Source organism: Bradyrhizobium sp. RP6, assembly GCF_003837805.1.
Taxonomy (GTDB): domain Bacteria; phylum Pseudomonadota; class Alphaproteobacteria; order Rhizobiales; family Xanthobacteraceae; genus Bradyrhizobium.
The window spans coordinates 56,483-431,899 of record NZ_RQIT01000003.1; the positions used below are offsets into that span (position 1 = coordinate 56,483).

Here is a 375,417-nt window from a genome sequence, read left to right on the forward strand (position 1 = left end):
CCCATCGAGACTGAGGTGTCGTCGGCAATGGTGCCACCGAGGAAGACGAAGCCGTTGGCCTCGACGGCGCGGTGCATGATGGGCGTGCGAATGCTGCGGTTGATGCTCATGATGTCCTCTTCTTAGAGCGTGGAGGGATGGAAGCGGTCGATGCCGAGATCACTGACGCGGGTCTGGGTGCCCCCGTTGACGATCAGCTCCGCCATCACGGCGCCCGCGCCGGGGCCGAGCTGAAAACCGTGCAGCGAGAAGCCGAACTGGTGATAGAGGCCCTTGTGACGGCTGCTTGGCCCGAACACGGGCAGATCGTCCTTCATCCTCGCCTCGATGCCGGCCCATGCGCGAACGATGGTGGCGCTGCGCATCACCGGGAATAGCTCGAACACGGTCTGCGCGCTGGTCGCGAGGCTCTTCCAGTCCAGCACCGTCTCGTTGCGGTCCTGGTCGGGCGTCGCCAGATGGCCGCCGCCGATCAGCACGGTGCCGCTCTTGAATTGCTTGAAGGAGAGTTTGCGCCCGCGCAGAATCACGACGGGATCGATGAAGTGTGGCACGCGCGAGGTGATCATCAGCATCGGCGCAACGGTCTCGACTGGAACGGCTTCGCCGAGCGCGGCTGCGATCCTGCCGGCCCAGGCGCCCGCGGCGTTGACGAGCACCGGCGCAGCATAGCTGTCCGTGCCGACGTCGACGTGCCAGAGCCCATCGCTGTAGCGGATATTGCTGGCGGCCACGCCCTCGCGCACGGTCGCACCTAATTGCTCCGCCTTGCGACGGAATGCCGTCGTCGTCTGCGCCGGATTGGCGGCTCCGTCCCGGCGCGAGACCACGCCGCCGGGACAGGTCTCGGCGACGGCCGGCACGAGGCGCCGTAGTTCAGTCGCGTCGATCAGCTCTTCATGGGTAAAGCCGAGCGCGTTGAGCTCGGCGACACGCGCGCGACAGATCGCGAGCTCCTCCTCGTCTTCCGCGACCAATACCTGGCCGTGGCTCTCGAAGCTGCAATTGTCGTCGAGGAGATCTGATATCTTCTCCCAGATCCCCATTGAGCGGATCGAGAGCGGGATTTCGGGAACATGCCGTGCGAGCTGACGGACTCCGCCGGCATTGACACCCGAGGCATGGCGGCCGGCGTAGTCCTTCTCGATCAGCACCGGCTTCAGGCCGGCGAGGCACAGATGCAACGCGGTCGAACATCCGTGGATGCCGCCGCCGACGACGATCGCATCCACGTTCCTGGTCATCCGCGCACCACGGCCTTGACGTCGGCTTCGGTCTTCGGAACGGCGGCCAGCTCGGCGAGCGTGATCGGCTTCACCGGCGCGCGCAGACGGTAATAGCCGATCTCCTGCGGGGACTTGCCGCGCGCCTGCGCGATCAGCTCGGTGACGGTGAGGCCGCAGAGCCGGCCCTGGCACGGACCCATGCCGGTGCGGCGATAGGCCTTGAGCTGATTCGGCCCGGTTGCACCAATGGCGACGGAATCGAGAACATCCTTGGCGGTCACCTCTTCGCAGCGGCAGACGATGGTGTCGCCCGAGGGGATACGGAATTGCGGCGCTGGGCGGAAAAGGGTGTCGAGGAAGACGCGGCCGCGCTCGGCCTTCGCGAGATCGGCGCGGAGCGTTGCAATTGCAGGGAGCTTCGCCGCGGCTGCAGGTGCTAGTGCATCCACCGCCGCACGCGCCGCGATGCGGCCGCGGACTACGGCTGCATTTGCGCCGCCGATGCCTGCCCCGTCCCCTGCGATAGCAATGCCGGCGACCGGCGAATTGCCGCTCGCATCGAGCACCGGCGACCAACACAATTGCAGATCGTCCCAGTGATGCTCGACGCCAGCCGCCATCGCCAGATTGACGTTGGGCACGACGCCCTGATGCAACAGCAGCAGATCCGCAGGTATGGTCTCGCGCTTGCGGCCGGCGACATAGCTTACGCTGGCGAGCAGGCCGTCACCAGCCGCAGAGAGCTCGGTGACGCCCGAGACGACCTGCACCTTCGCCTTCACCTCGCGCATCATCGATAGGCCCTTGGCGAAATAGGGCGAGGTCAGGAACGCGAAGGCGTGCGGCAGCGCCGCGAGATAATTGCGGCGCTCGGTGGTGTCGAGAATGCGGTCGATGCGGCCGCCAAGTCGCAGGATCTGCGCGGCGAGCAGCCAGAGCAGCGGCCCCTGCCCTGCGATCACCGTGCGTCCATCGGGCACCAGTGCCGAGGACTTCAGCATGGTCTGCGCCGCGCCCGCGGTCATCACGCCCGGCAGCGTCCAGCCGGGAATCGGGAACGGCCGCTCCAGCGCGCCGGTCGCAAGAATCACACGCTTGGCCTTGACGAAGGCGGATGCGCCGCCGATGGACACGGCGATCTCGAGATTGCGGTCGAGGCTCCAGACCGTGGCACGATGGATGACCTCGGCGCCGCTCGCACGCAGCGCCTGCACAAGATCGGCACCGACCCAGTAATCGGCGCCGAGCTGGTTGCGGTCGGTCACCGGCGTCGAGGAGATCGCGCGAAACACCTGGCCGCCGGGGCCGATATTCTCGTCGAGCAGCAGCGTCGAGAGGCCGGCCTCGGCGGATGTCGCGGCAGCAGCAAGGCCCGCGGGCCCGGCGCCGATCACCACGACGTCGTAGTCTTCGGACTTGGGAGCCACAGTCATTTTCCGATCTCCCGCTTGCCCTTCTGGATTTCGACCTGCATGCCCTCGGCGACGGGCACGAGGCAGCCTTGCCGATTGCCGACGCCGTCAATCGTGACGAGGCAGTCGAAACACACGCCCATCATGCAATAGGGCAGACGCGGCGCGCCGCTCACTGCGGTAGAACGCCGTGCGTCAACGCCGGAGGCCAGCAGCGCGGCGGAGACGGTGTCACCTTGGCGCGCTGCGACGGCAACGCCGTCGACGAAGATCTGGACCGGTGGACGCTGGTCCTGTTCGGATCGCCTGAACATGGGGATGTCTCTTGGCTCCTTGCTGAATAATTTCTAGTAGCCGCTGTTGTTCGCCGCGCCCGCGCCGCCAAAACGGCTGGCCGAGAACGCGCCGACAAGCTCCGGCTCGAGCGCGCCCTGCGCCACCATGCGTGCGACCTCGAACGCGTGGTTGGATGCGAGCGTCACGCCGGAATGGCAGCAGGCCACGAACGCGCCGGGATGCGTCTCCGACTGGTCGTAGATCGGAAAGCCGTCCTGCGGCATCACGCGAATGCCGGCCCAGCTCCTGACTACGTTGAGGCGCGACAGATGCGGGAACATGCGCTGGGCGCGGTCGGTCATCACTGAGCTGATCGAGTGCTTCAGTGCGCGGTCATCGAGCTCGTCCTCCTTGCTGTCGCCGATCATCACCGTGCCCTCGTCGGTCTGGCGGATCGTCGTCAGCGGATGCGGCAAGAACGGCATGGTGCGCTCGGTCACGACGATCTGGCCGCGAGTCGGTCCCATCGGAGCAAGGAGGCCGACCATCGGCGCCAGCGTCTGATTGGCATTGCCCGCCGCTAGCACGATCTTGGCGGCGCGCAGCTCGCCCTTCGGCGTGGCCAAGCGGAATTCGCCGCCGCTCTTGCCGATCGCCGAGACCGGCCGCTCCGGAAAATAATCGATGCCGAACGCCCTGAAGCCAGTGTGGAAGGCCCGGAAAGTGCGCAGCGAGTTGACGTGACCGTCGAGCGGGCAATAGCTGCCGCCCGAGACTTCGGGGCCAATCAGCGGCAGCGATTTCTTGACTTCCGACGCCGACAACATCTCCATCTTGTAGTCGGCGGCGCCGATCTGGTTGTGCATGCGTTTGACGAGGTCGGCGCGCTGGCCGAATTCGTCCTCGCCAAGCGTGAGATGAAAGCCGCCGTTCTGCTGGAGGCAGACATCGAGGCCGGTCTGCTGCTTCAGTTCGGACGCGAGCCGGCCCCACGCCTCCGACGCGCGCACCGTCCAGACCGTATAGGCCGGCATGCCGAGCCCCTTGCTCTGGACCCAGACCAGCGCAAAGTTCGCGCGCGAGGCGCGCTTCGTGATATCGCCCTCGTCGAGCACGGCAACCTTCTTGCCGATGCGGCCGAGGCCCCAGGCAATGGCGGAGCCGAGCAGTCCGCCGCCGACGACGGCGACGTCGTATTCCCCTGACATGAGTTCTCCTATCGTCCCGTATCGCCCTTGCCGGCGAGCACGCGGTCGAGCCCGTAGAAGCGGTCGAGCAGAATGAGGGCGGTCATGGTGATCGCGATCACGCAGGCCGAGACCGACGTTACCAGCGGATCGATGTTGTCCTGGATATAAAGGAACATGCGGACCGGCAACGTCTCGGTCCCTGGTGCCGCAAGGAAGACGGTCATGGTGAGATCGTCGAAGGACTGGATGAAGGCGAGCGCCCAGCCGCTGATGACGCCCGGCAGGATCAGCGGCAAGGTCACGCGGCGAAACAGCGTCCAGCCGCCGGCGCCGAGCGAGACGGCCGCCATCTCGACCGTGCGGTCCATGCCGGTCGCCGCCGCGAGCGTCAGCCGCAGCGCAAACGGGAACACGATGATGACATGGGCGATGATCAGCGCGGCAAAGCTGCCGCCGAGCCCCGCCGAGGTGAAGAAGCGCAGAAAGGCGATGCCGAGCACGACATGCGGGATCATCAGCGGCGACAGGAACAGCGCCGCCAGCACATCACGGCCGCGGAAGCGATAGCGCGCGATCGCGAGCGCGGCAGGCACCGCGAACAGCAGCGCCACCAAGGACGAGAGCGCGCCGAGTCCGAGGCTGACCCAGAAGGCGTGGATGAACTCAGGATAATTCGCGATGGTCCTGAACCAGCGCAGCGAAAAGCCGTGGGTCGGCAGCGATAGAAAACCTTCGGGCGTGAAGGCGACAAGGCAGACCACCAGGATCGGCGCCACCATGACGATGACGAAGATGGTGTGGAAGATCAGCGCGAGCGGACCGTTCCGGCTCATCGGAACACCTCTGCATAGCGGCGCTCGATCAGCGCGTTGCTGCCGACCACGATCAGCACCAGCGCGACCAGCAGCAGCGTTGCGACCGCAGCGCCCAGCGGCCAGTTCAGGGTGTTGAGGAATTCGTCATAGGCGAGCGTCGCAGCGACCTTGAGCCGGCGGCCACCGATGATCGCGGGCGTCGCGAAGGCGCTGGCCGACAGCGAGAACACGATGATCGCCCCCGACAGCACGCCCGGCATGATCTGCGGCATGATGATGCGGCGGATGATGGTGGCAGGGCTCGCGCCGAGCGACATCGCGGCATTCTCGATCTGCGGATCGAGGCGCTGGAGCGCCGCCCACACCGACAGCACCATGAACGGCATCATCACATGCGCGAGCGCGACGACCATGCCTGTTTCGGTGAACATGAAGGGAATGGGCGAACGGATCGCGCCAAGCGACATCAGCAGCTTATTGACGAGGCCGTTATTGCCGCCGAACAGCAACGCCCAGCCGAGCGTGCGTGCCACCACGGAGATCAAGAGCGGCCCGAGAATGACCAGCAGGAAGAAGCTCTTCCAGCGACCACTCATGCGGTTGAGGATATAGGCTTCGGGCGCGCCGAGCAGCGCGGTGAGCAGCGTGGTCAGGATCGCGATGCGGAAGGTCCGCCAGAACATCTCGGCGTAATAGGGATCGGTCGCGATCTCGTGCCAGTTCTTGAGGATGAAGACCGGCTCGATGCCCTTGTACTGGCCCCAATCGTGGAACGACAGCATCACCGTCATCGCCAGCGGAATCAGCAGCACGCCGACGAACAGCATCAAGGCGGGCGCCGTCAGCGCCCAGGGCGCGCGCGTGCTGCGCTCCTCGACGGCCATGCTCATGCGCCAGCCCTCGCGCGCACGCTCATGTCCGCAGGTTGCCAGGTGAGGCGAACCGCGTCGCCTTCGGCCGGCTGCGCCTTGCCGTCGTTCTGGCGGATCACGATCGCCGGGCCGCATTCGCTGTCGCACTGGAACAGCCAGTGATTACCCTGGAAGATGCGCGTGCTGATCTTTGCGCTGAGCCCTGTATCGCCAAAGCCGATTCTTTCGGGGCGAACGCTGACGGTGACGGGACCGCCAAGCCCGGCCGGCGCCGGTGCGCGCCAGGAGCCGGCCACCAACTGCGTCGGCGCGACGGTCTGGTCGATTGTTCCGGCAAAGTCGTTGGTCTTGCCGAGGAATTGCGAGACGAAGGCCGAGGCCGGCTTCTCATAGGTTTCCTGCGGCGTGCCGATCTGCTCGATCTTGCCCTGGCTCATCACCACGATGCGGTCGGACAGCGACATCGCCTCGTTCTGGTCGTGCGTGACCAGGATCGTGGTGGTGCCGATGGTGCGCTGGATCTGGCGCAGCTCGATCTGCATCTCCTCGCGCAGCTTTGCGTCGAGATTGGACAGCGGCTCGTCGAGCAGCAGCACACTCGGCTTGATCACCAGCGCGCGCGCCAGCGCCACGCGCTGTTGCTGGCCGCCGGACATGCGGCGCGGATGGCGCTCCTCGTAGCCGGCGAGCCCCACCATCGCCAGCGCGGCCCGCACGCGCTCGGCCCGCTCGCCTCGGGATACGTTGCGCATCTCGAGGCCAAAGGCGACGTTCTCCGCCGCGGTCATATGCGGAAACAGCGCGTAGCTCTGGAACACGATGCCGAGGCCACGCTTGGCCGGATGAACCGCGGTGAGGTCCTTGCCCTCCAGGCGGATCGCGCCGCGCGTGGGATCGAGGAAGCCCGCGATCATCTGCAATGTCGTGGTCTTGCCGCAGCCGGACGGGCCGAGGAAGGAGATGAACTCCCCCTTCCCCACAGACAGGCTGAAGTCATCGACCACAGTCTGCGCGCCGAACTGCTTTGCGACCCGATCGAGCTCGAGATAGGCCATGACGCTGTCTCCGCCGCGACCGATCAGCGCTCGACCTCGCGGTTCCAGCGCTTGGTCCACTCCTCGCGCTTGTCGTTGATGACCGTCCAGTCCGGATTGTAGAGCTTGGCCGCACGCTCGCCGATCGGCGCCATCTTGCCGAGCTCGGGCGGAATCACCAGCGATTTCAGCACCGGGCCGTAGCCGTAGTCCTTCAGCAGCACGAGCTGGATCTTTGGATCGAGCAGCATCTTGACGAAGCTCGCTGCGAGCGGCGAGGCGTTGGGCTTGTTGATCGGACACGCCGTGGTCAGCAGGGTCGCCGCGCCTTCCTTCGGGTACACGAAGTCGACGGGAAAGCCGGTATTGGCAAAGCTCTGCACGCGGCCGGTACCCCACACCGCGATCACGGCCTGGCCGGACTGGAACAGCTCGGTCATCTTGCCCGGTGACGGCTCATAGGCCAGCACGTTCGGATTGATCTGCTCCTTGAAGATCTTGAAGCCGGAATCGACGTTGGTCTCGCCGCCGCCGTTCATCTTCGACAGCATCACCAGTGCTTCGAGGCCGTAGGTGTTGTTGATCGGCGGGATCACGAGCTGCTTGGCGTATTTCGTGTCCTTCAGGTCGTTCCACGAAGTCGGCGGCGCCCAGCCCTTCTCCTTGAACACCTTGGTGTTGTACATCAGGCCGGTCGCGACGATGCCGATCGCGACGGCACGATCGTCCTTGAAGCGCGCTGTATCGTAGAGATCGGCCGGCAGTCCCTCGAGCTTGCCGCAGAAGCCGAGCTGGATCGCCTGGTACATCGGGCCGTCGTCGACGATGGCGACGTCGATCTGCTGGTTGCCCTTCTGCGCCTGAAGCTTTGCCAGCGTGTCGGTGGAGTTGCCGGCAACGTACTCGACCTTGACGCCGTTCTCCTTCTCGAAGGCCGGAATCACCTCGTCGCGGATGGTCTTCTCGAACGAGCCGCCATAGCCGGCGACATAAAGCGTTTTCTGCTGGGCCGAGGCGACCGAGGGGGCGGCAATGAGCGCTGCGATGCTGACCGCAGTCAGAAGGCGAAGAGTCTTCATATGGACCGATCTCCAATACCGGAATGAGGTGACGTGCCGACAAGTCTCCGGCCGAAGCGCCTGCCGCATTTCCTTCCGCGCCATCCTTCTCCCGACCAGGGCTCCGGCCCCTGCTCGGCGGGTTTAGCGCGATCTGGAGGTTGGAAGTCCTCCAATCTGCCGAAAAAGCGGGCTGTCTCCAGCTCTGATGAAAAAGATCGCAACCTATACTTCCATCGTCCAATGAATAATGGCACCCTTTGCATGCTGAAATGTTATGATTGGATCACGGGATGGCGCGGATCAATTCGCGGCAGGTGGAGGCCTTCCGGGCCACGATGCTGACCGGCAGCGTCACCGAGGCGGCGAAGCTGATGGCGGTGACGCAACCCGCGGTCAGCCGGCTGCTGCGCGACTTCCAGGCGCTGCTCAAGATGGAGCTGTTCGAGCGGCGCGGCACCGGCCTCGTGCCCACCGCGGCCGCGATGGCGCTCTACACCGAGGTCGAGCGCTCCTTCGTCGGTCTCGAGCGCATCACGGCAGCGGCCGAGGAAATCCGCGGCCGCCGCACCGGCTCGCTGCGGATCGCTGCGCTGCCGGCGCTGGCCAACGGCTATCTGCCGCGGCTCGCGGGGCATTTCTTGATGGAGCGGCCCAATCTCAACCTTGCCTTCTTCGGCGTGATCTCGCCGATCGTGGTCGACTGGGTGCTGAACAACCAATGCGACATCGGTTTTGCCGAGGTGCCGATCGCGCATTCCGGCCTGCCGAGCCTACGGCTGCCGGGCCTGGCGCGGGTCGCCGTGCTGCCGACCGGTCATCATCTGGCCGAGAAAGAGGTGCTGGAGCCGCGCGATTTCGAGGGCGAGACCTTCATCTCACTGTCGGCGGGATCGTCGAGCCGGCACCTCGTCGATCAGGTTTTCCATCGTCACGATGTCCGTCGCGTGCTCAGAGTCGAGACCACGCTGTCGGAAATCATGTGTGGCATGGTGTCGTCGGGGCTGGGCGTTTCGATCTGCGATCCCTTCACCGCGCAGGAATTCGCAACGCGCGGCGTCGTCGTGCGGCGCTTCCTGCCGCGCATCGACTTCGAATTCTCCGCGGTCTTTCCTGCACAGCGCAGTCCTTCACCGGTGGCGCTGGACCTGGTCGAGACCATGCGCAAGGCGCTGGTGGAGTTCGAGGATCAAGGCGCAATAGCGCCAGGCTAGATCGTTGCACGCCGCGGGTTCGCTGAACCTCTCCCGCTTGCGGGAGAGGGAGCGCACCGTCTTCGTGGCATCAATCAAGCGCCCGACGCGACCGTCACCCGTTGAACGCAGCCTGCGCCTCCGGCAGATCCCAGATCTTGCCGATCGCGGCGCTGCCCGCCGCCGTGATCGCCGCCTCATCGGCGCCGAGATAGCGGCCAGCGTCGATCAGCACGCGGCCGTCGACCATGACCTGATCGATATTGGCGCGGTTGGCGAGCGCGATCAATGCGCGGCGCGGGTCGAACAGCGGCCGAAGATGGGGGTGAGTGAGATCGACAACGGTGAGATCGGCGGTGGCGCCCGGCTCGATGCGGCCGAGATCCGGACGCTTGATGACATCGGCGGCGACAGCCGTGTTTGCTTCGATCAGCTCCGGCGAGTTCGCGACGTCGGGACGCGCCGAGGTGACCTTTGAGATCAGCGACGCCGCATTGAGCTCGCCGAGCAAGTCCATGTTGTAGCCGTCGGTGCCGATCACGGTGCGCACACCGTGCTCGGCGAAGCGGCTGAACGCCGCGGTGACGCCGGCGCGCGCGAACACGCGCGGGCAGTTCAGCACGGTCATGCCGCGCGCGGCCATGAGCTTGAGATCGTCGTCGCTGCTGAACATGCAATGCGCCGCCATGAGGTCGGGCGCCAGCAGGCCGAGCCAGTCCAGATATTGCGCCGGCGTACGGCCGCCATAGCGCCGACCGATGGTCTCGACCTCGGCGCGGCTCTGCGCCATGTGCGTCGTGATGGGCACGCCGAGCTCGCGCGCCCGCACCGCGCAGGCCTTCAAGAGATCGGGGCCGCAGGTGTCCGTGGCATGCGGGCTCATCGCAAAGCTGATGCGGCCGTTGCCGCGATCGTTCCAGCGCTGATAGAGCGCATCCCAGGTCGCCATGTCGGCGGCGCCGTCATCACCCGAATAGTGCACCACGCCGTCCGGGCCTGCTTTGGCGTCGGATGTGGAGAACAGATAGGGCGCGCCGTAGAACCGGATGCCCATCTCCTCCGCCGCGTCGAACATTTCCGGAATCGAATTGCGGAACGGCTCCATCACCGTGGTGGCGCCCCCCTTCAGGAGTTGGAGGATGCCGAGCCGCGCCACCGCCATGCGCTCTTCCGCCGATAACAGATCGGCGCCGCGCTTGGTGAGCGGCAAGAGCACCGTATAGACGATGCTCTGGTTGTTGCGGCGACCATTGCCATCTTCCGTATGGCTGCGCGCGACCGCTTCGGAGAAGCAGTGATTGTGCAGGTTCAAAAGGCCCGGCAGCACGAAGCGGCCGGGACGGTCGTAGACCTGATCCGCCTGCGGCTTGTCATGCGTAACCGCGGCGATCTTCCGGCCCTCGACCAGGACCCAATGGTCGCGCAGCACGTGCTGCGCGCCGTCCCTGCGTGACAGCACATAGCTGCCAAAGATTGCGGTGGTGCTCATGCGGGGCGTACGTTCCAGAACACGGCGGTGCCGTCGAGAATGCCGGTGATGGCCTTGCGATAGGCGGTCGGCTGCTTGTACAGGCCGATCGGAACATAGGGGATTTCCTCGAACGCCACCGCCTGGATCTCGCGGCAGATGCGCTGCTGCTCGGCGAGCTCGGAGGCCGCCAGCCATTGGCTGCGCAGCTCGCCCATCTTCGTGCTCGCATACCAGCCGGCGACCTTGCCTTCGCCGCGGATGTTGGTGTTGCCGGCCGGGTTGAGCCAGTCGATGCCCTGCCAGTTGCCGACCGCCGCGCTCCAGCCGCCCTGCCCGATCGGGTCCTTCTTCAGCTGGCGCTGCAACACGACGGCGAAATCGAGCCCGGCATATTCGACGTTCATGCCGGCCTTGCGCAACGAGTCGACCGCGATCTCGCCCAGCGGCTTCTGCGCCAGCGAGTTGGTGGGGACGAGCACCACGATCTTCTCGCCGTTATAGCCGGCGGCCTTGAGGTCGGCCTTGACCTTGTCGTAGTTGCGCGGGCCGCGGAAGACGTCGAGACCGACCTCGCTCGCCATCGGCGTGCCTGGGGCGAAATAGCCGATCGGTGAAACCTGAAAGGCGGGATCGACGCCGGCAACCGCGGTCATGAAGGCGGACTGGTCGATCGCCCCCAGCAGCGCGCGGCGGATCGCGGGATTGTCGAACGGCGGCTGCAGATGATTGAGGCGCAGCATGCAGGCATAGCCTCTGGGATCGAGGATGCGCGTCTCGATGTCTCCGGCGGCCTTGATGACGGGCAACAGGTCATGCGGCGTGGTCTCCTGCCAATCCTGCTCGCCGGTCTGCAGCGCGGCGACGCCGGTGCCGGCATCGGGCGTCGTGGTCCAGACCACGCGGTCGTAGTGCACGATCTTAGGCCCGGCGGTCCAGTCCGGCTTGCCGTCGGTGCGCGGCTGATAGCGCTCGAATTTGGCATAGGCATTGCGGGCGCCCTGCACGCGCTCGTCGGCGAGATAGCGGAACGGACCGCTGCCGATCACCTCGGTCAGCGGCTTGAACGGATCCTGGCTCGCCAGCCGCTCCGGCATCATGAAGCAGGCATTGATCGCGGCCTTGCCGAGCGCCTGCGGCAGCAGCGGGAACGGACGCTTGAGACGAAAACGGATGGTACGGTCGTCGGCAGCCAGCAGCTCAGCCGTCGCCTCCAACAACTCGCCGCCAAAGCCGTCGCGCGCGGCCCAGCGGCGGATGCTGGCGACGCAGTCGCGGGCCAGCACGCGCTCGCCGTCGTGCCAGAACAGACCATCACGAAGCGTGAGGTCCCACTGCAGCTGGTCGCCGGAGATGACATGGCCCGACAGCATTTGCGGCGAGACTTGGAGCGAGGAGCTCATGCCGTAGAGCGTGTCGTAGACCATGAAGCCGTGGTTTCGCGACACCTGCGCCGTCGAGTAGATGGGATCGACGAAAGCGAGGTCGATCACGGGGATGAAGCGCAGCGTGGACTGCGATTCAGCGCGGACGATGCCCGGCAGCGAGAGAGCCGGCACTGTAGCGGCTGCCTTCAGGAGCGAGCGGCGAGAGATGGGCATTAGCGGTTACCGGCTTCGTGACGCAGGAAGTTCTCGACGATCTTCTCGCCGGTGGTGACCCAGACGTCCGGGCACGATTTTGCGTAGGTCAGGAACTCGCGTAGCAGCCTCAGCCGCATGGGACGGCCGCTGCATTGTGGATGCAGCACCGTCGTCACCATCGCGCCCCAGTCGCGGACTTCGTTGAGCTCATCCCTCCACAGCGAGAGCACATGCTCCCTGGGGAAGATCGAGCGCGGGCTGAAGCGCGCCGAGAGGCCGTGCATCCAGTCGTCATAGCTCGCGGTCACCGGCAGCTCGATCGTGCCGGGCTTGCCGTCGGCGAGGCGATGGCGATAGGGCCTGACGTCGTCGCGGAACGAGGAGGTGTAGACGATGCCGTGGCGCACCAGCGCGACGCGCAGCTCTTCCGTGAACTCGCCGTAGGGCGCGCGGTAGCCGGTCGGCTTGACGCCGAGCCGGCGCTTCAGCGCCTCGAAGCCGCGCTCCAGCTCCTCCTCGATCCAGGGATCGCCGGGATCCGGCAGTAGATGATGATAGCCGTGATGGCCGATCTCGTGACCGGCCTTGAGGATGGACTCCGCCATCGCCGGATGCGCGTCGACCGACCAACCCGTGACGAAGAACGTCGCCTTGAGGCCGAGTTGGTCGAGCAGCTCCAGCAGCTTCGGCGTGCCGACGCGCGCCTCATAGCCACCATAGCTCATGGTGATGAGCCGCTGCGCATGACCTGCGTCCTTGCTGGTCCAGGCGCTCTCGGCGTCCACGTCGAACGACAGGAACATCGCGGATGTGTACGGCTTCGGCCAGGGATATTCCGGCGCGGGATCCGCGGTGTTGGCCGGAACGAGCGGAATGCTCTGGAGTGCCTTACTGTCCAGCATTGATGGTCGCCTTCTCGATTGCGTTGTCGCTCAATTTCCACTTCGCCAGCAGGGTCTTGTAGGTGCCATCCGCGATCAGCGCGTCGACCGCCTCCAGCATCGCCTGCTGCAATGCCTTCTCCTTCACCGGCAGAGCAATGCCGGTGAACTGCTGTGCGATGGGCTCGCCCACGGTCGCATAGGTGTTGGGCTCGAGGTCCATGATGTAGGGCAGCGTCTCGTTGCCCTGGGCGGCGGCATCGATGCGGCCTTGCCTCAGCTGGGTGCGCGCGTCCGCCGAGCCGTCGGTGCCGACGACCTGGATCGGATTGCTGCCGCAGTTCTTCTCGCTCCACGCCGCGATCTGCGCCGGGAACATGGTGCGGCGGCTGGCGCCGACTTTCTTGCCGCAGAGCGCCACCGCATCCTTGAACTCGGTCTTGCGCGACGCTTGCACGAAGAACTGCGGACCGCTCCGCAAGTAATCGACGAAGGACGCGACCTCGTGCCGGCTCGCATAGTCGGTGAAGCCGGACAGGATGGCATCTACCCGCCCGGTCGAGATCGACGGCATGAACTCGGCAAAGCTCGTCTCCTGCCATTCGATCTTGAGACCGAGCTTGCGGCCGATGGCCTCGCCCAGATCGATATCGAAGCCGGAGAGCGCGTTGGTGGCGGGATCGCGGAATTCCATGGGCGGATAGTTCGGCACCAGCGCCACCTTGAGGCTGCCACGCTTGACGATCTCCGCCGGCAGCTCGATCGCCATCGCGGACACGCTCATGGCCCCCAGCAATGCCGCCGCAACCAAAAGTCTCCTCATCACTACGCCCCCAATTTTCAGATCACAGCCGAAAGAAATGCCCTGGTGCGCGCCTCGCGCGGCGCGCCCAGAACGTCCGATGCCCGCCCCTGCTCGACGATCGCGCCCTGGTCCATGTAGACGACGCGGTCGGCGACCTCGCGCGCGAAACCGAGCTCGTGCGTCACCACCATCATGGTCATGCCGCTCTTCGCCAACTGCTTCATCACCGCGAGCACCTCACCGACGAGCTCGGGATCGAGCGCGCTGGTGGGCTCGTCGAACAGCATCAGCATCGGCTTCATCGCGAGCGCCCGCGCGATCGCGACGCGCTGCTGCTGCCCGCCGGAGAGCTGCGCGGGATACCAGTCCGCCTTGGCCGCAAGCCCAACGCGACGGAGCAGCTCGATCGCCTCCGCGCGCACCTCGTCGGCCTTACGCCCCTGAACCTGGGTCGGGCCCTCGGTGATGTTCTCCAGCGCAGTCTTGTGCGGGAACAGGTTGAAGCGCTGGAACACCATGCCGGTCTTCAGCCGCTGCCGCGCGATCTCGCCCTCGCTCAAGCGACGGAGCTTGCCGCCCTGCTCGCGCACTCCGAGCAGCTCGCCATCGAGCCAGATGCCGCCCGCATCGATCGTGGCGAGCTGGTTGATACAGCGGAGGAGCGTGGTCTTGCCGGAGCCCGAGGCGCCGATCAGGCACATCACCTCGCCGGGCCAGACGTCGAGCGAGACGCTTTTGAGAGCCTGGAACTCGCCAAAGTTCTTGCTGACGGAGCGGATCGCGACGAGGGGTTTTGTCATCGCGCAAGCCGCAATATGCCGCGTGCGAAGCGACGTTCGAGCAGCATCTGAAGCGGGGTCAGGATTGAGACCACGAGCAGGTACCAGAGCCCGGCGACAATCAGGAGCTCGATGACGCGGGAGTTGGCGTAGTAGATGTTCTCGGCGTTGTGCAGCAGTTCGGGATATTGAATGACGCTCGCGAGCGAGGTCGCCTTCACCATGCCGATGAACTCGTTGCCGAGCGGCGGGATCACCACGCGCATAGCCTGCGGCAGCACGATCCGGCGCAACGCGCGCAGCCGCCCCATGCCGATCGCCTGCGCCGCTTCATATTGTCCGATGTCGACTGACAGCATGCCGGCGCGCATCACTTCGGAGGTGTAGGCGCCCTGGTTGATGCCGAGCCCGAGCAGCGCGGCGAGGAACGGCGTCATGACGTCGACGGCGCGCGCGGACCACAGGCCGGGAATGCCGATGGTCGGAAACACCAGCGCGAGGTTGAACCATAGCAGCAGTTGCAGGATCAGCGGGGTGCCGCGAAACAGCCAGGTGTAGCCGGCGGCCACCGACTTCAGCACCGGATTGGGCGACAGCCGCATGATGGCGACGACGATGCCGAGCACGATGCCGAGCGCCATCGCCAGCACCGCCATCACCATGGTGTTGACGATACCTTCGAGGATGACCTTTGCGGTCAGGAAGCGGCCGACATAGGACCATTCGATCTGGCCGCCGGCGAACGCGCGCGCGATCGCCGCCAGCACGATGACGATCAGGGCCGCGCTCAGCCAGCGGAACCAGTGCGGCTCGCGCGCGATCTGCATTCCCGACAGGTCGGGAAATCCGTCCGCGAGTGCCGGTGCCGGCTTCATTGCGGCGCCGCGTTCAGCATGGGCTGGGCGACCGCGTTGGCACTTAAGCCCCATTTGTCGAGAATGGCCTTGTAGGCGCCGTCGGTGATCATCGCCGCGAGCTTCTCCGTCACGACCTCGCGCAGGGCCGCATCGTCCTTGCGGAACATGATGCCCTGGTAGCCCTTGGCGAAGGGCTCGCCGACCACGCGGTATTTCCCGGGCTCCTGTGTTTGCGCGTAAGGCAGCGTCTCGCTGCCCTGCACGGCGGCGTCGATGCGGCCCTGCTTGAGCTGGTTGCGGACATCGATCGAGTTCTCGCCCGGAACATACTGGATCGCCGGCTTGCCGGCCGGTTCGCAATTCTGCTTGCTCCACTTCTCGATCTCGACCGGGAAGCTGGTGCTGCGGGTGGTGCCGACCTTCTTGCCGCAGAGATCGGTCGCGGCCTTGGCCGCGTTGTCAGCCATCACGAAGAACTGCGGGCCGGTTGCGAGGTAGTCGACGAAATCGGCAGTCTCGCGCCGCGAGGCGCGATCGGAGATGCCGGAGATGATGAAGTCGGCGCGCTTGGTCTGGAGCGAAGGAATCAGCTCGGCGAACGGCGTCTCGCTCCAGACGATCTTCAGCCCACCGAGCCGCCTGGCGAGCTCGTTGGCAAGATCGATGTCGAGCCCGACCAACTCGTTGGTCGCGGGATCGCGATATTCCATCGGCGCGTAGGTGGAGTTGACGGTGAGCTTCAGCGCGCCCGCCTGCTTGATCTCCGCCGAAAGCTCGGCTGCCTGCGCCGACGTCGCGGTAGCCAGCGCTGCAAGCACAAGGAAATGCGAGAGGCGTGTCATGTCAGCTCCTTTGCCAACGGTTGGCGGGTCCTATTGCTAACGGCGTGCCATTTTGTCAGTCCGCGTCGAGAACGGCCGGCTCGATGACGCCGGCGCGTTCGGTGATCACCCTGTACTGTTCGGGCCGCCGGTGGGCGGCGAAATTGAACATCTTGTCCTTGCCCTGGCGGCAGAGATCGAGATCGATGTCGGCGACGATCACCTCGTCGGCCAGCGTCTCGGCCTGAGCGACGATGCGGCCATTGGGATCGACGATGCAGGAGCCGCCGATCAGCCCGGAGCCGTCCTCCTCGCCCGCCTTCGCCACCGAGATCGCCCATGTCGCGTTCATGTAGGCATTGGCCTGCGTCACCAGCGTCGAGTGGAAGGTGCGCAAGGCGCCATCTTCCGTCGTGCCGCCATTGGGATCGTAGGCCGCCGAATTGTAGCCGATGCAGACGAGCTCGACGCCTTGCAGGCCGAGCACGCGCCAGGATTCCGGCCAGCGGCGATCGTTGCAGATCATCATGCCCATGATGGCGTGGGCCCAGGACGAGCCGGCGCGGAAGGCGGGAAAGCCGAGGTCGCCATATTCGAAATAGCGCTTCTCGAGCTGCTGGTAGCGCGCGCCCGGACGCGGCTCGACCGAGCCCGGAAGGTGCACCTTGCGGTAGCGGCCGAAAATCTCCCCTTCGCGATCGACCAGGACAGAGCAATTGTAGCGCCGGCCTTCCGGCGTCAGCTCGGCATAGCCGACATGGAAGCCGACACGCAGCGCACGCGCTCGATCGAACAGCTTCGCCACCGCCGGGTTCGGCATGCCGCGCTCGAAATATTGGTCGAGGGCCTCGCCTTCGAGCAACCAGCGCGGGAAGAAGGTGGTGAAGGCAAGCTCGGGAAACACCACGAGGCTCGCGCCGCGGCCGGCCGCCTCCTCCAGCAGGTCGAGCATCCGCGACAGCGTATGCTCGCGCGTATCGGCTTTTTGCGTCGGCCCCATCTGAGCGGCGGCGGCGCGAAGAACACGAACCAAGTTTGCCTCCAATCTGTGCGCAGTGCTGCCTCAATGGGCGAATGAACCCTTTGATGCGACGCGCAAATCCGCTGCCATTACGGGCGAGCGGGGCTGCAAAATCAATTCGCGTTGCTATGATGTTTTGGCCCTGAGTATAATCGGCAGTGATATGAACCTGCGTCAGCTCGAGATCCTGCGCGCCGTCATCCGCCACCGCACCACGGTCGCGGCGGCGGACGAGCTGGCGCTGTCGCAGCCCGCGGTGAGCAACGCGCTGAAGACGATGGAGGCGCAGACGGGTTTCGCGCTGTTCGAGCGCGTCAACAACCGGCTGTTTCCGACCGCCGAGGCAATGGCGCTCTACAAAGAGAGTGAGGCGATCTTCGCATTGCACGCCAAGCTCGAGAACCGCGTGCGCGACCTGCGCGAGAACCGTTCCGGGCATCTCGCCATCGTGGCGACCCCGCCGCTCGCCTACAGCATCATCCCTTCCGCGCTGTCAGGCTTCCTGCGCCGTCGCCCGGAGACGCGCGTGTTCTTCGACGTGCGCCGCTACGAGGGCATCATCGAAGGCGTGCTCAGCCGCGTCGCCGAGCTCGGCTTCGCGCTCGGGCTGACGCATCATCCCGGCATCGCGCATGAGGTGGTGCATACCGGCGAGATGGTGTGTGTACTGCCGCCGCAGCATCCGCTCGCTGACAGGCCGGTGATATCCGCTTCCGATCTTTCCGGCCTGCCCTTCATCGGGCTCGAGCGCGGCACGCGGCTTGGCGAAGCCGTGCGCGACAGCTTTGCCCGTGCCGGTGCGCCGTTCCGGCCGACTGTCGAGGTGCGCTACTGCAACACGGCCTGCGTACTCGCGGCCGCCGGCGTCGGCGCTGCGGTGGTGGATCCGTTCTCGCCGCGGCAGAACGGCGGCAGCGGCCTCGTCGTCCGTCCGTTCACGCCGACGACGCAGGCGGTCGCCTATATGCTGTGGTCGGAAGCCGAGCCGCTGTCGCGCCTGGCAAAGGCCTTTCTCAACGAGGTCCGCAAGGAAAGCGCTCTACTCGAGCGCACAGCGCCACACCAGCAACATCGGGCAGAAAGCGACTGAGCTTCGCAACCTTGATCTGGGGAGCACATGGCACGCATCACCATCATCGAGACCGGACAGGTCCCGCAAAGATATCGCGAGCAGCACGGCTCGTTTCCGGACATGTTCGAACGGATGATCCGCACCGAGGATCCGACGGCGACGGTCGAGGTCGTCAGCATCCCCAACGGCGATGCGCTTCCCGATCCGCGCAAGGTGGAGGCCATCCTGATCACCGGCGCGGCCGCCGGCGTCTATGACGAACTGGACTGGATGGCGCCGCTGGAAGATTTCGTGCGCAAGGCTTACACCAACAAGACGCCGATGGTCGGCGTCTGCTTCGGCCATCAGCTGATCGCGCAGGCGCTCGGTGGCATCGTGCGCAAGTCGGAGAAGGGCTGGGGCATCGGCCGGCACGTCTATCAGGTGCTGCCGGAGAACGGCGTCGTCGATGGCGACGCGGTCGCGATCGCCGCCTCGCATCAGGATCAGGTGATCGAGCCCCCAAACGACGCGCTGACGATCCTCTCCTCGGACTTTACCCCGCATGCCGGCCTGCTCTATGCCAACGGCGCAACGCTGACCGTGCAGCCGCATCCGGAGTTCGACGTGGCGTTTGCGCAAGTGTGTTGCGATCTGCGCGACGGCAAGGCGCCGGACGTGATTGTTGCCACGGCGCGGCAGTCCCTTGCACAGCCGCTGGACAACGCGAAGTTGGGCGGGGCGATTACGAGATTCCTGGTGCGCAAATCCATCCCCTCATCCTGAGAGCCCGCCAAGGCGGGCGTCTCGAAGGATCGAGGCCCCCGCTGCAGCAGCTGGGCCTGCGTGGTTCGAGACGCCGCTTCGCGGCTCCTCACCATGAGGGGTGAGAGTTAGAACGGATCGCTGCCCAGCCCCGGCACGTCGGCCGGCCGCGGCCCGGGCGCCGGCCAGTGAAACCGGCGGTCCTTCTCGGCAATCGCGATGTCGTTGATCGAGGCCTCGCGCCGCTTCATCAAGCCGTGCTCGTCGAACTCCCACTGCTCGTTGCCGTAGGAGCGATACCACTGTCCGCCGGCATCGCGCCATTCGTACTGGAAGCGCACCGCGATGTGGTTGCCGTCGAACGCCCAGAGGTCCTTGATCAGCCGGTAGTCCAACTCCTTCTCCCATTTGCGGGTGAGGAACGCGACGATGGCCTCGCGACCCTGAAACACCTCGGAACGATTGCGCCAGCGGCTGTCCTCGGTGTAGGCGAGCGACACGCGCACCGGATCGCGTGAATTCCAGGCGTCCTCGGCCATGCGGGCCTTTTGCGCAGCAGTCTCGCGGGTGAAGGGTGGAAGCGGCGGGCGCGACATGATGGCCTCATCGGTTGATCGGGGCCGTGAATGTATCGCCGCAGCCGGCGGTGTCGATAGGCCATCACAAATCAGGCGATCACTTATCGGGCGATCACGAAATCAGATCGGCTTTCATCAGCGTGCGGATCGACTTCGGAATCGGCTGGGCGCGACCGCCGCTGATGAAGGCAACGCGCACTTCGGCCTTCAACAGCACATCGCTGCCGCGCCGCACCTCCTGCGCCAGCATGATGGAGGCGCCCTTCACCGCGATCGGCCAGGTCACGATGTCGAGCACGTCGTCCATCCGCGCGGGCTTGAGGAAATCCAGATGCATCGAGCGGACGACGAAGGCAAAGCCGGCGCCCTCCGTCTCGACCTGCTCGAACAGCGCCTGCTGCTCCGCGCCCATCAGCCTGAGATGGTTGGTGCGTCCGCGCTCCATGTAGCGCAGATAATTGGCGTGATAGACGATCCCCGAGAAATCCGTGTCCTCGTAATAGACGCGGACCTGCATGTGGTGGCGGCCGTCGCGGATATCGCCGTCCAGATGGGCAGTCACGTCGTGAGCCTCTTCGCTTGTCGCTGTCGGCCCGTTTTGCGCAAAAACCGCGGTCCGCGCAAGCGTGTCAGGATACAACCGGCGCGGCCCGCCCCAGCGTCACCTCGACGATCTCCGGCGGAACGCCGACGCGGAGCGGCATGATGCTGCACCCGAGGCCACCGGAGATGATCACGTCGCATTTCAGCCTGACATGACCATAGGCGAGGCGGACACCGTGCTGCGGCGGCACCGCGGGGGACCAGCCGAGCAGGCGGACCTGGCCGCCATGGGTGTGGCCGGACAGTTGCAGCGCGACGCGCGCGGGCACGCGCGGCGCGATGTTGGGCTCATGCGCGAGCAGGATGATGGGCGCATCGTCCGTGACCTTGGCGAGCGTCGCATTGAGATCGTCGGCACCGAAACGCACCATGCTACGGAAACGGCGCGCCGGCAGAAAAGCCAATTGATCGCCGAGACCGGCGAGCCAGAACGGGCGGCCGTCCTTGGTGAGGCGCACGACGTCGTTCTCGTAGACGGGGATACCGGCCGCTTCCAGCGCGCGGTGCGCGACGGTCACCCCCTGCCCGGCCCGCTGCACCGTGCCGTCATCCCAATAATCGTGGTTGCCCATGACGGCATGGACCCCGAGCGGCGCCTTGAGGCCGGCCAGCACGCGCGCCCATTCGCTGCACGGAATGAGGCGCGTGACCTGATGCAAGCCGGCGACATAGTCGCCGAGCAGCACGATGAGGTCGGCGTTCAGCGCGTTGGTGCGGTCGACGATGGCCTCGACCCGATCCAGCGGCATCCAGGGATCGCAGGCGTGGAGGTCGGCGATGACGGCGATCTTGAGCGGAAGATCCGTCGGCCATTGCCGCGGCATCGGATGATAGCGGGTGACGCGGAGCCGCAGCATCGGCTCGACGCCGACGCCATAGGCGGCGGTCGAGACGCCGAGGGCGGACAGGCCGCCGATGGAACGGATGAGATGACGGCGCGTGATCATGGAAGCCCGATGGTGATGCGGCGTCTTGATGATGTCTGATTGGAGCGGAATTGGGGTGGGTTCGTGCAGATCGTCTGCACGAGATTACGGGAAATTCATCAAAGCCGGAACGGCGAACGTTTCAGCAGGTCACTCGTCGCTGTCATCCGAACCGAACAGGCCGAACTGGGCCGGATCGCGATTGGGCTCGGCGAGGCCGAGATGGCGGAAGGCGTGCGAGGTGAGCAACCGGCCGCGCGGCGTGCGCTGCAGATAGCCGCACTGGATCAGATAGGGCTCGATGATGTCCTCGATCGCATCGCGCGGCTCGGACAAGGCCGCGGCCATGGTCTCGACGCCGACCGGGCCGCCGCCATAGTTGAGCGCGATGGTCGTGAGGTAGCGGCGGTCCATGGCATCCAGCCCCGCGGCGTCGACCTCGAGCTCGCTCAGCGCGTGGTCGGCGATCTTGCGATCGATCTTGTCGGCATCGGCAGCCGAAGCGAAATCGCGCACGCGCCTGAGCAGGCGGCCGGCAATGCGCGGCGTGCCACGGGCGCGGCGCGCGATCTCGTTGGCGCCGTCCGTGGACATGCCGACATTGAGCACGCGCGCACCGCGGCTGACGATGCTCTCCAATTCCTCGATCGTGTAGAAATTCAGTCGCACCGGAATGCCGAAGCGATCGCGCAAGGGATTGGTCAGAAGGCCCGCGCGCGTGGTGGCGCCGACGAGGGTGAATTTCGACAGCTCGATCTTCACCGAGCGCGCCGCCGGGCCCTCGCCGATGATGAGGTCGAGCTGAAAGTCCTCCATCGCGGGATAAAGCACCTCCTCTACCGCGGGGCTCAGGCGATGGATCTCGTCGATGAAGAGCACGTCGCGCTCTTCGAGATTGGTGAGGAGCGCGGCGAGATCGCCGGCCTTGGCGATCACCGGGCCCGACGTGGCGCGAAAGCCGACGCCGAGCTCTTTCGCCACGATCTGCGCCAGCGTGGTCTTGCCGAGGCCGGGCGGTCCCACGAACAGCACGTGATCCAGCGCCTCGCCGCGTTTGCGCGCCGCCTCGATGAAGATCGAGAGATTCTTGCGCGCCTGCTGCTGGCCGACGAAGTCCGACAGCGATTGCGGACGCAGCGCGGTATCGCCGACATCGTCGCTGCGGCGCTCGGGCGAGACCATGCGGCTGGCCTTGGGATCACTCACTTCGCGAGCTCCTTCAGGCCGAGACGGATGAGCTGCGCGGTCTCAGCATCCTCGCCCGCACTACGCGAGGCCGATGCGATGGCCGCGGCGGCCTGCGGCTGGCCGTAGCCGAGATTGACGAGCGCGGAGATCGCATCCGCCACGGGCCGCGGCGCGCGCTGGTCGTCGACGGCGCCGGCGAGATGCACCACGGCCGGATCGACATTGGCGAACGCCGGCGCCTTGTCCTTCAATTCGGTGACGATGCGCTCGGCAACCTTCGGGCCGACGCCGGGCGTGCGCGCCACCGCGGCCTTGTCGCGCAGCGCAATGGCATTGGCGAGGTCGGCGGTCGAGAGCGTGCCGAGCACGGCGAGCGCGACCTTGGCGCCGACGCCCTGCACGGTCTGGAGCAGGCGAAACCATTCGCGCTCCTGGTCGGTGCGGAAGCCGAACAGCTTGATCTGATCCTCGCGCACATAGGTCTCGATCGACAGCACGGCTGCTTCGCCCGGCGAGGGCAGATGCTGCAAGGTGCGCGAGGAGCAATGCACCTGATAGCCGACGCCGCCGACGTCGAGGATGACGAAATCCTCACCGTAGGAATCGATCAGGCCCTTGAGCTTGCCGATCATATCCCCACCACCTTCAGCCGGAGCGCCGCACTCTGGCGGTGATGGGCGTGGGTGATGGCGATGGCGAGCGCGTCGGCCGCATCCGCCGACGGCGGCTCGGCTTTCGGCAGCAATATCTTCAGCATCATCGCGATCTGTTGCTTGTCGGCGTGACCGGCGCCGACCACCGTCTTCTTGACCTGGTTCGGCGCGTATTCGGCGACAGAGATGCCGAACATTGCGGGCGCCAGCATGGCGACGCCGCGGGCCTGGCCGAGCTTCAACGTGGCAACGCCGTCCTTGTTGACGAAGGTCTGCTCGACCGCCGCTTCCATCGGCTGGTGGTTGGAGAGAACGGCCGCGAGCCCCTCATGGATCGCGAGCAGGCGGCTCGACAGCGGCAGGTCGTCCGGCGGTTCCACCGAGCCGCAGGCGACGTAGATCAGGCGATTGCCCTCGGCCTCGATCACACCCCAGCCGGTGCGGCGCAGGCCGGGGTCGATGCCGATGATGCGGACGGGGCCACGAATCGGGAGCGCAGTCATGGGCCAGTGATAGCGGCTGGCCGCCGCGGGGGAAACAGAAACAGAACGGAAGTAACAGGGGAAAGGCGGTCTCGCGTCCCGGGCGCGGCGCAGCGCAAAGCGGTGCGGCGCTGAACCGGGGGTCCATTTTGCGACGGATGCTGAAAGAACCTCGGGCCCCGGCTCTGCACAGCAGCGTTTCACGCTGCAGCGCGTCCGGGACACGAGAGTACCCTACCCGCCCATCTTCGCCATCAGCGCGTCCGATATCTCGAAATTGGCGTAGACCTGCTGCACGTCGTCGTGCTCGTTGAGCAAATCCATCAGCTTGAGAAGCTTCTCGCCGGTCTCGTCATCGACGGCGACCGTGTTCTGCGGCTTCCAGATCAGCGCGGCCTTGCGCGGCTCGCCGAACTTGGCTTCCAGCGCCTTGGCGACGTCGCGGTAGCCTTCGGTCGAGGCGTAGATCTCGTGGCCGTTCTCGCCCGAGACCACGTCGTCGGCGCCGGCCTCGATCGCGGCATCCAGCATCGCGTCATCCGAGGCGACGCTGCGGTCATATTCGATGATTCCGGTGCGGTCGAACATGAACGACACCGAGCCGGTTTCGCCGAGATTGCCGCCGGACTTGGTGAAGAAGGAGCGGATATCGGAAGCAGCGCGGTTGCGGTTGTCGGTCAGCGCCTCGACGATGACGGCGACGCCGCCGGGGCCGTAGCCCTCGTAGCGGATCTCGTCATAGTTCTCGCCCTCGCTACCGAGCGCCTTCTTGATCGCGCGCTCGATATTGTCCTTCGGCATGTTCTCCTGGCGCGCCGCGATCACGGCCGCGCGCAGGCGGGGGTTCATGGCGGGGTCGGGCGTGCCGAGCTTGGCCGCGACGGTGATTTCCCGCGCCAGCTTGCCGAACAGTTTCGACTTCTGGGCATCCTGCCGCCCCTTGCGGTGCATGATGTTCTTGAATTGGGAATGTCCGGCCATGCGTGGTCTCGTTAAGGAATCGTGCGCCAAGGTGAGCGTGGGAAGCGCGGCCTTATAGGCCGCCAACCCACCGGAATGAAAGAGGCTCTACGACTTTAAGGTAACAACGTACTAGCCCGTGCCTAGGGGGCGGGCACCGTTAACCCTGATTTCATTCCGGACTGCGAAAATAGCGCCCGACTATTCTCCGACAAGAGAGGCGCGATGGCGTTCGGATTATTTCGGAAGCGTCTGCCGGACCAGGCTACGCCTGCGACAGCCCCAGAGGCTCCGCAGCCGGCGCCCCATTCCGCCCCCGCCCCGACCGCCGAAAGTGATTCGGCCCGGGAAATCCTGGAACTGCTGGAACTCGAGCTCGGCGCCATGATCCGCCAGCTCGAGCGCGCCGCCAATTCGGTGGCCGGAGGCGCCGAGGCGACCGCCGCGACGCTTGCCGCCATTCGCGACCGCACCGACGCCCTGACCGGCCGGACCAACGCGGCGCAGTCGACCGCCTCCACCTTCGCCCATGCCGCCGACAAGTTCACCCAGTCCGCGCAAGGAATCGGCGCGCAGGTTCGCAATGCCGGCAAGCTCGCCGACGAGGCCAGCGCCGCGGCGCAGGAAGCCCGCGCCAATGTCGAGCGCCTGCGCGAATCCTCCGCCGCCATCGGCAATGTCGTCAATCTGATCGCGCAGATCGCGCGGCAGACGACGCTGCTTGCGCTCAACTCCACCATCGAGGCCGCACGCGCCGGAGATGCGGGCCGCGGCTTTGCGGTCGTCGCCACCGAGGTCAAGGCGCTCGCGGTGCAGACGCAAGGAGCGACCGAGGAGATCACAAGGAAGATCGACGCGCTCCAGCGCGACGCCGCCGGCTCTGCCGATGCCGTGCACCGCATTTCCCAGGCGATCGAGGCGATCCGCCCGGTGTTCGACACCGTCAACGGCGCGGTCGCCGAGCAGAACGCCACGACCAGCGAAGTCTCCGGCAACGCCGCCAGCGCCTCGGAGTTCATCATCTCGGTCGGCGAGAGCGCGGCCGAGATCGATGCCGCGACCAAGGCGGCCGAGACCCACGGCGAGAGCGTCGCCAGTGCCGGCAAGGCCGTCACCACTTTTGCTCAAAAGCTGAAATCGCGCTGCGCCGTGCTGCTCGGCCAGAGCGAGCACGACGACCGGCGCAAGACCGAGCGCCTGCCCTGCCATCTCAGGTTAGAGACCCCGCGCGGCGTGATGCCGGTCTATGAAATCGCGATGGATGGCGTGCTGATCGGCGGCGCGGATGCAGGCAGGCTTGCACCGCAGGCGATGATCGAAGGCACACTCGAGGACATCGGCGCCTGCCGCCTGCGCGTGGTCGAGCAATCCAAGGCCGGCGCCCGCGCGCAATTCGTTGGTGCCAGCGCCGCGCTCGGCGAAAAGATCGAGGACAAGCTCTGGTCCATCCACGAGGAGAACACGGAGCTGGTCACCCGCGCCATGGAGGCGGGCAACGCGCTGACGAAGATATTCGAGCAGGCTGTTGCGCGCGGCGAGGTCAGGATGGAGGACCTGTTCGACACGGACTATGTGGAAATTGCAGGCACCGATCCGCAGCAATTCCGCACGAGATATCTCGACTGGGCCGACCGTGCCCTGCCGCCGTTCCAGGAATCCTTCCTGGCGAGGGAGCCGCGAATGGCGTTCTGCGCCATGGTCGACCGCAACGGCTTCCTGCCGGTGCACAACAAGATCTATTCGCATCCGCAGCGGCCGGGCGACATCGCCTGGAACACGGCCAACAGCCGCAACCGGCGGATGTTCAACGACCCGGCGGGGTTAGCTGCCGCGAGCAACCTGCGCTCGTACCTGGTCCAGAGCTATGCGCGCGACATGGGCAACGGAAACACGGTGATGATGCGCGAGATCGACGTCCCGATCCGCGTGCAGGGCCGGCACTGGGGCGGATTTCGCACCGCCTACAAGCTGTAGTGCACGCTCAGGCAAGACGGCGGCGGCGAATCATCCACTAAGGTCGAATTTGGAATGGGAATGCCGCCGTGAGCCGGTGAACGGCTCTGACTGGAGGACTCATCGAACATGTCCGTCGCACAACTTGCCGTCATGGACACCGGCTCCAACCGCACCCTCGCCGAGCGGCTGATCGACCAGCTCGCCGACCGCATCGGCGGTCTCGGCGTGGAACTCGCCGACATCGCCGGCAATGTCCAGGAAGTCGCAGACCGCGTCGCGAACCAGTCGGAACGGTTCCACCGCCTGCAGGAGACAGCCGAGACGATGGTCTCGGCCAACCACGACATCGCCAACGCATCGCAGGCCGTGCAAACGACGACGTCCGCGGCAGTCGGCGAGATCGCGCAATCGCGCAGCGCCGTCGATGCCGCGGTCAGCCACATCTCCGAGCTGGTCGCAGCCGTGGAGCGGATCGAGGCGCGCCTGAGCGCCGTCGGCTCGGCGCTGGCGCAGGTGGCGAAGGTCTCCGGCTCGATCGAGGCGATCGCCAAGCAGACCAATCTGCTGGCGCTGAACGCAACCATCGAAGCGGCGCGCGCCGGCAATGCCGGCCGCGGCTTCGCGGTGGTCGCGAGCGAGGTGAAGAACCTCGCGGAAGCCACGCGCCAGGCTACGCACGAGATCTCCGATACCATGCGCGATCTCGACGGCCAGATCGAAGGCCTGATCGGCGAGAGCAGCGACGCTTCGCAGCGCGCCAAGACCGCCGGCGAAGGCGCCCGGCAGATCTCCGGCATCATCACACGCGTCCAGCAGGGCTTTGCCTCGGTGGAAGCGGAGATCGACAGCGTCGCGCGCGCGGCCACCTCCAATCTCGGACATTGCGACACCGTCATCAGCGAGCTCAGCGAGCTCGCCAAGGGCGTTGACCTGTCCTCGCGCGATCTCAAGAACGCCGACGAGCGGGTGGCGAAGCTGCTCGACACCTCCGAAGGCCTGATCGCGCTGATCGCCGACAGCGGCGTCGAGACATCGGATGCGCCGCTGATCCGGGTCGTCGTCGACACCGCAAAGCGGATCTCGGCGGAGTTCGAAGCCGCGATCGACCGCGGCGAGATCACGCTCGACCAGCTCATGGACGAGACCTACCGCGAGATATCAGGCACCGATCCGAAGCAGTACCTCACCAGCTACGTCGCGTTTACCGACCGCGTGCTGCCCGCGATCCAGGACCCGATTCAGAAATCCGATCCCCGCATCGTGTTCTGCGTCGCCTGGGCCAAGGGCGGGTACCTGCCGACACACAACCCGAACTACCGGCTGCCGCAAGGCAAGGACCCGGTCTGGAACAACGCCAATTGCCGCAACCGCCGCCTTTTCACCGACCGCTCGGTGAAGAAGGTCGCAGCGAACACGAAGCCGTTCCTGCTCCAGACCTACCGCCGCGACATGGGCGGCGGGCAGTTCGTGCTGATGAAGGACCTGTCCTCGCCGATCATGGTCCGCGGCAAGCACTGGGGCGCCTTCCGGATGGGCTTTCGTCAGGGCTGACGAGGGCGTTTCGCGGCCCTTGAATCAAAAACCTGAAAACAACCCCATGCACAGTAGCCGGGGTGTGTGAAATCATCCGCTTATGCCGGCATGCCATGGCGCGCGTTGACTCGTCGGGCAAAACAGGGGCATAATGCTATTATTCCGAAAATGTCATGCGCTGCTCTTCCTTTTCCCCTTGCGGGAGAAGGTGGCGCGTAGCATCGGATGAGGGGTCTGTTCCTGCGGGTTGAGCTGCTTCGAGAACGAGCGGGTCATACGCGGATAGAGACCCCTTACCCCAACGTGCCCGTGTCTACTGGCGTCGCTGCCCTCTCCCGCAAGGGGAGAGGGCACAACAATGTCGGACGGACTTGCGACCGCCTGACTTTCCCAATCGCACGACTTTCGTCATCGCACGGCTTTGCCTGTTCGCACGATCATCTGCGGCGATCGACGACGCACGCGCCGAAAATGCCTCAAAAAATGACGATTATCATACCAATTGGCCTAAAATCTGCGCAGCGATCGCCGCACAAATTCGTGAACGTCATGGCCTCACGCCTCGTCCGCGCAAATATGCATTGCCGGAAATTTCGACGCTTCATCGTTTCGCATCGATATGATTATCGTCGCGCAAAATTCGTCGACGCGATTGCCGCAAGCGATCGCCGAGCAAGGGAATGCATATGGCAACTGTTCTCACCATCAACGGCGAAACGAAATCCTTCGACGCGCCACCTGACATGCCGCTGCTATGGGTGCTGCGCGACATCCTCGGAATGACCGGCACCAAGTTCGGCTGCGGCATCGCGCAATGCGGCGCCTGCACGGTGCATGTCGACGGCAAGGCGGTGCGCTCCTGCGTGCTGCCGGTGAGCGCGGTCGAGAACCGCGCCGTCACCACGATCGAAGCCGTCGGCAGCACGCCTGCGGGCGCGAAGGTGCAGAAGGCCTGGCTCGAGGCGGAAGTGATCCAGTGCGGTTACTGCCAGTCCGGCCAGATCATGGCGGCTGCGGCGCTGCTGGCGACGACGCCGAATCCTGACGATTCCGACATCGACGCCGCCATGGCCGGCAACATCTGCCGCTGCGGCACCTATGTGCGCATCCGCGAGGCCATCAAGCAGGCCGCCAACGGCCGCCAGTCCTGAGGTTCGCCATGAATGCACATCACAGCGTCTCCCGCCGCGCGTTGCTGACCGGCGGTCTCGCCACCGGCTTCCTGCTCGCCTTCCATCTGCCGCTGCGCGCCGCTCAAAACGAGCCGCCGCAGCGCGATGTGACCGACGGCAAGTTCGCACCCAACGCCTTCATCCGCATCGACCAGACCGGCCGCACCATGCTGATGATGCCGCAGGTCGAGATGGGCCAGGGCACCTACACCTCGATCTCGGCCGTGATCGCCGAGGAACTCGATGCTGACTGGAGCAAGGTCGAGGTGCAGCACGCCCCGCCCAACGACAAGCTCTATGGCAATCCGACTTTCGGTCTTCAGGTCACCGGCAATTCCAACTCGATCCGCGCCTGGTGGCTGCCACTGCGCAAGGCCGGAGCGACGGCGCGCGCGATGCTGGTGCAGGCTGCGGCCAGCCAGTGGGCCGTCGAGCCATCGAGCTGCACCGCGTCGAAGGGCGAGGTCGTGCATGCCGCGAGCGGGCGCAAGCTCGGCTATGGCGAACTGGCGCTTGCCGCGCAGGGCCAGACGCCGCCGAAGGACGTCGCGGTCAAGGACCCCCGGGATTTCGTCCTCATCGGTCAGCCGCTGAAGCGCCTCGATACGCCGGACAAGGTCAACGGCAAGGCGCTCTACGGCATCGACGCGATCCTGCCGGGCATGAAGATCGCCGCGATCGCCAATTGCCCTGTGTTCGGCGGCAAGGTCGGCAAGGTCGACGACAGCGCCGCGGTGAAGGTCGCCGGCGTGCGCAAGGTCGTCGTGCTCGACGATGCGGTCGCGGTGATCGGCGATCACATGTGGGCAGCGAAGAAGGGTCTCGAAGCGCTCAAGATCGAATGGAACGAGGGACCGAACGCTGAGATCTCCACCAAGGACATCTGGGACGATCTGCGCAAGGCCAGCCAGAAGGATGGTGCGGTCGCAAAATCCGAGGGCGATATCGCCAAGGCGCTCGCCAGCGGCGACAAGTTCGAGGCCGCCTATGAGCTGCCGTTCCTGGCGCACGCCTCGATGGAACCTATCAACGCGACCGTCCATGTCAGGCCTGACGCCTGCGAGATCTGGACCGGTACGCAGATCATGACCCGCGTGCAGTCGGAGGCCGCAAAGGCCGCCGGTCTTCCCGTCGACAAGGTGATCGTCAACCAGCACCTGCTCGGCGGCGGGTTCGGACGCAAGCTCGAGCCCGACATGGTCGTCGCGGCGGTGAAAATTGCAAAACAGGTCGACTATCCCGTGAAGGTGGTGTGGACCCGCGAGGAGGACATCCAGCACGACGTCTACCGCCCGGTCTATCGCGACCAGATCACGGCGTCGCTGGTCGACGGCAAGGTCGCAGGCTGGAAGTACAAGGTTGCCGGCTCCGCAGTGCTGGCGCGCTGGCTGCCGCCGGCGTTCCAGAAGGGCATCGACATCGACGCGGTCGACGCCGCGGTGGATGCTCCCTACGACTTCGCCAACTTCCATGTCGAATATGTCCGCGCCGAGCCGCCGGCAGTGCCGACGGGTTTCTGGCGCGGCGTCGGCCCGAACAACAACGTGTTCGCGGTCGAATGCGCGATGGACGAGCTCGCGCGCAAGGCGGGCAAGGACCCGATCGCGTTCCGAAAGTCCATGCTGACGAAGAATCCGCGGATGCTCGCGGTGCTCGACCAGGTCGCGGAGAAATCCGGCTGGGGTCAAAAGCTGCCGCCGCGCGTCGGCCGCGGCGTCTGCGTGCAGCCGTCATTCGCGAGCTTCATCGCGACGGTGGTGGAGGCCGAGATCGACGACATCGGTGAGATCGTGCTTCGCCGCATCACCTCGGTGGTCGACACCGGCATCGCCGTCAACCCCGACACCGTGAAGGCGCAGATCGAGGGCGGCCTGATCTTCGGGCTCACCGCCGCACTCTATGGCGAGATCACCATCGACAGGGGCCGCGTGCAGCAGTCGAACTTCCACGACTACCGCATGATGCGCATCAACGAGACGCCGAAGATCGAGGTCATCGTCGTCAAGAGCGGCGAGGCGCCCGGCGGCATCGGCGAAGCCGGCGTCAATGCCGGACCGCCTGCGCTGCGCAACGCGATCTACGCCGCAACCGGCGTGGCGCTGCGGCGCCTGCCGATCGATCGGAAACTGCTGGCTGCGGGGAAGAAAGCATGAGCGGCAAGATGCGTATCCTCGCAAGTATCGTCGTGATCGCCATTGTCGCGGTGGCGCTCGGCGTCTTCATCATCCGCGGGGCCGGCCCGCTCGACTTCGCGGGCGGCACGAAAGTGGCGCTGGCGGACTACCGCGCGGGCAAGCCGACCGGCGTGCCGGCGAAGCTGGAGAAAGCCGGCATCGTCGAGCGCGGCGAATATCTCGCCAAGGCCGCCGACTGCATGGTCTGCCACACCAAGCCGGGCGAGAAGGAATATTCCGGCGGGCTCGCCTTCAAGCTGCCGTTCGGCACGCTCTATTCCACCAACATCACGCCGGACAAGGACACCGGCATCGGCAATTACAGCGACCAGGACTTTTTGAACGCGGTCCAGCACGGCAAGCGCCGAGACGGCGCCCGGCTCTATCCGGCGATGCCGTACACGTCCTACACTTTCATGACGGACGAGGACGTGCTGGCGGTGAAGGCCTATCTGTTCAGCCTGCCGTCGGTGCGCGCGAAGGCACCGGACAACACGCTGTCGTTCCCGTTCAACCAGCGCTGGGCGATGATCGTCTGGTCGGCGGTGTTCAATCCGGACACGCGCTTTGCGCCAGACACCTCGAAAAGCCCTGAGTGGAATCGTGGTGCGTATCTCGCCGAGGCCCTCGCGCATTGCGGCGAGTGCCACACCCCGCGCAATCTCGGCTTCGCGCTGGACAACCGCAGGAAGTTCGCCGGCGCCATCACGGCGGGCTGGCGCGCTTTCAACATCTCCTCCGACAAGACCACCGGCGTCGGCAATTGGAGCGACCAGGACCTGATCTCGTACCTGTCGCTCGGCCATGCGCCGGGTCATGGCTCGGCCTCGGGTCCGATGGGTGAAGCGGTCGACAACAGCCTCAGCCATTTCGCCCCCGAAGACATCCGCGCCATCGTCGCCTATCTGCGTAGCGTGCCGCCACAGGCTTCGCCCGATCTGCCGGCCACCACGGCGCCCGTCGCACCGGCCTCGCACCGCGACGGCGTCACGGCGGATGCCCGTGGCAAGCAGGTGTTCGCCAGCGCCTGCGCCAGCTGCCACGGCTGGAGCGGCGAGAGCCCGGTCTCGCCGATGGCGACGCTGACCGGCACCTGGGCCGTCAACGACCCCGCCGCCACCAATGTCGCGCAGATCGTGATCTCGGGCACCAAGCGGCATACGCCCGACGGCGCGCTGTCGATGCCTGCGTTCGGCAAGGCCTACACTGACGACGAGATCGCGGCGGTCGCGAACTATGTCACCGCACGGTTCGGGACCAAGGGCTCGAAGCTGACGGCGAAGGACGTGGCGGAGCTGAGGGAGCAGACGGCGGAGTAAAGTTTCTCTTACCCTCCCCTGGAGGGGTCCGGGACGAGCGTAGCTCGCCCGTGGGTCGGCTCACATTGAGCGCAGCGAAGATGTGAGACGGGGTGGGGTGACGGTCTCTCCGCATCGAACAATGCCCGAGTGGAGGGATCACCCCACCCCGCTCGCGATTCGCGCGATCGACCCTCCCCCTCCAGGGGAGGGTGGCAGTGCGGATGCCGCTCTACTCAGCTCAACCAGAACTTCGGCGTCGTCGGCTCCAGCCTTCCACCCACGCGCACCGGCGCAATCTTCAGCGCAAGCCCCGTTGCGTCATCCGTCTCCACCGCAACGCCGCTGAGCGTTGCCGCGCCCGCAGCAGGCTCGAAGCGGCCCGACGGAATCCCCGTGGTGAACCGGCGCAGCGGTTCTTCCTTCTGCATGCCGATGATGGAATCGTAATCGCCGGTCATGCCGGCATCGGTCATGTACGCGGTGCCGCCTGCGAGGATCTGGTGGTCGGCGGTCGGCACGTGGGTGTGGGTGCCGACGACAAGGCTGGCGCGGCCGTCGCAGAAGAAGCCGATGCCCTGCTTCTCGCTGGACGCCTCGCAATGAAAATCGACGACGATGGCGTCGGCGGCAACGCCGAGCGGGCAGGCACCGAGCTCGCGCTCCAATGCGGCAAAAGGATCGTCGAACGGGGTCATGAAGACGCGGCCCAAAGCGTTGACGACGAGGGCATGCTTGCCGTTCTTGGTCTCGACCAAAGCGGCACCGCGGCCCGGCGTGCCGCGCGGATAATTCGCCGGCCGCACCATGCGGTCGGCGCGCTCGATGAACACCAGCGCCTCGCGCTGGTCCCAGGAGTGATTGCCGAGCGTCACCGCATCGGCGCCGGCCTCGAGAAATTCCTGGTAGATCGCTTCCGTGATGCCGAAGCCGCCGGCGGAATTCTCGCCGTTGACCACGACGAGATCGAGCGACCAGTCCTTGACCATGCCGGGCAGATATTCGGCGACGGCCTCGCGCCCGCTGCGGCCGACGACATCACCCACGAAGAGAATGCGCAACTTCAGAACTCCGGAAATCGAACACGTCCGATTCCGTTAGCACATAATCCAGCGCGACGTCGTGCGATAGTGCCGGAACCGCCTCGATCTCCTGCGCCGCAAAGGCAAGCCCGATGCCGATGATGTGCTTGGCTTTGCGCAAATGCGCGAAGGTGAAATCGTAATGCCCGGCGCCATAGCCGATGCGATGGCCGAGACGGTCGAAGGCAGCGAGCGGTGTCAGCATGATGTCGGGAATGACTTCGGCAGCTGCAGGTGACGGCTCGGGAATGCCGAGCGGGCCGAGCATCAGGCGGTCGTTCGGATGGAAGATGCGGAAGATCAGCGATTGGCCGCGCGCGGTGACGCAAGGCAGCGCCAGCTTCGCGCCCTGCTCCGCGAGCTTCTTCAAGAGCGGCATCGGATCGATCTCGCTGCGGATCGGCGAATAGCCGGAGACGATGCTGCCGGGCAGCAGCTCGAACGGCAGCCCGCGCTCGGCGAGTCTGGCGGCGGCGCTCGCGCGCTTCTTGTCGCTCAGCGCATCGCGCCTCGCGAGGGCCTTGGAACGGAGCTCGGCTTTGGAGTTGGTCATGCGCGTTGGTCCCCCGAAGGCAGAGCCTTGCTCCACTGTCATTACCCGCGAATGGGTGATCCAGTATTCCAGAGACGAGTGCTAGAACCTCGACGCCGCGGCGTATTGGATGCCCCGGTCAAACCGGGGCATGACACCGAGTCTCAAATGAACCGCAAGCGTGTCGGGGACGCAATTCGACAGACACGAAGAAAACAGTACGAAGCCGCGAACGCCGTTGAAGCACTCGATCCCGGAGTTCCCTACGAAAGTAGGTGGGCACCATATGTCCGGGCCCACGGGCCCGGCCAGGGACAGTTCCCTAAAGGATCGATAAGGCCCCGGGGATATATGGCTCCTGACGCACGTCGCAGCCTCGCCCGGGCAATGTAACAACGATAGTGAGGAAGTGCCAGTGCGGCGAGAATGCTAGGCTTCGGCGGAGTGAAGCGACCAACGAGCCGCGGCGGAGGTGAACTCCTTCTCCCGCCTGCGGAGGGCTGGGGAGAGGGCTCTCACCTCTTGGGAGTTCTCGATCGTGGAGACACCCTCTCCCCAACCCTCCCCCGCTCGCGGGGGAGGGAGCGCACCGGGCGTGTGGCGCTATCGAGCCTCACCCGATGGCAATGCCGCCTCCGACGGTGCGGTTCAGCACCTGGGTCGACTTCTCGATGCGTTCGGCGGCGGCGTTGAGCGCGTTCACCACGGCGGTCTGCGTCATCCTGGCGCGTTCGACCGCGGCGTTGCGGAAGTCCCTGAGCTCGGTCAGCTCCTGCTCGAGGGTGCGGACACGGTTGCTGGTGTCGATCAATTCATCGCACACGGTGAGCGCCGCCATCACGGTGAGGCGTGCATCGCCGATCTCGCCGAATTTTCCGCGCAGCGACTGTATGCGTGTCTCCAGGCTCTCGGCGAGCTTGAGCAGCCGCACCTCCTGGCCCTCCTCGCAGGCCATGCGATATTGCCGGCCGTTGATGGTGACGTTGATGTGGCTCATCCGTCCTCTCCGGTATCGAGCACCGAGCGTATCGTGACGATTGCGGAATCCAGCCGGTCGGAAATCTCGCGATTGGTGCGCTCGAGCTTGCGCGCCTTCACCAGCGCGCCGTCGAGTTCGTCGGCAAGTCGCGAGCGATCCGCGCCGAGCGCCTGTATCCGCGCCGCGAGCTCGTTCTCGTCGCGATCGGCATCGCGTCGCCGCTCGACCGCGCTTTCGAGCGCGTCGAGCGCCGCCGTGAGCCTGCGCGTCGCAATCTCGATCTCGACGGCGGATGATTCCGTCATGGCAGAGCTATTGGACACGCGATCGTTCATGCAGTCAGCGGCGGAACCTGGCGGCCTTTGCCCAGTGGCCTTTTCCTGGGGCTTGCCGTCCGGCAAAAGACTCGGTTCGGCAAGCGGTTAGAAGCAGAAATTTACAAAGCAAGCTAGCCCAGCGCAACGCCGCCGCAAAACTATGCACCGATCAATCGGCACGCGGTTGCGATCGATCGATTCCTTCCGGCACGATCCCGGCGGAAAACTGCTCTCGACAGGCAACTTTTACGGCCAAACCGGCGTTTGACCGCCTTGGACTCCCGGAACCGAGGTGCTATCCCAGCGCAAACCTCCAGTGGCCGCCAGGCTTCTCCCCGCGCGGGCAACCATCGCCAAGCGCCTCATTTCAGACGGATTTCAGACATGACGCAGGTCGATCACACCCGTATGGCCAACGCGATCCGCGGCCTTTCGATGGACGCTGTCGAGAAGGCGAAATCGGGCCATCCCGGCCTGCCGATGGGCGCCGCCGACATCGCCACGGTGCTGTTCACGCAGTTCCTGAAATTCGACGCCGCCGCGCCCGCCTGGCCGGATCGTGACCGCTTCGTGCTGTCGGCCGGCCATGGCTCGATGCTGCTCTATTCGCTGCTGTACCTGACCGGCAATGCCGAGATGACGCTGGACCAGATCAAGCAGTTCCGCCAGATCGACTCGCTCACGCCCGGGCACCCCGAGAATTTCCGCACCAAGGGGATCGAGACCACCACCGGCCCGCTCGGCCAGGGCATCTCGACCGCAGTCGGCATGGCCCTCGCCGAGAAGATGCTCGCGGCCGAGTTCGGCAAGAAGATCGTCGACCACCACACCTATGTGCTTGCCTCCGACGGCGACCTGATGGAAGGCGTGTCGCAGGAAGCGATCGCAATGGCCGGGCACTGGAAGCTCAACAAGCTGATCGTGCTCTACGACGACAACGGCATCTCGATCGACGGCCCGACCTCGATCTCCGATTCCGTCGACCAGGTGAAGCGCTTCAAGTCGGCGGGCTGGGCCGCCGAGAAGATCGACGGCCATGACCAGGCGGCGATCACCGACGCCATCACCCGCGCGAAGAAATCGAACAAGCCGACGCTGATCGCCTGCCGCACCACCATCGGCTTCGGCGCGCCGCACAAGGCCGGCACCTCGAAGGTGCATGGCGAGGCGCTCGGCGCAGACGAGCTCAAGGCCGCAAAGGAAAATCTCGGCATCTCGCTCGAGCCGTTCTCGGTACCCGACGACGTGCTGAAGGCGTGGCGCGCGGCCGGCAGCCGCGGCGCCGCGGCACGCCAGGAATGGGAAGCGCGGATCAATGAGCTCGGCAGCCGCAAGCGCGCCGAGTTCGAACGCCGCCTGCGCCATGAGCGTCCGGCGTCGCTGGCCAAGGCGCTGAAGGCGCACAAGAAGGAGCTGCTGGAGAAGCCGCTTGTTGCGGCGACGCGCAAATCCTCGGAGGCGGCGATCGAGGCGATCGCGGCGGCGATGCCGATGGAATTTTTGGCCGGCTCGGCCGATCTCACCGGCTCCAACAACAACAAGGCGAAGTCGGCGACCGCCTTCTCGGCGAAGACGCCGAAGGGGCGCTTCATCCATTACGGCATCCGCGAGCACGGCATGTGCGCCGCGATGAACGGCATCTTCCTGCACGGCGGCTTCGCGCCGAACGGCGCGACCTTCCTGGTGTTCACCGACTACGCACGTCCCGCGATGCGCCTCGCCGCGCTGATGGGCGCGGGCGTCGTCTACGTGATGACGCACGATTCCATCGGCCTCGGCGAAGACGGGCCGACGCATCAGCCGGTCGAGCATCTCGCCGCGCTTCGCGCCATTCCCAACATGCGCGTGTTCCGTCCCTGCGACTCCATCGAGGTCGCCGAGTGCTGGGAGCTCGCGCTCAACCGCATCGACGGTCCGACCGTGCTGGCGCTGACGCGGCAGAACCTGCCGCAGCTGCGTACCACCGCACCGAACGACAATCCCTGCGCAGTCGGCGCCTATGAGCTGGTCGCGGCCCAGGACGAAGCCAAGGCGACGCTGTTCGCCTCCGGCTCCGAAGTCGAGATCGCGGTCGCGGCCCAGAAGCAGCTCGCGGAACGCGGCATCGCGTCGCGCGTTGTCTCCGTTCCCTCGCTGGAGCTGTTGTTAGCGCAACCAGAGGCCAAGCGTGCCGCGATCATCGGCAACGCGCCGGTCAAGATCGCGATCGAGGCCGCCGTGCGCTGGGGCTGGGACGCCGTGATCGGCCAGGACGGCGAATTCATCGGCATGCATTCCTTCGGCGAAAGCGGTCCCGCCAAGGAGCTTTACAAGCATTTCGGCATTACCGCCGAGGCTGCGGTTAACGCTGTGCTGAAGCGCATTTCCTGAGAGTTGAGCTTGCCCCAAAAAAGGACTACGTAATCTCCCATATGATCAAGCACCGCCCGGCCGAACCGGGCGCCCGCCCCTAAAAAACCCTCGCAGGCGTGCAAAGCGCGTTGTGCGGGATGACAACGGTCATTGAAGGAGACGAAACATGGCAGTCCGCGTCGGAATCAACGGTTTTGGCCGCATCGGCCGCAACGTCTTGCGGGCTATCGCGGAGTCAGGCCGCAAGGACATCGAGGTCGTCGGCATCAACGATCTCGGCCCGGTCGAGACCAACGCCCATCTGCTGCGTTTCGACAGCGTCCATGGCCGCTTCCCCGGCACCGTCACCGTCGATGGTGACTCGATCAACCTCGGCGGGGGCAAGATCAAGGTGACCGCCGAGCGCGATCCCGCGAAGCTGCCGTGGAAGGATCTCGGCGTCGACATCGCGCTGGAATGCACCGGCATCTTCACCTCGAAGGACAAGGCCTCCGCGCATCTGACCGCCGGCGCCAAGCGCGTGCTGGTCTCCGCGCCGGCCGACGGCGCCGATGCCACCATCGTCTACGGCGTCAACCACGACACCCTGACCAAGGATCATCTGGTCGTCTCCAACGGCTCCTGCACGACGAACTGCCTCGCGCCGGTCGCCAAGGTGCTGAACGATCTCGTCGGCATCGAGACCGGCTTCATGACCACGATCCACGCCTATACCGGCGACCAGCCGACGCTGGACACGCTGCACAAGGATCTCTACCGCGGCCGCGCCGCTGCGATGTCGATGATCCCGACCTCGACCGGCGCTGCGAAAGCGATCGGTCTCGTGCTGCCCGAGCTGAAGGGCAAGCTCGACGGCGTCGCGATCCGCGTGCCGACCCCGAACGTCTCGGTCGTCGACCTCAAGATCGTCGCCAAGCGCTCAACCGACGCCAAGGAGATCAACGCGGCGATGAAGCGCGCCAGCGAGCAGCAGCTCAAGGGCATCCTCGGCTACACCAGTGCGCCGAACGTCTCGATCGACTTCAACCACGACCCTCACTCCTCGACCTTCCACGAGGACCAGACCAAGGTGCAGAACGGCACGCTGGTGCGCGTGATGTCCTGGTACGACAACGAGTGGGGCTTCTCGAACCGCATGGCCGACACCGCCGTCGCGATGGCGAAGGTGATCTGACCAGGGTCTCGTGTCCCGGACGCGGCGCAGCGCGTAAGCGCTGCTCCGCGGAGCCGGGACCCATCCAACCGCGGGACTCGCAGTGATGTGAGTCCCGGTTCTGCAGCGCACCGCTTCGCGCCGCGCAGCGCCCGGGACAAGAGAGCGTCAGATGACCAACAAATTCCGCACCCTCGACGACGTCGACGTGAAGGGCAAGCGCGTGCTGCTGCGCGTCGACCTCAACGTGCCCATGGAGAACGGGCGCGTCACCGACGCGACCCGGCTCGAACGCGTCGCGCCGACCATCACCGAACTCGCCGACAAGGGCGGCAAGGTCATCCTGCTTGCGCATTTCGGCCGGCCGAAGGGGCGCGATGCCAAGGAGTCGCTCAAGCCCGTCGCCGAGGCACTGTCGAAGGTGGTGAAGAAGCCGGTCGGCTTCGCGGACGACTGCATCGGCGAGCCCGCAGCCACCGCCGTGGCGGCTCTGAAGGACGGCGACATCCTCTGTCTCGAAAACACCCGCTTCCATAAGGAAGAGGAAAAGAACGATCCGGCCTTCGTCGCGGAGCTCGCCAAGCTCGGCGACATCTGGGTCAATGACGCCTTCTCGGCCGCGCACCGCGCCCACGCCTCGACCGAAGGCCTCGGCCACAAGCTGCCGGCCTATGCCGGCCGCACCATGCAGGCCGAGCTCGACGCGCTGGAGAAGGCGCTGGGGTCGCCGACCAAGCCCGTCATCGCGATCATCGGCGGCGCCAAAGTCTCGACCAAGATCGACCTCCTGGAAAACCTCGTGACCAAGGTCGACGCGCTCGTGATCGGCGGCGGCATGGCCAACACCTTCCTGCAAACCCAGGGCGTCGCGATCGGCAAGTCGCTGGCCGAGAAGGACCTCGCGCCGACCGCGCTGCGCATCATGGAGAAGGCGGACGCCGCCAATTGCGCCATCATCCTCCCCGTGGACGCGACCGTCGCCTATCATTTCGCGGCCAACGCGCCGTCGCATGCCTATGGGCTCGATGCGATCCCCGCCGACGGCATGATCCTCGATGTCGGTCCGCAATCGGTCGCGCGCGTCCACGCGGCGATCGACGATGCGGCAACCCTGGTCTGGAACGGACCGCTGGGCGCCTTCGAGATGCAGCCGTTCGACCGCGGCACGGTCGCTGCCGCCAAGCACGCCGCCGAGCGCACCAAGGCGAAGAAGCTGGTCTCGATCGCGGGCGGCGGCGACACCGTCGCGGCGCTCAACCAGGCCCATGTGGCCGGCGACTTCACCTATGTCTCGACCGCCGGTGGCGCATTCCTCGAATGGATGGAAGGCAAGCCGCTCCCCGGCGTCGAGGTTCTGCGCATCAAGTAAGCAAGCGGCCTAGCAGGCCCCCAACGGGAGAAAGACACAGATGGCTCGGATCACGTTACGTCAACTGCTCGACCACGCGGCGGAGAACGATTACGGCGTACCGGCCTTCAACATCAACAACATGGAGCAGGCGCTGGCGATCATGGACGCGGCCAACCAGGTCGACGCGCCGGTCATCATCCAGGCCTCGCGCGGCGCCCGCTCCTACGCCAACGACGTCATGCTCAAGCACATGATGGACGCAGTGACCGAGATCTATCCGCACATTCCGGTCTGCGTGCATCTCGACCACGGCAACGAGCCGGCGACCTGCATGACCGCGATCCAGGCCGGCTTCACCTCGGTCATGATGGACGGCTCGCTCAAGGCCGACGGCAAGACGCCCGGCGATTGGGGCTACAATGTCGGCGTGACCAAGACCGTGACCGACATGGCCCATCTCGGCGGCATCTCGGTGGAAGGCGAACTCGGGGTGCTCGGCTCGCTCGAAACCGGCATGGGCGACAAGGAAGACGGCCACGGCGCCGAAGGCAAGCTCAGCCACGACCAGCTCCTGACCAATCCGGACGAGGCCGTGAAGTTCGTGCAGGAGACCAAGGTCGACGCGCTCGCGATCGCGATGGGGACGTCGCACGGTGCTTACAAGTTTACCCGCAAGCCCGACGGCGACATCCTCGCCATGAACGTGATCGAGGAGATCCACCGCAAGCTGCCGAACACGCATCTCGTCATGCATGGCTCCTCGTCGGTGCCTCAGGAACTCCAGGACATCATCAACGCCTATGGCGGCAAGATGAAGCCGACCTGGGGCGTTCCTGCCGCCGAGATCCAGCGCGGCATCAAGAACGGCGTGCGCAAGATCAACATCGACACCGACAACCGCATGGCGATGACCGGCCAGATCCGCAAGGTGCTCAAGGACAATCCGGAAGAGTTCGATCCGCGCAAATATCTGAAGCCGGCGATGGAGGCGATGACCAAGCTGTGCAAGCAGCGGCTCCAGGAGTTCAATACCGCCGGCCAGGCCTCCAAGATCAAGAAGGTGCTGACCACCGCCGAGATGGCCAAGCGCTACGCCAAGGGCGAGCTGGATCCCAAGGTGGCTTGATCTATCTTCCCCTGCCTCCGCGAACTCGGTTCACCTCTCCCCATTGGGGAGAGATCGATTTGCGCAAGCAAATCGGGTGAGGGTTCAGGTCCCTACATGGGGCGAAACCCTCACCCGGCACCATAGCCGATGCTGCGCATCGGCGTCTCTTGAGGACGGCCGCCGAAGGCGACCTATGCCGACCTCTCCCTATGGAGAGGTGTGGGACCCAGCCTCCCCGCCTTTACCCTGCGACGAACGTTAACTCGGCAATTGCCCGAGAACGGTCTATTTTTGCGGGCAAGGGCAGACTTGTTTTGGGAGGACCTCTCGATGAATCTGACTGAGCTCAACAGGATCGCCACCGCCATGGTCGTGTCAGGCAAGGGCATCCTTGCCGCCGACGAATCCTCCGGCACCATCAAGAAGCGCTTTGACGCCATCGGCGTGGAATCGACGGAAGAGAACCGCCGCGACTATCGCGAGATGCTGTTTCGCGCCAAGGACGCCATGAGCCAGTACATCTCCGGCGTGATCCTCTACGACGAGACGATCTGGCAGGATGCCAAGGACGGCACGCCGCTGGTCAAGCTGATCGAGGAGAGCGGCGCCATCCCGGGGATCAAGGTCGACGAGGGCACGCAAGCCCTGCCGATGTGCCCGGGCGAGCTGGTGACCGTCGGGCTCGACAAGCTCGCCGAGCGGCTGAAGAAATACTACGAGCGCGGCGCGCGCTTTGCCAAATGGCGCGCGGTGATCGACATCGGCAGCGGCATTCCCTCGATGACCGCGATCAGCGTCAACGCCCACGCACTGGCGCGCTACGCGGCGCTTTGCCAGGCCGCGCAGATCGTCCCGATCGTCGAGCCGGAGGTGCTAATGGACGGCGATCACGACATCGACCGGTGCTATGAGGTGACGCAACGCGTGCTCAACAAGACGTTCCAGGAGTTGCGCGTGCAGCGCGTTGCGCTCGAAGGCATGGTGCTGAAGCCGAACATGGCAATCTCAGGCAAGAAGTGTCCGAAGCAGGCCTCCGTCGAAGAGGTCGCGGAGAAGACGATACGGCTGCTCAAGGCCTGCGTGCCCGCAGCGGTGCCCGGCATCGCTTTCCTTTCCGGCGGCCAGTCCGACGAGGAGGCGACTGCGCATCTCAACGCCATGCACAAGCTCGGCCTGCTGCCCTGGGGCCTGACCTTCTCCTACGGTCGCGCGCTCCAGGCCGCGCCGCAGAAGGCCTGGTCCGGGAGGCCTGAGAACGTCGCGGCCGGACAGCGCGCCTTCAGCCATCGCGCGCGCATGAACGGTCTCGCCTCCAAGGGCGAATGGCAAAGCAGCCTGGAACAGAAGGCAGCCTAGATCTTGTCGAACAAACCGCCTCCGCCGCGCCCGGCGCCGCGTCTCTACCTCGCGACGCCAATTGTCGATGACCCTGCGGGACTCGTGGCCGAGTTGCCGGGCCTGCTCGCTTCGGCCGATGTCGCGGCCGTGCTGCTGCGGCTGAAGGAGACCGACCAGCGCACCATGATCTCGCGCATCAAGGCGTTGGCGCCGCCGGTGCAGAAGGCAGGCGCAGCGCTCCTCATCGACGGCCATCCTGAAATCGTCGCGCGCGGCGGCGCCGACGGCGCGCACCTCACCGGCCTTGCCGCGCTGGAAGAGGCGGCGCAATCGCTCAAGCCCGATCGCATCGCCGGCGTCGGCGGGCTCACGACGCGCCATGATTCCATGAGCGCGGGCGAGATGGGTGCCGACTATGTGCTGTTCGGCGAGCCCGACAAGAAAGGCCAGCGCCCGTCATCCCAGGCCATCGCCGAACGGCTGGACTGGTGGGCGGAGCTGTTCGAGCCACCCTGCGTCGGCTTTGCCACTTCGCTGGAAGAGGCCCACGATTTCGCCGCCAGCGGTGCCGATTTCGTGCTGGTCGGCGACTTCATCTGGGCCGATCCACGCGGGCCCAGGGCCGCGCTGGTCGAGGCCAATGCTGTGATCAAGAAGGCGCACGCGACGGCGCCGGCGAGCCGGGATCCTGCGGGTCAGGAGCACGGCTAGCGCCCCGACATGAAGCTCCCTTGCATCACCATGCTGGCCACGCTGCTGCTCACAGCGCCCGCGGCGGCGCAGCTCCAGATCACGCCACCGGCCGCAACGCCGAGCGCCCCCGCCGAAAAGCAGAAGCCCAAGCCGCACACGATCACCAAGAAGAAGGAGGCCGCTCCCGCGCCGAAACCTTCGGCATCCCCCAAGCCGTCTCCCTCGCCCAAGCCGGCCGCAACCGTGATCCCCGCGCCGCCGACCGACGATCCCAAGGTCGACATGGTGTTCGGCGCCTATCAGCGCGGCCAGTACAAGACGGCGTTCGAGCTCGCCACCGCCCGTGCACAAGCCGGCGATCCCAAGGCGATGACCATGCTCGGCGAGCTCTATTCCAATGCCATGGGCATCCGGCGCGACTACGCCAAGGCAGCCGAATGGTACAAGCGCGCCGCCGATTCCGGCGATCGCGAGGCGATGTTCGCGCTCGCCATGCTGCGCATGTCAGGCCGCGGCGGCCCGGTCGACAAGGGCGAGGCGGTCAAGCTGATGGCCTCCGCCGCCAAGCTCGGCGAGCCCAAGGCCGCCTATAACCTCGCCTTGCTCTATCTGGACGGCCAGACCCTGCCGCAGGATGTCAGGCGCTCAGCGGAGCTGCTGCGCCAGGCCGCCGATGCAGGCCTGCCCGAGGCGCAATACGCGCTCGCGACCTTCTACAAGGAAGGCACCGGTGTGCCGAAGGACCCGGAACGCGCGGTGCGGCTGCTCCAGGCCGCCTCGCTCGCCGACAATGTCGACGCCGAGGTCGAATATGCGATCGCGATGTTCAACGGCACCGGCACACCGAAGAACCAGCCGGCGGCTGTCGCGTTGCTGCGCAAGGCGTCCCGCCAGGGCAGCGCGATCGCGCAGAACCGGCTGGCATGGGTGCTGATCAATGGCGTGGGCACACCCACGGACAAGGTCGAGGGCTTCAAATGGCACCTGGTGGCCAAGACGGCCGGCAAGGGCGACCCCGAGCTCGACAAGCAATTATCCGATCTGCCGGCCGAGGAGCGGGCCAAGGCCGAGGCCGCCGCCAAGAAATGGCTCGGGACCAAATGACTTGACGCAATGACTTGACGCAAGCGCCCTCGCAGGGCACCCAATCCCTCAAACGGGCGCGACGTCCCGCCCCTGCCCCTGATCCCTGCCCCCGATCAAGTCCAGAGCTCATGCTGTATTCCGCCACTATCAACGTCATGGTCAAGGCCGCGCGCCGCGCCGGCCGCAGCCTCAAGCGCGATCTCGGCGAGATCGAGCATCTCCAGGTCTCGCTGAAGGGGCCGGCGAATTTCGTCTCGCTCGCCGACAAGCGCGCCGAGGAGATCCTCTATCAGGACCTCGCCAAGGCCCGGCCCGGCTACGGCTTCATCGGCGAAGAGGGCGGCACCCGCGAAGGCACCGACAAGAGCCACACCTGGATCGTCGATCCCTTGGACGGCACCACCAACTTCCTGCACGGCATCCCGCAATTCGCGATCTCGATCGGCCTCGCGCGCGAGGGCACGGTCATCGCCGGCGTGATCTACAACCCCGCCAATGACGAGCTCTACATCGCCGAGCGCGGCAAGGGCGCTTTCCTCAACGACCAGCGCCTGCGCGTGGCCGGCCGCCGCCAGCTCAACGAATGCGTGGTGGCCTGCGGCCTGCCCCATATCGGCCGCGGCGACCACGAAGAATTCCGCCGCGAGATGACCGCGATCCAGAATCGCGTCGCCGGCCTGCGCCGCTTCGGCGCCGCCTCGCTCGACCTCGCCTTCGTCGCCGCCGGCCGGCTCGACGGGTATTGGGAGCGGAATCTGTCGCCCTGGGACATCGCGGCCGGGCAAATCATGGTCAAGGAAGCCGGCGGCACGGTGAGCGACATCGACACCCCGGGCGATGCGCTGGTCACCGGGCACGTCGTGTGCGGCAATGAAGTCGTGCACGGGGAGCTGGTCAAGATTTTGCGGAAGGCGGCGTAGCGCCGCAGCTTCTCTATTATCGTTCCGGGGCGCGCCGCTTGGCGAACCCGGAAACCATTCATCGACTGTGATTGCTGCCCGATGGATTCTCAGATGCGCAATTGCGCATCATAGCTCGCGCTACGCGCGCCCCCGGAATGAAGGGGCATTCAGTGGCTCGTGTGCGCCCGCGCCGGCGGTCCGTACGCCTCGCCTTCCTTCGCCGCCGCCGGCTCCCGGTCCCCGCCCAGCACGCGCTGCACCGAGACGAAGAACACCGGCACCATCAACAGCGCCAGGATCACGACCGCGATCATGCCGCCCATCACCACGCTGCCCAGCGCCTGCTGGCTGGCGCCGCCGGCACCATGCGCGATCGCCATCGGCAGCACGCCGCAGATGAAGGCGAGACCGGTCATCAGGATCGGGCGGAAGCGCAGACGGCAGGCCTCGATGGTGGCTTCCACCAGCGGCTTGCCTTCCTTGCGCAGATCCTTCGCGAACTCGATGATCAGGATCGCGTCCTTTGCAGCGAGGCCGATGATGGTGATCAGGCCGACGGTGAAGTAGACGTCGTTGGGCAGGCTCCGCAGCGTCGCTGCGACGACCGCGCCGACGATGCCGAGCGGCACGGTCAGCAGCACCGCGAGCGGAATGGTCCAGCTCTCGTACAGCGCGGCAAGGCACAGGAACACCACGAATACCGAGAGCGCCAGCAGGAACGGCGCCTGCGAGCCCGACAGTTTTTCCTGGAGCGACTGTCCGGTCCATTCATAGCCGAAGCCGCGCGGCAGCCTGTCGGCGAGCCGCTCCATCTCAGCGATCGCATCGCCCGAGGTAAAGCCGGGCCTGGCTTCGCCGGAGATGCGGACCGCCGGATAATAGTTGAAACCGGCGATCTGCGTCGGACCGCGGGCCCACTCCGCCGTGGCGAAGGACGAGAACGGCACCAGCTGGCCTCGGCTGTTCTTGACGTTGTAGTTGAGGATGTCCTCGGTCCGCATGCGGTCGCGGGCATCGGCCTGCACCACGACGCGCTGCATGCGGCCGCGATTCGGGAAGTCATTGATGTAGTTCGAGCCGAGATTGGTCGAGATCGTGTTGTTGATGTCCTCGAAAGTGACGCCAAAGGCGCCGGCCTTCTCGCGGTCGATGACGAGATTGACTACGCCTGCCTCGGGCAGGCCTTCGATATACACCTTCTGAAGCACAGGACTGGCATTGGCCTCCGCGATCAGCTGGTCGGCGGCGCGCATCAAGGCCGGATAGCCCTTCTGGCCGCGGTCCTGCAGGCGGAACGAAAAGCCCGAGGAGTTGCCGAGATTGTCGATCGGCGGGGGCTGCAGCGCCGAGATCTTTGCGTCGCGGACCGATGAGCCCAGGTCGCGGTTGACGTCATTGACGATCGCGGCGGCGGAGTCCTTCGGACCGCGCTCCGACCAGTCCTTCAAGGTGATGAAGGCCTGCGCGGTGTTCATGCCCTGGCCGGAGAAGCTGAAGCCGGTGAGGAAAGTGACGTCCTTCACGCCCGGTCGCTCGGCGAGATATTTTTCGACCTTCTCGATCACGGCCTCGGTGCGGGGATAGGACGAATCCGAGGGCGTCTGCACGTCGGTGGTGACGAAGCCCTGATCGTCGACGGGCAGGAAGCCGCCGGGCAAATTGACGAAGGCCCAGGACAGGCCGACCAGCAGCGCGGCATAGACCAGCATCAGGCGCCCGGTGCGCTTCAGCGAGAAACCGACCGTACGCTCGTAGCGGAACCGCGCGGCCTCGAGCATGCGGTTGAACCAGCCGAAGACGAAATTACTGGAATGACCGTGCCCCTTGGCGACTGGCTTGAGCAGGGTCGCGCACAGCGCCGGCGTCAGCGACAGCGCGAGGAAGGCGGAGAAGCCGATCGCGGCGACCATGGTGACGGAGAACTGGCGGTAGATGATGCCAACCGAGCCCGGGAAGAACGCCATCGGCACGAACACCGCCATCAGCACCAGGGTGATGCCGATGATGGCGCCGGTGATCTGCGACATCGCCTTGCGGGTCGCTTCCTTCGGCGGCAGGCCTTCCTCGGCCATGATGCGTTCGACGTTCTCGACCACGACGATGGCGTCGTCGACGAGGATGCCCACCGCGAGCACCATGCCGAACATCGAGAGCATGTTGATGGAGTAGCCGGCGAGCAGCAGGGTGGAACAGGCGCCCAACAGCGCCACCGGCACCACGATGGTCGGAATGATGGTGTAGCGGATGTTCTGCAGAAACAGGAACATCACGACGAACACCAGCACCACGGCTTCCACCAGCGTCGACAGCACCTTCTTGATCGAGGCCTCGACCACGGGCGTGATGTTGTAGGGGATCTCGTAGGTGATGTTGGCCGGGAAGAAGCGCGACAGCTCCTTCATCTTCGCTTCGACCGCGCTCGCGGTCGCCAGCGCATTGCCGGTCGGCGACATCAGCACCGACAGACCCGCAGTCGGCTTGCCGTTGAGGCGTGTGTTGAACTGGTAGCTGAGCCCGCCGACCTCGATGCGCGCGACATCGCGCAGCCGCACGGTCGAGCCGTCGGCATTGGCACGCAGGATGATGGCGCCGAATTCGTCCGGCGAGGAGAGCTGTCCCTTGACCAGCACCAGCGCGGAGGTGCGTTGGCCGGACGTCGAGGGTTCGGCGCCAATGCTGCCGGAGGCGACCTGCGCGTTCTGCGCGGCGATGGCCTTATTGACGTCGTCGGCGGTCAGCCCATAGCCGACGAGCTTGGCCGGATCGACCCAGACGCGAAGCGAGCGCTCGGTCGAATACAGCGTGGCGCGGCCGACGCCGGGAATGCGGCGGATCTCACCCAGCACGTTGCGGATCATGAAGTCGCCGAGGCCGACCTCGTCGAGACTGCCGTCGGTCGAATTCAGCGTGATGATCTGAAGCACCGCGCTGGAGGCTTCCTCGATCAGGATGCCCTGCTGCATCACCGCGCGCGGCAGGCGCGCCTCGACGCGCTTGATGCGGTTCTGCACCTCGACCGACGCGGCGCTGGTATCGGTGCCCGGCTGGAAATTGGCGATGATCTCGACCTGACCGAGCGAGTCGCTTGTCGATTCGAAATTGAGGATGTTGGCGGCGCCGTTGAGCTCTTCCTCGATCAGGCGCGTGACGCTGTTGTAGAGATTTTCGGGCGAGGCCCCGGGATAGCTGGTCGAGACCGAGATCGAGGGCGGCGCGATGATCGGATACTGCGCGATCGGCAGCAGCGGCACCGCGATCGCGCCGATCAAGCAGATGAACAGCGCGACCACCCAGGCGAAGATCGGCCTGTCGATGAAGAAGCTCGGCATAGCGCGTTACCGCGTGAGCTGCTGGGCGTGCCGGTTGTCCGCGATCGCGTCCGCCTCCGACCAGGGTTGCGGCTTGACCTTGTCGCCGGCCGCGAACTTCTGGAAGCCTTCGACCACGACCTTGTCGCCGGCCTTCAGGCCTTCCGTGACGAACCAGAGTCCGTCCTGCACCGAGCCCGTACGCACCGGCTGGACCGCGATGTGGTTGTCGTCCTTGACGACGAACACCTCGCTGCCGCCGCCGCCATTGCGCTGAACCGCTTGCTGCGGCACCGCAATCGCGTCGGAATCGAGACCCTGGTCGATGCGGACCCGGACATACATGCCCGGCAGCAGTTCGCGCTTCGGGTTGGGGAACTCGCCGCGCAACGTCACCTGCCCGGTGTGGGCGTCGACCTTGGCATCGGAGAACAGCAGCTTGCCGTCGAGCGAATAGATGGTGTTGTCGTCGAGCACCAGGCGCACCTTGGCGGCATCGGCGGCGATGCGCTCGAGGTCGCCTGTCTCGAAGGCACGGCGGAGCTGATTGAGCTCGGTCACCGACTGGGTGAAGTCGGCATAGATCGGATCGAGTTGCTGGATGGTGGCGAGATTGGTCTCGTTCTGCACGGCGAGCGCGCCCTCGCTGACCAGCGCCGCGCCGACCACGCCGTCGATCGGCGCGCGCACGGTGGCATAGTCGAGATTGAGCTTTGCCCGGGCTAGCTCGGCCTTGCGGCCCTCGACCTCTGCATGGGCCTGACGTTCGGCCGCGATCGCCTTCTCGTTCTCAGCCTCCGGGGCGGCGCGATCCTTGGTGAGGGTGGCGATACGATGCGCCTGCTGCTTGGCCTGCATCAATGCCGCTTCGGCCTTGGCGAGCGCGGCCTCGTTGGCCAACACCTCGACCTCGAACGGACGCGGATCGATGCGGTAGAGCGGATCGCCCGCCTTCACCTCGCTGCCCTGGCGGAACAGACGCTCGACCACGATGCCGGAGACGCGGGGCCGCACGTCGGAGACACGCGTCGGTGCGATGCGGCCTGGCAGCTCGCGCACGACGGCGCGCGGCTGCGGCTTGACGACGACGATGCTGACGTCAGGCGCGGCCGGCTGGACGGCGGACACCGCCGAGCTGGACTCGTCGCAAGCACCAAGCAGCGGCGCAAGGGCCGCGAGCATCAATGCAACGCATGCCGATCGCGCGCGAAGTCCTGACATGAACTGTAGTGCCCCGATGTTGTTGATACTATTACGCGCAGCGGGCCCGTTCTGGACTCCAATTCGCGCGGTCGATACCGTCAAAATAGAGTGGACGTGCTGCGACGCAACGCGTGTTGCGGCGGCTCATTGTCACACGACCTAACTCGCTGAATTGAGGCGCCTTTTATCGACTCACCTGATTGTGAGTCCAGTTCCACCGCCGCGTGCTGCGACCGAACACCGCAATCACTCGGCGGCTTTCATCCGAAAATGGCTGATTCCCCATTCGGTTCCAGCGGCGTAGCCGAACAGGCCGGACGTTGCGAGGAGGAACCAGCGCCAGCGACGCATGCAAAGCGCAGTCTCCTCGCCGTAGACCCTCCGCAAGGACGCCTCGATGGGACCGCGATGCGCATCGAAATTGGCGAGCCAGTCGTTGGCGGTGCGCTGGTAATGCGTACCGCTCCAGCACCATTCCTTCTCGATCGCAAGGATATCGTCGAACTGCCTGACGAGGTGATGGCTCGGCATCAGCCGGCCGGTGAAGACGTGCTGCGCCATCCAGTCGTTGCGATCGAACCGGTCGAACAGCTGTGAAGCCGAGCGATGGGTGACGACATGCATGAAGAACCGCCCCTCCGACGCGAGCCATGACCGCACGCGCGTCATCAGCTTGCGCCAGTTCGTCATCTGCCCGAACATCTCGACCGAGACGATGCGGTCGAACTGGCCTTCGGGCGCGAACACGTTCATGTCCGCAGTGACCGCGCGCAGGTTCAAAAGTCCGCGGAGCCGCGCCTCGTCCTCGACATGGGCGCGCTGCGCCTGGGAGTTCGACACCGCCGTCACCTTTGCATGCGGAAACTGCCGCGCCATCCACAGCGACAGCGAGCCCCAGCCGCAACCGAACTCGAGAATGGTCTGGCCATCGGCAAGTCCGGCATGCTCGACGGTCTGGCGCAACGCCTCCTCTTCCGCCTCCTGCAAGGTGCTCGCGCCGGTCTTGTAGAAGCAGGAGGAGAATTTGCGGTTGGGGCCGAGCATTTCGGCAAAGAAGGAAGCAGGCGCCTCGTCGTGCCCGGCCCCCGCGTTCTCCGCGATCGGCCGCAGCATCATCCGGCCGGCGAAGGCGGCATCGTCGGCGGCGCCCGGCGCGGACAGGCGCGTCGCCGTGCGGGAGCACAAGCGCTGGATCGCGGCACGGATGACCACGTCCGGCAGCGGCACCCGTTCGGCGGTCCCGATGATCGCGGAAACGACGCTCATGCACCTCCGAATGGCGATCTTCTGCAGATACCTGCTCATCAAAGCGCCGCTTCCGGTCCCGGTTCCCCGAGCTGTCCCCGAAATCGGCGCATCCGGCGCTTTTTTTGGGCCGGCGCTGTGCCATAGTGCGCACTGCAAGCAAGCTTACGTAACGGATGATACCGGCCATGCCGTCTGGCACTTCCCGCTCCACCTTGGATATCGAGTACACGAAACTGTCCTCGCCCAGCGTCTTCCTGGTGCGGATGCTGGTCTTCCTGGTGCTGTGCACGCTGGTGGGCGTGGTGCTCTACAAGCAGATCATCCAGGCCTTCTTCGCCAATCCCGGGCTCAATGCCCTGATCGGGGCAGTGCTGTTCATCGGCATCGTGCTGGCCTTCCGCCAGGTCATCCGGCTCTATCCCGAAGTCTCCTGGGTCAACAATTTCCGCATCGCCGATCCCGGCCTGGCACCGGCCCGCCACCCGAAGCTGCTGGCGCCGATGGCGGCGATCCTCGGCGGCGAGCGCTCCGGGCGGATGACCATCACCCAGACCACGATGCGGCATCTGCTCGATTCGATCGCGACGCGGCTGGACGAGGCCCGCGACATCTCGCGCTACATGACCGGCCTGCTGGTCTTCCTCGGCCTGCTCGGCACTTTCTGGGGCCTGATCGAGACGGTCGGCTCGGTCGGCAAGGTGATCGACGGGCTCAAGGTCGGCGGCGATGCCGGCTCGCTGTTCGACACCCTGAAAGAGGGCCTCGCCGCCCCGCTCGGCGGCATGGGAATCTCGTTCTCCAGCTCGCTGTTCGGCCTCGCCGGCTCGCTGATCCTCGGCTTCCTCGACCTGCAATCGAGCCAGGCACAAAACCGCTTCTACACCGACCTCGAAGACTGGCTCGCCACCACCGTGCGCGAATATGGCAACGGCGAGGCGCCCGTTGCGGCAGGCGGCGGCGTCGCCAGCGGCGAGCTCCAGGCCGCGGTCGAACGGCTGCGCTCCGTGTTCGAGGAAGGCAGCGCCAGCCGCGGCACCACGGCGGCGATGGCGAGCCTTGCCGAAGCCATCCAGGCGCTGGTCTCGCACATGCGCACCGAGCAGCAGATGATCCGCGAATGGGCCGACGGCCAGGGCGAGCAGAACCGCGAGATCCGGCGGCTGCTGGAGCGCATCGCGCGTCAGCCGGAGAAGAGCTGAGACGGTATCGTGCCCCGAACGCGACGCAGCATGAAATGATGCGTCGCCGAGCCGGGGGCCCAGCGTCAGGGACAATATGGGTCCCGGCTCTGCGCAGCAGCATTGCAGGCTGCAGCGCGTCCGGGACACGAAGGTGGAGACGGACAACATGGCTCTAGCGCGCGGCCGCCGCAGCGAAGGCGCTTTCAACTACTGGCCCGGCTTCGTCGACGCGCTGTCGACGCTGGTGCTGTCGATCGTGTTCCTGCTGTCGGTGTTTCTGGTCGTGCAGTTCTTCCTCTCGCAGGAGGTGACCGGCAAGGACAAGGCGCTGGAGCAGCTCAATGCCAAGATCGCCCAGCTCAACGAGCTCCTGTCGCTGGAAAAGCTCGGCAAGCTCAGCCTCGACGACCAGGTCTCGCAATTGAAGGCGGGCCTCGCCTCGGCCGAGTCCGAGCGCGACCGCATCAAGGGGCTCTATGACGGCCTTGCTGCCGCCGGCAATGACGCGCAAGGCAAGACCACCGAACTCGGCAAGGCGCTGGACTCGGAGAAGGCCGTCTCGGCGCGAGCCCTGGCGCAGATCGAGGTGCTGAACCAGCAGATCAGCGCGCTCAGGCGGCAATTGGCAGCGCTGGAAGAGGCCCTCGAAGCCAGCGAGAAGCGCGACAAGGAATCGCAGAACCGGATCGCCGATCTGGGCTCCCGCTTGAATGTCGCCCTGGCGCAGCGCGTGCAGGAACTGTCGCGCTACCGCTCCGAATTCTTCGGCCGCCTGCGTGCCATCCTCGGCAACCGCCCCGACATCCGCATCGTCGGCGACCGCTTCGTGTTCCAGTCCGAAGTGTTCTTCGATACCGGCCAGGCGACGCTGCTGCCCGAGGGCCGCGCCGAGCTCGACACGCTGGCGACTGCGCTGATCGAGCTCGACAAGAAGATCCCGAGCGAGATCCCCTGGGTGCTGCGCGTCGACGGCCATACCGACGTGCGGCCGGTGAGCGGCGCGAACTTCAAATCGAACTGGGACCTGTCCGCCGCGCGCTCGATCTCGGTGGTGCAATATCTGATCTCGCTCGGCGTGCCTGCCCAGCGCCTCGTCGCGGCCGGCTTCGGCGAATTCCAACCGCTCGATCCCGGGAACACCGAGGAGGCCTACAAGCGCAACCGCCGCATCGAGCTGAAGCTGACGGAGCGGTAGTGAGCGCGCTCCACCTCCGCCCCTACCGACCCGAGGACGAAGCCGCTGCGATCGAGCTCTGGCATCGCACCTGGCAGCAGGCTTATCCGCAGATCGACTTCGCCGCACGGCTCGAATGGTGGCGCGAGCGCTGGCGCAAGGATCTGGTGCCGAAGGCCTCGATCGTGGTGACGGAGCAGGACGGCACGCTGACCGGTTTGGTCACGATCGACGGCGAAGGTTATCTCGACCAGCTCGTCGTCGATCCCGCGCATTGGGGCTCCGACGCGGCAAGGCTGCTGGTGGACGAGGCCAAGCGGCTGTCACCCTTGGGCGTCACGCTGCTCGTCAACAAGGACAATGCCCGCGCCATCCGCTTCTACGAGCGCAACGGCTTTGCCCATGCCGGCGACGACGTGAACCCGACCTCGGGGCGGCCGGTGCTGAAGATGGTGTGGCGGGCGTAAATCCTTCTCCACGCGCAAATGACTGCGCCCAAAGGCCCTCACGCGCCCTCGAACTGCAACCGCGCCAGCCTCGCATAAAGTCCGTTCGTCGCCACCAGTTCGGCATGCGTGCCCTGCTCGACGATCCGGCCCTGGTCCATCACCAGGATGCGGTCGCAGGAGAGCACGGTTGCGAGGCGATGGGCGATCACCAGCGTGGTGCGGTGGCGCATCAGCTCTTCCAGCGCGGTCTGCACCAACGTCTCGCTTTCGGCATCGAGTGCGGAGGTGGCCTCGTCCAGCAGCAGCAGCGGCGCGTCGCGCAGGATGGCGCGGGCGATCGCGATGCGCTGGCGCTGGCCGCCGGAAAGCGTCACGCCGCGCTCGCCGAGCGCCGTCTCGAAACCCTCGGGCAGGCGGCGGATGAACTCGGCGGCATGCGCCAGCTCGGCGGCGCGCTCGACCTCGGCATCGGTCGCATCGGGTCGGCCGAAGCGGATGTTCTCGCGGGCAGTCGCGGCGAACACCACCGAGTCCTGCGGCACCAGCGCGATGCGGGCCCGGAAATCTCTGGGGTCGGCGGATTTGACCGGCACGCCGTCGAGCGAGATCGTCCCGCTGCGCGGGTCGTAGAAGCGCAGCAACAGATGAAAGATCGTGCTCTTGCCGGCGCCGGAGGGACCGACGATCGCGACTTTCTCGCCGGGGCGCACCGTGAACGACACGGCGTCGAGCACCTTGACGTCGGACCGCGCCGGATAGGCGAAGCTGACCTGATCGAAGCCGACCTCGCCGCGCGCCGGCACCGGCAGCGCCCGCGGCGCCGCGGGCGCCGTGATCTCGGGCCTCACATGCAGGATCTCGAACAGGCGCTCGGCAGCGCCCGAGGCCGCCGAGACCTCGCCCCAGACCTCGCTGAGCTGGCCGAGGCCCGCCGCGGCGAACACGGCGTAAAGCACGAACTGACCGAGCCGGCCCGGCGTAATCGCGCCGGAGAGCACATCATGCGAGCCAATCCAGAGGATGGCGACCACGCTTGCGAACACGATGAAGATGATGATCGCCGTGAGCACGGCGCGGGCCTGGGTCGAGGTTCGCGCGGCTTCATAGGCCTCTTCGACCTCGCCGCCGAAACGCTTCTCGGCAAATTGCTCGCTGGTATAGGCCTGCACGGTACGGATCGCGCCGACCAGCTCGCCGGCATAGGCCGAGGCTTCGGCGAGCGTGTCCTGCGCATTGCGCGACAGCCGCCGCACCCAGCGCCCGAAGGCCACCAGCGGCAGCACGATCAAGGGAATGGCCAGCAGCACGAAGCCGGACAGCTTCGGGCTCGTGATCACCATCATCGCCGCGGCGCCCAGGAACATCATCAGGTTGCGCAGCGCGATCGAGACCGAGGCGCCGACGGCCGATTTGAGCTGGGTGGTGTCGGCGGTGAGCCGCGAGATCAATTCGCCGCTGCGAGCGGAATCGAAGAAGGCGGGGGACAGCGAGAGCAGATGGGCGAAGACGTCGCGCCTGAGGTCGGCGACGATGCGTTCGCCGATCGTCATCACGAGGTAGTAGCGCGCCGCGCTCGCGAGCGCGAGCACGCCCACCACCGCGAGCATCACCGAGAAGTAGCTGTTGATCAGCTCGATCCCCTCGGGCGTCAGGCCGAAATCGATCATCCTGCGCACCGCGATCGGCACCAGCAGCGTCGTCAGCGCGGCGACCGTGAGCGCGACGAAGGCCAGTGCCGCCCGGCCGCGATAGCGGCTCACATAGGGCGCGAGCGCAAGCAGCGGCCGCAGCTTGGCGCGCCCCTTGGCGGGCTCTTCGATCAGCTCGGCCTCGATCGACGGGATGTCCGCGGCGTTCATTGCGGGCCGATTGACATGCTGGTCATCAAGCCGTTCCACTGCGCTCATGATATCCGACCCATTCTATTGCCTTGCTCCCAATAGGCCGGTGTAGGGGTAGTGGCAAATCCGGGAAGTCCCTTAGGGGTAAGTCCGGTCACCAGCCCGGCATGGCTTGTTTTGCCTGATATCGTGCGGTATAGAGCCGCCCAAATCCGTCATTCGCTAGCCACCCAAGAAGGCGCCGGAGCGCCGAGGAATTGCCATGAAAGCCGAAATTCATCCGGATTATCACACCATTAAGGTCGTCATGACCGACGGAACCGAGTACCTGACCCGCTCGACCTGGGGCAAGGAAGGCGACACGCTGAACCTCGATATCGACCCGAAGTCGCACCCGGCCTGGACCGGCGGCTCCACGCAGATCATGGACCGCGGCGGCCGCGTCTCGCGCTTCCAGAAGAAGTTTTCGGGCTTTCTCAAAAAGGATTGAAGCCGGCCGCAAGGCTGGAGACGAAAACGCCCCCGCAGAGACGGGGGCGTTTTTGTTTTCTACTACACCGTCATTCCGGGGCGGCTCGGAGAGCCGAACCCGGAATCTCGGGATTCTCAGGTGCGCAAGTGCGCACCAGGGTTCGCGCGTCGCGCGCCCCGGGATGACAGCGTGAGACTTACCGCTCGAACGCCGCCTTCAGCGCATTGAGGTGCGGCACCAGCGGATTGCCGATCGCCACCTGCTCGGCCGGCGGCGTGTGGATCGTGCTGTCGAGGCGGCGCACGCGGGTCTGCAGACTCATCGAGCGATGGATCAGCTCCTGGAGTTGCGCGGGCAGCTTCTCGATGGTGTCGGCGGGACCGGGATCGGCGGCGGTGAGCTTGACCTTGGTCTTCTCGCGGTTGGCCTGGCTCAGCGTCATCTCGCCCTCCTTCACCGCCCGATGCAACAGCAGCCAGGACGCAAGCTGCATCAGGCGCGTGGTGAGACGCATGCTCTCGGTCGCATAGGAGAGGCTGACGGCGCGATCGAGTGCCTTGGCCTCGACGCGGCCGGCGCCGTCGAGATAGGCGGCGGTCTCTTCGACGAGGTCCATGCCTTCACGGAACAGAGCGCCGAACGCCGCAGAATTGGTAAACCGCTCACTGAGCTGAACGAGAGCGCCTTCGGCCTGCAAACGTTCCATGGTTAACGCCCCTTACGCAACTGTCTGACTGTCCGGCTTGGCGCCGGCTTATGATGAACAAATCATTGCGCGCTGGGAGCGCCGAGTCCAGTGACAAGCGCGGATATGGTTTCCGCGCGTCATTCCCCCGAATGCAACTGGGCGGATATTCCTGTTTCGGCGCGTCTTCTCGACGCGAACCGGTATCCGCTCCGCTGGAAAGCGCTTTGCGCAAAAAAAGAGCCGCCGGAGACCGGCGGCTTTGAAAGTTGATAACAGGGAGGCGTCAAACAGAGTGGACAGGAGCCACTCGGTGTCCAAACGAGGACGGTTCCAGTCATAAACCCGAAAGCTTAATCGACCGTAAACGAGCTAATTTTTTGAGAGTTCGTTAGCCATGTCGGCCAGCGGCCGAGCCGTGGTCACGTGCCGCGGACGCAGTGCGGCACGACGTGCTGCACTGCTGAGCCGGGGCCCGAGAGTCGTGAATGACTACGTCTTGAAAAGGCTGTTCGCCGCATCGCGCGAGGCGCGCTTCCTGGTGGCGGCTTCCTCCAGTCTCGCGATCTCGGTCTTGAGCAGCGCGACGCGCTCGGTCAGTTCCTCGACCGATAGCAACGAGAGATCCTGGCCGATCTCGTGCGTGATCTTCTTGCGCGGGCGGTCGTCGTCTTCCATCGCCATGGTGTGTCCTCCCGAGCTGCCTGAAGGACGCCGATCTGGCGTTCTCCATCCCGAAATGCTATCGCCTTTGTACAAGGAGAAATGTGCAGTGACTTTCGCGAGCGCGCAATATCTGACGCGAATGCCCCGGCCCGACCGCAAGGAGGCTGACCGGACGGGATAAGAGCGCGCATACGCGCGTGAGGCATGAGCCGACCCCAAGCCCTTCCGATCATGCGGGAGGGCTTTTGATTTTCCGGTTTGACTTGTTCCGGGTCGGCATCCCCAAGCGCGAAAGACGCAGCCATGACCAAAATCCTCATCACCAGCGCCCTTCCCTATGTGAACGGCGTCAAGCATCTCGGCAATCTCGTCGGGTCGCTCCTGCCAGCCGATGTCCATGCCCGCTTCAGGCGACAGATCGGCGACGACGTGCTCTTCGTCTGCGCCACGGACGAGCACGGCACGCCGGCCGAGCTCGGTGCCGTTCGCGCCGGACAGGACCTCCAGACCTTCTGCAGCACGCAGCACGCAATCCAGGCCGACATCTACCGCCGCTTCGGCCTGTCATTCGACCATTTCGGCCGGACCAGCTCGCCGCAGAATCGCACCCTGACGCAGCACTTCTATCGCAGGCTCGAAGATGGCGGACTGATCGAGGAACGCGCGTTGCAACAGGTCTGGTCCCCCGTGGACGGCCGTTTCCTACCAGACCGCTACGTGCTCGGCACTTGCCCGCATTGTGGCGACCCATCCGCGCGCGGCGACCAATGCGACCGTTGCGGCAACCTGCTCGATCCGCCCGAACTGATCGATCCGCGATCTGCGCTGTCGGGCGACCGCGCGCTGGAGATCCGCGAAAGCCGCCATCTGTTCCTACGACAGTCGCGGCTTCTCGCAGCGTTGAGCGCGTGGATCGATAGCCGATCCGGCTGGCCTGCCTTCGTGGTGTCAACCGCGAAGAGCTGGCTCACGGCGGATTTGCGCGATCGCTGCATTACGCGCGATCTGACCTGGGGCATTCCGGTTCCGCGCCGGGGATTCGAAAACAAGGTCTTCTATGTCTGGTTCGACGCGCCGATCGGTTACATCGCAGCCACACAGGAATGGGCCGCCGCCGCGCCAGGCCGAGACTGGCGAAAATGGTGGTGGCAGGCCGATGATGTCCGTTACATCCAGTTCCTCGGCAAGGACAACATCCCATTCCATGCTGTCAGCTTCCCGGCAACGCTGATCGGCTCGAACGAACCGTGGAAAACCGTCGATATCATCAAGGGATTCCACTGGCTGAATTACGAAGGCGGCAAGTTCTCGACCAGCCGCAATCGGGGCATCTTCACAGATCAAGCCCTGGAAGAACTGCCGGCGGATCTCTGGCGCTGGTGGCTGATCGCCAACGCGCCTGAAAGCGCCGACACCGATTTCAGTATCCCGAAGTTTGTCGCCGACGTGAACAAGGATCTCGCGGACATCTTCGGCAACCTCGTCAATCGCATCGTCAGCTTCGCCCATCGGGCCTTCGACGGCCGAATTCCGGAAGGCGGTGCGCCCGGCGCGGCCGAACACCTGCTCGCATGCGAACTGGAGCAACGTATCGCGACACTGCGACGCCATCACGAGGCGCTCGAGTTTCGCGCGGCGGCGGCGGCAACTCGCGCGATCTGGGATGTCGCGAACGCTTACCTGCAGCACGCCGCGCCATGGACAGCCAGCAAGTCCGATCCGCTTCGCGCTGCTCTCGTGACACGAACAGGCCTTAATCTGATCAGCGTCTGCGCCGTGCTGGCTTGGAGTATCATACCCAGCCTGTCTGAAAATGTGCTGCGCGCCTTCGGTCGCATTGACGCTGTTCCAAGCTGGCCCGTTGGCCCACTCGCGGGCCTGCTCGACGGCGGTGCCGGCACGGCCGTCGCTCCGATCCGCCCACTGGTCGATAAAATCCCTCCCGAGAAAGCACGGAATCTTGCAGCGCGGTTCGGGCCTTAATGTCGTTTTACTTTGGCGGAAAAGGCGATATGCCATCCGCCGATCCCATGCACTCAAGGACACAATCATGGACAAGCTGCCCGCGCAAATGACCGTGATCGCCATCTCCAAGCCCGGCGGACCGGAGGTGCTGGTGCCGGAACAGCGCGCGCTGCCGCAGCCCGGCCCGGACGAGATCCTGGTCAAGGTCGAGGCCGCGGGCGTGAACCGGCCCGATGTCGCGCAGCGTTCCGGCGCCTATCCGCCGCCGCCCGGCGCCAGCGACCTGCCGGGCCTCGAGATCGCCGGTGAGGTGGTGGCGGTCGGCAGCAATGCCAGGCGGCACAAGATCGGCGACAAGGTGATGTCGCTGGTCGCTGGCGGGGGCTATGCGCAGTACTGCATCGCCCAGGATGCCCAGGCGATGAGCGTGCCGCCGGCCTTGTCGATCAAGGAAGCCGGCGCGCTGCCGGAAACCCTGATGACGGTCTGGCACAACGTGTTCGAGCGCGGCGGCCTCAAGGCCGGCGAGACGCTGCTGATCCATGGCGGCTCCTCCGGCATCGGCACCATGGCGATCCAACTTGCGAAAGCATTCGGTGCCAAGGTGTTCGTCACGGTGGGATCGCAGGACAAGATCGACGCCTGCCTCAAGCTGGGCGCCGACCGTGCCATCAATTACAAGACCGAAGACTTCGTCGCCGTGGTCAAGGCCGAGACCAACAACCTTGGCGTCAACCTGATCCTGGACATGGTCGCCGGCGACTATGTCGATCGCAACTATGATGCCGCGGCGGTCGACGGCCGCATCGTCCAGATCGCGACCCTCAACGGCCCTAAGGTCAGCGTCAACATCGCCAAGGTGATGGTCAAGCGCCTGACCCATACCGGCTCGACGCTGCGCCCCCGTACTAATGCGGACAAGGCGGCGATGGTGGCCGCGATCGAGGCAAAAGTGATGCCGCTTCTGCGCGAAGGCCGCATCAAGCCGGTGATGGACAGCACTTTCCCGCTGGAAAAGGCGGCGGACGCCCATCGGCGCATGGAAACCAGCGCACATATTGGCAAAATTGTGTTGGAGGCCTAGGCCGCCGGCCCACAGGCCAGGCCGGAAACCCTTTGATTTTCCTCGCTTTCGTGGCATCTATCGCGACGCGCCGAACCACTTCGGTTCGGTCTGAATCGCCTTCTAGATTCGCCTTGCACTGACGAGTTTGCGTCGAACGCGGAGAACTGACCTTGCGTCTGATCAGGTGCCTCGCGCCCATCGCGCTGGGCCTCATGATTCTTGTCGCCGCGTATCCCGCGCGCGCGCTGGACGCCGTCAGCGTCCGCAGCGACGCGCCCGCGATCGACCTCACCGGCGTGCTCGAGCATCAGCGCAGCGATGCCGATCGCATCCAGGTCTCCACCGCGCCCGGCACCGACGGCATCGTCCGCCGCATCGAGGTGCGCGCCCGCGAAGGCGGGCAGAACTGGGTGGTGTTCGCGCTCGCCAACAACACCGACGACCAGCTCGATCGCCTGATCGTCGCCCCGCATTATCGCATCGTCTCCTCGGGGCTGCTCTGGCCCGACCTCGGCCTGTCGCGCATCGCGACCATCACGCCCTCGATCGGCGACCGGCCGGAACGTCAGGAAAGCGCCACCGCGGACGTGTTCCGCATCACGCTCGACCCCGGCGCCGTCGTCACCTTCGTCGCGGAGCTGCGCACCGACAAGCTGCCGCAGCTCTATCTGTGGGAGCCGGAATCCTACAAGGACAAGGTCAATTCCTTCACGCTCTACCAGGGCATCGTGATCGGCATTTCCGGCCTGCTCGCGCTGGTGCTGACCATCCTGTTCGTGGTGAAGGGCAGCATCATGTTCCCGGCCGCGGCGGCGCTGGCCTGGGCGGTGCTGGTCTATATCGGCGTCGATTTCGGCTTCTGGGGCAAGGTGCTCGACATGTCGAACAACGCCGAGCGCATCTGGCGCGCGGCGGGCGAGGCCATTCTTGCCGCCACGCTGCTGGTGTTCTTGTTCGCGTACCTCAATCTCAGCCGCTGGCACGTGCGCTATTCCCACATCACGATCGGCTGGCTCGCCTTCCTCGGCTCCCTGGTGGCACTGGCGCTGTTCGATCCGGCCGTGGCCTCCGGCATCGCACGCATTTCGCTGGTGCTGATCGCCTGCGCCGGCTTTGCGCTGATCGTCTATCTCTCCACCCACGGCTTCGACCGCGCGGTGCTGTTGATCCCGACCTGGTTCCTGCTGGTGGTCTGGGTGGTCGCGGCCGGCATGACCGTCGCCGGCTCCGTCACCAACGACATCGTCGGCCCGGCCCTGCTCGGCGGCCTCGTGCTGATCGTGATGCTGATCGGATTCACGGTGATGCAGCACGCCTTCGCCGGCGGCGGCGCCACCACCGGCATCGTCTCCGACATCGAGCGGCGGGCGCTGGCGCTCGCCGGCTCCGGCGATCTGATCTGGGATTGGGACGTGTCCGCCGACAAGGTGTTCACCAGTCCCGAGACCGAGGCCCTGCTCGGGCTCAAGCGCGGCACGCTGGAAGGACCCGCGGCGTCCTGGTTAGAGGTGCTGCATCCGCTCGACCAGGACCGTTTCCGCGCCGCACTCGACAGCGTGCTCGACCAGCGCCGCGGCCGCCTGGTGCAGGATTTCCGTCTCCGTACGCCGGACGGCCACTTCATGTGGTTCGCGCTGAAGGCCCGTCCGGTGGTCGGCTCCGACGGCGAGGTCTCGCGGGTCGTCGGCACGCTCACCGACGTCACGGAGCTGCGTAACGCCGAGGAACGCCTGCTGCACGATTCCGTGCATGACAATCTCACCGGCCTGCCCAACCGCAAGCTGTTCATGGACCGGCTGGGTGCTGTCGCCAACTTCGCCAAGACCATGCCGACGCTGCGGCCGACGCTGATGGTGATCGATCTCGACCGCTTCAAGCAGGTCAACGATTCCGTCGGCATCGCGGTCGGCGATTCCATTCTGCTGACGCTGGCCCGCCGCCTCACCCGCATCCTGAAGCCGCAGGACACGCTGGCGCGACTGGCCGGCGACCAGTTCGGCCTGATCCTGCTCTCCGAACAGGACCCGGCCCGCATCACCGCCTTCGCCGAGACCATCCGCAAGACCATCCGCGCGCCGATCGCCTTCAACGACCGCGAGATCTTCCTGACGGCTTCGATCGGCCTCGCCTTGTCCGATCCTCAGACGCAGCTCACGGACGAGATCATCAAGGACGCCGAGCTGGCGATGTATCATTCCAAGCGCATCGGCGGCGACCGCATCGACGTCTACAAGCCCGCCATGCGTGCGCGGAAGACGGACCGGCTGACGCTGGAGAGCGAATTGCGTCGCGCCATCGAGCGGCAGGAGATCACCATCCTTTATCAGCCGATCGTGCGGCTGGAGGATCGCTCGATCGCCGGCTTCGAGGCCCTGGCGCGCTGGGATCATCCGAAGCTCGGACGCATGGCGCCTTCGGAATTCATCACCATAGCCGAAGAAACCGGACTGATCGTCGACCTCGGCATGTTCGTGCTCGACCAGACCGCAAAGCAGCTCTCGGTGTGGCAGCGCGCGATGCGCTCACGTGACCCGATCTTCGCCTCCGTCAACGTCTCCTCGCGGCAGCTGCTGCGCCACGACCTCATCCACGACATCCGCACCGTGCTGTCGCGATCCTCGGTGGCGCGCGGCACGCTGAAGCTGGAACTGACGGAATCGCTGGTGATGGAAAATCCCGAGCACGCGGCGCAGATGCTGACGCGGATCCGCGAGCTCGGCACCGGGCTGTCGCTCGACGATTTCGGCACCGGCCATTCTTCGCTGGCCTATCTCCAGCGTTTCCCGTTCGACACCATCAAGATCGACCAGTCCTTCGTGCGCACCACCAGCCGCGGCACCCGCCCGGTGATCCTGAAGTCGATCATCGCGCTCGCGCACGACCTCGGCATGGACGTGGTGGCGGAAGGCGCCGAGACCGATTCCGATGCGGTCGAGCTCTACCAGATGGGCTGCGAATACGCTCAAGGTTTTGCCTTCGGCGAGCCGATGGACGCCGACGCGGCGATGCGCCTGCTGACGGAAGTGCGGCTGGAAGCGGCGAGCTGACTGCTCTCTTACCCTCCCCTGGAGGGGGAGGGTGGGTCTCGCGCTAGCGCCGTCGATCACCCTTCTGCTTCCTGAACCGCACGCTCGCACCGTCCGGCATCCGTGTCGCCACGAATCCCGCGGCGAGGCAGGCTTCGCGTTGCGGCATCTGGATGTCGGGGCTGCGCAGGCTGTCCCACCAGGAGGCACGCTGGGCCGCGCGCGGCAGCGCGGCGCCGATGATCTCCTCGATCTGCTCGAAGCTCAGCACGAACTCCTCCTGCTTCTGCCGCAGCAGATAGTCGCGCAACGCGTCGTAGTCGTTCACAAGCGTCCTCTCGTCCGAAGTCCCGTCCGATCTGCCTAAAACCGTTCGATCCATAAACCGATTCTTAACTCATTGCGGTAGTGCCGTCCTGCCTTAAACACTACTCAAGCTTTCGGGCGCATCCACTGGTGGCGGGAGCGAACGATGCCCTTTGGGTGGCGCGGAATTACGGCCCGGCGGCCGTGGCGAATTTCGGCGAAACTGCTGATCATCTCGTCCGTGGTGACGGTGATCGGCTTCTCGGCCGTCTGCGTCAATGTGATGCTGGACATGCGCCGCGGCGAGGAGGCGCTCGCCCGCCAGACGCTGGAGAACCTCGCAACCACCATCGAGTCCGACATCGGCCGCAACATCGAGATCTACGACCTGTCGCTGAAGGCGGTCGCCAGCAACATGCTGCTGCCCGAGCTCGCAACAGTCTCCAAGACGATCCGCCACCTGATCCTGTTCGACCACGCGACGACGGCCCGGCATTTCGGCGCCATCCAGGTATTCGATGCCGAGGGCCAGCTGACCATCGACGCTTCCACGCTCGATCCCCTCGCCGAGAATCGCAGCGAGGAGGACTATTTCACCGTCCACCGCGACAATCCCGAAGCCGGGCTCTTCATCAGCCGCCCGATGCTGTTCCGCGGCGCCTATTCGATCGTGCTGAGCCGGCGCATCAGCGATACCGACGGCGGCTTCCTCGGCGTCGTCGCAGGCTCGATTCGCTTCAGCTATTTCCACGAATTGTTCGAACGGCTGAATCTCGACACTGAAGACACCATCACCGTGCTCAGGCGCGACCGCACCATCATCATGCGGCGGCCGTTCGATCTCGACGTCATCGGCACGAACCTGAGCGACCGGCGGAGCTGGAACGCCGACAATCTCCGGGCCGGCACCTCCTATTCCGGACAGGGCCCGGTCGATCCGACGCCACGGCTCTATGTCCGCAGCGGCGACAGCGGACCGCTGTTCGTGGTGGCGGGCAAGCCCCTGACCGCAGTGTTCGCACTCTGGCAGAGGGAGGCGTTCCGCATCGGCGCCGTGGTGCTGGCACTCGCGCTGTTCGTGCTGGGATCGACCCTCGTGCTCGCGCGCGAGATCGGCCGGCGCGCCGAGGCCGAGCGCAAGCTCGAGGAGATGGCGACGACGGACGCGCTCACGGGCCTGAGGAACCGCCGCAAGTTCGATTCCGTCATCGACGTCGAATGGCGGCGCGCCATGCGCCAGAAGGCGCCGATCGCGCTGCTCATGATCGATGCCGATCATTTCAAGGCCTACAACGACACGTTCGGCCATCAGGCGGGCGACCAGGTGCTGGTCGGCATCGCCATCTGCATTTCCGATTCCGTGAGCCGCGCCGGCGACTGCGCCGCGCGCTACGGCGGCGAGGAATTCGCCGTTTTGCTGCCGAACACCTCGGCCGACGACGCCTTCAAGGTCGCCGAGAAGATCCGCCTCAAGGTGCAGGGCTGGTCCGACGATCAGGCGGCCTCGACGGTCTCCTGCGGCATCGCCAGCCTCGTGCCAGCGGCCGGCATGGACTGGCCGGTCCTGGTCGCCGCCGCCGACAAGGCGCTCTATGCCGCGAAAGCCGGCGGGCGCAACCAGTCGGTGGTTGCCAGCTTGCCTCAGCTGTCGCTGGTGGCGTGAGGCGTTCTCTCCCCGTCATTGGGTGTAACGCGATCCACCAAATACTCAGTGTCGTCCCTGCGAACGCAGGGACCCATAACCACAGGGAGTGGTTTGGCGATGACACGTCGTTCGGTACTCCGACCGAACGCGATCGAGGGATCACGCGGTATGGGTCCCTGCGTTCGCAGGGACGACACCGGGGGTGTGACTATGATTGCGCCAGATACTTCTTCATCTCGGCGATCAACCCCTCGCGCAATTCCGGGCGCTTCATGCCGTAGGCGATGTTGGCGCGCAGGAAGCCGGGCTTGGAGCCGCAATCATGGCGCTCGCCCTCGAACTCGACGCCGTAGAATTTCTGCGACCTGGCAAGCCCGATCATGGCATCGGTGAGCTGTATCTCGCCGCCGGCGCCGCGCTCCTGGGTCTCCAGGATCTTGAAGATCTCCGGCTGAAGGATGTAGCGGCCGGTGATCGAGAGATTGGAGGGCGCCGTGCCCTTGGCCGGCTTCTCGACCATGCCGTCGACCTCGAACATCTTGCCGTTGCGCTTGCCGACGCCGCAGATGCCGTATTGATGGGTCAGATGATCGGGCACCGCCTCGACCGCGATCAGATTGGATTTCTCGCCAAGTGAGGATGCCATCTCGATCATCTGCTTCAGGCAGCCCGGCGTGTTGAGCACGAGTTCGTCGGGCAGGACCACGGCGAACGGCTCGTCGCCGACGATGTCGCGTGCGCACCAGACCGCGTGGCCGAGGCCGAGCGGCGCCTGCTGGCGGGTGAAGCTGACGGCACCGGCTTCCGGCTGGTTCTGCGCCAGGATGTCCTGCTCGGCCTTCTTGCCACGCGCGGCCAGCGTCGTGTCGAGCTCGAACATGCGGTCGAAATGATCCTCGATGACACTCTTGTTGCGGCCGGTAACGAAGATGAAGTGCTCGATACCGGCTTCCTTCGCCTCGTCATAGACGTACTGGATCAGCGGCTTGTCGACGATGGTCAACATTTCCTTCGGCATCGCCTTGGTGGCAGGCAGGACGCGGGTGCCGAGGCCGGCGACGGGGAATACAGCTTTACGAATTCTCATGTGATCGATCGAATACCTGGGGACACATGTGACGGGAGCAATGGCATCTTGCTAGCCTGTTTGCAGCTGGCAACAAAGGCGGATGTGGGGCCTCGCCCCGACAGAGTTAAGAAAAAGACCGTCACCAAAATTTCACCTTTGTTAAGCTATTGGCAACGCTAACCGGGCCTCCTGTGTCGGATTTTTCAGGCCGACGGGTGGAACATGATGCAAACGATGGCAGGGCTGGCAAAACGGGCGGGATTTCTGACCGGCGCAGCGATGGTTGCCGCCGCTTCGCTGCTGCCGGCCTGCGCGCACGCCCAGGCGCAGAACGGCCTGTCCAATCTGTTCGGCGGGATCTTTTCCGGCTCCAATCCGGCACCTTCGCAAGCGCCGCCCGGGCCCGGCGGCGCTCAACCTTGGAGCGGCGAGGACGGCGCCTCCGGTCATCCGCTGATGACGGCCGCCGCTATCCGCGAGGCCGCGGGCAATTTCAGCAATTGCGTCGCCGCGATGTGGCCCGATGCCGCACGGCGCAACATTACCCAGGAGAATTTCCAGCGTTTCACGGCCGGGCTCTCACCCGACCTGCGCATCATGGACCTGATGGACTCGCAGCCGGAGTTCACCAAGTCTATCTGGGACTATCTCGACATTCTCGTGAACGACAACCGCCTCGCCAGGGGCCGCGAGATCCTGGCCAAGTACAAGGCGCAGTTCGACGCCACCGAAAGGGCCACCGGCGTCGACCGCTACATCATCGCCTCGATCTGGGGCATCGAGTCCAATTATTCGACGCAGATGGGCGACCGCAGCGTGCTGCAATCGACCGCGACGCTCGCCTGCATCGGCCGCCGCCAGGCCTACTTCAAGGACGAATTCCTCTCCGCGCTGGAGATCCTCAATCGCGGCGATTTGCGTCCGGAGCAGCTGCGCGGCTCCTGGGCCGGCGCCTTCGGCCCGACGCAGTTCATGCCGACCGCGTTCAAGCGCTTTGCGGTCGACGGCGACGGTGACGGACGGCGCGACGTCGTCGACAATCCCACCGACCTGATCGCCTCCACCGCCAACAACCTGAAGAAGGACGGCTGGCAGTCCGGCCAGACCTGGGGCTACGAGGTCGTGGTGCCCCAGGACTTCAACTACATGCTGGCCGACCGCGCCAAGGCGATGACGATCGCGCAATGGGAGAAGCTTGGGCTGAAGCGGGCGACGGGGCAGCCCTTCCCGCACCCGGCGGAGAAAGCCTATCTGCTGGCACCGGCCGGCGCGCAAGGACCGGGCTTCCTGATGCTGCAGAATTACCGCGTCATCATGAAGTACAATCCGGCCGAGGCCTATGCGCTGGCCATCGGCCATTTCGCCGACCGCCTGCGCGGGGGCCAGCCCTTCGTGCAGCCCTGGCCGCGCCAGGAGCGGGAGCTGGCGCGCACCGAGCGGCTGGAACTGCAGCAGCTGCTGGCCCAGCGCGGCTTCTACAAGGGCACCCCGGACGGCCAGTTCGGCGGTCAGACCCGGGAAGCCCTGCGCAACTTCCAGACCTCGATCGGGGTGCCCGCCGACGGGTTTGCCTCATCGGACGTACTGGACCGGCTGCGCGGGCGGTAAAATCGCGCCGAAAGTAACCCTGAGGCGGGATTTCGATAGGCAGCCTTGACGGCGGCGGCCGTTCCCCGGCCTATGGAGAAGAATCTGCAAAGAGAATCTGCCCGTTTGCGGCCTGATTCCGTTATTATATTGAGTGCTTCCAATCCCCTCGCGCGCCCGAGATCGCATGTCGAAGAAGTCCCTGTTCAAGGTGCTGACCGAGACCGGCCCGCTGATCGCGCTGGGGACGGCGCTTGCGATCCTGGTCTCGGTCGCAGGACCTGCCTCGGCGCAGTTCTTCAATTTTCCCGGTTTCGGCGGCCCGCCGCAGCGCGCGGCCCCGCCCCCGCCACGGGGCGGAGGTGGCGGCGGATGGTTCGGCGGCGACTTCTTCGCACCGTACCCGCAGCAACAGCCGCAGGCGCCGCGCCAGGATTTCTCGCGCGCACCGGGGCCGGCCAAGCGCGACACCACCCCTGAGAAGAACGTGCTGGTGATCGGCGACGCCATGGCCGACTGGCTCGCCTATGGCCTCGAAGACGCCTACAGCGAGCAGCCCGACATGGGCGTGATCCGCAAGCACAAGACCACATCCGGTCTCATCAAATATCAGCCGAAGGGTGAGCCTGCGGACTGGGCGGCGGCGGCCAAGGGCATTCTCGAGACCGAAAAGCCCGACGTGATCGTGGTCATGCTCGGCCTCAACGACCGCATCGCGATCCGCGAGCCGGCCGCCGAAAAGCCGGACAAGGCCTCTGACAAGGACAAGAAGAACGACAAGGGTGCGCGCGCCAAGCCGCAGGCAAAGCCGGGTGACGCCAAGCCCGGTGACGCCAAGTCCGGCGACGCCAAGCCCAATGGTACCGATACCGCCGCCAAGCCCGACGACAAGCCTGCCGATGTCGACCTGCCGCAGGACGATGCCGACAATGCCGACACGCCTGCGGCCGCGCCGGAGAAGACCGCGCGCAACCCGAACGGCCTCTACGAATTCCGCGACGACCGGTGGGTCGAGCTCTACGGCAAGAAGATCGAGGAGCTCGCGGGCGTCCTCAAGTCCAAGGGCGTGCCTGTGCTCTGGGTCGGCCTGCCCGCAGTGCGCGGACCGAAGGGCACCGCGGACACCCTGTTCCTGGATTCGCTGTACCGTGAGGGCGCAGCCAAGGCCGGCATCACCTATGTCGATGTGTGGGACGGCTTCGTCGACGAAGCCGGCCGCTTCCTCCAGAAGGGCCCGGACTTCGAAGGCCAGATCCGTCAGCTCCGCAGCTCCGATGGCGTCTATTTCACCAAGGCCGGCGCCCGCAAGCTCGCACACTATGTCGAGCGCGAGATCACGCGCCTGCTTGCGGGACGCTCCGGCCCGATCGCGCTGCCCAGCGAGCCCGCTACCCCCGATACCAGCGCCGAGCCGGGCAAGCCGGCGCCGCGTCCGCTGGCGGGGCCGATCGTGCCGCTGGTTGCGGCTTCGATCTCGACCGATCAATTGCTGGGTGGGCCGGGCACGCGTCCCGCTGCCGTCGATGCGCTCGCGGCCAAGACCATGGTGAAGGGCGAACCGCTGGCAGCTCCGGCCGGCCGCGCCGACGATTATGCCTGGCCACACCGGGAAGTCGGCCGTGAGCAGGCCAAGGGCGACACGCCAATCGCTGCAACGACGCCCGACGGCGGCGCGGCTCAGCGTTCGCCGGGAGCGGCCGCGGTGATCGCGCCGCCGAAGCTCGCGCCGAAGAAGCCGCAGGTCCCGCCGCAGCAGCCGGCCCAGGCAACGCCCGCAGTCCGGGATTTCTTCGGCTTCGGCTCTCCGCAGCCGCGGCAATGGACGCCGGCCCCAGGGCCGCGCAATCCGAATTCCAATCCGGGGATTTCGCGCCCGCCTGCCAATGTCGGGCGATCGGCGGAGATGTTCCGGTAATCTGTCTTGTTGATTTGAGATGTCATTCCGGGGCGCAGGCAGCGCGGCGCGGCCCATCAGCCCCGTTATCGCTACCGGTGAAGGAATTCCGGGCTCGCACTGGAAGGTGCGAGCCCGGAATGACGTGGCATTGGCTCGGCCCTAGTAGCGCCAGCGCGGCGGCGGGCGGCGGGCCGGCCGCGACATCAGGAGCGCCAGCGCGAAACCGATGCCGCCGGCGACCAGCAGCGCGCCGAGCGGGTTGTCCTGCACTTTCTGCGCGATTGCCTTCGAGCCGTCGCGAAAAGTGTCGCCACTGTTCTCGTAGGCGTCCTTGGCATAGCTTGCGGCGGTGTCCGTGGCGTCACGCACTGCATCCTTGGCCTGGCCGTAGAGATTCTGCACCGTGCCCGCGGCCTCTCGCGCCTTGCCCGACGCCTGCGTCTTCGCATCGCCTGCCATGTCTCCGACCGCGCCTTCCGCGCGTCCGGCATATTCCTTGGCCGATCCAACAATCCGATCCGTATCCATGATGCTCCTCCTCGGGGGTCAGCCCAAGTAACCGATCAGAAGCAGTGCAGTTCCACGTGATCAGAGAATGAGACCGCCATCGACGACCAGCGTCTGGCCGATGATGTAGGACGACAGCGGCGAAGCCAGGAACAGCGCCGCGCCCGCCATGTCGGCCGGCGTGCCCAATCGCCGCAGCGGGATGCGCGCGAGCGCGCCTTCGAGCCGCTTCGGATTGTCGGTCGTCACCTTCGTCATCTTGGTGTCGACGAGCCCGGGCGCGATGCCGTTGACGCGAATGCCGTCCTCGGCCCAGGCCTCGCCCAGCGTCCGCGTCAATCCGACCGCACCGGTCTTTGACGCATTGTAGGCGGGATTGCCCATGGTGGAATGATAGGCGGCGGTCGAGGACACGATGATCAGCGAACCCTTGGAATCCCGCAACATGGAATGAAAGCGCGTCGCGCAGGCCATCAGGCTCATCAGGTTGACCTCGACCACCTTGCGAAAGCCAGCCATCTCGAACTCGCCGCGGCGATAGAGCACCGCGCCCTGCGCGAGCACGAGTACGTCGAGCCTGTCGAAGGAGGGCTTGAAGGCCTCGACCGCTCCGGCATTGCCGACGTCGAGCTGTGCATAGGCGAGGCCCGTGAGATCGGAGCCTTCCTCGATGGAATATTCCGCAGCCCGAGCACGCGTGCCGCAAACCGCGACATGTGCGCCTCTCGTGCGAAAAGCCTGCGCGATGCCGTTGCCGATGCCGCTGGAACCGCCGACCACCAGCACTTGCCTGCCTGAGAAATCGAGCTCGTTCGCCATCGCGGCCTCCCCTTTGTCTTGCTTGTTTGACCTGTCTGCGGATCGATGCCAGCCTTGTCAATCACAACAAGAACAAGCACGGCGTGAGGAAACAGCATGTCCGACTCCAGGGAGCTCAGCCGGTCCGTGAAGGGCCTGACCGTTCTCGTCACCGGCGCAGCCAGCGGCATGGGACGCGCGACCGCGCGCGTGTTCGCCGCCGAGGGCGCGAACGTGGCCGTCACGGATTTCGACGAGCAAGGTGCGCATGCTGTCGCCAGGGAAATTGCGGCGAGCGGCGGCTCAGCAAGGGCGTGGAAGCTCGACGTTGCCGACGGCGGCGAGATCAAGCGTGTGGTCGGCGATGTCGCCGCACATTTCGGGGCCATCGACATCGTCGTCAACAATGCCGGCATCTCCGTGCGTGTCGCGATCGACGACGAGGCCTATGAGGACGCCTGGGCCAGGGGCATCGCCGTGATGCTGACGGCGCATCCGCGCATCATCCGCGCTGCGCTGCCCCATTTGCGCAAGTCGAAGAGCCCGCGCATCGTCAACATCGCCTCGACCGAGGCGCTCGGGGCCACCGCATTGCACAGCCCATATTCGGCAGCGAAAGGTGGCGTTGCGAGCCTCACCCGCTCGCTGGCGGTGGAGCTCGGCCGCGAGGGCATCACCGTCAACTGCATCTGCCCCGGGCCGATCCGCACCGCCATCACCGACCGCATCTCCGAGGAGCACAAGACCATCTACGCCAAGCGCCGCACCGCACTCGGCCGTTATGGCGACCCCGAGGAGGTCGCGCATATGACGCTGAGCCTGTGCCTGCCGGCAGCGTCGTTCCTCACTGGCGCGGTGATCCCGGTCGATGGCGGCCTGATGGCGCGCAACGCGTGAGAGCCATGCGCTCGAAGCGTTGACAACGACTGACGCGGGAGTAGCTTTTTCGTCAACAGAGCGGGAACAACCGCTCGAGACCCGCGGGAGAGAACGTCATGACGATCGCCATCCGGCAGCTTCAGAAGCATTTTGTCGGCGAGGTTTCCGGCCTCGACTTGCGAAAGCCTCTCACACCGGATGAAGCGCGCCAGGTCGAGGCGGCCATGGACAAATATGCGGTTCTGGTTTTCCACGACCAGGACATCACCGACGAGCAGCAGATGGCTTTCGCGCTGAATTTCGGCCGGCGCGAGGACGCGCGGGGCGGCACCGTGACCAAGGAGAAGGACTACCGGCTGCAATCCGGCTTGAACGACGTCTCCAATCTCGGCAAGGACGGCAAGCCGCTTGCGAAGGACAGCCGCACGCATCTGTTCAACCTCGGCAACTGCCTCTGGCACTCCGACAGCTCGTTCCGTCCCATCCCGGCGAAATTCTCGCTGCTGTCGGCGCGCGTGGTGAACCCGAAGGGCGGCAACACCGAATTCGCCGACATGCGCGCGGCCTATGACGCACTCGACGACGAGACCAAGGCGGAGATCGAGGACCTCGTCTGCGAGCACTCGCTGATGTATTCGCGGGGATCGCTCGGCTTCACCGAGTACACCGACGAAGAGAAGGAGATGTTCAAGCCGGTGCTGCAACGGTTGGTGCGGACCCATCCCGTCCATCGCCGCAAATCACTGTATCTCTCATCGCATGCCGGCAAGGTCGTCGGCATGAGCGTGCCCGAGGGCCGCTTGCTGCTGCGCGACCTGAACGAGCATGCGACGCAGCCGGAATTCGTTTATGTCCACAAATGGAAGCTGCATGACCTCGTGATGTGGGACAACCGCCAAACCATGCACCGCGTCCGCCGCTACGACCAGTCCCAGCCCCGCGACATGCGCCGGGCGACGGTGGCGGGGACTGAGCCGACGGTGCAGCAGCAGGCGGCGGAGTAGGCGCGTCTTATTCCGCTGTCGTCCCCGCCTTCGGGCACGACAGCGGAGGGTTTGCGACAGCAGCACTGACGCTACGCGTGTCCGGCCTCGTTCGAGAGCATGCCGGGATCGATGCCGATCTTCTGCAAGGCGCGGTTGTACTTGTCGTCGACGTCGTCGCCGAAAATCAGATCGGCATCCGCATCGCAATGCAGCCAGCCGTTGCTCTGGATCTCCGTCTCGAGCTGTCCCGGTGCCCAGCCGGCATAGCCGAGCGCGAGGATGGCGTGCTTGGGACCGGAGCCGTGGGCGATCGCGCGCAGGATGTCGACGGTCGCGGTGAGGCAGACGCCGTCATCGATCCGCAGCGTCGCGTTCTCGATGTAGAAGTCGCTGGAATGCAGCACGAAGCCGCGGCCGGTGTCGACCGGTCCGCCCCGCAGCACCTTCATGCTTTCGGCATTCTCCGGCAGCTTGATGTGCTCGCCCTTCCTGATGATGCCGAGCTGCTGCAACAGCTCGGGGAAGTCGATGCTGCCGGCGGGGTGGTTCACGATGATGCCCATCGCTCCCTCGGCCGAATGGGCGCAGAGATAGATTACCGACCGCTCGAACCGGGAATCGCCCATCACGGGCATCGCAATCAGGAGCCGGCCGTCGAGATAACCGGCCGAATTGGGCAGTGCGGGGCCCGAGCTGCGGGTGCCTTCGCCCGTCCTCTTGCCTGTGGGAGCCATCGGTGAAGCACTCCGGTTTCAATTCCTATCCTGATGTCGGGCCGGGCGGCTGTCAAATCAAGCCTTGCTCTGACTTGATTCAAGTGCATCCATCACAAGCAATTCAATGGTTTGCCCTGGGCCGACCCTGTAAAGACGTGCCATGCTCACAAGAGTTCCCCTGCGTGCGGCGATTGGCGTCGCGACAACCTTGCTTGCGTCCTCATTGGCCATCGTAGCACGTGCCGATGACGCTTCGCCGTGGCAGCGCGACGGACATTCCGCGGTGCGGCTGCTGGCGGGATCGCGCAGCGGCGCGGTCCTGCTTGGCGGTATCGCGTTCCAGCTCCAGCCCGGCTGGAAGACCTATTGGCGCACACCGGGCGATTCCGGCGTTCCACCGCGGTTCGACTTCTCGAAGTCCGAGAATGTCGAGGCGGTGACGATCATGTGGCCGGCGCCGCTGAAATTCGACGACGGCGCGGGCGGCCATTCGATCGGCTACCACAACCAGATCGTGCTGCCCTTGCGCATCGTCGCCAAGGCGGCCGACAAGCCCGTGACCTTGCGCGCAGAGATCAATTACGCGGTCTGCGAGAAGCTCTGCATTCCGGTCGAGGCCAGCGCCGAGCTCGGCTTCAACAGCGTCGCCTCGACCGAGGATGCGAACTTGCGTGCCGCGCTCGACACCGTGCCCAAGCCCGCCAATATCGGCGACCCCAATCCGCTGACCATCCGCGACGTCAAGCGCGACGGGCCCAAGAGTGTTGTGGTCGACGTGGTGACGCCGGACAGCCGCAACGTCAATCTGTTCGTGGAAGGGCCGACGCCCGATTGGGCGCTGCCGATTCCGGCGCCGGTGCCGCACGGCCCGCCTGGGGTGATGCGGTTTTCTTTCGAGCTCGACGGGCTGCCGCCGGGCGCCAAGCCGGATGGCGCGGCGCTGAAGTTCACGCTGGTCGGGCCTGACAAGGCGTACGAGTTCAATACGAATCTGAACTAGCGTCCACCCAACCGAATCTTAACGAATGGTTGCTAGTCCCCTGGCATGCCGCAGCTTGCGGCTGCTTGGGACTGTTCGACGTGGCCGTGATGGACGCACAACCCGCAACGACCGCATGGGCCGGGCTGATCGCGCGGCTGCGGGCCAAGCTGACGGGCGGATCGAGCGAGGCGTCGCTGACGCGGCGGCTCGCCGGCACCATCTTCATCATCCGCGTGATCAGCGCGGGTCTCGCCTATGTCTCGCAGGTTCTGCTTGCGCGCTGGATGGGCACGTCCGACTACGGCGTCTATGTCTCTGTCTGGACCTGGGTGCTGCTGCTCGGCAGCATGATGGATTTTGGAATCTCTGCCTCCGCGCAGAAGATCATCCCGGAGTACCGCACCAGCGGCGAGCAGGCGCTGCTGCGCGGCTTTCTCTCCGGCAGCCGCTGGCTGACCTTTGCCGTGTCCACGCTGGTGTCGCTCGGCCTTGCCGGCATCGTCAAATTGCTATCGCCCTGGATCGATCCGGCCGAGGAACTGCCGCTCTATATCGGCTGCATGACGCTCCCTGCTTTCGTCGTCGCCAACACCCAGGACGGCATCGCACGCTCGCATGACTGGATGCAGCTCGGATTGATGCCGCAATTCATCATCCGCCAGGCGCTGATCATCGGCCTCACGGCCGCGGCATTCCTGCTCGGCTATCATCTCGGCGCGGTCGCCGCGATGGTCGCGAGCGCAGGTGCGGTGTGGATCGCGATGACCGGGCAGATGCTGGCGCTCAACCGCAAGCTCGCCGATCACATCGAGCCGGGACCAAAAGCCTATGACGTCAAGGGCTGGCTCGCCATCTCATTGCCGATCCTGCTGGTCGAGAGCTTTTACCTGCTGCTCTCCTACACCGACGTGCTGGTGCTGCAGCAATTCCGCCCCTCGGACGAGGTCGGCGTCTATTTCGCCGTGGTGAAGACGCTGGCGCTGGTCTCGTTCATCCACTACGCGATGTCGGCCACGACGGCGCATCGATTTGCGGAATACAATGCGCTCGGCGACAAGACGCGCCTTTCGGCCTATGTGGCGCATGCCATCAACTGGACGTTCTGGCCGTCGCTGGCCGCGACCATCGTGCTGCTCGCGCTCGGCAAGCCGTTGCTGTGGCTGTTCGGGCCGCAATTCGTGGTCGGCTACGACATCATGTTCGTCGCAGCGATCGGGCTGGTGGTGCGCTCCGCGATTGGGCCGGTGGAGCGCCTGCTCAACATGCTCGGGCAGCAGAAGATCTGCGCGCTGGCCTATGCGCTGGCCTTCGTGATGAACCTCGTGCTCTGCGTTGCGCTGGTGCCGCGCTATGGCGGCCACGGCGCCGCGGCCGCAACCTCGATCTCGCTCAGCTTCGAGACGGTGCTGCTGTTCTGGATCGTGCGGCAGCGGCTCGGCCTGCACGTACTGGCGTTCGGCAAATAGGCCGCCGCGGCCTGCGCCGTCGTTGGGGAACGCCTATTCCGTGACAAGCCCGGGCTCGAAGCAAAACGACTTGCCCACCAGCGGCCGGCAGCACAATCTTTCTTATTCCATCCAAGTGGTTGCGCCCCAGGGAAAATTTATTCTACGTCATATTGCCCAACCGATGAGATCAACCTAACATTCCCTGAGATGCTTGATCCACTTTACGTCGCCTCCGGATTCGCCGTCGGCCTGCTCGTCGGCATGACCGGCGTCGGCGGCGGCTCGTTGATGACGCCGCTGCTGATCCTCTTGTTCGGCGTCCACCCTTCCACCGCGGTCGGCACCGACCTGCTTTATGCCGCTGCCACCAAGACCGGCGGCAGTGTGGTGCATGGCTGGTCGCGCAGCGTGCACTGGCCGGCGGTGCTGCGGCTCGCCTGCGGCAGCATTCCTGCCAGCGCGGTGACGCTGCTGGTGCTGTGGAAGCTCGACCTCAAGAGCGATGCCGAGCGCAGCCTGGTCAATCTGGTGCTGTGCTTTGCGCTGCTGCTGACTGCGACCTCGCTGATTTTTCGCAAGTCGATCATGGACCGCTATCGCAAGCGCCTCCAGCAAGTCGACGCGCGCACCACTTTGATTGCGACCGTGATCACCGGCGTCGTGCTGGGCGTGCTGGTCTCGATCTCCTCGGTCGGCGCTGGCGCGGTCGGCGTCACCGTGCTGCTGCTGCTCTATCCGCGCCTGCCGATGGCGGCCATCGTCGGCTCCGACATCGCCCATGCAGTGCCGCTGACACTGGTTGCCGGTATCGGGCATTGGGCGCTCGGTGACGTCGACTGGGCCCTGATGGGCGTGCTGCTGCTGGGCTCGCTGCCCGGCATCATCGTCGGCAGCTTCAGCGCGACGCGCGTGCCCGAGACGGTGCTGCGCCTGACGCTCGCCTGCGTCCTGTTCGTGGTCGTCGGCAGGATCATCTTCGCGGAACTGAACCTGTCGTCGGCCATCGTCACGGCTCTGGCCTGGAGCCATTGAGCGGAAAGCCGGCGCCTCGATCTCGGCTTCGCAGGGCGGGCAACGCGAAGCGTGCCCACCGCACTTGCTCGATCGAAGCATGGGTAGGCACGGCGCAACCGCGCCTTTGCTACGGTTCTACGCAGTTGAACGTTTATTCTGCCGTCCAGCCGCCATCGATCGAGAGATTGGTGCCGGTGATCTGGGCTGCATCGTCGCTGCACAGGAACAGCGCGAGCGCTGCGACCTGCTCGGAGGTGACGAACTCCTTGGTCGGCTGCGCATCGAGCAGCACGTCATTGATGACCTGCTCGCGTGTCAGGTTGCGCGCCTTCATCGTGTCGGGGATCTGCTTCTCGACCAGCGGCGTCCAGACATATCCCGGGCTGATGCAGTTGCAGGTGATCTTGTGGGTCGCGACTTCCAGCGCCACGGTCTTGGTGAGGCCGGCGATACCGTGCTTGGCCGAGACGTAGGCCGACTTGAACGGCGAGGCGACCAGGGAATGCGCGGACGCCGTGTTGATGATGCGGCCCCAGCCCTTCTTCTTCATGCCGGGAACGGCGGCACGAATGGCATGAAAGGCCGAGGACAGGTTGATAGCGATGATCTGGTCCCACTTCTCGACCGGGAATTCCTCGATCGGCGAGACGAACTGGATGCCGGCATTGTTGACGAGGATGTCGACCGACCCGAACGTCTTCTCGCCGAGCGCGATCATGCCGGCGATCTCGGCGGGCTTGGTCATGTCGGCAGACGAGTAGATCGCCTTGACCTTGAAGTCGGACTCGATCTTGGCGCGTTCCTTCTCGATGTCCTCCGGTGAGCCGAAGCCGTTGATGACGACATTGGCACCGGCGGCGGCGAAGGCGCGCGCATAGGCCAGCCCGATGCCGCTGGTCGACCCGGTCACGACGGCGTTCTTGCCTGACAGACTACCCATTCTATTCGCTCCTTTTTGCCGGGGGCGCGGTGACGTCCCCCGTGAGATCGTAGGTCACCATGGTCTCGCCGGACTGCGGCCGTTCGAGCCAATCCCTGTGCCGCATCGACAAATGCACGTCGCGGACGCCGGCTTCCCAATGCTCGACCATGGCAACATGCGAGAAGTCGTAATCTTTTGACGAGGATTCGTAGTTCTTGCTGCGGTAGATCAGATGCACCACCGTGACGGTGCTTTCGCGCGACACTTTCGCCAGGAATTCGACGGAAGGATCGTTCTTGAGATAGTCCGGCAATTTGCTGATCAGGTCCCGCACGGCACGCCGCGCATTGTGCAGCTGCTTGTTCTTATCGGTATTCATCCGCGTGCGGCTGGAATAGCGGATGTCTTTCTCGCGCTCGGCCGCTTCCAGCAGCGAGTTCGGCAGGTCCCCGCGCGCGGAGAACAGATCGACCTGGAAGATCAGCATGTCGCGTTCGACCTCGGCATCGAGCACGTAGTCGAGCGGGGTGTTGGAAGCGATGCCACCGTCCCAGTAATGTTCGCCGTCGATCATCACGGAGGGAAAGCCGGGCGGCAGCGCGCCGGAGGCCATGATGTGCTCGGGGCCAATGGTCTTGCCGAGCTTCTTGAACTCGTAATTGTCGAAATATTTGAAGTTGCCCGAGGTGACGCCGACCGCACCGACCGACAGGCGCGTCTTCAGATCGTTGATGCGGTCGAAATCGACGAGACGCTCCAGTGTCTTCTTCAGCGGCGAGGTGTCGTAATAGCTTTCCGCTTCGGGATGCCCCGGCGGCCAGAGCGGCGCCGGCGGAATGCGCGGCGTGAAAAAGCCGGGCACGCCGAAGGTCGCAATCAGCGCAGCACTGGTCGAATTGAACAGCTCGCGGCTGTGGTCGCTCTTGCCGATCGGCTTCCACGGTACCGGCGCGGAGACCATCTCCCAGAACTCCTTGAGCCGCTTGACGCGCGTCTGGCCCTCATTGCCGGCGATGATGGCAGCATTGACCGCGCCAATGGAGATGCCGGCCACCCATTCCGGCTCGAAGCCGTAGCCGCACAGCGCCTGATAGGCCCCGGCCTGGTAGGAGCCGAGCGCGCCGCCGCCCTGGAGAACCAGGACCGGTTGCGCATTCGTCGGAACTGTTGCGATTTCCGGACTATGATCGGTCATAAGGGAACAATAGCAAAAGGCCGGCCACCGTGGCGATACTCCGCCGCGGCGTCAATGCTTCCCGGATCAAGTCTGGCTTATCGAGGCTCCGTCGAGGCCAGGATCATGGTCCAGAACACCTTGTATTTCGTGCCGGGAGCATAGCTCGCCGCGATGCCCAATTTTGTGACACCGCCCTTGAGCATGTTGGCGCGGTGAGGCGGCGAGTCGCGCCAGCCGGAAAACGCTTCCGCCAGCGTGTGATAGCCGGCCGAAATGTTCTCGACTGCCACGGTCGCGGGATAACCGCCGGCGGCGAGACGCTTGGCCAGCGGCGCGCGGACGTCGTGATCCATCTTGTTCGCGGCCGCCATCGCGCCCGACTGGGACTCGGCGAGCCGCATCAGGTCGGGATCGATCACGACGGTGCCGAGCCCGTTGTTCTGGCGGTATTGCGAGATCATCACCGCAGCCGCCTGCGCATCGAGCTTGGAGCCCGGAACCGCCATGTCGGCGTACATGGATGGCTGCTGGACCGGTGCTTCGTTGCCGGCACAGCCGGCGAGCAGCAAAGTGATGAGAATTGCGGCCGCAGCGCGCATGTTTACAGGCCCCCAAATGAGGGGGCGTTGTTGCATACCAACCGTGGCTGAAAGGTGAATTTTGAGGAAAATCGTAGCTGTCATTCCGGGGCGCGCGTCAGCGCGAACTATGGTGCGCAATCGCGCACCTGAGAATCTCGCGCCTCAATCTCGGGATTCCGGGTTCGATGCTCCGCATCGCCCCGGAATGACTGTGCTGGCCTGTGCTAGCCCGCAAATATCCGGTAGCGGCGAGGCTCCAATCCGATCGTGTCGCCGACGCGCAGTTCCTTGTCACGGGGGGCGTCGATCTCGATGGTCTTGCCGCCCGAGAGCGTGACCTCGGCGCGCTGTACGGGGCCGAAATTGCGGACATGCCGGACCGCGCCCTCGAAGGCGCCGCTGCCGGGCGGGCCGACCAACATGTCATGTCGCCGCACGAACAGCTTTGACGCGCCAGGCGCAAGCCCGTCCGCCGCGAGGGCGAGCGGCCGGCCGTCGAGCCTGACGGCGCCGCCCTCGACCTGGACCGGCAGCTCGATGGACTCACCGATGAAGCCATGGACAAACGCGCTCGCCGGGCTCTCGTAGACGTCATCGGGCGAGCCGATCTGCTCGATCCTGCCCTTGTCCATCACCACGACGCGGTTGGCGACTTCCAGCGCCTCCTCCTGGTCATGGGTGACGAAGATCGAGGTGACGTGGATTTCGTGATGCAGCGAACGCAGCCATTTGCGCAGCTCTTTCCTCACCTTGGCATCGAGCGCGCCGAACGGCTCGTCGAGCAGCAGGATGCGCGGCTCGATCGCGAGCGCGCGGGCGAGCGCGATGCGCTGGCGCTGGCCGCCGGAAAGCTGGCTCGGGTAGCGATCGGCGAGCCAATCAAGCTGTACGAGATCGAGCAATTCCTTGACCCGGATACGGATCGCCGCCTCGTCCTTGCGGACCGCGCGCGGCTGCACGCGCAGGCCGAAGGCGACGTTCTCGAACACCGTCATGTGTCGGAACAGCGCATAATGCTGGAACACGAAGCCGACGTGACGCTCTCGCGCGCCTTGCGCCAGTGCGTCCTCGCCATTGATGAAGACCTCGCCGGAATCAGGCCAGTCGAGCCCCGCGACGATCCGCAGCAGCGTGGTTTTGCCCGACCCGGACGGACCGAGCAGCGCCACCAACTCGCCGCTGTCGACCTTGAGATCGACGCCGTCAAGTGCCTTGAAGCTGCCGAACGACTTGACGAGATTTCTGACTTCAATGGTCACTTGGCTCTTGTCCTTCGTCCAGATGACGTTCGAGAACGGTCTTCACAATGAGCGTGATCAGCGCCAGCATCGCCAGCAGCGAGGCGATCGCGAAGGCGGCGACGAACTGGTACTCGTTGTAGAGAATCTCGACAAGGAGCGGCATGGTATTGGTCTCGCCGCGGATGTGGCCGGAGACGACCGAGACAGCGCCGAACTCGCCCATGGCGCGGGCGTTGCAGAGCAGGACACCGTAGAGCACCCCCCATTTGATGTTGGGCAGCGTGACGCGGAAGAAGGTCTGGAGGCCCGAGGCGCCCAGCGAGATCGCGGCCTCCTCCTCCTGCGTGCCCTGCTCCTGCATCAGGGGGATCAGTGCACGGGCCACGAAGGGAAAGGTGACGAAGGTGGTGGCGAGCGCAATGCCGGGCACCGCGAACAGGATCTGGATGTCGTGGTCGCGCAGCCAGCTGCCGAAATAGCCCTGGGCACCGAACAGCAGCACGAAGACGAGACCCGAAATCACCGGGCTGACCGAGAACGGCAGGTCGATCAGCGTGATCAGGAACGTCTTGCCCGGAAAATCGAACTTGGCGATGGCCCAGGCAGCGACGAGGCCGAACACAAGATTGAGGCCGACTGAGATCGCTGCGACCAGAAGTGTCAGCCTGATTGCAGCCAGTGCCTCCGGCTCGGCCAGTGCGGCGAGATAGGCCAAGACGCCTCTCGAAAACGCCTGCGCAAACACGACGACGAGCGGCAGCACGACGAAAACGGTGAGAAAGAGCATCGCCAGCGCGATGATGACGATGCGCACCGCGCGCGGTTCGGTACGCAAATTGTCCCGCGCTGCCGCCGCCTGCGCACGCGCCTTGGCGTCGGAGGCCGAGAGCGGTATGGAATCTGCGATCTGCATCGTCATGATCCGCCCTCACCGCGCCGGAATCCGGCTCTGCGCCCAGCGCTGGAGCCGGTTGACGGCAAAGATGATCACGAACGACACGACCAGCATGACCACCGCGATCGCCGTCGCATCGGCATAGCGGAATTCGGAGAGCCGGATCACGATCAGGAGCGGCGCGATCTCCGAGACATTGGGCAGATTGCCGGCGATGAAGATCACGGAGCCGTATTCGCCGACGGCCCGGGCGAAGGCGAGCGCGAGGCCGGTAAGCAGCGCCGGTGCGAGCGACGGCAGGATCACGCGGAAGATGGTCTGCCAGCGGCTAGCGCCAAGGCTTCCCGCGGCCTCCTCGATCTCGGGGTCGAGATCCTGGAGCACCGGCTGCACCGTGCGAACCACGAAGGGAATACCGATGAAGATCATCGCGACGAAGATGCCGACTGGCGTGAACGCGACCTTGAGGCCGAGCGCGGCAAGCGGCGCGCCCAGCCAGCCCTTCTCGGCGAATAGCGCGGTCAGCGCCACGCCGGCCACCGCGGTCGGGAGCGCGAAGGGCACGTCGACGATGGCGTCGAACAGCCGCCGGCCCGGAAAACGGTAGCGCACCAGCGCCCAGACGATGATGCTGCCCATGACGAGATTGACGCAGGCCGCCGCAAAGGCGAGGCCGAACGAGACGCGGAGCGCGTTCAGCGTGCGGCGGCTGGAAAGGATGTTCCAGAACTGCTCGGGGCTTAGTTCGAGCGATTTCAGGAACAGGCCGGCGAGCGGAATCAGGATGATCACGGACAGCCAGGTCAGCGTCAGTCCCATGGTGAGACCGAAGCCCGGCAATGTCCGGCGTCGTGCTGCAACTGCGCTCACCAGGCCCCCTGCAAAAGCCTCTTAAGACAGCGCCTGATCAATTCTTGTAGATCTGATCAAAGACGCCGCCGTCGGCAAAATGTTCCCTCTGTGCCTTGGTCCAGCCGCCGAAAACGTCGTCGATCGTGAACAGCTCGACCTTGGCGAAGGCATTTTCATACTTCTTGGCAATTTCGGCGTCGCGCGGACGGTAGAAATTGCGCGCGGCGATCTCCTGCCCCTCCTTGGTGTACCAATATTGGAGGTAGGCGTCGGCGGCGTTGCGGGTGCCTTTCTTGTCGGCAACCTTGTCCACGATCGCGACCGGCGGCTCGGCGAGGATCGATTGTGGCGGCGCCACGATCTCGAACTTGTTCGCGCCGAACTCCTTCAAAGCGAGGTGCGCCTCATTCTCCCAGGCGAGCAGCACGTCGCCGACGCCGCGCTCGACGAAGGTCACGGTGGCGCCCCGCGCGCCGGTATCGAGCACCGGGACCTGCTGATAAAGCTTGCCGATGAAATCCTTGGCCTTGTCGGCCGAGCCGAACTTCTTCTGCGCAAAGCCCCAGGCTGCAAGATAATTCCAGCGCGCCCCGCCCGATGTCTTCGGGTTCGGCGTGATCACCGCGACGCCCGACTTGATCAAATCGTCCCAATCCTTGATGCCCTTGGGATTGCCCTTGCGCACCAGGAACACGATGGTCGAGGTATAGGGGGACGAATTCTGCGGCAGGCGCTTCTGCCAGTCCGCCGCGGTCAGTCCCTTGTTCGCGATCGCGTCGATGTCATAGGCGAGTGCGAGCGTCACCACGTCGGCCTGCAATCCGTCGATCACCGCGCGCGCCTGCGAACCGCTGCCGCCATGCGACTGCTTGATCTCGATGCTCTTGCCGGTCTCCTTCCGATAGGCATTCGCGAATGCCCTGTTGAACTCCACATAGAGCTCACGTGTCGGATCGTACGACACGTTCAAAAGGTTGATATCGGCGGCGACAGCCGAGCTTGCCCAGAGGAGTCCTGCAGCGAGCGGAACGATACGGCGCATCATGTCCATCTCCATTCACCTCGACGACATCGGCGTCATCGACGGCAGGCATAACTCGGGCGAAAGACGCTCAAGTCAACGGAACCGGATTTTCTTGTTCGCAGCGTGGCAGCACAACCGTGCTACGAAATCTTCATCGTGTGAATGCCGCATTCTGTCTTCGTCCGGCCCCGCCATCGGCCGGCGCGTGCGTCCTCGCCCTCGGCCGTTCTGCTCGTGCAAGGCATGCAGCCAACCGACAGAAATCTTGACGCAACCAGAGGATGCCGCGGCAGTTTGGCACGGGTGAAGATGGCCTCGATCTCCTCGCGCGAGACGTTGGCGAAGGGATTGAACTTCAACCGCGCGCCGTCGTCCTCGACGACGGGAATGTCTGCGCGCGCATTGCCCTGAAAACGCTTGCGGCCGTTGATCCAGGCCGAGAACGGCTTCAGCGCCCCCGCCAGCGGCTCGACTTTTCGGATGCGGCAGCAGGCGTCGGGATCGGAGAACCAGAGGTCGCGGTCGGGATCGGCGCGCGAGAGCGTCTCCTCGGCCGGCTTGACCGACCGGACGTCCTTCAGACCAAGCTTTGCGATCAGCATATCGCGATAGGCCAGCGTCTCCTCGAACAGCCAGCCGGTGTCGAGAAAGATCACCGGAATGGCGGGATCGACGTCCGCCATGACCTTCAGCAGCGTCGCCGATTCCGTGCCGAAGGACGATACCAGCGCGAGCTTGTCGCGCCCGACCGTCTTCAGCGCCGCGGCAATGATCTCGGCGGGCGAGGCATCGCGCAAGCTCCTATCGAGCTCGTCCGCCGAGGGCAACGCAGAGACCGTCGGAACCTGAGGCGCGATCGCGTTCACGTGCCAACGCCTTCGGAATGACGCAGCTGCATGCGCCGGTGCAGCGCCGTGATGCGGCCATCGCCGGTCGGCTGGTAGAACACCGAATAGCGCTTGGCCGTCTGCATGAAGGCTTCCGCGTCCGCCTGCTTCTTGACCTCGAAGGCGTCGAAGCCGGCGCGCAGCATGAACACGAACTGGTCGCGCAGCACCTGGCCGGTGGCGCGCAACTCGCCACGGTAATTGTAACGTTCTCGCAGCAGCCGTGCCTGGCTGTAGGCCCGCCCGTCGCGGAAGGTCGGGAACACCAGGGCGACGGCGGCGATCCTGCCGAGATACGGCACGAGTTCGGCGATGTCGCGATTGTTCGGCCAGATCACACCGACCTTGCCGGAGCGCTCGAGCAAGCCTTCGGCATCGCCAAGGAAACGCTCGGCCGGCACCAGAATGTCGCCGCGCTCGGGCAGCGGTGTATCGACGGCGAGCTTGACGAAGCCGTCGTCGACGATCTTTCCGCCGTTAACGAGTGGCATAGACGCGCTCCTTGAAAGGTTCGACGCCGAGGCGCTTCACCGTGTCCATGAAAAGCTCTTCGGGCCGCTCGCGCAGCGCCAGATAGGCTTCCACGATGTCCTCGACAACGTCTGCGACCTCGTCGAACTTGACGCCCGGCCCGATCAGAGTCCCGAGCGCGGCGTTCTCGTCGGCGCGGCCGCCGATGGTGATCTGGTAGACTTCCTCGCCGTTCTTCTCGACGCCGAGAATGCCGATATGGCCGACATGGTGATGCCCGCAGGCGTTGATGCACCCGGAGATGTTGATGTGGAGCCGGCCGATCAGATTGGCGAGCTCGTGGTTGGCGAAGCGCCGCGTCAGCTCCTGTGCGATCGGGATCGAACGCGCATTCGCCAGCGAGCAATAATCGAGCCCCGGGCAGGCGATGATGTCGGTGATCAGGTTGACGTTCGGTGTCGCCAGCCCGAGCTTGTCGAGCGCCTTCCACAGCGCCGGCAGGTCGCGCTTGGCGACATGCGGCAGCGCCAGGTTCTGCTCATGGCCGACGCGGATCTCGCCGAAGGAATATCTGTCGGCAAGATCGGCCAGCGCGTCCATCTGCTCGGCCGTGGCATCGCCCGGAGGCCCGCCGGTCGGCTTCAGCGAGATCGTGACGATCGAGTAGCCCTGAACCTTGTGCGGGGCCACCGAGTTCTTGCGCCATGCCTCGAAATCCGGATCGGCCGCGGCCTGCCGCAGTTCGTCGGGCATGTGCGGCAGCTTCTCGTAAGCCGGATAGGTGAAACGCGAGCGGATGTCCTCGATCACCTCGTCGTCGATCTGGAGCGAAGAGTTGCGGATGTGCTGCCACTCGTCCTCGACCTCGCGCGAGAACTTCTCGATGCCGAGCTCGTGCACCAGGATCTTGATGCGGGCCTTGTAGATGTTGTCGCGGCGGCCGTACTGATTGTAGACGCGTAAGATAGCCTCGATGTAGCTGAGGATATCGCGGCCGTGCACGAAGTGCTTGATGGTCTTAGCGATGAACGGCGTGCGGCCGAGACCGCCGCCGACCAGCACCTCAAAGCCGGTCTCGCCCTTCTCGTTCTTGATCAGGCGCAGGCCGATGTCGTGGATCTTGATCGCGGCGCGGTCGTGATCCGAGGCGGTGATCGCAATCTTGAACTTGCGCGGCAGGAACGAGAATTCCGGATGCAGCGTGGTGTGCTGGCGGATCAGCTCCGACCATATGCGGGGATCCTCTATCTCGCCGGGCGCGACGCCGGCCCACTGGTCCGAGGTGACGTTGCGCATGTTGTTGCCGGACGTCTGCATCGCATGGATGCCGACCTTGGCGAGGTCTTCGACCGCGTCCGGCAGCTCGGCAAGCTTGATCCAGTTGAACTGGATGTTCTGCCGGGTGGTGAAATGGCCGTAGCCGCGGTCGTATTTGCGCGCGACATGGGCGAGCGCCCGCAGCTGGTTGGTCGCCAGCGTGCCGTAGGGGATCGCGACGCGGAACATGTAGGCGTGCAGTTGCAGATAGACGCCGTTCTGAAGCCGCAGGATCTTGAACTCGTCCTCGGTGAGCTCGCCGGAAAGGCGGCGCTTCACCTGGTCGCGGAACTCCGAGACGCGCTCGTTGACGAGCGTGCGGTCGATTTCGTCGTAAGCGTACATAAGAGAATGCCTTAAACCTGGGCCGGCTGCCCGATGGTGACGCCGGTGCGGCGGATCTGTTCACGCAGATTGCCGGGCAGAATCTTGCCGTCCTCGCCGACCTGCACGGGCGCGATATAGGGACCGATGGCGCCGACGTCATCGGCCACGGCTTCCGCAAGCAACGCCCTGGCCTCGTCGGAGTTGCGCACGATCGCGGCTTCAGAGAGCTCCGCGGACCAGCCCTTGGCGGCGGTGCGGTAGACGACGATGCCGTCCCAGGTGCGGTTGGCGGTCACGATCGAAGGGCCGGCGATTTTGATCTTCTTCTGTTCAAGCGGGGAGGTCATTCGGCTGCATCCAGGAGGTCAGAGATGATTTGCTTGGGTGTCTGACGGCGAAGCGAGCCGGCATGCCGGACCACGTCGCCGATGATGAGGATGGCGGGACCACCTTGGGTCCGCCGCACGAGTTCGGGCAGGTCGCGCAGCGTGCCAACCGCGCCCTGCGCATCGGGCCGCGTGACGCGGGCGAACACGCCAACCGGCGTTTCCGGCGACCGGCCCGCGGCGAACAGGCCGGCGCGCACAGCCGGCGCCGCGGTCATGCCCATGTAGACCACGACGGTCATCTTGGTGTCGGTCAGCGTCGACCAATCCACGTTCTCGGCATCGCGCGCCTTGTGCGCGGTCAGGAAGGTGATGCGGGTCGCTTCATGACGGTAGGTGAGCGGCACCTCGAAGTCGGCGGCGCCGCCGAGCCCCGCGGTGATGCCGGGGATGATCGAAAAGGCGATGCCGGCGGCGCGCAGCGCTTCCACCTCTTCACCGCCACGGCCGAACACGAAGGGATCGCCGCCCTTCAGCCGCACCACACGCTGGCCGGCCTGCGCGGCTTCGATCATGCGCTTGTTGATGGCGTCCTGGCCGATGCCGGGCTTGCCGACACGACGGCCGACCGGCACGCGCGTGGTGTCGCGGCGGATGCGGTCGAGAATCTCGGACGAGACCAGCTCGTCATGGAAGACGATGTCCGCATCCTGCAACGCGCGCAGCGCCTTGATGGTGAGAAGGTCAGGATCGCCGGGGCCGGCGCCGACCAGCGCGACCGAGCCTTCCGGCTTGTCGGCGCGCGCGAATCCGGAGGGATCGGAGATAGCCTTGAGCGATGCGTCCGCTTCGCCCTTGCGGCCGGCGAGCACGGCGGCGCCGATCGGACCGTCGATGACGCGCTCCCAGAAGCGGCGGCGCAGTGGAAATTCGGCAATGCGCTCGTTGATGGACTTGCGGAATCCGCCGATGAATTCGGCAAGCTCGCCCATGCGGGCCGGCAGCAGCGCCTCGATCTTCTCGCGCACGCGCCGCGCCACCACCGGCGAGGTCCCGCCGGTGCCGACCGCGACCACGACATCGCCGCGGTCGACGATCGCCGGGAAGATGAAGCTGGAGTGCTCGAGGTCGTCCATGACGTTGACGGGCAGGCCGAGCGCCTTCGCCCGGACGGACATCGCGACGCCGACGTCGCCGGCACCCGCGCAGACAATGGCGATGACACCCGAGAGATCGGCGGTGAGCGGATCCCCGCCCGCGATTTCAACGCGCGCCGCGTCCTCGCAGCTGAGGCCAAAATCCTGATTGCCGTCGATCGCATGCACGCGGATGCGCGCGCCGGCAGCGGCGAGCACGCGCAGCTTGGCGCGCAAGAGCTCGCCCGCGCCGATGAGGACCACCGGACCGGCCTTGAGATCGAGAAACACCGGCAAGAACCGCATGCGCTACTCGCTTCCCCACAAACGGGGTTGACTGGAATTATTTTCTATATATGTCTCGTTCCGAGCGCGCAAAGAGAAAATTTTTTCTTCTCTTCCGCAGTGCAACTATAGAATTTTCGCCTCCAAACGCAAAGTGGCAGAGATGCATCTTCTCAAGGACGATTCCGCTGCTGATCGACTGAGCAATCCGGCGCTGGCTGAGCGCGTGCGCGCGCAAGAATTTGCTGCCGAACTTGCCCCGAGCATGGACCATCTCGACCAGCTCGAAGCGCAGAGCGTCTACATCTTCCGTGAGGCCTTTGCCCGGCTGAAGAAGATCGCCCTGCTGTGGTCGCTGGGCAAGGACTCCAACGTCATGATCTGGTTGGCGCGGAAAGCGTTCTTCGGCAAGATGCCGTTTCCCGCCCTTCACGTCGATACCGGCAAGAAGTTTCCGGAGATGTATCGCTTCCGCGATCACTACAGCAAGGAGTGGGATCTCGATTTGCGCGTCGAGCCGTGCCCGCCGATCGATGCCGTCGACCCGACGCTGCCGCCGGCCGCGCGCTCCGCCGCGCGCAAGACCGAAGGCCTCAAGATGGCGCTCGCCAAGTACGGCTTTGACGGTCTGATCGCCGGCATCCGCCGCGACGAGGAGGCAACGCGCGCCAAGGAGCGCGTGTTCTCGCCGCGCGGCCTGGAGGGCAATTGGGACGTGCGTGACCAGCCGCCGGAGTTCTGGGATCACTTCAATGCGTCGCCGCCGCAAGGCGCGCATTTGCGCATCCATCCGATCCTGCATTGGACCGAGGCCGACATCTGGGCCTACACCAAGCGCGAGAACATCCCGATCATCCCGCTGTATCTCGCAAAGAACGGCAAGCGTTATCGCTCGCTGGGTGACCAGGACATCACCAATCCGGTTGCCTCGAATGCCTCAAACATCGACGAGATCCTGATCGAGCTCGAACAGACCAAGGTGCCGGAGCGCTCGGGGCGCGCGCTCGACCACGAGACCGAGGACGCTTTTGAGCGCCTGCGCGTCGCCGGCTATCTCTGACCTCAAGGACGCGAGCGCCCGCATGAACATGATCGTCACCCCGGCTTCGTCCGCCACTCCGAACGGCACCACGCGTCCCCAGGTGCGCATCGTCATCGTCGGCCATGTCGACCACGGCAAGTCGACGCTGGTCGGCCGCCTCCTGCATGAGACCGGCAGCCTGCCCGAGGGCAAGCTCGAAATGCTGAAAGCCGTCAGCGCGCGCCGCGGCATGCCGTTCGAATGGTCGTTCCTGCTCGACGCGCTCCAGACCGAGCGCGACCAGGGCATCACCATCGACACCACGCAGATCCGCTTCCGCACCAATTCGCGCGACATCGTGCTGATCGACGCGCCCGGCCACGCCGAGTTCCTGCGCAACATGATCACCGGCGCCTCGCAGGCCGACGGCGCGGTGCTGATCATCGACGCGCTCGAGGGCGTGCGCGACCAGACCAGGCGGCACGGCTATCTCCTGCATCTGCTCGGCGTGAAGCAGGTCGCAGTCGTCGTCAACAAGATGGACCGCGTCGATTTTTCGGACCTGCGCTTCAAGGACATCAGCGACGAGATCTCCGCGCATCTCAGCGGCCTCGGCGTGACGCCGACGGCTGTGATCCCGATCTCCGCGCGCGACGGCGACGGCGTCGCCGGGCGAACCGACCGGATCGGCTGGTACAAAGGGCCGACCGTGGTCGAGGCGCTCGACCGGCTCGAGCCGGCACGGGCGCTGGAAGCGCTGGCGTTGCGGCTGCCGGTGCAGGCGATCTACAAGTTCGACGACCGGCGCATTGTCGCCGGCCGCATCGAATCCGGCAGCCTGCTTGCCGGCGACGAGATCGTGATCATGCCGGCCGGCAAGATTGCCCGGATCAAGACCGTCGAGAGCTGGCCGGTGACACCGGTGGCTGGACGGCAGGGCGCCGGCCGCTCGGTCGGCATCACGCTCGACCGCGAGCTGTTCATCGAGCGCGGCGACATCATCGCGCATGCAGACAGCGCGCCACGCGAAACGCGCCGGCTGCGCGCACGCATCTTCTGGCTGCACGACAAGCCGCTTGCCAAGGGTGACCAGATCCTGGTGCGCTGCGGGCCGAAGGAAAGCCGCGCCACCGTGGTGGCGATCGAGAAGGCGGTCGATCCGGGCGAGCTCTCGAGCACCGAGAACAAGGCGATCGCCCGCAACCATGTCGGCGAGATCGACATTTCGCTGTCGAATCCGATCGCCACCGATCCCTACACCGAGAACCCCCGCACCGGCCGTCTCGTGATCGAGGTCGCGGGGCGCATCGCCGGCGGCGGCCTGGTGCTGTCGGTCGATGCCGGCCAGCGTGCCGTGCCGGTCGACATCGTGCCGGTGGAATCGGCGCTGCGTAGCGACGAGCGCTCGGCCCGCTACCGCCACAATGGCGCCGTGGTCTGGCTCACCGGCCTGCCGGCCTCCGGCAAGTCGACGCTGGCGCGGGCGCTGGAGCGGCGTCTCTTCACCAATGGCGGCTCGCCGATCCTGCTCGACGGCGACACGCTGCGCGCCGGGCTCAACAGCGATCTCGGCTTCTCCGCCACTGATCGCAGCGAGAATATCCGCCGCCTCGCCGAGGTCGCGACGCATCTCGCCCGCAACGGCCACATCGCCATCGTCGCCGCGGTCTCGCCCGCGCGCGAGGACCGCGCAGCCGCGCGCCGCATTGCCGATACCGCGTTCCGCGAGATCCACGTCGCGACACCGGCCGAGATCTGCGAGGAGCGCGATCCCAAGGGCCATTACAAGAAGGCTCGCGCCGGCGCGCTCGCCTCGTTCACCGGCATCGGCAACGACTACGAGAAGCCCGAGGCGGCGGAGCTCGTGATCGACACGTCGAGGCGAACGGTCGCGGAGGCGGCCGACGAGATCGAGCGCATGCTGAAGACGACCGGCGTGCTGTTCGACGAGGTCGTGGACCTCGCGGCGAATATTTGAGGCACGTGCATTCGTTGGTGCGCTCGCTGCCGCCAACACTGGCAGTGCGTTCCCTCCTCCCTTGCGGGGGAGGGTTAGGGAGAGGGGTCTACACGGGGACTCTCTCCATCAGCGCGAACTGATTTCACGCCGAACTCCGACACACCTTTTGCTGGGCCACCCCTCTCCCCCGCCCTCCGGGGCAGGGAGCGCAGTAGCGCGCGTGGCACGAAGTTGGGCTCAAACTTGTAAAACGCGCTGCGTCCCTCCCTCTCCTTGACATTTTGACAACCCCCTGGGGGTCTTCTCACGGCCTTGATTTTGGGGCTAATAGGCCCCGAAAGTCGCCCTGCGTGGGCGCATTTTGCTGCTGACGGGTCAAAAGCAGCCAAAAACAGCCATTTCCAACAAGAAAGCCCATCATGAAACGCGTCGACGCCCACGGATTGAAGATCGCCCCTGTTCTGTTTGACTTCATCGCCAAGGAAGCGGCCCCGAAAACCGGGATCGCGCCGGATGCGTTCTGGGCCGGGCTTGCCGCCATCATCAAGGAAATGGGGCCGAAGAACCGGTCGCTGCTCGCATTCCGCGACACGCTTCAGGCCAAGATCGACGACTGGCATCGTGCCAACAAGGGCAAGGGGTTCGACCTCGCCGCCTATACCGCCTTCCTCAAGGAGATCGGCTATCTCGTCCCGGAGCCGGCGACTCAGAAGGTCGAGACGGCCAATGTCGACGAGGAGATTGGCCGGATCTGCGGCCCGCAGCTCGTCGTGCCCCTCACCAATGCACGCTATGCGCTGAACGCGGCGAACGCACGCTGGGGCTCGCTCTATGACGCGTTCTACGGCACCGACGCGATTCCTCACGACGCTGCCGAGAGCGGCAAGGGCTACAACAAGGCGCGCGGCGACAAGGTGATCGCCAAGGCCAAGGCGTTTCTCGATGCCGCCGTCCCGCTCGCGACCGGCAGCCACACCGACGTCACCGCCTACAGCGTCGTCGCGGGCCAGCTCGCGGTGAAGCTGAAGAGCGGCAACGCCACCGCACTGAAGAACGCCGCACAGTTCGCCGGCTTCCAGGGCGATGCGGCGGCGCCGAGCGCGGTGCTGCTCGTCAACAACGGCCTGCATATCGAGGTCAAGATCGACCGCAGCAGCGCGATCGGCAAGGACGATCCGGCCGGCGTCGCCGACATGATCATGGAGGCCGCGGTCTCCACCATTCTCGACATGGAGGACTCGGTCGCCGCGGTCGATGCCGAGGACAAGGTGCTGGTCTACCGCAACACGCTCGGCCTGATGAACGGCACGCTGTCAGCCGATTTCGAGAAGGGCGGCAAGACGCTGACGCGCTCGCTCAACCCCGATCGCAGCTACAAGACCCCGGACGGCACGGGCGAGCTCAAGCTGCACGGCCGCAGCCTGCTGTTGATGCGCAATTGCGGTCACCACATGTTCACCGACGCCGTGCTGGACGAGAAGGGCGAGGAAGTCCCGGAAGGCCTGCTCGATGCCGCCGTGTCCGGCCTTCTCGCCATTCACGACCTCAAGGGCCTCTCCAAGTTCAAGAACAGCCGCACGGGATCTGCCTATATCGTCAAGCCGAAGATGCACGGCCCCGACGAGGTGTCGCTGACCTGCGAGATCTTCGACCGCGTCGAGAAGATGCTGGGCCTGCCCGAGAACACGCTCAAGGTCGGCATCATGGACGAGGAGCGGCGCACCACCGTCAACCTCAAGGCCTGCATCCAGCGCGCCTCCAAGCGCATCATGTTCATCAACACCGGCTTCCTCGACCGCACCGGCGACGAGATCCACACCTCGATGGAAGCGGGCCCGATGATCCGCAAGAACGAGATGAAGGCGCAGGCCTGGATCAAGGCCTATGAGGACTGGAACGTCGACATGGGCCTGACCTGTGGCCTGCCCGGCCACGCCCAGATCGGCAAGGGCATGTGGGCTGCGCCCGACAAGATGGCGGACATGCTGGCGCAGAAGCTCGGCCATCCGCAGGCGGGCGCCACCACCGCCTGGGTGCCCTCCCCGACCGCGGCGACGCTGCACGCACTGCACTACCACCAGGTCAACGTCATCGCGCGCCAGCAGGAACTCACCAAGGGCGGCCCGCGCGCGAAGCTGTCGGACATCCTCACCATCCCGGTGTCGAAGTCGAACTGGGCGCCAGATGACGTCAAGCAGGAGATCGACAACAATTGCCAGGGCATCCTCGGCTACGTCGTGCGCTGGATCGACCAGGGCGTCGGCTGCTCCAAGGTGCCCGACATCCACGATGTCGGCCTGATGGAAGACCGCGCCACCTTGCGCATCTCCAGCCAGCATCTCGCCAACTGGCTGCACCAGGGTGTGATCACCGAGGCGCAGGTGATGGAATCGCTGAAGCGCATGGCCATCGTCGTCGACAAGCAGAACGCGGGCGATGCCATCTACAAGCCGATGGCGCCCGCCTTCGACGGCGTCGCCTTCAAGGCGGCCTGCGACCTCATCTTCAAAGGCCGCGAGCAGCCGAACGGCTACACCGAATACATCCTCACCGCCCGCCGCCGCGAGGCCAAGGCGCTGGGTTGAGAAGGCGCTGGGTTGAGAAGGCGCTTGGCTGAGAAGGTGCTTGGCCGAGCTGATCTGTTGAATATCAAGAGCCCCGGCCATCGCCGGGGCTTTTTGGTGCGCACTCGTATCGCGGACGAAACGTCGCGATACGGGGCGGAACCGGCTGCGCGAGCCTCGCGTTGTCTGGCCATCAACCCATGGGAGATGGTCATGGACTGGAATCGGATCGAAGGAAACTGGAAGCAGTTCAAGGGCTCGGCCAAGGAGAAGTGGGGCAAGCTCACCGACGACGACCTTCAACTGATCGAGGGCCGCCGCGAACAGCTCGAGGGCCGCCTGCAGGAACGTTATGGCAAGGCCAAGGACCAGGTTCGTCAGGACGTCGACGACTGGCTGAAAGGGCTGCACTAGAGCGTTTTCGAGCGAAGTGGACGCCGGTTCGCGTCAAGAAAACGCGTCAAGACAGGAATCTAGAGCCCCCGTTCCGATTCCGTCGGAACGCGAAACGCAGCACCAGGAAGCCTCGGCTCAGGCCGGGGCTTTTGTTTCTGGAGATTCGCAACCCAGACGATGCGAAGCGAATCCGGCACTTGTCTCGATTGAGGCACGTCCCGGATTTCGCTTTCGCTGCGTCGGGGCTAGAACACTGCGAGATATTTCAGCAGCGACACGATGCCGATGATGATGACGATGACGCGCGCGATCTGCTTGGCGCGGCCATCCATCGGCAACATGTTGATGAGATAAAGTACGAGAATGACGACGAGAAAGGTAACGAGTACGCCCACCAGCATTGCAGGACCCCCTTGTGGCAAATTGCGCCGCCGTTCTTAACGCGCTGCACTCTAGTCGGTTCCATTTCAGCAACCCGCTGCAACCTCTCGCAGAATCCGTCGTCCTACGATCGGCCCGGCCGCCTATGATGTCATTTTTCCGACGAGATTGAGACCACCATCACAGTTGAGATCTGCGTGCGGTCGCGGCGAGCTTGCCCGGAGACCACTGTTGTTCGGCGACGGTCCCCTTCGATGCGGCGTCCCTACTCCTTCGCCACCACCGGGACCCGGCGGAATTTGGCGCGCACCGACTCCGGCAGTGGCGAGAAATTCATTGCGACGCCGTGGCGGTCGTTGGCGTTGCGGCTGGCGACCACGAGGCCGCCAGCGCCGGCGACGATATCGCCCTTGCGCAGGGTGGGGTCGTCCTCGACCTTGACCGATGCGAGACCTGCCGGATCCTTGCCGTTGCAGGTGCAGCCCGCGACGATCTCGTTGCGATACCGGAACGCGTTCGGCAGATTGGAGTAGGACTTTCCGTTCTCCGTCGTGGCGTCGTCGATATTGCTGCCGTAGACCAACGAGGTTTCGGAGGCCGGGCAGAAGCTCTTGCAGGACTGCGCCTTGCTTTCGGCATCGCTCCCTTGCGCGGGGAAATAGCGGCCGTCGCAGCCGCGCACGCAATAAGCCGTGCCGCCACCATAGGAGGCTCGCTGGCGCGGCGCATCGTAGCGCGGCATGTCGTCATGCGGGAAAGGCATCCGGATCTCGGGCGGTGGCCGCATCCGGAAGCCGCCGAACAACGCCGAGAAGAAATCCTCCGCGTGCGCCGACGGTACCGACGCCAGACCGGCGGAGACAACGACCAGGATCGCCGCACCACCGGCCACCTTGCCAACCAGGCGTCTGCTCATATGACCTCGCTCACTCCTAGTTCACGGCCGACGTCGTGATGTTCAACGCCTGCCTGCCCGAGGACAACGTCGTCACGGCCGGACGCTTGCGCACGGGCTCGCCGGCCCTGTCGCCTCCCCTGGCCATCAGCGGCGCGTTCTTCGGCAGCACCACGACCTTGGCACCGACATTGACCCGGTTGAACAGGTCGATGACGTCCTCGTTGGTCATGCGGATGCAGCCGGACGAGACGAATTTGCCGATTGTGGAGGGATCGTTGGTGCCATGGATGCGGTATTCGCTGGAGCCGAGATACATCGCGCGCGCGCCGAGCGGATTGCCGGGGCCGCCGGCGACGAAGCGCGGCAGATAGGGCTGGCGCGCGATCATTTGGGCTGGCGGATGCCAGTCCGGCCACTCGGCCTTCCGGCTGACGCTCTGCACGCCCGACCAGGTGAAGCCTTCCCGGCCGACGCCGACGCCATACCGAATCGCGCGGCCGTTGCCGAGCACGTAGTAGAGATAGGTATTGTTGGTATCGATGACGATGGTACCGGCGGGCTCGCTCCTGTCGAAGCTGACGATCTGCTTGCGAAGCCGGTCGGGCAACTGGGCGTCCTCGTCGGCGGGCTGCGGCGCCTCGTTGACGTCGCTCTGGGAGTAACCCTGGTCCTGCGGGTACGCCCGTGGCTGGAACGGTTCATAGCCGAACGTTTGCGCGCTCGCGCTGCCAAGGGACACTGCGAGCAGAGCGGTTGCGAAAGCGAAAGCGCCGACGGCGCGCGGCGAGAAGCTGCGACGGACTGCAAACAAGTTGGTCATGTGCTGCCCCGTTGGAAAGGTGCATCAGGGTGATGCGCTGCCGGACAAACTCCGCCGGCGGGATCGAAGTTCCGGCGCAACGTGCGGCACCGACGTCACAGTCAAGCGAGCAGCCGTTCACGAAGCCGCGATGGAACCGGTGTGCTCTCCTTGCGTTGTGAAGTCGTCAATGGGCGCGCGGATCGCGGCTTCCGTGCAGGAGAGATATTGTGCGCGTCCTTCCAAGTGAGCGTCTGATTTCCGGCAACAGCGAAGGCGATCCGCTTCCCGAGAGCCGTGCCGAGTTGCCGCCGGTGATCCGCCGCACCGAATTCGTCGCGTTCGCGCTTGCAGGGCTGTTGCTGATTGCCATCGTTACCGTGCTCTACGTTGGAAGGGCGTTCTTCCTGCCCGTGGTGATGGCCTTCGTCACTGGCACGATGCTATCTCCGGCGGCGGGCTTTCTCGAGCGGTACAAGGTCCCCCGCAGCGTCGGCGCCGTCCTGATCGTGGTCGCGGTGACCGCGGTGGTCACCTTCATGGTGGCGCTGATCGCCTCGCCGGTGATGGAATGGAGCACGCGCCTTCCGGAGCTCGGTGCTCAGCTGAAGGACAAGCTCCACGTGTTCGACCGGCCGCTCGCGCTGTGGCGGGAGATGCAGGCCATGCTCGGCGCTTCGGAAGGATTGCCGAGCTTCCAGATCCCCAAGGTCGACTGGGTGCAGCCGACGATCGAATTCCTGTCACCGACCTTTACCGAATTCCTGCTGTTCTTCGTCACCCTGATCCTGTTCATCGCGAGCTGGCGCGACCTGAGGCGGGCCATGATCATGACCTTCAGCGATCGTGACGCGCGGCTGCGCACGCTGCGGATTCTCAACGAGATCGAGGTCCATCTCGGCAATTATCTCCTGACCGTCACCGTCATCAATGTCGGAGTTGGTGTCGCCACCGGCCTCATCTGCGCGCTCACCAGAATGCCCAATCCGGCGGGGCTCGGCGCGCTGGCAGCGACGCTCAACTTCATCCCGATCATCGGGCCGGTGGCGATGTTCGCGGTGCTGGTCGTGGTTGGGCTGATCGCCTTTCCGACTATCGGCGGCGGTCTGATAGCCGCACTCGCCTTCGGCGGCCTCACCTTTCTGGAGGGGCACTTCATCACGCCGACAATCATCGGACGGCGGCTGGCCCTGAATGCGCTCGCCGTGCTGCTCGCGCTCGCGTTCTGGACCTGGCTTTGGGGACCGATGGGCGCGTTCCTGTCGTCGCCGCTCCTGATCGTCGCGCTGATCCTGAAGGAGCACCTGCTGCCGGAGAATTCGCCGCAGCTCCCGCAAGCCTGACCGGTTTCCCCGAACGGAACTTACCCGGCGACGAAACGTTTTCCGCCCAACTCAGCCGTCAACAGCTCGGAGTTCCTGATGTCCACGACCAATGCCGAATCCGGGATGAGAGACTGGACCGACAAAGCCACCAGAGAACGCCTTGAGAAGGATGTAGCAGCCGTGAAAAGCGATATCGCCGCCCTCACCGACCAGATCACCGACGCACTCAACACCTTTGCCAATTCCACGAGCAAGCAGGCTCGCCGAGGCTATCGCCAGGCGCGCGACAACATGGATACCGCGATCGACGACGTGTCGGAGCGCGGCAGCGCGATGATGGAGGCAGCACAGGACGCCTACGGCTCCATCGAGGAGACGCTGGAAGACGCGATCACGCAGCGTCCGCTCGCGACCGTCGGACTCGCGCTCGGCATCGGCTTCCTGATCGGCGTTGCCTGGCGCCGGTAGAATCGCTAGCGCGTATCGAAGCGGCGGCGCGCCGCCGCTGTCGGCCCGTGACGATTCGGCTGGTGGGAATTGAGGAGTAAGGCCATGTTTCAGCGCATCATAGACGGGATCAGTGCATCCACCGGCACGACTGTCCGGCTGACCTCCCTTGCCGCTGGCGCGGCCTTGGCCCTGTTGGTGACGACAGGCTTCCTTTGTGCCGCCGCCTTCATCTCGGTCCTGGAGAAGTATGGCCCGGTGCAGGCCTGTCTTGCCGGCGCGGGCATCTTCTTCCTGCTGACCCTGGCCGCGGCAGGCTCTTATTGGGGCTACAAGCGCGAGGTGCAGAAGCGTGCCCGGATCGCGGCCGAGTGCGCTGCGAAGTCGGCCGCGCAGAGCATGCTTGCAGATCCAATGCTCCTCGCCACCGGGCTCCAGATCGTTCGCGCCATCGGGATGAAGCGGCTGTTGCCGATCCTGGCGATCGGCGGCGTCGCCCTCGGAATCCTGGCGAGCCGCGCCGGTGTCTCCGACGAGGTGTCGGCTGAACCTGCCGAGTAGCCGTCAGAGCCGGTTAGAAAATTTCGTCGCAAGCTCCGCGAGCGCGTCTCTCCGCATTCGATAGGGGCGACGCCGCGCAATTTTGCGCCCACTGGTGCAAACCCGGCCCCACTCACGCAAACGCTACTCGGATGGGCAGGCGGTTGCCGCTAAAAGCATCACCCTGATTCCAAAAGCTATTTTACTCAATGAAACCGTCCGTCAAGGCGAACCTCGCCGCATTCCATCACGACGCCAGGCTGTATTTGACGCTCGGCATTGCCAACTGGTCGGTTTTCGTCGACCACATTCCGAACAACGTCGTCAACCTGCTGACGCTGCGCAACTTCGGCTTCAGCGGTGCTGCGGACCTGTTCGTGTTCGTGGTGGGTTATGGCGTCGCCATCATCCACGGCAGGATGGCCCTGGAGCGCGGCTACGTGGTCGCGGCGACGCGAATCTTTCGCCGCGTCTGGCGGCTCTACGCCGCCTATGTCGTGCTGTTCGTGATCTATATCGACGCCATCGCCTACGTCGCCTCGCAATCGATGGCGCCGGAGATCATCCACGAATACAACATCTCGGGGATTCTCGAGCATCCGTTGCGGATCCTGATTCGCGGTCTCGTGCTCCAGGAAGAGCCGCTGAACCTCGACCTTCTGCAGTTGATGATTCCGCTGATGGCCTTCTTTCCGCTCGCGCTGTGGGGTCTGTTGCGACGGCCGAACCTGACGCTTGCGGCATCGGTGGCGCTGTATCTTGCCGCACGCTGGTTCGAGTGGAATTTTCGGGTCTCCCCCGACCAGGAGTGGACCTTCAATCCGCTCTGCTGGCAGATGCTGATGGTGCTGGGTGGATGGTTCGCCGTCACGGGCGCACCGGGGCAGGCGCTGCGCAACCTTCCCTGGCTGCGGATACTCGCAGGGAGCTATCTCGTCTTCGCGATGGCGGTCACCCTGTCGCGCCATTCGCCGGAACTGGCAGCCTATCTGCCGGGCCCGCTCCTCGACAGCATCGCGCCGACCGACAAGGAGAATCTCGCGCCTTATCGCGTGATTCACTTCCTAGCGCTCGCCTTGCTCGCGACCCATCTGGTTCCGGCCGATCACCCCGGCCTGCGATTGAAGCCGCTTCAGGCGGTCATACGATGCGGCGAGGAATGGCTCGCCGTGTTCTGCGTCGGCGTGTTCCTGTCCTTTGCCGGCCATCTCATCCTGATCACCAGCCCTAACCTGGTGGTGATGCAGATCGTGGTGAGCATCATCGGCTTCGCGGCGATGACCGCCGTCGCCTACTACGTCGCCTGGTCGAAGCGGCAGGACCTGCCTGCCGCCCTGAGGCAGCAGGCCTAGTCGCAAAATCGTGCGATTCTGCTAGGCCGAAGGCTATGGCTGCGCTATGCCGAAAGTCTGTGTGAGGAGACCGGGCGTGGCGGGGGCGAAAGGCGGGAGTGACGAGGCTGACAGCGCGCCCCGGCGCGGCCGGCCAAGGTCAATCGAGACCAGCAACGCCATTCTCGAGAGCGCCTATACGCTGATGGCCTCCACCGGCCTTGCCGCCACCACCATCGACGCGGTCGCGCGCCATTCCAGCGTCTCCAAGATGACGATCTACAAGTGGTGGCCGTCCCGCGAGGCGCTTTTGATCGACGCATTTCTCCACCACGCCGCGCAGATGCTGCCGCTGCCGCCGGCGAGTGCCGGCAACCCCGCGGCGCGCGCGCGCCGCCATGCCGCGGCCTATGCCGAAGCGCTCCAGGGCGAGTTCGGCAAGGTCCAGCTCGCCGTCATCTCCGAATGCATCTCGAAGACCGGCTCGGCGGAGCTGTTCTACGCGCGCTATCTGCAATTCCGCCGCGACGCGCTCGTCGAGATGATCGCCGCGGGCCAGCAGGATGGCAGCATTCTGGCCGAGGGCCTTCCCGAGGATCTCTACGATGCGATCTATGGCAGCCTGTTCTATCGCTACGTCTTCGGCATCACGCCGGTCACGCCGGCTTACGCGCGCAACCTCGTCGATCTCGTGTTGCGGCCGAAGGGTTAGCTGCGCACGGGCCTGACCGGCGCCGAGATCTTGTCCGTGCGGTCGCGCTCGGTCATGTCGACCACCGTCTCCATCGGTGCGGTCAATTCATAGACGTAGGAGACGTCGGTGAAGAAGCGCTTGGCGGTGCCCCCTAGCGCCTCGGGCGCAACGCGGTCGAGCAGGATCAGGCCGAAATCGGAATCGGGCCGGCGCGTCGCCTCGCTGGTGTTGAACTCCTCCCAGCGGAAATGGAAGACCTCGCTGCCGTCCTCTCCCGTCACCGTCCAGTTGGCGGTGATGTGTGGATGCTTTCCAACCAGCGACAGGCCCTCGTCGGAATGCGAGGCCAGCTCGAAGAACAGCAGCGACAGGCTCTGCGCCGCGCGTGCGCTGACCGCGATATCGGGACCGGTGACGGCGATGCGGTCGGCATGCGGGATGGCGCGCGCCTCGAACAGGCCCTTCAGCTTGACGCCCTGCCACTGGCTCTCGCTCAGCAGCGAGACCACGTTGGACATCGCGTGGATGCGCCCGATCAGCAGCTCGCGCGCGGTGTCGATGTCCGAGCCGTGGCGCAAGGTGCGAGTCACGATCGACTGGATCACCGCCAGGATGTTCTTGACGCGGTGGTTGAGCTCGTCGATGACCGCGGTCAGCCGGCGCTCGAACCCGATCCTGACCTGGATCTCCCGGCTGAGCCGCAGATTGTTGTAGGCGACATAGCCGAACAGGCCGCACACCATTGCCGTGATCGCAAAGCCGATTGCCGCCACGATGATCGCGGTCTGCTCGGCACGACGCGCCGAGTTGGTTTTCGCGTAGTAGCTGAGCTGCCAGTCACGCCCACCGAAGCTCACGGTGCGCGTCGCCGACGGCGCCGGCCCGTCCGCTGCAACCCTGCGCGACGAGACCACGCCCTGATCGTTGGCGATCAGCTCGCCGCCTTCCTTGCGCGGATCCCTAAGCGCGACCGCGAACACCGACAAGTCGTCATTGGTGAGCATCAGCGTGGCGAGCTCGTAGGAGAATGTGACGAAGCCGGCAGGCTCCGTTGCTCCCTCGGGAATGACGGGCGCAGCCACGATGATGCCGACGGCGCCGTTCCCTCGGATCAGCGGCACCGGGTCCGAGGCAACCGACCTCTTCTCGGCGCGCGCACGCGTCAGCATAGCGCTGCGAACGGGATCCTGATCGTAGCTGCGGCCGGGCAGCGTCTTGGTCTCGTTGCTGCGTGGCTCGAGGTCCATCAGCACGTCGATCGGCTGAGTGATTTCGGCCGGATTGATCGGCTTGTCGTCATAGGAACGGATCTGCGGATTTGGGAAGCCGGCGCCGGCGATCGCGGCCTGCGCCGCCGCGAGCTCGTTCGGCTTCAGCCGGGCGATCCAGCCGGCCACCACGAAATCGGTCTTGAAGGCGTAGATCGCCGAGCGCAGCGGCTCCAGCATGTTCGGCTTGATCACGGATGGCGTGCGGAACAGGCCTGAGGCGACACGCGCGAGCAGCTCCCGCTCGGTGAGGCGGTCCTGAACCAGGCTCGCATGAACGTCGATCGCACGCGCGAGCGCGATCCGATCCAGCGCCAGCTCCTGGTCGTGGACGCGATAGGCTGCAAGCCCGGAGAGCGAGACCCCGAGCAGAGCGATGAAGCCGATGATGAAACCCAGCCTGACCACGCGACTACTCAGGCGAAAGCAGGAGGTCGGCAATAAACACGGAGCATGTGAACGCCGCTTGAACGGCCATCTGCCGAGACAGGGGAGACCACAGTGGCGGAGATAATGGAGGAGGAGGCATCAGTACGCAACTTGGGTCGCCTGGAAAGCTTAATCCGCCCGGCCGATGGTCTGGCAGGGATGAATTTGCCCCGGGCGCCGGAGGTAGTTAATCGTCGTGTCCGAAATTTGTTCCGCGGTCACGGCGCCGCCCAAACGTTAACGGCGAGAAAATGCCTGCGCCAAGTGGTCGCGTCCCGTCAGCCCGGCCGTTTCAGGCCACCTTTGGCCTCGATGAAGCCGACAATTCGGTCGAGCCCCTCGCTTTTCTTCAGGTTGGTCATGACGAAGGGACGCTGGCCGCGCATGCGTCTCGCGTCCGTTTCCATCTTCTCCAGGGAGGCGCCCACATGGGGCGCGAGGTCGGTCTTGTTGATGACCAAGAGGTCGGACCGGGTGATGCCGGGGCCGCCTTTGGACGGGATCTTGTCGCCGGCGGCGACATCGATGACGTAGATGGTGAGGTCCGCCAGCTCTGGGGAAAAAGTGGCAGCGAGATTGTCGCCGCCCGACTCGATCAGCACGAGATCGAGTCCGGGAAACTTGGCGCGCATGTCCGCGACGGCGGCAAGGTTCATCGAGGCATCCTCGCGGATCGCGGTGTGCGGGCAGCCGCCGGTCTCGACCCCCGCGATGCGATCCGGCGTCAGCGATCCCGAACGCACCAGGAACTCCGCATCCCATTTGGTGTAGATGTCGTTGGTGATCGCCGCAATGTCGTAGCGCTCGCGCATGGTCTTGCAGAGCAGGTCCATCAGGGCGGTCTTGCCCGACCCGACCGGGCCGCCGACGCCGACACGCAAGGGGCCGTGGGATTTCGACATGTGATTCGCTCTCTCTCGATTGGTTGAAGCCGCGCCGGTCACGAGCGAAACAGCCGCGTATATTGCGTCTCATGCCGCAGGCTGGCGAGATCGGCCCGGAAGGTCGCGCTGCCGAGATCGTCCAATGCCGCGTCCAGCGCACGATCGGCGGTCGCGGCGACGGCGGCTTCCAGCCTTGCCAGCACACGCTGGCTATCGGTCTGGCCGAGCGGAATGAGCCGGCTGGCCGCCGAGATCCAGTTCGAGACCAGCGCATGCAGGAAAGCGTGCAACGTCGGCGCCAGCGGCACGGTGTGCATCGCGGCGACGACACCGACGGCAACGGGATAGACCAGCGGAGTGCTGCATGCCGCAATCATGGCATCCAGTCCGTCGGCATTCCACGCGGAGCGGGCGATGTCGATGAAGGCGCGGCCCTGCGAGGTCGTCTCGAGCTGCCGTTCGCGCGACGGCACGAAGGCGCTTGCGAGCCCGGCGATCTCGTTCAAAGCGGCAGTCTCGCCCGCTTCCGTGGCGCGATGGGCGTGGACCAGAAACGTCGCGTCACAAAAGCCGGAGCCGTCGCCGAGCATCGCATCGAGCCAATCCGCCAGCGAGGCGGCGTCGGTGATGTCGCCCGCCTCGACGGCCCATTCGAGGCCGCTGGAGTAGGAGAAACCGCCGACCGGGAACGCCGGCGACAGCCAGGTCATCAGCCGGTACAGCGCCGCTGCCTCACCCTCGGCAAGGGCACCGGCGCCGACCGGCTCATTTGTGGTCATGAGCATGCTTGTGGCCGTGGCGATGGTCGGGGTGGTCGCAATGCTCATCGTGGTGACCGTGGCCATGATCATGCGCGGCATGATCATGATCGTGGTGGCTGTGATCATGGTGATGATGGCCGTGATCGTGATGCGCATGGTCCTCGTGTCCATGGGCGTGGCTCGTATCGACATAGGCCCCGCCCTCGGGATCGAACGGCGCCTCGATCTCGATCACGCGGGCGCCGAGGCCCTTTACCATGGCTTCGATGACGTGGTCGCGGCGAATGCGCAAGGCTTTGGCCATGATCTGCGTCGGCAGATGGCGATTGCCGAGATGCCAGCCGACCCGGATGAGATGGTGCGGATCGCGGCCGCGGATCTCGAGCAGCGGCTCGGGCGCCGCGACCACTTCGATCAGCCGGCCGTCCTCCAGCACCAGCGCGTCGCCGCCGCGCAGCGCAACGGCATGCTCCAGGTCGAGCAGGAATTCGAGGCCGCGCGTGCCGGTCATCGCCATGCGGCGGCGGTGCCGGTCGTCGAAATCGAGCACGACCGTATCCACCGGCGCTTCCGTGAAGCGGTGCTGTCCCTTGACCTGCGTCGCCCGGATCATGCGTCTTACCTCTTTACCGTGTCTCGACCTTCTCGGGCGTGATGATTTCGATCTTCGGCGGCGCCGTGAAGCATTTCACCGCGACGCGGCCAAACGTCTTCATGTGCTCCATGGCGCGATGCGGCACCAGCGCCTCGGCGTTCTCCCACTGCTCGACGAACACCATCTTGGCAGGATCGGTGACGCTCTCGTGCAAATCATAGGCGATATTGCCGGGCTCCTTCCGCGTCTCCTTGATGCAGGCCGTGGCGGCTGCAATGAACTCGGCGCGCGTTTCGGGCTTGATGGTCAAGGTTGCAACGACGTAGATCACGAGAAATCCTCCCGGCTTTTCTTCTGAGGGTTAAGATACCGGGCGGGACATTAGACCAGGCGGCACCGAACGCAAAACCGCAAAAGGCCGTTCCCGGACACGCGGCCAGACTTCCCCTCCATGCGTTGAGGCGCTATTTCAGTACATGAAATATCGCTGCGCCATCGGCAGCACCTCCGCAGGCGGGCAGGTCAGCAGCTCGCCATCGGCGCGCACCTCGTAGGTCTCCGGATCGACCTCGATGTTGGGCGTGGCATCGTTGTGGATCATGCTCTTCTTGGAGATCCTGCCGCGGGTGTTCTGGACGGCATAGAGCTTCTTGTCGATGCCGAGCTTTCGCGCCAGCCCAGTGGTGACCGCGGCCTTGGAAGTGAACACCACCGAGGATGCCGTACGCGCCTTGCCGAACGCGCCGAACATCGGCTGGTAATGCACCGGCTGCGGCGTCGGGATCGAGGCGTTAGGATCGCCCATGGGCGCCGCGACGATCGTGCCGCCTTTGACAATGCAGTCCGGCTTGACGCCGAAGAAAGCCGGCGACCACAGCACGAGATCGGCCAGCTTGCCCTTCTCCACCGAGCCGATCAGCTTCGACACGCCATGCGCGATCGCGGGATTGATCGTGTACTTGGCGATGTAGCGCTTGACGCGGAAATTGTCGTTGTCCCTGCCCTTGTCCTGCGGCAACGACCCGCGCTGCTTCTTCATCTTGTCGGCAGTCTGCCAGGTCCGGATGATGACCTCGCCGAGACGGCCCATCGCCTGGGAGTCCGAGGACATCATCGAGAGCGCGCCGAGGTCGTGCAGGATGTCTTCGGCCGCGATCGTCTCCTTGCGGATGCGGCTTTCGGCGAACGCCAGATCTTCCGCGATGGACGGATCGAGATGGTGGCACACCATCAGCATGTCCAGATGCTCGTCGATGGTGTTGCGGGTGAAGGGCCGTGTCGGATTGGTCGAGGACGGCAGCACGTTCTTCAGCCCGGCTACCTTGATGATATCAGGGGCATGGCCGCCGCCGGCGCCTTCGGTGTGGAAGGCGTGGATGGTGCGGCCCTTGAAGGCCTTGATCGTGTCCTCGACGAAGCCGGATTCGTTCAGCGTGTCGGTGTGGATCATCACCTGGATGTCGTGATCGTCGGCGACCGACAGGCAATTGTCGATCGCGGCCGGCGTGGTACCCCAATCCTCGTGCAGCTTCAGCGCACAGGCGCCGGCCTTGATCATCTCGACCAGCGCGGCGGGGCGCGACGCGTTCCCCTTGCCGGAAATGCCGAGATTGACCGGGAAGGCGTCGAACGACTGGATCATCCGCCCTATGTGCCACGGCCCCGGTGTGCAGGTGGTCGCGAAAGTGCCATGGGACGGTCCTGTGCCTCCGCCCAGCATCGAGGTAACCCCTGACATCAGCGCGTGCTCGATCTGCTGCGGACAGATGAAATGGATGTGGCTGTCGAAGCCGCCGGCGGTGAGGATCTTGCCTTCGCCCGCAATCACGTCGGTGCCGGGGCCGATGATGATGGTGACGCCCGGCTGGATATCGGGATTGCCGGCCTTGCCGATCCCGGAGATCATGCCGTCCTTGATGGCGACGTCGGCCTTCACGATGCCCCAGTGATCGACGATCAGCGCATTGGTGATGACGGTATCGGCCGCGCCCTGCCTATTGGTGACCTGCGACTGCCCCATGCCATCGCGGATCACCTTGCCGCCGCCGAACTTCACCTCCTCGCCATAGGTGGTGAAATCCTTCTCGACCTCGATAATCAGATCGGTGTCGGCGAGGCGTACCTTGTCGCCGGTGGTGGGGCCGAACATGTCGGCATAGACGGAACGCTTCATCTTGACGGACATCACAAGCCCCGTTTGCGTTTGAATGTCTGGTGGGTCATAGCAGCGCCCTCGCTGCTTTCACGGCATCATCGAATTTCTCGTCGAGCCACGCATTGCCGCCGCGGCAACCCGCCACGACCTGCGTGGCCCACGCGATGTAATCGGCGAGATCCTCGCGCTCCTCAGCACTCGGGTCGGTTTGAATGCGCGCGCCCGTGTTGCTGATCTTGTCGGCGATCTTGATCAGCTTGGCACCCTGCGATTTATGGGGCGCGTCCTCGATCTGTTTCTGCCGCCGTTTTGCCTTCGGCAGGCTCATGTCATCGGTGCATTCGGCGACGAGGGAAGCGACACGCTCGGAAAATCTCTGTGCCAGCTCCTCGCGCGTGGTGTCGGTGTCCTCAATGGTGTCATGCAGCCAGCCGGCCGCGACCAGCTCGGCGTCAGCCCCATCGGTCGCGGTCGCAAGCAGGTTCGCGACCTCGGCGAGATGATTGATGTAGGGCTCGTTGCCGCGGCCCTTACGCGCCATGCCGTTGTGGCGGTGCGCGGCGAGTTCGGCAGCTTCCGAGACGAGGCGGATGGGGGACAGCATGAAAAAAACCTCCGTTTCCGCCTCAACCGTGCCGCGCCGCGCTCGTTCCTCCGGGTGTCACAGCTTGCCCATGATGTCGCCGCGGAAACCGTAGATGGTCTTCTTGCCGGCCACGGCGACGAGCTGCACGTCGCGGGTCTGGCCGGGCTCGAAGCGGACGGCGGTGCCGGCGGCGATGTCGAGGCGCATGCCGCGGGCCTTTTTACGGTCGAACTTCAGCGCGGGGTTGGTCTCGAAGAAATGGTAGTGCGAGCCAACCTGGATCGGGCGGTCGCCGGTGTTGGCGACCGTCAGCGTCACGGTCTTGCGGCCGGCATTGAGCTCGATCTCGCCGTCCTGGATGAAGAGTTCGCCGGGGATCATGTCGCACTCCTATCGGATCGGCTCGTGCACGGTGACGAGCTTGGTGCCATCTGGAAAGGTCGCCTCGACCTGAATGTCGTGGATCATCTCGGGAATGCCGGGCATCACCTGATCGCGGGTCAGCACCTGCGCGCCGGATTGCATCAGCTCGGCAACGGTGCGGCCGTCGCGCGCGCCTTCGAGGATGAAATCGGAGATGATCGCGATCGCCTCGGGATGGTTGAGCTTGACGCCGCGATCCAGCCTGCGGCGCGCCACGATCGCCGCCATCGAGATCAAAAGCTTGTCCTTTTCGCGGGGAGACAGGTTCATGCGAAATCTCTTCCGTTCAACACGTCAATTCAACCCGTGATCAGTTCAGCCAGAGTCGCGGCAGGGCTACACCGGTGCGCGCCAGCACCGCCATCATGTCGGCGCGCAAACGCGCCGCATCTTGGGCACAGAACCGCGCCATTGCAAAGCCATTCCAGGCGGATATCCCGACCTCGCCGGAGAAAGGCTCCGACGCCTCGCGGATACGCTCGACCAGTGCCTCATCGCCGGGCACGATCAGAGCCGTGCCGATCGCCGCGCCACCCCTGGCGACCGCTGATCGCGCGAGCTTTGCGCCGATATGGCCGTCGAGCCTGACCGTTTCCGCGAAGACCAGCTTGCCGCCGCGGGAAAGCCGCCAGCGGTCGACGAACTCGCCCTGCTCCATCCGCTCGCCCATGGCGGTGCGGCCGAACACGACGATCTCGCAAAGCAGGAGCGAAGCGTTCTCGTCGAGCGCTATGTCGAAGCGGCGGTGAACCCGGGCGCGATCGAACAGGATCGTCTCCTGTGGCAGCCAGGCGAGATGTGCACCCGCGGCGACCTTCAAGGCAATCCCGAGCTGCGCCGCGGGCCCGGGCGCGCGATAGACCTTTTCGGCCGCCGCGGTGGTCAGTGTCAGCCGCGAGCTATCCGCCGCCGATATCTCGATGTCGAAGCGATCACCACCGGCGACGCCGCCGGCGGTGTTGACGAACACGCCGGAGAGGCCCTCGTCTTCGGGCGAAGGAAAGCGCACGCGGAGCGAACCGGATTCATGCAAGGCCCCGCGCCGCGTCACACCGTCACGAGCGTGCACGTCTAACCTGACAGCGCCGCGGGCGCGGTTGGCCTCGAACACCGAACTTGTCGCTGAAGCGTCGCTGCGCATCCGTCTCCCCAGCCGGTCGCGGCAGGATTTCTTGGCTTACCGGTCCCCGACTTACAGCGCCATCTGGCGGCTGATCTCGCCGGGATCCAGGTTGGCGCGACCGCAGGTGAACTTCACCGCGCCGCGATCCATCACCGCGAAACTGTCGCCGAGTTCGCAGGCAAAGTCGAGATATTGTTCGACCAGCACGATGGCGATGTTGCCGAGGTTGCGCAGGTAGGAGATAGCCCGGCCGATGTCCTTGATGATTGAGGGCTGGATGCCCTCGGTCGGCTCGTCCAGCAGAAGCAGCTTCGGCCGCATCACCAGTGCGCGGCCGATCGCGAGCTGCTGCTGCTGGCCACCGGAGAGGTCGCCGCCGCGCCGGCCGAGCATGGATTGCAGCACCGGAAACAGCGAGAACACGTCGTCCGGAATATGCTTGTCTTCGCGCTTGAGCGGCCCGAAGCCGGTCTTGAGATTTTCCTCGACCGTCAGCAGCGGAAAGATCTCGCGGCCCTGTGGGACGAAACCGATGCCCTTGCGCGCACGCTCATAGGGCTTCAGACCCGTGATATCGCTGCCATCGAACACGATCGTGCCCGAGGAGATCGGATATTGCCCGACCATGGCACGCAAGAGAGAGGTCTTGCCGACGCCGTTACGCCCCAGCACGCAAGTCACCTTGCCGGGCTCCGCCGAGATCGAGACGCCGCGCAGCGCCTGCGCCGCACCGTAGAACAGGTTGATGTTCTTGACCTCAAGCATGGCTCAGCGCCCCAGATAGACTTCGATGACCCGCTCGTTGGACGAGACCTGGTCGATGGTTCCTTCCGCGAGCACGGTGCCTTCGTGCAGGCAGGTGACCTTGACGCCGAGCTCGCGCACGAAGGTCATGTCGTGCTCGACCACCATGACGGTGTGGGTCTTGTTGATCTCCTTGAGCAGCTCGGCCGTGAGATGCGTCTCGACGTCGGTCATGCCGGCGACGGGCTCATCGACGAGGAGCAGCTTGGGGTCCTGCGCGAGCAGCATGCCGATCTCGAGCCACTGTTTCTGGCCGTGACTGAGACTGCCCGCGAGGCGGTTGCGGGCGTCGGTGAGACGGATCGTTTCCAGCACCCTGTCAATGCGCTCGGATTCCGCCTTGCTGCCGCGCCAGAACAGCGTGGCCTTGACGCTGTGGTCGACATTGAGCGCGAGCAGCAGATTGTCCTGCACGGTCTGGCTCTCGAACACGGTCGGCTTCTGGAATTTCCGGCCGATGCCGAGCTCGGCGATCCGGGTCTCGTCGAGCCGCGTCAGGTCGGTGACGCCGTCGAACAGCACGGCACCCTCGTCGGGCTTGGTCTTCCCGGTGATGATGTCCATCATCGTGGTCTTGCCGGCGCCGTTCGGGCCGATGATGGCGCGCATCTCGCCGGGCTCGAGCGTCAGTGACAGATTGTTGATGGCGTGGAAGCCGTCGAAGGAGACGTGCACGCCATCGAGATAGAGCATCGCGGAGGTCGCGCGGGTGTCCATGACGTTCATGACCGCCTACTCCGCCATCTTGGGTTCTGTGACGCCGTCTTCGGCCGCGACGCTCACAGAGGTCGCGGCGCGCTTTTCGTTCGACTGGGCCAACCAGGCATTGAAGGTGCCGACGATGCCCTTCGGCAGCAGCAGGGTCACCAGGATGAACAGCGCGCCCAGCATGAACAGCCAGTACGGCGCCAGCATGCCGGAGGTGAAGAACGTCTTGGCGTAGTTGACGACAACGGCGCCGAGCGCGGCACCGACCAGCGTCCCGCGGCCACCGACCGCGACCCAGATCACCGCCTCGATCGAGTTACCCGGAGCGAACTCGCTCGGATTGATGATGCCGACCTGCGGCACGTAGAGCGCACCGGCGACGCCGGCCATGCAGGCCGAAACCGTAAACACGAACAGCTTGTAGGATTCGACGCGGTAGCCGAGGAAGCGCGTCCGCGATTCCGCGTCACGCACCGCGATCAGCACCTTGCCGAGCTTGGATGAGACGATGGCGCGGCAGATCAGAAAACCCATGATCAGTGCCAGGCAGCTCAGCGCGAACAGCGCGGCACGGGTGCCCTCCGCCTGCACGTTGAACCCCAGAATGTCCTTGAAGTCGGTGAGGCCGTTGTTGCCGCCGAAGCCGAAATCGTTGCGGAAGAAGGCGAGCAGCAGCGCATAGGTCATCGCCTGCGTGATGATCGACAGGTACACGCCGGTGACGCGGGAGCGAAAGGCGAGCCAGCCGAAGCAGAAGGCGAGCAGGCCCGGTACGACCAGCACCATCAGCGCGGCAAACCAGAACATGTCGAAGCCGTACCAGTACCAGGGCAGCTTCTGCCAGTTCAGGAACACCATGAAATCCGGCAGGATCGGATTGCCATAGACGCCGCGGGTACCGATCTGCCGCATCAGGTACATGCCCATGGCGTAGCCGCCGAGCGCAAAGAAGGCGCCGTGGCCGAGCGAGAGGATGCCGCAATAGCCCCAGATCAGGTCGATCGAGAGCGCGAGGATGGCGTAGCAGACATATTTGCCCCAGAGCGCGACGAGATAGGTCGGCACCTGCAGGAACGAGTCCGCGGGCAACAGCAGGTTGGAGAGTGGGATGAGGATGCCGCAGGCGGCGACGACGGCGAGGAAGATCGTCGCGCCACGGTCCAGCGATCGCGTCAGCATGTGAGGGGTCATGCTTCCACCGCACGGCCCTTGAGCGCGAACAGGCCGCGCGGCCGCTTCTGAATGAACAGGATGATGAGGACCAGGATCGCGATCTTGCCGAGCACGGCGCCGGCGACCGGCTCCAGGAATTTGTTGGCGATGCCGAGCGTGAACGCGCCGACCAAGGTGCCCCAGAGGTTGCCGACCCCGCCGAACACCACGACCATGAAACTGTCGATGATGTAACTCTGGCCAAGATTGGGGCTGACATTGTCGATCTGCGACAACGCCACGCCGGCAATACCGGCAATACCGGAGCCGAGTCCAAAAGTCAGCGCGTCGACGCGCGAGGTGGCGATACCCATCGAGGCCGCCATGCGGCGGTTCTGCGTCACCGCGCGCATCTCCAGCCCCAGCGCGGTATAGCGCAGCATCGCGAGCAGGATTGCGAACACGGCGAGCGTGAAGCAGAGGATCCAGAGCCGGTTATAGGTGATGGTGATCTGGCCGAGCTCGAACGCGCCGCTCATCCACGAGGGGTTGCCGACCTCACGATTGGTCGGACCGAACATGGTTCGCACCGCCTGCTGCAGCACGAGCGACAGGCCCCAGGTCGCCAGCAGCGTCTCGAGCGGCCGACCGTAGAGGAAACGGATGATGCTGCGCTCGATCAGCACGCCGATGGCGCCGGCAACCAGGAAGGCGAGAGGCACGGCGATCAGCAGCGAATAGTCGAACAGGCCGGGATAGCGGGTGCGGATCACCTCCTGCACCACGAAGGTGGTGTAGGCCCCGATCATCACCATCTCGCCGTGCGCCATGTTGATGACGCCCATCACGCCGAAGGTGATGGCGAGTCCGATCGCCGCGAGCAACAGCACCGAGCCGAGCGAGAGGCCGTACCAGGCGTTCTGCACCATGGACCAGACCGCGAGCGAGCTCTGGATCGAGCCGATCGCGCTGGCGGCGGCCTTAGTTACCGACGCCGGCTGGTCGCCCATGCCGGTGAGCAGCGCCAGCGCATCCTGGTCGCCGCGCGCCTTGAGGGTGGCCACTGCCTCGAGCTTCTCGACCTCGCTGGCGTCGGACTTGAACAGCAGGATCGCGGCGCGGGCCTCACCGAGCGCGGTCTTGACGGATCTGTTGGTCTCCTTGGCAAGCGCAGCATCAACCGCCTCGAGGGCGGTCTCCTCGTGCGACTTGAACACCGACTGCGCTGCCTGCAGGCGCGTTCCCACATCCGGCGATTGAAGCGTCAGGCTGCCGATCGCGGCATCGACGCTGCGGCGAAGACGGTTGTTGAGACGGACCGCGCTCGCACTGTCCGGAACGGCGGCGACCGCCTCGCCGGTCGCAGCGTCGATCGACTTGCCGTCGGCGCCGGTGACGTAAACCTTCTTGCTGTCGGAATCAGCCATGAGGCGGCCGTCCTGGAGCGCGCTGATGATGGGAAAGGCCAGCTTGTTGCCGCTGCTCGCGACCACACCGATCGCCTCTTCCGTGTCGGAAAAATCGTCATTGGCGAATTTGGCGACCGCATCCTCGAACGGACCGGCGAAGGCCGGCAGCGCGAACGCGATCAGAAACAAAGAGAGTGCAAGCGTGCAGAGACGGGCGGACAAATGGGCTGGCACTGTGAATGACCCCGGCAGAAATGAGTGGAGAAGGCGGCGGGATCGCCGCCCTCTCCGATCTTGCAATGGACGTCAGATCCGGATCAGGAGCCCGAACCGAGACACTTGTTGGTCTTGGTGTTGAAGTTGCCGCACTTCTTGCCGACCCAGTCGCCGATCAGGTCCTTGGAGCCTTCGAGCTCCTTCGACCAGGCATCGCCCGCGACGAGCCCGGGGGTCTTCCAGACCACGTCGAACTGGCCGTTCGCCTTGATCTCGCCGATGAACACCGGCTTGGTGATGTGGTGGTTCGGCAGCATCTTCGACACGCCGCCGGTCAGGTTCGGCGCCTCGATGCCGGGAAGCGCGTCGATCACCTTGTCCGGATCGGTCGACTTCACCTTCTCCACCGCCTTCACCCACATGTTGAAGCCGATCACGTGCGCTTCCATCGGATCGTTGGTCACGCGCTTGGGATTCTTGGTGTAGGCCTGCCAGTCCTTGATGAACTTCTCGTTCGACCCGTCCTTGGTCTTGATCGACTCGAAGTAGTTCCAGGCGGCGAGATGACCGACCAGCGGCTTGGTGTCGATGCCGGCGAGCTCTTCCTCACCCACGGAGAACGCAACGACCGGGATGTCCTTTGCCTTGATGCCCTGGTTGCCGAGCTCCTTGTAGAAGGGAACGTTGGCGTCGCCGTTGATGGTCGAGACCACCGCGGTTTTCTTGCCGGCCGAGCCGAACTTCTTGATGTCGGCCACGATCGTCTGCCAGTCGGAGTGACCGAACGGCGTGTAGTTGATCATGATGTCTTCCTGGGCGACACCCTTCGACTTCAGATAGGCTTCCAGGATCTTGTTGGTCGTGCGCGGATAGACGTAGTCGGTGCCCGCGAGCACCCAGCGCTTCACCTTCTCTTCCTTCATCAGATAGTCGACGGCCGGGATCGCCTGCTGGTTCGGCGCCGCACCCGTGTAGAACACGTTGCGCTCGCTCTCCTCACCCTCGTACTGAACGGGGTAGAACAGGATGTTATTCAGCTCCTTGAAGACCGGGAGCACCGACTTGCGCGACACCGAGGTCCAGCAGCCGAACACGACCGAGACCTTGTCCTTGGTGATCAGCTCGCGCGCCTTTTCGGCGAACAGCGGCCAGTTCGAAGCGGGGTCGACGACGACGGCTTCCAGCTTCTTGCCGAGCACGCCGCCCTTCTTGTTCTGCTCATCGATCAGGAAGAGGATGGTATCCTTCAGGGTGGTTTCGCTGATCGCCATGGTGCCGGACAGGGAGTGGAGCACGCCGACCTTGATGGTGTCGTCCGCGGCCTTCGCGCCAGTCAATGAAGCCAGACCAAGCACCAGTCCGGCGGTCGCGGCGAGCACGCCGCGGCGGCTCAATGACGCCGCTATATCGTGAGTGGATTTCCTAAACATGAGTGTCTCATCTCCCTGACGCAGACGTGAAAATGCTGCGAAACGGCCCCGCGGCCGCCTGCGATTAACGGAATCGCAAGAACCATGCCATGGGCTGATCACTTATCAACCGGTTGAATTTACTTAGGTAATTGGCAGAATTCGAAGTTTCCGCGCAGTCAGACCGCCCAAACTCTAGGCAATCAAAATGTATGCAAAAGCGGCAGTCAGTTTATTTTTTGAGCAAACCGCCAATTCTGGCTAAATTTCCGGCATCACTATTTTTGCACCGCAATTGCAGTTTCGGACGCGTTTGCCTTGAAAGCGCCCCCTCGATGTTCCATATGACCTCCCGAGACCTCTTGCGAATCAAGGGGTCATAGCGAGCCGCGTGTTCTTAAGCCCGTATGGGCCTCTGGCTTGCCCCATTCTCCCAAGCCCATCCGACACCCCAAACACGCAGGTGTCTTCTCGACACCCTTTTGCGCGCGCCGCGCCGAATGCGCCGGGCGCCCGCTTTTGACATGGAAAGAACCCCTCTTTTGACTTCGTTTCAGGATTTCGGCCTCGCCGAACCCATCGCGCGCGCTCTTCGTGAAGAGAACTACGTCACCCCCACTCCGATCCAGGCCCAGACCATTCCGACCGCACTGACTGGCCGCGACGTCGTCGGCATCGCCCAGACCGGAACCGGCAAGACCGCGTCTTTCGCGCTGCCGATCCTTCACCGGCTGCTCGAGAACCGCATCAAGCCGCAGCCCAAAACCTGCCGCGTACTCGTGCTCTCGCCGACCCGCGAACTGTCCGGCCAGATACTCGACAGCTTCAACGCCTACGGCCGTCACCTCCGGCTGTCATCGACGCTCGCCATCGGCGGTGTGCCGATGGGCCGCCAGGTCCGCGCCTTGATGCAGGGTGTCGACGTTCTGGTCGCCACCCCAGGCCGCCTGCTCGACCTCGTGCAGAGCAACGGGCTGAAGCTTTCCAGCGTCGAGTTCCTCGTGCTCGACGAGGCCGACCGCATGCTCGACATGGGGTTCATCAACGATATCCGCAAAATCGTCGCGAAGCTGCCGATCAAGCGGCAGACGCTGTTCTTCTCGGCGACCATGCCCAAGGACATCGCCGAGCTCGCCGATTCCATGCTGCGCGATCCGGCCCGCGTCGCGGTGACCCCGGTCTCCTCGACCGCCGAGCGGATCAACCAGCGCATCCTGCAGGTCGACTTCTCTTCCAAGCCCGCCTTCCTGACCAAGCTCCTGAAGGACGAGCCGATCAACCGCGCACTGGTTTTCACCCGCACCAAGCACGGCGCCGACAAGGTGGTGAAGACCCTTGAAAAGGCCGGCATTGCCGCGAGCGCCATCCACGGCAACAAGTCCCAGAACCATCGCGAGCGGACGCTCGCGCAGTTCCGCTCCGGCGAGATCCGCACCCTGGTTGCCACCGACATCGCCGCCCGCGGCATCGACGTCGACGGCATCACCCACGTCATCAATTTCGACCTGCCCAATGTCCCCGAGACCTACGTTCACCGCATCGGTCGCACCGCCCGCGCGGGCGCCGACGGCACTGCGATCTCGCTGGTCGCAGGCGGCGAGGAGCTCAGCTATCTCCGCGATATCGAGCGGCTGATCCGCGTCGCCCTGCCGCGCGAGGACCACCGCACCGACGCCGGCCGCCGCGATACCGGCCCCGCCTCGTCGCAGCAACGACAGGGCCGGCCGGGCGGCCGCCCCGGCCAGCGCCCCCAGGGCGCACGGCACGGTGACGGGAGGCGTGCCGACGAAAGACATGGCGACGGGCGCCACCACGGTGCCGGCAAGCACGGCGACGGAAGGCACGGTGAAGGACGGCACACCGAGGTAAGGCATGCCGACGGACGGCCTGGCACTGGCCCGAATGCCCCGAAGGGTTCTCGCCGCCGCCGCTCCGGTGGTAAGATGCATTCATCGCCTGTCGACCGTCCGGAACAGCGTTCCGCGCATAGCGCCGGGACGCCCGATGGGATACAAGGCGTTGCCTTTTTGCGCCGCGAGAGTCGGCCAAACAGCCAACCGAACCGCAAACCCTATTCGCACTAGCCGTCCACGACCTGGAGAAATTCATGGCTAAGGAAGAGCTGATCCAGTTCGAAGGACTGGTCACCGAAATCCTCCCCGACGCCCGCTACCGCGTGCAACTCGACGCCGGACACGAGATCGTTGCCTATACCGCCGGCAAGATGAAGAAGAACCGCATCAAGACGCTGGCGGGCGACCGCGTGACGGTCGAGATGTCGCCGTACGACCTCGAGAAGGGCCGGCTGATTTTCCGCCACAAAGACGAGCGTCCCAGCACGGCAGGCGGACCGCCCCGTCCCGGACAGCGCGGCGGCCAGTTCCGCCGCCGCTGATCGGGCTACGGCGCGCACCTGCGGCATAGAACTCTTAGATATTGATCCGCCGCCGACATCGCGGCGGATCAAAAATTCGTGCACGCCCGGATTGTTTCGGGCTCCTGTTTCCGATAAAATGAATTAATCGATTTTCGGCCGGACGACATTGGCATCCACCGGTACAGCCGGTTCAGACACGCTGACGACCCTTCCAGAAATTCGATCTAACCGGCCTGCGTAAGCGGGCTCTTACATTGTGTTATCTGAGAAGGATCTACCCATGAGCATGGGAACCGTGAAGTGGTTTAACGCGACCAAGGGCTTCGGCTTCATCCAGCCCGACGACGGTGGCCAGGACGTATTCGTTCACATCAGCGCCGTGGAGCGCGCCGGTCTCGGCTCGCTGCGCGAAGGCCAGAAGATCTCCTACGAGATCGTGGCGGATCGCCGCTCAGGCAAGTCGGCGGCGGACAACCTCCGCGCCGCGGGCTGAGTTCTCGGCTGTCGGCCCCGACGGGCCGAAGCGAGCAAGGCAAAAGGAAAAGGCCGTGCGTGACGCACGGCCTTTTTCATTCCAGCGTCGGCTCGCAAATCTCAACACGTCGACGGTACGCCGTTGTAGGGCACGCAGGTGACCTGGCGCGGCCGCGTGTAGGAGACATCGCTCAGCGTCACGCTCGACTTCAACACGTAGCCGATGGTCGGCGTGTAAGTGTACTTGGCCTCGCTCAGAATGAGATAACTCGACGGAATCAAGAGCGTCGGGGGAATTATCGTGGTGACGTCGTCGCCGGCGTTCCGAGCCGAGGTCGCCAGCGTGGCTTGCGTCGCGCCGCTCGCAATCGTGCCGGCCCTGCTCCACTTGACCGTGGCGATGCTGTTGGCATCGATGTAGATCTCAGAGATCGTGCCCTTCACCAGTGTCGCGTCGTAAGGCATGATGACCGAGATGCTTGCCGTAAACGTGTTCTGCATGTCGGCATCGACGAGCGTCGTCGACTGCGATGTCAAATCGGACAGTGTCCGCGCGATCAACGTGACTTTGCGGTCAATCGCCACGGCGGACGAGAATTCGACGGTGCCGAAGAACATGACCAGCATCAGCGGTACGATGACCGCGAATTCGGTCGCCGCGAGCGCGCGCTTGTCGGCGACGAAGTCGCGCACGGAGCAGCGTGCCTTCCGCCAGATATTCGCAATCGCCTGCATCGGTCCGCTCAGATCCATCTGCCTCAGAAGGGTTCGTTCTTGAAGGCCGCGGTCGCCACCATCAGCCGTTTGTTGCTGCATCCGGCGTTGTAGCCCAGGCCGGTGACGATGAGCGGCCATTGGTAGAACAGCCGCACCACGACGACCTGGCCGGAGGCCCCGGCATTGTACTGCATGCCGCTCGCGTTGAAATTGCAGGAATCGCCGTAGCTGGTGAGGCTCAGCGTCCCGAAGGAGCTGGTGCTCACGACGTCGACGTAGAGCTTGCTGCAATCAAACAGTGCCGGAATCTGGGTACAGACATAAGCCTTGAACGTTGTCTGGTCGCACGCGGTGACCGAGTTGGGCGCGGTCTGGCAGGCCGCCACCGAACCGCCCTGCGCTTGCGCCTGGCCGGTCAGAATTGCGCGCGCGGAATTCTGCGTGATGGTCTCGAGCACCTGGCTTGCGAAGAACATGAGCGCCGTCTCGATGATGGCGAACAGCAGCCCGAAAAACATCGGTGCGACCAACGCAAACTCGAGGGCCGCGGAGCCGCGGCGGTTGCCGCGAAACCGGGCCAGCGCTTTCCGGATCGTGAACCTCGTAGGTGCAGGCGATGGCATCAAGTCGAATTCCTCAGCAACAGGCGATCGTCTGCCCCGTTCAATAGCGCAAACTGATTGCCTAAATGTTCAGGCGATCCGCGCCCGACGGACCGCGCCCTTAGGAATGCGTTAACCAGGCGCGGCCCCAGGGCGCATGGAGACACGGCGCCCGCGGAGAGACGTCGCCCTCCGGTCCGCAAGAGGCCGGGCGCGATCCTGCCCCGGCAGACCCACCGGCCGGCTAGTTGGATTTGGCGCCCCCGCCGGCGCTGCCGCTGGCACTGCTGCTCAGCGAACCGGCCTGGCTCATCGTGTTGTTGAAGTAGGTGTCGCTGTCGCCGAGCGTCACGCGACGCTGGCAAAGCGGTACGCAGCTGTAGGACTCGCGCTCGATCCCGCGATAGACGGTGACGAGCCGGTCGCTCGGACCTTCAACCTGGATCTGGCGGTCGACCAGGATTTCGCCGCCCCGGTCGAGCGCGATGAAGTTGGTCGCACCATAGCCCTTTCCGGTCACGACGATCATGCCGCCCGGCTGGAGCGTGACGTCGGCAATCAGGGGATTACCGACCACGATGGTTGCCACCTTGCCGGGCAGCCGTACCAGCTTGGCCTGGTCGACACTGACGGCGATCGTGTCCACGGTGGACTCGGCAAGGCCGGCGGCCGGCCATGCCAGCACCGCGGCGGCAACCAGAAGACAGGTGCGCGCATGACGGCGCAGCAACTCTTTACGCATACTCTTACCCCCGGGACGTCACAAACCGGCAGAAGCGATCAGATAACAGCGGAGCCGGTGCCCGACCCGGCCAACCTGCCTTCAATTCATGAACGTTCCGCAAACTCGCCGACTATTGTTTGAAAGGATAGGCGAGTTGGCCCCAGATCTCCTTCGGCATGGTCGCTTCGTCCTTGCCGTAATCCTGCGGCAGCTTCCCCTCCGGCATGCGAAAGGTGCCGAACAGCACGTCCCAGATCGGAAACGTCCCGGCGAAATTGGTGTCGCCGCCCTCTTCGAGCGAGGTATGGTGCCAACGGTGGAATACCGGCGTCGCCAGCACGCATTTGAACGGCCCGAAGGTCCAGTTCAGGTTGGCATGCACGAAGGCCGAATGGAAGGTGGTGAACGGGCCGACCCAGATCATGACGTTGGGGGAGATACCGGCCATCAGCAGCACGACGTCGACGCTGATCGTCCCGAGCATGAGATTGACGGGATGGAATCGGGCCGCGGAGATCCACCCGATTTCCTCCGACGAATGATGCACGGCGTGGTACTTCCAGAAGCCGCCGCCGTGGAAAAGCCGGTGCAGCCAGTACAGCATGAAATCGGACAGCACCAGGAACAGCAGAGCCTGAACCCACAGAGGCAGCTGCGACAGCGGACCATGGCCATTGTCGTAGAAGGCAATGAGTTCGTCGGCATCGTGGATGTTGAAGACGAGGCTGGCGCCGACGATCAGAAGACCGATCCGCATGGTGCGGGCGAACACCGGAACGAAGAACCAATAACAGATGTCGGTGATGATCTCCCGCTTGCGCCACCACGGCGCGCCGGGATTGCAGGCCCAGAAATGCTCCAGCACGGTGAAGACGGCCGCGAGCACGAAGGTGACCGGGATCACCTTGACGATGGTCTCGCCGAGCATCAGGGCGACTTGCATGGGCAGGCTCGACATCGTCGCCTCTCTTGCGAATTCCAGTCCTGCCTACGCCTACTCCGCGAGATTTAAGGGAGCGTGAAGCAGGCACCACACTGCCGATGCGCCCGGAACCGGAATGTATCTGCCGCTTTAAGGCGAAATTCACTCTGGATGAAAGCATCGCGCCGGCGCGGGGTTTACCCGATCGGATTAACTTTACCGAAAGAGCTCGGCTCTCATGCTCTTTGCATCAGACAGCGCCGGACGAGCCGATCTCACCCAGACGGAGTTTTGTTCATGAAGAACTTGGTTGCGCGTTTCGCGAAGGATGAATCCGGCGCCACCGCCATCGAATACGGTCTGATCGCCGCCGGCATCGCGCTGGCCATCATCACCGTCGTCAACAATCTCGGCACCACGCTGAACGGCAAGTTCACCTCGATCAGCACGTCGCTGAAGTAGGCAACCGACGACCGGCAGCAGAAGCCCCGGTCCTCCGGGCCTTTATTTTTCCGAAGACGGCAAGTTCCAGTGGCGTTGTACAAGTTCAGAACCGATGCCGCGGTCGCGGCGAGAGAGGCGGGGGCGGATCCGGCCGGCTCGCCGGCCTATTGGATCTGCCTTGCACTGCTGCTTGCGACGGTCGCGCTCGCCGCGCGCATCGCCAGCTTCTGGTGAAACGCATTCAGCGGGCCCGGCCTCGCGTCCCTGTCGCCGTTGTCGGTTTGTTTAGCACTACGCGCTAGCATCTGGCGACGCCAGCTCCCGCGGCCAATCCAGGCCTCAAGACGCAGCCCATGACCCTTGACCTTGCGCGCCTTCTGCTCTTCCCGGCCCTGATGGCATTCGCCGCCGCGAGCGATCTCTTCACGATGACGATCTCGAACCGCGTGTCGCTGGCTCTGGTCGCGGGCTTCTTCGTGCTCGCCCTCGCCGGTGGCATGGCACCTTACGAGATCATGACTCATGTCGGCGCCGGCGCGCTCGTCCTGGTCGTGGCCTTCACCTGCTTTGCGATGGGCTGGGTGGGCGGCGGCGACGCCAAGGTCGCGGCTTCCGTCGCGCTCTGGTTCGGCTTCGCGCAGCTGATGAACTTCCTGCTCTACGCCTCGCTGTTCGGCGGCGCGCTGACGCTGCTCCTGCTCCAGTTTCGGCAATGGCCGCTGCCCTACGGGCTGGCGGGTCAGGCCTGGCTCGCACGGCTGCACGCCACGGAGAGCGGCATTCCCTACGGCATCGCGCTCGCTCTGAGCGCGTTGATGGTCTACCCGGAGACCGAATGGGTGAAGGCGATCGACCTCGCTCACCTCGCACTGCGCTGAACGCACAGGGTAAACCCGGCGTTAAGGCGATTTAGATACGCCTCATTAACCATGCTTTGACGAATAGCTGGTCAACTGCCGATCACGGCAGCGGCAGCGTCGCAGCGTATTGTTGGAAAGTGAAGCGTATGAATAGGGCACGCATTGTCGTCCTGACGGTCGCCATCTGCGCCGGCGGCGTCGCCGCGTACCTGGCGAGCGGCACCGATAATTCTGCGCCACCTCCGCTTCCGGTCGCGCAGCTGCCGACCGTCGACGTCCTCGTCGCCAAGAACGACATCGGCCTGGGCGAGACCGTGAAGCCGGAAGACGTGCAATGGCAGACCTGGCCGGCCGCGACCGCCAGCACCACCTTCATCCGTCGCAACGAGCGTCCCGACGCCGCGACCCAGGTGAGCGGCTCGATCGCGCGCGCGCCGTTCATTCAGGGTGAGCCGATCCGCGACCAGAAACTGGTCAAGCCCGAAGGCTCGGGCTTCATGGCGGCAATCCTGCCCACCGGCATGCGGGCGATCTCGACCGAGATCTCGCCGGAGACCGGGGCTGGCGGCTTCATCCTGCCGAACGATCGCGTCGACGTGCTTCTCACGCGCCGGTTGAAGAACCCGGACCAGAGCAGCGGCGCCCCCGACGTCGTCACGTCCGAGATCATTCTGGTCAATATCCGCGTCCTGGCCATCGACCAGGCGCCCAAGGAGAAGGATGGCCAGAACACGGTGATCGGCAAGACCGTCACGCTCGAGCTCAATCCCGCGCAGACCGCAACGCTCTCCGCGGCGCGGCAGAGCGGCACGCTGTCGCTGGCGTTGCGCAGTATCGCCGACGTCAAGATGAGCGAAATCACGCTCGACGAGTCCGCGCAGAAGCGAGACGGCGTTTCGATCATTCGCTACGGCATTCCAAGTCAGACGGCTAAGGTGCGATGAAAACAGTCGATATGAGATGCAGGGCAGATTCGGCGACGATACGAACCTCACTGGTCCGCGCCCTGTCGTTTTCGGCCGCCTTCGCGCTGGCGTTCAACCCGGCGATGACCTCGGTGATCGCTGCCGACTACCGCCCCGTGGCACCGGCCGCGGCGGACGGCCAGATCAACGCGCGCTTCCTCTCGCTCGGTGTCGGCAAGTCCATCGTGATCGACCTGCCGCGCGACATCAAGGACGTGCTGGTCGCCGATCCAAAGATCGCCAATGCGGTGGTTCGCTCGGCGCAGCGCGCCTATATCATCGGCGCCGCGGTCGGCCAGACCAACATCGTGTTCTTCGATTCCGCCGGTCAGCAGATTGCGGCCTATGACATCGCGGTCAAGCGCGACCTCAACGGCGTGCGCGCAGCGCTGAAGCAGGTCCTGCCCAATTCAGACATCCAGATCGACGGCCTCGGCGACGGCATCGTCCTGACCGGCACGGCTGCCAACCCAATGGAGGCACAGCAGGCCAACGAACTTGCCGCGCGCCTGGCCGGCGGTCCCGACAAGGTGGTGAACTCGATCGTGGTGCGCGGCCGCGACCAGATCATGCTCAAGGTGACGGTGGCCGAGGTCCAGCGCAACATCGTCAAGCAGCTCGGCATCGATCTCACCGCCAATCTCAACTACGGCACCTCCGTGGTGAGCTTCACCAATTCGAACCCGTTCACAGCCTATGGCCGCAACCTGGTGGACGGCAACAATCTGACCACCAAGTTCGGCGCGACGCCGTCTGTGCAGGCCACCCTGCGTGCGATGGAAACCGCTGGCGTGATCCGCACGCTGGCCGAACCGAACCTGACCGCGATCTCCGGTGAATCGGCGACGTTCATCGCCGGCGGTGAATTCCCGGTCCCGGCGGGCTACGCGTGCGATCCCACCACGCATGTCTGTACCACCCAGATCAGCTTCAAGAAGTTCGGCATCTCGCTGAACTTCACACCGGTGGTGCTGAGTGAAGGCAAGATCAGCCTGCGGGTGATGACCGAAGTCTCGGAGCTTTCGAACGAGAATGCGATCACGCTGTCGCAAGCGGTGACCTCGAACACGGTGAACTCGCTGACGGTGCCCTCGATCAGGACCCGCCGCGCGGAGACCTCGCTGGAAATTCCCTCTGGCGGCGCGATGGCGATGGCCGGTCTGATCCAGCAGCAGACCAAGCAGGCAGTCAGCGGATTGCCGGGACTGATGCAGCTCCCGATCCTGGGCACGCTGTTCCGCAGCCGCGACTTCGTCAACAACGCGACTGAGCTGGTCGTGATCGTGACGCCGTACGTCGTTCGCGCGGTGGCGCCGAAGGACCTGTCGCGGCCGGATGACGGCTTCGCTCCGCCTGCGGATCCGCAGGCCCAGCTGATCGGCAATATCAACAGGCTCTACGGCGTGCCCGGACGGACCGAACCGGCCAAGAGCTACCGCGGCACCTACGGCTTCATTACCGACTGAGGCGGAACGGGGACTTCACGATGATCACGAGACCACCCCAGCTTCGCAAATGCGCCATCCGCCTCGGTGGCGCGCTCGTCGGCATGGCGCTCGCGCTCGGCGGCTGCCAGCACGACGAAGTCGTCACGGCCTCCATTCCCGACGATTACAAGCAGCGCCATCCGATCGCGATCGAGGAGCAGAACCGCTCCATCGTCGTCTTCGTCGGCCATGCCCGCGGTGGATTGACCGCCGCCCAGCGCGCCGACGTGATGGGTGTCGCATCAACCTGGTTGCGCGAAGGCACCGGCGCCATTCGCATCGACGTGCCATCCCATACGCCCAACGCCCGGCCGATCGCAGATACGATGCGAGAGATCCAGGCGATGCTGGCGGCGGCAGGCGTTCCGCCGCGCGGCGTCAGCGTTCACCCCTATCAGCCGGAAGACAGGCGTTTCCTGCCGCCGATCCGGCTCACCTATACCAAGATCGCCGCGGTCGCCGGCCCCTGCGGCCTGTGGCCTGAGGACATCGGCCCCTCGATGAAGAACAAGCGCTGGTTCGAAAACAAGGACTATTACAATTACGGCTGCGCCTCTCAGCGCAACCTCGCGGCCATGGTCGACAACCCGTCGGATCTGGAGCAGCCGCGGCCCGAAACTCCGTCATACACGCCGCGGCGCATCACCGGTCTCGAGAAATATCGCAAGGGGCTCTCGACGACGACCACCTATCCCGAGGCCGACAAGGCCAAACTCAGCGAAACCGGCAGATGATCAACTACGCGCGTCAGACACAAGAAGAGCAGCCGCAGGCCGCTCCTCCACCGATGGAGGAGCATATTGCGCCTGCGCCGCGCGTCTCGGTCCAGGCCTTCTGCGAAACCGTGGAGACTGCCGCTGCGGTTCAGGCGGCCGGCGAGGATCGCCGTCTCGGCAAGGCCCATCTGAAGATCCAGATGGGCGGCATGACGGCCGCGATCGAAGCCTATCGCTCGGCCCCCACGCCGAACGTGATCGTGCTCGAGAGCGACGGCCGCAGCGATCTCTTGAGCGGGCTCGACCAGCTCGCCACCGTCTGCGACGCCGGCACCCGCGTGGTCGTGATCGGCCGCATCAACGACGTGATGCTCTATCGCGAGCTGGTTCGCCGCGGCGTCAGCGACTACGTGCTCGCGCCGGTCGGCGCGATCGACGTGGTGCGGTCGATCTGCAACCTGTTCTCGGCGCCGGAAGCCAAGGCGGTCGGCCGCATCATCGCCGTCGTCGGCGCCAAAGGTGGCGTCGGGGCTTCCACCATCTCTCACAATGTCGCTTGGGCGATCGCGCGCGACCTTGCGATGGACGCCGTCGTCGCCGATCTCGACCTCGCCTTCGGCACCGCCGGGCTCGACTACAACCAGGATCCGCCGCAGGGCATTGCGGACGCCGTGTTCTCGCCCGACCGCGTCGACACCGCCTTCATCGACCGCCTGCTGTCGAAATGCACCGACCATCTCAGCCTGCTGGCGGCGCCTGCGACGCTCGACCGGGTCTATGATTTCGGCACCGACGCTTTCGACGCCGTGTTCGACACGCTGCGCTCCACCATGCCCTGCATCGTGCTCGACGTTCCGCATCAATGGTCGGGCTGGACCAAGCGCGCCTTGATCGGAGCGGACGACATCCTGATCGTGGCCGCGCCTGATCTCGCCAACCTGCGCAATACCAAGAACCTGTTCGACCTGTTGAAGGCCGCGCGCCCCAACGACCGGCCGCCGCTCTACTGCCTGAACCAGGTCGGCGTGCCGAAACGGCCCGAAATCGCCGCCACGGAGTTCGCCAAGGCGATCGAAAGTCAGCCGATCGTCTCGATCCCGTTTGAGCCGCAAATCTTCGGCTCGGCGGCCAACAACGGCCAGATGATCGCGGAGATCTCCGCCAACCACAAGTCGATCGAGATGTTCCTGCAGATCGCCCAACGCCTGACCGGCCGCAGCGAGACCAAGAAGCAAAAGTCGTCCCTGCTTTCACCTCTGATTGAGAAGTTGCGGGGAAGATAAGCCGCCGCATGGAGTTGTTAAGTGTTCGGTAAGCGTAGCGGAACAGACACCGACTTTCGGGCACCAAAGCCCGGCGCCGTGTCGCACGAGCCTGCCCAGGCTCCGGCGCCGACGATATCGCGCGCCCCGACTCCGCCGACCGTCGCCTCGCCGCCGCTTGCCCCTGCCAAAGTCGCGCCGCCTCCGACCATGGAGAGCCGGCGTTCGGACAATTATTACGAGGTCAAAGCGACCATCTTCGGCGCACTGATCGAGGCGATCGACCTCGCCCAGCTCGCCAAGCTCGATTCTGAATCGGCGCGAGAGGAAATCCGCGACATCGTCAACGAGATCATCGCGATCAAGAACATCGTGATGTCGATCGCCGAGCAGGAAGAGCTGCTCGACGACATCTGCAACGACGTGCTCGGCTACGGCCCGCTGGAGCCTCTGCTCGCGCGCGACGATATTGCAGACATCATGGTGAACGGAGCCGGCACCGTCTTCATCGAAGTGGGCGGCAAGATCCAGCGCACCGGCATCCGCTTTCGCGACAACCAGCAGCTCCTCAACATCTGCCAGCGCATCGTCAGCCAGGTCGGACGCCGCGTCGACGAATCCTCGCCGATCTGCGACGCGCGCCTCGCCGACGGCTCCCGCGTCAACGCCATCGTGCCGCCGCTCGCGATCGACGGCCCTGCCCTGACCATCCGCAAGTTCAAGAAGGACAAGCTGACGCTCGATCAGCTCGTCAAGTTCGGCGCGATCTCGCCGGAAGGCGCCGAGATCCTCCAGATCATCGGTCGGGTCCGCTGCAACGTGCTGATCTCCGGCGGTACCGGCTCGGGCAAGACCACGCTGCTCAACTGCCTCACCAACTACATCGAGCACGACGAACGCGTGATCACCTGCGAAGACGCGGCCGAGCTCCAGCTTCAGCAGCCCCATGTGGTTCGGCTGGAAACCCGCCCGCCCAACATCGAGGGTGAGGGCCAGGTCACCATGCGCGAGCTGGTGCGCAACTGCCTGCGCATGCGGCCCGAACGCATCATCGTCGGCGAGGTCCGCGGACCCGAGGCCTTCGACCTGCTCCAGGCCATGAACACCGGCCATGACGGATCGATGGGCACGCTGCACGCCAACAACCCGCGCGAGGCGCTGTCGCGCTGCGAATCCATGATCACGATGGGCGGCTTCTCCCTGCCCTCGCGAACCATCCGCGAGATGATCTGCGCCTCGATCGACGTGATTATCCAGGCCGCGCGCCTGCGCGACGGTTCACGCCGCATCACTCACATCACCGAGGTGATGGGCATGGAAGGTGACACCATCATCACCCAGGACATCTTCCTCTACGACATGATGGGGGAGGACGCCAACGGCAAGATCATCGGGCGGCACCGCTCGACCGGCATCGGCCGTCCGAAGTTCTGGGAACGCGCCCGCTATTACGGCGATGAGAAGCGCCTTGCCGCTGCGCTCGACGCAGCGGAAGTCGCTCCGAACACATGAGCAGGTCAGCGCCGCCATGAACATGCAGGTCCTCGCCCTCGCCTTCCTCGCCACCGCAGCGGTCGGTGGCATCGCCTGGGTCTTCCTCTATCCGCTGCTGTCCGGAGAACGAAAGGCGGAGAGCCGCCGCGCTTCGGTCGCGCGCGCCGAGGCGCCTATCGTCCGCCAGGCCGAGAAGACCCAGCGCTCGCGCCGCGAGCAGGTCGAGACCACGCTCAAGGACCTCGAGGCGCGGCGCGCCCAGGAGAAGAGCGCTCCGCTCAGCGTCCGCCTGTCGCAGGCGGGGCTTGACTGGACGCCGCAGAAGTTCTGGATCGTGTCTGCCGTCGTGGCGGGCGTGTTCTTCGCGGGCGCTCTGTTCGGCGGCGGCGGCCTGATCGGCGCTGCCGGTCTCGCCTTTGCCGGCGGCTTCGGCCTGCCACGCTGGGCACTCAACTTCCTGAAAAAGCGCCGCGAGGCCAAGTTCCTGGCTGCGCTGCCCGACGCGGTCGACGTGATCGTTCGCGGCATCAAGGCGGGCCTTCCGCTGTTCGAATCGATCAAGGTCGTGGCCGCCGATTCTCCCGAGCCGCTGCGCAGCGAGTTCCTGGCGATCATCGAGACTCAGACGATCGGCATGCCGCTGGGCGAGGCCTGCGCGCGGCTCTACGAACGCATGCCGCTGCCGGAGGCCAATTTCTTCGGCATCGTGGTGTCGATCCAGCAGAAGTCGGGCGGCAACCTCTCCGAGGCGCTCGGGAACCTCTCCAAGGTGCTGCGCGACCGCAAGAAGATGAAGGAAAAGATCCAGGCGATGTCGATGGAAGCCAAGGCCTCGGCCGGCATCATCGGTTCGCTGCCGCCCATCGTGATGTTCCTCGTCTATCTCACGACGCCGCAATACATCGCCCTGCTTTGGACTCATCCTACCGGACAGCTGATGCTGGTCGGCTGCGTCGTCTGGATGTCGATCGGCGTCATGGTGATGAAGAAGATGATCAACTTCGATTTCTGACGGTGCCGTATGGTCGAATTCCTCGTCTCGAAACTGCACGACGTCCGTTTCATGACCATGCTGCTCGCGGCCATCGCCGCCAGCGCAACCGTGTATACGCTGGTGATGCCGTTGTTCGCCGGCGAGGGTCTCTCCAAGCGCATGAAAGCGGTGGCGAGCGAGCGTGAGCGCATCCGGCAGCGCGAGCGTGAGCGTCTTCACAAGAGCGAAAAGGTCTCGCTGCGCCAGACACCGAAGCAAATCGTTTCCAAGGTGGTCGAGGACTTCAACCTCACCAAATGGCTCGCGCAGGAAGCGGCGCGGGACAAGCTCATCATGGCGGGTTACCGCGGCCAGGCACCCTACATCACCTTCCTGTTTGCCCGCATGGTCGCCCCGATCGTGCTCTTCATCGGCTCGGCCCTCTACGTCTTCGTGATCGCGCGTATGGAACAGGCGCTGCCGGTCAAGATCGGCATCTGCATCGGCGCGGCCTATCTCGGCCTTCAGGCGCCGATGCTGTTCCTCAGGAATGCGATCGCCAAGCGCCAGCTCTCGATCAAGCGCGCGTTTCCCGACGCGCTCGACCTGCTCCTGATCTGCATCGAATCCGGCATGTCGGTCGAGATGGCGTTCCGGAAGGTTGCGACCGAGATCGTGGGCCAGTCGATCGCGCTGTCGGAGGAGTTTACCCTGACGACGGCCGAGCTGTCCTATTTGCAGGATCGCAAGGTCGCCTATGAGAACTTGGCACGACGTACCGGGCTCGAGGGCGTCAAGTCGGTGTGTCTGGCGCTTCAGCAGGCGGAGCGCTACGGCACCCCGCTCGGCCATTCCTTGCGCGTCATGGCGCAGGAGAACCGCGACATGCGCATGAACGAGGCCGAGAAGAAGGCCGCCGCCCTGCCGCCGAAGCTGACGGTGCCGATGATCCTGTTCTTCCTGCCGGTGCTGTTCGTGGTCATTCTCGGACCGACTGCCATCAAGGTCACGGAGTTGCAGTGAGCCAGAGCGAACCGCGCGGTTCGCAACTCAGGCCCAGTCCGGGCGAACAGATCTGATCAGTCGGACTGACTGAGCGAAGCAACCGGCGTCCGCTTCGGTGCACCGTGCGGGGCCTCGCTGCGGCTGAGCATGTCCTTGAGATAGGCGACATTGGCCGCTGCCTGGTCCGGCGGCAGGTCCGCTTTGACGATGGTCTCCGCTTCCGCGAAGCGGCCCTGGAGACCGACGACCAGGGCGAGGTTCTGCCGCACCCGCGCGTTCGCACGCGGCGAGGCGTAGGCCTGCCGCAACGCCTCTTCGGCTTTCGGCAGCTCTCTCGACAACATATAGGACAGGCCGAGATTGGAGAGCACGCCGGGATCACCCGGCGCGATCTTCAGCGCGCTCGCGTAATAGGATCGCGCCTCCTCATGACGGCCCATCTGGTCCAGCGCCGTGCCCTGCACCGAAAGCAGGCGCCAGTCCGGATTGTCGGGTGAATGCGCCTTCGACAGGACGTCGTAGGCCTGCTGGAAATTGCCATTGTCGGCGAGTGCGCGGCCGTACTGGGCGAGCAGCGCCTTGTTGCCGGGATTGGCGATGGTCGCCTGCTCAAGCACGGCGGCGGCCTGGGCGCGCTGGCCGTTGGCGCGCAGGGCCTGTCCGTAGCCGAGCGCGGCATCGGCATCCTTGGGATTGGCACGGTATCGCTCGCCATAGACTTCGACGGCACGCGCTGGATCGGTGGGCGCGCGATCGGTGGGAGCCGCCTCCGCCCGGGCGCCGACCGAGCCCGTGACGTCGGACAGCTTTGACATTGCCGTACAGCCGCCGAGATTCACCGCCACCATCGCGACGAGCGAGGCGGATGCAAGAAGCCGGGCAGGACTGAACCGTTGACGCATGACGCTTTTGACTCTCGAGCGGATGGATCGAGCTGAACGCGCCAGCAATAGACTGTTAACCCTAATGGCGGGTTAACGGGGAACCCCGCCCTGGGCTTCCTCGGCCTGGTCAATATTCGATGGCAAGCCGCCTGCGGATTTCGTCGATGCGCTTGTCGAGCGCATCGAACCGCGCATGGACGGAGCGATCGTGGAGATAGAAGACATAACCGCCGGCAAGGAACGCGAAGATCCAGTGGTGATGCTCGATATAGCCAAAAATCGCCTCGATGGCCTGGCCGACGAATGTGACCGCGCTCCACACAAAATCCATCGCATTCCTCCGGCGCTTCCTGGTCGGTCGCCGGCGATCTCAACGTCTGGCGGCCGCACCCCCGAGCCTAGCATGGCCCCCTTGCGGCGAGTAGCGGTCGCCGAACGGTGACGGCAAAGCCCGATTGCAGCCGCGGCGAAACTCTGCGAAGTCTCGTTCGTTCGCATGACCCGCTTGATCTGACGATCCGGACCCGCCAATGCCCTCCATCTTCGAGACGTCGCCCACCGCCATCCCCATCACTTTCGTGACCAAATCGAGCTGGGATCGGGCCGCCGAGACGTTACCGCCAGCGCAACGCAAGTACGCCGCCGCGAGCGCCTTTGCCGCCAAGCCGGGCAGCTATCTGGCGCTGCCCGCGCCGGACGGGGCGATTGCGCAGGTGCTGTTCGGCCTCGAGGATGAGGGTGCAAGATCGCGCGACCTGTTCCGACCCGGCGCCCTGCCCGGTCTGTTGCCGCCGGGCGTTTATCGCTTTGCCAACGCACCGCACGATCCGCGGCTGGCGGCGCTCGCCTTCGCACTGGGCTGCTACCGCTTCGCCCGCTACCGCAAGGCTGATCGCCCCGACGTCCGGTTGGTGCCGCCTGACGGTGTCGACGCGGAGGAGATCGAGCGGATCGCTGATGCCGCAATGCTGGCGCGTGACCTCATCAACACGCCGTCCAACGACATGGGCCCGGAGGAACTCGCCACAGCCGCGCAAGCGCTCGCAACCGAGTTTGGCGCAAGCTTCGCCTGCACCATCGGCGAGGATCTGAAGACGAATTTCCCGCTGGTCCACGCCGTCGGCATGGCCTCCAGCCGCGCGCCGCGGCTGATCGACATCGGCTGGGGCGATCCTGATCATCCCAAGGTGACGCTGGTCGGCAAGGGCGTGTGTTTCGACACCGGCGGGCTCGACCTGAAGCCGTCGAGCGGCATGCTGATCATGAAGAAGGACATGGGCGGCGCCGCAAACGTGCTCGCGCTCGCGCGCATGGTGATGGACGCGAAACTGAAGGTGCGGCTGCGCGTGCTGATTCCGGCGGTGGAGAACGCCGTCGCCGGCAATGCCTTCCGCCCCCTCGACATCTTCACCTCGCGCAAAGGCATTACCGTCGAGATCGGCAATACCGACGCCGAGGGCCGGCTCGTCCTCGCCGATGCGCTGGCGCTCGCCGACGAGGAGAAACCCGACCTGCTGATCGACCTGGGCACGCTGACCGGCGCGGCGCGCGTCGCGCTGGGGCCGGATCTACCACCCTATTACACCAATGATGAGACGCTGGCCGCCGACATCGCGCGCTGCGCGGTGAAGGAGAACGATCCGTTGTGGCGCATGCCGCTGTGGCCGCCCTACGATGCCTGGCTGGACTCCAAGACCGCTACCATCACCAACGCGCCGTCCGGCGGCTTCGCCGGCTCGATCACCTGCGCGCTGTTCCTGCAGCGCTTCGTCGAGCACGCCAAAAGTTGGCTGCATGTCGACATCTACGGCTGGACGCCGTCGGCGAAGCCGGCGCGGCCAGAGGGCGGCGAGTGCCAGGCCGCGCGCGCCATCTACGCATTGCTGAGCGAGCGCTATGCATGATCCAAGATACGATCCAAGGCTGACGCCGGCGCGGGGCGACATCGCCGCGAAATATCTCGAAGGCAAGGTCGAGGCGGAGCGCTTCGTCACCGGGGAAGAATTCGAGGTGGTCGAGGCGATCGCGCCGATGCGCGAGCAGCCGTCGCCGAACGCCATGCTGATGACGGAGGCGCTACGCGGCGAGCGCGTCACCATCTACGACCGCAACGGCGAGGGCTGGGCCTGGGGCCAGCTCGATGGCGACGGCTATGTCGGTTGGCTTCCCGATGCGGCGCTCCTGAAGCCGGCGGCCGCGCCGACGCACAAGGTCAGCGCGCTGCGGACGTTTGCGTTCCCTAGTCCCTCGATCAAGCTACCGCCCGCCGACACGCTTGCGCTCGGATCAAAGCTCGCAATCATGCGTACGGACGGGGCGTTCGCGGTCACGCGGGAAGGAACGTTCCTGCCGAAGACGCACCTTGTTCCGCTCGATCATCGCGAACCGGACTTCGTCGCCGTCGCCGAGCGCTTCGTTGGCACACCCTATCTGTGGGGCGGCAAGAGCAGTTTCGGGATCGACTGCTCCGGCCTCGTGCAGGTGTCGCTGACATCGGCAGGCATCGGCTGCCCGCGCGACAGCGATATGCAGCTGGCCGGACTCGGCCGCGCGCTGGAACCGCACGAGCAGGGCAGCTTGCTGCGCGGCGATCTGATCTTCTGGAAGGGCCACGTCGCCATCGTCCGAGATGCCAGCACCATGGTTCACGCCAATGCCCATCACATGGCGACCGTGATCGAACCGATCGAGCCCGCGATTGCGCGGATCAGGCAGGCCGGCAGCGAGGTCACCGCGATCAAGCGACTCTAGCGGGCCTGCCTCGACCACTGCCTCTCGTTCCACAAACACACGACGCTTTCTGTGTTTGAACGACAGCATTGGGCCGGGTAGCAAGTTTGGGCTCACGGCGAGCTTGTTGACCGCACCATGTCGATCCACATCTCACCGCACCGGCAGCACGATGCACCGGCTGGTGATGGAGATCGACTATGACTGGACTCAAGATTCTCGCTGCAGCGGCTTTGCTGTCGGGCCTGACCTTAAGCACCGCCTACGCGCAGTCCGGCTTTGCAAGCAGCCATCCGGATACTTACGAGGCCGAGTACCCCAATCGCAATCTGAATGGCACACTGACGCCGGCAGGTCGGATCGGCCTCGAGTTGCCGGATGGCGCGGCTCCTTCTCGGAGGGTGGACAACGCCCTGGCTCGCACGAACGGCGCCGCCTTGCGTTCTTGCGCGGAGCGCTACCGATCCTACGATCCGGCAACGAGCACCTACTTCGGTCGGGACGGCCGCCGCCATCTCTGCAGGTAACGGCGTGAACTGCGGACCTGCATCCGTGGCAGGATTCGAGGCGACGCCGAGGCGGCGCCTCGAATCTCCCGAGCATTTCGCCTTCGCCCCGGGACGGACAGGTCGCAGTCCCAGCAATGACGACAGCTACGTCGCGACCGAGCCATTCCCCGCCGTTTCCAGCCGGAACGCAGCCGCGAACAGGGCGCGCGTGTAATCCGTCTTCGGATTCTTGAACAACTCCGCGGCCTGGCCTTCCTCCACCACCTTGCCGCCGCGCATCACGATGAGATGGCTGGCGAGCGAGGCGACGACCCGCAAATCGTGCGAGATGAACATGTAGGTGAGCTCGCGCTTGCGCTGGAGCTCGCGCAAGAGGTCGACCATCTGGGCCTGGAACAGCATGTCGAGCGCGCTGGTCGGCTCGTCCAGCACGACGAAATCCGGCTCCAGCACCACCGCGCGCGCGATGCTGATGCGCTGGCGCTGGCCGCCGGAGAATTCATGCGGATAGCGGAAGCGCGTCTCAGGATTAAGCCCGACATCCTCGAGTGCCTTGACGACGCGCGCCTCGCGCTCCTCGCGCGACAGCTTCGGCTGATGCACGGATAGACCTTCGGCGATGATGTCGGCGACCGACATGCGCGGTGAGAGCGAGCCGAACGGATCCTGAAACACAATCTGCATGTCGCGCCGGAAGGGCCGCATCTCCTTGAAGCGCAGGCCCTGGATGTCCTTGCCCAGGAACACGATGCGCCCGTTCGAGGAGATCAGCCGCAGCAATGCGAGCCCCAGCGTGGTCTTGCCCGAGCCTGATTCTCCGACGACTCCAAGCGTCTCGCCCTTGCGCACGGCGACGCTGACGCCATCGACCGCCTTGATGTGGCCGACCGTTTTGCGCATCAAGCCGCGCTTGATCGGAAACCAGACTTTGAGATCATTGGCGGACATCACCACCGGCGCATCCGGCTGCGGCGGCGCTGGATCCGGCTTCGGCTCCGCCGCGAGCAGGTCGCGCGTATAGGGATGCTTCGGGGTCTTGAAGACCTGCTCGACCGGCCCCTGCTCGACGATCACGCCGCCCTTCATGACGCAGACGGTGTCGGCGATGCGGCGGACGATGCCGAGATCGTGGGTGATGAACAAGAGGCTCATGCCGAGCCGCGAACGGATCTCGGCGAGAAGCGCCAGGATCTGCGCCTGCACGGTGACGTCGAGCGCCGTGGTCGGCTCGTCCGCGATCAAGAGGTCCGGTTCGTTGGCGAGCGCCATCGCGATCATCACGCGCTGGCGCTGGCCGCCGGAGAGCTGGTGCGGATAGCTCTTCAGCCTCGTCTCGGGCTCGGGGATGCCGACCTGGGTCAGCAACTCCAGCGTCCGCTTGCGCGCCTGCGCATTGCTGGTCGGATTGTGCAGCTGGATGATCTCGCCGATCTGCGCCTCGATCGTGTGCAGCGGATTGAGCGAGGTCATCGGCTCCTGGAAGATGATGGAGATGTCGCTGCCGCGAATCTCGCGCATCTGCTGCTCGGAGCGGTCGATCAGCTCCTGCCCCTTGAAGCGGATGCTGCCCGAGGGATGCGACGCGTTCGGATAGGGCAACAGCTTCAGGATCGAGAGCGCGCTGACCGACTTGCCGGAGCCGGACTCGCCGACCAGCGCCACGCATTCGCCGCGCTTGATCTGGAACGAGACGTTGTCGACTGCGAGCGTGGTGGCGCTGCCCTGGTGGAAGGCCACCGAAAGGTCGCGCACGCTGAGCAGGGGCTGGTTGATTGCGTCCATCGCCTTACCTGAACGTCTTGCGCGGATCGAAGGCGTCGCGCACGGCCTCGCCGATGAAGATCAACAGCGACAGCATGATCGCAACCGAGAAGAAGCCGGAGAAGCCAAGCCAGGGTGCCTGCACATTGGACTTGGCCTGCGACAGCAATTCGCCGAGCGAAGGCGATCCCGGCGGCAGGCCGAAGCCCAGGAAATCGAGCGCCGTCAGCGTCATCACCGAGCTGGACACAATGAAGGGCAGGAACGTCATGGTCGCGACCATCGCGTTCGGCAGCAGGTGGCGGAACATGATGACCGGGTTGGAGACGCCGAGCGCCCGCGCCGCCTGGATGTATTCGAAGTTGCGCCCGCGCAGGAACTCGGCCCGCACGAGGCCGACCAGCGAGACCCAGGAGAACAGCAGGAGGATGCCGAGCAGCACGAAAAAGCCGGGCACGAGCACCGAGGACAGGATCAAGAGAAGGTAGAGCGAAGGAATCGCCGTCCAGATCTCGATGAAGCGCTGGAAGATCAGGTCGACCCGACCGCCGAAATAGCCCTGCACCGCCCCCGCCGCGATGCCGATGACAGACGAGACGATCGTGAGACAAAGTCCGAACAGCACCGAGATGCGGAAGCCGTAAATCAATCGCGCGACCACGTCGCGGCCCTGATCGTCGGTGCCGAGCCAGTTATATTCGAGGTCGCGGCAGCTCTTCAGCCCCTTCTTCTCCACCACCGGCTGACACTGCTTCTCCGTCAACATCCAGGTCGGCGGCGACGGCGCCGGCGTCGGCAAGTCGAGATTGTGAGTATCGTAGGAATAGCGGATCAGAGGCCAGACGATCGTGCCGTTCTTGTCCTTGATGAGCTTCTGCAAATAGGGATCGCGATAGTCGGCCGCGGTTTCGAAGTCACCGCCGAAGGTCGTTTCCGAATAGGTCACGAAGGCGGGCCAGTAGAGTCGGCCGTCGAACTTGATCAGGAAGGGCCGATCATTGGCGATCAGCTCGGCGAACAGCGAGATCACGAACAGGCTGATGAAGATCCAGAACGACCAGTAGCCGCGCCGGTTGGCCTTGAAGTTCTGCCACCGTCGCCTGTTGAGCGGCGAAGGCGAGAACGGCTTACGCGTGATCGGCACCGAATCGCCGAGCGGCGATTTCGCCGTGGTTTCGATCGGCGTCGTTGGGGCGGCCAGCGTCATCAGACCTCCCGCGCCTCGAAATCGATCCGGGGGTCGATCCACATATAGGTCAGGTCGGAGATCAGGTTGATCACGAGACCGACGAGCGAAAAGATGTAAAGCGTACCGAACACCACGGGATAGTCGCGGTTGAGCACGCTCTCGAAGCTGAGCAGCCCCAGCCCGTCCAGCGAAAAGATGGTCTCGATCAGGAGCGAGCCTGAAAAGAAGGCGTGGATGAAGGTGCCGGGGAAGCCGGCGATCACGATCAACATCGCATTGCGGAAGACATGGCCGTACAGCACCCGGTTCTCACTGCACCCCTTGGCGCGCGCGGTCATGACGTATTGCTTGCGGATCTCGTCCAGGAACGAGTTCTTGGTCAGGAACGTCATGGTGGTGAACGCGCCGAGGCCCATGGCGATGAGCGGCAGCGTCAGATGCCAGAAATAGTCGATGATCTTCCAGTACCAGGGAAACTCCGACCATCCGTCTGACGTCAACCCGCGCAGCGGAAACCAGTTGAAGAAGGAGCCGCCGGCGAACAGGATGATCAGAAGAATGGCGAAGAGGAATCCGGGAATGGCATAGCCGAGCACGAGGACGGTTGATGTCCAGGTGTCGAGGCGCGTACCGTCATTCATCGCCTTGCGGATGCCGAGGGGGATCGAGATCAGATAGGTGATCAGCGTCAGCCAGATCCCGAGCGAGATCGAGACCGGCAGCTTCTCCTTGATGAGCTGGATCACGCTGACATCGCGAAAGTAGCTCTTGCCGAAATCGAAACGGGCGAAATTCCAAACCATCAGCGCGAAGCGTTCCGGTGCCGGCTTGTCGAAGCCGAACTGCACCTCCAGCTTCTTGATGAAATCAGGATCGAGCCCCTGCGCACCGCGATATTTGGAATTGATGGCGTCGCCCCCGGCACCGACCTGCCCAGGCGCGCGCTGCGCAAAATCGCTGCCGCCCGAAATGCGGGACGTGCCGCCGGTATCGGCGCCCGAGAGCTGCGCGATCACGCGCTCGACCGGGCCGCCCGGCGCGAACTGCACGACGACGAAGGACACGAAGAGGATCCCGAGCAGCGTCGGGATCATCAGGAGGAGGCGGCGGGCGATATAGGCACTCATGGCTATTTTGCCTGCTCGAGCTTGGCCGCCTTGGCGGGTTCATGCCACCAGATGTCGGGCGCGCCGACGCCGTTGGCATAACGCGGCAGCTTCTGCGGATGGCCGAACTGGTCCCAATAGGCCAGCCGGTGCGTCTTGTTGTACCATTGCGGCACCCAATAGCGGCCGGCGCGGAACAGCCGATCGAAAGCGCGGCAGGCGACGGTCAGCTCTTCGCGGCTGTCAGCCGACATGATTCTCTCGATCATGGCGTCGATGGCCGGGTTGGCGATGCCCGCGAGATTGTACGAACCCTTGGTGTTCGCGACCTGCGAGGAGAAGAACGAGCGCATGGCGTCGCCCGGCGTCGCGGACATGCTGAAGCGCTGGATCGTCATGTCGAAATCGAAGTCGTCCTGACGCGCCCTGTATTGCACGGGATCGACGAGGCGCACGTTCGCTTCAATGCCGAGCGTCCCGAGGTTTTTGATGTAGGGCGCATGATGCGGCTGGAAGGAAGGTTCGTCCAACAGGAACTCGATCTTGAACACCTCGCCATTCGGCAGCATCCGCTTGCCGTCCTTGATCGGCACGCCGGCTTCGTTCAGCAATTGTTGTGCCTTGCGCAACAGGGTGCGATCCTGCCCGGAGCCGTCCGTGACCGGCGGCGTGAATGGTGCGGTGAAAACGTCGTCCGGAACCTGGCCGCGAAACGGCTCCAGCAGCTTCAGCTCTTCCGGCGAAGGCGGCGCATTGCCTGCCATGAGGTCCGAGTTCTGGAATGGCGACACCGTACGGGCATACGCGCCGTACATGATGGTCTTGTTGGTCCACTCGAAATCGAAGGCGTTGATCAGGGCCTCGCGCACGCGCGGGTCTTTGAACTTGTCGCGTCGCGTGTTGATGAACCAGCCTTGCGCGCCGGACGGCGTATCGTCGGGCACGACCTCCATCTTGACGCGGCCATCTTTCACCGCCGGAAAGTCATAGCGCGTTGCCCATATGCGCGAGGTGAATTCTTCCCGATAGAGATAGCTCTTGCCGGTGAAACCTTCGAAGGCGACGTCGCGGTCGCGATAGAACTCGTAGCGCACGACATCGAAATTATAGCTGCCGCGGCAAACCGGCAGGTCGGCGGCCCACCAATCCTTGACCCGCTCGAATTCGATGTAGCGGTTGACCTCGAACCTGCCGACCTTGTACGGACCGGAGCCGAGCGGAACGTCCAGCGTCGATTCGTCGAACGACCGGGGCGTGTAGTACGCTTTCGAAAAGATCGGAAGGCCGGCGACATAGAGCGGCACATCCCGGGCGCGCCCCTTGGCAAAGGTGACGATGAGCGTTGCGTCGTCGATCGCTTCCGCGCTCACGAAGTCGCGCATGTTCACGACGATCAGCGGGTGGCCCTTGGCCTTCAGCGTCGTCAGCGAGAACGCCGCATCATGCGCGGTCAGCTTGGTGCCGTCGTGGAATTTCGCCTCCGGCCGCATCGTGAAGCGATAGACCAGCCTGTCCGGCGATATCTGCACGGATTTGGCGGCAAGCCCGTACATCGCGTCCGGCTCGTCGCTTGCCCGCACCATCAGCGGCGAAAACGTCATGTCCATGCCTTGCGCGCCGTCGCCTTTGAGAATGTAGGCGTTGAGCGAGTTGAAGGTCTGGTAGGACTGGTTATGCGATTTCGTCGACGGGATCAGCGAGAACGTACCGCCCTTCGGAGCGTCGACATTGACGTAGTCGAAATGATGGAAGTCGGCCGGATATTTGAGATCGCCGAACGCCGAGATACCATGCGCCTCGATCACCGCTTCCGACGCTCGCGCACCGTGCAGCAGCGGCGCGCCGACGGACGCCCCAAGGGCGCCGCCAACGCCCAAGACCAACACATGGCGGCGTGACATCTGCGTCATGCGGGGAATGTCCTTCACGACTTCTTTGCGATCCGCGCCGCCTTCTCTGCGTCGTACCACCAGATGAACGGGAAACCGGACTGACCGTATTTGGGCAATTCCGCCGGCCGGCCGAAGCGATCCCAGCGCGCCGTGCGCACCTTGTTGTAGGTCCACTGCGGCACGACGTAGTGATTCCACAGCAGCACGCGGTCGAGCGCCTTGGTTGCGGCCACCAGATCGTCGCGATCGGTCGCGTAGATCACCCGTTCGATCAACTTGTCGATCGCGGGATTCTTGATGCCGCCGATGTTGCGCGACCCGGCGATATCAGCCGTCTTGGACGACCAGAACTCGCGCTGCTCGTTCCCCGGCGACTGCGACTCGCCCCATGAGTTGGTGACGATATCGAAGTCCCACTCGCGCGTCCTGTTCTCGTACTGGGTCGGATCGACTGTCCGTACACTGACGGCGATGCCGAGCCGTTCCAGGGACGGCTTGTAGAACAGCGTGATCCGCTCGAAGCTCGGATCCTGGTTCAGCAACTCCAGTGAAAACTGGGTGCCGGTCTTGACGTCGATCAGCTTGCGGTCGCGCACCTCATAGCCGGCGTCCTTGAACAGGCGCAGCGCCTCGCGAAGATTCTCCCGAACGGCCTCCGGGCTGCCACCAACCGGATTGCTGTAGGGCGTCGTGAAGACCTCGGGCGGGACCTGAGCGCGGACGGTTTCGAGGATCTCGAGCTCCTTGCCCTGCGGCAAGCCAGTTGCCATGAGCTCCTCGATGCCGTCGAAATAGCTGCTGATACGCTTGTACTGACCGTAGAAGATCTGCTTGTTCATCTCCTCGAAGTCGAAAGCGTAGTTGAGCGCACGACGCACGCGGGGGTCACTGAACTTGGCGCGCCGCAAGTTCGGCACGAAGGCCTGCATCACGCCCGAGCTGCGATTGACGAATTCCTCGAGGATCACGCGCTTTTCGCTCACGGCCGGGAAGTCGTAGGCCGTCGCCCAGCTCTTGGCGCTGTTCTCGGTTCGCCAATCGACCTGATCGGCCTTGAAGGCCTCGATCGCGACAGTGGCGTCGCGGAAATACTCGTAGCGCAGCTCGTCGAAATTGTTGCGGCCCACATTCGCGGGAAGGTCGCGGCCCCAATAGTCCTTGACGCGCTCCAGGGCGATCGACCGTCCCGCTACGAACTCCTTGACCCTGTAGGGGCCGGAACCGAGCGGCACTTCCAGGGTGGTGGCGGAGACATCGCGCTTGCGGCCCTGCGCGTCCGTCCCCTCCCACCAATGCTTCGGCAGGACGGTGAGCTGCCCGACGATCTGCGGCAATTCGCGGTTACCGGGCGCGTCGAATACGAACTTCACCTCGCGCTCACCGACCTTCTCGGCCTTGACCACATGGCTGTAATAGGCCGAATACATCGGGTGATGCTTCTTGAAGGAATCGAGCGAGAAGATCACGTCCTCCGGCGTGACGGGTTTGCCGTCATGCCATTTCGCCTGCGACCGCAAACGATAGGTGACGAAGGAGAAATCGTCCGGGTGGCTGACCGCTTCGGCCAGCGCACCGTACTCGGTCGAGACCTCGTCAAGCGAGGGCGTCGTGAGGGATTCGTAGATGAAGGCGACGGCACCGGCGACCTGCCCCTTCACACCTGATACGACGATGTTGAAATTGTCGAACGTGCCAACGGCGATCTGGCGCGCGATACCGCCTTTTGGCGCATCCGGATTGACGTAGTCGAAGCGTTTGAAGTCGGCGGGGTACTTGACCTTTCCAAACAGCGACAGTGCATGGCGCCAAGGCAGCCCACTCGAAGGCAGCTCATTGGAAGACTGCGCTTCGGCCGTGCCGACGACGGGAACGCCCGCGACGGAACCGAGGGCGGGGAGCGCTGCGGCCGCAGTGCCGGTGAGCAGAAGATCGCGTCGGGTAATGGCCAAATCAACATCCCTGTCTTGAAGGAGCTTCTCCTTTAAGTTTCCAATATAGGCGAGGTTTCGACGGAAAATATGTTGCTTTTTCCTCATCTTGGAAGACTGGACTGCCTGGCAGATGCGGCCAAACGCCCCGATAACGTCGTCGCGAGGCCCGAATAGCGAAACGGCCAGGCTTTTCAGCCTGGCCGCATGTTCCAAAATCGGGCTTTGAGGCCTTACTTCGAGGCCGTCGGCAGCGGCTGAGGATGCTCCGACAGCGAGTTCAGGTAGGCAATGACGTCGGCGCGCTCGGAATCCTTGGCAATACCGGCAAACCCCATCGCGGTGCCAGGAATGAAACCCTTCGGATTGGCGATGAACTTGTTGAGGTCGTCGAACGTCCAGTTGCCGCCCTTGGCCTTCATCGCGGCGGAGAAGTTGAAGCCACCGTGGCCCTGGCCCTTTGGTTCGCCGACGACGCCATAGAGGTTCGGGCCGACCCGATTCGGGCCACCCTTCTCGAATGTGTGGCAGGCGCCGCACTTCTTGGCGGCCGCCGCGCCCTTCTCGACGGAGGCGGTCTGGAGCAGCTTCTCGATCGGCTCGGACGATGCGGCGGCAGCGGCGCCTTCCTTGCCGTGGCCGGCATCTTCCTTCACGGCAATCTCGAAGCCCGGTTTTTCCGGCATCTTGGGGGAGAACAGCGCACTCGCGGTGAAGCTCGTCACCAGCAGGAAGAGGCAGGTGCCGAGCACGGCACCGAGAATCTTGTTGAGTTCGAAAGAGTCCATTTCCGGCCAGGCCCCACCGCAAGAAGGAAACAGCGGCCCAAGCGGCCGCCAGGACGAGCCTCGGGAGAATCAAAGCGTTCCTTATTGTTTCCCCGAGTTTTGCCATTGAGATATCGGTTTGCCCGGGGTCTGGCAACCCGTATAAGCGAGCCGGCTTTCAGCCCGTCCCCACTCCATTTCTCGGCGCGGAAAACGCCCCGTTTCCAGGCTCTTGACCCCAGACCTTTGAACCCAATGATCGATCCTCGCATCCTGGTGCTGATCCCGGCCCGCATGGCCGCCACCCGCCTGCCGGGCAAGCCGCTCGCCGATATCGCGGGATTGCCGATGATCGTGCATGTGCTGCGCCGGGCCGAAGCCGCTGCAATCGGCCGGGTCGCGGTAGCAACCGACACCGACGAGATCGCCTCCGTGGTGACTGCCCATGGCGGCGAGGCGGTGATGACCCGCGCCGACCACCCCTCCGGCTCCGATCGCATTCACGAGGCCATGCAGAAGCTCGATCCCGAGGGCAAGACCGAGATCGTGATCAATCTCCAGGGCGATTTCCCCACCATCACGCCGGCGACGATCCGCGAGGTGCTGCCGCCCTTCGACGACCCCGCGGTCGACATCGTCACATTGGCCTCGCAGATCCACACCGAGGAGGAGGACCGCGCGCCGAGCGTGGTCAAGGCCATCGGCTCGCCGATCGGGCCGAAGCGGTTGCGCGCACTTTATTTCACCCGCGCCACAGCCCCTTACGGCAACGGACCGCGATACCACCACATCGGCCTCTATGCCTATCGCCGCGCGGCGCTGGAGCGGTTCGTGTCGCTGCCGCCTTCGTCCCTGGAACGCCAGGAGAGCCTGGAGCAGCTCCGGGCGGTGGAGGCCGGCATGCGCATCGATATCATGATCGTCGACAGCGTACCGCGCGGCGTGGACACGCCGCCCGACCTCGAAACCGCGCGCAGCATCCTTTCCAAATCCTGAGCCGCTGCTACAAGGCCGGGCAGGAGCACTTCAAAACATGAGCAAGCTGAAAATCGCATTCCAGGGCGAGCCCGGAGCCAATTCCCATATCGCCATCGTCGAGGCCTATCCCGACGCCGAACCGATGCCCTGCGCCACCTTCGAGGACGCGCTGTCGGCGATCTCATCGGGCGAGGCCGATCTCGGCATGATCCCGATCGAGAACTCGGTCGCCGGGCGCGTCGCCGATATCCATCACCTTCTGCCGGCCTCCGGCCTCTTCATCATCGGCGAATGGTTCTTGCCGGTCCGGCATCAGCTGATGGCGGTGAAGGGGACCAGGCTCGAAGACATCAAGAGCGTGGAGAGCCATGTCCATGCTCTCGGCCAGTGCCGGCGCATCATCCGCAAGCTCGGCATCAAGCCGATCGTCCACGCCGACACCGCCGGCAGCGCCCGCGACATTTCCGAGCGCAAGGACAAGACCGTGGCCGCGATCGCCTCGCGCCTTGCCGCGAAGATCTACGGCCTCGACATCCTCGCCGAGGACATCGAGGACGAGGCGCACAATACCACGCGCTTCGTGGTGCTGGCACGCGAGCCGAAATGGGCGCCCCAAGGCGCGGGCCCGCTGGTCACCACTTTTGTGTTCCGGGTGCGCAATTTGCCGGCCGCGCTCTACAAGGCGCTTGGCGGCTTTGCGACCAACGGCGTCAACATGACCAAGCTCGAGAGCTACATGGTCGACGGCAACTTCTTCGCCACGCAGTTCTATGCCGACGTCGACGGCCACCCCGATGACAAGGGCCTTGCCTTCGCGATCGAGGAGCTGAAATTCTTCTCGCGCGAATTCCGTATCGTCGGCGTGTATCCGGGACATCCGTTCCGCGCGACGTTCAGCGAGACGCAGGATTAGCGGCGTGTCCCGGACGAGCGAAGCGCGAGCCGGGACGCAGGGGCTGCAAGACTCCGGACTGCGATGGGCCCCGGCTCTGCAACGCACCGCTGTAGAAGCGCTGCGCTGCGTCCGGGGCACGAGAGCGGCCTAGACTATTCCGCCTGCTTCGCCAGCCCGAACGCCTCCGCCAGCAGCGAATACGATTTCTTGCGCGCCTCGTGATCGTACACGGCGGTGATCACCATCAGCTCGTCCGGCTTGCTGGCGTAGATCAGCGGCTGAAGCTTCTTCTGCACCGTTGCGGGGCTGCCGACGAACAGGCGCGAGCGGTTGCGCAAGATCGAGGTGCGCTCGGCGTCCGTATACGGATAGGCCATCGTCTCCTCGACGCTCGGCAGCGGCAGATATTGACCGCGGTCACGGCGCAGCCGATTGAGGTCAAAGGAAGAGGCGAGCCTTTCGGCCTCCTCGTCGGTATCGGCCGCAATGACGGCGACCGCGAGAATGGCATGCGGACTCGCGCACCAGGCCGAGGGCTGAAAGCGATTGCGGTAATGCACCATCGCATCGATCGCGTCGTGGGTGGCGAAATGATGGGCGAAAGCGAAGCCCATGCCGATTTGGGCGGCCAGTTCCGAGGAATAATCGCTGGAGCCGAGCAGCCAGATCGGCGGCAACCTGGTGTCGTCGGGCATCGCGACGACGTTGTTGTAGGGGTGGCCCGCAGGAAATTCGCGGGTCTCCCACAGAATCAACTCGTGCAGACGCTCCAGGAAATCGTCGCCCTCGCGCCGATCGAGCCGGCTGCGCAGCGCATAGGCCGTGGCACCATCGGTGCCCGGCGCGCGGCCGAGGCCGAGATCAATCCGGCCGGGAAACAGCGCCTCCAGCATCTTGAAGCGCTCGGCCACCACCAGCGGTGCGTGGTTGGGCAGCATCACGCCGCCGGAGCCGACGCGGATGTGCTTCGTCACCGCTGCGATCTGCCCGATCATGATGTCGGGCGCAGGACTCGCGACCGAAGCAAGGTTGTGATGCTCAGCGAGCCAGTAGCGGACATAACCGAGCCCGTCGACGTGGCGCGCCAGATCGATGCTGTTGCGCAGCGCCGCGGCGGGCTTGGTGCCCGTGGTGACGACGGAGAGGTCAAGAACTGAGAGCGGGATCATGGTGCGCTAGCGTAATGGATGACCGTGCGGCGGCAATTGCGGGCTGCGCAGGGCTGACGGTATGGACGAGCGGGCCGCCTCAAGAGAGGTCCGTTGGGCCAAATTACGTCTTAAACACCGTAACTTCATACTGCCCACAGCCAAAACCGACAGGGTCAAGGCGCATGAAATCAAATAACATATTATATTATAACTATATTTAGTCTCTGTAGCGATCTTCCCACAATAGAGCAATCTAGGTCTATAAATTGAAGGCATCGGCTTGATAGTGGGCTATTTCCCATCATCGATGGGCTGTCGCGCAACCTGTCTTTGCCCTATCTTGGGCACTCCCAAGCCAGACCGCGGGGCCGGCGGAAATTGGAGCGAGTGGTGCCATGACTGACGTGACGACGCCTGCGACAGCCGACGGGCACCTGAAGCGGCCGGCGATCTCCTTCGAGTTCTTTCCGCCCAAGACCGAGGAGATGGAGCGCAATCTCTGGGACACCATCAAGCGGCTCGCCCCGCTCGAGCCGAAATTCGTCTCGGTGACCTACGGCGCCGGCGGCTCGACCCGCGAGCGCACCCATTCCACCATCGCGCGCATCCTGAAGGAAACCGCGCTGCTGCCCGCGGCGCATCTGACCTGCGTCGGCGCCTCGCGCGGCGAGATTGACGAGATCGTCGACCGCTATCACGAGGTCGGCGTCCGCCACATCGTGGCCTTGCGCGGTGATCCCGTCGGCGGCATCGGCACGCCCTATTCAAGCCATCCCGACGGCTACCAGAGCTCGGCCGAGCTCGTCGCCGGGATCAAGAAGCGGCACGGCGATATCGAAATCTCCGTTTCCGCCTATCCCGAGAAGCACCCCGAAGCGCGCGACTTCGATGCCGACATCGACACGCTGAAGGCCAAGGTCGAGGCCGGCGCGACGCGCGCGATCACCCAGGTGTTCTTCGACAACGACCTCTACTTCCGCTATCTCGATCGCGTCCGTGCCCGCGGCATCGACATCCCGATCGTGCCGGGCATCATGCCCATGCACAATTTCAAGCAGGCGCGCAACTTCGTCACCCGCGCCGGCACCACCGTGCCGGACTGGTTCGCCGCGAAATTCGACGGCCTCGATGACGACGCCGAGACGCGCAAGCTGGTGGCCGCGACCGTCGCGGCCGGCCAGGTGCAGAAGCTCGCCAAGCACGGCGTCGACACCTTCCACTTCTACACGATGAACCGCGCCGATCTCGTATTCGCGATCAGCCATTTGCTCGGCATTCGCGTCAAGACCGCCCAGAAGGCTGCGTAACACAAATGACCTTACCCGTTTCGCCCAAGCGAACCGCCCTCCTCGACGCCGCGCACGAACGCATTCTCGTGCTCGACGGCGCCATGGGCACGATGATCCAGAACCTCCAGCTCGACGAGGCCGCCTTCCGCGGCGAGCGCTTCAAGAACTTTCATCGCGACCTGCGCGGCAACAATGATCTCCTGATCCTGACCCAGCCGCAGGCGATCGAGGACATCCACGCCGCATACTTGCGCGCCGGCGCCGACATCGTCGCGACCAACACCTTCTCCACGACCTCGATCGCGCAGGCCGATTACGACCTCACCGACATCGTCTACGAGATGGCGCGCGAAGGCGCCCGCCTCGCCGGCTACGCGGCGCGCCGCGTCGCGGCCGAGGACGGCAAGCCGCGCTTCGTCGCCGGCGCGATCGGCCCGACCAACCGGACCGCCTCGATCTCGCCCGACGTTTCCAATCCCGGCTACCGCGCCGTCACCTTCGACGACCTACGCAAATCCTATGGCGAGCAGATCCGCGGCTTGCTCGACGGCGGCGTCGACCTCTTGCTGGTCGAGACCATCTTCGACACGCTCAACGCCAAGGCGGCGCTCTATGCGATCGCCGAGATCACCGAAGAGCGCGGCATCGACCTTCCCGTGATGGTGTCGGGCACCATCACCGACAAATCCGGCCGCCTGCTCTCGGGCCAGATGCCGGAAGCGTTCTGGAATTCGGTGCGGCACGCAAAGCCCATCACCATCGGCTTCAACTGCGCGCTCGGCGCCGAAGATCTGCGGGCGCATATCGCCGATATCGGCCGTGTCGCCGATACGCTCGTCTGCGCCTATCCCAATGCCGGCCTACCCAACGAGTTCGGCCAGTATGACGAGACGCCCGAATACATGGCGCGCCTGATCGGCGAGTTCGCCCGCGACGGCCTCGTCAACATCGTCGGCGGCTGCTGCGGCACCACACCGGACCATATCGCGGCGATCGCCGCCGCAGTCGCTCCGCACAGGCCGCGCATCGTGCCGGAGATCGAGCCTCGCTTGAGGCTCTCCGGCCTCGAGCCGTTCGTGCTGACGGACGCGATCCCGTTCGTCAACGTCGGCGAGCGCACCAACGTCACGGGTTCGGCCCGCTTCCGCAAGCTGATCACGGCCGGCGACTACACCGCCGCGCTGCACGTCGCGCGCGACCAGGTCGAGAACGGCGCGCAGATCATCGACGTCAACATGGACGAGGGCCTGCTCGACTCCGAAGCCGCTATGGTGACCTTCCTCAACCTCGTCGCCGCCGAGCCCGACATCGCCCGCGTCCCCGTCATGGTCGATTCCTCGAAATTCTCCGTGATCGAGGCCGGCCTGAAATGCGTGCAGGGCAAGCCGGTCGTCAACTCGATCTCGATGAAGGAGGGCGAGGAGAAGTTCATTCACGAGGCGAATATCGCCCGCCGCCACGGCGCGGCCGTCGTGGTGATGGCGTTCGACGAGGTCGGCCAGGCCGATACGTTCGCGCGCAAGACCGAGATCTGCAAGCGCGCCTACGACATCCTGGTGAACCGCGTCGGGTTCCCGCCCGAGGACATCATCTTCGATCCGAACATCTTCGCGATCGCGACCGGCATCGAGGAGCACAACAATTACGGCGTCGACTTCATCGAGGCGACGCGCTGGATCCGCCAGAACCTGCCGGGCGCGCATGTCTCCGGCGGCGTCTCCAACCTGTCGTTCTCGTTCCGCGGCAACGAGCCGGTTCGCGAGGCCATGCACTCGGTGTTCCTGTATCATGCCATCAAGGCCGGCATGGACATGGGCATCGTCAATGCCGGTCAGATGATCGTCTATGACGACATCGATCCGGAGCTGCGCCAGACGTGCGAGGATGTCGTCCTCAATCGCGATCCCGGTGCGTCCGAACGGCTGCTGGCGCTCGCGGAGAAGTTCCGCGGCAAGAAGACGGAAAGCAAGGAAGCCGATCTCGCATGGCGCGAATGGCCGGTTGAGAAGCGGCTGTCGCATTCGCTGGTGCACGGCATCACCGAATTCATCGAGCAGGACACTGAGGAAGCCCGCAAGAACTCGTCCCGTCCGCTGGACGTGATCGAAGGCCCATTGATGGCCGGCATGAACGTGGTCGGCGACCTCTTCGGCGACGGCAAGATGTTCCTGCCGCAGGTGGTGAAGTCTGCCCGCGTGATGAAGCAGGCCGTCGCTTACCTGATGCCGTTCATGGAGGAGGAGAAGGCGCGTAACCTCGCCAGCGGCATCGGCACGGAGGGCTCCTCGTCCGCCGGCAAGATCGTGCTCGCGACGGTGAAGGGCGACGTCCACGACATCGGCAAGAACATCGTCGGCATCGTGCTCCAGTGCAACAATTTCGAGGTCATCGACCTCGGCGTGATGGTGCCGGCGGCGAAGATTGTCGAGACCGTGAAGGCGGAGAAGGCCGACATCGTCGGCCTGTCCGGCCTGATCACGCCCTCGCTCGACGAGATGGCGTTCTTCGCTGGCGAACTGCAGCGCGAAGGCCTGAGGCTGCCGCTTCTGATCGGCGGCGCCACCACGAGCCGCGTTCATACCGCCGTGAAGATCGATCCGAGCTATCGCGCCGGTCCCGTCGTGCACGTCAACGACGCCAGCCGCGCGGTCGGTGTTGCCTCCGCGCTGCTCTCGCCCGAGAAGCGCGAGGCTTACGCCGCCGAGGTGCGCGCCGAATACGCCAAGATCTCGGAAGCGCATCTGCGCGCACAGGCCGACAAGAAGCGGCTGAAGCTGGCTGACGCCCGCGCGAACCGCGTGCCGGTCGACTTCGCCAAGAGCAAGCCGGTGAAACCGACCTTCCTCGGCATCAAGAGCTTCGACGAGTACGATCTCGCCGAGCTCATCCCGTACATCGACTGGACGCCGTTCTTCCAGACCTGGGAGCTCGCCGGCCGCTTCCCCGCCATCCTCGACGACGCCAAGGTCGGCGAGGTCGCGCGCTCGCTCTACGACGACGCGCGCAAGATGCTCGACACCATCGTCAGGGAAAAATGGTTCCGGGCGCGCGCGACGATCGGCTTCTGGCCGGCGAATGCGCAAGGCGACGACATCGTGCTCTATGCCGACGAGAGCCGGACCAAGCCGATTGCGACGCTGCACACGCTGCGCCAGCAGCTGGAGAAGCGCGAGGGCCGCTTCAACGCCGCACTGTCCGATTTCATCGCGCCCGCGGGCGTGCCCGACTATATCGGCGGCTTCGTCGTCACCGCCGGGATCGGCGAGGATGCCGTCGCCGACCGCTTCAAGATGGCCAACGACGACTACTCATCGATCCTGTGCAAGGCGCTGGCCGACCGCCTCGCCGAGGCGTTCGCCGAACGCATGCACGCCCGCGTCCGCCGCGAGTTCTGGGCCTATGCACCGGACGAGGCACTCTCGAACGAGGAGCTGATCCTGGAGAAGTACTCCGGGATTCGCCCCGCGCCCGGCTATCCCGCGCAACCCGACCACACCGAGAAGGCGACGCTGTTCGAGCTGCTCGACGCCGAGAACACGGCCGGCGTGAAGCTGACCGAGAGCTTTGCGATGTGGCCGGGCTCGTCCGTCTCAGGGCTCTATTTCGCGAACCCCGAGAGCTATTATTTCGGTGTCGGCAAGATCGAGCGCGACCAGGTCGAGGACTACGCGGCGCGCAAGGGCATGACGGTGGCAGAAGCCGAGCGCTGGCTCGCGCCGGTGCTGAACTACATTCCGTCGCGAGAGGACAAGGCCTTCCCGGCAAGGCCGGCGAACGACGAGATGCCGAAAGACCTCGCCTCGCATCCGCCAGGCTGCACCTGCGCCGTGCACCTCGTCTGGCAGAAGAAGCGCGCGGGGGCGGGGTAGACGCCGCCGAAACACAAACGTGAAAAACAACCCCATGCACAGTAGCGATGGGGTTGAAAAGGCTTGAGGATGTTCGGTCTTGCCGAAATCCCGTTGCGGCGTCGGGCAAAACAGGGGTAGTATTGCAACATCGGCTGCTGTGGCCACTGAAGCAAGCCCGTGGCGGATGCATTTCACTCTTCCGACGCGCTCAATGCTCATCCTCCGCTGGAGGGGGAAGATCGGTTCGCATGCAGCGAAGCGGAATGCGGACCGAGGTGGGGTGACGGTCTCTCCACATCCAACACTCCCCGTGCGGAGAGATCACCCCACCCCGCTCGCGCTTCGCGCGATCGACCCTTCCCCTCCAGGGGAGGGTAAGCGCTTCATCCCTTCGGCGGGGCCAGCGGCTGCACGATCTCCTTGAACGGGGCCAGTGCCTCGCAACGCTCGCTATGCGCCGCGAGCGCCGGATAGCGCGACGCATCGAACAGCTGCGGATGCGCTTCGCGGGTGAAGCGGACGACGCAAGCCACCGCGACGTCGGCATGACCGATACGATCACCCAGCCAGTACGGCGTCGTCACCCCGGCGCGCTCGGATTCCAGCACCTTCAGCACGTCCGCAATCTGCGCCTGGCAGCGCTCGACCCACAGCGCGAGCTGCTCCTTCCGCAGCACGCGCTCGTAGAGCAGGCTGACCGCCTTGTCGCCGAGGCCGGAGGCGAGCGCGCAGATGCGCAGATGCCTGCGCCGTTCGGCACCGTCGCGCGGCAGCATCGCCCGCCCCTCGCCGACCAGCTCGTCGAGACAATCTAGGATGATCGTGCTCTCGATCAGCGCCTCGCCGTCGTCGAGCACCAGGGTCGGCACGCGGCGCAGCGGATTGTACGGAGCGATCTTGTCGGCATCGCCGAAGGTCGACCACGGCCTGTGCTCGAAGGCGAGCCCGTAGAGCCGCAGCGCAATCGCGACGCGGCGGACGAAGGGGGAATCATATTGGCCGATCAGGAACATGGTTCTCGCTCTTCTCGATCATTGAACAAGGCAGGGCCGGTCAGTCTCCACGATCAGCTCGGCGCGACGCAACAAAAATCTCGGAAATGGAGCATTGCGCCGGCTGCAACGACGCCCGCGAAGGCCTTGCGCTCAAAGGCCGTCCTGGATCGAGCGCTTGATCGCGGCGATGGCGGTCTCGTTGCGCTTGTACATCGTCCACTGCTTGATCCGCTTGGCGCGCACCAGCTTGGCTGATGTCAGCACCCGCATGTGCTCGCTCAATGTGGGCGCGCTGACGCCGAGCTTTTCGGCGATCAGCAATCCGCAGACGCCGTCCTCGACCAGGTCGCCATCTTCCTGCTCGCGAAAATGCTTCCGCGGATCCCGCAGCCATTCCAGGATCTGCAGGCGGCGTTCGTTGGCGAGCGCGCGCAAGGCGACGGCAAATTTCATTTAGCCATTTTGCTAATTACCTAATTGATGTCAACGCTTCCTTGCGCTATCCTGGACGACATCATGACAGCGACCATGGACATTACGCGGGCGCGGATTGCGGCGACCGAGCCGGTCATCCGTCCGCATATCAGGCGCACGCCGCTCGTTCAGGCCGATCTCGCCCTGCCGGCCGCGCCCGTCACGTTCAAGCTTGAGATGCTGCAGCATTCCGGATCGTTCAAGGCGCGCGGCGCCTTCGCCAACCTGCTGCTGCGGCAGGTGCCGCAGGCCGGTGTCGTCGCCGCATCCGGCGGCAATCACGGCGCGGCTGTCGCCTATGCGGCGCAGCGGCTCGGCATGCCCGCCACGATCTTCGTGCCCGACATCACCTCGCCCGCCAAAGCCGAGCGGATCAGGGGATATGGCGCAAAGCTCGTGATCGCGGGCAGCCGCTACGCCGATGCGCTCGCCGCGAGCGAGGCGCATGTCGCGCTGACCGGCGCGCTGGCCGTCCATGCCTACGATCAGGCCGAAACCCTGCTCGGCCAGGGCAGCGTCGGACTGGAATTGGAGCAGGACGCGCCCGGCATCGACACGCTGCTGGTTGCGGTCGGCGGCGGCGGGCTGATCGGCGGCCTTGCGGCGTGGTACGCCGGCAGGACACGCATCGTTGCGGTCGAGCCGGAGCAATCGCCGACCCTGCATGCCGCGTTCGAGGCGGGCGCCCCGGTCGATGCGCCGGCTGGCGGCATCGCCGCCGACAGCCTTGCGCCGCGGCGTGTCGGCGAGCTGATGTTTCCGGTCGCACGGGCTCATGTCGAGCGCGTCGTCCTGGTCAGCGACGATGCGATCCGGCAGGCGCAGGCCGCGCTGTGGTCGCACTTGCGCCTCGTGGCCGAGCCCGGCGGCGCAGCTGCCTTTGCCGCGCTGCTGTCCGGCCGCTATCGTCCTTCACCTGCCGAGCGCGTCGCAGTTCTGGTCTGCGGCGCCAACACAACGGCGGTGAATTTCGATAGCTAAGTGTGAATGACATGACGGGATTGCGCGGACTGATCCTGATATCGATCCTGCTGCCGATGATCGTCGCCGCCCATGCCCAGGACCGCCTGATCGGCTTCCAGGCGCGGTCAAACAACATCGCCTGCCAGTTCTTCAGCGACAACGGTCAGGGCGTGCTCCGCTGCGACATCATGAACATGGACGCGCGCCCGCGCCGGCCCGCCGATTGCGAGCTCGACTGGGCCACACATTCGAGATGAGTGCTGCGGGGCGCATCTGCGCTGGCGACACCGTGATGGACGCTTCGCTGCCGGTGCTCGCCTATGGCGAGGTGTGGCAGCGCGGGGATTTACCTGCCGGTCGGAGCAGACCGGGCTGACGTGCTTCAATGCGATGCAACGGGGGTTCTCCTGGCGCGGGGAAAGCAGGGGCTGCTTTGAGACAGAAGAGCTGAAAGCCTTCCTGCGGAGCGTCGGCGGAGGCAATGAAATCGTGCCCTTGACTGATGAGGATCGACCGGATTGGGAAGGACGGTCTCCGGCGCGACATGGACGCCGCAACCAGACCATATTTCATGCGCTCATCGATCGGCGGGAAGCAGGAAAAGTGCTGCAAGGACGCCCAAGACTGCTGTTGACGCCGCGGTAGCAAAGATGGCCTCGAAGGCTTGCCCGCCACCAACTACGGCCAGCGCAGCGATCCCAAGCGCGAAGCCACCCTGCCGCGCCACGATCGTCATGGCAGAGGCCATGCCGGAACGGTCTGGCGGGACGAGCGCAAGCATGGCACCCGAAAGTTGCGGGTGGGCGAGCGCCGCTCCGCTGCCGATCGCGACCATGCCCGCGAGCATAAGGCCGAGGGTCTCGGCCGTATCTGTACGCCGGAGCGATGCAAATAAGAGGAGATTACCGACGGCGAGCATCGCGAAAGAATGCGCGAAGTGCCAGCGCCAACCGATGCGCATGACGAGGTAGCCGCCAATTGGCGGCACGATCAGCATCGGCGCCGTTGCGGCGAGCAGCGCGAGCCCAGTACGATTGGCTTGCCACCCGAATGCGCTCTGCAGCGCTGGCGGCAGATAGACAAGGATGGCCCAGTAGCTGACGGAGACCGCAATCAGCAGCAGGCCGACACCGATCATCGCGGGTGTCCCGAACACGGTCGGGTCGAGGAGCGGCACGGCGCGCCGACGCTGTTGCAGGGCGAATCCTGCCAACAGCAGAAGTGCCGCGCCGCCGAGGCTCGCAGCACCAATCATGTCGGCGCGTATACGCAACGTGGCGTCAATCAGTAGCGCAAGTACCATCGTCAACAGGCCGGCGCCGGCAATATCGAGCGCGCTTCTCCACGGCCTGGCTCTCCGCCACGAGCCGCGGCACCACAATGATCAGAGCCACGCAGAACGGCATGTTGATGAAGAAGATCCAGCGCCACCCGGTCCAAGCCGTGATCACGCCACCGAGCGTCGGCCCTACGGCCATCCCAACACCGGAGACGACTCCCAACAAGGCGAACACACGCGCTCTGACGGCGGCATCCGGGAAGGCGCTGGCGACGAGCGCCAAGGCGCCTGTGACGACGAAGGCTGCGCCAATCCCTTGCAGACCTCGGGCGAGCCACAACGACGGACCGTTCCACGCAAGGCCGCAAGCAAGGGAAGCGACAAGGAAGATCGCATTGCCGGTCAGCAAAGCGCGGCGGCGGCCGAAGCGATCGGCGATTGCCCCAGCCGCCAGCAGCATGCCCGTGAAGGCAAGCGAATATGCATCGATTACCCACGCCGTCGCGGCCATGCCAAAGCCGAGGGTATGCTCCATCGCCGGCAGCGCAATGACGACGGCGGTGACGTCGAGATTCGTGAAGAATGCACCGAGGCCGAGCGTCAGGGCAACGGAAAGATCACGAGCGGATAGCGAGGGTGCCGTCTTCACAAATCCTCTTCCGATAAGTGCCGCGCAGAAGCGCTGCGATGCCCGCTGGTTATCATCGGTATGCGCTCGTGGCGTATGCCGAGTGTTCAACTCAGCATGAATCTCCTTCATAATGCCGGCATGACCGCCCAACCTCCATTCGATGCCCTGATTGCCTTCGAAGCCGTGCACCGGCTCGGCAGCGTCACCGCTGCAGCAAGCGACCTCGGCGTGACGCAGAGCGCAGTGAGCCACCGGTTGCGCCGGGCTGGAAGACTTTATGGGTTTGCCACTGCTGATGCGGACTTCGGGCGGCATGCGGCCGACGCCCGCCGGCGAGGCGCTTGCATCCGGTCTCGCAGAACTCCTCACCGGCCTCGGAGAGCTACGCGCGCGATGCCGCGCTGCGGCCAGCGATGGCCCACTACGCGTCGGCGTCAGCACGGCGCTTGCGGACTATTGGCTCGTCGCACGCCTGCCGATGTTCAAGGCCCCATCGACGCCGATCGAACTGATCATCGTCGAGAGCACGGCGCAAGCGATTCACCTCGATCTCGACATCACGATCCATTGGCTCCTCGAGGGCGAGGCACGCGAGACCTCGACGCAGCGCGTGCTGTTCCGCGAGCAGGTCTTCCCCGTTTGCCACGCGCGACTATTGCCGTCCGCGCCGCTCGACAACCCGATGCGCATTGCCGCGCTGCCGCTGATCCATAAGGGAGCTGGCGAAGACGCGAACGCGGGAACGGAGTGGTCCTGGTCGACGTGGTTCGCGCGGCTTGGCCTCAACGCGCCGCCGCCGGTTGGACTACGTTACGCCAACATGGCGACAGCGATCGGTGCCGCACTTCAAGGCAGTGGCGTCGTGCTAACGCGCTCACTCCTCGTGCGCGACGCGCTCACCGACGGCCGCCTCGTGCGCGTGCTGCCTGAGACCTGGGACATGCCGTCGACGAAGGTACACCTCGTGCGCTGGCCCGCGGTCTTGGCAAGTGATGCTCGGGTGAAGGCATTCGTTACATGGCTCTTGGACGAAGCCGACTCATGCGTCCAATAGGAAGGCCCGCCCGGCACCCTCGCACGTTGGTGTGCTGACTGCCGCGTCGGCACGGCGTCGTTGTGAGCACAGCGACTCTGCGTCGTAGCTTAGCGCGGGAAGCAATGAAGAATCTCTTTCGGCAATACGAATCTGGATTGCTTCGCGGAGCCTGTCATCGGGCCGCGCTCTGCGCGGACCCGTTGGCTCGCAATGACGGTGTAGAGCCGGCTGCATGCTATTCGATGATCGGTACATGCCGCGCCGCATCGCGCGGCGCGGTGCCGTCGAGGCGCGGGTCAGTGGCGATCTCGATCTGGCGGCGGAACGGGCGGAAGCCGGAGCGCTGGTAGAAGGCGACGGCGGAGGGATGGTCGAAGGTGCAGGTGTGCACCCAGACACGGTGCACATCGCGTGACCACGCAATCTCCAGCGCGCGGTTCATCAGGAAGCGGGCGGCGCCGGTGCCGATCAAGGGTGCGGTGACGCCGAAATAGACCAGCTCGCATTGGCCGGGCTCGCGGAAGTCGAGCTCGAGCAGGCCTTCGTCGCGGCCGTCGAGGGCGAGGGCGTAGACTTCGATTCCCGGCGCGTGGATGATTGCGGCGAGCTCTGCATCGGTCATGCGGGCGCGCGAGAACCACAGCCAGTCCTCGCCGACGCGGCGGAGGATGTCGCGGTACCAGGGAAGCGCGGGGGCGTCGACCTTGCGCAGGGTCCAGTTGCCGGGGGGATCGTCACGGCGTGCCGGCGGCGCGGTCATCTCCAGATGGGTGACAACGGCGGCGATCTTGCCGTCGGGGACGTCGGAATAACCGTCGGGGAGGATCATGCTTGGTTGCTCCACGTCATCGCGAGGAATGCGAGAACTATCGCTACACGCTCCGTTGTCGTCCCGGACAAGCGAGCATAGCGAGCGCTGATCCGGGACCCATAGCCACAGGGAGTGGTTTGGCGAAGACTCTGAGTGCGGTACTGTTACCGCAGTCTCTGGATAGATTCCGCGGTATGGGTCCCGGCGTTCGCCGGGACGACGGCGTGGATAGATCCGTGCCTACCCCTCCCCCTCGTCGCTCGCGAGCACGCCCTTCACCGCGCGCGCCCACCCCGCGAGCTTCCGCTCGCGCGTCGCCTGGCTCATGTTCGGCTTGAAGCGATGCTCGAGGCGCCAGTTGTCGGCGAACTTGGTCGGTTCGGGATAGACGCCGGCGTTGAGGCCGGCGAGGTAGGCGGCGCCCAGCGCCGTGGTCTCCTGGATCACGGGGCGATCGACCGGTGCGTCCAGGAGATCGGCGAGACGCTGCATGGTCCAGTCGGACGCGGTCATGCCGCCGTCGACGCGGAGCACGACGCTGGCGGTTTCCGAGCTCGGCCAGTCCGCGCGCATCGCGGCCCAGAGGTCGAAGGTCTGGTAGCAGACGCTCTCCAGCGCGGCATGGGCGAGCTCGGCCGGGCCGGTGTTGCGGGTGAGGCCGAACAGCGCGCCGCGCACGCGCGGATTCCAGTAGGGCGCGCCCATGCCGACGAAGGCCGGCACGAGATAGACGCTCTGCATGGAGTCCGACTGATCGGCGAGCGGGCCGGTCTCGGCGGCGTGCTTGATGATGCCGAGGCCGTCGCGCAGCCATTGCACAGCGGAGCCGGCGACGAAGATCGAGCCTTCCAGCGCGTAGGTGCGTTTGCCCTCGAGCTGATAGGCGACGGTGGTGAGCAGCTTGTTCTTGGAGACCACGGGCGTGGTGCCGGTGTTGAGCAAGGCGAAGCAGCCGGTGCCGTAGGTGGACTTCATCATGCCCGGGCGGAAGCAGGCCTGGCCGATGGTGGCGGCCTGCTGGTCGCCGGCGATGCCTGATATCGCGATGGGGCCGCCGAACAGGTCGGGCGTGCTCTCGCCGAAGCGGGCGGAAGAGTCCTTCACCTCGGGCAGCATCGAGCGCGGCACGCCGATGATCTCCAGCAGCTCGTCGTCCCACTGGCCGGTGTGGATGTTGAACAGCAGCGTACGCGAGGCATTGGTGGCGTCGGTGGCGTGCACCTTGCCGCCGGTGAGGCGCCACAGCAGGTAGCAATCGATGGTGCCGAACATGAGCTCGCCGCGCGCGGCGCGGGCGCGGGCTCCGGGAACGTGATCGAGGATCCAGGCGACCTTGGTGCCGGAGAAATAGGGATCGATGATCAGGCCGGTCTTCTGCGAGATCACGCCCTCGCGGCCGTCGGCTTTCAGTTTGGCGCAGATGTCGGCGGTGCGGCGGTCCTGCCAGACGATGGCGCGGTGCACGGCCTGGCCGGTGGCGCGGTCCCACACCACGGTGGTCTCGCGCTGGTTGGTGATGCCGATCGCGGCGATATCCTTTGCGGTGATGCCGGCGTGCTCGATCGCCTCACGGCAGACCATCACGGTCGAGGTCCAGATGTCCTCAGGCTCGTGCTCGACCCAGCCCGAGGCCGGAAAGTGCTGCGGAAACTCGGCCTGCGCCTTCGCCGCGATGGAGATGTCGCCGCGAAACACGATCGCGCGCGATGAGGTGGTGCCCTGGTCGATGGCGAGGACGAAAGACATGGCGGCTACCTTGGCGTTGTTCCCCCGGGGGGCACGTTTGATTGAGGCAGAGAAAACGGGATTGCCGGCCAGAGGTCAAGGCGTGCGCGGCAGGCGCTTTCTTACCCTCCCCCTCCAAGGGAAGGGTAAGAAAGGCGCCTCTCGATTACGTTGGCGTTTTTCGCTTGCGCCGGTGAGCGAGGTGCATCGTTTCCGACGCGCGCGTGCCGTAGAGCTCAACATAGATCCGCTCCGTCACCGCGGTCAGATCGTTTGAGAGCTCCGAATTCCAGAAGCGGATGACGCGATAGCCTTCGTTCTCGAGCCAGCGTTGACGTTCGAGATCGTGGACGGCCGTAGCGTCTTCGTTGTGGTGCCCGCCGTCGAGTTCGATGATGAGGCGCTTGGCCGGGCAGAAGAAATCGACGACGTACGGGCCGATCGGTGCCTGGCGGCGGAAGTGTGAGCCTTCCATCGGAAGTTCTTTGAGGGCACGCCACAGTATCCGTTCATGCGGTGTCGTGTTGGCCCGCAGCTTCTTTGCGGCAGCACGTCGGATTGATGTTGAGACCATTGCTATGGCTTCATCCCACCCCGCCCGCGCTTCGCGCGAGCGTCCCACGGGCGAGCTATGCTCGTCCCGGACCCCTCCAGGGAGGGTGAAGTGAAGCGTGCGCGCGGCACAATTGCAAGTGGTGTTGCGCTACACCGCGGCCGTCGTCACGCCGCCGTCGATGACGATGGTCTGGCCGGTCATGAAGCTCGAGGCGTCCGAGGCGAGGTAGGCGACGGCGCCGGCGATTTCGTCGGGTTCGCCGATGCGGCGGAGCGGCGTGGTGGCGGTGCGGCGCTTCAAATTGGCTTCGTCTTCCCAGAGCGCGCGGGCGAAATCGGTCTTGACGAGGCCCGGCGCGATGCAGTTGACACGGACGCCTTTCGGGCCCCATTCGCCGGCGAGCGAGCGGCACAGCGCAAAGTCGGCGGCCTTGGAGATGCCATAGGCGCCGATCACGGTGGAGCCGCGCAAGCCCCCGATCGAGGAGATGATGATCACCGAGCCATTGCCGCGCTCGGCCATCTCAGGGATCGCGAGCGCGGAGAGCCAGATGTTGCTCTTGACGTTCGAGCCCATGATCTTGTCGAAGGCTTCATCGCTGATGTCGAGCAGCGGACCGTAATAGGGATTGACGGCGGCGTTGCAGACGAGGATGTCGATCTTGCCGTAGTGCTTCGTCGCGCCCGCGATCAGCGCCTCGACCTCGTTCTTGCGCGCGATGTTGCAGGGGATGACGATGGCGTCGCCGCCAGCGGCATTGATGCCGTCGGCGACTTCCTTGCAGGCGTCGGCCTTGCGCGAGGAGACCACGACCTTGGCGCCGAGCCTGGCGAGCAGTTCCGCCGACGAGCGGCCGATGCCGCGGCTGGAGCCGGTGACGACGGCGACCTTGCCGGTGAGATCGAACGGGGTGTTTTTCATTTGTTGGTCTCCGCTACGGCCGCATATGCCGTCATTGCGAGCGCAGCGAAGCAATCCAGGATCTTTCCGCGGAGATAGCCTGGATTGCTTCGTCGCTACGCTCCTCGCAATGACGGTGGTGGCTTAAATCAACCCGCCCGCATCGGCGACGCGGCGCTGGTGGTACTCGGTGTCGCCGAACGTGTTCTCGATCATGGTGAGGCGCTTGAAGTAGTGGCCGATTTTCGCCTCCATGGTCATGCCGATGCCGCCGTGGAGCTGGATCGACTGCTGGCCGACGAATTTCAGCGACTTGCCGATCTGCACCTTGGCCGCGGCGATCGCATTCGTGCGCTCCTTGGCGTCCTCGAAATCACCCGCCATGGTCGCGAACATCGACATCGAGCGCGCCTGCTCGGCGGCGACGAACATGTCGGAGGCGCGGTGCTGCAGCGACTGGAAGGAGCCGATGGCGACGCCGAACTGCTTGCGCGTCTTGATGTACTCGACGGTGGTCTTGAGCGATTCGTCCATCAGGCCGACCGCCTCGGCGCAGAGCGCGACGCGGGCTTCGTCCACCACGCGCTCGATCAGCGCGAGTGAATCCTCGGGATTGCCGAGCACGGCCTCAGTGCCGACCTCGACGCCGGTGAAGGTGATATCGGCGGCGTGCAGGCCGTCCTGGGTCGGATAACCCTTCCTGGTTACGCCCTTGGCGGTCCCTGGCACCAGGAACACGCCGATGCCGCTTCTGTCACGACGATCGCCCTTGGTCCGGGCAGTGACCACAAGCGTGTCGGCGTTCTCGCCGTTGAGCACGACGAACTTCTCGCCGTCGATGATCCAGCCATCGCCCTTCTTCTTCGCCGTCGTGGTGACGTCGAACAGATCGTAGCGCGAGTTCTTCTCGAGCTGCGCGAAAGCGAGCGTCTTGCTGCCGTCGATGATCGAAGGCACGTGCGCGGCCTTCTGCGCATCGGTGCCGGCATGGCGCAGGAAGCCGCCGCCGATCACGACCGTGGCGAGATAGGGCTCCAGCACCAGTGCCTTGCCGAGCGCCTCCATCACGATCATGGTCTCGACGCCGCCGCCGCCGAAGCCGCCATCGGCCTCCGCGAAGGGCAGGCCGAGCAGGCCCTGCTCGGCGAGCTTGAGCCAGACCGTTTTGCTCCAGCCGCCCTTCTCCTTCATGTACTTCTTGCGCTGCTCGAAATTGTAGGAATCGGTCAGCAGGCCGTCGATGCTCTCCTTGAGAAGCCGCTGCTCCTCGGACAGATCAAAATCCATGTTTCTCTCCAATTCGGCGGGAATTGCCCTGCCGTCGCCTCATCCTCAGTCGTCATCCCCGCGAAAGCGGGGATCCAGTAAACGCAGCCGCCTGCCGTACTCACGACCGCCGCGGCGTACTGGGTCCCCCGCCTTCGCGGGGGACGACACCGTCATTGTTGACTCACAGCCCCAGCACCGCCTTGGCGATGATGTTGCGCTGGATCTCGTTGGAGCCGCCGTAGATCGAGACCTTGCGGTTGTTGAAGTAGCTCGGCGCGATCTGGGCGGTCCAGTCCATGGCTTCGTTGGAGCCGTCGTCGCCGTGCTCGTCGAAAGGCGCGGCGAACGGGCCGATCACTTCCATCAGCAGCTCGGTGGTGGTCTGCTGGATCTCGGAGCCCTTGATCTTCAGCACCGAGGAGGCCGGGTTGGGCTTGCCCTTGCCGTGCTTGCCTTCATCGGCGACGACGCGAAGCTGGGTGAGCTCGAGCGCCTTCAGCTCGATCTCGCAGGCCGCGAGCTTCTCGCGGAACGCCGCGTCCTGGATGATCGGCTTGCCGCCGGATTCGACTTTGGAGGCGAGCTCCTTGATGCGGCGGATGCGCTCCTTGGAGACGCCGACGCGGGCGATGCCGGTGCGCTCATTGCCGAGCAGGAATTTGGCGTAGTCCCAGCCCTTGTTCTCCTCGCCGATCAGGTTCTCGACCGGAACCTCGACGTCGTCGAAGAACACTTCGTTGACTTCGTGGCCGCCGTCGATGGTCTGGATCGGACGCACGGTGACGCCCTTCGACTTCATCGAGAACACGATGAAGGAGATGCCCATCTGCTTCTTGGCGTTGTTGTCGGTGCGGCAGAGGCAGAAGATCATGTCGGCATGCTGGGCCAGCGTGGTCCAGGTCTTCTGGCCGTTGATGATCCACTTGTCGCCACGGCGCTCGGCTTTCGTCTTCAGCGAGGCAAGGTCGGAGCCGGAGCCGGGCTCGGAGAAGCCCTGACACCACCAGTCGTCGACATTGGCGATGCGCGGCAGGTATTTCTTCTTCTGCTCCTCATTGCCGAAGGTGTAGATGACGGGGCCGACCATGCTGACGCCGAAGGCGAGCGGCTGCGGCGCGGGGTGAGCCTGAAGCTCCTCGTTGAAGATGTAGTGCTGCACGGCGGTCCACCCCGTTCCGCCATATTCCTTCGGCCAATGGCTGACGCCCCAGCCCTTCTTGTTGAGAATGCGCCACCAGGTCACCATCTCGTCCTTCGAGAGATGACGGCCCTCGACCATCTTGCGCCGCGTCTCCGGCGGCACGTTGTCGCGGAAGAACTGCCGCACTTCCTCGCGAAACGCCTGCTCTTCTTTCGTGAATGCGAGATCCATCGGATCCTCCTGTGAATTACTGCAATACTTCGAACAGCCCCGCCGAGCCCATGCCGCCGCCGACGCACATGGTGACCACCGCGTATTTGGCTTTGCGGCGGCGGCCCTCGATCAGGGCGTGGCCGGTGAGGCGCGCGCCGGACATGCCGTAGGGATGGCCGACCGCGATCGCGCCGCCGTCGACGTTGATCTTCTCGGGGTCGATGCCGAGCTTATCGCGGCAATACAGCACCTGCACCGCGAAGGCTTCGTTGAGCTCCCAGAGCCCGATGTCATCGACGGTGAGGCCGTGGCGCTTGAGCAGGCGCGGCACGGCGAAGACCGGGCCGATGCCCATCTCGTCCGGCTCGCAGCCGGCGGAGACGAAGCCGCGGAAGATGCCGAGCGGCTTGAGGCCGCGCTTTGAGGCTTCCTTGTCGCTCATGATGACCGAGGCGCTGGCGCCGTCGGAGAGCTGGCTGGCATTGCCGGCGGTGATGCTGAAGCCCTCGCCGCGCACGGGCTTGAGGCCGGCGAGGCCTTCGATCGTGGTCTCGGGGCGCGGCCCCTCGTCCTGCGACAGCGTGATCTGCTTCATCGAGACAGTGCCGGTCGCCTTGTCGGTGACGGCCATCTGCGTCGTGATCGGCGCGATCTCCTCCTTGAACCTGCCGCCCTGCTGCGCCGCGGCGGTGCGGCGCTGGCTCTCCAGCGAATATTCGTCCTGCTTCTCGCGCGAGATGCCGTAGCGCTTGGCGACGACTTCGGCGGTGTCGATCATGGGCATGTAGACCTCGCCCTTAATCTTGAGCAGCGCGGGGTCCTGGGCATGGAAGCCGTTCATCTTATCGTTCTGCACCAGCGAGATCGACTCGCCGCCGCCGCCGACTGCGATCTCGACGCCGTCGAAGATCACCGAACGCGCGGCGAGCGCGATCGCCTGCAGGCCAGAGGCGCATTGCCGGTCGATGGTGGTGCCGGCGACGGTGACGGGCAGGCCGGCGCGGAGCAGGGCCTTGCGCGCGATGTTGCCGCCGGTCGCGCCCTGCTGGAGGGCTGCACCCATCACGACGTCCTCGACCTCCTTCGGGTCGATCTTGGCGCGCGCGACGGCTTCGCCGATGGCATGGCCCAGAAGGGTCGCACCCTCGGTGGCGTTGAGCGCGCCGCGATAGGCCTTGCCGATCGGGGTGCGGGCGGTGGAAACGATGACGGCGTCGGTCAAGAACGAACTCCTGATGCGGTTTTGCTGGATTGTGACGGTTTCTGCTGCTGGCGCAATTCGTGGCGCGACAATTTCCCGACCGGCGTGCGCGGCAGGTCGTCGACGAACTCGACTTCGGCCGGCAGTTCGTGCTTGCCGAGCTTGCCAGTGAGCTGCGCGCGCAGCTCGTCGAGCGAGAACGGCTTTGCGCCGGGCTTCAACTTGATGAAGGCCTTTGCGGCCTCGCCGCGGTACTGGTCGGGAATGCCGAGCACGATCACCTCGTGCACGCCAGGGATGGTGTAGATCGCCTGCTCGATCATCTGCGGATAGACGTTGAAGCCGCCGGAGATGATCATGTCCTTCTTGCGGTCGACCAGGAAGAAATAACCGTCTTGATCCATGTAGCCGATGTCGCCGGTGAGGAAGCGGCCGTCGACGAAGGCATCCGTGGAGCCCTCCGGCCTGTTCCAATAGCCCTTGGTGACGTTCGGGCCCTTGATGCGGATCTCGCCGACCTCGCCGGGCGGCAGCACGCGCCGGGGATCGTCGAGCGCGACGACGTCGAGCTCGATCCCGGGCAGCGTCAGGCCGATCGAGCCCGGTTTCTCGGGGCCCTCGGGCGGATGGCCGGTGCCGGGCGAGCAGGTCTCGGTCATGCCCCAGCCGCTCTTGAGCTTCTTGCCGACCTTGCGTTCGAAGAAGCCCGCGATCTCGACCGGCAGCGGCGCGCCGCCGGAGCCGATGGTGGCGAGCGAGGAAAAGTCGCGCTTGTCGAGATCGGGCAGCGCGGCGATCGCGATCCACATCGTCGGCACGCCCGGAAAGTAGGTGGCGCGCTTGACCTCGATGTCGCGTATCACCGCCTCGACGTCGAAGCGCTGGTGCAGCGAGATCAGATTGCCGCGGCGGAGCGAGGACAACAGCACGACGGTAAGCGCGTAGATGTGGAACAGCGGCAGCACGCAGATGACGCGCTCGATGGCAGCGCCACGCGCGGCACGCCCCGGCTTGCCCCAAACGTCGTAGATCGACACCGCCGCGGTGAGATTGCCGTGCGTGAGCATCGCGCCCTTGGGCAGGCCGGTGGTGCCGCCGGTATATTGCAGCAGCGCGACGTCGTCGGCCCTCACGTTCGGCCACTGTGCCGGCGGGGTCGCCCCCTCGACGAAGGTCTTGAAGGTCACGATGCGGGGATCGTCGGGGATTGCCGTCTGCGGCGTGCCGACCTTGCCCCAATGATCGTCCTCGCAGACGACCAGGCGGTCGATCAGCCCCTTCTCCAGAAATTTCAGCGCGGTCGGCAGCAAGGCCTGGAGGTTCGAGGTGACGAGCAGGCGCGAGCCGGAGTCGGAGACCTTGTGCGTCAGCGCGATCTCGCCGTCGAGCGGGGACAGATGCGCAACGCGGCTACCTGCCTTCAGCGCGCCGAAGAAATTGACGGGATGATCAGGCGTGTTGCCGAGGAACAGCGCGACGGAAGAGTTCTTGCCGCAGCCGGCACGCAGGAACGCCGCGGCAGCGCGGTCCGCCTGAGCTGCCAGCTCGGCATAGCTGATCGGACGGTCCCGGAATTCCAACGCGGTGCGCGGGCCGTACTCGGCGGCGGCCTTCGCCAACAGGTCGGGCAGCGTGCCCTGGACGATAGTCTCGTCCCAACGCACGCCCTCGGGGTAAAACTGTTCGCCGGGATGGGTCATTAGCGGTCGATACTCTTCGCTGCCTGGGCAGCAATTCCATGTGAGGCAGGCACGGGCGCTCGGGCTCCCTCCCCCCTTGTGGGGGAGGGTTGGGGAGAGGGGTAGCCACAAACTCGAACCTCGCCCGGAGCCACCCCCCTCCCTGACCCTCCCCCACAAGGGGGGAGGGAACGGAGAGAGCGTTGCCCGGAGCGCGACATCGCGGCAGTTACCAATCCGATCACGCCGCTTTCGACGCCGCCGCGAGCGAGGCAAACGTCTTGCCTTCGGCCGCGAGCTTCTTCAGCAGCGGGGCGGGCTCGAGGCTCGGGTCGTTGGTCTCCTTGGCATAGAAGGACAGGCGATCGGCGATGTGCTTGAGGCCGACGCTGTCGGCCCAGTACATCGGGCCGCCGCGGTAGATCGGCCAGCCATAGCCATAGAGCCAGACCACGTCGATGTCGGACGGACGCGCCGCGATGCCCTCTTCGAGGATCTTCGCGCCCTCGTTGATCATCGGATACATCATGCGCTCGAGGATCTCCTCGTCGCTGACGACGCGCTTCTTGCGGCCGAGGCGGGCAAGCGTCTCGTCGATCAGCTTCTCGACCTCGGGGTCGGGCAGCGGGGCGCGGCTGCCTGCTTCATACTTGTAGTAGCCCTTGCCGGTCTTCTGGCCGAAGCGGCCGGCTTCGCACAGCGCGTCCGCGATCTCCGACTTGATGCCGCGGTCCTTGCGCGAGCGCCAGCCGATGTCGAGGCCGGCGAGGTCGCCCATCGCGAACGGCCCCATCGGCATGCCGAACTTGGTGACGACGGCATCGACCTGCTGCGGCAGCGCGCCTTCGAACAGCAGCTTCTCGGACTGCTTGCCGCGCTGCGCCAGCATGCGGTTGCCGACGAAGCCGTCGCAGACGCCGACCACGGCCGGCACTTTTGCAATCTTGCGCGCGATCGTGACAGCCGTCACGAGAGCGTCCGGCGCGGTCTTGTCGGCACGCACGATCTCGCACAGCTTCATGACGTTGGCCGGCGAGAAGAAGTGCATGCCGAGCACGTCCTGCGGACGCTTGGTCGACTTCGCGATCTCGTCGATGTTGAGGTAGGAGGTGTTGGAGGCGAGCACCGCGCCGGGCTTGGCGTACTGGTCGAGCTTGGCGAACACTTCCTTCTTCACCGCCATGGTCTCGAACACGGCCTCGATGACGAGATCGGCGTCGCCGACATTCTCGATGCCGACCTTGCCGTCGATCAGCGCCATACGCTTGGCGGGCGCGTCCGCCGGGATGCCGCCGCGCGCTGCCGTCGCCTCCCAGTTCTTCTGCATGACGCCCATGCCGCGCTTGAGCTGCTCCTCGGCGGTCTCGATCAGCGTGACTGGGATGCCGGCATTGGCGAACGACATCGCGATGCCGCCGCCCATGGTGCCGGCGCCGAGGATGGCGACGCGGTTCACAGGGCGCGACTTGGTGCCTTCGGGGACACCCGCGATCTTGGCGGCTTCGCGCTCGGCGAAGAACGCATAGCGCTGCGCCTTGGACTGGTCGCTGGCGACGAGCTTCAGGAAGCCCTCGCGCTCCTTCTTCAACCCTTCGTCGAACGGAAGGTCGATGGCGTAGCCGACGGCGTCAGCCGCCGCGAACGGCGCCTCCAGGCCGCGTGACTTCTTGGTCATGGCGGCGACGGCATTGGTGAAGATCGAGCGGTCGGCCTTGGCCGCCGCGATCTTGGAATCGTCGTCGCGCAAGCGGCGCAGCGGGCGCTTCTCGGCCAGCAGCTTGCGCACGAAGGCTTCGCCGCGCGAAGCCGGGCCCTCGACGATCTCCTCGATCAGGCCGTTCTTCAGCGCTTCCGCCGCACCGATGGGGTCGCCGCCGACGATCATCTTGACTGCGAGTTCCGGCCCGACCGCGCGCGGCAGGCGCTGGGTGCCGCCCGCGCCCGGCAGCAGGCCCAGCTTCACCTCAGGCAGGCCGAGCTTGGCTTCTTTCACCGCGACGCGGAAATGACAGGCCAGCGCAACCTCGAGGCCGCCGCCGAGCGCGGTGCCGTGGATCGCGGCAACGACGGGCTTCGGCGAATTCTCGATCTCGGACAGCACGTCGTTGAGGGCCGGCGGCTTCGGCGGCTTGCCGAATTCGGTGATGTCGGCTCCGGCGATGAAGGTACGGCCGGCGCAAGTCAGCACGATGCCCTTGATGGCGGGATCGGCGATTGCGGCCTTGATGCATTCCAGAATGCCGCCGCGGACTGCGGCACTCAGCGCATTGACCGGAGGACTGTTGACCGTGACGATCCCGATTTCGTCATGACGCTCAAGCTTGACCACTTCGCTCACGGTGTCCCTCCTTGGTGGGGATTTACTTTTGTTCGATTTCGCGGTGCGGAATTTAATTCCGCATCTTGACGGCAGGGTTATTTTGAAGCACGGACGTTGTCAACGACTCCGCGCAAGAAGCAGATCAGGGATGAAGCGTACAGGAAAGAAGACTGCGACCGATCGGAATTTCGTCGTCGCGCTTTCCCGCGGACTGGATGTATTGCGCGCGTTCCAACCCAATGACGGCCTGCTCGGCAATCAGGAGATTGCGGCCCGCACCAATCTGCCCAAGCCCACCGTGTCGCGGCTGACCTACACGTTGACCAAGCTTGGATATCTGACGCCGGTTCCCCGCTTCGAGAAGTACCAGCTCGCACCCGCTGCGATGGCGCTCGGTTACGCGGCGTTAGCCAATCTGGGCGTTCGGCATTTGTCGGAGCCGTTCCGGGAGGAAGTAATGCGCGCGACCGGCGGTGCCGTCGCCGTCGGCGGCCGCGACCGTCACAGCATGATCTATTTCGGGCAGAGCCGCGGTAGCGAGACGGTCGGCGTTCAACTTGACGTCGGCGCGCGCGTGCCGATTGCAACCAGTGCGATGGGCCGCGCTTATTTCTGGGCGCTCGACGACGAGGGTCGCGCTGAAGTGTCGCGCATCCTGCGCGAACATTACGGCAGCCGCTGGCCGAAGATGCGCGACGGATTGGAGCGTTCCGGCGAAACCGTGGCGAAGTACGGTTTTGCGATATCCGTCGGCGACTGGCACGACGACATCGGCGCCGCCGGCGTCGCACTCAAGCTCAACGACGGAACCGGACCTTACGCATTCAATTGCGGCGCGCCGGCATTCCGCTTCACGGAAGAGCGCTTGATCAACGACATTGGACCGCGTCTGCTTGCGATGGTAAGGAACATCGAAGCGGCGCTCGGGGGTCTGATGCCGCACTCAAAAAAAGACGTCAGCAAAAAGCTGAAATCAGGAGGAAAAGTTGCACGTGTGGCCGAGGGGTTCAGATAGCCTTTGTCATCATCGGGAGCGGTCCGCATCGCCCCATCGCTCACTGAACGACGTGAGCGAGACGAGATGACGCAGGCACAGCTCGCGCGGGGGACATCGCCCCTGCTCGCAGTTCGCGACGTCAGCGTCGTGTTCGGCGGCATCATCGCGCTCAACGGCGTGTCGTTCGACATGCACAAGGGTCAGATCTTGGGATTGATCGGCCCCAACGGCGCCGGCAAGACCACGCTCTTCAACTGCCTCTCGCGGCTGTACCAGCCGTCGTCCGGCGACATCCTGATGGAAGGCGTCAGCATCCTCTCGCGGCCGCCGCACCGGATCGCCGAGATCGGCATCGGCCGCACCTTCCAGAACGTGGCACTGTTCCCGAATTTGTCGGTGATGGACAACGTCCGCGTCGGTGCGCATTCGAAGACCTCGAGCGACATCATCAGCGATTCCCTGAGGCTTGCCTGGGTTCGGCGCAGCGAGACTGACGTCAACAGGAAGGTGCACGAGATCCTCGCCTATCTCGATCTCGAGGACGTCGCCCACACCGTCGTGTCCGGCCTGCCCTTCGGCACGCAGAAGCGCGTCGAGCTGGCGCGCGCGCTGGCGGCCGATCCGAAGATCCTGCTGCTCGACGAGCCGGCCGGCGGCCTCAATCATGAGGAGGTCTATGTGCTCGGCGATCTCATCCGCCGCATCCGCGATGAGCGCCACATGACCGTGCTGCTGGTCGAGCACCATATGGGTCTTGTGATGTCGATCGCCGACCACGTCGTCGCGCTGAATTTCGGCAAGAAGCTCGCGGAAGGCACCCCTGCCCAGGTGCAGGCGGACCCCGACGTCATCAAGGCGTATCTCGGGAGCAAAGACCAATGACGACACTGCTCAACGTCAAGGACCTGCGCGCTTATTACGGCCAGGTCCAGGCGCTCCATGGCCTGTCCTTCTCGCTGAACGAGGGCTCCCTCACGACGCTGCTCGGGGCCAACGGCGCCGGCAAGACCACCACGCTCCGCGCGATCTGCAACATGGTGCGCTCCACCGGCGGCATCGAGTTCGAAGGCAAGCCGCTGAACAACCGCTCGACCGAAAGCATCGTGCGGTTCGGCATCGCCCACGTGCCGCAGGGCCGCGGCACCTTCACCACCATGACGGTGGAGGAGAACCTGCAGCTCGGCGCCATCACCCGCAAGGACAGCGCCGGCATCGTCTCCGACATCGAGCGCATGTACGCCCACTTCCCGGTGCTGAAGCAGCGGCACACCCAGGTGGCCGGCACGCTGTCCGGCGGCGAGCAGCAGATGCTCGCGGTCGCCCGCGCCCTGATGCTGCGGCCGCGGCTGATGCTGCTGGACGAGCCCTCCTTCGGACTCGCGCCGCTGGTGGTGCGCGACCTGTTCGGCATCCTCGGCAAGATCAACCGCGAGGACAAGGTGTCGATCCTGGTGGTCGAGCAGAACGCCCAGCTCGCGCTCGAACTCGCCGACCAGGCCTATGTGATCGAGACCGGACGCATCGTGATGTCGGGCAAGGCCAAGGACATCGCGAACAACGAAGAAATCCGCAAATCCTATCTGGGTTACTGAGGGAGCCGGGACAATGGAGCTGTTCACCAACCAGATCCTGGCTGGAATCGCCACCGGCGCCATCTACGCCTGCATGGCGCTGGCCGTGGTGATGATCTACCAAGCCATCGACCATCTCAACTTCGCACAAGGCGAGATGGCGATGTTTGCCACTTTCGTCTCATGGCAGCTGATGCAGTGGGGCGTGCCCTATTGGGCTGCGTTCGTGATCACGCTGGCCTTCGCCTTCGTCGGCGGCGTCGCGATCGAGCGCATCCTGTTCAAGCCGCTCGCGAAGGCGCCGGTGCTGACCAACGTCGCCGGCTTCATCGCCCTGTTCGCGATCATCAATTCCTCGGCCGGCCTGATCTGGGACTTCACCATCAAGCAGTACCCGACCCCGTTCGGCTCCTCGCCGTTCCTCGGCAGCCAGCTGATCTCGACCCACCAGGCCGGCATGATCGGCGTCACGGTGCTGCTGCTGATCGGCCTCTATTTCTTCTTCCAGTACACGCGGATCGGCCTCGCCATGCGGGCCGCCGCCTCGGTGCCTGAATCCGCCCGCCTCGTCGGCATCAACACGAGCTGGATGATCGCGCTCGGCTGGGGCATGGCCTCGGCGATCGGCGCCATCGCCGGCATGCTGATCGCGCCGGTCGTGTTCCTGGAGCCCAACATGATGGGCGGCGTTCTGATCTACGGTTTTGCAGCCGCCGTGCTCGGCGGATTGACCAGCCCGTTCGGCGCCGTCGTCGGCGGCTTTCTCATGGGTATCTTCGAGAACCTCGCCGGCACCTACATCCCCGGCGTCGGCAACGAGCTGAAACTTCCGATCGCGCTCGCGCTGATCATCTCCGTCCTGGTCGTCAAACCCGCTGGCCTGTTCGGCCGGCACATCGTCAAGCGAGTTTGATCATGAGCGCAGCAGAAGAAGTCGTTGCCGAAGGCCACCAGGCTGTCGAGGCCGTTCCGAAGCGGGCCATGACACTGGGCACCGGCACCTCGCTGGTGGTGCTGGCTGCGCTGTTGATCGTGCCGCTGCTCGTCAAGAACTTCATCATCTTCCAGATGACGATGCTCCTGATCTACGGGCTCGCCGTGCTGGCGCTGAACATCCTGACCGGCGGCTCCGGCCAGTTCTCGCTCGGACAGAGCGCGTTCTACGCCGTCGGCGCCTATACCTCGGCGGTGTTGATGGAGCATGCCAACATCAACTACGCACTGACCATTCCGATCTCCGCGGTGGTCTGCTTCGGATTCGGTTACCTGTTCGGCAAGCCGGCCCTGCGGCTGTCGGGCGTCTACCTCGCGCTCGCGACGTTCGCGCTCGCCACCGCGATGCCGCAGCTGTTGAAGCTGAACTTCCTGGAACACTGGACCGGCGGCGTGCAGGGCCTCGTCGTCACCAAGCCGGACGCACCGTTCGGCCTGCCGATGTCGCAGGACATGTGGCTGTATTACTTCACGCTCGTCGTGACGATCGCGATCTACATTTTCGCGGTGAACCTGCTGCGCTCCCGCTCGGGCCGCGCATTCATGGCGATCCGCGACAACGAGATTGCGGCATCGGCCATGGGCGTCGACGTCGCGCGCTACAAGACGCTGGCCTTTGGCGTCTCCGCCGCCGTCACCGGTATCGCCGGCTCGCTCGGCGCCATCGCCGTGCAGTTCGTGGCCCCCGACAGCTACACCATCACGCTCGCGATCTCGCTGTTCCTCGGCATGGTCGTCGGCGGCGTCGGCTGGCTGCCCGGCTCGTTCGTCGGAGCGGCCTTCATCATCTTCGTGCCAAACATGGCGGAAAGCATCTCCAAGGGGCTCTCCGGCGCGGTGTTCGGCGTGCTGTTGTTCCTCGTCATCTACCTCGTGCCGCATGGCGCGCGGCAGGTCGCGATCCTGGGCCAGCAACTCGTCAACAAGCTCAAGAAGAACTGAAAACTCTCAAGGACTGTCGTCTAACCAAGGAGACCCAATTGCTTTTCGGAAGAACACTGCGAGCCGCCGCGCTGGTCACGGCAACGGCGGCCGTCACCCTCACCTCCGGCGCTGCACTCGCCCAAAAGAAATACGACACCGGCGCGTCCGATACCGAGATCAAGATCGGCAACATCATGCCGTATAGCGGTCCGGCCTCGGCCTATGGCATCATCGGCAAGACCGAAGAGGCCTATTTCAGAATGGTCAACGACAAGGGCGGCATCAACGGTCGCAAGATCAACTTCGTCACCTATGACGACGGCTATTCGCCGCCGAAGGCCGTCGAGCAGGTCCGCAAGCTGGTCGAGAGCGACGAGGTGCTGGCCGTCTTCAACCCGCTCGGCACGCCCTCGAACACGGCGATCCAGAAATACCTCAACGCCAAGAAGATCCCGCAGCTCTTCGTCGCCACCGGCGCCACCAAGTGGAACGATCCGAAGAACTTCCCCTGGACGATGGGCTGGCAGCCCTCCTACCAGAGCGAAGCGCACATCTACGCCAAATGGCTGATGAAGGAGAAGCCGGACGCCAAGATCGCGATCCTCTATCAGAACGACGATTTCGGCAAAGACTACCTCAAGGGCACCAAGGACGGTCTCGGCGCGAAGGCCTCGTCCATGATCATCATGGAAGAGAGCTACGAGGTCTCCGAGCCGTCGATCGACGGTCACATCGTCAAGATCAAGGCGGCCAATCCCGACGTGCTCCTGATCTACACCACGCCGAAGTTCGCGGCCCAGACCATCAAGAAGACCGCCGAGCTCAGCTGGAAGCCGCTCCAGATCCTCACCAACGTGTCGATCTCGGTTGGCAGCGTGATGAAGCCAGCCGGCTTCGAAAACGCGCAGGGCGTGTTGTCGGCAGCCTATGCCAAGGACTCCACCGACCCGCAATGGGCCAATGATCCCGGCATGAAGAGGTGGAACGAGTTCGTCGACAAGTACATGCCGGGTGCCGACAAGTCCGATACCAGCATGGTCTATGGCTACGGCGCCGCGTCGACCCTGGCCAAGGCGCTGGAAATGTGCGGCGACGATCTCACCCGTGCCAACCTCATGAAGCAGGCGGCTTCGTTGAAGGATTTTGCGCCGGACACGCTGCTGCCCGGCGTCAAGATCAACACCAGCGCCACCGACTTCGCCCCGATCGCCCAGCTCCAGATGCAGCGCTTCAAGGGCGAGAAGTGGGAACTGTTCGGCGAGATCATCAGCGGCGACGTCGCCTCCGAGTGACCCGCTGACGCAACGATCCGGCGTAGATGGCCCCCGCGGGCAACCGCGGGGGCTTTTTGTTGACGGCGGGTATCAATCTTGTTCAATGCGACCCATCCACCCCGAGGAAGGAGAACAATGCTCGCGGTTCGTTTCCAGGTTGCGTCCCTCTGGGTCGCGCTCGCCTTGTGCACTGCAATGAGCAGCGAAGCGCTGGCGCAGAAGAAATACGACAGCGGCGCATCTGATACCGAGATCAAGATCGGTAACATCATGCCCTATAGCGGGCCGGCCTCCGCCTATGCCTCGATCGGCCGGACCGAGGAGGCCTATTTCAACAAGGTCAATGCCGAGGGCGGCATCAACGGCCGCAAGATCAAGTTCATTTCCTATGATGACGCCTACTCGCCGCCGAAAACGGTGGAGCAGGCGCGGAAGCTGGTCGAGAGCGACGGGGTGCTCCTGATCTTCGGCTCACTCGGCACCTCCACCAACAGCGCCATCCGCAAATACATGAACGAGAAGAAGGTGCCGCAATTGTTCGTGGCGAGCGGCGCGTCGAAATGGAACGATCCAGAGCAATATCCCTGGACCATGGGTTGGCAGCCGAACTACGCGAGCGAGGCGCGCATTTACGGCAAATACCTCATGAAGGAGAAGCCGGACGGAAAGATCGGCGTGCTCTACCAGAACGACGATTTCGGCAAGGACTATCTGAACGGGCTGAAGGAGGGCCTCGGCGCCAAGGCTTCGATGATCGTGCTGGAAGAGGCCTACAGCACCTCGGAGCCGGCCGTCGACGAGCACGTCGTCAAATTGAAAGCCTCCGGCGCCGACGTCTTCATCAGCATCACCACACCGAAATTCACGGCGCAGGCGATCAAGAAGGCGGCAGAGATCAACTGGCATCCGGTCCACGTCATCTCCAACGTCTCCGCCTCGGTCGGCGGCGTGATCGAACCGGCGGGGTTCGAGATCTCGCAAGGCATCCTGTCGGCGAGCTACACCAAGGACGGCTCCGATCCGCAGTGGAATGCCGATGACGGCATGAGAAAGTTCTACAGTTTCCTCGCCCAGTATGACCCCAAGGCCAACAAGCTCGATGCCGGCGTCGTGTTCGGCTATGCCGCCGCGCAGACCATGGTGAAGGTGCTGCAGATGTGCGGCGACGATCTCACCCGCGAGAACGTCATGAAGCAGGCCACCAGCCTGAAGGATTTCGAACCCGATACGCTGCTGCCCGGCATCAAGATCAATACCGCGCCGGACAATTACGCCCCGATCGAGCAGCTCCAGATGATGCGGTTCAAGGGCAGGAAATGGGAGCTGTTCGGCAATATCATCTCCAGCGAGATGGGCCACTGAGCGGCGGTGCAATTCAAGATCGCCGCCTCTGCAAGAAGCAACTCCAGCGGTGGGTTGGCGCCGCAAATCTCACGCGCCGGAATATTCCAGCATCGAAGGATCGCCGGCCCTGCGACGCTCATGCGGTGCGTTCTCCTTGCTGACGGCCGTCGATAGGTATTGAATGCACGATGGAGCGACGAGCAACGATCGCCCCCAACAAGAACAATCGACACATTCAAATCTTCCTAGGGAGATCAAGATGCCTGCAATGCATGTGCGATTGGGGGCCTTCTCGGCTGCCCTCGTGCTGGCTGCCGCCCTTTCCACGGCAGCATCCGCGCAGAAGAAATACGACACCGGCGCATCCGACACCGAAATCAAGATCGGGAACATCATGCCCTACAGCGGACCGGCCTCCGCCTACGGCGTGATCGGCAAGACCGAGGAGGCCTATTTCCGCAAGGTCAACGCAGAAGGCGGCATCAACGGCCGCAAGATCAATTTCGTCTCCTATGACGATGCCTACTCGCCGCCGAAGACCGTGGAGCAGGCGCGCAAGCTGGTCGAGAGCGACGAAGTGCTGCTGATCTTCAATTCGCTTGGCACGCCGCCGAACTCGGCGATCCAGAAATACATGAACCAGAAGAAGGTGCCGCAGCTGTTCGTCGCGACCGGCGCCACCAAATGGAACGATCCGCAGAACTTCCCGTGGACGATGGGCTGGCAACCGAACTACCAGAGCGAGTCGATCATCTACGCCAAGTACATCCTGAAGAATCATCCGAACGCCAAGATCGCCGTGCTCTACCAGAACGACGATTACGGCAAGGACTATCTGAAGGGCTTCAGGGACGGGCTCGGCGCCAAGACGTCGATGATCGTGATGGAGGAAAGCTACGAGGTATCGGAGCCGACCATCGACTCCCACATCGTCAAGCTCAGGGCGACCGGCGCCGACGTGTTCTTCAACATCACGACGCCGAAATTCGCGGCACAGGCGATCAAGAAGAACGCCGAGATCGGATGGAAGCCGCTGCATTTCCTCAACAACGTCTCGGGCTCGATCGGCAGCGTGATCAAGCCGGCCGGCTTCGAGAACGCCCAGGACATCATCTCGTCGCAATATTTCAAGGATCCGACCGACGCGCAGTGGAAGAACGACAAGGCGATGATTGGCTGGAACGAATTCCTGGATAAGTACTATCCGGAGGCGAACCGCGCCGACGCCTCGGTGATGTACGGCTACATCGTGGCCCAGGGTCTCGTTCACGTGCTCAAGGCCTGCGGCGACAATCTGACCCGCGAGAACATCATGAAGCAGGCCGCCAGCATCAAGGACTTCGAGCCGGCCGGCCTGCTGCCGGGCATCAAGGTCAACACGTCGGCCTCCGATTTCGCGCCGCTCTCGCAACTGCAATTGATCCGCTTCAAGGGCGAGCATTGGGAGCGATTTGGCGACGTCTTGAGCGGCGATGTCGGCGGCTGACCTTAACCAGCCGCTAAAGATGTAAGCCTCAATCGACTAAAGACGCATCCCCTGCGGCCTTGCCGCAGGGGTTTTCCTTGAAGCTTTCCGGCAAATCGTATTGAATTGCAGCCGCGTCGCCAAAAAACGAGACAAGAAAAGGGACGCACACACCAAGAAAAATAGGGAGATTGGAATGCCTGCTGTTACCGGCAAGCTTGCGGCCGCATCATTGGCGCTCGCGCTCATTGCGGCTTCGACCTCAACTGCATCGGCCCAGAAGAAATACGATACCGGCGCGACCGACACCGAGATCAAGATCGGCAACATCATGCCCTACAGCGGACCGGCCTCCGCCTATGGCATCATCGGGCGCACCGAAGCCGCCTATTTCAAGAAGATCAACGACGAAGGCGGCATCAACGGCCGCAAGATCAATTTCGTCTCCTACGACGACGCCTACTCACCGCCGAAGACGGTGGAGCAGGCCCGCAAGCTGGTCGAGAGCGACGAGGTGCTGTTCATCTTCAATTCGCTCGGCACGCCGCCGAACTCGGCGATACAGAAATACATGAACTCGAAGAAGGTGCCGCAGCTGTTCGTCGCCACCGGCGCCACCAAGTGGAACGATCCGCAGAACTTCCCCTGGACGATGGGCTGGCAGCCCAACTACCAGAGCGAGACGCAGATCTACGCCAAATACATTCTGAAGGAGCTGCCGAACGCCAAGATCGGCGTGCTCTATCAGAATGACGATTACGGCAAGGATTACCTGAAGGGCCTGAAGGACGGCCTCGGCGCCAAGGCCGCAAGCATGATCGTGCTGGAGGAAAGCTACGAGACGTCGGAGCCGACCATCGACAACCACATCGTCAAGCTGAAGGCGACCGGAGCCGACGTCTTCATCAACATCACCACGCCGAAGTTCGCGGCGCAGGCGATCAAGAAGAACGCCGAGATCGGCTGGAAGCCGATCCACTTCCTCAACAACGTCTCGGCCTCGGTCGGCAGCGTGATCAAGCCGGCCGGCTTCGACAACGCGCAGGACATCATCTCGGCCGCCTACCTGAAGGACGTCTCCGATCCGCAGTGGAAGGACGACGCCGGCATGAAGGCGTTCCTCGACTTCATGACCAAGTACTTCCCTGAAGGCGACAAGCTCGACGGCGGCACCGTGGTCGGCTACGGCGTGGCACAGACGCTGGTGGAAGTGCTGAAGAAGTGCGGCGACAACCTCACGCGCGAGAACGTCATGAAGCAGGCGGCGAGCCTGAAGGACTTCCGCACCGAGGTGCTGCTGCCCGGCATCAAGATCAACACCGGCGCGAACGACTTCGCACCGATCAGCTCGCTCCAGCTCATGAAGTTCAAGGGCGAGAAGTGGGATCTGTTCGGCGACGTGATCAGCGCCGACCCCAGCGGCTAGCCTCCAGCCCGAGTCCATCGGTCCAAATGGCCCTCCGCGAGAGCATCGCGGGGGGCCTTTTCGCCATCACGCGATTGCATATTCGAATGATGGCAAAGCCGGCTTACGCTCCGGCGCCCGATGCGCTAGGCAGGTGAACGGCGGCGCGTGTCGCCACTCCGTTCAAGTCTGCCGAAGGCCATCGCCATGACCGACCGACGTCCCCTGCTCCGCGCGCTCTACGACGCCGCCGTCGCCGCCGCCCATCCCGATGTGGTGCTGGCACCGCATTTGCGGCCGGCGCCCAAGGGGCGCGTGATCTGCCTTGCTGCCGGCAAGGGCGCCGGCGCCATGGCCGCAGCGGCCGAGCGGCACTATCTCGACACGCTCAAGCTCGCCCCGGAACGCCTCGTCGGCATCGCCACCACGCGCCACGGCTATGGCGTGCGGACGCGCCGCATCCGCGTGGTCGAGGCCGGGCATCCCGTGCCGGATGAGGCCGGCCTGAAGGGTGCCGCCGACACGCTCGCGCTCGCTGCCGAAGCCGGGCCGGACGATCTGCTGCTCGTGCTGCTCACCGGCGGCGGCTCGGCGAACTGGATCGCACCGGCGGACGGCATCAGCTTCGCGCAGAAGCAGGCGGTGAACAAGGCGCTGCTGCGCTCGGGCGCGCCGATCGGCGAGATGAACGTCGTGCGCAAGCACCTCTCGCGGATCAAGGGCGGACGCCTGGCGCGCGCCGGCGGGAATGCCGCCGAGATCGTGACGCTCGCGATCTCGGACGTGCCGCATGACGATCCGTCCGCGATCGCCTCCGGCCCGACGGTGCCCGATCCGACCACGCTGGCGGACGCGCGCGCGATCGTGGCGAAGTACAGGCTCGATATCGACGATGCGGTGCGCCGCGCGCTCGACGATCCCGCCAATGAAAGCTGCAAGCCGGGTGACCCGGCCTTTGCGCGCGCACATTTCGAGCTGATCGCGCGGCCCAGGCAGTCGCTCGACGCCGCGGTGAAGCTCGCACGCGCCTCCGGCTACGAGACGATCGATCTCGGCGCAGACCTCGAAGGCGAGGCGCGCGAGGTCGCCGCCGATCACGCCAGGCTGGCGCTGGAAGCACGGGCCCAGGGCAAGCGCGTCGCGATCCTCTCCGGCGGCGAGCTCACGGTGACCGTGCGCGGCCAGGGACGCGGCGGACCGAACCAGGAATACGCGCTGGCGCTCGCCGGCCTGTTGCAGGACATGGCCGGTGTCGCGGCCCTCGCCGGCGACACCGACGGCGCCGACGGTGGCGCCGGCCACCCCACCGACCCCGCCGGCGCGCAGATCGACGCGGCAACGTTCGCAAGGATGAAGGCGCAGGGGCTTGCCCCGCAGGCCTATCTCGACAACAACGACGCGACCTCGTTCTTCGAGGCGACGGGCGATCTGCTGCAGCCGGGACCGACGCTGACCAATGTGAACGACATCAGGGTGATCCTGGTGGATTGAGATCGCGCTCACCCTCCCCTGGAGGGCAAGAGTCAGAATTCGTTGGCGATCTTCGAGAGCATCCCGATCAGGGCTTCGCGGTTGGCCTGACCGAGCAGATCGTTCAGCCGGGCCTCATGCTTGGTGGCGACGAGCTTTTTCGCCCGCGACAGCACGGCCTTGCCCTTGTCGGTCAGCACCAGGATGTGCGAGCGGCGGTCGTTGGTGGAGCGGATCCGCGCGCAAAGATCGCGGCTTTCGAGATTATCGAGCATCGCCACGAAGTTCGGCCTGAGAATGCCGAGGGTGGAGGCGATCTCGGTCTGGTTACGGCCGGGGTTCTTCTCGACCAGGAGCAGGACCGAAAACTGCGCCGGCGTCAGCTGGAGCGAGGCCATGCAGCGCAAGAAGTTCTCGAACACCTTGAGCTGGGCCCGCTTCAGGACATAGCCGAGCTGTTCGGAGAGCTCGCCGAGCTGGAGCGCTTCGGCTTGGACGTCGCCCGCGTCCTTGCGGCCCTTGGCCGCGTCGGCGGGTTTTTCGGAGGACTTTTCAGCGGCTTTCGAAACGGTCATCGCCTCGTGCTCATAATCCCGCTAAATTCGGGACGGGTCGTTCCCCACCCTTGATGTTATATTTGATAATTGTTATGGACCATATCAAATAACGTCAGCGTATTTCAATGGCTGTGAGGGGACCATCCACCGCAATTGCGGAGACCGGTCCTCAATCTTGAGGGGGAGCGTCCGGTCTTGAATACCACCATCATGCTGTTCCTGGTGCAGGACGGCATCACAAATGGCGCGATCTACGCGCTGCTCGGCCTGGCGCTGGTCCTGGTGTTCGCCGTCACCCGCGTCATCCTCATTCCCCAAGGCGAATTCGTCACCTATGGCGCGCTGACCTATGCCTCGCTGGCCGCGGGCCAGATGCCGGGCACGGCCAAGCTCGCGCTCGCGCTCGGCATCGGCGCGTTCGCCTTCGACCTGTTCGTGGCGCGCAAGGCGCTGCATGCGCGGCTGATCGCGCGCAGCCTCATCACCAACATCGTGCTGCCAGCCATCGTGCTGGCGTTGACGCTTTACTTCGCCGCGCAGAAGCCGCCGGTCGTGGTCTGCATCGCGCTGTCGCTGGTGATCGTCGCGATGATCGGGCTCTATCTCTACCGTATCGCGTTCCAGCCGCTGGCGCACACCTCGGTGCTGGTGCTGCTGATCGCGTCGGTCGGTGTCCATCTCGCGCTGCAGGGGCTCGGCTTGCTGTTCTTCGGCGCCGAGGGCCAGCGCGGACCTGCCGTGCTGTCCGGTGCTTTCACCGCCGGCGCGCTGCGCTTCACCGGCCAGAGCATCACCGTCTACGCCATCACCATCGCCTTCATCGTCGGGCTCTGGCTGTTCTTCGGCCTGACGCTCTACGGCAAGGCGCTGCGGGCAACCGCCGTGAACCGGCTGGGAGCGCGGCTCGCCGGCATCCGCACCACGCTGTCCGGGCAGATCGCCTTCCTGCTGGCGTCCGTGATCGGCGCGCTGTCGGGCATCCTGATCGTGCCGATCACGACGCTTTATTACGACAGCGGCTTCCTCATCGGCCTGAAGGGTTTCGTCGCCGCGATCATCGGCGGGCTCGTCAGCTACCCCCTCACCGCCGTCGCGGCGCTGGTGGTCGGCATCGTCGAGGCGTTCTCGTCCTTCTATGCCTCCAACTACAAGGAAGTGATCGTTTTCATGCTGCTGATCCCCGTGCTGCTGCTGCGCTCGCTCGCCGCGCCTGCGGTCGAGGAAGAGAAGGACTGACGCCAAGATGCAGAGCCGGCTTCCCATCCTCATCTTCGCAGCTCTCATGGCGGCCGTCCCGTTCGTCCCGGGCATGCCGCCGTTCTGGATCGTGCTGCTCGACAATATCGGCCTTGCGGCGCTCGTCGCGATGGGCCTCGTGCTGCTGACAGGCGTCGGCGGCCTGACCTCGTTCGGACAGGCAGCCTTCGTCGGCTTCGGCGCCTACACCACCGCGGTGCTGTCGACGGCCTACGGCCTGTCGCCCTGGCTGACGCTGCCGCTGTCGCTTCTGGTCAGCGGATCGCTCGCGGTGCTGCTCGGGCTGATCACCGTCCGTCTTTCCGGCCATTATCTGCCGCTCGGCACGCTGGCCTGGGGGCTCGGGCTGTTCTATCTCTTCAGCAAGCTGGAATTCCTGGGGAGAAACGACGGCATCTCGGCGATCCCGCCGCTGTCGATCGGCGCGTTCAAGATGCTCTCGCCCGGCTCGATCTACTACGCGATCTGGGTCGCCGTGATCCTCTCGGCCCTGCTGACGATGAACCTCCTGGACTCCCGCACCGGCCGCGCCATCCGCGCGCTCAGACGCGGCCATATCGCGGCGGAAGCCTTCGGCGTGCACACGCCGCGCGCAAAACTGCTGGTGTTCATCCATGCCGCGGTGCTCGCCGGCCTCTCCGGCTGGCTCTATGCGCATCTTCAGCGCGCGGTGAACCCGACGCCGTTCGGCGCGCAGGCCGGCATCGAGTATCTCTTCATCGCGGTGGTCGGCGGCGCCGGCTATGTCTGGGGCGGCGTCCTGGGCGCGGCGATCGTCGTGGTGCTGAAGGAGGTGCTGCAAAGCTATCTGCCGCTGATCCTGCCGGGCTCCGGCCAGGTCGAGACCATCGTGTTCGGGATCATGCTCGTGGCCCTGCTGCAGCTTGCGCCCGGCGGCCTCTGGCCCTGGCTGATGTCGTTCTTCCCCGAGCGCACCGATGGCAGGAAGCCGGACACCTCCCTGAAGCTGGAGCATCGCGCCCGCGCGCCCGCCGAGACCGGCGTCCTGCTTCAGGTGGAGAAGGCGCGAAAGCAGTTCGGCGGCGTGGTCGCGGTGAACAACGTTTCCTTCGAGGTCCAGGCCCGCGAGATCGTCGCACTGATCGGACCGAACGGCGCCGGCAAGAGCACGACCTTCAACCTGATCACCGGCGTGCTGTCGGCGACCTCGGGTTCGATCTCGGTGCTCGGTCGGAAGGTCGACAACGCGCCGCCACAGGAGATCGTCAAGCTCGGCATCAGCAGGACCTTCCAGCACGTCAAGCTCGTCCCCGACATGACCGTGCTGGAGAACGTCGCGATCGGCGCGCATTTGCGCGGCCATTCCGGACCCGTTTCCTCCATGCTGCGGCTCGACCGCGCCGATGAGGCCAAGCTGCTCGCCGAAGCTGCCCGCCAGATCGAGCGTGTCGGCCTCACCGAGCAGATGCACCAGCTGGCAGGCTCGCTCTCGCTCGGCCAGCAGCGCATCGTCGAGATCGCCCGCGCGCTCTGCGTCGATCCGATGCTGCTGCTGCTCGACGAGCCGGCCGCGGGCCTGCGTCACATGGAAAAGCAACGGCTGGCAGCTCTACTCCGCGAGCTGCGCGACGGCGGCATGAGCGTGCTGCTGGTCGAGCACGACATGGGGTTCGTGATGAACCTTGCCGACCGCATCGTGGTGCTCGATTTCGGCACCAAGATCGCGGAAGGCACGCCGGCGACGATCAAGACCAATCCCGAAGTGATCAAGGCCTATCTCGGAGTGGCGGCATGAGCACGCTGTTGTCCGTCACCGATGCCCATGTCGCCTATGGCAAGGTCGAGGCGGTGCGCTCGGTTTCGCTCGAGGTCGGGGCCAACCAGATCGTCACCATCGTCGGCGCCAATGGCGCCGGCAAGACCACGCTGCTCTCGGCCGTCATGGGCATTCTGCCGCTGAAGGGCCGCGTCGCCTTTGCCGGCCAGGATCTCGCACGGCTCGACATCGAGGACCGCGTCGCGATGGGTCTCGGCCTCGTCCCCGAGCACCGCGAATTGTTCGTGACCATGAATGTCGAGGACAATCTCGAGCTGGGCGCGTTCCGCATCGAGCGAAGCAAGGCCAAGGCCTCGATGGAGCGGGTCTACACGCTGTTCCCGCGGCTGAAGGAGCGGCGCAAGCAGCTCGCCGGCACGCTCTCCGGCGGCGAGCAGCAGATGCTCGCGATGGGCCGCGCACTGATGGGCGAGCCCAAGCTCCTGATGCTGGACGAGCCGAGCCTGGGGCTTGCGCCGATCATCGTCGCCGACATTTTCCGCATCGTCACCGAGCTGCGCGCCAGCGGCGTCTCGGTGCTGCTGGTCGAGCAGAACGCGCAGGCCGCGCTGAAGATCGCGGACCAGGCCTACGTGATGGAGCTCGGCGAGTTCGTGCTCAGCGGCAAGGCCAGCGACATCGCGGCAAACGAGCGGGTGGCCGCGAGCTATCTCGGCTTCCAGCACGAAGGCGCGAGCGTGGTGTGACTCTTACCCCCCTGGAGGGGGACGGTCGGCTCATATCGAGCGAAGCGAGGCATGAGACGGGGTGGGGTGACGGTCTCTCCTCGTAGAACACTGCCCGCGTGGAGAAATCGACCCACCCCGCTCGCGCTTCGCGCGATCGACCCTCCTCCTCCAGGGGAAGGTAAGAAAGCAGCAGGTTAGGGAACTACTCCCCCCACCTTCTCGCCCTTCAGCGCCGCGACTTCCGCTTCCAGTTCCGCGATCCGCTGGTCCCTCGCCGCCAGCGCCGCCGCGACATCGCCGGCGTCGAACTTCTGCGGGATGTGCTGCGGGCAGTTGGTGTCCCAGGCTGCGATCTTGAACAGGATCACCTGTTCGGGCCGCGCGCGGTAGCCTTTCGGCATCAATGACGTGGTCAGTGCCTCGTCGTCCTCAACTATGCGCGCCTCGCCCCAGATCTTCACCCTGCGGCGATGGGCGTAATCCATCACGAAGATATAGGCCTTGGGGTTCTCCGAGAGATTGCCTTGCGTGATGAACTGCTGATTGCCGGCATAGTCGGTGAAGGCAAGCGTCTGCTTGTCGAGCACCTTGAGAAAACCCTTCGGGCCGCCGCGGTGCTGAATGTAGGGCTGGCCGTCGGCCGCGGCGGTAGCGAAATAGAAGCTGTTGGCCTCAGTCAGGAAGGCCGCGAGGTTGTCGTCGACCTCGGTGCGCCAGCCGCGCTGCTCGCTGCGCGCATAGGCCTCACGCGAGCCCTTGCGCGCCTGGATCGCCTTCACCGCGGGCGAGAAGGCGACGTCGCTGGCATAGGTGTGAACTGCTGTCGTCATCGGAACATCTCCTGAAATTCCGGCGCATCGCTGCGTCTTCCTTCGCAAGATGGACCCTTACGCCAACCAAAACAATCGACCCGCTTGACACTTCATCGTTGCGATATATGCAATAATACCATGGACCGCCTCGAAGCCATGCACGTCTTCGTCACCGTCGCCGATCTGCGCGGCTTTGCGCCGGCGGCGCGCAAGCTGCAGCTGTCGCCCTCGGCAGTGACGCGAACGATCGCGGCGCTGGAGGAGCATCTCGGCGCGCGGCTGTTGCAGCGGACGACCCGGCAGGTGAGGTTGACCGACGTCGGCACCCGGTATCTGGAGCGCGTCAGGCGCATCCTCGCCGACGTCGATGAAGCCGATGGCTCGGCACGGGAGGAGCGCAACCGCCCGAGCGGGCGTCTGGTGGTGTCGGCCCCGGTCGGCTTCGGCCGGCTGCATGTCGGGCCGGTCATGACCGCCTATCTCACCCGTTATCCAGAAGTCGCCTGCGAACTGCGGTTGTCGGACCATCTCGTCAACCTCGTGGAGGACGCCGTCGACGCCGCGGTGCGGATCGGCCATCTCGCCGATTCCTCGCTGGTCGCGCGCCAGGTCGGCGAGATGCGGCGGATCGTGGTGGCCACGCCCGGCTATCTCAAGCGCCACGGCGAGCCGAAGACGCCTGAGGCCTTGCTCGAGCACCAGACCATCCAGTTCGGCCCCTGGTCCGAATGGCGCTTCCGGCGCGATGGCCGCGACATCGAGGTGACGCCGACCCCGCGCTTCACCAGCAACAGCGCCGACGCGGCGCTGCAATATGCCGAGGCCGGCGGCGGCGTGACGCGCGTGCTGGCCTATCAGGCCGCCGAAGGGCTGAAGCGCGGACGGCTGAAGATCGTGCTGGCGAAATATGAGCAGCCGGCACTGCCGATCCACATCGTCTATCCGACCTCGCGCCTGCTCTCGGCGAAGGTGCGCGCGTTCATCGATCTCGTGGTGGAAACGGCGAAGTGGAGGTTTGGGTGAAATTCGTGTCCCGGACAAGCTGCAACTCCCTGGACGTTGCAGCGCAGAGCCGGGACCCAGGAGCAGCAGGTTGGACTGCGGATGGATGGGCCCCGGCTCTGCAACGCACCGCGGAAGTGGCGCTGCGCCGCCTCCGGGGCACGAGACCGATCACCCCTTCTTCGGCACCACCCTGAACGTCCCGCTCGCCCGCGCGATTACGGCGTCGTCGGCCTTCACCAGGCATTGCGCGAAACAGATCGTGCTCCCGGTCTTGATCGCCTCGCCCTCGACCGCGAGCCATTGGCCGATCTCGGCCGCGCCGACATAGTCGACCGACAGCGAAATCGTGACGAGGGACGTCGTCCAGCCGGTCGCCTGGGCGCAGCTGTATCCCATGGCGGCATCGGCCAGTGCCGCGATCAGGCCGCCATGGATCAGCCCGCGCGCATTGGTGTGCGGCGTCGCCAGCCGCAATCCCACGGTGACGTTCTTGTCGGACTTCTTCGAATAAAGCGGCTCCCAGGGATCGGTGAGCGGAGATTTGCGGAAATGCGGCTCGAAGCCGGCGGGGACGTCAGGCATGGTCATGGCGGTCTCGCGTTGCTGTGTGGCCGGCATTGAACGCGATAGACGTGGCAGATGCATCAATTACAAAGTTTCAAACGGAATTTGCGCGGGCGTTTGAAACGGATGCGCCTCGTCATTGCGAGGAGCTCTTGCGACGAAGTAATCCAGGCTGTCTGCGCGAAGGGATTCCTGGATTGCTTCGCGGAGCCTCTCATCGGGCCGCGCTTCGCGCGGACCCGTTGGCTCGCAATGACGACGCGGACAAAGCGATGCCGTCCTAAAATGGCAGCCCGACATAATTCTCCGACAGCGATGTCATCGCCGCCTGGGACTGCGTGACGTAGTCGAGCTCGGCGAGCTGGATACGGGCGCCGATGGTGCCGGTGTCAGGGAATTTGTGCAGCATCGAGGTCATCCACCAGGAGAACCGCACGGCTTTCCAGACGCGCGCCAGCGCCTTGCTGGAATAAGCGTCAATGCCGGCGCTGGATCGCTCGTCGTAGAATTCGCGCAGCGCGCTCGACAGATAATGCGCATCGCTGGCGGCGAGGTTCAGGCCCTTGGCGCCGGTCGGCGGCACAATGTGAGCGGCGTCGCCGCACAGGAACATTTTGCCGAAACGCATCGGCTCGGCGACGAAGCTGCGCAGCGGCGCGATGCTCTTTTCGATCGACGGGCCCGTGACGAGGCTGTCGGCCGCTTCCTGGTCGAGCCGGCGCTTCAACTCGTCCCAGAAGCGGTCGTCCGGCCATTGGTCGACATGATCGTCGAGCGCACATTGCACATAGTAACGGCTGCGCTTGGTCGATCGCATCGTGCACAGCGCAAAGCCGCGGGCGTGGTTGGAATAGATCAGCTCATGGCTGACAGGCGGGGTGTCGGACAAAATGCCGAGCCAGCCGAATGGATAGACCCGCTCGAACTCCTCGATCGCCGAAGATGGGGCGCTCGCGCGGCTGACGCCGTGGAAACCGTCGCAGCCGGCGATGAAATCGCAATCAATCGCGTGGGTGACGCCATCTTTCACATAGGTCACGCGCGGGTGACTGCCGTCGAAATCATGCGGCTGCACGTCCCTGGCCTCGTAGACGGAGATGAGACCAGCGGCCTTCCTCGCATTCATCAGGTCGAGCGTGACCTCGGTCTGGCCGTAGATCATCACCGTCTTGCCGGTCGCGCCCTTCATGTCGATGCGGTGACGGCGGCCGGAGAAGGCGAGCTCGATACCTTCATGCACCAGACCTTCGGCATGTGCGCGCGCGCCAGCGCCGACCTGATCGAGCAGTGAGACGGTTCCTTCCTCCAGGAGACCCGCGCGGATGCGGCCGAGCACGTAATCCGGGCTCTGCCGCTCCAGGATGACGTTGTCGATGCCGTATGTGTGCAGCAGTTGCCCGAGCAACAATCCGGCCGGCCCGGCCCCGATGATTGCGACTTTTGTCCGCAATACTTGCTCCTTCCGATCCTGTAGGCTTTCGTCGCGGGTCGCTTGTCGCCTCGCTCCGTGCAGGATAATTATATCATATAACGGTTGGGAAGAAGGGAGGGCGTTCGCCGCAGCGCGACAAATCCATGCAACATGGATGATGTAGACGGCGTGGCAAGGTGCGCGCCAGTTTCCGGCTTGAACGCGCCGGCCAATTAGATAACATGTTAATTAACGAGACCGGGCCATCGAAGCCCGCCGTCGAAAACAGGGAGAGACGCGTGATGAGGAAAGCCTGTCTGGCGTTGCTGCTGGCAGCAAGCGTGAGCCCAGCGTTCGCGCAGGAGAAGACCTTCGATCTGAAGATCTCGCACTGGGTGCCGGCCTCGCATCCGCTGCAGAAATCGCTGGAGGACTGGGCCGCCGCGGTCGAGAAGGATTCCGGCGGCACCGTCAAGGGCAAGGTGTTTCCGGCCCAGCAGCTCGGCAAGGCGTTCGACCATTACGACATGGCGCGCGACGGCATCGCCGATGTCACCTACGTCAATCCCGGCTATCAGCCCGGCCGCTTCCCCATCATCGGCGCAGGCGAACTGCCCTTTCTGATCTCGGACGCCAAGGGCGGCTCGATGGGGCTCGACGCCTGGTATCGCAAATATGCCGAGAAAGAGATGAAGGACGTCAAATACTGTCTCGCCTTCGTCCACTCGCCCTCCTCGTTTCACTCCCGCACCAAGAAGATCGTCCACCCTGAGGACGTGAAGGGCCTGAAGATCCGCCCCGCTCATGCCACCATGGCGAATTTCGTTACCTCGCTCGGCGGCACCAATGTGCAGTCCTCAGCACCCGAAGTGCGCGACATCATCGAGCGCGGCGTCGCCGACGGCGTCACCTTCCCCTGGGGCTCCCTGGTGCTGTTCGGCATCGACAAGGTGACCAAGTACGACATGGAGGCGCCGCTCTACACCACGACCTTCGTGTTCGTGATCAACAAGGACAAGTACAATACGATGTCCGACAAGCAGAAGGCCGCGATCGACAAGAATTGCACGGTCGAGATGGCGGGCGCGGTCGGAGAGCACTGGGGCAAGTTCGAGGATGCCGGCATCGCCAAGGTGAAGGCGGAGTCCGGTCACGAGGTCTACAAGCTGACGGCCGAGCAGACCGCCGCCTGGAAGAAGGCCGCCGAGCCGCTGGTCAAGACCTGGAGCGATAATGCCAAGAAGGCCGGCGCCGATCCCGATGCGGCGCTCGCGGACCTGAAGGCATCGCTGAAGAAGTACAACGCGCTGGCGGAGTGACGCCGCGGCGCAGTCGCTGCACCTCTCCCGCTTGCGGGAGAGGTCGGCGCGTCGCGCCGGGTGAGGGTTCTCTCCTCTAGGGGATTGTCGCGTTATGGAAACACCCTCTCCCTAACCCTCCCCCGCAAGCGGGGGAGGGAGCGCAGCTTCATCGTGGACACACCTCGCACTCGTCGGAAGGACTCTTTCCCCATGAAGCGCTCCTGGATGGACCGCATCATCGACTCGATCGAATGGATCGCGGCCGGCTTCGTCGGCATCGTCGCGCTCGACATCTTCCTGTCGGTGCTGCTGCGCAACACGCTGAACTATTCGATCCCCGACAGTTTCGACATCGGCCGCATGCTGCTCGGCATCCTCATTTTCTGGGGCATCGCGGCGACGTCCTATCGCGGCACCCACATCACGGTGGACCTGGTCTGGGGCAATGTCGGTCCGCGCTATCAGCGCTGGATCGACGTGTTCGCGACGCTAGTGCTGCTGTTCGTCGTCACAGTGCAGACCTGGACGCTGTTCGACAAGGTGCGCGGCACCTACAACGACAACGTCCAGACTTTCGACCTCCACATGCCGACCTGGCCGTTCTTCGCGGTCGCCTGGATCGGCGACGTCTGCGCCGTGCTGCTGATCGCGATTCGCACCTACCGGCTGATCTTCCATCCCGAAGAGATGCACGACCCCAAGATCAAGGCGACGGAGTAGTCATGAGCACCGATGCCGTCGCCGTTATCGGCTTCGTTTCCCTCTTTGTCCTGATGCTGCTGCGCGTGCCGGTCGGCATGGCCATGGGCCTCGTCGGCGTCTCCGGCTTTTCCTATCTCATCGGCGCGACGCCGGCGCTGAAGCTGGTCGGCCAGACCTCGATGCGAACGGTCACCGATTACACGTTCGGCGTCATTCCGATGTTCCTGCTGATGGGCTCCTTCGTCAGCAATTCCGGCATGAGCCGCGAGCTGTTCCGGGCCGCCAACGGCTTTGTCGGCCACTTGCGCGGCGGGCTTGGCATTGCCACCGTCGGCGCCTGCGGCGGCTTCGCCGCGATCTGCGGCTCGTCGGTGGCGACCGCCGCGACCTTCTCCGCGGTCGCCTACCCCGAGATGCGCCGGTTCGGCTATCCGCAATCCTTCGCCACCGGCGTGATCGCGGCGGGCGGCACGCTGGGCGCGATGCTGCCGCCCTCCACCGTGCTTGCGGTCTACGGCATCATCACCGAGCAGGACATCGGCAAGCTCTTCATCGCCGGCATCATCCCGGGCCTGCTCGCGATGACCATGTACATGATCACGATCTTCCTGATCGGCTATTTCCGCCCCGACTTCCTGCCCAAGGGCAAGGTGACACCCTGGCGCGAACGTTTTGCCGGATTGAAGGAGATCTGGGCGCCGGTGCTGCTGTTCGTCTTCGTGATCGGCGGTCTCTACGGCCTGCCCTTCCTGCCGCGCTTCACGCCGACCGAGGCCGGTGGCGTCGGCGCCACCGGCGCCTTCATCATCGGCGTGCTGACGGGCCGCCTCGACCGCGAGAAGGTGCTGGCCTCGCTGCTCCAGGCCACGCGCACCGCGGCCGCGGTGTTCACCGTGCTGATCGGCGCGCTGATCTTCGGCTATTTCCTCACGGTGACGCAGACGCCGCAGAAGGTGACGGAATTCCTCACCGGCCTCGGCCTCGGGCCCTACGGCGTATTGGCGCTGATCATGGTGATGTATCTCGTGCTCGGCTGCCTGATGGACGCCATGGCGATGATCATCCTGACCGTTCCGATCATCTTTCCGGTGATCATGCATCTCGGCTTCGACCCGATCTGGTTCGGCATCATCATCGTCATGACCGTCGAGCTCGGCCTGATCCATCCGCCGGTCGGCATGAACGTCTTCGTCATCAAAAGCGTGGTGAAGGACGTGTCGTTCTCCACGATCTTCACGGGCGTGATCCCGTTCGTGGCGACCGACCTCGTGCGCCTCGTGATCCTGATCGCCTTCCCGCTGCTGGCGACCTGGCTGCCGACGCGGATGATGGCGCATTGAAGAGGTGAAGCGATGACCACGCCGACATTAGAAACCAAATACGTCTTCACCATCACCGCGCGGATCGGCGACGTCGTCACCGCCGGCGAGACCGGGATCGGCGTCCGCCGCATCATTCCGATCATCGGCGGCGAGGTGACGGGCGCGGTCAAAGGCCGTGTGTTGCCGTTCGGCGCTGACTTCCAGACCATCCGTCCCAACGAGCTGATCGATCTCGAGGCGAAATACGCCTTCGAGACCGGCGACGGCGCGATCGTCTATGTCGAGAACAAGGGCATGCGCTTCGGCCCGGTCGAGCTCCTGCAACAGCTCAAGCGCGGCGAGCCGGTCGATCCCAAGCTGATCTACTTCCGCACCGTGCCGCGGTTCGAGACCGGGCACGACAAGTATCGCTGGCTGATGGAGCACATCTTCGTCGGCTCGGCCGCGCGCCATGCGGACCGCGTCGTGATCGACGTGCACCAGGTCATGTGAGGAAGCTGCCACCTCGTCATTGCGAGCGCAGCGAAGCAATCCAGAGTCCCTCCAGGGAAAGATTCTGGATTGCTTCGCTGCGCTCGCAATGACGGAGAATGTGGCAACAGTTGCGCATTCCAACCTCCTCCCGGGCCGCCGCCTCGCCGGGCGGACGCCGGGCAGCTCAATGCCGGCCGAGGGCGACTATCCGGCGCCGCCCTCCTTGACTCGCCCGGAATTCGTTATACAACATAACTATTCTGACAAGGACGCAAATGACACAGGGAAACGCCGAGACCGCTAGCGCGGGCGCCTCCGGGCTTTTGAAGATCGAGCGGGCGGACCGGGTTCTGACCGTGGGTCTGAACCGGCCGGCCAAGCGCAATGCGCTCAATGACGGCATTATCCTGGAAATCGGCGAGTGTTTTGCGTCCCTGCCCGAGGACATCGGCGCGGTGGTGATCCACGGCATCGGCGATCATTTCTCCTCAGGCCTCGACCTCTCCGAGCTGACCGAGCACGACGCGACCGGCGGCCTGCTCCATTCCCAGATGTGGCACCGGGTGTTCGACCGCATCCAGTACAGCCGCGTGCCCGTGATCGCGGCGCTGCGGGGGGCGGTGATTGGCGGCGGGCTGGAGCTGGCCTGCGCGGCGCATATCCGCGTCGCCGAGCCCTCGACCTATTTCGCGCTGCCGGAGGGGCAGCGCGGCATCTTCGTCGGCGGCGGCGGCTCGGTGCGGCTGCCGCGGCTGATCGGTGTCGCCAGAATGATGGACATGATGCTGACCGGACGCGTCTATAGCGCGACCGAGGGCGCATCCTACGGCTTCGCGCAATATCTGACGGAGGCCGGCAACGGCCTCGGCAAGGCGCTGGAGCTCGCGACCAAGATCGCCTCCAACGCGCCGCTGACCAATTTTGCCGTGTTGCAGGCGCTGCCGATGATCGCGGAGGCCAATCCGCAGACGGGCCTCTTGATGGAATCGCTGATGGCGACCGTCGCGCAGAGCGACAAGGAGGCCAAGCGCCGGATCCGCGAGTTCCTCGAACACAAGACCGCGAAGGTGAAGCCCAAGTCATGAGCGTAAAGTCATGAGCGCGCAGCCGTCCTCTTCCGGCACGGAGCGCGGCGCGAACACTTTCCCGCTGCGGCCGATCTCGTTCGGCGATCCCGCCGTCAACATCGAGCGCCGCGATGACGGCGCGATTTACCTCAGGCCGAAGCAGCCGCTCGGCGACTATCCCGTCCGCATCACCGACCGCCTGCATCATTGGGCGACGACGACGCCGGAGCGCGTCTTCATGGCCGAGCGCGAAGGCGGGCGCGGCTGGCGCAAGATCACCTATGCTGAGCTGCTCATTGCGAGCCGGCACATTGCATCAGGCCTGATTGCGCGCGGCCTGTCCGCAGAGCGCCCGGTCGTGATCCTCTCCGGCAACTCGATCGACCACGCCTTGCTCGCCTTCGGCGCGTTCTATGCCGGCATTCCGTTCTGCCCGGTGTCGCCGGCCTATTCGCTGGTGTCGAAGGATTACGGCAAGCTATCTTACCTGATGAAGCTGCTGACGCCCGGCCTCGTCTTCGCCGAGGACGGCGACAAGTTCGCCGACGCACTCACCGCCAATGTCTCGCTCGGCACCGAGATCGCCGCGTCCTATGGCCATGTGCCGGGCCGCGACGTCACCCTGCTCGCCGACCTCATGGCAACGCCGCTCCGCAGCGATCTCGACGACGTCCACGGCCGGATCGGCCCCGACACCATCGCAAAATTCCTGCTGACCTCGGGCTCGACCGGCAACCCCAAGGCCGTCATCAACACCCAGCGCATGATCTGCGCCAACCAGGTCATGCTGCGCGAGACGCTCGCCTTCCTGAAGGACGAGCCGCCCGTCATCATCGACTGGCTGCCCTGGAACCACACCTTCGGCGGCAACCACAATATCGGCCTGACGCTCTACAATGGCGGCTCGATGTATCTGGACGCCGGCAAGCCGATGCCCGGCGGCATCGAGGAGACGGTGCGCAATCTCCAGGAGATTTCGCCCACGGTCTATTTCAACGTGCCCAAGGGCTACGAGTCGCTGCTGCCGTATTTGCGCGACGATCAGGGTCTGCGCGCAAAGTTCTTCGACCGGCTGCACGCGATGTTCTTCTCGGGCGCGGCGCTGTCGCCCTTCGTCTGGGACAGCCTCGATGAGCTCGCGGTGAAGGAAAAAGGCTACCGCGTGCCGATGCTGACGGGCCTCGGCGCGACCGAGACTGCGCCGTTCTTCATGTCGGTCAATCCACGCACCAGCCGCTCCGGCCATGTCGGCCTGCCGGTCTCGGGCAATGACGCCAAGCTGGTGCCGAACAACGGCAAGCTGGAGGTGCGCTGCAAGGGGCCGAACGTGATGCCCGGCTACTGGCGCCAGCCCGACATCACGGCAAAATCGTTCGACGAGGAAGGCTTCTACAAGCTCGGCGATGCGCTCAAGCCAGCCGATCCCGACGATCTCAACGCCGGCTTCGACTTCGACGGCCGCGTCAGCGAGGATTTCAAGCTGGCGAGCGGCACCTGGGTCAGCGTCGGTCCGTTGCGGGCGCGCTTCGTCGCGGCCTGCGCGCCGCTGGTGCGCGACGTCGTCATCGCCGGCATCAACCGCGACGAGATCTCCGCGCTGGTCGTGCTCGATCTCGACGGTTGCCGGCTGATCAACCCGACGCTGCCGACCGACGATCTCGTCGTCGCCACGCGCGACCGGCTGGTACGCGAGGCGTTTCGCGAGCGCCTGACCCGTTTCCTCAGTCAAGCCACGGGCTCCTCGACACGGATCACGCGCGCGATCCTGATGGACACGCCGCTGTCGATCGACAAGGGCGAGGTCACCGACAAGGGCTCGATCAATCAGCGCGCGGTGCTGGAGCATCGCGGCGAACTGATCGAGGAGCTCTACGCTGCCAATCCGTCGAACCGTGTGATATCGGTCGCTTGAGAAATCATCGCCAAAGGAGAACGCCATGTTGTTGAAGGATCAGGCAGCCATCGTGACCGGCGGTGCATCGGGGCTTGGCGCTGCCACTGCGCGAAAACTGGCGGCGCAGGGCGCCAAGGTCGCCGTGTTCGACCTCAATGCCAAGCTTGCGGAAACGGTCGCGGCGGAGATCAAGGGCGTCGCCGTGACCTGCGACGTCTCCGATGCCGCCTCCGCTGAAGCTGCGATCGCCCAGGCGGCGAAGGCCCACGGCCCGGCCCGCGTGCTGGTCAACTGCGCCGGCATCGGCGTTGCCAAGCGCGTCGTCGGCCGCGACGGCCCGATGGCGCTCGCCGATTTCGACAAGGTGATCAAGGTCAACCTGATCGGCACCTTCAACATGCTGCGCCTTGCCGCGACCGAGATGTCCAAGCTCGAGCCGCAGGCGACCGGCGAACGCGGCGTCATCATCAACACCGCCTCCGTCGCGGCCTATGATGGCCAGATCGGCCAGTCGGCCTATTCCGCCTCCAAGGGCGGAATCGTCGGCATGACGCTGCCGATCGCGCGCGAGCTCGCGCAGTTCGGCGTACGCGTGCTGACCATCGCGCCCGGCCTGTTCCTGACGCCGCTGCTCGCCAACCTGCCGCAGGAAGCGCAGGACTCGCTCGCCGCAGCGATCCCCTTCCCGCGCCGGCTCGGCAATGCCGACGAGTTTGCCGCGCTCGCGCTGCACATGGTCGAGAACGCCTATCTGAACGGCGAAGTGGTGCGCCTCGACGGCTCGCTGCGCATGGCGCCGAAGTAAGGCGGCATCCATGTTCGTGAACCGGCGCGAGGTCCAGATCCAGTGGGGCGATTGCGACCCTGCCAACATCGTCTATTACCCGCGCTATTTCGCGATGTTCGACGATTCGATCTCAACCCTGTTCGAGGTCGCCGGCTTCTCCAAGCAGGATCTGGTCCGCAAATACGGCCTGGTGGGCATTCCCATGGTCGACACGCGGGCCAAGTTCTACATCCCCTCGACCTATGGCGACTGGATCACCATCGAAACCAAGATCGAGAGCATCAAGCGCTCGAGCTTCGAGGTGAAGCACAACGTCTACAAGGGCGAGGCGCTGGCGATCGAAGGGTTCGAGACCCGCGTTCTCGTCGGCCGCGATCCCGTTAACCCAGACAAATTGAAATCGGCACCATTCCCGGCGGAAATGGTAGCCAAATTCACGGGAAGCTAAATCGCCGCATCACCAAAAGAGGGGGCTGAATTACCCCCCGATTTCTGCTTTCAAAGAAACTCGTCAAGGGAGGAATAGATGAAACGTTTTTATTTGACCGCCGCCATCACTGCGGCCGCGCTGGTGCTGCCGGCATTGCCCGCGCTGGCCCAGACCAGCGAAATCACCATCGGCATCACCACCACCACGACCGGCCCGGGCGCCGCGCTCGGCATTCCCGAGCGCAATGCGCTGGAATTCGTGCCGAAGGAAATCGGCGGCGTGCCGCTGAAGGTGATCGTGCTCGACGACGGCGGCGATCCCACCACCGCGACCACCAACGCCCGCCGCTTCGTGACCGAGTCCAAGGCCGACATCATCATGGGCTCGGCCCTGACACCGCCGACCATCGCGGTCTCCAACGTCGCCAATGAGGCCGGCATCCCGCATTTCGGCCTCGCGCCGTTCCCGATCACGCCCGAGCGCATGAAGTGGTCGGTCGCGATGCCGCAGCCGATTCCGATCGTGGGCAAGGTGCTGTACGATCACATGAAGTCCAAGGGCGTGAAGACGCTCGGTTATATCGGCTATTCCGATTCCTACGGCGACCTCTGGTTCAACGACCTCAAGGCCCAGGCCGTACCGATGGGCATGACCATCGTCGACGAGGAGCGCTTTGCCCGTCCGGACACCTCGGTGACCGGACAGGTGCTGAAGCTGGTTGCCGCCAATCCCGACGCGATCCTGGTCGGCGCGTCCGGCACCGCAGCCGCGCTGCCGCAGACGGAGCTGCGCGAACGCGGCTACAAGGGCCTGATCTACCAGACCCACGGTGCTGCCAGCATGGACTTCATCCGCATCGCCGGCAAAGCGGCCGAGGGCGTGCTGATGGCCTCGGGCCCTGTGATGGACCCCGAGGACCAGCCGGACACCGCGCTGACCAAGAAGCCGGGCCTCGCGCTCAACTCGGCCTATGAGGCCAAGTACGGCCCGAACAGCCGGAGCCAGTTCGCCGGCCATTCCTACGATGCCTTCGAGATCCTGAAGCGGATCATTCCGACGGCGCTGAAGACCGCGAAACCCGGCACGCCTGAATTCCGCGAAGCCATCCGCCAGGCGCTGCTGACGGAAAAGGAGCTCGCGGCAAGCCAGGGCGTCTACAACTTCACCGAAAAGGACCGCTACGGCCTCGACGAGCGCTCGCGCATCCTGCTCACGGTGAAGGACGGCAAGTACACGCTGGTGAAGTAGGCGCAGCGAAAGTTCTGAGACGACGAGAGCCGGCCTGATGGGCCGGCTCTTTTGTTTGTTTAATGGAGTGAGCTGCGGCTTCGGCGCCGGTGCGCCCCCTCTCCCGCTTGCGGGAGAGGGTTGGGGAGAGGGTGCCTCCGCGCTGGGACCGTCCGAGGCCTGGAGATAGTCCCCCAGAGGAGAGAGCCCCCACCCGGCGCTACGCGCCGACCTCCCTCGCAAGCGGGAGAGGTTGCATTGAACCCGCGGACGTGCCGGTGGCCTCAAGCCGCCTGCCGTAGCGGGGTCCAGGCGAACTCCGGATAGTAGTCATCCATCATGCGGTCGACATAGGCGGTGAGGTTTGGAAAGCCCTCGGCGCGCTCGCGCAAAGCCGATTCGAAGAACGGCGAGAGAACACCGGCGAGCATGCCGAAAGCGGTGGCATCGACGCCGCAGGGCTTGTTGCCCATCAGGTACGCCTTGTCGCCGAGTTGCACCGACAGCGCGAACAGCGAGCGCACCGCGAGATCAACGTCGTCATCCGGCGCATGGCGGCCGAGGCCGGAGAGCAGATAGTTCTCGGCGACGCGGAATTGCGCATCCTCGCGCAGCTTCTCGCGGTTGTGCTCAGGCGCGCCGTCGAAGAAATGCGCAGGCCCCTTGGCGAAATTGACCGGATCGACCCAGCGTGCGCCGACCAACGCCCAATAGACGTGATGCTCGACCATCCGCTCGAATGCCCAGGCCTGCGCGCGTTCCTGCAACGAGAGCCCAGCATCGAAATCGAAGCCGTAGCGGCGCTCGATATGGGCGCGGATGAAGGTGGAATCGGCCACCGCCTCGCCGCCGTCGTCGATGAAGGGCAGCTGCCCCTTGGGGGAAGCGGGCGGCATCGCCCGCTCCTTCCGGTAAGGCAGCCCCGCCATCTTGAGCTGCACTTCCGTCTTGGTGACGAAGGGGCTGATTTCCGGCAGGCCGAAGCCGGCGCCAAAACCGTAAAGCGTGATCATGCGAGCTCTCCTGAACCTGTCGAACGATTTGACGGAACCTAGCGACCGGCTGCTGCCACCATGGTGGCAGCAGCCGTGATATCTTCTGCGAAGCGGGCCCCTCGCCAGGCCCGGCCCATCACGTGCCGGACCAGCGCATCCGCGGCATGGAGCAGCGAACGCGTCACGGCGGTCGCGAGCGCAAGGCGGAGGTCGACGACCGTGACATCGAGCGAAACGAGGCGGCGGAATGCCCAGGCCTGCCATGCCTGGACCTGGAAAGGCTGGCTCCGCCACAACGGGCCGGCCGGGCCGAAATGGGTTGGAATGATCATGGACAAATCCTCTTCAGTCGATGTGTTGTCCCGGTATAGAACTCCCCTGCTGCCAACATCCTGTCAGCAGCCGCGCGCCGCCTTCTGAAAAAGACCACCGAGAAAAAAGCAGCGACAAGGGACTGTCATGAGACGCGCCGACCGGCTGTTTCAAATCATCCAGGTACTGAGGCGCACGCGTAAGCCGCTGACGGCGGACGCGATCGCGGCCGAGCTCGAGACGTCGAAGCGTACGATCTATCGCGACATCGCGACGCTGATCGGCCAGCGCGTGCCGATCCGCGGCGAAGCCGGCATGGGCTACATCCTGGAAAAGGGTTTCGACCTGCCGCCCTTGATGCTGACGCCCGACGAGATCGAGGCGGCGGTGCTGGGCGCGCAATGGGTCGCAGGCCACGCCGATTCCGCGCTGGCGCGCGCGGCCGAAGACTTGATGGCGAAGATCGCCGACACCGTGCCCGAGCGCCTGCGGCCCTTCGTGCTGGAGCCCGCGAGCCGGGCGCGGCCGAGCTGGAACAGGGAGCCGGACCGCCTGGACATGGCGCGCACCCGCACCCAGATCCACGAAGGCAAGAAGATCGTGCTGCGCTACCGTGACGAGCAGGGCCGCCCCAGCGAGCGCGTGATCTGGCCGATTTCGGTCGGCTATCTCGAAGCCGTGCGGCTGCTGGCGGCCTGGTGCGAGTTGCGCAGCGACTTCCGCAGCTTCCGCACCGACCGCGTGGTCGCGGCGACTTATCTCGACGAGAGATATCCGGAGCGGCGCGACGTGCTGCGCGCAAGATGGCGGCAGAGCCTGGTGTGGGGTCCGCCAAAGGACACGTGATGATGGAAGAGAGTTCCCGGATCGACCTGTCGAGCTGTTGCCAGGGTTGCGGCGCCTGCTGCGGCTATTCGCAGAACTGGCCGCGTTTCTCGATCGAGAGCGACGAGGAGCTTGCCGCGATTCCCGAAGGGCTGGTCAATGCGCGCCAGTCCGGCATGCGCTGCGAGGGTGATCGCTGCTCGGCCTTGCAGGGAGAGATCGGAAAGATGACGGCCTGCGGCATCTACGACGTGCGGCCGGAGGTGTGCCGCACCTGCATGCCGGGCGACGCCGAATGCGCGATGGCACGGCGGAAATTCGGGTTGCCGGTTATTGACGCCGCTTAGGCGGGAACGGCTTCGCTGATCTCGTCGTCGAGCTCGTCATCGAGTGGTGCGAGCACCGAGAGCGGCTTGGTCGACAGCGTGATCGGCTTGCGTCCGCCCGACAGCGACGGCGACGATTTGGCCGAGCTCTCACGCGACAGCGCATAGAGCGTCGAGCCGACGCGGCCGCCGTTCTCGATCAGGTCGCGTTCGCTGCAGCTTGCCGCGATCGCGATCGCCAGCGAGTGCAAATGGCTGCGGCGGTAGCAGAACAGCGCCAGCCTGGCGCGAACGTCAGGGGAAACACTCTCAACCAGCCTCGGCAGGCCACTCTCGTTGGCGCGATACATCTCGCCAAGGAGCTCGTCGCGGACCGGGCAGAAATCGCTTTCAAAGGTGTCGCGGCTTGAAAACATTGCAGTTCTCCCTCGTGTCAGGAAGATGCAGCGCAATTCTCTAACGAAAGGTTAACCACGCTGCCCGGTAGTTGCCCGATGTGGTTGCGCCCCGGCCGCGAATCGGAGGCGGAAGGGTGTTGCAGATTGCCGTCATTCCGGGGCGGTCCAAAGGACCGAACTACGGAGCGCAATTGCGCTCCTGAGAATCTCGAGATTCTCAGGTGCGCAACTGCGCACCATAGTTCTCGCTTCGCGAGCCCCGGAATGACAGATGCGCAGCAGTCAGTTCGCCGCCATGAAGATGGAGAGGCCGAAGCCGGTGAGATGGTGCAGCGCCTGGTCGATGCCGATCAGCGTCCAGAACCAGGGATGCGCAAGGTCGACGCCGAAATTGGCGGAGACGAACCCCTTGGCGCGGTCGATCGTGATGTGGATCGCGAAATCGATCAGCGCCACGAACCAGAATCTCGGCGCCACGATCAGGATCAGCGGCAGCGCAACGGCAAGGTGGATCAGGCAGTGCACCAGAAGCGGCAGGGCCCAGCCATGCTTCTGGTCCTTCCCGTGCGCCATCCAGGCGGTCTGGAGAACGAAATCCGCGATGATGTGCTTGAAGGTGAGCAGCAACATCCAGCCAATGAGCGCTTCAACCGGAATCGCCGATGACATGGGTGGAAACGACAAGCTGACGCCCTCATTGACGTGACGAGAAGAATTGGAGCGTTCAGCGCAACTTCTTCTTGGACCGGTCAAATCGCCGGGACGCGCGATTTATGACATTTCCCGCGGCGGAATGCAGCCGGGGGAACCGGAAAATCGCCAACTGTGGCTAACTGGTGATAGGATGACCAATCGCCGGGGACGCGTCGCGCAAGGTTATCTCCGGCTCGAAATTTGCATTCTGTTACCTTCGCGCTATCATCGCCAACAGAGAATATTTTTCTTTTTCAGACGTTTACGAATTGCAGGGCGCCCGCCGCGAGCCGCCCGCCCTCCGAGTCTAAGGCCAGGTGCTGCCATGATTACTGAAGGCTCCACCTCATTGCCGACCGCAACGCGATCGACGAGGTCAAGGCGCTGGCGCGCAAATTTCCCGGCATTTCCAACGAGACGGTGACGGCGGGCACGCTGTCGGCTTCGCCGCAAATTCCCGACGACGACCTCGACACGACAGGGCTCGAATGCCTGCTGGTCGCGCAATCCAGGATGGCGACGTCCACGGCGGGCGAACTGGCCCGCACCATCTACGAGAACAAATCCGCGCTCGGGCTCGACAACGGCTTTGCCACCAGGATCGAGCCGGCCTCCATCGAGAAGGACGCCTTCGTGATGGCGCACCAGGGGGCGGCCGATTACATCAACGACGACACCAAATCGTTCATGGATAGGTACATCGACCTGATGTACCTGGGCGCCGTCGCGCTCAGCGTCATCGGCTCGATCTTCGCGGCGATCTACGCTCACCCGCATCGCGCCGGAGAAAGCGAGCTCTCGACCGCTATCCTCGAAATCGGCGAGCGGATCGAGCACGCCCACTCGCTGGATCAGCTCGAATGTCTCCAGGACGAGCTGGAGACCATCTTGCGCGGTGCCATTATCGGCCTCAGAGACGGCACGATCAGAACCGATGGGCTCGACACCTTCAAGCTCGGCTACGAATTCGTCCGCGACGAGATCGGCATGCCCCGCGACTATTTGAAACGTCATGCCGGCGAAGCCGAGAAAGCTGTGCGCGATGCGGGCCCGGCCCAGCTGGAGGACAGCAATCTCGTGGTGGCGAAGACCGCCCAGAGCGCCTGATCCGCCGGTTGGGGCCGCCGACGCTCTCGTGTCCCGAACAAGATGCAGTGCCGAAGAGATTGCGGCACTGAGCCGGGACCTGGGAAGCCACCACACCATGCGCGGCTGGTTAGGCATGGGCCGGCTCTGCGCTGCGTCGGGGCACGACCCTGATGACGTTCCGCCCGATCGCTGGCCGGCCGCCTGGAACCTCGCCCATCCGCAACCGTTGGCTTCCGGCTGCAACCGGAGAACGCGGCATGCGTGCACTCCTCATCATCCTCCTTCTGGCCATGCTGGCGGCGGTCGGCTACTTCGCCTATTCCGCAATGGCGATCGAAGGTGAGCCGATCCCGACGGAGGGCTATGTGGCGCTGGCGCTGGGCGCGGGGTTTTCCGTCATCGTCGGCGTCGGGCTGATGGTGCTGCTGTTCTTCAGCAGCCGCCGCGGCTACGACGAGCCGCCACATTTCAAGTAGCACTCCGCCAGACGACGGCACGGTCGAGCAGGCCCGGCGCAGCGGCACCGACTGAGCGGCCTGCACCGTGTTGACGGCCTTCGCCTGGGCGGGCACTTTGGCGCCGACAATGGAGACAAGAATGTCGGACACCGCCGACGCAGCTACCGGCCCCCTGCTCGAAATCACCGGCGCACGCGCCACCATCCGCCTCAATCGACCGAAACACCTCAACCGGCTCCAAGCGGAGGATCTCGGCGAGCTGACGAGACTGTTCGACCGGATCGAGGGCGATCCCGATATTCGCGTGCTGGTGCTGACCGGCACCGGGCGCGCCTTTTCAGCAGGCTACGATCTCAATTCGGTGGCGGAGCGCGCAGTCAGCGCGAGCGAGCAGCAGAGCGCGGGCTCGGCCTTCGAGGTGGTCGTCAACCGGCTGGAGGATTTGGGCGTACCGACCATCTGCCGGCTCAACGGCGGCGTCTATGGCGGCTCGACCGACCTCGCGCTCGCCTGCGATTTCCGGATCGGCGTCGATACCGCGGAAATGTTCATGCCGGCGGCGCGGCTTGGACTGCATTATTACCCCGGCGGCATCAAACGCTACGTGACGCGTCTTGGCGTGGACAATGCCAAGAAGCTGTTCCTGACCGCGCAGAAGATCAGCGCACCGGAGATGCTGCGCATCGGCTATCTCACCGCGATGGTGCCGGTGGAACTCCTCGACGAGGAAGTCGACAGGCTCGCTGGCGTCCTCGCTGGCAACGCCCCACAGGCAATGCGCGGCATGAAGCGCGCCATCAACGAGTTCGCTCGCGGCGAGTTCGATGAACCCGCCGCCGACCAGCGCCACCGCGACAGCATGCGTGGCGACGAGATCAAGGAAGGCATCCAGGCATTTGCCGAGAAGCGGGCACCGCGGTTTTAAGGGAGGTCAGCGAAGACGCGCCTCATACTCCGCTCTCGTCCCGGACAAGCGCGCCTCAAGCGCGCGCCGATCCGGGACCCATAGCCACCTACCCTCCAGCCGCAGCCGCATGCTGCGCCGCCATCTCTGCGTCGGCTGCCGTGATGCGCTGGAACGCCGGCCGCGCCGTCATGCGTTCGGCATAGCGGACGAACACATCCTTCTTCGGCACGATGCCAAACATCATGGTCCAGCTGAACGCGACGCCCCACAACACGTCGGCGGCCGTCATGCGCTCGCCGAGCAGATACGGGCCCTTCGACAGCTGCGCCTCGAGCGCACCCAGCATGGTGTCGTAATCGGCATAGGGCGATTGCGTGATCGGCGCCGGCTCGCGTTGCATGAACTTGTCGATCAGGGCCGGCTCGAACGAAGACCCGTAATACGCGATCCAGCGCAGATAAGGGCCGCGCAGCGGATCGTTCAGCGCGGGCGTGAGGCCGGCCTGCGGAAACAGGTCGGCGAGATAGATGGTGATGGCGACCTGCTCCGTCACCAGTGCCTCGCCGTGACGGATCGCCGGCACCTTGCCGAGCGGGTTGATGGCGAGATAGGCGGGCTTGCGCTGCTCGCCGGCCTTCATGTTGAGGACATGGAGATCGTAAGGAGCCCCCAGCTCCTCCAGCAGCACCCGCGTGCCGGTGGCGCGGCTTTGCGGCGAGTAATACAGCGTGATGCGGTTTGGATCGGTCATGGCGGTCTCCATCGGGCCTTTTTGCGATGGCGCAGCTTGTAGCGGGCCATACCTGACATCTCCTGTCAGGTATGGTTCAAGGGATCATGCGCGCGAGCCGGATGCTGTCGATCCTCACCACGCTCCAGGCCCGGGGGCGGGTCACCGCGCCTGCGCTCGCGGAGGCCTGCGAAGTCTCGGTGCGCACGATCTATCGCGACATCGACGCGCTGGCGGCGTCCGGCGTTCCCGTTTACGCGGACCGCGGCGCGGAGGGCGGCTATCGCCTGCTCGACGGCTATCGCGTGCGGCTGAACGGCCTGTCGCAGAGCGAGGCGGGCGCGTTGTTCCTGGCGGGATTGCCCGGCCCGGCGGCGGCGCTCGGGCTCGATGCCGCGATGATCGCCGCGCAGAACAAGCTGATGGCTGCGCTGCCCGAGAATCTGCGCGAAGACGCCGGGCGGATGCAGGAACGTTTTCACCTGGACGCGCCGGGCTGGTTCGGCGAGGCGGAAGACCCAAAGCACCTGCGCGCCATCGCCGGCGCCGTGCTGCGCGGAACGCTGATCAGGATCCGGTATCAGAGCTGGCGCGCGGAGAAGCAACGCCGCGTCGCTCCGCTCGGCCTCGTGCTGAAGGGCGGCAGCTGGTATCTCGCCGGCCAGGTCGACGGCAGCGTGCGCACCTATCGCGTCGCGCGCGTACTCGACTGCACGGCGCTCGACGACCGCTTCGATCGTCCCGCCGGCTTCGATCTCGCTGCGTATTGGCAGGCCGCGACGCTGCGCCTCGAGGCCGAGATGCATCCCAATGTCGCGGTCGTGCGGCTCTCGCCGTTCGGCGTCAAACTGCTCGACGCGCTGAGCCAGCCCTACGTCAAGGCACGCACGCAGCTTGAAGAGACCACGGATGCCGATGGCTGGCGCATTGCGCGGGTCCCGGTCGGCAAGACGTCCTGGCACGCCGCGGCGGAATTGCTGCGGCTCGGCCCCGAGGCCGAGGTGCTGGAGCCCGCCGATCTCCGCGAGAAGATGGCGGAGATGACGCAGGCGATGGCTGCGCGCTATCGCGCGGTGCGAAAAGCCCGACGGCAGCACACTTTGTCGCAGCCCACGAAACAGTCCTGAAACACGATTCTCCGCATCCCGTGTGAACGCGATCGCATCTCATCTCGACCGAGATGCAGGGACACAACAATGGCCCCTGCGCCAAATGGAGAATGAAGATGTTTCGTAAGCTTGCTCTTGGTCTGATCGCTGCCGGCTCGCTCGGTGTTGCCGCCCTCGCGCCCACCGCGGCCTCGGCGGGCGGCTTCCATCACCATCACGGTCACCACCACTGGGGTCCCGGCTGGGGCTTTGGCGGTATCTACCTCAACACGGGCGTCAGCAACTGCTACCAGGAGCGCCTCGTCCGCACCCGTCATGGCCTGCGCGTGCGCGTCGTGAATGTCTGCGCCTACGGGATCTACTGATATCTCGCCTCGCAGCAAAGCCCCGATCGCCAAGCGATCGGGGCCTTTGCGTCTGACTAGCCGGCCTGCCGCTGCCGGCGAAACCAGGCCCAGGTCTCCCGCGTCGTCCTGATGTAGCCGCGGCCGCGATGCACGATCTCGCCGTCGACGATCTCGTTCAGCTTCGGCAGCGCGTGAAAGGGGATCGAGGGATAGGCGTGGTGCTCGACATGGTAGGGCATGTTCCACGCGAACCATTTGACGACCGCGCCGGTGTAGGTGGTGCGGGTGTTCTGGAACGCGCTCCGGGTGTGGTCGCAGCCGGTATGCTCGGCGTAGAGATAGGGCCGCAGGAAAAACTGCCCGATGATGAGCGGCACGATCCAGACCCAGAGCAGCAGCGTCGAGGAAAACCAGAGTGAGAGCGCGAGCAGCAGTGCATAGAGTGCGGCATAGATTCGCGCCTCCGTCACGATGACGGCGCGCTTGCCCTCGGGGATCCAGGGCACGGTGACCTTGCCGGTGAGCGCATGGCCGAGCATCAGCCGCAGCCGGCCGGCGACCTGGAGCAGGCCGCTATAGGCCAGAGCAAGCTGCGTATCGGATGTCGGCTTCACGCCGACGATCAGCTCGGGATCCCTCGCCGGATCCTGCGTGTAGCGGTGATGGTCCCAGTGAAACAGGCAGTAATATTCGTAAGGCAGTCCGATGATGAAGGCCGAGAGATAGCCCACCGCGAGATTGAGGCCGCGGCTCCTGAACGCGGTCTTGTGCGCGGTCTCGTGCACTGCCATGAACAGGAAGGCGACGACATAGCCCTGCACCGCCATCAGCGGCAGCGCCCAGAGCACGCCCCACGTCGACGAAACCTTCCAGATCAACGCGCCTACCAGCAGGATCACGCCGTAATGGCCAAGGCTCTGCGCCGCACCCCTGATATTGGAGCGAACCGACAATTTGCGCAGCATGGCCGGTGTCAGCGGCTTCAGGCGATGACCGGGCTCTGAAACTGTTGCGTCGCTCATGATCGGTTGCCTGCTTTACTTGCTGAGAAGCTCGGCGATCTCGGCCTTGATGAAGGCCTGGTCGCGCGGATTGTTGACGGGGTTCCCGGCGCGATGGCCATGCAGCGATGGGATCGGATGCAGCACGGCTGATGCCGCATTGACGAGCCGGCCGAGTTCGTCCTCGTTGTCGCGGACGTCGAAATAGCGATCCGTCGCGCCCGGCATCAGCAGCATGTGTGCCTTGACCGCCGCCAGCGCCCGATCGAGATCGCCTGCGAAGGTCGGGCAGCGGCTGACGTCGCCATTCTGCCAAATCCCGATCTGCGCCAGGAGGTCGTTGGCGTCGCGCCGCGCAAACGTCGCGTCCCAGGCACGGACGAGATAATCCTCCAGCGATGTGAAGCCGGCCTCGCGCCACAGCTCGTCGCGATAGAAGCCGTGCGACATCGCCCAACCGGCATAGACCCGCCCCATGGCGCGATAGCCGGCAACGGGCTTTTCGGCGAAACGGCCGTCGCGGAAGGCGGGATCGGCGGTGAGCGCAGCCTTCACGCTTTCCAGGAAGACGTAGTTGTAGGGCGCACAACGGGCGCTGCCGCAGACGATCGCGGCACGCTCGACCATGTCAGGATGCAGCGCGGCCCAGTGATAGGCCTGCATACCGCCCATCGACCAGCCATAGACCAGTGCAAGCTTGGAGATGCCGAAGCGTTCGGTGAGCAGCCGGTGCTGGACCGCGATGGCATCGTGATAGGTCACTACGGGGAAGGGCCCGGGCGTATTCGACGGGGAGGACGACAGACCGTTGCCGAACAGGTTCGGGATGACGATGAAGTAGCGCGTGGGATCGAGCACGGCGTCGGGCCCGATCAGCCATTCAGTATCGGTGTGCTGCGCACTGAACGAGGTCGGATAGAGGATGACGTTGTCCCGGGCCGGGCTCAGCGTGCCGTAAGTCTTGTAGGCGAGCTTCAAGGAGGGAAAGACAGTGCCGGACCGGAGCAAGACGTCGCCGGCCTCGAAAATCTCGTAGTCGCGATGCGTCGTCATGCATTCAGCTCCCGCTCACGGAGGCCGCAAAACCCCACGGCTCCGCGATGCATCGATCATGCCGGAGCCGCGTGGTTTTGCGGCAGGGCTCAATAAATGTACCTTTAGTACAGTTATTGGGGACCGGCAAGATAAATCCGATCCGCAGGACCGGCTCAGGCGATAGCCGACAGATAGCGCGCGACCGACGCTGCGAATGCGGCCTTGGCGCCGCTGGCGATGTTGCGGCCCCACCAGGCTCCATAGATCCGGTCGAAGGCGAGCGGCTCGACGGCGGCCGCGATCCGCCGCACCGCGGCGGCGTTGAGGGGCATGTAATTCGGATAGGAATACATGAAGCTGACGAAGCGGCGGTCCATCGTCACCTGCGCGATGTCCCCGGTGAGCAGCGCGCCCCTGCCGTCCGCACCACGAGCGCAATGCAGCACGGTGGCGCCGGCAAAGTGCCCGCCGGTACGCAGCAGCAGCATGTCATCGGAGATGCGATGACTCTCGCCGGTCCAGTGCACGATCGCCGGATGAGGCCGTGTGACAAAAGCGCGGTCGTCGGCGTGCAGATAGACCGGCACGCCGCCAAACGTGTCGCTCCAGTCGGCGACCGCGCCGTAGTAATGCGGGTGCGAGATCGCGATGGCCTTCAGCCCGCCGAGTGCTGCGACATATTGGATGGCCTCGTCCGTCGCAAGCGGAATGCAATCCCACATCACGCAGCCGTCGTCTTGAGGCACCAGGAGTGCGCGCTGCCCGATGGCAAAACTGGGCTCCATCCCGATCCCGGTGAGGCCAAGATCGTCGCGTCCCACCAGTCGATGCCTCCGCGCGAGCTCCTCGCGCGCGAGAAAGGTCTGTCCCTTCCAGTTCACGAACTGCCGCTCGTCCTCACAAATCGGGCAGGAGTCGGGCGGCGCTCCGCGTGAGGGAAATTGCGCGCCGCAGGTTTCGCAGGTCCAGAGAGGCATGACTCGTGCTCCGTGGGATGATCGCAGGATGCCATTGCGGACGAGCTCTCGGCAAGTTCGATGGCCGGCAGCAGTGACTGGAACCAACGCGGCGAGCGCCAGTTACGTTCAGGTCTCCACGCCAGAATGATTGGCTAAAGGGATCACGACACACGAAGAGCATGTTCGAGTATCGATGGCATCGCGGTCCCCCACCTCCTCCCGTATCTGGCCTTTGTTCGCGCTCAACTTCTTCATGGCCGACATGCAGTCGGGCATCGGGCCGTTCGTCGGGGTTTTTCTGCAGGAACGCGGCTGGGCCAGCGGGCTGATCGGCACCGCGATGACGATCGGCAACGTCGCGGGCATGCTGATCACCACGCCGATCGGAGGCTTCATCGATGCCAGCCGCAACAAGCGGCTCTGGGTCGTCATTCCCGGCATCTGTGTCGTTCTCGCGTCCGGGATCATCCTGATCTCGCAGAACTTCTGGGCGGTGACGTTCTCGCAAGTCGCGCAATCACTGGCGAGCGCCGCGATCGTGCCGGCGGTAACGGGTATCACGCTCGGCATCGCCAAGCAGAAGGGCTTCAATGAGCTCAATGGCCGTAACCAGGCCTTCAACCACGCCGGCAACATGCTCGGCGCCGCATTGTCGGGCTATCTCGGCTACAAATACGGCTATGTCGCCGTGTTCGCGCTGGCGGCCGTGTTCGGCGCCATCGCCATCGCCTGCGTCCTGATGATTCCGGCCAAGGCCATCGACGACCGGGCCGCGCGCGGCAGCAAGGAGGACGATTCCAAGGCTCCGCCGGATGCGATGACGATGCTGCTCAAGCACCGGGCGCTGCTCGTGCTGGCTCTCACCCTCGCGCTCTTCCACCTCGGCAACGCCGCCATCGTTCCGCTCTATGGACTTGCCGCGGTGGCCGAGGGACAGGCGAACGGTCCGAGCTTCGTCGCGACCACCGTGGTGATCGCGCAAGGCGTGATGATCGTGACCTCGTTGATCGCGATGAAGGCCGCGAGCAAGCGCAGCTACTGGCCGGTGATCCTGGTGTCCTTCATGTTCTTACCCGTCCGCGGCGTGCTCGCCTTCTTCGTCACGGGATGGTGGGGCGTTGTACCGATGCAGGTGCTCGACGGCATCGGCACCGGGCTGCAGACTGTCGCCGTCCCCGGCATGGTCGCGCGCTCGCTCAACGGCACCGGCCGCATCAATCTCGGCCAGGGCGCCGTGATCACGGTGCAGGGCATCGGCGCCAGCCTCAGCCCCGCACTTGGCGGCTGGATCGCGCAATGGATCGGCTACGGACCGACCTTCCTGCTGCTCGGCGGCTTCGGCCTCGCGTCGATCGCGCTTTGGCTGGCCTTCGGTGCGACCGTGAAGAAGTACTGAGGCGAGATCATCACGTCCCGAAATTCTTCTGGATGGCCTTGTCGAGCGTCTCGCCGCCGACGAAGCGCTGGCGCAGCTCGCGCTTCAGCAACTTGCCGCTCGGATTCTTCGGCAGGCTATCGACAAAGATGACGCGCTTGGGCACCTTGAAATGCGCCATCTGGCCGGCGCAGTGCTTGATGACGGCGTCCTCGTCCAGCTTCTCCCCGCTCTTGACCACGACGATCGCGGTCACCGCCTCGATCCAGCGCGGATCGGGCAGGCCAACGACGGCGACCTCGGAGACTGCGGGGATGCGGTAGACCATCTCCTCGACCTCGCGGCTCGCGACGTTCTCGCCGCCGGTCTTGATCATGTCCTTGACGCGATCGACCACGGTGATGTGGCCTTCGTCATCGACGGTGGCGAGATCGCCGGAATGAAACCAGCCGCCGGCGAACGCCGCCGCCGTCTTCACCGGATCATTGTAGTAGCCTGACAGCAGATGCGGCGAGCGGTGCACGATCTCGCCGACCTCGCCGACCTTGACGTCCTCCATCGCCGTGTTGACCACCCGCGTTTCGACATTGAGCACGGGCTTGCCGGCCGAGCCGGCCTTGCGCAGCTGATCCTCCGGTCGCAGCACGGTCGCGAGCGGCGCGATCTCGGTCTGGCCGTAGAAATTCCAGAACTTGACGCTGGGCAGGCGGCGCTGGAGCTCAAGCAGCACCTCCACCGGCATGATCGAGGCGCCATAATAGCCCTTCTGCAAGGTCGACAGATCGGTCCTGTCGAAGTTCGACGAGCGCAGCATCGCGATCCAGATCGTGGGCGGCGCGAAGAAGGAGGTGATCTTGTGCGCCTGGATCAGCGCCAGGATGTTGTCGGCAGTCGGCTTGCCCGTGATGACGCCGGAGGCGCCGAGATAGACCTGCGGTCCCAGGAAGACATCGAGCTGGGCGCAATGATAGAGCGGCAGGGCGTGCAGAAACTTGTCCTCCGCGCTCATGCCGCCGTCGATGATGCAGCTGACATATTGCCACATCACGGCCTCGTGGGTCAGCATCGCGCCCTTGGGCAGGGATTCCGTGCCGCTGGTGTAGACGATCTGCGCGAGGTCGCGGCTGTCGACCGATGCGTCCAGGAACGAGCCGTCAGCGTCGAGGAGATCGTCGAAAGTCGTGAGGCCGGGGGGCGCCGATGCGGGATCCTCGCCCGGCAGCCAGATCATCTTCTCGACCGCGCAATCCTTAGCGCTGGCCGCGCGTGCGGGCTCGACGAAATCGGGGCCGGTTGCGAGCAGTTTCGCGCCGGAGCTCTTCAGGATGAAATTGATCTCGTCCGGATTGAGCATGAAGTTGATCGGCACCAGCACGGCGCCGATCCGCGCCGCCGCGAAGCGCAGCGCGGCGAAGGCGTGCGAATTGCGCGACAGCACAGCGACACGATCGCCCTTCCTGACGCCGAGCCCGAGCAGGCCGCGGCCAAGCCGGTTGCAGGTCGCGTCCATCTCGGCAAAGGTCCAGCCGACATCGCCACAGCGTACCGCGAGCTTGTTCGGCTCGCGGCCCGCCGAGCGGCGCAGGAGATCGCCGATGGAATGCTCGCGCGCTTTCGAGATGGTGGCTGCGGTGTCGCCGGTCATGTCCTTCCCCCTGAATCTTTATTCTGCATGAATGGGAGCCTGGGCATTCGTCGGCCCACCGCATTCAAAAAGTATTTTGCGTTTGCGCAACCGTAGTCGGCGCGATTGGCCGCGTCAAATCGACCGGCCTGCCCGGCGCCGTCACGCAAGAATTGCCGCTCCGGAGCGGCAAATCTGGGCTCGTGCACCAACTATGATATTGGGGGAAATACCATGTGCCGGATTATGTGCGCCGCATTTGCGGCCGCACTCGCTGCGTTTGCTGTCGGGCCTTCTCGTGCCCAGCAGGGCCCGCTCAAGATCGGCGTCCTCTCCGACTTCTCGTCCGTCTATTCCGACATAGGCGGCATGGGGAATGTCGAGGCCACCAAAATGGCGATCGAGGACTTTGGCGGCAAGATGTTCGGCAAACCCATCGAAATGATCAGTGCCGACGTGCTCAACAAGCCCGACGTCGCCTCCACCATCGCCCGCAAATGGTGGGAGACCGAAGGCGTCGACATGATCATCGATCTGCCGACTTCGGCCACCGCGCTGGCGGTGATGGAGCTGTCGAAGCAGTACGAGAAGATCATGATCGTGACGGACGCGGCGAGCTCCGACATCACCGGAAAGTCCTGCTCGCCCTACACCGCGCACTGGACCTACGACACCTATGCCAACGCGCACACGGTCGGCAGCGCCATCGTCAAGAGCGGCGGCGACACCTGGTTCTTCCTGACCGCAGATTACGTGTTCGGCCATTCGGTCGAGCGCGACACCGGTGACGTGGTAAAAGCGTCTGGCGGCAAAGTGCTGGGCAGCGTCAAGCATCCCCTCAACACGGCGGACTTCTCCTCGTTCCTGCTTCAGGCCCAGGCTTCCAAGGCCAAGATCATCGGCCTCGCGAATGGCGGGGGCGACACCATCAACGCGATCAAGCAGGCCGGCGAATTCGGCATCGTTGCCGGGGGCCAGAACCTTGCTGCGATCGTGATGTTCATTTCCGACGTGCACAGCCTCGGGCTCAAGCTCGCGCAAGGCCTGATCGTCACCGAGGCCTATTATTGGGACCTCAACGACAGGACTCGCGCCTTCGGCAAACGCTTCATGGAGCGGGTCAAGCGCATGCCGACCATGAACCAGGCCGCGACCTACAGCGCAACGCTGCACTATCTCAAGGCCGTGCAGGCCGCCGGCACCCGCGACACCAAGACGGTGATGGCCAAGATGCGCGAGCTGCCGGTACGAGATGCCTTCACCGACAACGGCGTGCTGCGCGAGGACGGCCGCATGGTGCACAGCATGTACCTGTTCCAGGTGAAGAAGCCCGAGGATTCGAAGGGGCCCTGGGATTATTACAAGCTGCTCGCTGAAGTTCCCGCCGACCAGGCATTCCGGCCGCTGAAGGACGGCGGCTGCCCATTGGTGAAGTGAGACGGCCCGGAGCGCGCCGACGTCACTTAGTCAACAATTCTGCTCGTCCGCCTGATCTATCAGGGCGGACGAGCCGTGATAGGACGCGGCCCAAAATAGAGGCAGGATGCCTCGCGCCGCGGCCTGATCTGCATCAAGTTGCGGTGCAAAATTCCTGCAATGTTGAGCCCGCCCTTTCCGCGCGATCCGCGGCCGGGCGTTCGTATCTCAACAGTGGACGCCACCGCACGGCGTTGTGCACAGATGAACTTTACACCGGGTCGCGTCGTCGCAGCCCTCGCCATCCTGCTCGCGGGCGGCGGCTATTACTATTGGCAGCACCGTGATGCCGACGCGCTGCCACCGGGTTTCGCCCGCGGCAACGGCCGCATCGAGGCAGTCGAGATCGACATTGCCACCAAGACCCCGGGACGGATCCGCGAGATCCTGGTCAACGAAGGCGACTTCGTCAGCGCGGGCCAGGTTTTGGCACGCATGGACACCGAGCAGCTGCAAGCCCAGCGCCGCCAGGCCGAAGCGCAGCTCCAGCGCGCAACGATCAATGTCGAAACCGCGAAGAGCCTGGTGAACCAGCGCGAGGCCGAACGCAGGGCTGCGGAGGCCGTGGTCGACCAGCGCATCGCCCAGCTCGACACCACGAGCCGCAAGCTCGACCGGTCCGAACAATTGATCAAGACGAGTGCGGTATCCCAGCAGGTCCTGGACGACGACCGTTCCGCCAACGCCACGGCGAAAGCGGCGCTGGCCGCTTCCCAGGCCCAGGTCGCGGCATCGGAAGCCGCGATCAGTTCCTCCCGCGCCCTGGTGATCGATGCCGGCGCAGCGGTCGACGCGGCAAAGGCCGCGATCGAGAGCATCAACGCCGACCTCGACGACAGCGTGCTGAAGGCGCCGCGCGACGGCCGCGTGCAGTATCGCGTGTCGCAACCCGGCGAAGTGCTCGCTGCCGGCGGCCGCGTCCTCAACATGGTCGATCTCGGCGACGTCTACATGACATTCTTCCTGCCGACGGCCGATGCCGGCCGCGTCGCGATCGGCGCCGAGGTCCGCCTCGTCCTTGACGCCATCCCGAAATACGTGATCCCCGCCAAGGCCACCTTCGTCGCCGACGTCGCGCAATTCACGCCCAAGACCGTCGAGACCGAGGAGGAACGCCAAAAGCTGATGTTCCGCATCAAGGCGCATATCGCGCCCGATCTGTTGCGCCAGCACATCGAGCAGGTGAAGACCGGCCTTCCCGGCATGGCCTACGTGCAGCTCGATCCGGCGGCGCAATGGCCCGACAACCTCAAAATCAAGTTGACGAGATGAGCACGACTGCCGCAGCCGAAGCACCGGCTGCCGTCGGCAGCGTGGTGCATCTGGAAGGCGTGGGCCTGAGCTACGGCAAGACCCGGGCGCTCGAATCCATCACGCTCGACCTGCCGTCCGGCTGCATGGTCGGCATCATCGGCCCCGACGGCGTCGGCAAATCAAGCCTGCTCGCCCTGATAGCGGGCGCGCGCGCGATCCAGGAGGGCCGTATCCACGTGCTCGGCGGCGACATGGCGAGCGCGCGGCATCGCCGCACCGTCTGCCCCGAGATCGCCTACATGCCGCAGGGCCTCGGCAAGAATCTGTATCCGACATTGTCGGTGTTCGAGAACATCGACTTCTTCGGTCGCCTGTTCGGACACGACAAGGCGGAGCGGAACAGGCGGATCGCCGGCCTGCTGCGCGACACGGGGCTGACGCCCTTTGCCGACCGGCCGGCGGCAAAACTCTCCGGCGGCATGAAACAGAAGGTCGGCCTGTGCTGCGCGCTGATCCACGATCCCGAGCTCTTGATCCTGGACGAGCCGACCACCGGGGTGGATCCGCTGTCGCGGCGCCAGTTCTGGGAACTGATCAGCGCGATCCGCAGCAGCCGACCCGGCATGAGCGTGATCGTCTCGACCGCCTACATGGAAGAGGCTGCGCAGTTTGATTTCCTGATCGCGATGAATGCCGGCCGCGCGCTGGCGACCGGCACGCCCGCCGAACTCAAGCGGCAGACCGGCGCCGATACGCTCGATGAGGCTTTCATCCGTCTGTTGCCCGAAGCGGATCGCGGCAACCACAACGCTGTCGTCATCCCGCCACGCGGCCCGGATCATGATGAGATCGCGATCGAGGCCGACCACCTGACTCGGCGCTTCAACGGCTTCGTCGCCGTCGACGACGTCAGCTTCCGCATCAGGAAGGGCGAGATCTTCGGCTTTCTCGGCTCCAACGGCTGCGGCAAGACCACGACGATGAAGATGCTCACCGGCCTCCTGCCCGTGAGCGAAGGCACCGCGCGGCTGTTCGGCAAGACGATCGATGCCGGCGACATGTCGGTGCGGCGGCGCATCGGCTACATGTCGCAGGGCTTCTCACTCTATTCCGAGCTCACGGTCGCGCAGAATCTCGATCTGCATGCGCGACTGTTCGAGCTGCCGGCGGACACCGTCGCCGCGCGCATCGACGAGATGATCGCCCGGTTCGATCTTGCCGATGTCGTCGACGCCCTGCCCGATGGCCTGCCGCTCGGGCTGCGGCAGCGGTTGTCGCTCGCGGTCGCCATGATCCATGCGCCCGACATCCTCATCCTCGACGAGCCGACCTCCGGCGTCGATCCTGTCGCCCGCGACCGCTTCTGGCAGATCCTGGCCGAGCTCTCCCGCAAGGACAACGTCACCATCTTCGTCTCGACCCATTTCATGAACGAGGCCGAGCGCTGCGATCGGATCTCGCTGATGCACGCCGGCAAGGTGCTGACGTCGGATACGCCGGCCGCCATCGTGGCCGCGCGCGGCACCGCCACGCTCGAGCAGGCCTTCATCGCCTGGCTGGAGGAGGCGATCGCGGACACGACGGAGCCGGCCGGTCAGCCGGCGGTCGGCTCGCTGCCGCCCGCACCTGCAGGCCCAACAACGGTCCGTCGGCACAGCGCCACGTTCAATCCGACGCGCATGCTCGCCTATTCCCGGCGCGAGACGCTCGAGCTGCGGCGCGATCCGATCCGCGCCACGCTCGCGATCCTCGGCAGCGTGCTGCTGCTGTTCGTGCTCGGCTACGGCATCAGCATGGACGTCGAGAACCTGACCTTCGCCGTGCTCGACCGCGACGACACCGCGATCAGCCGCGACTACAGCCTCCAGATCGCGGGCTCGCGCTATTTCACCGAGAAGGCCCCGATCACCGATTACGCCGACCTCGACCGCCGCATGCGCGCCGGCGAGATCGGCCTCGCGATCGAGCTGCCCCCCGGCTTCGGCCGCGACGTCAGCCGTGGCCGCCATGTCGAGATCGGCGCCTGGGTCGACGGCGCCAACCCGACGCGGGCCGAGACGCTGCGCTCCTACGCGCAGGCGATCCACGCGACCTGGCTCGCGCAGAAGGGCCGCGAGCTCTATGGCGAGGCGGCGATCGCCGGGTCCTATCAGCTCGCGCTGCGTTACCGCTACAACCCGGACGTCCGGAGCGTCGTCGCCATGGCGCCTGGCATCATTCCGCTGCTGCTGATCATGATCCCTGCGGTGCTCGCAGCGCTCGCGGTCGTGCGCGAGAAGGAGCTCGGCTCAATCGTCAATTTTTACGTCACACCGGTGACGCGGCTGGAGTTCCTGCTCGGCACGCAGCTGCCCTATGTCGTGCTGGCATTCGGAAACTTCCTCCTTCTCGTCGGCTTTGCCCTTGCCGTCTTCCGCGTACCTTTCACCGGAAGCTTTCCGACCTACGCGCTGGCCGCGCTGCTCTACGTCACGGCCACGACCGGCATGGGGCTGGTGATCTCGGCCTTCATGAACAGCCAGATCGCGGCCCTGTTCGGCACTGTCCTGATCACGCTGATCCCGGCCATCCAGTATTCCGGGCTGATCGATCCGGTTTCGTCGCTGCAGGGATTTGGCGCCCTGATCGGCCGGCTCTATCCCACCACCTATTTCGTCACGATCTCGCGCGGCACGTTCTCCAAAGCTCTGGGGTTCGACACCCTCCACAACGATCTCCTGGCGCTCGCCATCATGGTTCCCGTTCTGGTGATCGCCGGCACGATGCTGCTGAAGAAACAGGCCCGCTGACCATGCGCCTCGACAACGTGTTTCAGCTCGGCATCAAGGAATTGCGCGGCCTTGTACGCGACCCCATGCTGCTCGTGCTGATCGTCTATTCGTTCACGCTGGCGGTTTATGCCGGCGCAAAGGCGCTGCCGGAAACCCTGAACCACGCCGCGATCGCCATCGTCGACGAAGACCGTTCGCCGGTCTCGACCCGGATCGGGATGGCGTTCACCCCGCCCTATTTCTCCGAACCGCGCCTGATCTCGCAATACGAGATGGACCGCAGGATGGATGCCGGCCTCGACACTTTCGCGCTGGACGTCCCGCCCGACTTCCAGCGCGACCTGCTGGCGCGCAAATCGCCCACGATCCAGCTCAACATCGATGCGACGCGCATCTCGCAGGCATTCAACGGCGGCGGCTATATCGAGCAGATCGTCAGCGCGGAAATTGCCGAATTCCTGGCGCGCACACGCGGTGTCCAGACCGTGCCGATCGAGCTGGCGCTGCGGGCGCGGTTCAACCCGGAACTGAAAAAGTCGTGGTTCGGCGCCATCGATCACGTCATCACTTCGATCACCATGCTCTCGATCATCCTGACCGGGGCGGCGCTGATCCGGGAGCGCGAGCACGGCACGATCGAGCACCTCCTGGTGATGCCGGTCACGCCCCTGGAGATCATGGTGAGCAAGGTCTGGTCGATGGGAGCCGTGGTGCTGATCGCCTCGGCGCTGTCGATTGCCGTCGTCGTCAAGGGATGGCTGGCGGTGACGATCGACGGCTCGCTGGCGCTGTTCCTCGTCGGCGCGGCGCTGCAGCTTTTTGCCACCACCAGCATGGGCATTTTCCTCGCCACCGTCGCCGGGTCGATGCCGCAGTTCGGACTGCTGCTGATCATGATCCTGCTGCCGCTGCAGACGCTCTCCGGCAGCATGACGCCGCGGGAGAGCATGCCGCAATTCGTCCAGGATATCATGCTGGCGGCGCCCAACACGCACTTCGTGATGCTGGCGCAGGCGATCCTGTTCCGCGGCGCGGGCCTGGAGGCGGTGTGGCCACAGCTCCTCGCGCTCGCCGTGATCGGCAGCGTCTTCTTCGTGATCGCACTGCGGCGGTTTCGCGCGTTCCTGGCGTGAGGCGCGAGGGCTTCACGTCAAGTCCGCGAAAACAACCCCATGCACAGTAGCGACCCCTTTGCTTTAGCGAGGATTTCTCTGAGGCGTCGGGCAAGGTCCTGCCAGCGGCGGTGCTATCGCTACTCTGATCGGGAGCAGGCTCAGCTGAGCCGATCGTCCCGGGCGAGCATCTCGTTCAGCATCGCCTCGGCTTTCTGCTTTAGCGGCAGCGCGCCGCGTTCGGAAGCGATGGCGATGGCGGCGCGCAGAGCGACCAGGATGGCGGCCTTGTTCGCCGCGTCCGATGGCGGGGTCACGACGGCTTCGCCGAACAGGGCCTCGGCCTCGAGGCCCGAAAACCCCTGCTGGCGGGCGGTGTTGCGCGCCTCGCGCAGCATGTTCTGCGCAGCCCTGACATCGCCGAGGCGGTGGGTGGCGAGCGCCAGATAGATCGAGCTGCGCAGCACCGCCGAGGTGTAGCCGACCGCCCTCGCCTCCTCGCGCGCTTCCGTCAGCATGCCGCGCGCCCGGTCGAACAGCCCCTGCTCCAGATAGGCGATGCCGAGATGGCAGGCCAGCACGGGCACGAACAGCCGGATGCCGTGCTTCTGCGCGAGCACGAAGCCGTCTTCGAGGATCGCGGCGGCCGCGGCCGGATCGTTCTGCCCGAGCTTCAGCCAGCCGCCGCTATAGGCGGCGGCGACGCGGTCATAGGGGCGGCCGGTCTCTTCGGCGATCGCGGCGGCCTGTCGCTGGAGCTGCTCGGCGGCATCGAGCTCGCCCATGACCGTGTGGGTGAAGCTCTTCATCATGCAGCAGAGGAGGAGCGTGTATTTCGGCGGCGTGCCAAACGGCGCAATCGCTTCCGATCCCATGAGATGAGCGCGGCCTCGTGCGAATGTCTGCTCGGCCTCGCGATAACGCCCCGCAAGAAAATAGGCCTGTCCGAGATTGTACAGCGCAAGATTGCGCCACCCCGGATTGCCAGACTTCTCGGCAAGACCGACGACTTCCTCGCCAAGGAGAACAGCCTCGGTAGGCGTCCCGTAAAAATTCTGGCCACCCGCCATGACCGTCATGGCGGCAACCTTCCTGCCGACATCATCGATCTTGCTGGCCCGCTGGTCGGCTTCCTTTCCCAGATCAATCCATTCGGCAACCCGACCGGACCAAATGAATGCCATGCGCGCCTCCATCCGGAGATCGATGGCGTTGGTCTCCCGCAGATCTGTCGACGGCGTCTTGTCCAGTGAACTCATCGCGGTCCGGAAGTAGTCGACCGCGTCGGCATAGGCCGATCGCACCAAGCATTTCTGTGCGGCGCTTCTTCCGTACTTGAACGCCTTCGGCCAGTCCTTGGCGCGCACGGCGTGATAACAAAGCGTGTCGGGATCATCTCGCCATGTTTCGTCGCTCTCGAAGGCCGAGAGAACACGCGCATGTACGCTCTCGCGTACCTTTTCGACCATCGACTCGTAGGTTACCTGGCGGACCATTTCGTGCCTGAACTCGAGTGAGCTCTCGAGATCGCTATCGATCCTGACAAGCAACTCGGCGCGGTCGAGCGACGCGAGGCAGTCCTGGAGGGTGTCTTCAGGCAGCTCCGCGACTCTTCGCACCACGGCTTCGCTCGATCGTGGCCCCAATGCGGCTGCGACCTGCAAGACCATGCGCTGCTGTCTCGATACTCGATCTAGGCGCGCCGCAATCACCCCCTGGATGCTTGAAGGAATACCTAGCTCCTCAATGGGACGAACGAGAGCCAGATCGCCCCATTGGCCGCGGAGTGTACCGTCATCTTTCAGGCCGCGGCAAACCTCCTCGATGAACAACGGAACGTTGGCGGTGTGGGAAATGATCCGGTTCTTCAGATCGGCATCCGCCAAGGAAGCTCCGAGCATGTCAGCCAGCATGGCCCTCCCTGAATCATCGTCCAATGGACGCATCGCGATCACTTCGGCGTGACAACGCGCAATCCAGTCCGGCATTCCGTTCGGCCGGCTGGTGAGGAACACAAACAGATTGGGCGCCTGCAGCGACGCAATAGCGGCAATAACGGCGTCGCTGGCGCGATCGATCCAGTGCAGGTCCTCGACGAGGAGGACAGTCCGCCTGTGGCGGGCCATACTCTCCACAACCGCGCAGCTTGCCTCGGAGATCGCGCGACCTCGCGCGTAAGGCTCCAATTCGCTCCAGCGTGAGTCGGAAACGGGCACATCCAACACTGAATCGATAGCCAATCGATGGATCGCCGACAGGCGCTCTCTGGGATCTTCCATACGGTCCGGATCTTTGGCCACTGCTTCCAGGAGCGACAGCAAGACGCGCTTCAGGGTGCTGAATGATGCTCCCTGAAGATTTGGACTGCATTCGGTGTCGAGCAGCCGCCAACCTCCCGTCCGAAGGTCCTGCACGAACTCATGGGCCAGCCGTGACTTTCCAATGCCGGCGTCGCCTATCAGCAGAACCGTCTGCCGGCTGGCAGATATCCGCTCCACAGCCCGCCACAACAGGGCCCGCTCCGTCGTGCGATCGACAAATCTGGAGACACTGCGGGCACGCCGGACCCGCCAGCTCGAAAGATCGCTCGCGCCCATGATCCGGTACACAGGCAATGGCTCACCAAAGCCACGGAGCGCCTTCCGGCCGAGGAATTCAAAGCGGACATGCCCGTCCGCGAGCTTTTGGCAGGCTTCGGAGACGAAGATCTGATTGGCCTCGGCCGCTGCCTCGAGCCGGGCAGCCAGATGCTGGGCGGCCCCCCCGATCTCGTAGACTTTGGAGAACTCGCTGGCGACCATGTAGGCGACGACATGGCCGGAGTGGAGGCCGACCCTCACCTGGAGTCCGGGATCGCCGAGGCTGCTGACACGCCGGACAAGCTCGATGGCTGCGTGGCACGCCAGAGGCGCGTGGTTGTCGTCGGCAATGGGGGCGCCGAAGACGGCCGCCAGTCCATCTCCCAGCTCCTTACTGACGATGCCGCCAAACTGACGTACGGCGGCCCTCATGGCCGCCAGTGCCGGCTCGAGGCGCGAGACAGCCTCCTCCGGCTCCAAATCGGCAACGAGGCCGGTGGAGTCTATTACGTCGGCACGAAGAATCGTCACAAAGCGACGTTCGCTGTCGGGGTCGACCCGCTGACGTACTGCGGCTCCGCATTTGGAGCACCAGCTATCGTCCGGATTGATCGCCGACTGACACGCGAAGCAATGCATTCCTGCGCCCTAAGGGTCGCGGCCATTCTGTCGACCAGAATCCGCGAACGGTCTCTCGACAAGAATACCTATCGAGAACCGCTTAGCAATCGGGCCCGCTCCTCACGTTAGCGGAGCACAACACGATTGGCGATCTGGACGAAATCCGGCCCTGAGTGGTAGCGTGAACAGATCCCAGCAAGGATGGGGCATATATTTCGGCGGCGCCCGGTTCGGCTAGACTGACCGGCGCCGCCGACTTGTATGTATTTCCGCAAGGCCAAGGACATATTGAAGGAAAAAGGCGATGGGCTCGAAAACCTACAACGGGGCTTCATTCCGAAATTTGATGAACAGCAATTACTATCCGTTGGCGAACATGAAGAAGAGTGTCGCCAAGCTCAAGGCATCGGACGACATCGATCTGCCGACCCTGGAATACGGCCAGTACCACCTGATCCTGACGCCGGCCTCGAAGTGGCCGCAGGGAAGCGCCAAATACTGGCACAAGGAGAAGGGCCGGGCTCGTCTCGATCTCAGCACCCAGCCGAACACGGTCCCGCTGTCCAGGGACGAGCCGGGCGTGATCCCGCTGACGCGATGCGATCTGCTCGATGCCTGCGTCCGCAAATGCTTCAATTCAGAGCCACCGATCCCGATGAAGACCAACATCATCGTCCACGCGCCGAACGACGCCTATGCCCACCGGCACGAGATTCGGTTGGAGTGGAAGTACAAGAAGGGCTCGGACAAGCCGACGCTGCTGAAGCTGACGATGGTCTGCCCGTATAGGGAGTGATTGGAAAAATTCTAATCTGTTGGCGAAGATCATCGTCGCCCGCGCGCTCCAGGCACGCGGGCGTTTTGTTCGCCGGCGCCGTGACGTGGTCCCACCCGTCTCACATATGGTCACGGGCCTGTCGCACGAAGATGATCCGCTACTGCCAGCTATGCGCGCGAGTCGCCCGACGGCGTGGCGCGCGTTCGACAGGAGCGGCCGATGCCCGTTGGACTGCTGGAGGTCGAAGGCACCATCGATGTCGGCCAATTCTGGCCGGAGGGGCGGTCGGACGCCGATACCACCAAGGTGCTGGTGACTATGGCGCCGGACGCGGTCCGCTTCCGCAAGAGCGGCTCTGCGCCGTTCCAGCCGACTCACGTCTTCGAGGGCGCCAAGGTCAAGGGCCGCACGTCGACGACGCCGATCAAGCACGGCAAGCTCACCGTTCGCCTCCAGGGCATCGACGCACCGGAGCTGCACTATATGCCGTCGCCGCTCTCGGCTGCCGAGAAGAAGGGGCTGACGGATGCCACGAAGCAGGCCTATCACGAGGTCACCCATTCCTACCGACAATTCCTCGGCGCGACCGCGAGCAAGGCACTGCACGATTTCCTCAGCAGCAGCGGCGAAGCCGCGCTGGCCTGCCGGGTGTTCACCCATGTCGATGCGCCGAACGAGGTGTTCGACACCTATGGCCGGCTGGTCGGCGACATCGAGGTGACGGTCGCGGGCGAAAAGGTCGACATCAACCACTGGCTGGTCGGGGAGGGCTTTGCCTATCCGACGTTCTACTCCTCGATGAACGAAGACGAGATCAGGGCTTTCCTTGCGCTGGCCAAGATTGCGCGCACCAGGAAGCTGCCGGTCTGGAAGCATCTCGCGAAGACGATCGGCCCCTTCGACTTCGACCTGCGCGAACCCAAGGCCGGAGACACCGCCGTACTCGCGACCGACAAGGGCCCGGTGATCCCGCCAAAACTCTACCGCCGCTACACCAACTGGTCCGCGCGCAAGAAGGCCAAGGTGACGAGCCAGAACTTCCAGACGTTCCTGGGCGAAGGCGCCAGCGGCAAGCCCGACACCTGCTACGAGACCGGCGACTTCCTGCAAAACGGCGTGCACGCGGCGACGCCAAGGAATTTTGCCGAGTTCGTCGAAGGTGGGAAGACGATCAAGTTTCAGCCGGAGGGGCTGGTGTTCGGGGAAGCGCCGTCGACGCTGGTCGGGGCGGATGGGAAAGTGGTTAGGGAGTTTTGAGAACAGCAGCTCCGAAACAAAAATGGCCCGCGTCACGCGGGCCGTTTTCGTCTCGGATCCGGTCAATCCAAATTTGGTTGCGGGGATAGGATTTGAACCTATGACCTTCAGGTTATGAGCCTGACGAGCTACCGGGCTGCTCCACCCCGCGTTAAACTGTTGCGTGCCTTTGTGAAAATCCCGGGGACGGTCGGTTGAGGCCGGCGCTGTTCGCGTGGCTTGCTCTTCCGTCCCAAAGGCTTCCTTGGAAGGCGACCCCGGGGCAAAGCCCATCGGGTGCGGGGCGTATGTATCAAGGCGGGCTGGCTTTGGAAAGGGCTGCGGGAACGTTTTTTTCGACTTTATGACAGGGGGATGGACGAATTTCCGCGCCGTTCCGCGGGCTCTTGCCAGAAGTTCCACAAAGGGCCAGCTTGCGGCAACAAGATTAAGGCTGAAACGGCTGGAGGGAGGGACGCCGTGGACAAATCCCTGACGAACGCTCCGCTGCAGGCCCTCGAAGAGGCCTTCCATGCCATGCGCGCACGGTCGCGGGACGAGCCGGCGCCTGACCTCGCCCAGCGGCTCGACCGGCTGGCGCGGCTGCGCAGCGTCGTCGCCGACAATGAAGAGCGCTTCCGGCAGGCGATCTCGGTCGATTTCGGCCACCGCTGCGCGGTCGAGACCACCATCGCCGAGACCATGCTGCTGTTCTCCGAGCTCCGGCATGCCACCAAGCACCTCAGGGCCTGGATGACGCCGCAGCGCGTCGCCACCGCGCTGCAATTCCTGCCTGCGCGCAACCGCCTGATGCCGCAGCCGCTCGGCGTCGTCGGCATCATCGCGCCGTGGAATTACCCGCTCCAGCTCACGCTCGCGCCCACGATCGGCGCCATCGCCGCCGGCAACCGCGTCATCATCAAGCCGAGCGAGCTGGTCCCGCACTTTTCGGCACTGCTCCAGGAGACGGTCGCGCAGCGATTCGATGCAACGGAGGTGCTGATCACCGGCGTCGAGGACGAGGTCGCCAAGGGTTTTGCGAGCCTGCCGTTCGATCATCTCGTGTTCACCGGCTCGACGCGCGTCGGGCGGCTGGTCGCCGAGGCCGCGGGACGCAATCTGACGCCCGTCACGCTCGAGCTCGGCGGCAAGTCGCCCGCGATCATCGATGCCTCGGCCGATCTCGACGAAGCGGCCGAGCGCATCGCCTATGGCAAGCTGCTCAATGCCGGGCAGACCTGCATCGCGCCGGACTATGTGCTGGTGCCGGAGCGCTCGTTACAGGCCTTCGCCGAAAAGGTCCGCGCGCAGATGCGGCGGATGTTCGGCACCGATCCCGCCAACAAGGATTACACCTCGATCATCTCCGACCGGCATTATGCCCGGCTCGAAGGCCTCGTCGCGGACGCAGCCCGGCACGGCGCAAAAATCCTGCAACCGGCAAAGCCCGACGATCCCAACTGGAAGGCGCATCGCAAATTCCCGCCGACGCTGATCGCTGGTGCGACCGAAACGATGGCGGCGATGCAGGAGGAGATCTTTGGCCCGGTGCTGCCGGTGCTCGGCACTCGCGAGCCGGTGGAGGCGATCGCTTTCGTCAACGCCCGCGACCGGCCGCTGGCGCTGTACTGGTTTGGCAAGGACGCTGCCGCGCGCGACGAGGTGCTGGCGCGCACCGTCTCCGGCGGCGTCACCGTCAACGACTGCCTGTTTCACTTCACGCAAATCAACCAGCCGATGGGCGGCGTCGGCGCCTCCGGCACCGGCGCCTATCACGGCGAATGGGGTTTCAGGACGTTCAGCAAGTTGAAGCCGGTGTTCTATCGCTCCAGGTTCAACCGCCTCGCCGATCTCTATCCGCCCTATGGCGGCAAGATCGCGCGGCTGGAGAAGCTGATGCGGTTCATGTCGTAGGTCGTCGAACACCGTCATTGCGAGGAGCGAAGCGACGAAGCAATCCAGATTGTCTCTGCGGAAGGATTCTGGATTGCTTCGCGGAGCCTGTCATCGGGCCGCGCTCTGCGCGGACCCGTTGGCTCGCAATGACGACAAATAAAATGCGGGGGGGGGAAACAATTGACCGACACATTCGATTTCGTCGTCGTGGGCGCGGGCTCGGGCGGGTGCACGGTCGCGGGCCGGCTGTCGGAGGATGCGGCGACATCCGTGGCGCTGCTCGATGCCGGCGGGGCTTGCGACAACTGGGTCGTGACCACGCCGGGCGCGCTGGTGCTGATGGTCGCCGGCACCGTCAACAACTGGGCCTTCAACACCGTGCCGCAGAAGGGGCTGAACGGCCGCATCGGCTATCAGCCGCGCGGCAAGGGGCTCGGCGGCTCCTCGGCGATCAACGCCATGGTCTATATCCGCGGCCACCGCGCCGACTACGACCACTGGGCTTCGCTCGGCAACACCGGCTGGTCGTACGCAGACGTGCTGCCCTATTTCAAGCGGTCGGAGAACAACGCCGATTTCGACGACGACTATCACGGCAAGGACGGGCCGCTCTTCGTCAACAAATTGCGCTCCGGCAATCCGGTTCAGCAGATCTTCCTGCAGGCGGCGCAGGAGGGGCAATTCCGCATTCGCGAGGATTTCAACACTGACGACCATGAAGGCCTCGGCATCTACCAGGTGACGCAGAGGAACGGCGAGCGCTGGAGCGCGGCACGGGCCTATGTCCATCCGCACATGGGCAAGCGCGCGAACTTGCGCGTCGTGACGCAGGCGCATGCCACGCGCATCCTGTTCGAGGGCAGGCGCGCGGTCGGCATCGAATACCGCCAGGGCAAGGAATTGAAGCAGCTTCGCGCGCGGCGTGAGGTGATCCTGGCCGCCGGCGCGTTCCAGTCGCCGCAGCTCCTGATGCTGTCGGGCATCGGCGACGCCGCCGCGCTTCGCGCACACGGCATCGCAAGCGTGCATCATCTGCCGGGCGTCGGGCAGAATCTGCAGGACCATCCCGACTTCATCTTCGGCTACATGTCCGACAGCCCCTATTTCTCCGGCATCTCGCTGAAGGGCATGCCGCGGCTGATCCGCGCCATCCTGCAATATCGGCGGGAGCGCCGCGGTCCCCTCACCTCCAATTTCGCCGAATGCGGCGGCTTCCTGAAGACGCGGCCCGATCTCGACATCCCCGACATCCAGCTGCATTTCGGCATGGCGATGGTCGACGACCACGGCCGCAAGCGCCATGGCGGTACCGGCTTCTCCTGCCATGTCTGCCTGCTCCGGCCGAAGAGCCGCGGCAGCGTTTCGCTCGCCAGCCTTGATGCGATGCAGGCGCCGCTGATCGATCCGAACTTCCTCGGGCACGAGGACGATCTCGAGACCATGGTCGCGGGCTTCAAGACCACGCGCCGCCTGATGGAGACGCCGGCGCTGCGCGCGCTGCAGAAGAAGGACATGTTCACCGCGAACGTGCGCAGCGACGACGATATCCGCGCCGTGCTGCGCGAGCGCGTCGACACCGTCTATCACCCCGTCGGCACCTGCAAGATGGGGACGGACGCGATGGCCGTGGTCGATCCGGCGCTGAAGGTGCACGGCGTGGGAGGATTGCGCGTCGTCGACGCCTCGATCATGCCGACGCTGATCGGCGGCAACACCAATGCGCCGACGATCATGATCGGGGAGAAGGCGGCGGACATGATAGGTGCGGAGATGCGGTAGTGTGAAGCTGCCGCCGCGTCATTCCCCTCTGTCGTCCCGGACAAGCGTAAGCGCCGATCCGGGACCCATAGCCACAGGACATGGTTTGGCGAAGACTCGGAGTTGCCATCGCGCGCCCCAACTTCTCCCTGTGGTTATGGGTCCCGGATCTGCGCGCGCTTTGGGCGCGCTTGTCCGGGACGACAGCGGAGCGAAAAGCGCTTGTCCGCAACGACGACGTGAATCAATTCAGCAAGAACCCGCCGTCCACCGTCACCACGCTCCCGGTCATGTACCGCGACGCGTTGGACGCCAGCAGCAGGATGGCGCCGTCGAGATCGGACTCGGCGCCGACGCGGCGCTGGGGGATGCGTTTGGCGAGGCGTTCGCCTGATGGCGTCGACCAGAACGCATGGTTCATCTCGGTGTCGATGTAGCCCGGCGCGAGCGCGTTGATGCGGATGTTCTGTCCCGCCAGTTCCAGCGCCATCGCTTTCGTCGCCTGGATGATGCCGGCCTTGGAGATCGCGTAGGGCGAGACCGCCTTGAGCACGCCGGTGCCGAGCACGGAGGCGATGTTGACGATGTTGCCTTCCTGCTTGCGCGCAATCATGCGGCGGGCGATTTCGGTCGCGAGGAAATAGGCACCCTTCAGATTGGCGCCGATCACCGCGTCCCAGTCCGCCTCGGTCTGCTCGGTCGCGAGCTTCTCGATGGCGATGCCGGCATTGTTGATCAGCACGGTGACGGGACCGAGCGCGGCTTCGACGGCATCGACAGCCTTGGCGATCGAGGCGGTGTCGGTGACATCGAGCGCGACCGCTGCCGCACGGCCGCCCTTGCCGCGGATCTCCGCCTCGAGGCTCTTCAGCTTGTCGGTCTGCCGCGCGGCGAGCGCAACCGATGCGCCATGCGCCGCCAGCACCCGGGCAAATTGCCGGCCCAGCCCCTGGCTCGCGCCCGTGACGAGGATGGTCTCTTTACTGACGTCGAATAGGTCTGACATGACGACTTCCTTGCCGATTTCCTTATCGATTTCCTTGGGCGCGATCCCGCGAGCTTTGGGGCCATCAATACAGACGATTTTAGCGATCTGAAACCGGAATGATCGGTTCGACGTTCATTCGTTCCGTAGGCAGGGTGTCGCTCATGAACAGTTTCGATCTCGCCGTCTATGCCGCGCTCGCCGTCGCGGTCGGCTTCGGCTTCAGGACCGGCCTGCTGCGCAGCGCCATGACCATCCTCGCCTATCTTCTCGCCGCGCCGATCGCGGTTGCGCTGATGCCGATGATCGCACCGCAGATTGCCGGCAATGCCAACTCGCCGCTGCTCCAGAACTGGATCTGGTTCTTCGCGATCTTCGTGGTGATCGGCATGCTGTTCGGCCATATCGGCCGCATGGCGCTGAACGACACCATCGGCGAGGCGGGCATCGGCGACCGGCTCGGCGGCGCCGCGCTCGGCGCCATCAGGGTCGGCCTCGTCGCCACCACGCTGGTGCTGGTGTTCGATCAGATCGTGCCGGCCAACCGCGAGCCGCCCTTCCTCGCCGGCTCGCACCTGCGGCCGCTGTTCTCGGCCGCCGGCCAGATGGGCTTCAAGTCGCTGCCGCCGGAGGCGACCTCCGCCATCGACCGCCTCAAGCAGGAGCGGCGCATCTGATCTGGCGCATTTGCATCGCAGCGTGGACGCGCATGCATTTTGGTGCGAGCCCCTCCCTTACCAGCGGCGCCGCACTTGGCTAGAGTGCCGTCGTCCAAACCTACCTGACATTACGGAGTGAAACAGTGGATCTTGGGATCAAGGGTCGCCGCGCCATCGTCTGCGCATCCAGCAAGGGTCTCGGCCGCGCCTGCGCCATCTCGCTGGCGGACGCCGGCGTTCATGTCACGCTGACCGCGCGCGGTGCCGAAGCCCTGAAGAAAACGGCTGATGAGATCCGCAAGGCCTATCCCGATGTCACGGTCACTGAGATCGTCGGCGACATCACGACGCCTGCGGGACGCGAGGCGGTGCTGAAGGCCTGTCCCGAGCCCGATATCCTGATCAACAATGCCGGCGGCCCACCGCCCGGCGATTTCCGCAACTGGACCCGCGACGACTGGATCAAGGCGATCGACGCCAATATGCTGACCCCGATCGAGCTGATCAAGGCGACGGTGGACGGCATGATGGCGCGCAAGTTCGGCCGCATCGTCAACATCACCTCGGCCGCGGTGAAAGCGCCGATCGACATCCTCGGCCTCTCTAACGGCGCGCGCGCCGGTCTCACCGGCTTCATCGCCGGCCTCTCGCGCAAGACTGTCATCAACAACGTCACCATCAATGGCCTTCTGCCGGGCCCGTTCGAGACCGATCGCCTGACCAGCACCGCGAAGGGCGAAGCCGACAAGCGCGGCGTCACGCCGCAGCAGATCCTGGCGGAGCGCGCCAAGCTCAACCCCGCCGGCCGCTTCGGCCAGCCGGACGAGTTCGGCTATGCCTGCGCCTTCCTGTGCGGCGCCAAGGCCGGCTTCATCACCGGGCAGAACATTCTGCTGGATGGTGGTGCGTTCCCGGGCACGCTGTAAGGCTTCTCCTCTCTCCCCTCGCGGGGAGAGAGCTCTCCGCATTCAGCGCTGCTTCGTCGCCTCGTCCTCGTCACGCTCGCTGGGATCGGAGGAATCGGCGGTGAGGCGCTCGCCGGTCCAGTCGATGCCGAATTCCTCGAGCCCGTTGGCGAGCAGATCGCCCAGCATCGGCTCGCCGAGCAGATAGTGCACCGTTTCGCGGCGCGGGCTGCGATACTCACCGCGCGCCTCCACGGCGCGGGCGCGCAGATCGTCCCAATCATCGATCGTGCCGTCACCGCGACCAAGCCAGGTCAGCGCGACGAGGTCGACCTGTTCGTCCTCGTTCAAGGCGATCATGAAGCTGCCGAGCTCTTGCACGACAGGGTCGGAGCCATCATCCTCGAGGACATCGACCGCATCGTCGTCGCTCGGGTTCGAGCCGGAATCCGGATCGGAATCCCCCTCCTTGACGTCGAATTCACGCGCCTTCTCGATGATGAAGGCGACCTTCTCAGCGGAAATCGTAAGCTCCGGCATGGCTCTCTCCAGGGTTCCCGCGATAACGCCGTATCGCGTCAGATGATCCATTGCGCTTGACGGCGGAAAACCGCATGTTTCGGCACCAAAAAGAAGCTGGGAAGGTGCCGGATGCAGTGGCAGGTGGGCAAGGTCAAAATCACCAAAGTGGCGGAATCGGAGACGGTCGGCTCGACCCGCTTCATCCTGCCGCTCGCGAGCAACGAGGAAATCCGCAAGCTGCCCTGGCTGACACCGCATTTCGCCACTGAAGAGGGCCGGCTGAAAATGTCGATCCATTCGCTGGTGGTGGAGACGCCCGGCAAGCGCATCGTGGTCGACACCGGCCTTGGCAACGACAAGCAGGGCCGCAACGTCCCGACCTGGAACAACCGCAGCACGCCATTTCTGCAGACCATGACGGCGGCGGGCTTTGCGCCCGACAGCATCGACACCGTGCTGTGCACGCATCTTCATGTCGATCACGTCGGCTGGAACACGAAACTGTCCGGCGGCAAATGGGTGCCGACCTTCCCGAAGGCGCGCTACGCTTTCGGCAGGATCGAGTACGAATACTGGCGCGACCATTCGACCGAGCCGGACAAGCAGGCCGTGTTCGGCGACTCCGTGCAGCCGATCGTCGATGCCGACAGGGCCGATTTGATCCCGAGCGATCACCGGCTCTGCGAGGAGATCAGCATGATCCCGACCCCCGGCCACAGTCCCGGCCATATGAGCGTCCTCATCCAGTCTGAGGGCGAACAGGCCCTGCTCACCGGCGATGTCGCCCATCACCCCTGTCAGATGGCGCATCTCGACTGGTCCTCGCCCGCCGATTCCGACCAGGCGCAATCGGCCGCAACGCGGGCAGCGCTGTTCGGCCGCTTTGCCGATACGCCGACGCTGGTGATCGGCGGACATTTTTCGGCCGGGCATATCAGGCGGGAGGGGGACGCGTTCAGGTTCGTAGCGCTGGGGTGATCTCTGTTTTGGGCGGTTGAATTTCCTGCCGCCCTGTTCCATGAAGCTATTAACCGATCGGTCCAATCTCCAGGGAGAAACGAGAATGAAGCTTGTTCGTTACGGTGAGAAGGGTGCGGAAAAGCCCGGTCTGATCGACAAATCCGGCCAGTTGCGCGACCTGTCGGCGCATCTGAAGGACCTCACCGGCGAGGCCTATTCGCCTGAGTCCCTGAAGAAGCTGGCGGCGCTCGATCCCGCCTCGCTGCCCGCCGTTTCCGGCAAGCCGCGGTTCGGCGCGCCCGTCACCGGCATCTCGAAATTCGTGGCGATCGGCCTCAACTACAGCGACCATGCCAAGGAGACGGGCGCCGATATTCCGAGCGAGCCGATCATCTTCATGAAGGCCAACACCTCGCTGTCGGGTCCGAACGATCCGGTCGAGAAGCCGCGCGGCTCGACCAAGCTCGACTGGGAGGTCGAGATCGCCGCCATCATCGGCACCCGCGCGAAATACGTGTCGGAAGCCGACGCGCTGAACCATGTCGCCGGCTATTGCGTCTGCAACGACGTCTCCGAGCGCGCGTTCCAGATCGAGCGCCTGGGCCAGTGGACCAAGGGCAAGTCGCACGATACGTTCGGCCCGCTCGGCCCGTGGCTCGCGACCAAGGACGAGATCAAGGACGTGCAGAATCTGTCGATGTGGCTCGACGTCAATGGCCAGCGTCGCCAGACCGGCTCGACCAAGACCATGATCTTCTCGATGGCCAAGTGCATCTCCTATGTCTCGCAGTTCATGACGCTGCTGCCCGGCGACATCATCACCACCGGCACCCCACCCGGCGTCGGCCTCGGCATGAAGCCGCCGACCTTCCTCAATGTCGGCGACGTCGTCACCCTCGGCATCGAAGGCCTCGGCGAGCAGCGCCAGGAGATCATCGCGGCGTAAGCCTCCGCTCTCTCCTCGTCGTTGCGAGGAGCTCTTGCGACGAAGCAATCCAGGTTCTTTCTGCGGAGACAATCTGGATTGCTTCGCTTCGCTCGCAATGACGAAAGCACTGCCCGATGTTCATCAGGATCGTTCCATGAAACTCACCTTCTCCCCCGCCTCGCCCTTCGCCCGCAAGGTGCGCATTGCCGCGATCGAGCTCGGGCTGATCGACAAGATCGAGTTCGTGTCCGCGGCCGTGACGCCGGGCACGCCCAACGAGGACTATTCGAAGATCACGCCGCTGAAGAAGCTGCCGGTGCTGATCACCAATGACGGCGACGTGATTTTAGATTCCTACGTCATCGTCGAATATCTCAACGAGATGGCCGGCGGGAGCCTGATCCCGGATTACGGCCCGCGGCGCTGGAAGGCCAAGACAAATCACTCCCTGATCAACGGCATGCTCGATTCCATGCTGCTGTGCCGCTACGAAAAGATGGTGCGCCCGCAAGGCCTGCAATGGCAGGCCTGGTCGGACGACCATTGGAACAGGGCCTGGACCGGTATGGCGCGCTTCGAGAACATGCCGGAGGTGCTGAACGGCCCGTTCGACATCTCACAGATCGGCCTCGTTTGCGTGCTCGGCTATGCCGACTTCCGCTTCGCCGATTGCGGCTGGCGCAAGGCCTATCCGAAGCTCGACGCCTTCCACCAGAAGATGCTGGAGCGGCCCTCGGTGAAGATCTCGGTGCCGCCAGCCGCATAACAGCGGGAGTTCTCATGAGCCTCAAGTTCTCGATCGGCGATCTCACCATCCATCGCATCGTCGAGCAGGAGACGTCCTTCGTTCCGGCCCTGGAGATGCTGCCGGGACTGACGGCGGAGGTGCTGGCCGAGAATCGGCAATGGATGCGTCAGGCCAGGGCGCTGGACGAGCAGGACGTGTTGCTGCTGTGTTTCCAGTCCTACATCGTGAAGACGCCGCACCACACCATCCTCGTCGACAGCTGCATCGGCAACGACAAGCCGCGCCCCAATCGGCCGAAATGGAACATGAAGACCGACGACACGTATTTGAGCGCGCTGAACGCGGCCGGCTTCTCGGTGGACGATATCGACTTCGTGATGTGCACGCATCTGCATGTCGATCACGTCGGTTGGAACACGCGGCTGGAGAACGGGCGATGGGTGCCGACCTTCCCCAAGGCGCGCTACGTCTTCGCCAGGCAGGAATTCGACCATTGGTCCGCGCAGAACGCGAAGGCGGAAGTCCCGCCCTTCGCCGACAGCGTGCTGCCGGTGGTCGAGGCTAACAGGCACGAGCTCGTCGGCAACGACCATCAGATCGGCGACCACGTTCGCATCCTGCCGACACCCGGACATACACCGGGCCATATCGCCATCACGATGGGTCGCGGCAAGGACGATGCCGTGTTCTCCGGCGATCTCATGCACTCGCCATTGCAGACGCTCTATCCGGAGCTGTCGATCAAGTTCGACGTCGATCCGGCCAAGGCCGCAACGACGCGTCGCAGCTTCCTGGAGCGCTATTGCGACACCGACACGCTGTGCTGCACGGCGCACTTCCCGTCACCGTCCGTGGGGAAGATCAAGCGCAAGGGCAATGCGTTCGTCTGCGCGGCGGTGTAGCGCACCCGATCTTCCTGTTTCTTGCCGTTATGCCCGGGCTTGTCCCGGGCATCCACGTCCTTACAATTGCCGGCAACGAAGAACGTGGATGGCCGGGCATAGGCGAGCGGAAGCGACGCCGTCCTTCGGACGGCTATGCCCGGCCATGACGAGGAGGCACCATGCCTGATCTGCCCCCGATTCCGCTGCCCGCCGACATCCGCTCGCGCTATGTCGACGGCATCAATGGCTTGCGCATGCATGTGCTGGAGGCCGGCTTCGAGACCAAAGGCCGCTCCTGCATCCTCTTGCTGCACGGCTTTCCCGAACTCGCCTTCTCCTGGCGAAAGGTGATGCCGGCGCTCGCCGCTGCCGGCTACCACGTGATCGCACCGGACCAGCGCGGCTATGGGCGCACGACGGGATGGAGTGCGGAGTACGATGGCGATCTCGCGCCCTTCTCGCTCCTCAACCTCGTGCGCGATGCGCTCGCCCTGGTGTCGGCGTTCGGCTACAGGCAGGTCGATGTGGTCGGGCACGATTTCGGCAGCCCGGTCGCGGCCTGGTGCGCCTTGATCCGGCCTGACGTGTTTCGTTCGGTGACGATGATGAGCGCGCCGTTCGGCGGACCGCCGCCGCTCCCGTTCGACACCCTCGACATGCCGGCAAAGCCTGCGGCCGAAGACCCCGTTCATCGCGAACTCGCCGCGCTGCCGCGCCCGCGAATACACTATCAATGGTACTATTCGACGCGCGAGGCGAACGCCGACATGCACCGCGCGCCACAAGGCGTGCATGATTTTCTGCGCGCCTATTATCATCACAAGAGCGCGGACTGGGCCGGCAACAAACCCTATCCGCTGGCGTCGTGGTCGGCGAGCGAGCTGGCGAAGCTGCCGACCTATTACGTGATGGACCTGAACGAGACCATGGCGGAGACGGTCGCCAAGGAAATGCCCTCGCCGGACGCGATCGCCGCCAATCGATGGCTGCCGGACAGCGAACTCGCCTATTACGCCGCCGAGTATGGCCGCACCGGATTCCAGGGCGGGCTGCAATGGTATCGCTACGGCACGTCAGGCATGCTGGACAATGAGATGCAGCTGTTCGCCGGCCGCAGCATCGACGTGCCCTCCTGCTTCATCTCGGGCAAGCAGGATTGGGGCACTTATCAGCGCCCCGGCGCATTCGAGGCGATGCAGAGCCGCGCGTGCACGAACATGCTCGGCTGCCATCTCGTCGATGGCGCCGGCCACTGGGTCCAGCAGGAGCAGCCCGCCGAGGTCAGCCGGTTGCTGCTCGACTTCCTGGCGAAAGCTGGCGGCAGCTGATTTGACCGGGGAACCTCGGCACCCTATATATTTAGAATAGTTCTAAACTAGGAAGCCAGGCTGCCGTGAAAAATTTTGCCGATCTGACCGAACGCGAAGTGCTGGCGGTCGCGATCTCCTCCGAGGAGGAGGACAGCCGGATCTACATGACCTTCGCCGAGGATCTGAAGGAGCGCTATCCGGACTCGGCAAAGCTGTTCGAGCAGATGGCCGAGGAAGAGCGTGGCCATCGTCACATGCTGCTGGAAACCTACGAGCAGCGCTTCGGCCAGCATCTGCCGCCGATCCGCCGCGAGGACGTCAAGGGCTTCCTGCGCCGCCGCCCGATCTGGCTGACCAAGAACCTGCCGCTCGACACGATCCGCCGGGAAGTCGAGACCATGGAGCTCGAGGCCGAGCGCTTCTACGCCAAGGCCGCCGAGCAGGCCGAGGATGTCAACGTGCGCAGGCTGCTCGGCGATCTCGCCGAAGCCGAGAAGGCTCACGAGCATACCGCCGTGAAACTCACCGACGAGATCCTGAAGCCGGACGTGCGCGCCGAGGAGGATCGCACGCGGCGGCGTATGTTCGTGCTGCAATATGTGCAGCCGGGTCTTGCCGGCCTGATGGACGGATCGGTCTCCACGCTGGCGCCGCTGTTTGCGGCGGCCTTCGCCACGCATCAGAACTGGCAGACCTTTCTGGTGGGCCTCGCCGCCTCGATCGGCGCCGGCATCAGCATGGGATTTGCGGAAGCGCTGTCCGATGATGGCTCGCTCACGGGGCGCGGCTCGCCCTGGCTGCGCGGCATCACCTGTGGCGCGATGACGACGCTCGGCGGGCTTGGCCACACCGCGCCCTATCTCGTTCCCGACAGCTGGGCCAATGCGTTCTGGATCGCGACGGGAATCGCCTGTGTCGTCGTGTTCTTCGAATTGTGGGCAATCGCCTTCATCCGCTCGCGCTACATGGACACCCCGTTCCTCCAGGCGGTGTTCCAGATCGTGCTGGGCGGCGCCATCGTGCTGGCGGTCGGGATCGTGATCGGGGCGGCGTAGGAGCCACACTGTCCCACTGACATAGCAATCTCCATCAAACAGCCGTTGCCGCGTTCGGCCAAACTGCGCATCATCCTCCAACAACCAGAGCGGGAGAACGCCGTGGCGAGGTCGGAATGGAGTTTCAAGAGTGCGGTCGAGTTGTCGGCCGCATTGAGCGCGAGGAAGGTCTCCGCGGTCGAGCTCACGCAGGATGCGATCGAACGCATCGAACGGCATGACGGCAGGATCAACGCGATCTGTGTGCGCGATTTCGAGCGCGCGCTCGTTGCGGCGCGCGAGGCGGACGCGGCGCTGGCCCGCGGCGAGCGCAAGCCGCTGCTCGGCCTGCCCACGACGATCAAGGAATCCTTCAACATCGCCGGCCTGCCGACGACCTGGGGGTTCGTGCCGCAGAAGGACTTCAAGCCTGTGGAGGACGCGCTGGCGGTGACCCGCATCAAGCAGGCCGGCGGCATCATTCTCGGCAAGACCAACGTGCCGGTCGGCCTCGGCGACTGGCAGAGCTACAACGACATCTACGGCACCACCAGCAACCCCTATGATCTCGGCCGCACACCGGGCGGATCGTCCGGAGGATCGTCCGCAGCCCTCGCCGCGGGCTATTGCGCGCTCGCCACCGGCTCGGATATCGGCGGCTCCCTGCGTGTGCCGGCATTTCATTGCGGCATCTTTGCGCACAAGCCGACCATCAATCTCTGCGCGGCGCGTGGCGAGACTCCGCCGCCGTTTCCAGCCATTCCGCGCGAGGGCGACCTCGCCGTCATCGGGCCGATGGCGCGCACGGCGGCGGATCTTTCCTTGCTGCTCGACGTCATGGCGGGACCCGATCCGCTCGACGCCGGTATCGCCTACAAGCTCGACTTGCCAGCTGCACGGCATCAGTCGCTGCGGGATTTTCGTGTCCTGGTGATCGACAGCCATCCGCTGCTGCCGACCGACCGGGATGTCCGCGGCGCGATCGACAAGCTCGCAACCGATCTTGCGAAGGCCGGCGTGACCGTCGCACGAGAGAGCCCACTGCTCCCGGACTTCGCGGAGACGTCGCGGCTTTACATGCGCATGTTGCTGAGCTTCCTCGGCGCGTTCTTGCCTCCCGACGAGCTGGCGGATGCGCAGGCGCGGGCGAGCCAGCTGTCACCGGAGGATCGCAGCCTCGGCGCGGAGCGACTGCGTGGCATCACCGCAAGCCACCGCGCCTGGGTGCTCGACGCCGGCAGCCGCGCCGGCCTGCGTGCGCAATGGCGCGCGCTGTTCGGGAGCTTCGACGCGGTGATCTGCCCGATCATGCCGACGCCGGCCTTTCCGCATGATCATTCGCCGGAGCAGCGGCTGCGAACGATCAGCATCGACGGCAAGGACTATCCCTATTCCGACCAGCTCGCCTGGCCGGGCATTGCCACGCTTCCGGGTCTACCTGCAACGGCAGTTCCGCTCGGTCTGTCGAAGAGCGGCCTGCCCGTCGGCGTCCAGATTGTCGGCCCCTTCCTCGAGGACCGCACGCCGCTCAAGCTCGCCGAGCTGATCGAGCGCGAGTTCGGCGGGTTCGCGCCGCCGAAGATGTTTGACGATTGATCCCTCCACGTCATTGCGAGCCAACGGGTCCGCGCGAAGCGCGGCCCGATGACAGGCTCCGCGAATCAATCCAGACTACCTCCGCGGAGGATCCTGGATTGCATCGTCGCAAGGGCTCCTCGCAATGACGGAGCGAAAACAGCGATACCGACCTCAACTATCGAACATGATCACGCTGCGCAGCGTCCTGCCGGCTTTCATGTTGGCAAAGCCCTCGTTGATCTCGGAGAGCTTCAGCTTGGCCGAGATCCAGTCCTCGAGGTGCAGGCGGCCACGCAAATAGAAGTCGACCAGGCGCGGCATGTCCACGCGGAAATGGTTGGAGCCCATCGAGGAGCCCTGGATCTTGCGCTCGCGCAGGAAGTCGAAGCCGTGCAGCTCGATCTTCTGGCCGAACGGGATCATGCCGACGATGGTTGCGGTGCCGCCGGAAGCGAGCATGCCGAACGCCTGCTCGGCGGTCTCCTTGCGGCCGAGCACCTCGAAGGAATGATGCACCCCCCCATTGGTGAGGTCGCGCACCTGCTTCACGACGTCACCATCCGCCGGGTTGATGATATCAGTCGCCCCCAGCTTGGTCGCAAGCTGGAGCTTGGCCGGATTGGTGTCGATGGCGATGATGCGGCCGGCGCCGGCGATCTGCGCGCCGTTGATCGCGGCCATGCCGACGCCGCCGCAGCCGATCACCGCCACGGTCTCGCCGGCCGTCACCTTGGCCGTGTTCACCACGGCGCCGTAGCCGGTGATGACGCCACAGCCGATCAGCGCGGCGAGATCGAGCGGCATTTCCTTGCGGATTTTGACGATGGCGTTCTCGTGCACCAGCATCTGCTCGGCAAATGACGAGAGATTCAGGAACTGGTGCAGCTTCTCGGGCTTCGACCATTGCATCCGGTTGGAGACGCCCGGCAGCATCTTCACCGTGGTGTCGGTGCAGAGCACGGTGCGGCCCGTGGTGCAGTTGTCGCAGGTGCCGCAGAACACCGACAGGCAGGTGACGACGTGGTCGCCCGGCTTGACGTAAGTGACATCGGAGCCGACCTGCTCGACCACGCCGGCGGATTCGTGCCCGAGCACCGCGGGCAGCGGATGCGGATAGAGTCCTTCCATGAAATGGAGATCGGAGTGGCAGAGGCCGGCGACCGCGGTGCGGATCAGAACCTCGCGCGGGCCGGGCTTGGGCAGGCTGACGTCCTCGATGACGAGCGGCTGGTTGACTTCATGGAGGACGGCGGCCTTCATCGGTGTTTCCTCATTGTTATGATTTTCGTTACTTGCGGGGACTTCACCTCTCCCATCGAGAGAGGTGAAGGGCGAGCCTACGCCGCCAGAACCAGTTCGCCAACCTCGCTCATGCTGCCTGCGCGATCGCCGAGCAACAACGCTGCGATGTTCGCTTGCGCGGCATTTTCCGTCAGCCGGAACGGATCGCTCGGCAACACCCGATGATCGATGACGAGGCGTGACAGCAGCAAGCGGCGCGCATCGCCGCGCATGTCGTGGATGCGATGCGCCTCCCAGGCGAACGCGACCGCGCTGGCGACATGATAGAGCAGGCTGGTGGCGCGGCGCGCCTCCGCCTCGTTCTCGGACTTGCTTGCGACCTCGCGCGCAAAGCCGACGGCGCGATCGGTGAGGCCGCGCAGACGATCGCGCCAGGCCTGCGGCACGGAGGCGCTGTCGTCGAGCCGGGCCTGCAGATCGGCCGCGAGCGCGGACTCCGCGCCGTGACGGCCGACCGCGCGCCGCAGCGCATCGATCGCCACGATGTTGCCGGTGCCCTCCCAGACCGAGCCGAGATGCGCGTCGCGGAGCAGGCGGGCGGTGGCGAATTCCTCGATGTAGCCGATGCCGCCGCGCATCTCGAGCGCATCGCCGCAGACCTTTCGCGCGTCGCGCGTGGCGCGGAATTTCAGCGTCGGGGTGAGAATGCGCAGGAGCGCCGCCGCATCCTGGCTGCCGGCTTCGGCGCGATCGAGTGCATCGGCGGTGAGAAAGCTCATCGACAGCGCCTGCTCGACCGGCAGCATGATCTTCATCATCTGCCGCCGCCCGAGCGGCAGGTCGATGATGCGGCTGCCGAACACGACGCGGTTCGTCGCCACCGTCATCGCGTCGTGATAGGCGCGGCGCATCAGCGCGGCGGACTTGACGCCGTTGGAGAGCCGCGACGAGTTGACCATCTCGGCCATCTGCACGAAGCCGCGGTCGAGCTTGCCGACCACGTAGGCGATCGCGCCTTCGAGCTTGATCTCGCCCGAGGCCATCGAACGCGTGCCGAGCTTGTCCTTGAGCCGCACGATCCGGTAGTTGTTCTGCGAGCCGTCGTCGAGGAAGCGCGGCATCAGGAACAGGCCGACGCCACGCGTGCCGGGGCCGGCGCCTTCGGGCCGCGCCAGCAGCATCACGACCTTCGCATCCGCATTCGAGCAGAACCACTTCTCGCCGTAGAGACGCCAATGGTCGCCCTCCTGCACCGCGCGCGTGGTCAGCGTACCGACGTCGGAGCCGCCCTCCTTCTCGGTCATGAACTGGCCGCCTTGGGTCAGCTTGCTCATGTCGGTCGAGGTCAGGCCGTCGAGATATTTTGCCTTCAGCGCCTCGCTGCCGAAGTTTGCTAGCAGCTTGGCGCAGCCGTCGGTGACGTTGATCGGGCAGCCCATGCCGAATTCGGTCTGGTTGAACAGGAAGGTGAAGGCGTGCTTGGCCACCACAGGAAATTTGTCCGGCCAGCCCATGATACCCTTGCGGATCGAGAGCGCGTGGATGCCGAACTCGCCGAACGCAGCGTTCTCCAGTTCGCGATAGGCCGGGTGGTATTCGATCCACTGCACGTCACGGCCGAACTTGTCGCGCTGGTGCAGAATGGGCGTATGCCGGTCCGCGAGCCGGGCGCACTCGTCGAGACGGCCGCCGGCGAGTTCGCCGAGACGATCGAGATGCGGCTCGATATGACGGAACAGCGTATCAGGCAGATGGATGCGCAGGAGATCGGCGAGCGCCGGATCGGCGCGGTAGAAATTCATGCCTGACGTATCGGGCGCCAGCAGGCCGGATGGTGCGGCCGCGACATCTTGTGGCTGCGCTGTGACCGGCTTGTGCATGATCGTCCTCTTCGTTTCCGTCCCACGGCAATTCTTTGCGCTTGCCGCTTGGGATGATGTCGATCATGCTCCAGTCGCGGACCGCGATAAAGCCGCAAATTGTCAGGGCGGCATGATCGCCGCAGAGGAGCAATTCGCTCTGCGGAGTTGTCATCTTCCCGGCTGGTTCTTCGCACAGCCCATGCATAGATCAGCGGCTCCTGCTTCCGAGAGATCACGCCATGGAACATCCGAAATACAAGATCGCCCTCATCGTCGGCGCCGGCGAAGGCCTGAGCGCCTCGCTGGCGCGGCTGCTCTCCGCCCAGGGCGTCCGCGTCGCGCTCGCCGCGCGAAAGATCGAAAAGCTCGGCGCGCTCTGCAGCGAGACAGGGGCCAGGGCCTATGCTTGCAATGCCACCGAGCCCGACGAGGTGGAACGGCTGTTCGGCCTCGTCGAGCGTGAGATCGGAACGCCCGACCTCGTCGTATACAATGCGAGCGGCCGCACGCGCGGGCCTTTTATCGAGCTCGTTCCGGCCGACGTCGCGCAGGCGATTGCGGTCAGCGCCTATGGCGGCTTCCTGGTCGCACAGCAGGCGGCCAAGCGCATGCTGCCGAACAAGCACGGCGCGATCCTGTTCACCGGCGCCTCCGCCAGCGTCAAGGGTTATGCGCAGTCCGCGCCGTTCGCGATGGGCAAGTTCGCGCTGCGCGGCCTCGCACAGAGCATGGCGCGCGAGTTGTCGCCGCAAGGCATCCATGTCGCGCATTTCGTCATCGACGGCGGCATCAGGAGCGCGACGCGAACCGAACCGGCGGACAAGCCGGATTCGATGCTCGATCCCGACGCGATCGCGGAGAGCTACTGGAACGTGCTGCAGCAGCCGCGCAGCGCCTGGAGCTGGGAGCTGGAGCTGCGGCCCTGGGTGGAGAAGTTTTGAGTTCAGCTCGTCATTCCGGGGCGGTCCGCAGGACCGAACCCGGAATCTCGAAATTCCGGGTTCGCTGCTTCGCATCGCCCCGGAATGACAACAAAATGGGGAGGCGACATGACCACGGAAATTACCATCGACACCGGTACCAGCGAGCTCCTCTGCGTCATTCGCGACCGCGTCGCCATCATCACGCTGAACCGGCCGGAGGCGCGCAATTCGCTGTCGGACGCGCTGACGCCGGCGCTGCGCACGATGATCCGAACCTGCGGCGAGGATCCACGTGTCGGCGCGCTGCTGCTCACCGGCGCGGGCGAAGCCTTCTGCGCCGGCGGCAACGTCAAGGGGATGGGCGCGCATCGCGATCCGAAGAAGCTCGAAATGTCCTTCGACGACAAGGTCGCCGATCTCAAGGAGCGGCAGCGGCTGCTGACCGGCGCGCTGGTGTCGGTGCGTAAGCCAACCATCGCCGCGCTACCCGGTCCCGCGGTCGGCGCCGGCCTCGCCATCGCCATGGCCTGCGACATCCGCATCGCCGCGCAATCGGCCTTCGTCGCCACCGGCTACGCCCGGATCGCGCTCTCCGGCGACTACGGCATCGCCTGGCTGCTGACCCGGCTGGTCGGCACCGCCCGGGCGCGCGAATTGATGTTCACCGGCGATCGCGTCGATGCCGCGCGTTGCGAAGCCATCGGCCTCGTCAACCGCGTGGTGCCTGATGACAAGCTGCAGACCGAGGCCTTCGCACTGGCCAGATCGCTCGCCGAAGGCCCGCGCCTGGCGCTGCGCTACATGAAGGACAATCTGGACGAGGCCGTGCTGTTCGATTTCGAAACGGCCAGGGATCACGAGGCTGAACGGCTGATCCGCCTGACCACGACCGCCGATCACAAGGAGGCGGTGCAGGCGTTCATCGAGAAGCGGAAAGCGGTGTTCACGGGGAAGTAGCTCCGAAACGAGGAGCGTCATTCCGGGGCTATGCGACGGGACCGCAAGGCGCGGCCCGGAGCATCGGGCCCGGAATCCATTGGGCCGCAGAACGCGCGGCGAAATGGATTCTCCGATGCGCAATTGCGCATCATGGTTCGCGCTATTCGCGCCCCGGAATGACGATGAAGAGAGCGGAAGGCGAAAAAGACGCCCGGCTCTGGCGTGGCCAGGCCGGGCTGCAGTGGTGTCAGGCCGAGGCTGAGGGGCTGTCGGCCTGACGGGAAAGGGCAGCGAGGCGCCAGCTCGCGCAGGGAATGTCTTTCGGAGCGACGCTGATCTCCTTGTCGAAGCGCACCAGCTTCCAGTCGTCGGGATGGTGGACGAAGGCGAAGCCGGCTTTGCGCGCGAGCGAAACCATCGCCTCGTTGGAGCGCAGCGTGTCGCCGAACATGTGCTCGGCTCGAAGCGCGGCGGCGCGGCATTCGAGGTTCTTCATCAGCGCGGTGGCGATGCCGTGACCCTGCCAGCGGTCGTCGACCGACAGGCCGAACTCGAGAGTCGCGGTCTCGGCATGAAAGGCATAGCGCGCTTCGGCCACGATGGTCTCGAAGCCGTCGACCATCATGGTCGCAACGATCGTGAAGCGCTCGCCCTCGCCGATCTGAAGAAAGTCGTGCAGCAGGCCCTGCGGCAGCTCGCTGATCGCGCCGAAGAAACGATTGTAACGAGAGCGCGTCGAGAGCGAACGGAAATAGTGCTGGAGCTCCTCGGTGTCGCGCGGCTCGACGAAGCGAACGTTGAGCGCCGCTCCGTCGCGGGTGCGCAGCGTATCCGAATATTGCTTCAGGTCTTCGAGGCGAAGGATGCTCATGACACATGCCGTGCGCAAAAAGGGACCGCCGGCGCCCCACAGTCAGGCGGCGCCGGCCTGGCGGCCAATCAGGCCCGCCAGAAGGGTTTGTCGGCCTCGTAGGCGATGTCGGACCAGGACAGCCCGACATCATGGAGGTCGCGGGCGGTCCAGTTGGTCAGCTCGCGCCTGGTGCGGTAGCGCTCATGCCAGACGTGAAGCGTCTCGCCGATCTGCTGGATCAGGCCGGGTGCATGATGATTTGTCATCGAATTGTCTGTCAAAGTAGACATTTTCAGCTCCTGGAGCTAAGTTGACCGCTAATATCTGCTTCCTACCGCGCTGCGACAAACGACAATTTGTACCTTTTCGCATGAAATAACGTCATGCATCCTGCTGCCAAATGACTGCCAGATTGCCGTCCCTGAACGGATTGCGGGCGTTCGAGGCCGCCGCGCGCCATCTCAGCTTCACGCTGGCAGCCAGCGAGCTGAACGTGACCCAGACCGCGATCAGCCATCAGATCCGCAGACTCGAGGAGGAACTCGGCATCCGCCTGTTCATCCGGCAGAACCGCGCGCTGGCGCTGACGCCGGAGGCGCGCGACTACCTCCCGGGCGTTCGCGCCGCCTTCAACGACCTCCGGCTCGCCACCGACCGCCTGCTGCGCAAAGAGGACGACAAGGTGCTGACCGTGTCGACACTGGCCTCGCTCGCGGCAAAATGGCTGCTGCCGCGCCTGACCGATTTCCAGGAGCAGCATCCCGGCATCGACGTGCGCATCACCACCTCGACCAGCCTCGTCGACTTCCAGCGCGACAATGTCGATGCCGCGATCCGCTATGGCCGCGGCCAGTGGCCGGGCCTGCGCGCCGACTGGCTGATGGCGGACGAGCTGTTTCCGGTGTGCAGCCCGTCGCTGTTGCGCGGCGACAAGCCGCTGCGCCGGCCGGAGGATCTGCGCAACCATCCGCTGCTGCACACCTCGAACGCCAACAGCGATGATTGGCGGCTGTGGCTGACTGCGGCGGGCCTGCCGGCCGACATCGCAAGGCAACCTGGCATCACCTTCGACATGATCTTCATGACCATTCAGGCCGCGATCGACGGCATCGGCGTGGCGATGGGGCGGACCTCCTACGTTCAGGACGACATCGCCAAGGGCCGCCTCGTTGTCCCCTTCAAGATCGCACTGCCGGCCGATGCCGGGTTCTACCTGGTCGCGCCGGAGGGCCGCCGCGAGGCGCCGAAACTTGCCGCATTCCGGCAATGGATCGTCGCTGCAACGCAAAATAAAGCCTGAAAAATCATCAGCTTCCTCCGGAATACCGGTTGACTCGCCCCGCTCCGCGCGGGAAGGGGTATGACAGATTGTCGCAGCATCAATCTGTCGCCTTGCCGTGAATTTCAGTCGGCCCGGCCACGTCTTTCCAAGGGGAGCAACGTCATGGCTGGACCAGCCGCCTCAACCAGTCCGCCCGCAATCAAGTCACGCGTCGGGGCGATCCTGCGCGCAACTAGCGGCAATTTCCTCGAGCAGTTCGACTTCTTCCTGTTCGGCTTCTATGCCGCCGCGATCGGCAAGGCGTTCTTCCCCTCGACCGACGAGACCGCCTCCCTGCTCAACACGTTCGGCGTGTTCTGGCTCGGCGCCTTGATGCGCCCCGTCGGCGCCATCGTGCTGGGGGCCTATATCGACCGCATCGGCCGCCGCCAGGGACTGATCGTCACGCTCGGCATCATGGCCTTCGGCACCGTCGTCATTGCGTTCTGCCCGAGCTACGCGACCATCGGCATCGCAGCACCGGTCATCGTGCTGATCGGCCGGCTGCTGCAAGGCTTCTCGGCCGGCGTCGAGCTCGGTGGCGTGTCGGTGTATCTCGCGGAGATCTCGACGCCCGGCAATCGCGGCTTCTACACCTCGTTCCAGTCGTCGAGCCAGCAGGTCGCGATCTTCGTGGCCTCGATCCTCGGCTACATCCTCTCCGAGGTGATGCCGGCCGACACCGTGGCCGCCTGGGGCTGGCGCATTCCCTTCTTCGTCGGCTGCCTGATCATTCCGCTGATCTTCCTCCTGCGGCGGACGCTGGAGGAGACGCCGGCCTTCCTCGCCATGAAGAAGCATCCGAGCGCGAGCGAGGTGTTCGCCTCGGCGCTCGCCAACTGGCGCGTCGTCGTGCTCGGCATGATGATCGCGATCCTGACCACGACGACGTTCTACTTCGTTACCGTGTATACGCCGACCTTCGGCAAGACCGTGCTGAAGCTGTCGACGCAGGATGCGCTGCTGGTCACCCTGCTGGTGGCGGTGACCAACTTCATCTGGAATCCGGTCGGCGGCGCGCTCTCCGATCGCATCGGCCGCAAGCCGGTGCTGATCGCGATCGCCTGCCTGTCGCTCGTCACCGCCTATCCGGCTCTGCACTGGCTGGTGGCGGCGCCGAGCTTCGGCAAGCTGCTCGCGGTCGAAATGATGTTCTCGTTCTATTTCGGCGTCTACAGCGGCACCATGTTGGGTGCCCTCGTCGAGATCGTTCCCGCGCATGTCCGCACCACCTGCTTCTCGCTGGCGTTTGCGCTCGCCGCCGCCCTGTTCGGCACCTTCACGCCGTTCGCCTCGACCTGGCTGATCGAGCGGACCGGCGACAAGGCCTCGCCCGGCTTCTGGCTGATGTTCGCCGCCCTGCTCGGCATCATCGCGGCCTCGACGGTGTATCGCGGCGGCAAGGCGGTGCCGGCCTATGATGCGGTGCCGGAGCCGGTGGCGGGGCGTTAGGACGGTGTCATTCCGGGGCGCCTCGAAGAGGCGAGCTTTGATGCGCAATTGCGCATCACAGAATCTATCTCTCCCAGCATTTCTGTCGCACGATGGATTCTGGGTTCAGCCCTGCGGGCTGCCCCGGAATGACAGGGGCTACAGCTCCACCACCACGTAGTCACTCTCGATCCTGACCGTGACAGTCTCGGCGACATACGGCCCCTTCACCACGCTCGCGCCCGGCTCGACATGGGCCGGATAGGCCTTGACGCGGAAGCGGCGGGGGTCGCAATAGGATTGGCCGGTGCGGATGTCGAACTCCCAGCCGTGCCAGGGGCAGCGGATGATCTCCCCTAACTTGGTGTATTCGATCTCGCCGGGATTGCTCGACTGCGCCAGCCCGATCAGCGGTCCCTCGCACAGCGCCGCGCCTTGATGCGGGCAGCGGTTCATCAGGCCGAAATACTCGCCCTTGATGTTGAAGATTGCGATCGGCCGCCCGTCGATCTCCAAAAACTTTCGCGTGCCCGGCGGAAGCTCGTCGACCGGCGCGATGACGTGTCTTGCCATCAGGAAACGCCGTAGAGCTTCTTCGCGTTGCCGAAATAGAACGCCTCGCGATTGGCCTCGCTGACGCCCGCCGGCAAGACGCGCGAGGGCTCATCGTAATCCCAATGCGGATAGTCGGTCGCGAACAGAAGCCGGTCCCAGCCGATCCATTTGATGACGTCGAACAGGTCCTCGCGACGCTCCGGATCCTCCATTGGCTGCGTCGTCCACCACACCTGCTCGCGGATATATTCCGACGGCGGCCGCTTCACATGCGGCACCTCGCTCCTGAGCCGCTGCCAGGCCTTGTCGAGCCGCCACGCCAGCGACGGCGCCCAGCCGAATCCGGCCTCGATCATCACCATCTTCAATTTCGGGAAACGCTCGAACACGCCCTCCAGCACGAGGCTCGCCAGCGCCGATTGCTGGCATTGCGAGTGACCTACCATCTCCTCGATGTAATAGGACGGCCAGCCCGACGGCGTGATCGGGTTGCCGCCGAAGCCGAAGGCGTGGACGCCGACCGGAAGGCCGGCCTCCTCCGCGGCCTGGTAGATCGGCCAATAGCGGCGCTGGCCGAGCGGCTCGACATTGCGGCTGAGCAGCAGCACCTGCACGAAGTTCTTGTCGCCGGCGCGCTCGCGGATCTCGGCGGCGGCCGACAGTCCGTCCTCATTGCCGACGACGATGGATGCCTTCAGCCGCTTGTCCTTGGACGTCCATTTGTCGATCTGCCAGTCGTTAATCGCCGAGCATAGGGCCGCCGAGAGCTCGTGATTGCGGATGCCCTGCCCGGTGTTGAGCGGGTTGAGCACGCCCAGCTGCACGTTGTTGGGATCGAGCAATTGCTCCTGCATGAACGACAGCGAGGAGCCCTGCGGGCCGCCTTCCGGCGGATAGGCATCGCGGCGCGAGGCGTTGGGCTGGGCTTTGGGATAGGGCGGGCCTTCCATCATGCCCTGATAGGCATGGACGCCGTAGACTTCGAGGTGATGCTGCCAGCGTTTTGCGAGGTAGGGGTAGAGCTCGGTGCGGGTGGCGCGTGCCGGGTGGATGTCGCAGTCCGCGATCGCGGTTTTGACGGTCAGGGGGGACGCGGCTTCTTGGCTCTCGCGGAACTGGATATTCATCGCCTTGCCTCCTTTGGCAGCGGGCTCATTTCAGGCGGGGATAGGTTGCATGCGGATTGTCGATCATGATCTTGCGCACGAGATCGGGGGACAGACCTTCGGGCAGCGCGTCCTGGCCGTCGAACTGCCAGTGCGGATAGTCCGTGGAGAATAGGACCAATTCGTCCGACTGCATATGATCAAACAGGCGAATTAATGTCTCCGGTTCCGGCGGCGCATCAAATGGCTGTAACGAGAAGCGGATGTTGCTGCGCACAATCTCCAGCGGCGCGCGATCGACCCAGGGCGTTTCCATCCGCACCCCGCGCCAGAACTTGTGCAGGCGCCAGAGATAGGGCGCGATCCAGGAGACGCCGGACTCCAGCATCACCATTTTCAGCTTCGGATATTTGGCGAACACGCCTTCGACGATCAGGCTGGTGAGCTGGGTCTGGAACGCCTGGGCCTGCCCGACATAGTCCTCGATGTGGTAGGACCCCCACCCCACCGCGGTCGGCGGATTATGATAGGCGGAACCGGCATGAATGCCGACCGGCAGTTCCAGGCGCTCCGCGGCCTCATAGATCGGCCACAGCGCCCGCTTGCCGAGCGGCACGTCGCCCATCACGAGCATCAAGACCTGCACGAAGCGCCTGTCCGGCGCACAGCGCTCGATCTCGGCGACCGCCTTCTCGACGCCTTGCGTCGGGATCACGATCGAGCCACGCAGCCGCGCGTCGCGATCGAGCCATTCCTTCGCCAGCCAATCGTTCAGCGCGCGGCAGAAGGCGGCCTGCATGTCCTCGGAGAACACCATCTGCACGCCGTACAGCGGATTGCAGATGGCATGCTCGAGCTGGAAGGGATCGAGCACATGGCGCTGCATGTCCGCCAGACTCTCGCCCGGCTTGCCCTGCTCGGGCCGCCAGTCGGGCCGTGCCGTAATCGGCGAGTTCTGCGGATAGGATTGCGAGACCAGGTCGACCATGCCGCGCGTCGTGACCTGATCGCGCCAATAATCGTTCAGGTAGGGCAGCAGGCTGGTCAGATGCGGCACGGCCGGATGCACATCGCAGTCCACCCCGCCGGCGATCAGGGACGCCATGACGTCTCCTTCACGTTTCCTCGTCAATTCTTGTCTCGTGCCTGCATTCAAGCAGGCCTGCCCGCCGCCCGCAACTCAGCCGGGGCCACCGGCATATGCTAGGAAGGCGCAGCTCGGTTGCGAAGGAAAGAGGGGTTTCAGGGATGAAAGAGCTCGTCGGAATTGCGGAACGGGTCGCGGCCCAGCTGATCGCACGCAAACAGACCATCGCGGTTGCGGAATCATCGGCCGGCGGCCTGATCTCGGCCAGCCTGCTCGCGGTGCCTGGCGCCTCCGCCTATTACCTCGGCGGCGCGGTGGTCTACACCCGCGATGCCAGACGGGTGCTGATGGATATTTCGGATGACGGCATGAAGGGTTTTCGGTCGTCGTCGGAGCCTTACGCCCAACTGCTGGCCGAGCAGATGCGCAGCCGCTTCAATTGTGATTGGGGTCTGTCCGAGACCGGCGCCGCCGGCCCCACCGGCAACCGCTACGGCGACGCAGCGGGCCATAGCTGCATGGCGGTCGCAGGCCCCGCCGCGGAGGTGATGACGCTGGAGACGGGCAGCAGCGACCGGTTTGCCAACATGCAGGTGTTTGCGGCAACAGCGCTGAAGTTGCTGCTGAGGAAGCTGGAGGGGTGAGCGGCTGCCGCAGCAGGGACACTTCCAATACCGTCATCCTGAGGTGCTCCCCTTGCATCGCAAGGGGAGCCTCGACGGCGAGGGACGGTGCTCGTCGTGACGTTCCATCTCACCGTCCCAAATGCCGCGTGAAAATCCGCACCACATACCCCTTCACCCGCGGTGCTTCGTCGTAGAGATCTGATGCGATCCGCTCGATGGTCTCGCGCAGGGACAGGAATTGTGCCTGACGGGCGCTGCTTTCGGTGCCCTGCATGCCCGCGAGCTCGTCCATCGCGGCGTCGCTGATCTGGCAATGCACGACCTCGCCATCGTTCAGCATGGTGAAGCGGAAGGCCAGCCGTTCGAGGTCGTGGCCGATGATCTTGTCGCGCGTCAGCGGCATTGAAAGCGTCCCGGTCGCCCCCCTCGCGCACAATGCGGAAAATTCTCCGGCTTGTCAGCAGGGATGAAGGGAGGGCCCGACCTACTGGAACGCGACTTCGGCGAAACTGCGGAGCTTTCGCGAATGCAGTCGCTCCGATTCCTGCTGCTTGAGCCGCTCCAGCGCCTTGAGCCCGATTTCGAGATGCTGGCCGACACGGCGGCGGTAGAATTCGCTGGCCATGCCGGCCAGCTTGATCTCGCCGTGCAGCGGCTTGTCGGAGACACAAAGCAGCGTGCCGTAGGGGACGCGAAAACGGTAGCCGTTGGCGGCGATCGCGGCCGATTCCATATCGAGCGCGACCGCGCGCGATTGCGACAGGCGGCGGATCACTTCAGGCCCGGAAATCTCCCAGTTGCGGTTGTCGACGCTCGCCACCGTCCCCGTGCGCATCAGGCGCTTCAGCTCGAAACCTTCGAGGCCGGTGACATCCTCGACCGCCTCCTCGAGCGCGACCTGCATCTCGGCGAGCGCCGGGATCGGCACCCACAGCGGCAGCTCACGGTCGAGCACGTGGTCCTCGCGCACATAGCCATGCGCGAGCACGTAGTCGCCGAGCCGCTGCGTGTTGCGCAGTCCCGCGCAATGGCCGAGCATGAGCCAGGCGTGCGGCCGCAGCACCGCAACGTGGTCGGTGATGTTGCGCGCATTGGAGGGACCGGTGCCGATGTTGATCAGCGTGATGCCGCGATAGCCGGCCTCGACCAGATGGAAGGCCGGCATCTGCGGTGCGCGCGCGGGGGCAACACCCGTCGTCGCGCCGCCGGCGCGCGTAACGACGTTGCCGGGTGCAACGAAAGCGTCGAGGCCCGCCTCGCCGGATTGAAGCCGCTGCTGGCAGAGTTGCGCGAAGGCGTCGACATAGAACTGGTAATTGGTGAAGATCACGAAGTTCTGGAAATATTCGGGATCGGTGCCGGTGTAGTGATAGAGCCGGCGCAGCGAGTAATCGACGCGGGCGGCGCGGAACAGGGACAGCGGCTCGGGCGCCCCCGGCCGGAGCTCGAAGGTGCCGTCGGCAATCGCATCGTCCATCGTCGCGAGATCAGGCACGTCGAACGCATCGCGCAGCGACCGCGTGACGGCGGAGTTCTCGCTGGTGGTGATGGCGGCCTCGATATTGATGTCGCGGCGATAGGCGAAGTGGATCGGGATCGGCTCGGCCGATTCGCCGATCTCGACCGGCACGCCGTGATTCTGGATCAGCAATCCGATCTGCTCGGTGAGATAGCTGCGGAACAGATCCGGCCGCGTCACGCTGGTCTCATGCACGCCGGGGCCCGCGACGAAGCCATACGACAGACGCGAATCCAGCCGCGCATGCGTCGCGGTGGTGATGCGGACGAAGGGATAATAGGCCCGCATTCGCGTCGTGACTGTCTCGCCATTGACATAGGCCTCGAACCGGTCGCGCAGGAACTTGGTGTTGCGCTCGTAGATCTCTTCGAGGCGGGCAACCGCGAGGCTCGCGTCGGTGAGGGATTCGGTGGCGATGGAAGGTGGGGATTGCATGATTCGACCGCCGCTTTGCTTGAAACAAGCGCACTATAGCAGGATCGTAGCCAAGTCGTCATTGCGAGCGCAGCGAAGCAATGACGAGGAAAGATGACGCGCTTTCGCGCGTCACTTCTCCCGGAACGCCCGCATCAGCTGGTCGTGCAGCGGCTTCATCAGGTAGGACAGCATGGTGCGGTCGCCGGTCTGGACGAAGGCTTCCACGGGCATGCCGGGAATCAGCTTGACGTCGCCGAGCCGGGCGACCTCCTCGGCCGGCATCGAGACGCGGATGGTGTAGTAGCCCTGGCCGGTACGCTGGTCGGTGGTGACGTCGGGCGAGACGCGGCTGACGACGCCGTTGAGCTCCGGCGTGGTGCGCTGGTTGAACGCCGAGAGGCGCAGCAGCGTCTTCTGGCCGATCTGAAGCTTGTCGATATCGACCGGATTGACCTTGGCCTCGACCTGGAGATCGTCGGCCTGCGGAACGATCAGCATCAAGGTATCGCCGGCCGTGACGACGCCGCCGACGGTGTGCACGGTCGATTGCAGCACCATGCCGTCCTGCGGCGCGCGGATGTCCACGCGCCGGAGCTGGTCTTCGGCCGCGACCTTGCGCTCGATCAGCTCGCCGATCTTGTCATTGGTCTCGCGCAGGTCCTTGGAGACCTCGCTGACCACGTCCTTGTCGATCTGGATGATCTGGAGCTCGGTCTCGGTGATCTTGCCCTTGGCCTGGGCGCGCGAGGCGATGTACTGCGCGCGCTCGCCGTTGAGACGCGCCGAGTCGCGTTCGAGCTGGGTCAGCCGCGAGATCTGCACCAGGCGCTTTTCGTAGAGCTCGCGCACGCCGGTGAGCTCGTTCTGTACCAGCGCGATCTCCTGGTCCTTGGCCTTCTCCTGGGCACTGAGACCGGAGATTTCCTCGTTGAGCTGCGTGATGCGCTCACGCAGCTGCGCTTTCTGCCCGGTGCGGCCGTTGACGCGGACGTCGAACAGCTTGGTTTCGGCCGAGAGCAGCACCTTGACGTCGGGATCGCTGGTACGCTCGAGCAGCGTCTGCGGAAACTCGATGCTGTCGAGGCCGCGCTGCTCGGCCTGCAATCGCGCCGCACGCGCCTGCGCGGCATCGAGATTCTTGGTGACGATGGCAAGGTTGGCCTTGGTCACGGTGTCGTCGAGCCGCACCACGATGTCGCCGGCCTTGACCAGATCACCGTCGCGGGCGCGCACCTCGCCAACCACCCCGCCGGTCGGATGCTGCACCTTCTTGACATTGGATTCGACCACGATCTGCCCCGGCGCGATCAGCGCGCCGGAAATCAAGACGGTCGACGCCCAGCCGCCGAGGCCGACGACCAGGACCAGCACGATCGCGAGGCCGAGGATCAGGTGAAACTTGATGGAGTCGCGCACGGTCTTCTTCGCGGCCGGCTTCGGGCCGCCGATGGCCATCGTGCTCATGACTTTGTGCTCATGGACTTTGCGCTCATGACTTGGCCACTCCGCCTTCGCTGACGATCTTGATCGGTGCCGGCGGCGTCGCTCGCGGCTGCAGCACCTGGGCGAGCACCTGCTCCTTGGGGCCGAACGCCTGCATGCGGCCGTCGCGCAGCACCAGGATCTGGTCGACCGCCTCGACGCCGATCGGGCGGTGCGCCACCACGACGACGATGGCCCCGCGCTCGCGGGCAGCGCGGACGGCGCGGGTCAGCGCCTCGTCGCCTTCGGTGTCGAGGTTGGAGTTGGGCTCGTCGAGCACGATCAGGAAGGGCTTGCCGTAGAGCGCGCGCGCTAGCGCCACGCGCTGCGCCTGGCCTGCGGAGAGCGCTGCGCCCTGCTCGCCCACCTGGGTATTGTAACCCTCGCGCATCTTGATGATCATGTCATGCACGCCGGCTTCTTTCGCAGCCGCGATGATATCCTCGGAGGTCGCCCCGGGATCGAACCGGCTGATGTTCTGTGCGATGGTGCCACCGAACAGTTCGACGTCCTGCGGCAGATAGCCGATGTGGCGGCCGAGCATGTCGGACGACCATTGATCGAGCGCCGCGCCGTCGAGCCGCACCTTGCCGCGCACCGGCTGCCAGACCCCGACCAGCGCGCGGATCAATGACGACTTGCCGGAGCCGCTCGGGCCGATCACGCCGAGGCCGTTGCCGGCGGCGAGCGCGAAGGTGACGTCCTGCACCACGAGGCGCTGGTCGCCGGGCGGCACCATGGCGAGGCCTTCGACAGAGAGCCGGCTGGTGGGCGCCTGCAACTGGGTCGGCATCGCCTGCGCCGGCATCTGCTCCAGCAGGCGCGTGAGGCGGTGCCAGCTCTGGCGTGCCGCGACGAAGGACTTCCAATGCGCGATGGCGAGATCGACCGGCGCGAGCGCGCGGGCGGAGAGGATCGAGCCGGCGATGATGATGCCCGCCGTCGCCTCCTGGTGAATGACGAGATAAGCGCCGACCGCGAGCACGGCCGATTGCAGCATCATGCGCAGCACCTTTGCGACTGCACCCAGACCGCCAGCGACGTCGCTCGCACGCTGATTGCCGGCGAGATATTTTTCGTTGGCTTCGCTCCAGCGCTGGTTCATCCGTCCGGCCATGCCCATCGACACCATCACCTCGGCGTTGCGGCGGCTGGCCTGGGCGAGATCGTTGCGCTGGGCGGCGAGCCCCATCGCCTCGCGTGCCGGCTGGCGGGACATGAACTCGGTGACCAGCGTCAGGCCGACCAGGATGATGGCGCCGACCAGCGCGGTGACGCCGATCAGGACGTGAAAGGCGAAGCAGATGGCGAGATAGAGCGGCAGCCAGGGCAGATCGAAGAACGCGCTCGGACCCAGGCCGCCGAGGAAGGAGCGGACATTGTCCAGATCGCGCAGCGGCTGGAGGCCCTCGTTGCGGCTGCCGACCAGGAGCGGCAGGCGCACGATGGTGTCGAACACGCGCTTGTTGAGGGCTTCGTCGAGCGAGGTACCGATCCGCCCCAGGATGCGGTTGCGAATCATGTCGAGCACGCCCTGCGCCATGTAGAGGAAGCTGGCGAGGATGATGAGGCCGATCAGGGTCGGGATGCTGCGGCTCGGCAGCACCCGGTCGTAGACCTCCAGCATGAAGATCGACCCGGTCAGATAGAGCAGGTTGATCATGCAGCTCATCAAGCCGACGCCGACGAACGCCGTGCGACAAGCGCGCAAGGCGTCACCGAGCTCTGAACGGCGGACGCCAGGGATGGCTGCCATCAGTCTGATCTCTTTCGGCTAGGGGGCAAGGCCCCTGATTTCACGGGCAATTCAGGGTACTCGCCCCGGATTAACATCGTGTTCGCCCGGCGTCCAACGCAGCCGAGCTCATCCAGAGCCCTGATGGGCCACATCTACCCGTGATGGCCTCCCGCGCAAGTCCGGAATTTCACAGGCTTGCGGCTTTTTCTTGCAGGCTTTCAGCCTCTTCCGGGAAATCGCGAGGTTGAAAGTTCCGGCCAGCCGAATGCGGGGCTAGAACCTGCCCCCGCCACGCACCAGGCGGACGACGACCAGCAGGATGACGGCGCCGATGGCGGAGTAGACGATTTCGGAGACGAGCCCCGTGCCGAGACGAATGCCGAGCTTGGGAAACAGGAAGCTCGCCACGAGCGCGCCGGCGATGCCGACCACGATGTCGCCGATGATTCCGAACCCGGTCCCGCGCACCACCTTGCCGGCAAGCCAGCCGGCGACCAGGCCGACGAACAGGATGACCACCAGGCCTTCGTTGGAAATGTACATGAGTGAGGTCCCTCTCCGTGACCGGAGCCATCGAACGGGAACCGGAATGAATGAGGTGTGAATACTGGCGGTGTGGCTCGCGCAGCCGGGATCATGCTCCAGCTCAACTCATCCGGGACTATGACACCACGGTGACCGACTCCGCCAGCACGCATCTCGCCGCCCGCCCCGGTCCGACCTCGACATTCGCGGGCAGCCCTTCCAGGCAGCGCGGCATTGCGAGCTTGCAGCGGGGAGCAAAGGAGCAATTGTGCGGCTTCTCCGCCAGCGAGGGCGGGGTGCCGGGAATGGTCTCCAGGCGGGCGCCGCGCTTGGCGCCGTGGATGGTCGAGGCGAGCAGGCCCTTGGCGTAGGGATGCACCGGCGAGCGGACGATGTCGCGAAGCGTGCCCTGCTCCACGATCTGGCCGGCATACATCACCGCAACGCGGTCGCAGATCTCGATGGCAACGCCGATGTCGTGGGTGACGAAGATGACGGACATGCCGAACTCGCGCTGCAGCTCGCGCAGCAGCAGGAGTATCTGGATCTGCACGGTGGCATCGAGCGCGGTGGTCGGCTCGTCCGCCAGCAGGATCTTGGGCCGGCAGGCGAGTGCAAGCGCGATCATCGCGCGCTGACGCATGCCGCCTGACATCTCGTGCGGATAGGCGTCGAGACGCCGCTTGGCCGAAGGGATGCGTACGACCTCGAGCATTTCGAGCGCCCGCGCCCTCCCTTCCGCAAAGCTCTTGCCTTCATGGCGCACCACGCTTTCGGCGATCTGCGCGCCGATGGTGTAGACCGGATCGAGCGCCAGCGCCGGCTCCTGGAAGATCATCGACACGGTCTGGCCGCGGAACGACGAGAGCTGCTCGTCGTTCATGGCGAGCACGTCCTGTCCCAGCACGTTGACCTTGCCCGTGATCTGCGTCCGCTTCTTCGGCAAGAGCCGCATCAGCGCACGCAAGGTCACGCTCTTGCCCGAACCGGATTCACCGAGCAGGCCCAGCACCTCGCTGTTCCCCAGCGAGAGGCTGAGATCGTTTACGGCATAGACCGTGCGCTCGCCGGTGAAGCGGATGTTGAGGCCCGAGATCTCGACGAGATTGGTCATGACGGCAGCTTCGGCAGACGGTCGTGATAGTCGGTGGCGCGCTGGAAGGCGGCGCCGATGGTGAGCAGGGTCGCCTCGTCGAAGGAGCGCCCGATCAGCTGCATGCCGACAGGCAGGCCGGATTTGGTGAAGCCTGACGGCACCGTCAGCGACGGCAGGCCGAGGAAATTCACCGGTCGGGTGAACAGCGTCAGGCGCTGCACCATGGCCGGAGCGTTCGGACCGCCGCCGACATCGCTCTCCTCGATCGTGGGCGCCGGCACGGGGGAGGCCGGCGCGATAACCGCATCCACTCCCGCTGTCGCGGCGCTGTGCGCGGCGAGCGCCGGCCCGCGCCAGCGCATCGCCTCGAGATAGGTGACGGCGGGTACGGCGAGCCCGTTCTGGAGCCGCATCAGGACCTGTGCGCCGTAGTCCTGCGGACGCTCGATCATCCAGCGCTTGTGGAAGGCGGCAGCTTCGGCCGCCAGCACGAGCTGACTGGCCGAGGACAATTGCCGCTGGTCCGGCAGCTCGACCTTGACGATGTCGGCGCCCTCGCGCTTGAGCACCGCGATGGTCTCGTCCAGCACGCGCGCGACCTCGCTGTCGAGATCGTCGACGTAGAAGGACGTGGGCACGCCGATCTTCAGGCCCTTCAACGAGCCCTTGGTCGCGCCGACATAATCCGACAGCGGCTCTTGGCTGCAGGTGGAATCGGCGGGGTCGGCGCCGGCCATCAAGGCCAGCAGCAGCGCACAGTCCTCGGCGGTGCGGGCGAGCGGCCCGACGGTGTCGAGCGATTGCGACAGCGGCATCGCACCGGCGCGGCTGACGCGGCCCACGGTGGTCTTGAGTCCCGTGACGCCGCAAAAATGCGCGGGCATGCGGATCGAGCCGCCGGTGTCCGAGCCGAGCGCTGCATAGGTCAGCCGCGCGGCCACCGCCGAGCCCGAGCCGGACGAGGAGCCGCCGGTGATGTGCGCGACCTTCCAGGGATTGCGCACCGGCCCGTAATGGGCGTTGTGCCCGGTCGGGCCATAGGCGAATTCGGCCAGATGCAGCGTGCCGAGGCGAACCTGGCCGGCATCCTTCAGCCGCTGCAAGGCGGTGGAGGTGACCGTCGGCACGAAGTCGCGCCGGATCAGCGAGCCGCAGGTCGCGACGTGACCGGCGTCGTAGTACATATCCTTGTGCGCGAGCGGCACGCCGTGCAGCGGACCACGGACATTGCCCTTGGCAAGCTCGGCATCGGCGGCATCGGCCGCCTTCAACGCAGCCTCCGCTTCGATCGACATGAACGCGTTGAGGTGCGGCTGCCATTGGCCGATGCGGTGCAGCAGCGCGCGCGTCGCCTCATGCGAGGACAGCTGCTTCGTCGCTATGGCACGCGCGACCTCGGTGAGCGTCATCAATGCGGGTTCGGTGCTCATTTCGACACCTTCTGTGTCTGCGCGAGCACATAGCCGGCGGGCTCGAGGTCGAACGGCAGCGAACCGGCAATGGCCGCGAAGCCCTCGAAGGCAGGTCCGATGGCATTGGAGATGCGGGTTGCGATCTCGTCGTCCACGGGCACGCCCGCGACCAGCGCGATCGGCTTGATGTCTTTCGGTGTCGGTCTCGTCATGCGATCTTCTCCCTGGGCGCGCGGCTATGGCCTGAACCCGGTATAGCCATGTAGCACGCGGCCTTGTGGCCCATTCTATCGAGCGCGGTGAGCTTTGGTGTCGCGTTTGCGCAGAGCGGCTCCGCAAACGGACAACGGGTGTGGAAGCGGCAGCCCGGGGGCGGATCGATCGGATTGGGCGGATCGCCCGATATCGGCGGCGTCTCGGTGCGCTTGTCGGGATCCGATGACGGCATCGCCGCAAGAAGGGCGCGCGTGTAGGGATGGGCCGGCGCGTCCCAGACCTGGTCGACCGGACCGAGCTCGACGACCTCGCCGAGATACATCACCAGCACGCGGTCCGAGATGTAGCGGACCACGTTGAGGTCGTGGCTGATGAAGAGATAGGTCAGGCCGAACTCGCGCTTGAGATCGGCCAGCAGGTTGAGCACCTGCGCCTCGACGGATTTGTCGAGCGCGGAGACGGCTTCGTCGAGGATCACCAGCCGCGGCGACAGCGCCAGCCCCCGCGCGATGTTGACGCGCTGCCGCTGGCCGCCGGAGATCTCGTGCGGATAACGGTTGGCGAAGGTTTCCGGACGCAGGCCGACCTTGCCGAGCAGCTCGCGCGCGAGCGCACGTGCCGTGGCGTCGGCCATGCCGTGCACCTTGGGGCCGAAGGCGATCGATTCCTCGATGGTGAGGCGCGGATTGAGCGAGGCGTAGGAGTCCTGGAACACCATCTGCATGCCGCGGCGCAATTCGCGCAAGCTCAGCGACTGGCCGACGGTCATGCCGTCATAGATGATGTCACCGTCGTCGCGCGGCATCAGATGCATCAGCAGCCGCGCGGTGGTGGACTTGCCGCAGCCGGATTCGCCGACGATGCCGACCGTCTCGCCCTTGGCAACGGTGAACGAGACGTTGTCGACGGCGCTCACAGTGCGCTTTGCGGCGAACAGCCCTCCGCGCACGGGAAAATGCTTGGTCAGCCCGTTGACCTGAAGCAGCGGCTGCGCGACGCCGCCGCGATCTTCGACCTGTTCGAGCATTTCGATGGAGGCATTCTCGCTCATGGCTTAGTTCCTGATGTCCATGGCGCTGCGCAGGCCGTCCGAGAGCAGGTTGAAGCAGATCGAAACCGCGAAGATCATCGCGCCGGGCAACGCTGCGACCCAGGGATTGACGTAGATCGCCGTGCGCAGCGTGTTCAGCATCAGGCCCCATTCCGGCTCCGGCGGCTTTGTGCCGAGACCGAGAAAGGACAGACCGGCCGCCAGGATCATCGAGACCGAGATCAGGCTGGTGGCATAGACGAAGATCGCACCCAGCACGTTGCCGAGGATGTGCACGCGCATGATGGTGAAGGGCCCGGCGCCGGAGGCACGCGCGGCCTCGACGAAGTCCATGTTGCGCACGCCTGTCGTGACGCTCTCGGCGACGCGGGCGATCTGCGGCACGAACACCACGGTCAACGACACGATGGAATTGAGGATGCCGGCCCCGAGCGCGCCGGAGATCGCGATCGCCAGCAGCACGGAGGGGAAGGCGTAGAACACGTCGACCGTGCGCATGATCGCGGTGTTGAGCTTGCCGCCGACATAGCCGGCAATGATGCCAAGCGAGGTGCCGATGCAGAAGGCGAGGATCACGGGCAGGATGCCGATGACCAGCGACAGCCGCCCGCCATAGATCAGCCGTGCCAGCATGTCGCGGCCGAGTTCGTCGGTGCCGAGCGGATAGCCTGGCGTGCCGATGTGGCGCAGGCGGCGGATCATCGAGCCCTTGTAGGGATCTTCGAGACCCAGCCATGGCGCGAGGACCGCGGAGAGGAAGATCAGCAGCAGTACCAGCGCGCAGGCCATGCTGACCTTGTCGCGCATGATGCGGCGGCCGACGGTCGCCCAGTAGCCGCGCGCCTTGGTCGCAGGCGCGGCCTGCAGCGCGGCATCGGCGGTGGCGTGAAGCGGAAGCTCGCTCATTGCTCGGCTCCCATCGCGTATGGGTGTCGTCGGTGCACGCCAAGGCGGCAGTGCACCTCTCGCGCCGCAGGCGCGGGTGAGGGCTTTCTTCTCTGGGGGGTTCTCGCGAGCGGAGACACCCTCTCCCCAACCCTCCCCCGCAGGCGGGGGAGGGAGCGTACCTGTTGCGTGGTCACAGCTGGGCTCATCGGCTAGCCCCGCTTGATGCGCGGGTCGATCGCGGCTTGGGCGATGTCGACCAGCAGGTTGAGAAAGACGAAGAACAGCGCCAGGATCAGAATCGTGCCCTGCAGCAGCGGCAGGTCGCGCTGGAAGATCGCCGAGTTGAGCAGGAAGCCCGAGCCAGGCCAGGAGAACACGGTCTCGATCAGGATCGAGCCGCCGAGCATGTAGCCGAGCTGAAGCCCCATCACCGCAAGCGCGGTGGGCGCGGCGTTCTTGATGACGTGGCGGAACACGCCGCGCTCGTGCAGGCCCTTGGCCCGCAAGGCCTCGACGAAGTCCTGCGAGAGAATGTCACCGGTGAGCGCGCGCACGGTGCGCGTAACGATGCCCATGGGAATCACCGATGTCGTGATCGCCGGCAGCACCAGATATTTCAGGTGCGCCCAATCCCAGGCCCAGGAATTGGAGCCGCTGGGGCCAGCGCCGACTGCGGGCAGCCAGTTCAGCTGCACCGAGAAGATGATGACGAGCAGCATGCCGAGCCAGTAATGCGGCACCGAGACGCCGGCGATGGCAAAGGAGGTCGCGACCTTGTCGATCCAGGTCTCGCGGAAATAGCCGGCGATCAAACCGAGCAGGATGCCCATCGTGAAGCCGATGATGGCCGCGGCAATCGCGAGCGTCACGGTGTTGCCGACCGCGCGCATGACCTCGGCGAGCACCGGGCGTCCCGTCGCGATGGAATTGCCGAGATCGCCATGGAGGGCACGAAGCAGCCACAGGCCGAACTGCACCGGCAGCGGCCGGTCGAAGCCATAGGCGGCGCGGAGCTGCGCGGCGAGCTCCTGCGAGGCGTCGGCCGGCAGCACCGCGACGAGCGGATCGCCCGGCGTGATGTGCACAAGGAGAAAGCACACCAGCGCCACGCTGATGACGATGGGGACGACATAGACGATGCGTCGGGCGATATAGGCGAGCACGTTGTTTCTTTTCTTCCCTTCTCCCCTTGTGGGAGAAGGTGGCGCAAAGCGCCGGATGAGGGGTTCTAACCGCGGACGAAACTTTTCCAATCGAAGGGTCCGCATCCGCGGAGAGAGACCCCTCACCCGGCTTCGCTTCGCGAAGCCACCCTCTCCCGCAAGGGGAGAGGGTGCACCGAGCGTGTGGCGCGAGCTACTGTATCGACACCGGCGAGAAGTCGATGAACCAGCTCTTCGGCTGCACCACGCCTGTCACCTTCGGGCTCATCGCGCGCGGCCCGACGTCGTGGGCGACGTAGAGGAAAGCCGCGTCGTCGACGGAGGCCGCATGCAGTTCGGCGAGCGCGGCATCGCGTGCGGCGGGATCGAAGGTCTGCCGCGCCTTCTTCACCAGCTCGTCGAATTTGGGGTTGTTGATGAAGCCCCAATTGTTCGAGACCGGCGGCGCCATGCCCGATTGCAGGAAGCGCACCAGCGCGAAGAACGGGTCCATCGCCGCATAGGTGACGTTGGTCGCGTTCGAGCCGTTGGCGCTGGGATCCTTGGCGCCGCGGCGCCAGTTGGTGAACAGCGTATTCCACTCGATGACGTCGAGCTTCACGTCGAAATAGCATTCGGCCAGCGCCTGCTGGAGATACTCGTTCATCGCCAGCGGCTGCATCTGACCCGAGCCGGACGCAGATGTCTGCGTCTTCACCGTCAGCTTCTTGTTGGGGCCGAAGCCGGCCTCCTGCATCAGCTTCTGCGCAGCCGCCTTGTCGTATTTGATCTGGAAGGTAGGATTGCCGCGCCAGGGATGGCCAGGCTCGAAGGTGCCGGTCGCGGGCACCATCAGGCCGGCGAGCAGGCCGTCCCTGAGGCCTTCCCGATCGATGCAGAGGTTCGCCGCCTTGCGCACGCGGATGTCGTTCCAGGGCGAGCCCTCGATGCGCGAGAATTGCCACGGCCAGACGTGCGGCTGCTCGTTGGCGTAGAGCTTGAAGCCGCGCTGCTTCAATTCGGGGATCGTGTCCGGCGCCGGCGCCTCGACCCAATCGACCTGGCCGGAGAGCAGCGCCGCGGTGCGCGCATTCGCTTCCGGCATCGGCAGCAGCACCATCTTGTCGATCTTGGGGACGCGTGCCTTGTCCCAATAGTTCGCGTTCTTGACCAGCTCGAGCCGCTCGCGCGGCGTGAAGCTCGACATCTTCCACGGGCCGGTGCCCGAGGCGTCCTTGGCGAACGCGGTCCAGGCGGCCTGCGACTTCGCCTTGGCATCGGCGCCCTCGGCCTTGTCGTAGAAGGCCTGCCACTTCGCCGGGCTCGCCATGAACAGGTTGGTGAGGTTGATCGGCAGGAAGCTGTCGGGCTCCTTGGTGGTGAGCTCGACCGTCATGTCGTCGATCTTCTTCGCGGAGGCCAGCGTCGGCATGCGCGAGGCGGTGACGCCGACCTGGCTGGCGTCGAATTGCGGCGCGTCCTGCTTCAGCACCTTTTCGACGTTCCACACGACAGCATCGGCGTTGAACGGCGAGCCGTCATGGAACGTGACGCCGGGACGCAGCTTGAAGACCCACTTGGTCTTGTCGGCATCGTCGACCTTCCACTCGGTGGCAAGGCCGGGGATCACCACGCTCGCCTTGTCGGCAGAGGACAGGTCCCAGCCGGTCAGCGCGTCGTACATGGTGAGGCCGGTGAAGCGATTGCCTTCAAAGCCCTGATCGGGCTGACCCAGGGTGCGCGGAATATCGGCAGCGGTCATGCCGATGCGCAGCACGGTCTCGGCGCTGGCTGCGCGCGGCGATGCGGCCACGCTGCCGAGCGCCAACAGCGCGATCAGCGCCGCGCGGGTCTTGTTCGTCTTGATAAGCATCGCCTCAATCCTTTTCCGGCTTTCGATGATTAATTTTGATGCACCCGTATGCAATGGCTATGCCAAGGAGAAACTTATTCTGCAAATTGCCCTCAGGACGACAAGTACTTGTGATGACGCACCGAAGGAATCCGCGCGCTGCCTATTCTGGCATCAAGATTGCAAGTTCGGGCCCAGACCCTCCCTGGAGCTTTGATCCATGCGTATTCGTCTGTCGACCTGTCTCGCCGTGCTTGCGTTGACAGTTTCCGCAATCTCGGCGCGCGCCGAAACGGTGGTGCGTTACGGCATCTCGATGGCGGACATCCCGCTGACGACAGGCCAGCCCGATCGCGGCGCCGGCGCTTACCAATTCACGGCCTACACGATCTACGATCCCCTGGTCGCCTGGGAAATGGATGTCGCCGATCGCCCCGGCAAGCTGGTGCCGGGCCTCGCCACCGAATGGAAAGTCGACGATGCCGACAAGACCAAGTGGCGCTTTACGCTTCGCAAGGGCGTGAAGTTTCACGACGGCAGCGCGTTCAACGCCGATGCGGTGATCTGGAATCTGGACAAGGTGCTCAACGACAAGGCGCCGCAATTCGACAAGCGGCAGAGCGCACAGGTGAAGACCCGCCTGCCCTCCGTCGCGAGCTACGCCAAGGTCGACGACTTTACCGTGGAGATCACCACCAAGACGGTCGATTCCTTCTTCCCGTATCAGATGCTGTGGTTCCTGGTGTCGAGCCCGGCGCAGTATGAAAAGCTCGGCAAGGATTGGGACAAGTTCGCCAGCCAGCCCTCGGGCACCGGCCCTTTCAAATTGACCAAGCTGGTGCCGCGCGAGCTCGCCGAGCTGACCAAGAACCCTGACTACTGGAACAAGAAGCGTATCCCCAAGGTCGACAAGATCGTGCTGGTGCCGATGCCGGAAGCGTTGACGCGCACCAATGCGTTGCTTGCCGGCCAGGTCGACCTGATCGAGACGCCAGCGCCGGATGCCGTGCCGCAGCTGAAAGCGGCCGGCATGAAGCTCGTCGACAACGTCACGCCGCATGTCTGGAATTATCATCTCAGCGTGCTGCCCGGCTCGCCCTGGACCGACATCCGTCTGCGCAAGGCGCTCAACCTTGCGATCGATCGCGAGGCGGTGGTCGGCCTGATGAACGGCCTCGCCAAGCCGGCCAAAGGCCAGGTCGATCCGTCGAGCCCATGGTTCGGCAAACCGACCTTCGAGCTGAAATATGATCTCGCAGCAGCCAAGAAGCTGGTCGAGGAGGCCGGCTACTCCAAGGCCAAGCCGCTGAAGACCACCTTTATCATCGCGCAGGGCGGCACCGGACAGATGCTGTCGCTGCCGATGAACGAATTCCTGCAGCAGAGCTTCAAGGAGATCGGCATCGACATCGATTTCAAGGTCGTCGAGCTCGAGACCCTTTATACGCATTGGCGCAAGGGGGCGGCCGACGAGATGAACGCCGGCATCACCGCCAACAACATCGCCTATGTCACCTCGGACCCGCTCTATGCCATCGTCCGCTTCTTCCATTCCGGGCAGATCGCGCCTGTCGGCGTCAACTGGGGCGGCTACAAGAACCCGAAGGTGGATGCGCTGATCGACGAGGCCAAGCAGACCTTCGATGCCACCAAACAGGACGAGCTGCTGGCGCAGGCGCATGCGCTGATCGTGGACGATGCCGCACTGGTCTGGGTCGTCCACGACACCAACCCGCACGCGCTGTCGCCAAAGATCAAGCAATTCGTCCAGGCGCAGCACTGGTTCCAGGATCTGACGACGATCGGAGTGGAGTGACGGGAGCGGAGACAGCTGTCCCTGCCTAGGCAACGCGCAAGCGCGCCCGCCGCTTCGGACCAATGCGAGGAGAGATGGTGGGCACGGCGCTGACGCGCCTCTGCCCACCCTACGGAAGCGGATGTTTGGCGCACACAGGCGCATCAAACTCGTCATTGCGAGCGCAGCGAAGCAATCCAGTAATGCATCCGCGGAGACATTCTGGATTGCTTCGCTGCGCTCGCAATGACTGAGCGTGAGGCACCGGAGATGCCTCGATCGCACCGCTACTTCGTCAGCAGCGCATAGGCCCCGGTCCAGCCCTCGGGCGGCGGATTGAGCTGGAAATCCTTGATCCTTGCTTCGTAGAGCCGGAACAGCTTCTCCAGCGTGTCGGCGTCTTCGCTGCGGCGGCCGCGCTCGATCGCATCCAGCGCGCCCTGCCAGTCGCGGCTGCGGTAGCAGCCGAGCATCTCGATGGTGATGTTGCGCAGGCGCTGGAACGCGCCCGAATGCATCACGTCCTCGCGACCCGCGATGGCATAGATGACTTCCGGCTCGGTCTTGCCCTTGACCATGATGAAGTCGAGCTCCAGAATCGCGAACTTATCCTTGGCCGCGAGCGCGGTCCTGGATCCCACGATGATCGGGAAGCCGTATTCCTTGGTCTGCCCTTCCAGCCGCGACGCCAGGTTCACGCTGTCGCCAAGCACCGAATAGTTCTTCTTCAGGTCGGAGCCCATGTTGCCGACCACACCGATACCGGTGTTGAGGCCGATGCCGACATTGAGCGGAATGTAGACGTGGCCGCCATCCGCGGCTTCCTGCTCGCGCTCCTTGTTGACCATGTCGATCCGCTCCAGCATCTGAATCGCAGCCTCGCAGGCATTGAGCTCGTGCTCGGCATCGTCGAGCGGCGCGTTCCAGAACGCCATGATGGCGTCGCCCATGTACTTGTCGATGTAGCCCTTGCGCTCGATGATGACGTCGGTCAGCGGCGTCAGGAAGCGGTTCATCAGCGCGATTAGCCCTTGCGGATCCTGCTTGTAGCTCTCGGAGATCGTGGTGAAGCCGCGCACGTCGGAGAACATGATCGTCATCTCGCGCTCCTCGCCGCCGAGCACGAGCTTTTCCGGCGACTGCGCCAGCTGCTCGACCAGCACCGGCGACATGTATTGCGCGAACATGCCGCGGATCTGCACGCGCTGGCGCTGCTCGCGCACGAAGCTGGCGAAGATCAGCGTCAGATAGATCGCCGTGGTCGAGAGCAGCGGATAGGTGAAGTCGATGAGATAGCGGTACTGCGCGTAGAAGAACCAGGACGTGCCGACCAGGATCGCGGCGAACATCGCACCGGCGAGCACGAGGCGCACGGGACCGAGATTTGGCGTGAAGATGATGACGAGCAGGCCGATGATGAGCGCGGCGAGCAACTCGACTCCGAGCGCGTAGTTCGGCTGCGAGATCACCGCGCCGCTCAGCAGGCTCTCGAGTACCTGGGCGTGGATCTCGACACCCGGCATGGTCGAGGATACCGGCGTGGTCTTGATGTCGTTGAGCCCGACCGCGGAGGTGCCGACCAGCACCAGCTTGCCGGCGAGCCTGGCGGGCGGCACGGTGTTGTCGAGGACGTCGGCCGCCGAGACGTAGATCGAAGGATCCTGGCGCGCATAGTGCACCCAGAGCTGACCGTTCTTATCGGTCGGAATCTCGACGCCCTTCAGGCGAATGGCCCGCACGCCGGTCTTGTCGGTCCGGATCAGCAGCGTCGGCGTGCCCGTGGCGACGCGCAGGATCTCGAGGCTGAGCGAGGGCATGATGTGGCCCTGGGCACGCATCACCATCGGCACGCGGCGGATCAGGCCGTCGCGTTCGGTCTTGATGGTGAACAGGCCGCGGCCGGCGGCGACCTTCTCGATGACGGGCACGTTGCGGAGCAGGCCAGGGAATTCGAACAGGAAGCGCTCGGCGCCCTCCTCGCCGACCGTCGCGATGCCGGTGAAAGGCAGCGACTTGTCGATCTCGGACGAGATCGCCCGCTGCCCGGTCTCGCCCAGCACCACGCGCGAGCGCTTGATCGCTTGGGCGAGGATCTGGTCGTTGGTCGGCAGCTCGCGCAGCTTGGCGCGGGTGCTATCGTCGAGATAGCGCATCTGGTCCGCGACCAGGTCCGGATTGAGCCGGTCGGGCTCAGAGAACACCACGTCGAAGCCGATCGCCACCGCGCCGTTCTGGGTGAGGTTCTGGATCAGGTCGGCGATCCGCGTGCGCGGCCACGGCCACTGGCCAAGCCTGGCGAGGCTCTTGTCGTCGACATCGACGATGGTGACCGGCCGCGCCGTCTTGTGGCGCGGATCGATCAGCTGGAACATGTCGAAGGTGCGCAGCCGCAATTCCTGGATCGGCGGCGGATCCCAGAGGCGAACGCCGGCAAACAGAACCAGCAGCGCAAGGCACATCAGCCGCGCAAAGCCGAACTTCCGCGCAAACCACCGCCGCAGGATCTTGAGACGTTTCATTTCGACCGGACTTCCTGCCCCGCTTCAGGTCTGATCTTGGATTGCCATGACGCAGATGGCGAACTACTCGGCGACAGAGGATAGGGATTTTCTGTCGCGATCAAAGCGGAATAAAGGGCCGCGTGCCCGGACGGAAGTCTCTAACCTACATGAAGGATGAAGTCGCTGGCGTGGAGATCACCGGCGACAGTGTTCTTCAGGAGGACCTTGTCGTTGCCATCGAGCGTGAGCAAAGTGTCGGTGCCCTGCTGCTCCGCGAGCTGGGAAACCTGTGTCCACGACGTGATACTCGTGAACAGCCGTAAATCTATCTTGTCGAGGCCGATTTCGAAGTCGTTCACGGTGTGCTGAACCGCGGTCTGCGACGACGTCGGCGCGAACACGAACTGGTCCTTGGCGCCGCCGCCAATCAGCGTGTCGCTCGAGTTCGTTGCGAAAATGACGTCCTTGCCGTCGGCGCCGGCCAGAGTGATATCCTGGCTGCTCGCTCCCTTGACGAAGATGAAGTTGACCGTGTCGGAGTGGCCGGCCGAGTCGGCAACGGTCAGCGTGATCTGGTCGGTCGCGGGGGGCTGCGGGTAATCGTCGGTGCTGGCGCCTGTCGGGTCGTAGGTGACACCGGCGCCGCTGGCGAGGCCGGTGTTGATCTGATCGAGCGAGCCCGTGATCGGATAAACACTGACGCTGCTGACGTCCGGATGCGCAGTCGACAGCGTGACTGTGAAAGTGTCCGCCGCTGCGCCTGGATCGGTGTCGATGACGACAAGATCGCTGATGATGTCGTTGCTGTTCTCGGCGATGTGCTCGACCTGGAAGCTCTCGGTGTCGATGACCGGGCCGCCGGCGGGAGCGGTCACTTCCGTGCCAATGGTGGTGATATCCTGCGAGACTGGAGTTTTGCCGCCGGTGCCGGTAACCGAAAGATCAATCGTCGCCATCGACGGATCAGTCGTGATGGCGCCCGTATAGGTGTCGTCGAGTGCGTGGACTCCCAGCGTGCCCGGCGTCCCGGAGAAGCCATTGGCTGGCACGAACCGGATCAGCGTATCGGGGCTCAGCACCAGCGCGGTCGTGTCGCTGACCGATCCGATATCGACCCATTGATGCGTACCGGCCAGCGCGTACTGCCAGGTGCCCTGCGCCGCGGTGGCCGCATCCGACGTCACGGCGATGGCCTTGAAGGCCGCGCCGGTATCGGCGTCCTGGAACTTGTTCGCAAAGAGATCGGCGATCGCAGCTCCACTCGGGTCGCTCTCGTTACCGGCGATCGCAGCCAGCGTGGCGTTGCCGAGTGTCGGCGCGTCGTTCACGCCGTTGATCGTGACCGTCACGTCCTGAGAGACCTGGGCGCCATGATCGTCGGTGAAGGTGACGGTGTAGACCTGGGTGATGGTCTGGCCCTGCGCCAGCGACTGCAGCACCGCATTGCTATTGTCGAGCGTGAAATGCCAGCCCAGCGTCGCGCCGACGTTGGTGTCGGTATTGAACTCGTCAACTGCGCAGTCGATCGAGAAGGTGCCGAGCGGCGTGCCTGTGGCGAAGCCCGGAAGCTGAACGCTCGACGTGGATGATTTGAAGACGGCATCCGCCGTATGGGTATCGATCAGGTCGAGATCCTGAATCGCCAGCGTACCACAGATCGACAACGTCGAACTGGCATCCTCGGTCACCGCTCCAGTGGCATCTGCGGCGCTGCTGGTGACGGTCGGCGCGTCGTTGACGCCGTTGATCGTGACGGTGACGTCCTGCGTGACCATGCCACCGTGATGGTCGTCGATCGTGACGGTGTAGACTTGGGTGATGGTCTGGCCCTGCGCCAGCGACTGCAGCACCGCATTGCTGTTGTCGAGCGTGAAATGCCAGCCCAGCGTCGCGCCGTTGTCGGTGTCGGTGTTGGATTCGTACACCGACGGATCAATCGTGAAGCAGCCGAGCGGCGTGCCGTCGTCGAAGCCCGGCAGATGTACGCTCGACGTCGAAGACTTGAACACGGCCTGCGCGGCATGAGTGTCGATCAGGTCGAGATCCTGGATCGCCAGTGTGCCGCAGATCGAGAGTGTCGGGCCCGCGTCCTCGATGACACAGCCCTTCGCCGCGTCTTCATGGCTCGTGATGGTCGGGGCATCGTTGGTCCCCGTGATGGTGACCGTGACATCTTTGGTGACCGTCCCACCGTGATGGTCGTCGACCGTAACGGTGTAAACCTGCGTGACAGTCTGGCCTTCGGCCAGCGACTGCAACACCGGGTCGTTATTGTCGATCGTAAGTGTCCAGCCGACCGATCCTCGCGAGCTGACGCCGGGACTCTCGCTCACCGACGTTAGCGCGAACGTGCCGATATGCGAGGTGCCATCGCTGAATCCAGGCAGGTGCGCGCTCGACGTCGTCGACTTCAGCTCGAAGCTTGCGGTGTGGGTATCCGTGAGATCGGGATCGTTGAACGTGATGGTACCGTTGGCCACGAGCGTGACCGCCGCATCGTCCTCGGTTACCGCGCCGGTCGGGGTCGTGTCGTCCTCGATGATCGTCGGCACGTCGTTGGTGCCCTCGACATTGACGTCGGCACCATTGATGGAAACCGTGAGCGGCGTGCTGACGATGCCGCCGTGCCCGTCATCGACCTGCACCACGTAATTGAGGATCAGCTTCTCGTCCTCGGCAAGGAAGTCGAAGAGATGGTCGGGAACGCTGTAGGTCCAGGTAGCCGAGCCGTTGTTGCCGTTCCCTGCACCCTGCACCACCGTCAGCGGCACCTTGACGGCTGCAATCGCGGCGAGTTGCTGCGGCGTCAGCGTGGCGGTGATGTCGTTGCCTTCCGCATCGAGATATTTAAACGGCTGAGTGGACGAGAGCTCAGCGCTCACGATCGGCCGGTCCGTCAGATCGACGTCGGTGAAGGTGACCGTGCCGGTGATGACGTCCAGAGCCTCGTTACCGGTCCCGACCTGCTCGATGACGCTGCCACCCGACGTCGCAACGGTAGGCTTGTCGTTCGTACCCGTGATCGTGATGGTGATCGGGATGAACCTGGACTCGGGGTTCACCACGAAATTGGTGTCGACGCGCACCATATAGGTCAGCGTCAGGGTTTCATCGGCGGCGAGGAAGTCGAAGACCTTGTCGGGGATCGTGTAGGTCCAGACCGCCGAGCCGTTGTTCTCGTTGGCGGGGTCGGCAACGACGCTGATCTGGATCTGCGTCGCCGCGATGCCCTGCCTCTGGAGCTCGGTGAGCGAGCCGGTGACGTCCTGCTGACCGGCGCTCTTGTAGACGTAGTTCGGCGCTTCGGCGAGGCTCACCGACACCGTCGGCCGGTCGCCGAGGTTCTGATCGACGAATCTGATCAGGCCGGTGATCGTGTCGGCATGCGTGTCGCCCGTTGTGCCTGCGCGCTCAGTCAGCGCGAAGGCCGTCTTTACGTTGCCCCCGGCGTCGAAGCTTTGCACGATCGGCTGGCCGGGAACACGGGTGGCCTGCTGCGTCGAATTGCCGGGTGCGTCGCGTCCCTGCGGACTGAGATTGACGAATGTCGCGACTGCGACGGAGCCGGCTCCCGACTTGAACACCACGTCCAGGCTGATCGGGGTGATCGTGTCGGTGAAATTCGTGGTCAGCTTGGTGTTGGTGTTGTTGTCGGTGAATTTCAGCGTGAACACGTCCGTGATCAGCTTCTGCACCTCCGGCGACATCAGCGCGTTGGTGATGGAGACGTTGCCGCCGCTGATCTGGATCATCTGGCCGGCCTGGTTCACCGTCGCGATCGGCAGCAGCGTGACCTTGTCGAACAGGATGTAGGAGCCGGTCGTCCCGTTCGGCTCGACCAGCACCTGGAAGCTCGCCTGCGGCTGCGGATCCCCGCCGCCGGCGGGAACGACGAAGTTGATCTGGGTCAGCACCGCCGTGCCGCGGATGCCCATGGTGGCGACCGGCGTGTCGACCTTCATGTCGCCATGCTTGGCGGTTTCGCCGGCGACGAAGGTGATGGTGCCCGCAACCAGGCTGAGCAGCGAGGAGTTGCTCGACCCGTTGGGGTCGTAGACCATCTCGTTCAGCACCATCCGCGCATTGGAGGACAGGCCGAACACGGTGCCGTCGATGAAGGTGATACCGAGCGTCGAATCGGCGCCGGTCGAGACCACGTCGCCCTTCTCGACATTGTCGCCGTTGTTCAGGATGACCGAGACACCGTTGCGAATAGCGGTCGCACTGCCGGAGAGTTTGGTGACGTGACCGATGACCTGGGCCGCAGCGGCGCCGGGTGCGGCCTGGGCGACCTGGACATGGCCGGTGAGAGCGTTGACGACGTCGCCGGTGAGGTGGGCGCCGTCGGGCGAGGCGACCGCGGCGCGCTTGTCGCCCCTGAAATAATCGTGAACCACGAACTCCCGCCCTTCGTGGGACAGCACGAGATCGAGGCCGGCGCGCTTGAACTCGCCGTTGAAGATCAGGTTGGGATCGGGAACAACGAACGCGCCATCAGGCACATGGCCATGCGCCTTTGCGATGAAGGACTTGGCCGCAAAGGAACCGGCATGGACATAGCCAGGTGAACCGGAACCCTGGCCGTCCAAAGACGTCGCGGCGTCAAACTTGCCAGCGTAATTCAACCGGGCACCGTAAAAGGGTTAAAATTTAAGTAAGTATCAGCTACCTAAGCTTGCTTAGCATTACCAAGTCCTTAGCGAAACCACCTATTGCTTGTGTGATATCGCGTCACTTGGCCAAAAGAGCTGCCGCAGGCCGGTGCTTCCCCAGAGGAGCGGAAGTCGTCTTTCAAGCATTCCGAAGTCGAAAGAAGCTTAGATACCCGCATTCCCGGTCACCCCAAGTCGTTCAAAGTAAAAACGGCAAGACAGATACTCGTGTTGTCTTTTCCGAGTGATACCCTGCAGCATCCTGCGGCAAAGACGGAACTAAATCTGTGACCTAACTAACAGAACCCGTGAAATAGCGGCTGTTAGCCATAGAGAACAAATCAGCGGCGACCGCAACTTATGCCTGCAACCGGCTCCGTTTCGCGGCAACGAGGCCGTCCTAGCCTTCGAATCGTAAAATTTTACGCAATTTGGGCAGGCCTGTTTCAGCCTGTCACCCAGTTTTGACGCCCCTGCCGGGCGCGTTAAGCAGACCAAAACGGCGCGCCTCGCACTATCTCCGGGAAAGCAACGACGCCCGGCACGTCGAGATCGAGAGGGATCTCGGGAAGCCTGGCAAGGGGATGTCAGATGGAGACCGCCGCTCGCTCGCGCGCCTGGCGCGCAATCCTGATCTTGTGCGGCTTGATCCTGCTCGGATCGGCCGCCGAGCTTCGCGCCGGCACGCTGCTGTCGCCGGGCGCCGGCGTCCTCGTGCGCAAATCCGCCGAGCCGTTCGGCGTGTTCACCTTCGCCATCTCATCCGGCGGCCTCCAGCACAAATGGTCGACGCTGAAGCACGAGCTCGACGGCGACATGGTGCAGCTCGCGCTTTGCGACGGCGACCGGGATAATTGCGTTTCGCCCGCGGCCCTGAAGCTGCTCGCCATCGTCGACCAGGCCCGCGCCCGTGACGGCCGTGCGCGCCTCGGCGAGACCAACCGCGCCGTCAATCTCGCCATCCACGCCGCCAATGACGGCACCGACGACGTCTGGAGCTCGCCGCTTGCGACCTTCGCGCGTGGCGCCGGCGATTGCGAGGACTATGCCATCGCCAAGCTCGCCGCGCTGCGGCTGGCGGGCGTTCCTCCCGAAGACCTTCGCATCCTCGTGGTGCGCGACATCCGCGCCGGCGAGGAGCACGCGATTGCTGCTGCACGGCTCGACGGCCACTGGCTGATGCTCGACAATCGCCGCATGGCGATGGTCGAGGACGACGCGACGCGGAGCTATCAGCCGCTGTTCGTGCTCCACCAGTCGGCGGTGATGAAGTATGTCGACGAGCCGGTGCAGGTTTCGGTGGCGGTCGCCGAGACGCGCTGACTGCTCGAAGCTTTCGACACAAGTCAGTCGGCCCGCAATTGCCTAAAGCGCGATGAGATCCGGATGAATCGTCACCGCGCTTTGGATTGTTGCTTGAGCATGATTCTTCAGGAAAACCGCTGCGCACTTTTGCGCATCATGCTCTAGACGCGAACCCCGGCACCGCCGGGCTAGGTGGCTGCTTTCACCCCTAAAGGCGAGGGTGAAAGCGAACCGATCAAAACATCAGATTGTCCTTCACCAGCACCCAGCGGCCACCCTTGACCTGTTGCACCTGGGTGACGGTGTTGGCGAGGTGGTCGGTCTTGGAGAACTTGGTCGGCGGCGAGTTGAAGATGTCGAGGAATTTCTCGCCCGACTCGAGCGAGTCCAGCATCTTCTGGCCCGTCAGATCCTTGCCCGCCTTGTTCGCGTAGAACGCAAACGTCATCATCGCGTTGTAGCCGATGATCGCCTGCGTGTTGGCGTCCGCGCCAAACATCTTCTTGTAGTTGACGAGCCAATCCTTCACCTTGCCCTTGGCGGTGTCCTCATAGGGAATCTCGAAGCCGCTGGCGGCATAGAGACCCTCGACGGCTTCCTTGCCCAGCGCCGGGACCTCCATCACGTTGGTGGGGGTGGCACCGAGGAAGGTGACGTCCCAGCCGAGCTTCTTGGCTTCGGACATCGCCCCTATGGTCTCGCGGAGCACGGTGCCGAGCACGACGAGGTCGCAGCCGTCGGACTTCATCTTGGCGATCTGCGCGCTGAAATCGGAGGCGCCGCGCTTGTAGCTCGTGATCGAAGCCGGCTGCGCCTTCATGGCGGTGAGCTGCTGATTGAAGCCGTCGAGCACGTTCTTACCGTACTCGTCGTCCTGATGCATGATGCAGGGCTTCTTGAAGCCCTTCCATTCCATCATGTATTTCAGCGCGGCCCGCGTGCTCTCGACGTATGGCAGCAGATTGTTGAACTTCAATCGTTCCTGCGGCTTGGCCGGATCGAACTTGAACGTGAACTCGGCCGCGGTCAGCGGGAAGAGCTGCAGGACGCCGGCATCGAAGAGGATGTCCTGCGCGGCGAGCACCGTCGGCGATCCCATCGGTCCGACCATCGCGAATATCTTGTCGCGCTCTATCAGTTTTTGCGAAGCCAGCACGGCCTTTTTCGGGTCATAGCCGCTGTCCTCGACGACCAGCCGAATCTTGCGGCCGTTGATCCCGCCGGACGCATTGATCTCCTCGGTTGCCATCTTCATGCCGTTTGCGACCGGGACGCCCCAGCCCTTGATCGGACCCGACAGGTCCTGGTGCGTGCCGATGACGATCTCGGTCGCCGAGATGCCTTCGTTGGTGACCTTGGTTTGCGCTGCGGCCGGCAGACAGGTGAGCACCACGGCGCCCACAGCAAGGCCGAATGCGCTGAACGATTTCGACATTGACGTCTCCTCTCCTAAAGGCCCGTGTTGGACGAAGGGCGGGGGCCACGGCTCCTTCGCTTTCTCGAATGGGACGTTTCCTTTTTGCGCATGCCCTTCTCGGAAAACCGGTTCCCACTTTTCCGGGTCATGCGCATGCGTCACGCCACCGCGCGCTCGCGATACATCGCTTCGATCTCGGCAGCGTAGCGTTTGTTCACGAAGCCGCGCTTCAGCTTCATGGTCGGCGTCAGCTCCTCGTCCTCCGGTGTGAGCTGGCGTTCGATCAGATAGAACCTCTTGATGGTCTCGACACGGGCAAAATTGCCGTTGACTTGTTCGATCTCGCGCCAGATCAGGTCCTGGATTTCCCTCGCCCGGCACAGGCTTGCGTAGTTGGTGAAGGGGATGTCGTGATCCTGGGCGAACTTCTCGACGTTCTCCTGGTCGATCATCACGAGGCAGGTGAGATACGGCCGCTTGTCGCCGATCACCACGGCGTCGGAAATGTAGGGCGAGAACTTGAGCTGGTTCTCGATCTCGGAGGGCGTGATGTTCTTGCCGCCGGAGGTGATGATGATGTCCTTCATCCGGTCGGTGATGCGGACGAAGCCCTCATTGTCGATGGTGCCGACGTCGCCGGTGTGCAGCCAGCCGCGGGAATCGATCGTCTCCGCGGTCTTCTCCGGCTGGTTCAGATAGCCCATGAACAGGAATTCGCCCTTGATCAGGATCTCGCCGTCAGGCGACAGCGCGACCTCGCCCCAGGGCACCGCGGTGCCGACCGAGCCGAGCTTGATCCTTTCCGCCGGCATCATGGTGGCGACGCCGCAATTTTCGGTCTGGCCGTAGACCTCGTGCACGTCGATGCCGAGCGCCAGATACCAGCGGATCAGTTCCGGCGCGATCGGCGCCGCGCCGGTGAACGCGATGCGGCAGCGGTCGAGCCCGATCATGCGGCGAATGTTGCGGAACGCGACCTGGTAGGCGATGCGGTTGGCAAGACGCAGCGACAGCGGCGGCGCCCTGCCCTCGAGCCGGCAATCGACCATGCGATAGCCGATGCCGATCGCGCGCCGATAGACCCATTGCTGCAGCGGCGTCGCATCCTTCAGCGCGATGGTGATGGCGGAATAGAACTTTTCCCAGATGCGCGGCACCGCGAGGAAGACGGTCGGCTGCACCTCGCGCAAATTGTCCGGCACGGTTTCCGGGCTCTCGGCGAAATTCATCACCGAGCCGAGCGCGACCGAGATGTAGTAGCCGCCGATGCGTTCGGCGACATGGCAGAGCGGCAGGAAGATCAGCCGGTCTTCGTCCTCCCGCGCCGGGATGAAATCGTTGGCGTGCCGCATCTGGTGCGTGACGCTGCGGTTCGCGTGCATCGCGCCCTTGGGCGGACCGGTCGTGCCGGACGTATAGACGAGGATCGCGAGATCGCCGGCGCCGCGGCTGTCGATCATCTCCTGCCACAGCGCTTCGCGGCCGACCATGTGGTTGCGGCCGAGCGCGCGAAACTCGTCGATCGACATCACCATGTCGTCGGAGAAGCCGCTAAGGCCTTCCATGTCGAAAATGATGATCTTCTGCAGGGACGGGCAACGTGCGCGGCAGGCGAGGATCTTGTCGAGCTGCTCCTCGTCCTCGGCGAAGATCACCTTGGTGCGGGAATCGTTGACGAGATACTCGACCTGGGACGAGGAATCGGTCGGATAGATTCCGGAGGAGACGCCGCCGGCACACAGGATGCCCATGTCGGCGTGGACCCATTCCGGAACCGCGTTGGCGACGATGGAGGCGACTTCGCCCGGCATGAATCCGATCGCACGGAGCGCGTAGGCAATCTCCTTCGAGATTTCCAGCCATTCGCGCCAGCTCGTCGGTTGCCAGATGCCGAATTTCTTCTCGCGGATCGCCGGGCTGTCGCCCCGCGTCTCGGCGGCCCGCAAGAAGCTCTTCGCGATCGTGTCAGCGACCGTCAGCACCGCCGGTCGGGCCATGCGCCTCTCCTCCCTCCTTGTCGCCGGCCTCCGCTGCCTGCCTTGCCGGCGGTCTATGTTGCGGATGGCAAGCTCATCTTACTGCCAGCTCTTCCTCACCGCCACGTCTTCTTCTTTTTCCAGCGCCGCTCGCCTCGCGCGCCCGCTTCCTTGGCGCCAAGGTAGAACTCCTGGATGTCCTGGGAATGCATCAAGCGGTCGCAGCTGTCGTTCATTACGATACGGCCGATCTCCAGCACATAGCCGTAATGTGCGGTCTCCAGCGCCACCTTGGCGTTCTGCTCGACCAACAGGATCGACATGCCCTGCTCCTCGTTGACGCGGCGGATGATGGTGAAGATCTCCTTCACCAGTAGCGGCGACAGGCCGAGCGAGGGCTCGTCGAGCAGGAGCAGCGTCGGCCGGTTCATCAGCGCACGCCCGATCGCGAGCATCTGCTGCTCGCCGCCCGAGAGCTGGCCGGCCGGCTGGTTGATGCGCTCCTTCAGGCGCGGGAAATAGCCGTAGACGCGCTCCAGATCCTCCGCCACGCCGTCCCTGTCCTTGCGCGGATAGGCGCCCATCATCAGGTTTTCGCGCACGGAAAGGAACGGGAACACTTCGCGCCCTTCCGGCACGTGGCTGAGGCCGAGACGCACGATCCGGTCGGCTTCCATGCGCTGGATCGGCCTGCCCAGAAATTCGATCGTCCCCTTCTGCGGGTCGAGGATGCCTGAGATGGTCTTCAGCACCGTGGTCTTGCCGGCGCCGTTGGCGCCCAGCAACGTGACGATCCGGCCGCGCGGCACCTCCAGCGAGATGCCGCGGATCGCCATGATCGGCCCGTAATAGCTCTCGATGTTCGAGAGCTTCAGGATGGTCTCGGGCGTCGCGGTCGCGTCCATTGCGTCAGGCTCCCAGATACGCAGCGACGACGTCGGGGTGCTGCTGCACCTCGGCCGGCGAGCCCATCGCCAGCACCCGTCCGTAGTTCAGCGCGATGACGCGGTCGGAGACGCGGTTGACCAGCGACATGTCGTGTTCGACCATCAGCACGGTGACGCCGAGCTCGTTCTTCAGGTCGCGGATCCAGAACGACATGTCGTCGGTCTCCTCGACATTGAGACCGGAGGACGGCTCGTCGAGCAGGATCAGCTTCGGCTCCGAGCACAACGCCCGCGCCAGCTCGATGACCTTGCGCACGCCGTAGGGCAGGCCCGAGATCAGCTTGTCGCGATAGGGTTCGAGATCGAGGAACTCGATGACCTGCTCGACCCGGCGTCGATGCACCTTCTCGTTGGCCCGCACGCTCGGCAGGAACAGCAGCTCCTGCCAGAGCTGCGTCGTCGAGTGCCGGTGGCGGCCAACCAGGAGGTTCGACAGCACGGTCGCGTTCTCGAACAGCTCGATGTTCTGGAAGGTGCGCGCAATGCCGAGCTTGGCGATGTCGTAGGGCGGCTCCTCGGTGATGTCCTGGTCCTCGAAGAAGATGCGGCCCGAGGTCGGCCGGTAGATCCGCGAGATCAGGTTGAAGATCGAGCTCTTGCCTGCGCCGTTAGGCCCGATGATCGAGAGGATCTCGCCCTTCTCGACCGCGAACGAGACCGCGTCGACCGCCTTGAGGCCGCCGAAATGCAGCGACAGGTTCTCGGCGCGAAAATAGCTCATCGGTTGCGCTCCGACTTCACGTAGATCTTCTGCCGCTTGAAGGTGGCGCGCTTGTAGAGCGGGAACAGCTGGAAGAAGAGCTTGATCTTGAGCCAGCGGCCGTAGAGCCCGAGGGGCTCGAACAGCACGAACAACACGATGATGATGCCGTAGATCGCGCCTTTCAGGCCGTTGAGCGATGCGAAAGCCGCGACGCTCGACTGGATGCTTCCCGCGGTGGCCGGGCTAGCGCCGAAGGTCGCGGCGATGCCGGCGATGATGCCGGGCATGTCGTCCTTGAGATAGGTGAGGAACGGGTCGATCATCACGATGAAGATCGCGCCCAGCACCGCACCATGCAGGCTGAAGGTGCCGCCGATCAGGATCACGATGATGAACTCGATCGAGAGCTGCAGCGTGAACATCTCCGGCGAGATGAAGGAGAGCTTGTGCGCGAACAGAACGCCGGCAAAACCGGTGATCGCCGCCGAAATGGCAAAGGACTTCACCTTGTAGAGCGCGACATTGACGCCCATGCTGCGCGCCGCCGTTTCGCTGTCGCGGATCGCGACAAAGGCACGGCCGGTCGGCGAGCGCAGCAGGTTTAGCGTGCCGACGATGGTCAGCACCAGCACGGCAAGACAGAGGTAATAGAAGGTCGGACTGTCGCGCGGCACGGTGACGCCGAGCAGCGACAGCGTCTTGACCCGCATGCCCTCGTTGCCATGCGTGACGCTCTCCCAGCGCGCCAGGATCTCCTCGACGATCAGGGCAAAGGAGATGGTGGCGATGACGAGATAAATGCCGGTGAGCCGCAGGGCAGGAAAGCCGACCATCGCGCCGATGATGCCGGTCAAGAGTCCGGCGGCGAGGAAGTAGACCGGGAACGGCACGTTGTATGTCTGCAAATAGGCCGCGGTGTAGGCCCCGATCGCGAGGAACGCAGCGTGCCCGAGCGAAGCCTGGCCGGTGAAGCCGGTCAGGATCAAGAGCGCCACGCCGACGATTGCATAGATGCAGACGAAGACGAGCTGGCTCATCAGATAGCTGGAGAGCACATAGGGCGCGATCAGCAGCAGCGCGAGCAGGATGCCGTAGGAGACGACGTAGCCCGAATGCGGGAACAGCTTGATGTCGTCTTCGTAGTCGGTCTTGAACAGGAAGCGCATGGCGTTCAGACCTTCTTGCGGACGTGGAGGCCGAACAAGCCTTCGGGCTTCAAGAGCAACACGGTCAGCAGCACGACATAGGGCGCGACGTCCTTCCAGCCTTCGGGCAGGTAGAAGCCGGCCATGCTCTCGATCACGCCGATCAGGACGCCGCCGACCACGGCGCCCGGGATCGAGCCGAAGCCGCCGAGCACGGCGGCAGGAAACGCCTTGAGGCCGAGCACGAGACCGACATTCGAGTGGATGAAGGTGATGGGCGCCAGCAGCACGCCGGCGCAGGTCGCGACCGCCGCGCTGATCGCCCAGACGACCGACACCACGCGCTTGACCGGAATGCCCATATAGTAGGCTGCGAGCATGTTCTCGGAGCTGGCGCGCATCGCGGTGCCAAGCGTGGTCTTGTTGAAGAACAGCCACAGCAGCGTGCACAGGATCATCGTCGCCGCGATCACCGAGAGCTTGTCGTAGGCGAGCACCAGCGAGCCCATCCGCAGCACGCCCTGGCTGAACGGCGTCTCGATCTTCAGGTCGTCGGTGCCCCAGATCATGCCGGCGACCGAGCGCAGGAAATAGCCCAGCCCAATCGTTGCCATGATGATCGAGAACTGCGGATAGCCGAGGATCGGCCGCACCACGACGCGCTCCGCCACCATGCCGAACAGAGCCATCGCCGCCACCGCACCGGCAAAGCCGATCCAGTAGTTCAGGCCCATCATGCCGATGAAGGTGAAGGCGAAGAAGCCGCCCAGCATCATCAGGTCGCCCTGGGCGAAGTTGACGACCTCGGTGGCCTTGTAGACGAGCACAAAGCCGAGCGCGATCAGGCCGTAGACGCAGCCGAGCGCAACACCGCTGACCAGCTGCTGAACAAAATCCAGCATCGACGCGCGTCCTCCCGATGCAGCCGGCGGTTCTTCCTGACCGCCTCGCCGCATCTTGTGTCCAGTCGCTACGCAGTCGTTTCGCTGCGTTAGCGCCATTTGTCCCGGCGCCAATTCAGCCTGAACGCCCGCGCGCTGTCAACAAACGGTGACTTGCCTTTGGTCGATCCCGGATGAGGAATTTGCGTCAAAACGATTCACCGTGCCGAAATATCTTCGGGGCATGGTCTCGGGGCATGCAGAACCGGATGGTGTGGCCATCATGAAGCCGGACAACTCGGCGCTGGAAGTCCGAGGGTTAACGAAGCGTTTTGACCGTCCGGCGGTCGACAGCCTCGATCTTACCATTCATGCCGGCGAATTCTATGCGCTGGTCGGCCCCAACGGCGCCGGCAAGACCACGACGTTGCGCATGGTTGCGGGCCTGCTGCGCCCCGATGCCGGCGCGGTCTCGATCTTCGGCATCGATGCGCTGCAAAACCCGGTTGCCGCCAAGCAGGTAATGGCTTGGGTCTCCGACGAGCCCATGATCTACGACAAGCTGACCCCGCTCGAATATCTCGAGTTCGTCGCCGGGCTCTGGGGCATCGCCCCATCGGCCTCGGAACCGGCGGCGCAAGAGCTGCTCTTCTCGCTCGGGCTCGAGGCGCACAGGCACGAGCGCTGCGAGGGCTTTTCCAAGGGCATGCGCCAGAAGGTCGCTCTCGCAGGGGCACTGGTGCACGATCCCCGCCTCATCATTCTCGATGAGCCGCTGACGGGGCTCGATGCCGTCTCCGCACGCCACGTGAAGGGCCTGCTCAGCGAACGCGTCCGCACCGGCTGCACCGTCATCATGACCACGCATATTCTCGAGGTCGCCGAGCGCATGGCCGACCGCATCGGCGTGATCGCGTCCGGGCGCCTGGTCGCCGAAGGTACGCTCACCGAGCTGCGTCAGCAGAACGGTCATGCCGACACCAGCCTGGAGGATCTCTTCATCGCGCTGGTGACGCTTCAGGCCGCAGCATGAACTCGGCGACGGCGCTGTCGTGGTTTGCCCGCCACGAGCTGCGGCTCGCCTGGCGCGAATGGTTCGCCATGATGACCGGCGGGCGGCGCAAGCGGGCGCGCGCTACCCTCATCGGCCTGCTCTGCTTCGCCGCGCTGCTGCACCTGCCGGCCTGGGCGGTGATCGGCCGTTTCGCCGACCTGCAGCTGCCGCTCGACAAGTCCTCGCTGATCGTGATTTCGGCGACGATCTTTTTCGCCTGGACCTTGATGCTGTCGCAGGCAATCGAATCGGTGACGCGGGTGTTCTACGCCCGCGCCGATCTCGGCCTGATCATGTCCTCGCCGGCGCGGCTCGCCAATCTGTTCTCGGTCCGCATCGCCGCCATCGCGCTGACCGTCACCGTGCTCGCGCTGCTGTTCTCGACACCGTTCATCGACGTGCTGGTGATCGGCGGCGGCGCGCGCTGGCTTGCCGCCTTCGGCGTCGTCGTTGCGATGGGCCTGTCGGCCGCGGCGATCGCGATCGCCGTCACCATTCTCTTGTTCCGCCTGATCGGCCCGGCGCGAACGCGCCTGATCGCCCAGATTCTCGCCGCGATCATCGGCGCGGGCTTTGTGATCGCGGTCCAGGTCGCGGCCATCATGTCCTACGGCACGCTGTCGCGCTTCACCATTCTGACCTCGGGGAGCCTTGCCGCCTACGCGCCCGAAATCGACAGCATCTGGTGGTGGCCGGCGCGGGCAACGATGGGCGACCATGAGGCCCTGCTGCTGCTTCTCGCGCTGGCTCTCGTGCTGCTCGGCGGCGTGATGGCGATCTTCTCGCACCGCTTCGCCGACACCGCGATCGATGCGGCGGCGCATGGCGCATCCGGCCGCGTCCGCACCAGAAAGCGCCCGTTCCGCGGCGGTTCGCGCCAGCAGGCGCTGCGACGGAAGGAGTTCATGCTGCTCTGGCGCGATCCCTGGCTGATCTCGCAGACTCTGATGCAGCTGCTTTATCTGGTGCCGCCGGCCTTGCTGCTCTGGCGCAACTTTGCCGACAGCTCCGCGGCGCTGACGCTGATCACGCCTGTCATCGTGATGGCGGCCGGACAGCTGGCCGGCGGGCTGGCCTGGCTGACGATCTCGGGCGAGGACGCCCCTGACCTCGTCGCCACAGCGCCGCTGATGTCATCCAGCGTCATCCGCGCCAAGATCGAGGTGGTGCTGATCGCAATCGCCGTGATCTTCAGCCCTCTGGTCGCGGCGCTGGCCTTCGCCTCGCCGTTCCAGGCGGCCATCAGCGCCGGCGCGATCGTCATCGCCGCGGCCTCGGCGACGGCGATCCAGCTCTGGTTCCGGGTGCAGGCCCGGCGCAGCCAATTCCGCCGCCGCCAGACCTCGTCGCGGCTGGCGACCTTCGCCGAGGCCTTCTCCTCGATCGGCTGGGCGGCGAGCGCGGCCCTGCTGCTCGCCCTGCCCTTCGCCGGCCTCATCAGCGGCCTGATTACCGCGGGCCTCGTCGCGATCACTTGGAAGTTCAGCCCGAGACGAGAGTGAGGCGGAAATGGCTCCCCTTGAAAGTAAGGCTAAATTGCCTTACTAACTGACCTAACAAGGAGACGCGGATGAGCACGCTGACCGTCACCGCGAAGGGGCAGGTTACGCTCCGCAAGGACCTCCTGGAGCACCTTGGCGTGCATCCGGGCGACAAGATCTCGATCGAGAAACTCCCCGGAGGACGGGTCGAGGTGAAAGCCGCGCGACCCGCCGGGAAGATCTCGGATGCCTTCGGTTTCCTGAAAGGAAAGACCAACAATCGATCGCTGTCGATCGAGGAAATGAACGAGGTCATCGCCGAGGGCTGGGCCGGCAAGCGGTGAAGATAACACCCGACACCAATGTCCTGGTGCGAATTTTGGTCCGCGATCATGCTGAACAGAGCAAAGTGGCCGAAGCCCTTCTCGAGAAGGCCGACCTCATCGCCATTTCGATCCCCGCATTATGTGAACTGACCTGGGTTCTCTCTCGCGGCTACGAGACGTCGGCTGCCGACATCGCGGCTTCGATCCGGCACTTGATCGGTGCTTCCAATACGGTCGTAGACCGGCCCGCGGCCGAAGCCGGATTGGCGTTCCTCGACGCCGGAGGTGATTTCGCTGATGGCGTCATCGCCCACGAAGGCAACTGGCTTGGAGCCGAGACCTTCGTCTCCTTCGACAACAGGGCCGTGAAACTGATCGAGGCGAGCGGCGGATTGGCGCGATTGGCCGGCGGCACATGACGCCAGGACCATTCGTCGCTACACTCGAAATGTCGGTGATGAGTGGCGGACGGTGCTTCATGTCTCGATTGGTGCTGACGGCTATTGCCTTCCTCGGATGGTTGATGGCTCCTGCGCTGGCCCAGCAGCCGCTTCAACGCAGCGAATGCCTCGCGATGGCGAACGCGGCTCCCCGCGCGCTGCCGGTCGCGTTCCAGCGGGCCGCAGCAGCGAGCGAGGTCGAGATCACCTATGCCGGCCATTCCACTTATTTCATCGACACGCCCGCCGGCCTGCGCATCGCGACCGACTATAGCGGCGCATACCAGGTGGGACGATTGCCCGACGTCGTCACCATGAACCGGGCGCACAGCACGCACTATTCCTTGTATCCCGACAAGCGCATTCCCCATGTGCTGCATGGGTGGAGCGATGACGGCAAGCCGGCGATCGTGTCGCAGCGCATCAGCGACACCTTCATCCGCAATGTCACGACCGACATCCGCCGCTATTTCGCCGACGATGCCGGCAGCGACATGATCCGCGACGGCAATTCCATCTTCATCTTCGAGGCCGCCGGCCTCTGCATCGGCCATCTCGGCCACCTCCACCACAAGCTGGACGACAGCCATTTCGCCCAGATCGGACGGCTCGACATCGTGATGGTGCCGATCGACGGCACCTACACCATGTCATTGGACGGCATCTCCGAAATCACCAAGCGGCTGCGCGCCTCGGTGGTGCTGCCGATGCACCGCTTCGCCACCCCGCTCGACGACTTCATGCGCCGGATCGGCCAGCAGTTCGAGATCGACCGGCGCATAGAGCGCTCGTTCCGGATGTCGCGCGATGCGCTGCCGCCGAAGCCGACCGTGATCATCCTCGACGGGGTCTGAGGCGCAATTTTCTCCAAGCCGACTGTCGACCTTTGGTGCTGATCTCCTCGCGACAGGAGATCGACATGACCGACTTTGCGAGATTGTTGCAGGCGGACGGACCGAATCCCGAGCACGCAGCGGCGCTTCAGCTTTACGGCCGCTTCGTCGGCGACTGGGATGCCGAGATCACGGCCCATGGGCCAGGCGGAACGAAACACGTGGCGCCCGGCGAGATCCATTTTGGCTGGGTTCTGGAAGGGCGCGCCGTGCAGGACGTCTGGATCATCCCCCGCGCTGCAGACGGGGCCGCCTTCCCGATCGCCGGAAACTGGTACGGCACGACGCTGCGCGTCTATGACCCCGCCATTTCCGCGTGGCGGATCTCCTGGTTCGATCCCGCGCGCTGCGTGTTCCGCCAGCAGATCGGCCGTCCGCGCGGCAAGGACATCGTGCAGGAAGGCACCACCGAAGCCGGCGAGCTGACGCGCTGGAGCTTCACCGGGATCAGCCAGGACTCCTTCCATTGGCTCGGCGAGGCCAAGTCCGCAGCAGCACGGGATTGGCGGTTAATGGTGGAGGTCAAAGCACGACGGCGCAGGCCATGAGCTGGCCATGATATCGAAACGAGAAGAGGGGCCGGGATGTTGATCCCGCCCGCTCTTCGTCGTGGCCGCTGGGAAGCGTCCTTGAAGCGCTATGTCCGCTTTAGCCGGCACCCATCAGCGAGGCCGGACGGCGCTCGCCGGTGGAGACGAACATCTTCTTCAGCTTGTTGACGACGCGGATCAGGAAGCCGATCATCACCGGATTGGTCTTGCGGCAGAACGCGATCTTCTTGACGTGCCCTTCGACGTGCCATTTGGCATGCGCGCCGTCGCGGAAGAAGATGACATCGCCGGGCCCGTAGCGCTTGGGCGGCATGCCGTCGCTTTCGAGCACGATCGATCCTTCCATGATCATGATCGTCTCGTCGATGTCGTAGTACCAGTTGAAGCGTCCTTCGGTGCAGTGCCAGATGATGGTCTGGGCGGTGCCGTCGGCGCTGGTCGACAGGACGCGGGAGCTTGATACCGGATTGCCCTCGATGATCCAGGACGGCTCGATCGGCCGCAGCTCGAGGTCCACATTGAAATTGCCGACTTCAATCAATGACATCTGCTTCCTCGGGAAATGATATTTGCGGCCGAATCTCGGCCGGGAGTGTCTCGAAAGATGCTCGGACGCTAGTCGCCCGTTTCTAATTCTTTCTTACATCGATTTCGAAAATCTACCGGAAGCGACAGGTGCAAACGGTTAACGTCGCAATTCCCTTGCAAATCCGCGAACATGACCCGGTCCTTCCCGGGTGCGACAAAGCGCGCAACGGCACTGGGACGAAGTCCGGCAACGCCGTTGCGGCCGATGCACCGGCCGCGGCGGCGCGGCTCGTCCGCTACCGAAGAGAGTTACCGCAGGCTACTTCGCCCACTCGCCCTTGCGGAACACCGGCACCTTGCTGCCGTCCGCCAAAATGCCGTCGATATCGGTCTCGGCCGAGCCGATCATCCAGTCGATATGGATCAGGCTCTGGTTGCCGCCTTGCGCCGCGATCTGCTGCGGCGTGAGCTGGGCGCCGTTGACGAAGCATTTCGAATAGCACTGGCCGAGCGCGATGTGAGACGCTGCGTTCTCGTCGAACAACGTGTTGTAGAACAACAGTCCGCTCTGGGAGATCGGCGAAGAATGCGGCACCAGCGCCACTTCGCCGAGGCGCCGGGCGCCCTCGTCGGTGTCGAGCACCTTGTTCAGCACCTCGGCGCCGCGCGAGGCTTTTGCGTCGACGATCTTGCCGTCCTCGAAGCGCACGGCGATGTTGTCGATCAGCGTGCCTTGATAGGACAGCGGCTTCGAGCTCACGACATGGCCGTAGACCCGGCGGCAATGCGGCGTTGTGAAGACCTCTTCGGTCGGGATATTGGCGTTACAGCTGATGCCGTTCTTGGAGAGCGAGGCGCCGCCTTCCCATTCGTGGCCGTCGGCAAGTCCGATGGTGAGGTCGGTGCCGGGACCCGAATATTGCAGCGCGCGGAAGCGCTGGCCGTTGAGCCAGTTGGTGCGCTCGCGCAGCACCGCATTGTGGCTCGCCCAATTGCCCATCGCGTCCTCGCGATCGACGCGGGACGCGGCGAAAATCGCATCCGCGAGCTTGCCGACCGCGACGTCCTCGGGATCATCCGGGAACACCAGCTTCGCCCAGGACGGGCTCGGATAGGCGATGATGTTCCAGTTGGTATCGAAATTGACGATCTTCTCCAGCGCGGGCTGATAGGCCATCGAATTCGCCTTGCTCGCGCGCGCCACCTTGGAGGGATCCTCGCCCGACAGCAGCATCGGGTTGTCGCCGACGATGGCGAGCCGTGCGGTGTTGTCCGAGAACGCCTTCGCCATGCCCTCGTAGAGCCAGCCGGCGGCACGATCGAAACTGGCGTCGTGGCCATGGCGATAGCGCGCCAGCGTCATCTCCTCGTCCGACAGGATCGGCGTCACGAGGCCCGCGCCGGCCTTGTAGGCATGCACGGCGATCCGCCGCACCAGCGGCAGCGCGATCGCGGGCGCCGTCAGAAGCAGATCCTGTCCCGGCCGCAAGCCCAGGCCCACCTTCACCGCCACCTCGGCCAGCCGGTCGAGCTTCGCGGGATCGATGGGAGTGGAGATATTGCGTTGGTCAGTCATGCCGGGCCCTCTGCCGAAAGTCTCTCGCTCAATCTAAGTCTAGCATCGCAAGACACAAGTGTGCGAGCGTCTTGCAACGCACGAAAGATACGCAGTTTCACGCATTTTGGTTTTCAACGCGTTGCCGATTTCAGCACCCGGTCGACCATGGCGGGCGCGAGCCCGAGGTAATTTTTCGGTGAGGTGAGTGCCTCGATTGTGGCACGGTCGATGCGGCTCGATATCCGTGAATCTGCGGCCAGCGCATCAGCAAGGCTCATCTCCTTCTCGTTGGCCCGACGGCAGGCATCATAGACCACGTCATGCGCCTCCTGCCGGCCGATCTGCGGCGCAAGTCCCATCATGACCGCTTCGGCCACGATCAGGCCGCGGCTGATGGCGAGGTTGTCATTCATCTTTGCTTCGTCCACGATCAGACCTGCGAGCGCAAACTTCGCCTGGTGCAGCGCGCCAGCGGTCAGCACGAAGCTTTCGGGGATCGCCATCCATTCGGCGTGCCACGGCCCCGTGGCACGCTCGAAGTCCTGCACCATGGCGTCGAGCATCAGGCCGGCGTGCTGTCGCACCGCCTTGGACGCGGCAAGCATCAGCTCCGAAGAGATCGGATTGCGCTTCTGCGGCATGGTCGAGGAGGCGCCGCGCCCCTTGACGAAAGGCTCGTAAAGCTCGGCGAATTCGGTCGAGGCCATGATCATGATGTCGAGCGCGATCTTGCCGAGTGAGCCGGTGACCAGCGCAAGGAAGTTCACGGCCTCGGCAAAGCCGTCGCGCGCGACATGCCAGGTCGAGGCGGGAACGCCGAGCTTCAGCTCGGCGCAGAGCGCCTCCTGCACCTCGAAGCCTTTGTCGCCGAGCGAGGCCAGCGTGCCGGCAGCGCCGGCGAACTGGCCGACCAGCACGCGCGGCTTGAGCTGCGCCAGCCGCTCGGCGTGGCGGTCGAACATCGCGAGCCAGATCGCGGTCTTGTAGCCGAAGGTCACCGGCAGGGCCTGCTGGAGATGGGTTCGGCCCGCCATTGCCGTGTCGCGATGGCGCTTCGACAGCTCGGCGAGGATCTTGCGCAGCTCGGCGATGTCGCGTTCGACGAATTCGAGGGCGGCGCGCAGTTGCAGCACCACGGCGGTGTCCATGATGTCCTGCGTGGTGGCGCCCCAGTGCACGTAGCGGCCGGCCTCGCCGCATTGCTTCACCATCTGATGCACCAAAGGGAGGATCGGATAACCGACGACATCGGTCTCCTGCCTGAGCAGATCGAAATCGAGCGCGGCGACGTCGGTCCGCGCCGCGATCGCCGCGGCCGCCTCTTGCGGGATCACACCGCACTTCGCTTCCGCCTTCGCCAGCGCCACCTCGACCTCGGCATAGCGCGCGACCGTCGCGACGTCGGAGAACACCTCGCGCATCTCAGGCGTACCGAAGGCGTCGCGAAACAGCATGGAGTCGAGCACGGTGGTGGAGGCGGGGAAAGCTGGCATGGGCGTTTCTTCGTGGTTGGTGTTTTGTGTGGCGGCAGCTTACGCAGGCCGCGCAATTCGGCAATGGACATTCACTGTTCGCCACACATTCGTCCGGCCCGACAAGCGTCGCGCCATCGCCCGTCATCCTGAGGTGCCGGAGCGAAGCGGAGGCCTCGAAGGTTGGACGGCCCGGCTACATCGTGGCCGTTCATCCTTCGAGGCTCCGCGTACGCTGCTGTGCAGCCTACGCCTCGCACCTCTGGATGACGGATTGATTGTGGTGGGAATCTCGGCGGCCTGCGACCGCAACATTCCAGCTGCGGTTGTATTCCCCTCCGAGACGGACATGGCTGCCATCACGCAATCGCGATGAACCAAGCGCTCCCTTCGACAGACACATGATTTTCGATCCAAATTTCATTTTGTCATTTTGCGTGCCCGATTTCACATATGAGGCCTGAGTTTTCGAAGTGCAGTTTCTGTTCCGGGATCACCTTCTCGATACCGACCGGCGCGAGCTGAGCCGCGAACAGGTTCCCATTGCCGTGGAGCCGCAGGTTTTCGACCTCGTCGTCCACCTCATGCAGAACCGCGACCGGGTGGTCAGCAAAGACGAGTTGATCGACAAGATCTGGCACGGGCGCAGCGTCTCCGAATCCACCCTGACCAGCCGAATCAATGCGGCGCGCAAGGCGATCGGCGACAATGGCGCGAGCCAGGAGCTGATCCGCACCATCACCCGCAAGGGTTTTCGCTTCGTCGGTGATGTCCAGACACAAGTTGGCGCGGTCGCGCCGGAGCCGGTCCGTGTCGCCCAGGCTCAGGCGACCTTCGCGCTGCCCGAGCGGCCCGCGATCGCCGTGCTGCCCTTCACCAATATGAGCGGCGAGGCCGGGCAGGATTATTTCTCCGACGGCATCAGCGAAGACATCATCACCGCGCTGTCGAAGCTGCGATGGTTCTTCGTCGTCGCGCGCAATTCCTCCTTCGTCTACAAGGGCCGCGCCGTGCACATTCACGAGGTCGCGCGGGAACTCGGAGTGCGCTACGTGGTCGAAGGCAGCGTGCGGCGCAGCGGCGAGCGGGTGCGCATCTCGGCCCAGCTCAACGACGTCTCGACCGGGAGCCATCTCTGGGCCGAACGCTACGACCGAGAGCTTGCCGACATCTTCGCCGTGCAGGACGAGATCACCGAGGCGATCGTCGCCGCGATCGAGCCGCAGCTCTATGCCGCCGAAAGCTTCCGAGCCCAGCAGAAGCCGCCGGGCAGCCTGGATGCATGGGACCTCGTGATGCGCGCCCTGTCGCATTACTGGCGCATCACCCGCGAGGACAATGCCGCCGCGCAAGGGCTGCTGGAACAGGCCGTCGCGATCGATCCCGCCTATGGCAAGGCCCTGGGCCTGCTCGCGACCAGCCATATCTTCGGCGCGCATATGGGCTGGGCCGACATGGCCGCGACCTTGCCGCTTGCCGAACGTGCGGCGCTCGCGGCGGTGGAGGCCGATCGCGAGGATGCCTGGGCCCATCACGGCCTCGCCTACACCTATCTGTTCCGCCGCCGCTTCGACGACGCGCTGGCGGAATTCGAATTGGCCTTGAGGCTCAACCCGAATTTCGCGATGGCGCATGCCTTCCACGGCGTGACGCTTTGCTATGCCGGACGATGGCAGGACGGCGATGCCGCCGCCCGTCGCGCGCTGCGGCTCAGTCCGCGCGACCCGCTCGCGTCGATCTATTGCGGGGTTGCGGCCTATGCCCGGTTCGTCGGCCGCGACTACGAGGGAGCCGTCCAGATGGCACGGGAATCGATGCGCCAGCGCGGAGATTTCGTCGGCGCACACCGCGTGCTGACCGCCGCTGCCGGTATGCTGGGCGATCCGGCGCTCGCGGCGTCCGCCCTGGAAGGCCTGCGCCGCGCCCAGCCCGAGGTCTCGCTTGCCTGGATCACGCGCGAACTGCCGATGCTGCGCGAAGAGGATCGTGCGCATTATCTCGAAGGCTTGCGGCGCGCGGGCATGACGTGACGGTCGCCGGCGCGACTGCTCCGCTCGATCCCCGCGTCAGGTGCTAATCGTCGTCAGGCCCGAACAGCTTGATCTGCGGGAAGCCGCCGCGCGGACGGCCCGCGTAATCGCGCGCCTCGGAATCTTCTCGGATGTTGCGCGCGACGTCATCCCAATCGGTGCGATCGCGCATGCCGCGTGGCTCGCGGGACTCGTGATAATAGCGGCGCTCGGCCCAGCGCTCGCGGCGCTCGGCTCGGCGCCGTTCGGACGCTGCACGCTTCACATCGGAATCCCTCGCCTTGGCATAGGCGTTGTTCGGTGATGACGACGGCTCGGTCGAGACCTGCTGCTCGGCAGGCTTTGCGGCCTGTGACGCAGCGGCGGGCTTGGGCGGCTCGACCGCTGCGGCTTGCAAAGGCTGCGGCGCCGGTGCGGCATTCGCCGGCGTGGTTTGCGTGTCGGGTTTTGCGGCTTCAAGCTTTGCTTCGGCCTGCGCGGGCGCGGCGATCATCGCGCCAAAAGCTTGCGAGCCGGTGAGATAGTTCACGCGCTCGGAGGGAGCGTTGGTGCTCGCCGGCATGGGAGCCGGCGTGGGAGTTGCCGTGCGCTGCGCCACCTTGCCGGTATCAGGCTCCTGCTTGGACGCGACCGGATTCATGATGTTGCCGGCAACGATACCGCCGCCGAGACCAATGGCGATGGCCGCGATGATGGTTCCGGCACCGACAAAATAGGCGGTCGAGGCGCGCATTCATCCACTCCCTCTTTGGAGCGGGCAACGCGTGGGGATTGCCAGATGTTCCTGATGGTCGCGGCTCCTCAAAGAGGAAACCACGCAGATCAGATTTGCTGCGCGACCTTCTCGAGCCCGATGAGGCGAGCGAGCTTGCGCACTTCTTCCTTCTGGTCGTCACGGAGCTGGAACAACAGCGGCATCGCGGCCGACTTCAACTGCTGCACCTCGTCGCAATTCGGATCGATCTGCGCGCTGGGCGGCGCATTCGGATTCGACAGCTTGTTCGCCTGGATCTTGCGGGCGACGTTGCGCAGCGCGGTCTCCACTGAGGGCCAGTAATATTCCTGCGACGACGACAGTTTCAGGCGGTCCCTGATGCCTGCGATCTGCCCGTCGGACAGCAGCGAATAGGCCTTATGCGGCTGCGGCTTGGCAACCACCTTCGGCTTGGCCGGAACCTCAACGGCAGGAAGCTCCGTCGCGGCGGGCGCCTCGTTCGCGCTTGCCTTCGGCATCGGGAAATCGGAGGGCGTGGCGGCGGCGAAGGCCTGACGCAGCGGTTCGGTCAGGACGGGCGCCTGGGAAAGCTTGTCGGCGGCCACCTGGACCGGCTCGATCGCCGCCGAGGCCAGCGCGAGTGTCGGAACCAGACGGTCGGCCTTGGCGGCGCGGTTGGTTGCGAGCGGCTTGGCCGGGGGCGTCTGGTCAATCATCTCGGCGCTGACGCTGGGCACGCTGTCGCGGCCGAGAATGGCGGTGGTGGCGGCGCCGAGGACGAGGAAACAGGTCAGCGCGACGATAGTGATGGCTTTCGACAAACGTCTCTCCGCGTCCGACTTCAAGTCCACGTGATCACTGCCCCAAAAACTGGGCGATAAATAAGGCTTAACCGTGCCATTGCAGCGGCAATCGCGCGGACTGCGGCGACATCACCCCCAAAGCCCCAAGGAAATCAGGCGGCGGCTGCCAGATCATAGGCATCCTGGATGTCGGCTACGATCTCCGAGGCCTCCCAGACCGCACGCGGCTCGACCGATTGCAGCGTCACCGTCCAATTGCCGCCGCGGCGGGTGCGGGGGACGCTGACGATGTCGAAACGGACGTTGCGGCACAGCGGGTGGCGGGCCAGGGCATGGGCGACGCGGACTCGGATTTCGTCCATCGTCGCAGCTGACTTGCTGTTGAGAAAATCGAAGTCCATCGCCTGTCCCCCTCTCGGTCCTGGTTGGCGGCCGTGAAGGGGATTCTTGGCGGGCGATGGTTAATCTGCCGTTAAGTGCGGGCGCGCGGAGGCGCGCTCGATTAACTGTGACCGGGGCTGGAGAACATCTACCGCCCACCCGCCTCTCGATATTCCGCACGCGTCCGCGCGACGAGATCGTCGACCGCGAGCACCTCGGTCACCCCGGATGCGGAGTGCCCGGCGCTCCAGATGTCGCGCCAGCGCTTGGGCCGGTTCTCGCGCGCGGCGACGTCGATGTCCTTGACGATGTCGATCGCGCCGCGCGCCGGCAGATCGTCCGGATCAAGTCCGGCGGCGACGATCGACGGCCGCAGCATGCTGGTCTGCAAGCCCGTGAACGCGGTGGTGAGCACGATGTCGTCGGCGCTACTCTCGACCAGCATCCGCTTGTAGCGGTCGTCCGCCATACTCTCCCGCGTCGCAATGAACTTCGTGCCCATATAGGCGAGATCGCAGCCCAGCACCTCCGCGGCCTGCAGCGCGCGGCCATCGCTGATGCCGCCCGCCAGCACGATGATGCCGTCGTAGAATGCGCGCACCGCGCGGACGAAGGCGAAGGGGTTGAGCCAGCCGGTCTGCCCGCCCGCGCCCGCCGTGAGCAGCACCAGCCCGTCCGCGCCGGCTTCCGCCGCACGCTCGGCGTGGCGGATCGAGGCGACATCCGCCAGCACCAACGCCCCGGCATCATGGAGCGGCCTCAACACCTGGGCGGGCGATCCGACCGAGGTGATGACGATCTCCGGCCCATGTCGGAGCAGCACGGCCAGATCCTCTGCGAGCCGCGCATTGGAACGGTGCACGATCAGGTTCGGACAGAGCGGCGCGACCTTGCGCCCGGTTTGATCTTCATGCTGCCGCAGCCGCGTGCCGATCTCGGAGAGCCATGCGTCGAGTTGTTCAGTATCGCGGCAATTCGCGGTAGGAAAGCTGCCGATCACCCGGTTGCGGCAAGACGCGACCATGAGCTCGACGCCCGACACCAGAAACATCGGCGCCGCGATCAGCGGCAGCGCGAGACGATCGCGGAAGCGTTGTAGTCGATCCGATGGCATGCATGCCTCCCTGTGCGGGCTTTGCCGTTCCCTCCCGCGATCCCTGTGCCAGCGTCGTTCCAGGCTTGTGACAAAGGTACTGCGTGCGGGCTTCTGGACCGGGCGGGACCGGATGGTGGGGGAAATACCCGGGATTTTACGGTGTCGTTGTGGCCCCGGCACCACAGCGCGCAACGGAGTATGCGACGGCAATGCACGCGCAATTGCCGGCGAATCAGGGAATCACCTAGACCGCTGACGGGGCTGGGAAGCGGAGTAAGACATGAGAGTCGCTTCCCTGGAAAGTGCAGTCGCCGCGGTTACGTTGATCACGGCTATTATCGTGGTGCTGTGGGGGATCAAGATCTTCTACGGTCTGTGAACTGGTAGGATGGCAAGCATGCCTTCCGCGGCGGCGGAAGCTTGCCGTTCAATCGGTCCATGCAAACCGCGCGTCTGCGTATATTCTACACAGCAACCACACGACAGGTGTCATCGCCCGGCCTTGACCGGGCGATCCAGTACGCCGAGACGGTTGCGATTGAATCGATAGGCCGCGGCGTACTGGATGCCCCGCTTGCCGCCTTCGCTAAAGCTTCGGCGCCCCTGGACCTCAACCCGGCGAAGCCTTGGCGTAGCCGGGTCGCGGGGCATGACAGCGAAAATGACGCGCGGACCTCGCGGCGCTCACCGCTTCTCGATCACCAGGCTCTGCACCGCCCGGCCGAAATAGCCCTGCCGGTCCGCCAGCCGAGACATCGCAAGGCCGGCGCCGTCGGGACCGATCCACGACTCGCCGTCGAGCAAGATCCACTCACCGACGGGTTGGCGCGAAAAGTTCACGGTGAGATCGGCGTTGATGTAGGTCCAGGCTCGGAAGTCGAGCGTCGAGGCGGTACCGTTTGAGAAGTCGGCGGCGACCACGGCGCGCATCGCCTGCGAGACCGCTTCACCTTCGATCAGCGGATGGTCGACACGAAACCAGATCGCGCCGGCGCCGGCCTGGCCGAAGCGGCCGCGCGCGGCGCGCATCGAGACCGATCGCACGAACGGGCTGGTCGCGGCGTGACCGTCCTCGACCAGCGAGTCCTCCGGCAACGGCAGCGTGACCGGCAGCTCCTCGACGTCATCGGGCAGGCTCAGCGCCTGGCGCCTGACCTTCAGCACGGTGGCGCCGACGACCTGCACGCTGTCGGCGAGCAGCTTGATCCCGCACAGCTGGATCTTGCGACCCTCGCGCAGAACCTCCGTCGCGATCGTCAGCGGCGCGACCGGCACCGGCCGCATCAGATCGATGGTGACACGCGCGATGTCCATCGGGACAGGCGTCGGAATGCGTTCGGCCGCCCACGTCACCAGCGAAGCCGGCGCCGAGCCGTGCTGCATGCGCCTATCCCAGGGACCGGCGGCATCCGGGCTGGTGATGACGCTGTTGCCGTCGACGCGGTAGATGGGGGACATCGTTTTCAATCAGTCTCAGTTGACGTTCCCCGGACGCTGCGCAGCGCGTAGCGGTGCGCTGCTGATCCGGGATCCAAGCGTTGCGACGATGGGTCCCGGCTCTGCGGAGCAATGCTACGCATTGCATCGCGTCCGGGACACGAGAACTATAACGGCGGATCGACCGCTTCGTCGTATTCCTTCTTGAAGCGCGCGATCAACTCGGCGGCGGGGACGACCTTGTCGATGCTGCCGATGCCTTGTCCGCTTCCCCAGATCTCCTTCCAGGCCTTCGGCTTGGCGCGCTCGCCGGAGGCGTCGGTGCCGAAATTCATCTTGGAGGGATCGGAGGTCGGCAGATTGTCGGGATCCATGCCGGCCGCGAGGATCGAGGGCTTCAGATAATTGCCGTGCACGCCGGTGAAGAGGTTGGAATAGACGATGTCGTCGGCGCTCGAGCCGGCGATCATCTCCTTGTACTTCTCGACCGCATTGGCCTCCCTGGTCGCGATGAACGCTGAGCCGATATAGGCGAAGTCGGCGCCGAGAATGCGTGCAGCGCGGATGGCCTTGCCGTTGCCGATCGCTCCCGACAGCGCGATCGGACCGTCGAACCATTTTCGCGTTTCGGCAACGAAAGCCAGCGGCGAGACGGTGCCGGCATGGCCGCCGGCTCCGGCCGCGACCAGGATCAGGCCGTCGGCGCCCTTCTCGATCGCCTTGTGCGCGAACTTCTGGTTGATCACGTCGTGGAAGACGATGCCGCCCCAGCCGTGCACGGCCTTGTTCAGCTCCTCGCGCGCGCCGAGCGAGGAGATGATCATCGGCACCTTGTACTTGGCGCAGAGCTGCATGTCATGGTCGAGCCGGTTGTTCGACTTGTGCACGATCTGGTTGACTGCGAACGGCGCCGACGGCTTGTCGGGATGGGCGCGGTCGTACGCTGCGAGCTCTTCGGTGATCCGCGCCAGCCATTCGTCGAGCAGCTCCGGCGGCCGCGCGTTCAGCGCCGGGAACGAACCGACCACACCCGCCTTGCACTGCGCGATCACGAGATCGGGCACCGAGATGATGAAGAGCGGCGAGCCGATCACCGGGATCGACAGGCGCCCTTTGAACAAGGCAGGCATGGACATTGCGAAACGATCCTCTATTGACAGTCAAAAATCGACGATTGGAATGATACCAACAAGGCAATCTTTCCACTGTCAAGTATTGCGTTTTGGCGCCGTGGCGGATGGGCTGCTGCAATTCCAAGCAGCGGAATTCTTAGCCCATCTGCCTCCTCCGTCATTGAGAGCGCAGCGAAGCAATCCAGTCTCTTTCCATGGAGACAATCTGGATTGCTTCGTCGCAAGGCTCCTCGCAATGATGACGCGCGGAGAAAGCATCGATCACCCATGAACGCCGGTGGTCGATGCGACGACCGCCTACCCGACCAGATCCGGATTGATCAGCCGCTCGAACGAGAACATCTCGTCCCACTTCTCCTGTGTCAGCAGCTTGCGCTCGACCACCACGATCTGGTGCAGCGGCTTGCCCGTCTTGTAGCCCTCGCGCGCGATCTCGGCGCATTGCTTGTAGCCGAGCAGCGGCTTCAGCACCGTGACGATACCGAGCGAGTTCAGCACCATGTTGCGGGTGTGCTCCTCGTTGGCGGTGATGCCGACCACGCAATTCTCGCGCAGGCTGTTGACCGCGCGCTCCATGGTGCGGATCGAGAAGAACAGCGCGAACGAGATCACCGGCTCCATCACGTTGAGCTGGAGCTGGCCGGCGGAAGCCGCGAGCGTCACCGTGGTGTCGAGGCCGATGACGAGGAAGCTGGTCTGGTTGACGACCTCCGGGATGACAGGATTGACCTTGCCGGGCATGATCGAGGAGCCCGGCTGCAGCTGCGGCAGGTTTATCTCGTTGAATCCGGCGCGCGGGCCCGAGGCGAGCAGGCGGATATCGTTGCAGATTTTCGTCAGCTTGCTCGCCGTGCGCTTCAGGACGCCGGAGAGCTGCACATACGCGCCGGTATCGGAGGTCGCCTCGACGAGATCGCCGGCAAGCACGAAGTCGACGCCGGTCAGTGCGCTGAGGTGCCGGACCGCGAGCTTGGGATAGCCGACCGCGGCCGTGACGGAGGTGCCGATCGCGGTGGCGCCGAGATTGATCTCGCGCAACAGCGCGCGTGCTTCCGAGATGCGGTCGACCTCCTCGCCGATGGTGGTGCCCCACCCGCGGAATTCGGCCCCGAGCGACATCGGCACCGCGTCCTGGAGATGCGTGCGGCCCATCTTCAGCACGCGCTCGAACTCGCGCCCCTTGGCGAAGAAGGCCTCCTGGAGCTGGCGCAGCGCCGTCATGTAGCTCTCGAGCCGCAGGATCAGCGCCAGCCGGAAGGCGGTCGGATAGGTGTCGTTGGTCGACTGGCCGTAATTGACGTGGTCGTTGGGACTGACGTGCTGGTAGTCGCCCTTGCTGAAGCCGAGCGCTTCCAGTGCGAGGTTGGCGATAACCTCGTTGGCGTTCATGTTGGTGGAGGTGCCGGCGCCGCCCTGGATGAAATCGGTGACGAACTGATCCATCATGTCGCCGGCGATGACGCGGTCGCAACCGAGGATGATGGCTTCCGCGACCTTGGGGTCGATCGCACCGAGATCGCGATTGGCCATGGCGGCAGCCTTCTTCACGTAGCCAAGCGCCTTCACGAAGTAAGGCTCCTGGCTCATCGGAATGCCGGTGATGTGGAAGTTCTCCTTCCCGCGGATGGTCTGGACGCCGTAATAGATGTCGTCGGCGATCTCACGCTGCCCGAGGAAATCCTGCTCCGTCCGGCTCATGGGCGCTCCTTGTTGCTCGCGCGATGTCCTCTAGTTCTGGCACAGCGCGCTGGTCACGAACGTATCGGTGCGGCAGTCGTCCGGTTTGCGTTGCCTGCCGGGGATCAGGACCTTGGCCGAGCATTTTTCCGCGGAGTCGGCGTTCAGGCTCTTGCCTTCCTTGTAACCCTTGCCCTGGCAGAGCTGGTCGGCCGCCTGCTTGCAGTCGGGCGCGCCGTTCGACGAGATCGGGCAGACCGCGCGTCCCGACACCATGGTCGAGGGCGTGGCCAGCCGCGACAGGTCGTTCATGGTCTCGCTCGGGCTTTTGATCGGCGGCAGGATCGAGGGCAACTTGTCGAACAGCTTGCCCATTTCATTGATCAGCCCGGGATTTTCGTCGCGCGCCGGCGGGACGGAAGGGGCCGGCGTCGAGGGCGGCGGCGCGGCCTGCGGCCCCTGTTGCTGGAGACCGAGTGATGGCGGTGCAGATTGCGTCCAGCCGATGCCGCCGCCACTGAGCAGGAGCAGCAGCGCCGCTGATATCAGCGTCCCGAGCCGCACCGCCGGATTGCCGGATCGAACCATCATGGCGGCAACCGTAGCCGAAGCGAGCCCCGCGGCAAAGCCGCCAACGCCCCTATATCAACTTGACCGCCACCACGAAGCCGAGCACCAGCACGATGGCACCGAGCGCGACCCACAATCCGAGATGCCGTTCGATCCTGACCCGGATCCAGTCGCCGTAACGGTTGAGCAGGATCGCGACGACGAAGAAGCGTCCGCCACGCGCGATAATCGAGCAGAGGATGAACAGGATGATGTTGTAGCCGGCAAAGCCGGAGGTGATGGTGACGAGCTTGTAGGGGATCGGCGTCAGCCCCTTGAGCAGGATGATCACTGCGCCCCATTCCGCATAGGAGGCGCGGAAGGCGTCGACCTTGTCGCCGAGACCATAGACCTGGATCAGCCATTGGCCGACCGAGTCAAACAGCAGCGCTCCGATGGCGTAGCCGACGATGCCACCAAGCACCGACGTCGCGGTGCAGACCGCCGCATAGAGCCAGGCACGCTGCGGGCGCGCCAGTGACATCGGAATCAGCATCACATCCGGCGGGACCGGAAAGAAGGAGCTTTCGGCGAAGGACACGACACCCATGATCCAGAGCGCGTAGGGCTTGTGGGCGGCGTCGATGCACCAGTCGTAGATACGTTTCAGCATGGCGCCGCGATGAAGCACCATGGGACGGATTTGTCCATGCCGAGATTGAGGCGAATAATGAGGTTTCTAGTGGCGCTTACGCGTTGCGCGGCCCTCGAGCGCGACAATTGGCCGCCTGGCCGCAACCCGCGGTGACGCGACTTTGGGCAGCTTCATCGGTGATTTCGGCAGCTTCTCGGCAATACCGAGCATGTCCTCACGCCGCGTCATCTCCCGCCAGACGTCCTCGGGACGTACCCCGGCCGATGCCCAGAGAACGGTCAGATTGTAGAGCAGATCGGCGCTTTCCCGGATGACGGCCTCGCTATCGCCATTGACCGCATCGATCACGACTTCGATGGCCTCTTCGGCCAGCTTCTTCGCCATTTTGGAAGGGCCGCGCTGAAACAGCCGGGCGGTGCGCGATGTTGCCGGATCAAGATCCCTGGCCGCGAGCACAGCCAGATATAGCCGCTCAAGCGAATCACTCATGGTACTCAAAACTACTCTAAACCAATGGCGAGCGCGTTAACGCGCGACTATAAAAGCAGAGAACGGGCCGGCGCGGCAAGCGCGACGGCCCGTCATGGTCAATCCATGAATTCCGGGCTAGTAGCAGTTCTGATAGTAGCCCTGGCCGCAGAACTCGGACGGAGCCGTGCCGCCATAGCGCTGATACTGGTAGTTCGGGCCCGGACCATAATAGGGACCGTAGGCCGGCGCGCTGTAATAGACCGGTCCCCCGTAATAGCCGTAGCCCGGACCGTAGTCATAGGCGTAGGCATTTCGGCTGGCCGCGATGGCGAGACCTGTGCCGATGGCAGCGAAAGCCGCAGCTGCGGCCGCGCCGCCTCCGCCGCCATGCCAGTGGCGACCGCCCGCATATGACGCGGTCGGGGCAATTGTGGTCAGCGCCAGCGCCGCGGCGGTGGCAAGAACGGCCTTTCGGCCCACAAATCTGGAGAATCGCTCGAACATGTCTTGGGCCCTCCTTTGGGACCTGGAATGGACGCCTGCGGACAGGCTCATGCCTCTCAAAACCCGCATAACGTAAGTTAGGTTCCCCAACCCCAACACAAGCTGAACGGGGTTGCGTAACGATGCCGCAACCTCGCTCATCCTCCGTTCATGTTGGCGCGCGCACGGTCGCCGCGGGCCGGCGCTGCAAGCGTCACGAAACCATAACAATGCGGGACCGGCGCAACTGATGTCAGGATTCAAGACGACCGCACTTCACGGCCTGCTGGCTCTGTCGCTCTTGCTTGCGACGCTGATTGCACGCGATGTCAGCGCGACCGAGACCACCGCGCCATCCGTTGCGATCCGCCTCACCTTCGACCGCGCGCCGGACGCAAGCATGGCGCCGTTCTTCCTTGCGGCGAAGGACGGCAGGTTCGGCGCCGAGCGCCTCAATGTGTCCTTCACGAGCGCAAACGGATCGCCGGAGGCACTCGCACGCGTCGCCAGGGGCGACAGCGAGCTTGCGCTCGTCGACATCAACGAGCTGATCCGCTTTCGTGACAAGGACGACGCGGCTCCGGTCAAGGCGGTGTTCGTGCTGTTCAACCGCGCGCCCTATGCGATCGTCGCGCGCAAGAGCCGCGGCATCCAGCTGTTGCCCGATCTCGACAGCAAGGCCGTCGGCGTCGCCGACAGTGATCCATCGATGTGGCTGTGGCCGGCACTGGCACGGCAGAACGGAATCAATCCATCGCGCGTCAAATTCCACAAGATCAGCGCGGCGGTTCGCGAGCCGATCCTCTCCGCGGGCCAGGTCGATGCGGTCGCCGGCTTCAGCTATCTCTCTGCGGTGAACCTGCGCGACCGCGGCGTGCCCGGAGCCGATCTCGTCGTGCTGCGCTACGCTGACTACGGCTGCGAAGCCTACGGCTTTGCCGTGGTGGTCAATCCCGCCTTTGCCGCAGCAAAGCCGGACGCGGTAAAGGGCTTCGTCCGCGCCTTGATGGCGGGCATCACCGCGACCGTCAGAGAGCCGGGGCGAGCGGCGGAGGAGGCAGCGAGCCGCATCGGCGACGGCGACCGCAACCTGGAGCTGGAGCGCCTGCGCACCATCCTCGCCGACAACATCCTGACGGACGAGGTCAGGCGCAACGGCCTCGGCGGCGTCGACCCGGCGCGCTTCGATCGTTCGATCGAACAGGTCGCGCAGGACTTCAAATTCCGCAAGCGGCCCACCGCGGGTGACATCTTCGACGACCGGTTCCTGCCACCGGTCGCCGGGCGCCTGATCAATTGAGCAAAACTGACAGCTTCCGCTATATCTCCCGCACGATCCCTGCTTAAAATACGGGCTCCGTTATCCACTCGAGTTCGTCGCCCGCATGTCCATCCTCCGTCTCTACACCCGCGTTCTCGAGCTGCTCGGCAAGGAAGCGCGGCTGGGCTGGCTGCTCGCGGTCGCCAATCTCCTGCTCGCGGCCTCGCAATTCGCCGAGCCTGTGCTGTTCGGCCGTATCGTCGACGTGCTCTCGGGCAAGTCGGTGGCCGGGTCGAACTCGGCCTGGCCATTCCTGGCCGCCTGGGTCGCGTTCGGGCTCTTCACCATCGCGTGCAGCGCGCTCGTGGCCTTGCAGGCCGACCGGCTTTCGCACCGCCAGCGTCAGACGGTGCTGACGAGCTATTTCGAGCACATCTTGCAACTGCCGTTGACCTTCCATTCCGGCACCCATTCCGGCCGGCTGATGAAGGTGATGCTCAACGGTACGGACGCACTGTGGCGGCTGTGGCTCGGCTTCTTCCGCGAGCATTTTGCCGCGATCCTCTCGGTCGTGGTGCTGCTGCCGCTCTCGCTCTACCTGAACTGGCGGCTCGCAATCCTGCTGTTCGTGCTCTGCATCGTCTTCACCGCGCTGACCACCTTCGTGGTGCGCAAGACCTTCGGCATGCAGATGGAGGTCGAGGAGCACTACAGCGAGCTCTCCGCGCGCGCTTCCGACGCACTCGGCAATGTCGCGCTAGTGCAGAGCTTCGTGCGCGTCGAATCCGAGGTCAAGGGGCTGCGCTCCGTCGCCGACGAGCTGCTGGCCGCGCAAATGCCGGTGCTGTCCTGGTGGGCGCTGGTCACGGTGATCACACGCGCCTCCACAACCATCACGGTGCTCGCGATCTTCACCTTCGGCATCGCCCTGCATGACCAGGGGCTCACCTCGGTCGGCGACATCGTGATGTTCGTGAGCTTCGCGACGATGTTGATCCAGAAGCTCGAGCAGGTCGTGAGCTTCATCAACAACGTATTCATGGAAGCCCCGCGCCTGCGCGAGTTCTTCAACGTGCTCGACGCCGTGCCCGCGGTGCACGACCGGCCCGATGCAATCGACGCCGGCCGGCTGTCGGGCCTCGTCGAGTTCAACGACGTCACGTTCTCCTATGATGGCAAGCGGCCGGCGATCGAGGACCTCACCTTCACCGCGCTGCCCGGCCAGACCATTGCGCTGGTCGGCCCGACCGGCGCCGGCAAGTCGACGGCGATTGCGCTGTTGCATCGCGCCTTCGATCCGCAATCCGGCGTCATCAAGATCGACGGCATGGACGTGCGCGGCGTCACGCTGACCTCGCTGCGGCGAAACATCGGCGTGGTGTTCCAGGAAGCGCTGCTGTTCAACCGCTCGATCGCCGATAATTTGCGCGTCGGCAAGCCGGACGCGACCGAGGCCGAGATGCGCAAGGCCGCGGAGCGCGCGCAGGCGCTCGAGTTCATCGAGCGCAGCGGCGGCTTCGAGACCAATGCCGGCGAACGCGGCCGCATGCTATCCGGTGGCGAGCGCCAGCGCCTGTCCATCGCTCGTGCGCTGCTGAAGGACCCGCCGATCCTGATCCTGGACGAAGCCACCAGCGCGCTCGACGCCGTCACCGAGGCCAAGGTGAATGCCGCTCTCGACGAAGTGATGAAGGGCCGCACCACCTTCGTGATCGCCCACCGCCTGTCGACCATCCGCAATGCCACGCTGATCCTGGTATTCGAGAATGGGCGCGTGATCGAAAGCGGAACTTTCGATGAACTCGTGGCCAAAGGCGGCCATTTCGCCGAGCTTGCCAGGGCCCAGTTCATGGTTCAGGAGAACGCACGGGCCAGCGTGACGGCGGCCGAGACTGCCGCGACGGCTGTCAAATCCCCATAACAAGTCCCCACGGCACCGTCGAAATTCGGCCTACTTCATTGCGGAATACCGCGCCGATCCCCCTATTCTCGACGCACGAGCCGGTATAGGTTTGCGATGCCGCAAGCGGCGGCGCTGGATCTCAAAACCGAACATCAGATCACGAGAGCCGTCCGGAACCGGCGGGTCTCCAAGGACCGGAAATCGGATAGTGCACGCCCTTCGCCCGCTGCTTCGCAAATCGCTGTTCAACCTGCTCGCCGTGGTCCTCGCATGCGCCGCATTGCTCGCGCCGCGCGCGGCGAGCGCCGAAGCGCTGCTGCTGATCGAGGCCGACAGCGGCAAGGTGCTGCAGGCCGACAACGCGACCATTCCCTGGTATCCGGCCTCCGTCACCAAGATCATGACCGCCTATGTCACGCTGAATGCGGTCAAGGACGGCAGGCTGACGCTCGACACGCTGCTCACGGTGTCGCCGACGGCGGCCTCCCAGTCGCCCTCGAAGATGGGCTTCCGTCCGGGAACGCAGCTCACGGTCGACAACGCGCTGAAGATGATGATGGTCAAGTCGGCGAACGACATGGCCGTGGTGCTCGCCGAAGGCGTCGGCGGCTCGATCGACGGCTTCTCCGCGATGATGAACGACACCGCGAAGAAGCTCGGCATGACGCAGACGAGCTACGTCAATCCGAACGGCCTGCCCGCCGACGGCCAGATCACGTCCGCGCGCGATCTCGGAATCCTGGCGCGCGCGTTCCTGCGCGACCTGCCGGAATACGAGTACTTCGTGCACATTCCGGCGATCCGCTTCGGCAAGCGCGTCACCGGCAATTTCAACAAGCTGATCGGCCGCTATCCCGGCGCCGACGGTTTCAAGACCGGCTTCATCTGCGCCTCCGGCTACAACCTCGTCGCCTCGGCCACGCGCAACGGCCGCCGGCTGATCGCGGTGGTGCTCGGCGCCAGTTCCGGCACCGCGCGCGCGGTGAAGGCGGCGCAGTTGCTCGAGCGCGGCTTCGCTCAAGACAATCTCACCTGGCTCCGCCCCTCGCTCGGCACCGTCGACAATCTCGTGCCTGTCGAGGCCTCGCCGCCGAACCTGCGCGACGAGATGTGCGGGCCTCACCGCAAGCGGCCGGCCAGTGACGACGACGATGCGCTGATTGCGGCCAATGGCGGCGCGACCGGATCGGCCTCGGCCACCGGTGGAGAAGCCCAGGTCACCTTCTTCACGGCGGGCCTGCAGCCGCCCCTGATGATGAAGGCTTCCGAGCTGATGGCCTCGGCCCCCGCGGCGGCCGAACCCGTGCTGGTCTATACCGGCCCGACCCGCACCGGCACCGCCCTGATCGCGGCGGTCGCGGCCGATGCCGACCAGCAGGCCGCGTCCAAGCCGCATGGCAAGAAGTCGCGCGTCGCCAGGAAGCCTGACGCCGCCGACAAGCCCAAGGATGGAAACAAGGACGGGCACAAGGACGCAGGCAAGGACACCAAGACGGCAGCGGTGAAGCCGGACGCCAAGTCCGAATCCAAGTCCGAATCCAAGTCCGAGACCAAGTCTGCAGCCAAGCCTGGAGCCAAGTCTGAAACCAAGCCTGAAGCCAAGTCCGGTGCCAAGGGTCAAACCAAGGGTGACGCAAAGACCGCAGCCAAGCCGGCCGGGACCAAGCATCCCACGACCAGGCACGATGCGGCGGCGAAGCCCGCCGAGAAACCTGCGGCAGGCGGCGATCAGGCGGCCAAGCCCGCCAAGCCCAAGGCCGCGACCAAGCCCGCCGCGGCCGCCAAGCCGGCGAACAACAGTTAACGTCCCTCGGAATTAAACCGCAGCCCGCGCTTCGCACCCGCGGCAGCGCGGTTTGCGACGATTCCAGTAGCTACGCCCCGACCTTTGCCCTAAGCCACGACCGCTTGCCACTAGTTCCGGCAGGCTGGATACTGGCGGCAATGCGGCAAGCCCGAGACACAACGGGCTCTGGTCAATGAGGGGAGTTTTCCATGGAGCGCATCTGGCTCAAGCAATATCCGCCCGGCGTACCCGCCGATATCGAGCCGACACAATACGCATCTCTGGTCGACCTTATGGAGGAGAGCTTCACCAAGTTCGCCGACCGCAAGGCGTTCATCTGCATGGACAAGTCGATCAGCTATCGCGACCTCGACCAGATGTCGGTCGCGCTCGCCGCTTACTTGCAGGGCCGCGGGCTCCAGCGCGGCGCCCGTGTTGCAATCATGATGCCGAACGTACTGCAGTACCCCGTCGCGACCGCCGCCGTGCTGCGCGCCGGATACGCGGTCGTGAACGTCAACCCGCTTTACACCCCGCGCGAGCTCGAGCACCAGCTCAAGGATTCCGGCGCCGAAGCCATCATCGTGCTGGAGAACTTTGCCCACACGGTCGAGCAGGTGATCGCGAAGACGCAGGTGAAGCACGTCATCGTCGCCAGCATGGGCGACCTGCTCGGCTTCAAGGGGATCATCGTCAATCTGGTCGTCCGCCGGGTCAAGAAGATGGTGCCGGCGTGGTCGCTGCCGGGGGCGGTGGCCTTCAACGACGCGCTCTCGGCCGGCCGCGGCATGACGTTCAACAGGCCGAAACTCTCGCCGGGCGACGTCGCATTCCTGCAATATACCGGCGGCACCACCGGCGTCTCCAAGGGCGCCACGCTGCTCCATCGCAACATCGTCGCCAACGTCCTGCAGAACGACGCCTGGCTCCAGCCGGCGCTCACCGCGCCGCCACACGTCGACCAGCTCATGATCGTGTGTGCACTGCCGCTCTATCACATCTTCGCCCTGACGGCCTGCTACCTGCTCGCGGTGCGCGCCGGCGGCTGCAATCTCCTGATCCCCAACCCGCGCGACATTCCCGGCTTCGTCAAGGAGCTGGCGAAATACCAGGTCAACAGCTTCCCGGCCGTGAACACGCTGTACAACGGGTTGATGCACCATCCCGACTTCAAGAAGCTCGACTTCTCCAAGCTGAAGATCTCCAACGGCGGCGGCATGGCGGTGCAGCGACCCGTTGCCGACCAGTGGAGGGCGATCACCGGCTGCTTCATCGCCGAAGGCTACGGCCTGTCGGAGACCTCGCCGACGCTGACCTGCAATCCGGCGACCGCGACCGAGTTCTCCGGCTCGATCGGCATCCCCGTGCCATCGACTTACATCTCGATCCGCGACGACGACGGCAACGAGGTCCCGCTCGGGCAACCCGGCGAGATCTGCGCCAAGGGCCCACAGGTGATGTCGGGCTACTGGAACAGGCCGGAAGACACCGCGAAGGTGATGACCGCGGACGGTTATTTCCGCACCGGCGACATCGGCATCATGGACGAGAAGGGGTACACCAAGATCGTCGACCGCAAGAAGGACATGATCCTGGTCTCCGGCTTCAACGTCTATCCCAACGAGGTCGAGGAAGTGATCGCGAGCCATCCGGGCGTGCTCGAATGCGCCGTGATCGGCATGCCCGATTCCAAATCGGGCGAGGCGGTGAAGGCCTTCGTGGTGAGGAAGGACCCGAACCTCACCGCCGAGGCGGTGATCGCGTTCTGTCACGAGCAGCTCACCGGCTACAAGGTGCCCAAGCACATCGAATTCCGCACCGACCTGCCGAAGACCAATGTCGGCAAGATCTTGCGCCGGCAGCTCCGCGACGAGCAAAAGGCCGAGGCGGCGTAAGCCGCGCCTCCCGTTCATGACTGACGTCGGCGACATCTCGCCGTCAGGCATTCTCGCCTTCTGGCGCGAGGCTGGCCGCGACCGTTGGTACGAGCGCGATGAGGGTTTCGACGCGGAGATCAGGCGCCGCTTTCTCGCGCTCTGGCACAAAGCAGCTGCCGGGGAGCTGGCGGACTGGGAGACCAGCGACGAGGGCGCGCTGGCGCTCGTCATTCTGCTTGATCAGTTTCCGCGCAACATGTTCCGCGGAACGCCGCAAGCCTTTGCCAGCGATCCGCTGGCGCGCGACGTTGCCCGCCGCGCCATCCAGCGAGGGGTCGATCGCAGGATCGATCCCGCCCTGCTCGAATTCCTCTACATGCCTTTCATGCATTCCGAGCACCTGGCGGACCAGGAGCGCTGCGTCGCGCTGTTCGAGGGCGCCGGCGACGCCGAGAGCCTGAGTTACGCCCGGGAGCACGCAGACATCATCCGCCGCTTCGGCCGCTTTCCTCACCGCAACCGCATCCTCGGCCGCGAGACCTCGCCGGAAGAACAGGCGTTCCTGGACGGTGGCGGCTTTGCCGGCTGATGACGTAGCCGTGAAGGCGGGCCGGCCTTGCTGCTTCCCCGGCCGGCAATATTGTGCAGTCCCGCCGCCCGGTCTAAAACGCGGGACCGATTTCCAGGGAGACTGATGATGGCGATCCAGATTGGCGACAAGCTACCCGAGGCAAAATTCCGCGTGATGACGGCGGAAGGCCCGCAGGTGAAGACCACCGACGACATCTTCAAGGGCAAGAAGGTTGCCCTGTTCGCGGTGCCCGGCGCCTACACCGGCACCTGCCACAAGATGCATCTGCCGAGCATCTTCCTCAACGCCTATGCCATCAAGGACAAGGGCGTCGACACGATCGCCATCGTCTCCGTCAACGACGCCTTCGTCATGAACGCCTGGAAGCGCGACACCGACCAGCGCGACGAGGCCGTCTTCCTCGCCGACGGCAATGCCGATTTCACCAAGGCGATCGGCATGGAACTGGACGCCTCCGCCAACGGCCTCGGCATCCGCTCCAAGCGCTATTCGATGCTGGTCGAGGACGGCGTGGTCAAGAAGCTCAACCTCGAGGCAATGCCCGGCAAGGTCGAGGTCTCCGGCGGCGATACGCTGCTCGGGCAGCTCTAGTTGAAGTCATTCCGGGGCGGTGCGCAGCACCGAACCCGGAATCTCGAACTTCCGGGTTCGCTCGCTAACGCGAGCGCCCCGGAATCACATCCCAGCTACTCCCTCACCCGCTGCTGCAACCGGGCCATGGCGATGCCGTCGCGCGCGAGCTGATCGGCGCGCTCGTTCTCGGGATGGCCGGCGTGGCCCTTGACCCAATGCCAGCGGACCTCGTGCTGCTTCAGCGCAGCATCCAGGCGCTGCCATAGCTCCACATTCTTCACCGGCTTCTTGTCGGCGGTGCGCCAGCCATTGCGCTTCCAGCCGAAGATCCAGCCGGTGATGCCCTGCCGGACATACTGGCTGTCGGTATAGAGATCGACCGTGCACGGCTTCTTCAGCGCCTCGAGCGCCGAGATCGCCGCCATCAGCTCCATCTGGTTGTTGGTGGTGTGGCGCTCGCCGCCGCTCAGCTCCTTTTCCTTGTCGCCGAACCTCAGGATCGCACCCCAGCCGCCCGGCCCGGGATTTCCCGAGCAGGCGCCGTCGGTATAGATCGTGACATTGGGAAGCTCGCTCACGCCACCAGCCCCGACGGCGTCAGCCCATAATCTCGCACGCTCGTCACGCTCTGGTGGAAGCGCAGCTTGCGGGCATATTCCAGCGGATCCTTCGGCTTGACCAGCGCGCCAGGCGGCACGTTGAGCCAGTCGACCAGCCGCGTCAGCAGGAAGCGGATCGCGGCGCCGCGCGCCAGCAGCGGCAGCGCCGCCTCTTCCGTCTCGGAGAGCTTTCTCACGCGGCCATAGGCGTTGAGGAAAGCCCGCGCCTTGGTGACGTTGAAGGAATGATCCGGCTCGAAGCACCAGGCGTTGAGGCAGATCGCGACGTCATAGGCCAGCATGTCGTTGCAGGCGAAGGTAAAGTCGATGATCCCCGAGAGCTTGTCGCCGAGGAAGAAGACGTTGTCGTTGAAGAGGTCGGCGTGGATCACACCTTCCGGCAGGTTGGTCGGCCAGATCCCGCTGGAGAGAAAATCGAGCTCGGCGGCGAGAAACGCACGCAGACCGGGCTGCACCTCGTCGGCACGGTTCGCCGCCGCGTCGAACAGCGGACGCCAGCCCGCGACCGACAGCGCATTGGCGCGCTTGATCGCGAAATTGGCGCCGGCCAGATGCATCCGGGCCAGCCCCTCGCCGACCCCGGCGCAATGGGTCGCGTTCGGCTTGCGCGGCCAGACGCCTTCGAGAAAGGTGATGATCGCCGCGGGCCGGCCAGCCAGCTCGCGCAGCGCCTCGCCGTCGCATCCCTTCACAGGCAGCGGACAATTGACGCCGTGCTCGGCCAGATGCGTCATCAGCGCGAGAAAGAACGGCAGATCGTTCCTCGCCACGCGCTTCTCGTAGAGCGTGAGAATGAACGAGCCCTTGCTCGTATGCAGCAGGAAGTTGGAATTCTCGACACCTTCGGCGATGCCCTTGTAGGAGAGCAATTCGCCGAGATCGTATTGTTTCAGGAAATCCGCAAGCTCGTCGGCGGCGACGTCGGTGTAGACCGCCATAAACGTCTACTCGGCGGCAGCTTCGGGGCGCACCGATCGCGGCAGCGGGAAGAACTCGTTCTCCTCGGCGGCCGAGACCGTCTCCACATGCAGCGTGAAGCGCTCGGCGAACGCGTCCATGATCTCCTCGACGATCACCTCCGGCGCCGAGGCCCCCGCGGTGATGCCGAGGCTGGTGATGTTCTCGAACCGCTTCCAATCGAGATCGGCGGCGCGCTGCGCCAGCACGGCGATCGGGCATCCCTCGCGCTCGGCAACCTCGCGCAGGCGCTGCGAGTTCGACGAGTTCGGCGCACCAACCACGATCAAGGCGTCCACCACCGGCGCCACCTTCTTCACCGCGAGCTGGCGGTTGGTGGTGGCGTAGCAGATGTCCTCCTTGTGCGGGCCGTTGATGTTCGGGAAGCGCTCCTTGAGCAGCGCCACGATCTCCGCGGTGTCGTCGATCGACAGCGTGGTCTGGGTCACGAAGGCAAGGTTGTCCGGGTCCTTCGGTGTAATCGTCTTGGCGTCCTCGGCGGTCTCGATCAAGGTCACGGCGCCGGGCGGAAGCTGGCCGAGCGTGCCGACCACCTCGGGATGGTGGGAGTGGCCGATCAGGAAGATCTCGCGGCCACGCTTGAAGTGGATCGCCGCCTCGCGGTGCACCTTGGTCACCAGCGGACAGGTCGCATCCAGCGAGAACAGATTGCGGGACTGGGCGTCGGCCGGAACCGATTTCGGAACGCCGTGGGCCGAGAACACCACCGGGGCCGTGGTATTTTCCGGGATCTCAGCGAGTTCCTCGACGAAGATGGCGCCCTTCTTCTTCAACCCGTCGACGACGTATTTGTTGTGCACAATCTCGTGGCGAACATAGACCGGGGCGCCGTACTTATCGAGCGCCCGTTCCACGGTATCGATCGCCCGGACCACGCCGGCACAAAAGCCGCGGGGAGAACAAAGCACGATCTTGAGGTCTGGTTTGGCTGACATTGAGCGATCTCGGGACCGAATCGCCCGTTTCGCCTTCTGGCGGGGGCGGTCGATGGATGGAAATAGGGGCTTAAAACTGTCGGCTTGAACCCTACAGCGGTTCAAAGGGAATTGGGCCCCCTTTCGGGCGGTGTCAAGGCACTATCTATAGCAGAACCATTGCGTGGCTAGCCCCTCCCGGCTTATATAGCGCGAATTCCCTGTCATCGCTGATGACCACCGGTTTCGCCTCCAGAGGGGTGGGCGAAGCACAAAGGAGATTTGCCATGAGCAACGCACCTCTGATGCCCAAGGCGACCGCCGTCTGGCTGCTCGACAACACCGCGCTGACCTTCGACCAGGTCGCCGATTTCACCAAGATGCACCCCCTTGAGGTCCGCGCGATCGCCGACGGCGACGCCGCCCAGGGCATCAAGGGCATGGATCCCCTCTCCAACGGCCAGCTGACCCGCGAGGAGATCGAGAAGGGTGAGAAGAACCCGGATTACCGGCTCCGCCTCCAGGAGAGCAAGGTCGTGCTGCCGCCGCAGCCCAAGCGCAAGGGACCGCGTTACACCCCTGTCTCGCGCCGCCACGAACGTCCGAGCGCGATCCTCTGGCTGCTGCGCAACCATCCGGAACTCAAGGACGCCCAGATCATGCGCCTGGTCGGCACCACCAAGAGCACGATCGCGAGCGTGCGCGACCGTACCCACTGGAACACGTCGTCGCTGACGCCGATCGACCCCGTCACCCTCGGCCTGTGCTCGCAGATCGAGCTCGACTTCGAGGTGCAGCGCGCGGCCAAGGAAAAGCCGATCGACGCAACCTATGGCGGCGCGACCCTGCTGCCGGCCTCCGAGACCACCCGCAAGGACGAGTACGAGCCCGCGGAGAAGTCCAGCGACGATCTCAATGTCGACGCCGTGTTCGCCAAGTTGAAGACGCTCGGCGGCAAGAAGCAGGACGACGAGGAGGAATAGTTTCTCTCTCGTTCATTCACTTCAAACGCAAAGCGCGGCAGGGGAAACCCTGCCGCGCTTTTGTTTGGTGTACCGCGCCTCAGAACTTGTACGTCACGCCCGCGCCGACCAGCCAGGGATCGATATGCGCGGTGCCGGTGACCGGGATCGCGCCGTTGACCGTGGCCGAGTAGTCCGGCTGGAGCCACAGCTTCTTCACGTCCACGTTGAGGCCCCAATGCTTGTCGAACATATAGTCGAAGCCGAATTGCACGGCGCCGCCCCAGGCGTTGCTGACATGTAGGTTGGTGACGGTGAGGCCGCCGAACGCGGTGTTCGACGCCGAACTGTTGAAGAACACCGTATAGTTCACGCCGGCGCCGATATAGGGCTTGAAGGCGCCGAAATTGGTGAAGTGGTATTGCAGCGTGAGCGTCGGCGGCAGCAGCGTGGTCTTGCCGATATCGAGCCCCTGAAGCGTGCCCGTTCCGGTGATGTGGTGCCTTGTCACGCCGAGGATCAGCTCAGCCGCGATGTTCGGGGTGAAGAAATAGGAGATGTCGAGCTCGGGGACGACCTGGTTGCTGATATCGAGGCCCGAGTTCGGCGACGACAGAGCAGGGACACCCGCGACATTCACCGTGCTGTCACCGCCGTCCGGCAAGACGCCGAGAACACGCAGACGGATCATCCAGGGATTCCAGGCCTCCACCGGCGGCGGCGCCTTCTTGTAAACCGGCAGATCGGCGGCCTGCGCCGTGGCAAAGGTCCCCACGAGCATCGCACCGAGCGTCGCGAGCCGCGCCAGGTTTCTTATTGTTCCGTCCATATCAATCCCCTTCAGCCATATCTGCGCATCGTTGCGCGACATCAGCGTCAGAGCAGAAAGGGGATGGTGAAGGATTTGATGCCGATCAAATCAGGACCAACGCGACACGATTTGGCTGCTGCGTTGCAGAAGTGTCACGACGGATGCGCGTCAATGACACCGGATGATACCGTCACCGATTTACGGCCGCTCGGGATTATTCAGCATGTACTCGCCGAGATCGCGCTGGCGGCGGTCGGCGCGGGCAATGGCGGCATTGCGCTGGACATCGCGGTCCTTGCGGCAGGCCACGTATTCCGGCGAGCCCTGCGCATGGCCCCGGCTCTGGCAGACCGCGTCATCATCATCGCCGCCCATCGCCACCGGCGTCTGGTAGCGCGCGGAGCAAGCGGAGAGAGCAATGGCGAGCAGAGAGATTGCTCCATACTGCGCGAGTTTGGCTGACATTTGGTCGTCCTGTCTCATTCGTCGTTGCCGGGCTTGACCCGGCAATCCATCGAAATCAAGGCAAGTGCTTGCTCATAGATGGATGCCCGGGTCCCGGCGCCGCCAAGGCTATGCCGGGCATTTGGTTTAGGGCCGGCGAAGCTATGCGAAGACGGCAAGCCCGGGCACGACGGATGGGCAAACTCACACCCTTCCCTTCAGCGCCTCCCCGATCTCCTCCAGCGCCTTGGGATCCTCGATCGTCGCCGGCATGGTCCAGGATTCGCCGTCGGCGATCTTCTTGATGGTACCGCGCAGGATCTTTCCGGAACGCGTCTTGGGCAGCCGGCCGACGGTGATGGCGAGCTTGAAGGCGGCCACCGGGCCGAGCTTGTCGCGCACCAGTGCGATGATCTCCTTCTCGATCTCGGCCGGCGGGCGCTTCACGCCGGCCTTGAGCACCAGGAAGCCGCAGGGCACCTCGCCCTTGATCGCGTCCTTGACGCCGAGCACGGCGCATTCGGCGACATCAGGGTGCGAGGCCAAAATCTCCTCCATGCCGCCGGTGGAGAGCCGATGGCCGGCGACATTGATGATGTCGTCGGTGCGGCCCATGACGAAGACATAGCCGTCCTCGTCCTTGTAGCCGGCATCGGAGGTTTTGTAATAGCCGGGGAATTCGCTGAGGTAAGCCTCCTTGAAGCGCTCGTCCTGATTCCACAGCGTCGGCAGACAGCCCGGCGGCATCGGCAGCTTGATGACGATCGAGCCCATGATGTTGGTGCCGACCGGTTTTGCCGCTTCATCGACGATATCGACCTGGTAGCCCGGCATCGGCACCGTCGGCGAGCCGTGCTTCACGGGCAGCATGCCGAGGCCGACCGGATTGCCGGCGATGCACCAGCCGGTCTCGGTCTGCCACCAATGGTCGATCACCGGCACCTTCAGCTGCTGCTCCGCCCATTCCACCGTCGGCGGATCGGCGCGCTCGCCGGCGAGAAACAGCGTGCGGAATTTGGAGAGGTCGTACTGCCGGATGAATTTCCCTTCCGGATCGTCCTTGCGGATGGCGCGGAATGCGGTCGGAGCGGTGAAGAAGGCCACCGCCTTGTGCTCGGAGATCACGCGCCAGAACGCGCCGGCATCGGGCGTGCCGACCGGCTTGCCCTCGTACATGATCGAGGTCGCGCCATGAAACAGCGGGCCGTAGACGATGTAGCTGTGGCCGACCACCCAGCCGATGTCGGAGCCGCACCACCAGACCTCGCCCGGCTTGACGCCATAGAGGTTGAACATCGACCATTTCACCGCGACGAGATGTCCGCCATTGTCGCGCACGACGCCCTTGGGCACGCCGGTCGTCCCCGAGGTATAGAGGATGTAGAGCGGATCGGTCGCGGCGACAGGCACGCAAGCCGCGCTCTTGCCGTCGTTCAGCGCCTTTCGGCGCAGGCCGGCCCAGTCGTAGTCGCGGCTTGGCGTCATCTCGCAGGTGAGTTGCGGGCGCTGCAGCACGATGCAGGCCTTCGGCTTGCTGCCGGCAAGCCTGATTGCCTCGTCGAGCAGCGGCTTGTAATGGACGATACGGCCGGGCTCGATGCCGCAGCTGGCGGAGAGGATCAGCTTCGGCTGCGCATCGTCGATGCGGGTGGCGAGCTCTTTCGCGGCAAAGCCGCCGAACACCACGGAGTGCACCGCGCCGATGCGCGCGCAGGCGAGCATCGCGACCACCGCTTCCGGCACCATCGGCATATAGAGGATGACGCGGTCGCCCTTGGCGACGCCGAAGTCCTGCATGACGGCGGCGAGCGCCTGGACCTCGTTCAGCAGTTCGGCATAGGTGAGTTTGGTGACCGAATTGGTCAGCGGCGAATCATGGATCAGCGCGACCTGATCGGCACGGCCGCGTTCGACATGGCGGTCGAGCGCGTTGTAGCAGGTGTTGACGACGCCGCCGGCAAACCAGCGGCCGTAGGTTCCTTGCGAGGGATCGAAGATCCTCGTCGGAGGCTCGATCCAGTCGATCTCCTTCGCGGCCTCGGCCCAGAAACCTTCGGGATCGGCCAGCGAGCGCGCGTGGACCTCATGATAACGACTTTTGCCGTCGGCGTTCCCTTGGACGTTCATTCCCGCGCTCCCGTGCCTTTATTCGCCCTGCCCGTGACCCTTGTGGCAGGACAGGCGCCCCGCCATGACCAGGATCAATTGCCGGCCTTGTTGTGGGCTTATTTTCGCGGGAACGGGCCGCGGTTCAAGCTCAAAAGGATGGGCCTTTCGGGGAAGACACAACTACCGCCGCGGGCGGTGCGCGCGTAGCCCCGCTTGCGGGGGGCGGGGCCTCTGGAAGGACGGTGGCGGTTCGACTCGAGGAGTGACGACAAGTTCGGAACGCTTCTCAGCTCTCCATCGCGTTCAGCTTCTGCAGCCGCTGCTGCATGATCTTCTTGAGATCATAGTCGGGCCGGCCGAAACTGGCGTTGCGGGTGGCGAGGAAATCGCGCTGGGTCTTGCGCAAATCGCCGGCCGAGCGCTTGCTCGCCAGCTTCAGCACGCGCGCATAGGCTTCGGCGATCCGGCGGTCGAGCACGCCCAGCTGGGGATCGGCGCAGATCACCTTCTCGACCTCGCGCTTCGCCGTGGCGCAATCGAATGACGGGCCGTTGCCGGAAGCCGCATTCAGCGGACGCAGCGGCTCGGCGCCGAATTTCGCGATCTCGGCGATCATGGCACGACGGCCGCTGGCTGCATTCTCGTTACCGGGATCAAGCTTCAGCGCCGTCTCGTAATCGGCCAGCGCCTTCTTGCGCTCGCCCATCTTCTTGTAGAGCACGGCGCGGTTGTTGTAGGTCTTTGCGAAGTTCGGATCGAGCTCGAGCGCGGCATCATAGTCGCTCAGCGCAGCCCCGAGCTCGCCCTTGAACTGGTAGGAATCGCCGCGGTTGGTCAGGAAGTTGGCGCGCCGCTCACGCCTAATCGCTTCGTCGTAATCGGCGATGGCCTTGTCGTACTCGCCCATCGCCGCATAGGCGAGGCCGCGATTGTCGTAATATTCCGGCACCTTCGGATCGAGCCTGATGGCCTCGGTGTTGTCGGCGACCGATTTGTCGTTCTGGCCGAGCTTCTTCCAGGCCGCGCCGCGGTTGGTGTAGGTGCGAGGCCGGTTGGGGTCGAGCCGCAAGGCCTCGTCGAAATTCTCGATCGCCTTTTCGTTGTCGCCACCGAGATAGTAGGTCACGCCGCGGTCGGACCAGGCCTGCGCATCATTCGGCTTCAGCTTGATCGCCTCGGCGTAATCGGCGAGCGCGCGGTCGAGCCGACGCTGATTGGTGTAGACCACGCCGCGCGACTCGTAAGCCTCCGCATCCTGCGGATCGAGCTCGATCGCCCTGGTCAAATCCGCCGCAGCACGGTTGAGATCACCGCCGGCCTCGCGCAGCAGGTCGCCGCGCAGGCGCCAGGCCTTTGCGTTCCCGCCGTCGAGCGCGATGGCGCGGTCCAGATCGCGCAGCGCCTGCGATTGCCCTCCAGGGGTTCGCGCATTGGCTTCGGCGCGGACGACGAGGGCCGCGCTACGATCGGAGGTCGGATTTGCGGTCTTGTCGATGATGGCGCTGCACGCCGGGATCAACTCGGCCGGGGCAGCCCTGCCGTCCAGCACGCACTCGGTGCTCGCCGCGGCTGGGGCCGCGAGAACAAGACTCATTGCCGCGCCGAGAAAGAAGGCGCGAAGCGAGATTTTGGCAGGCGAAAGCGCTTGCGCGGAAGAATGCGTGCCGCACATGGCATAGGGCTCCGTGACGTGGGGTTCTCACCGTTGTCGCGGCTGGCAGGAGATGGGTTCAAACCGGCCGGGTCAGGGACGCACCACTTTTCATTCCCACGCCCTGCTTGCGGGGAGAGGCGAAGCGCCTCAAGAGCCGCCCACCCCGTTCAGCCGCTGCAGCCGCTCCTGCATCGCCTTTTTGAGATCATAGCCCGGCCGGCCGAAACCGGCATTTCGGCGCGCGATGAACTCATCCTGCTCGCGCTGGAACGCCTTGGCTTCATCCGGAGTGCGCGCCGCGCGGATCACGCGCGCGTTCGCTGCAAAAACCTCCCGGTCGAGATCGGCGAGCTCCCGATTGCCGCAGATCGCCCGTTCCACCGCGCGGCGCGCTCGCGCGCAATTGAAGCTGGGCTTGCCGGCGACCGCCATCTGCGCGCCGATCCGCTCGAGCTCGCGTGCCATCGCCTTGTGATTGGCCCTGGCCTTCGCGTGGTTCGGATCGATCTTGAGTGCCGCGCCGAAATCCTGCACCGCCTTCGGCTTGTCGCCCTTCTTCAGCCAGAGCTCGCCGCGCGCGTTGAAGATATCCGCAAGGCCCGGATCGAGCTCGAGAGCACGGCTGTCATCGGCGATAGCACGGTCGACCTGGTCGTGCCTCGCCAGCAGTGCGCCGCGCGCGATCAGCACCTTGATCAGGTCCTCCTTCGCCGTCTTCTCATCGTCGATCACGGCGGCGCAGGCGGTAGCCGCCTTGTCCACGTCGTCGGCCGCGGTCGCCGCAAGGCACAGCTCGACATCGACCTGTGTCACCGCAACCGACTCGCCTCCGGTCGCAGCATCGGCCGGGGCGGGCGAGAGTGCATAGAGCAGCCCAGCGCCGAACAGGTGAATGAAAGAACGCATGCTCGTTGATGTCGGAGGGTCTTGTCTTGGGGGGTCTTGCCTTGGGGGGTCTTGCCTTGCAGCCGCATTATCCATCATACGGCCGGATTGGTGCTAGCTTGTGGCGCCGCTCAGATCGGTCTCGGGGATCATCGTGTCGACATTCGAATGGATCATCGCGCTTCTGCTCGGCGCTGTTGCCTTATCGGCGCTTGCGCGGCGGATCAAGGTCCCCTACCCGACCTTTCTCGCCATCGGTGGCGCTCTGATCGCCTTCGTGCCGTCCAGTCCGTCCTGGGCGCTGGAGCCGGACCTGGCATTGGCTCTTTTTGTCGCACCGGTGCTGCTCGATGCCGCCTTCGACACCTCGCTGCGCGATCTGCGCAACAACTGGGTTCCGGTCTCGACCCTGGTGGTCGCCGCGGTCGGCCTGACCACGGCCGCCGTGGCCTATGTCGCGCACCGGCTGATGCCCGACATGCCCTGGGCCGCCGCGGTGGCGCTCGGCGCGATCGTGGCGCCGCCGGATGCGGCCGCTGCCGTCGCGATCCTGAGCCAGGTGAAGCTGCCTCACCGCATGGTGAAGGTGCTGGAGGGCGAGAGCCTGCTCAACGACGCCAGCGCGCTTCTGATCTATCGCATCGCCGTCGGTGCGGTCGCCACCGAGCACCTGACATGGAGCCAGGTCGCACCGACCATGGCGCTGGCGCTGGTCGGCAGCGTCGTCGCCGGCCTTGTCGCAGCACGCATCATCGCGCCCATGATGGAGCGCGTGACGGAAGCCCCGAGCGCGATCATCGTTCAGTTCGCCACCACCTTCATGATCTGGATCGGTGCCGAGCATCTCGGGCTGTCCGGCATCCTCACCATCGTGATCTACGCCATCGCCCTCGCGCGCACCGCGCCGGCGCGCATGCCGGCCCGGCTGCGGGTGCCGTCCTATGCGGTGTGGGAGACGATGGTGTTCGTGCTCAACGTGCTCGCCTTCATGCTGATCGGCATGCAGATGCGGCCGATCTGGACGCGGCTCGATGCCGACGTGCGCTGGGAATATTGCGTGGCTGCCGCCTGGATCCTGCTCACGGTCATCCTGGTGCGCCTCGGCTGGGTGACGTTCTATCGCACGACCCTGCGCGTGCTGATCGCAAACGGACTCTATCATCCGAAGGATCCGAAGCAGATCGCTTCGCCCAAGGGCGGCCTCATCATCTCCTGGTGCGGCATGCGCGGCCTCGTCACGCTCGCGACCGCCTTTGCTCTGCCGGAGGGTTTTCCCCATCGCGACTTCATCGTCTTCATCGCCTTTGCGGTGGTGCTGGGATCGCTCATCATCCAGGGCCTGACGCTGCGGCCGCTGATCCTCGCCTTCGACCTGACGGACGATGATCCCGTCGGCATCGAGGTCGCGCGAGGTCGCGCGGTCGCCTATCGCGCGGCGCTGGATGCGATCGAGAGCGATCCGTCGGAGGAGGCGGAAATCCTGCGGCTCGAATATCGCGCCATCCTGATGCAGACCGAAAACGATCCGAACGGTGGCATCGCCAGCGGCGAATTGCCGGCCGATCCCCTGCGCCGCCGCGCCATCGAGGCCGCACGCAAGTCGATCTTCGATCTCCGCGCCACCGAGGTGATCGGCGACGATGCGTTTCACCGGCTGGAGGAAGAGCTCGATCGCGCAGAATTGAGCGCGGGAGGATGAGGCAACCCCGCGACACAAACTCGGTGTCGTCCGGACAAGCGAAGCTCCAGACGACGCGCAGCGTTGAGTGGAGCGGAGTGCAGATCCGGGATTCATAGCCGCAGGGAAGGGTTTGACGAAGACTCGGAGTGACCAGCCTGCCCCAAACGTGGCCCGGTGATTTTGGGCTCCGGATCGGCGCGCGCTCAGGGCGCGCTTGTCCGGGACGACAGCGGAGGATGAATGGCCGCCTTTGAACCAAATGCCGCCTCTCCAGACACACTCCAGATGACGACCCTGATCGACGACCGTCGTGTGCGCGCGCGTGATGCGTCGCCTGCACGATATTTTTATTTCCACATGGCCCTGGCCTGCGCGGCCACCGCCTTTCTCGGCTTCGCACCGACCTATTGGGTGCCGCTCGCCAACCGGACGCTCTCCGCAAGTCCCGTGATTCACTTTCACGGACTCTTGTTCTTCACCTGGTCGCTCTACTTCGTGCTCCAGAGCTGGCTCGCTGCTTCGGGTCGTGTGGTCAATCACCGCTCGCTCGGCATCGCCGGCGTATCGCTCGCGACTGCGATGACAATTTTCGGCTTCCTCGCCTCGGTGCACGTGATGCAGCATTCCGCCGCGCTCGGGCAGAAGGACGCCGGCATCGGCTTCTCGATCGTACCGATGAGCGGAATTGCGTTCTTCGCCGTGGTGTTCGTGCTGGCGATCATGAACACGCGCAGGCCCGAGATTCACAAGCGCCTGATGCTGCTGGCGGCGGTCTCGATCCTCGATGCCGCGATCGCGCGCTGGTTCCTGACCTTTCTCGCACCTCCCGGACCGCCCGGTCCACCGCCGGTGCCCGTGACGATTGCGCCGGCTGTGGTCGCCGCCCTCCTGCTCGTCGTCGCCATGGTGCGCGACTGGCGCACCGAAGGCCGCGTACATCCGGTCTACATCTACGGCACGCTCGCGCTTTTGGCAGTGAAGGTGCTGAACTGGCCGATCAGCGAGAGCGCCGCGTGGCATGCGTTCGCCGGCGGCATCCTGGCGCTGGCGCAGTAGGTGGCGACAAACTCCGTTATCGTCCGGATCGGAGCGCGCTTGAGGGCGCGCTCGTCCGGGATGACGGTGGAGATTGGAACTACGCCCCTGCCTTGCACGTGATCCCGCCGTCTACAACGAGCTCGATACCCGTCACGTATTTCGACTCGTCAGAGGCCAGGAACAGCGCGGCGTTGGCGACGTCGAAGGCATCGCCCATGTGGCCCATCGGCACCTGCGCATCGCGCGCGCGCCACATCGCTTCCACGTCGCCCTTGGCGTAGCTGGCGGCGAGCCCCGCTGAATGTTCGACCATCGGCGTCTTCATCAGGCCGGGCAGGATCGCGTTGACCCGCACATGGTGGCGCGCGAACTCGATCGCCGTGGTGCGCGTCATCTGGTTCATCGCCGCCTTCGAGGTGCCGTAGGTGACGTAGGAGATGCCCATGTGGCGGATCGAGGCGATCGAGGAGATGTTGATGATCGAGCCGCCGCGCTGCTTCACCATGACGGGGATGACGTGCTTCATGGCGAGATAGGCGCTCTTGAGGTTGACGCTGAAGACGCGGTCCCAGCTCTCCTCGCTCACCTCGACCACGCTGCCCATCTCGGCGATGCCGACATTGTTGTCGAGCACGTCGATGCGGCCATAGGCCTTCAGGCACGCTGCGACCATCGCCTCGATCTCACTTGCGCGCGACACGTCAGCGGTGAACGCCGTCGCCTTGCCGCCTTCCCCGGCGATGATCTTCGCGGTCTCCTCGGCCGCAGCACCATTGCGATCGACGCAAAACACCTGCGCGCCCTCGCGGGCGAACGTCACCGCGGTCGCCTTGCCATTGCCCCAGCCGGGGCCAATCGAGCCGGCGCCCACCACCATCGCAACCTTGCCCTTGAGCCGATCCATTATGTGTCTCCCCTTGCTGTTTTTGTAGCCCGGAGCGTAGCGATATCCGGGGTCACCATTCGCGGATATCGCTGCGTTCCGGGCTACGGATCGCTGCAGATTTTCATCGTGGTGACGTTAGCACCGATCGGATGCCCGACAATCTCCGACAATGTCCGGCACTTCCCGTCATGGCACAACCGCCACTCCCCGGCCGCACCGGAGTTACCGAGCACGACCTCGTGCATCGGCGAACGCTGCGGCCGCCATTGAAACCAGCCGTCGACGAGCCGCGCCTCGCGCGGCGGCTCCATGCCGGGGCCGGTGCCCTTGACGCGGGCCTGCACCAGTTCGAGGCCGGCGGGCGTGACACGCCAGTCTTCCTGCCATTCGACCTTCGCGATCGAATGCGTCCAGGCCAGCGTGAAAGCGGATAACGCCAGCGCCTTCACGCCTGATGCCGTTGCGAAGCAGAAGCTCACGCCGCCTCGACCGCCGCCGGCGGGCGCTGCCGCCATTGCCACAGCACGAGCGCAGCAGCGAGCACGAACCCCGCGGTGTCGCTGAACGGGAATTCGCCGAGCAGGCAGAACGCGGCGCCGAGCGCAACGAGGCGCGCGATCAGCGTCAGCCGCGTGAACAGGAAGCCGATCGCGACCATGCCGAACAGGCCGATCGCCACCAGTGCCTTGGTGGCTGCCAGCGCCACGGCGCCATAGAAGCCGAGCTCGGCTGCCATGGGATCGCCGGCCTGGAGCATCAGAGCCGGCGAGTAGACGAAGATGAAGGGGATGACGTAACCGGCGAGCGCGATGCGCATCGCCTCCCAGCCGATCTTGTCCGGGTTCTCCTTTGCGATCGGCGCCGCCGCAAGCGCGGCCAGCGCCACCGGCGGCGAAAGGTCGGCCATGATGCCGTAGTAGAACGCGAACATGTGGCTCGCGATCAAGGGCACGCCGAGCTTGGCGAGGGCCGGCGCGGCGAGCGCGGCGGTGATGATGTAGGTCGGAATGGTCGGAATGCCGGTGCCGAGCAGGATCGACAGCAGCATGGTCATGACCAGCGCCAGGAACAGGCTCTTCTCGCCGAGACCAATCACCCAGCCGCCGAAGATGGTGCCGACACCGGTCTGCGACATCATGCCGATGATGACGCCGACGATGGCGCAGGCCATGCCGACCGTGATGGCGGATTTTGCGCTTTCAGCCAGCGCATCGCGACAGGCGCGCAAGGCTGCAAAACCGCCGCGGACGAACGTGGTGATCACGATCAGCCCGACCACGACGCACGCGACCGGAACGATCTGGAGGCCGTCGCGCGACAGCGCGGCGACGACCAGGGCCAGCCCGATCCAGAAGATGTAGCGGATGACCGTCGCCGAGACGCCTGCGGTGATGCTGGTCCCGAGGATCAGCGCAACGGTCAGCGCGAGACCCATGCTGCCGGCATAGAGCGGCGTGAAGCCTTCGAACAGCATGTAGACGAGCGCGGCGAGCGGCAGCACGAGGTACCAGCGCGTCACCAGCGCCTTCCAGGCGCTCGGGATCTCCGAGCGCTTCATGCCGACGAGACCGTGCTTGCCGGCTTCCAGATGCACCATCCAGAAGGCCGAGGCGAAATACAGAATCGCAGGGATCGCGGCGGCCTTGACGATCTCCGAGTACTGAACGCCCAGCGTCTCCGCCATGATGAAGGCGACCGCGCCCATCACCGGAGGCATGATCTGACCGCCCATCGACGCCGTCGCCTCGACGCCGGCGGCGAAGGCGCGGCGGTAACCGAACCGGATCATCAAGGGAATCGTGAACTGGCCGACGGTGACGACATTGGCAACACCCGAGCCCGAGATGGTGCCCATCATCCCCGAGGCGAACACCGCGACCTTGGCAGGCCCGCCACGGGTGCGGCCGAACAGGCCTAGCGAGACGTCGGTGAAGAGCTGGATCATGCCGGCGCGCTCCAGGAACGAGCCGAACAGGATGAACAGGAAGATGTAGGTCGCCGAGACGTAGATCGGCACACCGTAGAAACCTTCGGTGCCGAACGACAGATGTGTGACGATCTGGTCGAAATCATAGCCGCGATGATTGAGCGGCGACGGCAGGTATTGGCCGAAGAACCAATACAGCAGGCACGCGCCGCACATCAGCGGCAGCGCCGCGCCCATCAGGCGCCGCGTACCCTCGAATATCAGCACCGCGAGCAGCGTGCCGACCACCAGATCGAGCCGGGTCGGATCGCCGTCGCGCGCGATCAGATCCGCGTAGAAGATCCACTGATAGAGGCCGCAGAAGAAGCCGGCGCCGCCGATCACCCAGCCGAGCGCACGGCCGAAATTGCTCTTCGCAGTGAAGTTGGCGATCAGGCCGAACGTGAGCAGAACGAGGAAGCCGACATGGACGCCGCGGACCACCTGACTCGGCAGATAGTTGAAGGCGGCGACATAGAGCTGGAATGTGGCAAAGGCGATGCCGATCCAGTAGGCGAGCTGGCCCCACCAGCCCGGACCGAAACCTTCCGGGAAGCCATGCTCGAAATTGTCGAACTCGACCTTGATGGGGGCCTCGGTGGCCTTTGCCTGCGACATCGATATTCCCGCGCCCTGAAATCGTCATGCCCGGCTTGACCCGGGCATCCATCAAAGATGAGTCCTGGAAGATGGATGGCCGGGTCAAGCCCGGCCATGACACCTGTATTACTTGATCAGCCCTTTTTCCTTGTAATAGCGGATCGCGCCGGGGTGCAGCGGAACCGGGCTGCCGGCGGCCGCGGTCTCGAGCTTGATCTCCTTGCCGGCCGCGTGCGCATTGACGAGTTCGGGCAGCGACTCGTAGACCAGCTTGGTCATCTGATAAGCGAGATCGTCCGACACCGCCGAGCTGGTCACGAGATAGTTCACGACAGCAGCCGTCGGGACGGCCTTGTCCTGGCCGGTATAGGTGTTAGCGGGAATGATCGCGGAGATGAAGGGCGGGCCGATCTTGTCGACGGTCTCCTTCGGCACCGACACCACCGTGATCGGGCTCGAGGTCGACAGGTCCTTCAGCGAGGCGACACCAAGGCCGGCCGATTGCAGCGTCGCGGCGAGCTGGCGGTTCTTCATGAGATCGACGGATTCGGCGAAGGGCAGATACTCGACCTTGCCGAGATCCTTGTAGCTCATGCCGGCGGCCGCGAGGATCGCGCGCGAGTTCAGCTCCGTGCCGGATTTCGGCGCGCCGACCGACAGGCTCTTGCCCTTGAGGTCGGCCAGCGTCTTGATGCCGCTGTCGGCGGTCGCGACGATCTGGATGTAGTTCGGATAGATTGCGCCGATGGTCCTGAGCTTGTCGAGCTTGGTCTTGAAGCCCGCCTCCTCCTCGCCGTCCCAGGCCGCTTTCAGCGAGTCGCCCAGCGTGAACGCCAGTTCGCCGCGCCCCTGCTGCAGCAGGATCAGATTCTCGACCGACGCCTTGGTGGCCTGCACCTGCGTCTTCACGTTCGGAATCTTCTCGCCGTAGATCTTACCGATTGCGACGCCAAGCGGATAGTAGACGCCCGAGGTGCCGCCGGTCAGCACGTTGATGAAGGATTGCGCATGCGCGCAAGGTGCCGACGCCGCCAGAGCAAGAGCCGCGGCCACGCCGAAAATCGTCCGTTTCATGGTTGTTGTACTCCCCAAACCGGCCGCGAAATTGGCCGGATGAAGGGTGCGGGTCAACCCATCCAAAAGGCAAAACAGGACTGCGGCAAATGGCCGTTCCGGCTCCATGTTTAGGGAACCCGGCTGCGGCGAGATGGCGCAGCCGTGGTCCGGAGCTGTATCAGTGCGATGACCGCCGCAAGCTGTGGAGGGAGCGCACCGTTAATGGCAATCCCTCACTGGAACGTCATGTCCAGACATTTGGAGATGTCGGAGCCGAGGCCGGAAGAGATGATGATGCAGCCGCGCACTTTCTGCGCGGTGACGTCGGCGGCCCACACCGAATAACCGCCGGGACCGAAGAACGAGTTGGTGTTCGGCGGCTCGGTCTCGGTCGCGTCGAAGTCGTAACGTCCGTCGGTCTCGAAGATGCGCGGCTTCCTGGTGCAGCCGCCGTCGGTCTGGACATTGATGACCTCCTTGTTGTCGCGGGTCAGCGCCAGCGAAACCTGGCAGCGGAAATATTCGGAGGTCTTGGTGTTGAAGAGATAGGTGTAGGACTTGCAGGTCGCCGTGTTCAGCTTGCCCGGGGCAAGGCCGCGGCTGCACGAAATGCGCTGATTATGGCTGAGCTGGTAATCATCGGCCCGGGCCGCCGGCGCCATCGCCGCCAGCGACAATGCAGCAGCCCAGCAAAGCTTGATCACATGGCGCATCCGAATCATCCCTACCCGTAATTTTGTCGAATTGCGTTCTAGACGGAAAGCGGACCATAGTCGCGAGGGGACGGAGGGAAAATCACAAGCTGCTGGGTAACGTGATGCGCTGCGGCGCTTTCGCAAATTGACCCGGCGGCACTGTTCGTGATTTGTTCAAGCCTGAAATGTCCCGACCGTGGGAGGATGGGATGACGGCATTTTCAACCAAGACATTTGCAATCGTAGCCACGCTCGGCACATGCGCAGGGCCCGCATTGGCGCAAACCGGAGCGACGCCCTGGGAGCTCAAGCCCGACATGGGCTATGCCTATGACAGGGACGGCAAAACCTATTCCTACAAGATGGGTACCAGCAACGCCGGCGAGCTCCTGAAGGGAGCCAAGAAGGTGCCGAAGGGCACGCTGTTCTTCATCGGCCAGAACGGCCAGCTCTACATGCGCAGCGGCCCTTATCTGGAGGGCGACGGCAAATTCAAGTTCGGCCCGGATCAGTAAAGTCTGATCGGCTGTCGCCGATTGCCGCACCACGTGCTCGGTGTCATCACCCGCGAAAGCGGGTGATCCAGCATTCCAGAGGCCGCAGCAATTGAATCAAGAGGCTGCGGCGTACTGGATGCCCCGGTCGAGCCGGGGCATGACAGCGGAGAACGTGGCGGACTGAGAGCTAAAACGCCCCCGCGAGCTCCCGCGCGCCGGCTTTGCTGCTGTTCGAGTCCATCCGCTCGTCGGTGACGGCAAGCAGCTTGGCCACCGTGTTGTGGCGGATCGCGACCGGATTGCGCTCGTAGCCGCCGCGCTGGAAGAAGTTCGAGGTCGGCACCTTCTCGCGCATCGCCTGCGGCATCGTCACCATATCGAGACCGGTGCCGTCGCCGGTGAGGTTCATCATTTCGAGCTCCGCCGCGGAGAGCGGTCGGGTGTAGCCCTTGGCGCGGGCGAACAGCACGGAAGTGAGCAGCTTGTGGGTCTGCAGCATCGGGCCGACATCGACGTCGAGCACCATCGCGTGCATCGCCCAGCCCTGCGGAGTGTTGCCAATCTTCTCGTGCTCCGACCAGGTGTCGGGCACCGACTTCGCATGAGCCACCATTTTCTTCAGGACAGTGAGCTTGTGCTCGAGCGCATGCCGCGCTGGCCCTGATGTCCGCGCCAGCTTGTCCGAAAGCGCGCGGATGAGTTCATGGCCCTGCTCGGCCAGCAGCTCCACGCTGTTGGTGGTCAGGAGTTGATTGTAACCCATCGCCGTCGAGATCGCGCGCTTGCCGCCGTGCTCGATGCCCGCCTGCACATCGTAGCTGCCGGTGCCGCCAGTCTCGAACGAATAGACCCGCACAGCCTGCTCGCGCGTAAGCCCCGAGGCGAGCGCATAGCGCGCATAGGCGCGCTTGAACTCGACCTCGCTGGACGGGCGCTGCGGCGTGAACTGGTAGAGCTCCTGCGCCGCGCGCAGGAAATCGGCGACCACCGGAATAGGCTTTCGGGGCGGCCGCTCCGGCGTTTCCTCCGGCTCCGGGTTCACCGGGCGCTTCGGTCCGGCATAGAGCGGCGGATGCTCCAGAACGTAATCGTCGAGCGTAATCTGCTGCCCATTGCGCCGCTTGGCGTTGCGCGTCTTCCGCTTCTCGGAGATCTGGCTCCAATAGGCCCCGGCCTCGGCATCAAAGGCGGCGCGCGCGGCCTGATACTCCGCGAGCTTGCGGCGATATTCGAGCACGGCCGGTGAGGCACCTTGCGCGAAAAACTGCGACAGCAGCTGGGCGTTGGCATTGCGAACGGCCGTCGGCAGCGTGCCGGCCTCGCCTCCGCGCGCGGCGGGTGAGATCATGACGAGCGCGAGTGGAACCAGCGCCAGGCTCTTTCGAATCGATCGATGCATGCTGCCCTCTTAGCAGGCATCCGGTAACCGTCACGTTAACGCGCCGTTTACCATCACTTCCAGGCAAACACCGGTTGTTCCAGGTCGGTGACGCGGGTCTGCCGCCCCGCCAGCACCTCGCGGAACTGGTAGATCAGCGCCGCCGTCGGGGCGTGGATCAGGCTCATCTGGTGATGGAAGCGGATCACGCGCCGCGCGCTTTCGGGGATCGCGACGAAATCAAAAGCGTCCTCGCGCTCGATCGTCGCCAGCGCGATGCGATGCACGGAGGCGACCTCCTCCGGGTTCGGCCGGATCGCGGCGTTGCCTGCGGCCCAGACCACGACCGGCGTGATCAGATAGCCGGAACGCGTCGGATAGTCGTCGAGCGTGCCGAGCACATCCGCATTCGTGAGGCGAAGGCCCAGCTCCTCGTCGAGCTCGCGCAGCGCCGCCTCGACCGGCGTCTCGCCGGGATCGCAGCGACCGCCCGGGAGCGCCCATTGACCGCGATGGGCGCGCAGATGTGATGCGCGCAGCGTGAGCAGCAGCGCAGTGTCGTCGCCCTCGCTCGCGGTCAACGCAACCGCAACCGCGGCGCGCTTCAGCCCCGCCCGCGCATCATCCTCCTGCAGGCGCGTGAAGGCTGCGCAGGCATCCGCGATATTCCGTCGTGTGGCATCGTCGAACGGTCTCATGATGCTTGACTACACCACGTTCGGCCCCGATGAAATGCGCCCGCAAGGCCCGCACAGGAACGGACGACGACATGACCACCAAGGCTGCCGCAAGGCTGAAATCAGACGGCTGGAGCATCCTGCAGACCACGGGCTTCCTGCACCTGATCGGCCCCTTGTGGGAGCGCAAGGTCGACGGCCATTACGAGTTCGCGCTCGCGACCGAAGACAAGCATCACAATCGCCGCGGCATGGTCCAGGGCGGCGTGATGATGACGTTCGCCGATCGCACCTGCGGCATGACCGCTCGCTATGTCTCGGGCAAGGAGTACATGGCGACGGTGCAGCTCGACACTCATTTCGTGGAGGCCGGCCAGATCGGCGACATCCTGATCTCCCGCCCGCGCGTGGTCCGCTCGACCCGCAGCCTGATCTTCATGACCACCGAGGTGACGGTCGACGGTCGCTGCATCGTAATGGCGAATGGCGTGTTCAAGATCTTGAAGGGGCCGGGGTAGGCGAAGCGGTCAGGTCGGCAACGCGGCTCACTGCATACACGCTGTCATTCCCCCGCGAACGCGGGGAATCCTGTACGCCGCGGCCTCTCGACCGATCACAGCCGTCTCGGAGTACTGGATCGCCCGCCTTCGCGGGCGATGACACTGAATCTAAGGCATAAGCGTGCCCACCGTCATTGCGAGCGCAGCGAAGCAATCCAAAATCCCTCGGCAGACACATCTCTGGATTGCTTCGCTGCGCTCGCAATGACGGGCGTTGCTGGCTATGCTGCTCCCACGAAGAAGCAGCAAGGATAGCCCATGCAATACCGTCAGCTCGGCCGTACTGGCCTGAAAGTGTCGCCGATTTGCCTGGGCACCATGATGTTCGGCGGACCGACGGATGAAGCCATGTCAAAACGGATCATCGACAAGGCGCACGGCGCCGGGATCAACTTCATCGATACGGCGGATGCCTATTCGAAAGGTGGCTCCGAAGAAGTTGTCGGCCGCGCCATCGCCAGCAATCGCAACGCTTGGGTGCTCGCGACAAAACTCGCCAATCCCATGGGAGACGGTCTCGGCATCGTGCCCTACAGCCCCTTGGCGCGCGGCGTGCTCACCGGCAAGTACAAGCCCGATGCAGTCCCCGACAAGGAGACGCGCGCAGGCCGCAACGACACCCGCATGATGCAGACCGAATGGCGGCCCGAATCGCTTCGCCTCGCGCAGGAGATCAAGACTCACGCGGAGAAGAAGGGCATCACCGCCGGACAGTTCGCGGTCGCCTGGGTGCTGAACTCCGCCTTCGTCTCGTCGGTGATTGCCGGTCCCCGCACCGAGGAGCAATGGGACGGCTACATCAGCGCGCTCGATTACTCCTTCACCACGGAGGACGAGGCGCTGGTCGACCGGCTGGTGACGCCAGGCCATCCCTCGACGCCGGGCTACAACGACCCGGCCTATCCGATCGAGGGCCGCCGCGCGCGGACGGCGTAAGGGTGGGAGACGACGATGCCGCTCGAAGACCGCTACGGCCTGCCGCTCTCGACCACCTCGCAGGAAGCAGCCGCCGCCTATCGCGACGGCGTCGACCTCATGCTCGCGGGCTGGACCGGCACGGCGGAGACGCTGGATCGCGCGATCGCGACCGACCCGGATTTCGCACTTCCCCATATCGCCCGCGGCCGCGTGCATGCCTTCTACCAGCAGGGCGATCTCGCCCGAGGCAAGGCGGCGCTCGCGCGCGAGCTGGTGATGAAGCGCGGCAGCGAGCGCGAGCGCTCGCATGTCGAGACGCTGGCGCTCGCGATCGAGGGCCGGCTGCCGGAGGCGATCGCATCGACGCTGAAGCACATCGACGCATGGCCGCGCGACGCCGTCGTGCTGTCGCTGCCGCTCGGCGCGTTCGGCCTGTTCGCCTTCTCCGGCATGGCCGATCACGACCGCGCCCGGCACGAGCTCTGCGAACGCGTTGCGCAGCATTATGGTGAGGACTGGTGGTTCCTCACCATGTCCGGCTGGGCGATGACGGAGAATGGCGACGTGGCGCGCGGCCGCGCCGTCACCGAGCGCGGCTTCAATCTGCGCCGGGCGAATGCCCACGCCGTGCATGCGGTGCTGCATGCGATGTTCGAGGACGGCTCGATCGACGCGGCCGATCGTCTCGTCGACGAATGGATCCCGACTTACGACCGCGCCGGAATCCTGCACAGCCATATCCGCTGGCACCAGGCGCTGGGCGCGCTCGAGCATGGCGATGCGGCGCGGGCGCTGGCGATCTATGCCGACGTGCTTCAGCCCTCCGCCACGCAGGCGCCGCCGCTCAACGTCGTCACCGATAGCGCCTCGCTGCTCTGGCGCCTGTCGGCCTACGGCCATGCCGTGCCGAAGGCGCTGTGGCGCGAGGCCGATACCGCCGCGCAAAAGCTGTTTCCGAAGCCGAGCCTGTCCTTTGCCGACGTCCACATGGCGCTGTTCGCGGCCGCAACGCAAGACCGCGACGCGCTCGCCGCACGCCTTGCGGCGATCGAGCAGCGGCTCGCCGACGGCAAGCTGCCCGCCGGTCCCGTGGTACCGGCAATCTGCCGCGCGCTCGCGGCTTTCGCCGATGAGGATTACGGGACTTGCGTGCAGATCCTCGCGCCCGGCCTCGGCGAGGTCGTGCGTATCGGCGGCAGCCATGCCCAGCGCGAGCTGATCGAGGACACCTACATCGTCGCGCTCATGCGCTGCGGCGAGCTGCCCCGCGCCCGCGCCCTGCTGGATGCCCGCCTGCACCGCCGGCCCTCGCCTCGGGATGCGCGCTGGCAGGCGGCGACAGGCTAGCTCCGCCACGAAAAAAACACCGCCCTGGTGGCATGTGCCGGCCGGACGGGTTGGGCAATTTGGGCGAAGCGCCGTCGGGGGTGACGCGGTGGTATTCCAGGCGGGAATTGCGGAGCAAACGGGATCGCAACCAATTTGCGGTTCAATGGTTATCGGACGGGCCTATTCCGCCGCCACGGCCCACTGGCACACGAGCCCGACGATGCGCCTCTGCCGACCGGTCCTCGCCGCCCTGATCACGGCCTTGGCAAGTCCTTGTTTTGCCGAGACTTCCCGACCCGTTCCGGTCAACAATCCGCAGGCGCAGCAGAACGCCTTTATCGATCTCCTGGCGCTGATCTCCGGCCACTGCAAGACGTTCAAGGTCGCAGGCCGCACCTATGCTTGCAAGACGGTGGCCTACGCCCACGGCGACAAGGGCCGGGTCAATTTCGCGGTCGCGGTCGATGATCCCGCCGATGCGAACCACGTCGTGTCGTTCTCGGGCGAGAACGGCAAGCGTGCCGACGACAATTCCTACGAGCTGCCGATCGACCGCATGCTGCTCAATTCCAAGCACCGCCCCCGGGTCGATGGCCTGCCGGTGCCGGCCGAGCAGACCTCGACCGGCGTCTGTCGCCAGACCGGCAATTTCGCCGCCAGGAAGGTGAACGACGTCACCTGCTCGGCGACCGACAACGAGGGCCGCAAATACGAGCTCTTGTTCGTCTCCGACGGCACGCCGGTCAGCGTGCGTCGTATCCGCCAGTCGGCGCCGTCGATCCAGGACCCGTTCAAATAGCCATCACGTGAACGCCTTTTCCAGCGTCGCGAAGATCACGGCGAGCGACTTGTCGTGCCGCGTCACCGGCGGCACCGGGCGATCGATCTTCATGAGCCGATAGACCGCCATCTGTGCCGCACGCACCGAATATTCGACAGTGAACACGACGTCATCAGGGATCTCGACGAATTGGCTGACGAAGGCGAGATTCACGGAATTTTCGGGCACCGGCAGCGGCCGGTCGGCGGCGTTGCGCGGCATGAACATGCTGGTGATGTAGGGCATGCGGCAGGGAATGCAGATCGCATCCTCGAACACGGCGGGATCGAAGTTCAGGTGACCGCAGAGCTCCTTCAGGATGTCGGCGCCGCCGCAATCAGACATCGGCTTTGCAACGAAATTGCCGATGCGGTCGGGATGCAGCGCATAGCCCCAGAACACCTGCACGTTTTTCGGCTGGCCCGTGAAATGCGGCTGGTGATAGAGCACGACCGACATCAGCCAGTTGGAATCCTTGAACGTGACGAGGCCGCCGGTGCCGGCCCTGTTGCCGGAGAACGCCTCCATCCGGTCGAAGAATCGAGGATCGCGGCAGGTGACGGTGAAGGACAGCCAATAGGATTCGGGGATCGAGCTGTTGAACGCGGACGGATTGCCGAATTCGGGACGTCCTTTCGCGATCGTCTCCCACAGGGCCCAGCCCTGACTGTCGGCCTTGGTCAGGCGCGGCGGCGGCTCGGTCATCGTGCCCAGGCTCGAGGCGTCCGTCATCGAGCCGTTCTGGAAGAAGACGAGATCGCCGTCCTCGACCCGGACATTGGCGGTTCGGCTGTCGCGATCGAGCGTGAGCTGGCGCACGCGCAAGCGCGCGCCTTCGGCCTCGAACGCAATGTCGGTGACGCGCGTGCCGCGAACGAACTGCACGCCCTGGCGCTTAAGCCAGTCGGAGAGCGGCCGCACGATCGCGTCATACTGATTGTAGACGGTGCGCTTGACGCCGCCGAGCGTCTCGATGCGCGGAAACTCGCTCATGAAGCGGTGCAGATAGCGCTTCAGCTCGACCGCGCTGTGCCAGGGCTGGAAGGCGAAGGTGGTCTGCCACATGTACCAGAAATTGGACTCGAAGAATCCGGGCGACAGCCAGTCGGTGATGCGGCTATTGCCGAGCGTCTCCTCCGAAGCTTCGGTGAGCCGCAGCAGCTCGATCCGGTCGCGCGCGGAGAAGCCCATGTTCGAGACGTCCACCTTGTAGCGGTTGCGGTCGACCAGCCGCGCGCGGGAATGCGCCGGGTTCGCTTCATTGAAGGCGATCGTCTCGTCGCGCACGCTGAGGCCGGGATGTTCGAGCGAGGGAATGCTCGAAAGCAGATCCCAGGTGCATTCGTAATGGCCGGTGGTGAGCATGCGTCCGCCGCGCAGCGAATAGGCGCCGTTCGCGAGCTGCGCGCCGTCGAGGCTGCCGCCGACCAGCGGCTGCGCCTCATAGATCACGATGTCGCGCCCCGGCAGCTGCGCGTCGCGAACGAGGAACGCCGCACCTGCGAGCGATCCAATGCCACAGCCGATGAAATACGCCTTCATGACCTGCCTCGATTGCATTTCGAATGTCGCGGCCACATTGCATCGGGCGGCGGCGGCCGAAGTTGCGCTGGATCAAGGGGGGCCGGAGGCGAAATCACGTCGACGTTATCGCCACCGGCTTCCTGGCGTAGATCTGCTCGATCTCGGCGGCGAAGCGGCGCTCGAGCGCGGGGCGCTTGTTCTTCAGCGTCGGCGTGAGCAGGCCGCCGGCAATGGTCCACGGATCCAGCGTCCACCATACCGCGCGCGGCGTCGCGTAGGACGGATAGGCCTTCACCGCGGCCGCTATTCTGGCCAGCAGCGCGGCCCGTTCGGCCGCGGCGCCTTGCTTGCCGCCCGCCGCGAGCCTTTCTTTCTCCTGCACCCAGGCTTTCGCATTCAGCACGACCAACGCGGCGAGGAACGGCCGCTGTTCGCCGATCACCAGTGCCTGCTCGAACAGGGGATCGGCGAGGATCGCGGTCTCCAGATCCACCGGCGCGATCTTCTCGCCGGTCGACGTGACCAGGATGTCCTTGATGCGGCCGGTGATGGTGATGCGCCCGTTCTCGATGCGGGCCTGATCGCCGGTGTGCAGCCAGCCGTCGGCCTGCTTGACCCTGCGCGTCTCCTCCGGCTTGTGCCAGTAGCCGAGCATCACGCTCGGCCCGCGCACGAGCAGCTCGTCGAGCTCGCCGAGCCTGACCTCTATACCGTCCAAGACGCGGCCGACGGAGGTCGGATCGTTGTCGTCGGGCGTATTGACGGAAACGACCGGCGAGGTCTCGGTCATGCCGTAGCCCTGAAGGACGTCGAGCCCGAGCGCGAGAAACACGCGGATGACCGGCTCGGCAATCGGAGCGCCGCCGGAGACCGCAACGCGCAGGCGTCCGCCGAACTGGGCCAGCACCTTGTCGGCGACGAAACGCTTCAGGAGCGGCCAGGCGAGGCGGTCGAACAGCGCCTGCGAGCCGCGACCGTGCCGCGCATCGAAGCGCCGGCCTCCGACGGCGAGCGCGAGATCGAGCAGCGTGCGTTCTGCGCCGCCGGCCGCCGCGCGATGTTGCATGATCAGGGCGTAGATGCGCTCATAGATGCGCGGCACCGAGACCAGCACCGTCGGCCGTATGATTTTCAGGTCTTCCCCGAGCTGCGACACCGAGCGCGCATAGGCGACGCAGGCCCCCGCCGCGATCGGATAATAGTAGCCACCGGTGCGCTCGAAGGTGTGCGAGAGCGGCAGAAAGGACAAGAAGACGTCGTTCGGCACGGCCGCGATGCGCCGCGCGACGGCCTTCACGTTGGCGACGATGTTGCCATGCGACAGCATCACGCCCTTAGGCCGGCCCGTCGTGCCCGAAGTGTAGACGATGGCGGCAAGATCGCCCGGCTCGACCGTGACGTCAGCCAGCGGAGCGCCGGCGCTGCGGGGCTCCGCAAGCCAGCGATCGAGCGCGACGATACGGGCATCGGCAGCACTAAGCCCCGCCGCATCCGCGCAAACGATGCGCTTGAGACGGTCGAGCGGCTGGCCAGTGGAGGTGATCGCCTGCCAGCGCGACAACGTATCCACGAACAGCAGCAGCGCACCGGAATCGGCGAGGATGTAGGCGATGCTGTCGGGGTTGTCGACGGCATGCATCGGCACCGGCACGAGCCCACGCGACAGCGCCGCCTGGTCCATCGCGACATGCGGAATGCCGTTCGGCATCAGGATGGCGACGCGCTCGCCGGCCGCAAAACCCTCCGCAGCCAGTGCTCGCCGCCAGCGTTCGAATTCCGCATCGATTTCCTGCCAGGACTGGCTGACCCAGCCTCCGGCAGCGCCGTCAAAATGGCGATAGGCCTCCGCCGTCGGCGTCGCACGGACGCGCCAGCGCAAGAGCTCCGGCAGTGTCGTTACGTCAGCGAGCGACTGCGGTTGACTGTTCGACCCCGGCATGGCGTTCTTTCTTAACCTTCTCGATCCCCCAACCATTTGGGGCCTCGAAAGTAGGCCGGCCAGACTGTGCCGCCTTGATCCTCAGCAAGGCGGCCATGCTTCGGAGCGACCCATGACCCGCGACCGCCTGTTTCTGCTGCGTCCCGGCTTCGAGGACCCGACCTTTCCGGGACGCCGATTCTATTGCTGGCATTGCGCGCTGATCGAGGGCGTGCTGGCCTCGTTTCCGGCGCTCGCCGAGAAGCTCGATGTCGAGCGGATTCCCTGGCCACGACCGCGGCAAGCGGTGATCGCGCTGGTCGGCGAGGAGAACCAATCGCTGCCGCTGCTCGTGCTCGCGACTGGGGCGACTTCGCCGCACCAGACCGGCAGCGATCATGGCCGCGCCTTCATCGCCGACAAGGACGCGATCCTCGCCGCGCTCTCCGAGCGGCACGGCTTTCCCGATCCGCATCCATAGACAGAATTCCCGCAACCCGCGTAGCCGTTCCGATGTCCTGCGCGATGCAGCGCGTAGCGCTGCGCTGCGTCCGGGGCACGGAAACTGTCGCGAAACGAGGGAAGATTGGCATTGCGCTTCCCTGACCGGCTCGCATATTCGCTTCAACGGCCCGCACGAGAGCTCCGATCATGACCGCCTCCCTCCCCGCCCTCATCGTCATCGACGTCCAGCGGGCATTCGACGAATGGGAGGCGGCGGGCAAGCGGCGCAACAATCCGGATGCGGTGGCGCGCATCGTCGATCTGCTGAAGGCCTTCAGGACGAGCCGCGCGCCGATCTTCCACATTCGCCACGAAGGCACTAGGCCGAATTCGTCGTTTCTGCCATCGCGTTCCGGCCACGCAGTCAAGGACGAGGCGCGCGAGCAGGACCACGAGCCGGTGATCGTCAAGCGCGTCAACAGCGCCTTCATCGGCACGGACCTCGAGACGCGTCTGCGCGCAAGCAACATCGCCACGCTCGTCATCTGCGGCGCCACGACAAATCATTGCGTCGAGACGACGACGCGGATGGCTGGAAATCTCGGCTTCGATGCGTGCCTGGTGCGCGATGCGACCTGGACGTTCGACCGCATCGGGCCCGACGGCGAGGCGCATTCCGCCGAACAGATCCACGCAATGACGCTGTCGAACCTCAACGGCGAATTCGCCCGCATCGTCACTGCAGACGAGGCGATCGCGTCATTCGCGGCGAAGTGATGGCGGCGGCGCGATGAGCGCCGGTGATGCGACAATACATCTCACGGCGCACGATCACTCGTGTGACCTCGCACATCGCACGCTGCGTCGTTTCGACGCCCGCACTGGCTGGAACGCAGTTGGCATCCATGTGTTGTCACACGACGTTCAACTGGAGTGACGACATGAAGTATCTCATTGCCGCGATTGCCCTCGGTGCTGCGGCGTTTGCCGGCGGATCGGCGGCCAACGCGGCGGGCAGCGCAAGCGCCAAGCAGACCGCTCAGGAAAGCCAGTCCACCGACATCAGCGCGCACCGCAGACACCATCGCTGGCACGGTCACCATAGGCGGCATCATCACGGCCATCACCGGCCCTATTATAGAAGCTACGGCTACTACCCGCGGCACCACGGCTATTATGGCGGCGGACCGTACGGCTATTACGGCGGCGGTCCCGGCGTGACGTTCAGCTTCGGCGGCGGACGCTGGTAAGACAACAGGCCCGCAGAGATGCGGGCCTTTCTTGTTATCCGCGCAAGATTATCCCCGCCGTCTCAAGGCCACTCGCGAGCGCCGCCTCGACTGTCCCCATATCACGGCCACGATAGAGTGCTTCGCCGGAAAACAGCACGCACCCGTCCGCACGTGCGAGGGTTGCTTGCGCCTCGCGCGTCCGCGGCGTCGCCCACGAATAGGCACCGCGGGCAAAGCGATCATGCGCCCAGTTGGTCGCAACCGCCGCCACGAGCTCGCGCGCGATGTCGTCGCGCGGCAGGCCGAAGATGGCGGCGAGCGAACCGAGCCCGGCATCGACCAGATCTTGCGGATCGAGGCTTTCCAGCTCCGCCGTGCGCGGGCCGCCGAACCAGCCCGTGAGCGCGGAATGCTGGTCCGGATAACGCGTCCACCACACCGGGATCGCCTGGTCGGACAAGAGGAAGGTCATGTCCGCGAGATCTTCCTTGCGCTCGCGCCACCATGGCCGTGCGAAGCGCAGCAGGATCTTGATGACATTGCCGAAGCCGATGTCGTCGGCAGCAGCAAGCTTCGCGCGCGCCTCCGCCGGCAACGCGATCTCGCGCAGCAGCGGCAGCGGCACGGTGAGGATCACGCGATCGCAGGCGTGCACATCGCCGCCGGCGCAGCGAACGGTCACCGCGCCGGCCTCCTCCGTGATCGCCGACACGACGCAGCCGAGGCGGATGGTCGCGCCGTGCCTGCGGCAGTCGGCCGCCAGCACGTCGATCATGGCGCCGTATCCGCCGTCGATGCGCGCCTGCGGAGCGTGCCCGCCATCCATCCATTCCGCGCGCAGCGCCAGCGTGGACGCGCGCTCAGGGTCGGCCGCATCATAGCCCTCGACCATCCGCTCGATCGAATGGCGCATCGGCGCATAGTGGTCGCCGGCAAAATGCCGGCGCAGGAAGTCGGCGACCGTGAGATCGTCCTTCAAGCCCCGCAGCGTGGCTTGAAGCTCCGCATCATGGGGATCGTCGCGCCCTTCGCGCGAAAGCTTCGTCCCGTCAAAGCTCCACTGCTCGCCCTCGATCTCCTGAAGGGATAGCCCGGCTTCGCGGAGCAGCGCGCGCGTGACCGGCGCTTCGCCATGAACAAATTCAGCGCCGCCATCGGCGGGATAGCTGAATTCCGAAGCCGGCAGCGGATGGATACGGCCGCCACAGCGCTGGCGTGCCTCCAGGATCGTCACCTTCCGGCCGGCACGCGCCAGCTCGCGTGCCGCCATCAGGCCGGCCGCCCCGGCGCCGACAATGACGATGTGCTCGGATATATCGGGCATGGCCGCGCTTTACCGGCTCGCGGCTTGAGGGTCGTTCTTGATCAGATATCGCAGCAGCAGGACGCCGCCGCCGAGCTCGCGCATGCTCTCCAGCGTCAACGCGGTGATCGGCGCGCGCCGGTCGCTGTCCACCTCTGTCGAGTCGAACACGAAGGGTGCGCCTTTTGCGCCGTCGATTGCCGGGCTGAGGATCAGGTTGAACTCGTCGATGAGGCCGGCGCGCAGGAACGCGCCGTTGGCGACGCCGCCGCCCTCCACCAGCAGACGCTTCACGCCCAGCTCGCGGGCGAGGATGTCCAGCGTCAGCGCCAGGTCGATCTCGGCTTTGCCGGCAAAGATGTAGGACACGCCCTCGCCGCGAAGGCCGGCGAGATGCGAATCCGGCACACGCTCGGTCAGCACGACCACGATCGGGTCGCCGCCGATGTCCGAGCGTCCCCAGCCGATCTTCCCCTGTGCATCGAGCACGACGCCATAGGTTTTCGCATCGCGCCGCGCGAACCAGTTCTCGCGCGGGAATGTTGCCTCCGTCGTGGGATAGGGCTTGCCCTTGGCGAACTCCGCCCCGGTGACGCGGCCGATCACCCAGGCATCGCCGCCGAGCTCGTCATGGATCTTCTCGAACCAATCCGTGCCCGCCTCCTTCGGGCGCCAGCGGCTGGGATGCGTGCGGCCGTCGAGGCTGGAGTGCATCAGACAGATGACATACGGCTTCATGCAATTCTCCGGGTAGCGCTCAGGCCGCGGATCCACCGGCGGCTGCTGCATTCTCCTTGGCGCGATCGTTGACGATCAGCGCCAGGGGATTGAGCTTTGGCGGCGCGACGAGCTGGAGCGTGTTGGTGTCGCGATGATTGAACGGCGCGCCGCGCACGAACAACTCGGTCTGGATCAGATAGGTCCAGCTGATGTCATCGTTGAAGGTGATGTCGCAGCGGTAGGCATCGGTGCGGAAGGCCTGTTCCAGGAAGTCGGTCGAGCAGATCCCGTAAGCGGTGTCGCCGCGTTTGGCCGTGACCGTGATTGTCCTGTCATCCGGCCCGGCCTTGCCCGACGCCAGCAGCACCTGCCCGCGCGGGATCGCCAGCGTCTGCATGATCAGCCCGGTCGCGGGCTCCCAAAGCCAGTAGCCGACCTGGTCGTGAAAAGTGATGTCTTCCTCGGGCGTGTTGATGTGGATGTGATAGCGCAGACCGTACAGCAGCTGCGGGCCGTTGGCCTGGGGGTCGATCGGGTCCATGCGGATGCGCTCGATGAAGATTCGCCGCTCCGGCCCTTCCGCCTTCGGATTGATGTCGATGCCCTTGTCCGCCTGCCAGGTGCCGGCGAGCCGCCGCAGCGGGCCAAGATTGGCAAGGCCGTCTGGCGAGACGTCCTCGGGCTCGGTAAAGATATCGACGGGAATGGGGAGCATGGAGGCCTCGCGGGATTGCAGGGGCCAGCAATATCACAGCCAGGCGTGGCGTGAATTCAACTCATGCCCCGACAAGCGCCGGAGGCATTCGAGCCATGCGACGACGCTCGTTGCATTCCGTGCGCCGGCGGCCTGCGACGGAGCGCGGCCGCCGGTCCGCAGACTGCTCTCAAGCCGCTTCCGACATCGATCTCGCGCGCTGCTCGAGCACGCCGATCGTCGCGACCAGGTTATCGCGTCGTGTGCGCAGGTTGAGCGCGAGCAGCGGATAGGTCGGTTGGTTCACGTCGGATACCCTGGCCCGAGCTTCCTCCTCGAGGATGTCGGTGTTCAGGAGCCGAACGCGCCACCACAAATCAGCGATCAATGCATCGAGCCGGAGTTCACCGGGAGCACCAGAACGGGACATTTTCTGCATCACTTGCCTCAACCTGAAACGGCCTCTCGCCGAGACCTTGGCTTGGCTCCTGACTGAGCAAGCGGAGTGCCAGGATGGGCGGGTGCAGGGCATGCGCATCGGAACCAATCGGAACCAGCAATTGAGCATTTCACGGTGATCTGGGGCCTGTTCCCGCTCGTTCTCAGCCACGGAGATCGCTTGTCGAGGCGCTATGATCGCTGCTATCCGGGCTATAGATGTGCCAATCCGAGCTGAAGCTGGCGTGCCCCGGAGGGGTAAGGTGCGGCTTTTCATTGGTGCGAGCAAAGGGCCGAAGGCAAAGGTGGACTGGGCTGATTTGATCGGACGCGTTGCCTCTCACGGTGACCGGGCCGCTTTCAAGCGGCTATTCGAGCATTTCGCGCCCCGTATCAAGGGGCTGATGCAGAGAGCCGGTTGCAGCTCCGACGAGGCGGAAGAGATCGCCCAGAACGCCATGATTGCGGTGTGGCGGAAGGCGAGCCTTTTCGATCCCGCGACAGCGGGCGCAGCGGCCTGGATATTCACGATCGCGCGCAATCTGCGGATCGATTTATTCCGTCGCAGAGCGCGGGCAGACCGTCTGCGGGCCGATTCCGAGCTGCCCGACGCACCGGATCCGGCCGAACCGGCCGATGCCGCCATTTCGCGAGTGCAAGACGCCGCACGGATCGAGGCGGCCATCAAGCAGCTCTCGACAGAGCAATCCATGGTGGTGAGGCTGTCGTTCATCGAGGAGAGGACGCACCCTGAAATCGCGAGCCTGCTCGGTATTCCGCTCGGAACGGTCAAGTCGCGGATCAGGCTGGCGATGAACCGGTTGAGAGACATATTGGACGAAGAAGCATGACGATCAGCCACCATCCGCCCGAAGATCTTCTGGCCGATTTCGCGGCCGGCAAGCTGGAAGAGGCTCATCAGCTGGTTGTAGGAGTGCATGTGGCAGGTTGCACGCGGTGCGCCCGCTTTGTGCAAGCGATAGAGCAGCTTGCGGGAGCAACGCTAGAGGATTTCGAGCCGGTGCCGATCGCGCCGGATGCGTTCGACCGTGTGATGTCGCGAATTGACAACTCTCCGGAAGATGAAGCGGCGCCCCCTCCCGCGTCCGCCACCGACCATGATCTTCCGCCGGCACTGCGAAAATATCGCATCGGCAAGCGCCGGCGCATCGCGCCGGGCCTGAGCATGCGGCCAATCGAGCTTTCCGGTTCGGGCAAGGCGCGCGCCTTTCTGCTTCGGTCCGCACCAGGTTCGCGCATGCTTGAACACACGCACACCGGCACCGAACTGACCCTCGTCCTCGAGGGCAGCTTCAGTCACGAGGGCGGACGCTTTGGTCCTGGTGATTTTGATTACGGTGATGATGAGATCGAGCATCGTCCCGTCGTTGGCGACGAAGGCCCGTGTGTCTGCCTGGTCGCAATGACCGGCGACCTGCGCATGAACGGCTTTCTCGGCCGACTGATCGGGCCGTTCGTGCGACTTTGATTTTCTCAAGTCCTTCTCCCGGGGGTGATCCAGACATGCGCCCGGAGCGTTTCGAAACAAACGCAAGGGAGACACGGACATGGCCGGTTCAAGTCTGGCGAGTCAGGTGCCGAGCGAGAGGCTGCCTGAGCTATTGGCGCGCGTTTCCGCAGGCGAGACACGTGCCTTCGCAGAGCTCCATACGCTGACACGAGATCGGCTGCGCAGGATAGCGCTGGCCGTTGGAGCCTCGCCTCACGACGTCGACGATATCCTCCAGGAAACCTTTCTGAAGATCTGGCGCAACGCTGACCGGTTCGATGCCGGACGCGCCCCGGCGATGGCCTGGATGTCCGCGGTCGTCCGGAATGCCGCAATTGATCATCACCGGGCCAGAAGGCAGCCAACCTACGAACTGGACGAAGCGCTTTTGGTTCCGGCAGGAGCCGGCCCGTCTTCGATCGAGGATTTCGACTACGCCAGTGCCGAACCGATTGCGCGCGGAGCATTGGCTCGTTTACCGGAAGATCGCCGCAGGCTGTTGGCTCTCGCTTATCTCGAAGGCGAGAGCCGCGCCAGCCTGTCACGGCGCTTCGGTGTGCCGGTCGGGACCATCAAGACCTGGCTACATCGAACCATTCTGGCGGTGCGCAAGGATTGCACTGCGGCATCGGCGGCGGCCTGAAGCCGGAGACCACGCATGACCGCAGAGATCATCGCGTTTCCCAAGCAAGAGTGCGGGGACCGGCTCGTCTCTTCGATCGCACGGCTCGAAGCGCTGTCGATCGATGTCGAACGTGTCGGAGCCGACGATCCCGGAGCCAGCCTCGATCAGCTGCTTGCCGCCATGGAGCGCATGAGCGATCAACTCGTCGACCTCGCGAGCCTCTTGCTCGACGAAGATACGAAGCTGCAGGCTCAAAGCGCATTCCGATCCTTGTCCGGCAGGATCGCGGAAACCAGGGAGACGTTCGACCTGATCGGACGGCGAAGAGATATCTAACTCAGCCTGGCACGCTTGTTCTCGGCTCAGTGTACCAGTTTTCGAGCGACGATGAATCCGATCCAGGCACTGACACCGGCGAGAAACGATCCCCAGCAAACGTCCGCAAGAGTCAGCCCGGTCGACCAATTCCGAAGGGTCGCCTGATTGGTGAGATCATAGGTCGCATAGCTGAAGCAGCCGAGCATCAGGCCGGACGTGAAAGCGCGTAGCGCACTCCCGTCTTGCTGCGCGGGCAGCACCGCGAACCAGATCAAACCGATGGGATACAGCAAGTAAAATGCTGCAGCGGCCGCCAGATTGGGCTCGCCGCGCAACATGTCGCCCAGCACCGGCCGGTAAAGCCGTTCGACCATGATCTTGAGCCAGACCATGTCGATTGCAACGAAGGTCAAGGCCACCGAAAGATAGGTGAAGAGAAGATTCATGTCCGCGTTCCCGTCCGATTGCATCTGCCCGGCTTGTCGAACCCGGCACCGGATTAACGACCGGCGAGCCACGCCGGATCATATCCGCACACTCGCGCCCGCTTGCGTGCAGTCAACAACCACCGGCCATCAATGTGCGCGTTTCGGCGGCCACGGGAAGAATGCACTGGTACGCGCCTGATACTCCCGATAGCGGTCGCCGCGCGATTGCAGCATCTGCTCCTCGAGCGGGGGTATCCCCGTCACATGCACGAGTATCCAGTACATGATCGCCGGCGCCGCCAGGCTGGCCCACCCCCAGGCGTATCCGGGCGAGAGCGCGATGACGGGGTAAGCCAGCCACCCCAGCCATTCGAAGAAATAGTTTGGATGACGCGACCATCGCCAAAGTCCGACATCGCAGACGAGACTGGCATTGGACGAGGAGAGCTTGAACCGGCGCAATTGCTGGTCCGCCAATGCTTCACCAGCGACAGCCACCAGAATGATGACGACTCCGGCATAGTCCTGCGGCCGCAATCCAGGCTCGGGGGCGTGGGCTGCGAGGAAGATGGCGAACGGCAGCGGCACCGAGACCAGCGCCTGCGATTGCAGGAACAGGAACATCCGGCGAGGGGCCGCCGCCCCCCACTGCCGCGCATAGTTCGCGTAGCGCGGATCGTCGATGCCCGCCGCGGCGCGGCGCGCAATGTGCGTTCCAAGTCGCACCGACCAAAGCAACGCGAGCCCTGCGACGAGCACTCGGCGTGACGGCGTGCCAGCGTCGAGGGGCCACAGGGCGGCGACCGCGCCGACGAGGCCGGTCGCGTAGGACCAGATCGCATCGACCCATCCGGAGTTTCCCGTGCGCTGCTGAACGACCCAGGCCAGTCCCATCAAGAGGCAAAAGGCCAGCGCAATGCCGACTATGGCCTGAATATGCACAAAAACCATGCGTCACCAGAATTAACCTCTCCTCAATACGTCGGCTGCAGGAGCCGGTTTCGCGTTCGGCCGCGGGTCGGCCGATGATCCGAAGGGTGATCCGCGCCATCTCGCCGAACGTTTCCTCGCACAGTGACCGTTTCAAGTACCGTAGTGACGGTATCCAGTGGGGGCGACAGAGGATGCGTTTGGCCGTGATCGGGACGGGAATTGCCGGCAATGCCGCCGCGTGGCTCCTGTCGAAACGCCATGCGGTGACGGTGTACGAGCGCGAGCTGCGCCCGGGCGGACATAGCCACACCGTTCGCGTCGACTACGATGGCGAGGCCGTTGACGTCGATGTCGGCTTCATCGTGTTCAACGAGGCGAATTATCCGCAATTGACGGCGCTATTCGAGCGGCTGGGCGCGAGGACCGTCGAGACGTGCATGAGCTTCGCCATGTCCGCCGATCATGGCCGGTTCGAATGGCGGGGTGGCGGCGAGACCTTTCTGCAGACTGTTTGCGGCCTGTTTGCACAACCGCGCAACCTCTCATCGCCATCCTATCTTCGCATGCTGGCTGAGGTCCTGCGATTCAACAGGCAGAGCGCGGCGGACTTGCGCGCCGGCCGGCTGCACAACCTGACGCTGGGCGAGTATATGCGCAAGGAATCGTTCGGGCCTCGCTTATTCTCCGATTATCTCGGACCGATGGGGGCGGCCATCTGGTCGTCCTCGTCGGCCGACATTCTGTCCTTTCCTGCGGAAAACTTTGTCGCCTTCTTCGACAACCACCGGCTGCTGCACCTGGACCGGCCGCGCTGGCGTACCGTAGAGGGTGGCAGCCGGCGCTATGTCGACAAGCTCACCGCTATGTTCAAGGACAACATTCGGCTAGGCTGCGCCGTGACGTCGGTCAACAGAGCGGAGCATGGCGTGACGGTCCGCGACAGTCATGGCGGTGTGGAGACTTACGACGGCGTTGTGATGGCCTGCCACAGCGATCAGACCTTGGCGGCGCTGCCGGATGCCGACGCCCAGGAGCGGTCCATTCTCGGCGCGATCAGGTATGCCCCGAACACCGTCTATCTGCACCGTGATCGCAATCTCATGCCCAAGCGCCGCCAGGCATGGGCATCCTGGAACTTCCTGCAATGGCCACGACAAACACCCGTCCAGAGCGACGTCGCGGTGACCTATTGGATGAACCGACTGCAGGGCATAGACGAAAGCAGGCCATTGTTCGTCAGTCTCAACCCGCCCTTCGAGCCGGCGGCCCATCTGACGTTTGGAAAATTCAGCTTCGCCCATCCGCAATACGACCTGGCAGCGTTCGCGGCACAGCGACGGCTCCCGGCAATTCAGGGGCGCCGCCGGACGTGGTTCTGCGGCGCCTGGACCGGCTACGGCTTTCACGAGGATGGCTTACAGTCAGGCATCTCCGTTGCCGAGGCGCTCGGCGGCGAAGTTTCATGGCGTCAGTCGGCCCCCTTGCTGGTCCAAGCAGCCGAGTAGCACGATGGTCCGAACGAACCCGGCGAGAGCGGATAATGCGATAGCGCCCGCCGCGCTCTACTGCGGAAAAGTGATGCACGCGCGATGGCGGCCCGTGCAGCACAGGTTCAGCTATCGCGTGATGAGCCTGCTGATCGATCTCGACCGGTTGAACGAAGCAGACCGTCAGTCCAGGCTGTTTGGCGTCAATCGAGCAGCACTTTTCAGCTTCCACGAGCGCGATCACGGTGAAGGCAAGAGCCCGTGCCTCGGCCGGTACGTCCGAGGACTGGCAGCGGAGCGCGGCATCGATCTCTCCGGAGGCCGCATTCTCCTTCTCTGTTATCCCCGGGTTCTGGGCTACGTGTTCAACCCGCTTTCGGTCTATTTCTGCTATGGCGCGGCCGGCGATCTCGCGCTGATGATCTACGAGGTCCGCAACACCTTCGGAGAGATGCATTCCTACATCCTGCCCGTGCAAGATGCGCGACCAGGCTGTACAATACGACAAAGCCAGGCGAAGGAGTTTTACGTTTCACCTTTCATGGAGATGGAGACGCATTACCGCTTCAGCATTTCTCCGCCCGAGCAAGATGTGAAGGTCAGAATCCTGCAGGCAAGCGAGCAGGGCGCGATGTTTGCGGCAGCGTTCCGCGGACGGCGCCACCCTCTGACCAGCCCCTCGCTATTGGCGACGCTGTTCGGTCTGCCCTTCCTGACTTTCAAGGTGATCGCAGCCATCCACTGGGAAGCGATGCGGCTTTGGCTGAAAGGTGCTCCGTACGTGCGCCGTTTGAAACAACGCGAGATTTGAACCATGGACCTCGCAGCCACGCGTCAGGCCGCTCAATTCGATGGTGTCCCATTCCTTGCCCGACTGGCACTGCGCCTTGCATCGCAGATCAGGTACGGCACGGTTCATGTGCGCCTTCCCGACCAGAGAACCGTCGCGTTGCGCGGTCGGCTTCCGGGTCCGTCGGCCACGATAGAACTCAACAATTACCGGTTCGCGCGCAGCCTCGTCATGGGTGGCGACATCGGCATGGCCGAGGCTTACATTCGAGGCGATTGGACCACGCCCGATCTCACCCAGCTTCTCTACGTGTTCTGTCTCAACGAAGAGCTGGTCGACAGTGCCTTTGCCGGGAACATGCTGGTCCGGTTCTGCCGGCGGGTGCTTCATCGACTGCGCCGGAACACAAGACAGGGGTCGAGGCACAACATCCATTCGCATTACGATCTCGGAAACGAGTTCTTCGCTGCGTGGCTCGATTCGAGCATGACCTACTCGTCGGCTCTGTTCCCGGCCGAGACAGCCGACCTGCCCGCTGCTCAACATCACAAATACGAACAACTGGCGAAAGCCATCGAATTGCAGCCCGGTCAGAGCGTGCTCGAGATCGGGTGCGGTTGGGGCGGCTTTGCCGAGTTTGCCGCGAAGACTTACGGCGCGAGCGTGGTGGCCCTGACCATCAGCAAGGAGCAGCACGAATTTGCCCGTCGACGAATCCACGAAGCCGGGCTCGCCGAAAAGGTCCAGGTCCGGTTGCAGGATTATCGCGACCAGGAAGGTCATTTCGACCGCATCGTCTCAATCGAGATGATCGAGGCCGTCGGCGAGCAATTCTGGCCAGCCTACTTCAATCAGCTGAACCGGCGGCTCAAGCCGGGCGGTCTAGCAGGCATCCAGGCCATCACTGTCCGCGACGAGCTCTTTGACAGCTATCGGCAGCGCGTGGACTTCATCCAGAGGTACATCTTTCCGGGAGGGATGCTCCCCTCGACGAACATCCTGCGCTCGCTCGGCGAACGCTTCGAGGTGCCTGTCATTCGCGAGCGCGTGTTTGGACAGGACTATGCGAAGACGATCGCACTCTGGCGCGAGAACTTCGGCAGGGCATGGAGCGACCTGACCTCGCTCGGGTTCGACGAGCCCTTCCGCCGGCTGTGGGAATATTATCTGTGCTACTGCGAGGCGGGGTTCAGGGCCGGAAAGATCGACGTGGGGCAGTTGATATTTGCCCGTCAAAGCTGATGCGTTTCAGGGCGCGGCGACGCCCTTCTGCAAGGGTGCAGTATCTTGGAGCATGATCCGGAGAAAGTGCGCAGCAATTTTCCGAAAGGATCATCCTCAAACAAGCATCCAAAGCGCGACGACGATTCATCCCCGTCTCATCGCGCTTCAGCAGCGCTCGCGGTATCGGGCCTCACACCGCGCGCGCAATAACGATCGCCCCGGACAAGATGAGAATCCCGCCGGCCGCATAGCTCAATCTTCGGCCGAACGGCAGCAGCTTCTCGCCGGCGACATAGAGCATGAGGCCGATGATCCAGACCAGGTTCATCACGCCGCCGACAAACAGCAAGGCCATCAGAAACCAACAGCAGCCGACGCAGTAGCTGCCGTGGCGCAGCCCCATGCGGAATGCCCCGCGCGTGCCGGGCCGCCAATGCCCGCTGAGAAACAACAGCGGGCTCTCGCAGTACCGCAGGCAGGCGCGCTTGATCGGCGTGAACTGGTAGAGCCCCGCGGCTAGCAAGATGACGCCGCCCAGAACCGCGCTGGTGCTTGCCATCGCCATCGACAGGAGGCCAAGGCGTTCAAGTGCCCATTGTGCCAGGACGGCAGCGAGACTGAACCCGGCCCATGTCACGAGGTATCCGGCGAGAAAGATCCAGGCATCGATTGCCGCGCGAGATGCAGTCTCGTGCTTGTGCCTGATCGCCGCGTACAAGAGGACGGTGGGCCCCGCGCTCGGCGCCATCATCGCGATCATCATCACCCACCACATCGCGAACAGCAGCGCGGCAGAGCGCAGCGTCCACGGCATCGGCGCCATGTCCGGCATCTCGGCCATCATGTCGGTGTCCATGCCGGCGCCGCCCGCGAGATAGGCCCAGGCGAGCGCCGCCACGGCGGCGGTCCCGATCGCGACGATCAAGCGATCGCGGTGGAACAGATGTTCCAGTATCGAGCGCTCCTGCATCGACTTGTCCGTAGCGATGAGGAACTGACACCGAGATCTTGTGCCGGTGTCAGCGCCGCATCATGCCGCAACGCCGTCGGGCGTCTGCACGACATTGGCGAGCGAGCTATGCGTACCGCGGGTCTCGAACGGGATCGCGCCGGTCGAGCGGATGTTGGCGGATGCGACCTCGGCCGCCCGATGTTCGAACCCCTCGGGCATGACCACCTGGATGCGGTGCGGATCACCGGTCACCGGGTTCTTGATCGGCTCGACATCGGTCTCGAGCACGCCCTTGGCGACGAGTCTTGCAACGCGTCCGTCTTTGTCGAAGGAGAACTCGAACGGCACAAACACCGGATCGTGGATCTTGGTTACGATCATGCTGACGATCTGGAAAAGCGTGCCTTCGGCCGAATGCTTGCCGGAAAAGATATCGAACAATGCCTGTCGCTGCTCCCCCGTGGCGCGTTCGTCGATGATGGGCTGGATTGTCCCGTTGCCCTCATGCAGCGGGCCAGGGAAATCGACCGTGATCGCAAAGCAGAGACCATCGAGCCTGGTCCCTTCGAAATGTCCCTTGGCGATCCGCATGGCGACCATTCCCTTGCAATAGCCTCGGGTCGGCCGTGCGTTGAAATCGCAGGGGCAGCCAAACGCGCAGGTGCAGTTCTTCATCCATTCGCCTTCGAGACGCCAGTCCGATGCAGCCATGGCACATCTCCTGATGTGAGCGGGGACGCGGCAGCCGTCGACGAATTTGTTCAGCGTTGGTGTCGAGGCAATGCGACAAGGCGCGAGCGGGATCGAGGTCCGATCAAAAGGCCGGCATCGCAGAAGAGTTGGTGGCGAGCTGCCGTTTACCAATGGCGGGGATCATAGCAGCGGCAGCCGGGCTCGTATAGCGAGCGAGGGTGGTGGCTCAGCAGCAGCCGCATCTCGGGAATGTCAGGGAAATGGTGCCCAGGGGCGGAATCGAACCACCGACACTGCGATTTTCAGTCGCATGCTCTACCAACTGAGCTACCTGGGCGTGCTCCAAGAGAGGGGCCAAAGCCCATCGAGCGGGCGGTTTATAGTGGGCTCGGGGCGGCCTGTCCACCCGGCTTCGCCAAGAGGCTTCGCGGGGCGCGGCCCGGCTGTGCACAAGCCGGACCGGCCTTGCCGCGGCGGGCGCGGGATGAAGCGATCATCCGGTCATCGAATTGAAATTACTTAATTATTCAACGTCATCCACTTCGTCGTCGCGGCCGGGGATGACGTAGGAGCCCTTCAGCCAGCGGTTCAGGTCGACGTCGCGGCAGCGCGAGGAGCAGAACGGGCGGGTGGGCTGCGCCTGCGGCTTGCCGCAGATCGGGCAGGTCTTGAGGGGGCCGGCTCGCTTTTCGATCTGGTCGTCCATGGGAATGCGCGGCTTACACGGGGTGAGGGAGTTCAAGCGCCTGTCGGCAAAGGGGTTCCTGCCAGCAACGGCGCATGCGCCGCCGCCGGGACTCGGCCGGGCCATTCTATGTGCATGGGGTTGTTTTCGTGATTTTTATCGGCGCTCACACGGACGTGGTGTTGAGCCAGCCGAAGCGGATCGGAAAACCTTCGCCGCCGAGCAGCGTCGTGGTCTCGTACAGCGGCAGGCCGACGACGTTGGTGTAGGACCCTACCATCTTCACCACGAAGGAGCCGGCGATGCCCTGCACGGCGTAGCCGCCGGCTTTGCCGCGCCATTCGCCGGAGCCGATATAGGCCTGGATGTCCTCCTCCGAGAGACGCTTGAAGCGCACGCGGGTCTCGACCAGGCGCTGGCGGAACGCCTCGCGCGGCGTGACCAGGCAGATCGCGGTGTAGACGCGGTGGTTGCGGCCCGACAGCAGCCGCAGGCATTGCGCGGCCTCATCCACCAGATTGGCCTTGGGCAGGATGCGCCGACCGACCGCCACGACGGTGTCGGCGGCGAGAATGAAGGCGCCCCGCAGCTCGTCGTCCAGCTGCACCGATTTCAGCGCCGCATCGGCCTTGGCACGGGCGAGGCGGTTGGCGCAGGCGCGCGGCAGCTCGCCCCGCTTCGGCGTCTCGTCGACGTCGGCCGGCCGGAGGGTGTCCGGCTCGATGCCGGCCTGGTTGAGCAGCGACAGGCGGCGCGGCGAACCGGAGGCAAGTACGAATTTGGGGCGGCCGAGCATCAGGTGATTTGCGGGATGAAGCAGGGGGTGAATTGCGCGCGGAACCTATCGGAAGGGGGCTGATTTCACAACCGGGAACCGGAGGTTTGGTGATTCGAGCCTCTCGACATGGCTGTGCCTGCATCCTGTGACGACGGTGTTACGAACACCGAATGCTAGCCGCTCGCCGCGCCCGACGTGGCGAAGCGCCGGCGGATGCGCATCAGGAGCTGATCGCAGACCTCGCGGTAGGCAGCGAGCTTCTGGTCGCGGCTGCCTTCGATGGTGGTGGGATCCTGCGTCGGCCAGTATTCGACCTCGGCCGCGAGTGTCCGCGTCAGCTCCAGCGCCTTGTGATGCGCCTCGGGCGAGAGCGTGATGATGAGGTCGAAATTCAGCCCCTCCCAGTCCTCCAGCTCCTCGAAGGTCTGCGGCTTGTGGGCCGAGATGTCCTGGCCGAGCTCGGCCATCACGGAGACTGCGAACGGATCGAGCTCGCCCTTCCTGGTGCCGGCCGACTTCACATAGAGGCCCTGCGGAAACATATGCAGCAACAGGCTCTCGGCCATCGGCGAGCGGACGCTGTTCATCGCACAGGCGAACAGCACCGATTGCGGATCGCGTGCGCGTGGCGGACCCGCCATCGCGCTCAACCTCTTTTGATAGAGGGCATGGCCTTGTCGGAAAACCGCTGCACACTTTTCCGGGCCATGCCCTAACCCTTCCAGTGCAGGACGGTAATGAGGGTGAACAGCCGGCGCGAGGTCTCGAAATCGACCCGCACCTTCCCCTTCAGCCGCTCCTGGAGCGTGCGCGATCCCTCGTCATGGATGCCGCGGCGGCCCATGTCGATGGCCTCGATCTTGTCGGGGGTCGCGGTGCGAATCGCCTGGTAGTAGCTGTCGCAGATCATGAAATAGTCCTTCACGATCCGCCGGAACGGCGTCAGCGACAGCAGGTGCGCGACGACAGGCGTGCCGTCCTCGCGGCGGATGTCGAACATCAGCCGGTTGCCGGTGATGCCGATATGCAGCGTGAACGGGCCCTTCCCCTCCGCCCCCTCGGGCGCGAACAAATTCTGCTCGATCAGGTCGTAGATCGCGATCGCCCGCTCATGCTCGATATCCGGCCCGGAACGGCCGATCGACTCCTCGTCGAGCGTGACCGCGACGATGCGATTGGCCGAGTCGTCCTGTTCGGGCGGCTTTGTCATGACAGATTGAGGCGCAATCCAATCGAACGCGAATGGGCGTCCAGCCCCTCCGCTTTGCCCAGCGTCATCGCGGCCGGACCCAGCGCACGCAATTGATCGGGTCCGCATTTCAGGATCGAGGTGCGTTTCATGAAGTCGTGCACCGAGAGCCCCGAGGAAAACCGTGCCGAGCGCGCCGTCGGCAGCACGTGATTGGAGCCGCCGACATAGTCGCCGATCGCCTCGGGCGTATGGGGGCCAAGGAACACCGCGCCGGCGTTGCGGATCCTTGCGGCGAGCGCGTCGGGATCCGTGGTCATGATCTCGAGATGCTCGGCAGCGATGGCGTCCGCGAGCGGGATCGCGTCGGCAAGAGTCTTCACCATGATGATGGCGCCGAAATCGGCCCAGGAGCTGCCTGCGATCGCGGCGCGCGGCAGCGTCTTCAACTGCGCCTCGACCGCCTTTTCGACATCGGCGGCAAGGCGAGCGGAATCGGTGATCAGGATCGACTGCGCGCTGGCATCGTGCTCGGCCTGCGCCAGCAAGTCGGCGGCGATCCAGTCGGCATTGCCGGTATCGTCGGCTATCACCAGCACCTCCGAGGGGCCGGCGATCATGTCGATACCGACCTTGCCGAACACCAGCCGCTTTGCGGCGGCGACATAGGCGTTGCCGGGGCCGACAATCTTTGCGACCGGCGCGATCGTCGCCGTGCCGTGCGCGAGCGCGGCGACGGCCTGCGCGCCGCCGACACGGTAGATCTCGGTGACGCCACCAAGATGCGCGGCCGCCAGCACCAGCGGATTGAGCCTGCCGTCCGGCGAAGGCACCACCATCACCAGGCGCGAAACGCCGGCGACTTTCGCAGGCACTGCATTCATCAGCACCGAGGAGGGATAGGCCGCGGTGCCGCCGGGCACGTAGAGGCCGGCGGATTCGATCGCGGTGTAGCGCCAGCCGAGCTCGACGCCGAGCGGATCAGTGAAGCGCTCGTCCTTGGGAAGCTGACGGCGATGATAAGTCTCGATACGGTCCCGCGCGAGCTTGAGTGCATCCAGCGTCGCGGCATCGCAGGCCTTCTCGGCGGCTTCGATCTCCGCGGCGGAGACGCGCAAGGAGGATGCGTCCAGCGTCAGCCGGTCGAACTTGGCCGTGGCTTCGAGCAGGGCGGCATCGCCACGCCTGGCCACGTCGTCGACGATCACGCGCGCGGCGGCCTCGACATCGGCCGAAGCCTCGCGCTTGGCGGCAAGGAAGGCGGCGAATCGCTGGTCAAAATCGGCGCTGCTGCGGTCGAGGCGAACGGGCATGTTTCGCTTGGCTTCTGGCTGGTATTTTGGGGGCGGATCGGCGCACCGGGTCCCCCTGCTCAATGGCGCGGCGGGGAAGCTGCGTCAACCCTCGGCAGATGCCGTTCCGGCGAGGGCCTCAGCCCATTTGGCTGGTATACCGGCCACTTCACCCCTCCCCCTCGATGCCCGTTCCCAGCGCGTCGCCCCCGAGGTCGGTCAGCTCGCATTCCAGGCACTCGACGTCGAGGCGGATGGCGCCGCCCTGTGCGAACAGAAGCAGGGCGCTGCCGCCGGGCTCCTCGTGGCGCCCGTCCTGGGGATGAAATTCAATGCCGACGAGGTCGAGCACCTCGTCCGGCGCGGTGAGGTCGATGTTGCGCGACTTGCAGGCGAGCACACGGTCGAAACGGAGCGCAGCGACCAGCCGGCGTGGCTCGGCCTCGCCCTCCAATGTCTGCTCCCAGTCCAGCCGGCTCATTCCGACCACGAGCCGCTTCTCGCCCTGCCGCCAGATGATGTCGGAGGTCTGGACACGGGCGTCCTGGACATGGGTCGAGATCACGGCGAGGTCGTCGGCATCGAGCGCGATCAGTTTGAGCTGGGGCGACATTGCCGACGCTTCTCCTTTGGAGGGGACAGGGCTCAACGCGCGCGAGCGCCGAAATTTCCGCACAAACTAACCGGCCGGCAGGTCAGAGGCTATTGATATCCTCCATCTCCAGCACCCTGCGCGGATACCCCTCCCGGGCAACGCGGATCATGGCGCGTCCGATCTGCTCGGTCGAGGTCACGAGCCGCGGCGAAATCCGGCGCAGCACCAACCAGAGCGGCCCGCTCACGGCATAGACAGCCTGCACCCAGGCGGTCTTGGACCGGACGCCGTGAAGGGGCTGGATGGCGCCGGGCCGGAACATGTACGCAGCCTTGAACCACGGCTTGAAGAGATCGTTCTCGGTCTTGCCCTTGATCCGCGCCCACATCCGCCATCCCTGCTCGGTCGAATCGGTGCTGGCGCCGGTGACATAGGTGAAGACCATCTGCGGATTGAGCCGGGCCAGCGTCGTCGCAGCCGCGAGCGTGAGATCATAGGTGAGGTGGCGGTAGCGCTGCTCGCTCATGCCGATGGAGGAGACGCCGAGACAGAAGAAGCAGGCATCGAAGCCGGCCAGCTGCGGCTCGATCGCCGAATAGTCCATGAAATCGTTGTGGATGATCTCGGTGAGCTTGGCTTTGCGCACGCCGGTCGGGCTGCGGCCGACCACGAGCACACTTTCGATGCCGGTGTCGACCAGGCATTCGCGCAAGACGCCCTGCCCCACCATGCCGGTCGCGCCGAAGATGACGACCTTCATCGGGAAGTCTCCAGCGGCCTCGCGGCTCATGCGGCGGCCGCGATCTCGTCGAAGGATACGCCGGTCAGCGCTGCCGAGGCATCCCACAGCATGGCTGCCGCCGCGAGATCCTGCGCCTGCGGCATGATCCTCGCCGGCCCGGGTGATCCCTTCAATTCGTAAAACCCGTTTGGACCGTAATAGCCGCCGGGCTCGGCGTCCGGAGAGGTCGCTGCAAACAGCGTTGGCAGCGCGCCTTCGGCGGCGGACTGACTGATCAACGGCTGGAGCAGCCGCCCGATCCGCCACTGGAACGTGTCGATGCCCGGCCCGTTCGCGATGAGATCGGTCCGCGCATAGCCCGGATGGGCGGCAAGGCTCGTCAGGCCCCAGCCGGCGGCAAGACTGCGACGCTGCAGCTCCAGCGCAAACATCAGCATCGCCAGCTTGGATTGGCAGTAGGCGCGCCACGGACGATAGGAATGCCTGCTGTGCAGATCGTCGAAATTGATCGCACCGGAGCGGTGCGCAAGGCTCGAGAGATGGACGACGCGAGGCGCCTTGGCACGGCGAAGCTGCGGCAACAGCCGCGCCGTCAGGGCGTAGTGACCGAGATAGTTGGTGCCGAGCTGCATCTCGAAACCATCCTCCGTCTGCTGCCGCTTCGGCGGTGCCATCACGCCGGCATTGTTGACGAGGAGATCGAGCCGTTCGTTGTCGGCGGCAAAGCGCCCGGCGAAATCGGCGATGGAGGCAAGGCTTGCGAGGTCGAGATGCTCGTAGGCGATCAGAGCGTCGGGAAACCGCTCGCAAATGCCTTCGATCGCCCGCAGGCCCTTTGCGTCGTCGCGGCCGGTGAGTATGACAATGGCACCGGCGCCCGCGAGCGCCATCGCCGTCTCGTAACCGAGCCCGCCCGTCGCGCCGGTCACGACGACGGTCTTGCCGCTGAGTGAGGGAATGCCTGCCGTGCTCCAGTCGGTCATGCCATGTCTCCGCGGCTTTCAGGGGTGGAAAAGGGCCCGCAACCGGTCTAAATGTGCACTGAGTGCAAATTTGCAAGAGGTGAAATGATTTGAAGGCTTCGAAGGTCGCCGGGAAAGGCGTCAAGTCTTTGTCCGCGGAAGGAAAATCCCCGACCGCCGGCCTGCGCGAGCGCAAGCGGCAGGAGACCCGCGAGCGGCTGACCCGCGCGGCGATGACCTTATTCCTCGAGCGCGGGTTCGAGGCCACCACCATCGACGACATTGCGGCGGCAGCGGACGTATCGCGACGCAGCTTCTTCCACTATTTCGCGTCGAAGGAGGACGTGGTCGCCGCCTGGCAGGAGGGCGCAGCTGGCACGCTGGCCGCCGAGATCGTCGCCCGGCCCGCGGACGAATCCATGCTGACAGCGGCGGAGAACGCGATCGCGGCGGCAGTCAAACGGCTCGATCCGGCGGAAGCCGCAGCGATGTCGCGGCTCAAGCGCGACAATCCCGCGCTCCGGGCGCGCGACCAGCTCAAATACGAAAAGCTCGAGCGCGCGCTGGCCGACGGACTGGCACAGCGCGCCCGCACCAAATCGGACCGACAGAAGGCGCGGCTCGTTGCGATGATCGCCACCGGCGCCATGCGCGTCGGCGGCGAGAGCTGGATCGGCGAAGGCGCGCGGGAGAAGCCGGAAGCTTTCGTCAGGCGCACCTTCGATGCGATCAGGGCAATATTGGAGTGAGGTCTCTCACTCCCTGAAAAATGCCAGCAGGTCGGCGTTGATGGTTTCGGCGTGCGTGGTCGGCATGCCGTGCGGGAAGCCCTTGTAGGTCTTCAGGATGCCCTTCTTGAGCAGCTTGGCCGATAGCGGCGCGGAATCGGCGTAAGGCACGATCTGGTCGTCGTCGCCGTGCATCACCAGCACGGGCACGTTGATCTTCTTGAGGTCCTCGGTGAAGTCGGTCTGCGAGAACGCGACGATGCCGTCGTAATGCGCTTTCGCGCCGCCCATCATGCCCTGGCGCCACCAGTTCTGGATCACCGCTTCCGACGGTTGCGCGCCGGGGCGGTTGTAGCCGTAGAACGGACCGGCAGGGAGGTCGCGATAGAATTGCGTGCGACTGGCAGCGAGCTGCTTCTGGAGATCGTCGAACACGCTCTTCGGCAGGCCTCCGGGATTGGCTGCGGTCTGCACCATCAGCGGCGGCACGGCCGAGAGGATCGCGGCTTTCGCCACCCGGCTCTCGCCGTGGCGCGCAATGTAGTGCACGACCTCGCCGCCGCCGGTGGAATGGCCGACATGGATGGCATTCTTGAGGTCGAGATGCGCCGTGAGCGCGGCGAGATCGTCGGCATAGTGATCCATGTCGTGGCCGTCGGCGACCTGCGCCGAGCGGCCGTGACCGCGGCGATCATGGGCGACGACCCGGTAGCCGCATGTGACGAAATACAGCATCTGCGCGTCCCAATCGTCCGACGACAACGGCCACCCATGGCTGAACACGATCGGCTGGCCTGCGCCCCAATCCTTGTAGAAGATCTCGACGCCGTCTTTGGTGGTGATGGTGGGCATGGATTGCTCTCTTTCGATGGAAATTGGCACGCGCACAAGCACTGGCCGGTGATCATCAGATGGTCATGCGATGTCTGAAATCGACGCCTTGCATCGATCCGGAACGTTGAGAATCCTGTGATCAGGCAAACGCCATTGGCCTGAAGCGGCGCCACGCCCCGATGGTGAGCACCACGAAGAACACCAGCACGATGCCCTGCACCACGGCGAACACCGGACCCGACGGCGGCGCCGGCGGCACGGCCGGTGCGAGCGCGGCAAGCGCGGGCACCTTCAGGAACGACTGGATCACCAGCACGAAGACGTTGAAATAGAGCGAGATCATCGCGGTCACGATATAGACCGGGCGCCACACTCCGGCGAGCTTCATGCCGTACAGCGCGATGCAGGCCATCGCGAGCAGCACCAGCGAGATGATGCCGATGATGTGCGATGGCAGCAGCTCCTTGAACGGAAACAGAAAACCGGTGGCGCTGGTGAGGATCGTGGTCAGCAGGAAGATGGCGGTGAGGGCCGGCATCGGCTTCGAGCCAAGCAGGCCGAACATCACGACGAGGCCGGCGACGATGGCGATCAGGCTGATGATGACATGGATCAGCGTAAGGGCGGGCAGACTCAACCCAAGGACCATGACATCTCTCCTATTCTCCGCATTGAGATGATGAGAGTAGTATTACGGTCCTCATGGGATTGCCACCTGCGTTGGCGTCGCATGCGGAAGCACGGCCATGCGTCATCGTGCGAATCGACAAACGCATGGCTGAATTTTTTGCATCGCCGTCGCGAAGGAGGGCAGTCCTCGACGAAAGTTGAAGCGATCTTCACACTTCCTTGGTGTCGAAGATCAAGAGGTCGGCACCGCCACTGGCGAACTTGGGCACGTCGGCGCCGGTCGCCTTGCCTTCCGGACTGGCGAATGCCGCCTGAATGTCGGCCACGCTGTCGAAGGTGAGAATGGCGACGAGATGGATGCCGGAAGGACCGGCGGGAGATGCGACCGGCCCCTTGCTGACGGCGTATTTCTTCAGGCCGGGAAGTTTCTTGGCGAGCGGGATGTGCGTCTCGGCATAGTACTTGTCGAAGGCGGCAGCGTCCTTGGGCGTCTTGTACAGCACGACGATTTCAGCCATTTGGTCCTCCCTTGGGAATCTTTGTTTTTCTACGCGCGGTTGGCCCCGCGACGAGCGATAGTCTGTGGGACGCAGCAAGATGGCAAGCCGGATTCGGCTTGCTATCTCCTTGTCTTCTGCGTGCCTAAAGCGCCGGTTTTGCGGCGTCGCCGAGATAGCCGTGCAGGGAGGCGACGACCTGCGCGCCCTCGCCGATGGCGCCGCCGACGCGCTTGACCGAGCCGGAGCGGACGTCGCCGACGGCATAGACGCCGGGCACGGAGGTTTCCAGCGGCGCCACAAGCTTGCCCTGGTTCTGCTCGGACTGCGCGCCGGTCACGACGAAGCCGCCGCGATCGAGCGTCACGCCGCAGCCGTCGAGCCAGGAGGTGGCGGGATCGGCGCCGACGAACAGGAAGAGATTGCGGATGTCGGCGAAATCCTCGTCGTCCGACAACCGGCTTTTCCAGCGGATGCGCCGCAGCAACGAAGCTTCGTCGCCCTCGAGTGCCGTGATCTCGGTGTTGAACATCAATTCGATGTTCGGCGTCGCTTCGATGCGCTCGATGAGGTAACGCGACATGCTGGCACCCAGGCCACCGCCGCGAATGATCATCAGCACTTTTTTTGCGTGACCCGACAGGAACACGGCGGCCTGCCCTGCCGAATTGCCGGCACCGACGAGGGCCACCTCCTCGCCGGCGCAGAGCCGCGCCTCGACCGGCGAGGCCCAGTACCAGACGCCGCGTCCCTCGAACTTGTCGAGGTTTTCGATCTCCGGCCGGCGATAGCGCGCACCGCTCGCCACCACCACCGCCCGCGAGCGCAACGGATCGGCGCCGTCGAGCGCCACCGAAAATGCGCCATTCTCGCGCGTGCAGTCGAGCGACTTCACGGTCACCGGAATCATGATGTCGGCGCCGAACTTCTGCGCCTGCGTGAAGGCGCGCGCGGTCAGGGCCTGGCCGGAGATGCCGGTCGGAAAGCCCAGATAGTTCTCGATCCGCGCGCTGGCGCCGGCCTGGCCGCCGAAGGCGCGGGTGTCGAGCACGGCGACCGACAGCCCTTCGGACGCGGCATACACGGCGGTTGCGAGCCCGGCGGGTCCACAGCCGACGACCGCAACGTCGTAGATGCGGTCGCCCTTAGCGCCGCCGATCATGCCGATGGCGCGCGCGAGCTGGTCTCGTTGGGATTGCGCAGCACCGCGCCATCAGCAGTGACGACCAGCGGCCAATCTTCGGGCTTCGGCAAATACCGCGCGATCAGTTCGGCCGCATCGCGATCGCGATCGGGATCGAGCAGATGATGCGGCTGGCCGTTGCGGGTGAGGAACCCCTGCAACCGCACCACGCCGGCGGAGTTCGATGGTCCGATCAGCACGGGGCCGCCGGCGCCGTCCTGGATAAGATTGACCCGGCGCAGGATCAGCGCCCGCATGATGCGCTCGCCGAGCTCGGCCTCGGCGACCAGCAGCGCGCGCAGCCGGTCCGGCGGCAGCAGCAGCGTCTCGACATCGCCCTCGGCGCGGCCGTCGACCAGCGCCGGCTGGCCGGAGAGCTGGCTGAGCTCGGCCAGGAATTGCCCCGGCCCCTGGTCGATCACCGGGGTGACGTGACCGAGCCCGTCGCGCTGGGTGATCGCGACAAGGCCCTTCAGCACGACGAACATGCCGGGGCCGGGCTTGCCGGTCTCGAACAGCAACTCGCCATCCACGAAGGTGCGGATTTCGCCGAAGTGCCTGATCCGTTCGATCTCGGCCGGTGTCAGCGCCGGAAAGGTCTGCTCGGGGCGAATGAAGCGCGACAGCTGCGCGTCACGGTCGGTTCGTTGCGGTTCGTCCTGCCCCATGGCCACCTCATGCACTCCAAAATTCGAGCCGCCAGCCTTCAACTTCCGGTCTTGCCGGCGGCCCCCTCATCTAGGGAACCATCTTCGTTCTGCGAGGGGCCGGTCGTTGCGGCGCGTTCGCGGGCCTGCAGCTTCCGCCGCTTCAGGTTCTCGCGCAGGGCCGATTTCAGCCGGTCATCCCGGGACACCCTCGTCTGCCTCGCGCTCTTGTCAGTCTCGTCAGCCATCACGGATCCATCACAGCAACCGGCAGCAGGATGCCACCGAAGTGTGGCAGCTCAAGAGGCCGACGCGATCCGATCGTGCGAAACGCGAAATGGAGCGAATCCGGCGTCCCCGGCAACTGGCCAGTTGGCCGGGGATATCGGACCCCGAATGGACGGAAAGCTAGGAGTTTCAAGCCAAAATGGGCATTCTGGCCCTGATATCGGCCCGATTTTCTCATTTTGGCAGGACTTGCAAGCTTGCACAGGAGGGGGGCTTGTGGCAGATATCGGCCCGCTTGGTAGGCCCCCTCGGGCGCCCGATTCTTCACCAGCACATGCTGCCGTAGCTCAGTGGTAGAGCACTCCATTGGTAATGGAGAGGTCGACAGTTCAATCCTGTCTGGCAGCACCACCTATCCCCATTAAAGCGAGCCTTGAAACAGGCCTTATTGAAACAAGCCTTGCGCCTGGCCAGCGAGCCCGCAACTCCCCGGATGCCATCGTGATCAAACGTTCCCTGCCCTATGAAGGACTGCTCCACGAGATCGTCGAGCATAATGGCGTGCTCTATCTCGGCGGCATCGTCCCTGAAGATGCGGGGCTCGATATGGCGGGCCAGGCGGACGATGTGCTGCGCCAGTTGAAGACCCTGCTTGGCGGGGCCGGCTCCGATCTCTCCTGCGTTCTGCAGGTGACGATCTTCATGGCTGATCTCGCCGACAAGGCGGCATTCAACCAGGTGTGGAAGCGCTATTTCACCGCGGACCATCTGCCGGCGCGCGCCGCCATCGGCGTTGCGGATCTCGGCCCGGGCGTCAAGCTGGAGCTGACGGCGATCGCCGCCCGCCGCTGATCCTCAAGCGGCACCGGCAAGGCGAAAAGCTCGGTCTGTCCGGTGTTCACACATGAAGCAACCTTCTCGCGTCGCGAAGCGTCCGAGTTTTGCTGTTGACCCTGTCCAAGTGAAGAGGGAGCAGGGAAGGCCGGGTGCCGGCTGACACCCGTGATCCGCCGCGCGAAGAATTTGCACACGCAAATGCGCAGGCGGGACGACAGGTGGGCCGGAAAACACCCGGCCTTCCCTGCGCGATGGTTTGACGGCTTATGCCTGCTCTCCCCGGAGCCGAGTTCCCTCTGGCCTCCGTCACCTCGCGAATTGGCGATGTCCCGAGACCCGGTTGAGCCCCGACCCATGTCCGCAAGGCTCGACCGTAGCAACGACGGTCAGGACCACACGGTTTTGCCGCACGCAGCCGGCCCGGCTTCGCCGGACCCGAGCGCCGTTCGTCCGCACGCAGTCGGGACCTCACGAGGTTCATCTCGCCCTGGTCCCACCTCGCGTGCCCGGCGCTGCCGCGTCCACCGCATCCCCGCCCACGTTCGTGACGACGTACGATCGCCCCTCTCCTCGGGCCGGGAAGGCAGGAATATGGCGCAATTCCGAATTTCGGTAAAGCGGAATATTTTCGCGAGAGGGGATTGACGTGATTTTGGGAGAGGCGGGTGTTTTGCCTGACGGGTCAGAAGTCGTTGCGATCGATATCCGCTACGGTGGCGCTTCTCCGCAAAAATGCAGACGTTCTGTCCTTTTGACCGCCGAATTCATGGTGATAGTATCGTAACCTGCGGTCCGTCCGGGAGGACACCATGGAATGGTTTGACCGGCTGTTTGGAAGGACGTCGTCGCCTCCGACCCGGCTCTTTGCGAGATTCAGGCGGACGTCGAGGGCACCGACTGATTCCGACCTTCTGAAAATCGCCAAAGACCGGAAAGGGCATATCTCGCGAAGAGCCGTGCGAGATGAATATAATCGGCTTGTCTTGGAGAAATACGCGCACGATAAGTCGTGATTTCCAAGACCGATCGAGCCTTGCTCAGTGGCGAAACGTGATGGTTTCGCAACGGCCCTACCCGTCCTGCGCACCATCAATTGAGCTAGCCACCTGCAATGCCGCGAACCGATCGTCTGACCGTCGCAGCCGCCGGCACAGCTCGCGATTGATGTTCTGCAGGATGATCACGTAGGCGTGGATATCGGTCTTGTAGCAGGCGTAGAGCTTTTGGGCCGTCAGCTCGTACAGTTCGGTCGGGCTTTCCGCCACCACCGTGGCGGAGCGGTTTTGCATTTCGATCAGCGTCATCTCGCCGAAGAAATCACCACGCTCCAGGCCGGAAAGCGGGATGACACTGCCCGAACTGGCGCGTTTGCTCACCGCCAGCCGGCCGGATTTGACGATGAACATCGAGCGTCCCGGCCCGCCCTCCGCGACGACGGTCGCTCCGGCATCGAAGCGGCGCTCGACCAGCATTGAAATCAGGAGGTCGAGGCTCGGCTCCGGGAGACCGCCGAAGAACGGTGTGGTGAGCAGGAAGGCTTTCAGATCGGGATCGCTGGCGGCCATTGCGCAAGGATATGCGCCCTCGCCATCTGCGACAAGCAGAGGACACCGGCGCTGACGCCACCCAATGAGTGAGGCTCAATGTGTTCGATCAAGTGTGTTCGGATCAAGGAGCTCTGCGACGCGCGGTCAGTTCCGCGCGTTTACTGCCGCGCAACACTCTCGGCGCGAGGCGTCTGTCGTCTCCAGAGGTCGATCAAGACCTTTGCGGTGACCGCAAGGACGAGCGCGCACAGCGCCGCTTTCGAAATCGTTTCCATCGTCCCCTCGATCAGCAGGCAATGCACCACGCTGCCTGCGACGATGACGATCGCGAGGGGGATATGGATGATGCGCCAGGTTCGCAGCCGCAGTCCCAGCCGACGGCGCAGCAGAGCCAGAAGCGCGACGATGAAGATGGCCCACATCGCGGTCACGCCGAAGGGGGAGAACGGCGTCGGCGATGCAAAGAGAAGCGCGTCGATCATGTCGGGCGGGCTGGTGAACCAGAGGCCGGCGACATGAATCACAATCGCCACAGCAAGCGTGCCGCCGATCCAGAGATGGGCGCGCCGTCGGCGATAGGCGGACAGGCCCGGCAGATATCCGCCGATCAGCAGGGGCTGCACGAGCACGAGACCGAGGGCGACGATCCCTGCGAAGCCGGCGAGAATGTAGACCGGGCCGCGCCATGCGAGTTGCTCGCTTGCCGCAGCAGCGGCGATCGGCACGCCGACAGCCAGGGCAAGGGCACCCCAGATCAGGAATGCCCGGGCCGATCTCCACCGCTTCATTTGCAAGTCAGCTTTTGCAAGTCAGCTCAGGCCGGCTGAAGCACGAAATGCGCCTCGAGGCTGGTTTCCTTGGCGCTCCGCATCACCGGCCGCAGGAACACCGTTTTGAATTCGCCGCTGTCATAGGCGAGGTGGCCATGCGGCTGGCCGAAGATCGGAATGATCTGCGGCATCTCGAGCCGGAACTTGCCGTCCTTGTCGGTGAGCGTGGCGCCATGGCTCTGCGGCTCGTGCTCCTGCCCTTCGACGGTGTGCGCCCAGATCTGGATGCGCTGCCCGGCGAGCGGAGCGCCGTCACCGGCGCGGCGGACGGTGCCGCTCATCCAGAAGCCGCCCTTGCCGATCCGCTCCACGATCGCTGCGCCCTTGCGGTAGTTGTTCGCCCCGCCCGACATCGACTGGGTCGGTGCGAGGCCATCCGCGTGCGCGGGCAACAGGAGCCCGGAAACGCCGGTTGCCAAAACCCCTGTTGCAACAAAGGAGCCGCCAGTAGCGAGCAGGTTGCGGCGGCTAAGTACGACCCTCGTCATGTCAGTTCCTCCTGACAACCGTGCAGTTGCTCGGCAAACTACAACACCAGGCGCAAAACGCCCAGTTCAGGCGGAGGGCGCCATAGGTCGCAATAACAGTGTTGTGAACCGGAGCCTCATAGCTCGCAGCGGGCAGGATGGGTGGCGCGGCTGCGAACCCGCGAGCCGTGCTGACGAAGCGTGATGGTCTTCGCGAGGCTCTACCCATCCTGCAACGCTGCCACTACATGTCTTTGCTGAAGACGCGCATGATCGCGTAGCCCTCCACACCGGCAGCCCTCACATGATCCCCTTCTCCGTGCTCGACCTCGCCCCCATCCGCCAGGGCAGCGATGCCGCGCAGGCGTTTCGCAATTCGCTTGATCTTGCCCAGCATGCGGAGAAGTGGGGCTACAAGCGGTTCTGGCTCGCCGAGCATCACAACATGACGGGCATCGCGAGCGCGGCGACGTCGGTGGTGATTGCCCATGTCGCGGGCGGCACCAAGACGATCCGGGTTGGCTCCGGCGGGATCATGCTGCCGAACCATTCGCCGCTTGTCATCGCCGAGCAGTTTGGCACGCTGGAATCGCTCTATCCCGGGCGGATCGATCTCGGGCTCGGCCGGGCGCCCGGCACCGACCAGTTCACCGCGCGGGCGCTGCGGCGCGACCTCGCCACCACCTCCGAGAATTTTCCGCATGACGTGCTGGAGCTGCAGTCGCTGCTCGGCGACGTGCAGCCGAACCAGGCGATCCGCGCCGTGCCCGGCATGGGGACCAAGGTGCCGCTCTGGATCCTGGGATCGAGCACGTTTGGCGCGCAACTGGCGGCCATGCTCGGCCTGCCGTTCGCGTTCGCCTCGCATTTCGCGCCGCAGATGATGATGCCGGCGCTGCGCGAATATCGCGCGCGCTTCGAGCCCTCGGCCCAGCTCGACAAGCCCTATGCGATGATCGGCGTCAACGTGTTCGCGGCCGACAGCGACGCGGAGGCACAGCGCATGTTCTCCTCGCTGCAGCAGCAGTTCATCAACCTGCGCCGCGGCACGCCGGGGCCGCTGCCGCCGCCGGTCGATGACATGGACGCGCTGTGGTCGCCGGCGGAGAAGGCCGGCGTCGGCCAGTCGCTATCCTGTTCCGCGGTCGGCTCGCCGGCCGTGGTGGAAGAGAAGCTGAAGGCGCTGATCACTGAAACCGGCGCGGACGAATTGATGACGACGGGGCAGATCTACGACCACGCCGCGCGGCTGCGCTCATTCGAGATCGCGGCCGAGGTGCGCGATCGGCTGGCGAAGCAGCCGGTGGTGTAAGGGCGGGAACCACGCCGTCATTGCGAGCGCAGCGAAGCAATCCAGAGATCCCTCCGTGGAAGGACTCTGGATTGCTTCGTCGCTTCGCTCCTCGCAATGACGCGGTGAGGTCCGAGCCTAGTCCGGAAAGCCGAACAGCTTGGCCGGATTGTGCACGAGAATCTTCTCCAGCTCGGCCTGATCAGGCGCGTAGCGATACATCAGCTCTAACAGGTCGGCATCGTTCGGCGGCTGCTTCACCGAGACCGGGTGCGGCCAGTCGCTGGCCCAGACGCAGCGATCGGGAGCGGCCTCGATATAGGCGCGCGCGATCGTGATCACGTCGTCGTAGGGAGCCCCGGTCTTCGACGTCTTTTCGCCGAGCGAGAGCATCACCCAGAAATTGCCCTTGGCCAGCAGCTCCAGCATCTTGCGCAGGTTCGGGTCGGCCTTGCCGGCTTCGGGATCGGGGCGCGCCATGTGGTCGATCAGCACGGGGACGTCGAGATTCTCATATTTGGCGACGCTCGACATGATGCCGTCCTTCTCCGGCTGGATCTTGGCGTACCAGCCGAGTTCGCGGATGCGCGCGATCGCGCGGGCGAAATCGGCATCGGACAGCACGGCACCGAGTTCCTGGCGGAAGCTGAAGCGTGCGCCGCGCACGCCGGCATCATGCAGCTTGGCGAGGTAAGAGTCGCTCGCCTCGGCGAACACCAGCGCGTTGGCGCAGCCGCGATAGTTCGGGCCCATCGCAGCGAGGCCGTCGAGCACGACGGCATGGTCGGCGCCGTAAGTCGTGGTCTGCACGATGATGCCGCGCTCGATGCCGAGCGCCTTGTGCATGCGCAGCGCCGCTTCCCAGGTCGCGGTCGGCATCCGATAGGCGGCACCGGGGCGCTCCGGGTATTTGTCGATGGGTCCCAGCACGTGGAACTGGCTGTCGATGGTCCTCAGTGGCGGCGCCTTGCTCGGCCGGCGCGGGTTCGGATCAAACGGCAGATATGTCGGCATGCGCGAAACTCCTCAGTCGATCACGGCGGTGAAGTCGCACTGCACCAGCGCGCCGCCATCCATGTTGTCCATCGGCAGCGCGTGACGCGCCGGGCGGGAATGCTCGTTCGGAAACATCTTGAGCCATTCGACATTGACCGGCCCGCGCTGCGTGCGATCCTTCAGCCATACCGTCATCTTGATGATGTCGTCGGTGGTGCCGCCGGCGGCCTCCACCGTCGCCTTCATATGCGCGAACATGTTGGCGCATTGCGCGTCAAGACTTTCGGGCATTGCATTGGTTGCGGGATCGCGGCCAAGGATGACGCCCGACATCATGAGATTGCCGATGCGGCAGGCGTTCGGAATCGGATTGACGTGCTTGAAGCCGCCGATGTGGATGCTCTTGCGCCGTGTCATGGTGCGCTCCCTGCTGCTTGTTGGTTCAGACGAACTGGCACGACACCGAGCCGAACGCGCCGTAGTCGGCATGAAACGTGTCGCCGCGGCTGATGTCGACGGGACGCGTGAACGATCCCGCCAGCACCACCTCGCCGGCGGCGAGATATTCGTCATGCGGCGCGAGGCGGTTGGCGAGCCAGGCGATGCCGTTGGCGGGGTGATTGAGCACGCCGGCGGCAAGCCCGGTCTCCTCGACCTCGCCGTTGCGGAACAACAGCGCGCCGATCCAACGCAGATCCGCATCCATCGGGCGGAACGGCCGGCCGCCGAGCACCAGCGCGGCATTCGCGGCGTTGTCGGAGATCGTGTCCATGACCTTTCGCATCTTGCCGGTCTCAGGATCGACGCGATGCATGCGCGTCTCCAGAATCTCCAGCGCGGGCGTCACGTAGTCGGTGGCGTTGAGCACGTCGAAAATGGTGCAATCGGGACCGCGCAGCGGCGCCTTCAGCACGAAGGCTAGCTCGACCTCGATGCGCGGCGCGTGGAAGCGGTCGAACGGAACAGGCGTGGCGTCGGCATAGAACATGTCGGCGAACAGCACACCGTAATCCGGCTCGGAAATGCCGACCGCATTCTGCATCGCCTTCGAGGTCAGGCCGATCTTGTGGCCCTTGATGACGCGGCCGCGGCCGAGCTGGAGCTTGGTCCAGGCGCGCTGGATGGCGTAGGCATCCTCGATGCTGAAGTCGGGATACTCCTTCGAGAACATCGGGATCAGCGCCTTGGTGCGCTCGGCTTCATCCAGGCGCGCGGCTAGGCGTTCGATCGTGGCGGTATCCAGCATGACCTAGCTCTCCGCCGCCACGGTGTTGCGCAGCACGCCGATGCGGCTCGACTCGACTTCAACGACATCGCCGACCTTCAGCCAGCGCGGCGGATCGAAGCGCGCGCCCGCCCCGGTCGGCGTGCCCGTCACGATCATGTCGCCGGGCTTCAGGGTGGCGAAGGTCGAGAGATAGGAGATCAGGAAATCGAACGGGAACATCAGCCGCTCGGTCGTGTCCTGCTGCCGCACCTCGCCGTTGACGCGCGTGATGATGTCGTGCGGCCCGCGCGGATCGAGCTCGTCGGCGGTGACGATCCACGGGCCAATGCTGCCGGAACGGTCGAAATTCTTGCCCTGCGTGACGTTGAACTTGCCGTGGCGCAGCCAGTCGCGGATCGTGCCCTCGTTGCACAGCGTCATACCGAAGATGTGCGACCAGGCCTGTTCGCGCGGGATGTGACGGCCGCCCTGCCCGATCACGATGACGAGCTCGCCTTCATAATCGAGCTGATCCGAAACCTTGGGCTTCTCGATCGGCTGGCCGGAGCCGGTCATTGAGGACATGCTGCGCACGAACAGGCTGGGATATTTGGGCAGGTCCGAACTGTCTTTATATTCGGCGTTGCGCTCGGCATAGTTGACGCCGATGCACCAGAGCTTTTCCGGCGCCAGCACCGGCGGCAACAGGACGAGTTTTTCGAGCGGGTAGTCGGGCTTCTGCCCGGCCGCCGCTTCCTGCGCATCGGACAGCGCATTCGCTGCGATCAACGCCTTCACGTCGGAGAAGTCGCGGCCGATCCGCCTGGTCAGATCGATCACACCGCCTTCGACGGCAGCACCATAGCGCGGCTCTCCGTTCACGAGATAGCTCAGGAGTCGCATTGTCGTTTTCTCCAATGATCTTGAGACGCTTGGCCCGCGTGAGCGGCCGCACGCTCAGTCGGTCGACTTGGGCGTCTGAAACACGGTCTTCAGCGTCACGATCTCGCCGAGGCGGGCGTAACGCGGGCCCCCGATGCGCGCGATCGGGTCGAGCGCTTTCGTCTCGACCTTGCCGTCATTGACGAGGCCGTCGCGCAAATGGAACATCACGACCTCGCCGACGATGAGCCGGCTCTTGGCGTCGCCGAATTCGAGGCACTGCCGGAAACGGCACTCCATCGCTACGGGTGCAGCGGCGAGCCGGCGCACCTTGACGAGATCGCAGGACAGCGTTTCGAGTCCGAGATGCTCGACCTCGCTGATTTCAGGCGGATGCTCGACAGAGCTGTCGTGCACCGCTGACATCAGCGGCGTGTCGGCGATGTGGATCACATATTCCTCGATATCGAGGATGTTGTGCGCGGTGTCCTTGTAATCGGCGCCCTTGCGGCCGACGCTGATGGCGAGCATCGGCGGCTTCTGCGAGACGAAGGTGAAGGCGCTGAACGGGGCGAGGTTGAGCACGCCGCTGCGCGACAGGCTCGTCACCCACGCGATCGGGCGCGGCACCACGATGCCGGTCATCAGCCGGTAGATGCGCTCGGCGCCGAGCTCGGTGGGATCGATCCGCATCGGTCAATCCGCCCTGATATTGGCCTTGCGCACCACCGGAATCCACTTGGCGTCCTCGCGTTCGAGATAGGCCTTGAATTCGCCCGGCGTCATCAGCGTGGCTTCGCCGCCGAGCTTCTCGAACTTGTCGATCACGGCAGGATCCTTCAGGATCGCGACCAGCGTCTCGTGCAGCTTGTCGACGATGGGCGCGGGCGTGCCTGCGGGCGCGAACAGGCCGGTGAAGGTCTGGCCGTCGAAATCCTTGTAGCCGAGCTCGGCGAAGGTCGGCACATCCGGCAGCGACTTCAGCCGGTGCGGGCTGGTCACGGCCAGCGCGCGGAACAGGCCGGCCTTGATGTGCTGGAGGCTGACCGTGAGCTGGTCGAAGGCGAACTGCACCTGGCCGCCGAGCAGATCGTTGATCGCGGGCGCATTGCCGCGATAGTGCGCGGTGACCCATTGCAGGCCGAGATTCGACTGCATCAGCTCGCTGAGCAGGTGGTTTGTGGTGCCGGGGCCGGGCGAGGCCATGGTCAGCTTGCCGGGCTCGCGCTTGGCGAGCTCGAGGAACTCCTTGAGCGTCGTCGCCTGCACCGACGGATGCACCTCGAGCACCAGCGGCGTCATCGAGATCGTCGAGATCGGGAGGAAATCCTTCTTCCAGTTATAGGCCTCGCGCTTGTTGATCTCGGTCGCGAACAGCACCGGACCGTTCGCGCCGACAAACAGCGTGTAGCCGTCGGGTGCCGACTTCGCGAAGGCTTCGCCCGCGATCATGCCGCCGGCGCCGGCCTTGTTCTCGATGACGAAGGGCTGGCCGAGCTTTTCCTGGAGCTTGTCGGCGACGATGCGCGCGGCGCTGTCGACGTTGCCGCCGGCGGGATAGGGCACGATCAGCTTGACGTTGCGCGCCGGCCATTCCTGGCCCGATGCGGGGCCGGCCAGCATTGCAGTGACGGCAGCTATGGCAGTCCAGATTAGTCTCATGTTAACCTCCCGGCGACGCTACGAACTCAGTTCGAATGCCCGACGTCTCGCATGGCATTCCGATTGGGCCGCAATCTCCAGATGCGCGCTTGCCCTGTCGAGGGAATTGTGGCGTTCTTGTCCATAATATGGACAAGACGCGTTCAACGAAATCCGCCGGTGGCGCCGAGGAGCCGCGGCAGGGCGCGCAGGCGATCCGGCGCGCGCTGGCGGTGCTGCGCATTCTCGCCGCAGGGCGCGAGGCCGGTGTGCCATTGGCCGAGGTGGTGCGGGCGACCGGCCTCACCCGCCCGACCGTGCATCGCATCGTCCACGTGCTGATCGAGGAAGGCATCGTCGAGCGGCACGAGCGGACCGGCCGCTACGCCATCGGCAACCAGGTGCCGGAGCTGGCGCTGGCGCGTCCCCGGCCCTCGCGGCTCTTGGTCGCAGCAAATCCGTCGCTGCAGCGCGCTTCCGCGGAGATCGGCGACACGCTGTTCCTGACGGTGCGCACCGGCAACGATACGCTGTGTGTCGATCGCCGGATCGGCGTCTATCCGATCCAGGTGCTGTCGATCGAGGTCGGCGCGCGCCGGCCGCTCGGCGTCTCCAGCGCCGGCGTCGCCATCCTCGCCGCAATGCCGGCGCAGGAGGCGCGAAAGATCGTCGTAGCCAACGAGAAGAGATTCGAGGCCTACCGGACCGATGTGGCAACGGTGCTGGGCGAGATCAGCGCCGCGCGGCGTCTCGGATACGGCATGAGAGAGATCGGCCTGGTACAGGGCACGAAGTCCATCTCGACCTGGATCAAGACGCCGGACGGGCAGCCGGCCGCAGCGATGACCGTCTCCGCGGTGCGGACGCGGCTCGGACCAAGGCGCGAGCAGGAGGTCGCGGAGATCTTGCTGCGGGAGGCGCGGAATATCGAGCAGGCGATCGGCGGTTAGCTTTGGACAGTGCCGTTTCACCTCGCCCCGCTTGCGAGCGGGACGCACCGCCGGTACGGCGCTGTCAATGGCTGACTTCATGCGCGATTTTATGGCACAACGGCCACCCTTACTGACCGAGCAACGAGGCCATGTATGCCCGCGCCAAAACCGCCTGCTTTCGAGACCCTGAGCCTGCATGCGGGCCAGCATCCGGATCCCGTGACCGGCGCCCGCGCGGTGCCGATCTACCAGACCACGTCCTACGTGTTTCAGGATTCCGATCACGCCGCGGCGCTGTTCAACCTGGAGCGCGCCGGCCACATCTATACCCGCATCTCCAATCCGACCACGGGCGTGCTCGAGGAGCGGCTTGCGGCCTTGGAAGGCGGCGTCGGCGCCATCTGCACCGCCAGCGGCATGGCCGCGCTGCATCTGGCCATCGCGACGCTGCTCAATGCCGGCGACCACATCGTGGCGTCGAGCTCGCTCTATGGCGGCACCATCAACCTGCTCGCGCATACGCTGCCGCGCTTCGGCATCACCACCACTTTCGTCAAGCCGCGCGATCTCGACGCATTCCGCGCGGCGATCAAGCAGAACACCAAGCTCGTGATCGGCGAGACCATCGGCAATCCCGGGCTCGAGGTGCTCGACATCCCCAAGGTCGCGGCGATCGCGCATGAAGCCAAGATCCCGCTGCTGATCGACAACACCTTTGCCACGCCCTATCTCAGCCGCCCCATCGAGCTGGGCGCCGATATCGTCATGCATTCGGCGACCAAATGGATCGGCGGCCATGGCATCGCGATCGGCGGCGCCATCGTCGACGGCGGCCGCTTCGACTGGCGCGGCTCCGGCAAGTTCGGCGTGCTGACCGAGCCCTATGGCGGCTATCACGGCATCGTCTTCGACGAGCAGTTCGGCACCGCCGCCTTCATCATGCGCGCGCGCACGGAAGGCCTGCGCGATTTCGGCGCCTGCCTGTCGCCGACCAACGCGTTCCAGCTCTTGCAAGGCGTGGAGACGCTTCCCGTGCGCATGGACCGCCACGTGCAAAACACGCATCTCGTGCTGGAAGCACTCAAATCCAACAAGGCTGTCGACTGGGTGCTGCATCCCTCGCTGGAAAATCACCCCGATTACCAGCTCGCAAAGCAGTTGCTGCCGCGCGGCGCCGGCTCGATCGTGTCCTTCGGCATCAAGGGCGGCCGGCCCGCGGGCCGCAAGTTCATCGAAAGCCTGCGCATGATCAGCCATCTCGCCAATGTCGGCGACGCCAAGACGCTGGTGATCCACCCGGCTTCGACCACGCATCAGCAGATGGATGCCGAGCAGCTCAAGGCCGCCGGCATCGGCGAGGAGCTGGTGCGGCTGTCGGTCGGAATCGAGACGGCCAGCGACATCATCGACGATCTCGCCCAAGCCCTGCGCATCTCGCAAAAGGTCTGACGCCATGAAGCTTTCCGTCAACGGCACTGAAGTGTTTGCAGCAACCGGCGGCCGCGACTTCGACAAGTCGCTGCCCGCAGTCGTCTTCATCCACGGCGCCGGCTTCGATCATTCCACCTGGGCGCTGCACACACGCTGGTTCGCCCATCACGGCTTTGCCGTGCTGGCGCCCGACCTGCCCGGCCACGGCCGCTCTCCGGGGCCTTCACTCGGCAGCATCGCGGAGATGGCCGATTGGACGGCGGCGCTGCTGGATGCAGCCGGCGCCACCAAGGCGCATCTGATCGGCCATTCCATGGGCTCGCTGATCTCGCTGGAGACGGCGGCACGCCATCCCAACAAGGTCTCCGCGCTGAGCCTGATCGGCACCGCCGCGACCATGACGGTCGGTCCCGATTTGCTGAAGGCGGCCGAAGCCAACACGCAGGATGCAAACGACATGGTCTCGATCTGGGGCCTCGGCTTCAAGGCCGAGCTCGGCGGCAGCCTCGCACCGGGCTTGTGGATGCATGGTGGCGCGCAGGCCGTGCTTCAGGCTTGCGAGCCCGGCGTGCTGTTCAAGGATCTGTCCGCCTGCAATGCCTATGCGAACGCGCTTGCCGCCGCAGCGAGCATCAAGGTGCCGACGACGCTCATTCTCGGCGAGCGGGACATGATGACGCCGGCCAAGGCGGGCAAGGCGCTCGCCGCCGCGATTCCGCATGCAAAGACGGTCGTGGTGCCCGGTGCCGGCCACATGATCATGGCCGAGCGCCCGGACGAGTTGCTGGCTGCGTTGAGGAACTAGGCGGATCGATCTTCCGTCTTGCGCGTTGCGATCGGATATCCCTCTCAATCAAGAAGGGGAACTGGATCATGCCAAGACAGGAAGTCATCCGTAAGGCCAAGCAGGACAAGCGTGCCGGCAAATCGCCGAGCACGCAGGCCGGCGAATTTGTCAAGGACGAGTTCGACAAGATCAGGAAAGGCAAGCACGGCGCGCGCTCGACCAAGCAGGCCATCGCCATCGGCCTGTCCGAGGCACGCCGCGCCGGTGTCGATCTGCCGCCGCCGCGCAAGGGGCGCACCAAGAAAGCGACGCGCCGTAGCGCTAAATATGCCTATGACGTCGGTCAGGGCAAACGCACGCCGAAGCGCCGCCCGCGCGTCTCGCGTGCGGTCGAGAACGTCCTGAAGAAGGAGCCGCGCTCGACCGCATCGCGCAGTGCGCTGTCGAAGCAGGGCAAGCGCGCCGCGAGCCGGCGAACCGCGGCGTCGCGTTCTGCCGCAGCGCGCAAGGCGAGCCGCACCAAGGGCGCCAAGGTCCGCTCCGCCGCCGCAAAGAAGGCGGCGCGCACCAGGGCGCGCCGCAGGAGCTGATCAGTCGCGCTGCTTCAGGAGCCCGGCGTCCATTTCCAGACGATGTCGGAGACGTTGACCGGCCTCGGGATCAGGCCGAGCCTTGCAAACCGGTCAGCAACCGCTTGCTGCGTCTTGATCACCTCCGCGTCCAGCGGCACGACGCTGTACGTCGAGCGATTGATGAATCGGCGGACAGCCTCGATGTCCACGCCCGTTGCCTCGGACTGCGCCTTCGCGACCTCCTCGTGATGCGTCTCTGCCCACACGCCTTCGGAGCCGAAGGTGGTGTTGAGCTTGGCGACCAGCGACGGATACTTTTCGACGAAATCCGCGTTGGCGATGTAATAAGCGTTCGGCTTGTGAACGTCCTTGTCGAAAGCAAGAATGCGCGCGTTCTCCTTCAGTTCCGCGAGCGCGAGATACGGATCCCAGATCGACCAGGCATCGACCGAGCCCTTCACGAAAGCCGCTGTTGCGTCCGCAGGCGCGAGCGGTGCCGGTATGACGTCGGACCAGGACAGGCCGGCCTTTTCGAGCGCGGCGACGAGCAGATTATGTGCGCTCGATCCCTTGCCGAAGGCAACGCGCTTGCCCTTGAGATCAGCCAGCGTCTTGATGGCCGAATGCTTCGGCACGATGATCGCTTGGGTGTTGCCCTCCGATTTCACCGCGGCGACGTAGCGGATCTTCGCACCGCCAGCTTGCGCGAAGATCGGCGGGGAGTCGCCGACATAGCCGAAATCGACGCTGCCGACATTGATGGCCTCCAGCAGCGGCGGACCGAACTGGAAGTCGACCCACTTGATCTCGATGCCCAATGGCCTGAAGGCGTTCTCGAGCGTCTGACGCTGGCGCACCGCGGGGAAGAAGCCACCTTTCTGCGTGCCGATGCGGATTTCCGCCGGCTTGTCCTCGGCGTACGCGGGTGCAGCCAGGGCCGTCGCAAGCAACAGCGTCGCTGCCAGGATGTGTCGTCGGTTGATCATAAGGCGGTCCTTTCGGTGGGATCAGTTGGCGAAGAAATGCGAACTCGCGCGGCGGGTCCGCCCGGAGAACACGGCACGGGCGGCGCGCTCGGCCTCGCGGGCCGAACGGAACTGGCGGCCTTCGAGGCTGTCGAACAGGCGCTCGGAGGAGAAGAAGCGGAAGCCGCGCTCATCTCTCGTGATGATGCCGGCTGCGCGATCGTGGATCTCGATGATGTAGGCGTTCGACTGGGTCTGGGACATGACTGCTCGTTCGCCGAAATTTCGGCGTTCCTGTCTTGGGATTTTTGGTGTGAGGTGCTGCTAGGAGACCGTCAGCAACAACAACAGGCGCCCGTTGCCGCCGAGAAACAGCGCCGCGTCATGCACGCATGCATGTCATTCGATTTGCGCTGGCGATCGGCTCTCATGGTGCGACTTGGGCTCGAGGAGCAGTCTCTACGCTCCGAATATCGAGCGATTGGCGCGACAGGTCAATGAAATGACTATCCATATTTGTGGCCGGCGCGCCGGGGCGCTTCTCTCGGCGCAAGCACTGGCAGGCGGATTCATCTCGCGATGAGTTCAACACGGGCCCGCGGGCGGCGTGATACGCTTCAGTAGCCAGAACCAGGCAATACGGGAGGTACAGAGATGGCCGATGATCTGAAGGGGCGCACCGCGCTCGTGACCGGCGGGTCGCGCGGGATCGGCGCCGCGATCTGTCGCGCGCTGGCCGAAGCAGGCGCTGCCGTGGCGATCAATTGCCGAGAGCGGATCAGCCAGGCCGAGCAGCTCGCTGGCGAGATCGTCAAGCAAGGCGGCCGCGCCATCGTCGTCGCTGCTGACGTCTCGCAGCACGGGGCCGTGGCCGGCATGGTCGAGCGCGTCACGGCGGGGCTCGGGCCGGTCGACATCCTCGTCAACAATGCCGGCATCGCCATCACGCGCGGCATCGACGATCTCACCGAAGACGATTTCGACCGCACCATCCTGGTCAACCTGAAATCCGCCTTCCTGTGCACGCAAGCCGTGCTGCCGTCGATGCGATCAAGGAAATGGGGCCGCATCGTCAACATCTCCTCGGGCGCGGCGCGCGGCGCCGGCTCGATCGGCCCGCACTACAACGCGTCCAAAGCCGGCATGGAAGGCCTCACGCGAGGTTATGCCGCGCGGTTGGTAAAGGAAGGTATCACCGTCAACGCAGTGGCGCCGTCTTTGATCGAGACTGACATGATGAGCGGCCAGCCCCAACTCGTCAGCCGCATCCCGCTCGGCCGCTTCGGCACGGCAGAGGAGGTGGCAAAGGCCGTGATGCTGCTGGTCGACAACGCCTATATGACCGGGCAGACCGTGGCGCTCAGCGGCGGGATGACGTTCAACTAGCGCGGCAGCCGTCGCCGCGGATTCTCTTTCCTTCTCCCCTTGCGGGAGAAGGTGGCGCGATGTCCAGACCGGATAGATTGGTAACACAGTAGACCGGATGGATGGGTGACAGTTCTCTGTCGGCTGGGAGGATCAGCCGATGCCTTGGCGAGAGAGCTGTGCAGTGGACCAACGGGTGAGCTTCATATCGGATCAGCGAACCGGCATGTGGACG

357 protein-coding genes, 3 tRNA genes, 1 other RNA gene and 4 pseudogenes (1 of these 365 running past the window's edge) are annotated in these 375,417 nt (G+C 64.7%); 160 read left to right on the forward strand and 205 right to left on the reverse strand.

Features of this window, described 5'->3' with window-relative positions; translation table 11 throughout:
* The 9 genes in view from EHH60_RS09120 to EHH60_RS09160 are tightly spaced (at most 33 nt apart) and all read right to left on the reverse strand, a layout consistent with a single transcriptional unit that may run on beyond the window.
* Positions 1-110: the 5' portion of a RidA family protein gene (locus EHH60_RS09120; RefSeq protein ID WP_124159140.1), read on the reverse strand. 238 nt of this gene lie to the left of the window's left edge; 110 of the gene's 348 nt are visible here — the first part of the coding sequence; the start codon lies at positions 108-110; the stop codon falls past the left edge of the window.
* A 12-nt stretch (positions 111-122) separates the two neighbouring features.
* Complete coding sequence (locus EHH60_RS09125) at positions 123-1,244, reverse strand: NAD(P)/FAD-dependent oxidoreductase (RefSeq protein WP_124159141.1); 1,122 nt, start codon at positions 1,242-1,244, stop codon at positions 123-125.
* Positions 1,241-2,659 carry an FAD/NAD(P)-dependent oxidoreductase gene (locus tag EHH60_RS09130; protein ID WP_124159142.1) on the reverse strand — a complete coding sequence of 473 codons (1,419 nt, stop codon included), beginning with the start codon at positions 2,657-2,659 and terminating at the stop codon, positions 1,241-1,243. The genes EHH60_RS09125 and EHH60_RS09130 overlap by 4 nt, the downstream gene beginning before the upstream one ends.
* Positions 2,656-2,952, reverse strand: a complete 297-nt coding sequence (locus tag EHH60_RS09135) for a (2Fe-2S)-binding protein (protein ID WP_124159143.1) — start codon at positions 2,950-2,952, stop codon at positions 2,656-2,658. Before EHH60_RS09135 ends, EHH60_RS09130 begins: the two co-directional genes overlap by 4 nt.
* 33 nt (positions 2,953-2,985) lie before the next feature.
* Positions 2,986-4,122, reverse strand: a complete 1,137-nt coding sequence (locus EHH60_RS09140; protein WP_124159144.1) for an NAD(P)/FAD-dependent oxidoreductase — start codon at positions 4,120-4,122, stop codon at positions 2,986-2,988.
* Positions 4,123-4,130: 8 nt separating this feature from the next.
* Positions 4,131-4,937, reverse strand: coding sequence for an ABC transporter permease (locus EHH60_RS09145; protein WP_124159145.1), 807 nt, complete (start codon positions 4,935-4,937; stop codon positions 4,131-4,133).
* Positions 4,934-5,809, reverse strand: coding sequence for an ABC transporter permease (locus EHH60_RS09150; RefSeq protein ID WP_124159146.1), 876 nt, complete (start codon positions 5,807-5,809; stop codon positions 4,934-4,936). Before EHH60_RS09150 ends, EHH60_RS09145 begins: the two co-directional genes overlap by 4 nt.
* The gene (locus tag EHH60_RS09155; RefSeq protein WP_199751369.1) at positions 5,806-6,846 is read right to left on the reverse strand and encodes an ABC transporter ATP-binding protein; all 1,041 of its coding nucleotides are present in this window, start codon (positions 6,844-6,846) and stop codon (positions 5,806-5,808) included. Before EHH60_RS09155 ends, EHH60_RS09150 begins: the two co-directional genes overlap by 4 nt.
* 23 nt (positions 6,847-6,869) lie before the next feature.
* Positions 6,870-7,904 carry an ABC transporter substrate-binding protein gene (locus EHH60_RS09160; RefSeq protein ID WP_124159148.1) on the reverse strand — a complete coding sequence of 345 codons (1,035 nt, stop codon included), beginning with the start codon at positions 7,902-7,904 and terminating at the stop codon, positions 6,870-6,872.
* A 272-nt stretch (positions 7,905-8,176) separates the two neighbouring features.
* Between EHH60_RS09160 and EHH60_RS09165 the strand changes: the two genes are divergently transcribed.
* Positions 8,177-9,097, forward strand: coding sequence for a LysR substrate-binding domain-containing protein (locus tag EHH60_RS09165; RefSeq protein ID WP_124159149.1), 921 nt, complete (start codon positions 8,177-8,179; stop codon positions 9,095-9,097).
* Positions 9,098-9,191: 94 nt separating this feature from the next.
* Here the strand turns inward: EHH60_RS09165 and EHH60_RS09170 are convergent, their stop codons facing one another.
* The 8 genes from EHH60_RS09170 to EHH60_RS09205 are packed head-to-tail and all read right to left on the reverse strand — an operon-like array spanning position 9,192 to position 17,303.
* Positions 9,192-10,565, reverse strand: coding sequence for an amidohydrolase family protein (locus EHH60_RS09170; protein ID WP_124159150.1), 1,374 nt, complete (start codon positions 10,563-10,565; stop codon positions 9,192-9,194).
* Positions 10,562-12,145 carry an ABC transporter substrate-binding protein gene (locus EHH60_RS09175; protein ID WP_124159151.1) on the reverse strand — a complete coding sequence of 528 codons (1,584 nt, stop codon included), beginning with the start codon at positions 12,143-12,145 and terminating at the stop codon, positions 10,562-10,564. Before EHH60_RS09175 ends, EHH60_RS09170 begins: the two co-directional genes overlap by 4 nt.
* Complete coding sequence (locus EHH60_RS09180; protein ID WP_124159152.1) at positions 12,145-13,029, reverse strand: polysaccharide deacetylase family protein; 885 nt, start codon at positions 13,027-13,029, stop codon at positions 12,145-12,147. The genes EHH60_RS09175 and EHH60_RS09180 overlap by 1 nt, the downstream gene beginning before the upstream one ends.
* Positions 13,016-13,831 carry an ABC transporter substrate-binding protein gene (locus EHH60_RS09185; RefSeq protein WP_124159153.1) on the reverse strand — a complete coding sequence of 272 codons (816 nt, stop codon included), beginning with the start codon at positions 13,829-13,831 and terminating at the stop codon, positions 13,016-13,018. The genes EHH60_RS09180 and EHH60_RS09185 overlap by 14 nt, the downstream gene beginning before the upstream one ends.
* 17 nt (positions 13,832-13,848) lie before the next feature.
* Positions 13,849-14,613 carry an amino acid ABC transporter ATP-binding protein gene (locus tag EHH60_RS09190; protein WP_124159154.1) on the reverse strand — a complete coding sequence of 255 codons (765 nt, stop codon included), beginning with the start codon at positions 14,611-14,613 and terminating at the stop codon, positions 13,849-13,851.
* Positions 14,610-15,467 carry an amino acid ABC transporter permease gene (locus tag EHH60_RS09195; protein ID WP_199751370.1) on the reverse strand — a complete coding sequence of 286 codons (858 nt, stop codon included), beginning with the start codon at positions 15,465-15,467 and terminating at the stop codon, positions 14,610-14,612. The genes EHH60_RS09190 and EHH60_RS09195 overlap by 4 nt, the downstream gene beginning before the upstream one ends.
* The gene (locus EHH60_RS09200) at positions 15,464-16,291 is read right to left on the reverse strand and encodes an ABC transporter substrate-binding protein (RefSeq protein ID WP_124159156.1); all 828 of its coding nucleotides are present in this window, start codon (positions 16,289-16,291) and stop codon (positions 15,464-15,466) included. The genes EHH60_RS09195 and EHH60_RS09200 overlap by 4 nt, the downstream gene beginning before the upstream one ends.
* A 55-nt stretch (positions 16,292-16,346) precedes the next feature.
* The gene (locus tag EHH60_RS09205) at positions 16,347-17,303 is read right to left on the reverse strand and encodes an N-carbamoyl-D-amino-acid hydrolase (protein ID WP_124159157.1); all 957 of its coding nucleotides are present in this window, start codon (positions 17,301-17,303) and stop codon (positions 16,347-16,349) included.
* A gap of 151 nt (positions 17,304-17,454) precedes the next feature.
* Between EHH60_RS09205 and EHH60_RS09210 the strand changes: the two genes are divergently transcribed.
* The gene (locus EHH60_RS09210) at positions 17,455-18,381 is read left to right on the forward strand and encodes a LysR family transcriptional regulator (RefSeq protein ID WP_124159158.1); all 927 of its coding nucleotides are present in this window, start codon (positions 17,455-17,457) and stop codon (positions 18,379-18,381) included.
* 27 nt (positions 18,382-18,408) lie between these two features.
* Positions 18,409-19,128, forward strand: coding sequence for a type 1 glutamine amidotransferase (locus EHH60_RS09215; RefSeq protein WP_124159159.1), 720 nt, complete (start codon positions 18,409-18,411; stop codon positions 19,126-19,128).
* Between the two features lie 107 nt (positions 19,129-19,235).
* Here the strand turns inward: EHH60_RS09215 and EHH60_RS09220 are convergent, their stop codons facing one another.
* From EHH60_RS09220 to EHH60_RS09250, 7 genes are all read right to left on the reverse strand, one after another.
* The gene (locus tag EHH60_RS09220; RefSeq protein ID WP_124159160.1) at positions 19,236-19,703 is read right to left on the reverse strand and encodes a nuclear transport factor 2 family protein; all 468 of its coding nucleotides are present in this window, start codon (positions 19,701-19,703) and stop codon (positions 19,236-19,238) included.
* A gap of 94 nt (positions 19,704-19,797) precedes the next feature.
* Positions 19,798-20,247, reverse strand: a complete 450-nt coding sequence (gene ybgC, locus EHH60_RS09225) for a tol-pal system-associated acyl-CoA thioesterase (RefSeq protein WP_124159161.1) — start codon at positions 20,245-20,247, stop codon at positions 19,798-19,800.
* 67 nt (positions 20,248-20,314) lie between these two features.
* Positions 20,315-21,235, reverse strand: a complete 921-nt coding sequence (locus EHH60_RS09230; protein WP_124159162.1) for a metallophosphoesterase — start codon at positions 21,233-21,235, stop codon at positions 20,315-20,317.
* A gap of 129 nt (positions 21,236-21,364) precedes the next feature.
* On the reverse strand, positions 21,365-22,396 hold the full coding sequence (gene ruvB / locus EHH60_RS09235; protein ID WP_199751402.1) for a Holliday junction branch migration DNA helicase RuvB: 1,032 nt from the start codon (positions 22,394-22,396) through the stop codon (positions 21,365-21,367).
* A gap of 20 nt (positions 22,397-22,416) precedes the next feature.
* Positions 22,417-23,034 carry a Holliday junction branch migration protein RuvA gene (gene ruvA / locus EHH60_RS09240; RefSeq protein ID WP_124159164.1) on the reverse strand — a complete coding sequence of 206 codons (618 nt, stop codon included), beginning with the start codon at positions 23,032-23,034 and terminating at the stop codon, positions 22,417-22,419.
* Positions 23,031-23,558, reverse strand: coding sequence for a crossover junction endodeoxyribonuclease RuvC (gene ruvC, locus EHH60_RS09245; protein ID WP_124159165.1), 528 nt, complete (start codon positions 23,556-23,558; stop codon positions 23,031-23,033). Before ruvC ends, ruvA begins: the two co-directional genes overlap by 4 nt.
* Positions 23,559-23,771: 213 nt before the next feature.
* A complete protein-coding gene (locus EHH60_RS09250) occupies positions 23,772-24,518 on the reverse strand; it encodes a YebC/PmpR family DNA-binding transcriptional regulator (protein ID WP_124159166.1) in 747 nt (248 codons plus the stop codon).
* Positions 24,519-24,722: 204 nt separating this feature from the next.
* Here EHH60_RS09250 and EHH60_RS09255 point away from each other — a divergent pair, with 204 nt between their 5' ends.
* The 6 genes from EHH60_RS09255 (at position 24,723) to EHH60_RS09280 (ending at position 32,651) form a co-directional block, all read left to right on the forward strand.
* Positions 24,723-26,471, forward strand: coding sequence for a methyl-accepting chemotaxis protein (locus EHH60_RS09255; protein ID WP_124159167.1), 1,749 nt, complete (start codon positions 24,723-24,725; stop codon positions 26,469-26,471).
* Between the two features lie 108 nt (positions 26,472-26,579).
* Positions 26,580-28,004 (forward strand): methyl-accepting chemotaxis protein, encoded by a 1,425-nt coding sequence (locus tag EHH60_RS09260; RefSeq protein ID WP_124159168.1) that lies wholly within the window; start codon positions 26,580-26,582, stop codon positions 28,002-28,004.
* 353 nt (positions 28,005-28,357) lie between these two features.
* Complete coding sequence (locus EHH60_RS09265) at positions 28,358-28,609, forward strand: hypothetical protein (protein WP_124159169.1); 252 nt, start codon at positions 28,358-28,360, stop codon at positions 28,607-28,609.
* A gap of 63 nt (positions 28,610-28,672) precedes the next feature.
* Positions 28,673-29,137, forward strand: coding sequence for a (2Fe-2S)-binding protein (locus EHH60_RS09270; protein WP_199751371.1), 465 nt, complete (start codon positions 28,673-28,675; stop codon positions 29,135-29,137).
* Positions 29,138-29,145: 8 nt separating this feature from the next.
* Positions 29,146-31,311 carry a xanthine dehydrogenase family protein molybdopterin-binding subunit gene (locus tag EHH60_RS09275; protein WP_199751372.1) on the forward strand — a complete coding sequence of 722 codons (2,166 nt, stop codon included), beginning with the start codon at positions 29,146-29,148 and terminating at the stop codon, positions 31,309-31,311.
* Positions 31,308-32,651, forward strand: coding sequence for a c-type cytochrome (locus EHH60_RS09280; RefSeq protein ID WP_124159172.1), 1,344 nt, complete (start codon positions 31,308-31,310; stop codon positions 32,649-32,651). Before EHH60_RS09275 ends, EHH60_RS09280 begins: the two co-directional genes overlap by 4 nt.
* A gap of 215 nt (positions 32,652-32,866) precedes the next feature.
* Here EHH60_RS09280 and EHH60_RS09285 read toward each other — a convergent pair whose 3' ends face one another.
* The 5 genes from EHH60_RS09285 to EHH60_RS09310 all read right to left on the reverse strand — a co-directional run bounded on the left by EHH60_RS09285 (position 32,867) and on the right by EHH60_RS09310 (position 35,558).
* Complete coding sequence (locus tag EHH60_RS09285) at positions 32,867-33,691, reverse strand: TIGR00282 family metallophosphoesterase (RefSeq protein WP_199751373.1); 825 nt, start codon at positions 33,689-33,691, stop codon at positions 32,867-32,869.
* Positions 33,669-34,265 carry a 5-formyltetrahydrofolate cyclo-ligase gene (locus EHH60_RS09290; protein ID WP_124159173.1) on the reverse strand — a complete coding sequence of 199 codons (597 nt, stop codon included), beginning with the start codon at positions 34,263-34,265 and terminating at the stop codon, positions 33,669-33,671. The genes EHH60_RS09285 and EHH60_RS09290 overlap by 23 nt, the downstream gene beginning before the upstream one ends.
* A gap of 198 nt (positions 34,266-34,463) precedes the next feature.
* A non-coding RNA gene (gene ssrS, locus EHH60_RS09295) (6S RNA) lies at positions 34,464-34,624 on the reverse strand.
* A gap of 233 nt (positions 34,625-34,857) precedes the next feature.
* Entirely contained in the window at positions 34,858-35,241 is a 384-nt protein-coding gene (locus EHH60_RS09305) for a cell division protein ZapA (RefSeq protein ID WP_124159174.1), read from the reverse strand.
* Complete coding sequence (locus EHH60_RS09310; protein WP_014439722.1) at positions 35,238-35,558, reverse strand: DUF4164 domain-containing protein; 321 nt, start codon at positions 35,556-35,558, stop codon at positions 35,238-35,240. Before EHH60_RS09310 ends, EHH60_RS09305 begins: the two co-directional genes overlap by 4 nt.
* A 366-nt stretch (positions 35,559-35,924) precedes the next feature.
* Here EHH60_RS09310 and tkt point away from each other — a divergent pair, with 366 nt between their 5' ends.
* The 8 genes from tkt to EHH60_RS09350 all read left to right on the forward strand — a co-directional run bounded on the left by tkt (position 35,925) and on the right by EHH60_RS09350 (position 45,541).
* The gene (tkt, locus tag EHH60_RS09315) at positions 35,925-37,910 is read left to right on the forward strand and encodes a transketolase (RefSeq protein WP_124159175.1); all 1,986 of its coding nucleotides are present in this window, start codon (positions 35,925-35,927) and stop codon (positions 37,908-37,910) included.
* 148 nt (positions 37,911-38,058) lie between these two features.
* Positions 38,059-39,066, forward strand: coding sequence for a type I glyceraldehyde-3-phosphate dehydrogenase (gap, locus tag EHH60_RS09320; RefSeq protein WP_124159176.1), 1,008 nt, complete (start codon positions 38,059-38,061; stop codon positions 39,064-39,066).
* A 151-nt stretch (positions 39,067-39,217) separates the two neighbouring features.
* Positions 39,218-40,414: a phosphoglycerate kinase gene (locus tag EHH60_RS09325; protein ID WP_124159177.1), complete on the forward strand. Its 1,197-nt coding sequence runs from the start codon at positions 39,218-39,220 to the stop codon at positions 40,412-40,414.
* 40 nt (positions 40,415-40,454) lie between these two features.
* Complete coding sequence (gene fba, locus EHH60_RS09330; protein ID WP_124159178.1) at positions 40,455-41,522, forward strand: class II fructose-bisphosphate aldolase; 1,068 nt, start codon at positions 40,455-40,457, stop codon at positions 41,520-41,522.
* A gap of 312 nt (positions 41,523-41,834) precedes the next feature.
* Positions 41,835-42,860 carry a class I fructose-bisphosphate aldolase gene (locus EHH60_RS09335; protein WP_124159179.1) on the forward strand — a complete coding sequence of 342 codons (1,026 nt, stop codon included), beginning with the start codon at positions 41,835-41,837 and terminating at the stop codon, positions 42,858-42,860.
* A 3-nt stretch (positions 42,861-42,863) separates the two neighbouring features.
* Positions 42,864-43,553 (forward strand): thiamine phosphate synthase, encoded by a 690-nt coding sequence (locus EHH60_RS09340; protein WP_124159180.1) that lies wholly within the window; start codon positions 42,864-42,866, stop codon positions 43,551-43,553.
* A gap of 9 nt (positions 43,554-43,562) precedes the next feature.
* On the forward strand, positions 43,563-44,639 hold the full coding sequence (locus tag EHH60_RS09345) for a tetratricopeptide repeat protein (protein WP_124159181.1): 1,077 nt from the start codon (positions 43,563-43,565) through the stop codon (positions 44,637-44,639).
* 110 nt (positions 44,640-44,749) lie between these two features.
* Entirely contained in the window at positions 44,750-45,541 is a 792-nt protein-coding gene (locus EHH60_RS09350) for an inositol monophosphatase family protein (RefSeq protein ID WP_124159182.1), read from the forward strand.
* A 149-nt stretch (positions 45,542-45,690) separates the two neighbouring features.
* Here the strand turns inward: EHH60_RS09350 and EHH60_RS09355 are convergent, their stop codons facing one another.
* From EHH60_RS09355 to EHH60_RS09365, 3 genes are all read right to left on the reverse strand, one after another.
* Positions 45,691-48,852 carry a multidrug efflux RND transporter permease subunit gene (locus EHH60_RS09355; RefSeq protein WP_124159183.1) on the reverse strand — a complete coding sequence of 1,054 codons (3,162 nt, stop codon included), beginning with the start codon at positions 48,850-48,852 and terminating at the stop codon, positions 45,691-45,693.
* Positions 48,853-48,858: 6 nt separating this feature from the next.
* Positions 48,859-50,052 (reverse strand): efflux RND transporter periplasmic adaptor subunit, encoded by a 1,194-nt coding sequence (locus EHH60_RS09360; protein ID WP_124159184.1) that lies wholly within the window; start codon positions 50,050-50,052, stop codon positions 48,859-48,861.
* Between the two features lie 228 nt (positions 50,053-50,280).
* The gene (locus EHH60_RS09365; RefSeq protein WP_124159185.1) at positions 50,281-51,300 is read right to left on the reverse strand and encodes an SAM-dependent methyltransferase; all 1,020 of its coding nucleotides are present in this window, start codon (positions 51,298-51,300) and stop codon (positions 50,281-50,283) included.
* 167 nt (positions 51,301-51,467) lie between these two features.
* Between EHH60_RS09365 and EHH60_RS09370 the strand changes: the two genes are divergently transcribed.
* From EHH60_RS09370 to EHH60_RS09380, 3 genes are all read left to right on the forward strand, one after another.
* Positions 51,468-52,481, forward strand: a complete 1,014-nt coding sequence (locus EHH60_RS09370; protein ID WP_199751374.1) for a flagellar motor protein MotA — start codon at positions 51,468-51,470, stop codon at positions 52,479-52,481.
* A 148-nt stretch (positions 52,482-52,629) separates the two neighbouring features.
* Entirely contained in the window at positions 52,630-53,658 is a 1,029-nt protein-coding gene (locus EHH60_RS09375) for a peptidoglycan -binding protein (protein WP_124159187.1), read from the forward strand.
* The gene (locus EHH60_RS09380) at positions 53,658-54,104 is read left to right on the forward strand and encodes a GNAT family N-acetyltransferase (RefSeq protein ID WP_124159188.1); all 447 of its coding nucleotides are present in this window, start codon (positions 53,658-53,660) and stop codon (positions 54,102-54,104) included. Before EHH60_RS09375 ends, EHH60_RS09380 begins: the two co-directional genes overlap by 1 nt.
* A 38-nt stretch (positions 54,105-54,142) precedes the next feature.
* Here the strand turns inward: EHH60_RS09380 and EHH60_RS09385 are convergent, their stop codons facing one another.
* A complete protein-coding gene (locus tag EHH60_RS09385) occupies positions 54,143-55,993 on the reverse strand; it encodes an ABC transporter ATP-binding protein/permease (RefSeq protein WP_124159189.1) in 1,851 nt (616 codons plus the stop codon).
* 196 nt (positions 55,994-56,189) lie between these two features.
* Here EHH60_RS09385 and rpmE point away from each other — a divergent pair, with 196 nt between their 5' ends.
* On the forward strand, positions 56,190-56,417 hold the full coding sequence (gene rpmE, locus EHH60_RS09390) for a 50S ribosomal protein L31 (RefSeq protein WP_028182497.1): 228 nt from the start codon (positions 56,190-56,192) through the stop codon (positions 56,415-56,417).
* Positions 56,418-56,595: 178 nt separating this feature from the next.
* On the opposite strand, the gene rcdA is transcribed toward rpmE, so the two are convergent.
* Both rcdA and EHH60_RS09405 read right to left on the reverse strand, forming a co-directional pair.
* Complete coding sequence (gene rcdA / locus EHH60_RS09395) at positions 56,596-57,105, reverse strand: protease adaptor protein RcdA (RefSeq protein ID WP_124159190.1); 510 nt, start codon at positions 57,103-57,105, stop codon at positions 56,596-56,598.
* A 471-nt stretch (positions 57,106-57,576) separates the two neighbouring features.
* On the reverse strand, positions 57,577-57,768 hold the full coding sequence (locus EHH60_RS09405) for a DUF1192 domain-containing protein (RefSeq protein WP_124159191.1): 192 nt from the start codon (positions 57,766-57,768) through the stop codon (positions 57,577-57,579).
* 285 nt (positions 57,769-58,053) lie between these two features.
* Here EHH60_RS09405 and metG point away from each other — a divergent pair, with 285 nt between their 5' ends.
* The 3 genes from metG to EHH60_RS09420 all read left to right on the forward strand — a co-directional run bounded on the left by metG (position 58,054) and on the right by EHH60_RS09420 (position 63,828).
* Entirely contained in the window at positions 58,054-59,733 is a 1,680-nt protein-coding gene (gene metG / locus EHH60_RS09410; protein ID WP_124159192.1) for a methionine--tRNA ligase, read from the forward strand.
* A 67-nt stretch (positions 59,734-59,800) separates the two neighbouring features.
* Positions 59,801-60,799, forward strand: coding sequence for an NAD(P)H-quinone oxidoreductase (locus EHH60_RS09415; RefSeq protein ID WP_124159193.1), 999 nt, complete (start codon positions 59,801-59,803; stop codon positions 60,797-60,799).
* A gap of 152 nt (positions 60,800-60,951) precedes the next feature.
* Positions 60,952-63,828: an EAL domain-containing protein gene (locus EHH60_RS09420; protein WP_199751375.1), complete on the forward strand. Its 2,877-nt coding sequence runs from the start codon at positions 60,952-60,954 to the stop codon at positions 63,826-63,828.
* Positions 63,829-63,871: 43 nt separating this feature from the next.
* On the opposite strand, the gene EHH60_RS09425 is transcribed toward EHH60_RS09420, so the two are convergent.
* A complete protein-coding gene (locus EHH60_RS09425; RefSeq protein WP_199751376.1) occupies positions 63,872-64,135 on the reverse strand; it encodes a DUF7662 domain-containing protein in 264 nt (87 codons plus the stop codon).
* 144 nt (positions 64,136-64,279) lie between these two features.
* Between EHH60_RS09425 and EHH60_RS09430 the strand changes: the two genes are divergently transcribed.
* The gene (locus tag EHH60_RS09430; protein WP_124159195.1) at positions 64,280-65,776 is read left to right on the forward strand and encodes a sensor domain-containing diguanylate cyclase; all 1,497 of its coding nucleotides are present in this window, start codon (positions 64,280-64,282) and stop codon (positions 65,774-65,776) included.
* A gap of 190 nt (positions 65,777-65,966) precedes the next feature.
* Here the strand turns inward: EHH60_RS09430 and EHH60_RS09435 are convergent, their stop codons facing one another.
* Positions 65,967-66,845 (reverse strand): UTP--glucose-1-phosphate uridylyltransferase, encoded by an 879-nt coding sequence (locus EHH60_RS09435; protein WP_124159196.1) that lies wholly within the window; start codon positions 66,843-66,845, stop codon positions 65,967-65,969.
* A 207-nt stretch (positions 66,846-67,052) separates the two neighbouring features.
* Between EHH60_RS09435 and EHH60_RS09440 the strand changes: the two genes are divergently transcribed.
* Together EHH60_RS09440 and EHH60_RS09445 are read left to right on the forward strand one after the other, a co-directional pair.
* Positions 67,053-68,435 carry a lytic murein transglycosylase gene (locus EHH60_RS09440; protein WP_245454452.1) on the forward strand — a complete coding sequence of 461 codons (1,383 nt, stop codon included), beginning with the start codon at positions 67,053-67,055 and terminating at the stop codon, positions 68,433-68,435.
* A gap of 166 nt (positions 68,436-68,601) precedes the next feature.
* Positions 68,602-70,329 carry an SGNH/GDSL hydrolase family protein gene (locus EHH60_RS09445; RefSeq protein WP_124159197.1) on the forward strand — a complete coding sequence of 576 codons (1,728 nt, stop codon included), beginning with the start codon at positions 68,602-68,604 and terminating at the stop codon, positions 70,327-70,329.
* A 141-nt stretch (positions 70,330-70,470) separates the two neighbouring features.
* Here EHH60_RS09445 and EHH60_RS09450 read toward each other — a convergent pair whose 3' ends face one another.
* Positions 70,471-70,839, reverse strand: a complete 369-nt coding sequence (locus EHH60_RS09450) for a CsbD family protein (protein WP_124159198.1) — start codon at positions 70,837-70,839, stop codon at positions 70,471-70,473.
* 60 nt (positions 70,840-70,899) lie between these two features.
* Entirely contained in the window at positions 70,900-71,637 is a 738-nt protein-coding gene (locus tag EHH60_RS09455) for an SDR family NAD(P)-dependent oxidoreductase (RefSeq protein WP_124159199.1), read from the reverse strand.
* 96 nt (positions 71,638-71,733) lie between these two features.
* Between EHH60_RS09455 and EHH60_RS09460 the strand changes: the two genes are divergently transcribed.
* Both EHH60_RS09460 and EHH60_RS09465 read left to right on the forward strand, forming a co-directional pair.
* Positions 71,734-72,513 (forward strand): SDR family NAD(P)-dependent oxidoreductase, encoded by a 780-nt coding sequence (locus EHH60_RS09460; protein ID WP_194389919.1) that lies wholly within the window; start codon positions 71,734-71,736, stop codon positions 72,511-72,513.
* Between the two features lie 98 nt (positions 72,514-72,611).
* Positions 72,612-73,499: a TauD/TfdA dioxygenase family protein gene (locus EHH60_RS09465; RefSeq protein WP_124159200.1), complete on the forward strand. Its 888-nt coding sequence runs from the start codon at positions 72,612-72,614 to the stop codon at positions 73,497-73,499.
* Positions 73,500-73,570: 71 nt separating this feature from the next.
* Here EHH60_RS09465 and EHH60_RS09470 read toward each other — a convergent pair whose 3' ends face one another.
* Complete coding sequence (locus tag EHH60_RS09470) at positions 73,571-74,215, reverse strand: YqgE/AlgH family protein (protein ID WP_124159201.1); 645 nt, start codon at positions 74,213-74,215, stop codon at positions 73,571-73,573.
* Between the two features lie 142 nt (positions 74,216-74,357).
* Here EHH60_RS09470 and EHH60_RS09475 point away from each other — a divergent pair, with 142 nt between their 5' ends.
* The 3 genes from EHH60_RS09475 to EHH60_RS09485 all read left to right on the forward strand — a co-directional run bounded on the left by EHH60_RS09475 (position 74,358) and on the right by EHH60_RS09485 (position 77,659).
* The gene (locus tag EHH60_RS09475; protein ID WP_124159202.1) at positions 74,358-75,197 is read left to right on the forward strand and encodes a protein-disulfide reductase DsbD domain-containing protein; all 840 of its coding nucleotides are present in this window, start codon (positions 74,358-74,360) and stop codon (positions 75,195-75,197) included.
* Positions 75,198-75,277: 80 nt separating this feature from the next.
* The gene (locus EHH60_RS09480; protein ID WP_199751378.1) at positions 75,278-76,645 is read left to right on the forward strand and encodes a flippase; all 1,368 of its coding nucleotides are present in this window, start codon (positions 75,278-75,280) and stop codon (positions 76,643-76,645) included.
* A 189-nt stretch (positions 76,646-76,834) separates the two neighbouring features.
* The gene (locus tag EHH60_RS09485) at positions 76,835-77,659 is read left to right on the forward strand and encodes a sulfite exporter TauE/SafE family protein (protein ID WP_124159204.1); all 825 of its coding nucleotides are present in this window, start codon (positions 76,835-76,837) and stop codon (positions 77,657-77,659) included.
* A gap of 133 nt (positions 77,660-77,792) precedes the next feature.
* On the opposite strand, the gene EHH60_RS09490 is transcribed toward EHH60_RS09485, so the two are convergent.
* The 12 genes from EHH60_RS09490 to cysG form a co-directional block, all read right to left on the reverse strand.
* The gene (locus EHH60_RS09490) at positions 77,793-78,581 is read right to left on the reverse strand and encodes a 3-hydroxybutyrate dehydrogenase (protein ID WP_124159205.1); all 789 of its coding nucleotides are present in this window, start codon (positions 78,579-78,581) and stop codon (positions 77,793-77,795) included.
* Position 78,582: 1 nt separating this feature from the next.
* Entirely contained in the window at positions 78,583-79,758 is a 1,176-nt protein-coding gene (locus tag EHH60_RS09495) for a DUF3734 domain-containing protein (protein WP_124159206.1), read from the reverse strand.
* 77 nt (positions 79,759-79,835) lie between these two features.
* On the reverse strand, positions 79,836-80,339 hold the full coding sequence (locus EHH60_RS09500; RefSeq protein ID WP_124159207.1) for a CAP domain-containing protein: 504 nt from the start codon (positions 80,337-80,339) through the stop codon (positions 79,836-79,838).
* Between the two features lie 206 nt (positions 80,340-80,545).
* Positions 80,546-81,580 (reverse strand): sulfate/molybdate ABC transporter ATP-binding protein, encoded by a 1,035-nt coding sequence (locus EHH60_RS09505; protein ID WP_124159208.1) that lies wholly within the window; start codon positions 81,578-81,580, stop codon positions 80,546-80,548.
* Positions 81,570-82,481: a sulfate ABC transporter permease subunit CysW gene (gene cysW / locus EHH60_RS09510; protein WP_124159209.1), complete on the reverse strand. Its 912-nt coding sequence runs from the start codon at positions 82,479-82,481 to the stop codon at positions 81,570-81,572. The genes EHH60_RS09505 and cysW overlap by 11 nt, the downstream gene beginning before the upstream one ends.
* Positions 82,482-82,490: 9 nt before the next feature.
* Complete coding sequence (gene cysT, locus EHH60_RS09515) at positions 82,491-83,327, reverse strand: sulfate ABC transporter permease subunit CysT (protein WP_199751379.1); 837 nt, start codon at positions 83,325-83,327, stop codon at positions 82,491-82,493.
* A gap of 37 nt (positions 83,328-83,364) precedes the next feature.
* Positions 83,365-84,366: a sulfate ABC transporter substrate-binding protein gene (locus EHH60_RS09520; protein WP_124159211.1), complete on the reverse strand. Its 1,002-nt coding sequence runs from the start codon at positions 84,364-84,366 to the stop codon at positions 83,365-83,367.
* A gap of 107 nt (positions 84,367-84,473) precedes the next feature.
* A complete protein-coding gene (locus tag EHH60_RS09525) occupies positions 84,474-85,199 on the reverse strand; it encodes a phosphoadenylyl-sulfate reductase (protein ID WP_124159212.1) in 726 nt (241 codons plus the stop codon).
* Positions 85,196-85,711 (reverse strand): DUF934 domain-containing protein, encoded by a 516-nt coding sequence (locus EHH60_RS09530; protein WP_124159213.1) that lies wholly within the window; start codon positions 85,709-85,711, stop codon positions 85,196-85,198. Before EHH60_RS09530 ends, EHH60_RS09525 begins: the two co-directional genes overlap by 4 nt.
* The gene (locus EHH60_RS09535) at positions 85,698-87,353 is read right to left on the reverse strand and encodes a nitrite/sulfite reductase (RefSeq protein ID WP_124159214.1); all 1,656 of its coding nucleotides are present in this window, start codon (positions 87,351-87,353) and stop codon (positions 85,698-85,700) included. The genes EHH60_RS09530 and EHH60_RS09535 overlap by 14 nt, the downstream gene beginning before the upstream one ends.
* Before the next feature lie 11 nt (positions 87,354-87,364).
* Positions 87,365-87,682, reverse strand: coding sequence for a DUF2849 domain-containing protein (locus EHH60_RS09540; protein ID WP_124159215.1), 318 nt, complete (start codon positions 87,680-87,682; stop codon positions 87,365-87,367).
* Positions 87,679-89,103, reverse strand: coding sequence for a siroheme synthase CysG (cysG, locus tag EHH60_RS09545; protein ID WP_124159216.1), 1,425 nt, complete (start codon positions 89,101-89,103; stop codon positions 87,679-87,681). Before cysG ends, EHH60_RS09540 begins: the two co-directional genes overlap by 4 nt.
* Positions 89,104-89,347: 244 nt before the next feature.
* Here cysG and cysD point away from each other — a divergent pair, with 244 nt between their 5' ends.
* The 4 genes from cysD to EHH60_RS09565 all read left to right on the forward strand — a co-directional run bounded on the left by cysD (position 89,348) and on the right by EHH60_RS09565 (position 95,041).
* Positions 89,348-90,142 carry a sulfate adenylyltransferase subunit CysD gene (cysD, locus tag EHH60_RS09550; protein ID WP_124159472.1) on the forward strand — a complete coding sequence of 265 codons (795 nt, stop codon included), beginning with the start codon at positions 89,348-89,350 and terminating at the stop codon, positions 90,140-90,142.
* Positions 90,143-90,164: 22 nt separating this feature from the next.
* A complete protein-coding gene (gene cysC / locus EHH60_RS09555) occupies positions 90,165-92,081 on the forward strand; it encodes an adenylyl-sulfate kinase (RefSeq protein ID WP_124159217.1) in 1,917 nt (638 codons plus the stop codon).
* 401 nt (positions 92,082-92,482) lie between these two features.
* Positions 92,483-94,648, forward strand: coding sequence for a malate synthase G (locus EHH60_RS09560; protein ID WP_124159218.1), 2,166 nt, complete (start codon positions 92,483-92,485; stop codon positions 94,646-94,648).
* Between the two features lie 192 nt (positions 94,649-94,840).
* A complete protein-coding gene (locus tag EHH60_RS09565; protein ID WP_024340516.1) occupies positions 94,841-95,041 on the forward strand; it encodes a CsbD family protein in 201 nt (66 codons plus the stop codon).
* A 227-nt stretch (positions 95,042-95,268) separates the two neighbouring features.
* On the opposite strand, the gene EHH60_RS09575 is transcribed toward EHH60_RS09565, so the two are convergent.
* From EHH60_RS09575 to EHH60_RS09585, 3 genes are all read right to left on the reverse strand, one after another.
* Positions 95,269-95,424 (reverse strand): Thivi_2564 family membrane protein, encoded by a 156-nt coding sequence (locus tag EHH60_RS09575; RefSeq protein ID WP_008546817.1) that lies wholly within the window; start codon positions 95,422-95,424, stop codon positions 95,269-95,271.
* A gap of 245 nt (positions 95,425-95,669) precedes the next feature.
* A complete protein-coding gene (locus EHH60_RS09580; RefSeq protein ID WP_124159219.1) occupies positions 95,670-96,320 on the reverse strand; it encodes a DUF2865 domain-containing protein in 651 nt (216 codons plus the stop codon).
* 16 nt (positions 96,321-96,336) lie between these two features.
* On the reverse strand, positions 96,337-97,122 hold the full coding sequence (locus EHH60_RS09585; protein WP_124159220.1) for a L,D-transpeptidase: 786 nt from the start codon (positions 97,120-97,122) through the stop codon (positions 96,337-96,339).
* Between the two features lie 209 nt (positions 97,123-97,331).
* Between EHH60_RS09585 and EHH60_RS09590 the strand changes: the two genes are divergently transcribed.
* The 5 genes from EHH60_RS09590 (at position 97,332) to EHH60_RS09610 (ending at position 101,456) form a co-directional block, all read left to right on the forward strand.
* Positions 97,332-98,444 carry an AI-2E family transporter gene (locus EHH60_RS09590; protein WP_124159221.1) on the forward strand — a complete coding sequence of 371 codons (1,113 nt, stop codon included), beginning with the start codon at positions 97,332-97,334 and terminating at the stop codon, positions 98,442-98,444.
* A gap of 78 nt (positions 98,445-98,522) precedes the next feature.
* Positions 98,523-98,894 carry an ElaB/YgaM/YqjD family protein gene (locus EHH60_RS09595; protein WP_124159222.1) on the forward strand — a complete coding sequence of 124 codons (372 nt, stop codon included), beginning with the start codon at positions 98,523-98,525 and terminating at the stop codon, positions 98,892-98,894.
* An 84-nt stretch (positions 98,895-98,978) separates the two neighbouring features.
* Complete coding sequence (locus EHH60_RS09600; RefSeq protein ID WP_124159223.1) at positions 98,979-99,434, forward strand: hypothetical protein; 456 nt, start codon at positions 98,979-98,981, stop codon at positions 99,432-99,434.
* Between the two features lie 188 nt (positions 99,435-99,622).
* On the forward strand, positions 99,623-100,765 hold the full coding sequence (locus EHH60_RS09605; protein WP_124159224.1) for an OpgC domain-containing protein: 1,143 nt from the start codon (positions 99,623-99,625) through the stop codon (positions 100,763-100,765).
* Between the two features lie 46 nt (positions 100,766-100,811).
* Complete coding sequence (locus tag EHH60_RS09610) at positions 100,812-101,456, forward strand: TetR/AcrR family transcriptional regulator (protein WP_199751381.1); 645 nt, start codon at positions 100,812-100,814, stop codon at positions 101,454-101,456.
* On the opposite strand, the gene EHH60_RS09615 is transcribed toward EHH60_RS09610, so the two are convergent.
* The 15 genes from EHH60_RS09615 to urtA form a co-directional block, all read right to left on the reverse strand.
* Complete coding sequence (locus tag EHH60_RS09615; protein ID WP_124159226.1) at positions 101,453-103,114, reverse strand: CHASE domain-containing protein; 1,662 nt, start codon at positions 103,112-103,114, stop codon at positions 101,453-101,455. The genes EHH60_RS09610 and EHH60_RS09615 overlap by 4 nt on opposite strands.
* 299 nt (positions 103,115-103,413) lie before the next feature.
* Positions 103,414-104,037, reverse strand: a complete 624-nt coding sequence (gene ureG, locus EHH60_RS09620) for an urease accessory protein UreG (protein WP_124159227.1) — start codon at positions 104,035-104,037, stop codon at positions 103,414-103,416.
* 38 nt (positions 104,038-104,075) lie between these two features.
* A complete protein-coding gene (locus EHH60_RS09625) occupies positions 104,076-104,804 on the reverse strand; it encodes an urease accessory protein UreF (protein WP_124159228.1) in 729 nt (242 codons plus the stop codon).
* On the reverse strand, positions 104,785-105,393 hold the full coding sequence (locus EHH60_RS09630) for an urease accessory protein UreE (protein ID WP_124159229.1): 609 nt from the start codon (positions 105,391-105,393) through the stop codon (positions 104,785-104,787). The genes EHH60_RS09625 and EHH60_RS09630 overlap by 20 nt, the downstream gene beginning before the upstream one ends.
* A gap of 13 nt (positions 105,394-105,406) precedes the next feature.
* Positions 105,407-105,706 (reverse strand): putative quinol monooxygenase, encoded by a 300-nt coding sequence (locus tag EHH60_RS09635; RefSeq protein ID WP_124159230.1) that lies wholly within the window; start codon positions 105,704-105,706, stop codon positions 105,407-105,409.
* 138 nt (positions 105,707-105,844) lie between these two features.
* On the reverse strand, positions 105,845-107,560 hold the full coding sequence (gene ureC / locus EHH60_RS09640; protein WP_124159231.1) for an urease subunit alpha: 1,716 nt from the start codon (positions 107,558-107,560) through the stop codon (positions 105,845-105,847).
* Positions 107,561-107,594: 34 nt separating this feature from the next.
* Positions 107,595-108,134, reverse strand: coding sequence for an HD domain-containing protein (locus EHH60_RS09645; RefSeq protein ID WP_124159232.1), 540 nt, complete (start codon positions 108,132-108,134; stop codon positions 107,595-107,597).
* Between the two features lie 57 nt (positions 108,135-108,191).
* Complete coding sequence (locus EHH60_RS09650; RefSeq protein ID WP_124159233.1) at positions 108,192-108,497, reverse strand: urease subunit beta; 306 nt, start codon at positions 108,495-108,497, stop codon at positions 108,192-108,194.
* A gap of 9 nt (positions 108,498-108,506) precedes the next feature.
* Complete coding sequence (locus tag EHH60_RS09655) at positions 108,507-108,809, reverse strand: urease subunit gamma (protein ID WP_007605424.1); 303 nt, start codon at positions 108,807-108,809, stop codon at positions 108,507-108,509.
* Positions 108,810-108,849: 40 nt separating this feature from the next.
* Positions 108,850-109,680: an urease accessory protein UreD gene (locus EHH60_RS09660; RefSeq protein WP_124159234.1), complete on the reverse strand. Its 831-nt coding sequence runs from the start codon at positions 109,678-109,680 to the stop codon at positions 108,850-108,852.
* 51 nt (positions 109,681-109,731) lie between these two features.
* Positions 109,732-110,427 carry an urea ABC transporter ATP-binding subunit UrtE gene (urtE, locus tag EHH60_RS09665; protein WP_124159235.1) on the reverse strand — a complete coding sequence of 232 codons (696 nt, stop codon included), beginning with the start codon at positions 110,425-110,427 and terminating at the stop codon, positions 109,732-109,734.
* A gap of 3 nt (positions 110,428-110,430) precedes the next feature.
* Positions 110,431-111,192 carry an urea ABC transporter ATP-binding protein UrtD gene (gene urtD / locus EHH60_RS09670; protein WP_124159236.1) on the reverse strand — a complete coding sequence of 254 codons (762 nt, stop codon included), beginning with the start codon at positions 111,190-111,192 and terminating at the stop codon, positions 110,431-110,433.
* Positions 111,193-111,198: 6 nt separating this feature from the next.
* Entirely contained in the window at positions 111,199-112,365 is a 1,167-nt protein-coding gene (gene urtC, locus EHH60_RS09675) for an urea ABC transporter permease subunit UrtC (RefSeq protein WP_124159237.1), read from the reverse strand.
* Positions 112,362-113,969: an urea ABC transporter permease subunit UrtB gene (gene urtB / locus EHH60_RS09680; protein WP_124159238.1), complete on the reverse strand. Its 1,608-nt coding sequence runs from the start codon at positions 113,967-113,969 to the stop codon at positions 112,362-112,364. Before urtB ends, urtC begins: the two co-directional genes overlap by 4 nt.
* Before the next feature lie 83 nt (positions 113,970-114,052).
* Positions 114,053-115,381, reverse strand: coding sequence for an urea ABC transporter substrate-binding protein (gene urtA, locus EHH60_RS09685; RefSeq protein ID WP_124159239.1), 1,329 nt, complete (start codon positions 115,379-115,381; stop codon positions 114,053-114,055).
* A 479-nt stretch (positions 115,382-115,860) separates the two neighbouring features.
* Here urtA and EHH60_RS09690 point away from each other — a divergent pair, with 479 nt between their 5' ends.
* From EHH60_RS09690 to EHH60_RS09700, 3 genes are all read left to right on the forward strand, one after another.
* Positions 115,861-117,444 carry a DEAD/DEAH box helicase gene (locus EHH60_RS09690; RefSeq protein ID WP_124159240.1) on the forward strand — a complete coding sequence of 528 codons (1,584 nt, stop codon included), beginning with the start codon at positions 115,861-115,863 and terminating at the stop codon, positions 117,442-117,444.
* Between the two features lie 23 nt (positions 117,445-117,467).
* The gene (gene infA, locus EHH60_RS09695; protein ID WP_024340539.1) at positions 117,468-117,755 is read left to right on the forward strand and encodes a translation initiation factor IF-1; all 288 of its coding nucleotides are present in this window, start codon (positions 117,468-117,470) and stop codon (positions 117,753-117,755) included.
* Between the two features lie 262 nt (positions 117,756-118,017).
* Positions 118,018-118,230, forward strand: a complete 213-nt coding sequence (locus EHH60_RS09700) for a cold-shock protein (protein WP_014439634.1) — start codon at positions 118,018-118,020, stop codon at positions 118,228-118,230.
* Positions 118,231-118,331: 101 nt separating this feature from the next.
* Here EHH60_RS09700 and EHH60_RS09705 read toward each other — a convergent pair whose 3' ends face one another.
* The 4 genes from EHH60_RS09705 to EHH60_RS09720 form a co-directional block, all read right to left on the reverse strand.
* Complete coding sequence (locus EHH60_RS09705; protein ID WP_199751382.1) at positions 118,332-118,946, reverse strand: TadE/TadG family type IV pilus assembly protein; 615 nt, start codon at positions 118,944-118,946, stop codon at positions 118,332-118,334.
* 23 nt (positions 118,947-118,969) lie between these two features.
* Positions 118,970-119,551, reverse strand: a complete 582-nt coding sequence (locus EHH60_RS09710) for a TadE/TadG family type IV pilus assembly protein (RefSeq protein WP_124159242.1) — start codon at positions 119,549-119,551, stop codon at positions 118,970-118,972.
* Between the two features lie 223 nt (positions 119,552-119,774).
* Entirely contained in the window at positions 119,775-120,272 is a 498-nt protein-coding gene (locus EHH60_RS09715; protein ID WP_124159243.1) for a pilus assembly protein N-terminal domain-containing protein, read from the reverse strand.
* Between the two features lie 112 nt (positions 120,273-120,384).
* Positions 120,385-121,212 carry a sterol desaturase family protein gene (locus EHH60_RS09720; protein ID WP_124159244.1) on the reverse strand — a complete coding sequence of 276 codons (828 nt, stop codon included), beginning with the start codon at positions 121,210-121,212 and terminating at the stop codon, positions 120,385-120,387.
* A 261-nt stretch (positions 121,213-121,473) separates the two neighbouring features.
* Between EHH60_RS09720 and EHH60_RS09725 the strand changes: the two genes are divergently transcribed.
* The 10 genes from EHH60_RS09725 (at position 121,474) to EHH60_RS09765 (ending at position 130,400) form a co-directional block, all read left to right on the forward strand.
* A complete protein-coding gene (locus tag EHH60_RS09725) occupies positions 121,474-121,638 on the forward strand; it encodes a Flp family type IVb pilin (protein ID WP_124159245.1) in 165 nt (54 codons plus the stop codon).
* Between the two features lie 69 nt (positions 121,639-121,707).
* On the forward strand, positions 121,708-121,854 hold the full coding sequence (locus EHH60_RS37475; RefSeq protein ID WP_199751383.1) for a hypothetical protein: 147 nt from the start codon (positions 121,708-121,710) through the stop codon (positions 121,852-121,854).
* 119 nt (positions 121,855-121,973) lie between these two features.
* Positions 121,974-122,498, forward strand: coding sequence for an A24 family peptidase (locus tag EHH60_RS09730; protein ID WP_124159246.1), 525 nt, complete (start codon positions 121,974-121,976; stop codon positions 122,496-122,498).
* 128 nt (positions 122,499-122,626) lie between these two features.
* Complete coding sequence (gene cpaB, locus EHH60_RS09735; protein WP_199751384.1) at positions 122,627-123,424, forward strand: Flp pilus assembly protein CpaB; 798 nt, start codon at positions 122,627-122,629, stop codon at positions 123,422-123,424.
* An 11-nt stretch (positions 123,425-123,435) separates the two neighbouring features.
* Entirely contained in the window at positions 123,436-124,911 is a 1,476-nt protein-coding gene (locus EHH60_RS09740; RefSeq protein WP_199751385.1) for a type II and III secretion system protein family protein, read from the forward strand.
* Between the two features lie 20 nt (positions 124,912-124,931).
* On the forward strand, positions 124,932-125,666 hold the full coding sequence (locus tag EHH60_RS09745) for a CpaD family pilus assembly protein (protein WP_124159249.1): 735 nt from the start codon (positions 124,932-124,934) through the stop codon (positions 125,664-125,666).
* Positions 125,663-126,931: a CpaE/TadZ family protein gene (locus tag EHH60_RS09750; RefSeq protein WP_124159250.1), complete on the forward strand. Its 1,269-nt coding sequence runs from the start codon at positions 125,663-125,665 to the stop codon at positions 126,929-126,931. The genes EHH60_RS09745 and EHH60_RS09750 overlap by 4 nt, the downstream gene beginning before the upstream one ends.
* Positions 126,932-126,952: 21 nt before the next feature.
* Positions 126,953-128,422: a TadA family conjugal transfer-associated ATPase gene (locus EHH60_RS09755; protein WP_124159251.1), complete on the forward strand. Its 1,470-nt coding sequence runs from the start codon at positions 126,953-126,955 to the stop codon at positions 128,420-128,422.
* 16 nt (positions 128,423-128,438) lie between these two features.
* The gene (locus EHH60_RS09760) at positions 128,439-129,416 is read left to right on the forward strand and encodes a type II secretion system F family protein (protein WP_124159252.1); all 978 of its coding nucleotides are present in this window, start codon (positions 128,439-128,441) and stop codon (positions 129,414-129,416) included.
* Between the two features lie 9 nt (positions 129,417-129,425).
* Complete coding sequence (locus EHH60_RS09765) at positions 129,426-130,400, forward strand: type II secretion system F family protein (RefSeq protein ID WP_124159253.1); 975 nt, start codon at positions 129,426-129,428, stop codon at positions 130,398-130,400.
* Positions 130,401-130,456: 56 nt separating this feature from the next.
* On the opposite strand, the gene EHH60_RS09770 is transcribed toward EHH60_RS09765, so the two are convergent.
* Both EHH60_RS09770 and EHH60_RS09775 read right to left on the reverse strand, forming a co-directional pair.
* The gene (locus EHH60_RS09770; protein WP_124159254.1) at positions 130,457-131,284 is read right to left on the reverse strand and encodes a tetratricopeptide repeat protein; all 828 of its coding nucleotides are present in this window, start codon (positions 131,282-131,284) and stop codon (positions 130,457-130,459) included.
* Positions 131,285-131,393: 109 nt separating this feature from the next.
* The gene (locus EHH60_RS09775; protein WP_124159255.1) at positions 131,394-131,597 is read right to left on the reverse strand and encodes a hypothetical protein; all 204 of its coding nucleotides are present in this window, start codon (positions 131,595-131,597) and stop codon (positions 131,394-131,396) included.
* 199 nt (positions 131,598-131,796) lie between these two features.
* On the opposite strand from EHH60_RS09775, the gene EHH60_RS09780 reads away from it, so the two are divergent.
* The 3 genes from EHH60_RS09780 (at position 131,797) to EHH60_RS09790 (ending at position 134,523) form a co-directional block, all read left to right on the forward strand.
* Positions 131,797-133,170, forward strand: a complete 1,374-nt coding sequence (locus EHH60_RS09780) for a leucyl aminopeptidase family protein (protein ID WP_124159256.1) — start codon at positions 131,797-131,799, stop codon at positions 133,168-133,170.
* On the forward strand, positions 133,163-134,017 hold the full coding sequence (locus EHH60_RS09785) for a C40 family peptidase (RefSeq protein WP_124159257.1): 855 nt from the start codon (positions 133,163-133,165) through the stop codon (positions 134,015-134,017). Before EHH60_RS09780 ends, EHH60_RS09785 begins: the two co-directional genes overlap by 8 nt.
* A 179-nt stretch (positions 134,018-134,196) precedes the next feature.
* Entirely contained in the window at positions 134,197-134,523 is a 327-nt protein-coding gene (locus EHH60_RS09790) for a BA14K family protein (RefSeq protein WP_124159258.1), read from the forward strand.
* Between the two features lie 126 nt (positions 134,524-134,649).
* On the opposite strand, the gene EHH60_RS09795 is transcribed toward EHH60_RS09790, so the two are convergent.
* The 6 genes from EHH60_RS09795 to EHH60_RS09820 form a co-directional block, all read right to left on the reverse strand.
* Complete coding sequence (locus EHH60_RS09795) at positions 134,650-136,287, reverse strand: ABC transporter ATP-binding protein (RefSeq protein WP_199751386.1); 1,638 nt, start codon at positions 136,285-136,287, stop codon at positions 134,650-134,652.
* Between the two features lie 4 nt (positions 136,288-136,291).
* Positions 136,292-137,473 carry an ABC transporter permease gene (locus tag EHH60_RS09800; RefSeq protein WP_124159259.1) on the reverse strand — a complete coding sequence of 394 codons (1,182 nt, stop codon included), beginning with the start codon at positions 137,471-137,473 and terminating at the stop codon, positions 136,292-136,294.
* Complete coding sequence (locus tag EHH60_RS09805) at positions 137,473-138,582, reverse strand: microcin C ABC transporter permease YejB (protein ID WP_124159260.1); 1,110 nt, start codon at positions 138,580-138,582, stop codon at positions 137,473-137,475. Before EHH60_RS09805 ends, EHH60_RS09800 begins: the two co-directional genes overlap by 1 nt.
* A gap of 2 nt (positions 138,583-138,584) precedes the next feature.
* A complete protein-coding gene (locus EHH60_RS09810; protein ID WP_124159261.1) occupies positions 138,585-140,471 on the reverse strand; it encodes an extracellular solute-binding protein in 1,887 nt (628 codons plus the stop codon).
* A 14-nt stretch (positions 140,472-140,485) separates the two neighbouring features.
* The gene (locus tag EHH60_RS09815; protein ID WP_124159262.1) at positions 140,486-142,402 is read right to left on the reverse strand and encodes an extracellular solute-binding protein; all 1,917 of its coding nucleotides are present in this window, start codon (positions 142,400-142,402) and stop codon (positions 140,486-140,488) included.
* 212 nt (positions 142,403-142,614) lie between these two features.
* A complete protein-coding gene (locus tag EHH60_RS09820; RefSeq protein ID WP_124159263.1) occupies positions 142,615-143,169 on the reverse strand; it encodes a c-type cytochrome in 555 nt (184 codons plus the stop codon).
* 234 nt (positions 143,170-143,403) lie between these two features.
* Here EHH60_RS09820 and EHH60_RS09825 point away from each other — a divergent pair, with 234 nt between their 5' ends.
* Together EHH60_RS09825 and EHH60_RS09830 are read left to right on the forward strand one after the other, a co-directional pair.
* Positions 143,404-144,144 carry a 3-deoxy-manno-octulosonate cytidylyltransferase gene (locus tag EHH60_RS09825; RefSeq protein WP_124159264.1) on the forward strand — a complete coding sequence of 247 codons (741 nt, stop codon included), beginning with the start codon at positions 143,404-143,406 and terminating at the stop codon, positions 144,142-144,144.
* Positions 144,145-144,181: 37 nt separating this feature from the next.
* Positions 144,182-145,039 (forward strand): prephenate dehydratase, encoded by an 858-nt coding sequence (locus EHH60_RS09830; protein WP_124159265.1) that lies wholly within the window; start codon positions 144,182-144,184, stop codon positions 145,037-145,039.
* 134 nt (positions 145,040-145,173) lie between these two features.
* Here the strand turns inward: EHH60_RS09830 and EHH60_RS09835 are convergent, their stop codons facing one another.
* Positions 145,174-146,190 carry an LLM class flavin-dependent oxidoreductase gene (locus tag EHH60_RS09835; protein ID WP_124159266.1) on the reverse strand — a complete coding sequence of 339 codons (1,017 nt, stop codon included), beginning with the start codon at positions 146,188-146,190 and terminating at the stop codon, positions 145,174-145,176.
* A 377-nt stretch (positions 146,191-146,567) separates the two neighbouring features.
* On the opposite strand from EHH60_RS09835, the gene metF reads away from it, so the two are divergent.
* Both metF and metH read left to right on the forward strand, forming a co-directional pair.
* On the forward strand, positions 146,568-147,479 hold the full coding sequence (metF, locus tag EHH60_RS09840; RefSeq protein ID WP_124159267.1) for a methylenetetrahydrofolate reductase [NAD(P)H]: 912 nt from the start codon (positions 146,568-146,570) through the stop codon (positions 147,477-147,479).
* A gap of 5 nt (positions 147,480-147,484) precedes the next feature.
* Complete coding sequence (gene metH, locus EHH60_RS09845) at positions 147,485-151,330, forward strand: methionine synthase (protein ID WP_124159268.1); 3,846 nt, start codon at positions 147,485-147,487, stop codon at positions 151,328-151,330.
* Between the two features lie 365 nt (positions 151,331-151,695).
* Here the strand turns inward: metH and EHH60_RS09850 are convergent, their stop codons facing one another.
* Together EHH60_RS09850 and EHH60_RS09855 are read right to left on the reverse strand one after the other, a co-directional pair.
* Positions 151,696-152,325, reverse strand: coding sequence for a glutathione S-transferase family protein (locus tag EHH60_RS09850; RefSeq protein WP_124159269.1), 630 nt, complete (start codon positions 152,323-152,325; stop codon positions 151,696-151,698).
* Between the two features lie 132 nt (positions 152,326-152,457).
* Positions 152,458-152,760, reverse strand: a complete 303-nt coding sequence (locus EHH60_RS09855; protein ID WP_124159270.1) for an ArsR/SmtB family transcription factor — start codon at positions 152,758-152,760, stop codon at positions 152,458-152,460.
* Between the two features lie 27 nt (positions 152,761-152,787).
* On the opposite strand from EHH60_RS09855, the gene EHH60_RS09860 reads away from it, so the two are divergent.
* Entirely contained in the window at positions 152,788-153,762 is a 975-nt protein-coding gene (locus EHH60_RS09860) for a threonine/serine dehydratase (protein WP_124159271.1), read from the forward strand.
* Positions 153,763-153,773: 11 nt separating this feature from the next.
* Positions 153,774-154,001: a hypothetical protein gene (locus EHH60_RS37995; protein ID WP_245454443.1), complete on the forward strand. Its 228-nt coding sequence runs from the start codon at positions 153,774-153,776 to the stop codon at positions 153,999-154,001.
* 320 nt (positions 154,002-154,321) lie between these two features.
* On the opposite strand, the gene EHH60_RS09870 is transcribed toward EHH60_RS37995, so the two are convergent.
* Positions 154,322-155,047, reverse strand: coding sequence for an MFS transporter (locus EHH60_RS09870; RefSeq protein ID WP_245454454.1), 726 nt, complete (start codon positions 155,045-155,047; stop codon positions 154,322-154,324).
* The gene (locus EHH60_RS09875) at positions 155,025-155,783 is read right to left on the reverse strand and encodes an MFS transporter (protein WP_124159273.1); all 759 of its coding nucleotides are present in this window, start codon (positions 155,781-155,783) and stop codon (positions 155,025-155,027) included. The genes EHH60_RS09870 and EHH60_RS09875 overlap by 23 nt, the downstream gene beginning before the upstream one ends.
* Positions 155,784-155,792: 9 nt before the next feature.
* On the opposite strand from EHH60_RS09875, the pseudogene EHH60_RS38000 reads away from it, so the two are divergent.
* Positions 155,793-155,870 (forward strand): annotated as a pseudogene (locus EHH60_RS38000) (hypothetical protein); the annotation flags it as partial.
* Positions 155,871-155,931: 61 nt separating this feature from the next.
* The gene (locus EHH60_RS37480) at positions 155,932-156,708 is read left to right on the forward strand and encodes a LysR substrate-binding domain-containing protein (RefSeq protein WP_245454444.1); all 777 of its coding nucleotides are present in this window, start codon (positions 155,932-155,934) and stop codon (positions 156,706-156,708) included.
* A gap of 217 nt (positions 156,709-156,925) precedes the next feature.
* Here EHH60_RS37480 and EHH60_RS09890 read toward each other — a convergent pair whose 3' ends face one another.
* The 9 genes from EHH60_RS09890 to EHH60_RS09930 all read right to left on the reverse strand — a co-directional run bounded on the left by EHH60_RS09890 (position 156,926) and on the right by EHH60_RS09930 (position 168,523).
* The gene (locus tag EHH60_RS09890; RefSeq protein ID WP_124159276.1) at positions 156,926-157,519 is read right to left on the reverse strand and encodes a GNAT family N-acetyltransferase; all 594 of its coding nucleotides are present in this window, start codon (positions 157,517-157,519) and stop codon (positions 156,926-156,928) included.
* 222 nt (positions 157,520-157,741) lie between these two features.
* A complete protein-coding gene (gene glpK / locus EHH60_RS09895; RefSeq protein ID WP_124159277.1) occupies positions 157,742-159,247 on the reverse strand; it encodes a glycerol kinase GlpK in 1,506 nt (501 codons plus the stop codon).
* Between the two features lie 145 nt (positions 159,248-159,392).
* Positions 159,393-159,848: an endonuclease domain-containing protein gene (locus tag EHH60_RS09900; RefSeq protein ID WP_245454445.1), complete on the reverse strand. Its 456-nt coding sequence runs from the start codon at positions 159,846-159,848 to the stop codon at positions 159,393-159,395.
* 81 nt (positions 159,849-159,929) lie between these two features.
* Complete coding sequence (locus EHH60_RS09905) at positions 159,930-160,703, reverse strand: SDR family NAD(P)-dependent oxidoreductase (RefSeq protein WP_124159278.1); 774 nt, start codon at positions 160,701-160,703, stop codon at positions 159,930-159,932.
* Between the two features lie 123 nt (positions 160,704-160,826).
* Positions 160,827-161,969: a pimeloyl-CoA dehydrogenase small subunit gene (gene pimD, locus EHH60_RS09910; RefSeq protein WP_124159279.1), complete on the reverse strand. Its 1,143-nt coding sequence runs from the start codon at positions 161,967-161,969 to the stop codon at positions 160,827-160,829.
* Positions 161,970-162,132: 163 nt separating this feature from the next.
* A complete protein-coding gene (pimC, locus tag EHH60_RS09915) occupies positions 162,133-163,323 on the reverse strand; it encodes a pimeloyl-CoA dehydrogenase large subunit (RefSeq protein ID WP_124159280.1) in 1,191 nt (396 codons plus the stop codon).
* Positions 163,324-163,339: 16 nt separating this feature from the next.
* The gene (locus tag EHH60_RS09920) at positions 163,340-164,527 is read right to left on the reverse strand and encodes an acetyl-CoA C-acyltransferase (protein ID WP_124159281.1); all 1,188 of its coding nucleotides are present in this window, start codon (positions 164,525-164,527) and stop codon (positions 163,340-163,342) included.
* Complete coding sequence (pimA, locus tag EHH60_RS09925) at positions 164,524-166,206, reverse strand: dicarboxylate--CoA ligase PimA (protein WP_124159282.1); 1,683 nt, start codon at positions 166,204-166,206, stop codon at positions 164,524-164,526. Before pimA ends, EHH60_RS09920 begins: the two co-directional genes overlap by 4 nt.
* 220 nt (positions 166,207-166,426) lie before the next feature.
* Entirely contained in the window at positions 166,427-168,523 is a 2,097-nt protein-coding gene (locus EHH60_RS09930) for a 3-hydroxyacyl-CoA dehydrogenase NAD-binding domain-containing protein (RefSeq protein WP_124159283.1), read from the reverse strand.
* A gap of 130 nt (positions 168,524-168,653) precedes the next feature.
* Here EHH60_RS09930 and EHH60_RS09935 point away from each other — a divergent pair, with 130 nt between their 5' ends.
* From EHH60_RS09935 to EHH60_RS09980, 10 genes are all read left to right on the forward strand, one after another.
* A complete protein-coding gene (locus EHH60_RS09935; RefSeq protein WP_199751403.1) occupies positions 168,654-169,520 on the forward strand; it encodes an IclR family transcriptional regulator in 867 nt (288 codons plus the stop codon).
* Between the two features lie 66 nt (positions 169,521-169,586).
* Entirely contained in the window at positions 169,587-170,384 is a 798-nt protein-coding gene (locus EHH60_RS09940; protein WP_124159284.1) for an ABC transporter ATP-binding protein, read from the forward strand.
* A complete protein-coding gene (locus EHH60_RS09945) occupies positions 170,381-171,094 on the forward strand; it encodes an ABC transporter ATP-binding protein (protein WP_124159285.1) in 714 nt (237 codons plus the stop codon). Before EHH60_RS09940 ends, EHH60_RS09945 begins: the two co-directional genes overlap by 4 nt.
* Before the next feature lie 13 nt (positions 171,095-171,107).
* Complete coding sequence (locus EHH60_RS09950) at positions 171,108-171,986, forward strand: branched-chain amino acid ABC transporter permease (RefSeq protein WP_124159286.1); 879 nt, start codon at positions 171,108-171,110, stop codon at positions 171,984-171,986.
* Between the two features lie 2 nt (positions 171,987-171,988).
* Complete coding sequence (locus EHH60_RS09955; protein WP_124159287.1) at positions 171,989-173,008, forward strand: branched-chain amino acid ABC transporter permease; 1,020 nt, start codon at positions 171,989-171,991, stop codon at positions 173,006-173,008.
* A gap of 38 nt (positions 173,009-173,046) precedes the next feature.
* Positions 173,047-174,282: an ABC transporter substrate-binding protein gene (locus EHH60_RS09960; protein WP_124159288.1), complete on the forward strand. Its 1,236-nt coding sequence runs from the start codon at positions 173,047-173,049 to the stop codon at positions 174,280-174,282.
* A gap of 117 nt (positions 174,283-174,399) precedes the next feature.
* Positions 174,400-175,626 (forward strand): ABC transporter substrate-binding protein, encoded by a 1,227-nt coding sequence (locus EHH60_RS09965; protein ID WP_124159289.1) that lies wholly within the window; start codon positions 174,400-174,402, stop codon positions 175,624-175,626.
* 241 nt (positions 175,627-175,867) lie between these two features.
* Entirely contained in the window at positions 175,868-177,094 is a 1,227-nt protein-coding gene (locus tag EHH60_RS09970) for an ABC transporter substrate-binding protein (protein WP_124159290.1), read from the forward strand.
* Positions 177,095-177,269: 175 nt separating this feature from the next.
* Complete coding sequence (locus tag EHH60_RS09975) at positions 177,270-178,499, forward strand: ABC transporter substrate-binding protein (protein WP_124159291.1); 1,230 nt, start codon at positions 177,270-177,272, stop codon at positions 178,497-178,499.
* Between the two features lie 186 nt (positions 178,500-178,685).
* Positions 178,686-179,969, forward strand: coding sequence for a glycerate kinase type-2 family protein (locus tag EHH60_RS09980; RefSeq protein WP_124159292.1), 1,284 nt, complete (start codon positions 178,686-178,688; stop codon positions 179,967-179,969).
* A 32-nt stretch (positions 179,970-180,001) separates the two neighbouring features.
* Here the strand turns inward: EHH60_RS09980 and EHH60_RS09985 are convergent, their stop codons facing one another.
* Positions 180,002-180,523 carry a MarR family winged helix-turn-helix transcriptional regulator gene (locus tag EHH60_RS09985; protein ID WP_124159293.1) on the reverse strand — a complete coding sequence of 174 codons (522 nt, stop codon included), beginning with the start codon at positions 180,521-180,523 and terminating at the stop codon, positions 180,002-180,004.
* 177 nt (positions 180,524-180,700) lie between these two features.
* Here EHH60_RS09985 and EHH60_RS09990 point away from each other — a divergent pair, with 177 nt between their 5' ends.
* From EHH60_RS09990 to EHH60_RS10000, 3 genes are read left to right on the forward strand one after another with little or no spacing between them, the layout of a single operon-like run.
* A complete protein-coding gene (locus tag EHH60_RS09990) occupies positions 180,701-181,741 on the forward strand; it encodes a branched-chain amino acid ABC transporter permease (RefSeq protein WP_199751387.1) in 1,041 nt (346 codons plus the stop codon).
* Between the two features lie 7 nt (positions 181,742-181,748).
* Positions 181,749-183,518 carry a branched-chain amino acid ABC transporter ATP-binding protein/permease gene (locus EHH60_RS09995; RefSeq protein WP_124159294.1) on the forward strand — a complete coding sequence of 590 codons (1,770 nt, stop codon included), beginning with the start codon at positions 181,749-181,751 and terminating at the stop codon, positions 183,516-183,518.
* The gene (locus tag EHH60_RS10000) at positions 183,515-184,246 is read left to right on the forward strand and encodes an ABC transporter ATP-binding protein (protein WP_124159295.1); all 732 of its coding nucleotides are present in this window, start codon (positions 183,515-183,517) and stop codon (positions 184,244-184,246) included. The genes EHH60_RS09995 and EHH60_RS10000 overlap by 4 nt, the downstream gene beginning before the upstream one ends.
* A 176-nt stretch (positions 184,247-184,422) precedes the next feature.
* On the opposite strand, the gene EHH60_RS10005 is transcribed toward EHH60_RS10000, so the two are convergent.
* Positions 184,423-185,058 carry a pyridoxamine 5'-phosphate oxidase family protein gene (locus EHH60_RS10005; protein WP_124159296.1) on the reverse strand — a complete coding sequence of 212 codons (636 nt, stop codon included), beginning with the start codon at positions 185,056-185,058 and terminating at the stop codon, positions 184,423-184,425.
* Positions 185,059-185,178: 120 nt separating this feature from the next.
* Here EHH60_RS10005 and EHH60_RS10010 point away from each other — a divergent pair, with 120 nt between their 5' ends.
* A complete protein-coding gene (locus EHH60_RS10010) occupies positions 185,179-186,063 on the forward strand; it encodes a LysR family transcriptional regulator (RefSeq protein ID WP_124159297.1) in 885 nt (294 codons plus the stop codon).
* Between the two features lie 150 nt (positions 186,064-186,213).
* Here the strand turns inward: EHH60_RS10010 and EHH60_RS10015 are convergent, their stop codons facing one another.
* Together EHH60_RS10015 and pobA are read right to left on the reverse strand one after the other, a co-directional pair.
* Positions 186,214-186,633: a PaaI family thioesterase gene (locus EHH60_RS10015; RefSeq protein ID WP_124159298.1), complete on the reverse strand. Its 420-nt coding sequence runs from the start codon at positions 186,631-186,633 to the stop codon at positions 186,214-186,216.
* 256 nt (positions 186,634-186,889) lie between these two features.
* On the reverse strand, positions 186,890-188,059 hold the full coding sequence (gene pobA / locus EHH60_RS10020; RefSeq protein WP_124159299.1) for a 4-hydroxybenzoate 3-monooxygenase: 1,170 nt from the start codon (positions 188,057-188,059) through the stop codon (positions 186,890-186,892).
* A gap of 263 nt (positions 188,060-188,322) precedes the next feature.
* On the opposite strand from pobA, the gene EHH60_RS10025 reads away from it, so the two are divergent.
* From EHH60_RS10025 to EHH60_RS10070, 9 genes are all read left to right on the forward strand, one after another.
* Positions 188,323-189,339 carry a TRAP transporter substrate-binding protein gene (locus EHH60_RS10025; protein ID WP_124159478.1) on the forward strand — a complete coding sequence of 339 codons (1,017 nt, stop codon included), beginning with the start codon at positions 188,323-188,325 and terminating at the stop codon, positions 189,337-189,339.
* A 192-nt stretch (positions 189,340-189,531) separates the two neighbouring features.
* Positions 189,532-190,041 (forward strand): TRAP transporter small permease, encoded by a 510-nt coding sequence (locus EHH60_RS10030; protein WP_124159300.1) that lies wholly within the window; start codon positions 189,532-189,534, stop codon positions 190,039-190,041.
* A gap of 2 nt (positions 190,042-190,043) precedes the next feature.
* Positions 190,044-191,363, forward strand: a complete 1,320-nt coding sequence (locus tag EHH60_RS10035) for a TRAP transporter large permease (protein ID WP_124159301.1) — start codon at positions 190,044-190,046, stop codon at positions 191,361-191,363.
* 12 nt (positions 191,364-191,375) lie between these two features.
* Positions 191,376-191,837, forward strand: a complete 462-nt coding sequence (locus tag EHH60_RS10040; RefSeq protein ID WP_124159302.1) for a DUF3237 domain-containing protein — start codon at positions 191,376-191,378, stop codon at positions 191,835-191,837.
* Positions 191,838-192,094: 257 nt separating this feature from the next.
* Positions 192,095-192,904 (forward strand): crotonase/enoyl-CoA hydratase family protein, encoded by an 810-nt coding sequence (locus EHH60_RS10050; protein ID WP_124159304.1) that lies wholly within the window; start codon positions 192,095-192,097, stop codon positions 192,902-192,904.
* A gap of 10 nt (positions 192,905-192,914) precedes the next feature.
* A complete protein-coding gene (locus EHH60_RS10055; protein WP_124159305.1) occupies positions 192,915-194,798 on the forward strand; it encodes a feruloyl-CoA synthase in 1,884 nt (627 codons plus the stop codon).
* A gap of 25 nt (positions 194,799-194,823) precedes the next feature.
* On the forward strand, positions 194,824-195,585 hold the full coding sequence (locus EHH60_RS10060; protein WP_124159306.1) for an SDR family NAD(P)-dependent oxidoreductase: 762 nt from the start codon (positions 194,824-194,826) through the stop codon (positions 195,583-195,585).
* A 10-nt stretch (positions 195,586-195,595) separates the two neighbouring features.
* Positions 195,596-196,015 carry an acyl-CoA thioesterase gene (locus tag EHH60_RS10065; protein ID WP_124159307.1) on the forward strand — a complete coding sequence of 140 codons (420 nt, stop codon included), beginning with the start codon at positions 195,596-195,598 and terminating at the stop codon, positions 196,013-196,015.
* 78 nt (positions 196,016-196,093) lie between these two features.
* The gene (locus tag EHH60_RS10070) at positions 196,094-197,245 is read left to right on the forward strand and encodes an ABC transporter substrate-binding protein (RefSeq protein WP_124159308.1); all 1,152 of its coding nucleotides are present in this window, start codon (positions 196,094-196,096) and stop codon (positions 197,243-197,245) included.
* A 263-nt stretch (positions 197,246-197,508) separates the two neighbouring features.
* Here EHH60_RS10070 and EHH60_RS10080 read toward each other — a convergent pair whose 3' ends face one another.
* Together EHH60_RS10080 and EHH60_RS10085 are read right to left on the reverse strand one after the other, a co-directional pair.
* Positions 197,509-198,237 (reverse strand): glutathione S-transferase family protein, encoded by a 729-nt coding sequence (locus tag EHH60_RS10080; protein WP_124159309.1) that lies wholly within the window; start codon positions 198,235-198,237, stop codon positions 197,509-197,511.
* Positions 198,238-198,275: 38 nt separating this feature from the next.
* Complete coding sequence (locus tag EHH60_RS10085) at positions 198,276-198,551, reverse strand: hypothetical protein (protein ID WP_124159310.1); 276 nt, start codon at positions 198,549-198,551, stop codon at positions 198,276-198,278.
* Between the two features lie 127 nt (positions 198,552-198,678).
* Here EHH60_RS10085 and EHH60_RS10090 point away from each other — a divergent pair, with 127 nt between their 5' ends.
* Both EHH60_RS10090 and EHH60_RS10095 read left to right on the forward strand, forming a co-directional pair.
* Entirely contained in the window at positions 198,679-199,377 is a 699-nt protein-coding gene (locus EHH60_RS10090; RefSeq protein WP_124159311.1) for a helix-turn-helix transcriptional regulator, read from the forward strand.
* A 2-nt stretch (positions 199,378-199,379) separates the two neighbouring features.
* Positions 199,380-199,703, forward strand: coding sequence for a YkgJ family cysteine cluster protein (locus EHH60_RS10095; protein WP_199751404.1), 324 nt, complete (start codon positions 199,380-199,382; stop codon positions 199,701-199,703).
* Here EHH60_RS10095 and EHH60_RS10100 read toward each other — a convergent pair.
* Both EHH60_RS10100 and EHH60_RS10110 read right to left on the reverse strand, forming a co-directional pair.
* A complete protein-coding gene (locus EHH60_RS10100; RefSeq protein ID WP_124159313.1) occupies positions 199,700-200,098 on the reverse strand; it encodes a hypothetical protein in 399 nt (132 codons plus the stop codon). The genes EHH60_RS10095 and EHH60_RS10100 overlap by 4 nt on opposite strands.
* A 264-nt stretch (positions 200,099-200,362) precedes the next feature.
* Entirely contained in the window at positions 200,363-200,710 is a 348-nt protein-coding gene (locus tag EHH60_RS10110) for a DUF3307 domain-containing protein (RefSeq protein WP_199751405.1), read from the reverse strand.
* Between the two features lie 423 nt (positions 200,711-201,133).
* On the opposite strand from EHH60_RS10110, the pseudogene EHH60_RS10115 reads away from it, so the two are divergent.
* The 3 genes and pseudogenes from EHH60_RS10115 to EHH60_RS10125 form a co-directional block, all read left to right on the forward strand.
* Positions 201,134-201,880: pseudogene (locus tag EHH60_RS10115) on the forward strand (TAXI family TRAP transporter solute-binding subunit); the annotation flags it as partial.
* A 239-nt stretch (positions 201,881-202,119) separates the two neighbouring features.
* Positions 202,120-202,338, forward strand: coding sequence for a hypothetical protein (locus EHH60_RS10120; protein WP_124159315.1), 219 nt, complete (start codon positions 202,120-202,122; stop codon positions 202,336-202,338).
* A gap of 121 nt (positions 202,339-202,459) precedes the next feature.
* Positions 202,460-203,245 (forward strand): enoyl-CoA hydratase/isomerase family protein, encoded by a 786-nt coding sequence (locus EHH60_RS10125; RefSeq protein WP_124159316.1) that lies wholly within the window; start codon positions 202,460-202,462, stop codon positions 203,243-203,245.
* A gap of 88 nt (positions 203,246-203,333) precedes the next feature.
* Here the strand turns inward: EHH60_RS10125 and EHH60_RS10130 are convergent, their stop codons facing one another.
* Positions 203,334-203,978, reverse strand: a complete 645-nt coding sequence (locus EHH60_RS10130) for a glutathione S-transferase family protein (RefSeq protein WP_124159317.1) — start codon at positions 203,976-203,978, stop codon at positions 203,334-203,336.
* An 86-nt stretch (positions 203,979-204,064) separates the two neighbouring features.
* Between EHH60_RS10130 and EHH60_RS10135 the strand changes: the two genes are divergently transcribed.
* Positions 204,065-205,084, forward strand: coding sequence for a helix-turn-helix transcriptional regulator (locus tag EHH60_RS10135; protein ID WP_124159318.1), 1,020 nt, complete (start codon positions 204,065-204,067; stop codon positions 205,082-205,084).
* Positions 205,085-205,182: 98 nt separating this feature from the next.
* Positions 205,183-205,431, forward strand: coding sequence for a hypothetical protein (locus EHH60_RS10140; protein WP_028138614.1), 249 nt, complete (start codon positions 205,183-205,185; stop codon positions 205,429-205,431).
* 56 nt (positions 205,432-205,487) lie between these two features.
* On the opposite strand, the gene EHH60_RS10145 is transcribed toward EHH60_RS10140, so the two are convergent.
* The 3 genes from EHH60_RS10145 to EHH60_RS10155 all read right to left on the reverse strand — a co-directional run bounded on the left by EHH60_RS10145 (position 205,488) and on the right by EHH60_RS10155 (position 208,426).
* Positions 205,488-206,435, reverse strand: coding sequence for a fatty acid desaturase (locus tag EHH60_RS10145; protein ID WP_124159319.1), 948 nt, complete (start codon positions 206,433-206,435; stop codon positions 205,488-205,490).
* A 15-nt stretch (positions 206,436-206,450) separates the two neighbouring features.
* The gene (locus EHH60_RS10150; protein ID WP_124159320.1) at positions 206,451-207,467 is read right to left on the reverse strand and encodes an alpha/beta fold hydrolase; all 1,017 of its coding nucleotides are present in this window, start codon (positions 207,465-207,467) and stop codon (positions 206,451-206,453) included.
* Between the two features lie 155 nt (positions 207,468-207,622).
* The gene (locus tag EHH60_RS10155; protein ID WP_124159321.1) at positions 207,623-208,426 is read right to left on the reverse strand and encodes an MBL fold metallo-hydrolase; all 804 of its coding nucleotides are present in this window, start codon (positions 208,424-208,426) and stop codon (positions 207,623-207,625) included.
* Between the two features lie 175 nt (positions 208,427-208,601).
* Between EHH60_RS10155 and EHH60_RS10160 the strand changes: the two genes are divergently transcribed.
* Positions 208,602-209,804, forward strand: coding sequence for an MFS transporter (locus tag EHH60_RS10160; protein WP_124159322.1), 1,203 nt, complete (start codon positions 208,602-208,604; stop codon positions 209,802-209,804).
* A 10-nt stretch (positions 209,805-209,814) separates the two neighbouring features.
* Here the strand turns inward: EHH60_RS10160 and EHH60_RS10165 are convergent, their stop codons facing one another.
* Entirely contained in the window at positions 209,815-211,428 is a 1,614-nt protein-coding gene (locus EHH60_RS10165; protein ID WP_124159323.1) for an acyl-CoA synthetase, read from the reverse strand.
* A 213-nt stretch (positions 211,429-211,641) separates the two neighbouring features.
* Between EHH60_RS10165 and EHH60_RS10170 the strand changes: the two genes are divergently transcribed.
* The 4 genes from EHH60_RS10170 to EHH60_RS10185 all read left to right on the forward strand — a co-directional run bounded on the left by EHH60_RS10170 (position 211,642) and on the right by EHH60_RS10185 (position 218,041).
* Positions 211,642-212,844, forward strand: coding sequence for an ABC transporter substrate-binding protein (locus EHH60_RS10170; protein WP_124159324.1), 1,203 nt, complete (start codon positions 211,642-211,644; stop codon positions 212,842-212,844).
* 243 nt (positions 212,845-213,087) lie between these two features.
* Entirely contained in the window at positions 213,088-214,155 is a 1,068-nt protein-coding gene (locus EHH60_RS10175; RefSeq protein WP_124159325.1) for an HlyD family secretion protein, read from the forward strand.
* Positions 214,152-216,926: a ribosome-associated ATPase/putative transporter RbbA gene (rbbA, locus tag EHH60_RS10180; protein ID WP_199751388.1), complete on the forward strand. Its 2,775-nt coding sequence runs from the start codon at positions 214,152-214,154 to the stop codon at positions 216,924-216,926. Before EHH60_RS10175 ends, rbbA begins: the two co-directional genes overlap by 4 nt.
* Before the next feature lie 2 nt (positions 216,927-216,928).
* Positions 216,929-218,041: an ABC transporter permease gene (locus tag EHH60_RS10185; RefSeq protein ID WP_124159327.1), complete on the forward strand. Its 1,113-nt coding sequence runs from the start codon at positions 216,929-216,931 to the stop codon at positions 218,039-218,041.
* Positions 218,042-218,181: 140 nt separating this feature from the next.
* On the opposite strand, the gene EHH60_RS10190 is transcribed toward EHH60_RS10185, so the two are convergent.
* Complete coding sequence (locus tag EHH60_RS10190) at positions 218,182-221,238, reverse strand: ATP-binding protein (protein WP_124159328.1); 3,057 nt, start codon at positions 221,236-221,238, stop codon at positions 218,182-218,184.
* Positions 221,239-221,566: 328 nt separating this feature from the next.
* Between EHH60_RS10190 and EHH60_RS10195 the strand changes: the two genes are divergently transcribed.
* Both EHH60_RS10195 and EHH60_RS10200 read left to right on the forward strand, forming a co-directional pair.
* Positions 221,567-222,016 (forward strand): hypothetical protein, encoded by a 450-nt coding sequence (locus tag EHH60_RS10195; RefSeq protein WP_245454447.1) that lies wholly within the window; start codon positions 221,567-221,569, stop codon positions 222,014-222,016.
* Positions 222,017-222,217: 201 nt separating this feature from the next.
* Complete coding sequence (locus EHH60_RS10200; protein WP_124159330.1) at positions 222,218-223,255, forward strand: thermonuclease family protein; 1,038 nt, start codon at positions 222,218-222,220, stop codon at positions 223,253-223,255.
* A 74-nt stretch (positions 223,256-223,329) separates the two neighbouring features.
* On the opposite strand, the gene EHH60_RS10205 is transcribed toward EHH60_RS10200, so the two are convergent.
* Positions 223,330-223,406 (reverse strand) — tRNA-Met (locus EHH60_RS10205).
* A gap of 308 nt (positions 223,407-223,714) precedes the next feature.
* Between EHH60_RS10205 and EHH60_RS10210 the strand changes: the two genes are divergently transcribed.
* The gene (locus EHH60_RS10210; protein WP_124159331.1) at positions 223,715-225,148 is read left to right on the forward strand and encodes a coniferyl aldehyde dehydrogenase; all 1,434 of its coding nucleotides are present in this window, start codon (positions 223,715-223,717) and stop codon (positions 225,146-225,148) included.
* A gap of 162 nt (positions 225,149-225,310) precedes the next feature.
* Positions 225,311-226,909, forward strand: a complete 1,599-nt coding sequence (locus EHH60_RS10215; RefSeq protein ID WP_124159332.1) for a GMC family oxidoreductase — start codon at positions 225,311-225,313, stop codon at positions 226,907-226,909.
* 223 nt (positions 226,910-227,132) lie between these two features.
* On the opposite strand, the gene EHH60_RS10220 is transcribed toward EHH60_RS10215, so the two are convergent.
* Positions 227,133-227,894, reverse strand: coding sequence for an SDR family oxidoreductase (locus tag EHH60_RS10220; RefSeq protein ID WP_124159333.1), 762 nt, complete (start codon positions 227,892-227,894; stop codon positions 227,133-227,135).
* A gap of 143 nt (positions 227,895-228,037) precedes the next feature.
* Here EHH60_RS10220 and EHH60_RS10225 point away from each other — a divergent pair, with 143 nt between their 5' ends.
* Both EHH60_RS10225 and EHH60_RS10230 read left to right on the forward strand, forming a co-directional pair.
* Entirely contained in the window at positions 228,038-228,550 is a 513-nt protein-coding gene (locus EHH60_RS10225) for a CvpA family protein (RefSeq protein WP_124159334.1), read from the forward strand.
* 125 nt (positions 228,551-228,675) lie between these two features.
* Positions 228,676-229,458 (forward strand): SDR family oxidoreductase, encoded by a 783-nt coding sequence (locus tag EHH60_RS10230; RefSeq protein WP_035669603.1) that lies wholly within the window; start codon positions 228,676-228,678, stop codon positions 229,456-229,458.
* A gap of 42 nt (positions 229,459-229,500) precedes the next feature.
* Here the strand turns inward: EHH60_RS10230 and EHH60_RS10235 are convergent, their stop codons facing one another.
* The gene (locus EHH60_RS10235; RefSeq protein ID WP_124159335.1) at positions 229,501-229,977 is read right to left on the reverse strand and encodes a DUF3775 domain-containing protein; all 477 of its coding nucleotides are present in this window, start codon (positions 229,975-229,977) and stop codon (positions 229,501-229,503) included.
* Between the two features lie 111 nt (positions 229,978-230,088).
* Here EHH60_RS10235 and EHH60_RS10240 point away from each other — a divergent pair, with 111 nt between their 5' ends.
* The 7 genes from EHH60_RS10240 (at position 230,089) to EHH60_RS10270 (ending at position 237,419) form a co-directional block, all read left to right on the forward strand.
* The gene (locus tag EHH60_RS10240; RefSeq protein WP_199751390.1) at positions 230,089-230,937 is read left to right on the forward strand and encodes an MBL fold metallo-hydrolase; all 849 of its coding nucleotides are present in this window, start codon (positions 230,089-230,091) and stop codon (positions 230,935-230,937) included.
* Between the two features lie 85 nt (positions 230,938-231,022).
* Entirely contained in the window at positions 231,023-231,865 is an 843-nt protein-coding gene (locus EHH60_RS10245) for a fumarylacetoacetate hydrolase family protein (RefSeq protein ID WP_124159337.1), read from the forward strand.
* A gap of 136 nt (positions 231,866-232,001) precedes the next feature.
* Entirely contained in the window at positions 232,002-232,613 is a 612-nt protein-coding gene (locus EHH60_RS10250) for a glutathione S-transferase family protein (RefSeq protein ID WP_124159338.1), read from the forward strand.
* Between the two features lie 14 nt (positions 232,614-232,627).
* Positions 232,628-233,497 carry an MBL fold metallo-hydrolase gene (locus EHH60_RS10255; RefSeq protein ID WP_124159339.1) on the forward strand — a complete coding sequence of 290 codons (870 nt, stop codon included), beginning with the start codon at positions 232,628-232,630 and terminating at the stop codon, positions 233,495-233,497.
* Between the two features lie 161 nt (positions 233,498-233,658).
* Positions 233,659-234,807 carry an alpha/beta hydrolase gene (locus tag EHH60_RS10260; RefSeq protein WP_124159340.1) on the forward strand — a complete coding sequence of 383 codons (1,149 nt, stop codon included), beginning with the start codon at positions 233,659-233,661 and terminating at the stop codon, positions 234,805-234,807.
* Between the two features lie 65 nt (positions 234,808-234,872).
* Complete coding sequence (gene mbfA / locus EHH60_RS10265) at positions 234,873-235,844, forward strand: iron exporter MbfA (protein WP_124159341.1); 972 nt, start codon at positions 234,873-234,875, stop codon at positions 235,842-235,844.
* A gap of 102 nt (positions 235,845-235,946) precedes the next feature.
* Positions 235,947-237,419, forward strand: coding sequence for an amidase (locus EHH60_RS10270; RefSeq protein WP_124159342.1), 1,473 nt, complete (start codon positions 235,947-235,949; stop codon positions 237,417-237,419).
* Between the two features lie 153 nt (positions 237,420-237,572).
* Here EHH60_RS10270 and EHH60_RS10275 read toward each other — a convergent pair whose 3' ends face one another.
* Complete coding sequence (locus tag EHH60_RS10275) at positions 237,573-238,661, reverse strand: Zn-dependent alcohol dehydrogenase (RefSeq protein WP_124159343.1); 1,089 nt, start codon at positions 238,659-238,661, stop codon at positions 237,573-237,575.
* A gap of 77 nt (positions 238,662-238,738) precedes the next feature.
* On the reverse strand, positions 238,739-240,523 hold the full coding sequence (locus EHH60_RS10280; RefSeq protein WP_124159344.1) for an acyl-CoA dehydrogenase family protein: 1,785 nt from the start codon (positions 240,521-240,523) through the stop codon (positions 238,739-238,741).
* A 221-nt stretch (positions 240,524-240,744) separates the two neighbouring features.
* Between EHH60_RS10280 and EHH60_RS10285 the strand changes: the two genes are divergently transcribed.
* The gene (locus tag EHH60_RS10285; RefSeq protein ID WP_124159345.1) at positions 240,745-241,446 is read left to right on the forward strand and encodes an SDR family NAD(P)-dependent oxidoreductase; all 702 of its coding nucleotides are present in this window, start codon (positions 240,745-240,747) and stop codon (positions 241,444-241,446) included.
* Positions 241,447-241,554: 108 nt separating this feature from the next.
* Positions 241,555-242,385, forward strand: a complete 831-nt coding sequence (locus EHH60_RS10290) for an enoyl-CoA hydratase (protein WP_124159346.1) — start codon at positions 241,555-241,557, stop codon at positions 242,383-242,385.
* Positions 242,386-242,614: 229 nt separating this feature from the next.
* Here EHH60_RS10290 and EHH60_RS10295 read toward each other — a convergent pair whose 3' ends face one another.
* Both EHH60_RS10295 and EHH60_RS10300 read right to left on the reverse strand, forming a co-directional pair.
* The gene (locus EHH60_RS10295; RefSeq protein WP_124159347.1) at positions 242,615-243,238 is read right to left on the reverse strand and encodes a GNAT family N-acetyltransferase; all 624 of its coding nucleotides are present in this window, start codon (positions 243,236-243,238) and stop codon (positions 242,615-242,617) included.
* Positions 243,239-243,306: 68 nt separating this feature from the next.
* The gene (locus tag EHH60_RS10300; protein ID WP_124159348.1) at positions 243,307-243,510 is read right to left on the reverse strand and encodes a DUF1127 domain-containing protein; all 204 of its coding nucleotides are present in this window, start codon (positions 243,508-243,510) and stop codon (positions 243,307-243,309) included.
* A 110-nt stretch (positions 243,511-243,620) separates the two neighbouring features.
* Between EHH60_RS10300 and EHH60_RS10305 the strand changes: the two genes are divergently transcribed.
* Both EHH60_RS10305 and EHH60_RS10310 read left to right on the forward strand, forming a co-directional pair.
* A complete protein-coding gene (locus EHH60_RS10305) occupies positions 243,621-244,520 on the forward strand; it encodes a transcriptional regulator GcvA (protein WP_124159349.1) in 900 nt (299 codons plus the stop codon).
* A gap of 144 nt (positions 244,521-244,664) precedes the next feature.
* Positions 244,665-245,993: an MFS transporter gene (locus EHH60_RS10310; protein WP_124159350.1), complete on the forward strand. Its 1,329-nt coding sequence runs from the start codon at positions 244,665-244,667 to the stop codon at positions 245,991-245,993.
* A gap of 138 nt (positions 245,994-246,131) precedes the next feature.
* Here the strand turns inward: EHH60_RS10310 and EHH60_RS10315 are convergent, their stop codons facing one another.
* Genes EHH60_RS10315 through EHH60_RS10325 form a run of 3 tightly spaced genes read right to left on the reverse strand, consistent with a single transcriptional unit; the run spans position 246,132 to position 248,738 of the window.
* Positions 246,132-246,545 (reverse strand): Rieske (2Fe-2S) protein, encoded by a 414-nt coding sequence (locus EHH60_RS10315; protein WP_124159351.1) that lies wholly within the window; start codon positions 246,543-246,545, stop codon positions 246,132-246,134.
* Entirely contained in the window at positions 246,545-247,654 is a 1,110-nt protein-coding gene (locus EHH60_RS10320; RefSeq protein ID WP_124159352.1) for an amidohydrolase family protein, read from the reverse strand. The genes EHH60_RS10315 and EHH60_RS10320 overlap by 1 nt, the downstream gene beginning before the upstream one ends.
* A 25-nt stretch (positions 247,655-247,679) precedes the next feature.
* Entirely contained in the window at positions 247,680-248,738 is a 1,059-nt protein-coding gene (locus tag EHH60_RS10325) for an amidohydrolase family protein (RefSeq protein WP_199751391.1), read from the reverse strand.
* Positions 248,739-248,881: 143 nt separating this feature from the next.
* Between EHH60_RS10325 and EHH60_RS10330 the strand changes: the two genes are divergently transcribed.
* On the forward strand, positions 248,882-249,364 hold the full coding sequence (locus EHH60_RS10330) for a CinA family protein (RefSeq protein WP_124159354.1): 483 nt from the start codon (positions 248,882-248,884) through the stop codon (positions 249,362-249,364).
* A 109-nt stretch (positions 249,365-249,473) separates the two neighbouring features.
* Here EHH60_RS10330 and EHH60_RS10335 read toward each other — a convergent pair whose 3' ends face one another.
* The 12 genes from EHH60_RS10335 to EHH60_RS10390 all read right to left on the reverse strand — a co-directional run bounded on the left by EHH60_RS10335 (position 249,474) and on the right by EHH60_RS10390 (position 262,705).
* Positions 249,474-249,749: a DUF1488 family protein gene (locus EHH60_RS10335; RefSeq protein WP_124159355.1), complete on the reverse strand. Its 276-nt coding sequence runs from the start codon at positions 249,747-249,749 to the stop codon at positions 249,474-249,476.
* Between the two features lie 81 nt (positions 249,750-249,830).
* Positions 249,831-251,300 carry an AMP nucleosidase gene (locus EHH60_RS10340; RefSeq protein WP_124159356.1) on the reverse strand — a complete coding sequence of 490 codons (1,470 nt, stop codon included), beginning with the start codon at positions 251,298-251,300 and terminating at the stop codon, positions 249,831-249,833.
* 111 nt (positions 251,301-251,411) lie between these two features.
* On the reverse strand, positions 251,412-252,746 hold the full coding sequence (locus EHH60_RS10345; RefSeq protein ID WP_124159357.1) for an HlyD family type I secretion periplasmic adaptor subunit: 1,335 nt from the start codon (positions 252,744-252,746) through the stop codon (positions 251,412-251,414).
* A gap of 25 nt (positions 252,747-252,771) precedes the next feature.
* Complete coding sequence (locus EHH60_RS10350; protein ID WP_124159358.1) at positions 252,772-254,520, reverse strand: type I secretion system permease/ATPase; 1,749 nt, start codon at positions 254,518-254,520, stop codon at positions 252,772-252,774.
* Between the two features lie 255 nt (positions 254,521-254,775).
* The gene (locus EHH60_RS10355; protein ID WP_124159359.1) at positions 254,776-255,045 is read right to left on the reverse strand and encodes a GlsB/YeaQ/YmgE family stress response membrane protein; all 270 of its coding nucleotides are present in this window, start codon (positions 255,043-255,045) and stop codon (positions 254,776-254,778) included.
* A 118-nt stretch (positions 255,046-255,163) separates the two neighbouring features.
* Complete coding sequence (locus EHH60_RS10360) at positions 255,164-256,141, reverse strand: ABC transporter ATP-binding protein (protein WP_124159360.1); 978 nt, start codon at positions 256,139-256,141, stop codon at positions 255,164-255,166.
* On the reverse strand, positions 256,138-257,553 hold the full coding sequence (locus EHH60_RS10365; protein ID WP_124159361.1) for an amidase: 1,416 nt from the start codon (positions 257,551-257,553) through the stop codon (positions 256,138-256,140). Before EHH60_RS10365 ends, EHH60_RS10360 begins: the two co-directional genes overlap by 4 nt.
* Positions 257,550-257,747, reverse strand: a complete 198-nt coding sequence (locus tag EHH60_RS10370; RefSeq protein ID WP_124159362.1) for a hypothetical protein — start codon at positions 257,745-257,747, stop codon at positions 257,550-257,552. The genes EHH60_RS10365 and EHH60_RS10370 overlap by 4 nt, the downstream gene beginning before the upstream one ends.
* A complete protein-coding gene (locus EHH60_RS10375) occupies positions 257,744-258,802 on the reverse strand; it encodes an ABC transporter ATP-binding protein (protein WP_199751392.1) in 1,059 nt (352 codons plus the stop codon). The genes EHH60_RS10370 and EHH60_RS10375 overlap by 4 nt, the downstream gene beginning before the upstream one ends.
* 3 nt (positions 258,803-258,805) lie before the next feature.
* On the reverse strand, positions 258,806-259,708 hold the full coding sequence (locus tag EHH60_RS10380; protein WP_124159363.1) for an ABC transporter permease: 903 nt from the start codon (positions 259,706-259,708) through the stop codon (positions 258,806-258,808).
* A 191-nt stretch (positions 259,709-259,899) separates the two neighbouring features.
* Complete coding sequence (locus tag EHH60_RS10385; RefSeq protein ID WP_124159364.1) at positions 259,900-260,853, reverse strand: ABC transporter permease; 954 nt, start codon at positions 260,851-260,853, stop codon at positions 259,900-259,902.
* 193 nt (positions 260,854-261,046) lie between these two features.
* The gene (locus EHH60_RS10390) at positions 261,047-262,705 is read right to left on the reverse strand and encodes an ABC transporter substrate-binding protein (RefSeq protein ID WP_124159365.1); all 1,659 of its coding nucleotides are present in this window, start codon (positions 262,703-262,705) and stop codon (positions 261,047-261,049) included.
* A 199-nt stretch (positions 262,706-262,904) separates the two neighbouring features.
* Here EHH60_RS10390 and EHH60_RS10395 point away from each other — a divergent pair, with 199 nt between their 5' ends.
* Positions 262,905-264,500, forward strand: coding sequence for an ABC transporter substrate-binding protein (locus tag EHH60_RS10395; protein WP_124159366.1), 1,596 nt, complete (start codon positions 262,905-262,907; stop codon positions 264,498-264,500).
* Between the two features lie 266 nt (positions 264,501-264,766).
* Here EHH60_RS10395 and EHH60_RS10400 read toward each other — a convergent pair whose 3' ends face one another.
* The 3 genes and pseudogenes from EHH60_RS10400 to EHH60_RS38770 form a co-directional block, all read right to left on the reverse strand.
* A complete protein-coding gene (locus EHH60_RS10400; RefSeq protein WP_124159367.1) occupies positions 264,767-266,998 on the reverse strand; it encodes a CHASE2 domain-containing protein in 2,232 nt (743 codons plus the stop codon).
* 140 nt (positions 266,999-267,138) lie between these two features.
* Positions 267,139-269,862 (reverse strand): VCBS domain-containing protein, encoded by a 2,724-nt coding sequence (locus EHH60_RS38765; protein WP_502697400.1) that lies wholly within the window; start codon positions 269,860-269,862, stop codon positions 267,139-267,141.
* Positions 269,842-271,605, reverse strand: a pseudogene (locus EHH60_RS38770) (FecR family protein); the annotation flags it as partial. The gene EHH60_RS38765 and the pseudogene EHH60_RS38770, both read right to left, overlap by 21 nt.
* Before the next feature lie 618 nt (positions 271,606-272,223).
* Here EHH60_RS38770 and EHH60_RS10410 point away from each other — a divergent pair.
* Positions 272,224-272,955: a transglutaminase-like cysteine peptidase gene (locus tag EHH60_RS10410; RefSeq protein WP_124159368.1), complete on the forward strand. Its 732-nt coding sequence runs from the start codon at positions 272,224-272,226 to the stop codon at positions 272,953-272,955.
* A 217-nt stretch (positions 272,956-273,172) separates the two neighbouring features.
* On the opposite strand, the gene EHH60_RS10415 is transcribed toward EHH60_RS10410, so the two are convergent.
* The 6 genes from EHH60_RS10415 to EHH60_RS10440 form a co-directional block, all read right to left on the reverse strand.
* The gene (locus EHH60_RS10415; protein WP_124159369.1) at positions 273,173-274,372 is read right to left on the reverse strand and encodes an ABC transporter substrate-binding protein; all 1,200 of its coding nucleotides are present in this window, start codon (positions 274,370-274,372) and stop codon (positions 273,173-273,175) included.
* Between the two features lie 140 nt (positions 274,373-274,512).
* The gene (locus EHH60_RS10420) at positions 274,513-276,351 is read right to left on the reverse strand and encodes an AMP-dependent synthetase/ligase (protein WP_124159370.1); all 1,839 of its coding nucleotides are present in this window, start codon (positions 276,349-276,351) and stop codon (positions 274,513-274,515) included.
* A 95-nt stretch (positions 276,352-276,446) separates the two neighbouring features.
* Positions 276,447-277,235, reverse strand: coding sequence for an ABC transporter ATP-binding protein (locus EHH60_RS10425; protein ID WP_124159371.1), 789 nt, complete (start codon positions 277,233-277,235; stop codon positions 276,447-276,449).
* A 4-nt stretch (positions 277,236-277,239) separates the two neighbouring features.
* Positions 277,240-277,998 (reverse strand): ABC transporter ATP-binding protein, encoded by a 759-nt coding sequence (locus tag EHH60_RS10430; RefSeq protein WP_124159372.1) that lies wholly within the window; start codon positions 277,996-277,998, stop codon positions 277,240-277,242.
* Entirely contained in the window at positions 277,995-279,146 is a 1,152-nt protein-coding gene (locus EHH60_RS10435) for a branched-chain amino acid ABC transporter permease (RefSeq protein ID WP_124159373.1), read from the reverse strand. Before EHH60_RS10435 ends, EHH60_RS10430 begins: the two co-directional genes overlap by 4 nt.
* Positions 279,147-279,151: 5 nt before the next feature.
* A complete protein-coding gene (locus tag EHH60_RS10440; RefSeq protein WP_124159374.1) occupies positions 279,152-280,027 on the reverse strand; it encodes a branched-chain amino acid ABC transporter permease in 876 nt (291 codons plus the stop codon).
* Between the two features lie 262 nt (positions 280,028-280,289).
* Here EHH60_RS10440 and EHH60_RS10445 point away from each other — a divergent pair, with 262 nt between their 5' ends.
* The 6 genes from EHH60_RS10445 (at position 280,290) to EHH60_RS10470 (ending at position 284,748) form a co-directional block, all read left to right on the forward strand.
* Positions 280,290-281,039, forward strand: a complete 750-nt coding sequence (locus EHH60_RS10445; RefSeq protein ID WP_199751393.1) for an ABC transporter ATP-binding protein — start codon at positions 280,290-280,292, stop codon at positions 281,037-281,039.
* Positions 281,036-282,562: a permease gene (locus tag EHH60_RS10450; RefSeq protein WP_124159375.1), complete on the forward strand. Its 1,527-nt coding sequence runs from the start codon at positions 281,036-281,038 to the stop codon at positions 282,560-282,562. Before EHH60_RS10445 ends, EHH60_RS10450 begins: the two co-directional genes overlap by 4 nt.
* A gap of 68 nt (positions 282,563-282,630) precedes the next feature.
* Positions 282,631-282,885, forward strand: coding sequence for an AbrB/MazE/SpoVT family DNA-binding domain-containing protein (locus EHH60_RS10455; protein ID WP_124159376.1), 255 nt, complete (start codon positions 282,631-282,633; stop codon positions 282,883-282,885).
* The gene (locus tag EHH60_RS10460; RefSeq protein WP_124159377.1) at positions 282,882-283,286 is read left to right on the forward strand and encodes a type II toxin-antitoxin system VapC family toxin; all 405 of its coding nucleotides are present in this window, start codon (positions 282,882-282,884) and stop codon (positions 283,284-283,286) included. Before EHH60_RS10455 ends, EHH60_RS10460 begins: the two co-directional genes overlap by 4 nt.
* Positions 283,287-283,345: 59 nt before the next feature.
* Positions 283,346-284,161, forward strand: a complete 816-nt coding sequence (locus EHH60_RS10465; protein ID WP_124159378.1) for an MBL fold metallo-hydrolase — start codon at positions 283,346-283,348, stop codon at positions 284,159-284,161.
* A gap of 65 nt (positions 284,162-284,226) precedes the next feature.
* The gene (locus EHH60_RS10470; RefSeq protein ID WP_199751394.1) at positions 284,227-284,748 is read left to right on the forward strand and encodes a hypothetical protein; all 522 of its coding nucleotides are present in this window, start codon (positions 284,227-284,229) and stop codon (positions 284,746-284,748) included.
* A gap of 100 nt (positions 284,749-284,848) precedes the next feature.
* On the opposite strand, the gene EHH60_RS10475 is transcribed toward EHH60_RS10470, so the two are convergent.
* From EHH60_RS10475 to pcaB, 3 genes are all read right to left on the reverse strand, one after another.
* Positions 284,849-285,298 carry a cupin domain-containing protein gene (locus EHH60_RS10475; protein WP_124159380.1) on the reverse strand — a complete coding sequence of 150 codons (450 nt, stop codon included), beginning with the start codon at positions 285,296-285,298 and terminating at the stop codon, positions 284,849-284,851.
* Between the two features lie 300 nt (positions 285,299-285,598).
* Positions 285,599-286,855 (reverse strand): aminopeptidase, encoded by a 1,257-nt coding sequence (locus EHH60_RS10480; RefSeq protein ID WP_124159381.1) that lies wholly within the window; start codon positions 286,853-286,855, stop codon positions 285,599-285,601.
* Positions 286,856-286,968: 113 nt separating this feature from the next.
* Positions 286,969-288,330 carry a 3-carboxy-cis,cis-muconate cycloisomerase gene (gene pcaB / locus EHH60_RS10485; RefSeq protein ID WP_124159382.1) on the reverse strand — a complete coding sequence of 454 codons (1,362 nt, stop codon included), beginning with the start codon at positions 288,328-288,330 and terminating at the stop codon, positions 286,969-286,971.
* A 452-nt stretch (positions 288,331-288,782) separates the two neighbouring features.
* Here pcaB and EHH60_RS10490 point away from each other — a divergent pair, with 452 nt between their 5' ends.
* Positions 288,783-290,339 carry a winged helix-turn-helix domain-containing tetratricopeptide repeat protein gene (locus EHH60_RS10490; RefSeq protein WP_124159383.1) on the forward strand — a complete coding sequence of 519 codons (1,557 nt, stop codon included), beginning with the start codon at positions 288,783-288,785 and terminating at the stop codon, positions 290,337-290,339.
* A gap of 43 nt (positions 290,340-290,382) precedes the next feature.
* Here EHH60_RS10490 and EHH60_RS10495 read toward each other — a convergent pair whose 3' ends face one another.
* The 11 genes from EHH60_RS10495 to EHH60_RS10545 all read right to left on the reverse strand — a co-directional run bounded on the left by EHH60_RS10495 (position 290,383) and on the right by EHH60_RS10545 (position 299,760).
* On the reverse strand, positions 290,383-291,072 hold the full coding sequence (locus tag EHH60_RS10495; protein WP_124159384.1) for a hypothetical protein: 690 nt from the start codon (positions 291,070-291,072) through the stop codon (positions 290,383-290,385).
* Positions 291,073-291,161: 89 nt separating this feature from the next.
* Positions 291,162-291,875, reverse strand: coding sequence for a hypothetical protein (locus tag EHH60_RS10500; protein ID WP_199751395.1), 714 nt, complete (start codon positions 291,873-291,875; stop codon positions 291,162-291,164).
* A 134-nt stretch (positions 291,876-292,009) separates the two neighbouring features.
* A complete protein-coding gene (locus EHH60_RS10505; protein ID WP_124159385.1) occupies positions 292,010-292,258 on the reverse strand; it encodes a hypothetical protein in 249 nt (82 codons plus the stop codon).
* A 128-nt stretch (positions 292,259-292,386) separates the two neighbouring features.
* Positions 292,387-293,352: an NAD(P)H-dependent flavin oxidoreductase gene (locus EHH60_RS10510; RefSeq protein ID WP_124159386.1), complete on the reverse strand. Its 966-nt coding sequence runs from the start codon at positions 293,350-293,352 to the stop codon at positions 292,387-292,389.
* A 666-nt stretch (positions 293,353-294,018) separates the two neighbouring features.
* The gene (locus tag EHH60_RS10515; protein WP_124159387.1) at positions 294,019-294,792 is read right to left on the reverse strand and encodes a thioesterase family protein; all 774 of its coding nucleotides are present in this window, start codon (positions 294,790-294,792) and stop codon (positions 294,019-294,021) included.
* A gap of 146 nt (positions 294,793-294,938) precedes the next feature.
* Positions 294,939-295,907 carry an NAD(P)H-dependent flavin oxidoreductase gene (locus EHH60_RS10520; protein ID WP_124159388.1) on the reverse strand — a complete coding sequence of 323 codons (969 nt, stop codon included), beginning with the start codon at positions 295,905-295,907 and terminating at the stop codon, positions 294,939-294,941.
* A 294-nt stretch (positions 295,908-296,201) separates the two neighbouring features.
* Positions 296,202-297,602 (reverse strand): aspartate ammonia-lyase, encoded by a 1,401-nt coding sequence (locus tag EHH60_RS10525; RefSeq protein WP_124159389.1) that lies wholly within the window; start codon positions 297,600-297,602, stop codon positions 296,202-296,204.
* Between the two features lie 30 nt (positions 297,603-297,632).
* Entirely contained in the window at positions 297,633-298,172 is a 540-nt protein-coding gene (locus tag EHH60_RS10530; protein ID WP_124159390.1) for a hypothetical protein, read from the reverse strand.
* Between the two features lie 49 nt (positions 298,173-298,221).
* On the reverse strand, positions 298,222-298,824 hold the full coding sequence (locus EHH60_RS10535) for a YqaA family protein (RefSeq protein ID WP_193374339.1): 603 nt from the start codon (positions 298,822-298,824) through the stop codon (positions 298,222-298,224).
* Between the two features lie 45 nt (positions 298,825-298,869).
* A complete protein-coding gene (hisE, locus tag EHH60_RS10540; RefSeq protein ID WP_124159391.1) occupies positions 298,870-299,274 on the reverse strand; it encodes a phosphoribosyl-ATP diphosphatase in 405 nt (134 codons plus the stop codon).
* Between the two features lie 117 nt (positions 299,275-299,391).
* A complete protein-coding gene (locus EHH60_RS10545; RefSeq protein WP_124159392.1) occupies positions 299,392-299,760 on the reverse strand; it encodes a hypothetical protein in 369 nt (122 codons plus the stop codon).
* Positions 299,761-299,989: 229 nt separating this feature from the next.
* Here EHH60_RS10545 and EHH60_RS10550 point away from each other — a divergent pair, with 229 nt between their 5' ends.
* The 6 genes from EHH60_RS10550 (at position 299,990) to EHH60_RS10575 (ending at position 307,749) form a co-directional block, all read left to right on the forward strand.
* Positions 299,990-301,039, forward strand: a complete 1,050-nt coding sequence (locus EHH60_RS10550; RefSeq protein ID WP_124159393.1) for an ABC transporter substrate-binding protein — start codon at positions 299,990-299,992, stop codon at positions 301,037-301,039.
* Between the two features lie 85 nt (positions 301,040-301,124).
* Entirely contained in the window at positions 301,125-302,921 is a 1,797-nt protein-coding gene (locus EHH60_RS10555; RefSeq protein ID WP_124159394.1) for a glucan ABC transporter ATP-binding protein/ permease, read from the forward strand.
* 190 nt (positions 302,922-303,111) lie between these two features.
* Positions 303,112-304,707, forward strand: coding sequence for a D-alanyl-D-alanine carboxypeptidase family protein (locus EHH60_RS10560; protein WP_124159395.1), 1,596 nt, complete (start codon positions 303,112-303,114; stop codon positions 304,705-304,707).
* Between the two features lie 191 nt (positions 304,708-304,898).
* The gene (locus tag EHH60_RS10565; protein ID WP_124159396.1) at positions 304,899-306,584 is read left to right on the forward strand and encodes a long-chain fatty acid--CoA ligase; all 1,686 of its coding nucleotides are present in this window, start codon (positions 304,899-304,901) and stop codon (positions 306,582-306,584) included.
* Between the two features lie 16 nt (positions 306,585-306,600).
* A complete protein-coding gene (locus tag EHH60_RS10570; RefSeq protein WP_124159397.1) occupies positions 306,601-307,155 on the forward strand; it encodes a DUF924 family protein in 555 nt (184 codons plus the stop codon).
* 108 nt (positions 307,156-307,263) lie between these two features.
* Positions 307,264-307,749, forward strand: coding sequence for a peroxiredoxin (locus EHH60_RS10575; protein WP_124159398.1), 486 nt, complete (start codon positions 307,264-307,266; stop codon positions 307,747-307,749).
* Between the two features lie 95 nt (positions 307,750-307,844).
* Here the strand turns inward: EHH60_RS10575 and rnhA are convergent, their stop codons facing one another.
* Genes rnhA through ispH form a run of 3 tightly spaced genes read right to left on the reverse strand, consistent with a single transcriptional unit; the run spans position 307,845 to position 310,264 of the window.
* Positions 307,845-308,309 carry a ribonuclease HI gene (gene rnhA / locus EHH60_RS10580; protein ID WP_124159399.1) on the reverse strand — a complete coding sequence of 155 codons (465 nt, stop codon included), beginning with the start codon at positions 308,307-308,309 and terminating at the stop codon, positions 307,845-307,847.
* Complete coding sequence (locus tag EHH60_RS10585; RefSeq protein ID WP_124159400.1) at positions 308,306-309,289, reverse strand: homoserine kinase; 984 nt, start codon at positions 309,287-309,289, stop codon at positions 308,306-308,308. The genes rnhA and EHH60_RS10585 overlap by 4 nt, the downstream gene beginning before the upstream one ends.
* Positions 309,290-309,295: 6 nt before the next feature.
* Positions 309,296-310,264: a 4-hydroxy-3-methylbut-2-enyl diphosphate reductase gene (gene ispH, locus EHH60_RS10590; RefSeq protein WP_124159401.1), complete on the reverse strand. Its 969-nt coding sequence runs from the start codon at positions 310,262-310,264 to the stop codon at positions 309,296-309,298.
* Positions 310,265-310,530: 266 nt separating this feature from the next.
* Between ispH and EHH60_RS10595 the strand changes: the two genes are divergently transcribed.
* A complete protein-coding gene (locus EHH60_RS10595) occupies positions 310,531-311,226 on the forward strand; it encodes a DUF1013 domain-containing protein (RefSeq protein WP_199751396.1) in 696 nt (231 codons plus the stop codon).
* A 79-nt stretch (positions 311,227-311,305) separates the two neighbouring features.
* On the opposite strand, the gene EHH60_RS10600 is transcribed toward EHH60_RS10595, so the two are convergent.
* The 5 genes from EHH60_RS10600 to EHH60_RS10620 all read right to left on the reverse strand — a co-directional run bounded on the left by EHH60_RS10600 (position 311,306) and on the right by EHH60_RS10620 (position 317,129).
* A complete protein-coding gene (locus tag EHH60_RS10600; protein WP_124159403.1) occupies positions 311,306-312,034 on the reverse strand; it encodes an OmpW/AlkL family protein in 729 nt (242 codons plus the stop codon).
* A 180-nt stretch (positions 312,035-312,214) separates the two neighbouring features.
* A complete protein-coding gene (locus EHH60_RS10605; RefSeq protein WP_124159404.1) occupies positions 312,215-312,481 on the reverse strand; it encodes a hypothetical protein in 267 nt (88 codons plus the stop codon).
* A gap of 183 nt (positions 312,482-312,664) precedes the next feature.
* Positions 312,665-314,587, reverse strand: coding sequence for a propionyl-CoA synthetase (locus EHH60_RS10610; RefSeq protein WP_124159405.1), 1,923 nt, complete (start codon positions 314,585-314,587; stop codon positions 312,665-312,667).
* Positions 314,588-314,855: 268 nt separating this feature from the next.
* Positions 314,856-316,241 (reverse strand): tetratricopeptide repeat protein, encoded by a 1,386-nt coding sequence (locus tag EHH60_RS10615; protein ID WP_124159406.1) that lies wholly within the window; start codon positions 316,239-316,241, stop codon positions 314,856-314,858.
* A 129-nt stretch (positions 316,242-316,370) separates the two neighbouring features.
* On the reverse strand, positions 316,371-317,129 hold the full coding sequence (locus EHH60_RS10620) for a tetratricopeptide repeat protein (protein ID WP_199751397.1): 759 nt from the start codon (positions 317,127-317,129) through the stop codon (positions 316,371-316,373).
* Positions 317,130-317,229: 100 nt separating this feature from the next.
* On the opposite strand from EHH60_RS10620, the gene EHH60_RS10625 reads away from it, so the two are divergent.
* Both EHH60_RS10625 and EHH60_RS10630 read left to right on the forward strand, forming a co-directional pair.
* The gene (locus EHH60_RS10625; protein ID WP_124159407.1) at positions 317,230-318,807 is read left to right on the forward strand and encodes a cation:proton antiporter; all 1,578 of its coding nucleotides are present in this window, start codon (positions 317,230-317,232) and stop codon (positions 318,805-318,807) included.
* Between the two features lie 267 nt (positions 318,808-319,074).
* Positions 319,075-319,845: a hypothetical protein gene (locus EHH60_RS10630; protein ID WP_124159484.1), complete on the forward strand. Its 771-nt coding sequence runs from the start codon at positions 319,075-319,077 to the stop codon at positions 319,843-319,845.
* Positions 319,846-319,924: 79 nt separating this feature from the next.
* On the opposite strand, the gene EHH60_RS10635 is transcribed toward EHH60_RS10630, so the two are convergent.
* From EHH60_RS10635 to EHH60_RS10655, 5 genes are all read right to left on the reverse strand, one after another.
* Positions 319,925-320,731 carry an SDR family NAD(P)-dependent oxidoreductase gene (locus EHH60_RS10635; protein WP_124159408.1) on the reverse strand — a complete coding sequence of 269 codons (807 nt, stop codon included), beginning with the start codon at positions 320,729-320,731 and terminating at the stop codon, positions 319,925-319,927.
* 83 nt (positions 320,732-320,814) lie between these two features.
* Positions 320,815-321,228: a DUF1850 domain-containing protein gene (locus EHH60_RS10640; protein ID WP_124159409.1), complete on the reverse strand. Its 414-nt coding sequence runs from the start codon at positions 321,226-321,228 to the stop codon at positions 320,815-320,817.
* Entirely contained in the window at positions 321,189-323,297 is a 2,109-nt protein-coding gene (locus EHH60_RS10645) for a TRAP transporter permease (RefSeq protein ID WP_124159410.1), read from the reverse strand. The genes EHH60_RS10640 and EHH60_RS10645 overlap by 40 nt, the downstream gene beginning before the upstream one ends.
* Positions 323,298-323,405: 108 nt before the next feature.
* On the reverse strand, positions 323,406-324,353 hold the full coding sequence (locus tag EHH60_RS10650; RefSeq protein WP_124159411.1) for a TAXI family TRAP transporter solute-binding subunit: 948 nt from the start codon (positions 324,351-324,353) through the stop codon (positions 323,406-323,408).
* 215 nt (positions 324,354-324,568) lie between these two features.
* Positions 324,569-325,048, reverse strand: a complete 480-nt coding sequence (locus EHH60_RS10655; protein WP_124159412.1) for a hypothetical protein — start codon at positions 325,046-325,048, stop codon at positions 324,569-324,571.
* A 191-nt stretch (positions 325,049-325,239) separates the two neighbouring features.
* Here EHH60_RS10655 and EHH60_RS10660 point away from each other — a divergent pair, with 191 nt between their 5' ends.
* Complete coding sequence (locus EHH60_RS10660; protein ID WP_124159413.1) at positions 325,240-325,545, forward strand: hypothetical protein; 306 nt, start codon at positions 325,240-325,242, stop codon at positions 325,543-325,545.
* Between the two features lie 169 nt (positions 325,546-325,714).
* Here EHH60_RS10660 and EHH60_RS10665 read toward each other — a convergent pair whose 3' ends face one another.
* Together EHH60_RS10665 and EHH60_RS10670 are read right to left on the reverse strand one after the other, a co-directional pair.
* A complete protein-coding gene (locus EHH60_RS10665; protein ID WP_124159414.1) occupies positions 325,715-326,926 on the reverse strand; it encodes a hypothetical protein in 1,212 nt (403 codons plus the stop codon).
* 53 nt (positions 326,927-326,979) lie between these two features.
* On the reverse strand, positions 326,980-327,606 hold the full coding sequence (locus EHH60_RS10670) for an NUDIX hydrolase (protein ID WP_124159415.1): 627 nt from the start codon (positions 327,604-327,606) through the stop codon (positions 326,980-326,982).
* Positions 327,607-327,674: 68 nt separating this feature from the next.
* On the opposite strand from EHH60_RS10670, the gene EHH60_RS10675 reads away from it, so the two are divergent.
* The 4 genes from EHH60_RS10675 (at position 327,675) to EHH60_RS10690 (ending at position 331,188) form a co-directional block, all read left to right on the forward strand.
* The gene (locus tag EHH60_RS10675; RefSeq protein ID WP_124159416.1) at positions 327,675-328,100 is read left to right on the forward strand and encodes a PaaI family thioesterase; all 426 of its coding nucleotides are present in this window, start codon (positions 327,675-327,677) and stop codon (positions 328,098-328,100) included.
* A 300-nt stretch (positions 328,101-328,400) separates the two neighbouring features.
* On the forward strand, positions 328,401-329,078 hold the full coding sequence (locus tag EHH60_RS10680; RefSeq protein ID WP_124159417.1) for an aldo/keto reductase: 678 nt from the start codon (positions 328,401-328,403) through the stop codon (positions 329,076-329,078).
* A 15-nt stretch (positions 329,079-329,093) separates the two neighbouring features.
* Positions 329,094-330,407 (forward strand): tetratricopeptide repeat protein, encoded by a 1,314-nt coding sequence (locus tag EHH60_RS10685; RefSeq protein WP_124159418.1) that lies wholly within the window; start codon positions 329,094-329,096, stop codon positions 330,405-330,407.
* Between the two features lie 202 nt (positions 330,408-330,609).
* Positions 330,610-331,188: a hypothetical protein gene (locus tag EHH60_RS10690; RefSeq protein WP_124159419.1), complete on the forward strand. Its 579-nt coding sequence runs from the start codon at positions 330,610-330,612 to the stop codon at positions 331,186-331,188.
* A gap of 3 nt (positions 331,189-331,191) precedes the next feature.
* On the opposite strand, the gene EHH60_RS10695 is transcribed toward EHH60_RS10690, so the two are convergent.
* Together EHH60_RS10695 and EHH60_RS10700 are read right to left on the reverse strand one after the other, a co-directional pair.
* Positions 331,192-332,751 (reverse strand): oleate hydratase, encoded by a 1,560-nt coding sequence (locus EHH60_RS10695; RefSeq protein ID WP_245454449.1) that lies wholly within the window; start codon positions 332,749-332,751, stop codon positions 331,192-331,194.
* Positions 332,752-332,845: 94 nt separating this feature from the next.
* Positions 332,846-334,672, reverse strand: a complete 1,827-nt coding sequence (locus tag EHH60_RS10700; RefSeq protein WP_199751399.1) for an AMP-dependent synthetase/ligase — start codon at positions 334,670-334,672, stop codon at positions 332,846-332,848.
* Between the two features lie 112 nt (positions 334,673-334,784).
* Here EHH60_RS10700 and EHH60_RS10705 point away from each other — a divergent pair, with 112 nt between their 5' ends.
* From EHH60_RS10705 to EHH60_RS10715, 3 genes are all read left to right on the forward strand, one after another.
* Positions 334,785-335,132, forward strand: a complete 348-nt coding sequence (locus EHH60_RS10705; RefSeq protein WP_124159422.1) for a DUF3088 domain-containing protein — start codon at positions 334,785-334,787, stop codon at positions 335,130-335,132.
* A gap of 170 nt (positions 335,133-335,302) precedes the next feature.
* Positions 335,303-335,872: a cysteine hydrolase family protein gene (locus EHH60_RS10710; RefSeq protein WP_124159423.1), complete on the forward strand. Its 570-nt coding sequence runs from the start codon at positions 335,303-335,305 to the stop codon at positions 335,870-335,872.
* A 164-nt stretch (positions 335,873-336,036) separates the two neighbouring features.
* Complete coding sequence (locus EHH60_RS10715; protein ID WP_199751400.1) at positions 336,037-336,345, forward strand: hypothetical protein; 309 nt, start codon at positions 336,037-336,039, stop codon at positions 336,343-336,345.
* Positions 336,346-336,379: 34 nt separating this feature from the next.
* On the opposite strand, the gene EHH60_RS10720 is transcribed toward EHH60_RS10715, so the two are convergent.
* The 4 genes from EHH60_RS10720 to EHH60_RS10735 all read right to left on the reverse strand — a co-directional run bounded on the left by EHH60_RS10720 (position 336,380) and on the right by EHH60_RS10735 (position 339,483).
* Complete coding sequence (locus EHH60_RS10720; RefSeq protein WP_124159424.1) at positions 336,380-337,651, reverse strand: flavin monoamine oxidase family protein; 1,272 nt, start codon at positions 337,649-337,651, stop codon at positions 336,380-336,382.
* A 9-nt stretch (positions 337,652-337,660) separates the two neighbouring features.
* Complete coding sequence (locus EHH60_RS10725) at positions 337,661-338,368, reverse strand: RibD family protein (RefSeq protein WP_124159425.1); 708 nt, start codon at positions 338,366-338,368, stop codon at positions 337,661-337,663.
* A 19-nt stretch (positions 338,369-338,387) separates the two neighbouring features.
* Complete coding sequence (locus EHH60_RS10730; RefSeq protein ID WP_124159426.1) at positions 338,388-339,065, reverse strand: FABP family protein; 678 nt, start codon at positions 339,063-339,065, stop codon at positions 338,388-338,390.
* Between the two features lie 169 nt (positions 339,066-339,234).
* Positions 339,235-339,483, reverse strand: coding sequence for a hypothetical protein (locus EHH60_RS10735; RefSeq protein ID WP_124159486.1), 249 nt, complete (start codon positions 339,481-339,483; stop codon positions 339,235-339,237).
* A gap of 304 nt (positions 339,484-339,787) precedes the next feature.
* Here EHH60_RS10735 and EHH60_RS10740 point away from each other — a divergent pair, with 304 nt between their 5' ends.
* The 4 genes from EHH60_RS10740 (at position 339,788) to EHH60_RS10755 (ending at position 341,953) form a co-directional block, all read left to right on the forward strand.
* On the forward strand, positions 339,788-340,333 hold the full coding sequence (locus tag EHH60_RS10740) for a sigma-70 family RNA polymerase sigma factor (RefSeq protein WP_124159487.1): 546 nt from the start codon (positions 339,788-339,790) through the stop codon (positions 340,331-340,333).
* Positions 340,330-340,971, forward strand: a complete 642-nt coding sequence (locus EHH60_RS10745; protein ID WP_124159427.1) for a ChrR family anti-sigma-E factor — start codon at positions 340,330-340,332, stop codon at positions 340,969-340,971. Before EHH60_RS10740 ends, EHH60_RS10745 begins: the two co-directional genes overlap by 4 nt.
* A gap of 79 nt (positions 340,972-341,050) precedes the next feature.
* Positions 341,051-341,635 (forward strand): RNA polymerase sigma factor, encoded by a 585-nt coding sequence (locus tag EHH60_RS10750; RefSeq protein ID WP_124159428.1) that lies wholly within the window; start codon positions 341,051-341,053, stop codon positions 341,633-341,635.
* A 15-nt stretch (positions 341,636-341,650) separates the two neighbouring features.
* Positions 341,651-341,953: a hypothetical protein gene (locus EHH60_RS10755; RefSeq protein WP_124159429.1), complete on the forward strand. Its 303-nt coding sequence runs from the start codon at positions 341,651-341,653 to the stop codon at positions 341,951-341,953.
* Positions 341,954-341,979: 26 nt separating this feature from the next.
* Here EHH60_RS10755 and EHH60_RS10760 read toward each other — a convergent pair whose 3' ends face one another.
* Entirely contained in the window at positions 341,980-342,381 is a 402-nt protein-coding gene (locus EHH60_RS10760) for a DUF2177 family protein (RefSeq protein WP_124159430.1), read from the reverse strand.
* Between the two features lie 129 nt (positions 342,382-342,510).
* Entirely contained in the window at positions 342,511-343,314 is an 804-nt protein-coding gene (locus EHH60_RS10765) for a DUF1295 domain-containing protein (protein WP_124159431.1), read from the reverse strand.
* Positions 343,315-343,487: 173 nt separating this feature from the next.
* Between EHH60_RS10765 and EHH60_RS10770 the strand changes: the two genes are divergently transcribed.
* Genes EHH60_RS10770 through EHH60_RS10780 form a run of 3 tightly spaced genes read left to right on the forward strand, consistent with a single transcriptional unit; the run spans position 343,488 to position 346,815 of the window.
* Entirely contained in the window at positions 343,488-344,801 is a 1,314-nt protein-coding gene (locus EHH60_RS10770; protein WP_124159488.1) for an NAD(P)/FAD-dependent oxidoreductase, read from the forward strand.
* 4 nt (positions 344,802-344,805) lie between these two features.
* Positions 344,806-345,594 (forward strand): DUF1365 domain-containing protein, encoded by a 789-nt coding sequence (locus tag EHH60_RS10775; RefSeq protein ID WP_124159432.1) that lies wholly within the window; start codon positions 344,806-344,808, stop codon positions 345,592-345,594.
* A gap of 3 nt (positions 345,595-345,597) precedes the next feature.
* Positions 345,598-346,815: an SAM-dependent methyltransferase gene (locus EHH60_RS10780; protein WP_124159433.1), complete on the forward strand. Its 1,218-nt coding sequence runs from the start codon at positions 345,598-345,600 to the stop codon at positions 346,813-346,815.
* A 172-nt stretch (positions 346,816-346,987) separates the two neighbouring features.
* Here the strand turns inward: EHH60_RS10780 and EHH60_RS10785 are convergent, their stop codons facing one another.
* The 11 genes from EHH60_RS10785 to EHH60_RS10835 all read right to left on the reverse strand — a co-directional run bounded on the left by EHH60_RS10785 (position 346,988) and on the right by EHH60_RS10835 (position 354,706).
* The gene (locus EHH60_RS10785) at positions 346,988-347,695 is read right to left on the reverse strand and encodes a DUF2182 domain-containing protein (protein ID WP_245454450.1); all 708 of its coding nucleotides are present in this window, start codon (positions 347,693-347,695) and stop codon (positions 346,988-346,990) included.
* Positions 347,696-347,827: 132 nt separating this feature from the next.
* Entirely contained in the window at positions 347,828-348,460 is a 633-nt protein-coding gene (locus EHH60_RS10790) for a DUF1326 domain-containing protein (protein WP_124159435.1), read from the reverse strand.
* A gap of 243 nt (positions 348,461-348,703) precedes the next feature.
* A tRNA-Phe gene (locus tag EHH60_RS10795) sits at positions 348,704-348,779 on the reverse strand.
* A 186-nt stretch (positions 348,780-348,965) separates the two neighbouring features.
* Positions 348,966-349,148 (reverse strand): DNA gyrase inhibitor YacG, encoded by a 183-nt coding sequence (yacG, locus tag EHH60_RS10800; RefSeq protein ID WP_124159436.1) that lies wholly within the window; start codon positions 349,146-349,148, stop codon positions 348,966-348,968.
* A gap of 145 nt (positions 349,149-349,293) precedes the next feature.
* Entirely contained in the window at positions 349,294-349,923 is a 630-nt protein-coding gene (locus EHH60_RS10805; protein WP_124159437.1) for a Maf-like protein, read from the reverse strand.
* 155 nt (positions 349,924-350,078) lie between these two features.
* On the reverse strand, positions 350,079-350,546 hold the full coding sequence (locus EHH60_RS10810; RefSeq protein WP_124159438.1) for an arsenate-mycothiol transferase ArsC: 468 nt from the start codon (positions 350,544-350,546) through the stop codon (positions 350,079-350,081).
* Between the two features lie 71 nt (positions 350,547-350,617).
* On the reverse strand, positions 350,618-351,115 hold the full coding sequence (locus tag EHH60_RS10815; protein WP_124159439.1) for a UPF0262 family protein: 498 nt from the start codon (positions 351,113-351,115) through the stop codon (positions 350,618-350,620).
* Positions 351,112-352,407, reverse strand: a complete 1,296-nt coding sequence (hisD, locus tag EHH60_RS10820) for a histidinol dehydrogenase (protein ID WP_124159440.1) — start codon at positions 352,405-352,407, stop codon at positions 351,112-351,114. The genes EHH60_RS10815 and hisD overlap by 4 nt, the downstream gene beginning before the upstream one ends.
* A gap of 148 nt (positions 352,408-352,555) precedes the next feature.
* Positions 352,556-352,999, reverse strand: coding sequence for a DUF2948 family protein (locus EHH60_RS10825; RefSeq protein ID WP_124159441.1), 444 nt, complete (start codon positions 352,997-352,999; stop codon positions 352,556-352,558).
* 82 nt (positions 353,000-353,081) lie between these two features.
* Positions 353,082-353,741 carry an NAD(P)H-binding protein gene (locus tag EHH60_RS10830; protein WP_199751401.1) on the reverse strand — a complete coding sequence of 220 codons (660 nt, stop codon included), beginning with the start codon at positions 353,739-353,741 and terminating at the stop codon, positions 353,082-353,084.
* Positions 353,742-353,767: 26 nt separating this feature from the next.
* On the reverse strand, positions 353,768-354,706 hold the full coding sequence (locus EHH60_RS10835) for an SDR family oxidoreductase (RefSeq protein WP_124159443.1): 939 nt from the start codon (positions 354,704-354,706) through the stop codon (positions 353,768-353,770).
* 89 nt (positions 354,707-354,795) lie between these two features.
* Between EHH60_RS10835 and EHH60_RS10840 the strand changes: the two genes are divergently transcribed.
* Complete coding sequence (locus tag EHH60_RS10840; RefSeq protein ID WP_124159444.1) at positions 354,796-355,434, forward strand: TetR/AcrR family transcriptional regulator; 639 nt, start codon at positions 354,796-354,798, stop codon at positions 355,432-355,434.
* A gap of 6 nt (positions 355,435-355,440) precedes the next feature.
* Here EHH60_RS10840 and EHH60_RS10845 read toward each other — a convergent pair whose 3' ends face one another.
* From EHH60_RS10845 to EHH60_RS10865, 5 genes and pseudogenes are all read right to left on the reverse strand, one after another.
* A complete protein-coding gene (locus EHH60_RS10845) occupies positions 355,441-356,265 on the reverse strand; it encodes an alpha/beta fold hydrolase (protein ID WP_124159445.1) in 825 nt (274 codons plus the stop codon).
* A 121-nt stretch (positions 356,266-356,386) separates the two neighbouring features.
* Positions 356,387-356,896 carry a hypothetical protein gene (locus EHH60_RS10850; RefSeq protein ID WP_124159446.1) on the reverse strand — a complete coding sequence of 170 codons (510 nt, stop codon included), beginning with the start codon at positions 356,894-356,896 and terminating at the stop codon, positions 356,387-356,389.
* Positions 356,897-357,086: 190 nt separating this feature from the next.
* A complete protein-coding gene (locus EHH60_RS10855) occupies positions 357,087-357,395 on the reverse strand; it encodes an EthD family reductase (protein WP_124159447.1) in 309 nt (102 codons plus the stop codon).
* A 124-nt stretch (positions 357,396-357,519) separates the two neighbouring features.
* Positions 357,520-359,225: pseudogene (locus EHH60_RS10860) on the reverse strand (FAD-dependent oxidoreductase).
* A 38-nt stretch (positions 359,226-359,263) separates the two neighbouring features.
* Complete coding sequence (locus EHH60_RS10865; protein WP_124159448.1) at positions 359,264-359,452, reverse strand: hypothetical protein; 189 nt, start codon at positions 359,450-359,452, stop codon at positions 359,264-359,266.
* A 316-nt stretch (positions 359,453-359,768) separates the two neighbouring features.
* Between EHH60_RS10865 and EHH60_RS10870 the strand changes: the two genes are divergently transcribed.
* A tRNA-Thr gene (locus tag EHH60_RS10870) sits at positions 359,769-359,843 on the forward strand.
* A gap of 90 nt (positions 359,844-359,933) precedes the next feature.
* The gene (locus tag EHH60_RS10875; RefSeq protein ID WP_124159449.1) at positions 359,934-360,284 is read left to right on the forward strand and encodes a RidA family protein; all 351 of its coding nucleotides are present in this window, start codon (positions 359,934-359,936) and stop codon (positions 360,282-360,284) included.
* Between the two features lie 1,055 nt (positions 360,285-361,339).
* Here the strand turns inward: EHH60_RS10875 and EHH60_RS10880 are convergent.
* From EHH60_RS10880 to EHH60_RS10890, 3 genes are all read right to left on the reverse strand, one after another.
* A complete protein-coding gene (locus tag EHH60_RS10880) occupies positions 361,340-361,834 on the reverse strand; it encodes a Crp/Fnr family transcriptional regulator (protein ID WP_124159450.1) in 495 nt (164 codons plus the stop codon).
* Positions 361,835-361,974: 140 nt separating this feature from the next.
* Positions 361,975-362,604 (reverse strand): ferric reductase-like transmembrane domain-containing protein, encoded by a 630-nt coding sequence (locus EHH60_RS10885; RefSeq protein WP_124159451.1) that lies wholly within the window; start codon positions 362,602-362,604, stop codon positions 361,975-361,977.
* Positions 362,605-362,630: 26 nt separating this feature from the next.
* Entirely contained in the window at positions 362,631-363,134 is a 504-nt protein-coding gene (locus tag EHH60_RS10890) for a peptidase associated/transthyretin-like domain-containing protein (protein WP_124159452.1), read from the reverse strand.
* 283 nt (positions 363,135-363,417) lie between these two features.
* Between EHH60_RS10890 and EHH60_RS10895 the strand changes: the two genes are divergently transcribed.
* Positions 363,418-364,425: an LLM class flavin-dependent oxidoreductase gene (locus EHH60_RS10895; RefSeq protein ID WP_124159453.1), complete on the forward strand. Its 1,008-nt coding sequence runs from the start codon at positions 363,418-363,420 to the stop codon at positions 364,423-364,425.
* 117 nt (positions 364,426-364,542) lie between these two features.
* Here EHH60_RS10895 and EHH60_RS10900 read toward each other — a convergent pair whose 3' ends face one another.
* From EHH60_RS10900 to EHH60_RS10925, 6 genes are read right to left on the reverse strand one after another with little or no spacing between them, the layout of a single operon-like run.
* On the reverse strand, positions 364,543-365,418 hold the full coding sequence (locus EHH60_RS10900; protein WP_124159454.1) for an amidohydrolase family protein: 876 nt from the start codon (positions 365,416-365,418) through the stop codon (positions 364,543-364,545).
* Between the two features lie 12 nt (positions 365,419-365,430).
* Positions 365,431-365,817, reverse strand: a complete 387-nt coding sequence (locus EHH60_RS10905; RefSeq protein ID WP_124159455.1) for a RidA family protein — start codon at positions 365,815-365,817, stop codon at positions 365,431-365,433.
* 25 nt (positions 365,818-365,842) lie between these two features.
* Entirely contained in the window at positions 365,843-366,646 is an 804-nt protein-coding gene (gene hpaH, locus EHH60_RS10910; protein ID WP_124159456.1) for a 2-oxo-hept-4-ene-1,7-dioate hydratase, read from the reverse strand.
* A gap of 3 nt (positions 366,647-366,649) precedes the next feature.
* Positions 366,650-367,510, reverse strand: coding sequence for a fumarylacetoacetate hydrolase family protein (locus EHH60_RS10915; protein ID WP_124159457.1), 861 nt, complete (start codon positions 367,508-367,510; stop codon positions 366,650-366,652).
* A 54-nt stretch (positions 367,511-367,564) separates the two neighbouring features.
* The gene (locus EHH60_RS10920) at positions 367,565-368,182 is read right to left on the reverse strand and encodes a flavin reductase family protein (RefSeq protein ID WP_124159458.1); all 618 of its coding nucleotides are present in this window, start codon (positions 368,180-368,182) and stop codon (positions 367,565-367,567) included.
* A gap of 3 nt (positions 368,183-368,185) precedes the next feature.
* Complete coding sequence (locus tag EHH60_RS10925) at positions 368,186-369,151, reverse strand: Bug family tripartite tricarboxylate transporter substrate binding protein (RefSeq protein ID WP_124159459.1); 966 nt, start codon at positions 369,149-369,151, stop codon at positions 368,186-368,188.
* 128 nt (positions 369,152-369,279) lie between these two features.
* Between EHH60_RS10925 and EHH60_RS10930 the strand changes: the two genes are divergently transcribed.
* The 4 genes from EHH60_RS10930 (at position 369,280) to EHH60_RS10945 (ending at position 372,870) form a co-directional block, all read left to right on the forward strand.
* Complete coding sequence (locus EHH60_RS10930; RefSeq protein WP_124159460.1) at positions 369,280-370,080, forward strand: IclR family transcriptional regulator; 801 nt, start codon at positions 369,280-369,282, stop codon at positions 370,078-370,080.
* 135 nt (positions 370,081-370,215) lie between these two features.
* On the forward strand, positions 370,216-371,511 hold the full coding sequence (locus EHH60_RS10935; RefSeq protein WP_124159461.1) for an O-acetylhomoserine aminocarboxypropyltransferase: 1,296 nt from the start codon (positions 370,216-370,218) through the stop codon (positions 371,509-371,511).
* 4 nt (positions 371,512-371,515) lie between these two features.
* The gene (locus tag EHH60_RS10940) at positions 371,516-372,298 is read left to right on the forward strand and encodes an alpha/beta fold hydrolase (protein WP_124159462.1); all 783 of its coding nucleotides are present in this window, start codon (positions 371,516-371,518) and stop codon (positions 372,296-372,298) included.
* 68 nt (positions 372,299-372,366) lie between these two features.
* Positions 372,367-372,870, forward strand: a complete 504-nt coding sequence (locus EHH60_RS10945; RefSeq protein WP_124159463.1) for a DUF6496 domain-containing protein — start codon at positions 372,367-372,369, stop codon at positions 372,868-372,870.
* A gap of 14 nt (positions 372,871-372,884) precedes the next feature.
* On the opposite strand, the gene EHH60_RS10950 is transcribed toward EHH60_RS10945, so the two are convergent.
* Together EHH60_RS10950 and EHH60_RS10955 are read right to left on the reverse strand one after the other, a co-directional pair.
* The gene (locus tag EHH60_RS10950; protein WP_124159464.1) at positions 372,885-373,838 is read right to left on the reverse strand and encodes an aliphatic sulfonate ABC transporter substrate-binding protein; all 954 of its coding nucleotides are present in this window, start codon (positions 373,836-373,838) and stop codon (positions 372,885-372,887) included.
* Between the two features lie 21 nt (positions 373,839-373,859).
* A complete protein-coding gene (locus EHH60_RS10955) occupies positions 373,860-374,081 on the reverse strand; it encodes a hypothetical protein (RefSeq protein ID WP_124159465.1) in 222 nt (73 codons plus the stop codon).
* A gap of 390 nt (positions 374,082-374,471) precedes the next feature.
* On the opposite strand from EHH60_RS10955, the gene EHH60_RS10960 reads away from it, so the two are divergent.
* The gene (locus tag EHH60_RS10960) at positions 374,472-375,203 is read left to right on the forward strand and encodes an SDR family NAD(P)-dependent oxidoreductase (RefSeq protein WP_124159466.1); all 732 of its coding nucleotides are present in this window, start codon (positions 374,472-374,474) and stop codon (positions 375,201-375,203) included.
* Positions 375,204-375,417 lie beyond the last annotated feature (214 nt).

Bases quoted from the DNA above. Each gene is read 5' to 3' on its own strand.
- EHH60_RS09125 (WP_124159141.1), bottom strand. From the start codon at position 1,244: ATGACCAGGAACGTGGATGCGATCGTCGTCGGCGGCGGCATCCACGGA.
- EHH60_RS09130 (WP_124159142.1), bottom strand. From the start codon at position 2,659: ATGACTGTGGCTCCCAAGTCCGAAGACTACGACGTCGTGGTGATCGGC.
- EHH60_RS09135 (WP_124159143.1), bottom strand. From the start codon at position 2,952: ATGTTCAGGCGATCCGAACAGGACCAGCGTCCACCGGTCCAGATCTTC.
- EHH60_RS09140 (WP_124159144.1), bottom strand. From the start codon at position 4,122: ATGTCAGGGGAATACGACGTCGCCGTCGTCGGCGGCGGACTGCTCGGC.
- EHH60_RS09145 (WP_124159145.1), bottom strand. From the start codon at position 4,937: ATGAGCCGGAACGGTCCGCTCGCGCTGATCTTCCACACCATCTTCGTC.
- EHH60_RS09150 (WP_124159146.1), bottom strand. From the start codon at position 5,809: ATGAGCATGGCCGTCGAGGAGCGCAGCACGCGCGCGCCCTGGGCGCTG.
- EHH60_RS09155 (WP_199751369.1), bottom strand. From the start codon at position 6,846: ATGGCCTATCTCGAGCTCGATCGGGTCGCAAAGCAGTTCGGCGCGCAG.
- EHH60_RS09160 (WP_124159148.1), bottom strand. From the start codon at position 7,904: ATGAAGACTCTTCGCCTTCTGACTGCGGTCAGCATCGCAGCGCTCATT.
- EHH60_RS09165 (WP_124159149.1), top strand. From the start codon at position 8,177: ATGGCGCGGATCAATTCGCGGCAGGTGGAGGCCTTCCGGGCCACGATG.
- EHH60_RS09170 (WP_124159150.1), bottom strand. From the start codon at position 10,565: ATGAGCACCACCGCAATCTTTGGCAGCTATGTGCTGTCACGCAGGGAC.
- EHH60_RS09175 (WP_124159151.1), bottom strand. From the start codon at position 12,145: ATGCCCATCTCTCGCCGCTCGCTCCTGAAGGCAGCCGCTACAGTGCCG.
- EHH60_RS09180 (WP_124159152.1), bottom strand. From the start codon at position 13,029: ATGCTGGACAGTAAGGCACTCCAGAGCATTCCGCTCGTTCCGGCCAAC.
- EHH60_RS09185 (WP_124159153.1), bottom strand. From the start codon at position 13,831: ATGAGGAGACTTTTGGTTGCGGCGGCATTGCTGGGGGCCATGAGCGTG.
- EHH60_RS09190 (WP_124159154.1), bottom strand. From the start codon at position 14,613: ATGACAAAACCCCTCGTCGCGATCCGCTCCGTCAGCAAGAACTTTGGC.
- EHH60_RS09195 (WP_199751370.1), bottom strand. From the start codon at position 15,467: ATGAAGCCGGCACCGGCACTCGCGGACGGATTTCCCGACCTGTCGGGA.
- EHH60_RS09200 (WP_124159156.1), bottom strand. From the start codon at position 16,291: ATGACACGCCTCTCGCATTTCCTTGTGCTTGCAGCGCTGGCTACCGCG.
- EHH60_RS09210 (WP_124159158.1), top strand. From the start codon at position 17,455: ATGAACCTGCGTCAGCTCGAGATCCTGCGCGCCGTCATCCGCCACCGC.
- EHH60_RS09215 (WP_124159159.1), top strand. From the start codon at position 18,409: ATGGCACGCATCACCATCATCGAGACCGGACAGGTCCCGCAAAGATAT.
- EHH60_RS09220 (WP_124159160.1), bottom strand. From the start codon at position 19,703: ATGTCGCGCCCGCCGCTTCCACCCTTCACCCGCGAGACTGCTGCGCAA.
- EHH60_RS09230 (WP_124159162.1), bottom strand. From the start codon at position 21,235: ATGATCACGCGCCGTCATCTCATCCGTTCCATCGGCGGCCTGTCCGCC.
- ruvB (WP_199751402.1), bottom strand. From the start codon at position 22,396: ATGGTCTCGCCCGAGCGCCGCAGCGACGATGTCGGCGATACCGCGCTG.
- ruvA (WP_124159164.1), bottom strand. From the start codon at position 23,034: ATGATCGGCAAGCTCAAGGGCCTGATCGATTCCTACGGTGAGGATTTC.
- ruvC (WP_124159165.1), bottom strand. From the start codon at position 23,558: ATGACTGCGCTCCCGATTCGTGGCCCCGTCCGCATCATCGGCATCGAC.
- EHH60_RS09250 (WP_124159166.1), bottom strand. From the start codon at position 24,518: ATGGCCGGACATTCCCAATTCAAGAACATCATGCACCGCAAGGGGCGG.
- EHH60_RS09255 (WP_124159167.1), top strand. From the start codon at position 24,723: ATGGCGTTCGGATTATTTCGGAAGCGTCTGCCGGACCAGGCTACGCCT.
- EHH60_RS09260 (WP_124159168.1), top strand. From the start codon at position 26,580: ATGTCCGTCGCACAACTTGCCGTCATGGACACCGGCTCCAACCGCACC.
- EHH60_RS09270 (WP_199751371.1), top strand. From the start codon at position 28,673: ATGGCAACTGTTCTCACCATCAACGGCGAAACGAAATCCTTCGACGCG.
- EHH60_RS09275 (WP_199751372.1), top strand. From the start codon at position 29,146: ATGAATGCACATCACAGCGTCTCCCGCCGCGCGTTGCTGACCGGCGGT.
- EHH60_RS09280 (WP_124159172.1), top strand. From the start codon at position 31,308: ATGAGCGGCAAGATGCGTATCCTCGCAAGTATCGTCGTGATCGCCATT.
- EHH60_RS09290 (WP_124159173.1), bottom strand. From the start codon at position 34,265: ATGACCAACTCCAAAGCCGAGCTCCGTTCCAAGGCCCTCGCGAGGCGC.
- EHH60_RS09305 (WP_124159174.1), bottom strand. From the start codon at position 35,241: ATGAGCCACATCAACGTCACCATCAACGGCCGGCAATATCGCATGGCC.
- EHH60_RS09310 (WP_014439722.1), bottom strand. From the start codon at position 35,558: ATGAACGATCGCGTGTCCAATAGCTCTGCCATGACGGAATCATCCGCC.
- tkt (WP_124159175.1), top strand. From the start codon at position 35,925: ATGACGCAGGTCGATCACACCCGTATGGCCAACGCGATCCGCGGCCTT.
- gap (WP_124159176.1), top strand. From the start codon at position 38,059: ATGGCAGTCCGCGTCGGAATCAACGGTTTTGGCCGCATCGGCCGCAAC.
- EHH60_RS09325 (WP_124159177.1), top strand. From the start codon at position 39,218: ATGACCAACAAATTCCGCACCCTCGACGACGTCGACGTGAAGGGCAAG.
- fba (WP_124159178.1), top strand. From the start codon at position 40,455: ATGGCTCGGATCACGTTACGTCAACTGCTCGACCACGCGGCGGAGAAC.
- EHH60_RS09335 (WP_124159179.1), top strand. From the start codon at position 41,835: ATGAATCTGACTGAGCTCAACAGGATCGCCACCGCCATGGTCGTGTCA.
- EHH60_RS09345 (WP_124159181.1), top strand. From the start codon at position 43,563: ATGAAGCTCCCTTGCATCACCATGCTGGCCACGCTGCTGCTCACAGCG.
- EHH60_RS09350 (WP_124159182.1), top strand. From the start codon at position 44,750: ATGCTGTATTCCGCCACTATCAACGTCATGGTCAAGGCCGCGCGCCGC.
- EHH60_RS09355 (WP_124159183.1), bottom strand. From the start codon at position 48,852: ATGCCGAGCTTCTTCATCGACAGGCCGATCTTCGCCTGGGTGGTCGCG.
- EHH60_RS09360 (WP_124159184.1), bottom strand. From the start codon at position 50,052: ATGTCAGGACTTCGCGCGCGATCGGCATGCGTTGCATTGATGCTCGCG.
- EHH60_RS09365 (WP_124159185.1), bottom strand. From the start codon at position 51,300: ATGAGCGTCGTTTCCGCGATCATCGGGACCGCCGAACGGGTGCCGCTG.
- EHH60_RS09370 (WP_199751374.1), top strand. From the start codon at position 51,468: ATGCCGTCTGGCACTTCCCGCTCCACCTTGGATATCGAGTACACGAAA.
- EHH60_RS09375 (WP_124159187.1), top strand. From the start codon at position 52,630: ATGGCTCTAGCGCGCGGCCGCCGCAGCGAAGGCGCTTTCAACTACTGG.
- EHH60_RS09385 (WP_124159189.1), bottom strand. From the start codon at position 55,993: ATGAGCGCAGTGGAACGGCTTGATGACCAGCATGTCAATCGGCCCGCA.
- rpmE (WP_028182497.1), top strand. From the start codon at position 56,190: ATGAAAGCCGAAATTCATCCGGATTATCACACCATTAAGGTCGTCATG.
- rcdA (WP_124159190.1), bottom strand. From the start codon at position 57,105: ATGGAACGTTTGCAGGCCGAAGGCGCTCTCGTTCAGCTCAGTGAGCGG.
- EHH60_RS09405 (WP_124159191.1), bottom strand. From the start codon at position 57,768: ATGGCGATGGAAGACGACGACCGCCCGCGCAAGAAGATCACGCACGAG.
- metG (WP_124159192.1), top strand. From the start codon at position 58,054: ATGACCAAAATCCTCATCACCAGCGCCCTTCCCTATGTGAACGGCGTC.
- EHH60_RS09415 (WP_124159193.1), top strand. From the start codon at position 59,801: ATGGACAAGCTGCCCGCGCAAATGACCGTGATCGCCATCTCCAAGCCC.
- EHH60_RS09430 (WP_124159195.1), top strand. From the start codon at position 64,280: ATGCCCTTTGGGTGGCGCGGAATTACGGCCCGGCGGCCGTGGCGAATT.
- EHH60_RS09435 (WP_124159196.1), bottom strand. From the start codon at position 66,845: ATGAGAATTCGTAAAGCTGTATTCCCCGTCGCCGGCCTCGGCACCCGC.
- EHH60_RS09440 (WP_245454452.1), top strand. From the start codon at position 67,053: ATGCAAACGATGGCAGGGCTGGCAAAACGGGCGGGATTTCTGACCGGC.
- EHH60_RS09445 (WP_124159197.1), top strand. From the start codon at position 68,602: ATGTCGAAGAAGTCCCTGTTCAAGGTGCTGACCGAGACCGGCCCGCTG.
- EHH60_RS09450 (WP_124159198.1), bottom strand. From the start codon at position 70,839: ATGGATACGGATCGGATTGTTGGATCGGCCAAGGAATATGCCGGACGC.
- EHH60_RS09455 (WP_124159199.1), bottom strand. From the start codon at position 71,637: ATGGCGAACGAGCTCGATTTCTCAGGCAGGCAAGTGCTGGTGGTCGGC.
- EHH60_RS09460 (WP_194389919.1), top strand. From the start codon at position 71,734: ATGTCCGACTCCAGGGAGCTCAGCCGGTCCGTGAAGGGCCTGACCGTT.
- EHH60_RS09465 (WP_124159200.1), top strand. From the start codon at position 72,612: ATGACGATCGCCATCCGGCAGCTTCAGAAGCATTTTGTCGGCGAGGTT.
- EHH60_RS09470 (WP_124159201.1), bottom strand. From the start codon at position 74,215: ATGGCTCCCACAGGCAAGAGGACGGGCGAAGGCACCCGCAGCTCGGGC.
- EHH60_RS09475 (WP_124159202.1), top strand. From the start codon at position 74,358: ATGCTCACAAGAGTTCCCCTGCGTGCGGCGATTGGCGTCGCGACAACC.
- EHH60_RS09485 (WP_124159204.1), top strand. From the start codon at position 76,835: ATGCTTGATCCACTTTACGTCGCCTCCGGATTCGCCGTCGGCCTGCTC.
- EHH60_RS09490 (WP_124159205.1), bottom strand. From the start codon at position 78,581: ATGGGTAGTCTGTCAGGCAAGAACGCCGTCGTGACCGGGTCGACCAGC.
- EHH60_RS09495 (WP_124159206.1), bottom strand. From the start codon at position 79,758: ATGACCGATCATAGTCCGGAAATCGCAACAGTTCCGACGAATGCGCAA.
- EHH60_RS09500 (WP_124159207.1), bottom strand. From the start codon at position 80,339: ATGCGCGCTGCGGCCGCAATTCTCATCACTTTGCTGCTCGCCGGCTGT.
- cysW (WP_124159209.1), bottom strand. From the start codon at position 82,481: ATGACGATGCAGATCGCAGATTCCATACCGCTCTCGGCCTCCGACGCC.
- EHH60_RS09520 (WP_124159211.1), bottom strand. From the start codon at position 84,366: ATGGAGATGGACATGATGCGCCGTATCGTTCCGCTCGCTGCAGGACTC.
- EHH60_RS09530 (WP_124159213.1), bottom strand. From the start codon at position 85,711: ATGCCACTCGTTAACGGCGGAAAGATCGTCGACGACGGCTTCGTCAAG.
- EHH60_RS09535 (WP_124159214.1), bottom strand. From the start codon at position 87,353: ATGTACGCTTACGACGAAATCGACCGCACGCTCGTCAACGAGCGCGTC.
- EHH60_RS09540 (WP_124159215.1), bottom strand. From the start codon at position 87,682: ATGACCTCCCCGCTTGAACAGAAGAAGATCAAAATCGCCGGCCCTTCG.
- cysG (WP_124159216.1), bottom strand. From the start codon at position 89,103: ATGCGGTTCTTGCCGGTGTTTCTCGATCTCAAGGCCGGTCCGGTGGTC.
- cysD (WP_124159472.1), top strand. From the start codon at position 89,348: ATGGACCATCTCGACCAGCTCGAAGCGCAGAGCGTCTACATCTTCCGT.
- cysC (WP_124159217.1), top strand. From the start codon at position 90,165: ATGAACATGATCGTCACCCCGGCTTCGTCCGCCACTCCGAACGGCACC.
- EHH60_RS09560 (WP_124159218.1), top strand. From the start codon at position 92,483: ATGAAACGCGTCGACGCCCACGGATTGAAGATCGCCCCTGTTCTGTTT.
- EHH60_RS09565 (WP_024340516.1), top strand. From the start codon at position 94,841: ATGGACTGGAATCGGATCGAAGGAAACTGGAAGCAGTTCAAGGGCTCG.
- EHH60_RS09575 (WP_008546817.1), bottom strand. From the start codon at position 95,424: ATGCTGGTGGGCGTACTCGTTACCTTTCTCGTCGTCATTCTCGTACTT.
- EHH60_RS09580 (WP_124159219.1), bottom strand. From the start codon at position 96,320: ATGAGCAGACGCCTGGTTGGCAAGGTGGCCGGTGGTGCGGCGATCCTG.
- EHH60_RS09585 (WP_124159220.1), bottom strand. From the start codon at position 97,122: ATGACCAACTTGTTTGCAGTCCGTCGCAGCTTCTCGCCGCGCGCCGTC.
- EHH60_RS09595 (WP_124159222.1), top strand. From the start codon at position 98,523: ATGTCCACGACCAATGCCGAATCCGGGATGAGAGACTGGACCGACAAA.
- EHH60_RS09600 (WP_124159223.1), top strand. From the start codon at position 98,979: ATGTTTCAGCGCATCATAGACGGGATCAGTGCATCCACCGGCACGACT.
- EHH60_RS09605 (WP_124159224.1), top strand. From the start codon at position 99,623: ATGAAACCGTCCGTCAAGGCGAACCTCGCCGCATTCCATCACGACGCC.
- EHH60_RS09610 (WP_199751381.1), top strand. From the start codon at position 100,812: ATGCCGAAAGTCTGTGTGAGGAGACCGGGCGTGGCGGGGGCGAAAGGC.
- ureG (WP_124159227.1), bottom strand. From the start codon at position 104,037: ATGTCGAAATCCCACGGCCCCTTGCGTGTCGGCGTCGGCGGCCCGGTC.
- EHH60_RS09625 (WP_124159228.1), bottom strand. From the start codon at position 104,804: ATGCTCATGACCACAAATGAGCCGGTCGGCGCCGGTGCCCTTGCCGAG.
- EHH60_RS09630 (WP_124159229.1), bottom strand. From the start codon at position 105,393: ATGATCCGGGCGACGCAGGTCAAGGGACAGCACCGCTTCACGGAAGCG.
- ureC (WP_124159231.1), bottom strand. From the start codon at position 107,560: ATGTCCGTCAAGATGAAGCGTTCCGTCTATGCCGACATGTTCGGCCCC.
- EHH60_RS09645 (WP_124159232.1), bottom strand. From the start codon at position 108,134: ATGCTGTCCCCCATCCGCCTCGTCTCGGAAGCTGCCGAACTCGCCGCG.
- EHH60_RS09650 (WP_124159233.1), bottom strand. From the start codon at position 108,497: ATGATCCCCGGCGAACTCTTCATCCAGGACGGCGAGATCGAGCTCAAT.
- EHH60_RS09655 (WP_007605424.1), bottom strand. From the start codon at position 108,809: ATGAACCTGTCTCCCCGCGAAAAGGACAAGCTTTTGATCTCGATGGCG.
- EHH60_RS09660 (WP_124159234.1), bottom strand. From the start codon at position 109,680: ATGCGCAGCGACGCTTCAGCGACAAGTTCGGTGTTCGAGGCCAACCGC.
- urtE (WP_124159235.1), bottom strand. From the start codon at position 110,427: ATGCTTGAGGTCAAGAACATCAACCTGTTCTACGGTGCGGCGCAGGCG.
- urtD (WP_124159236.1), bottom strand. From the start codon at position 111,192: ATGAACGTCATGGACACCCGCGCGACCTCCGCGATGCTCTATCTCGAT.
- urtC (WP_124159237.1), bottom strand. From the start codon at position 112,365: ATGACCCCTCACATGCTGACGCGATCGCTGGACCGTGGCGCGACGATC.
- urtA (WP_124159239.1), bottom strand. From the start codon at position 115,381: ATGTTTAGGAAATCCACTCACGATATAGCGGCGTCATTGAGCCGCCGC.
- EHH60_RS09690 (WP_124159240.1), top strand. From the start codon at position 115,861: ATGCGCCGGGCGCCCGCTTTTGACATGGAAAGAACCCCTCTTTTGACT.
- infA (WP_024340539.1), top strand. From the start codon at position 117,468: ATGGCTAAGGAAGAGCTGATCCAGTTCGAAGGACTGGTCACCGAAATC.
- EHH60_RS09700 (WP_014439634.1), top strand. From the start codon at position 118,018: ATGAGCATGGGAACCGTGAAGTGGTTTAACGCGACCAAGGGCTTCGGC.
- EHH60_RS09705 (WP_199751382.1), bottom strand. From the start codon at position 118,946: ATGCAGGCGATTGCGAATATCTGGCGGAAGGCACGCTGCTCCGTGCGC.
- EHH60_RS09710 (WP_124159242.1), bottom strand. From the start codon at position 119,551: ATGCCATCGCCTGCACCTACGAGGTTCACGATCCGGAAAGCGCTGGCC.
- EHH60_RS09715 (WP_124159243.1), bottom strand. From the start codon at position 120,272: ATGCGTAAAGAGTTGCTGCGCCGTCATGCGCGCACCTGTCTTCTGGTT.
- EHH60_RS09720 (WP_124159244.1), bottom strand. From the start codon at position 121,212: ATGTCGAGCCTGCCCATGCAAGTCGCCCTGATGCTCGGCGAGACCATC.
- EHH60_RS09725 (WP_124159245.1), top strand. From the start codon at position 121,474: ATGAAGAACTTGGTTGCGCGTTTCGCGAAGGATGAATCCGGCGCCACC.
- EHH60_RS09730 (WP_124159246.1), top strand. From the start codon at position 121,974: ATGACCCTTGACCTTGCGCGCCTTCTGCTCTTCCCGGCCCTGATGGCA.
- cpaB (WP_199751384.1), top strand. From the start codon at position 122,627: ATGAATAGGGCACGCATTGTCGTCCTGACGGTCGCCATCTGCGCCGGC.
- EHH60_RS09740 (WP_199751385.1), top strand. From the start codon at position 123,436: ATGAGATGCAGGGCAGATTCGGCGACGATACGAACCTCACTGGTCCGC.
- EHH60_RS09745 (WP_124159249.1), top strand. From the start codon at position 124,932: ATGATCACGAGACCACCCCAGCTTCGCAAATGCGCCATCCGCCTCGGT.
- EHH60_RS09750 (WP_124159250.1), top strand. From the start codon at position 125,663: ATGATCAACTACGCGCGTCAGACACAAGAAGAGCAGCCGCAGGCCGCT.
- EHH60_RS09760 (WP_124159252.1), top strand. From the start codon at position 128,439: ATGAACATGCAGGTCCTCGCCCTCGCCTTCCTCGCCACCGCAGCGGTC.
- EHH60_RS09765 (WP_124159253.1), top strand. From the start codon at position 129,426: ATGGTCGAATTCCTCGTCTCGAAACTGCACGACGTCCGTTTCATGACC.
- EHH60_RS09770 (WP_124159254.1), bottom strand. From the start codon at position 131,284: ATGCGTCAACGGTTCAGTCCTGCCCGGCTTCTTGCATCCGCCTCGCTC.
- EHH60_RS09775 (WP_124159255.1), bottom strand. From the start codon at position 131,597: ATGGATTTTGTGTGGAGCGCGGTCACATTCGTCGGCCAGGCCATCGAG.
- EHH60_RS09780 (WP_124159256.1), top strand. From the start codon at position 131,797: ATGCCCTCCATCTTCGAGACGTCGCCCACCGCCATCCCCATCACTTTC.
- EHH60_RS09785 (WP_124159257.1), top strand. From the start codon at position 133,163: ATGCATGATCCAAGATACGATCCAAGGCTGACGCCGGCGCGGGGCGAC.
- EHH60_RS09790 (WP_124159258.1), top strand. From the start codon at position 134,197: ATGACTGGACTCAAGATTCTCGCTGCAGCGGCTTTGCTGTCGGGCCTG.
- EHH60_RS09795 (WP_199751386.1), bottom strand. From the start codon at position 136,287: ATGGACGCAATCAACCAGCCCCTGCTCAGCGTGCGCGACCTTTCGGTG.
- EHH60_RS09800 (WP_124159259.1), bottom strand. From the start codon at position 137,473: ATGACGCTGGCCGCCCCAACGACGCCGATCGAAACCACGGCGAAATCG.
- EHH60_RS09805 (WP_124159260.1), bottom strand. From the start codon at position 138,582: ATGAGTGCCTATATCGCCCGCCGCCTCCTCCTGATGATCCCGACGCTG.
- EHH60_RS09810 (WP_124159261.1), bottom strand. From the start codon at position 140,471: ATGACGCAGATGTCACGCCGCCATGTGTTGGTCTTGGGCGTTGGCGGC.
- EHH60_RS09820 (WP_124159263.1), bottom strand. From the start codon at position 143,169: ATGGACTCTTTCGAACTCAACAAGATTCTCGGTGCCGTGCTCGGCACC.
- EHH60_RS09825 (WP_124159264.1), top strand. From the start codon at position 143,404: ATGATCGATCCTCGCATCCTGGTGCTGATCCCGGCCCGCATGGCCGCC.
- EHH60_RS09830 (WP_124159265.1), top strand. From the start codon at position 144,182: ATGAGCAAGCTGAAAATCGCATTCCAGGGCGAGCCCGGAGCCAATTCC.
- EHH60_RS09835 (WP_124159266.1), bottom strand. From the start codon at position 146,190: ATGATCCCGCTCTCAGTTCTTGACCTCTCCGTCGTCACCACGGGCACC.
- metF (WP_124159267.1), top strand. From the start codon at position 146,568: ATGACTGACGTGACGACGCCTGCGACAGCCGACGGGCACCTGAAGCGG.
- metH (WP_124159268.1), top strand. From the start codon at position 147,485: ATGACCTTACCCGTTTCGCCCAAGCGAACCGCCCTCCTCGACGCCGCG.
- EHH60_RS09850 (WP_124159269.1), bottom strand. From the start codon at position 152,325: ATGTTCCTGATCGGCCAATATGATTCCCCCTTCGTCCGCCGCGTCGCG.
- EHH60_RS09855 (WP_124159270.1), bottom strand. From the start codon at position 152,760: ATGAAATTTGCCGTCGCCTTGCGCGCGCTCGCCAACGAACGCCGCCTG.
- EHH60_RS09860 (WP_124159271.1), top strand. From the start codon at position 152,788: ATGTCAACGCTTCCTTGCGCTATCCTGGACGACATCATGACAGCGACC.
- EHH60_RS37995 (WP_245454443.1), top strand. From the start codon at position 153,774: ATGACGGGATTGCGCGGACTGATCCTGATATCGATCCTGCTGCCGATG.
- EHH60_RS09870 (WP_245454454.1), bottom strand. From the start codon at position 155,047: ATGGTACTTGCGCTACTGATTGACGCCACGTTGCGTATACGCGCCGAC.
- EHH60_RS09875 (WP_124159273.1), bottom strand. From the start codon at position 155,783: ATGAAGGAGATTCATGCTGAGTTGAACACTCGGCATACGCCACGAGCG.
- EHH60_RS37480 (WP_245454444.1), top strand. From the start codon at position 155,932: ATGGGTTTGCCACTGCTGATGCGGACTTCGGGCGGCATGCGGCCGACG.
- EHH60_RS09890 (WP_124159276.1), bottom strand. From the start codon at position 157,519: ATGATCCTCCCCGACGGTTATTCCGACGTCCCCGACGGCAAGATCGCC.
- glpK (WP_124159277.1), bottom strand. From the start codon at position 159,247: ATGTCTTTCGTCCTCGCCATCGACCAGGGCACCACCTCATCGCGCGCG.
- EHH60_RS09905 (WP_124159278.1), bottom strand. From the start codon at position 160,703: ATGAAAAACACCCCGTTCGATCTCACCGGCAAGGTCGCCGTCGTCACC.
- pimD (WP_124159279.1), bottom strand. From the start codon at position 161,969: ATGGATTTTGATCTGTCCGAGGAGCAGCGGCTTCTCAAGGAGAGCATC.
- pimC (WP_124159280.1), bottom strand. From the start codon at position 163,323: ATGGATCTCGCATTCACGAAAGAAGAGCAGGCGTTTCGCGAGGAAGTG.
- pimA (WP_124159282.1), bottom strand. From the start codon at position 166,206: ATGACCCATCCCGGCGAACAGTTTTACCCCGAGGGCGTGCGTTGGGAC.
- EHH60_RS09935 (WP_199751403.1), top strand. From the start codon at position 168,654: ATGAAGCGTACAGGAAAGAAGACTGCGACCGATCGGAATTTCGTCGTC.
- EHH60_RS09940 (WP_124159284.1), top strand. From the start codon at position 169,587: ATGACGCAGGCACAGCTCGCGCGGGGGACATCGCCCCTGCTCGCAGTT.
- EHH60_RS09945 (WP_124159285.1), top strand. From the start codon at position 170,381: ATGACGACACTGCTCAACGTCAAGGACCTGCGCGCTTATTACGGCCAG.
- EHH60_RS09950 (WP_124159286.1), top strand. From the start codon at position 171,108: ATGGAGCTGTTCACCAACCAGATCCTGGCTGGAATCGCCACCGGCGCC.
- EHH60_RS09955 (WP_124159287.1), top strand. From the start codon at position 171,989: ATGAGCGCAGCAGAAGAAGTCGTTGCCGAAGGCCACCAGGCTGTCGAG.
- EHH60_RS09965 (WP_124159289.1), top strand. From the start codon at position 174,400: ATGCTCGCGGTTCGTTTCCAGGTTGCGTCCCTCTGGGTCGCGCTCGCC.
- EHH60_RS09970 (WP_124159290.1), top strand. From the start codon at position 175,868: ATGCCTGCAATGCATGTGCGATTGGGGGCCTTCTCGGCTGCCCTCGTG.
- EHH60_RS09975 (WP_124159291.1), top strand. From the start codon at position 177,270: ATGCCTGCTGTTACCGGCAAGCTTGCGGCCGCATCATTGGCGCTCGCG.
- EHH60_RS09980 (WP_124159292.1), top strand. From the start codon at position 178,686: ATGACCGACCGACGTCCCCTGCTCCGCGCGCTCTACGACGCCGCCGTC.
- EHH60_RS09985 (WP_124159293.1), bottom strand. From the start codon at position 180,523: ATGACCGTTTCGAAAGCCGCTGAAAAGTCCTCCGAAAAACCCGCCGAC.
- EHH60_RS09995 (WP_124159294.1), top strand. From the start codon at position 181,749: ATGCAGAGCCGGCTTCCCATCCTCATCTTCGCAGCTCTCATGGCGGCC.
- EHH60_RS10000 (WP_124159295.1), top strand. From the start codon at position 183,515: ATGAGCACGCTGTTGTCCGTCACCGATGCCCATGTCGCCTATGGCAAG.
- EHH60_RS10005 (WP_124159296.1), bottom strand. From the start codon at position 185,058: ATGACGACAGCAGTTCACACCTATGCCAGCGACGTCGCCTTCTCGCCC.
- EHH60_RS10010 (WP_124159297.1), top strand. From the start codon at position 185,179: ATGGACCGCCTCGAAGCCATGCACGTCTTCGTCACCGTCGCCGATCTG.
- EHH60_RS10015 (WP_124159298.1), bottom strand. From the start codon at position 186,633: ATGACCATGCCTGACGTCCCCGCCGGCTTCGAGCCGCATTTCCGCAAA.
- EHH60_RS10025 (WP_124159478.1), top strand. From the start codon at position 188,323: ATGAGGAAAGCCTGTCTGGCGTTGCTGCTGGCAGCAAGCGTGAGCCCA.
- EHH60_RS10030 (WP_124159300.1), top strand. From the start codon at position 189,532: ATGAAGCGCTCCTGGATGGACCGCATCATCGACTCGATCGAATGGATC.
- EHH60_RS10035 (WP_124159301.1), top strand. From the start codon at position 190,044: ATGAGCACCGATGCCGTCGCCGTTATCGGCTTCGTTTCCCTCTTTGTC.
- EHH60_RS10040 (WP_124159302.1), top strand. From the start codon at position 191,376: ATGACCACGCCGACATTAGAAACCAAATACGTCTTCACCATCACCGCG.
- EHH60_RS10050 (WP_124159304.1), top strand. From the start codon at position 192,095: ATGACACAGGGAAACGCCGAGACCGCTAGCGCGGGCGCCTCCGGGCTT.
- EHH60_RS10055 (WP_124159305.1), top strand. From the start codon at position 192,915: ATGAGCGCGCAGCCGTCCTCTTCCGGCACGGAGCGCGGCGCGAACACT.
- EHH60_RS10060 (WP_124159306.1), top strand. From the start codon at position 194,824: ATGTTGTTGAAGGATCAGGCAGCCATCGTGACCGGCGGTGCATCGGGG.
- EHH60_RS10065 (WP_124159307.1), top strand. From the start codon at position 195,596: ATGTTCGTGAACCGGCGCGAGGTCCAGATCCAGTGGGGCGATTGCGAC.
- EHH60_RS10070 (WP_124159308.1), top strand. From the start codon at position 196,094: ATGAAACGTTTTTATTTGACCGCCGCCATCACTGCGGCCGCGCTGGTG.
- EHH60_RS10080 (WP_124159309.1), bottom strand. From the start codon at position 198,237: ATGATCACGCTTTACGGTTTTGGCGCCGGCTTCGGCCTGCCGGAAATC.
- EHH60_RS10085 (WP_124159310.1), bottom strand. From the start codon at position 198,551: ATGATCATTCCAACCCATTTCGGCCCGGCCGGCCCGTTGTGGCGGAGC.
- EHH60_RS10090 (WP_124159311.1), top strand. From the start codon at position 198,679: ATGAGACGCGCCGACCGGCTGTTTCAAATCATCCAGGTACTGAGGCGC.
- EHH60_RS10095 (WP_199751404.1), top strand. From the start codon at position 199,380: ATGGAAGAGAGTTCCCGGATCGACCTGTCGAGCTGTTGCCAGGGTTGC.
- EHH60_RS10100 (WP_124159313.1), bottom strand. From the start codon at position 200,098: ATGTTTTCAAGCCGCGACACCTTTGAAAGCGATTTCTGCCCGGTCCGC.
- EHH60_RS10110 (WP_199751405.1), bottom strand. From the start codon at position 200,710: ATGTTGCTGCTCACCTTCAAGCACATCATCGCGGATTTCGTTCTCCAG.
- EHH60_RS10120 (WP_124159315.1), top strand. From the start codon at position 202,120: ATGCGTGCACTCCTCATCATCCTCCTTCTGGCCATGCTGGCGGCGGTC.
- EHH60_RS10125 (WP_124159316.1), top strand. From the start codon at position 202,460: ATGTCGGACACCGCCGACGCAGCTACCGGCCCCCTGCTCGAAATCACC.
- EHH60_RS10130 (WP_124159317.1), bottom strand. From the start codon at position 203,978: ATGACCGATCCAAACCGCATCACGCTGTATTACTCGCCGCAAAGCCGC.
- EHH60_RS10135 (WP_124159318.1), top strand. From the start codon at position 204,065: ATGCGCGCGAGCCGGATGCTGTCGATCCTCACCACGCTCCAGGCCCGG.
- EHH60_RS10140 (WP_028138614.1), top strand. From the start codon at position 205,183: ATGTTTCGTAAGCTTGCTCTTGGTCTGATCGCTGCCGGCTCGCTCGGT.
- EHH60_RS10145 (WP_124159319.1), bottom strand. From the start codon at position 206,435: ATGAGCGACGCAACAGTTTCAGAGCCCGGTCATCGCCTGAAGCCGCTG.
- EHH60_RS10150 (WP_124159320.1), bottom strand. From the start codon at position 207,467: ATGACGACGCATCGCGACTACGAGATTTTCGAGGCCGGCGACGTCTTG.
- EHH60_RS10155 (WP_124159321.1), bottom strand. From the start codon at position 208,426: ATGCCTCTCTGGACCTGCGAAACCTGCGGCGCGCAATTTCCCTCACGC.
- EHH60_RS10160 (WP_124159322.1), top strand. From the start codon at position 208,602: ATGGCATCGCGGTCCCCCACCTCCTCCCGTATCTGGCCTTTGTTCGCG.
- EHH60_RS10165 (WP_124159323.1), bottom strand. From the start codon at position 211,428: ATGACCGGCGACACCGCAGCCACCATCTCGAAAGCGCGCGAGCATTCC.
- EHH60_RS10170 (WP_124159324.1), top strand. From the start codon at position 211,642: ATGTGCCGGATTATGTGCGCCGCATTTGCGGCCGCACTCGCTGCGTTT.
- EHH60_RS10175 (WP_124159325.1), top strand. From the start codon at position 213,088: ATGAACTTTACACCGGGTCGCGTCGTCGCAGCCCTCGCCATCCTGCTC.
- rbbA (WP_199751388.1), top strand. From the start codon at position 214,152: ATGAGCACGACTGCCGCAGCCGAAGCACCGGCTGCCGTCGGCAGCGTG.
- EHH60_RS10185 (WP_124159327.1), top strand. From the start codon at position 216,929: ATGCGCCTCGACAACGTGTTTCAGCTCGGCATCAAGGAATTGCGCGGC.
- EHH60_RS10190 (WP_124159328.1), bottom strand. From the start codon at position 221,238: ATGCATTGCTTCGCGTGTCAGTCGGCGATCAATCCGGACGATAGCTGG.
- EHH60_RS10195 (WP_245454447.1), top strand. From the start codon at position 221,567: ATGAACAGCAATTACTATCCGTTGGCGAACATGAAGAAGAGTGTCGCC.
- EHH60_RS10200 (WP_124159330.1), top strand. From the start codon at position 222,218: ATGCCCGTTGGACTGCTGGAGGTCGAAGGCACCATCGATGTCGGCCAA.
- EHH60_RS10220 (WP_124159333.1), bottom strand. From the start codon at position 227,894: ATGTCAGACCTATTCGACGTCAGTAAAGAGACCATCCTCGTCACGGGC.
- EHH60_RS10225 (WP_124159334.1), top strand. From the start codon at position 228,038: ATGAACAGTTTCGATCTCGCCGTCTATGCCGCGCTCGCCGTCGCGGTC.
- EHH60_RS10235 (WP_124159335.1), bottom strand. From the start codon at position 229,977: ATGCCGGAGCTTACGATTTCCGCTGAGAAGGTCGCCTTCATCATCGAG.
- EHH60_RS10240 (WP_199751390.1), top strand. From the start codon at position 230,089: ATGCAGTGGCAGGTGGGCAAGGTCAAAATCACCAAAGTGGCGGAATCG.
- EHH60_RS10245 (WP_124159337.1), top strand. From the start codon at position 231,023: ATGAAGCTTGTTCGTTACGGTGAGAAGGGTGCGGAAAAGCCCGGTCTG.
- EHH60_RS10250 (WP_124159338.1), top strand. From the start codon at position 232,002: ATGAAACTCACCTTCTCCCCCGCCTCGCCCTTCGCCCGCAAGGTGCGC.
- EHH60_RS10255 (WP_124159339.1), top strand. From the start codon at position 232,628: ATGAGCCTCAAGTTCTCGATCGGCGATCTCACCATCCATCGCATCGTC.
- EHH60_RS10260 (WP_124159340.1), top strand. From the start codon at position 233,659: ATGCCTGATCTGCCCCCGATTCCGCTGCCCGCCGACATCCGCTCGCGC.
- EHH60_RS10275 (WP_124159343.1), bottom strand. From the start codon at position 238,661: ATGAAGGCCGCCGTCCTCCATGAAGTCAACCAGCCGCTCGTCATCGAG.
- EHH60_RS10280 (WP_124159344.1), bottom strand. From the start codon at position 240,523: ATGCACAAGCCGGTCACAGCGCAGCCACAAGATGTCGCGGCCGCACCA.
- EHH60_RS10285 (WP_124159345.1), top strand. From the start codon at position 240,745: ATGGAACATCCGAAATACAAGATCGCCCTCATCGTCGGCGCCGGCGAA.
- EHH60_RS10290 (WP_124159346.1), top strand. From the start codon at position 241,555: ATGACCACGGAAATTACCATCGACACCGGTACCAGCGAGCTCCTCTGC.
- EHH60_RS10295 (WP_124159347.1), bottom strand. From the start codon at position 243,238: ATGAGCATCCTTCGCCTCGAAGACCTGAAGCAATATTCGGATACGCTG.
- EHH60_RS10300 (WP_124159348.1), bottom strand. From the start codon at position 243,510: ATGTCTACTTTGACAGACAATTCGATGACAAATCATCATGCACCCGGC.
- EHH60_RS10305 (WP_124159349.1), top strand. From the start codon at position 243,621: ATGACTGCCAGATTGCCGTCCCTGAACGGATTGCGGGCGTTCGAGGCC.
- EHH60_RS10310 (WP_124159350.1), top strand. From the start codon at position 244,665: ATGGCTGGACCAGCCGCCTCAACCAGTCCGCCCGCAATCAAGTCACGC.
- EHH60_RS10315 (WP_124159351.1), bottom strand. From the start codon at position 246,545: ATGGCAAGACACGTCATCGCGCCGGTCGACGAGCTTCCGCCGGGCACG.
- EHH60_RS10320 (WP_124159352.1), bottom strand. From the start codon at position 247,654: ATGAATATCCAGTTCCGCGAGAGCCAAGAAGCCGCGTCCCCCCTGACC.
- EHH60_RS10325 (WP_199751391.1), bottom strand. From the start codon at position 248,738: ATGGCGTCCCTGATCGCCGGCGGGGTGGACTGCGATGTGCATCCGGCC.
- EHH60_RS10330 (WP_124159354.1), top strand. From the start codon at position 248,882: ATGAAAGAGCTCGTCGGAATTGCGGAACGGGTCGCGGCCCAGCTGATC.
- EHH60_RS10335 (WP_124159355.1), bottom strand. From the start codon at position 249,749: ATGCCGCTGACGCGCGACAAGATCATCGGCCACGACCTCGAACGGCTG.
- EHH60_RS10340 (WP_124159356.1), bottom strand. From the start codon at position 251,300: ATGCAATCCCCACCTTCCATCGCCACCGAATCCCTCACCGACGCGAGC.
- EHH60_RS10345 (WP_124159357.1), bottom strand. From the start codon at position 252,746: ATGAGCACGATGGCCATCGGCGGCCCGAAGCCGGCCGCGAAGAAGACC.
- EHH60_RS10350 (WP_124159358.1), bottom strand. From the start codon at position 254,520: ATGGCAGCCATCCCTGGCGTCCGCCGTTCAGAGCTCGGTGACGCCTTG.
- EHH60_RS10355 (WP_124159359.1), bottom strand. From the start codon at position 255,045: ATGTACATTTCCAACGAAGGCCTGGTGGTCATCCTGTTCGTCGGCCTG.
- EHH60_RS10360 (WP_124159360.1), bottom strand. From the start codon at position 256,141: ATGACCAATCTCGTCGAGATCTCGGGCCTCAACATCCGCTTCACCGGC.
- EHH60_RS10365 (WP_124159361.1), bottom strand. From the start codon at position 257,553: ATGAGCACCGAACCCGCATTGATGACGCTCACCGAGGTCGCGCGTGCC.
- EHH60_RS10370 (WP_124159362.1), bottom strand. From the start codon at position 257,747: ATGACGAGACCGACACCGAAAGACATCAAGCCGATCGCGCTGGTCGCG.
- EHH60_RS10375 (WP_199751392.1), bottom strand. From the start codon at position 258,802: ATGAGCGAGAATGCCTCCATCGAAATGCTCGAACAGGTCGAAGATCGC.
- EHH60_RS10380 (WP_124159363.1), bottom strand. From the start codon at position 259,708: ATGAGCGAGCTTCCGCTTCACGCCACCGCCGATGCCGCGCTGCAGGCC.
- EHH60_RS10390 (WP_124159365.1), bottom strand. From the start codon at position 262,705: ATGCTTATCAAGACGAACAAGACCCGCGCGGCGCTGATCGCGCTGTTG.
- EHH60_RS10395 (WP_124159366.1), top strand. From the start codon at position 262,905: ATGCGTATTCGTCTGTCGACCTGTCTCGCCGTGCTTGCGTTGACAGTT.
- EHH60_RS10400 (WP_124159367.1), bottom strand. From the start codon at position 266,998: ATGAAACGTCTCAAGATCCTGCGGCGGTGGTTTGCGCGGAAGTTCGGC.
- EHH60_RS10410 (WP_124159368.1), top strand. From the start codon at position 272,224: ATGGAGACCGCCGCTCGCTCGCGCGCCTGGCGCGCAATCCTGATCTTG.
- EHH60_RS10415 (WP_124159369.1), bottom strand. From the start codon at position 274,372: ATGTCGAAATCGTTCAGCGCATTCGGCCTTGCTGTGGGCGCCGTGGTG.
- EHH60_RS10420 (WP_124159370.1), bottom strand. From the start codon at position 276,351: ATGGCCCGACCGGCGGTGCTGACGGTCGCTGACACGATCGCGAAGAGC.
- EHH60_RS10425 (WP_124159371.1), bottom strand. From the start codon at position 277,235: ATGGACGCGACCGCGACGCCCGAGACCATCCTGAAGCTCTCGAACATC.
- EHH60_RS10430 (WP_124159372.1), bottom strand. From the start codon at position 277,998: ATGAGCTATTTTCGCGCCGAGAACCTGTCGCTGCATTTCGGCGGCCTC.
- EHH60_RS10435 (WP_124159373.1), bottom strand. From the start codon at position 279,146: ATGCGCTTCCTGTTCAAGACCGACTACGAAGACGACATCAAGCTGTTC.
- EHH60_RS10440 (WP_124159374.1), bottom strand. From the start codon at position 280,027: ATGCTGGATTTTGTTCAGCAGCTGGTCAGCGGTGTTGCGCTCGGCTGC.
- EHH60_RS10445 (WP_199751393.1), top strand. From the start codon at position 280,290: ATGAAGCCGGACAACTCGGCGCTGGAAGTCCGAGGGTTAACGAAGCGT.
- EHH60_RS10450 (WP_124159375.1), top strand. From the start codon at position 281,036: ATGAACTCGGCGACGGCGCTGTCGTGGTTTGCCCGCCACGAGCTGCGG.
- EHH60_RS10455 (WP_124159376.1), top strand. From the start codon at position 282,631: ATGAGCACGCTGACCGTCACCGCGAAGGGGCAGGTTACGCTCCGCAAG.
- EHH60_RS10465 (WP_124159378.1), top strand. From the start codon at position 283,346: ATGTCTCGATTGGTGCTGACGGCTATTGCCTTCCTCGGATGGTTGATG.
- EHH60_RS10470 (WP_199751394.1), top strand. From the start codon at position 284,227: ATGACCGACTTTGCGAGATTGTTGCAGGCGGACGGACCGAATCCCGAG.
- EHH60_RS10475 (WP_124159380.1), bottom strand. From the start codon at position 285,298: ATGTCATTGATTGAAGTCGGCAATTTCAATGTGGACCTCGAGCTGCGG.
- EHH60_RS10480 (WP_124159381.1), bottom strand. From the start codon at position 286,855: ATGACTGACCAACGCAATATCTCCACTCCCATCGATCCCGCGAAGCTC.
- pcaB (WP_124159382.1), bottom strand. From the start codon at position 288,330: ATGCCAGCTTTCCCCGCCTCCACCACCGTGCTCGACTCCATGCTGTTT.
- EHH60_RS10495 (WP_124159384.1), bottom strand. From the start codon at position 291,072: ATGCGCGCCTCGACCGCCTATTTTGTCGGTGCCGGAACCATCATCGCG.
- EHH60_RS10505 (WP_124159385.1), bottom strand. From the start codon at position 292,258: ATGGACTTCGATTTTCTCAACAGCAAGTCAGCTGCGACGATGGACGAA.
- EHH60_RS10510 (WP_124159386.1), bottom strand. From the start codon at position 293,352: ATGCCATCGGATCGACTACAACGCTTCCGCGATCGTCTCGCGCTGCCG.
- EHH60_RS10515 (WP_124159387.1), bottom strand. From the start codon at position 294,792: ATGTCCCCCATCTACCGCGTCGACGGCAACAGCGTCATCACCAGCCCG.
- EHH60_RS10520 (WP_124159388.1), bottom strand. From the start codon at position 295,907: ATGTCCATGCCTGCCTTGTTCAAAGGGCGCCTGTCGATCCCGGTGATC.
- EHH60_RS10525 (WP_124159389.1), bottom strand. From the start codon at position 297,602: ATGAGCCGGACGGAGCAGGATTTCCTCGGGCAGCGTGAGATCGCCGAC.
- EHH60_RS10530 (WP_124159390.1), bottom strand. From the start codon at position 298,172: ATGATGGTTCGATCCGGCAATCCGGCGGTGCGGCTCGGGACGCTGATA.
- EHH60_RS10535 (WP_193374339.1), bottom strand. From the start codon at position 298,824: ATGGTGCTTCATCGCGGCGCCATGCTGAAACGTATCTACGACTGGTGC.
- hisE (WP_124159391.1), bottom strand. From the start codon at position 299,274: ATGAGTGATTCGCTTGAGCGGCTATATCTGGCTGTGCTCGCGGCCAGG.
- EHH60_RS10545 (WP_124159392.1), bottom strand. From the start codon at position 299,760: ATGTTCGAGCGATTCTCCAGATTTGTGGGCCGAAAGGCCGTTCTTGCC.
- EHH60_RS10550 (WP_124159393.1), top strand. From the start codon at position 299,990: ATGTCAGGATTCAAGACGACCGCACTTCACGGCCTGCTGGCTCTGTCG.
- EHH60_RS10555 (WP_124159394.1), top strand. From the start codon at position 301,125: ATGTCCATCCTCCGTCTCTACACCCGCGTTCTCGAGCTGCTCGGCAAG.
- EHH60_RS10565 (WP_124159396.1), top strand. From the start codon at position 304,899: ATGGAGCGCATCTGGCTCAAGCAATATCCGCCCGGCGTACCCGCCGAT.
- EHH60_RS10570 (WP_124159397.1), top strand. From the start codon at position 306,601: ATGACTGACGTCGGCGACATCTCGCCGTCAGGCATTCTCGCCTTCTGG.
- EHH60_RS10575 (WP_124159398.1), top strand. From the start codon at position 307,264: ATGGCGATCCAGATTGGCGACAAGCTACCCGAGGCAAAATTCCGCGTG.
- EHH60_RS10585 (WP_124159400.1), bottom strand. From the start codon at position 309,289: ATGGCGGTCTACACCGACGTCGCCGCCGACGAGCTTGCGGATTTCCTG.
- ispH (WP_124159401.1), bottom strand. From the start codon at position 310,264: ATGTCAGCCAAACCAGACCTCAAGATCGTGCTTTGTTCTCCCCGCGGC.
- EHH60_RS10595 (WP_199751396.1), top strand. From the start codon at position 310,531: ATGAGCAACGCACCTCTGATGCCCAAGGCGACCGCCGTCTGGCTGCTC.
- EHH60_RS10600 (WP_124159403.1), bottom strand. From the start codon at position 312,034: ATGGACGGAACAATAAGAAACCTGGCGCGGCTCGCGACGCTCGGTGCG.
- EHH60_RS10605 (WP_124159404.1), bottom strand. From the start codon at position 312,481: ATGTCAGCCAAACTCGCGCAGTATGGAGCAATCTCTCTGCTCGCCATT.
- EHH60_RS10610 (WP_124159405.1), bottom strand. From the start codon at position 314,587: ATGAACGTCCAAGGGAACGCCGACGGCAAAAGTCGTTATCATGAGGTC.
- EHH60_RS10615 (WP_124159406.1), bottom strand. From the start codon at position 316,241: ATGTGCGGCACGCATTCTTCCGCGCAAGCGCTTTCGCCTGCCAAAATC.
- EHH60_RS10620 (WP_199751397.1), bottom strand. From the start codon at position 317,129: ATGCGTTCTTTCATTCACCTGTTCGGCGCTGGGCTGCTCTATGCACTC.
- EHH60_RS10630 (WP_124159484.1), top strand. From the start codon at position 319,075: ATGACGACCCTGATCGACGACCGTCGTGTGCGCGCGCGTGATGCGTCG.
- EHH60_RS10635 (WP_124159408.1), bottom strand. From the start codon at position 320,731: ATGGATCGGCTCAAGGGCAAGGTTGCGATGGTGGTGGGCGCCGGCTCG.
- EHH60_RS10640 (WP_124159409.1), bottom strand. From the start codon at position 321,228: ATGGCGGCAGCGCCCGCCGGCGGCGGTCGAGGCGGCGTGAGCTTCTGC.
- EHH60_RS10645 (WP_124159410.1), bottom strand. From the start codon at position 323,297: ATGTCGCAGGCAAAGGCCACCGAGGCCCCCATCAAGGTCGAGTTCGAC.
- EHH60_RS10650 (WP_124159411.1), bottom strand. From the start codon at position 324,353: ATGAAACGGACGATTTTCGGCGTGGCCGCGGCTCTTGCTCTGGCGGCG.
- EHH60_RS10655 (WP_124159412.1), bottom strand. From the start codon at position 325,048: ATGCGCCATGTGATCAAGCTTTGCTGGGCTGCTGCATTGTCGCTGGCG.
- EHH60_RS10660 (WP_124159413.1), top strand. From the start codon at position 325,240: ATGACGGCATTTTCAACCAAGACATTTGCAATCGTAGCCACGCTCGGC.
- EHH60_RS10665 (WP_124159414.1), bottom strand. From the start codon at position 326,926: ATGCATCGATCGATTCGAAAGAGCCTGGCGCTGGTTCCACTCGCGCTC.
- EHH60_RS10675 (WP_124159416.1), top strand. From the start codon at position 327,675: ATGACCACCAAGGCTGCCGCAAGGCTGAAATCAGACGGCTGGAGCATC.
- EHH60_RS10680 (WP_124159417.1), top strand. From the start codon at position 328,401: ATGCAATACCGTCAGCTCGGCCGTACTGGCCTGAAAGTGTCGCCGATT.
- EHH60_RS10685 (WP_124159418.1), top strand. From the start codon at position 329,094: ATGCCGCTCGAAGACCGCTACGGCCTGCCGCTCTCGACCACCTCGCAG.
- EHH60_RS10690 (WP_124159419.1), top strand. From the start codon at position 330,610: ATGCGCCTCTGCCGACCGGTCCTCGCCGCCCTGATCACGGCCTTGGCA.
- EHH60_RS10695 (WP_245454449.1), bottom strand. From the start codon at position 332,751: ATGAAGGCGTATTTCATCGGCTGTGGCATTGGATCGCTCGCAGGTGCG.
- EHH60_RS10700 (WP_199751399.1), bottom strand. From the start codon at position 334,672: ATGCCGGGGTCGAACAGTCAACCGCAGTCGCTCGCTGACGTAACGACA.
- EHH60_RS10705 (WP_124159422.1), top strand. From the start codon at position 334,785: ATGACCCGCGACCGCCTGTTTCTGCTGCGTCCCGGCTTCGAGGACCCG.
- EHH60_RS10710 (WP_124159423.1), top strand. From the start codon at position 335,303: ATGACCGCCTCCCTCCCCGCCCTCATCGTCATCGACGTCCAGCGGGCA.
- EHH60_RS10715 (WP_199751400.1), top strand. From the start codon at position 336,037: ATGAAGTATCTCATTGCCGCGATTGCCCTCGGTGCTGCGGCGTTTGCC.
- EHH60_RS10720 (WP_124159424.1), bottom strand. From the start codon at position 337,651: ATGCCCGATATATCCGAGCACATCGTCATTGTCGGCGCCGGGGCGGCC.
- EHH60_RS10725 (WP_124159425.1), bottom strand. From the start codon at position 338,368: ATGAAGCCGTATGTCATCTGTCTGATGCACTCCAGCCTCGACGGCCGC.
- EHH60_RS10730 (WP_124159426.1), bottom strand. From the start codon at position 339,065: ATGCTCCCCATTCCCGTCGATATCTTTACCGAGCCCGAGGACGTCTCG.
- EHH60_RS10735 (WP_124159486.1), bottom strand. From the start codon at position 339,483: ATGCAGAAAATGTCCCGTTCTGGTGCTCCCGGTGAACTCCGGCTCGAT.
- EHH60_RS10745 (WP_124159427.1), top strand. From the start codon at position 340,330: ATGACGATCAGCCACCATCCGCCCGAAGATCTTCTGGCCGATTTCGCG.
- EHH60_RS10750 (WP_124159428.1), top strand. From the start codon at position 341,051: ATGGCCGGTTCAAGTCTGGCGAGTCAGGTGCCGAGCGAGAGGCTGCCT.
- EHH60_RS10755 (WP_124159429.1), top strand. From the start codon at position 341,651: ATGACCGCAGAGATCATCGCGTTTCCCAAGCAAGAGTGCGGGGACCGG.
- EHH60_RS10760 (WP_124159430.1), bottom strand. From the start codon at position 342,381: ATGAATCTTCTCTTCACCTATCTTTCGGTGGCCTTGACCTTCGTTGCA.
- EHH60_RS10765 (WP_124159431.1), bottom strand. From the start codon at position 343,314: ATGGTTTTTGTGCATATTCAGGCCATAGTCGGCATTGCGCTGGCCTTT.
- EHH60_RS10770 (WP_124159488.1), top strand. From the start codon at position 343,488: ATGCGTTTGGCCGTGATCGGGACGGGAATTGCCGGCAATGCCGCCGCG.
- EHH60_RS10775 (WP_124159432.1), top strand. From the start codon at position 344,806: ATGGTCCGAACGAACCCGGCGAGAGCGGATAATGCGATAGCGCCCGCC.
- EHH60_RS10780 (WP_124159433.1), top strand. From the start codon at position 345,598: ATGGACCTCGCAGCCACGCGTCAGGCCGCTCAATTCGATGGTGTCCCA.
- EHH60_RS10790 (WP_124159435.1), bottom strand. From the start codon at position 348,460: ATGGCTGCATCGGACTGGCGTCTCGAAGGCGAATGGATGAAGAACTGC.
- yacG (WP_124159436.1), bottom strand. From the start codon at position 349,148: ATGGACGACCAGATCGAAAAGCGAGCCGGCCCCCTCAAGACCTGCCCG.
- EHH60_RS10805 (WP_124159437.1), bottom strand. From the start codon at position 349,923: ATGCTCGGCCGCCCCAAATTCGTACTTGCCTCCGGTTCGCCGCGCCGC.
- EHH60_RS10810 (WP_124159438.1), bottom strand. From the start codon at position 350,546: ATGGCGGGTCCGCCACGCGCACGCGATCCGCAATCGGTGCTGTTCGCC.
- EHH60_RS10815 (WP_124159439.1), bottom strand. From the start codon at position 351,115: ATGACAAAGCCGCCCGAACAGGACGACTCGGCCAATCGCATCGTCGCG.
- hisD (WP_124159440.1), bottom strand. From the start codon at position 352,407: ATGCCCGTTCGCCTCGACCGCAGCAGCGCCGATTTTGACCAGCGATTC.
- EHH60_RS10825 (WP_124159441.1), bottom strand. From the start codon at position 352,999: ATGTCGCCCCAGCTCAAACTGATCGCGCTCGATGCCGACGACCTCGCC.
- EHH60_RS10830 (WP_199751401.1), bottom strand. From the start codon at position 353,741: ATGAAGGTCGTCATCTTCGGCGCGACCGGCATGGTGGGGCAGGGCGTC.
- EHH60_RS10835 (WP_124159443.1), bottom strand. From the start codon at position 354,706: ATGACCGACTGGAGCACGGCAGGCATTCCCTCACTCAGCGGCAAGACC.
- EHH60_RS10845 (WP_124159445.1), bottom strand. From the start codon at position 356,265: ATGCCCACCATCACCACCAAAGACGGCGTCGAGATCTTCTACAAGGAT.
- EHH60_RS10850 (WP_124159446.1), bottom strand. From the start codon at position 356,896: ATGGTCCTTGGGTTGAGTCTGCCCGCCCTTACGCTGATCCATGTCATC.
- EHH60_RS10855 (WP_124159447.1), bottom strand. From the start codon at position 357,395: ATGGCTGAAATCGTCGTGCTGTACAAGACGCCCAAGGACGCTGCCGCC.
- EHH60_RS10865 (WP_124159448.1), bottom strand. From the start codon at position 359,452: ATGGCTGACGAGACTGACAAGAGCGCGAGGCAGACGAGGGTGTCCCGG.
- EHH60_RS10880 (WP_124159450.1), bottom strand. From the start codon at position 361,834: ATGGCCGCCAGCGATCCCGATCTGAAAGCCTTCCTGCTCACCACACCG.
- EHH60_RS10885 (WP_124159451.1), bottom strand. From the start codon at position 362,604: ATGAAGCGGTGGAGATCGGCCCGGGCATTCCTGATCTGGGGTGCCCTT.
- EHH60_RS10890 (WP_124159452.1), bottom strand. From the start codon at position 363,134: ATGACGAGGGTCGTACTTAGCCGCCGCAACCTGCTCGCTACTGGCGGC.
- EHH60_RS10895 (WP_124159453.1), top strand. From the start codon at position 363,418: ATGATCCCCTTCTCCGTGCTCGACCTCGCCCCCATCCGCCAGGGCAGC.
- EHH60_RS10900 (WP_124159454.1), bottom strand. From the start codon at position 365,418: ATGCCGACATATCTGCCGTTTGATCCGAACCCGCGCCGGCCGAGCAAG.
- EHH60_RS10905 (WP_124159455.1), bottom strand. From the start codon at position 365,817: ATGACACGGCGCAAGAGCATCCACATCGGCGGCTTCAAGCACGTCAAT.
- hpaH (WP_124159456.1), bottom strand. From the start codon at position 366,646: ATGCTGGATACCGCCACGATCGAACGCCTAGCCGCGCGCCTGGATGAA.
- EHH60_RS10915 (WP_124159457.1), bottom strand. From the start codon at position 367,510: ATGCGACTCCTGAGCTATCTCGTGAACGGAGAGCCGCGCTATGGTGCT.
- EHH60_RS10920 (WP_124159458.1), bottom strand. From the start codon at position 368,182: ATGCGGATCGATCCCACCGAGCTCGGCGCCGAGCGCATCTACCGGCTG.
- EHH60_RS10925 (WP_124159459.1), bottom strand. From the start codon at position 369,151: ATGAGACTAATCTGGACTGCCATAGCTGCCGTCACTGCAATGCTGGCC.
- EHH60_RS10930 (WP_124159460.1), top strand. From the start codon at position 369,280: ATGGACAAGACGCGTTCAACGAAATCCGCCGGTGGCGCCGAGGAGCCG.
- EHH60_RS10935 (WP_124159461.1), top strand. From the start codon at position 370,216: ATGCCCGCGCCAAAACCGCCTGCTTTCGAGACCCTGAGCCTGCATGCG.
- EHH60_RS10940 (WP_124159462.1), top strand. From the start codon at position 371,516: ATGAAGCTTTCCGTCAACGGCACTGAAGTGTTTGCAGCAACCGGCGGC.
- EHH60_RS10945 (WP_124159463.1), top strand. From the start codon at position 372,367: ATGCCAAGACAGGAAGTCATCCGTAAGGCCAAGCAGGACAAGCGTGCC.
- EHH60_RS10950 (WP_124159464.1), bottom strand. From the start codon at position 373,838: ATGATCAACCGACGACACATCCTGGCAGCGACGCTGTTGCTTGCGACG.
- EHH60_RS10955 (WP_124159465.1), bottom strand. From the start codon at position 374,081: ATGTCCCAGACCCAGTCGAACGCCTACATCATCGAGATCCACGATCGC.
- EHH60_RS10960 (WP_124159466.1), top strand. From the start codon at position 374,472: ATGGCCGATGATCTGAAGGGGCGCACCGCGCTCGTGACCGGCGGGTCG.